This window comes from Candidatus Pelagibacter ubique HIMB140 (assembly GCF_025558165.1).
Lineage (GTDB): Bacteria > Pseudomonadota > Alphaproteobacteria > Pelagibacterales > Pelagibacteraceae > Pelagibacter > Pelagibacter ubique_T.
This window is the reverse complement of record NZ_LAMZ01000001.1, coordinates 343283-804655: the sequence shown is the minus strand read 5'-3', so window position 1 is coordinate 804655 and position 461373 is coordinate 343283. Positions and strand designations below refer to the sequence as shown.

Annotated in this window: 469 protein-coding genes, 4 tRNA genes, 1 other RNA gene and 1 riboswitch (2 of these 475 only partly in view); of the genes, 263 read left to right on the top strand and 211 right to left on the bottom strand. The window is 29.2% G+C overall.

Translation table 11 applies throughout. The annotated features are described in order from the left end of the window. From priA to atpC, 6 genes are all read left to right on the top strand, one after another. Positions 1 to 110, top strand: partial view of a replication restart helicase PriA gene (priA, locus tag VP90_RS04370; RefSeq protein WP_262589888.1) — the 3' portion only. It extends 1846 nt beyond the left edge of the window; only the last 110 of its 1956 coding nucleotides appear in the window; its start codon lies beyond the left edge, outside the window; it ends in the stop codon at positions 108 to 110. 108 nt (positions 111 to 218) lie between these two features. Further along, positions 219 to 776 carry an ATP synthase F1 subunit delta gene (gene atpH, locus VP90_RS04365; RefSeq protein ID WP_262589887.1) on the top strand — a complete coding sequence of 186 codons (558 nt, stop codon included), beginning with the start codon at positions 219 to 221 and terminating at the stop codon, positions 774 to 776. Beyond that, a complete protein-coding gene (atpA, locus tag VP90_RS04360) occupies positions 777 to 2312 on the top strand; it encodes a F0F1 ATP synthase subunit alpha (protein ID WP_262589886.1) in 1536 nt (511 codons plus the stop codon). Positions 2313 to 2318: 6 nt separating this feature from the next. Next, positions 2319 to 3191, top strand: a complete 873-nt coding sequence (locus VP90_RS04355) for a F0F1 ATP synthase subunit gamma (protein WP_075506072.1) — start codon at positions 2319 to 2321, stop codon at positions 3189 to 3191. Between the two features lie 2 nt (positions 3192 to 3193). Then, positions 3194 to 4612, top strand: a complete 1419-nt coding sequence (gene atpD / locus VP90_RS04350) for a F0F1 ATP synthase subunit beta (protein WP_262589885.1) — start codon at positions 3194 to 3196, stop codon at positions 4610 to 4612. Next, the gene (gene atpC, locus VP90_RS04345; protein ID WP_262589884.1) at positions 4612 to 5004 is read left to right on the top strand and encodes an ATP synthase F1 subunit epsilon; all 393 of its coding nucleotides are present in this window, start codon (positions 4612 to 4614) and stop codon (positions 5002 to 5004) included. Before atpD ends, atpC begins: the two co-directional genes overlap by 1 nt. Here the strand turns inward: atpC and VP90_RS04340 are convergent. From VP90_RS04340 to metX, 12 genes are all read right to left on the bottom strand, one after another. After that, on the bottom strand, positions 4997 to 5473 hold the full coding sequence (locus tag VP90_RS04340; protein ID WP_262589883.1) for an RNA pyrophosphohydrolase: 477 nt from the start codon (positions 5471 to 5473) through the stop codon (positions 4997 to 4999). The genes atpC and VP90_RS04340 overlap by 8 nt on opposite strands. Position 5474: 1 nt before the next feature. Continuing rightward, the gene (locus VP90_RS04335; RefSeq protein ID WP_262589881.1) at positions 5475 to 6611 is read right to left on the bottom strand and encodes a S41 family peptidase; all 1137 of its coding nucleotides are present in this window, start codon (positions 6609 to 6611) and stop codon (positions 5475 to 5477) included. Further along, entirely contained in the window at positions 6608 to 6958 is a 351-nt protein-coding gene (rsfS, locus tag VP90_RS04330) for a ribosome silencing factor (RefSeq protein ID WP_075506496.1), read from the bottom strand. The genes VP90_RS04335 and rsfS overlap by 4 nt, the downstream gene beginning before the upstream one ends. Before the next feature lie 17 nt (positions 6959 to 6975). Then, positions 6976 to 7503, bottom strand: a complete 528-nt coding sequence (nadD, locus tag VP90_RS04325; protein WP_425321979.1) for a nicotinate (nicotinamide) nucleotide adenylyltransferase — start codon at positions 7501 to 7503, stop codon at positions 6976 to 6978. Further along, complete coding sequence (locus VP90_RS04320) at positions 7499 to 8749, bottom strand: glutamate-5-semialdehyde dehydrogenase (protein WP_262589879.1); 1251 nt, start codon at positions 8747 to 8749, stop codon at positions 7499 to 7501. Before VP90_RS04320 ends, nadD begins: the two co-directional genes overlap by 5 nt. Continuing rightward, positions 8750 to 9856: a glutamate 5-kinase gene (gene proB, locus VP90_RS04315; protein WP_262589878.1), complete on the bottom strand. Its 1107-nt coding sequence runs from the start codon at positions 9854 to 9856 to the stop codon at positions 8750 to 8752. Next, positions 9846 to 10829, bottom strand: coding sequence for an Obg family GTPase CgtA (gene cgtA, locus VP90_RS04310; RefSeq protein WP_262589877.1), 984 nt, complete (start codon positions 10827 to 10829; stop codon positions 9846 to 9848). Before cgtA ends, proB begins: the two co-directional genes overlap by 11 nt. 26 nt (positions 10830 to 10855) lie before the next feature. Beyond that, the gene (gene rpmA / locus VP90_RS04305; RefSeq protein WP_075506491.1) at positions 10856 to 11110 is read right to left on the bottom strand and encodes a 50S ribosomal protein L27; all 255 of its coding nucleotides are present in this window, start codon (positions 11108 to 11110) and stop codon (positions 10856 to 10858) included. Between the two features lie 14 nt (positions 11111 to 11124). Beyond that, on the bottom strand, positions 11125 to 11523 hold the full coding sequence (rplU, locus tag VP90_RS04300; RefSeq protein WP_262589876.1) for a 50S ribosomal protein L21: 399 nt from the start codon (positions 11521 to 11523) through the stop codon (positions 11125 to 11127). Between the two features lie 66 nt (positions 11524 to 11589). Continuing rightward, positions 11590 to 12309, bottom strand: a complete 720-nt coding sequence (gloB, locus tag VP90_RS04295) for a hydroxyacylglutathione hydrolase (RefSeq protein ID WP_262589875.1) — start codon at positions 12307 to 12309, stop codon at positions 11590 to 11592. After that, positions 12310 to 12906: a methionine biosynthesis protein MetW gene (metW, locus tag VP90_RS04290; protein ID WP_262589873.1), complete on the bottom strand. Its 597-nt coding sequence runs from the start codon at positions 12904 to 12906 to the stop codon at positions 12310 to 12312. It lies immediately after the preceding gene. Beyond that, positions 12896 to 14026: a homoserine O-acetyltransferase MetX gene (metX, locus tag VP90_RS04285; RefSeq protein ID WP_262589872.1), complete on the bottom strand. Its 1131-nt coding sequence runs from the start codon at positions 14024 to 14026 to the stop codon at positions 12896 to 12898. Before metX ends, metW begins: the two co-directional genes overlap by 11 nt. A gap of 192 nt (positions 14027 to 14218) precedes the next feature. On the opposite strand from metX, the gene hisC reads away from it, so the two are divergent. Both hisC and VP90_RS04275 read left to right on the top strand, forming a co-directional pair. After that, on the top strand, positions 14219 to 15301 hold the full coding sequence (hisC, locus tag VP90_RS04280) for a histidinol-phosphate transaminase (protein WP_262589871.1): 1083 nt from the start codon (positions 14219 to 14221) through the stop codon (positions 15299 to 15301). Next, the gene (locus VP90_RS04275) at positions 15302 to 16198 is read left to right on the top strand and encodes a prephenate dehydrogenase (protein WP_262589869.1); all 897 of its coding nucleotides are present in this window, start codon (positions 15302 to 15304) and stop codon (positions 16196 to 16198) included. Here VP90_RS04275 and VP90_RS04270 read toward each other — a convergent pair. The 3 genes from VP90_RS04270 to VP90_RS04260 are packed head-to-tail and all read right to left on the bottom strand — an operon-like array spanning position 16195 to position 19746. After that, positions 16195 to 16938, bottom strand: coding sequence for a C40 family peptidase (locus tag VP90_RS04270; RefSeq protein ID WP_262589868.1), 744 nt, complete (start codon positions 16936 to 16938; stop codon positions 16195 to 16197). The two genes, VP90_RS04275 and VP90_RS04270, sit on opposite strands and share 4 nt — an antisense overlap. Continuing rightward, positions 16928 to 18304, bottom strand: coding sequence for an AmpG family muropeptide MFS transporter (locus VP90_RS04265; RefSeq protein WP_262589867.1), 1377 nt, complete (start codon positions 18302 to 18304; stop codon positions 16928 to 16930). Before VP90_RS04265 ends, VP90_RS04270 begins: the two co-directional genes overlap by 11 nt. 2 nt (positions 18305 to 18306) lie before the next feature. After that, positions 18307 to 19746, bottom strand: a complete 1440-nt coding sequence (locus VP90_RS04260; RefSeq protein WP_262589866.1) for a TrkH family potassium uptake protein — start codon at positions 19744 to 19746, stop codon at positions 18307 to 18309. 87 nt (positions 19747 to 19833) lie between these two features. Between VP90_RS04260 and VP90_RS04255 the strand changes: the two genes are divergently transcribed. From VP90_RS04255 to VP90_RS04240, 4 genes are read left to right on the top strand one after another with little or no spacing between them, the layout of a single operon-like run. Further along, complete coding sequence (locus VP90_RS04255; RefSeq protein ID WP_262589865.1) at positions 19834 to 21396, top strand: lysine--tRNA ligase; 1563 nt, start codon at positions 19834 to 19836, stop codon at positions 21394 to 21396. Further along, positions 21396 to 22448 carry a quinone-dependent dihydroorotate dehydrogenase gene (locus VP90_RS04250; RefSeq protein ID WP_262589864.1) on the top strand — a complete coding sequence of 351 codons (1053 nt, stop codon included), beginning with the start codon at positions 21396 to 21398 and terminating at the stop codon, positions 22446 to 22448. The genes VP90_RS04255 and VP90_RS04250 overlap by 1 nt, the downstream gene beginning before the upstream one ends. Before the next feature lie 52 nt (positions 22449 to 22500). Then, positions 22501 to 22812 carry a 50S ribosomal protein L28 gene (gene rpmB / locus VP90_RS04245; RefSeq protein ID WP_075506505.1) on the top strand — a complete coding sequence of 104 codons (312 nt, stop codon included), beginning with the start codon at positions 22501 to 22503 and terminating at the stop codon, positions 22810 to 22812. Continuing rightward, on the top strand, positions 22812 to 23366 hold the full coding sequence (locus tag VP90_RS04240; RefSeq protein ID WP_262589863.1) for a queuosine precursor transporter: 555 nt from the start codon (positions 22812 to 22814) through the stop codon (positions 23364 to 23366). The genes rpmB and VP90_RS04240 overlap by 1 nt, the downstream gene beginning before the upstream one ends. Here the strand turns inward: VP90_RS04240 and speB are convergent. From speB to VP90_RS04225, 3 genes are read right to left on the bottom strand one after another with little or no spacing between them, the layout of a single operon-like run. Next, entirely contained in the window at positions 23363 to 24238 is an 876-nt protein-coding gene (gene speB / locus VP90_RS04235) for an agmatinase (protein ID WP_262589862.1), read from the bottom strand. The two genes, VP90_RS04240 and speB, sit on opposite strands and share 4 nt — an antisense overlap. A 2-nt stretch (positions 24239 to 24240) precedes the next feature. Then, a complete protein-coding gene (locus VP90_RS04230) occupies positions 24241 to 25284 on the bottom strand; it encodes a 1,9-bis(guanidino)-5-aza-nonane synthase (protein WP_262589861.1) in 1044 nt (347 codons plus the stop codon). Next, positions 25284 to 26468 (bottom strand): type III PLP-dependent enzyme, encoded by a 1185-nt coding sequence (locus VP90_RS04225; protein WP_262589860.1) that lies wholly within the window; start codon positions 26466 to 26468, stop codon positions 25284 to 25286. Before VP90_RS04225 ends, VP90_RS04230 begins: the two co-directional genes overlap by 1 nt. Before the next feature lie 165 nt (positions 26469 to 26633). Here VP90_RS04225 and VP90_RS04220 point away from each other — a divergent pair, with 165 nt between their 5' ends. Then, positions 26634 to 27197 carry an ActR/PrrA/RegA family redox response regulator transcription factor gene (locus VP90_RS04220; RefSeq protein WP_262589859.1) on the top strand — a complete coding sequence of 188 codons (564 nt, stop codon included), beginning with the start codon at positions 26634 to 26636 and terminating at the stop codon, positions 27195 to 27197. Here VP90_RS04220 and VP90_RS04215 read toward each other — a convergent pair. After that, positions 27190 to 27741 carry a biotin transporter BioY gene (locus VP90_RS04215; RefSeq protein ID WP_262589858.1) on the bottom strand — a complete coding sequence of 184 codons (552 nt, stop codon included), beginning with the start codon at positions 27739 to 27741 and terminating at the stop codon, positions 27190 to 27192. The two genes, VP90_RS04220 and VP90_RS04215, sit on opposite strands and share 8 nt — an antisense overlap. A 111-nt stretch (positions 27742 to 27852) precedes the next feature. On the opposite strand from VP90_RS04215, the gene polA reads away from it, so the two are divergent. From polA to VP90_RS04180, 7 genes are read left to right on the top strand one after another with little or no spacing between them, the layout of a single operon-like run. Next, positions 27853 to 30627 (top strand): DNA polymerase I, encoded by a 2775-nt coding sequence (gene polA, locus VP90_RS04210; protein ID WP_262589857.1) that lies wholly within the window; start codon positions 27853 to 27855, stop codon positions 30625 to 30627. A gap of 55 nt (positions 30628 to 30682) precedes the next feature. Continuing rightward, the gene (locus VP90_RS04205; protein ID WP_262589856.1) at positions 30683 to 31390 is read left to right on the top strand and encodes a response regulator transcription factor; all 708 of its coding nucleotides are present in this window, start codon (positions 30683 to 30685) and stop codon (positions 31388 to 31390) included. Next, on the top strand, positions 31390 to 32931 hold the full coding sequence (locus tag VP90_RS04200) for a sensor histidine kinase (RefSeq protein ID WP_262589855.1): 1542 nt from the start codon (positions 31390 to 31392) through the stop codon (positions 32929 to 32931). The genes VP90_RS04205 and VP90_RS04200 overlap by 1 nt, the downstream gene beginning before the upstream one ends. 42 nt (positions 32932 to 32973) lie before the next feature. Beyond that, entirely contained in the window at positions 32974 to 34260 is a 1287-nt protein-coding gene (ahcY, locus tag VP90_RS04195; protein ID WP_262589854.1) for an adenosylhomocysteinase, read from the top strand. Beyond that, positions 34244 to 34696, top strand: coding sequence for a tRNA (adenosine(37)-N6)-threonylcarbamoyltransferase complex ATPase subunit type 1 TsaE (gene tsaE, locus VP90_RS04190; RefSeq protein WP_262589853.1), 453 nt, complete (start codon positions 34244 to 34246; stop codon positions 34694 to 34696). Before ahcY ends, tsaE begins: the two co-directional genes overlap by 17 nt. A 12-nt stretch (positions 34697 to 34708) precedes the next feature. Then, positions 34709 to 35650, top strand: coding sequence for a phosphotransferase (locus VP90_RS04185; RefSeq protein WP_262589852.1), 942 nt, complete (start codon positions 34709 to 34711; stop codon positions 35648 to 35650). 3 nt (positions 35651 to 35653) lie between these two features. Then, positions 35654 to 36343 carry a sugar phosphate nucleotidyltransferase gene (locus tag VP90_RS04180; RefSeq protein WP_262589851.1) on the top strand — a complete coding sequence of 230 codons (690 nt, stop codon included), beginning with the start codon at positions 35654 to 35656 and terminating at the stop codon, positions 36341 to 36343. On the opposite strand, the gene VP90_RS04175 is transcribed toward VP90_RS04180, so the two are convergent. Further along, entirely contained in the window at positions 36321 to 37031 is a 711-nt protein-coding gene (locus VP90_RS04175) for a 2,3-bisphosphoglycerate-dependent phosphoglycerate mutase (protein WP_262589850.1), read from the bottom strand. The genes VP90_RS04180 and VP90_RS04175 overlap by 23 nt on opposite strands. A 45-nt stretch (positions 37032 to 37076) precedes the next feature. On the opposite strand from VP90_RS04175, the gene VP90_RS04170 reads away from it, so the two are divergent. Beyond that, positions 37077 to 37472, top strand: a complete 396-nt coding sequence (locus VP90_RS04170) for a hypothetical protein (protein ID WP_262589849.1) — start codon at positions 37077 to 37079, stop codon at positions 37470 to 37472. After that, a complete protein-coding gene (locus tag VP90_RS04165; RefSeq protein ID WP_262589848.1) occupies positions 37453 to 38046 on the top strand; it encodes a lytic transglycosylase in 594 nt (197 codons plus the stop codon). Before VP90_RS04170 ends, VP90_RS04165 begins: the two co-directional genes overlap by 20 nt. Here the strand turns inward: VP90_RS04165 and VP90_RS04160 are convergent. From VP90_RS04160 to msrA, 4 genes are read right to left on the bottom strand one after another with little or no spacing between them, the layout of a single operon-like run. After that, positions 38043 to 41165, bottom strand: a complete 3123-nt coding sequence (locus VP90_RS04160; protein WP_262589847.1) for an efflux RND transporter permease subunit — start codon at positions 41163 to 41165, stop codon at positions 38043 to 38045. The two genes, VP90_RS04165 and VP90_RS04160, sit on opposite strands and share 4 nt — an antisense overlap. 4 nt (positions 41166 to 41169) lie before the next feature. Then, positions 41170 to 42165, bottom strand: a complete 996-nt coding sequence (locus VP90_RS04155) for an efflux RND transporter periplasmic adaptor subunit (protein ID WP_262589846.1) — start codon at positions 42163 to 42165, stop codon at positions 41170 to 41172. Between the two features lie 3 nt (positions 42166 to 42168). Next, the gene (locus tag VP90_RS04150; RefSeq protein ID WP_262589845.1) at positions 42169 to 42981 is read right to left on the bottom strand and encodes a rhodanese-like domain-containing protein; all 813 of its coding nucleotides are present in this window, start codon (positions 42979 to 42981) and stop codon (positions 42169 to 42171) included. Position 42982: 1 nt separating this feature from the next. Beyond that, positions 42983 to 43426, bottom strand: a complete 444-nt coding sequence (gene msrA / locus VP90_RS04145) for a peptide-methionine (S)-S-oxide reductase MsrA (protein ID WP_262589844.1) — start codon at positions 43424 to 43426, stop codon at positions 42983 to 42985. Between the two features lie 33 nt (positions 43427 to 43459). On the opposite strand from msrA, the gene VP90_RS04140 reads away from it, so the two are divergent. Together VP90_RS04140 and VP90_RS04135 are read left to right on the top strand one after the other, a co-directional pair. Next, complete coding sequence (locus tag VP90_RS04140) at positions 43460 to 44341, top strand: DMT family transporter (RefSeq protein WP_262589843.1); 882 nt, start codon at positions 43460 to 43462, stop codon at positions 44339 to 44341. Continuing rightward, complete coding sequence (locus VP90_RS04135) at positions 44334 to 44969, top strand: DNA-3-methyladenine glycosylase family protein (RefSeq protein ID WP_262589842.1); 636 nt, start codon at positions 44334 to 44336, stop codon at positions 44967 to 44969. The genes VP90_RS04140 and VP90_RS04135 overlap by 8 nt, the downstream gene beginning before the upstream one ends. Here the strand turns inward: VP90_RS04135 and VP90_RS04130 are convergent. Next, a complete protein-coding gene (locus tag VP90_RS04130) occupies positions 44956 to 45252 on the bottom strand; it encodes a DUF1330 domain-containing protein (protein WP_425321978.1) in 297 nt (98 codons plus the stop codon). The genes VP90_RS04135 and VP90_RS04130 overlap by 14 nt on opposite strands. Positions 45253 to 45280: 28 nt before the next feature. On the opposite strand from VP90_RS04130, the gene VP90_RS04125 reads away from it, so the two are divergent. Then, on the top strand, positions 45281 to 45814 hold the full coding sequence (locus VP90_RS04125) for a phosphoribosyltransferase (RefSeq protein WP_262589840.1): 534 nt from the start codon (positions 45281 to 45283) through the stop codon (positions 45812 to 45814). A 38-nt stretch (positions 45815 to 45852) separates the two neighbouring features. Here the strand turns inward: VP90_RS04125 and VP90_RS04120 are convergent, their stop codons facing one another. Continuing rightward, the gene (locus VP90_RS04120; protein ID WP_262589839.1) at positions 45853 to 47163 is read right to left on the bottom strand and encodes an NCS2 family permease; all 1311 of its coding nucleotides are present in this window, start codon (positions 47161 to 47163) and stop codon (positions 45853 to 45855) included. Positions 47164 to 47289: 126 nt separating this feature from the next. Between VP90_RS04120 and VP90_RS04115 the strand changes: the two genes are divergently transcribed. Then, the gene (locus VP90_RS04115; protein ID WP_262589838.1) at positions 47290 to 47595 is read left to right on the top strand and encodes a hypothetical protein; all 306 of its coding nucleotides are present in this window, start codon (positions 47290 to 47292) and stop codon (positions 47593 to 47595) included. A 41-nt stretch (positions 47596 to 47636) separates the two neighbouring features. Here VP90_RS04115 and VP90_RS04110 read toward each other — a convergent pair whose 3' ends face one another. Both VP90_RS04110 and VP90_RS04105 read right to left on the bottom strand, forming a co-directional pair. Beyond that, positions 47637 to 48083, bottom strand: coding sequence for an Hsp20 family protein (locus VP90_RS04110; RefSeq protein WP_262589837.1), 447 nt, complete (start codon positions 48081 to 48083; stop codon positions 47637 to 47639). Positions 48084 to 48184: 101 nt separating this feature from the next. Further along, positions 48185 to 50260, bottom strand: coding sequence for a S9 family peptidase (locus VP90_RS04105; RefSeq protein ID WP_262589836.1), 2076 nt, complete (start codon positions 50258 to 50260; stop codon positions 48185 to 48187). Between the two features lie 16 nt (positions 50261 to 50276). On the opposite strand from VP90_RS04105, the gene VP90_RS04100 reads away from it, so the two are divergent. Next, positions 50277 to 50777, top strand: a complete 501-nt coding sequence (locus VP90_RS04100) for a J domain-containing protein (RefSeq protein WP_262589835.1) — start codon at positions 50277 to 50279, stop codon at positions 50775 to 50777. Here the strand turns inward: VP90_RS04100 and VP90_RS04095 are convergent. Next, on the bottom strand, positions 50774 to 51739 hold the full coding sequence (locus VP90_RS04095; protein ID WP_262589834.1) for a glycosyltransferase family 9 protein: 966 nt from the start codon (positions 51737 to 51739) through the stop codon (positions 50774 to 50776). The two genes, VP90_RS04100 and VP90_RS04095, sit on opposite strands and share 4 nt — an antisense overlap. A gap of 50 nt (positions 51740 to 51789) precedes the next feature. On the opposite strand from VP90_RS04095, the gene VP90_RS04090 reads away from it, so the two are divergent. Genes VP90_RS04090 through VP90_RS04075 form a run of 4 tightly spaced genes read left to right on the top strand, consistent with a single transcriptional unit; the run spans position 51790 to position 55415 of the window. Continuing rightward, positions 51790 to 52674, top strand: coding sequence for a dihydrodipicolinate synthase family protein (locus VP90_RS04090; protein ID WP_262589833.1), 885 nt, complete (start codon positions 51790 to 51792; stop codon positions 52672 to 52674). 1 nt (position 52675) lies between these two features. Beyond that, positions 52676 to 53866, top strand: coding sequence for an SAM-dependent methyltransferase (locus tag VP90_RS04085; RefSeq protein WP_262589832.1), 1191 nt, complete (start codon positions 52676 to 52678; stop codon positions 53864 to 53866). Between the two features lie 28 nt (positions 53867 to 53894). Next, on the top strand, positions 53895 to 55091 hold the full coding sequence (locus VP90_RS04080; RefSeq protein ID WP_262589831.1) for a DUF4670 domain-containing protein: 1197 nt from the start codon (positions 53895 to 53897) through the stop codon (positions 55089 to 55091). 30 nt (positions 55092 to 55121) lie between these two features. After that, the gene (locus VP90_RS04075) at positions 55122 to 55415 is read left to right on the top strand and encodes a hypothetical protein (RefSeq protein ID WP_262589830.1); all 294 of its coding nucleotides are present in this window, start codon (positions 55122 to 55124) and stop codon (positions 55413 to 55415) included. Here VP90_RS04075 and VP90_RS04070 read toward each other — a convergent pair. Further along, a complete protein-coding gene (locus VP90_RS04070; protein WP_262589829.1) occupies positions 55412 to 55759 on the bottom strand; it encodes a DUF393 domain-containing protein in 348 nt (115 codons plus the stop codon). The two genes, VP90_RS04075 and VP90_RS04070, sit on opposite strands and share 4 nt — an antisense overlap. 86 nt (positions 55760 to 55845) lie before the next feature. Here VP90_RS04070 and tldD point away from each other — a divergent pair, with 86 nt between their 5' ends. From tldD to VP90_RS04055, 3 genes are read left to right on the top strand one after another with little or no spacing between them, the layout of a single operon-like run. Continuing rightward, complete coding sequence (tldD, locus tag VP90_RS04065) at positions 55846 to 57258, top strand: metalloprotease TldD (RefSeq protein WP_262589828.1); 1413 nt, start codon at positions 55846 to 55848, stop codon at positions 57256 to 57258. A gap of 3 nt (positions 57259 to 57261) precedes the next feature. Continuing rightward, complete coding sequence (locus VP90_RS04060) at positions 57262 to 58578, top strand: TldD/PmbA family protein (RefSeq protein WP_262589827.1); 1317 nt, start codon at positions 57262 to 57264, stop codon at positions 58576 to 58578. After that, positions 58575 to 59546, top strand: coding sequence for an NAD(P)/FAD-dependent oxidoreductase (locus tag VP90_RS04055; RefSeq protein ID WP_262589826.1), 972 nt, complete (start codon positions 58575 to 58577; stop codon positions 59544 to 59546). Before VP90_RS04060 ends, VP90_RS04055 begins: the two co-directional genes overlap by 4 nt. A gap of 2 nt (positions 59547 to 59548) precedes the next feature. Here VP90_RS04055 and VP90_RS04050 read toward each other — a convergent pair whose 3' ends face one another. Continuing rightward, entirely contained in the window at positions 59549 to 60229 is a 681-nt protein-coding gene (locus tag VP90_RS04050) for a DUF6134 family protein (protein WP_262589825.1), read from the bottom strand. Between the two features lie 44 nt (positions 60230 to 60273). Here VP90_RS04050 and VP90_RS04045 point away from each other — a divergent pair, with 44 nt between their 5' ends. Then, entirely contained in the window at positions 60274 to 60921 is a 648-nt protein-coding gene (locus VP90_RS04045; RefSeq protein WP_262589824.1) for a YczE/YyaS/YitT family protein, read from the top strand. On the opposite strand, the gene typA is transcribed toward VP90_RS04045, so the two are convergent. The 3 genes from typA to groES form a co-directional block, all read right to left on the bottom strand. Next, positions 60918 to 62744 carry a translational GTPase TypA gene (gene typA / locus VP90_RS04040; RefSeq protein ID WP_262589823.1) on the bottom strand — a complete coding sequence of 609 codons (1827 nt, stop codon included), beginning with the start codon at positions 62742 to 62744 and terminating at the stop codon, positions 60918 to 60920. The genes VP90_RS04045 and typA overlap by 4 nt on opposite strands. A 272-nt stretch (positions 62745 to 63016) precedes the next feature. Then, positions 63017 to 64681 (bottom strand): chaperonin GroEL, encoded by a 1665-nt coding sequence (gene groL, locus VP90_RS04035; RefSeq protein ID WP_262589822.1) that lies wholly within the window; start codon positions 64679 to 64681, stop codon positions 63017 to 63019. A gap of 23 nt (positions 64682 to 64704) precedes the next feature. Next, positions 64705 to 64995 (bottom strand): co-chaperone GroES, encoded by a 291-nt coding sequence (gene groES, locus VP90_RS04030; protein ID WP_075506443.1) that lies wholly within the window; start codon positions 64993 to 64995, stop codon positions 64705 to 64707. 130 nt (positions 64996 to 65125) lie between these two features. On the opposite strand from groES, the gene VP90_RS04025 reads away from it, so the two are divergent. The 6 genes from VP90_RS04025 to VP90_RS04000 are packed head-to-tail and all read left to right on the top strand — an operon-like array spanning position 65126 to position 71545. Continuing rightward, complete coding sequence (locus VP90_RS04025; protein WP_262589821.1) at positions 65126 to 65944, top strand: TIGR01459 family HAD-type hydrolase; 819 nt, start codon at positions 65126 to 65128, stop codon at positions 65942 to 65944. Then, positions 65938 to 66861: a bifunctional riboflavin kinase/FAD synthetase gene (locus VP90_RS04020; RefSeq protein WP_262589820.1), complete on the top strand. Its 924-nt coding sequence runs from the start codon at positions 65938 to 65940 to the stop codon at positions 66859 to 66861. Before VP90_RS04025 ends, VP90_RS04020 begins: the two co-directional genes overlap by 7 nt. Next, a complete protein-coding gene (gene ileS, locus VP90_RS04015; RefSeq protein WP_262589819.1) occupies positions 66858 to 69587 on the top strand; it encodes an isoleucine--tRNA ligase in 2730 nt (909 codons plus the stop codon). The genes VP90_RS04020 and ileS overlap by 4 nt, the downstream gene beginning before the upstream one ends. Further along, positions 69587 to 70084, top strand: a complete 498-nt coding sequence (gene lspA, locus VP90_RS04010) for a signal peptidase II (protein ID WP_262589818.1) — start codon at positions 69587 to 69589, stop codon at positions 70082 to 70084. The genes ileS and lspA overlap by 1 nt, the downstream gene beginning before the upstream one ends. Beyond that, entirely contained in the window at positions 70077 to 70391 is a 315-nt protein-coding gene (locus tag VP90_RS04005; RefSeq protein WP_262589817.1) for a DUF3035 domain-containing protein, read from the top strand. The genes lspA and VP90_RS04005 overlap by 8 nt, the downstream gene beginning before the upstream one ends. After that, positions 70391 to 71545 (top strand): glucose-6-phosphate isomerase, encoded by a 1155-nt coding sequence (locus VP90_RS04000; RefSeq protein WP_262589816.1) that lies wholly within the window; start codon positions 70391 to 70393, stop codon positions 71543 to 71545. Before VP90_RS04005 ends, VP90_RS04000 begins: the two co-directional genes overlap by 1 nt. On the opposite strand, the gene rsmD is transcribed toward VP90_RS04000, so the two are convergent. Beyond that, entirely contained in the window at positions 71542 to 72105 is a 564-nt protein-coding gene (rsmD, locus tag VP90_RS03995; RefSeq protein ID WP_262589815.1) for a 16S rRNA (guanine(966)-N(2))-methyltransferase RsmD, read from the bottom strand. The genes VP90_RS04000 and rsmD overlap by 4 nt on opposite strands. Continuing rightward, entirely contained in the window at positions 72102 to 73367 is a 1266-nt protein-coding gene (gene purD, locus VP90_RS03990) for a phosphoribosylamine--glycine ligase (RefSeq protein WP_262589814.1), read from the bottom strand. The genes rsmD and purD overlap by 4 nt, the downstream gene beginning before the upstream one ends. 23 nt (positions 73368 to 73390) lie before the next feature. Between purD and VP90_RS03985 the strand changes: the two genes are divergently transcribed. Then, positions 73391 to 73579, top strand: a complete 189-nt coding sequence (locus VP90_RS03985; protein WP_262589813.1) for a DUF2093 domain-containing protein — start codon at positions 73391 to 73393, stop codon at positions 73577 to 73579. A gap of 11 nt (positions 73580 to 73590) precedes the next feature. Here VP90_RS03985 and VP90_RS03980 read toward each other — a convergent pair whose 3' ends face one another. Genes VP90_RS03980 through ubiA form a run of 5 tightly spaced genes read right to left on the bottom strand, consistent with a single transcriptional unit; the run spans position 73591 to position 79217 of the window. Next, on the bottom strand, positions 73591 to 74451 hold the full coding sequence (locus VP90_RS03980; RefSeq protein ID WP_262589812.1) for a lysophospholipid acyltransferase family protein: 861 nt from the start codon (positions 74449 to 74451) through the stop codon (positions 73591 to 73593). After that, positions 74451 to 75380 (bottom strand): tetraacyldisaccharide 4'-kinase, encoded by a 930-nt coding sequence (gene lpxK / locus VP90_RS03975; RefSeq protein WP_262589811.1) that lies wholly within the window; start codon positions 75378 to 75380, stop codon positions 74451 to 74453. Before lpxK ends, VP90_RS03980 begins: the two co-directional genes overlap by 1 nt. Continuing rightward, the gene (locus tag VP90_RS03970) at positions 75361 to 76611 is read right to left on the bottom strand and encodes a 3-deoxy-D-manno-octulosonic acid transferase (protein ID WP_262589810.1); all 1251 of its coding nucleotides are present in this window, start codon (positions 76609 to 76611) and stop codon (positions 75361 to 75363) included. Before VP90_RS03970 ends, lpxK begins: the two co-directional genes overlap by 20 nt. Before the next feature lie 2 nt (positions 76612 to 76613). Further along, positions 76614 to 78350 carry an ABC transporter ATP-binding protein gene (locus VP90_RS03965; protein ID WP_262589809.1) on the bottom strand — a complete coding sequence of 579 codons (1737 nt, stop codon included), beginning with the start codon at positions 78348 to 78350 and terminating at the stop codon, positions 76614 to 76616. Then, positions 78351 to 79217, bottom strand: a complete 867-nt coding sequence (ubiA, locus tag VP90_RS03960; RefSeq protein ID WP_262589808.1) for a 4-hydroxybenzoate octaprenyltransferase — start codon at positions 79215 to 79217, stop codon at positions 78351 to 78353. A 52-nt stretch (positions 79218 to 79269) separates the two neighbouring features. Between ubiA and VP90_RS03955 the strand changes: the two genes are divergently transcribed. Continuing rightward, on the top strand, positions 79270 to 79674 hold the full coding sequence (locus tag VP90_RS03955) for a DUF2721 domain-containing protein (RefSeq protein ID WP_075506429.1): 405 nt from the start codon (positions 79270 to 79272) through the stop codon (positions 79672 to 79674). Here VP90_RS03955 and VP90_RS03950 read toward each other — a convergent pair. Genes VP90_RS03950 through VP90_RS03935 form a run of 4 tightly spaced genes read right to left on the bottom strand, consistent with a single transcriptional unit; the run spans position 79671 to position 82100 of the window. Further along, positions 79671 to 80642 carry a quinone oxidoreductase family protein gene (locus VP90_RS03950; RefSeq protein ID WP_262589807.1) on the bottom strand — a complete coding sequence of 324 codons (972 nt, stop codon included), beginning with the start codon at positions 80640 to 80642 and terminating at the stop codon, positions 79671 to 79673. The two genes, VP90_RS03955 and VP90_RS03950, sit on opposite strands and share 4 nt — an antisense overlap. 3 nt (positions 80643 to 80645) lie before the next feature. Continuing rightward, positions 80646 to 81482: a pirin family protein gene (locus VP90_RS03945; RefSeq protein WP_262589806.1), complete on the bottom strand. Its 837-nt coding sequence runs from the start codon at positions 81480 to 81482 to the stop codon at positions 80646 to 80648. Further along, positions 81483 to 81860: a DoxX family protein gene (locus VP90_RS03940; RefSeq protein WP_262589804.1), complete on the bottom strand. Its 378-nt coding sequence runs from the start codon at positions 81858 to 81860 to the stop codon at positions 81483 to 81485. It lies immediately after the preceding gene. 3 nt (positions 81861 to 81863) lie between these two features. After that, a complete protein-coding gene (locus tag VP90_RS03935; RefSeq protein ID WP_262589802.1) occupies positions 81864 to 82100 on the bottom strand; it encodes a CDGSH iron-sulfur domain-containing protein in 237 nt (78 codons plus the stop codon). Positions 82101 to 82226: 126 nt separating this feature from the next. On the opposite strand from VP90_RS03935, the gene VP90_RS03930 reads away from it, so the two are divergent. Beyond that, entirely contained in the window at positions 82227 to 82586 is a 360-nt protein-coding gene (locus VP90_RS03930; protein ID WP_262589801.1) for a winged helix-turn-helix transcriptional regulator, read from the top strand. On the opposite strand, the gene VP90_RS03925 is transcribed toward VP90_RS03930, so the two are convergent. Further along, positions 82579 to 83241 carry a haloacid dehalogenase type II gene (locus VP90_RS03925; protein ID WP_262589800.1) on the bottom strand — a complete coding sequence of 221 codons (663 nt, stop codon included), beginning with the start codon at positions 83239 to 83241 and terminating at the stop codon, positions 82579 to 82581. The two genes, VP90_RS03930 and VP90_RS03925, sit on opposite strands and share 8 nt — an antisense overlap. A gap of 16 nt (positions 83242 to 83257) precedes the next feature. Between VP90_RS03925 and VP90_RS03920 the strand changes: the two genes are divergently transcribed. From VP90_RS03920 to VP90_RS03880, 9 genes are all read left to right on the top strand, one after another. Further along, positions 83258 to 83959 (top strand): RsmE family RNA methyltransferase, encoded by a 702-nt coding sequence (locus VP90_RS03920; protein WP_262589799.1) that lies wholly within the window; start codon positions 83258 to 83260, stop codon positions 83957 to 83959. A 61-nt stretch (positions 83960 to 84020) separates the two neighbouring features. Continuing rightward, the gene (coxB, locus tag VP90_RS03915; RefSeq protein WP_262589798.1) at positions 84021 to 84836 is read left to right on the top strand and encodes a cytochrome c oxidase subunit II; all 816 of its coding nucleotides are present in this window, start codon (positions 84021 to 84023) and stop codon (positions 84834 to 84836) included. 1 nt (position 84837) lies between these two features. After that, a complete protein-coding gene (gene ctaD / locus VP90_RS03910) occupies positions 84838 to 86472 on the top strand; it encodes a cytochrome c oxidase subunit I (RefSeq protein WP_075506423.1) in 1635 nt (544 codons plus the stop codon). Between the two features lie 30 nt (positions 86473 to 86502). Further along, positions 86503 to 87414 (top strand): heme o synthase, encoded by a 912-nt coding sequence (gene cyoE, locus VP90_RS03905; RefSeq protein WP_262589797.1) that lies wholly within the window; start codon positions 86503 to 86505, stop codon positions 87412 to 87414. 118 nt (positions 87415 to 87532) lie between these two features. Further along, complete coding sequence (locus VP90_RS03900; RefSeq protein WP_256998103.1) at positions 87533 to 88066, top strand: cytochrome c oxidase assembly protein; 534 nt, start codon at positions 87533 to 87535, stop codon at positions 88064 to 88066. Between the two features lie 10 nt (positions 88067 to 88076). Beyond that, positions 88077 to 88865: a cytochrome c oxidase subunit 3 gene (locus VP90_RS03895; RefSeq protein ID WP_075506420.1), complete on the top strand. Its 789-nt coding sequence runs from the start codon at positions 88077 to 88079 to the stop codon at positions 88863 to 88865. 10 nt (positions 88866 to 88875) lie between these two features. After that, entirely contained in the window at positions 88876 to 89529 is a 654-nt protein-coding gene (locus tag VP90_RS03890; protein ID WP_262589796.1) for an SURF1 family protein, read from the top strand. Further along, positions 89530 to 90912: a threonine synthase gene (thrC, locus tag VP90_RS03885; RefSeq protein WP_262589795.1), complete on the top strand. Its 1383-nt coding sequence runs from the start codon at positions 89530 to 89532 to the stop codon at positions 90910 to 90912. Next, positions 90909 to 91394, top strand: a complete 486-nt coding sequence (locus VP90_RS03880; RefSeq protein ID WP_262589794.1) for a peroxiredoxin — start codon at positions 90909 to 90911, stop codon at positions 91392 to 91394. The genes thrC and VP90_RS03880 overlap by 4 nt, the downstream gene beginning before the upstream one ends. On the opposite strand, the gene rnhA is transcribed toward VP90_RS03880, so the two are convergent. The 15 genes from rnhA to VP90_RS03805 are packed head-to-tail and all read right to left on the bottom strand — an operon-like array spanning position 91386 to position 104215. Further along, positions 91386 to 91811, bottom strand: coding sequence for a ribonuclease HI (rnhA, locus tag VP90_RS03875; RefSeq protein WP_262589793.1), 426 nt, complete (start codon positions 91809 to 91811; stop codon positions 91386 to 91388). The two genes, VP90_RS03880 and rnhA, sit on opposite strands and share 9 nt — an antisense overlap. After that, entirely contained in the window at positions 91811 to 92776 is a 966-nt protein-coding gene (locus tag VP90_RS03870; RefSeq protein ID WP_262589791.1) for a homoserine kinase, read from the bottom strand. Before VP90_RS03870 ends, rnhA begins: the two co-directional genes overlap by 1 nt. Beyond that, complete coding sequence (gene ispH / locus VP90_RS03865) at positions 92777 to 93721, bottom strand: 4-hydroxy-3-methylbut-2-enyl diphosphate reductase (RefSeq protein ID WP_262589790.1); 945 nt, start codon at positions 93719 to 93721, stop codon at positions 92777 to 92779. Further along, positions 93702 to 94649, bottom strand: coding sequence for a Brp/Blh family beta-carotene 15,15'-dioxygenase (locus VP90_RS03860; protein ID WP_262589789.1), 948 nt, complete (start codon positions 94647 to 94649; stop codon positions 93702 to 93704). Before VP90_RS03860 ends, ispH begins: the two co-directional genes overlap by 20 nt. Beyond that, entirely contained in the window at positions 94650 to 95714 is a 1065-nt protein-coding gene (locus VP90_RS03855) for a lycopene cyclase family protein (RefSeq protein WP_262589788.1), read from the bottom strand. It lies immediately after the preceding gene. Beyond that, positions 95701 to 96717 carry a phytoene/squalene synthase family protein gene (locus VP90_RS03850; RefSeq protein ID WP_262589787.1) on the bottom strand — a complete coding sequence of 339 codons (1017 nt, stop codon included), beginning with the start codon at positions 96715 to 96717 and terminating at the stop codon, positions 95701 to 95703. Before VP90_RS03850 ends, VP90_RS03855 begins: the two co-directional genes overlap by 14 nt. Next, on the bottom strand, positions 96714 to 98174 hold the full coding sequence (gene crtI / locus VP90_RS03845) for a phytoene desaturase family protein (RefSeq protein ID WP_262589786.1): 1461 nt from the start codon (positions 98172 to 98174) through the stop codon (positions 96714 to 96716). The genes VP90_RS03850 and crtI overlap by 4 nt, the downstream gene beginning before the upstream one ends. Before the next feature lie 39 nt (positions 98175 to 98213). Further along, positions 98214 to 98711: an ATPase gene (locus VP90_RS03840; protein ID WP_262589785.1), complete on the bottom strand. Its 498-nt coding sequence runs from the start codon at positions 98709 to 98711 to the stop codon at positions 98214 to 98216. After that, positions 98701 to 99291 carry a F0F1 ATP synthase subunit B gene (locus tag VP90_RS03835; RefSeq protein ID WP_075506409.1) on the bottom strand — a complete coding sequence of 197 codons (591 nt, stop codon included), beginning with the start codon at positions 99289 to 99291 and terminating at the stop codon, positions 98701 to 98703. The genes VP90_RS03840 and VP90_RS03835 overlap by 11 nt, the downstream gene beginning before the upstream one ends. 4 nt (positions 99292 to 99295) lie before the next feature. After that, positions 99296 to 99523: a F0F1 ATP synthase subunit C gene (locus tag VP90_RS03830; RefSeq protein WP_006997791.1), complete on the bottom strand. Its 228-nt coding sequence runs from the start codon at positions 99521 to 99523 to the stop codon at positions 99296 to 99298. A 17-nt stretch (positions 99524 to 99540) separates the two neighbouring features. Beyond that, positions 99541 to 100275, bottom strand: coding sequence for a F0F1 ATP synthase subunit A (locus VP90_RS03825; protein ID WP_075506408.1), 735 nt, complete (start codon positions 100273 to 100275; stop codon positions 99541 to 99543). Positions 100276 to 100284: 9 nt separating this feature from the next. Next, a complete protein-coding gene (locus VP90_RS03820; RefSeq protein WP_262589780.1) occupies positions 100285 to 100560 on the bottom strand; it encodes an AtpZ/AtpI family protein in 276 nt (91 codons plus the stop codon). A 9-nt stretch (positions 100561 to 100569) separates the two neighbouring features. Then, positions 100570 to 103143 (bottom strand): chromosome segregation SMC family protein, encoded by a 2574-nt coding sequence (locus VP90_RS03815; protein ID WP_262589779.1) that lies wholly within the window; start codon positions 103141 to 103143, stop codon positions 100570 to 100572. Between the two features lie 8 nt (positions 103144 to 103151). Further along, the gene (locus VP90_RS03810) at positions 103152 to 103730 is read right to left on the bottom strand and encodes a DsbA family protein (RefSeq protein WP_262589778.1); all 579 of its coding nucleotides are present in this window, start codon (positions 103728 to 103730) and stop codon (positions 103152 to 103154) included. Continuing rightward, a complete protein-coding gene (locus tag VP90_RS03805; RefSeq protein ID WP_262589776.1) occupies positions 103727 to 104215 on the bottom strand; it encodes a DUF721 domain-containing protein in 489 nt (162 codons plus the stop codon). Before VP90_RS03805 ends, VP90_RS03810 begins: the two co-directional genes overlap by 4 nt. Here VP90_RS03805 and VP90_RS03800 point away from each other — a divergent pair, their 5' ends adjacent. After that, entirely contained in the window at positions 104216 to 105202 is a 987-nt protein-coding gene (locus VP90_RS03800; protein ID WP_262589775.1) for an A/G-specific adenine glycosylase, read from the top strand. Continuing rightward, positions 105199 to 106344, top strand: a complete 1146-nt coding sequence (locus tag VP90_RS03795) for a salicylate 1-monooxygenase (protein ID WP_262589773.1) — start codon at positions 105199 to 105201, stop codon at positions 106342 to 106344. Before VP90_RS03800 ends, VP90_RS03795 begins: the two co-directional genes overlap by 4 nt. Here the strand turns inward: VP90_RS03795 and VP90_RS03790 are convergent. The 3 genes from VP90_RS03790 to VP90_RS03780 form a co-directional block, all read right to left on the bottom strand. After that, positions 106341 to 107411 carry a site-specific DNA-methyltransferase gene (locus VP90_RS03790; RefSeq protein WP_262589772.1) on the bottom strand — a complete coding sequence of 357 codons (1071 nt, stop codon included), beginning with the start codon at positions 107409 to 107411 and terminating at the stop codon, positions 106341 to 106343. The genes VP90_RS03795 and VP90_RS03790 overlap by 4 nt on opposite strands. 104 nt (positions 107412 to 107515) lie before the next feature. Further along, complete coding sequence (locus tag VP90_RS03785; protein ID WP_262589771.1) at positions 107516 to 108076, bottom strand: ribonuclease HII; 561 nt, start codon at positions 108074 to 108076, stop codon at positions 107516 to 107518. Continuing rightward, on the bottom strand, positions 108076 to 108792 hold the full coding sequence (locus VP90_RS03780) for a uracil-DNA glycosylase (protein ID WP_262589770.1): 717 nt from the start codon (positions 108790 to 108792) through the stop codon (positions 108076 to 108078). Before VP90_RS03780 ends, VP90_RS03785 begins: the two co-directional genes overlap by 1 nt. Positions 108793 to 108806: 14 nt before the next feature. On the opposite strand from VP90_RS03780, the gene VP90_RS03775 reads away from it, so the two are divergent. The 4 genes from VP90_RS03775 to VP90_RS03760 all read left to right on the top strand — a co-directional run bounded on the left by VP90_RS03775 (position 108807) and on the right by VP90_RS03760 (position 112722). Continuing rightward, entirely contained in the window at positions 108807 to 110495 is a 1689-nt protein-coding gene (locus VP90_RS03775) for a tetratricopeptide repeat protein (RefSeq protein WP_262589769.1), read from the top strand. Next, the gene (locus VP90_RS03770) at positions 110492 to 111334 is read left to right on the top strand and encodes a 4-(cytidine 5'-diphospho)-2-C-methyl-D-erythritol kinase (protein ID WP_262589768.1); all 843 of its coding nucleotides are present in this window, start codon (positions 110492 to 110494) and stop codon (positions 111332 to 111334) included. The genes VP90_RS03775 and VP90_RS03770 overlap by 4 nt, the downstream gene beginning before the upstream one ends. 34 nt (positions 111335 to 111368) lie before the next feature. Beyond that, positions 111369 to 111442 (top strand) — tRNA-Gln (locus VP90_RS03765). Positions 111443 to 111447: 5 nt separating this feature from the next. Continuing rightward, positions 111448 to 112722 carry a CCA tRNA nucleotidyltransferase gene (locus VP90_RS03760; RefSeq protein ID WP_262589767.1) on the top strand — a complete coding sequence of 425 codons (1275 nt, stop codon included), beginning with the start codon at positions 111448 to 111450 and terminating at the stop codon, positions 112720 to 112722. Here VP90_RS03760 and greA read toward each other — a convergent pair. The 3 genes from greA to VP90_RS03745 are packed head-to-tail and all read right to left on the bottom strand — an operon-like array spanning position 112719 to position 114487. Beyond that, positions 112719 to 113195 carry a transcription elongation factor GreA gene (greA, locus tag VP90_RS03755; RefSeq protein WP_075506396.1) on the bottom strand — a complete coding sequence of 159 codons (477 nt, stop codon included), beginning with the start codon at positions 113193 to 113195 and terminating at the stop codon, positions 112719 to 112721. The two genes, VP90_RS03760 and greA, sit on opposite strands and share 4 nt — an antisense overlap. Positions 113196 to 113199: 4 nt before the next feature. Next, a complete protein-coding gene (gene hemF / locus VP90_RS03750; protein ID WP_262589766.1) occupies positions 113200 to 114027 on the bottom strand; it encodes an oxygen-dependent coproporphyrinogen oxidase in 828 nt (275 codons plus the stop codon). Between the two features lies 1 nt (position 114028). Further along, the gene (locus VP90_RS03745) at positions 114029 to 114487 is read right to left on the bottom strand and encodes a tRNA (cytidine(34)-2'-O)-methyltransferase (protein WP_262589765.1); all 459 of its coding nucleotides are present in this window, start codon (positions 114485 to 114487) and stop codon (positions 114029 to 114031) included. 91 nt (positions 114488 to 114578) lie between these two features. Here VP90_RS03745 and petA point away from each other — a divergent pair, with 91 nt between their 5' ends. From petA to VP90_RS03730, 3 genes are read left to right on the top strand one after another with little or no spacing between them, the layout of a single operon-like run. Further along, entirely contained in the window at positions 114579 to 115091 is a 513-nt protein-coding gene (petA, locus tag VP90_RS03740; protein WP_075506393.1) for a ubiquinol-cytochrome c reductase iron-sulfur subunit, read from the top strand. A gap of 10 nt (positions 115092 to 115101) precedes the next feature. Next, on the top strand, positions 115102 to 116364 hold the full coding sequence (locus VP90_RS03735) for a cytochrome b (protein WP_262589764.1): 1263 nt from the start codon (positions 115102 to 115104) through the stop codon (positions 116362 to 116364). A gap of 22 nt (positions 116365 to 116386) precedes the next feature. Then, a complete protein-coding gene (locus VP90_RS03730; protein WP_316963662.1) occupies positions 116387 to 117145 on the top strand; it encodes a cytochrome c1 in 759 nt (252 codons plus the stop codon). On the opposite strand, the gene ychF is transcribed toward VP90_RS03730, so the two are convergent. From ychF to lgt, 7 genes are read right to left on the bottom strand one after another with little or no spacing between them, the layout of a single operon-like run. Further along, positions 117122 to 118195, bottom strand: a complete 1074-nt coding sequence (gene ychF / locus VP90_RS03725) for a redox-regulated ATPase YchF (RefSeq protein WP_262589762.1) — start codon at positions 118193 to 118195, stop codon at positions 117122 to 117124. The two genes, VP90_RS03730 and ychF, sit on opposite strands and share 24 nt — an antisense overlap. Beyond that, positions 118192 to 118755: an aminoacyl-tRNA hydrolase gene (pth, locus tag VP90_RS03720; RefSeq protein WP_262589761.1), complete on the bottom strand. Its 564-nt coding sequence runs from the start codon at positions 118753 to 118755 to the stop codon at positions 118192 to 118194. Before pth ends, ychF begins: the two co-directional genes overlap by 4 nt. A 40-nt stretch (positions 118756 to 118795) precedes the next feature. Then, the gene (locus tag VP90_RS03715) at positions 118796 to 119485 is read right to left on the bottom strand and encodes a 50S ribosomal protein L25/general stress protein Ctc (protein ID WP_262589760.1); all 690 of its coding nucleotides are present in this window, start codon (positions 119483 to 119485) and stop codon (positions 118796 to 118798) included. A 44-nt stretch (positions 119486 to 119529) separates the two neighbouring features. After that, positions 119530 to 120462, bottom strand: coding sequence for a ribose-phosphate pyrophosphokinase (locus VP90_RS03710; RefSeq protein WP_262589759.1), 933 nt, complete (start codon positions 120460 to 120462; stop codon positions 119530 to 119532). A gap of 7 nt (positions 120463 to 120469) precedes the next feature. Then, positions 120470 to 121228: a peptidoglycan editing factor PgeF gene (gene pgeF, locus VP90_RS03705; protein ID WP_262589758.1), complete on the bottom strand. Its 759-nt coding sequence runs from the start codon at positions 121226 to 121228 to the stop codon at positions 120470 to 120472. Then, positions 121221 to 122270 (bottom strand): SAM-dependent methyltransferase, encoded by a 1050-nt coding sequence (locus tag VP90_RS03700; protein WP_262589757.1) that lies wholly within the window; start codon positions 122268 to 122270, stop codon positions 121221 to 121223. Before VP90_RS03700 ends, pgeF begins: the two co-directional genes overlap by 8 nt. Then, positions 122254 to 123033 (bottom strand): prolipoprotein diacylglyceryl transferase, encoded by a 780-nt coding sequence (lgt, locus tag VP90_RS03695; RefSeq protein ID WP_262589756.1) that lies wholly within the window; start codon positions 123031 to 123033, stop codon positions 122254 to 122256. Before lgt ends, VP90_RS03700 begins: the two co-directional genes overlap by 17 nt. Positions 123034 to 123065: 32 nt before the next feature. On the opposite strand from lgt, the gene VP90_RS03690 reads away from it, so the two are divergent. Next, positions 123066 to 123317 carry a hypothetical protein gene (locus VP90_RS03690; protein ID WP_262589755.1) on the top strand — a complete coding sequence of 84 codons (252 nt, stop codon included), beginning with the start codon at positions 123066 to 123068 and terminating at the stop codon, positions 123315 to 123317. On the opposite strand, the gene VP90_RS03685 is transcribed toward VP90_RS03690, so the two are convergent. From VP90_RS03685 to VP90_RS03675, 3 genes are read right to left on the bottom strand one after another with little or no spacing between them, the layout of a single operon-like run. Beyond that, a complete protein-coding gene (locus tag VP90_RS03685; protein ID WP_262589754.1) occupies positions 123295 to 124614 on the bottom strand; it encodes an ATP-binding protein in 1320 nt (439 codons plus the stop codon). The two genes, VP90_RS03690 and VP90_RS03685, sit on opposite strands and share 23 nt — an antisense overlap. Further along, on the bottom strand, positions 124595 to 125272 hold the full coding sequence (locus tag VP90_RS03680) for a response regulator (protein ID WP_262589753.1): 678 nt from the start codon (positions 125270 to 125272) through the stop codon (positions 124595 to 124597). The genes VP90_RS03685 and VP90_RS03680 overlap by 20 nt, the downstream gene beginning before the upstream one ends. Further along, on the bottom strand, positions 125265 to 125702 hold the full coding sequence (locus VP90_RS03675) for a MarR family winged helix-turn-helix transcriptional regulator (RefSeq protein WP_262589752.1): 438 nt from the start codon (positions 125700 to 125702) through the stop codon (positions 125265 to 125267). The genes VP90_RS03680 and VP90_RS03675 overlap by 8 nt, the downstream gene beginning before the upstream one ends. A gap of 72 nt (positions 125703 to 125774) precedes the next feature. Between VP90_RS03675 and VP90_RS03670 the strand changes: the two genes are divergently transcribed. Continuing rightward, the gene (locus VP90_RS03670; protein WP_262589750.1) at positions 125775 to 126656 is read left to right on the top strand and encodes a branched-chain amino acid aminotransferase; all 882 of its coding nucleotides are present in this window, start codon (positions 125775 to 125777) and stop codon (positions 126654 to 126656) included. On the opposite strand, the gene pgsA is transcribed toward VP90_RS03670, so the two are convergent. The 5 genes from pgsA to uvrB are packed head-to-tail and all read right to left on the bottom strand — an operon-like array spanning position 126653 to position 132392. Next, the gene (pgsA, locus tag VP90_RS03665) at positions 126653 to 127237 is read right to left on the bottom strand and encodes a CDP-diacylglycerol--glycerol-3-phosphate 3-phosphatidyltransferase (protein ID WP_262589749.1); all 585 of its coding nucleotides are present in this window, start codon (positions 127235 to 127237) and stop codon (positions 126653 to 126655) included. The genes VP90_RS03670 and pgsA overlap by 4 nt on opposite strands. 2 nt (positions 127238 to 127239) lie before the next feature. Continuing rightward, positions 127240 to 129075: an excinuclease ABC subunit UvrC gene (gene uvrC, locus VP90_RS03660; RefSeq protein ID WP_262589748.1), complete on the bottom strand. Its 1836-nt coding sequence runs from the start codon at positions 129073 to 129075 to the stop codon at positions 127240 to 127242. Then, a complete protein-coding gene (locus VP90_RS03655) occupies positions 129062 to 129487 on the bottom strand; it encodes a dihydroneopterin aldolase (RefSeq protein ID WP_262589747.1) in 426 nt (141 codons plus the stop codon). Before VP90_RS03655 ends, uvrC begins: the two co-directional genes overlap by 14 nt. After that, positions 129484 to 130236 (bottom strand): SDR family oxidoreductase, encoded by a 753-nt coding sequence (locus VP90_RS03650; RefSeq protein WP_262589746.1) that lies wholly within the window; start codon positions 130234 to 130236, stop codon positions 129484 to 129486. Before VP90_RS03650 ends, VP90_RS03655 begins: the two co-directional genes overlap by 4 nt. Continuing rightward, positions 130218 to 132392, bottom strand: a complete 2175-nt coding sequence (gene uvrB / locus VP90_RS03645; protein WP_262589745.1) for an excinuclease ABC subunit UvrB — start codon at positions 132390 to 132392, stop codon at positions 130218 to 130220. Before uvrB ends, VP90_RS03650 begins: the two co-directional genes overlap by 19 nt. 36 nt (positions 132393 to 132428) lie before the next feature. Between uvrB and VP90_RS03640 the strand changes: the two genes are divergently transcribed. Together VP90_RS03640 and VP90_RS03635 are read left to right on the top strand one after the other, a co-directional pair. Beyond that, positions 132429 to 133616, top strand: coding sequence for a pyridoxal phosphate-dependent aminotransferase (locus VP90_RS03640; RefSeq protein WP_262589744.1), 1188 nt, complete (start codon positions 132429 to 132431; stop codon positions 133614 to 133616). 3 nt (positions 133617 to 133619) lie between these two features. After that, positions 133620 to 134273, top strand: a complete 654-nt coding sequence (locus VP90_RS03635) for an NAD(P)H-binding protein (protein WP_262589743.1) — start codon at positions 133620 to 133622, stop codon at positions 134271 to 134273. A 2-nt stretch (positions 134274 to 134275) separates the two neighbouring features. On the opposite strand, the gene VP90_RS03630 is transcribed toward VP90_RS03635, so the two are convergent. Genes VP90_RS03630 through trxB form a run of 3 tightly spaced genes read right to left on the bottom strand, consistent with a single transcriptional unit; the run spans position 134276 to position 136965 of the window. Next, the gene (locus VP90_RS03630) at positions 134276 to 134908 is read right to left on the bottom strand and encodes a hypothetical protein (protein WP_262589742.1); all 633 of its coding nucleotides are present in this window, start codon (positions 134906 to 134908) and stop codon (positions 134276 to 134278) included. Positions 134909 to 134957: 49 nt separating this feature from the next. Continuing rightward, on the bottom strand, positions 134958 to 135980 hold the full coding sequence (locus tag VP90_RS03625; protein WP_262589741.1) for an NAD-dependent epimerase/dehydratase family protein: 1023 nt from the start codon (positions 135978 to 135980) through the stop codon (positions 134958 to 134960). Positions 135981 to 136020: 40 nt separating this feature from the next. Next, a complete protein-coding gene (gene trxB / locus VP90_RS03620) occupies positions 136021 to 136965 on the bottom strand; it encodes a thioredoxin-disulfide reductase (RefSeq protein WP_075506369.1) in 945 nt (314 codons plus the stop codon). 21 nt (positions 136966 to 136986) lie between these two features. Here trxB and VP90_RS03615 point away from each other — a divergent pair, with 21 nt between their 5' ends. Further along, a complete protein-coding gene (locus VP90_RS03615; RefSeq protein WP_262589740.1) occupies positions 136987 to 137931 on the top strand; it encodes a mitochondrial fission ELM1 family protein in 945 nt (314 codons plus the stop codon). Next, positions 137931 to 138596 (top strand): hypothetical protein, encoded by a 666-nt coding sequence (locus VP90_RS03610; RefSeq protein WP_262589739.1) that lies wholly within the window; start codon positions 137931 to 137933, stop codon positions 138594 to 138596. Before VP90_RS03615 ends, VP90_RS03610 begins: the two co-directional genes overlap by 1 nt. Here the strand turns inward: VP90_RS03610 and VP90_RS03605 are convergent. Next, entirely contained in the window at positions 138593 to 138931 is a 339-nt protein-coding gene (locus VP90_RS03605) for a heavy-metal-associated domain-containing protein (protein WP_262589738.1), read from the bottom strand. The genes VP90_RS03610 and VP90_RS03605 overlap by 4 nt on opposite strands. 69 nt (positions 138932 to 139000) lie before the next feature. Here VP90_RS03605 and VP90_RS03600 point away from each other — a divergent pair, with 69 nt between their 5' ends. Next, positions 139001 to 139390, top strand: a complete 390-nt coding sequence (locus tag VP90_RS03600; RefSeq protein WP_262589737.1) for an ATP-binding protein — start codon at positions 139001 to 139003, stop codon at positions 139388 to 139390. Here the strand turns inward: VP90_RS03600 and VP90_RS03595 are convergent, their stop codons facing one another. After that, the gene (locus VP90_RS03595) at positions 139391 to 139756 is read right to left on the bottom strand and encodes a hypothetical protein (protein ID WP_262589736.1); all 366 of its coding nucleotides are present in this window, start codon (positions 139754 to 139756) and stop codon (positions 139391 to 139393) included. Between VP90_RS03595 and VP90_RS03590 the strand changes: the two genes are divergently transcribed. Next, entirely contained in the window at positions 139725 to 140033 is a 309-nt protein-coding gene (locus VP90_RS03590) for a hypothetical protein (protein WP_262589735.1), read from the top strand. The genes VP90_RS03595 and VP90_RS03590 overlap by 32 nt on opposite strands. 1 nt (position 140034) lies before the next feature. On the opposite strand, the gene VP90_RS03585 is transcribed toward VP90_RS03590, so the two are convergent. Next, positions 140035 to 141027, bottom strand: coding sequence for a type IV pilus twitching motility protein PilT (locus tag VP90_RS03585; RefSeq protein ID WP_262589734.1), 993 nt, complete (start codon positions 141025 to 141027; stop codon positions 140035 to 140037). Positions 141028 to 141162: 135 nt separating this feature from the next. On the opposite strand from VP90_RS03585, the gene VP90_RS03580 reads away from it, so the two are divergent. The 9 genes from VP90_RS03580 to VP90_RS03540 are packed head-to-tail and all read left to right on the top strand — an operon-like array spanning position 141163 to position 159652. Beyond that, a complete protein-coding gene (locus tag VP90_RS03580; protein ID WP_262589733.1) occupies positions 141163 to 142929 on the top strand; it encodes a PilN domain-containing protein in 1767 nt (588 codons plus the stop codon). Further along, complete coding sequence (locus tag VP90_RS03575; RefSeq protein ID WP_262589732.1) at positions 142929 to 144146, top strand: LysM peptidoglycan-binding domain-containing protein; 1218 nt, start codon at positions 142929 to 142931, stop codon at positions 144144 to 144146. The genes VP90_RS03580 and VP90_RS03575 overlap by 1 nt, the downstream gene beginning before the upstream one ends. Continuing rightward, complete coding sequence (locus VP90_RS03570) at positions 144146 to 145762, top strand: secretin N-terminal domain-containing protein (protein ID WP_262589731.1); 1617 nt, start codon at positions 144146 to 144148, stop codon at positions 145760 to 145762. Before VP90_RS03575 ends, VP90_RS03570 begins: the two co-directional genes overlap by 1 nt. A gap of 27 nt (positions 145763 to 145789) precedes the next feature. Beyond that, entirely contained in the window at positions 145790 to 147541 is a 1752-nt protein-coding gene (locus tag VP90_RS03565) for a GspE/PulE family protein (RefSeq protein ID WP_262589729.1), read from the top strand. A 3-nt stretch (positions 147542 to 147544) separates the two neighbouring features. After that, positions 147545 to 148834, top strand: a complete 1290-nt coding sequence (locus tag VP90_RS03560) for a type II secretion system F family protein (protein WP_262589728.1) — start codon at positions 147545 to 147547, stop codon at positions 148832 to 148834. Between the two features lie 6 nt (positions 148835 to 148840). Continuing rightward, entirely contained in the window at positions 148841 to 149416 is a 576-nt protein-coding gene (locus VP90_RS03555; RefSeq protein WP_262589727.1) for a prepilin-type N-terminal cleavage/methylation domain-containing protein, read from the top strand. Continuing rightward, a complete protein-coding gene (locus VP90_RS03550) occupies positions 149416 to 150231 on the top strand; it encodes a hypothetical protein (protein WP_262589726.1) in 816 nt (271 codons plus the stop codon). Before VP90_RS03555 ends, VP90_RS03550 begins: the two co-directional genes overlap by 1 nt. Before the next feature lies 1 nt (position 150232). After that, on the top strand, positions 150233 to 153928 hold the full coding sequence (locus tag VP90_RS03545) for a PilW family protein (protein WP_262589724.1): 3696 nt from the start codon (positions 150233 to 150235) through the stop codon (positions 153926 to 153928). A gap of 6 nt (positions 153929 to 153934) precedes the next feature. After that, complete coding sequence (locus VP90_RS03540) at positions 153935 to 159652, top strand: LamG-like jellyroll fold domain-containing protein (protein ID WP_262589723.1); 5718 nt, start codon at positions 153935 to 153937, stop codon at positions 159650 to 159652. A gap of 2 nt (positions 159653 to 159654) precedes the next feature. On the opposite strand, the gene VP90_RS03535 is transcribed toward VP90_RS03540, so the two are convergent. Genes VP90_RS03535 through VP90_RS03515 form a run of 5 tightly spaced genes read right to left on the bottom strand, consistent with a single transcriptional unit; the run spans position 159655 to position 166275 of the window. Continuing rightward, a complete protein-coding gene (locus VP90_RS03535; RefSeq protein WP_262589722.1) occupies positions 159655 to 161136 on the bottom strand; it encodes a FecR family protein in 1482 nt (493 codons plus the stop codon). Next, positions 161133 to 162749 carry a porin family protein gene (locus VP90_RS03530; RefSeq protein WP_262589721.1) on the bottom strand — a complete coding sequence of 539 codons (1617 nt, stop codon included), beginning with the start codon at positions 162747 to 162749 and terminating at the stop codon, positions 161133 to 161135. Before VP90_RS03530 ends, VP90_RS03535 begins: the two co-directional genes overlap by 4 nt. An 8-nt stretch (positions 162750 to 162757) precedes the next feature. Continuing rightward, complete coding sequence (locus tag VP90_RS03525; protein WP_262589720.1) at positions 162758 to 164704, bottom strand: CHASE2 domain-containing protein; 1947 nt, start codon at positions 164702 to 164704, stop codon at positions 162758 to 162760. 54 nt (positions 164705 to 164758) lie between these two features. Continuing rightward, a complete protein-coding gene (locus VP90_RS03520) occupies positions 164759 to 165310 on the bottom strand; it encodes an invasion associated locus B family protein (protein WP_262589719.1) in 552 nt (183 codons plus the stop codon). 17 nt (positions 165311 to 165327) lie between these two features. Further along, the gene (locus tag VP90_RS03515; RefSeq protein ID WP_262589718.1) at positions 165328 to 166275 is read right to left on the bottom strand and encodes a LysR family transcriptional regulator; all 948 of its coding nucleotides are present in this window, start codon (positions 166273 to 166275) and stop codon (positions 165328 to 165330) included. Between the two features lie 113 nt (positions 166276 to 166388). On the opposite strand from VP90_RS03515, the gene VP90_RS03510 reads away from it, so the two are divergent. Further along, on the top strand, positions 166389 to 173432 hold the full coding sequence (locus VP90_RS03510; protein WP_262589717.1) for an autotransporter-associated beta strand repeat-containing protein: 7044 nt from the start codon (positions 166389 to 166391) through the stop codon (positions 173430 to 173432). A 2-nt stretch (positions 173433 to 173434) separates the two neighbouring features. Here VP90_RS03510 and VP90_RS03505 read toward each other — a convergent pair whose 3' ends face one another. Further along, the gene (locus VP90_RS03505) at positions 173435 to 174271 is read right to left on the bottom strand and encodes an AAA family ATPase (protein WP_262589716.1); all 837 of its coding nucleotides are present in this window, start codon (positions 174269 to 174271) and stop codon (positions 173435 to 173437) included. Positions 174272 to 174322: 51 nt separating this feature from the next. On the opposite strand from VP90_RS03505, the gene VP90_RS03500 reads away from it, so the two are divergent. Together VP90_RS03500 and VP90_RS03495 are read left to right on the top strand one after the other, a co-directional pair. Next, a complete protein-coding gene (locus tag VP90_RS03500; protein ID WP_262589714.1) occupies positions 174323 to 174955 on the top strand; it encodes a hypothetical protein in 633 nt (210 codons plus the stop codon). Further along, positions 174955 to 176016, top strand: coding sequence for a putative zinc-binding metallopeptidase (locus tag VP90_RS03495; RefSeq protein ID WP_262589713.1), 1062 nt, complete (start codon positions 174955 to 174957; stop codon positions 176014 to 176016). Before VP90_RS03500 ends, VP90_RS03495 begins: the two co-directional genes overlap by 1 nt. Here the strand turns inward: VP90_RS03495 and VP90_RS03490 are convergent. The 3 genes from VP90_RS03490 to VP90_RS03480 are packed head-to-tail and all read right to left on the bottom strand — an operon-like array spanning position 176013 to position 179013. Beyond that, positions 176013 to 177710 (bottom strand): tetratricopeptide repeat protein, encoded by a 1698-nt coding sequence (locus tag VP90_RS03490; protein ID WP_262589712.1) that lies wholly within the window; start codon positions 177708 to 177710, stop codon positions 176013 to 176015. The genes VP90_RS03495 and VP90_RS03490 overlap by 4 nt on opposite strands. Before the next feature lie 34 nt (positions 177711 to 177744). Next, positions 177745 to 178500 (bottom strand): prepilin peptidase, encoded by a 756-nt coding sequence (locus VP90_RS03485; protein ID WP_262589711.1) that lies wholly within the window; start codon positions 178498 to 178500, stop codon positions 177745 to 177747. Further along, complete coding sequence (locus VP90_RS03480) at positions 178501 to 179013, bottom strand: STAS domain-containing protein (protein WP_262589710.1); 513 nt, start codon at positions 179011 to 179013, stop codon at positions 178501 to 178503. Positions 179014 to 179051: 38 nt separating this feature from the next. Here VP90_RS03480 and VP90_RS03475 point away from each other — a divergent pair, with 38 nt between their 5' ends. Beyond that, positions 179052 to 179795, top strand: a complete 744-nt coding sequence (locus VP90_RS03475; protein WP_262589709.1) for a hypothetical protein — start codon at positions 179052 to 179054, stop codon at positions 179793 to 179795. Between the two features lie 11 nt (positions 179796 to 179806). Here VP90_RS03475 and VP90_RS03470 read toward each other — a convergent pair whose 3' ends face one another. Then, positions 179807 to 180478, bottom strand: a complete 672-nt coding sequence (locus VP90_RS03470; RefSeq protein ID WP_262589708.1) for a hypothetical protein — start codon at positions 180476 to 180478, stop codon at positions 179807 to 179809. A gap of 67 nt (positions 180479 to 180545) precedes the next feature. Between VP90_RS03470 and VP90_RS03465 the strand changes: the two genes are divergently transcribed. Further along, positions 180546 to 182174 (top strand): hypothetical protein, encoded by a 1629-nt coding sequence (locus VP90_RS03465; protein WP_262589707.1) that lies wholly within the window; start codon positions 180546 to 180548, stop codon positions 182172 to 182174. Here VP90_RS03465 and VP90_RS03460 read toward each other — a convergent pair. Together VP90_RS03460 and VP90_RS03455 are read right to left on the bottom strand one after the other, a co-directional pair. Further along, positions 182160 to 182870 (bottom strand): glycosyltransferase, encoded by a 711-nt coding sequence (locus VP90_RS03460; protein WP_262589706.1) that lies wholly within the window; start codon positions 182868 to 182870, stop codon positions 182160 to 182162. The genes VP90_RS03465 and VP90_RS03460 overlap by 15 nt on opposite strands. Then, positions 182867 to 184768 carry a tetratricopeptide repeat protein gene (locus tag VP90_RS03455; RefSeq protein WP_262589705.1) on the bottom strand — a complete coding sequence of 634 codons (1902 nt, stop codon included), beginning with the start codon at positions 184766 to 184768 and terminating at the stop codon, positions 182867 to 182869. The genes VP90_RS03460 and VP90_RS03455 overlap by 4 nt, the downstream gene beginning before the upstream one ends. A 297-nt stretch (positions 184769 to 185065) precedes the next feature. Here VP90_RS03455 and VP90_RS03450 point away from each other — a divergent pair, with 297 nt between their 5' ends. Further along, the gene (locus VP90_RS03450) at positions 185066 to 185641 is read left to right on the top strand and encodes a pilin (RefSeq protein ID WP_262589704.1); all 576 of its coding nucleotides are present in this window, start codon (positions 185066 to 185068) and stop codon (positions 185639 to 185641) included. Positions 185642 to 185694: 53 nt separating this feature from the next. Here the strand turns inward: VP90_RS03450 and VP90_RS03445 are convergent, their stop codons facing one another. The 9 genes from VP90_RS03445 to carA form a co-directional block, all read right to left on the bottom strand. Then, a complete protein-coding gene (locus tag VP90_RS03445) occupies positions 185695 to 187623 on the bottom strand; it encodes a transglutaminase-like domain-containing protein (RefSeq protein ID WP_262589703.1) in 1929 nt (642 codons plus the stop codon). Beyond that, entirely contained in the window at positions 187616 to 188521 is a 906-nt protein-coding gene (locus VP90_RS03440) for a hypothetical protein (protein WP_262589702.1), read from the bottom strand. Before VP90_RS03440 ends, VP90_RS03445 begins: the two co-directional genes overlap by 8 nt. Next, positions 188511 to 189395 carry an AAA family ATPase gene (locus VP90_RS03435; protein WP_262589701.1) on the bottom strand — a complete coding sequence of 295 codons (885 nt, stop codon included), beginning with the start codon at positions 189393 to 189395 and terminating at the stop codon, positions 188511 to 188513. The genes VP90_RS03440 and VP90_RS03435 overlap by 11 nt, the downstream gene beginning before the upstream one ends. Before the next feature lie 13 nt (positions 189396 to 189408). Further along, a complete protein-coding gene (locus VP90_RS03430) occupies positions 189409 to 190677 on the bottom strand; it encodes an O-antigen ligase family protein (RefSeq protein WP_262589700.1) in 1269 nt (422 codons plus the stop codon). Between the two features lie 80 nt (positions 190678 to 190757). After that, positions 190758 to 191060, bottom strand: a complete 303-nt coding sequence (locus VP90_RS03425; protein WP_262589699.1) for an STAS domain-containing protein — start codon at positions 191058 to 191060, stop codon at positions 190758 to 190760. 98 nt (positions 191061 to 191158) lie between these two features. After that, the gene (locus VP90_RS03420) at positions 191159 to 191371 is read right to left on the bottom strand and encodes a hypothetical protein (protein WP_262589698.1); all 213 of its coding nucleotides are present in this window, start codon (positions 191369 to 191371) and stop codon (positions 191159 to 191161) included. 3 nt (positions 191372 to 191374) lie between these two features. After that, a complete protein-coding gene (locus VP90_RS03415; RefSeq protein WP_262589697.1) occupies positions 191375 to 191761 on the bottom strand; it encodes a hypothetical protein in 387 nt (128 codons plus the stop codon). An 87-nt stretch (positions 191762 to 191848) separates the two neighbouring features. After that, the gene (gene carB, locus VP90_RS03410; RefSeq protein ID WP_262589696.1) at positions 191849 to 195067 is read right to left on the bottom strand and encodes a carbamoyl-phosphate synthase large subunit; all 3219 of its coding nucleotides are present in this window, start codon (positions 195065 to 195067) and stop codon (positions 191849 to 191851) included. Beyond that, entirely contained in the window at positions 195045 to 196241 is a 1197-nt protein-coding gene (gene carA / locus VP90_RS03405; RefSeq protein ID WP_262589695.1) for a glutamine-hydrolyzing carbamoyl-phosphate synthase small subunit, read from the bottom strand. The genes carB and carA overlap by 23 nt, the downstream gene beginning before the upstream one ends. Before the next feature lie 127 nt (positions 196242 to 196368). Between carA and VP90_RS03400 the strand changes: the two genes are divergently transcribed. From VP90_RS03400 to VP90_RS03380, 5 genes are all read left to right on the top strand, one after another. Beyond that, complete coding sequence (locus tag VP90_RS03400; RefSeq protein WP_262589694.1) at positions 196369 to 196830, top strand: GatB/YqeY domain-containing protein; 462 nt, start codon at positions 196369 to 196371, stop codon at positions 196828 to 196830. Next, positions 196830 to 198605 carry a DNA primase gene (gene dnaG / locus VP90_RS03395; protein WP_262589693.1) on the top strand — a complete coding sequence of 592 codons (1776 nt, stop codon included), beginning with the start codon at positions 196830 to 196832 and terminating at the stop codon, positions 198603 to 198605. The genes VP90_RS03400 and dnaG overlap by 1 nt, the downstream gene beginning before the upstream one ends. A 65-nt stretch (positions 198606 to 198670) precedes the next feature. Continuing rightward, positions 198671 to 200494, top strand: a complete 1824-nt coding sequence (gene rpoD, locus VP90_RS03390) for an RNA polymerase sigma factor RpoD (RefSeq protein WP_262589692.1) — start codon at positions 198671 to 198673, stop codon at positions 200492 to 200494. 3 nt (positions 200495 to 200497) lie between these two features. Then, positions 200498 to 200572, top strand: a tRNA-Val gene (locus VP90_RS03385). 58 nt (positions 200573 to 200630) lie between these two features. Then, positions 200631 to 200707, top strand: a tRNA-Ile gene (locus VP90_RS03380). Between the two features lie 3 nt (positions 200708 to 200710). On the opposite strand, the gene VP90_RS03375 is transcribed toward VP90_RS03380, so the two are convergent. Genes VP90_RS03375 through VP90_RS03365 form a run of 3 tightly spaced genes read right to left on the bottom strand, consistent with a single transcriptional unit; the run spans position 200711 to position 202596 of the window. Next, complete coding sequence (locus tag VP90_RS03375; protein WP_262589691.1) at positions 200711 to 201181, bottom strand: hypothetical protein; 471 nt, start codon at positions 201179 to 201181, stop codon at positions 200711 to 200713. Positions 201182 to 201187: 6 nt separating this feature from the next. Then, positions 201188 to 201772: an MlaC/ttg2D family ABC transporter substrate-binding protein gene (locus VP90_RS03370; protein WP_262589690.1), complete on the bottom strand. Its 585-nt coding sequence runs from the start codon at positions 201770 to 201772 to the stop codon at positions 201188 to 201190. A 17-nt stretch (positions 201773 to 201789) separates the two neighbouring features. Further along, positions 201790 to 202596, bottom strand: coding sequence for an MlaA family lipoprotein (locus VP90_RS03365; RefSeq protein WP_262589689.1), 807 nt, complete (start codon positions 202594 to 202596; stop codon positions 201790 to 201792). 104 nt (positions 202597 to 202700) lie between these two features. Here VP90_RS03365 and VP90_RS03360 point away from each other — a divergent pair, with 104 nt between their 5' ends. The 20 genes from VP90_RS03360 (at position 202701) to ligA (ending at position 224879) form a co-directional block, all read left to right on the top strand. Continuing rightward, positions 202701 to 203432 (top strand): N-acetylmuramoyl-L-alanine amidase, encoded by a 732-nt coding sequence (locus tag VP90_RS03360; protein ID WP_262589688.1) that lies wholly within the window; start codon positions 202701 to 202703, stop codon positions 203430 to 203432. A 41-nt stretch (positions 203433 to 203473) separates the two neighbouring features. Then, positions 203474 to 203830, top strand: an RNA gene (gene rnpB / locus VP90_RS03355) — RNase P RNA component class A. Positions 203831 to 204094: 264 nt separating this feature from the next. Next, complete coding sequence (gene mraZ, locus VP90_RS03350; RefSeq protein ID WP_262589687.1) at positions 204095 to 204562, top strand: division/cell wall cluster transcriptional repressor MraZ; 468 nt, start codon at positions 204095 to 204097, stop codon at positions 204560 to 204562. 1 nt (position 204563) lies between these two features. After that, positions 204564 to 206039 (top strand): cell division protein FtsZ, encoded by a 1476-nt coding sequence (gene ftsZ, locus VP90_RS03345; protein WP_262589686.1) that lies wholly within the window; start codon positions 204564 to 204566, stop codon positions 206037 to 206039. 18 nt (positions 206040 to 206057) lie between these two features. Continuing rightward, positions 206058 to 207068: a 16S rRNA (cytosine(1402)-N(4))-methyltransferase RsmH gene (gene rsmH / locus VP90_RS03340; RefSeq protein ID WP_262589685.1), complete on the top strand. Its 1011-nt coding sequence runs from the start codon at positions 206058 to 206060 to the stop codon at positions 207066 to 207068. Continuing rightward, entirely contained in the window at positions 207065 to 207373 is a 309-nt protein-coding gene (locus VP90_RS03335) for a cell division protein FtsL (protein ID WP_262589684.1), read from the top strand. Before rsmH ends, VP90_RS03335 begins: the two co-directional genes overlap by 4 nt. Beyond that, positions 207370 to 209061, top strand: coding sequence for a peptidoglycan D,D-transpeptidase FtsI family protein (locus tag VP90_RS03330; RefSeq protein ID WP_262589683.1), 1692 nt, complete (start codon positions 207370 to 207372; stop codon positions 209059 to 209061). Before VP90_RS03335 ends, VP90_RS03330 begins: the two co-directional genes overlap by 4 nt. A gap of 2 nt (positions 209062 to 209063) precedes the next feature. Continuing rightward, complete coding sequence (locus VP90_RS03325) at positions 209064 to 211907, top strand: UDP-N-acetylmuramoyl-L-alanyl-D-glutamate--2,6-diaminopimelate ligase (RefSeq protein ID WP_262589682.1); 2844 nt, start codon at positions 209064 to 209066, stop codon at positions 211905 to 211907. Continuing rightward, positions 211908 to 212993: a phospho-N-acetylmuramoyl-pentapeptide-transferase gene (gene mraY, locus VP90_RS03320; RefSeq protein WP_262589681.1), complete on the top strand. Its 1086-nt coding sequence runs from the start codon at positions 211908 to 211910 to the stop codon at positions 212991 to 212993. Then, complete coding sequence (gene murD, locus VP90_RS03315) at positions 212993 to 214276, top strand: UDP-N-acetylmuramoyl-L-alanine--D-glutamate ligase (RefSeq protein WP_262589679.1); 1284 nt, start codon at positions 212993 to 212995, stop codon at positions 214274 to 214276. The genes mraY and murD overlap by 1 nt, the downstream gene beginning before the upstream one ends. After that, the gene (locus VP90_RS03310; protein ID WP_262589677.1) at positions 214266 to 215384 is read left to right on the top strand and encodes an FtsW/RodA/SpoVE family cell cycle protein; all 1119 of its coding nucleotides are present in this window, start codon (positions 214266 to 214268) and stop codon (positions 215382 to 215384) included. Before murD ends, VP90_RS03310 begins: the two co-directional genes overlap by 11 nt. Positions 215385 to 215387: 3 nt before the next feature. Further along, the gene (locus VP90_RS03305; RefSeq protein ID WP_262589676.1) at positions 215388 to 216455 is read left to right on the top strand and encodes a UDP-N-acetylglucosamine--N-acetylmuramyl-(pentapeptide) pyrophosphoryl-undecaprenol N-acetylglucosamine transferase; all 1068 of its coding nucleotides are present in this window, start codon (positions 215388 to 215390) and stop codon (positions 216453 to 216455) included. Further along, positions 216445 to 217842 (top strand): UDP-N-acetylmuramate--L-alanine ligase, encoded by a 1398-nt coding sequence (gene murC, locus VP90_RS03300; protein ID WP_262589675.1) that lies wholly within the window; start codon positions 216445 to 216447, stop codon positions 217840 to 217842. Before VP90_RS03305 ends, murC begins: the two co-directional genes overlap by 11 nt. After that, positions 217839 to 218744, top strand: a complete 906-nt coding sequence (gene murB / locus VP90_RS03295; protein ID WP_262589674.1) for a UDP-N-acetylmuramate dehydrogenase — start codon at positions 217839 to 217841, stop codon at positions 218742 to 218744. Before murC ends, murB begins: the two co-directional genes overlap by 4 nt. Position 218745: 1 nt before the next feature. After that, positions 218746 to 219660 carry a D-alanine--D-alanine ligase gene (locus VP90_RS03290; protein WP_262589672.1) on the top strand — a complete coding sequence of 305 codons (915 nt, stop codon included), beginning with the start codon at positions 218746 to 218748 and terminating at the stop codon, positions 219658 to 219660. Further along, positions 219641 to 220315, top strand: a complete 675-nt coding sequence (locus VP90_RS03285) for a cell division protein FtsQ/DivIB (protein WP_262589671.1) — start codon at positions 219641 to 219643, stop codon at positions 220313 to 220315. The genes VP90_RS03290 and VP90_RS03285 overlap by 20 nt, the downstream gene beginning before the upstream one ends. Continuing rightward, positions 220308 to 220976 (top strand): hypothetical protein, encoded by a 669-nt coding sequence (locus VP90_RS03280; protein WP_262589670.1) that lies wholly within the window; start codon positions 220308 to 220310, stop codon positions 220974 to 220976. The genes VP90_RS03285 and VP90_RS03280 overlap by 8 nt, the downstream gene beginning before the upstream one ends. Positions 220977 to 221040: 64 nt before the next feature. Beyond that, entirely contained in the window at positions 221041 to 221961 is a 921-nt protein-coding gene (gene lpxC, locus VP90_RS03275) for a UDP-3-O-acyl-N-acetylglucosamine deacetylase (RefSeq protein WP_262589669.1), read from the top strand. Between the two features lie 47 nt (positions 221962 to 222008). Further along, on the top strand, positions 222009 to 222854 hold the full coding sequence (locus VP90_RS03270; protein WP_262589668.1) for an outer membrane protein assembly factor BamD: 846 nt from the start codon (positions 222009 to 222011) through the stop codon (positions 222852 to 222854). Next, positions 222855 to 224879: an NAD-dependent DNA ligase LigA gene (gene ligA / locus VP90_RS03265; protein ID WP_262589667.1), complete on the top strand. Its 2025-nt coding sequence runs from the start codon at positions 222855 to 222857 to the stop codon at positions 224877 to 224879. On the opposite strand, the gene VP90_RS03260 is transcribed toward ligA, so the two are convergent. Together VP90_RS03260 and VP90_RS03255 are read right to left on the bottom strand one after the other, a co-directional pair. Continuing rightward, entirely contained in the window at positions 224862 to 226556 is a 1695-nt protein-coding gene (locus VP90_RS03260; RefSeq protein ID WP_262589666.1) for an aminopeptidase P family protein, read from the bottom strand. The genes ligA and VP90_RS03260 overlap by 18 nt on opposite strands. Further along, positions 226553 to 228589 carry an ATP-dependent helicase gene (locus VP90_RS03255; protein WP_262589665.1) on the bottom strand — a complete coding sequence of 679 codons (2037 nt, stop codon included), beginning with the start codon at positions 228587 to 228589 and terminating at the stop codon, positions 226553 to 226555. The genes VP90_RS03260 and VP90_RS03255 overlap by 4 nt, the downstream gene beginning before the upstream one ends. 33 nt (positions 228590 to 228622) lie before the next feature. Between VP90_RS03255 and VP90_RS03250 the strand changes: the two genes are divergently transcribed. Next, positions 228623 to 230113, top strand: a complete 1491-nt coding sequence (locus tag VP90_RS03250) for a hypothetical protein (RefSeq protein WP_262589664.1) — start codon at positions 228623 to 228625, stop codon at positions 230111 to 230113. Here the strand turns inward: VP90_RS03250 and fumC are convergent. Further along, on the bottom strand, positions 230101 to 231489 hold the full coding sequence (gene fumC / locus VP90_RS03245) for a class II fumarate hydratase (protein ID WP_262589662.1): 1389 nt from the start codon (positions 231487 to 231489) through the stop codon (positions 230101 to 230103). The genes VP90_RS03250 and fumC overlap by 13 nt on opposite strands. A 67-nt stretch (positions 231490 to 231556) precedes the next feature. Between fumC and VP90_RS03240 the strand changes: the two genes are divergently transcribed. Continuing rightward, on the top strand, positions 231557 to 231928 hold the full coding sequence (locus tag VP90_RS03240) for a nucleoside triphosphate pyrophosphohydrolase family protein (RefSeq protein ID WP_316963582.1): 372 nt from the start codon (positions 231557 to 231559) through the stop codon (positions 231926 to 231928). Here VP90_RS03240 and nadC read toward each other — a convergent pair. Continuing rightward, the gene (gene nadC, locus VP90_RS03235; protein WP_262589660.1) at positions 231925 to 232758 is read right to left on the bottom strand and encodes a carboxylating nicotinate-nucleotide diphosphorylase; all 834 of its coding nucleotides are present in this window, start codon (positions 232756 to 232758) and stop codon (positions 231925 to 231927) included. The two genes, VP90_RS03240 and nadC, sit on opposite strands and share 4 nt — an antisense overlap. Before the next feature lie 5 nt (positions 232759 to 232763). Next, positions 232764 to 233753: a quinolinate synthase NadA gene (gene nadA / locus VP90_RS03230; RefSeq protein ID WP_262589659.1), complete on the bottom strand. Its 990-nt coding sequence runs from the start codon at positions 233751 to 233753 to the stop codon at positions 232764 to 232766. Between the two features lie 55 nt (positions 233754 to 233808). Here nadA and VP90_RS03225 point away from each other — a divergent pair. Continuing rightward, positions 233809 to 233894, top strand: a tRNA-Leu gene (locus VP90_RS03225). A 10-nt stretch (positions 233895 to 233904) separates the two neighbouring features. Here VP90_RS03225 and VP90_RS03220 read toward each other — a convergent pair. Then, positions 233905 to 234792, bottom strand: a complete 888-nt coding sequence (locus VP90_RS03220) for a YgfZ/GcvT domain-containing protein (RefSeq protein ID WP_262589658.1) — start codon at positions 234790 to 234792, stop codon at positions 233905 to 233907. 43 nt (positions 234793 to 234835) lie between these two features. Between VP90_RS03220 and VP90_RS03215 the strand changes: the two genes are divergently transcribed. Continuing rightward, positions 234836 to 236143, top strand: coding sequence for a dihydroorotase (locus VP90_RS03215; RefSeq protein WP_262589657.1), 1308 nt, complete (start codon positions 234836 to 234838; stop codon positions 236141 to 236143). Here the strand turns inward: VP90_RS03215 and VP90_RS03210 are convergent. Both VP90_RS03210 and VP90_RS03205 read right to left on the bottom strand, forming a co-directional pair. Next, positions 236136 to 236471, bottom strand: coding sequence for a DMT family transporter (locus tag VP90_RS03210; RefSeq protein ID WP_262589656.1), 336 nt, complete (start codon positions 236469 to 236471; stop codon positions 236136 to 236138). The genes VP90_RS03215 and VP90_RS03210 overlap by 8 nt on opposite strands. Further along, a complete protein-coding gene (locus tag VP90_RS03205; protein ID WP_262589655.1) occupies positions 236471 to 238366 on the bottom strand; it encodes a propionyl-CoA synthetase in 1896 nt (631 codons plus the stop codon). The genes VP90_RS03210 and VP90_RS03205 overlap by 1 nt, the downstream gene beginning before the upstream one ends. A 213-nt stretch (positions 238367 to 238579) precedes the next feature. Here VP90_RS03205 and VP90_RS03200 point away from each other — a divergent pair, with 213 nt between their 5' ends. From VP90_RS03200 to VP90_RS03180, 5 genes are all read left to right on the top strand, one after another. Beyond that, positions 238580 to 239347, top strand: coding sequence for a bacteriorhodopsin-like (locus VP90_RS03200; RefSeq protein ID WP_262589654.1), 768 nt, complete (start codon positions 238580 to 238582; stop codon positions 239345 to 239347). Between the two features lie 103 nt (positions 239348 to 239450). Next, a complete protein-coding gene (locus tag VP90_RS03195) occupies positions 239451 to 240452 on the top strand; it encodes a fatty acid desaturase (protein ID WP_262589653.1) in 1002 nt (333 codons plus the stop codon). Positions 240453 to 240512: 60 nt separating this feature from the next. After that, positions 240513 to 240833 (top strand): 2Fe-2S iron-sulfur cluster-binding protein, encoded by a 321-nt coding sequence (locus VP90_RS03190; protein ID WP_262589652.1) that lies wholly within the window; start codon positions 240513 to 240515, stop codon positions 240831 to 240833. Next, the gene (locus VP90_RS03185; protein WP_262589650.1) at positions 240834 to 241850 is read left to right on the top strand and encodes an NAD(P)/FAD-dependent oxidoreductase; all 1017 of its coding nucleotides are present in this window, start codon (positions 240834 to 240836) and stop codon (positions 241848 to 241850) included. It begins immediately after the preceding gene. Next, positions 241847 to 242473: a glutathione S-transferase family protein gene (locus tag VP90_RS03180; RefSeq protein WP_262589649.1), complete on the top strand. Its 627-nt coding sequence runs from the start codon at positions 241847 to 241849 to the stop codon at positions 242471 to 242473. Before VP90_RS03185 ends, VP90_RS03180 begins: the two co-directional genes overlap by 4 nt. On the opposite strand, the gene VP90_RS03175 is transcribed toward VP90_RS03180, so the two are convergent. Continuing rightward, positions 242474 to 242989: a TraR/DksA family transcriptional regulator gene (locus VP90_RS03175; RefSeq protein WP_262589647.1), complete on the bottom strand. Its 516-nt coding sequence runs from the start codon at positions 242987 to 242989 to the stop codon at positions 242474 to 242476. Between the two features lie 79 nt (positions 242990 to 243068). Between VP90_RS03175 and VP90_RS03170 the strand changes: the two genes are divergently transcribed. From VP90_RS03170 to VP90_RS03145, 6 genes are all read left to right on the top strand, one after another. Next, complete coding sequence (locus tag VP90_RS03170) at positions 243069 to 244388, top strand: glycosyltransferase family 39 protein (RefSeq protein ID WP_262589645.1); 1320 nt, start codon at positions 243069 to 243071, stop codon at positions 244386 to 244388. Between the two features lie 3 nt (positions 244389 to 244391). Then, positions 244392 to 245261, top strand: a complete 870-nt coding sequence (locus VP90_RS03165; protein WP_262589644.1) for a glycosyltransferase — start codon at positions 244392 to 244394, stop codon at positions 245259 to 245261. A 1-nt stretch (position 245262) separates the two neighbouring features. Next, positions 245263 to 246702 carry a DUF1800 domain-containing protein gene (locus tag VP90_RS03160; protein ID WP_262589643.1) on the top strand — a complete coding sequence of 480 codons (1440 nt, stop codon included), beginning with the start codon at positions 245263 to 245265 and terminating at the stop codon, positions 246700 to 246702. After that, the gene (locus VP90_RS03155) at positions 246699 to 247850 is read left to right on the top strand and encodes a DUF1501 domain-containing protein (protein ID WP_262589642.1); all 1152 of its coding nucleotides are present in this window, start codon (positions 246699 to 246701) and stop codon (positions 247848 to 247850) included. The genes VP90_RS03160 and VP90_RS03155 overlap by 4 nt, the downstream gene beginning before the upstream one ends. Before the next feature lie 47 nt (positions 247851 to 247897). Next, a complete protein-coding gene (locus tag VP90_RS03150; RefSeq protein ID WP_262589641.1) occupies positions 247898 to 248788 on the top strand; it encodes a DMT family transporter in 891 nt (296 codons plus the stop codon). Positions 248789 to 248876: 88 nt separating this feature from the next. After that, on the top strand, positions 248877 to 249911 hold the full coding sequence (locus VP90_RS03145) for a GMP reductase (protein WP_262589640.1): 1035 nt from the start codon (positions 248877 to 248879) through the stop codon (positions 249909 to 249911). A 14-nt stretch (positions 249912 to 249925) separates the two neighbouring features. On the opposite strand, the gene VP90_RS03140 is transcribed toward VP90_RS03145, so the two are convergent. Next, the gene (locus tag VP90_RS03140; RefSeq protein ID WP_262589639.1) at positions 249926 to 251203 is read right to left on the bottom strand and encodes a Y-family DNA polymerase; all 1278 of its coding nucleotides are present in this window, start codon (positions 251201 to 251203) and stop codon (positions 249926 to 249928) included. Further along, on the bottom strand, positions 251181 to 251576 hold the full coding sequence (locus tag VP90_RS03135; RefSeq protein ID WP_075506508.1) for a LexA family protein: 396 nt from the start codon (positions 251574 to 251576) through the stop codon (positions 251181 to 251183). Before VP90_RS03135 ends, VP90_RS03140 begins: the two co-directional genes overlap by 23 nt. 188 nt (positions 251577 to 251764) lie before the next feature. Here VP90_RS03135 and VP90_RS03130 point away from each other — a divergent pair, with 188 nt between their 5' ends. The 6 genes from VP90_RS03130 to alaS all read left to right on the top strand — a co-directional run bounded on the left by VP90_RS03130 (position 251765) and on the right by alaS (position 258780). Then, the gene (locus VP90_RS03130; RefSeq protein WP_262589638.1) at positions 251765 to 252148 is read left to right on the top strand and encodes a VOC family protein; all 384 of its coding nucleotides are present in this window, start codon (positions 251765 to 251767) and stop codon (positions 252146 to 252148) included. Between the two features lie 13 nt (positions 252149 to 252161). Further along, positions 252162 to 252527: a GFA family protein gene (locus tag VP90_RS03125; RefSeq protein WP_262589637.1), complete on the top strand. Its 366-nt coding sequence runs from the start codon at positions 252162 to 252164 to the stop codon at positions 252525 to 252527. A 7-nt stretch (positions 252528 to 252534) separates the two neighbouring features. After that, positions 252535 to 253461, top strand: a complete 927-nt coding sequence (locus VP90_RS03120) for a uridine kinase (RefSeq protein ID WP_262589636.1) — start codon at positions 252535 to 252537, stop codon at positions 253459 to 253461. Continuing rightward, a complete protein-coding gene (locus tag VP90_RS03115; RefSeq protein WP_262589634.1) occupies positions 253458 to 254756 on the top strand; it encodes a TolC family protein in 1299 nt (432 codons plus the stop codon). Before VP90_RS03120 ends, VP90_RS03115 begins: the two co-directional genes overlap by 4 nt. Positions 254757 to 254863: 107 nt before the next feature. Then, a complete protein-coding gene (gene recA / locus VP90_RS03110; RefSeq protein ID WP_316963580.1) occupies positions 254864 to 256018 on the top strand; it encodes a recombinase RecA in 1155 nt (384 codons plus the stop codon). A gap of 95 nt (positions 256019 to 256113) precedes the next feature. Beyond that, entirely contained in the window at positions 256114 to 258780 is a 2667-nt protein-coding gene (gene alaS, locus VP90_RS03105; protein ID WP_262589633.1) for an alanine--tRNA ligase, read from the top strand. On the opposite strand, the gene VP90_RS03100 is transcribed toward alaS, so the two are convergent. After that, positions 258772 to 259986, bottom strand: a complete 1215-nt coding sequence (locus VP90_RS03100; RefSeq protein WP_262589632.1) for an NADP-dependent isocitrate dehydrogenase — start codon at positions 259984 to 259986, stop codon at positions 258772 to 258774. The genes alaS and VP90_RS03100 overlap by 9 nt on opposite strands. A 76-nt stretch (positions 259987 to 260062) precedes the next feature. Between VP90_RS03100 and VP90_RS03095 the strand changes: the two genes are divergently transcribed. Genes VP90_RS03095 through panB form a run of 9 tightly spaced genes read left to right on the top strand, consistent with a single transcriptional unit; the run spans position 260063 to position 267367 of the window. Beyond that, a complete protein-coding gene (locus tag VP90_RS03095) occupies positions 260063 to 260710 on the top strand; it encodes a phosphatidylserine decarboxylase (RefSeq protein WP_262589631.1) in 648 nt (215 codons plus the stop codon). Positions 260711 to 260712: 2 nt separating this feature from the next. Next, positions 260713 to 261519: a CDP-diacylglycerol--serine O-phosphatidyltransferase gene (gene pssA, locus VP90_RS03090; protein ID WP_262589630.1), complete on the top strand. Its 807-nt coding sequence runs from the start codon at positions 260713 to 260715 to the stop codon at positions 261517 to 261519. Beyond that, a complete protein-coding gene (locus VP90_RS03085) occupies positions 261519 to 262430 on the top strand; it encodes a glycosyltransferase (protein WP_262589629.1) in 912 nt (303 codons plus the stop codon). Before pssA ends, VP90_RS03085 begins: the two co-directional genes overlap by 1 nt. Further along, complete coding sequence (locus VP90_RS03080; protein WP_262589627.1) at positions 262431 to 263042, top strand: RlmE family RNA methyltransferase; 612 nt, start codon at positions 262431 to 262433, stop codon at positions 263040 to 263042. A gap of 37 nt (positions 263043 to 263079) precedes the next feature. Then, positions 263080 to 264156, top strand: coding sequence for an IMP dehydrogenase (guaB, locus tag VP90_RS03075; protein ID WP_262589626.1), 1077 nt, complete (start codon positions 263080 to 263082; stop codon positions 264154 to 264156). Continuing rightward, a complete protein-coding gene (locus VP90_RS03070) occupies positions 264156 to 264593 on the top strand; it encodes a tetratricopeptide repeat protein (protein ID WP_262589624.1) in 438 nt (145 codons plus the stop codon). The genes guaB and VP90_RS03070 overlap by 1 nt, the downstream gene beginning before the upstream one ends. Further along, positions 264583 to 266145, top strand: coding sequence for a glutamine-hydrolyzing GMP synthase (guaA, locus tag VP90_RS03065; RefSeq protein WP_262589623.1), 1563 nt, complete (start codon positions 264583 to 264585; stop codon positions 266143 to 266145). Before VP90_RS03070 ends, guaA begins: the two co-directional genes overlap by 11 nt. A gap of 21 nt (positions 266146 to 266166) precedes the next feature. Beyond that, on the top strand, positions 266167 to 266586 hold the full coding sequence (locus VP90_RS03060) for a VOC family protein (protein WP_262589622.1): 420 nt from the start codon (positions 266167 to 266169) through the stop codon (positions 266584 to 266586). Between the two features lie 4 nt (positions 266587 to 266590). Next, positions 266591 to 267367, top strand: coding sequence for a 3-methyl-2-oxobutanoate hydroxymethyltransferase (panB, locus tag VP90_RS03055; RefSeq protein WP_262589621.1), 777 nt, complete (start codon positions 266591 to 266593; stop codon positions 267365 to 267367). On the opposite strand, the gene VP90_RS03050 is transcribed toward panB, so the two are convergent. Next, entirely contained in the window at positions 267364 to 267975 is a 612-nt protein-coding gene (locus VP90_RS03050; RefSeq protein WP_262589620.1) for a YjbE family putative metal transport protein, read from the bottom strand. The two genes, panB and VP90_RS03050, sit on opposite strands and share 4 nt — an antisense overlap. Before the next feature lie 101 nt (positions 267976 to 268076). Next, positions 268077 to 269333: an ABC transporter substrate-binding protein gene (locus VP90_RS03045; RefSeq protein ID WP_262589619.1), complete on the bottom strand. Its 1257-nt coding sequence runs from the start codon at positions 269331 to 269333 to the stop codon at positions 268077 to 268079. 147 nt (positions 269334 to 269480) lie between these two features. Here VP90_RS03045 and VP90_RS03040 point away from each other — a divergent pair, with 147 nt between their 5' ends. From VP90_RS03040 to VP90_RS03025, 4 genes are read left to right on the top strand one after another with little or no spacing between them, the layout of a single operon-like run. Beyond that, positions 269481 to 270347 carry a branched-chain amino acid ABC transporter permease gene (locus VP90_RS03040; RefSeq protein ID WP_262589618.1) on the top strand — a complete coding sequence of 289 codons (867 nt, stop codon included), beginning with the start codon at positions 269481 to 269483 and terminating at the stop codon, positions 270345 to 270347. After that, the gene (locus tag VP90_RS03035) at positions 270347 to 271360 is read left to right on the top strand and encodes a branched-chain amino acid ABC transporter permease (protein WP_262589617.1); all 1014 of its coding nucleotides are present in this window, start codon (positions 270347 to 270349) and stop codon (positions 271358 to 271360) included. Before VP90_RS03040 ends, VP90_RS03035 begins: the two co-directional genes overlap by 1 nt. Then, the gene (locus VP90_RS03030) at positions 271357 to 272079 is read left to right on the top strand and encodes an ABC transporter ATP-binding protein (RefSeq protein WP_262589616.1); all 723 of its coding nucleotides are present in this window, start codon (positions 271357 to 271359) and stop codon (positions 272077 to 272079) included. Before VP90_RS03035 ends, VP90_RS03030 begins: the two co-directional genes overlap by 4 nt. Then, positions 272069 to 272776 carry an ABC transporter ATP-binding protein gene (locus VP90_RS03025; RefSeq protein WP_262589615.1) on the top strand — a complete coding sequence of 236 codons (708 nt, stop codon included), beginning with the start codon at positions 272069 to 272071 and terminating at the stop codon, positions 272774 to 272776. Before VP90_RS03030 ends, VP90_RS03025 begins: the two co-directional genes overlap by 11 nt. Here VP90_RS03025 and VP90_RS03020 read toward each other — a convergent pair whose 3' ends face one another. From VP90_RS03020 to VP90_RS03010, 3 genes are read right to left on the bottom strand one after another with little or no spacing between them, the layout of a single operon-like run. Continuing rightward, on the bottom strand, positions 272777 to 273562 hold the full coding sequence (locus VP90_RS03020) for a putative hydro-lyase (protein ID WP_262589614.1): 786 nt from the start codon (positions 273560 to 273562) through the stop codon (positions 272777 to 272779). Positions 273563 to 273566: 4 nt separating this feature from the next. Next, positions 273567 to 274052, bottom strand: coding sequence for a tetratricopeptide repeat protein (locus VP90_RS03015; protein WP_262589613.1), 486 nt, complete (start codon positions 274050 to 274052; stop codon positions 273567 to 273569). Continuing rightward, entirely contained in the window at positions 274052 to 274825 is a 774-nt protein-coding gene (locus VP90_RS03010; RefSeq protein ID WP_262589612.1) for a 5-oxoprolinase subunit PxpA, read from the bottom strand. Before VP90_RS03010 ends, VP90_RS03015 begins: the two co-directional genes overlap by 1 nt. Before the next feature lie 28 nt (positions 274826 to 274853). On the opposite strand from VP90_RS03010, the gene VP90_RS03005 reads away from it, so the two are divergent. The 10 genes from VP90_RS03005 to VP90_RS02960 all read left to right on the top strand — a co-directional run bounded on the left by VP90_RS03005 (position 274854) and on the right by VP90_RS02960 (position 285614). Next, on the top strand, positions 274854 to 275531 hold the full coding sequence (locus tag VP90_RS03005) for an allophanate hydrolase subunit 1 (protein WP_262589611.1): 678 nt from the start codon (positions 274854 to 274856) through the stop codon (positions 275529 to 275531). Continuing rightward, on the top strand, positions 275521 to 276462 hold the full coding sequence (locus VP90_RS03000; RefSeq protein WP_262589610.1) for a biotin-dependent carboxyltransferase family protein: 942 nt from the start codon (positions 275521 to 275523) through the stop codon (positions 276460 to 276462). Before VP90_RS03005 ends, VP90_RS03000 begins: the two co-directional genes overlap by 11 nt. Next, positions 276462 to 277334, top strand: coding sequence for a DMT family transporter (locus VP90_RS02995; RefSeq protein ID WP_262589609.1), 873 nt, complete (start codon positions 276462 to 276464; stop codon positions 277332 to 277334). Before VP90_RS03000 ends, VP90_RS02995 begins: the two co-directional genes overlap by 1 nt. A 31-nt stretch (positions 277335 to 277365) precedes the next feature. Further along, positions 277366 to 277455: riboswitch (glycine riboswitch) on the top strand. A gap of 78 nt (positions 277456 to 277533) precedes the next feature. Then, on the top strand, positions 277534 to 278634 hold the full coding sequence (gene gcvT, locus VP90_RS02990) for a glycine cleavage system aminomethyltransferase GcvT (RefSeq protein WP_262589608.1): 1101 nt from the start codon (positions 277534 to 277536) through the stop codon (positions 278632 to 278634). Beyond that, positions 278634 to 279014 (top strand): glycine cleavage system protein GcvH, encoded by a 381-nt coding sequence (gcvH, locus tag VP90_RS02985; RefSeq protein WP_262589607.1) that lies wholly within the window; start codon positions 278634 to 278636, stop codon positions 279012 to 279014. Before gcvT ends, gcvH begins: the two co-directional genes overlap by 1 nt. Then, entirely contained in the window at positions 279014 to 281884 is a 2871-nt protein-coding gene (gene gcvP, locus VP90_RS02980) for an aminomethyl-transferring glycine dehydrogenase (protein ID WP_262589606.1), read from the top strand. Before gcvH ends, gcvP begins: the two co-directional genes overlap by 1 nt. Before the next feature lie 6 nt (positions 281885 to 281890). Next, a complete protein-coding gene (locus tag VP90_RS02975; protein WP_262589605.1) occupies positions 281891 to 283129 on the top strand; it encodes an NAD(P)/FAD-dependent oxidoreductase in 1239 nt (412 codons plus the stop codon). After that, the gene (locus VP90_RS02970; RefSeq protein ID WP_262589604.1) at positions 283122 to 283886 is read left to right on the top strand and encodes a DUF1365 domain-containing protein; all 765 of its coding nucleotides are present in this window, start codon (positions 283122 to 283124) and stop codon (positions 283884 to 283886) included. The genes VP90_RS02975 and VP90_RS02970 overlap by 8 nt, the downstream gene beginning before the upstream one ends. Continuing rightward, positions 283886 to 285064, top strand: a complete 1179-nt coding sequence (locus VP90_RS02965; protein ID WP_262589603.1) for an SAM-dependent methyltransferase — start codon at positions 283886 to 283888, stop codon at positions 285062 to 285064. The genes VP90_RS02970 and VP90_RS02965 overlap by 1 nt, the downstream gene beginning before the upstream one ends. A gap of 10 nt (positions 285065 to 285074) precedes the next feature. Continuing rightward, positions 285075 to 285614, top strand: a complete 540-nt coding sequence (locus VP90_RS02960; RefSeq protein WP_262589602.1) for a DUF3833 domain-containing protein — start codon at positions 285075 to 285077, stop codon at positions 285612 to 285614. Here the strand turns inward: VP90_RS02960 and VP90_RS02955 are convergent, their stop codons facing one another. Then, a complete protein-coding gene (locus tag VP90_RS02955; RefSeq protein ID WP_262589600.1) occupies positions 285615 to 286373 on the bottom strand; it encodes an SDR family NAD(P)-dependent oxidoreductase in 759 nt (252 codons plus the stop codon). Positions 286374 to 286394: 21 nt separating this feature from the next. On the opposite strand from VP90_RS02955, the gene VP90_RS02950 reads away from it, so the two are divergent. After that, a complete protein-coding gene (locus VP90_RS02950) occupies positions 286395 to 286862 on the top strand; it encodes a TspO/MBR family protein (RefSeq protein WP_262589599.1) in 468 nt (155 codons plus the stop codon). A 2-nt stretch (positions 286863 to 286864) separates the two neighbouring features. After that, positions 286865 to 287968, top strand: coding sequence for an NAD(P)/FAD-dependent oxidoreductase (locus VP90_RS02945; protein WP_262589598.1), 1104 nt, complete (start codon positions 286865 to 286867; stop codon positions 287966 to 287968). Here the strand turns inward: VP90_RS02945 and VP90_RS02940 are convergent, their stop codons facing one another. From VP90_RS02940 to VP90_RS02915, 6 genes are read right to left on the bottom strand one after another with little or no spacing between them, the layout of a single operon-like run. After that, a complete protein-coding gene (locus tag VP90_RS02940) occupies positions 287969 to 289414 on the bottom strand; it encodes a protein adenylyltransferase SelO (protein ID WP_262589597.1) in 1446 nt (481 codons plus the stop codon). Between the two features lie 5 nt (positions 289415 to 289419). Then, a complete protein-coding gene (gene fdhF / locus VP90_RS02935) occupies positions 289420 to 292188 on the bottom strand; it encodes a formate dehydrogenase subunit alpha (RefSeq protein WP_262589595.1) in 2769 nt (922 codons plus the stop codon). Next, positions 292188 to 293843 carry an NADH-ubiquinone oxidoreductase-F iron-sulfur binding region domain-containing protein gene (locus VP90_RS02930; RefSeq protein ID WP_262589594.1) on the bottom strand — a complete coding sequence of 552 codons (1656 nt, stop codon included), beginning with the start codon at positions 293841 to 293843 and terminating at the stop codon, positions 292188 to 292190. The genes fdhF and VP90_RS02930 overlap by 1 nt, the downstream gene beginning before the upstream one ends. A 16-nt stretch (positions 293844 to 293859) precedes the next feature. After that, a complete protein-coding gene (gene fdhD, locus VP90_RS02925) occupies positions 293860 to 294699 on the bottom strand; it encodes a formate dehydrogenase accessory sulfurtransferase FdhD (protein ID WP_262589593.1) in 840 nt (279 codons plus the stop codon). Between the two features lie 2 nt (positions 294700 to 294701). Next, entirely contained in the window at positions 294702 to 295178 is a 477-nt protein-coding gene (locus tag VP90_RS02920) for an HPP family protein (RefSeq protein WP_262589592.1), read from the bottom strand. Further along, positions 295179 to 295577, bottom strand: a complete 399-nt coding sequence (locus VP90_RS02915; protein ID WP_262589591.1) for an iron-sulfur cluster assembly scaffold protein — start codon at positions 295575 to 295577, stop codon at positions 295179 to 295181. It lies immediately after the preceding gene. Positions 295578 to 295601: 24 nt separating this feature from the next. Between VP90_RS02915 and mobA the strand changes: the two genes are divergently transcribed. The 6 genes from mobA to VP90_RS02885 are packed head-to-tail and all read left to right on the top strand — an operon-like array spanning position 295602 to position 301827. Continuing rightward, complete coding sequence (gene mobA, locus VP90_RS02910) at positions 295602 to 296225, top strand: molybdenum cofactor guanylyltransferase (protein WP_262589590.1); 624 nt, start codon at positions 295602 to 295604, stop codon at positions 296223 to 296225. After that, positions 296222 to 297475 carry a molybdopterin molybdotransferase MoeA gene (locus tag VP90_RS02905; protein WP_262589589.1) on the top strand — a complete coding sequence of 418 codons (1254 nt, stop codon included), beginning with the start codon at positions 296222 to 296224 and terminating at the stop codon, positions 297473 to 297475. Before mobA ends, VP90_RS02905 begins: the two co-directional genes overlap by 4 nt. Before the next feature lie 49 nt (positions 297476 to 297524). Beyond that, entirely contained in the window at positions 297525 to 298430 is a 906-nt protein-coding gene (locus tag VP90_RS02900) for a DMT family transporter (protein ID WP_262589588.1), read from the top strand. Between the two features lie 6 nt (positions 298431 to 298436). Then, entirely contained in the window at positions 298437 to 299654 is a 1218-nt protein-coding gene (locus tag VP90_RS02895; protein ID WP_262589587.1) for an aminopeptidase P family protein, read from the top strand. Between the two features lie 5 nt (positions 299655 to 299659). Next, positions 299660 to 300775, top strand: a complete 1116-nt coding sequence (locus VP90_RS02890; RefSeq protein WP_262589586.1) for a serine/threonine protein kinase — start codon at positions 299660 to 299662, stop codon at positions 300773 to 300775. A 2-nt stretch (positions 300776 to 300777) separates the two neighbouring features. Then, the gene (locus VP90_RS02885; RefSeq protein ID WP_262589585.1) at positions 300778 to 301827 is read left to right on the top strand and encodes a threonine aldolase family protein; all 1050 of its coding nucleotides are present in this window, start codon (positions 300778 to 300780) and stop codon (positions 301825 to 301827) included. On the opposite strand, the gene VP90_RS02880 is transcribed toward VP90_RS02885, so the two are convergent. Next, entirely contained in the window at positions 301820 to 302047 is a 228-nt protein-coding gene (locus tag VP90_RS02880; protein WP_262589584.1) for a hypothetical protein, read from the bottom strand. The two genes, VP90_RS02885 and VP90_RS02880, sit on opposite strands and share 8 nt — an antisense overlap. A 29-nt stretch (positions 302048 to 302076) precedes the next feature. Between VP90_RS02880 and VP90_RS02875 the strand changes: the two genes are divergently transcribed. Next, the gene (locus tag VP90_RS02875; RefSeq protein ID WP_262589583.1) at positions 302077 to 302547 is read left to right on the top strand and encodes a GFA family protein; all 471 of its coding nucleotides are present in this window, start codon (positions 302077 to 302079) and stop codon (positions 302545 to 302547) included. On the opposite strand, the gene VP90_RS02870 is transcribed toward VP90_RS02875, so the two are convergent. Genes VP90_RS02870 through VP90_RS02845 form a run of 6 tightly spaced genes read right to left on the bottom strand, consistent with a single transcriptional unit; the run spans position 302540 to position 308329 of the window. Next, complete coding sequence (locus tag VP90_RS02870) at positions 302540 to 303367, bottom strand: phytanoyl-CoA dioxygenase family protein (protein WP_262589582.1); 828 nt, start codon at positions 303365 to 303367, stop codon at positions 302540 to 302542. The two genes, VP90_RS02875 and VP90_RS02870, sit on opposite strands and share 8 nt — an antisense overlap. After that, complete coding sequence (locus tag VP90_RS02865; RefSeq protein ID WP_262589581.1) at positions 303364 to 304443, bottom strand: Gfo/Idh/MocA family protein; 1080 nt, start codon at positions 304441 to 304443, stop codon at positions 303364 to 303366. Before VP90_RS02865 ends, VP90_RS02870 begins: the two co-directional genes overlap by 4 nt. Beyond that, the gene (locus VP90_RS02860; RefSeq protein WP_262589580.1) at positions 304440 to 305450 is read right to left on the bottom strand and encodes a Gfo/Idh/MocA family protein; all 1011 of its coding nucleotides are present in this window, start codon (positions 305448 to 305450) and stop codon (positions 304440 to 304442) included. Before VP90_RS02860 ends, VP90_RS02865 begins: the two co-directional genes overlap by 4 nt. A gap of 2 nt (positions 305451 to 305452) precedes the next feature. Further along, positions 305453 to 306793 (bottom strand): pectinacetylesterase family protein, encoded by a 1341-nt coding sequence (locus tag VP90_RS02855; protein ID WP_262589579.1) that lies wholly within the window; start codon positions 306791 to 306793, stop codon positions 305453 to 305455. A 26-nt stretch (positions 306794 to 306819) separates the two neighbouring features. Then, on the bottom strand, positions 306820 to 307500 hold the full coding sequence (locus tag VP90_RS02850) for a formylglycine-generating enzyme family protein (RefSeq protein ID WP_262589578.1): 681 nt from the start codon (positions 307498 to 307500) through the stop codon (positions 306820 to 306822). Positions 307501 to 307504: 4 nt separating this feature from the next. Then, the gene (locus tag VP90_RS02845) at positions 307505 to 308329 is read right to left on the bottom strand and encodes a phytanoyl-CoA dioxygenase family protein (RefSeq protein ID WP_262589577.1); all 825 of its coding nucleotides are present in this window, start codon (positions 308327 to 308329) and stop codon (positions 307505 to 307507) included. Positions 308330 to 308347: 18 nt separating this feature from the next. Between VP90_RS02845 and VP90_RS02840 the strand changes: the two genes are divergently transcribed. The 5 genes from VP90_RS02840 to ehuA all read left to right on the top strand — a co-directional run bounded on the left by VP90_RS02840 (position 308348) and on the right by ehuA (position 312295). Beyond that, positions 308348 to 309136, top strand: a complete 789-nt coding sequence (locus VP90_RS02840) for an MOSC domain-containing protein (RefSeq protein WP_262589576.1) — start codon at positions 308348 to 308350, stop codon at positions 309134 to 309136. A 97-nt stretch (positions 309137 to 309233) separates the two neighbouring features. Continuing rightward, positions 309234 to 310079: a transporter substrate-binding domain-containing protein gene (locus VP90_RS02835; RefSeq protein WP_262589575.1), complete on the top strand. Its 846-nt coding sequence runs from the start codon at positions 309234 to 309236 to the stop codon at positions 310077 to 310079. Positions 310080 to 310150: 71 nt separating this feature from the next. After that, on the top strand, positions 310151 to 310822 hold the full coding sequence (ehuC, locus tag VP90_RS02830; protein WP_262589574.1) for an ectoine/hydroxyectoine ABC transporter permease subunit EhuC: 672 nt from the start codon (positions 310151 to 310153) through the stop codon (positions 310820 to 310822). A gap of 3 nt (positions 310823 to 310825) precedes the next feature. Then, positions 310826 to 311503 carry an ectoine/hydroxyectoine ABC transporter permease subunit EhuD gene (ehuD, locus tag VP90_RS02825; protein ID WP_262589572.1) on the top strand — a complete coding sequence of 226 codons (678 nt, stop codon included), beginning with the start codon at positions 310826 to 310828 and terminating at the stop codon, positions 311501 to 311503. Positions 311504 to 311506: 3 nt separating this feature from the next. Beyond that, positions 311507 to 312295 (top strand): ectoine/hydroxyectoine ABC transporter ATP-binding protein EhuA, encoded by a 789-nt coding sequence (gene ehuA, locus VP90_RS02820; protein WP_262589570.1) that lies wholly within the window; start codon positions 311507 to 311509, stop codon positions 312293 to 312295. A gap of 4 nt (positions 312296 to 312299) precedes the next feature. On the opposite strand, the gene VP90_RS02815 is transcribed toward ehuA, so the two are convergent. The 12 genes from VP90_RS02815 to rpsF form a co-directional block, all read right to left on the bottom strand. Beyond that, complete coding sequence (locus VP90_RS02815) at positions 312300 to 313613, bottom strand: MFS transporter (protein ID WP_262589569.1); 1314 nt, start codon at positions 313611 to 313613, stop codon at positions 312300 to 312302. Between the two features lie 31 nt (positions 313614 to 313644). Then, positions 313645 to 314520: a DMT family transporter gene (locus VP90_RS02810; protein ID WP_262589568.1), complete on the bottom strand. Its 876-nt coding sequence runs from the start codon at positions 314518 to 314520 to the stop codon at positions 313645 to 313647. After that, the gene (gene gshB, locus VP90_RS02805; RefSeq protein WP_262589566.1) at positions 314517 to 315440 is read right to left on the bottom strand and encodes a glutathione synthase; all 924 of its coding nucleotides are present in this window, start codon (positions 315438 to 315440) and stop codon (positions 314517 to 314519) included. The genes VP90_RS02810 and gshB overlap by 4 nt, the downstream gene beginning before the upstream one ends. Next, a complete protein-coding gene (locus VP90_RS02800) occupies positions 315430 to 316725 on the bottom strand; it encodes a glutamate--cysteine ligase (RefSeq protein ID WP_262589565.1) in 1296 nt (431 codons plus the stop codon). Before VP90_RS02800 ends, gshB begins: the two co-directional genes overlap by 11 nt. 29 nt (positions 316726 to 316754) lie before the next feature. Beyond that, a complete protein-coding gene (locus VP90_RS02795; RefSeq protein WP_262589564.1) occupies positions 316755 to 317312 on the bottom strand; it encodes an HD domain-containing protein in 558 nt (185 codons plus the stop codon). Positions 317313 to 317315: 3 nt separating this feature from the next. Beyond that, positions 317316 to 318797 (bottom strand): amidophosphoribosyltransferase, encoded by a 1482-nt coding sequence (purF, locus tag VP90_RS02790; protein WP_262589563.1) that lies wholly within the window; start codon positions 318795 to 318797, stop codon positions 317316 to 317318. After that, positions 318751 to 319296, bottom strand: a complete 546-nt coding sequence (locus tag VP90_RS02785; protein ID WP_262589562.1) for a CvpA family protein — start codon at positions 319294 to 319296, stop codon at positions 318751 to 318753. The genes purF and VP90_RS02785 overlap by 47 nt, the downstream gene beginning before the upstream one ends. After that, complete coding sequence (locus tag VP90_RS02780) at positions 319296 to 321689, bottom strand: efflux RND transporter permease subunit (protein ID WP_262589561.1); 2394 nt, start codon at positions 321687 to 321689, stop codon at positions 319296 to 319298. The genes VP90_RS02785 and VP90_RS02780 overlap by 1 nt, the downstream gene beginning before the upstream one ends. Before the next feature lie 20 nt (positions 321690 to 321709). Next, positions 321710 to 323128: a replicative DNA helicase gene (locus VP90_RS02775; protein ID WP_262589560.1), complete on the bottom strand. Its 1419-nt coding sequence runs from the start codon at positions 323126 to 323128 to the stop codon at positions 321710 to 321712. A 68-nt stretch (positions 323129 to 323196) separates the two neighbouring features. Further along, positions 323197 to 323655, bottom strand: coding sequence for a 50S ribosomal protein L9 (gene rplI, locus VP90_RS02770; RefSeq protein ID WP_262589559.1), 459 nt, complete (start codon positions 323653 to 323655; stop codon positions 323197 to 323199). After that, entirely contained in the window at positions 323655 to 323927 is a 273-nt protein-coding gene (rpsR, locus tag VP90_RS02765) for a 30S ribosomal protein S18 (RefSeq protein WP_262589558.1), read from the bottom strand. Before rpsR ends, rplI begins: the two co-directional genes overlap by 1 nt. Next, positions 323927 to 324280, bottom strand: a complete 354-nt coding sequence (gene rpsF, locus VP90_RS02760) for a 30S ribosomal protein S6 (protein ID WP_262589557.1) — start codon at positions 324278 to 324280, stop codon at positions 323927 to 323929. Before rpsF ends, rpsR begins: the two co-directional genes overlap by 1 nt. An 86-nt stretch (positions 324281 to 324366) precedes the next feature. Between rpsF and fabD the strand changes: the two genes are divergently transcribed. From fabD to gmk, 4 genes are read left to right on the top strand one after another with little or no spacing between them, the layout of a single operon-like run. Further along, on the top strand, positions 324367 to 325293 hold the full coding sequence (fabD, locus tag VP90_RS02755; RefSeq protein ID WP_262589556.1) for an ACP S-malonyltransferase: 927 nt from the start codon (positions 324367 to 324369) through the stop codon (positions 325291 to 325293). After that, entirely contained in the window at positions 325290 to 326027 is a 738-nt protein-coding gene (gene fabG, locus VP90_RS02750) for a 3-oxoacyl-ACP reductase FabG (protein ID WP_262589555.1), read from the top strand. Before fabD ends, fabG begins: the two co-directional genes overlap by 4 nt. Positions 326028 to 326075: 48 nt before the next feature. Then, positions 326076 to 326315: an acyl carrier protein gene (locus VP90_RS02745; RefSeq protein ID WP_008544320.1), complete on the top strand. Its 240-nt coding sequence runs from the start codon at positions 326076 to 326078 to the stop codon at positions 326313 to 326315. A gap of 8 nt (positions 326316 to 326323) precedes the next feature. Next, positions 326324 to 326956 (top strand): guanylate kinase, encoded by a 633-nt coding sequence (gene gmk, locus VP90_RS02740; protein ID WP_262589554.1) that lies wholly within the window; start codon positions 326324 to 326326, stop codon positions 326954 to 326956. On the opposite strand, the gene rsmA is transcribed toward gmk, so the two are convergent. Genes rsmA through VP90_RS02710 form a run of 6 tightly spaced genes read right to left on the bottom strand, consistent with a single transcriptional unit; the run spans position 326945 to position 334440 of the window. Further along, entirely contained in the window at positions 326945 to 327730 is a 786-nt protein-coding gene (gene rsmA, locus VP90_RS02735) for a 16S rRNA (adenine(1518)-N(6)/adenine(1519)-N(6))-dimethyltransferase RsmA (RefSeq protein WP_262589553.1), read from the bottom strand. The genes gmk and rsmA overlap by 12 nt on opposite strands. Further along, positions 327727 to 328689, bottom strand: a complete 963-nt coding sequence (locus VP90_RS02730) for a 4-hydroxythreonine-4-phosphate dehydrogenase PdxA (protein WP_262589552.1) — start codon at positions 328687 to 328689, stop codon at positions 327727 to 327729. Before VP90_RS02730 ends, rsmA begins: the two co-directional genes overlap by 4 nt. Further along, positions 328679 to 329611 (bottom strand): peptidylprolyl isomerase, encoded by a 933-nt coding sequence (locus VP90_RS02725; protein ID WP_262589551.1) that lies wholly within the window; start codon positions 329609 to 329611, stop codon positions 328679 to 328681. The genes VP90_RS02730 and VP90_RS02725 overlap by 11 nt, the downstream gene beginning before the upstream one ends. Before the next feature lie 2 nt (positions 329612 to 329613). Then, positions 329614 to 332247, bottom strand: coding sequence for an organic solvent tolerance protein (locus VP90_RS02720; RefSeq protein WP_262589550.1), 2634 nt, complete (start codon positions 332245 to 332247; stop codon positions 329614 to 329616). Next, positions 332237 to 333310 (bottom strand): LptF/LptG family permease, encoded by a 1074-nt coding sequence (locus VP90_RS02715; RefSeq protein WP_262589549.1) that lies wholly within the window; start codon positions 333308 to 333310, stop codon positions 332237 to 332239. The genes VP90_RS02720 and VP90_RS02715 overlap by 11 nt, the downstream gene beginning before the upstream one ends. After that, complete coding sequence (locus tag VP90_RS02710; RefSeq protein ID WP_262589548.1) at positions 333307 to 334440, bottom strand: LptF/LptG family permease; 1134 nt, start codon at positions 334438 to 334440, stop codon at positions 333307 to 333309. The genes VP90_RS02715 and VP90_RS02710 overlap by 4 nt, the downstream gene beginning before the upstream one ends. A gap of 59 nt (positions 334441 to 334499) precedes the next feature. Between VP90_RS02710 and VP90_RS02705 the strand changes: the two genes are divergently transcribed. Both VP90_RS02705 and ndk read left to right on the top strand, forming a co-directional pair. Further along, complete coding sequence (locus VP90_RS02705; protein WP_262589547.1) at positions 334500 to 335951, top strand: leucyl aminopeptidase; 1452 nt, start codon at positions 334500 to 334502, stop codon at positions 335949 to 335951. Between the two features lies 1 nt (position 335952). After that, positions 335953 to 336354: a nucleoside-diphosphate kinase gene (gene ndk / locus VP90_RS02700; RefSeq protein WP_425321977.1), complete on the top strand. Its 402-nt coding sequence runs from the start codon at positions 335953 to 335955 to the stop codon at positions 336352 to 336354. Here ndk and purN read toward each other — a convergent pair. Both purN and purM read right to left on the bottom strand, forming a co-directional pair. After that, complete coding sequence (gene purN / locus VP90_RS02695) at positions 336344 to 336925, bottom strand: phosphoribosylglycinamide formyltransferase (RefSeq protein WP_262589545.1); 582 nt, start codon at positions 336923 to 336925, stop codon at positions 336344 to 336346. The genes ndk and purN overlap by 11 nt on opposite strands. Continuing rightward, the gene (gene purM / locus VP90_RS02690) at positions 336900 to 337931 is read right to left on the bottom strand and encodes a phosphoribosylformylglycinamidine cyclo-ligase (protein WP_262589544.1); all 1032 of its coding nucleotides are present in this window, start codon (positions 337929 to 337931) and stop codon (positions 336900 to 336902) included. Before purM ends, purN begins: the two co-directional genes overlap by 26 nt. Positions 337932 to 337942: 11 nt before the next feature. Here purM and VP90_RS02685 point away from each other — a divergent pair, with 11 nt between their 5' ends. From VP90_RS02685 to aspS, 3 genes are read left to right on the top strand one after another with little or no spacing between them, the layout of a single operon-like run. Further along, the gene (locus tag VP90_RS02685; protein WP_262589542.1) at positions 337943 to 339022 is read left to right on the top strand and encodes a hypothetical protein; all 1080 of its coding nucleotides are present in this window, start codon (positions 337943 to 337945) and stop codon (positions 339020 to 339022) included. Next, on the top strand, positions 339019 to 339681 hold the full coding sequence (locus tag VP90_RS02680) for a DnaA ATPase domain-containing protein (protein ID WP_262589541.1): 663 nt from the start codon (positions 339019 to 339021) through the stop codon (positions 339679 to 339681). Before VP90_RS02685 ends, VP90_RS02680 begins: the two co-directional genes overlap by 4 nt. Next, positions 339682 to 341466: an aspartate--tRNA ligase gene (gene aspS, locus VP90_RS02675; protein WP_262589540.1), complete on the top strand. Its 1785-nt coding sequence runs from the start codon at positions 339682 to 339684 to the stop codon at positions 341464 to 341466. 2 nt (positions 341467 to 341468) lie between these two features. On the opposite strand, the gene VP90_RS02670 is transcribed toward aspS, so the two are convergent. Next, on the bottom strand, positions 341469 to 342284 hold the full coding sequence (locus tag VP90_RS02670; RefSeq protein ID WP_262589538.1) for a ribonucleotide reductase: 816 nt from the start codon (positions 342282 to 342284) through the stop codon (positions 341469 to 341471). A gap of 114 nt (positions 342285 to 342398) precedes the next feature. Here VP90_RS02670 and VP90_RS02665 point away from each other — a divergent pair, with 114 nt between their 5' ends. Both VP90_RS02665 and VP90_RS02660 read left to right on the top strand, forming a co-directional pair. Then, positions 342399 to 342758 (top strand): NADH-ubiquinone oxidoreductase subunit NDUFA12 family protein, encoded by a 360-nt coding sequence (locus tag VP90_RS02665; RefSeq protein ID WP_262589537.1) that lies wholly within the window; start codon positions 342399 to 342401, stop codon positions 342756 to 342758. Next, positions 342721 to 343122, top strand: a complete 402-nt coding sequence (locus tag VP90_RS02660; protein WP_262589536.1) for a DUF2155 domain-containing protein — start codon at positions 342721 to 342723, stop codon at positions 343120 to 343122. Before VP90_RS02665 ends, VP90_RS02660 begins: the two co-directional genes overlap by 38 nt. On the opposite strand, the gene accC is transcribed toward VP90_RS02660, so the two are convergent. The 3 genes from accC to aroQ are packed head-to-tail and all read right to left on the bottom strand — an operon-like array spanning position 343119 to position 345330. Further along, the gene (gene accC, locus VP90_RS02655) at positions 343119 to 344456 is read right to left on the bottom strand and encodes an acetyl-CoA carboxylase biotin carboxylase subunit (protein ID WP_262589535.1); all 1338 of its coding nucleotides are present in this window, start codon (positions 344454 to 344456) and stop codon (positions 343119 to 343121) included. The two genes, VP90_RS02660 and accC, sit on opposite strands and share 4 nt — an antisense overlap. 3 nt (positions 344457 to 344459) lie before the next feature. Continuing rightward, the gene (locus tag VP90_RS02650) at positions 344460 to 344894 is read right to left on the bottom strand and encodes an acetyl-CoA carboxylase biotin carboxyl carrier protein (RefSeq protein ID WP_262589534.1); all 435 of its coding nucleotides are present in this window, start codon (positions 344892 to 344894) and stop codon (positions 344460 to 344462) included. Beyond that, positions 344881 to 345330, bottom strand: a complete 450-nt coding sequence (aroQ, locus tag VP90_RS02645) for a type II 3-dehydroquinate dehydratase (protein ID WP_262589533.1) — start codon at positions 345328 to 345330, stop codon at positions 344881 to 344883. The genes VP90_RS02650 and aroQ overlap by 14 nt, the downstream gene beginning before the upstream one ends. A gap of 16 nt (positions 345331 to 345346) precedes the next feature. Between aroQ and thiS the strand changes: the two genes are divergently transcribed. Further along, on the top strand, positions 345347 to 345556 hold the full coding sequence (gene thiS, locus VP90_RS02640; protein ID WP_262589532.1) for a sulfur carrier protein ThiS: 210 nt from the start codon (positions 345347 to 345349) through the stop codon (positions 345554 to 345556). Positions 345557 to 345635: 79 nt separating this feature from the next. Beyond that, positions 345636 to 346331 carry a thiazole synthase gene (locus VP90_RS02635; RefSeq protein WP_425321968.1) on the top strand — a complete coding sequence of 232 codons (696 nt, stop codon included), beginning with the start codon at positions 345636 to 345638 and terminating at the stop codon, positions 346329 to 346331. On the opposite strand, the gene VP90_RS02630 is transcribed toward VP90_RS02635, so the two are convergent. Continuing rightward, entirely contained in the window at positions 346328 to 348133 is a 1806-nt protein-coding gene (locus tag VP90_RS02630; RefSeq protein WP_262589531.1) for an Rne/Rng family ribonuclease, read from the bottom strand. The genes VP90_RS02635 and VP90_RS02630 overlap by 4 nt on opposite strands. A 97-nt stretch (positions 348134 to 348230) precedes the next feature. Here VP90_RS02630 and VP90_RS02625 point away from each other — a divergent pair, with 97 nt between their 5' ends. Genes VP90_RS02625 through VP90_RS02615 form a run of 3 tightly spaced genes read left to right on the top strand, consistent with a single transcriptional unit; the run spans position 348231 to position 354295 of the window. Next, a complete protein-coding gene (locus VP90_RS02625; RefSeq protein ID WP_262589530.1) occupies positions 348231 to 350567 on the top strand; it encodes a penicillin-binding protein 1A in 2337 nt (778 codons plus the stop codon). 45 nt (positions 350568 to 350612) lie between these two features. After that, positions 350613 to 351662, top strand: coding sequence for a peptide chain release factor 2 (prfB, locus tag VP90_RS02620; protein ID WP_262590526.1), 1050 nt, complete (start codon positions 350613 to 350615; stop codon positions 351660 to 351662). Next, positions 351659 to 354295, top strand: coding sequence for an AsmA-like C-terminal region-containing protein (locus tag VP90_RS02615; RefSeq protein WP_262589529.1), 2637 nt, complete (start codon positions 351659 to 351661; stop codon positions 354293 to 354295). Before prfB ends, VP90_RS02615 begins: the two co-directional genes overlap by 4 nt. Here the strand turns inward: VP90_RS02615 and tyrS are convergent. Beyond that, on the bottom strand, positions 354292 to 355521 hold the full coding sequence (tyrS, locus tag VP90_RS02610) for a tyrosine--tRNA ligase (RefSeq protein WP_262589528.1): 1230 nt from the start codon (positions 355519 to 355521) through the stop codon (positions 354292 to 354294). The two genes, VP90_RS02615 and tyrS, sit on opposite strands and share 4 nt — an antisense overlap. A gap of 45 nt (positions 355522 to 355566) precedes the next feature. On the opposite strand from tyrS, the gene VP90_RS02605 reads away from it, so the two are divergent. Then, positions 355567 to 356712: an anhydro-N-acetylmuramic acid kinase gene (locus tag VP90_RS02605; RefSeq protein WP_262589526.1), complete on the top strand. Its 1146-nt coding sequence runs from the start codon at positions 355567 to 355569 to the stop codon at positions 356710 to 356712. Here the strand turns inward: VP90_RS02605 and VP90_RS02600 are convergent. Further along, on the bottom strand, positions 356709 to 357353 hold the full coding sequence (locus VP90_RS02600; protein ID WP_425321976.1) for an alpha/beta hydrolase: 645 nt from the start codon (positions 357351 to 357353) through the stop codon (positions 356709 to 356711). The two genes, VP90_RS02605 and VP90_RS02600, sit on opposite strands and share 4 nt — an antisense overlap. Positions 357354 to 357501: 148 nt before the next feature. Here VP90_RS02600 and VP90_RS02595 point away from each other — a divergent pair, with 148 nt between their 5' ends. From VP90_RS02595 to VP90_RS02555, 9 genes are all read left to right on the top strand, one after another. Further along, positions 357502 to 357927 carry an Rrf2 family transcriptional regulator gene (locus VP90_RS02595; RefSeq protein ID WP_262589523.1) on the top strand — a complete coding sequence of 142 codons (426 nt, stop codon included), beginning with the start codon at positions 357502 to 357504 and terminating at the stop codon, positions 357925 to 357927. A gap of 1 nt (position 357928) precedes the next feature. After that, entirely contained in the window at positions 357929 to 359371 is a 1443-nt protein-coding gene (sufB, locus tag VP90_RS02590) for a Fe-S cluster assembly protein SufB (protein WP_262589522.1), read from the top strand. Beyond that, positions 359372 to 360106: a Fe-S cluster assembly ATPase SufC gene (sufC, locus tag VP90_RS02585; protein ID WP_262589520.1), complete on the top strand. Its 735-nt coding sequence runs from the start codon at positions 359372 to 359374 to the stop codon at positions 360104 to 360106. Next, the gene (gene sufD, locus VP90_RS02580) at positions 360106 to 361344 is read left to right on the top strand and encodes a Fe-S cluster assembly protein SufD (RefSeq protein WP_262589519.1); all 1239 of its coding nucleotides are present in this window, start codon (positions 360106 to 360108) and stop codon (positions 361342 to 361344) included. The genes sufC and sufD overlap by 1 nt, the downstream gene beginning before the upstream one ends. Next, a complete protein-coding gene (locus VP90_RS02575) occupies positions 361341 to 362561 on the top strand; it encodes an aminotransferase class V-fold PLP-dependent enzyme (RefSeq protein WP_262589518.1) in 1221 nt (406 codons plus the stop codon). The genes sufD and VP90_RS02575 overlap by 4 nt, the downstream gene beginning before the upstream one ends. After that, entirely contained in the window at positions 362558 to 363022 is a 465-nt protein-coding gene (sufU, locus tag VP90_RS02570; protein WP_262589517.1) for a Fe-S cluster assembly sulfur transfer protein SufU, read from the top strand. Before VP90_RS02575 ends, sufU begins: the two co-directional genes overlap by 4 nt. Before the next feature lie 2 nt (positions 363023 to 363024). Then, complete coding sequence (locus tag VP90_RS02565; RefSeq protein WP_262589516.1) at positions 363025 to 363324, top strand: SUF system Fe-S cluster assembly protein; 300 nt, start codon at positions 363025 to 363027, stop codon at positions 363322 to 363324. Further along, a complete protein-coding gene (locus tag VP90_RS02560) occupies positions 363324 to 363656 on the top strand; it encodes a HesB/IscA family protein (protein ID WP_075506524.1) in 333 nt (110 codons plus the stop codon). Before VP90_RS02565 ends, VP90_RS02560 begins: the two co-directional genes overlap by 1 nt. A 72-nt stretch (positions 363657 to 363728) precedes the next feature. Beyond that, positions 363729 to 363899: a hypothetical protein gene (locus tag VP90_RS02555; protein WP_262589515.1), complete on the top strand. Its 171-nt coding sequence runs from the start codon at positions 363729 to 363731 to the stop codon at positions 363897 to 363899. Between the two features lie 7 nt (positions 363900 to 363906). Here the strand turns inward: VP90_RS02555 and glnA are convergent, their stop codons facing one another. Next, entirely contained in the window at positions 363907 to 365313 is a 1407-nt protein-coding gene (gene glnA / locus VP90_RS02550; protein ID WP_262589514.1) for a type I glutamate--ammonia ligase, read from the bottom strand. Between the two features lie 140 nt (positions 365314 to 365453). On the opposite strand from glnA, the gene VP90_RS02545 reads away from it, so the two are divergent. Both VP90_RS02545 and VP90_RS02540 read left to right on the top strand, forming a co-directional pair. Further along, positions 365454 to 365936, top strand: coding sequence for a YbaK/EbsC family protein (locus VP90_RS02545; RefSeq protein ID WP_262589513.1), 483 nt, complete (start codon positions 365454 to 365456; stop codon positions 365934 to 365936). Next, positions 365933 to 366814, top strand: coding sequence for a DMT family transporter (locus VP90_RS02540; RefSeq protein ID WP_262589511.1), 882 nt, complete (start codon positions 365933 to 365935; stop codon positions 366812 to 366814). The genes VP90_RS02545 and VP90_RS02540 overlap by 4 nt, the downstream gene beginning before the upstream one ends. A gap of 73 nt (positions 366815 to 366887) precedes the next feature. Here the strand turns inward: VP90_RS02540 and VP90_RS02535 are convergent, their stop codons facing one another. Then, positions 366888 to 367634 carry a sulfite exporter TauE/SafE family protein gene (locus tag VP90_RS02535; RefSeq protein ID WP_262589510.1) on the bottom strand — a complete coding sequence of 249 codons (747 nt, stop codon included), beginning with the start codon at positions 367632 to 367634 and terminating at the stop codon, positions 366888 to 366890. Between the two features lie 15 nt (positions 367635 to 367649). Here VP90_RS02535 and VP90_RS02530 point away from each other — a divergent pair, with 15 nt between their 5' ends. Then, complete coding sequence (locus VP90_RS02530; protein ID WP_262589509.1) at positions 367650 to 368150, top strand: molybdenum cofactor synthesis domain-containing protein; 501 nt, start codon at positions 367650 to 367652, stop codon at positions 368148 to 368150. Here VP90_RS02530 and VP90_RS02525 read toward each other — a convergent pair. Genes VP90_RS02525 through moaA form a run of 8 tightly spaced genes read right to left on the bottom strand, consistent with a single transcriptional unit; the run spans position 368131 to position 372549 of the window. Continuing rightward, a complete protein-coding gene (locus VP90_RS02525) occupies positions 368131 to 368547 on the bottom strand; it encodes a YqaA family protein (RefSeq protein WP_262589508.1) in 417 nt (138 codons plus the stop codon). The genes VP90_RS02530 and VP90_RS02525 overlap by 20 nt on opposite strands. Before the next feature lie 21 nt (positions 368548 to 368568). Further along, entirely contained in the window at positions 368569 to 368814 is a 246-nt protein-coding gene (locus VP90_RS02520) for a DUF1244 domain-containing protein (RefSeq protein WP_075506533.1), read from the bottom strand. After that, positions 368807 to 369391, bottom strand: a complete 585-nt coding sequence (locus tag VP90_RS02515) for a sulfite oxidase heme-binding subunit YedZ (RefSeq protein ID WP_262589505.1) — start codon at positions 369389 to 369391, stop codon at positions 368807 to 368809. Before VP90_RS02515 ends, VP90_RS02520 begins: the two co-directional genes overlap by 8 nt. After that, positions 369391 to 370296 (bottom strand): protein-methionine-sulfoxide reductase catalytic subunit MsrP, encoded by a 906-nt coding sequence (gene msrP, locus VP90_RS02510; protein WP_262589504.1) that lies wholly within the window; start codon positions 370294 to 370296, stop codon positions 369391 to 369393. Before msrP ends, VP90_RS02515 begins: the two co-directional genes overlap by 1 nt. Then, positions 370283 to 370735 carry a molybdopterin synthase catalytic subunit gene (locus VP90_RS02505; protein WP_262589503.1) on the bottom strand — a complete coding sequence of 151 codons (453 nt, stop codon included), beginning with the start codon at positions 370733 to 370735 and terminating at the stop codon, positions 370283 to 370285. Before VP90_RS02505 ends, msrP begins: the two co-directional genes overlap by 14 nt. Further along, positions 370735 to 371004 carry a molybdopterin biosynthesis protein MoeD gene (locus VP90_RS02500; RefSeq protein WP_262589501.1) on the bottom strand — a complete coding sequence of 90 codons (270 nt, stop codon included), beginning with the start codon at positions 371002 to 371004 and terminating at the stop codon, positions 370735 to 370737. Before VP90_RS02500 ends, VP90_RS02505 begins: the two co-directional genes overlap by 1 nt. Before the next feature lie 5 nt (positions 371005 to 371009). Then, on the bottom strand, positions 371010 to 371555 hold the full coding sequence (moaC, locus tag VP90_RS02495) for a cyclic pyranopterin monophosphate synthase MoaC (RefSeq protein WP_075506541.1): 546 nt from the start codon (positions 371553 to 371555) through the stop codon (positions 371010 to 371012). 1 nt (position 371556) lies between these two features. Continuing rightward, positions 371557 to 372549 (bottom strand): GTP 3',8-cyclase MoaA, encoded by a 993-nt coding sequence (moaA, locus tag VP90_RS02490; RefSeq protein WP_262589500.1) that lies wholly within the window; start codon positions 372547 to 372549, stop codon positions 371557 to 371559. A gap of 33 nt (positions 372550 to 372582) precedes the next feature. Here moaA and VP90_RS02485 point away from each other — a divergent pair, with 33 nt between their 5' ends. Next, positions 372583 to 373422, top strand: coding sequence for a phytanoyl-CoA dioxygenase family protein (locus VP90_RS02485; RefSeq protein WP_262589499.1), 840 nt, complete (start codon positions 372583 to 372585; stop codon positions 373420 to 373422). Between the two features lie 35 nt (positions 373423 to 373457). On the opposite strand, the gene VP90_RS02480 is transcribed toward VP90_RS02485, so the two are convergent. The 4 genes from VP90_RS02480 to VP90_RS02465 all read right to left on the bottom strand — a co-directional run bounded on the left by VP90_RS02480 (position 373458) and on the right by VP90_RS02465 (position 377220). Then, entirely contained in the window at positions 373458 to 374420 is a 963-nt protein-coding gene (locus VP90_RS02480; protein ID WP_262589498.1) for an aldo/keto reductase, read from the bottom strand. Positions 374421 to 374423: 3 nt separating this feature from the next. After that, entirely contained in the window at positions 374424 to 375266 is an 843-nt protein-coding gene (locus VP90_RS02475; RefSeq protein WP_262589497.1) for an amidohydrolase family protein, read from the bottom strand. Positions 375267 to 375285: 19 nt separating this feature from the next. Continuing rightward, complete coding sequence (locus VP90_RS02470; protein ID WP_262589496.1) at positions 375286 to 376140, bottom strand: SDR family oxidoreductase; 855 nt, start codon at positions 376138 to 376140, stop codon at positions 375286 to 375288. 75 nt (positions 376141 to 376215) lie between these two features. Next, on the bottom strand, positions 376216 to 377220 hold the full coding sequence (locus VP90_RS02465) for a substrate-binding domain-containing protein (protein WP_262589495.1): 1005 nt from the start codon (positions 377218 to 377220) through the stop codon (positions 376216 to 376218). Between the two features lie 142 nt (positions 377221 to 377362). Between VP90_RS02465 and VP90_RS02460 the strand changes: the two genes are divergently transcribed. Then, positions 377363 to 378382, top strand: coding sequence for a LacI family DNA-binding transcriptional regulator (locus tag VP90_RS02460; RefSeq protein ID WP_262589494.1), 1020 nt, complete (start codon positions 377363 to 377365; stop codon positions 378380 to 378382). Here VP90_RS02460 and VP90_RS02455 read toward each other — a convergent pair whose 3' ends face one another. From VP90_RS02455 to iolG, 3 genes are read right to left on the bottom strand one after another with little or no spacing between them, the layout of a single operon-like run. Beyond that, the gene (locus VP90_RS02455) at positions 378383 to 379420 is read right to left on the bottom strand and encodes an ABC transporter permease (RefSeq protein WP_262589493.1); all 1038 of its coding nucleotides are present in this window, start codon (positions 379418 to 379420) and stop codon (positions 378383 to 378385) included. Further along, entirely contained in the window at positions 379417 to 380157 is a 741-nt protein-coding gene (locus VP90_RS02450; protein WP_262589492.1) for an ATP-binding cassette domain-containing protein, read from the bottom strand. The genes VP90_RS02455 and VP90_RS02450 overlap by 4 nt, the downstream gene beginning before the upstream one ends. Position 380158: 1 nt before the next feature. Beyond that, positions 380159 to 381160 (bottom strand): inositol 2-dehydrogenase, encoded by a 1002-nt coding sequence (iolG, locus tag VP90_RS02445; RefSeq protein WP_262589491.1) that lies wholly within the window; start codon positions 381158 to 381160, stop codon positions 380159 to 380161. Positions 381161 to 381298: 138 nt separating this feature from the next. On the opposite strand from iolG, the gene iolE reads away from it, so the two are divergent. Next, positions 381299 to 382201, top strand: coding sequence for a myo-inosose-2 dehydratase (iolE, locus tag VP90_RS02440; RefSeq protein ID WP_262589490.1), 903 nt, complete (start codon positions 381299 to 381301; stop codon positions 382199 to 382201). A gap of 42 nt (positions 382202 to 382243) precedes the next feature. Here the strand turns inward: iolE and VP90_RS02435 are convergent, their stop codons facing one another. Next, positions 382244 to 383209, bottom strand: a complete 966-nt coding sequence (locus VP90_RS02435; protein ID WP_262589488.1) for a hydroxyacid dehydrogenase — start codon at positions 383207 to 383209, stop codon at positions 382244 to 382246. A 111-nt stretch (positions 383210 to 383320) separates the two neighbouring features. On the opposite strand from VP90_RS02435, the gene VP90_RS02430 reads away from it, so the two are divergent. The 3 genes from VP90_RS02430 (at position 383321) to dctP (ending at position 386345) form a co-directional block, all read left to right on the top strand. Beyond that, on the top strand, positions 383321 to 383917 hold the full coding sequence (locus VP90_RS02430) for a TRAP transporter small permease (RefSeq protein ID WP_262589487.1): 597 nt from the start codon (positions 383321 to 383323) through the stop codon (positions 383915 to 383917). Further along, on the top strand, positions 383917 to 385206 hold the full coding sequence (locus VP90_RS02425) for a TRAP transporter large permease (protein WP_262589485.1): 1290 nt from the start codon (positions 383917 to 383919) through the stop codon (positions 385204 to 385206). Before VP90_RS02430 ends, VP90_RS02425 begins: the two co-directional genes overlap by 1 nt. An 86-nt stretch (positions 385207 to 385292) precedes the next feature. After that, entirely contained in the window at positions 385293 to 386345 is a 1053-nt protein-coding gene (gene dctP / locus VP90_RS02420; protein WP_262589484.1) for a TRAP transporter substrate-binding protein DctP, read from the top strand. A 40-nt stretch (positions 386346 to 386385) separates the two neighbouring features. Here the strand turns inward: dctP and VP90_RS02415 are convergent, their stop codons facing one another. Further along, positions 386386 to 386856 carry a tetratricopeptide repeat protein gene (locus VP90_RS02415; RefSeq protein ID WP_262589483.1) on the bottom strand — a complete coding sequence of 157 codons (471 nt, stop codon included), beginning with the start codon at positions 386854 to 386856 and terminating at the stop codon, positions 386386 to 386388. Between the two features lie 105 nt (positions 386857 to 386961). Here VP90_RS02415 and VP90_RS02410 point away from each other — a divergent pair, with 105 nt between their 5' ends. Beyond that, positions 386962 to 388194: a cytochrome-c peroxidase gene (locus VP90_RS02410; RefSeq protein ID WP_262589482.1), complete on the top strand. Its 1233-nt coding sequence runs from the start codon at positions 386962 to 386964 to the stop codon at positions 388192 to 388194. Between the two features lie 31 nt (positions 388195 to 388225). Continuing rightward, complete coding sequence (locus tag VP90_RS02405) at positions 388226 to 389308, top strand: Gfo/Idh/MocA family protein (RefSeq protein WP_262589481.1); 1083 nt, start codon at positions 388226 to 388228, stop codon at positions 389306 to 389308. Here the strand turns inward: VP90_RS02405 and VP90_RS02400 are convergent. Genes VP90_RS02400 through VP90_RS02380 form a run of 5 tightly spaced genes read right to left on the bottom strand, consistent with a single transcriptional unit; the run spans position 389301 to position 394022 of the window. Continuing rightward, positions 389301 to 390224, bottom strand: coding sequence for a hydroxyacid dehydrogenase (locus VP90_RS02400; protein ID WP_262589480.1), 924 nt, complete (start codon positions 390222 to 390224; stop codon positions 389301 to 389303). The genes VP90_RS02405 and VP90_RS02400 overlap by 8 nt on opposite strands. A gap of 37 nt (positions 390225 to 390261) precedes the next feature. Then, positions 390262 to 391182: a DMT family transporter gene (locus VP90_RS02395; protein WP_262589479.1), complete on the bottom strand. Its 921-nt coding sequence runs from the start codon at positions 391180 to 391182 to the stop codon at positions 390262 to 390264. A gap of 11 nt (positions 391183 to 391193) precedes the next feature. After that, positions 391194 to 392177, bottom strand: coding sequence for a phytanoyl-CoA dioxygenase family protein (locus VP90_RS02390; RefSeq protein ID WP_262589478.1), 984 nt, complete (start codon positions 392175 to 392177; stop codon positions 391194 to 391196). 31 nt (positions 392178 to 392208) lie between these two features. Beyond that, positions 392209 to 393078, bottom strand: a complete 870-nt coding sequence (locus VP90_RS02385) for a 2OG-Fe(II) oxygenase (RefSeq protein ID WP_262589477.1) — start codon at positions 393076 to 393078, stop codon at positions 392209 to 392211. Continuing rightward, complete coding sequence (locus VP90_RS02380) at positions 393078 to 394022, bottom strand: ketopantoate reductase family protein (protein ID WP_262589476.1); 945 nt, start codon at positions 394020 to 394022, stop codon at positions 393078 to 393080. The genes VP90_RS02385 and VP90_RS02380 overlap by 1 nt, the downstream gene beginning before the upstream one ends. Before the next feature lie 87 nt (positions 394023 to 394109). Here VP90_RS02380 and VP90_RS02375 point away from each other — a divergent pair, with 87 nt between their 5' ends. The 3 genes from VP90_RS02375 to VP90_RS02365 are packed head-to-tail and all read left to right on the top strand — an operon-like array spanning position 394110 to position 396344. After that, positions 394110 to 395087 carry a DUF1907 domain-containing protein gene (locus tag VP90_RS02375; protein ID WP_262589475.1) on the top strand — a complete coding sequence of 326 codons (978 nt, stop codon included), beginning with the start codon at positions 394110 to 394112 and terminating at the stop codon, positions 395085 to 395087. A 28-nt stretch (positions 395088 to 395115) separates the two neighbouring features. Continuing rightward, complete coding sequence (locus VP90_RS02370; RefSeq protein WP_262589473.1) at positions 395116 to 395529, top strand: MarR family transcriptional regulator; 414 nt, start codon at positions 395116 to 395118, stop codon at positions 395527 to 395529. Continuing rightward, on the top strand, positions 395529 to 396344 hold the full coding sequence (locus VP90_RS02365) for a 3-methyl-2-oxobutanoate hydroxymethyltransferase (protein WP_262589472.1): 816 nt from the start codon (positions 395529 to 395531) through the stop codon (positions 396342 to 396344). Before VP90_RS02370 ends, VP90_RS02365 begins: the two co-directional genes overlap by 1 nt. Here the strand turns inward: VP90_RS02365 and VP90_RS02360 are convergent. Further along, the gene (locus VP90_RS02360; RefSeq protein ID WP_262589470.1) at positions 396341 to 397135 is read right to left on the bottom strand and encodes an HpcH/HpaI aldolase family protein; all 795 of its coding nucleotides are present in this window, start codon (positions 397133 to 397135) and stop codon (positions 396341 to 396343) included. The genes VP90_RS02365 and VP90_RS02360 overlap by 4 nt on opposite strands. A gap of 2 nt (positions 397136 to 397137) precedes the next feature. Then, positions 397138 to 398580: an NAD-dependent succinate-semialdehyde dehydrogenase gene (locus tag VP90_RS02355; protein ID WP_262589469.1), complete on the bottom strand. Its 1443-nt coding sequence runs from the start codon at positions 398578 to 398580 to the stop codon at positions 397138 to 397140. 96 nt (positions 398581 to 398676) lie between these two features. Between VP90_RS02355 and iolD the strand changes: the two genes are divergently transcribed. The 9 genes from iolD to VP90_RS02310 all read left to right on the top strand — a co-directional run bounded on the left by iolD (position 398677) and on the right by VP90_RS02310 (position 407777). Further along, positions 398677 to 400521, top strand: coding sequence for a 3D-(3,5/4)-trihydroxycyclohexane-1,2-dione acylhydrolase (decyclizing) (gene iolD, locus VP90_RS02350; protein WP_262589468.1), 1845 nt, complete (start codon positions 398677 to 398679; stop codon positions 400519 to 400521). Positions 400522 to 400527: 6 nt separating this feature from the next. Next, entirely contained in the window at positions 400528 to 401685 is a 1158-nt protein-coding gene (locus VP90_RS02345) for a Gfo/Idh/MocA family protein (protein ID WP_262589467.1), read from the top strand. A gap of 11 nt (positions 401686 to 401696) precedes the next feature. Then, complete coding sequence (locus VP90_RS02340) at positions 401697 to 402719, top strand: NAD(P)-dependent oxidoreductase (RefSeq protein WP_262589466.1); 1023 nt, start codon at positions 401697 to 401699, stop codon at positions 402717 to 402719. A gap of 22 nt (positions 402720 to 402741) precedes the next feature. Next, on the top strand, positions 402742 to 403491 hold the full coding sequence (locus tag VP90_RS02335; protein WP_262589465.1) for an ATP-binding cassette domain-containing protein: 750 nt from the start codon (positions 402742 to 402744) through the stop codon (positions 403489 to 403491). A 2-nt stretch (positions 403492 to 403493) separates the two neighbouring features. Beyond that, positions 403494 to 404507 (top strand): ABC transporter permease, encoded by a 1014-nt coding sequence (locus VP90_RS02330; RefSeq protein WP_262589464.1) that lies wholly within the window; start codon positions 403494 to 403496, stop codon positions 404505 to 404507. 111 nt (positions 404508 to 404618) lie between these two features. Further along, the gene (locus VP90_RS02325) at positions 404619 to 405551 is read left to right on the top strand and encodes a sugar ABC transporter substrate-binding protein (protein ID WP_262589463.1); all 933 of its coding nucleotides are present in this window, start codon (positions 404619 to 404621) and stop codon (positions 405549 to 405551) included. Positions 405552 to 405622: 71 nt separating this feature from the next. Beyond that, on the top strand, positions 405623 to 406093 hold the full coding sequence (locus VP90_RS02320) for an RbsD/FucU family protein (protein ID WP_262589462.1): 471 nt from the start codon (positions 405623 to 405625) through the stop codon (positions 406091 to 406093). Further along, entirely contained in the window at positions 406093 to 407004 is a 912-nt protein-coding gene (gene rbsK / locus VP90_RS02315) for a ribokinase (RefSeq protein ID WP_262589461.1), read from the top strand. Before VP90_RS02320 ends, rbsK begins: the two co-directional genes overlap by 1 nt. 11 nt (positions 407005 to 407015) lie before the next feature. Further along, entirely contained in the window at positions 407016 to 407777 is a 762-nt protein-coding gene (locus VP90_RS02310; protein ID WP_262589459.1) for an SDR family NAD(P)-dependent oxidoreductase, read from the top strand. 3 nt (positions 407778 to 407780) lie between these two features. Here the strand turns inward: VP90_RS02310 and VP90_RS02305 are convergent, their stop codons facing one another. After that, the gene (locus VP90_RS02305) at positions 407781 to 408782 is read right to left on the bottom strand and encodes a 4-hydroxythreonine-4-phosphate dehydrogenase PdxA (RefSeq protein WP_262589458.1); all 1002 of its coding nucleotides are present in this window, start codon (positions 408780 to 408782) and stop codon (positions 407781 to 407783) included. 89 nt (positions 408783 to 408871) lie between these two features. On the opposite strand from VP90_RS02305, the gene VP90_RS02300 reads away from it, so the two are divergent. The 12 genes from VP90_RS02300 to VP90_RS02245 all read left to right on the top strand — a co-directional run bounded on the left by VP90_RS02300 (position 408872) and on the right by VP90_RS02245 (position 420856). Further along, a complete protein-coding gene (locus tag VP90_RS02300) occupies positions 408872 to 409846 on the top strand; it encodes a Bug family tripartite tricarboxylate transporter substrate binding protein (RefSeq protein ID WP_262589457.1) in 975 nt (324 codons plus the stop codon). Between the two features lie 23 nt (positions 409847 to 409869). Further along, positions 409870 to 410376 (top strand): tripartite tricarboxylate transporter TctB family protein, encoded by a 507-nt coding sequence (locus VP90_RS02295; protein ID WP_262589456.1) that lies wholly within the window; start codon positions 409870 to 409872, stop codon positions 410374 to 410376. Continuing rightward, positions 410377 to 411849, top strand: coding sequence for a tripartite tricarboxylate transporter permease (locus VP90_RS02290; RefSeq protein WP_262589455.1), 1473 nt, complete (start codon positions 410377 to 410379; stop codon positions 411847 to 411849). Between the two features lie 2 nt (positions 411850 to 411851). Continuing rightward, positions 411852 to 412601, top strand: coding sequence for an SDR family NAD(P)-dependent oxidoreductase (locus tag VP90_RS02285; protein ID WP_262589454.1), 750 nt, complete (start codon positions 411852 to 411854; stop codon positions 412599 to 412601). Between the two features lie 5 nt (positions 412602 to 412606). After that, on the top strand, positions 412607 to 413509 hold the full coding sequence (locus VP90_RS02280; protein WP_262589453.1) for an ROK family protein: 903 nt from the start codon (positions 412607 to 412609) through the stop codon (positions 413507 to 413509). A gap of 179 nt (positions 413510 to 413688) precedes the next feature. Next, positions 413689 to 414594 (top strand): sugar ABC transporter substrate-binding protein, encoded by a 906-nt coding sequence (locus tag VP90_RS02275; protein ID WP_262589451.1) that lies wholly within the window; start codon positions 413689 to 413691, stop codon positions 414592 to 414594. Between the two features lie 72 nt (positions 414595 to 414666). Next, positions 414667 to 416262, top strand: coding sequence for an ABC transporter permease (locus tag VP90_RS02270; RefSeq protein ID WP_262589449.1), 1596 nt, complete (start codon positions 414667 to 414669; stop codon positions 416260 to 416262). After that, the gene (locus tag VP90_RS02265; protein ID WP_262589448.1) at positions 416262 to 417041 is read left to right on the top strand and encodes an ATP-binding cassette domain-containing protein; all 780 of its coding nucleotides are present in this window, start codon (positions 416262 to 416264) and stop codon (positions 417039 to 417041) included. The genes VP90_RS02270 and VP90_RS02265 overlap by 1 nt, the downstream gene beginning before the upstream one ends. Positions 417042 to 417085: 44 nt before the next feature. After that, the gene (locus VP90_RS02260; RefSeq protein ID WP_262589447.1) at positions 417086 to 417934 is read left to right on the top strand and encodes a phytanoyl-CoA dioxygenase family protein; all 849 of its coding nucleotides are present in this window, start codon (positions 417086 to 417088) and stop codon (positions 417932 to 417934) included. Between the two features lie 129 nt (positions 417935 to 418063). After that, a complete protein-coding gene (locus VP90_RS02255; RefSeq protein ID WP_262589446.1) occupies positions 418064 to 418825 on the top strand; it encodes an SDR family NAD(P)-dependent oxidoreductase in 762 nt (253 codons plus the stop codon). Between the two features lie 8 nt (positions 418826 to 418833). Further along, complete coding sequence (locus tag VP90_RS02250; RefSeq protein WP_262589445.1) at positions 418834 to 419817, top strand: aldose epimerase family protein; 984 nt, start codon at positions 418834 to 418836, stop codon at positions 419815 to 419817. Between the two features lies 1 nt (position 419818). Next, on the top strand, positions 419819 to 420856 hold the full coding sequence (locus tag VP90_RS02245; protein WP_262589444.1) for a Gfo/Idh/MocA family protein: 1038 nt from the start codon (positions 419819 to 419821) through the stop codon (positions 420854 to 420856). Here the strand turns inward: VP90_RS02245 and VP90_RS02240 are convergent. Further along, the gene (locus VP90_RS02240) at positions 420853 to 421917 is read right to left on the bottom strand and encodes a tartrate dehydrogenase (protein ID WP_262589442.1); all 1065 of its coding nucleotides are present in this window, start codon (positions 421915 to 421917) and stop codon (positions 420853 to 420855) included. The two genes, VP90_RS02245 and VP90_RS02240, sit on opposite strands and share 4 nt — an antisense overlap. Positions 421918 to 422023: 106 nt before the next feature. Here VP90_RS02240 and VP90_RS02235 point away from each other — a divergent pair, with 106 nt between their 5' ends. Together VP90_RS02235 and VP90_RS02230 are read left to right on the top strand one after the other, a co-directional pair. Continuing rightward, positions 422024 to 422536, top strand: coding sequence for a pentapeptide repeat-containing protein (locus VP90_RS02235; RefSeq protein ID WP_262589441.1), 513 nt, complete (start codon positions 422024 to 422026; stop codon positions 422534 to 422536). A gap of 3 nt (positions 422537 to 422539) precedes the next feature. Beyond that, a complete protein-coding gene (locus tag VP90_RS02230) occupies positions 422540 to 422833 on the top strand; it encodes a hypothetical protein (RefSeq protein ID WP_262589440.1) in 294 nt (97 codons plus the stop codon). Between the two features lie 85 nt (positions 422834 to 422918). Here VP90_RS02230 and mgrA read toward each other — a convergent pair whose 3' ends face one another. Continuing rightward, complete coding sequence (gene mgrA, locus VP90_RS02225) at positions 422919 to 423947, bottom strand: L-glyceraldehyde 3-phosphate reductase (RefSeq protein ID WP_262589439.1); 1029 nt, start codon at positions 423945 to 423947, stop codon at positions 422919 to 422921. Between the two features lie 127 nt (positions 423948 to 424074). Here mgrA and VP90_RS02220 point away from each other — a divergent pair, with 127 nt between their 5' ends. After that, complete coding sequence (locus VP90_RS02220; RefSeq protein ID WP_262589438.1) at positions 424075 to 425514, top strand: sodium:solute symporter family transporter; 1440 nt, start codon at positions 424075 to 424077, stop codon at positions 425512 to 425514. Between the two features lies 1 nt (position 425515). Here the strand turns inward: VP90_RS02220 and VP90_RS02215 are convergent, their stop codons facing one another. Continuing rightward, positions 425516 to 425884 (bottom strand): thioredoxin family protein, encoded by a 369-nt coding sequence (locus VP90_RS02215; RefSeq protein ID WP_262589437.1) that lies wholly within the window; start codon positions 425882 to 425884, stop codon positions 425516 to 425518. A 69-nt stretch (positions 425885 to 425953) separates the two neighbouring features. Between VP90_RS02215 and VP90_RS02210 the strand changes: the two genes are divergently transcribed. Together VP90_RS02210 and VP90_RS02205 are read left to right on the top strand one after the other, a co-directional pair. Next, positions 425954 to 426886 (top strand): ABC transporter ATP-binding protein, encoded by a 933-nt coding sequence (locus VP90_RS02210; RefSeq protein WP_262589436.1) that lies wholly within the window; start codon positions 425954 to 425956, stop codon positions 426884 to 426886. Then, positions 426876 to 427643, top strand: coding sequence for an ABC transporter permease (locus VP90_RS02205; protein ID WP_262589435.1), 768 nt, complete (start codon positions 426876 to 426878; stop codon positions 427641 to 427643). The genes VP90_RS02210 and VP90_RS02205 overlap by 11 nt, the downstream gene beginning before the upstream one ends. Here VP90_RS02205 and VP90_RS02200 read toward each other — a convergent pair. The 3 genes from VP90_RS02200 to VP90_RS02190 all read right to left on the bottom strand — a co-directional run bounded on the left by VP90_RS02200 (position 427640) and on the right by VP90_RS02190 (position 430357). Continuing rightward, positions 427640 to 428779, bottom strand: coding sequence for a glycine cleavage T C-terminal barrel domain-containing protein (locus tag VP90_RS02200; protein WP_262589433.1), 1140 nt, complete (start codon positions 428777 to 428779; stop codon positions 427640 to 427642). The genes VP90_RS02205 and VP90_RS02200 overlap by 4 nt on opposite strands. A gap of 101 nt (positions 428780 to 428880) precedes the next feature. Beyond that, positions 428881 to 430155 carry an isocitrate lyase gene (aceA, locus tag VP90_RS02195; RefSeq protein WP_262589432.1) on the bottom strand — a complete coding sequence of 425 codons (1275 nt, stop codon included), beginning with the start codon at positions 430153 to 430155 and terminating at the stop codon, positions 428881 to 428883. Between the two features lie 40 nt (positions 430156 to 430195). Next, the gene (locus VP90_RS02190; RefSeq protein ID WP_262589431.1) at positions 430196 to 430357 is read right to left on the bottom strand and encodes a hypothetical protein; all 162 of its coding nucleotides are present in this window, start codon (positions 430355 to 430357) and stop codon (positions 430196 to 430198) included. A 111-nt stretch (positions 430358 to 430468) separates the two neighbouring features. On the opposite strand from VP90_RS02190, the gene VP90_RS02185 reads away from it, so the two are divergent. The 6 genes from VP90_RS02185 to VP90_RS02160 all read left to right on the top strand — a co-directional run bounded on the left by VP90_RS02185 (position 430469) and on the right by VP90_RS02160 (position 434906). Further along, a complete protein-coding gene (locus VP90_RS02185; protein ID WP_262589430.1) occupies positions 430469 to 431902 on the top strand; it encodes a helix-turn-helix domain-containing protein in 1434 nt (477 codons plus the stop codon). Positions 431903 to 432074: 172 nt separating this feature from the next. Continuing rightward, a complete protein-coding gene (locus tag VP90_RS02180) occupies positions 432075 to 432332 on the top strand; it encodes a GNAT family N-acetyltransferase (RefSeq protein ID WP_262589429.1) in 258 nt (85 codons plus the stop codon). A gap of 48 nt (positions 432333 to 432380) precedes the next feature. After that, a complete protein-coding gene (locus VP90_RS02175) occupies positions 432381 to 433145 on the top strand; it encodes an SDR family NAD(P)-dependent oxidoreductase (protein WP_262589427.1) in 765 nt (254 codons plus the stop codon). Between the two features lie 20 nt (positions 433146 to 433165). Then, positions 433166 to 433912, top strand: coding sequence for a sulfite exporter TauE/SafE family protein (locus VP90_RS02170; RefSeq protein WP_262589425.1), 747 nt, complete (start codon positions 433166 to 433168; stop codon positions 433910 to 433912). A 14-nt stretch (positions 433913 to 433926) separates the two neighbouring features. Beyond that, entirely contained in the window at positions 433927 to 434496 is a 570-nt protein-coding gene (locus VP90_RS02165; RefSeq protein ID WP_262589424.1) for an SOUL family heme-binding protein, read from the top strand. Then, positions 434493 to 434906, top strand: a complete 414-nt coding sequence (locus tag VP90_RS02160) for a carbonic anhydrase (protein ID WP_262589423.1) — start codon at positions 434493 to 434495, stop codon at positions 434904 to 434906. The genes VP90_RS02165 and VP90_RS02160 overlap by 4 nt, the downstream gene beginning before the upstream one ends. Here VP90_RS02160 and VP90_RS02155 read toward each other — a convergent pair whose 3' ends face one another. Together VP90_RS02155 and VP90_RS02150 are read right to left on the bottom strand one after the other, a co-directional pair. After that, positions 434907 to 437441, bottom strand: coding sequence for an ABC transporter permease (locus tag VP90_RS02155; RefSeq protein WP_262589422.1), 2535 nt, complete (start codon positions 437439 to 437441; stop codon positions 434907 to 434909). Continuing rightward, entirely contained in the window at positions 437425 to 438090 is a 666-nt protein-coding gene (locus VP90_RS02150) for an ABC transporter ATP-binding protein (protein WP_262589421.1), read from the bottom strand. The genes VP90_RS02155 and VP90_RS02150 overlap by 17 nt, the downstream gene beginning before the upstream one ends. On the opposite strand from VP90_RS02150, the gene VP90_RS02145 reads away from it, so the two are divergent. Then, positions 438089 to 438700: an arylesterase gene (locus VP90_RS02145; RefSeq protein ID WP_262589420.1), complete on the top strand. Its 612-nt coding sequence runs from the start codon at positions 438089 to 438091 to the stop codon at positions 438698 to 438700. The two genes, VP90_RS02150 and VP90_RS02145, sit on opposite strands and share 2 nt — an antisense overlap. On the opposite strand, the gene VP90_RS02140 is transcribed toward VP90_RS02145, so the two are convergent. Next, a complete protein-coding gene (locus tag VP90_RS02140; protein ID WP_262589419.1) occupies positions 438693 to 439286 on the bottom strand; it encodes a hypothetical protein in 594 nt (197 codons plus the stop codon). The genes VP90_RS02145 and VP90_RS02140 overlap by 8 nt on opposite strands. A gap of 71 nt (positions 439287 to 439357) precedes the next feature. Between VP90_RS02140 and VP90_RS02135 the strand changes: the two genes are divergently transcribed. From VP90_RS02135 to VP90_RS02125, 3 genes are read left to right on the top strand one after another with little or no spacing between them, the layout of a single operon-like run. Further along, complete coding sequence (locus tag VP90_RS02135) at positions 439358 to 440047, top strand: ion transporter (RefSeq protein WP_262589418.1); 690 nt, start codon at positions 439358 to 439360, stop codon at positions 440045 to 440047. Positions 440048 to 440057: 10 nt separating this feature from the next. Continuing rightward, entirely contained in the window at positions 440058 to 440705 is a 648-nt protein-coding gene (locus VP90_RS02130; RefSeq protein ID WP_262589417.1) for a prepilin-type N-terminal cleavage/methylation domain-containing protein, read from the top strand. A gap of 9 nt (positions 440706 to 440714) precedes the next feature. Continuing rightward, a complete protein-coding gene (locus VP90_RS02125) occupies positions 440715 to 441176 on the top strand; it encodes a hypothetical protein (RefSeq protein ID WP_262589415.1) in 462 nt (153 codons plus the stop codon). A 6-nt stretch (positions 441177 to 441182) separates the two neighbouring features. On the opposite strand, the gene VP90_RS02120 is transcribed toward VP90_RS02125, so the two are convergent. Further along, positions 441183 to 441578 (bottom strand): hypothetical protein, encoded by a 396-nt coding sequence (locus VP90_RS02120; protein WP_262589413.1) that lies wholly within the window; start codon positions 441576 to 441578, stop codon positions 441183 to 441185. Between the two features lie 130 nt (positions 441579 to 441708). On the opposite strand from VP90_RS02120, the gene VP90_RS02115 reads away from it, so the two are divergent. The 4 genes from VP90_RS02115 (at position 441709) to VP90_RS02100 (ending at position 443590) form a co-directional block, all read left to right on the top strand. Further along, positions 441709 to 441966 carry a hypothetical protein gene (locus VP90_RS02115; protein ID WP_262589412.1) on the top strand — a complete coding sequence of 86 codons (258 nt, stop codon included), beginning with the start codon at positions 441709 to 441711 and terminating at the stop codon, positions 441964 to 441966. 107 nt (positions 441967 to 442073) lie between these two features. Further along, entirely contained in the window at positions 442074 to 442622 is a 549-nt protein-coding gene (locus tag VP90_RS02110; RefSeq protein ID WP_262589411.1) for a tetratricopeptide repeat protein, read from the top strand. Between the two features lies 1 nt (position 442623). Next, positions 442624 to 443244 (top strand): SOS response-associated peptidase, encoded by a 621-nt coding sequence (locus VP90_RS02105; RefSeq protein WP_262589410.1) that lies wholly within the window; start codon positions 442624 to 442626, stop codon positions 443242 to 443244. 10 nt (positions 443245 to 443254) lie between these two features. Then, positions 443255 to 443590 (top strand): hypothetical protein, encoded by a 336-nt coding sequence (locus tag VP90_RS02100; RefSeq protein ID WP_262589409.1) that lies wholly within the window; start codon positions 443255 to 443257, stop codon positions 443588 to 443590. Between the two features lie 2 nt (positions 443591 to 443592). Here the strand turns inward: VP90_RS02100 and VP90_RS02095 are convergent, their stop codons facing one another. Further along, positions 443593 to 445056, bottom strand: coding sequence for a DEAD/DEAH box helicase (locus VP90_RS02095; RefSeq protein WP_425321975.1), 1464 nt, complete (start codon positions 445054 to 445056; stop codon positions 443593 to 443595). Positions 445057 to 445175: 119 nt separating this feature from the next. Here VP90_RS02095 and VP90_RS02090 point away from each other — a divergent pair, with 119 nt between their 5' ends. Further along, a complete protein-coding gene (locus VP90_RS02090) occupies positions 445176 to 445961 on the top strand; it encodes a TIM barrel protein (protein WP_262589406.1) in 786 nt (261 codons plus the stop codon). On the opposite strand, the gene VP90_RS02085 is transcribed toward VP90_RS02090, so the two are convergent. Continuing rightward, positions 445958 to 446443, bottom strand: coding sequence for a YajQ family cyclic di-GMP-binding protein (locus tag VP90_RS02085; protein WP_262589405.1), 486 nt, complete (start codon positions 446441 to 446443; stop codon positions 445958 to 445960). The genes VP90_RS02090 and VP90_RS02085 overlap by 4 nt on opposite strands. Before the next feature lie 98 nt (positions 446444 to 446541). On the opposite strand from VP90_RS02085, the gene VP90_RS02080 reads away from it, so the two are divergent. From VP90_RS02080 to VP90_RS02020, 13 genes are all read left to right on the top strand, one after another. Then, on the top strand, positions 446542 to 448137 hold the full coding sequence (locus tag VP90_RS02080) for a SulP family inorganic anion transporter (RefSeq protein ID WP_425321974.1): 1596 nt from the start codon (positions 446542 to 446544) through the stop codon (positions 448135 to 448137). Positions 448138 to 448144: 7 nt separating this feature from the next. Continuing rightward, on the top strand, positions 448145 to 449167 hold the full coding sequence (locus VP90_RS02075) for a D-2-hydroxyacid dehydrogenase (RefSeq protein WP_262589403.1): 1023 nt from the start codon (positions 448145 to 448147) through the stop codon (positions 449165 to 449167). Positions 449168 to 449189: 22 nt separating this feature from the next. Continuing rightward, positions 449190 to 449639 (top strand): YtoQ family protein, encoded by a 450-nt coding sequence (locus VP90_RS02070; protein WP_262589402.1) that lies wholly within the window; start codon positions 449190 to 449192, stop codon positions 449637 to 449639. 4 nt (positions 449640 to 449643) lie between these two features. Further along, entirely contained in the window at positions 449644 to 450240 is a 597-nt protein-coding gene (locus VP90_RS02065; RefSeq protein WP_262589401.1) for a hypothetical protein, read from the top strand. A 47-nt stretch (positions 450241 to 450287) separates the two neighbouring features. Then, a complete protein-coding gene (locus VP90_RS02060; RefSeq protein ID WP_262589400.1) occupies positions 450288 to 451739 on the top strand; it encodes a cryptochrome/deoxyribodipyrimidine photo-lyase family protein in 1452 nt (483 codons plus the stop codon). 91 nt (positions 451740 to 451830) lie between these two features. After that, positions 451831 to 454137, top strand: coding sequence for an efflux RND transporter permease subunit (locus VP90_RS02055; protein WP_262589399.1), 2307 nt, complete (start codon positions 451831 to 451833; stop codon positions 454135 to 454137). Next, positions 454134 to 454937 (top strand): outer membrane lipoprotein-sorting protein, encoded by an 804-nt coding sequence (locus tag VP90_RS02050; protein ID WP_262589398.1) that lies wholly within the window; start codon positions 454134 to 454136, stop codon positions 454935 to 454937. Before VP90_RS02055 ends, VP90_RS02050 begins: the two co-directional genes overlap by 4 nt. Beyond that, complete coding sequence (locus VP90_RS02045) at positions 454934 to 456115, top strand: hypothetical protein (RefSeq protein WP_262589397.1); 1182 nt, start codon at positions 454934 to 454936, stop codon at positions 456113 to 456115. The genes VP90_RS02050 and VP90_RS02045 overlap by 4 nt, the downstream gene beginning before the upstream one ends. A 271-nt stretch (positions 456116 to 456386) precedes the next feature. Continuing rightward, positions 456387 to 457229 carry a HalD/BesD family halogenase gene (locus VP90_RS02040; protein ID WP_262589396.1) on the top strand — a complete coding sequence of 281 codons (843 nt, stop codon included), beginning with the start codon at positions 456387 to 456389 and terminating at the stop codon, positions 457227 to 457229. A gap of 1 nt (position 457230) precedes the next feature. Beyond that, the gene (locus VP90_RS02035) at positions 457231 to 458124 is read left to right on the top strand and encodes an NAD(P)-dependent oxidoreductase (protein ID WP_262589395.1); all 894 of its coding nucleotides are present in this window, start codon (positions 457231 to 457233) and stop codon (positions 458122 to 458124) included. Next, entirely contained in the window at positions 458121 to 458855 is a 735-nt protein-coding gene (locus VP90_RS02030) for a class II aldolase/adducin family protein (RefSeq protein ID WP_262589393.1), read from the top strand. Before VP90_RS02035 ends, VP90_RS02030 begins: the two co-directional genes overlap by 4 nt. Continuing rightward, complete coding sequence (locus VP90_RS02025) at positions 458855 to 460069, top strand: Coenzyme F420 hydrogenase/dehydrogenase, beta subunit C-terminal domain (protein ID WP_262589392.1); 1215 nt, start codon at positions 458855 to 458857, stop codon at positions 460067 to 460069. The genes VP90_RS02030 and VP90_RS02025 overlap by 1 nt, the downstream gene beginning before the upstream one ends. A gap of 8 nt (positions 460070 to 460077) precedes the next feature. Further along, positions 460078 to 460593 (top strand): SRPBCC domain-containing protein, encoded by a 516-nt coding sequence (locus VP90_RS02020; RefSeq protein WP_262589391.1) that lies wholly within the window; start codon positions 460078 to 460080, stop codon positions 460591 to 460593. 5 nt (positions 460594 to 460598) lie between these two features. Here VP90_RS02020 and VP90_RS02015 read toward each other — a convergent pair whose 3' ends face one another. Further along, positions 460599 to 460823: a DUF6552 family protein gene (locus tag VP90_RS02015; protein WP_262589390.1), complete on the bottom strand. Its 225-nt coding sequence runs from the start codon at positions 460821 to 460823 to the stop codon at positions 460599 to 460601. Positions 460824 to 460871: 48 nt separating this feature from the next. Here VP90_RS02015 and VP90_RS02010 point away from each other — a divergent pair, with 48 nt between their 5' ends. Next, entirely contained in the window at positions 460872 to 461261 is a 390-nt protein-coding gene (locus VP90_RS02010; RefSeq protein ID WP_262589389.1) for a DUF2306 domain-containing protein, read from the top strand. Positions 461262 to 461307: 46 nt separating this feature from the next. Here the strand turns inward: VP90_RS02010 and VP90_RS02005 are convergent, their stop codons facing one another. Continuing rightward, positions 461308 to 461373, bottom strand: the final stretch of a protein-coding gene (locus tag VP90_RS02005) for a GNAT family N-acetyltransferase (protein ID WP_262589388.1). It continues 606 nt past the right edge of the window; only the last 66 of its 672 coding nucleotides appear in the window; its start codon lies off the right edge, out of view; its stop codon occupies positions 461308 to 461310.

The window sequence follows — 461373 nt, the reverse complement described above, 5'->3', positions numbered from 1 at the left end:
GTTCAAAATCTATGAAACTACAAAATGCTATTGCAAAATCAGTTCCAAAATACAAATTTTCTAAAGGAATAAAACTTTCAGTTGATGTTGATCCAATTAACTTCAATTAGGCCCAAAAAAGAGGACTTTTTCGTCAATCAGTCACTTGAAGACATAAAGGTCATATGCTAATTAGAGCGTGATTTTTAAATAATCTTCAATATTTTAGAGGTATCAAGTTGAGCAAAGACACAGGATTTTCAATTACTTCAGCAGAAAGGTATTCACTTGCGCTTTATGAATTATCTACTGAAAGCAACGTTACATCCCAAATAGAAGAACAGTCACTCTCAGTTTTAAAATTGCTAGAACAAAGCCAAGATTTCTCAAATTTAATAAAAGATCCAACTACAAGCCAAGATGATTTATTAAAAGTAGTTAATACAATCTCAGAAAATTATAAATTTGATCAATTGTTAAAAAATTTTTTAAGTTTCTTAATTCAAAAGAGAAGGTTCTTTTTTGTAAAAATAATTCTTAAAAGTTTCATCGAGATCTGTTCAGAAAAAAGAGGAGAGCTAAAAGCTGAATTAAGATCTGCTAAACAATTATCTAATGAAGAAATTAAACAAATTACGGAAGAATTAACTAAAAACTTTAGTTCAAAAATAAAATTAAACTACAAACATGATGAAAGTTTAATAGGAGGCTTAGTAGTACAGGTAGGGAGTACTATGGTTGACACCTCAATTAAAAGTAAATTACAACAAATCGAAAATAGAATGATAGAGGCATAAATGGAAATAAATCCTTCAGAAGTTACAAAAATATTAAAAGAACAAATAAAAAATTTTGGAGATAAAGCAGAGGTTACTGAGGTAGGTCAAGTTTTATCAGTTGGTGATGGTATCGCTAGAATTTACGGTCTTGACAATGTTCAGGCTGGAGAGATGGTTGAATTTTCTGATGGCTCTAAAGGTATGGCCCTAAACTTAGAGAGCGAAAACGTTGGTGTTGTAATTTTTGGTGATGACAGAAATGTTAAAGAAGGTGATGTTGTAAAAAGAACTGGAAAAATTGTTGATACGCCAGTTGGAAAAGAGTTATTAGGTAGAGTAGTCGATGGTTTGGGAAATCCAATTGATGGAAAGGGTGCATTAGATAAAAGTGTACAGAAGAGCAGAGTAGAGGTTAAGGCTCCTGGAATTATCCCTAGACAATCAGTTAATGAGCCAATGCAAACAGGTTTAAAATCAATTGATAGTTTGGTTCCAATCGGAAGAGGACAAAGGGAATTAATTATTGGTGATAGACAAACAGGAAAAACTGCGGTTGCAGTTGATGCAATCATAAACCAAAAAAAGATCAATGAATCAGGCGATGAAAAACAAAAATTATATTGTATTTATGTTGCTGTAGGTCAGAAAAGATCAACTGTTAGACAAATTCAAAAAACTTTAGAGGAAGCTGGTGCAATGGAATACACAACAATTGTTGCTGCAACAGCATCAGACTCAGCACCACTTCAGTTTTTAGCTCCATATACTGGTTGTGCTATGGGTGAATATTTCAGAGATAATGGAATGCACGCGTTGATTATTTACGATGATTTATCAAAACAAGCAGTTGCTTACAGACAAATGTCACTTTTACTTAGAAGACCTCCAGGACGTGAGGCTTATCCAGGAGATGTATTCTATTTACATAGTAGATTATTAGAAAGAGCTGCAAAATTGAGTGATGAACATGGCGGAGGATCTTTAACAGCACTTCCAATTATTGAAACTCAAGGTGGAGATGTATCTGCGTTTATTCCAACAAACGTAATTTCAATTACGGATGGTCAGATTTTCTTAGAAACTGAATTATTCAACCAAGGAATAAGACCTGCAATTAACGTTGGTTTATCAGTTTCAAGGGTAGGTTCATCCGCACAAACTAAAGCGATGAAAAAAGTTTCAGGATCTATGAAACTTGAGCTTGCTCAATATAGAGAAATGGCAGCATTTGCTCAATTTGGTTCAGATTTAGATGCTTCTACTCAACAGTTATTGAATAGAGGATCAAAATTAACTGAGCTTCTAAAACAAAAGCAATATTCTCCAATGACAGTTGCTGAACAAGTAATTTCGGTTTTCTGTGGTGTTAAAGGATATCTTGATGATATCGATTTAAAAGATGTTGCTGGTTTTGAAAGTAAAATCATTGAGAAATGTAAATCAGAAAAACCTGAGATTATTGAGTCGATACAAAGTTCAGGAAAACTTGAAGAAGATAAAGAAAAGTTGTTAGTTGAACTGATTACTCAATTAAAGGAAACCCTTAAATCTTAATTTGATATGGCAAGTTTAGACGACCTAAAAAAAAGAATAGCTAGTGTAAAATCTACACAAAAGATTACTAAGGCTATGAAAATGGTTGCAGCTGCAAAATTAAGAAAAGCACAAGAAAGTGCTGAAAAAGGACGACCTTATTCAGAAAAAATGAACAATGTAATTTTAAACCTTTCTAGTGGAATTTCAGATAAAGAAAATGCACCAAAGTTATTAGCTGGTACAGGACAAGACAAAGTTCATCTTTGTGTTGTTATGACATCAGATAGAGGTCTATGTGGTGGTTTTAATTCCAATATAATTAAGAAAGCAAAAAGTTACTTTTCTAAAATTTTAGATGAGAATAAAGAGCTTAAAATTATCACTGTAGGTTCAAAAGGCAATGACCAGCTTAAGAGAATTTATGGTGATAAAATAATTGAAAATATTTCATTTAAAGAGTCGAAAAATGCAAATTATTTTGATGCAGATAAGGTAGGAAAAATTATTATTGAAAAATTTGAAGCAGGTGAATTTGATGTTTGTACAATTTTTTACAATAAATTTAAAAATGTAATTACACAAATCCCACAGGCTCAACAAATAATTCCTTTAAATGATGAGGGAAGTGAAAATAGTTCAGATGAAAGTTACGAATTTGAACCAGATGAAGATGAAATTTTAAGCAATTTGTTGCCAAAAAATATTTCAACACAAATATTTAAGGCAATGTTAGAGAATTCAGCTAGCGAACAAGGATCCAGAATGAGTGCAATGGATAATGCAACCCGAAACGCAGGTGAAATGGTTGACAAACTTACTATCGAATATAATAGAAGTCGTCAGGCAGCAATTACTAAAGAACTAATAGAAATCATATCAGGAGCAGAAAGTTTATAATTATGAGTAAAGGAATAATCACACAAGTTATTGGAGCGGTAGTAGACGTAAAATTTGAAGGAGAATTACCGGAAATTTTAACAGCATTAGAATGTAAAAATGGTGACAATAGATTGGTTTTAGAGGTTGCTCAGCACTTAGGAGAAACTACTGTAAGAACTATTGCAATGGATGCTACTGAAGGACTAAAAAGAGGAGACGAAGTTGTAAATACGAATGCTCCTATCCAGGTACCTGTTGGACCAGAAACACTAGGTAGAATTATTAATGTAATTGGTGAGCCAATTGACGAAAGAGGTGAGGTTAAAACTAAAGAAAGCTGGCCTATTCACAGAGCTGCACCTGAATTTAATGATCAATCGACTGAAACTGAAATATTAGTTACTGGTATTAAAGTTATCGACTTATTAGCACCATATGCCAAAGGAGGAAAAATTGGACTATTTGGAGGTGCTGGTGTTGGTAAGACAGTTTTAATTATGGAATTAATTAACAACGTTGCAAAAGCTCATGGTGGATTTTCAGTTTTTGCTGGAGTTGGAGAAAGAACTAGAGAAGGAAATGATCTTTACCATGAGATGATGGAATCTGGTGTAATTAAGCAAGATGGCCCTGGTTCTAAAGCTGCATTGGTTTATGGACAAATGAATGAACCCCCAGGAGCAAGAGCAAGAGTTGCTTTAACTGGATTAACAGTTGCAGAATATTTTAGAGATCAAGAAGGACAAGACGTTTTATTCTTCGTTGATAATATTTTTAGATTTACTCAAGCTGGTTCAGAGGTATCTGCTTTATTAGGTAGAATTCCTTCAGCTGTAGGATATCAGCCTACATTAGCTACTGATATGGGTAATCTTCAAGAAAGAATTACAACTACAAACAAAGGATCAATTACTTCTGTACAAGCGATTTATGTTCCAGCTGATGACTTGACTGATCCAGCGCCTGCGACATCATTTGCTCACTTGGATGCTACTACTGTACTTTCAAGACAAATAGCTGAAATTGGTATTTATCCTGCAGTAGACCCATTAGATTCTACTTCAAGAATTTTAGATCCAAGAATAGTTGGTGATGAGCACTATAGAGTTGCGAGAGATGTACAAAGAATTTTACAATCTTATAAATCACTTCAGGATATTATTGCTATCCTTGGTATGGATGAATTATCTGAGGAAGATAAATTAGTTGTAGCAAGAGCAAGAAAGATTCAAAGATTTTTATCTCAACCATTCTTTGTTGCGGAAGTATTTACAGGTTCACCAGGAAAATTAGTTGATCTTGAATCTACAATCAAAGGATTTGATGCAATCTGTAAGGGTGAATATGATCACTTGCCAGAAGCAGCTTTTTACATGGTAGGTACAATTGAAGAAGCTATTGAAAAAGCTCAAAAAATGGAAAAAGAAGCTGCAGCTTAATGAGCGAAGAATTTAAAATTGAGATAGTAAATCCTGAAAAATCTTTTTTGGTCAAAGAAGATGTATCGGAAGTAGTAGTACCTGCTTTTGAGGGAGAAATGGGGATATTAAAAGATCACATTTCAATTATCTCATTTTTAAAACCAGGTATTATCAAAGTAAGTTCAAAATCTGGTGATGAAAATTATTATGTTGAGGATGGTATAGTAGAGTTTAAAAATAATAATTTATCTATTCTAACAAGCTCAATTTATAATTTGTCTGATATGGATAAATCTGTTCAACAGGATTTACTGAAAAAAGCTGAGGAAGAGGCGGGAAAGTTAGATATTAATGATCAAGCTAAATATTTAGTAGATCAAAAAATTGAAGTTTTAAAAACTCTTAATTAAGAATTTTTTTTACTTTATCTTTAACTTCTTTGTACACGTGTAGTTTAAAATCAACCACTAAGTCTGTAATTTTGTCTAGCTCTACCCATTTCCACTCTAAAAACTCAGGGTGTTTAGTTTTGATGTTTATTTCACTATCTGATCCAACAAATCTCATTAAAAACCATTTTTGTTTTTGACCTCTGTACTTTCCTTTCCAAATCAAACCAAGCAATCTATCTGGAAGTTCATAAGTTATGGTTCCATCTAATTCTTTTACTAATTCAACATTTTTAATACTGGTCTCTTCCTCAAGTTCTCTGTAAGCAGCTTTTAAAAAATCCTCACCTTCATCTACACCGCCTTGCGGCATTTGCCAAAAATTTTTGGGGTTATCTATTCTTTTGGCAACAAACACTTTGTTCTCTTTATTTAACACAACAATTCCTACTCCACTTCTTAGTGGAAGATTATGTAAATCTTTTTTCATTTTATCCGTTGAGTAATTTAATTGCGTAATTTAGTTGATTATCAGTGTCAGTTCTTATTTTAAAATTATCACCTTCTTCATTCACCTCAATGTCTGGACGTACACCAACCTCAGATATAGATTTCCCAGATGGAAGATAATATTTTGCAACAGTTAAACGTATTGCGCCTCTATTTTTAAGAGGAATAATAGATTGAACTGAACCTTTACCATAACTGTTTTCACCTATAACAATTGCTCTTTTGTGATCTTTTAAAGCTCCTGCAACAATTTCTGATGCTGAAGCTGATCCATAATTTATCAGTACTAATAATGTTTTTCCGTCAGTTATGTCTCCTTTTTTTGCAAACCATTTTCTATTATCAGATTTTTTTCTACTTTTAGTGGAGACAATTTCACCATTTTCTAAAAAGAAATCAGATATTCTTATTGCTTGGTTTAGTAATCCACCTGGATTATTTCTTAAATCCAAAATAAATGAATTTAGATTTTTATTTTTTTTTAATTTCTTTATTTGTTTTTCTATTTGATCACTACTGTTTTCATTAAATGAAGTTAATCTAATATAGCCAATATTTTCTTCTAATAACTCTGACTTAACTGATTGAATTTCAATTATCTCTCTAGTGATATTAAATGTTAGTGCTTTTTTTTCTCCTCTTCGTCTAACTGTTAATTCTATACTTGAACCTACTGGGCCTCGCATTAAATCAACAGCTTCACTTAGAGATTTCCCTTGAACTTGGGTATCATTAATTTTCACAATGTAATCACCAGCTTTTAATCCAGCTTTTGACGCTGGTGTGTCATCAATAGGTGAAATAACTTTAACAACTCCTGCTTCCATACTTACCTCAATTCCAAGGCCACCAAATTCACCGCTAGTTTCAGTTTGCATTTCCTCCAGAATCTCAGGAGACATATAAGAGGAATAAGGGTCTAAAGATTGAAGTAAGCCATTGATAGCAGAGTCCATGCTCTCAGATTGATTGATCTCATCAATATATTCTCTATTTATTTTTTCTAAAACCTCACCAAATAAATCTATTTTTTTGTAAATATCTACTTCAGAAGAGTTTGCTGAACTTAAATAAAAAAATGATAAGAAAATAATTGAGTAATATTTAATTATTTTCATATCATTACTTTTTCTTTAGGAATAAATTCTGACCAGATTTTTTCTAATTCATAAAATTTTCTTTTCTCTGGATGAAAAATATGAACGATTAGATCTATACCGTCTACCAATTTCCATTCACCACTTTCTTTACCCTCAATTTTAGAGTCTTTAATTCCATTATCTTTAAGTTTTTCTAACACTTGTTCAGATAAAGACTGTATATGTCTAGATGATGTACCGCTTGCTATTATCATATAATCTGCCATCGAACTTTTATCTTTTAGATCAATAGTTACTATGTCTTCAGCTTTGTTAAGATCTAATGTGGTGATTACAATTTCTTTGAGATCTGAAATTTTATCCATTAATTAAATTTAGACTATCAAATTTTTCTTAATTGAGAAGATGAAATGTTGACTTTATTAAACTCTATGAATTTGAGGGTGGTATTACCGAGAGCCCTAAATGTCTTTGATTTTAAAGAGTTTTTTTTGTAGCCATGTCTATCGAAAACTAAAATATTACACTTTTGTGAAATAGATTTTGATTTATACCATCTGTGAAAATTTATTAAGTTATCTGCTCCCATTAAAAAATAGATTTCAATATTTTTATTTTTTTTTAAATGATTAATTAAATCAATTGTTTTATTTGAATTAATTTTATTTTCGTAAAATCTCACTTTTATAAATGAATTGTTACCAATAATTTTTTTGCAGAATTTTATTCTTTCAGTAACTGAGGTTTTGCTCTGGTTTTTAAAAGGATTTTTTTTTGTTATTGCCCAAATAATATTTTTAAGCTCAAATCTTTTTTTTGCTTCTTTTGAAATAGCTAGATGACCTTTATGTGCAGGATCAAATGATCCTCCTAAAATTCCTATTTTTGTCTTATTTGATTTCAAATTAATTTCTTATTTTACCGTTACTTGTAATTTGGTATTTGTATGAAACAAGTTGATTAAGTCCTACAGGCCCTCTTGGTGGTAGTACATTGGTAGAAATTCCAACTTCTCCTCCGAACCCAAATTCACCTCCATCTGCAAATTGAGTTGAAGTGTTATGCATAGCAATAGAGCTTTTGACTTCTTTTAGAAATTGATTAGCTGTTTTTTTGTTTTTTGTAATTATTGAGTCTGTATGCATTGTTCCATACTTATTAATATGATTTATAGCTTCACTGAGGTTGTTTACTATTTTGACAGAAACTGCTGAGCTTAAATATTCTGTAGACCAATCTTTTTCAGTAGCTTTAAAAATTTTACCCTTATAAAATTTAGCCAAAGTCTTTTCTCCATAAATTTTACAACCATTTTTCTCTAAATTGCCCAGGATTGTATTGCTAAATTTTTTAACAATATTTTTATGTAGAATAATGGTTTCAGTCGCCCCACATATGCTGGTGTTTCTTAATTTTGCGTTAGTAACAACTCTATTTGCCATCTTTAATTCAGCGTCTTTGTCGACATATGTATGACAAATACCCTCAAGATGACCAATTATAGGAACCTTAGAAAGTTCTTGAACTTTTCTTACAAGATTTTTTCCACCACGTGGAATTATAACATCAATATATTCTTTCATTTTGGAAAGCATTACATCAACCATCTTTCTGTTTTTAGAGTCTATAAATTGTATAAAGTTTTCATCTACTTTATTTTTTTTGAGCGCTTTTCTAAAAAGTTTTGATAAAATTCTATTTGAATTGATTGCCTCAGAACCTCCTCTTAAGATTACTGCATTACCTGATTTGAAACATAAACCCGCAACATCTGATGTAACATTTGGCCTACTTTCATAAATTACACCAATAACTCCTATTGGAATTGATACTCTACTAATATTTAATCCATTGGGTCTTTTCCACTTTTCTAGAACATGATTAATGGGATCTTTAAATCTAATAATACTAATAATAGAATTTCTGATGTCGTTTATTTTTTTCTCATTTAAATGAAGTCTATTAATTAAATTTTCTTTTAATCCTATTTTTTTTGCATAATTAATATCTTTAGTATTTTCTTTAATTATTAAACCTTTGTTTTCGTCAAGCATTTTAGCATAGGAGGCTAAAACACTATTTTTAACTTTTGTGTCTATTTTATATTGACTTGCTTTTCTTGCTCTTTTACCGATTAAATTCATATAATTATTCATTTATACTTCTACCATATCATCTTTATGAATAACTTCAGATTTTGCAACATAACCAAGTAATTTTTGAATTTCATTCGAATGGTGTCCCATAATTTTTTTTACTTCATCAGAAGAAAAAGAACTTAAACCCCTAGCACATTCATTATTTTTTTTATCTAAAACTTTTATATGATCACCTTTGTTAAATCTTCCTGATACATTTTTAATACCTGCAGCCAGTAAACTTTTTCCAAGCTTTAACGCTTTTTTGGCTCCATCATCAATTACAAGATTTCCTTTAGGTGCAATTGAGCTAATTATCCATTTTTTTCTAGCATGAAGTTTAGAGACCTTTGGGCTGAACCATGTGCAATTATTTTTTTCAATAATTTTTGAAATAGGATTTGAATACAGTCCGTTTGCAATAATCATACTGCTGCCAGCTAATTGACAAATTTTAGCAGCTTCAATTTTTGTTTGCATTCCTCCACTTCCATATTCATTAATTCCTTTGATATTAATTTCTTTTAAGTCTTTGTTTATATCATTTACTATTTTTATTAGTTTAGCGTCTTTATTTACTTTTGGATTTTTTGTAAAAAGGCCATCTACATCTGAAAGTAAAATTAATGTATCGGCGTTTGTAATTTGAGCTACTCTAGATGCCAATCTATCATTATCTCCATATTTTATTTCAGTTGTTGCAATTGTATCATTCTCATTAACAACTGGGATAAATCCAAGTTCGAATAAATTTTCGAATGTTCTTTTGGCATTTAAGGATCTTCTTCGTTCCTCCGTATCTTCTAGAGTCAACAAAATTTGTGAAATATTTAATTTGAATTTTGAGAAGGTCTGAGAGAATAAATTCATTAGTTCAATTTGGCCAATAGAGGCAATTGCTTGACTTTTATCTAACTTAATATTTTTTTTGTTAAAATTCATTTTTTTACATCCAAGAGCGATAGCACCTGAACTAACAATGACTACTTTTTGATTTTTATCTTTTAGTTTTTTGATGTCCCTCGCAAAGCTTGAAAGCCATTTTTTTCTAATTTTTTTATTTTCATCAACTAATAAAGATGAACCAATTTTAATAACAATAATTTTCGAGTTTTTAAGATACATAGGATAATAATTTTGCCTTAATTTTTGAAACCGACTCTTTATTTAAAGTTGTCATAGTCATTATCTCACAATTTTTATCTTTAGAGAAATCATCAATTACATCTTTAGCTGTGTCTTCATCAATTAAATCTATTTTGTTAAACACAATTAACTCTCTCTTTTCAAGCATTTTAGAACTGTAATTTTTAAGTTCATTTTTAACCTGATCATAAGATTCCTTAAGATCAAGATTAGTAATATCAATTAAATGTAATAAAGATTTGCATCTTTCTATATGTTTTAAAAACTGTATCCCAAGCCCAACACCTTCATGGGCACCTTCTACTAATCCTGGTATATCGGCTATTGTGATTTCTTTATCATCATAGCTAGCAACGCCCAAGTTAGGATTGAGTGTTGTAAATTTATAATTAGCGATTTTAGGATTTGCGTTTGTAAGTGCTGCTAACAAACTTGATTTTCCTGCGTTAGGTAATCCGATAATTCCGATATCAGCTATTGTTTTAAGTTGTAACCAAATTGTAAACTCTTCACCCAAAGTTCCTTTCGTAAATTTTCTTGGAGCTCTGTTTGTAGAACTTTTAAATCTAGTATTTCCCAAACCACCTTTGCCACCATTAGCCGCAATGTACTCTTCTCCTTTTTTGTTAAAATCAAATAATAGAGTTTTGTTATCTTCTTCAAATACCTGAGTTCCAAGAGGAACTTTTAAAACCAAATCATCACCACTTTTACCTGTTCGATTTTGGCCAGAACCATTCTCTCCACGCTGAGCTTTATGATGTTGTTGATATCTGTAATCAATTAAAGTGTTTAAGTTTTCTTCTGATTTTAAAATGATAGAGCCACCCCTGCCTCCATCACCTCCATCAGGTCCTCCAAACTCAACATACTTTTCTCTTCTAAAACTTGGTGAGCCGTCACCACCGTTTCCAGCCTTAATATAAATTTTAACTTGATCGAGAAATTTCATAATACAACATTTTCTTGGTTGTACTATTAATTGGGTTTTACTGAAACGTAAGTTCTATCTAATTTAGATTTTTTGAATACAACTTTACCTTTGATAACAGAAAAAATTGAATGATCTTTTCCCATTCCAACATTTTCGCCAGGAAAAATTTTTGTTCCTCTTTGTCTAACAATTATGTTTCCAGGTATTACAGTTTCTCCACCGTATTTTTTAACACCAAGTCTTCGACCAGCACTATCTCGTCCGTTTCTCGATGATCCACCTGCTTTTTTTGTTGCCATAATTTACCTAATAACTATTTACTTCCAGCTTCCTTAACTTCTTCTTTTTTGGGAGCTGGTTTAATTTTTTCAGCTTCAGATAATACTTTACCATCTTTTGAAAAAATTTTGTTAATTCTTATCAAAGAAAATTGTTGTCTGTGTCCATTTTTTCTTCTTGAATTTTGTCTTCTTCTTTTTTTGAAAATTAGAATTGTTCTATTTTTACTATTTTTAATTAAATCTGCCTCTACCTTAGCACCTTCAACATTAGGAGTTCCAACTTCAATATTTTTATCATCCCCATATGCTAGGATTTCATTAAATTCTATCTTAGTCTCAGGCTTTGAATCTGGTAATTTTTCAATTTTTATTATCTCACCAGATTTAACTTTGTACTGTTTACCACCTGTTTTTATTACTGCGTATGACATAGTATGAATATTAAATTTAAGTAATCGCAATATAGTTACCGGAAGCCCATAGTCAAGCTGAATTAGTTAGAAATTATCCTTTAAATCCCTTAATTTTGAAAAGGATTTTAGGTCATTAGCTCTTAAAAAAATATTACAATCAATTTCATCTTGTAAGGTTGATGGAATAGTAGGTAAATTATTATTTCTTTGTTGTTTTATAAATTCTATTTTCTTTAACAAAGAAGAGTTTTCAGAATCATGTTTTAAGCAGAATTTTGAATTATTTAAAGTATATTCATGGCCACAATAGATTTTTGTTTCTTTAGGTAAAGATTTTAATTTACTTAAAGAGTTATACATTTGTTCATATGTACCCTCAAAAATTCTACCACATCCAAGTGAGAAGAGAGTATCTCCGGTGAATAGTAAGTTTTCTTCAAAAAAATAAAAACAAATATGTCCTGTTGTGTGTCCAGGGATATGAATAATTTTAGCTTTAAAATTTCCACTATTCCAAATTTCATTATCTTTTAACAAGATATCAATCTCTGGTATCCTTTTTGCATCTCCATTAAATCCTAAAACAACAGATCCAAATTTTTTTTTTAATTCAGTATTACCCCCAACATGATCATAATGATGATGAGTATTTAAGATATATTTTAATTTAATATTTTTATCGTTTAAGTAATTGATTATTGGTTTAGCTTCACTTGGATCAACAACACATGCTTCCTGTTTTTCATTATCAATAATTAAATAACTATAATTATCTTGTAGGCACGGTATAATTTCAACTTTCATTTATTTTTCTATTAAAAATATTCCAAGATCAGCAAATAAATTTTTAGTTCCTAAATTACTATTTGTTATATTTGAAGTGTTGTTACTATTTAAAGCTAAAGTTTTTATCATTTTAATTTCTTTAAATTTTATAAAATTTACAAAATCTTTAATTGTGCACATATGTAAATTAGGTGTACTGTGCCATTGTTCTGGCAAAGATTTTGTTATTGGCATTGTGCCCTTAAATAATAGATGCAATCTAACTTGCCAATTACCAAAATTTGGTATCGTTACAATTGCTTTTTTTCCAACTCTTAAAAGTTCATCTAAAACAATTTCAGGGCTTAAAAATGCTTGGAGTGTTTGACTCAATACTACATAGTCAAACGATTTATCAGGAAATTGTTTTAAGTCTTTCTCTGCGTTACCTTCTATTACAGTTAATCCTTTTGCAATACATTCTTGTACTTTTTCCTTAGAAATTTCTAGCCCTCTTACATTTATATTTTTATGTTCTTTTAAAAATTGCATCAAAGTTCCATCTGCACAACCTACATCTAAAACTTTTTTATTATCCTCAATTAAATCCGATATTACTTTAAATTCATTTTTCATTTTTTAATTCTATATAAGATTTGTCTAAGAAATTCTTCAGAGCATTTAAAAAATCGGGTACATCTAATAAAAAAGAGTCGTGACCTTTATCAGATACAATTTCTACAAAACCAACATCTGCTCCAATAGAATTTAAAGCTATAACAATATCTTTATTTTCTTGGGTTGGATAAAGCCAATCAGAAGTAAAAGAAATAACAAAAAATTTAGCTTTTGTATTTTTAAATGCATCAGACAAATTTCCATTATATTGTTTAACTAAATCAAAATAATCCATAGCCCTAGTTATGTAGAGGTAACTGTTTGCATCAAATCTATCTACAAACACAGATCCTTGGTATCTCAAATAACTCTCAATTTGAAAATCTGCATCAAAACCAAATTTCAAATCTTCTCTTTCTTGCAATTTTCTCCCAAACTTTTCCTGCAAACCTTTTTTTGAGAGATAAGTTATATGAGCTGCCATTCTTGCAACAGCAAGCCCTTTACCTGGGTTGGTGTTATTAGCTTCATAATTTCCATCTTTCCAATCGCTGTCAGCAGTGATTGCTTGTCTTCCTAGTTCATTAAAAGCAATATTTTGTGCTGAATGACTTGAAGTTGTAGCAATGGGTATAACAGTTTTAGCTTTATCAGGAAAGTTGGTGATAAATTGAAGAACTTGCATACCTCCCATTGAACCTCCGGTAATTGCAAATAGTTTATCAATTCCAAAGTGTTCAAGTAAATTATATTGTGCATTCACCATGTCATTAATTGTAATAACTGGAAAATCAGTTCCAAAAGTTTTCTGTGTTTCAGGATCTTTATGGCTTGGTCCATAAGATCCCATACATCCACCAATTACATTTGAACAAATAACAAAATATTTATTGGTATCTATTGCTTTGTCTGGACCTACAGCAAAACTCCACCAACCGTCTTTTTTAGTAACAGGATTTAAACCAGTTACAAATTGATCTCCAGTTAGTGCATGAAATACTAATATAGCATTGTCTTTATTCTCATTTAAAGACCCATAAGTTTCGAATGCAATTGGAAAATTGTTTATAGTTTTACCACAATCTAATTTAAGAGGTTTTTTTACAATTAATGTCTTAATATTTTTTTCTGTATTCATTTTAAAGCCTTTAGATGAATTGTGAGAAAAAAAACTATTTTAGCGGTTTTTTTTAAGCGCTCGCAATTCAGTTAAATCAGCGCATAAATTTTGTACAAGAACTTGTAATTTATGTCAATTTTTTAAAATAAGATCATATTCTCTATAAATATTTGTTTTTTTATCTATAAAGAGCTCATAAAAATAAAAAAAATGAGCACGCCTAAATTTAAAAAATTTAATATAGAAGCTTATAAGCCTGGCAAATCTAAAATTAACAAAATTAAAAAGATCATTAAATTGTCAGCTAATGAGTCTGCTTTAGGGATGAGCCCATTAGCAAAAAAAGCAATATCTCAAAAAAATTTAGTATTAGATAAATATCCAGATGGAAAGTCTACCAATCTTAAAATGGCAATATCTAAAGCGTATAAATGCAATTTTGATAAAATAATATGTGGAGCAGGTTCTGACGAGGTAATTCAAATGTTATGTCAATTATATCTATATCCAATGGATGAAGTGATTGTTCCTCAATATAGCTTTTTAATGTACAGGATTTATGCAAAAATTGTTGGTGCAAAAGTTGTATTTGCAAAAGAAAATAATCTTAAAGTTTCAATTGAAGAAATATTGAAGAAAGTATCTAAGAAAACCAAAATAGTTTTTATTGCAAATCCAAACAATCCAACAGGAACATATTTAACTAAAAAAGAGACATTAGAACTCAGAAGAAAATTGAATAGAAATATTTTATTAGTAATTGATGATGCGTATTCAGAATATATGAAAAATGATGATTACAGCTCTGGTTTAGAATTATTTAAAAACAAAGACAACGTATTTATATTACGAACATTTTCTAAAATGTTTGGTTTGGCCTCATTAAGAATTGGCTGGGGATATGGATCGAAACAAATAATTAGAGCGTTAAATGTTATTAAACCACCTTTTAATGTAAATGGTTTGGCCCAAGTTGCGGCCGCAGAGTCTTTGAAGGATAAGCAATTTATTCAGAAGTCTATTAGACATAATTTAAATTATGCAAATAGATTAAAAAAATTTCTCGAAAAATATAATATTTTTTCAAACGCTGTATCAGCAAATTTTTTACTATTAAATTTTGATGACTGTAAATATTCAGCAAATTTTCTTTACAAAAAATTAAAAAATAAAGGAATTATATTAAGATCTACTGAAGATGGTTATCATATTAAAAACAAATTGAGATTAACTATTGGCTCATCTAGAGAAAATTTAATATTCATGAATGCAGTGAAAAAGATTTTTAATTAAATGAAAAATATTTTAATCATAGGGTGTGGTTTACTTGGATCTTCAGTTTTAAGATCTATACACAAAAATAAACTAGCAGATAAGATATATATTTATGAAAAGTCAAAAAAGAATATATCAAGAGTTAAAAATCTTAAATTACCTGGAAAAGTAGTTAGTTCATTAAAAGAAGCTGTAGCAAAATCTAATTTTATTATTTTTTGTACACCTATGAGTGAATACAAAAATATAATTATGAAAATAAATAATTATATTTCACCTAACACATTAATTACTGATGTTGGTTCTTCAAAAATTGAATCATCAAAAATAATAAAAAAATTTTTAAAAAAAGGAATTGCATGGACTTCCAGTCATCCAATTGCTGGTTCTGAAGTAAGTGGACCTCAGCATGGAAAGAGTAATATGTTCGAGGGTAGATGGTGTATTTTAATTAAAGAAAAGAATACAATCAAAAAAAATTTGAATTTTCTAAAAAAATTTTGGGAGAAAATTGGATCAAAAGTAACAATCATGTCACCTGAAAAACATGATAAAATTTTTTCAATAACTAGTCATTTGCCTCACTTAATTGCATATAATTTAGTTAAGTCAGCTCAAGATTTTGAGAAAAAACAAAGCTATGATTTAATTAAATATAGTGCAGGAGGACTAAGGGATTTTTCAAGAATAGCAGCTTCTAATGAGATTATGTGGCGAGATATTTTTTTCAACAACAACAAAAATATTTCAAATGCTATTGATTTATTTATTAAAAATTTAAAATCATTTAAATCTGATATTAATTCAAAAAATAATAAATCTATTATTAACAAGCTTATTGAAACTAAAAAAGTCAGATCAAAAATAATCAAACTCAAACAAGATATTAATAAGCCAGATTTTGGAAGAAGCTAAATTTTAATTTTAGCTATTTTTTTAACTTTAAGTTTAGCTGTATTTTCAATTCTTCTAATTGTCTTAATTATAGGCATGATCAATACTTTTTTTTCAGGCCCATATGCATGTATTAATTGCTTGGAATTTAAACACATTGCAACATGCCCCTTCCAAAAAATGATGTCTCCCTTTTGATAATTTCTTTTTATGTTTGCTTTTAAATATTTGATTTGATCTTTCGTATCTCTAGGAAAAAACTTATTATTATAATAGTAAAATATTTGTAATAAGGCTGAGCAATCTATTCCTCTATAATTTTTTCCACCCCAGATATATTTTATATTCAAAAATTTTTTAAAGATTTTAATGAAGTTGTTTTCTTTATAATTTATTTTTTTTATATCTTTTTTTTTAATCCATTTATTTTTATCAATTCTGGCAAAATTTTTATTAGTTTCTTTAACTGACAACTTTGATCCAAAAGACAGAAAAATGTTAGTTTTTATATTTGGTTTTTTATAGATATTTGCTTTTAAACTACTTACCTTATAATTAGCTTTAAATTCTTTTGAATAATTTTTATTTTGAATGTACCCGGTATAATTATCAAAACTAGATTTTATTTTTATCCAATTTTTAGTTTTAGATAAAATTTTAAATTTCTCGCCATACAATATTTGTGAAGTTACTTCTGAAAATTTAGAGGATTTCTTATAAATATTAGAAAAACTTCCTGTAAAATAAAATTTATTTTGCACCAATTTTAATTTTATTTTTTATCATCCATAAACATATTAGTGAAGGAATTACCATAATTGTTGTTAAGACAAAAAATGTTCCCCAATCTCCGTTTAACCAATCCACCAAAGCTCCTGATGATGATGCTAAAGTTGTCCTCCCAGCAGTACCTATAGATGCAAGTAATGCATATTGTGTTGCTGTATATGTTCGATCAACAAGTAAAGAAATAAAAGCTACAAAAGCAACAGTTGCAAAAGCTGCAGTAATATCGTCAGCAATAACTGCTATTGCAAATAATAGTTCAGATTTACCAGTCCATGCTAAGACAGCAAATAACAGGTTTGTAATCGCCATTAATCCTCCAGCAAAGAACATAGTTTTTATAGTTCCAGCCCTCATGGCCATTACCCCACCAATTAAAGTAAATACGACAGTTGTGATCCAACCTAATCCTTTTGAATAAATTGCTATTTGTCCTTTTGAGAAGCCTATTTCTTTATAAAATACAATCGACATTCTACCCATGAATGCTTCTCCAATTTTAAATAAAAAGACAAATCCTAAAATTCCTGCAGCTATGGCAAAACCATTTTTTTTAAAGAAGCTAATAATAGGCCCACCAATTGTTCCAGTTATATAGGCAACAAAAGTTGTAATAATATTGTTAGATCCTAGTTTACCTTTAATTAGGTTATCAGTTTCCTTTTGTTTTGATTGTCTGTCAGTTTCTACTGGTTCGTGAACAAACATCAGAGCAATATTCATTAAAATAATTAGAACACCTAATATTAAAAAAGTCGCTTGCCAGTAATCTTGGATACCAATATTTTCAAAGAACTCTGCAGTAAATAAAGCAACTACACCACCTAATTTGTAGCCTGTCCACCAACCAACTACAGCCATAGCAGCACCTGCTGCCATTGATTTTCCCTCATTTTCTTTAATTTGTTCAATTCTTAATGCATCTACTGTTATGTCTTGAGTTGCTGATGCAATAGCGATGATCAATCCAACTGTAATTATTAACGCTAAGTTTTCTGTAGGATTTATAATACTCCAAACTAGTAAACTTAATAGAATTACTAATTGCATTAAAACAATCCATCCTCTTCGGTGACCTAATTTTTTAGTTAAGAAAGGAATTTGAATTCTATCTATAATTGGTGCCCAAAGATAATTAAAAGCATAAACTCCAAAAATTAGTCCTGCCCATCCAATAGTAGATCTACTTAATCCTTCTTCTTTTAACCAAAGACTTAAACTACTTGCAATCAAGACCCAAGGAAATCCACTGATTGCACCAAGTAATAAAATTCGTAGCATTCGGATATCTTTGTAAACTGAGATGGATTCTAACCAGGATGTTTTTTTTATTTCAGACATAATTAATTTTTCCAAAATGATGGTAAAAATAATACTAATATTGCAAATAGCTCAAGTCTACCCAAAATCATGCCAACTGTTAAAATCCATTTAGAAAGATCTGGTAATGAAGAAAAATCTCCATTTGGGCCAATTATTGGACCCAGACCAGGTCCAACATTTGAAATAGATGTAGCAGCACCTGAGATGGCGGTAATAAAATCTAAACCAGTTAAGGATAACAATGTAGTAAGAACAAAAAATATTACGATATAAAAATAAATAAATGAAATAATTGAAGCTATAAACTTTTCATCAACTGCACTTTGATCATACTTAATTACAAATACCCCTTTAGGATAAATTATTTTTTTTAATTGGTTTAGAATAAATAGATAAAGAATTTGAATTCTAAATATTTTTACACCACAAGCTGTAGAACCCGCGCATCCACCTATAAACATCAGTGCAAGAAACAGGGTTATAGGAAAACTGCCCCATTTATCAAATTCTGCGTTTACATAACCAGTACCACTCAGGATTGATATAGTATTAAAAAATATTGATCTTAAACTAAAGTTTTCTTGGTTAGAAAATAATAAGTAAATAGATAAAATTATAACAGTGAATATTATAATTTTTAAAAAGGTTTTGATTTGAATATCATTTAAAAAAATTTTTTTGTTTCCACTTATAAATTTAATGTAAGCAATAAAAGGAATACTTCCCAATATAATAAAAAACATTGATGAAATCTCAATTGGCAAGCTATTAAAGTAACCAATTGACTCATTGTAGTTAGAAAAGCCTCCAGTAGCAATTGTAGTCATTGAGTGGGTTAAGCTGTCAAATTTACCCATACCAAATATCCAATAAGTGACTGCACAAAGGCCTGTTAATCCTGAGTAAATATAAATTAGTCTAAGTGCTATTTCTTTTGACTTAGGGAGTATTTTTTCTGAAGAGTCATTACTTGAAATTTTAAATAATTGCATACCTCCAACATTCATTATAGGCATTAAAGTAATCGCCATTACAATTATTCCAATTCCACCTAGCCATTGTAAAATAGCTCTCCATAAAAGAAGGCCTTTTGGTGCGTTCTCTAAATCTGAAATAATTGTAGATCCAGTTGTAGTAATTCCTGACATACTTTCAAAAAAAGAGTCTGTAATTGAAAGCTCAATACTAGAGAATACAAAAGGTAAAGATCCAAATACTGCAATACTAATCCAAGATAGTGCAGTTAATAAGAAAGCTTGTTGTAGATTAAGTTTTTTATCGTGATCTAAATTTGATAAAAAAAATAAAGTTCCAAAGATTATGGTTACAATAGATGAGCCAAAGAAAGATGAGTCTATCTCTGAGTAAAAGAATTGTACTATAATTGGGATGAACATTGATACACCCAATATTATTTGCAGAATTCCAAGCGTAAAAAAAACAGTTTTGTAATTAGACATTTTGAAAGAACAATATTTTATGGTAAATAAATTTCAACTCTATAAGAATTAATATAATCACTAGTTTAAGGTTAAAAAGAGCAATTCATGATTAAAAAAGATGTCCTAGAAAAGACAAGTGCTTGGCCTTTTGTTGAAGCTAAAAAAATGCTTCGTGAAAGAAAAGCTTTTATTGAAAAAAAAGGTAAGATTACTCTCCAAACAGGATATGGTCCAAGTGGATTACCTCATATAGGAACTTTCGGAGAAGTTGCACGAACTTCAATGATGGTTAATGCACTTAATCAACTCACAGATTTACCAACAGAAATTATTACATTTTCAGATGACATGGATGGCTTAAGAAAAGTTCCAGATAATGTTCCTAACCAAGAATTGTTGCAACAAAACCTTCACAAACCTTTAACACAAGTACCTGATCCTTTTCAAAAATTTAATAGTTTTGGAGAACATAATAATGAAATGCTGAAGGATTTTTTAAACAGTTTTAATTTTAAATATAATTTTAAAAGTTCCACATCTTTGTACAAGGCAGGATTTTTTAATCCTACTTTGAAAATCATTTTAGAAAATTATGAAGGAATAATGAATATTATTTTACCAACACTAGGAAAAGAAAGACAAAAAACATACAGTCCTTTTTTACCAGTATGTCCTGACACAGGTCATGTTTTGGAGATACCTGTTATAGAAATTGATCAGTCTAATTCTAAAATAATATTCGATAATAAAGGTAAAAAATTAGAGAGCAGTATTTTAGACGGAAATTGTAAATTACAATGGAAAGTAGATTGGGCAATGAGATGGTTTGCTTTAGATGTTGATTTTGAAATGTATGGTAAGGATTTGATTGAAAGTGCAATTTTATCTACAAAAATCATTAATTTGTTAGGTAAAAAGAATCCATCAGGATTTGCATATGAACTTTTTTTAGATGAAAAAGGTGAGAAAATTTCAAAATCTAAAGGTAATGGAATAACTATTGATCAATGGTTGAAGTATGCTTCACCAGAAAGTTTATCTCTATATATGTATCAAAATCCAAAAAGAGCTAAAAAACTTTATAAAGAAATAGTTCCAAAAGCAGTAGATGAATATTTGGATAACATTGAAAAATCTAAAAAACAGACTGAGCAGCAATTAGTAATGAATCCAGTGTGGCATGTCCACAATGGGAGTATTCCAAAAGAAGACATGATTATGAGTTTTTCAATGTTATTGAACTTAGTTGAAACAAGTAATGCAGATAGTAAAGATTTATTATGGAAATTTGTAAAAAAATACAAACCCAATATTGAAGAAACTAATTTTCCTATTTTTGATGGATTAGTAGGTTACGCAATTAAATATTTTAATGATGTAATTAAGTCTCAAAAAAAATACAAAACACCTTCTGAAGATGAAAAAAAAGCTCTTGAAGCTTTAATTTCAACTTTAGCAAAATGCAATGATCAGATGTCACCAGAGGAAATTCAAACTTTGATTTATTCTACTGGAAAAGAAAATGGTTATGCTGAAAATTTAAGAGATTGGTTTAAACTTATTTATGAGGTAGTTTTTGGTGATGAAAATGGACCAAGAATGGGATTTTTTATAAGTTTTTTTGGTGTTAATGAAACAAAAGACCTTATAATGAGTAAACTCAAATAATGTATTCAAATTTAAGATCTTTAATTTTCAAATTAGATCCAGAAAAAGCGCATACTCTAGCAATTCAATCTTTAAAATTTAATTTAGTATCAAATGTATTTGATGAAAATAAAAATGATCCTATTTTTAGAACACAAATATTTGGCAAAGATTTAAGTAATCCAATAGGAATAGCTGCTGGTTTTGACAAAAATGCAGAAGTTTACAATCCTTTGTTTAAATTGGGATTTGGTTTTGTTGAAGTTGGAACTGTTACTCCTTTAAAACAATATGGCAATGAAAAGCCAAGAGTATTTAGATTAGTTGAAGATCAAGCGTTAATTAATAGACTGGGATTCAACAATCAAGGATCTGAAACTATTTTAAATAGAATAAAATCAAATAAAAAAATTGGAATACTTGGAGTAAATGTTGGACCAAATAAAGACTCTGATAATCGATTGAATGATTATTTAATTGGATTAGAAAAATTTTATGAAGTTGCTGATTATATTACAATAAATATTTCTTCTCCTAATACTGAAAATTTAAGAAATTTTCATGATGGAAATAAATTAAAAGAATTATTAAAATCAATTAAAGATAAGAAAAATGAATTGAAAACTGACATTCCAATCGTAGTTAAAATTTCTCCAGACATTGATTTAAAGCAAATCGAATTAATATCAGAGATTCTTTTAGAAAATGAAATATCTGCAATAATTATTTCAAATACATCAGAAAGTACTAGGGATGATTTAAAAAATATTCAACGTTATCAAAAAGGAGGCTTATCAGGAAAGCCGATTGAACAAAAATCAAATTTACTCATTAATCAATTCTTTAAATTGTTAAATGGTAGAATTAAAATAATTGGGGTAGGAGGTATAGACTCAGGAAAGTCTGCATATGATAAATTTTTGTCAGGGGCAGATTATATTCAATTGTATACCGGAATGGTATTTCAAGGACCTAACATTGCTGCAAACATTAAAAAAGAGCTAAAAGAATTATTTCTTAGAGATGGGGTGAAAAATATTTCAGAAATCGTTGGAAATAAAACTTTTTCTTAATTTTAATAAACTTGACGCCCTTAATATCTCCCCTTATATAGTCACTGAAATTATGTCGAAAAAATGCGAACTAACTGGTAAAATTCCTATGAAAGGTCATAATGTTAGTCATGCTAACAATAAGACTAAAAGAAGATTTTTACCCAATTTAAAAAAAGTAAAATTTACAAGTGAGCTTGCTGGAAGAAGTTTGAAACTAACTGTTAGTAATTCAGGAGTAAGATCAGTTGATAAAAAAGGTAGTTTTGACGAGTTCTTAAAAACTGTAAAAAATAAAAATATTTCACCAAGATTAAAAAAACTTAAAAAAGTTATTTTATTAAAATCGCCATATAAAAAAAAGCCAGTAGCTAAATCTGCTTAATGAATAAATTTTTTATCAGCCTATCTTTAATGATGGGTGTGGTTGTTTTATCCTCAAACTATCTTGTTCAATTTCCAATAAATTATTATGGATTAAATGAAATTCTTACTTATGGAGCTTTTAGTTATCCTGTAGCTTTTTTGATAACTGACTTAGCAAATAGATCTTATGGAAAAATAATTGCGAGAAAAATAGTTTATTTTGGTTTTTTTATAGGAATTATTTTTACTCTATTTTTCTCAACAAACTTCGAAGATTTAATTTCTATAAGAATTGCAGTTGGATCTGGAATTGCTTTCCTTACAGCCCAATTGCTAGATATTCAAATATTTGATCGTTTAAGAAAAAAACAGTGGTTTGTTGCACCTCTAACTTCATCATTAATTGGCTCAACTATTGATACTTTTTTATTTTTCTCAATATCATTTTATGGAACAGGAGTTCCTTGGGTAACTTTGTCCTTAGGTGATTTAGGTGTTAAGTTATTGGTAGCACTGATAATGTTAATACCATTTAGAATGTTATTAAAAATATTTAAGCCAATTAAAGTCTAATACAAAAATTTATAAGACAAAATTTTATAAGCTAATTTAGCAACAAGAAAATTATAGGAGTTAAATCCTTTAATTGGAGAAAGTTCATTAATGTCAGCTCCAACTATATTTGAATTTTTTGCTGCAACTCTAATTATCTCTAATGTCTCGTCCCACAACAATCCACCTGGTTCAGGTGTTCCGGTAGCAGGCATAATGCTTGAATCTAATCCATCTACATCAAACGTTAAGTAAACAGTCTTATTTTTTATCAATTTTTTAAATTTATTTAAATTCCATTTTTTTTTATCTTTTGCCCAGAAGATATCTATTCTATTTGAATTTTTTTTCAAAAATGGAATCTCACTTTCTGATATATTTCTAATTCCAAAAGAAATTAAAGACACATTTTTATAATCTAAACACCTTCTTATTGCCGATGCGTGTGAAAATTTTTCACCATTATAACTTTCACGTAAATCTGCGTGCGCATCAAAATGTAAAAGACAAATATTTTTATATTTCTTTGTAAAAGGAACAATGCATCCTGGTGTAATTGAATGTTCTCCACCAAAAGTCATTGGAAATAGTTTTTTATTTAAAATTTCCCCATTGATTTTAGAAATTTTATTTAATGCTACTTTGATATTTTTATCAATTTTGAATGGTTTTAATGTCTTGATACCTATTTTTTTGTAAGGTTCACAATTTAGTTCCTCATCATAAAGTTCAACTTGGTGAGAAGCTTTGATAATTTCTTTTGGTCCATTTTTTGTTCCACCACCATAACTAACTGTTTTTTCAAGTCCAAATGGAACAACTACTACTTTTTCTTTGAAGTTGAATGTATTATCAATTCCTAAGAAACCATGTTTGTTTGATAAATATTTCAATTTTATATAAATAATTTTGAGAAGTTTTTTCGTTCTCTATTTTTCCACTCACCTTTGTGGTAAGCATCGCTAGCTATTAATGGCAATACACTTGTTGCTTCAGCAAATACCATTTGTTCTTTAGTGATATCCACTTTGCCCCAAGAACTTGCTTCTTTTAAAGTAGAACTACTACATGCACCATCTCTACTATCAGCAACTGTAATTTGTACAGCATACTTATGCATATCTACATTTTTACCAAGAAGCTCAGCACAAATAACAGTGTCTTGAATAAAATTTTTAGGAACTCCTCCACCAATCATAAATAAACCAGAACCTTTTGATTTGATTTTAATTTCAGTTAGTTCTCTAAATTCTCTAACTGAGTCTATAGTCATATGTTTTTTTGGATTTTTTTCTTGATGCATTACAAGACCAAAACCTGCGCTTGAATCTGTGAAAGCTGGACAAAAAATTGGAACATTATTATCGAAAGCTGTTTCAATTAAAGAGTCTTTCTTTTTTGAATTTTTTTTTAAATATTTTCCCATTTCTAAAATAAACTCTCTCGAAGTATAACTTCTTGGTTCTAAAGTATCTGCTATTTCGCAAATAATTTTATCACACATTTGAAGCTCTTCTTCGTCGATATATGTGTCGTAAATTCTATCAATATAGTTGTCTCTTAATTCAGTATCATCTTGAAATTGAGATCCCTGATAATGTTTAAATCCAAGAGCTTCAAAAAAATCCATATCTACAATTGATGCCCCTGTTGCTACAATTGCATCAACCATATTGTATTTAACAAGATCTTTATAAATATTCATACATCCTGCTGCAGATGTTGATCCTGCTAAAGTAAGAAAAATTGTACATTCCTTATCTTTAAGCATTTCGTTGTAAATGTTCGCTGCATTTGCAGTTTCTCTAGATACAAATGACATTTTCTCCATTGAAGAAATAATTGTTCTAGAGTCAAATGAAGTAATATCTATATGTTCGACAGGATTTTTTAAAAAATCTCTTTTACTGTTATGTCCTGGATTTTTTTGGTCTGGCATTAAGCAACCATATGAGCGCTGTTAACGTCTTTTTCATACATTGACATTATTGGTTTATCTTCAACTTCATAAATTTCATCTGAATAGTAACCATTGAATTGTGTTCTAAAAGTTAATCCATATGCTCCAAGTTGACCAAGTTCTATGTAATCATTTTCCTTAATATTATTTGGTAATACAAAAGGTCCTTTCATATAATCCATGCTATCGCAAGTAGGACCAAAGAAATCAAAAGCAGTCATTTTTTTTGAGATTATTTTATTTGAATTTTCTTTAATCATTTTAGATGGATAAACTATGTTAGGTGTCCCTGCATCAAATAAGGTTCCATATGTTCCATCGTTTATATAAAGTTTTTGTTTTTTTCTTAAATTAACTTTAACAATTGTTGAACCACTTTCTGCAACCAATGCTCTTCCTGGTTCACAAATTATCTCTGGTAACTTTTCTAATTTTAAATTAGATAAACTTTTTTTAATTTCATTGAAGTATTCATCTAATGATTGAGGAATTAAATCTGGATAAATTGTTGGAAATCCACCACCAACATTTATTGTATTAGGTATTATTTTTGTTTTTTTAATTATATTCCCAATCTCATTTATACCTTTAGCGTATGAAATTGGGTGCATACACTGTGATCCAACATGGAAACTTAATCCAATTTTTTTTGCATATTGTTTTACTAATCTTAGCAATCCCACAGCTTCAGATGTTAGTGCTCCAAATTTTTTAGATAAATCAATTTCAGCATGCTCATTTGAAACAGCAACTCTTACAAATAATTCTAAATCTTTTGCATTATTTGTGCTTTCAATAATTTTAATTAACTCTTCTTTTGTATCTAATGAGAAGGTTTTTACACCATAATTAAAATAGGCCTCTTTTATACTTTCTCTACTTTTTACTGTATGCATGTAAGAACATTTTGCATTTTGAGTTATTTTTCTTATGGCCTTAATTTCCTCTATCGAGGCAACATCAAATTGGTTTACACCATTATTTAAAATAGTTTGAATAACTTCAGGATGTGGGTTTGTTTTAACTGCATATAATATTTTTCCAGGGAATTTATCTAAGAAAAATTTAACCGAAGACTCTATGGATTTCTTCCTAATACAATAAACAGGCTTTTCAGGTTTCAGCTGATTTATAAGTTCTTCAACTGACTTAAATTTTTGCATTTCATATGCCTCCAAAAAAAAATTTAATAAAAAAAAGTTTTTAATAAAACTTTAATAATTTGAGGCATATAAAGTAAACGTAGGCAATGTAAAGTAAATAATTCAAGCCTGATATGCGTATTTTTCATGTATTGTAATATTAGATTTAGACCCCATATGTGGGTGATGAAAAGCGAAGCCAAATTACAAAATTTAAGTGATTTTGAAAATAAATCGCTTCTAATTGCAGATGACGATAATCCTTTTAGAGAAAGACTTGCAAGAGCGATGGAAAAAAAGGGCTTTGAAGTTTTTCAAGCTGAGAGTGTAAAAAAAGGTATTGAGTCTGTAAAAAGTAAAAAACCAGGTTTTGCGGTTGTAGATTTAAGACTTGGAGACGGTAATGGTCTTGAGGTCGTCAAAGAAATTCAATCTTCAAACAATGAAAGCCGAATTATTATGTTAACTGGGTATGGAAATATTCCAACTGCAGTTGCTGCAATTAAAGAAGGCGCGATTGATTACTTAGCAAAACCAGCAGATGCAGAAGATGTGGAAAAAGCATTGTTGGCAGATCCAGCTAAAAAAGCAGCACCACCAGAAAATCCAATGTCAGCTGATAGAGTTAAATGGGAACATATCCATAGAGTATTTGAATTATGTAATAGGAATGTTTCCGAAACAGCTCGAAGATTGAAGATGCATAGAAGGACTCTTCAAAGAATTCTATCTAAAAGATCTCCTAGATAATATTTCTAATTTTAATTATTTGTTTAGTAACTAAAGCTAAAATAATAATTTTAAATAATTCTGCTAATAAAAAAGGTTTTGCACCTAGTGAGAATATTGGTTTATCCCAACCAATTAAAGTACCTAGCCATATTAAACCCAAGATATAAATCGTAGAGGTTGCAATAACTAATTTAGTTAAAATATTTATTAAACTATCTTTTGTATTAATTTTTGATGCTAAATAACAAGCAGTTAAAAAACCAATTAAATATCCCATCGTTGGACCAGTAAAATAGACTATACCAACTCCTTTTTCTGGGGAGTTTGAAAATACTGGTAATCCTACAATACCCTCTAACAAATACAAGCCTACAGAAGCTAAACCAATTTTATAACCTAAGCTTACACCTAAGAATAACACAACAAATGTCTGCATTGTCATTGGAACTGGATAAAATGGAATCTTAATTTTTGCAGAAATAGTTAAAGCAATTGAACCTAGAATTACTGCTAATAAAGATTTTATGATTTTTGTTTGTGTTAAGTTTTTTGTAAGTTCCATATTAAAATAATACTCAAAATATAAAAAATAATCTAGCTATATTAGCCTTAAGATTTAATTTTATTTTTTTATATACAGAAATTGTTAGCAATGTAATATTTGTTAATCCTCATGAATAAAATACAAAAAACAGATCATTTTTATTTAATTGATGGCTCTGGCTATATTTTTAGAGCTTATTATGCCCTACCACCATTAACTAGAAAAAGTGATGGGCTACCTACAGGTGCTGTTAGTGGATTTTGTAGCATGTTGTTTAAATTATTAGAGGATTCAAAATCTGATCAAAATTTACAAAAACCAACTCATTTTGCAGTAATTTTTGACTCAGCCAGAAAGACCTTTAGAAATGAAATTTATAGTGATTATAAAGCAAATCGATCTGAAGCCCCTGATGATTTGGCACCTCAATTTGAATATATTAGAAAATCAGTTTTAGCATTTAATTTACCTTCTGTGGATTTACCAAACTATGAAGCTGACGATTTAATAGCCACATATGTTGATCAAATTCTTAAAAAAGGAGCTAAAGTTACAATCGTTTCATCCGACAAAGATTTAATGCAGCTTTATAAAAAAGGCGTTCGAATTTTTGATCCCATGAAAAATAAATTTATCACAGAGGACGATGTGATTAAAAAGTTTGGTGTTGATGCTTCAAAAGTTATAGATGTTCAATCTTTAGCAGGCGATAGTAGTGACAATGTACCTGGTGTTCCAGGAATAGGAGTGAAAACAGCCGCAGAATTAATTAATAAGTATGGCAATCTAGAAAAATTATTAGACTCTGCCCATGAGATTAAACAGAACAAAAGAAGAGAAACTTTAATAGAGAATAAAGATAAAGCTTTAATTAGTAAAAAACTTGTGACTCTAGACAACAAGTCTCCAGTAAATAAAAACTTAACAGAATTTAAACTCAAAGAGGTTGATAAAGATAAACTGTATAAATTTTTAAGAGAAATGGAATTTAATAGATTATTAAGTTCTGCAATTTCAGCTTATGGTGAACCAAAGTTATCTGGATCTGAAAATAATTTAAAATCTACTGAAAAACAAAAACCAATAAATAATAAAGACTATCATCTAATTACGGATATTGATGAAATTGATGAGTGGATAGAAGAAGCAGAGGAAGTGGGGGAAGTTGCTGTCGATACAGAGACAAGTTCGTTAGATCCCCATCAGGCTGATTTAGTTGGAATTTCACTTTGTTCAAAAATTGGAAAAGCTTGTTATATCCCAGTTGGTCATAAATCTCAGGATTGTTTAAATAAAGATAGTGTTATCAATAAATTAAAAAATTTATTAGAGGATCCAAGTGTTAAAAAAATTGGTCAAAATATTAAATTTGATTTTATAGTTCTCTACAAACTTGGCATTTCACTTTCATCAATGGAAGATACCATGCTTATGTCCTATGTTTTGGATGCTGGAAAGAACAGACATAACATGGACACCCTTTCGGATATCCATCTTGGACATAAAACAATTTCATTTAAAGAAATTGTTGGTACTGGCAAAAAAGAAATAAATTTTAGTGAAGTAGAATTAGAAACAGCAAAAAATTACGCAGCAGAAGATGCAGACGTTACCTTCAGGTTATATAAAAAATTTGTCAAAAGTTTAAAATCTGAAAAATTATTTAATATCTATGAGATTTTTGAAAAACCACTAATTAAAATACTCGCATTTATGGAAATTGAAGGTGTTGAAGTAGATAGTAAATTTTTAAATTCTCTTTCCTCTAAATTTGATAAGAAAATTAAAAAAATTGAAAAAGAAGTTTTCAAGATTTCAAAGAAAGAATTTAACATTGCTTCACCAAAACAATTAGGAGAAATTATTTATAATGATCTTAAGATTACAGGGACAAAAAAAACAAAAAAGGGAAGTTTTGCAACAAGCGCAAGTGTTTTAGAAGATTTAGCCTTCAAAGGTCATGAATTTCCAAAATTAGTATTAGATTGGAGACAGGTTTCAAAATTAAAAAATACTTACTCCGATGCTTTGCCAGAGCATATTAATCCAAATACAAAAAGGGTTCATACATCTTTTTTATTGGCAGCAACAACAACAGGCAGATTGGCCTCAAGTGATCCAAATTTGCAAAATATTCCAATTAAATCTGAAGATGGAAAAGATATAAGAAAAGCGTTTAAGGCTAAAAAAGATCATTTATTGATATCAGCAGACTATAATCAAATTGAGATGAGAATTTTAGCAGACCTTGCAGATGTTAAAGAACTTAAAAAAGCTTTTAAAAATAACGAGGATATTCACTCATTAACGGCTAGCCAAATATTTAATATTGATATCAAAAAGGTAAATCAAGATCACAGAAGGAAGGCTAAAGCAATTAACTTTGGAATAATTTATGGAATTTCTCAGTATGGTTTAGCCAAACAAATAAATGTTTCTAATTATGAAGCAGAAGAATTTCTTAATGCTTATTTTGCTAAATTTCCCGAAATTAAATTTTATATGGATAGCACAATTAAGTTTTGTAGAAAAAGTGGCTATGTAAATAACATATTCGGAAGAAGATCTCATTTTAATGGAATAAATGATAAAAATTTTAATGTAAGAAATTTTCAAGAGAGAGCAGCAATTAATGCTCCAATACAAGGGTCAGCATCTGAAGTTATGAGGTTAGCAATGATCAGATTACATAAAAAATTAAATGAAGAAAAAAATTTGAAATCAAAAATACTTCTTCAAATACACGACGAGCTTATTTTTGAAGTCCCAAAAAAAGAGGAAAAGGCAATGGTCAAGTTAATACAGAATGAGATGACCAGTGTTACTCAAAGTGATTATCATTCCTTTTCTACCCCTTTAACAGTTGATGTAAATGTTGGTGATAATTGGGGAATGCTTCACTAATTATATTCGATTGCCTAATTTAGAACAATTTAATATTTTTATATAAAACATAAAAATGCAAACACAAACTATAGCTTTAATTGATGATGACAGAAACATACTAACTAGTCTTAGTATTGCCTTAGAAAAAGAGGGATTCAAAGTTCAAACATATATTGATGGAGAGAGTGCATTAATCGGTCTTACTAGAATGCCACCTGACTTAGCAGTCATTGATATTAAAATGCCAAAAATGGATGGAGAAGAATTATTAAAAAAATTACGAAAAAAAACCTCTCTGCCTGTAATATTTTTAACATCTAAGGATGATGAAATTGATGAGTTACTTGGATTAAAATTAGGTGCAGATGATTTTGTAAAAAAATCTGGAGGATTTTCAATTAAAGTTTTGATTGAAAGAATAAGAGTTCAATTAAGAAAAAAAGATTCAAACAATTCATTAGAAGAAAATAAAAGCTTAATTTCACATGGTAGATTAAAACTTGACCCATCTCAGCTTGAATGTGAGTGGAATGGCAAACAGTTACCAGATAAATTAACAACTACTGAGTTTTTAATTGTTAAAGAATTGGCAAAAAGGCCTGGGATCATCAAAGAAAGAGCCCAACTAATGGACATTGCTTACAGAGAAGATACGGATATTGAAGATAGAACTATTGATAGTCACGTGAAAAGAATAAGAAAAAAATTCAAAAAAGTAGATCCTGATTTTTCAGCTATTGAAACTAGATATGGTAGTGGATATAGATGGAATGTTAGCTGATGTTTAGTAAATACTTAAAGACACTTTCTATACTTAAAAAATTTCTTTTCATAAACTTTGTAATATTTACAATTATTGGTTTATTTACACTTACTTATCTTACGAATATTGAACCAAGTTTATTAAAAAAAAAATCTGAAGATCATATTAATATTATTAATAATACGACTGATAATATTAAAAGATTAAATATAAAATTTCAGGAAAATGATATTAGAAAATTTTTATTTTCTACAAGATTTATTTTTCAAAATTTAGACAGAGTTATTTTCTTTGATAAAGAATTAGAATTAATTGGTGATACCGATACTTTAGATCTTGATCCACGATCTTTTTCAACACGATTAGATAAAATTGAATTTGAAAGTTTAAGTGATGAAGTTAAGGAAGATGAAAACAAAGAAAATAATTCTTTTCAAAATAATGAAACAAAAGCTTCATTTAAAGATTTGTTAGAAAGGTATAACAATTCAGATAACTATGGAAATTATTATACTTTTACAGAAGATAATTTAAATCAATTTAAAGTTACAACAGTAAAAAATGTAAAAAGTGATGAAAATGATTTAGGTTTCATAGTTATCTCTGAGAACGCAAATGAAATTAAAACAGCTATAGATGAAAGAAGAGCATTTGTAATTAGAACGGCAATATCAGTTGGTTTTGTAATTTTAATTTTTTCTTTTGTACTTAGTAGATATTTTATTAAACCAATTCAAAATTTAGTTGGATACACAATCAGAGTAAAAGAAAAAAATCCTGGTAAAACAGGAATTGAAAATTTGAAGAATAGAAATGACGAATTAGGATTATTATCTAATTCTATGGAGGATATGACTAATGAATTACAAAAACGAATTTCTCATGCAGAAAATTTTTCAACAGACTTAGTGCATGAAATAAGAAATCCTCTAGCATCTTTAAAAAGTGCATCAGAAATTTTAAAAGATACAAAAGATATAAATCAACAGAATAAGCTTTTAGATATTCTTACCCACGATGTACAAAGAATTGAAAGATTAATCACAGATTATTCACAAATGTTGAAAGATGAAGTTGCTCTTAGTAAAGAGCAAATGAAAAAATTAGATATACAACCAATTATTCAATCTGTTGTTGATGATTATAATAACATTTATAAATTCAAAAAAAATATAAGTATAAACTATCAAAACGATGGAAAGTCAGAGTATCTAATTAATGGAATTGAAAATAGGATTGAACAAATCGTTGCAAATTTATTAGATAATTCTATTTCATTTAGTGACGATGGTAGCAAGGTAACTGTAAACGTTTCAAATGGATTAGAAAAAAAAGTTACAGTTAAAATTTTAGATGAAGGACAGGGATTTAAAGAGAAAGATACTACAAAAATTTTTAACCGTTTTTACAGCAATAGACCAGAAAATTTTGGTGAGCATTCAGGATTAGGTCTGAATATTGTAAAAAATTTAGTCCAACTTCATGATGGAAAAATCGAAGCATCTAATAGGCTAGATAAGCAAGGAGCATTGATAGAAATACAATTTCCTAGTTTGTAATCTTTAGTTGATAAAATAGAACTTAAATGTATAAAGCTCGCTATGGATGATTTTAAAGTAAAAGATATTTCCCAAGCTGAATTTGGAAGAAAAGAAATTTCTATCGCAGAAAGCGAAATGCCGGGTTTAATGGCATTAAGAGAAGAGTATTCAAAAGAAAAACCTTTAAAAGGTGCTAGAATTATTGGATGTCTTCATATGACTATTCAAACAGCAGTCCTAATTGAGACATTGGTAGATCTTGGAGCAGAAGTAAGATGGTCATCTTGTAATATATTTTCTACACAAGACCATGCAGCAGCAGCAATAGCAAAAGCTGGAATTCCTGTTTATGCCTGGAAAGGTGAAACAGAAGAAGAGTACTTATGGTGTATTAAACAAACAATAGTTGGAAAACCTGATTGGAAACCCAACATGTTATTAGATGATGGGGGAGATTTAACTGCCATCATACACAATGAATACAAAGATTTAATGAAAGATATAAAAGGTGTTTCAGAGGAGACTACAACTGGAATTAAAGCGTTAAATAAAATGGAGAAAGACAATTCTCTATTAGTTCCTGCAATAAACGTTAATGACTCTGTAACCAAATCTAAATTTGATAACTTATATGGATGTAGAGAAAGTTTAGTTGACGGTATCAGAAGAGCTACTGATGTTATGATGTCGGGTAAAATTGCAATAGTTGCTGGTTTTGGCGACGTTGGAAAAGGAAGTGCTGCATCTCTAAGACAAAGTGGTGCTAGAGTTCTTGTTACAGAAGCAGATCCTATATGTGCACTTCAGGCAGCTATGGAAGGTTATGAAGTAGTTTTAATGGAAGAAGCTATTAGTAGAGCAGACATAGTTGTTACAGCAACTGGAAATAAAGATATAGTTACAGCTGATCATATGAGAGATATGAAAGATAGAGCAATCTTATGCAATATTGGACATTTCGACAATGAAATTCAAGTTGAGGCATTGAAAAATTATAAATGGACAGAAGTTAAGCCACAGGTACATGAAATTGAATTGCCAAGTAGAAAAAGAATTATTCTTTTGGCTGAGGGAAGATTAGTTAATCTAGGATGTGCAACTGGACACCCAAGTTTTGTAATGAGTGCATCTTTTACCAACCAGGTAATTGCTCAAATAGAACTTTGGCATAATCATAAAAATTATGAAAACAAAGTTTACGTTTTACCAAAACATTTGGATGAAAAAGTAGCCACATTACATTTAAAAAAAGTTGGGGCTAAATTAACAAAATTATCAAAAGAACAAGCTGATTACATAAGTGTTGGAACAGAAGGCCCATTCAAACCAGATGCCTATCGCTATTAAAAATAGCAAGATCGATATAAGTTCAGAAGAAACAACAAAAGTTTTAGCAGAAAGTTTTAAAAATTTTTTGCAAGGTGGAGAAATTATATTTTTGTATGGTGAAATGGGTGTAGGCAAAACTACATTTATAAAATATTTGATTAATGAATTTCAAAAAAGTTCAGATTTTCCAATTACAGAAGTTTCAAGTCCAACATTTAATTTATTAAATGAATATCAAGTAGGTTCTAAGAAGATAAAACATTACGATTTATTTAGGATTAAAAATAAAAGAGATACTAATGATCTAAATATATTTGAAAAAGATAATAATTTAATTACTTTTGTTGAGTGGCCAGAGTTAGTTAAAGATATTCAGGAAAAAATTATTGTATTAAGATTTAACTATGAAAATGAGCTAAATAATAGAAGTGTTGAAATCACAGGTATTGATTAAGAATAGACTAGAATGAAAATTTCAAAAGATTTACAAAAAATTAAAGGAGATGCATCATTCAGAACTTTTTATAGAAGTAAAAAAAATAACTCTATAGTTGTTTATGCAAAAAAAGAAAAAAAGAAAAATTTATTAATTTATGATGCGGTCAACAAAATTTTAATAAAAAATAAAATTTCTGCACCAAATCTGATTTGCCATAATTATAAAAAAAACTTCATTGAAATTCAGGATTTCGGAAATGTCTCATTATTTAAAATTTTAAAAAATAAAAAGAAAAATAAGTATTCATTTTTTAAAAATATTATTCATATATTGAATAAATTACAAAGTATAAAAACTAAAAAGATAAAAAATTTTTTAAATCAAAATTATAAACTTGAATTATATAAAAATAAAATTTTATATAATGAAGCAAAACTTTTTAGTGATTGGTATGTCGAAAAAAAATTAAATAAAAATAAATCTTTATTCAAAAAAAAATTTAAAAACGAGATAAATAAATTATTATCTAAACTTAATAATAAAAACGTTACTTTTGTACATAGGGATTTTCATGTTTCAAATTTAATGTATTTTAAAAATCAAATTAGCTTAATTGACAATCAAGACGCTATTATTGGAAATAAAGCTTATGATTTAGCATCATTGATAGATGATGTTAGATTTAAATCCAATAACAGATTAAAAAAAAAGATTTTTGATTATTACATAAAAACCAATAAGAAAATTAACTTAATTAAATTTAAACAAGACTTTGAAATACTATCAGTTCTAAGAAATTTAAAAATCATTGGAATTTTTACAAGGCTTGCTTATAGAGATAATAAAAAAAAATATATTCAATTAATCCCTTATGCATGGGAAATGATAGATTACAGATTAAAACAGAATAAGATTTTTATGGATTTAAAATTATTATTAAAAAATAATTTTCCAAAATTTATCAATTAAATTATGAAAATAAATACAGCGTTAATATTATGTGCAGGATATGGAAAAAGATTAAACCCAATAACATTAGATACACCCAAACCATTATTAGAGTTACATAATGTAACAATGTTAGAAAAATGTATCCAATTGATTAAAAGTTTGGGTATTAATAAAATTTTAATAAATTCATTTTATTTAAAAGATCATTTTTCAAAATTTTTTAAAGATAACAATTTTGATATTGATATTGAAATTATAGAAGATGGAAAAGATATTCTAGATACTGGAGGTGGTATTTTAAATTTAATTAAACATTCTAATGAAGATGATTTTATAGTTTTTAATCCTGACACTGTTTGGACAAAAGAGTATTTTGATGAAATTAATAAAATGGAAGAATTCTATTTTAGTGAAAAATTAAAAAATATTCTTTTATTAGTAAATAAAAATTTAAGTTTTGATAAAAATTTAAATGGTGATTTCAATTTAGAAAATAACCTTATTACTAAGGAATTAGATAAAAATTACATTTACATCGGCTGTCAGATATTGAGTAAAAATTTGTTTAAAAATGAAACTAATGAAAAGTTTTCAATCTCTAAAATTTGGAACAAATTGATTGATACCAAAGATTTACATGGATATGAAAGCAAACAAAATTTTTATCATCTAACTAATTTAGAAATTTTCAAAAAACTAAAAGATCTTTAGCTCTATCTGAGTCTAAATATTTAGCACTTATAGCTTTTTTCTCATTATTTAGCTCAATTACCAAAGGATTACCTGTTGGTATTTCTAATTTTGAAATAAAATCATTATCTAAATTAAATAGGTACTTGCAAAGAGCTCTAATTGAATTTCCATGCGCAGATATTAGTACATTTTTATCATTTATGACTTCAATTTTTTTTTTATAAAATTCTATTGCTCTTTCATAAGTATCTTTAAGAGACTCTGTACTAGGTATTTTATCTTGAGGAATATTCTTATAAATTTCTATATTTGATGGATGATATGGGTTTTCTTTGTTTAGAGGATCAGGTCTTAAATCCCACGATCTTCTAAATTGATGAACTTTATCATCACCTAGTTTTAATTTCATTTCATCTTTATTAAGACCAGTAAGTGCACCATAATGTCTTTCGTTTAGTTCCCATGCTTGAGTAGGAGATTTATCATCCTTTAACTCATTTTGGATAATTTTTAGTGTATTTTTGGCTCTTAATTGAACAGATGAGAAATAAAGATCTATTTTTAAATTATTTTTATTAATTAATTCACCCGCTTTTTTTGCTTCTGATTTACCATTTTCTGTTAAATCAACATCTACCCAACCAGTGAATTTTTTTTCTAAATTCCAAACACTTTGACCGTGCCTTACTAAGATTAAATAACTCATTTGTTTATCTTTTAGATCAATTTGATAAATAAAACTATTACATTAATGACTAATATATTTTCAAGATATAAATTTATTTTTTATTTATTAAATTTCGTACTAATTTTTTTGTATTTATTTCCTGGAAGTTTTTTAGGATGTATTTTGTATGGTGATTGTAAAAAACAACCACAAATTACACCTGATTTTATAATTTCGACCAACCATTTATATGCTTTTTTCTTGCTTTCATTATTAGGTTTTTTAACTTATAGAAAAAAAATTCAATTAAAAAAATTAAGTATTTATTTAATTTTACTTTCGATAATTTTAGAACTCTTTCACTATATAATTCCAGATAGAAGTTTTGAATTTCCTGATTTATTTGGAAATTTCTTGGGTGTTATTATAGTAATGACTTTTGTTTTTTTTTTAAAAAAATATGAAAATTTTAAAAATTAGCTTTATATTTATTTTATTTTTATCTGGCTGCTCATCAATACCAAAAAATGTATCTGATGGTTGCTCAATATTTAATGAAAGATATCTGTGGTATAAGCATGCTAAGAAAACAGAAGCAAAGTGGGGCACACCTGTGTATTTACAATTAGCTATAATAAAGATGGAATCTAGCTTTGATTGGTTGGCAAAACCTCCTAGACAAAAAATATTTAAAGTTATCCCTTACAAAAGACCTTCTAGTTCTTTTGGATATTCTCAAGCAGTCAAAGGTACTTGGAAACAATACAAAGAAGAAACAGGAAATAAATTTGCAACAAGGACAAGATTTAAAGATAGTGTAGATTTTATTGGTTGGTACACAAACAAAACTGAGAAAATTTTAAAGGTTTCAAAGAAAGATGCTTTTAGACAATATATTGCTTACCATGAAGGGTGGGGGAATTATAAGAATTATAAAAGAAATAATATGGTTATTAATTTAGCTAAAAGAGTTGAGAAACAGTCTAATATTTACAAAAAACAATTATCAGATTGTAAAAATAAATTAACTACAAGTAAGTATATTATTTTTTAATTTAATTGTTTTTTTAGCTCTATATCTACGGCATCAATACGCTTAGTATTTTTTGCTAATGCTAAATACATTGTAGGAGTTACATATAGAGTAAAGAATGTTGATATAATCATTCCACCTAAAATAGTTGCTCCAACTGCTAATCTTGATCCTTCTCCAGCGCCAGGACCTATATTTCCGACAACCAAAGGTATCATTGCAATCATAGTACTTAATGATGTCATTATTATAGGTCTTATTCTCAGCTTACATGCTTTCAATACTGCATCTTGAATTTTAACACCTGTTGTTCTTATTTGGTTTGCGTAATCAACGATCAAAATACTATTCTTCGTTGAAATACCAATAAGAATAATCAGGGCAATTTGTGAAAATATATTTACTGAACTATTTAAGAATAAAATAAATACTAGACCTCCAAATACAGCTAAAGGAACTGTCAAAATAATTATGAAAGGGTGAACAAAAGAGTTAAATGTTGCTGCCATTACTAAATATGCAGTCAACAAAGCTAGAGCAAAAATTAAATAAATTTCGTTTGTAGTTTCTTTCAATTCTTCTGATTTTCCTTTCCAAGTAATTTGGTTTTGAGGGGCAACTTTTATCATTACATCTTCTAAATATTTAACTGCTTCAGTTAGTGTGTAATTTTCTGATAGTGCAGCTGAAATTGTAACAGCTCTTTGTCGATTATATCTTGGTAGTGCCTCTGCAGTTCCTTTTTCTTCAAATTCAACAAGACTAGCTATTGAAACTAATTTTCCTGTTGTTTCAGATCTTACAAATATTTTTGACAATCCGTCTTGATCACGTCTATCAGCTAAATATTGTTGTAAGATTATTGGGTATTCTCTTCCTTCTTTACTAAATGAAGTAACTCTTTTTCCTCCATAAAGTGTTTCGAGAGTTCTACCTATATTTTCTGTAGAGACACCTAGGTCATTAGCTCGATTTTTGTTTGTGATTAATTTAACTTCAGGTTTATTTTTTGTGTAATCACTTTCAATTCTGAACATATTTCTATTTTTTCTTAACTCTCTTAGAACACTATTTTGAATATCTTCTAATTCTTCATAGCTTGTCCCATAAATAACCATCTGAACTGGTTTATTGTAGTTTGAAACTCTTATTCCTTGCGGAGATATTGGAAATGCAAACGTTTCTGGAACTGAAACTACTTGTCCAATAGCTTCCCTTAATACAGTTTGACTATTTTTTTCTCTGTTTTTCCATTCATCAAGTAAAGCAATGATTATAAAAGTATTGTAAGATGTTGCAGATCTTCCAAATCCAGGAACTCTCATGATTAGTCTTTCATATGGGCTATCTTCAGCTTGCAACAATCTTAAAATTCTTCCTTCAATTATCTGAGCCTTCTCTTGAGTATATTCAAATGAACTACCTTCATCTGTTGAACCTATTATCAAATAAGAACCTCTATCTTCCATAGGTAGCAATTCTTTTTTTGAGAAATTAAAAAGATAAGCAGATGCTGCTATTATAAAAATTATAAATATTGAAATAGTTTTTTGTCTATTTATCCAGTACTTAAGTGAATTAATATAAAATTCAGTAAAAGATTTAAATTTATTATTAAATTTTTTAACTAAAAAATTTACTTTTTCTTTTTTATTTAAAAACTTACTTCCAAGCATTGGAGATAGAGTTAATGCAACAAAGGATGATACTACAATTGAAAATGATAGTGCTATGGCAGTCTCTTTAAATAAAGTTCCAGATATTCCTTTAATAAATATAAGGGGTAAAAACACTGCAATTAAAATTAAAGTAGTTGCAATAATAGCAAAAGTAATTTGCTTAGAACCTTTATAAGCAGCAACTAGTGGTGTTTCACCGTTTTCTATTCTGGTATAAATAGCATCTGTCATAATTACAGAGTCATCAGTAATTATTCCTATTGCTAAAATAAAACTTAATAATACAAAAATATTTATAGAGAGATCAAAAATGTATAATCCAAGAAATGATCCAATTAAACTAACAGGAAGAGCTACAGCTGGTACAATTACTGCTTTAAGATTTCCAAGAAAAAGATAAATGATTAAAACTACTAAAACAAAAGCAATAATTAAACTTTTATAAACTTCTTCGATTGCAGCACCAATATATGTTGCTCTATTAAATGCTATCTCTAAACTTAGACCATCTGGAAGTGATTTATTTAGTTCTTTTATTTTAGCTTTAATTTGGTTTGATAACTCTACTGTTGAAGCGCCACTTTTAGCGTATATGCCAATTCCTACAGTTTTCAAGTTGAGTGCATTTTTACTTTGTGCTTTGAATAAAGTTTTCTCTGAAACAGGTCCAAATTCTATATTAGCAACATCAGAAAGTATTACTACTTTGTCTTTATTTTTTCTAAGAGGAAGTTGCTTTATAGTATCTATGTTTGAATAAGACTTATCTATATTTAAAGTTAAATCTTTATTATTTGCTTCTAATGTACCAGCAGGAATATTAAGATTTTCATTTCTTAAAGCTCTTTCAACCTCTTGAATTGTAAGGTTATTGGCTGCTAATTTGATAGGGTCTATCCAAACTCTTACACTAAGCTCTCTTAGTCCACCAACTAAAATCCTTCCAACATTTGGAACACTTGAAAAAGCATCTATCAGATATCTTTCAGCATAATCTCCAAGATCAAGATCATCCCACGTAGGAGATGTTAGTGCTACCCACATTGTAGTTGTGAAACCTGCTGCTTGTTTTAGAATTTGGGGTGGATTAGACTCGCTAGGTAAATTGTCAACAACACGAGCAACTCTTTCTCTAATATCATTCGCTGCATCGTCTAAATCAATATCTGTATTAAATTGTATATTAATTCTGCTTCGTCCATTCAAAGAACTAGAGTCGATGTTTTTAATACCTTCTGCACCACCTATAACATCTTCAAGTTTTTGAGTTATTTCTTCATCAACAATTTCTGCTGACGCTGATTTATAATCAGTTTGAACTTGAACTACTGGAGGCTGTATTCCATCTGGAAGTTCTCGAACTGGTAGCTCCGCAAAAACAAATATTCCAAAAATAATTAGAATTAAAGACATTACCCAAGCAACAACAGGTCGTTTAATACTAACTTCGGTTATATACATTTAATTATTTTTTTTCTTTTTCAGATTTTTTAAAAATATTTTTTAGCCAATCAAATTTACCTTTTTTTTCCTCAGCTTTTTTGGATCCCTTTTTTTTACCCCACCCAGAATTTCCTTGTTTTTTCTTTGCACCTTTTTCTATAGGTCTGATCGTTAAATTTGGTCTAACTTTTTTTGTGCCTTCAGCAACAATCTTATCTCCTTTATTTAATCCATCTAAAATTTCTACAAATCCTAAATATCTATCACCTACAGTAACATTTGTTTTCATTACTTTGTTTTTCTCATCCACTTTATAAATAAATATATTTTCACCTTCGACTATTGTGCTTGTGTCAGGTGCACTTAAACCATCTCTAACATTGTATTTAATTGAAATTTCTAAAAATGAACCTGGTAAAATTTCTCCAGATTTATTATCCATTTTTATTCTTGTAGCTAATGATCTGGTGTCTTGACTTATTCTGCTTGCGAAGGAGTCAACTTCACCTTTATAAATTTTATTTTTATATCCAGAAAACTTTATATCAACAGGTAAACCAACTTTTATAAATGGAACAAAAATTTCTGGTATATCAACATCACAATACAGTGAGCTAGTATCTTCTAAATTAATTAATAAAGAAGATTTTGATACTTCTAAATCCTCAGAAAATTCTCTTTTTCCAATAACCCCATCAAATTGAGCAATAATTTTCCTATTCTTAAGATTAGCAACAACATCACCTTTTTTAGCTTTTTTATTAAAATCTATCGGCTTTAATATCTCATACTTTTCTACCTTAAATGACTGAGTTTTAACTGGTGCTGCTGTTCCGTATGTACTTATAACATTTTCAAAAGTTCTCTCTTGTGTTGTGGTCACTATTATTCCAGGAGGAGGTCTTTTACTAAATTTTTTCTTAAAATGATTTCCAATCATTGTTCTACCAACAATCACTATGGCAATAATTAAAAAGAAGATGACGATTATACTCGTGATTTTAGTTGATGTTTTCATAATTTAAATTTTTCCATATTCTGACCAAGATCCGTCATAGATGGTTGGCAGATATTTAGTATTAACTAAAGAATATGCAAGCGCTAAAACACAAGCAGTAACACCAGATCCACAAGAAAAAACTAAATTTTCCTCAAAATTTCTTGATATTTCTTGAAATAATTTATTTAAATCCTCTTTATTTTTAAAAGTCTTATTTTCATTTATTACCTCTACAAAAGGTAAACATACCGAATTTGGAATAGAACCACTTCTTACATTTTTTCTTGGATCTGGAGCTTTACCTTCAAATCTTTGTCTACTTCGCGCATCTACTACTTTGAATTCTTTTTTAGAAATATTTTGATCAATTAAGACTTTATTTTTTACAAGTTTAGATAATTCATTACCCTCATAGTTAGATTTATCTAAATTTGCTGAAATAGTTGAGGTCTTTTTATTTTCACTTTTCCATTTTTTAAAACCACCATCAAGAACATTAATCAATTTTGGATCATGACCAAAATAAATGAAATTATACCAACCTCTGCATGAACTTATAACATTTGAATTATCATAAATTACAATTTGATCATCATTTGAAATTCCTAAGCCTGAAATTATTTCATTCCAAGCCTCTAAGCTTGGAAGCATATGAGGAAGGTCTGTGTCTTGTTTTGAATTTTTATCCAAATCAAAAAAAATAGCATTTGGGATATGCTCTTTATCAAATTCATCTTGAGCATCTCTATTTTCAGCAGGCATATGCCAAGAACAATCAATTATCTTAACTTTGTCGAGATTTTTCTCTAGCCAATCTGTATCAACCAATGACATATTATCTCTTTTCCAGATACTTTTGGTGATACTCTTCTGCTGTACAATAGTTTTTATTTAATGAAATTTTTGTGACTACTTTGCCAGATAGTTTAATATTTTCTTTTTCTACCATCTTTTGTGCAATAGTTTTTTGATCATCGTTTGTATAAAAAATTTCACTTCTATACTGAGTACCAAAGTCAGGCCCTTGAGAATTTAATGTAGTGGGGTCATGAAATTTAAAAAAATGTTCAAGAATATTTTCGTAAGAAATTATATTTGGATCAAATTCCAACTTAACTACCTCAGCATGATTGGTTGTACCAGAACAAACTTCTTTATAATTTGTTTTGTCAGAGTTGCCTCCACAATATCCTACTTCTGTTTTTGCGATACCATCAAGTTTGCTGAACTTTATTTCTGGTCCCCAAAAACATCCTAACCCTAAAATTGCTATTTCCATTGATAAATACCTTAATTAATCTAAGTTAATCACATGTTGTCAAAAAATCAATTGGGCTTTTTTTATATGTTTATATCTGTATGCGCTTTCTCGCTAATGGATTTAATAGTTAAATGGTCTGATGATTATCCAATTGGGCAAGTTTTGTTTTTTAGAGGCTTTTGTGGAATAATCCCAATTTTATTTCTCATTCCTAAAGATCGGTATCTTGATTTCTATAAAACAACGCGACCTGTACTTCATTTTAAAAGATGCTTAGCGGGACTTATAGCTTTAGTTTCTATATTTGTTGCACTTAGAAATTTACCTTTGGCAACCGTTGTAAGTATTTCCTTTGCCGCACCAATTTTTATTACAATTTTTTCAATTTTTTTATTAAATGAAAAAGTTGGTTTATACAGATGGATGGCAGTATTAGTTGGATTTTTAGGAATAATATTTATTACTGAGCCAGGATTTAGTGCTTTAAATTTGTATTATATTTACCCAATTATTTTTTGTTTAGGTCTTTCCTATGTAGCAATTGCTATAAGAAAATTATCATCAACCGAACCTGCCTGGTTGATAAGTTTTTTCTTTTCATTCTCGATAATGCTTCTAAGTTTTTTATCGTTTTATCAGGGATGGATCTTGCCAAGTTTACTTGATTTATTTTTGCTATCAATGGTTGGTATATTAGGTGGTCTTGCAAATTTATGGCTATCACAATCTTATAAATATTCAGAAGTTAGTTTGGTTTCTCCTTTAAAATATCTTGGATTAGTTTTTGCAATAATATTTGGATATTTTATTTGGAATGAAATACCAACTTCTAAAACTTTGTTAGGAGCTTTATTAGTTATTGTTTCATCTATAATTATATTTAGAAGAGAAATGTATTTGAAAAAAAAACTATCTGTTTCACGTCATGAGTAAAACGCCATCATATTGGAATAAAGCAAAAAAATATTTATCAAAAAAAGATAAAACAATGTCTTTTTTGATTAAAAAATATAAGTCACCATCAGAAACTGTTCTTACATCAAGGCGAGATGTTTTCTTTTCTCTTTGCAAAAGTATAATTGGTCAACAAATTAGTGTAGCTGCTGCTAACTCGGTTTTTTTAAAGTTTAAAAAAAAATGTAAAAACAAAATTAATGCAAAAACAGTGAACAAATTATCTAGCTCTCAATTAAAGAGCTGTGGATTAAGCAGACAAAAAGTTAAGGGTATAAAAAGTTTAGCAAAACAAGTATTAAATAAAACATTTAATCCTAAAGTAATTCCAAGTATGTCTGATGAAGATGCAATTATTTATTTATCTAAACTAAGACAAATAGGAAGATGGTCTGCTGAAATGATTTTATTATTTACATACAATCGTCCCGATATATGGCCTGTACAAGATATAGGACTTCTAAGAGCTATTTCAAAAAATTATAATAAAAAATATCTTCCACCAGAAAGCTATGTAAACTTATTGCAAAAAAGATTTTCCCCATATTGTTCTGTAGCCACATGGTATCTTTGGAGAAGTATAGATCCTGAGCCTATTCAATATTAAAAGCTTCAACTATCTGTAAGTTTCTTTCTGTTGTATCTTTTGCAAGCGCCCAACCTTTTTGATATTCTTTAGAGTCATGACACTCAATAGCTTTTTCATAACTAGGAAATTCCCAAATTACTGTTCTTGGGTAAGCTTCTCCCTCTAAAGTATTAAACTTTCCTCCTCTTACCAATGGTACACCCCCATAACTTTTGATTATATCTGTAACTTTAGCTCCATATTTTTTAATATTTTCTTGGCTATCTATCTTTTTATACAAAGCAATCCAGTAAACTTTCATCATTTCTCCTTTTTAAATTTTTTTACTTATGATACTAAACTCCATGGCTGACAAACTCATAATCTCTTTTGATGAATATATAAAAATTGTTGAGAGACTGGCAATACAAATTCATAAGGAATACAAACCAACAGTTTTAATTGGTATAATGAGAGGTGCAGCACCAATTCTTGATATCTTATCTAGGATTTTAAAATTACCAATAGCCTACATTGTTATTCAAAGTTATTCAGGTGAAGGAATGGAAGACAAGCAAGGAGAACTCATGTTTGCTAGAGAAATAAGTTCATTAGCTAATAACGAAGATTTTAGAAAAGTTCTGTTGATAGATGATCTTTCAGATACTGGCTTAACTTTAAACAAAAGTATTGAGTGGTTAAAAAATTATCCTCAAACAAAAGATTTTATAAAAGAAGTTAAAACAGCTTGTCTTTGGAAAAAAAAATCATCAACCTTCGAACCAGATTTCTGTCCTGTAAGACTAGATTCTGACCCTTGGATTGTTCAGCCAACTGAACATTATGAAGAATTATCTATTGAAGAATTAATTAAAAGAAATTAGTTAACAGGGCTAGTTTGCTAGCCCTGTTAAAATCTTATTTAACTTACAGCAAAACTTACAACACTAAGTATTGCAATTACCCATATTGCTGGAGAAGTGCTTGAAAACTTTCCAGTAAATATTTTAATTAATGCGTAAGAAACAAATGCTAGAGCAATTCCATTACTAATACTATATGTTAATGGCATTGCAATCATTGCAAGTATTGCAGGAGCAGATTCTGATATATCATTCCACTCAATATCTGTAATATTTCTTACAAAAAGAACAGAAACAAAAACTAAAGCCGCACCATCAATTTGTTTAGGTAAACTAGTTGCTAAAGGAGCAAAAAAGATACACGCTAAAAACAATATTCCTATTACAAGCGATGTCATTCCAGTTTTACCACCTGCTTTTACACCGGCACCAGACTCAACATAACTTGTTACAGTGGTGGTTCCCATCATTGCGCCCGCAACTGTCCCAACACTGTCAGATAACATTGCTTTATTGATATCTTTAACTTTTCCATCTTTATCAACTTTACCCGCTACGTTTGCAACAGATGTTAATGTTCCAGCTGTATCAAAAAAGTCTACAAACAATAAAGTAAAAATAACTGTAGACATTCCAGCAGTCATTGCAGCTGACAAATCAAATTCAAATAGATATGTCATTGGTGGAGGCGAACTAGCTAAACCATTAAATTTAGCAAGGCCAGCAGCCCAAGCAATAATACTAAATACCAAAATTCCTATAATGATATTTCCTTTTACATTCATTTTTTCTAAAACAATGATCGCTATAAAAGTTGCACATCCTAAAAGAACCAAAGGATCGCTAAGATTTCCAAGTTTAACCAAAGTTACAGGATCATCCACAACAACTTCCATAATTTGAAGTCCTATAATTGCTAAAAACAATCCTATACCTGCACCAATTCCTAATTTTAAACTTTTTGGAATTGAGTTAATCAGCCATGCTCTTATTGGTGTTAAAGATATTATCAAGAATAATACACCAGCAACTAATACTGCACCAAGTGCTTCTTGAGGTGAATATCCCATGCCTGCACATACTCCGAATGCAACGAATGCGTTAATACCCATTCCGGGCGCAAGTCCTATTGGCCAAGTTTTTCCATAAAAAGCCATAATAAAACATGCTAAAGCTGTGGCTAAAATCGTAGCTGTGTATACTGCGCCGAAATCAAAGAAACCTTTTTCGGGTCCAGCGAATTCTCCCGATAAGATGAATGGATTTAAAAACATTATATAAGCCATCGTCAAGAACGTTGTAGTTCCCGCTATGACTTCTGTTTTAAAATCTGTTTTGTGTTTTTTATAATTAAAATAATTATCAAGCATTTATCCTCCTAATGTCAGATAAATATTTGATTCTGTTGAATAATACTTTGAATAAGTCACTTTTATTCACAAAATTCAACCCACAAGTTTATATTTATGCCATAATTGTAATGATAGTGTTGATATATGAAAAATTTGAAAATTTTATTCATTACATTTGTTATCTTTTTGTTTGTTTCAGGGTGTCAAACAGTAAAGCAAAAAACTGATGCTGCCATCGAAAAAGAAAATAAAAAGTTGAGTGAATTTATTGGTCAATCAGCTAGTAAATTACAAATGGAACTTGGAAAACCTGATGAAGATTTTGAAAATGAAAAAGGTAATTTTATTTTTGTCTACAATACCAAGAAGTATGGATTTCCATGTGAAAGAAGATTTGAAATAGATCCAGATAAAATTGTAATTGGATTTGCTTCTAACGGATGTTTTTAAATTTTACCTGCGAGGATAAATCCTCGCAAGTAAGGGTAAACTTATTTAATTTCTATAAGTTTTTTCTTTTTGTGTTCTGGGATAATTCTTTCACAAGATATTGTTAAAAGACCATCTTTAAGTTCAGCACCATTAACTTTTACATCATCAGCAATAGTGAATGATCTTGCAAATTGTCTTTGGGAAATACCTTTGTGAATTATTTCTCCATTAACCTCATTGTTATCAGATTTACTAACTTGTTTTGTTCTTACAGTTAATAAATTATCTTCAAACTCAACCTCAACATCATTTTTATTAAAACCAGCTAATGCAACTTCTATTGCATAATTATCCTTGCCAGTTTTTCTGATATTGTATGGGGGGTAGTTTGGTTGCATTGACAAACCTCCATTGCCCAACATACTTTCGAATTGCTCAAACATATCGTCAAAGCCAATTGAAAAAGGTCTTAGTGAGTTAAATATAGATAGATCCTTACTTGTCATAATATCCTCCTTTTTTAAGCAAGTTTATTTTAGGTAAGCCCCATTAGGCGACTTACAAACTTTATTTAGGTATGATTATAATAATTTCAATATCTGAATAATTAAATCTTTTCTGAAATTTTTAATGCAAAAGCATAATCTAATGCAATTTCTTCTATTGCTCCATCTCTACCAGATTTACCTCCATGACCCGCATTCATTTCTGTTTTAAGGAGCAACAAATTATTATCAGTTTTATAGTCTCTAAGTTTAGCGGTAAATTTTGTAGGTTCATCAAACAAAACCCTGTTATCACTTAAACTAGTTGTTATTAGCATATGAGGATAATCCATTTTTTTTATATTATTGTATGGAGCATATGAAAAAATATAATCAAAGTGCTCTTTGTTCTCTTTAGCATTACCAAATTCATCAAATTCACCAACCGTAAGTGGTAAAGAGTGATCGAGATTTGTTGTTAATGAGTCCACAAAAGGAACAGCCATAATTATACCTAAAAATAATTCTGGAGCTTGATTAACAACAGCTCCCATTAATAAACCACCAGCAGATCCACCCATTCCGATTATTTTTTCTTTTGAAGTATAGTTATTTTCAATCAAATATTTTGCAGCATAAATATAATCTTCAAATGTATTTTTTTTATTAGTTAACTTTCCTTCTTTCCACCATTTCATTCCTTTTTCCATTCCACCTCTAATGTGTGCAGTAGCCCAAATAATATCTCTATTTATTAAGCTCAGTCTTGTTGAGGAAAAACCTGGACTCATCGAACTACCATACGATCCGTATCCGTATAGTAACAAATTTGCTGTTCCGTCTATTTTTGTATTTTTGTGTCTAGTAATCGTAAGTGGAACCATTCTTCCATCATGGGATTTAAACTCTACTCTCTCAACTATATAATCATCTGTATTATGGCCTGAGGGTATTTCTTGTTCTTTTACAAGTGTTTTAGATTTAGTTTTTAAATTGTATTTGTAAACTCTTGAAGGTGTTTTGGGTGAAGAGTATGAAACGTAAACCTCATCTGTGTCTCTATTTCTTTGCGTTAATGAAACACCAGGAACACATACTTTTTCATCAGAAAAAATTAATTCCTCTTCGTTGTTTGTTAAAGCGTCAATAACAAACAGTTTGTCCAAGGCTTCTGATGTTTCGGATCTAATTATCCAGTCATTTAAAAATGTAAGTCCACCAATTAAAACTTCTTTTTTTGCAGGAATAAATGTCTCCCAATTTTGATTTTCCAAAGTTTCTGAAATATCTATTTTAAAATCCTCTGCATCTTTATTTGTATGATTATAAAATTTTCCATTCCATGAATTTACAGAGTAAAGAATTCCCTTTTCGCGTTTAATTATTAATTTTGGATTTGGTTTTACTTCATTCACATGAAAGTAATATTGCTCCGAAGTATTGTGATCTGAAGTATTTATGAAATAATATTTCTCATCAGAACTTAACCCAATACTAACAGTGAAAGCTTCACTTTTTTCATCGAAGATTAATTCATCTTCACTTTCAAAATCTCCAATTTTATGTCTATAAATTTTTCTAGCTCTATGATTTTCATCTAACTTTGAATAAAAAAGATACTTATCATCCAAGCTGAAAATTATACTTCCTGATGTTTCTTTTATTTCTTTTGAAATTATTTTGTTATTTTTAATATTTCTTAGATAAATTGTATAATACTCTGAACCTTTGGTATCTAGTGAGTATCCAAGATATTCATCATTGTTACTAACTTCTAAATCTCCAACACCAAAATATTCAACATTTAATTTTTCTTTTTCTTTATCTCCATTCCAAATTTCTTCAATTTCTGATGAACCAATTTTTTTTCTTAATTTTATAGAGTAATTTCCTTTAGCAGTAGTCTTTGTCCAATACTCATATGAATGATCTTTAAAAGATAAGCTTTCATCGTCTAATTTTATTCTACCTTTAATTTCATCAAATAATACTTTTTGAGCATTTTTAGTATTTTTTAGATGATACTCAGTATATCTATTTTCATCTTCTAAATATTCTTTTACCTCTGGAAGAAGCTTAGTCTTGTCTTGCAAGACTTCCAAAATATTTTCTTGATGTATCCAGCTGTAATTATCTTCCCACTCAATATTGTGACAAGATTTTAGCTCTGGTTTTTTTTTTAGATATGGTACTTTCATTTTTAACTGGAAATATATGAATTTTATAATTTATACATTATTAATTGTAGTTGGTTTATATTTTTTATTAAGACTTTTTACTCAAGTTGCGTCAAAAAAAATATCAAAGGGTTTAAGAGTATTCTTATTCATAGTTTTAATCATCTTTGCAGTTTTGTTTGCAATCGGAGGTAAATTTTTATTTACTTTACCATTTACTCTCGCGAGTCTTGCTCTTTTAAAATTGAAAGGTATGTCAATTTTTCAGTTAATTTCGTTGTACAGATTAATACAAACTTTAAGAAATTCAGGGAGATTTTCATTTAATAACACTGCATCAAATTTAAATACAATGTCTACTGAAGAAGCGTATCGTATACTTAATTTAAATCCTTCAAAAAGTTTAACTAAAGAGGATGTAAATAAAGCTTACATTAAAATACAAAAAAAAATTCATCCAGATATTTCACCTGAGACTTCTAGGTTATCTACTTTAGTAAATGAAGCTAAAGAAATAGTGCTAAATGATATCAGTTAAGATACTATTGAATTTAATTTATAAAGTATTTTTTGTGGATTAATTTTATCTTTTCCTAAAGTTCCATGAGTTACTTCGTTAACATCATCGGGTAATACAGGGTGCATTTTAGAACTATAATTTCCATAAATTAGGGGAGTATCTGCCATTAAAGTTATCGTTTCTACTCCAAGTGCTGAAGAAAGATGACTGAAGCTTGAGTCATTACATATTGATACATTACAATTTTTAATAATCGGCAAACATTCATTTATAGATAAATTATCTAAAGATTGGCAGTAATTTTTAAGATCTGAGTTTTTAATTTCATTTAAAATTTTTTGTTCTTCGTCATTTTTACCAGTTGCTAAAAAAAATTTACATTTTTTTTGCTTAGAAATTTCTTTCATTACTTTTAAAAAAGTTTTTCCTGGAATTCTTTTCGTAGGTCCTGATCCACCTATACCTAAAAGTATATTAAAATCATTTTTAGAAAAATTATATTTTTTTTCAGCTTCTAAAACACTTGACTCATTAATATGAATATTTGGATTGTTTTTTACTTCGATACCAATTGTATCATAAATTAATTTGTTCGATGCTTTTATCATATTTTGTTTTTTTTTCTGAAATAAAGGAAATTGATGAATTTTGTTAATACCAGATAATTTTGCAATTAAATTGTATCGAAGTGAAGAGTTAAAAATGAAAACTTTATTAAATTTATATTTCCTTAATTCATTAGCTAATCTCAAACTTCCAAAAAATCCGTTATGTTCTGAGTTTTTAATTTTATTATTTCTCTTAAGAATGATTATTTCATCAATGTAGTTTGTTTGATTTAAATACTCCTTGCATTTTGAGCTTTCTTGAACAAGTAAACTTACAGGAGTATTAAATTTGTTAGATATCGCCTCTATAAAAGGTAAAAATATAATACTATCACCAATTCCCATTCTGTTTTGAACTGCTAAAATTTTCATATTTTTATTTATAAACTTTACTAATTATAATTTTTATATAAATTTTTAATATGAGTAAAATAAATGGAGTTTATGCTGCTACTTTGTCATTATTAAATGAAGATCTTACTCTTAATGTTGACAAAACGATAGCACATGTAGAATTGACTATTGATAATGGCTGTCATGGAGCTGCAATATTTGGTAGTACTGGGCAAGCCCAATTAATTTCTGTTGCAGAAAAAATCAATTTTCTAAATAAATTATCAACAAATAAATATAAAGATAAATGCATTATTGGAACTGGATTGAACTCTTTAGGTGAAACAATAAATTTAATGAGAGTTGCAATATCATTAAATTTTGAGAAATTTCTCATTATGCCGCCAGCATTTTACAAATATAGTGATGAGGACGTATTTAATTTTTATTCTAAAATAGTAGAATCTGTGCCAAAAGCTCAAATTATTTTATATAATTTTGAAAAACTTTCTGGATATAAATTCAGTGTTGAGTCTGTAGAAAAGCTTGTTAAAAATTTCCCGGACCAAATAGTTGGGGTTAAAGATAGTTCATACAATCTATTTGAAAATTTAAAATTAGATAATTTTTCAGTTATGCCGGGTTCTGAATCTAAATTATTGAAGGGACTTGAGTTAGGTTGCTCAGGAATAATCACTGCTACATGTAACGCAACATCTCTGATGGCAAGAAAAGTTTATGATGATTTTAAAAATGGAAAAGATCAAGAAATAAATACTAAACTTTGTGATGTGAGAGGTACGTTTGAAAAATATAATTTAATTTCTTGTTTACATACTTTTTTTAAACATAAAGACAGTATTTATGAAAATTTACTTCCTCCTTTAAGAATTCTGAATAAAGAGGAAGAATTTGATCTTTTAAGTAATTTAGAGAAATTAGATTTTTCGTTTAAATCATCTAAGGCAGCTTAATATGCAATTAGCAAGGTTCTTAAATAGTGTTTTTAAGAAAGATGGTTTTATACTAGTCGATGCAAATTCTAAAAGTTATATAATTGGAAATCCTGAGAATGAAAATCCTATAAAAGTTAAAATATTAAATAAAAAACTTCATTATAAACTTTTATTTCATCCCGATCTATATTTTGGAGAAGCATATACCGATGGAGAAATAGTTATTGAGAACGGTAGTCTTACAGACTTTTTAGATTTGTCTTTGATGAATTTTGGTAGAGGAGATTTAAACTTTTTTAGTTACTTAATTAATAAATTAAGGGGCTCATATAGATATCTAACAAATTTTAATTTTATCAAAAAATCTAAAATGAATGTTTCACATCATTATGATATCAAAGATGATCTTTATGATTTATTTTTAGATCCTAAAAGACAATATTCATGTGCTTATTTCAAAAATGAAAATGATACTTTAGAGACTGCTCAAAATAATAAAATTCAGCATATAATTAAAAAATTAAATATAAAGCCAAATCAAAAAGTCCTTGATATTGGATGTGGGTGGGGATCTCTAGCAGTTGATATTGCAAAATCAGCTAATTGTGAAGTAACTGGTATCACATTATCAGAGAATCAATTTAAATATTGCAAACAAAAAGCTAAAGAACTGAATTTAGAAAATCAATTAACATTTAAGTTGATGGATTATAGGGAGCTGGATGAAAAATTTGATAGAATTGTAAGTGTTGGAATGTTTGAACATGTGGGAAGAAAATTTTACAAAAAGTTTTTCTCACAAGTTGAAAAACTTCTTAAAGATGATGGAGTTTCGTTAATTCATACCATTGGATCAGTAAATCCACCAAGAGATCCTCACCCATGGATAACAAAATATATATTTCCAGGTGGTTATACACCCAGTCTAAGTGAAGTAACTACCCCAATTGAAAAAGCTGGCTTAATCGTCGCCGATATTGAGGTACTAAGAATGCATTATTCTCATACATTAAGACATTGGAAACAAAATTGTCTAAAAAATAAAGATAAAATTATTAACATGTTTGATGAGCGTTTTTTTAGAATGTGGGAGTTTTATTTAGCAGGTTGTGAAATGGCATTTAAATGGGGAGACCAAGTTGTATATCAGTTTCAGCTTACTAAAAATTATACTTCTACACCAGTTACAAGAGACTATATTTATCAATAATTTATTGGTAAATAATAATTCCCTTTAAATGAAAAAAATAAAAAAAAAACAAAATAAATCTGTTAAAAAAAGTAAAAAAAAATCTCAGCTAAAATCTAAAAAATCTAAAAAAATTTCTAAAGTTAAAAAAACAAAACCTAAAATTTATAAAAAAAATAAAACTAAAACTAAAAAAAAAAATAATTTAAAGGTTAAAACAAAAAAAATAATTATCAAAAAACCCAAAGAAAAAAGTTTCCTTTTAAAAATAATTAATTTTCAAAATTCACTTAAACCTGAATTTAAATTCAAAATAAATATTAATATAGAAAAATATATCCAAGCATTTTTTGATAAAATATCTGAAACAATTAATGATTATAAAGTCCTTAAAAAAGACGAGCAGAGAAGAATTAAACTTGAAAAACAGGAACAAGAAAGACAGGAAAAATTAGCCTTACAGCAAGAGAAGCAAAAAGAACAAGAATTAAAGCTAAAACTAAATGAGCAAGTACTGAAAGAAGAAATTAGGTTAGAGAAACAAAGAACAAAAGAAATTAAGTTATTTTTAAGAAAAGAACAGGCACTAATCAGAATTGAACAGGCTGAAAAGCAGAAGAAATTTTTACAACAATTAAAATTAGAAAAACAAATTGAAAAATTTAGAGTAAGGGAAGTTAAAGAATTAGAAAAATTAGAAAAAATTTCATTAAAAGAAAAAAGAGAAGATTATACAGGACTTCAACAAAGAATTGAGAAGCTAAAAGAAAAATATCGAATAATAAGAGATCAAAAAATAAGAGAGAGAGTAGAGGCTTTAGGAGTTAAAATTCAAGGTGATGAAGATAGGGAAACATTACTTAAGAAAGAAAAAGAATACACTGTAGCAAGGCAAAAAATTGAGTTTGCTCTTGAAAGCTTTTATAGGAGTGCCAGTAGTTTAGTTTTCCAATTAAATAAAAGACATATTACAAGACACATGTCTATTTTTCGATGTATCGACAGAAGATTTGAAACAGGTGAGATATTTGTTAAGTGGGACGAAACTCCTGATGAGGAATGGTTATTATTAATTTATATTAAAAATAATTCTCCTGATGAAGGTATAGTCATTGAAGATAAAACTAATCCTGAGAAAAATATTTCTCATGAATTTAAAAATAATGAAATATTTAAAGCTTCAGACACGATGGTGGATTCTTTAACTCAATTAATTGCAAGAAAAAGAGCCAAAAATAATCATTAATTATTAAGTTTAATTTAAGTATTATAAGTTATGTTTTATGGAATAATTGCGATGGCGATTTTATATGCTCTGTTAAGTTATATTCTTGCTTGGATCAGATTTTTTAATAGTCAAGATGAAAGGCTAGGACAGTCAACTTGGAGATGGAGTTATGACTATGAAGTTGATGGAGAAAGAGACATATCAGATTTAGATGACAAAAATTTTGTAAGACTAAGAAGAAAAAGAAATAAAATTATTACTCTTATGTATTCTGTAGTTTTAATTATGTTTATTCTATCAATGTCTTTATTGAGTCAAATTTTTATATTTTTTCTTAATTAATTTTTTAATTGTTTTTTATTTTTCAAAAATAAAAAATACGCAACTATTTCATATCCATACTTAAAAATAGTAAAAATAATAGGAAGTTTAAAAAAATTATACAAGAATTTATATTTTGGTATTCTCTTCCAGACATAAAGAAAAGCTTCCGCACCTTCAATTACCTGGTCATTTTCTTTAATGTGCAATCTTCTTAAAAGCTCTTTGTCATTTTTGGAGGTTTCTTTTTCTGCATCTCTGTTATCGGTAATATCTATCCAATCAATATCTTCAATATTTTCTTTTTTATACATATTGATTTCTGATCTACAGATTTTGCAAGAGTTATTAAAATAAACTTTCATATAAAATTATATTATCTTTAAAATAAAGCATGTAAATGCGCTAAATGATTAGTTGAAAATTAACAATAAAGCACTATTTAAGCTAGGTGAGTAATTTTTTTGACAAATCTGATTTAACAAAAAAAGATGCTGATGCAATAGTATCTGATACATTACAAAATTGTGATGATGGTGAGCTATATTTGGAGGATACAAAATCCGAATCCATATTACTAGATGATAATAAAATTAAAAGCTCAAGCTATAGTTCAGATTTAGGTTTTGGATTTAGAGCAATTACAGGAGAGGTTGTTGCATATTCTCACTCTAATGAAATATCAAAAGATTCATTAAAAAAATCTTCTGAAAATTTAAAATCTACACTTAAGTCTATGAAAGGTACCTATAATCAAGATATTTCAAGATCTAATAGAAAATTTTATCAGGATATTAATCCCATAGAGCAAAAAACATTAAATTCGAAATTAGAAGTATTAAATAAAGTAAATGAGTATCTAAGGAAAAAAGATCAATCGGTAAAACAAGTTACTACAAGTTTTGTAGGTGAACAAAAATCTATTGAGATTATAAGATCAGGTGGTGAAGTATTAACAGATGTCCGACCTTTAATTAGATTTAATGTATCTGTGATGTTAGAAAAAAATGGAAGAAAAGAAACTGGCGTTTACGGAATAGGTGGAAGACAATCTTATGATGAATATCTAAAAAATGACAATTGGAAAACTGTATGTGAGGAAGCTTTTAGAATTGCCTCAGTAAATTTAGAGAGCAAACCTGCTCCAGCAGGAGAAATGAAAGTTGTTTTAGGACCAGGATGGCCAGCGATTTTAATCCATGAAGCTATTGGACATGGTTTGGAGGGAGATTTTAATAGAAAAAAAACTTCTGCATTTCATGATCTTATGGGCCAAAAAGTTGCCAGTGAGGGAGTTACGATTGTTGATGATGGAACAATTGATAATAGAAGAGGTAGCTTAACTATTGATGATGAGGGGACACCAACAGAAAAAACAGTATTGATTGAAAATGGGATATTAAAGAATTTTATGCAAGATAGATTAAATGCTAGATTGATGGATACCAAATCGACTGGCTCAGGAAGAAGAGAAAATTATAGACATATTGTTTTGCCAAGAATGAGAAATACAATGATGTTGAGTGGAAACCAAACTCAAGAAGAAATGATCAAATCAGTAGACAAAGGAATTTTTGCAGTAAGTTTTGGAGGAGGACAAGTTGATATTACATCTGGAAAATTTGTATTTAATTGTACTGAGGCATATGAAATTAATAACGGAAAGATTGGTTCACCGATAAAGGGAGCAACATTAATAGGAGATGGTCCTTCAATTTTAAAAGAAGTTTCTATGGTTGGAAACGATATGATGTTAGATCCTGGTATAGGAACTTGTGGTAAAGCTGGACAAGGTGTTCCAGTTGGAGTTGCTCAACCTTCAATCTTAATTGACAAAATGACAGTTGGTGGAACAAAACTTTAAATTATGGTTAAGGATCAAGAATATTTAAGATCAAAAGCATCATACTGTTTAGATCTAGCTAAAAAGTTAGGTGCAACTGAATCAAGTGTAACAGTAGGTCATTCAATTTCTGAAACTGTAAATTTTAGAAATAATACTTTAGACGAGTCTAATAGATCTGATGGATTGGCGATAAGTATTGAGACTTATTTGGGAAAAAAAAGATCATCAATTTCTTCATCAAATTTATTAGATGATAACATTAAAACCTTAATAGAAAAATGTTTTGAAACAACCAAAAATACTCCTGAAGATGAATTTAATTCTTTACCAGATAAAGATCTTTTAGCTAAAGAAATAAAAAATTTAAATTTATATGATGAAACACACTTTGATAATGAAAAAAAAATTGAGTATCTAAAAGAGCTTGAGAGTGTCGCATCTTCAGAAGAAAAAATCATAAATACAGAATCTAGTTTTACTGAAAATAAATCTAATTTTATTTTAGCAAATAGTGATGGATTTTGTGACGGATACAAATCATCTTCATTTAGTGCATCTTGCGTTACTGTTGCTAAAGATGAAAATAGTATGGAAAGAGATTATGAATTTACAAGCAAACGTCATTTATCAGACATTAAGGGTGCAAAAGAGCTAGGTCAAAAAGCTTCTGAGCAAACCATAAGAAAATTAAGCCCCAACAAAATTGGAAGTGAAAAAATCAGCATTATATTTGACAAAAGAATAGCAAAAGGAATGTTAGGTGCGTTTGCAGGTGCCATATCTTCTTCTGCAATTGCAAGAGGAACATCTTTTCTTAAGGATAAAATCAATGAACAAATATTTACAGAAACAATAAATGTAATTGATAAACCAGACATAAACAAAGGTGTTGGATCTCAAATTTTTGATTCAGAAGGAGTAAAATCAGATACTTTACATCTTGTACAAAATGGTATTTTAAAAAATTATTTAGTCGATACTTATAATGGAAAAAAACTTAATTTAAAATCTAATGGAAGATCTGGTGGTACGACAAATTTATATTTTGATAATGGAAAAATTAGTTTCCAGGATTTATTAAAAAGTAACTCAAAACACATTTATGTAACTGAAACAATAGGCCATGGAAGTAATTTGGTTACAGGGGATTATTCAGTAGGTGCAACAGGTTTCCTAATTGAAAATGGAGAATTTAAGTTTCCAGTAAATGAAATAACAATTGCAGGAAATTTTAAAGATATGTTCAAAAATATAACTTTAGCTAGTGATTTAGATTTTGAATATTCCATCAATTCACCAACTATGATGATAGAAGGAATGACAGTTGCAGGTAAATGAGTACTTACTGTGTAATTGGGTCTGGAATATCTGGTGCTACAATTTCAAATTTATTAAATAAAAAACACTCTGTAGACCTCTACGATAAAGCAAGGGGTCCTGGTGGGAGATCATCATTTAAAAGGTTAGATAAAAAAATAGGCTTTGATCATGGTGTTCAATATATTTCCCCTAAGAGTAAAGAGTTTAAAAAATTTATAACAAAACTTGTTACAAAAAAAATATTAAAAAATTGGAAAGGCCAGCATATTTTTCAAAATAAAAAGATAAAAGAAAATAAAAATCATCAAAAAATAATTGGCAGGCGTGGTAATAACGATATTAGTAAGTATTTATTAAAAAAAATTAATTGTAATTTTCAAAAAGAATTAAAAAAAATTGATTACAATAAAAACAAATGGAAACTTACCTTTTCTGATGGTGACAATAAATTTTATGATAATCTTATTTTAACGTGTCCACATCCTCAATTACTTAAATTAGCAAAAAAATTTATTAATCATTCATTTATTAAAAAAAAATTAAAAATGGATGCAAATATTACAGTCATGATAAAAATGAAAAAAACAAAAAAAAATATAAGTAGTCTCTTTTTTAATGATCAAATTTTAGGTTGGGCTGCTAGAGAAAATAGCAAGTTAAGATTTAAAAGTATTTATGAATTTTGGACACTTCAAAGTACGGCAATTTGGGCAAATAAAAAAATTTTGAAAAATAAAGAAAATAAAGATTTGAATTCAAAAATATTAATTAATAAATTTTTTGATCTTACTGGTATTAAAAAAAGTAACATCCTTTTTTCCTTAAATCATGGATGGATGTATTCATCAAATTCAAAACCTTTAAAAATTAAAAGTTATTGGAACTCAAAAATTAATTTAGGAGTTTGTGCCGATTGGTTTGTTGGACCAAGATTAGAGGCAGGATGGATAAGTGCTAATGACCTTTTTAGGAAAATAAACAGATAAAATTACTCAATATTTTTAATTCTATACTCCCAACTTCCCATTCTTTCATAGGTCACTTTAACTATCACTAAAGTTTTTTTATCAAGCCATATATCAAAATTTAATCTTTTATCTTCTGGAAGTGTCATATCTTTAGAAGTGAGTTTAAAATGATCAGTATCAAATTCCTCCCCATTGATTGTGATTTTTTCTTTACCGATAAATGTAACCAATTGTTCTTTTATACTTCCGGAAATAGGACTAATTTGGCTCTCTGCCTGTAACAATTTATGGCTCCACCAATTTCCAATTGTATTATTCAAAGAAGCTTCACCAGAAAAAGAAGATCCTTGAATATCAAATTTATTAGTTTGATTATTTAATATCAAATTTACAAATTTTTCTTTTTTATTCTGACGTGTTTTAGATTTAAAGGAAATTAAATTATCTCCTAAATATTTTTCTTCTCCAAAACCTTCTACTTCAAAAATAGTTGCTCCAAGTAGTTTTACTGTAAATTTATATTTATTATTTACGGTTGTTTCATTGTCTTTCCTAGAAAAAGAATAATTATTATATCCTATAACTTCATTATCTCTTAAGATTTCAAGTTCAATTTTTTTGAAGTTATTATAATGACCAACATGTGCGTTTGAGTTAAAAGTAAATAAAAAAAATATAATAATAGTATAAAATTTTTTCATGATAATAATATAAATAAAAATTAATCTATAAGTATCAATATTTGATGTTCCTATCTATAAAAAATATTCCAAAAGTAAATTGGAGCTCAAACGAAAGTTTGAACTTCAAGCCAAAATTTTCAACATCATTTTTTTTAATTTTTGGTTTAACAATTTTTGGTTTGGGAGAAGGTTTGTTAATTTTATCAACAACTGGAAACTCACCCTGGTCAGTATTAGCTGAAGGAATTTCACTTAACTCTAATTTATCAATTGGTGCAGCAACTTTTGTTGTAAGTGTAGGAGTACTTTTTTTATGGATTTTTTTAAAACAAAAACCAGGTCTTGGAACAATATTTAATATCATCGTGATTGCAGCCATGATTGATTTCACTCTAAATTATTTTCAACCACCTTCATCTCTTTTTATAAAATACTTATTAGCAGTCCTTTCAGTAATTTTAGTAGGATTTGGTAGTGGTATTTATTTGGTAGCTAATCTTGGTCCAGGTCCACGAGATGGTTTAATGACAGGACTAACAAAAACAACAAATTTACCTATAGCCTTGGTAAGAGCTTTCTTAGAAATTACTGTTGTAATTATTGGTTGGTATTTAGGTGGGACTGTTGGAGTGGGCACACTTATATTTGCTTTTGGAATTGGCCCTTGTGTAGCTTTAGGATTATTTTTAGTTGGAAAAATATTTAACTAAGCAGCTGCGCTAGTTTTCTCACTTCTTTTTCTTTCATGAGGATCAAGAATTGCTTTTCTCAATCTACAAGACTCAGGTGTAATCTCTAATGCTTCATCACTGTTAAGCATACTTAGTTGTTCAGCTATTGACATTTTTCTAACAGGAGTAAGAACGACGTTTTCGTCTGTTCCTTGTGTTCTCATATTTGTTAATTTTTTTCCTTTCATGACATTTATAATCATGTCACCTGGTTTTGGTGATAATCCAACAATCATTCCTGGATAAACAGGATCATTATGAGTAACAAACATTTCTCCTCTTGCTTGAAGGTTAAAGATTGCAAAAGCTACTGCTTTTCCTTGTTCCATTGCAATCAATGCACCATTTCTTCTGCCTTCCATTTCACCTTCAAAAGGACCGTAGTCATGGAAAATTCTATTAATTACACCTTCACCTTTGGTAAGAGTTAGAAATCTACTTGTATATCCCATTAAACCTCTCGTAGGTGCATGAAATATCAATCTTTTCTTATTTGTACCAGTATCTTTTAGTTCAATTAATTTACCTTTTCTTCTATTCATTGAGTCGATTACCTTTGAAGAGTGTTCTTCATCTAAATCCATAGTAATTTCTTCAATTGGCTCAAGTTTATTGCCTTGATTATCAGTTTTATACAAAACTTTTGGTGGACTTACCGTCATTTCAAAACCTTCTCTTCTCATTTGAGTAAGAAGTATTTCCAACATTAATTCACCTCGTCCACTTACAACGAATGAGTCTTTTCCATCATTTTCTGAAAAAGTAATTCCTACATTGTTTTGTGCTTCTTGAACCAATCTTTCCCTAATTTGAGTACTTGTAAGTTTTTTACCTTCTGTGCCTGCTAATGGAGAAGTATTAACAGTTATTGTAATCGACATTGTTGGAGGATCAATCGGAGTCGCTGGTATAGGATCATTAACTTCCAAATTACAAATTGTATCAGCAACATTTGCTTTTTCTAATCCTGCTACAACGACAATGTCTCCTGCTTCTCCAACATCAATTGGAACTTTTTTAGTTCCTTCATATCTAAAAATCTTTGTTAATTTTCCTTCATCAACTTTTTCACCATTTAAATTAATAGCTTTGATTGGTTGATTTGCTTTTGCTGTTCCTTGTGTGATTCTACCTACTAGACTTCTACCTAAAAAACTGTCTGAATAAAGTAATGTTGATAACATTGCAAAAGGTTTAGTTTTATCTAATTCGGCCGGTTTAACGTGCTCCACAATTAAGTCTAATAAAGGATTTAAATTTTCTCTTGGCCCATCTACCTCATGATCAGCCCATCCAGATCTTCCACTTGCATATAAAACAGGAAAATCTAATTGCTCTTCGTTAGCATCTAAACTTACAAACAGATCAAAAGTTTCATCTAAGACCTCATTAGCTCTTTGATCTGCTTTATCCAATTTATTAATAACTACAATTGGTTTTAAACCTTGTTTTAATGCTTTTGATAAAACAAATTTTGTTTGAGGCATAACTCCTTCTGCAGAGTCAATTAATAAAAGAGCTCCATCAGCCATACTCAAAACTCTTTCAACTTCTGCTGCAAAATCTCTGTGGCCAGGTGTATCAATAATATTTATTCTTGAATCATTCCAGTTAATAGATGCAGGTTTTGCAAGAATTGTAATTCCTCTTTCTTTTTCTAGTTCTCCAGAGTCCATTAATCTTTCATCAACAACTTCATTTTCTCTAAATGATCCACTTTGCTTCATTAAATTATCAATCAAAGTAGTTTTGCCATGGTCGACATGGGCTATGATTGTGATGTTTCTTATATTGTTGTTCATAAATTGTGGCTCTTATACATATTTAATTTGATATTAAAACTTAAAAAAACTCATGACTGGCTTGATTAATTTAAATAACTTGTGATTAATTAGGCTTTTTTTGTTTATCTTTCTTAAGTTTCCTTTTTTCTTTAAAACTTAATTTGGGTTTTTTTTTTACACTTGAATCCTTAAATGACTTTCCGCTGTATCTTTTTGACATAATTAATATTTAATTAAAAAAAAGGCCATCATGTGATGGCCTTTTAAATTTTAGTTTTAGAGTAGTGGGATTACATTCCCATTCCACCCATTCCACCCATGCCACCCATACCACCAGGCATACCACCAGGCATTCCACCACCAGCAGCATCTTTTTCCTCAGGTTTGTCAGCAATCATCGCTTCTGTAGTTACCAATAATCCAGATATTGAAGCAGCATCTTGTAGAGCAGTTCTTACAACTTTAACAGGGTCTATAATACCTTTAGCAAACATATCGCAATATTCCTCGCTTTGTGCATCATATCCATGTGTTTTTTTATTTTGCTCTAACAATTTACCAACAACTACCGAACCATCTACACCAGCATTTTTAGTAATTTGTCTGATTGGAGCTTCAAGTGCTTTTCTAACAAGCTCTACGCCAGCTTTTTGATCATCGCCTTTTGCTTTAACCTTATTAAGGTCTTGAGCAGCGTAAAGTAATGCACAACCACCACCAGTTACAATACCTTCTTCAACTGCGGCTCTTGTTGCGTTCAAAGCATCTTCAACTCTATCTTTTCTTTCTTTAACTTCAACTTCAGTTGCACCACCAACTTTGATTACAGCAACTCCGCCAGCTAGTTTTGCAAGTCTTTCTTGAAGTTTTTCTTTGTCATAGTCAGAAGTTGTTTCATCAATTTGTTGTTTAATTGAAGCACATCTTCCTTCGATATCAGATTTTTTACCACTTCCATTAACAATAGTACTGTTATCTTTATCAACTTTAACTTTCTTACATGAACCTAGGTCATCAAGTTTAACATTCTCAAGTTTAATTCCTAAATCTTCAGAAATAACCTGACCTCCAGTTAAAATAGCAATGTCCTCAAGCATTGCTTTTCTTCTGTCACCAAAACCAGGTGCTTTTACAGCAACTACTTTTAAACCACCTCTAAGTTTATTTACAACTAAAGTTGCTAAAGCTTCTCCTTCAACATCTTCAGAAATAATCATTAATGGTCTACCTGCTTGAACAACAGCTTCTAATAGAGGAACCATTGGTTGTAGGTTTGTTAATTTTTTTTCATGTAAAAGAATGAAAGGATTATCTAACTCAGTAGTCATTTTATCACTATTAGTAATAAAGTAAGGTGATAAATAACCTCTATCGAATTGCATACCTTCAACAACGTCTAATTCAGTTTCAATTCCTTTATTTTCTTCAACTGTGATAACACCTTCGTTTCCAACTTTTTGCATTGCTTTTGCAATCATTGTTCCAATTTCTTTATCACCATTTGCAGAAATAGTTCCAACTTGTGCAATTTCATCACTGTCTTTTACTTTTTTAGCTGATGCTACTAAGTTTTCTTTTACAACTTCAACCGCTGCATCAATTCCTCTCTTAACATCCATAGGATTCATGCCAGCAGTTACATATTTTACACCTTCTCTAACAATTGCTTGTGCAAGAATAGTTGCAGTAGTTGTACCATCACCAGCTTCATCATTTGTTTTGCTAGCAACTTCTTTAACCATCTGCGCACCCATGTTTTCAAATTTATCTTCAAGATCGATTTCTTTAGCAACAGAAACACCATCTTTAGTAATTCTAGGTGCACCATAAGATTTATCCATTACTACGTTTCTTCCTTTAGGACCCAAAGTTACCTTAACAGTATCAGCTAAAATATTTACTCCTCTAATCATAGCTGCTCTTGCTTCAGCATCAAATTTTACAACTTTTGCCATTTTGTTTTCTCCTTTAAATTAAATTACTTACTTGAAATACCCATAATGTCAGACTCTTTCATTATGCTATATTCTTTGCCATCTATTTTGACTTCAGTTCCTGACCATTTGCCAAATAAAACTTTATCTCCAACTTTAACATCCATTGGAATTGTTTTTCCATCTTCTGTTTTAGCTCCACCACCAACAGCCACAACTTTTCCTTCTTGAGGTTTTTCTTGAGCTGTATCTGGTATAATTATTCCACCAGCAGTTTTTTCACTACTGTCTAAAACTTCGATTAATACTCTGTCATGTAACGGTTTAAACTTCATAAATCTCCTTTATAATTCTATATAAATATGAGCCTCATATAGATATTTCGTAGCCTATTTCAAGATTAGAGAATCTTTTCAGAGTAATTATGCTAGGAAAATCTAAATATTATGGTTTATAGGTAAAATAATGACTAAAAATTTAGACCTAGACGGCCTTCAGTCAATTGCTGATAATTATGACCTATTTTACATAGATTTATGGGGGGTCATTCATAATGGTATAAAATTACATAACTCAGCAATAGTAACTCTAAATGAGCTAAAGAAAAAAAATAAAAGTTTTGTTCTTTTAACAAATGCTCCGAGACCTAATACTACGGTAAATAAATTTTTAGAAAAAATGGGTATGAGTGAAGATTTGAGAGAGCATGTTTTTACGTCAGGAGAGGCAGCATTAAATTTTTTAAAAACATCTTTTAAATCAAAGAATTTTTTTCATATAGGTCCCCCTAGAGATTTTGATTTGTTCAATGAATTTAAAAATAATAAATCAACTGAACTAAATGAGAGTGAATATTTACTTTGTACAGGTTTATTCGATGACCATGAAGATGATTTAACTTATTACAAAAATCTACTAGAAAAACACACAACAAAAAAAATGATTTGTACAAATCCTGATTTAATTGTTGATAGAGGAAATATAAGAGAGTTGTGTGCAGGCTCAGTTGCTATGGTTTTTGAAAAAATGGGTGGAGAAGTAATTTATTTTGGCAAACCTCATGCAGAGGTATACAATCAGTCTATAGACAATGTTGGTAAGAAAGTTTTAGCAATTGGTGATAATTTAAATACAGACATAAAAGGTGCTAACTTATTAAATTACCATTCCTTGTTGGTTTGCAATGGAATTCACAAAGAAGAGATACAAAATAAAGGAGTTACTGAAGTTTCAAAGGAGTATGAAGCTATCGTTAATTTTACTCAAACAGAATTAAAATGGTAAAGTTATATAAAAATTTCAATATTAATAATCACCATAAAAATTCAATTATATTAATTGGAAATTTTGATGGTCTTCATTTAGGACATCAAAAATTATTTAAGTTAGCTTTATCTTACAAAAAAAAATTTAATTCAAAAATAGGAGTTATTAATTTTGATCCAATGCCCAAGATGTATTTTAACAATTCATTGAAGAATTTTAAAGTTTCTTCTGTACATCAAAAAATAGAATTACTAAAAAAATTAAAAGTAGATTTTATAATTACAAAAAAATTTGATAGAAATTTTTCTAAAATAAAATCAATTAAATTTATAAAAGAAATTCTATATAAAAAACTTAATTGTAAATTTATATTTGTAAGTAATAATTTTAGATTTGGAAATAAAAGAGAAGGTGATGTTAAATTACTTATACAAAACGAAAAAAATTTTAATTATAAAGTAATTAAACCTAAACCACTTTTAAAAAGTAAAAAAATAGTATCTTCAACAATAATAAGAAACTTACTAGAAAAAGGTAATTTAAATCGAGCTAACAAATTTTTAGGAAGAGAATGGACAATTGATGGAATAGTTCAAAAGGGTAGACAAGTTGGAAAAAAAATTGGTTTTCCAACATGCAACATAGATATTAAGGATTATGTCTTAGCAAAGCCAGGAGTTTATGCTGTAAGAGTAATAAGAAAAAAAAATCTAAAAAAATTGAGCGGCATAGCAAATCTTGGCTATAGACCCACATTTAACCAAAAAAAAATCTTATTAGAAGTGCATTTGTTTAATTTTTCTGGAAATCTTTATAATAAGCTTTTATCAGTGAAGTTTTTAAAGTTTATTAGAAAAGAAAAAAAATTTAAGAATGTTGATCAACTCAGAAAACAAATTAAATCTGATTTAAATATTGCAAGAAAAACTAAATGAGCAAATCTGATATAAATCTACCTAAAACAGCTTTCTCAATGAAGGCGAACCTGCCAACTAGAGAACCAGAAATTCTAAATTATTGGCAACAAATAAAACTTTATGATGAATTAAGAAAGTCAAGTAAAGGTAAAGAAAAATTTGTCTTACATGATGGCCCTCCATATGCAAACGGCAATATTCATATGGGGACAGCATTAAATAAAATTTTAAAAGACATAATTGTAAAATTTCATCAAATGGATGGTAAAGACTCAATTTATGTACCTGGATGGGATTGTCATGGTTTGCCGATCGAATGGAAAATAGAAGAGGAATATAAAAAAAATAAGAAAAATAAAAATGATGTCCCTATAGTTGAGTTTAGAAAAGAATGTAGATCTTTTGCTGAAAAATGGATCGAAATTCACAAAGGCCAATTCAAAAGATTAGGTGTAGTTGGTGATTGGGAAAATTATTATTCTACAATGAGTTTTGATGCAGAGGCTCAAATAGTAAGAGAACTTGGAAAATTTCTTAAAGAAGGAAGTTTATACAGAGGATATAAACCAGTTTTATGGTCAACTGTTGAAAAAACTGCTTTAGCTGATGCAGAAGTAGAATACCAAGATCACAAGTCAGATACTATATATACATCGTTTTCAGTTAGGTCGTCTAAAATTAAAGAATTAGAAAAAAGTGAAATTATAATTTGGACAACTACACCATGGACAATTCCTGCTAATAAAGCATTAGCTTATAATGAAGCATTAGATTATGTTTTATTGCAAGTTAATGATAAGGGAGATTTTCAAAACAGAAAAATAGTTGTTGCACAAGCTTTACTTGAGTCAGTCATAAAAGAATGTGGAATTAAAAATTATAATGAGATTATAAAGTTTAAGGGAAAAGACTTTAAAGATACTATTTGCAATCATCCCTTTTTAAACTTAGGTTATGAGACTGAAATCCCAATGTTAGAAGCAAGATTTGTGACGACAGAGCAGGGAACAGGAATAGTTCATTGTGCGCCAAGTCATGGGCCAGATGATTTTAATTTATGTTTAAATAATGGAATAAAAGCAGTAGAGACAGTTGATGGTGATGGGAAATATACAAATAATGTAAAGTTATTTGAAGGTATTCATATTTTTAAAGCTAACCCAATAGTAATTGAAAAACTTAAAGATCAAAAAAATTTATTATCAAATGGTGAACTAGTTCATTCTTATCCTCATTCTTGGAGATCAAAAGCACCATTGGTCCATAGAGCAACACCTCAGTGGTTTATTTCTATGGAAAGTCATAAATTAAGAGATAAAGCTTTAAAAGCCATTGATGATACAATATTTTATCCAAGCAAGGGAAAAGAAAGATTAAAATCTATGATTGAAACCAGGCCCGACTGGTGTGTTTCTAGACAAAGAGTATGGGGCGTTCCTTTACCTATTTTTGTAAATAAAAAAAACAAAGAAATTTTAATTGATGATGAAGTTAATGAAAATATTGCATCAATTTATGAAAAAGAGGGATCTGATTGTTGGTTTTCAGACGATCCGCAAAGATTTTTAGGTGATAAGTACAAGGCCAAAGATTATGATAAATTAAGTGATATTGTAGAAGTTTGGTTTGATAGCGGCTCAACTCATTCATTTGTATTGGAGAAAAGAAATGATCTCAAGTGGCCAGCGTCAATGTATTTAGAAGGTTCAGATCAACATAGAGGGTGGTTTCATTCGTCATTATTAGAGTCATGTGGAACTAGAGGTAGAGCTCCTTTTGATTCAATTTTATCTCACGGTTTCGTTGTAGATGGAAAAGGTCTAAAAATGTCTAAATCATTAGGAAATGTGATTGCTCCAGAAGATATTTTAAAAAAATACGGAGCAGATATTTTAAGAATTTGGGTAGCATCATCAAATTATTCAGAAGATTTAAGAATCGATTATTCAATTTTAGATCAACACGCAGATTCCTACAGGAAGATTAGAAATACATTTAGATATTTATTAGGAAATCTTAATGATAATTTTGAAATAATTGATCTTGAAAAAGTAGATTTAAATAATTTACCTGATTTAGAGCAGTACATGCTACACAAATTGTATTCTTTAAATAATAATTTCAAAAAATATTTTGAGAATTATGATTTTCATAATTTGTATAAAGAATTATTAAATTTTTGCACTGTAGATTTGTCAGCTTTTTATTTTGACATAAGAAAAGACACTTTATACTGCGACTCTTTAGATAACCCTAAGCGAAAATCAACTATCTTATTGTTGAATATAATTTTAAACTCTTTACTTAGATGGTTTGCACCAATATTGTCTTTCACAACTGAAGAAATTTATCAATTATTATTTAAAAACCAAAAAAGTATTCATTTAGAAAACTTTTTAACTTTTCCAAAAAATTTTTATAATGAAAAATTAAATCAGAAATGGATTGAGCTAATTAAAATTAGAAATTTATGTAATGTAAGTATAGAGGAAAAAAGAGCAGCTAAAGTTATAGGATCAAGTTTAGAAGCTGAGATTAAAATTCATTTAGATCAAAATTTAGAAAGTATAACAAAAGATATTGATTTTTCAGAACTTTGTATAACTTCTAAAGCTGAAGTTAATTATGAAAATAACATTGACGCAAATGTTCTTACAGAAAAAGCAAAAGGAACAAAATGTTCGATGTGTTGGAAAATAAATGAAAAAGGATGTACCAGATCTAATTGTCCACAAAATTCTTAATGCTTTTAAATAAAATATTTAAAAATTATTATTTGGAAACAATTGTTATTTTAATTATTTTTTTTTTAGACAGAATATCAAAACTGTTTGTAATTCATCTGGATAAACTTAATTTTAATTCTGAAATATATGCATCAAAATTTTTAAATATTCATCTTATTTGGAATGGTGGAATAGCTTTTGGACTATTTTCATTTAAGGAAGATTATTTATATAATTTTTTAACTTTTCTAATATTTATAGTAATTATTTTCATTATTTTAATGATAAGGAAAAGTGATCTACTAGAGAAATATGCACTATTATTAGTATTGGGGGGTGCTTTAGGAAATTTTTTTGATAGATTGATTTATAAAGCTGTACCAGATTTTATAGACTTTCACGTAGGAAATTTTCATTGGTTTATTTTTAATGTATCAGATATATTTATAACAATTGGAGTTATAATGATCATATTAATTGAAATTTTTAAAAAATCTAATAAGTCAAATGACTAAAAAAATTAATTTATCTATTATCCTTATAATAACTTTTGCTATTTTAACTGGGTGCAACACAGTCAAAAAAGGATTTCAAAACCCAAAAAAGAACAGTAGTGATGAATTTTTAGTTGAAAAAAAGTCACCATTAGTGATGCCTCCAGAATTTAATGAACTACCAATACCCGATCAAAATAACAATACGCAAGAGAAACAAGAAAATAAGATTAAAAATTTAATTACAGAAAATAAAGATGATGTAGCTAAAGAAGAAACATCTGGTGATCTAGAAGGGTCTATTTTGAGCAAAATCAAAAATAAATAATGCTCACAAAAAATATTAAATTAAAGCCCTTTGGAAAAAAGAAATTAAATAAAAATTTAAAGAAAAAATTAATAAATCTTCTTAATGAGGAGAATTTCGTAATTAAATCATTAAAAAAAGAATATAAAAATAATTTTAATAAAAATACAATATCTAAATTCAAAACTTTCAGTAATTATAGAGTTATAGGCATGGGAGGATCCTCATTAGGAACCCAAGCAATTTATGATTTTCTAGAGCATAAAATAAAAAAAAAATTCGAATTTTTAGATAATTTAAAATCACTTACTAAAAAAAACAAAAAAAAAAGATATCTAAATTTGATAATATCTAAATCTGGCAATACCACTGAAACAATTGTTAATACGAATATTTTTGTTAAAAAAAAAAATAAAAACATTTTTATTACTGAAAATAAAAAAAATTATCTTCATACTTTAGCTGAAAAATTTAAATCAGAGATAATTCATCATAACAATTTCATAGGTGGAAGATATTCTGTTTTATCAGAAGTAGGAATGTTACCAGCAGAATTGATGGATTTAGACTCACGTAGATTTAAACAATTAAACAATTTAATCAAAAATAAAAATTATTTAAATTCTTTAGTTAATAATGTTGATCAAATTCTATACTTTACAAAAAGAAAAAAATTTAATTCGATAATCATTAATTATGATGAAAAATCTTCTAATTTATTTAATTGGTATCAACAATTAGTAGCTGAAAGTTTGGGTAAAAAAGGTCTTGGTATTCTTCCTATTGTTTCAAATATGCCTAAAGATAATCATAGTGTTATGCAATTATATTTAGATGGTTTTAAGAATAATTTTTTTACATTTTTTTATGTCAAAGAAAAAAATTCTCTAAAAATAAATAATAGTCAAATTTTACAAATGCAAAGTTATTTAAAAAATAAAGATATTGATCATATTATTTATGCTCAAAAACAAGCTACAGAGAATGTTTTTAAAAATAAGAAAATACCTTTCAGGAGTTTTGAGATTATTAAAAGAGATGAAAATACCCTAGGTGAATTATTTACTTTCTTTATTTTAGAGACAATCTTATTGGGAAGAGCTCTTAAAATTAATCCTTTTGATCAACCAGCTGTAGAGTTAATTAAAACAGAAACAAAAAAAATTTTAATCTAAATAAATTTTCCAAATATTATCTTAGAAATTCCATATTTTTTTTCTTCAATAATTTTAAATTTGTCTGGAAAATTATCCTCTTCTTTTTTATGTCTATGGATAATTATTATTCCATCTGGTTTGAGAGTTTTGAATTTATGAAGATTATTTAAAATAGTATGAATTTTTTTTTCTTTGTACGGAGGATCTAAAAAAATAATATCAAACTTTTTCTTTTTTTCTAAAAAATCAATATCAATTAAAATATTTTTCTCAATAATTGAATAATTTTTGACTGTTTTTAAATTGGATAAATTATTTTTTAATATTGGTAATATTCCTATATAATTTTCAACAAAACATACGTGTTTTGCTTCTCTTGATAAACATTCTAAACCAAAAGACCCTGTTCCAGAAAATAAATCTAAGACATAAGATTTTTCAAGCTCTATAGAAAATTTATTTGAATGATTAATAATATTAAAAATAGATTCTTTTGTTAAATCTTTTAAAGGTCTTGTTTCTTTATCTTTAGGTTCAAGGATTTTTCTACCTTTAAAATTACCACCAATAATTCTCATTTATTAATGACTTTGTATCCAATATCTTTTCTAAAAAAACCTTTTTCCCAGTTCAATTTTTCTAAGTTTTCGTGGATATTTTTTTTGGCTTCACTGTATGTGTTTGAAAGTGATATGAAATTTAATACTCTACCTCCAACAGCATAAATCTTATTGTGCTTTATTTCTGTTCCCGCATGAAATAAATAATTATTTTCATCTAGATTTAACTTCTCAAAATTATCTATAATTATATTTTTTTCATATTTGTCTGGATAACCATTTGAGCATAATACGACACACAGACTTTTTCTATTTATCCATTTTATTTCTATTTCATCAAGTTTTTCATTAATACATGATTGAAAAATTTTAATGATATCAGTGTCTAAAGTTGGCAGAATTGTTTGGCATTCAGGGTCACCCATCCTTACATTGTATTCAATTAAAAATGGTTCATCTTTAACAATCATCAATCCAGCATATAGAAAACCTTTATATTTTGTTCCTAAATCATTTATACCTTTTAATGTTGGTTTTATTATTTTTTCTAAAATTTTTTGCTCTAACTCTTTATTAAATAATCTTGAGGGTGAGTATGCACCCATGCCTCCAGTATTTTTACCTTTGTCTCCTTCCCCAACTCTTTTATGATCTTGAGCTGATCCAAAATATTTGAAAGTTTTTCCGTCACTAACTATGAAATAGCTCATTTCTTCACCTTCTAAAAATTCTTCAAACAGAATATTTTTTGCAGTTCCGAATTTACCTTCAAATATCTCTTTTACCGCTAAATATGATTCCTTTTTTTTTCTGCAAATATAAACACCTTTTCCAGCTGCTAAATTGTCTGCTTTGATTACTAATGGGTGCTTTGCATTATCAATATAATTATAAGATTCTTTCGCATTTTTAAAAACACCAAATTCTGCTGTTGGTATGTTGTATTTTTTGCACAGATTTTTTGTGAAAATTTTTGAACCTTCTAATTGCGAGGCAAGTTTATTTGGTCCAAAAACTTTTATATTTAACTTTTCCAAATAATCCACAATACCATTTACAAGTGGTTCCTCAGGACCGACAACAACAAAATCAATATTATTTTTTTTTAAAAAATCATATACCTTTTCAAAATTATTTATATCAATAGAAATATTTTCAGCTAGTGAAGATGTACCAGCGTTACCTGGTATACAGTAAATTTTTTCAATTATGTTTGATTTAGATATTGAAAATGTTAAAGCATGCTCTCTTCCTCCACTACCTAAAATTGCAATTTTCATATAACTATTTATATATCTTAGAAATGAAAAATAAATTAGCTAAATTAAAATATCTGCCTAATAACTTTAATGTCTTGGAGACTGGTGATCATGTTTTATGTGCTATTTCAGGAAAAAAAATTATGTTAGAAAATCTAACATATTGGAATGTAGACAAACAGGAAGCTTATTATTCATACATAGAAGCACACAAAAAAAGAGATGAAGAGTAGAAAAATAAATTTTATTTCCATCGATTGTGTGACCATATCCACTGCCCAGGATTCTTTATAATCATATCTTCAAGAATTTTATTTAACTCATCTGTAATTTTTTGTGTAGAGTAATCTAATGGAAACATCAAAGGTTTGTTAATAGTTATCTTAAAACTTATATCTTTAATTCTCTCTATGTACACTGGAACCACTAGTATATTAAATTTTTTAATCAATTGTGCAGGAATAGTTGTAGTTAAAGCTTTTTCATTAAAAAAATTTGATAGTATTCCCTCCGAAACTCTTTGGTCAATCATTAAAGCTGTAGAATAGTTTTTTCTTTTAAGTTGAATTAAGTTTTTAAGTCCACCAATTCCTTTTTTTATTTGTTTATTGCAAATGTATTTTTTTCTAATTCTTTCCATTATTTTGTTTAAATAAATATTATTCAATGGACGATAGATAGCCGCAAGATGTATACCACTTTTCTCCAAACACATTGCCATAAGTTCAAAATTACTTAGATGTCCTGAAATAAAAATTACTTGTTGATTGTTTTTTTTTATTTCTTCAAGTATTTCTTTTCCTTCTATTGAAATCTGAGAGTTTAAATTTCCAGATCTAAAGCTTTTTATAAACATATATTCTGCAAAAATTCTTCCAAAATTATTCCACATTTGTGATTTAATATTTTCTAATTTTTCTAAATTAATATCTGGAAAAGCTTTTTTAATATTTGAATTTATAACTTTTTTGGATCTAAAAAATGGCCCTATTTTTTCAAAAATTTTACCACTAAATTTTGAAGACAAATTTGCACCTAAAATTTTAAATATTATAAAGAGAAATATTATTAAAAAGAATTGGAAAAGATATTTTATATTTTTCATTAATAGCCAATAGACCTCATGAATTTATCTTCATCTATAATTTTTAATTCAGATTTTAAAAATCTAATCTTATTTAAATAAATTTTATCCAATTTTACATAATCTTTCTCTGTTGTAATTACTTTGCAATTTAAATTTTCAGCTTGAAATAGAATTTTATCAATATCTTTTTTTTCATACTGATAATGATCAGGATATTCAAAGTCTTTTATTATTTTTAGTCCATTTAAATTAAGCATTGATATAAATGTTGAATGGTTTCCTATTCCTGAAAAGACTATATATTTATCACTAAGGTTGAATTCATTTAAATTTAAGGGGTTATATTTTCCTAAATGAATATTTGTTTGAGGATTAATTTTTTTAATCTCTGCTTTAATTTCATCTATATTTTCTAGGTTTCCATTGATAAATATATTTTTGTATCTTTTTAAATTACTAATATTTTCTCGCAGAGGTCCTGCTGGAATTGTCAAACCATTTCCAATCCAATTGATACTATTGAAACAAACTATTTCTGAAAAATATTCTATACTTCTATCTTGAAGACCATCATCAAGAATTGCAACCTCATAACCTTCCTCCTCCGCTAGTTTAATAGCTGTAGTTCTTTCATTAGACAAAAAAAGTTTTCCATTATTTTTCAAAATTGTTTGTTCATCAATTTGATTTTTATAAAATTTTTTAACATAACAAGATTTAATATTTTTATTATTAAAAATTTTATTTAATTCTATGCTTAAAGATGTTTTTCCTGTTCCGCCAACATATATATTTCCAACACAAATAGTTTTAATTTTAAATTTTTTTGGTCGAGAATATTTTTTTAAAAAATTAAATAATTGAATAATTTTTGCTATTGGCAACAAAAGATAAGCTAAGATATTTGGTTCTTTTAAGTTCCAAAAATTAGGTTTTCTTATAGTCATTAAAGATATGATTGTTTAGTTCTTTTATAGTTTTTTTTAAAATTTTTTCTCCAATATTTGTTATTTGTTTTACACCTTTTTTATTCTTTACAAATGATACTGAAGAAGCAAGTTTCTTCGATGAATAAATTCTTTTTGATATACCAAGAGAATTTAGCAATTTATATACATCTCTAAAGTTGTCAGTATTAGGACCATGAAGAATTTTTGCTCCAAATCGTGCGGCTTCAAGTGGATTTTGACCACCTCTTTTTATGATTGATCCACCTAGGAAAACAGTTGAACTGATTTTATGAAATTTTTTTGTTTCACCAAAAGTATCTACTAAATAAATATCTAAATTTTGAGGTTTGCTTAATTTTGAACTGTGAACAAAAACTTTTAGTCCTAAATTTTCTAATTCTAATTTTATCTTATCAGCTCTATGTATATGTCTTGGAATAATTACAGTTAATATATTTCTATATTTTTTTTTTAATTCTAAATGAGCTTTAGCGCAGAATATTTCCTCAAATTTATGAGTGCTTGATGCTACCCAAATTTTTTTTTCTATTAGATAAGATTTTAATTTAATATTAATTTTTTCTAAATCACTATCGTAATTTTCAGAAAATTTTAAATTACCAATATGTTTTATTTTACAATTAGATAATTTTCTTAGATATGATTTTGTTTCAAGATTTTGAGGATATGCAACTTTTATATATTCAAAAATAGATTTACTTATACTTTGTATTTTCATCCACTTATTGAATGTTTTTTTTGTTATTCGTGCATTTAGCAAGAGTAATGGAATTTTTTTTGAATACATGTTTTTAAACATGCAGGGCCAAATCTCAGAGTCGATAAATATACCTAAATCAGGTTTCCAAAAATTTAAAAATTTATTCGTAATAGGAAAATAATCAATTGGATAAAATTGATGTATAGTTTTTTTAAATTTGAATTTTTTAATTACGTTTGATGAGCTTAATGTGCTTGAAGTAATTAAAATTTGACCAATATTTTTATTTTTTTCATAATACTTTATCAACGGTATTACACTTAGAATTTCCCCAACACTTGCGCCATGGAACCAAATAAGTTTTCCATTTAATCTTTTTTTGGAGGGGATACTAAATTTTTCTATAAATCTTACTTTGTCTTCTTTATTTTTTAAAATTCTATAAACAATTACAAAAGGTGAAATAAATAAAATAATTGTAAAAAATATTTGATATAAAAAAAACATTATTATTTTTGTATTTGTTTTTCATAAAAACTTTTATACAATTTGGATTTATTCAATAGTTCTTCATGTTTGCCATTATGAATGATGTTTCCAGAATCAATTAAATATATGTTATTTGAATTTAATACTGTTGAGAGTCTATGAGCTATTACTATTGTAGTTTTATCTTTAGTTAAAATTTTTAGTGCTTCTTGAATTTTAATTTCAGTTTCAGTATCCAAAGATGAGGTTGCCTCATCTAGTAAAATAATTGAACTTTTTTTCATCATTGCTCTTGCTATTGATAGTCTTTGCTTTTCACCTCCTGATAATCTTAATCCATTTTCACCTATTAACGTTTGATACTTTTGAGGTAAGTTTTTTATAAATTCATCACAAAATGCTAACTTTGAAACTTCATAAACCTCCTCATCTGTAGCATTATCATTACCATATTTGATGTTATTAAATATGGTATCATCAAAAAGAGTCGTCTCTTGGCTTACCAGGGATATCTCGTTTCTCAGCGATTTAAGACTAACGTCATATATAGATTGCTCATCTATTGTAATGTTTCCAGATTGAGCATCATAAAATCTTGGAATTAAATTCATTATTGTGGATTTCCCAGATCCACTATGACCTACTAAAGATGTCATTTTTCCTCCCTCAAACTCAAGATTAATTGAGTTTAAAGTTTGTGCCTCTTTAGTGTCATATGAAAAATTTATGTCTTTAAATTTGATATTAGATTTATTTATTTCAAGAGATTTTGCGTTTATTTTATCTTTAATTTGATTTTGTTGATCTATAATTGGCAATATACGTGATGCAGCTGATATACCTTGATTTGCAACTAAGCTTATGGTTGATAAAGCACGTACAGGCTGGTACGCCAGCATCATCGCGGCTAAAAATGAAAAAAAATTGTTTATCTCAAGTTCCTCTTTTGAAATCAATAAACTTGAATAAAAAATTAATATTGCAATCATTATACCTGTAAAAGTTTCCATTATTGGAGACATTCTAACAAAGACTGTCTGTATCTTTTGGTTTTTATCTCTCAAATCTGATAAAAATTTGTCTGCTCGTTTTTTTTCATAACTTTCCTTTTGAAAAATTTTAATTAATTTATGATTTTTAAAAAGTTCAACCAAGTATGTAGTTAAAAATCCAGATTTTTGTTGAGCTTCTGTAGTAACTTTACTGATTCTCTTCCCTAAAGTTTTAGCTGCAATACTTGCAAGAGGTATCATAATTATAGAAATTAGCGCTAACTTCCAATTTTGAAAAAACATTACTCCCAACAAACAAATAAGAGTTAAGGTATCTTTAAATAAAGTTAATACTGCATTACTTAATAAATTAGTAATATGAGTAACATCATACGTAAGGTTTGAAATAAATTTACCTGAATGTTTTTTATCAATAATTTGCGTATCTGTTCCAACCAAATTTTTAACCATATCAAATTGTAATTTTTTTTTAATAGACTCACCAACACCAATCATTGTAGCTTTTGCAAAATATAGAGAGAGACCTTTTGTTGCGAACGCAACTACAATCATTAAAGGAATAAAAAATATTAAGGATTGATCTTTATCTATAAAAAGTTTTTTTATTGCAGGATCTAAAAGCCAAGCGATAGATGAAGTGCTCCCAGCCACCAATATTGATAAAAATGCAGACAAAAATATTTTATTTAAGTAGCTTTTTGAATAATCGTTATAAAGTCTTTTGTATATTTCTGATTTATTCATCTAAAAGTTCTGAGAAATTAAAATATTAATTAAAATTATTAGACCAAAAAAATTATTACTTTTAAAAGCTTTAAAACAACTCGATGGATCTTTAAGATTAAATACTTTCATTTGATATAAAAATAAATGAACTAAGGGGAGAATCATCAAAATATAATAAACATTATGAAAATTCATAAAAAAACCTCCTAATAGAAAAAAAACTATTAAAATTAAATAACATAAAAATAGAAATTTTTTTGCATTTCCTTTAAATTTTATAGATGTTGATTTTAATCCTATAATTTCATCATCTTTAATATCTTGAAACCCATAAATCGTGTCATAGCCTAATGTCCAAAATATGGCTCCCAAATAAAATAGAACAGGAATTATATCAATTTGTCCTTTAATTGCTGTCCATCCAAGTATTAGACCATAATTAAAAGTGATGCCTAAAAATAATTGAGGCCAATAAGTAAATCTTTTCATTAAAGGATAGGTAAAAGCAAGTGGCATCGAACCTAAAGCAAGAATTATAGTGAATAAGTTAAAATTAATTAAAACTAAAAAAGCTAATAAGCAAAGTGTTGTTGAATAAAAGATCGCAAGTTTAACTGAAATTTTTCCTGAGGCTATAGGTCGATCCTTAGTTCTAAAAACTTTAGCATCAAATTTTCTGTCCAAGATATCATTCACAATGCAGCCAGCTGAACGCATTAGAACTGAACCAAGAAAAAATAAAATTAAATAAAAAAAATAATTATCCCAACTTGATGAAAAATCATAAGCTAAAGTTAGACCCCATGCACAAGGCCAAAATAAAAGCATGTAGCCGATAGGTTTTTTTAGTCTTGTTAATTCAATGAAAAGTTTAATTTGGTTCATAATATTTTACTTGTAAATAACAAAGGGTAGTTTCATAATCAAATTGATTCGTATGAACATAGATTACACAGTTACTGCTCTAATGTTTCCAGCTATTCCATTACTTATGAGTGTCTATAGCAACAGATTTCATTCTTTAAGTATCTTAATTCGTCAACTTCATGATGAGCATGTTTATGAAAAGCATATTCCACCTGAATGGAAGAAGCAGTTTATCAATTTAAGTGGAAGGATAACACTTCTTAGATGGACAATTTTATTTGCCTCATTTGGCTTCCTATTTAATATGCTTACAGTATTTGCACTTTACCTAGATGAGGTCTTTGCTGCGAGAGTAATTTTTGGCTCATGTTGTTTATCCATGATTATATCGATTATTTTTTTTATAAGGGAAATTCAAATTTCAACAAATGCACTAAAACTCCATATGTCTGATATGGATGTAGATGTAAACTAGGGAAGTATTATTGCTGGTCCAGTAAGAACTCTAGACTCTAAATCTTTGTGTGCTTGTGCAATATCTTTTAGAGAATATTTTTTTGAAATTTTTATTTTTACTTTTCCACTTGAAGCCATTTCAAAAACTTTTTTAGCAGCTTCGTCCAGCTCTTCTTTTGTTGTTGTGTACTGCATAATGCTCGGTCTTGTTAAATAAAGTCCTTTTGGCTGAATTGATTTTGCAACATTAACTGGATCTAGAGGCCCAGATGCATTACCAAAAGAAACCAACATTCCTCTTAATTTTAAACATTCAATTGAACCATCAAAAGTATTTTTTCCCACTCCATCATAAACAACAGACAATCCTTTTCCTTCAGTAATCTCTTTTACTTTTTCAGCAAAATTATCTTTGTTATAATTAATCACATGATCGTAGCCATTTTGTTTTGCATTTTCTATTTTTTCATCTGAACCGACAGTACCAATAACATTGCATCCTAAACTTTTAGCCCATTGTCCAAAAATTTGACCAACACCACCAGCTGCTGCATGGAATAAAATATCTTCTCCAGATTTTACAGGATAAGTTTTGTGTAAAAGATAAAAAGTAGTTATTCCTTTTGTCATTAAAGTTGCTGCAGTTTCCAAATCAACACTATCAGGAACTTTTACTAAGTTTTTCGTTGGATAGTTTCTGTGAGTTGAATAAGCACCAAGTGGAGCCGCACAGTATGCAACTTTATCTCCAACTTTAAAATCTTTTACATTTGAACCAACTTTAGTAATTTCTCCAGCTCCCTCTAAACCAATTGGAGAGGGAAGAGTTAATGGATAAAGTCCTGATCGGTGATAAGTATCAATATAATTTAAACCAATAGCATGGTTTTTAATTGTTACTTCATCAGCTTTTGGTTCCTCAAGCTTAAGATCTTTGTATTCTAATACTTCTGGTCCACCTGCTTTTGATATTATAACTGAATTCATAATTTATTTTACAAATGTACCATTATGATAATCTTGAACTGCTTGCAAGATTTCTGCTTTAGTGTTCATTACAAAAGGCCCGCCTCTTGCAATTTCCTCATTTATTGGTTTTCCAGATATCACGAGAAATTTAGCATTTGTTTTTGCTTTTACTTTAAGTTCTTCACCTTTTGTTAATAATATTAAAGTACTATCCTTAACATCATCATGTTTCTCGCTACCAATTTCTATTTCACCATTTATTAGATAAATAAATGTATTGTGAGTTGATGGAATATTAAATTTAAATTCTTTATCTTTGTTTAATTCTACATCAAAATAAACTGGTTCCACATTATGACCTTTTACAGGTCCTTCAGCGTTTTCAAATTTACCAGCAATAACTTTTACTTGTTTCTCGTCATCTTTATGAACACTCATTTTATCTGCATCTATGTAAATGTATTCAGGCTTACTCATTTTTAATCTAGCAGGCATGTTAATCCATAATTGAAAGCCATGAAGTTTTCCTTCTTTCATCGCAGGCATCTCTGAATGAATAATTCCACTTCCAGTTTTCATCCATTGAACATCGCCTGCAGTCATTCTACCTTCACCACCAGTGCTATCTTTGTGTTCAAAATCTCCAGCGAGCATATAAGTAACGGTTTCAATTCCTCGATGTGGGTGAGGAGGAAAACCAGCAATATAATCTTCGCTATTTTCAGATCCAAATTCGTCTAGCATTAAGAAAGGATCAAAGTAATTTGGTTCAACACCAATACTTCTTTTTAATTTTACTCCCGCACCATCCGATGCTGGAATAGGATCTATAATTTTACTTACTTCTATTTTTGACATTTATTTTGATAATTTCCTTTCTAAACTAAACTCTTTTGTGTCATTTATCACCAAAAATAAAAATCCACCAGCTAATGCTATATTTTTCATAAATGATACAAATTGCATTTGATTACTAAAATCTGTGTGAAAAATAATTGCAGTTACTATACAAAATAAACTTAAGAGAGCAGCAGAAATTTTTACTTTATATCCAATCATTATTAATATTGGAGCACCTATCTCAAGAATTATTGCTGGAATTAAAAAAATACCCGGCATTCCCAAAGATTCCATCCAACCAATGGTTCCTTCATGATTTCCAATTTTATTAATTCCACTTAACAAAAACACTAAAGAGATAAATATTCTCCCAACCAAATCTAAAATATTTGTCATGATCTATTTATTGTGTGAACCATCACAAAATGGCTGATTGTTAGTTTGTTTACAATGGCAGAAATAAATAGTTTTATTTTCTTCAGCTACAAATTTAACTGGTTTAAATTCTGTTCCCCTATGTGACATATCACAAAATGGTTGGCTTTTACTTTGTCCACAAGAACACCATAAATAATTTTTTCCTTTTTCAACATCAATAGAAATAGGTTGATCTCCTGCTTTTATTCCTTTGCTCATAAATCTCCTTTGTTAATTTTTTAATCTAAATAATGATCTGGTTAAATTCTGCAAGAACGCAATATTTTCATACTAGTATGTATAATCATACCTTGAAAAATATAATTAGGTGTTTAGATGATTATAATGAAAAACAATATTGAATGCCCAGCAGAAAGAGCAATTTATTTTCTTGGTGGAAAATGGAAAATCAGAATTTTATTTTACTTATTTAACAATAAAATAGTGAGATTTAATAAACTTAAAAAAGAGTTGAAAACAATCACACAACAAATGTTATCAAAACAACTAAAAGAATTAGAGATTGATGGAATTATAAATAGAGAAGTCCATCGAGTAGTACCTCCAAAAGTTGAGTATTCTCTGACAGAATTTGGGCTTTCAGTTATTCCAATTTTAAAATCTTTTTCTGATTGGAATAAAAAAAATACTAAAACTATTTCTCAGAAGTTAAATAAAAATTTTGAAGAGAATAGAATTAGATAATACTAATTAGTTCGTTAAGGTTAGTAATCTTATTTTTAGGAATATAATCTAGATTATCAAAGATATTATTATTTCTATTTACCCATATAGAATTGTATCCATAGTTTCCTCCTCCAGATACATCCCAAGTATTTGCACTTAAAAAAGCAACTTCATTTTTTTCAATTTTATATTTTTTTATTGGCATGTCATAAACTTTAGAGTCAGGCTTAAATACTCCAACTTCTTCAATTGAAAAAATATCATCAAATAAAAAATTTAAATTATTACTTTGTACTAATTCGTTTAACAAAGAAGGTGTCCCATTGGAAAGTATAGCTAGTTTAAAATTTTTTTCTTTTAAAGATTTTAATACTTCTGGAACTTCTTCAAAAGGTGAGAGAATTTTATATAGATTTAATAATTCTTCTCTCATTGAATTATCTATTTTAAATACACTCATTGATTTATCTAAACTGTCTTCAGTGATTTGCCAAAAATCTTTATGTCTTTTCATTAAACTTCTAAGCCATGTGTATTGTAATTGTGTGGTTCTCCAATAATTTGCAAAAGCTTCCCACTTATCACCAATTTTGTCTTTACATTTTTCTGCTGCTGAATTTACATCGAATAAAGTGCCGTAAGCATCAAAAATTATTGCTTTAATATTTTTCATAAACTAATTTAATAATATGAGTAACATTAGATTATATTTTTCTAAAAGTTTATCTAATAATTTAACTGATATACTTGATAAATCTCAATCGCATTACATAAACAAAGTAATGAGAGTTAAAGAAAATGAAATTTTTTCTTTATTTAATAGTAGTGGTGAATGGGAAGCAAAAATTTTAAATATCTCAAAAGGTGTTGTTGAATTTAATGTTACAAAACAATTAAGACAAAAAGAAAATTCTAAAGAATTGTGGCTTGCTTTTTCTCCAATTAAATCAAATTACTTTAACTTTATGATTCAAAAAGCAACTGAGTTAGGTGTCACAAAATTTATTCCAATAATATTTGATAGAACGATTGTTCGTAAAATTAATAAAGAGCGATTAGAGAAAGTAATAATTGAGGCATCAGAACAATCAAATAGAATTAATGTTCCAGATATTGAAGACCCAAAATCATTAGATGATTTTTTAAATAACAATAAAGTTGATTTAATTTTTACTGATTTAAATTCTGAAAATACCAAAATAGATTTAAATAAGGTTACAGATAAACCTACATGTGTAATTATAGGTCCAGAAGGAGATTTTTCTGAAGAGGAAAGGTCAAAGATTCTAAAATTTAGTGGAGTTCAACCGTTGAAAATTAATGAGAATATATTGAGATCTGAAACAGCCGTAATTTCAGCTATATCGATCATAAAATACGCAATAAATTGATATTTTGTCGCGAAAACTAAAGTGTAATTTTTTTGAAGACGTTCTATATAGGGTTAAAAATATGAAAAAAATTTTAATAACAATTCTTTCAATTTTAACTCCTGCATTTGCATTCGCTAACCAGCCAAAGGATTGGCAATTAGGTTTTCAAAAAGCAGCATCAGAATCTATGAGAGATATCGTTAATTTTCATGACAAATTATTATTACCAATCATAATTGCGATAAGTGTTTTCGTTTTATTTTTGATGGTCTATGCATGTATCAGATTTAGAGCATCAGCAAATCCAGTTCCTTCAAAAAGAACTCACAATGTTGCTGTAGAAGTTTTATGGACATTAATTCCATGTTTAATTTTAATCGTGATGGCAGTTCCATCGTTTAAAATTTTATATAAACAAGATTCAATACCAAAAGCAGATGTAACAGTTAAGGCAATCGGTTATCAGTGGTACTGGGGATATGAGTATCCAGATGAAAATATTATTTTCGACTCTTACATGATTGAAGATAAAGATTTAAAAGAAAATCAGCCAAGATTATTAGCTGTAGATAATGAACTAGTTGTTCCAGTAAATAAAGTAGTTAAAGTTTTAATTACTGCAAATGATGTTTTACACGCTTGGGCTTTACCATCTTTTGGAGTTAAAAGAGATGCAGTTCCTGGAAGAATAAATGAAACATGGTTTAAAGCAGAAGAAGTTGGAACTTATTATGGACAGTGTTCTGAGCTTTGTGGAATTAAACATGCTTTTATGCCGATTACAGTAAGAGTAGTTTCTGAAGAAGAATATCAAGAATGGCTTACTGGTGCTAAATTAAAATTTGCAAAAGAAATTAATGAAGAAGATCAATTTAAAAAACTAGCGAGTAAATAATATGTATACACAAACTGCATCACACGACGATCATCATACACCAACAGGTTGGAAACGTTGGGCGTATTCAACTAATCACAAAGATATCGGTACAATGTACCTTATATTTGCAATTGTTGCAGGTGTGATCGGAACTGCATTCTCAGTTTTAATGAGAATGGAATTGATGCATCCAGGTGATGGAATTTTGGGTGGAAACTATCATTTATACAATGTCTTAGTAACAGGTCATGGTTTAATCATGATCTTCTTTATGGTTATGCCAGCAATGATTGGTGGTTTTGGAAATTGGTTTGTACCAATTATGATTGGTGCACCTGATATGGCATTCCCAAGAATGAATAATATTTCATTTTGGTTACTACCAACTTCATTCATTTTATTAATCATGTCTATATTTATGGATGGCCCTCCAGGTCAAACTGGAGTAGGTGGTGGATGGACAATCTATCCTCCTTTATCATCTACAGCAGGACAGCCTGGTCCAGCAATGGACTTTGCTATTTTAAGTTTACACTTAGCAGGAGCGTCTTCAATTTTAGGAGCGGTAAACTTTATAACTACAATTTTAAACATGAGAACTCCAGGTATGACATTGCATAAAATGCCTTTATTTGCTTGGTCAATTCTAGTTACAGCGTTCTTATTACTTTTATCACTTCCAGTATTAGCAGGTGCAATCACAATGCTATTAACTGATAGAAATTTCGGAACTGCATTCTTTGATGCTCAAACAGGTGGAGACCCAGTGTTATTCCAACACTTATTCTGGTTCTTTGGTCACCCTGAAGTTTACATTTTAATTTTACCAGGTTTTGGAATGATCAGTCATATTGTTTCAACATTCTCAAGAAAACCAGTATTTGGATATTTAGGTATGGCATATGCAATGGTAGCAATTGGAATAGTTGGTTTCGTTGTATGGGCTCACCATATGTATACAGTTGGTTTGAGTACAGATACCAAAGCTTATTTCTTAGCAGCGACGATGATCATTGCTGTTCCGACGGGAATTAAAATATTTTCTTGGATAGCAACTATGTGGGGTGGTTCAATATCATTTAAGACACCTATGGTCTGGGCTTTAGGGTTTATATTTTTATTTACAGTCGGTGGAGTTACAGGTGTTGTTCTTGCAAATGCAGGTGTAGATACAGCAATGCATGATACTTACTATGTAGTAGCTCACTTCCACTACGTATTATCTTTAGGTGCGGTGTTCGCAATCTTTGCAGGCTTTTATTACTGGTTTGGAAAAATGAGTGGTTATGAATATTCAGAATGGTTAGGTCAATTACACTTCTGGTTAACATTTATTGGAGTAAACTTAATTTTCTTCCCTCAACACTTTTTAGGTTTAGCCGGTATGCCTAGAAGATATGCAGATTATCCAGATGCATTTGCTGGTTGGAATTATATATCTTCAATTGGATCATATATTTCTGTAATTGGTTTAGGAGTATTTTTCGCAAATCTAATTTATGCATTTTATAAGAAAAAAGCTGCTGCTCAAAACCCTTGGGGTGAAGGAGCAACAACTTTAGAGTGGACAGTACCGTCTCCTCCAAATTTTCATACTTTTGATGAATTACCGAAGTTTGAAGATGAAGAGAGTGCAGAAAAATCTACTACTTAAAAAGTATTTAGATTTTTTGTCTAAAATTAAATGATTAAGTCTAAGTTAAAAAATAGAAATTTAAGTCAAGAAGACGTTTTCAATTTCTCTGAGTTATTTAAACTTATGAAGCCAAGAGTAATGTCACTTGTAATTTTTACTTGTGCAGTTGGATTGTTAATGGCACCAAATATTATTCCAACAAAAGATGCAATAATTGGAATTATTTTAGTTTCTATTGGAGCTGGTGCCGCTGGAGCTTTAAACATGTGGTACGAGTCTGATTTAGATGCATTAATGACAAGGACTTGTTTGAGACCTATACCAACTGGGAAGGTTAATAAAAACCAAGCTTTGATTTTTGGTATCGCTTTATCAATATTTTCTGTTGTTGCTTTAGATTATTTTGCAAATACAGTTTCAGCAGCTTTATTGTTATTTACAATTTTGTTTTATGTGCTGGTTTATACCGTTTGGCTTAAAAGAAAAACGCCTCAAAATATAGTTATTGGAGGCGCTGCAGGAGCATTACCTCCTGTAATTGGTTGGACTATAGCTACTAACTCACTTTCACTTGAGCCATTAACTTTCTTTCTAATTATCTTTTTTTGGACACCATCACATTTTTGGGCACTAAGTTTATATAAATCTGATGATTATAAAAAAGCAAATATTCCAATGCTTCCATTGACTAATGGTGTTGAAAGCACAAAATTAAATATATTTGTTTATTCATTAATAATGTTGCCAGTTATTGTTTTCCCATATGCAATTAATTTTGTTGGTCTAGTATTTTTAATTCCATCATTAATTTTGACAATTTATTATAATTACTTATGTTTTGAACTTTATAAATTTAAGAAGAACAAGTTTGATGCAAAAAAAGCAAAAACAATTTTTGGATACTCAATATTATATTTGTTTTTAGTTTTTGTATTTTTCTTAATAGATAAAATTTTATGATAACACCCGATAAAAAAACAAAGAAAAAAAATATTATTACTGCTTTAGCAATTTTAGCTTTTATGGTTTTTTTGTTTGTTTTTACATTATATAACGTTGGCGTATTTGATAGGCAGATATGATTAAGAGCAAAACATTAACTCCATTACTTCTAGCAGGTATCTTTTGTTTAATGTTAGGTTTATCTTTTGCGGCAGTGCCCTTATATGATCTTTTTTGTCGTGTAACTGGCTTTGGAGGAACAACCCAAGTATCTAAAGAAGCTCCAAAAATAGTTTTAGATAAAGTTGTGAGTGTAAGATTTGATACGAATGTAAACAATCTTACTTGGGATTTTAAGGCTAAATCAAATGTAATTGATGTTAAGGTTGGTCAGGTAAATAGAATTGAGTTTGAGGTTGAGAACTATGGAGACGAAACAACTTATGGAGTTGCTAGTTTCAATGTTTCGCCTGCAAGTTTTGGTAAATATTATAGTAAATTAGGCTGTTTTTGCTTCGAAAAACAGGAACTTAAGGCAGGTGAGAAGGCAACTTATATTATGACTTTTTATTTGGACCCAGAACTGGTAAATGATCCAACAGTTAAAAACTTACAGGATGTAACTATGTCGTATACTTTTTTCTCGACAGATTATTATAAACAATCATAATTAAAAAAATATGTCAGCTGAAAAAAAACATGATTATCACTTAGTAGACCCAAGTCCTTGGCCTATATTTACATCTTTTGCATGCTTGGTACTAGCTATTGGAGCAATTTTTTATATGCACAACGATGTATCTTGGGGAATGTATTTAGGATTAGCTCTCGTAATTTATGCAGCTTATATGTGGTTCAGAGATGTTGTGATTGAAGCTGAACATCAAGGTCACCATACTCCAGTTGTTCAAATCCATCACAGATATGGAATGACGTTATTTATTGCTTCTGAAGTTATGTTTTTCGTTGCATGGTTTTGGGCATATTTTGATATAAGTTTGTTCCCAAATGAGTTTGTTGGAAATGTTTGGCCTCCACAAGACATAGAAACTTTTGATCCATGGGACATTCCATTAATCAATACACTAGTTTTATTATTATCTGGTACTACAGTAACTTGGGCTCACCACTCTTTATTAGAAGATGATAGAAAAGGATTTATTCAAGGATTAACAGCAACTGTTGCACTAGGCTTCTTTTTTACTTTATTACAGGCTTACGAATATCATCATGCTACATTTGATTATTCAGGACATATTTATGGTGCAGTATTTTATATGGCAACAGGTTTTCACGGTTTCCACGTAATTGTTGGAACAATCTTTCTAGCTGTTTGTTTATGGAGAGGAAGATTGGGTCACTTTACGAAAGAACACCACTTTGGTTTTGAGGCAGCTGCTTGGTACTGGCACTTTGTTGATGTTGTTTGGTTATTCTTGTTTGCAGCTATATACGTTTGGGGAAGTTAATATTTAATCCTTGAAGAATAAGCTTCTATTTTCAGTTTTCGTTTATTTTATAATTTTAGTTTTGTTGTCATTAGGCTTTTGGCAATTGTATAGATTGAGTTGGAAATTAGATCTAATCAATCAAATTGAAAATTCTTTAAAGCTTGATCCTGTTGAACTTCAAAATGTAGAAAAAAAAAATTTTTTAAGAATAAAAACATCAGGACAAATTGATTTTGAAAAACAAATTTATCTCTATAATCTTAACGAAACTGGTAAACCTGGATTTGAAGTTATTAACCCAATTAAAATAGGAAATGAAGATTATTTAATTAATAGAGGCTGGATATCTTTTGACCAAAAAAACAAACCAGAGATTAATGTTGTTGATCAAAAAAATATTATTGGTACTTTAATGCTTCAATCAAAATCAAGCTCATTCAAACCCAAGAATGAAGTAGATAAAAATTATTGGTTCACACTAGATCGGGAAGATATTTTAAAATTTACAGGAAAAAATTTTTCAAAATATATTATTTATTTAAACGGTAACTACGAAAACCCAAGACCAAGAGTGATCACTGCTAAAATTTCAAACAATCACAAAAAGTACGCAATTACTTGGTTTTCGATGGCGATTTCAATCCTTTTAATATATCTATATTTTAGAAAAAAAAATTATTAAATGAGATACGTCAGCACTAGAGATACTTCAAAAACATATGAATTTAAGGATGTTTTTATCAAAGGTCTTGCTGATGATGGGGGATTGTTTATTCCTAGCTCACTTCCAGACTATAGTGAAAAAGAAATTCAAGAATTAAAATCACTTAATTATTCAGATTTAGCAAAAAAAATTATTTTTCCTTTTATAGGAAATTTTATGGATAAAGATGAATTGTCTAAAATAATTGATAAATCTTATTCTGTTTTTAGGAGAGAAAATGTAATTGATTTCATAAAAATAGGAGATCGATCAGTCTTAGAGTTATTTCATGGCCCAACACTAGCCTTTAAGGATGTTGCTATGCAACTTCTTGGAAATTTTTATGAATTTTATTTAAGCAAGCAAAAAGAAAAAATTAATATTGTAGTTGCCACATCTGGAGATACAGGGGCAGCAGCTATAGATGCAATAAAAGGAAAAGAAAATTTAAATATTTTTGTATTACATCCTGATAATCGAGTTTCCTCTGTTCAGCGAAAAATCATGACTACTGGAAAACATGAAAATGTATTTAATATTGCTATTAAAGGAAATTTTGATGATTGCCAAAACTTGGTCAAATCAATGTTTTCTGATAAAAAATTTTCAAAAGATATTAATATGTCAGGTGTAAATTCAATCAACTGGGCAAGAATTATTGCTCAGTGTGTTTATTATTTTTACAGCTATCATTTAATTGAAGATCACACTAAACCCACTAATTTTTCAGTTCCCACGGGGAATTTTGGAGATGTATACGCAGGTTACTTAGCCAAAAAAATGGGTTTGCCCATTAATAAATTGATTGTTGCAACAAATCAAAATGACATTCTCCATAGAGCTATTTCAAACGGTAATTACGAGGCTGAAACTGTTTCAGAAACTATTTCTCCTAGTATGGATATACAGATTGCAAGTAACTTTGAGAGACTTATTTTTGATTTAAATGATAAGAATTCAGAACAAACATCAAAAGACATGATGAAAATTAAAGAAGAAGGAAAATATTCAATTGATAAAGAAAAGTTAAATTTAATTAATCAAGATTTCTTATCAGCAAGAATGAGTGAGACTGAAACTCTTGATATTATTAAGTCTGTTTATCAAGAATTTAATGTTGTTTTAGACCCTCATACTGCAATTGGTTATGGAGCTTTTGATAAACACAATCTCAATGGTAATAATATTGTACTAGCAACAGCACATCCATGTAAGTTTCCTGATGCAATTCAAAGTGCTATAAATATTAAAGCCGAGTTACCAAATGAACTTCAATTTATATTAAATGAGAAAGAAAATTATGATATTCTTCAAAATGATATTGAAAAAGTAAAAGAACATATTAAAGATAGATCCAAATGAAAATAAAAGAAAACGATAACCTACCAAATTCAGAAATTTTTGTTCTTCAAGATGGAGAGCCTGTAAAAAAAAATATAGAAGATTTTTTTAAAGGCAAAAAAGTTGTAATATTTGGACTACCTGGGGCATATACTTCTGTATGTTCTGCTAAACATTTGCCAGGATATATTAAGATGCATGATCAATATAAAGAAAAAGGTATTGATCATATAATTTGTATTTCAGTAAATGATCCCTTTGTGATGAATGCTTGGGGTAAACAAAATGATGTGGGTGAAAACATTGTTATGATGGGTGACCCATTTCTTAATTTCACAAAAGAAATTGGAGCAGATGTTGATAAAAGTGGCAGAGGTTTAGGAATTAGATCTAATAGATACACGATGTTTGTTGATAACATGAAGGTTATTAAAATTCAGGAAGAAGCAGATACAGGATCTTGTGAAATCTCAGCAGCAGAAAATTTCTTTAAATTAATCTAGACTTGCAGCTTTTTTAGCTAATAAATCAACTTCTTCATTTAGTGGGTTTCCAGCATGAGCTTTAACCCAGTTCCACTTAATCTTAAAATTATTATTCAAATCATGCAATTGAACCCATAAATCTTTATTTTTAACATCTTCTTTATTAGATGTTTTCCAATTATTTTTAATCCAATTGTGGATCCAATCAGTAATTCCATTTTTAACATATTTAGAATCCGTGTAGATTTCTATCAAATCTTCAGAATTTACTTCTTTTAATGCATTGATTGTCGCCATTAATTCCATTCTATTATTTGTTGTATCTTTTTCACTTCCACTTATTTTTTTCATTTCATTATCAGTGCATATTATTGCTGCCCATCCACCATTTCCTGGATTTTTTAAACATGAGCCATCAGTATAAATTTTAATCATTAAATCAAATAATCTTTAAAACTATTCAAATTATTATGGGTAATAAGTTTTTGATAATATTCGTTTGGATCTTTAATTTTGATTAATGCTGTTTTTGGAGTATTTGTATAATCAAATAGTCTAGTTAACAGATATCTTAGAGCAGCACCTCTGCACAAAATATTTAAATTGTTTTTTTCATTTAAATTAATTTTCTTAACACTGTTGTATCCCTTGATTAATTTATCAACTTTCTTCTTATTAATTACAAATTTTTTATTTTTTTCGTCAAAACATAGTGCATTAATACAGATTGCTATTTCATACATATAGTAATCGTTAGCAGCAAAGTAAAAGTCTATAATTCCCGACAGCTTATTTTTATCAAAAAAAATATTATCTACGAATAAATCACCATGTATAATTCCAGAAGGAAGTTTTTTTGGCCAATTTTTTTTAATATCATTAAAATTATTAAATAAAAATTTTTTCAAATTTGATCCTTTATTTGATTTAAATTTAATACTCTGGAGTAAAGGTTTTAAATATTTTACACCCATTGAATTTTTTCTAGTAAATTTTATCTTCTTAGTAACCATATGCATTTTAGCTACTGCTTTTCCAATAACATAGCAGTCACTTTCGTTAACTTTTTTTTTATCTTTTCCACTTAAGAAAGTCACAATACAGGCTGTTTTATTTTTTAGTTTAATTAAATAATTTTTGTCTTTAGTTTTAAGTGGTCTTGGGCAATTAATTTTTGAATCATTTAAATAATCCATTAATTTCATAAAAAAAGGTATCTCTTTTGGAAGAACTCTCTTCTCAAAAATTGTGAGAATAAACTTTTTATTTTTGGATTTTAAAATGTAATTTGTATTTTCAATTCCTTTAGTAATTCCTTGGAAACTTAAAATTTTTTCAATATTAAACTTCTTATTTATTATATCGATATCACTCTGATTTATTTTTGTATATACAGCCATTTAATTTAATTTGTTAGGAACTTTAAAGACCACATTTTCTTTTATAATTTCTACTTCCTCAAGATTTATAGAAAATTTTTTTTTTAATTCATTAATAAAATTTTCTACAAGTATTTCAGGTGCTGATGCTCCTGATGATATACCAATAGTATTTGAATTCTGTATTTGATCAAAAGGAATTTCACTTTCAGAATGAAAAAGTTGTGAATTTTGACAACCTGATTTTTTTGCTACTTCAACAAGTCTAACTGAATTTGAAGAGTTTCTACTACCTATTACAAAAAACATATCACACTTTTTTGCAATATTTTTTACTGCCATTTGTCTATTAGTTGTTGCATAACAAATATCCTCTTTTGCTGGCTCTTTAATGTTTGTATATCTATCTTTCAAAATTTTTATTATTTCTTTAGTGTCATCAACAGATAGTGTTGTTTGAGTTATATAAGCCAATTTTTCTTTATTATTGGTTTTATACTCCATTGCTTCAGCTTCATTTTGAACCAAATCAATAGATCCTTTGGGTAATTGGCCCATAGTGCCTATTACTTCTGGATGGTTCTCATGTCCAATCAAAATAATATGATAACCAGCTTTATTTAAGTTTTCCGCTTCTCTATGAACTTTAGAAACTAGTGGACAAGTAGCATCTACATAAGTCATTTTATAATTTTCAGCATCTTCTGGTATTTTTTTTGGAACACCGTGTGCAGAAAAAATAACAGGTCTAGATTTGTCATTAATTTCCTCCAATTCTTCAACAAAGATAGCACCTTTATTTTTTAAATTATCAACAACATGCTTGTTATGAACGATTTCGTGTCTAACGTAAACTGGCGATCCATATTTTTGAATAGATTTTTCTACAATCTCTATAGCTCTCTCAACACCAGCACAAAAACCTCTTGGAGCAGAAAGTAAAATTTTAATTTGTTTGTTTTTCATTTTTCTCTAAAAAATATTCCAGCAATATATGTGGAAAGGTTAAAGACGCCAAACCAATAAAAATTAGTTTTAAGATTGCATCATCTAAATAATTAACGTCATTTAACAAAAATAATACAATTATTGAAATAAAGATTGTTAAAAGAGTAAGTGGTAAAGCCTTTAAAATAAATAATTTTAGTCCATTTTGGAGATTGTTTTCATCAAGGTCGATCGCAAGCGAAATAGAGTGCCTCACAGAATGTAAAAAACAAAAATAAATTGTAAAAGCTGTTAAAGGAGTAAAGTAGTAATTTAAAATTATAATTGAGAAATAATCAAAAAAAATAGTGAATTTTTTTAATTCAAACTTATCAATAAATAAAAATACACTTGATAATGAACTCAAAATAATTGATATCTCGATTATCTTTTTTTCTTCTAAAAATTCTAAGAATAAATAAAAATTTTCATTAACAACAAGTAATGATTTGAATATTTTCACAGTATCATCAAAATGAAAAAAAAGCGGGGCAAGAATTATGATCGATCCTTTTAAAAGGTATAATAATTGAATTAAGTACGATTTTTTGTTTATTAAAAATTGTGTATCTTCTTTACCAAAATGAAATGCTGCCACTATAAGAAAAACTAACAGTGTGGTTGCAGGTAAGAGTGACCAAATAATAATGACGCAAAACGCTATAAAAATATAAAAGATATAGAAAATATATATTCTTTCAAAATTAAACAATTTAAGAAGTTTTTTACCTTTAATATTATCTAATGCACCGTGTGAAACTCCAATAGTTAAAATTAAAAATAAGCATATTGATGATGAAATATCTAAATAATTTAATCTAAACATCACGATAGAAAATAGATTAACTAGCAAAAAAAATATAAATGAATGATTAAGATTAATTTTTTTAATGAATTGAATAGTCATTTAAAACAATTCTTTTAAAAATTTCCATTTAGGCATTTTTAAAATTATTTCTAAATCTTCAAAAAAATTACTTTTATTAGATAAGAAATTAATAGCAGTCTTAGGTGAACTATTGAACATTTTAAAGAAAATTTCCCCCATATCTGAAGAGTTATTTCTTAAAACTTTCAAAAAAATATTGTCCAAAAAATCATATTTTTTTTTAATTTTAAACAATTTAGCCTTAGAAATATTTTCAATGTTTTCTGCTATATATTTGCTGTGTTCCTGAATATTTAAAAAAGTATAACCCGTGCTTAATCTTGTCATATCACCGGCTGATCCAATATATATTTCATTTAATTTTTTTAAATTTTTATTTCTAAATAAAGGTATAGAGCCTTCTTCTTTAAAATTAATTTTATAATTTCTGATATTTAAATGGTTTTTTAAGTATTGATCTATTTGATTATCATAATCTTTTATATTTTCATTACTTAAATTTGATATCCAGGTAGTTTCCACAAGAGCACTTTTTTTTGAAAAAGGTAAAGTGTAAAAAAAATGAACCTCATTTTTTTGATCACACGCAAAATCCATTAAGTTAAATATTTGGTCATCAAAAAAATCTTTTTCTGTTTCAATTTCTACACCACAAAAATGTTGCCACAAATTATTTGTCTTATTTTCAAAATTTGGAACGCTGTTAAAAATTATTGAATTTGATAATTCAATATCATTAATATTCTTAAAAAATTTTATATTTTCATTTAATTTAAGTTTTGAAAGAATTTTGTCATAAAATTTTCCAGTATCTATAGATTGGTAAGGTGTTAGCTTGCAATCAATAAACTTTGTATCATTAGGAATGTTTATAGAAAAATTATCCCAACTTTTTTTTACACAATCATCAAAATTATGTGGAAACACTTTCCAAAATGACCAAGTTTTGTCTCTTTTATATTCGTCCCTAGGCTCAATTATAGCCAAAGATTTATTTTTTAATTTATCATTAATTTCCAACTCGTATGCTAATGAAAGACCTGCGCAACCACCACCAATAATGATGTAATCAAAATTTTTCATTTAATTTAAATTTTTTCTCTAAATGATCATGACCATGTTTTATGATAGAATCATAGTATTCAATTTCATTTGTTTGGTATTTCTCAGGAATATTTTTCATCCCTATAGTTAGTATAAATTCAAAAAAAGTTTTAAAACTAATTAAAGTTTTTTCAAAAAAGTTTAAATGTGATCTATTTCTCCAAAAAGTTGGATTATCACTTTTTTTTAATTTTCTACCAATTTCTCTGTATAAGTTTTTCGCTAAAAGAATTCCAAATCTATATTTTAAAGGAAGTTTAATAATTCCTCGCATAGATGACTCATAGTAAAATTCAGCCAGTTGTATAATTCTTTTAATAGTTACAAAAATTTCTATATCTTTATCCTCTTCACTATTTTTTAAAATATTATCTAAATTTATTTCAGGATAATTCATAACTGTTTTAGATGTAAAAGAATTAAATTCTTCACTAATGGTTGATTTAGGAAAAATTTTTTTTGGAATATAAATCCTATTAATTTTTGAGTCTTCCAATACATCACGAGATATATTTGTAAGTTGCATGGCAATTCCAAGATCTATTGCTCTGAATAGTATTTTTTTATCTGTAACTCTCATTATTTTCGCCATCATCAAACCAACTGTACCTGCAACTTGATAGCTATAATCAGTAAGTTCTTGGAAATCTTCAGGTTGTTTTTGATTTATATCTGATTTCACTCCACTGATCAGGTCATTAAAAATTTTTGGCGAAATAGAAAAGTTATCTATAATATCCCATACATTTTTAATTACCTGGATATCAAAATTTTTATTATTAAAGTTCTCTTCAAATTTATTTAAAGATTGGGCTTTATTTATCTTATTTGACTCATCGTCATCAGCAATATTATCAACTATTCTACAAAAATCATAAAGATATGATGCATTTGAAAAAAGTTTTTTTGGTAAAAAAAAACCTGCCCAAAAAAAAGATTTTCCATATTTTTGTATATATGATTTTTCGGTTCCAAAGATCATATTAATTTTTCGAGCACTTTTGCTGATGAAAGTACTCCTGGTACGCCTGCACCTGGGTGAGTTCCAGCACCAACAAAATATAAACCATCATAAATCTCTGATTTATTATGAAATCTAAAATAAGCTGATTGAGTGAATTTAGGCTGAATTGAAAAACCTGATCCATATTTTGTATTTAGTTCTTTCTCAAAATAATCAGGTGTAAGATAAAAGTCTGATACGATATTATCTCTAAGATTTGGCATTAAATCATTTTCCATTTTATCAACCACGAGATTTTTCATTTTTTCACCTTCTATTTGCCAATCTATATTTGATTGATTATTTGGAACTGGCACCAATACATAAAAACAATCACTACCCTCAGGAGCCATGCTCTTATCTGTTGCAGAAGGTCTATGTAGATAATAGCTAATATCGTTATTTAATTTTTTATAATCAAAAATATCATCCAGATGTTCTTTATATTTGTTTCCAAATTTAATTGTGTGATGCTCAACGTTTTCATAGACTTTTTTGGTTCCAAAATAATAAACAAATAAACCCATTGAGTAATCCATCCTCTTTTGTTTCCAATCAAACAGCATTGAATTTTTTAAGTTTTTACTAGTCATCTTTTCATAAAAAGCAGGAGGGTCTGCATTACAAATAACATTATCAGTTTCGATAATCTCTTCATTGTCAACTACAACACCAGTAATTTTATTATTTTTAGTAATAATTTCTTTTACCTCAGTATTTTTTATTATTTCGATTTCTATTTCCTCCATTAACTTTTCAAATCCTTTAATTATATTTCCTGTGCCACCCATTGAATAATGAATGCCCCATTTTTTTTCTAAATAAAGAATTAGCCCATAAATAGAAGTAGTTGTGAACGGATTTCCACCAACCAAAAGTGGATGCATGCTAAACATCCTTCTTAATTTTTCATTTTTTACATAAGACGATACTAATGAATAAACTGATTTATAACTCTTAAGTTTTAATAATGCTGGCAGCTGTTTCATCATAAAAAAAGGTTTATCAAATGGAACATCTGCAAGCTCTAAGAATCCCTTCTCAAAAATTTTTTTGGTAAAATTTACTAAATCTTCATACCCCTTAACATCTTCTTGATTTAAATTTTCAATTTGTTTTTTCATTTCTATTTCATCACCTGAGTAATTAAATTTAGTTTGGTCCTCAAAAACAAATTGATACCAAATTTTAAGTGGGGTTAGTTTTATGTAGTCCTCAGGATTTTTATTAAACAAACTGAATAGTTCGTTAATTAAATATGGAGCTGTTATTACTGTTGGCCCAGCATCATAGGTAAAACCATCTTTTTTGAAAACTCTAGCTCTTCCACCTAGGTCTGAATGTTTTTCTATTAATTTTACTTTGTGTCCTTTGGCTCTTAGTCTTATTGCTGCAGCAATACCACCAAATCCAGATCCAATAACTATAGAATTCATTGCTGTAATTTATAGCTTTTTCAGGAAATTGTAACCGTATTATGAGTTTATTTTTTTTAGCTGTTCTTTAGTTTCATCTAAATTTTTTTGAAATACAGCATCCAATTTAGATTTATCAACTGATGTAGTTATGATTTTTTTTACTGAGTCCACCGCAATTTTGATTGAAGCATCTTTTATTTCCTTCAATGCAGCCTCTTTCATTTGGCCAATTTTATTTTCAGCCAAACTTTTTTTAATTTCTGATGATTTATGAAATTTATCATTTAAATCTATTATTAATTTATCTGACTCTTTTTTTGCATTTTCCAAAATTTCACTACTTACAGAAGTAGCTGTATCTAATTTTTTTTGAGCATTATCGAGTAAAGTTTTTGCTTCTGTTCTCAATTTTTCACTTTCATCTATCTCATTTTTGATATCAGAAATCATACCATCAAGCATTTGAGAAACTTTTTGTGGAATTTTAAAGTAAACCAAAACCCCGATGAAGATTACAAATGAAATAGCTACCCAGAAAGTTGCATCAATTGCCATAGTATTTATCTCCGTTTCTTCTAGATAGATCGTCAACAATTGCTGATATACTGCTATTATTTACTTCAGCACCAATCAGTTTCTGAAGTAACTCAGATGACGTTTCTATAGCAATTTTATTTATTTTGTCAGGTGCATTATCTCTTAAAGCTTGGATTTCTTTTTCCGCTTTAGCTATTTCGTCATCTATTTGTTTATCAAGAACGTCTCTTTTAGCGTTTATATCTTTAACTGCCTTTTCTCTTGCTTGATTAAACATAGCATTAGCTTCAGTTTTGCTTTTTAAAATTATTTGATCATATTCTTTAAGTTTGGTCTCACTATCTTCTCTTTGTTTTTCAGCTGCCTCAATATTTTCTAGAATTTGAGATTTTCTAGACTCTAAGTTGTTACTAATTTTTGGAAGAATTAATTTAGATAAAACCAAATACATTATCCCAAAAGTAAGTACCAACCAGAAAATCTGAGAAACCCAAAACTCTGGATTTAATTGAGGCATACCTCCACTTTCAGCGGCAAAAGCTTCTTTAATAAAAAAGAAGCTTAAAAATATTAGATGAAGATATATTTTTTTGACCATTAACTTAAAACGCAAATAAAATAATCAATGCAACAACTAATCCAAATAATCCTGTTGCTTCAGCAAGTGCAAAACCTAAAAGTAGGTTAGGAAATTGTTTCTGAGCTGCTGATGGGTTTCTCATAGCACCTGATAAATAATTTCCAAAAATTATTCCAATACCAACACCGGCACCAGCTAAAGCTATTGCTGCTAAACCTGCTCCGATCATTTTTGCTGCTTCTAATTCCATTATATCCTCCTCTGTTATTAATGGTGTAAATTTAATGCATCATTTAAATAGATGCAGGTTAAAATTGCAAAAACATATGCTTGAAGAAAAGCAACTAATATCTCCAAACCAGTTAATGCAACCGAAAAACTTAGTGGAAGCCATCCACCAACTATTCCAAGACTAATTACAAAGCCTCCGAAAACTTTCATCATTGTATGACCAGCCATCATATTTGCAAATAATCTAACTGATAGACTTATTGGTCTACTTAAATAAGAAATAATTTCAATAACTACTATTAAAGGAAGTAACACCGCTGGTACTCCACTTGGTACAAACAATTTTAAATATCCAAAACCATGTTTAATAAATCCAATTACTGTTACGCCAATAAAGATAAATGCAGCAAGAACAAATGTAACGATAATATGACTAGTTACAGTGAATGTGTACGGTATCATTCCAAACATGTTGCAAAATAAAACAAACATGAACAATGAAAAAATAAATGCAAAATATGGTTTTGCTTTAGAACCAGCTGTATCACTAATCATTTTAGCAACAAAGGTGTAGCTAAGTTCCGCTAATAATTGAATTTTATTTGGTAAGATTGAATTTTTCTTAGATCCTAAATTAAAAATTAATAAAATAGAAACAGTACTTATAATCATAAACAAACTTGCGTTTGTAAAAGATATATCAAATGCTCCAACTTTTATTTCAGGTCCAATTCTATAAACATCGAATTGGGACATCGGGTTTGCTGCCATAGTACTAACTTATTTTTGCATCTTTTTTGCTGATCTAATCACGTTTGTTATTCCAGCGACCACCCCAACAAAAAAAAATATTAATATAAACCAGGGTTTAGTACCAAAGGTCTTGTCAAAAATAAACCCAATAATTGTCCCGACGGCCACTGCAGAAACAAGTTCTGTGCTCAATTTGAATGCAGTTCCAATAGGCGAGGGATTATCCTTCTTGTTATAAAGATTTTTCTTGGAAATCTTGCTTTTTGCAATCTCTAAGCGAGTTTTAAATGGGTCTTTTGCCATTTATTCTGGTTAAGCAACCATACTTTCTGCTTTTTGAAGGTCTACGGCTACCAGTTGGCTTATCCCTTTTTGAGGCATAGTTACCCCATATAGCCTGTTCATTTTAGACATTGTTAAGGCGTGGTGAGTAACAATTATAAATTTAGTGTTAGTAATTTTAATTAATTCCTCTAGCAAGCTACAAAATCTTGTAACGTTAGCATCATCAAGAGGAGCATCCACCTCATCTAAAACACAAATTGGAGAAGGGTTAGTTAAAAATACTGCAAATATCAAAGATAGGGCAGTAAGTGCTTGTTCACCACCAGATAATAAAGTTATAGATTGAAGCCTTTTTCCTGGTGGACTGACTAACATTTCTAAACCAGCTTCTAATGGATCATCAGAGTCTACTAATTCAAGCTTGGCATTTCCTCCATTAAAAAGTTTTGTATAAACCTCATTAAATTTTCTGTTAACTTTTTCAAATGCCTCAACAAGTCTTTCCCTTCCTTTTTGATTTAGCTCATCAATACTATCTTTAAGTTTAACAATTGCGGTAACTAGGTCACTACGATCTTGTTCCATTTTTTTTATTTCTTCTTCATACTTACTAGTTTCCTCATCTGCTTTTAAATTTACAGAACCTAATTGATCTCTTTGTTGTTTTTTTTTATCTAATGCATCTTCTTGATCAACATGATTTGGAAGTTCTTCAACTCCAAATAAATTTGAATTTTCTAAAATATTTTCTTCTGTTAAATTTAATTCTGTATTAACCCTATCAAGCAAATCATTTTTTCTTTTTTGTAAACCTTCTATGGTTGCACCTGAGCTAGCTTTTCGCTCTCTAATTTGAATTGATTGCTCTTGTATCTCATTTAGTTGAGCTCTTAAAGTTTCAATTTTTTTATCAGTTTCTTCTATAATTTTTTCGTTCTCTATTTTTTCTTCATCAGAAATTCTTAAATTTTCTGAAATTTGACCTTTTCTTTCTGCTTGTACTCTTGGCTGATTTTCTAAATCATTTAATTGTTTAGATAATTTATTTTTTCTTTCAGTTAATTCATTTACCATTTTTTCTGAATTGGATAAAAGATTTTTCCAGCTTTCTATCTCTGTCTCTATTGTTTTTATTCTTTCATTTCTTTTTACTGATTCATTCTTTATCGACTGATTTTTACTGTATGCATCAGCATATTTTTCTTGAAGTATTTTTATATTTTGAGATTTCTCATTTACACTTAATAGTTCTGTTCTTGATTTTTCATTTTTTAAATCATTAATAAAATTGTCTAATTCCATATTACATCTATCGAGTAATGTAACTGCTTGATTTATCTCATTATTATCAATTAATTCTTTTGCTCTAGTAATTGAATTTTTTACATTCTTTATAGGACCAATGCTTATTTTAATTGTATCGTCAGCTAAATTATTAACTACTTCGTCAACTTCTTTTTGCTCTCTCTCAAGTTCATTTTTTGCATTTTCTAGATCTTCGTTTGATAACTTTTCTGTTTCAAAATATTTTGAATCTACTTCAATTAAATCTGACTTTTCTTCTTTTAATCTTTTTTCATTAGAGTTAGCATCAATAATAATTCCATTTTCTCTAGTTATGTCTTCGTCTAAAGTCTTTATTGATTTCTTTATTGTTTCAATTTCATCTTGAATTCTAGTATTTTCCTCATCTAGGTTCTGTAGTTCCAAATTAAGTCTCTGTATTCTTGATAAATTCTCAATATTTTTTTCTCTAAGTGGAGCAACTTTATCAGTTGAAGTTTTTATTAAGTTTTCAAGTTCAGATATCTGATTGTTGAAACTTTCAACTTCTCCTCCTGCCTCTGTATTAATTTCATTTTCTATTCTTATTTCCTTATCGATATCCAACAATCTTAGATAATATAGACCAGCCTCTATTTTTTTTATTTCCTCTGAAATTAATTTGTATTTTGTAGCTTCTTCCGCTTGTTTTTGAAGATTTGCCAATTGTTTTTCTTGTTGCCTTCGTAATTCATCGGCTCTTTTTAAATTATTTTCAGCCGCGCCAAGTCTAAGTTCAGCTTCATGTCTTCTTACATGTAAACCAGAAATTCCAGCTGCCTCCTCAAGTATTGCTCTTCTGTCAGTAGGTTTTGCTGTCACTAAAGCTCCAATTCTTCCTTGACTAATCATAGAAGGGGAATGTGCGCCCGTTGAAAGATCTGCAAAAAACATTTGAGCATCTCTTGCTCTTACCTCTTTGTCATTAATATAAAATTTAGAACCCTTATCTTTTTCAATTTTTCGTCTAACTTGAATGTTTTCTAATTCACGATATTGAATGGGACCTTCTTTTTCTTTGTTCTCTACTTCTATGGAAACTTCTGCAATATTTTTTGATGCTTTATTAGATGTACCTGAAAAAATTACATCTTCCATTCCTGAACCTCTCATACTTTTTGCAGAGGTCTCTCCCATTACCCATCTTAAAGATTCTACTATGTTTGATTTTCCACAGCCGTTAGGACCAACAATTCCAGTAAGACCTTCTTCTATCAAGAAATTTGTTTTTTCAGCAAATGATTTAAATCCATTTAATTGGATTTTTTTAAACTCCATGCACTAACTTATATCATTTTTTCTAGTGCTTTTTTTAAATTTTTATAATTAAGTTTTTTTTCGAATTTTTTGTTATTTATTATTATCGTAGGAGTTGAGTTTACCTTGAAGTTTTTAGAACCATCTATTCGGTCATTTAACACAAAATCCTCAATATTTTTGTTATTCACACAAGATTCAAAATCGATGGAGAAACCTTCATTTTTTAAAAATATTTGAAGATTTTTATTTGCTTCTTCAATAGAGCTTCCCTTTACCCATTTTTGTTGGTTGGCGTATAAACTTTCCAAAATATCAGCATTACCATCATTTTTACATTGAGCAACTTTTGAAGCGTTGAAGGCGGCAATATCTAAAGGAAAATGTCTAAATTCTATTTTAGCAAGACCTGTGTCCAGATATTCTTTTTTAAGTTCTGGATAAACGTTTTTATGAAAATTAGCACAATGGCTGCAAGTTAGTGACTCAAACGCAATTATAGTTATTTTTGCATCTTTATTTCCAACAATAATTCTTTTTATTTCTTCAGCGTTTAAATTTGAAAAGCTTCCTAAAACAATTATGGCAAGTAATATAATTTTTTTCATTTTTCTTTATAAACTTTTGTTAATTCTGTTAATGATTTTTTAATCTTTTCGTTTTTAACATCTTTGATTTTATCTCGATATTTACTAATTGCCACATTATTAGATTTAATTTCATTCAAACTGCTAGTTTTTTGTTCGTCATCAAAGCTAATAAATTTGAGCTTTTCAACAACATCGTAGCCAAAAAAATTATTCATTTTATCTACAATGTTTTTTTTTGAATATTCTACATCTACTTCATGGCCCCTTTTAACCATTACAACTAAAGTACTCACACCAAATCGATTTGAGTTTTTGAATGTTTTTGGGAAACAGACTTTAAACAATTCATTCCCGACTAAATATTTCCAATTACTGAGAGTTTCTGAATATATATGACCTTTTTTATTAATAATTTTTTTTAGATTTTTTGGCAAAGTGTCTTTGAAAGATCTTAATCCTTGAATGCTAGTATTTCTCTGCTTAGTATTATTTTTAAATTGCATATGAAAGATCTAATAATAACAAATAAAATTCTCAATTGGTACGATATAAATAAGAGATCTTTACCTTGGAGAAATAAGGTTTCACAAGAAAAGAAACAATACTTTACATTGGTTAGCGAGTTTATGTTGCAACAAACTCAGGTTGCTACTGTGATACCTTATTTTAATAGATTTATTAAAAATATTCCTAATATTGAAAAGTTATCAAAATATAATGATAGAAAATTAACCAAACTTTGGGAAGGTCTTGGATATTATTCAAGAGTAAGAAATTTAAAAAAAACTGCTCAAATAATTGTTAAAAAATTCAATAAAAAAATACCTAGAGATTTTTATGAATTAAAATCATTACCAGGTATTGGCGATTATACAGCGAGTGCAATTTCAGCAATCGCATTTAACAAACCAATAATTCCTTTGGATGGAAACATTGAAAGAGTATTAAAAAGATATCTGTATTTAAAGAAACAAAGTCAAATTAAAAAAGAATTCTTACAAGATCAAAAAAAAATTTTTGGGACATCGACAAAAAGATCAAGCGATTATGCGCAAGCTTTGATGGAACTGGGTGCATTAATTTGCAAACCTACAAACCCTAATTGTAATAAATGTCCACTATCTAATAATTGCAAAGCATTTAAAAATAAAAATTTTGATTTAGTGAAATTAAAGAAAATTAACAAGGAAACATATTATAAATTAAATGTTTATAAAAAAAATAATCAATATTTATTAATCAAAAATAATAAATTTAATTTTTTAAAAAATTTAAATATTTTTCCAATGGATCAATTAAATAATCCTAAAAATTTTGATAAAGATTTAAATTTTAAAATATCTAATATGAATATGAATATTAAAATTGAATATAAAAAGAAGCATAACTTTGACAAAAATATTAATTGGATAAATCCTGCAAAGCTTGAAAATTATGTACTTCCAACATTTACCAAAAAGATAATAAAATTTTTAGAAAGTCAAAAATGAAAAAAATAGCAATTATTGGCGCAGGTATTTCCGGTCTGTTTATAGCCAACTTATTTAAAGGAAATAAAGATTATCAGGTCACAATTTATGAAAAAAAAACCTCATTAGAAATAGGGGAAGGTTATGGCATTCAATTATCTGTTAATAGCGTAAAGTTATTAAACAAATTAGGCTTCTCTTCCTTGTCAGACAAAGAGAAATTTAATCCAAAAAAAATTGACTTTTATCAAATTAAAAATTCAAAGAAAATTTGTGATTTAAATATTTCAGAATTTAATTCTGATGATTGTAAGTATACAACATTGAAAAGATCAAAATTACTTCAGTTCCTAATAAATCGACTGGATAAAAATACAATCCAGTTTAACTGCAGTTTAGACAACATAGAATACAGTAATAATTTAATAAATTTAACTTTTGATAAAGAAAAAATAACTTGTGATCATTTAGTTATTTCAGATGGTGTATTTTCTAAAGGAAAGTCATTAATTTCAAATAATAATTCAGAACCAATTTACAATAACACTATCGCTGTTAGAGCCAGTGTATCTAAAGAAAGTCTTGATATTATAAACGAGGATAATATTTCTTTATTTTTAGGATCAGATTTTCATTATGTATTATATCCACTTAATAATGATGAAAATTTTAATTTTATTGGGATATTGAAGAATAAGTTAAATTCCGATCAGCAAAAAAACCACAATCTTTGTAATGAAAGTACATTTATTGAGAACATTAAACAAAAATTATCCAAGAAAATTTCATCAAAAGTATTTCAGAGTCTTGAAGATATTAAATTGTTTCCAGTTTTTGTAAGTAAAAATCCATTTATTCCTCCCAAAAATATTTATTTAGTTGGAGATGCTTTTTTTGCATTCTCTCCTTCTTTTGCTCAGGGAGCCTCACAATCAATAGAAGGAGCTAATCAATTACATGAAGTTATAATTAACCAAAAAAATGATTTTTATAATTCTAGATTAGAGAGAGTAAAAATGATTAATAGAAGATCTGATTTTAATCAATTTGCTTTTCATTTATCAAATCCGATTATGATCTTTTTTAGAAATATTTTTTTAAAGCTTTTGACAAAAAATAAAAAATTTCTGCAAAGTTATTTAGGTAAAATTTATAAAGATTAATTTTTAGAAATTAATCTTTGTCTCAAGTAATCGATTGGGTAGGTTCGTCCATTAATATCACAATGCCAAAATGTCCAACCATTACAGCTTTCAGCTCCCAAAATAGTAGCTGCAACTTTGTGAATAGAACCTTCCGCTTGGTTGTGTTTGATGCTACCATCAGCCATTATTCTTGCTGTTATTTTTTTCTTGTTATCAAAAATATTTGTTCCAGGCTTAATTATTCCAAGCTCTACCAACGATCCAAATGGAATTCTTGGTTTTGATCTGTTATTTTTAAGTGTATCTAATAAATCATCTTCAATTGGTTTGGTACCCTTTAAACGTTCCTCAGCAGCTTTAAAATAATTCTTTTCTTTTTCTATACCAAAATAATTTCTCCCTAGTTTTTTTGCAACTGCAGCAGAAGTTCCAGAACCTAAAAAAGGATCAAGAACTAGATCATTTTTATTTGATGTAGCTAGTAAAATTCTATGTAAAAGTGATTCTGGTTTTTGAGTAGAGTGAATTTTTTTTCCATTTTTTTTAAGTCGTTCAGAACCACTACAAATAGGAAGACTCCAATTAGATCTCATCTGGAGATCATCATTTAAACATTTCAAAGACTGATAATTGAATGTGTATTTTGATTTTTCACTCTTCGAAGCCCAAATTAAAGTCTCATGAGCATTTGTAAATCTTGTGCCTCTAAAGTTAGGCATTGGATTATTTTTATTCCAGATGACATCATTTAGTATCCAGAAACCTAAATTTTGTATTGCGGTTCCTACTCTAAAAATATTATGGTAACTACCTATAACCCAAATAGCTCCATCTTTTTTCAAAATCCTTTTGCATTCATTAAGCCATTCATACGTGAACTCATCGTATTTTTTAAAATTTTCAAATTGATCCCACTTGTCGTTTACAGCGCTGACTTTAGATCTATCTGGTCTAGTCAATTCACCTTTCAATTGTAAATTATATGGAGGGTCAGCAAAAATTAAATCAAAAGTTTCACGTGGAATTTTTTTTAATTCTTCGAGACTGTCTCCGTTAATTATTTTATTTTTAAAATCAGATTTCATTTGTAAAAATTAATTAGACTCCAAATGGATTCTTCGGTCAACCTGTGATTGAAAAAATTGGATTCGATTTGTGTATCGAATTTTAATGATAACTAGATGTAGTATTAAGTTAATCTAGACATAGGAGAGAAAGTTTTTCTATGATGTTTGGTTATGCCTAGTTTCTTTAATGCTTGTAAGTGTTGTTTGGTTCCATATCCAAAATTTTTATCCCAATGATAACCTTTGTTTTTTTTTGATAGAGTAGCAACTAATCTATCTCTTGATACCTTTGCTATTATAGATGCTGCTGAAATTGAGGGAATTTTTTTATCACCCTTTATGATCGATTTTAATTTATAATTTTTTAATTTTGGAATTTTGTTTCCATCTATTAGAATAAGAGTTGGTTTTTTTGTTAATTTTAATATAGCTCTTTTCATAGCTAGTAAACTTGCATTTAGTATATTGAGTTTTTCAATCTCACTAACAGAAGCTTTGCCTAATGACCAAATTGAATTTTTTTTAATATAATTAAAAAGGTATTCTCTCTTTTTTTTACTCAACACTTTTGAGTCTTTTAAAATTTTTGGATCTACAGATTTTTTTAGAATGACAGCAGCAGCATAAACAGGACCTATTAAACTACCTCTGCCTACCTCATCAACACCAGCTATTAATTTCATTAGATTATTAATTTTAACTCTTTAACTTTTTCTCTTATTTTTTTTAAATCTTCCCATGAATATTTTTTGTTATCCGGATATCTAATTAAATAAGAAGGGTTAAAAGTTATCATTAAAGGATAAGTATTTTTATTTAAAATTATTTCCTTCCATTTACCTCTTTCTGAAGATATTTTTTCATTAATCCCAGTAACAGCTTCCATAGCTGTACTACCCATTAAAATTATAATTTTGGGATCAATAATAGATATATGTTCTTTTAAAAAGTTTGAGTAACGTTTAATTTCTTGTGAAGTTGGTTTTCTATCCTCTGGTGGTCTAAAATTTATTGCATAACTTGTATAAATATTTTCTCTTTTAATATTTATTGCTATTAACATTTTGTCTAAAAGCTCTCCACTCTCTCCTTTAAAAGGGTTTCCAACTTTGTCTTCAATTTCACCTGGAGCTTCTCCTATTAACATTATAGGACTATCAATATTTCCTTCTCCAAGAACAATATTTTTGGAATTATTTCTTAGTTTGCAATTTTCAATTGAATTTAATTGTTTCTTTAGATTTTCTAATAAATCTTGTTTATTTCTTTGATTGATATCACTTTTTTTTTTGACCTCAGAAAACCTATTAATAGGTTTTTTATCAAATACAAAATTGGCTTCTATTGTATTTATTAATTCTTCGTTTATTTTATCGTTTTGATTTATCAATTTTTTCACCTTACAAGGATTAAATGATATCTAAAATATTTAAAATCATATTATTATTAGTGTTATCCTATCAGACACCCGTTTATTCTAAAAGTACAAGTTTTAATGATTTCAACTCAAGAGATTTATCTAATTATTTTTCTGGTATTGTAGCTTATGAAAATAGAGATAATTCAGAAGCTTTAAAATATTTCAATTTAAGTAAAGTTTTACTAAATAGCCATGACAATTATTTAAAAAGATACGTTAATTCTCTTGTATTGGAAAACAAAGTAGCTCAAGCAATTAATGTTATAAAAAATAACTCAAAAAAAAGAAACTCTGATTTTTTTGATGCATATGTTCTATTAATAATTGATAGTTTGAAAAAAAATGATTTTGATAAAGCTGATATTTACTTAGATCAAAGTTTGAGATTTCAGGAAGAAAATAGAATTAATCTAGTAATTTTTGAGACTTTAAAGCAGTACATTTACACTTTTAAAAATAAAAAACTTTTACCTAATAAGAAAAATTTTGGAAACTTATCATTAATAGCTGAGGCGTTTCAAAGATGTCATTATAATGATCAAAGAACCAGCTCTTTCTTTTTAAATTTAATTAATAATCAACAAGGTGATTATTCAAGATATATATTTTTTTATATAAATTATCTAATTCAGAATAAGGAGTTTGATCAGGCAAAGTCAGTAATTGATCAAATTGATTATATTGGCTCAACACTTTTGTTAACTCAAACCAAAAGCTGGATAGATAATAATAAGTTTAAAAGTTTTGAAAAAATTTTCTCATGTGGAAACCATAATGATATAATTAGTGAATTTTTATTCTTGATATCAAATCTTTATTCATCACAAGATAATTTTGAAAAATCAAATTTTTATTTAAATTTATCAATATACTTAAATCCTAAATTTGAATTTAATTTATCACTCGTTGCAGAAAATTTCTTTGCAGATGGTGAATACAACAAGGTAAAAAAAATAGTAAGAAAATTTAAAGAGACTGATGAGTTTTATTATTGGTTTAGAGTTAAAAAAGAAGCGCAAATAATAGTGAAAGAACAAAATTATGAAAAAGGCACAAGCCATATCGAGTCTAAATTTAAAAATATTGAAAAACCTAATCCAAAGATGATTTTTGATTTAGCAAATTTTTATAAAAACTCTAAAAATTATGAACTTGCAATCGATTATTATTCAAGATTAATCTCCTCACTAGAGGATACTTCTGTAATTAAATCGGATGTTTTATATAGAAGAGGTGGGAGTTACGAAAGATTAGGTAATTATGAGAAGTCAGATGAAGATTTACTTCATGCATTAAGAATAAGACCTAATGATGCATACGTCCTAAATTATCTTGCTTATTCTTGGTTAGAACGTGATTACAAAATAGATGAAGCGATGGAAATGTTAAAAATAGCATATGATTTAAAAAGTAATGATCCCTATATTATTGACTCAATTGGTTGGGCATATTTCTTGATAGATGAATATGAAGAGGCAGAAAAATATTTAAAAAGAGCTGTAGAATTAATGCCTGATGACCCAATAGTAAATGATCATTATGGAGATATATTGTGGAAGCTAGATCAAAAAATTCAGGCAAGATATTTTTGGAATAGTGTGTTGAACTTTGATGATACTGAAGATGATATGAGAGAAAATATAAACAAAAAATTGATTATTGGCTTAAAATCTATTCAATGAAATTAAATTTAAAGTCTCATGCTAAAATCAATTTAGCTCTCAATGTAACAGGAAAAAATAAATCATTACACAAAATTGAAAGCATCATTAGTTTCATTGATTTGTATGATGTTATTTCAATAAAAAAAATAAGAGATGAAAAACATAATATTTCTTTTCAAGGGAAATTTGCGAAAGGTATTGGAAAAAAAAATACTGTTCAAAAACTCTTTCAAATATTAGGTCGAGAAAAGTTATTACTAAATCAAAAATTTAGAGTTTCTATATCAAAGAATATTCCTCAAAAAGCAGGACTTGGTGGCGGTTCTATAAATGCTGCAAGTATTTTAAATTTTTTAAATAAAAAAAAGGTAATTAAAATTAGTGAAAAGAAAATTTTGGAGGTTTGCTCTGAAATAGGGTCTGATGTTATTTTAGGTATAAACCCGTCTAGCTCAGTTTTACTTTCAAACAATAAAATTAAAAAATTTTTTAATTGTCCGACTCTAAATATGCTTTTAATAAAGCCTAATTTTGGTTGTGCGACAAAAAAAATTTATTCTAACGTTAAAAATTTTACAAAACCAAAATTTAATAATCCAAAAAAAATTATGTTTGGTTATAAATTTTTAAAAAATCAAAGTAATACTTTAGAAGATGTTGCAATTTCAAAATACCCACAAATAAAAAAGATTAAGTTATTTTTAGAAAAGACTAATAATCCTGAGTTTGTAAGAATGACTGGGTCTGGATCTACAGTTATTGCATACTATAAATCAGTCAAAGACTGTAATTCAGCAAAAGTTCAATTTAAGAGGAAATTTAAAAATTGTTGGTTGTTTGTATCAAAAACTATATAAATTTATTTTTTTTGTGTTATAGGATCTATAATATTGGGGCGTAGCCAAGCGGTAAGGCACGGGTTTTTGGTACCTGCATCCTAGGTTCGAATCCTAGCGCCCCAGCCATATATATGGATAAATTTTTAGATAAAATTTTTTTTAGGTCCAAAAATCTTAATTATATAAGTAAAAATATAAAAAACATATCTCAGAACACTCCTGCAAAAAAAATTTTTGAAGCAATTAACAATTATTCTGAAAATAGTGAATTAAGATTTGTTGGAGGGTGTATTAGAAAAATTATAAATCGAGAAGAAGTAGATGACATTGATTTAGCAACTAACATTACACCAGATGAAGTTTGTGATGCACTAAATAAACATCAAATTAAATTTTTTGAGTCAGGTAAAGAACACGGCACGATAACTGCAGTAATAAATGAAAAAAACTATGAAATTACTTCACTTAGAAAAGACGTTGCTACAGACGGAAGACATGCAAAAGTTGAATTTACTTCTGATTGGAAAGAAGATTCAAAAAGAAGAGATTTTACAATTAATGCTATTTACTCTGATAGTTCAGGAAATTTATTTGATCCACAAAATGGTAAGCTAGATTTAAATAAAGGTGTTTTAAAATTTATTGGAGATCCAGAAAAAAGAATTCAAGAGGATTATTTAAGAATATTAAGATATTTCCGTTTTCATATTAATTACTCAACTGAAAATCATAAAACAGAGGTAATTAAAATATTTAAAAAAAATATCAAAGGTATTTCGAACTTATCTGCTGAAAGATTATTAGATGAATTTAAAAAGACAGTTAAATCAAAAAATTTTCTTAAATTATTTGAAGATCAACAAAGTTTAGAAATATTAGAAATAGTATTTCCACAATTTAAAAATATTAATCATTTTAAGAAACTGAATTCATTTAGTTCCAAAGTTATTAGCAACTTTGACTTTATTTTTGTAATTGCTTTGCTGATTATCGATGAAACAGACAATACTGACTATTTTATTTATAAATTTAAAATCTCAAAAAAAGATCAAAAGAGGCTTAAATTAATTCATTATTTTTTCAAAGAAAAGGTGAGTATTAAAAGTTTTACAGAAAAAAACTTTAATAAAATATTTTACTATAATGGTAGACAAACTGTAATTGATATAATTAATTTTAAATTGTTCTATTCAAGTAAGGTGGAGAATAAATTATTAAAACTACTTAAAATTTACGAAAATAAAACATTGCCTGAATTAAAAATTGGAGCAAATATTTTAATGTCTAAGTATAAAATTCCTGAGGGTAAAATTTTAGGTAATAAGTTAAAACTTATAGAAGAAACCTGGGTTCAAAATGGATTTCAAATTTCAGATAAACAGGTTGAAAAAATTGCAAAGAGTTAAATATATTTAACGTCTTTAATTTCAAAATTCTTTATCCCAGAAGGGGTACTTATTTCTACAAGATCACTTTTATTTTTACCTATTAATCCTTTTCCAATTGGGGACTGAAAGAAAATTAATTTTTGTTTTAAGTCAGCTTCATCTTTTCCAACAATTTTATAATTTATTTTTTCTCCACTATCTAAGTCTTCTAGATATACAGTTGATCCAAAAATTACTTTACCCTCATTATTTAATTTAGTTACATCAATTACGTTAGCTCTGGCTATTATGTCGTTTATTTCAGTAATCCTACCTTCATTATGAGATTGTTCTTCCTTTGCAGCATGATATTCGGCATTTTCTTTTAGATCTCCATGCGATCTTGCTTCAGCAATTGCGGCAACGATCTCAGGTCTTTTCTTTTCTTTTAAAAAAATAAGTTCTTCCTCTAATTTTTTTAAACCATTTAAGGTAATAGGTTCTTTTTCCATTTTTTTATTTCCACTTAGCTAAAGGAGGTAACGACATTAAAATTCCTTCTACATTACCACCAGTTTGTAATCCAAATTTAGTTCCTCTGTCATACAGTAAATTAAATTCTGTGTAACGACCTCTTTTAATATACTGCTTCTCTTTTTCTTTTAAAGACCATTTTTTCTTAATTTTTTTTCTAATAATTTCATTAAAGATCATTTGAAAAGTAATACCAACATCTCTTACAAATTTAAAATCTTTTTCGAAATTATCATCTTTATAATCAAAAAAAATTCCCCCAATTCCTCTAGCTTCTTTTCTGTGGGGTAAATAAAAATATTCATCACACCATTTTTTATATTTTTTATAATAATTTTTATTATGTTGATCACACATTAACTTTAAAGTTTTATGAAATTTATTTTTTTCATTATCATCTTTGATGGCCGGGGTTACATCCATTCCCCCTCCAAACCAATTTTTTTGAGTGCTGATATATCTTGTATTAAAATGCATAGCTGGAATGTGCGGATTTTGCATATGCATAACTATTGAAATTCCTGAAGCCCAAAATCTAGGATCTTTCTCAGCTCCTGGTATATTTTTTTGAAATTTTTTAGGAAATTTTCCATATACCTTTGAGAAATTTACTCCTACTTTTTCAAAAATTTTTCCATTTTTTAAAATTCTATATTCACCACCTCCTTCATCTTTTTTAGAGTTTCTTTTCCAAGAAGTTGATACAAATTTTATTTTGTTATTTTCTAATTCAAGTATGTCATTACAAATTGCATTTTGTAATAATTTGAACCAATTGCTAGCTAGGTCTTTTTTAATTGAATTGTCCATATTACATTAAATTATTTTGCCTTAAACTTTCAGCCAAAACTATTGCAACTGAGGATGCTATATTTAGAGATCTCGCATTTTCATTCATTGGAATTTTTAGACGATCACCAATCAGCTTATGAACCTTCTCTGGAACACCAGCGCTCTCTCTTCCAAATAATATTGTATCATCAGCTCTAAAATTAAATTTAGTATAATTTATAGAACCCTTTGTTGTCATTAAAACAATTCTTTGATTCTTTTTTTCTTCAAAAAAATGTTCTGCACTTTGGTAGAATTTAATTTTACTATAGTCCATGTAGTCCATGACAACTCTTTTAAACCTTTTGTCAGATAATAAAAATCCACAAGGCTCAATAATTTCTAATTCCGCCCCTAAACAGGCACACGTTCGTATAATTGCAGCTGTATTCTGTGGAATATCTGGCTCGTATAGTGAAATTTTAGGTCTAGGTTTCATCCGTAATGTGTCATTCTTTCAGTAGAAAAATTACTGTTATCTTATAAGAAATCGTATATTAAATTAATTTTTTAACAAAAAACTATTTAAAATGTCAGATAAAAAGCCAAAAAAAAGAAGAGATTTTTTATTTACAGCGACCACAGCTGTAGGTGCAGTTGGAGCTGCAGCAGTAGTGTGGCCCATGGTAGATCAAATGAACCCAGATGCTTCAGTTAAAGCATTAGCAAGTACCGAGGTAGATGTAAGTTCAGTCAAACCTGGAAACACAATTACAGTTCTATGGAGAGGAAAACCAGTTTTCATCAGAAGAAGAACACAAGAAGAGATCGACGAAGCAAGATCTGTTAAAATGGAAGAATTAATTCATCCAGAAAAAGATGAGGATAGAGCAAAAAATCCTGAATGGTTAGTCATGCTTGGAGTTTGTACTCATTTAGGATGTGTGCCTTTGAATGACAAAGGTGATTATAATGGATGGTTTTGTCCTTGTCACGGTTCTCACTATGATACGTCTGGAAGAATTAGAAAAGGACCAGCTCCTTGGAATATGGAAGTTCCAAAATATGAATTCGTAAACGCAAACACAATTAAAATAGGATAGTACAGTTGTTATGAGTGATCACGATTATCAACCTAAATCAAAAGTTGGTCAATGGTTTAATGATAGATTACCGTTACTAACTCTTGCAAATCATTTAACAGATTATCCTACTCCAAAAAATTTAAATTACTGGTGGACATTTGGAGGAATTTTGACTTTTTGCTTAATCACACAAATTATAACAGGATTAACTTTGGCAATGCATTACATTGCTCATGCTGACATGGCATTCGAAAGTGTTGAGCATATAATGAGAGATGTTAACTACGGATGGTTAATTAGATACATACATGCAAATGGTGCATCGATGTTTTTTCTTGCTGTGTATATTCATATCTTTAGATCATTATTTTATGGTTCTTACAAAGCACCAAGAGAAATAATTTGGATTATTGGTATAGTAATTTACTTGTTAATGATGGCAGCTGCATTCATGGGCTACGTCTTACCTTGGGGACAAATGAGTTTCTGGGGAGCAACTGTTATTACAAATTTATTTAGTGCAATCCCGTTAGTAGGTGAGGGAATTGTAACATGGTTATGGGGTGGATACTCAGTTGATAATCCAACTTTAACAAGATTTTTTACTCTACATTATTTAATCCCATTCTTAATAGCAGGACTTGTAATTTTACATATATGGGCTCTGCATGTACCTGGAAATAATAATCCAGTTGGTATTGATATCAAAAAACCATCTAAGGATACTGTCCCATTCCATCCATACATTGTTATTAAAGATGGTTTTGCATTATTAATGTTTATGATTGTTTTTGCATTTTTTGTTTTTTATACGCCTAATATTTTGGGTCACGCAGATAATTACATAGAGGCAAATCCTATGGTAACTCCAGCTCATATAGTTCCAGAATGGTATTTGTTACCTTTTTACGCAATACTAAGATCGGTACCGGATAAACTACTTGGAGTAATTGCAATGCTATCTGCTATTTTAATACTTGCAGCTTTACCTTGGTTAGATACTTCAAAAATTAGATCAGCAGTTTTTAGACCTTTATACAGACAATTCTATTGGATTTTAGTAGCAGACGTTTTAATTCTTGGTTACATGGGAGCAATGCCTGCAGAAGGTCTTTATTTATTAATTGCAAGAGTAGCCACTGCCTATTATTTCTTACATTTCTTGGTTATTCTCCCTGTGCTTGGATTTAAAGAGAGAACATTACCTGTTCCACTAAGTATAACAGAGCCTATTTTAGGTGGATCACCAAACTTAGAAGCTGCAAAACACAGAGAAAGTAAAATAAAATAAAGTGAAAAAGTTATTTAAACTAATTTTAATACTTTCTTTTTTTTCTCTAATTAGTGCCCAAACATTTGCTGCAGAAAAAGTAGATTATCTTAAAACAGATTGGAGTTTTAAAGGTCTTTTTGGAAAATTTGATAGAGCAGCTCTTCAAAGAGGATATCAAGTTTATACGGAAGTTTGTGCTTCTTGCCATTCAATGAAATATTTAAGCTATAGAAATTTATCAGAAGAGGGTGGACCAGAGTTTTCAGAGGCAGCTGCAAAAGCAATCGCTGCTTCTTTTGAAGTTACAGATGGACCAAACGCTGATGGCGAAATGTTTACTAGACCTGGAAAACTTTCGGATAAATTTGTAATGCCATACGACAATGTAAAAGCCGCACAAGCAGCTAACGGAGGAGCTTATCCGCCAGATATGTCTGTTTTAGTTAAAGCTAGAGGCGGCGGAGTTGATTATATTTATTCTTTACTTCAAGGTTATGAAGATCCACCAAGCGGAGTAACTTTGGATGATGGAGTTTATTACAACAAATATATGTATGGTAATAAGATCAGAATGGCAGCGCCATTATCAGATGGAATAGTAGAGTACGGGGATGGCACTAATGCATCAGTTGAACAGATGTCAAAAGATGTAACAACATTTTTAATGTGGGCTGCGGAGCCTCATTTAGAAGCAAGACACCAAATGGGATTTAAAGCTATAGTATATTTGATTATTTTAACTATTTTAGTTTACTTTAGTATGAAGAAAATCTGGTCACGTGTTGAATCTGAAGTTTAATACATCCCCATCTTTAACAATATAATCTTTTCCTTCTAATCTCATTTTCCCATTTGCTTTAGAATTTACCCAGCCATCATTTGCTATAAAGTCTTCATAAGAAATAGTTTCAGCTCGAATAAAGCCTTTTTCAAAATCAGTATGTATTTCGCCTGCTGCCTTAGGAGCTGTACAATTTTTTTTAATTGTCCATGCCCTTGTTTCCTCAGGGCCTGATGTAAAATAAGTATCTAGCTCTAGTATATTGTAACCTTTTTGAATTAACATATTTAATCCAGTTTCTTTTAAACCTATCATTTCCATATAATTTTTTTTCTCTTCAGCAGGTAGCTCATTAATTTGATTTTCAATATCAGCAGATACAATCAGTGTATTTTCATTGCCAAATTTTTCTATGAAATCATTTGTATATTTATTACCGTTCTGAACACTTTGTTCATCAACATTACAAACATATATTTTTGGTTTAATTGATAATAAACCGCTTTGATTTAATTGCTTGGTATCAAATTGTGTTTTTAGAACTGAAATATCTTTGTCATTATTTATGCAATCAAGTGCAATTTCTAAAATTTTTAGTTGTTCCTCATCTACATTTTTCTTGTTATTTTTTTCCAATCTTTTTTGAATACTTTCAAGATCTGCAAGCATCATTTCAGTTTCAATAATTTCCAAATCTCTCACTGGGTTTACGTCAGGATTAACATTTTGGATATCATCTGAATCAAAACATCTAATCATATGAATTACAGCATCAACTTCCCTGATATGAGAAAGAAATTTATTTCCTAATCCTTCTCCTTTTGAAGCTCCTTTTACAAGACCAGCAATATCAACGAATGAAATTGTGGTATTAATTACCTTTTTAGAGTTAGAGACTTTTGATAATTTGGACAATCTTTCATCTGGTACGGGAACTACACCAACATTTGGATCAATTGTACAAAATGGAAAATTAGCTGCTTGTGCTTTACTAGAATTTGTTAGCGCATTAAAAAGTGTGGACTTACCAACATTTGGTAAACCAACAATTCCACATTTAAAACTCATTTTTTATTATTTACTGTGCTTGAAAATAGGTCTAATTTTTTATCAATTAATATTGAAATTGACTCAGTAATATTATTTGTAATTTTTTCTAATCCAGCCATTTCATCTTCATCAAAGTTTTGAAGTACAAAATCACTTACTTCCATATTGTCCTTTGGTTTTCCAATACCAATTCTTACTCTAGAATAATCTTTACCAATAAATTTATCTATTGAAGCTATACCATTATGACCTGCACTAGATCCACCAAACTTAGCTTTAATTTTTCCAAATTCTACATCTAAATCATCATGAAAAACTGTGACATCCTCGGCATCAATTTTAAAATATTCTATTAATTCTCTTATACAAATTCCTGAATTATTCATGAAAGTTAAAGGTTTAATTGCATATATTTTTTTGTCTCCCACATTTCCTGTTGTAAGCAAACCTTTAAATTTTGGTTTTTGTTTTGATAGTCCAAATTTTTTATTAATCGAGTCGATAATTTTAAAACCTACATTATGTCTATTATTTTCACTATCGGGCGTTGGGTTACCTAGTCCTACAAATAAAAGCATAAAAATTTTTTAATGGAAAACAAACTTCAGTCTAAATAATTTATTTTTTTTCTTCAGCAGGCTTCTCTTCGCCTTCAGCAGCTGGTTTATCGCCTTCAGCTGGTGCAGCAGCTTCGGCACCCGCTTCACTCTCTGCAGCTTCAGCTTCAGCTGGTTTTTCTGGCTCTTTCATTACAGTTGGAGCCGCAAGTGTTGCAATAACGAAATCCCTACCTTGAATAGTTGGTACAACTTCAGGATCTAAATTAATTGATGAAATTTTAAAACTTACTCCAATATCAATACCATCTAAATCAATTAAAAGATTTTCAGGTATTTTCTCACTTGGACATTTTAATTCAACTTTTCTTCTTACAATATTTAATACTCCACCTTTTTTTAATCCAGGTGATTTTTCATGATTAATAAATTTAACTGGAACCTCAATTCTAATTTTTAGACCAGGCACAACTCTTAAAAAATCAACATGTATAGGTTCGTCTGACAAGATGTGATATTTTACTTCTCTTGGAAGTACATTTTGTGGCTTACCGTTTACATTTAATGTAAGAATTGTAGATAAAAAATTTGAGTCTTCTAACATCGACTTTAGCAATTTCTTAGATATAGAAATTTTTTCATTTTGAGCTTCACCGCCATAAATTATAGCTGGAACTTCTCCACTATCTCTTAGTGAGTTAAGCTCGCCTTTTGTTTTGGTGTCTCTGATGTTAGCTTCTAAAGTATTCATAAAACAAGGGTTTTTAGCTCAAGATCCTTAATAACACAAGGTAATTATTTAAATAAATCAGATACAGAAGTAGAATTTGATATTCTTTTAATCGCTTCACCCATTAGCCCTGAAATAGATAAAACTTCGATGTTTTTTGCACCTTTTATTTTGTCACTATTATCAATTGTGTCTGTAATTACTAAATTTTTGATAACAGAATTTTTAATTTTTTTGACCGCTTCACCACTAAGGACACCGTGAGTAATATAAACATAAACTTCTTTTGCACCTCTATCTTTTAGAGCTTTAGCTGCATTTACAATTGTTCCACCTGAGTCGATGATATCGTCTACAATTATACATGTCTTACCTTTTACATCCCCAATCACATTCATAACCTGAGATTGTCCTGGCTTAGGTCTTCTTTTATCTACTATAGCTAAACCAATATTTAAAAGTTTTCCAAGAGATCTTGCTCTTTCAGTACCACCCACATCTGGTGCAACACAAATCATATTTTTACTATTAATTTTTTTCTTAACGTGTCTTGCAAAAATAGGAGTAGCAAACAAGTTATCTACAGGAATATCAAAAAATCCTTGAATTTGTCCAGCGTGCAAATCTACTGTTACAACTCGATCTGCTCCTGCTTTTGTAATTAAGTTTGATACTAGTTTTGCTGAAATGGAAGTTCTTGGGACAACTTTTCTATCTTGTCTTGCATAACCAAAATATGGAATTACAGCTGTTATATTTTTGGCAGATGATCTTTTTAAAGCATCTATACATAATAAAAGTTCCATTAAATTATCATTAGCTGGAGAAGAAACAGATTGAATAATAAAAATACTATTTCCTCTTATGTTTTCATTAATCTCAACATAAATTTCACCATCAGAAAAATTTCTAATACTTGAATTGACTAATTTAGATTTTAAATATTTAGCAATATTCTTACTAAGAGGTTTATTACTATTTCCTGATAATAATTTCATGAAAAACCTAATTAAGCATAATTATTGAAATATTTCTACCATAATCAGCATGATTTAGACTTTTTGATCTTCTAGCACTAAAAAATTTATTTTTAGCATCGAATGTATCAACGTCAATTTTTTCTATTTTTTTCACACCAGACTTAAGAATTAATGATTTAACATAACTAGATAAGTTAAAATATAACTTTTCTTTACCCATTTTAAAAAATTTATGACTAGTTTTGTCTTTTCTTATAAATTTTTTATAAAAATCTTTTTGAACTTCATAATTTTTAACTGATATTGATGGACCTATAACTGCAGTAATATTTTTTGTTTTAGACCCTCTCTTAACCATAAATTTAATCACTTTTGATATAATTCCCTTAAAAGCACCCTTCCATCCTGAATGAATTGCAGCTATCATTTTTCTCTGATTATCAAAAACCAGTATTGGCACACAATCTGCGGTCAAAACTGCAATAGGTAAATTTATTTGGTCAGTAATAATTGCATCAGCCTTAGGTTTTATTTTTGATTTATACTCTTTGTCAATAAACACGAATTTATTACTATGAATTTGGTTAAGTAAAAAAATATTTTTTGAGTTCTTAGAAATTTTATTTTTAACAATATTTAAATTTTTTTGTACACTTGCACTATTGTCATTTGAACCTGGACCACAATTTAAACTTCTATAAATATTTTTTGATACACCACCGATGCTATTAAAAAAACCATGTTTAATAGCTTTATTTTTTGAAAGCTTTTTAGATTTAATCAATTTGAAAACCTGTTTTAAATTTATTGTTTTTAATTTTAATCAACATTACCTTAAATAACTCTCCCATTTGTTTCTCATCAATTAAACGTCTAATTCTATAAAATAGATCTGTTTTTTGTGAGAAGGCAATATTATTACTTACAATCTCTGCTCTCTGCAAAATTCCCATGCTTGTTAAGAATTTTTTTTGATTAGTAATTAGATGATCTAGTTTTTCAAATTGATTAATATAGTTAGCATATAAATTAAAATTTAAATTGTACGTAATATCAGAGTCGCCAATATCTTCTAATATATTTGAAAATTTATGATCTTTTATTGCTTGAATAGTATTTTTTATTTTCAGATCTAAATATCCATAATCAATTATTAAAAGTCCACCATTTCTGTTCTCAATAATTTTACAAATTTTCTTTAGATATTTAAACGCTTCGGGAGAGTATTCAATAATATCTTGGTCCTTAGATATTTCAAATTTAAGTTCTTGCTCTATTGTTTTAATATCAACTTCTTTATCATTGAACTCAGCCTTTTTGTAAGTTTTTAAATTAACATACCTTTCAAACCAATTATTCTCCTTTTTAAAAAATTGCTTTATTGGAAGTGCATCAAAAAATTCGTTTGCAAGATAAATGCAAGGAAATGTGTTATCGATTTCAACTCCATTTACCCAGATTATTTTTTCAGAATTTAAATTTTTTTTTTGTTCATCAATTAAATATGAGCTTTTTTCATGAATCATTAAATTACAGGAGTTAAAACAATCTGGAAAATTCTTTAATGTTTCAGACACAACTTTCATCATTTCTCCATTACCAGCGCCAAGTTCAATTAAGTTAAATTTTTTAGGGGAACCGATGCTTTTCCAAAAAGTTATTACCCAAATCGCAATTATTTCTGAAAATAGTCTTGTGATGTTGGGAGACGTAATAAAATCTCCTTCCTTTCCAAAGGGATTTTTTTTCATATAATAACCATTTTCTTTATCGTAAAGAGCGTGATTGATAAATTGATCTAGAGGTAAATTAGTCGACTTGTTCATTTTTTTTCAAAAAGAAAATAATTAATCCAATTATCAAAAAGATAAAACTTATTAACTGACCCATAGTTAAATTGAATATTAGGTATCCCAATTGATCATCTGGAACTCTAAAAAATTCAACAATAAATCTAAAGATTGAATAGAAAATTAAAAATAATCCAGAAATCAATCCAGCTTTTTCAAAATTTCCTCTACTTCTAAAACAAACTAAAATTAAAAATAAAATTAAACCTTCTAATAATGCTTCATAAATTTGTGAGGGATGTCGTGGTTGATTATCTATTTGTATGAAAGTAACTGCCCAAGGTAAATTAGTTATAGGCCCATAAAGTTCAGAATTTATAAAATTTGCAATTCTTCCAAAAAATATTCCAATAGGCGCAACTAGAGCAACGACATCTAAATATAGAAACGCATTTTTATTATTTTTTTTTGCAAACAATATAGTTGCTACAACAATACCAATTACTCCTCCGTGAAAAGACATGCCGCCTTCCCATACTTTTAAAATATCTAATAGATTATTGATATAGAATTCAAAATTATAAAATAATACATAACCAATTCTTCCACCTAAAATAATTCCGATGATTAAGTACGTTATATAATCATCAAAGTTTTTATTTATTTCGGAATTCTTTAAGAACAGTTTTTTTGCTATTAACCATCCAAACAAAATACCAGCTATATAAGCTAGAGAATACCATCTAATTTCTAAAGAAAATATTTCTATTGCAACTGGGTCAAAATTATTGATGAACATTTTAAATTATATCTATATTGTATATCTCAAATATGAAAAATTCTAAATTTATAATTGATAAATTTGCAAAACTACTAGAGCAGGGATTAATAACTTCAAAAGATTTATCATCTGAAATCTTAAATATATTTAAATCAAAGAGAGATGAATTTGTTTTTAAAATGAAACTTACTAGTAAGGATGAATTTGATATTCTTTCGAAGAGAGTAGAAAATTTAGAAAATAAAATTTCAAAATTAGAAACAAAAAAAAAGAAGAAAACTAGACTGGCAAAAAGATCTTAACTCTTAGCCCATTAAATTTTGATTTTTCCAGCATAATATTTCCACCATGGGATTTGATAATATCAGAAGCAATTGATAGTCCTAATCCAACACTAGATTTTGAATCATTTCTTCCTTTGTCCATCTTGTAAAAAGGTTTAAATACATTTTCATGCTCTTTTTTGGGTATCCCAGGGCCGTCATCATCAATAATTATAAATAGATTTGTATTTTTTTTGTTTAGGCTTATTTCAACTTTGTTTGCATATTTTAATCCGTTATCAATCAAGTTATTTAAAGATCTATTGATAAGGTTCTTTCTGCCATTAATGTAAATTCTAGGAATTAAATTATGAGAAATATTTTTATTATTATATTTTTTTATTATCTCCTCTATTAGTTCTGAAAGGTTAAACATTTCGTCCTTCTCAACATACGATGAACTTGTAAATTGCAGATATTCATTAAGCATTTTTTCCATTTCGTTGATATCATCTGTTAATTTATCAACTGCATCTTTATCTTTAAGAAAAGCTAATTGTAGCTTCATTCTTGTTAAAGGAGTTCTTAAATCATGACTAATACCTGATAACATTTCAGTTCTCTGATTAAGATGTCTTTCAATTCTCTTTCTCATTTTGTCAAATTCATGACCTGCTTGACGTATCTCGAGTGCTCCTGAAGGTTTAAATTCTTCTATGACTTCTCCTTTTCCAAATCTCTCAGCAGCGCGAGCTAAATTTGTAATTGGCCTCGTTTGATTTTTTAAAAATATTAGTGAAATAATAACCATTATAATTGCAGGAACTGTAATCCATAGCGCAAATATTCTTGCAGAGGTACTAGTGACTCGATCTTTTGGAACTAAAAATTTAAAATATCCATTTTCATATTTTATTCTTAAATCAACTAGTTCTTTATAGTTTGTAGTATTAAACCAAAAGATCTCAGGAGAAAATTTAGACTTTAATTCTCTTCTTAAAGTTCGATCAATTGGACTAAACCATCTTTCTTTATTTTGATCACTTAATTTTTCATTAACTACCAATTCAATATTTAAATCTAGAAACAATGAAAAAAGATTATTCACTTCTTGCTTATCATTTTCCTCATTTTGATAAGTTTCTATAAAAGCACTAATCTCATTAACCAGGGTTCTGGTCATACCTTTATTTGTTTTAATCCACAAACTATCAAAAAAAACAATGGTGATTATTAATTGGATGGTAATTACAGGGACCGCAACAATTAAAAGTGCTCTATAAAATAATCTTTTTGGTAAAACTTTTTTAAAAAAATTACTCAATCCAGAGAACATATCCTGCACCTCTAATTGTTTGCAAAAATTTAGGACTTTTTTGGTTTATTTCAATTTTTTTTCTCAATCTAGTGATAATAACATCAATAGATCTTTCTTTATCTAGACTAATTAATTTTCCTATATCTTCTCTTGAAAATGTTTTTCCTGGACTATTAATCATTTTTTCTAAAATTGTCTTTTCGGTATTATTAATTTTAAATTCTTTTTGATCTCTAATAATTAAAAGTTTATTTAAGTCAATTTTGACATTTTCAAATTCAATTATTCTTTTTTGCTCAGTTTTTTTTGTTTTATCTAAAATGTTTTTAATTCTTAGAATTAATTCTTTAGGTTCAAATGGTTTGGGCAAATAATCGTCTGCACCAACTTCAAGACCTTCTATTCTTTCCTTAGCCTCTCCTTTTGCTGTAAGAAGTATAATTGGAGTATCTAAATTTTTTTTATTTTCTTCTATAAATTCTAATCCATTCTTTCCAGGCATCATTATGTCGAGCACAATTAGATCAAACTTTACTATTTTTATTTTTTCTGATGCATCTTCAGCACTGTCAGCTGTATTTACTAAATAATTATTTTCGTTTAAAAATTTTTTGACTAATGATCTAATACCATCGTCGTCATCAACTACTAAAATATGTGCTAAAAAATTATCCATTAATTATTTTATTTAATACATTGTCAAAATTAACAACTTCTTCTGAAGTTGAATTTAAAAGAGCAGAATAAATTCTTTTTTTTTGTAAATTAAAAATTTCTTCAAATATTTTCTTTCCTTTTTCGTTTAAAAACACATGTTTAACCCTTGTATCCTGATCATTTTTCTTAAATATGATAATGTCTAACTTTATTAAATCTTTTAAAACTCTGTTAAGGCTTTGCTTAGTTACTTTTAATTTTTTTAGAAGATCTGAGATAGAGATACCGTCATAAGATGAAATTAGGTGAATAACTTTATGGTGGGCTACACCAATTGAGTATTTATCTAAAATTTTTTTAGAGTCAGAAAATGTCTCTCTGTAACTAACAAATAATTTTTCAATTAAACCCTTAAGTTGGTCGTCTTTAAGATATAAAAGTTCTTTCATAATGGGTAAGTTATATTGACATATCAAAGATACAAAGATATTTTTCACTGATATTTTAAAATATTTTCACTAATGATACCGTACGATAAAAGATCTGGAAAAATTTGGTACAACGATGAACTTGTTGATTGGGGAGATGTAAAGCTCCATGTGTTAAGTCATGGTTTGCATTATGCAAGTTGTGTTTTTGAAGGTGAAAGAGTTTATGATGGTTCTATTTTTAAATTAGAGGAACATACCTCTAGATTTTTTCATTCTGCTAGAAGAATGGGTTTTGAAATTCCTTATACTGAAGACCAAATTAATACTGCTTCAAATAAAATAATTGCAACTCAGAATGTAGAAAATGGATATGTAAGACCAGTAGCTTGGAGAGGCACTGAAATGATGGCTATTTCAGCACAACAAACAAAAGTTCATGTTGCGATTGCAACTTGGGAATGGGGATCTTACTTTGATCCAAAACTAAAAGTTGAAGGTATTAAATTAAATATTTCAAACTGGAGAAGACCAGCTCCTAATACTATTCCTTGGGATACTAAGGCGTCAGGTTTGTATATGATTTGCACATTATCAAAACATGAAGCTGAAAAACAAGGTTACACAGATTCTTTAATGTTAGATCACGAAGGTAATATTGCTGAAGCAACAGGAGCCAATATATTTTTTAAAGATAAAAATGGAGAAATTCATACACCAATCCCAGATTCATTCTTAGATGGAATTACAAGAAGAACTGTAATTGGAATTGCTAAATCAAAAAATATAAAAATACATGAGAGAAAAATTAGTCCAACAGAACTTCCTAATTTTGTGGGATGCTTTTTAACAGGAACTGCTGCTGAAGTTACTCCAGTATCTTGTATTGCGGAAAATCAATTCAAAGTTTGTGATACAATCATTGATCTTAATGAAAGTTATCAAGCATTGGTAAGAAAGAAAAAAGCAGCTTAATCTTTGTTATCTTCAGATATTGCGTGATCAATACCTTTTCTTAAATAATCATAACCTGTAAATAAAGTAAGTACAGCTGATAACCATAAAAGAATAATTCCAATAGTTTGAGCATTATAATCTTCAAAGTTGATTATTTTATTTCCAGTATCTCCTGAAAGTAGAAGACCAATAGCAATCATTTGCAAAACTGTTTTAAGTTTAGCAAGATTTGAAACTGGAAGTTTAATCTGACCTTTTGCTAAAAATTCTCTTAATCCTGAAATTAAAATTTCTCTAGTCAATATTATTATGGCTGCAATAACTTCATAATTTCTGATTGTTCCATCCATCACCAACAAAATTAGAGCTGTAGCGACTATAATTTTATCTGCAATTGGATCTAATAATTCTCCTAATTTAGATTCTTGGCCCAACATTCTAGCTAACATGCCATCTAAAAAATCTGTAAATGAAGCAATTATAAATAAAATTAAAGCAGTTAAATCACCATAAAAACCTGGAAGATAAAATGCTAAAACAAAGAAGGGTACAATTATTATTCTCCCTATTGTCAGAATATTTGGAATTTTTTTTAACATAATTATTCGTGAAAGAAGTTATATATCTTTTTTGCTACTTTTTCTTCAACACCTTCAACAGATTTAATTTCATCTAAACTAGCAGACTCAACAGATCTTGCCGAACCAAAATGGTTTAGTAGCGCTCTTTTTCTAATTGCTCCAATACCCTCAATTTGGTCTAGTAAAGATTTACTAATTCCTTTTTTTCTCTTTGCTCTGTGGGCACTGATTGCAAATCTATGCGATTCATCTCTTATCCTTTGAAGGAAGAATAAGGTAGGGTCATTTTTTGAGAATTTATATTCTTTACCATTGTGAAAAAATGTTTCATTTCCACTATTACGAAATTTACCCTTTGCTATTGCAATAATCGGAATGTCGTGAAGCCCCAATTCATTTAAACTTTCTCTAGCTACTGAATATTGTCCTTTTCCTCCATCAACTAATACCAAATCAGGAAAAGTGAGATAATTATCTTTTTCCTGAACAGCACGTTTAAATCTTCTGTTTAATACTTCTTTCATCATGCCGTAATCATCTTGCTCATTTTTTTTGTTCTTGATGTTGAACTTTCGATATCTCTTTTTAATAAATCCCTCATCACCATATGCAATTAATGCGCCAACACTATTGGTACCTTGTATATGGCTGTTATCATAAACCTCAATTAAATTTATATTTGTTTCAAGATTAAATTTTTTTGCAACTTCATCAAAAAGTTCTCGATTATTCTGACTTTCATAAAGTTTTCTATTCAAACTATCTTTTGCATTTTTCATTGCTTGATTAACTACTTTTAATTTTGAGCCTTTTTTAGCAACACTAATATTAATTTGTTTTCCTTCTTTTTGAGTTAAAGTTTTTTCAATTAAAACTTTTTCTTTTATTTCTTCAGATAGTATTATTGCAGAAGGTACACTTTTATTTTCATAAAATTGTGAAACGAATGAATTTAAAATATCTCCTAATTTTTCATCTGGGTCATGTTTTGGAAAAAAAGCTTGGTTACCCCAATTTTGTTTTGATCGATAAAAAAATACTTGAATACAAGTTTTTCCAGATTCTTTGTATCCAGCTATAACATCTGCCTCTACTAAGTTTGCTTCATTAATTCTTTGAGAAGATTGAATAATATTTAAAGCTTTAATTCTGTCCCTTAAAATTACTGCTTTTTCAAAATCCAATTCCTCACTTGCCCTTTCCATTTGACTTGAGAGATTTTTTTGAATTTTTCTTGATTTACCTGATACAAATTCAATAGCATCATCAACTGTTTGTTGATAATCACTTTTTTCAACATAACCGACACATGGTCCAGAACATCTTTTTATTTGATAAAGAATACAAGGTCGTTCTCTATTTTTAAAAACAGTATCATCACAAACTCTTAAATGAAAAATTTTTTGGATCATCTTTATAGTCCAGTTAGCTGAACCTGCTGATGCAAAAGGGCCAAAATAAAATCCTTCTTTTGTTTTTTTTCCTCTATGTCTTTTGATTTGTGGCCATTTATCTTTGTTACCAATAAAGATGAATGGAAATGACTTATCATCTCTTAATAAAATATTGAATTTTGGTTTAAATTTTTTAATTAGGTTTGCTTCTAGAAGAAGAGCTTCACTTTCATTTGAAGTAGTCGTTATCTCTAATTTTCTTGTTTGAGATAACATTCTCTCTGTTCTGATTATATGGTTTTTTTCAGATACATAACTTTTAAGTCTATTAGGAAGATTTTTTGCTTTTCCTACATAAAGAATTTCATTTTTTTCATTCAGCATCCTGTAGACACCAGGAAGTTTAGGTACTAGTGAGAGTTCTTTTTTAATTACTTCTTTTCCTATTTCAGAGCTTATCATGACTTCTTTTTTTGGTAATTTGAATACCAACAGACGAGCATTGCTTAAGAATTTCTAATTTTTCAATTTTCAACATTATTTTAGCAATCCTTTGATCTTTGAATAATTCATCAAATACAGCCTCAGCTAATGTTTCAAGAAAGTTGTAATGTTTTTTTTTAACGAGTTTAGTGATCAATTTTACAATTGTTCCATAATTTACAATCGACTTTATATCCTTATCACTTGATGGCTTTTTATCCTCGTAATCAATCTCTAGGCTAAATTTAACTTTTTGAGGCTTTTTCTTTTCAAAGTCATAATAGCCAAGTTTTAAATTTAAAATTAATTCATTAATTAGAATTTTTTTTTCGTAATTAAAAAGACTTTTGTTTTTATTTATTTTTACAATCTTAAAATCACTTCTTTTCATTCTTTGCCCATTATATCTGGTGTTTGCCAGTTTAAATTCTGCCCACTATCTATTGCTAAAACTTGTCCTGTAATAGATATATTTTTTATAAAAAAGTCAACAGCATTACATATTTGTTCTACATCAACTTGTCTTTTTAGTGGGGTTGCTAAATACTGTTTTCTAAAATGTTTTTCGGATTGTCTTTGATTTTTAATAGTGGGCCCAGGTGCTATACCGTTTACTCTAATCTTTGGAGCTAAACTCATGGCACTAGTTTTAGTTAAAGTATAAAGTCCAGTTTTACTAATGGTATAGGAAAAAAAATATGGAGTTAGTTTGAAAACTCTTTGATCAATAATATTAATTATATTGTTATTTTTTCCTTTGACATTTTTTGCAAATTCTTTTGATAGCAATGCAGGTGTTCTTAGATTTGTTCTTAAATGTTGGCCCCAACTATCTGTTGTAAAGTTTTCCAATTTATCATTTTCAAACAAAGAAGCGTTATTAATTAGACAATCAAAATATTTAAGTTTTGATTTTGCATATTTTACAATTTTATTTACATCATTTTCTTTACTCAAATCACCTTTAACCAAGTAAACTTTTGTACCATTATTTGATAGTTCTTTTTTTAAATTCTCAGCTTTTGATTTTGATTTATTAAAATGAATTAAAATTTCTTTATTAGAACCAGATAATTTTTTTGCAATTGCAGCACCAATTCTTGTTGCACCACCAGTTATAATTATTTTCCGTGCTTCCATTTTTTATCTCTTTTCTTTGTAACTTTTGTTCCAGGCATGCCCATTGTTGATCGACCTTTAGGATAAAGTTTATTTTTCACATCATACTGCCTTATTTTTGGATTTAATGTAATTTCTAATTCGCTACTTTCTAACTTTCTTATTTCGTCTCTAATTTTAGCAGCTTCTTCAAATTCAAGATTAGAAGCAGCATCTTTCATCTTTTTATCTAGTGCTTTAAGATGTTTTTTTAAGTTTCCACCAACATTAGAGCCTTCACTTATTTTCACATAGTCTTTTTCATAAACACTTTCTAAAACATCACTTATTTCTTTTTTAACTGATGTAGCACTAATTTTATGTTTTTTATTGTATGCTAATTGAATATTCCTTCTTCTGTCAGTTTCAGCAATTGCTTTTTTTATACTTTTAGTTTCTTTGTCAGCATACAAAATAACTTTTCCGTCCACATTTCTTGCAGCTCTTCCTATTGTTTGAATAAGTGATGTTTCTGATCTTAAAAATCCTTCTTTATCTGCATCTAAAATTCCAACTAATGCACATTCAGGTATATCAAGACCTTCTCTTAGTAAGTTAATACCAACTAAAACATCGAATACACCCATCCTCAAATCTCTCATTATTTCAATTCTCTCCAAAGTATCGATGTCTGAGTGAAGATATCTAACTTTAATTCCATTTTCGTGAAGGTATTCAGTTAAATCTTCTGCCATTTTCTTCGTGAGAGTTGTGACCAAAACTCGATAATTATTTTCAACTACTCTTTTGCACTCATGCATCAAATCATCTACCTGGTTTTTTGCAGGTCTAATTTCAACTACAGGATCAATTAGACCGGTTGGTCTAATAACCTGATCAATATATTTCCCTTTTGTTTGCTCTAGTTCCCATGGTCCTGGTGTTGCAGATACAAATACAGTTTGAGTTCTCATTAAATCCCACTCTTCAAACTTTAATGGTCTATTATCCATGCATGATGGCAGTCTAAAACCATATTCCGCAAGAGTACTTTTTCTTGATCTATCTCCTTTGTACATTCCATTAAGTTGTGGAACAGTCACATGACATTCGTCAACAAATATTAATGTATTATCTGGAAAATATTCAAATAGAGTAGGAGGAGGTTCTCCTGGTTTTCTTCCAGATAAAAATCTTGAATAGTTTTCAATTCCCGCACAAGAACCAGTTGCTTCAATCATTTCTAAATCAAACTTAGTTCTTTCTTCTAATCTTTGAGCCTCTAATAATTTATTTTCTGCTCTATGTTTTTTTAAAGTTATTTCTAATTCTTTTTTAATGTTAATAACTGCCTGTTCGATTGTAGGCTTAGGAGTTATGTAATGACTATTCGCATAGACTTTTACTAAACTTAGTTCTCTAACTTTATCTCCTGTTAAAGGATCAAATTCTTCAATTTGCTCTAATTTATCTCCAAATAGACAAAGCCTCCAAGCTCTGTCCTCTAAATGAGAAGGAAATATCTCTAAATATTCGCCTCTAGCTCTAAATGTTCCTCTATAAAAATTTTGATCATTTCTTTTATATTGTAGAGCTACTAAAGATTTAATAATTTCTTCTCTGTTGTAATCATAATTTTTTTGAAGAGTTAGCGTCATTTTACTGTACGCCTCAACAGAACCTAATCCATAAATACATGAAACACTTGCTACAATTAAAACATCGTCTCTTTCCAAAAGAGATCTAGTTGCTGAGTGTCTCATTCGATCAATCTGTTCATTAATCGATGCCTCTTTCTCTATGTAAGTGTCAGATCTTGGAACGTACGCTTCTGGAGTGTAATAGTCGTAATAAGAAACAAAGTATTCAACTGCATTATCTGGGAAAAATGTTTTCATTTCTCCATAGAGTTGTGCTGCTAGCGTTTTGTTTGGAGCAAGTATCAATGCCGGTCTATTAGTGGCCTCGATTACTTTTGCCATTGTAAAAGTTTTTCCAGATCCTGTAACTCCAAGTAATACTTGATTAAATTGATCTTTATTTGCACCATTTACTAATTTCTTAATAGCTTCTGGTTGATCACCTGCAGGTTTAAAATCAGATTTAATTTTGAATTTTTTTCCACCTTCGAGTTTTCCACTAATTTTAGGATTTTTACTCTGAATATCTGTAATTAAATCTTGATAAGTATTTTCCATATATTAAACAGCGTATTAGAATTTATTTATATTTCAATGAGCATAATATCAGACAGTTTAAAACGAATTAAACCATCTCCAACTATTGCAGTTACTCAAAAAGCAAGAGAACTTAGAGCTGCAGGAAAAGATGTAATTGGACTTGGGGCTGGAGAGCCAGATTTTGATACACCAGATAATATTAAAAATGCTGCAATTAAAGCTATCAAAAGTGGAGATACAAAATATACAGCAGTAGATGGAACGCCTGCTTTAAAAAAAGCAATTGTAGATAAGTTTAAAAGAGAAAACAAAATTAATTACACTACAGATCAAATCACTGTTGGAACTGGTGGAAAACAAGTTCTTTATAATGCTTTCATGGCAACTTTAAATAAAGGTGATGAAGTAATTATTCCTGCACCTTTTTGGGTTTCTTATCCTGATATGGTTTTATTAGCGGGCGGTAAACCAAGGATAGTTAAGTGTACAGAAGAAGAAGGATTTAAACTTACTGCAAGTAAATTAAAAAAAGCTATTACCAAAAAAACTAAATGGGTAATTTTAAATTCACCTTCCAATCCAACTGGAGCAGGCTACTCAAAAAAAGAAATTGAAGATTTAGCTAAAGTTTTAATTAAAAATAAAAAAGTTCATATTTTGAGTGACGATATTTATGAACATATAGCATATGATAATTTTAATTTTTATACGATTGCTCAAAATTCTAAATTGAAAGATAGAACTTTGACAATGAATGGGGTTAGTAAATCTTATGCAATGACAGGTTGGAGAATAGGGTACGCTGCAGGACCAAAAGATATAATTAAAGCAATTGGTAAAATTCAATCTCAATCTACATCAAACCCATCATCAATCAGTCAAGCTGCTGCAGTTGAAGCTTTAAATGGTAACCAAGGTTTTATAAAAAAAAGATCTAAAGCATTCAAAGAAAGAAGAGATTTTGTTGTTAAAAGTTTAAACAGCATCAATGGTATAAATTGTTTAACACCTAACGGAGCCTTTTATGTCTTTCCAAGTTGCAAAGGTTTGTTAAATAAAAAAACTAAATTGAAAACTGATACAGAGTTTGTTCAAAAACTACTTGAGCAATCTAATGTGGCGGTAGTACAAGGCTCTGCATTTGGTTTAGATGGATACTTTAGAATTTCTTATGCAACCTCAATGCAAAATTTGAAGAAAGCAATGGATAGAATAAAATCTTTTTGCGAAAGCCTTTCTTAAGAAGTGAAAACAGCATTACTATTTGGTGCAACTGGATTGGTTGGAGGACATGTTTTAAATCAACTTATTCTGAACAATAATTACTCTAAAATTAAAATATTTGTCCGTTCTTCAATTCAAACAAACAACTCAAAAATTGAGTTAATACAAACTGATTTTAATAATTTAGAAAAACACAAAGAAGAAATTGATGGAGATGAATGTTTTTTTTGTATCGGGACAACAAAAAAAAATTCTCCTTATAAAAATGAATATCAAAGAATTGAATTAGATATCCCAAAAAAAGTAGCCCAAATTGCAAAATCTAACAATGTTAAATCTTATTTTTTTGTATCTTCAGGATATGCTAATTCTAAAAGTTCAGGAGATTATTTAAAATATAAGGGTCTTGTAGAGGAAGAGATCTTAAGTTTAGGTTTTTCTAAAATAGGAATTATGAGACCCTCATTTATATTGGGTAACAGAAAAGAATTTAGATTGGGTGAGAAAATAGGAATAATAATTTTTAAGCTTCTCAATCCTTTATTTATTGGACCATTAAAAAAAATGAGATCAATTCATTCAACAACAATTGCAAAAGCAATGATTAAACTTGCGAATAGTAATATTGATCAAAAAATCTTTGAGTCAGATCAAATTTCAGATTTGGTAAAATAAATTTATTTTAAGGTACAATGACTATCTTCTACGATGCACCCAACTTTTTCCATTTCTTCGTCAAATATTTTTGGGTGTCTTAAAGCATAAATATTTTTTAAATAATTAATTCCATACCGTTTAAATTTTCCATCTTCTGTAAGTGCACCAGACTCGTGCCCATAAGAAACCACTGTTTCTAATAAATTTCCTTTTTTATCATAGAGAACTGTTTCTCCATAACAATTACAAAAATAACTTCTGTTCTGTTTAGGCTCAATATCAATAAAAATAGACGTTCCTCTTATTCCAATTGTGCCATGAGGAATTTCAACATTTAATTCTTCTTGTCTTTTTCCAAAAACAGCATGAACAGAACCTTTGATAACTTTTAATAGGTTTTTTGAAACAAATCGAAGTTTAGTTTCTGGTCTTATTAAATAAAAATCATCTTTAACTTTGATTATTGATTTTTCATCTTTAGTTTCAATTGTAGAATTGTTTAAATCCTGAAAATTAAACTCTGCTTCCTTACCATCTATGAAAAATTTTCCTGATAATATTTTATTAGTTTCGGAGGCAAATGCGAGCTTTGGACTTAATCCCCAAGCAATCATAATTTGACTTACAGTTTTTATAAATTTTCTTCTGTTCATTTGGATTAATTTTATACCTGAAATTTAAAGATGAGGTTATACAAAATTTTTATACTAAGCCTAATCTTACTACTGATTTTCCAGCTTCAATTAAAGCCCCACTTGCTGGTTTAAATTCAAAACCAATTAAATCTTCAGCATATTTTGTCTCTGGCTTCATCTCTAATTCAAGATCAGGGATCATTGTTTTTGCACTTGAATCTAGCATGCTAATAAATTTCACCATAAAATTTGGTAAAGTTTTCTTGGGAAGTTTTTTTGCATATTCTGGTAAAGCTTCAGCTAATATTTTTGATGTCTCAAGTAGTGTTTTAACCTCTTTTCCAATTATTAATCTTCTGCCACCAACTTTTGCATTTCCTAAGCAAGCAACATGAGATTTTGCGACATCTTTAACATCAGATATTAAGATCCCCCATTTAGGTGTTGCTGGAAATTTACCTTTTAAAAATTGTCTTACATATTCAATCGAAGTTCCACCTTTAGTATCCAAAGCATCTCCAAATACACCACCAGGATTTATACAAGTTAGTTTATTTTTAATTCCGTTACTTTCCATTAATTCCCAGGCCACTTTTTCAGCGACTGTTTTTGATAGAAAATAATCATTAACTCCATCAACCCAATTTTCATCAGTCCAATCATTTTCACTAAATGAATAAGGATTTGATCTATTTGGCTTTCTAAACATTGCTGCAATTGAAGATGTAACTACAAATTGCTCTGCATTTGCTTTGATGCCAGCATTTAAAACTCTTAAAGTTCCATCTTTTGCAACTGGTATTAAATTTTGTCTATTTTTTGAAACCTTCATTGGAAAAGGGGAAGCCATATGAATTATATATTTGCATCCTTTTGCAGCTTCTTCCCAACCTTCATCATTTAAAAGATCAAGTTTTATAAAAGATAACTTATCTATCGATGCATATTTACTAATAGTTTCTTTGGTCTGAGAAATTACATCATCACTTCTAACAGTACCTAAAACTTCGAAACCTGAATTTAATAATTCTATTGCAGTATGTTTAGCAATCCATCCACTTATTCCAGTTAATAATACCTTATCAGTCATAATTTCTCTCCTTTTACTCAGTTAGTAATTGTAATCTCAATTAATGAGATAAGAATTTTTCAGCTTCTAATGCAGCCATACAACCCATACCAGCTGCTGTTACTGCTTGTCGAAAAGTTTTATCTTTAACATCACCCGCGGCGTAAACTCCAGGAATATTTGTTTCCGTAGAATCTGGTTTTGTAATTAAGTAACCCTCTTTATCCATTTCTAATTGATCTTTGAAAAGTTGAGTTGCTGGATCATGACCAATAGCAATAAACAACCCATCTAATTTTACTTCCTCTGTTTTTTCAGTTTTCAAATTTTTAATTTTTATACCTTTAACATTTTTGGGTTCACTATCACCCAAGACATCCTCAACAACAGAGTCCCAAACAATTTCAATTTTTTTATTTTCCATCAATTTCTTTTGAAGCATCTTTTCAGCTCTCAAACTATCTCTTCTATGAATTAATTTTACTTTTGATGCAAATTTTGTAAGAAACATTGCCTCTTCTACTGCAGCATTACCACCTCCAACTACAGCAACTTCTTTATCTTTAAAAAAGAAACCATCACATGTAGCACATGCTGAAACTCCAAATCCTCTAAATTCTTGTTCAGATTTAATGTTTAACCATCTTGCCTGTGCACCAGTTGAAATAATTATGCTATCTGCTGTATATTTTTGCCCACTATCACCAACAGCCTCAAAAGGTGTAGATTTTAAATTCACTGATCCGATATGGTCTTCTATCATTTCTGTTCCAACAGCTTTTGCTTGATCCCTCATTTGATCCATTAGCCATGGTCCTTGAATTACTTCTGCAAAGCCTGGAAAATTTTCCACATCAGTTGTAGTTGTTAATTGTCCGCCTGGTTGAGCACCATGAACAAGGATAGGATTTAACATTGCTCTTGCAGCGTAAACAGCTGCTGTGTATCCGGCAGGACCAGATCCAATTATTAACACTTTTGTGTGTTTAGTTGGATTTTGACTCATATGAAAGCTATATAGTGATTAATGTCTAAATTAAAAGGTTTATTATTAACTCAAGGGATGCACGGAATGATTAGTCAAGTCGAAGGACTTGCTAAAGCACTTGATATTGATTTTACTCACCACAAGGTTGAACTAAAAAGTATTTGGAAACTTGTTCCACCTAAATTTACTCCAATTTCTCAAAGTGTTTATAAAAAGATTGAAGATAATGATTTTGATTTAATAATCTCATGTGGAAGAAAGAGTGTAATCCCATCTATTCACTTAAAAAGTATTTCTAAAAAAAAAATATTTAATATTCATATCCAGGATCCAAAAATAGATTTTAATCATTTTGATTTTATTGTTGCCCCAGAACATGATGGAATTAATGGCGATAATGTTATTAGCACAAAGGGAGCTATTCATTATCTTTCAGAGAAAGAAATTGAAGAAAATAAAGATTATTTAAAATCTTTTATCAAACAGGACGAAAGAAAAATTTGGTGCTTAATTATGGGTGGACCAACAAAATACTATGATTATTCAACTAAGAATACGAAACATATTTTCTCAATGTTTTATAAATTAATGAAAAAACATGATTTTCAATTAGTAGTAATCCCATCAATGAGAACGCCTATAAATACCATTCATTACGCCAAAGAGTTTTTTGGAGAAAATCACACAGTAATTATGAATGTAGATAAAAAGGCATATTTATCTGCATTAGCTTTATCAGAAAATATAGTTGTTACATGTGACTCTAGCTCAATGATCTCAGAAGCTGCTTTGACAGGTAAACCAATTTATGTTGCTAATATTTTACCAAAAAAGAATGACAAAAGATTCCAAAGATTTAGAAACTTATTTAGAGAACTAAATATCACCAGAAACTTAGGTGAGGAAATTGAAAATTGGAACTATGAAAAGCTAGATGAAACGAATAGAGTAGCAAAAATAATAAAAGAAAAAATTCAATCTTAATGTCATTTTTAAATTCTATAAATAATAATTCAAAAAAATATAAAACACCATTTGATCATTGGGAATATAGCAATGCTTTATCTGAAGGGGCAATTGAAGAGATTGTTAAAGCAGATATCCCAGATTTAAGTCAGCATAATTTAAATTATGATGGAACTAGAGCAATAGATGGTGGTGCTGCTGAGTTTAGAGAGGGTATTTCTTCTGGTGGTAAAGCAATTAAATTTAGATGTTTTGTCACTAAAGAAAATAGTTCACAATTTCCAAACCTTGTAAAATTTATAAACGAACTACAATCTAAAGAAACATTTGAGACAATATCTAAAATGATCAATAAAGATTTATCTAACTCATATGTAAGAGTAGAAGTAATTTGTGATAGAGAAGGATTTTGGCTCAAACCACACTGCGATATTAAAGAAAAATTAATGTCAGGATTAATTTTTGTAAATAAAACTAACGAGTCTGAGGATTTAGGGACTGATTTTTATAATGAAAAATTAGAAAAAGTTAAAACATTGCCTTATAGAAATAACTACGGTTATCTTTTTACCAGCGGACCAAATACTTGGCATGGCATGGAAAAAAAGAGCATTCTTAAAGAAAGACGATGTTTACAAGTAAACTATGTGACTTTCGAAACTGACTGGAAAGTAAATAATTAAAATTTATTTAATGAAATTAATCCAGATTTTGGATCAATAATTTTTTCATTTAAGGTTGCAACCTTACCAACTGCGAAACCAGCGTTCTCAATTACTTTTTTAAAGTCTTCTTCAGAAAAATTTGGGGTATTTTCAAAGTTTATAAACGCAACTCCCTCTGGCCATGAAACTTCAACATTACCTTCACCTGTTGCAGCTTTAAGTTCTTTTTCAACTTTTGCTTGGCATGCCATACATACCATTCCATCTACAACTCCAATCATAGCAACTTCTGCTTTGACTATGTTTTGAAAAAATATTAATGATGTAAATAAAACTAGTAAGATTTTTTTCATAATTCTCTTATAAACTATTTTTTTTAATTTTAATATGCCCATATTGGGTAATACTATTGAAATTTATTTATGAATATAAAAATGCATTCAAATCCTTCAGAGTTAAAAGATACAAGATTTAAAATAGAGGAATATTGCAAATTAAATCTACCAAATATTGAAATAGCAAGTGTAACTTTAGCAATTGATGAAGCTTTGCAAAATGTAATTAGGTATTCATATAAGATGAAAAAAGATCAAAAAATTGATTTAAATTTAGAAATTATAAATGACAATGAGCTTAAAGTAATAATTACTGACTACGGTGAACAAGTACCATTAGATACAATTAAACCAAGAGATTTAGATAAAGTCAGACCTGGAGGTTTGGGAGTATACTTTATAAAGAAAACTTCGAAATTTTGTGAGTACAAACACAATGAGGTTGGTCCCGGCACAACTTTAACTTTAATTTTTTAACTATTCCTCCTTAACTAGTTTTGGCTTTGCACATTTATAAAATTGATTAGACCCTCTTAATGATTTTTGTAACAACGCTAATTCATTTGAATTTTGGCTGTAAGTTAAATTTGTCTGAAGTCCGCCAATAGATCCAACAGAGGAGAAAGATGATGGGGTTTGTTTACCCATCTTGAAATTTACTTTTGTTTTTGAACTATTAATTTTAGTTAAAATAACTTGTTTTCTCTTCTTTGAATAAACCCAAACTGTTGTATTTTTTTTATTTTTACAACTTAATTGATAAATATTTGCATTAGAATTTTTAGGAATAAAAGCTATAACAATAATAAAGATGGTAAATTTTAAAAAAAATTTAAATAACATAAAAATATTCTTTTTAGCTTTTTTTGCATTTTTAGCAGCAAACTATCTTTATAATAATATCATAACAAAATCCACAGCTAACAATATTAAGTTTTTAGAAGTTGAGGTTGAACTAAAAGGTAATGTGGATTTCAATTTAAAATGTGAAGGAGCAAACAACCCAAATCCTTCAAGTGTAAACAGAGGCCTAGGTGAACAAACTGAAAGTAATTGCACTGGTACCGGAACCTTTTCCGCAATAGTTCCGCAACAAAGATTTACTGAAAGTTCAAATTAATCTACTCAACTAATTTTTTGAGCTTTAAACCCTCAAGACATTTTTCCATTGTAAACATTCCATCTTTAGCAGATGTTTGAAGAGTAGATTGAATTTGCTCTGTTTTACCTTCTCTAATTAAATTTCTTATTGCTGGTGTCCCTGTCATTACTTCATGACACCCAATTCTTCCTCCACCTCTCTTTTTAAGAAGTTGTTGAGACATTACTAATCTGATTGACCCTGCTAACATTGTTTGTGCTTGTTCTTTTTGCGCTGGTGGAAAGACGTCTAAAATTCTAGTAATCGTTGATGATGCACTACTAGCATGTAGAGTTCCAAAAACTAAGTGACCAGTTTCTGCAGCAGTTAATGCCAATGAAATAGTTTCTAGATCTCGCATCTCACCAACTAAAATTACATCAGGATCTTGTCTTAATGCGGACTTTAATGCTTTTGCAAAACTTCCAGTATCTTTTCCAACTTCTCTTTGAGAAATAATACTTTTTTTAGCAGGATGAACAAATTCAATGGGATCTTCGATTGTAATTATATTTTCTGCTCTGTGAGAATTAATTTGGTCTATCATTGCAGCAAGTGATGTAGATTTACCAGAACCAGTTTGACCTGTAACAAGAACCAATCCTGTTTTATGCGTGATTGCTTCATGAGCTGCTGGTGGCAAACCTAGTTTTTCAATGTTAGGAATTTCACTTATAATTTTTCTAAGAACCATACTTGGTCCATATGAAGAATAATATCCATTTGCTCTAAATCTTTGTCCATCAACAACAACAGCAAAATCTAAATCACCATTGCTTATTAAATAATCATATTGAGCTTTATCTAAAGATTGTTTCCAAAAAGTTTCTATGTCTTGTCTTGAAACAATATCTTCATTAAATACTTTGATCTCTCCATTTTCTCTTATTGCAAACGGTTGATTCGATCTAATGTGAATATCTGACAAATCATATTCTTTTGGATATGATTTTAATTTATCATGAAGACTCATTAATGTTTTGATGCTCTAAAAGTTATATCTTTTCAAGTTTTTTTTAACTTAAAGATATATATAAAGTAACACAACTAATGCTTGTGTACTGATTCGGTATTTATTATTGTGATTTTATTAGGTTTTTAAAAAATTATGATTGATAAAATTGGTCCTCCGATTGCAAAAATATTTTCTCCTATCACAAAGCTAATAGGAAAAAATCACTCAAAAAAAGAGAAAGTGATTGGTGTAGTTTTTAGAGACAAATATATTCAGGCTGCAGAAATTTCATTTAAAAAGGGAATTTGTAAAGTTGACAATTTCTCTAACCAGCAAATTGCTGGTATTGGAGAAGATCAAGATTTTTTAGCTGCAACCACATACTTAAGTGATCAAGTAAAAAATGCTTTAGATTCTATTAAAACTAAAACTAAAGACATTGCAGTTTCTTTAGATACCACAAAAGCACAAATTTATAACTTACAAATTCCATTTATGGATGATGAAAGCTTAATAGAAGCTACTTCTTTAGGAGGATTTTGGGATCAGTTTGATGAAACTCCAGAAACTTTAGATGAATTTGAAACAAGTTATTCTATTGTGAGTTCAAACGAAGAACTTGGGGTTATGGATGTAGTTTTAGTTACTTTAGAGAAAAAATATGTGGAGGCTTATTCTAATATTTTTAGATTAGCAGGTTATAATCCAGTTGTTATTGATCTTGCTCCTTTTTCCAACATGAATGCACAAGGATTATTACTTGGTAAAGAAGGATTTGAAACCCCAAATGTATTGCTGAATTATACTAAGGATGAAAAAAGTATCACTATTTGCTCTAACAAAGGTTTTCAATATTCGGAATTAAATATTATTGAGGCAGATCAAGTATTACTTGATACAGTTGAAGAAGTTGAGAGTGTTGAAACTGAGTTTTGGGATGAAATTTTTGAAAGACTTGGCTCTCAAATAAAGCAATACTTAGTTGAGTATGAGACTAAGTATGAATTTGATCCTATTAGTATTATTTCAATTATAACAGATAAGAAAAAAATCAAGAATGTTTCAAAAGGAATTGAACGACAATTAGGTGATGTTGTGGTTAAAACTTATGATCCAGAGGACTCAATTGAATTTTCTGACGATGCAAAAAAATATATGGACTCACTTAATAATAAATCTTTAGCTTCAGAAGCTATTGGTATTGCATCTAGAAAATTAAATTCATTTAATCTTCCAACGGATGAAATAATGTCAGTAAATTTATTGTCTAACTTTAATCAAGTTAAAATAAATAGAAGATCAAAAACTTTAGGAAATTTTTGTTTAATGATATCTATGATTTTTGTCCTTGGTTTTATTGGACATGTTATGCCATTTAAAATTTTAAAATTATTAGATAATTCTTCTAAATTGAGTGCAGCTAATGACTTAAAAGATGATCTTGAAGGCAAAAAAAATCTTTTAAAAGGTTATAATGCTAAAATTGCAAAAATAAAAAAAGACACTGAAACGGCTGCTTCATTTGGGTCTAACTTAAAAACAACAGCAAATCTTTATGCAAATTTAAATGAAATAGTACCAAAGGATATTAGATTAACCACTTTTGCTATTGAGGAGAAAAATAATATTTTATTTTCAGGTGTGGCGATGAATGACCAAGCCGTTGTAAATATGATGGATAATTTTGCAAATAATGAGAGTGTCAATGACACAAAAATTGAGGCATTAGTAGAGTTTTCAAAAGAAGATAGACTAGCTTTGTATACTGACGAGGGACAAGCTGAACCCATAGAGGAAGAATTACCAAAAGAAAAAATAACTAAAAAATTTAATTCAAGGATATCGTTAAAGCCTATTAAGAATGAGGTTTTCGATGATGAAACGGTAGTTTCAAAATTATTAAAGGCAGATAAAAAATAATGTTATTTAGATATATATTAACTATCATCATTGTATTGTTTCACAGCAATTCTCATAGTGATCCGTTTACTAATGAAATTGGCATCATAAGAGAACCAGAAGTTGTAGAAATTAAAATTGAAGAAACAGTTGAATCTGAGACAGACTTAGTGATCGAGGAAGAAACTGTTGAAATAGAATTAGCAGAAGAAATATTTAATAATACAGAAGATGTAACTGAAGTTGTTGAAGCCGAACCTAAAGAAACAGAAATTGTTACAGTTTTAAATATAGATCCGATTGTTGCATATTCATTAAGGGACTATTTATTGAAAGGAGTAGCTTTAAGTAAAGAGTCTGATCATCAATTTCAAAGAGCTAAAATCAAAAAAATTGATAGAGCAAAAACTCCTACTACTCACACAATATCCGAAAATGATACAATCGAGAAAATTGCTTTTAGATACGGGTTTTCATTAAGAGAAATAGAAATTGCAAATGCAATTTATCCTGGATCAAGAAAATTAGTAACTGGTGATAAAGTTGTTATACCTAATAGATTTCACATCGTAAAAGAGGGTCAAAACTTAAATTCAATCGCTGAAAGATATAATTTAAGCTCAACACAACTTGCTTCTTACAATAATTTAGATGATGAAAATATTATTTTAATTGGTGACAAATTATTATTACCTTTCTTTATTCACGTAACAAATGAAAATGAAACAATAGCTGATATTGCCGGTAGATATGAAAGAGAAATAAGTGAATTAATTGAATTTAATGCTTTTGAAAAAAACACAGTTATATTAAACGAAAATCAATTAGTAAAAATTCCAATTTATACAAATGAAAATATTTCTTATGAAAACTTAGATAAGAAAAGTATTAATGATTTTCAAATAGATAGAAAGAACCTTGCAATCATAGAAATAAGTAATAGTGAATTTATGGTTAGAGAAGGAGACAGAATAGGAAATAGAGACGGTGTAATAGTTTCAATTGAAAAAAATAGAATGATTGTTTTAGAGGATAATATTGAATATGAATTTTTAATTAATACCCCAATTGTGGGAATGGCAATTGCATCTTTACCTCAATCAAATACTGATGATTTAATCAATGATGATGTAAATAATAATGATGATACAAATTTAGAAAATCAAACAGAAAATAATGATAACAATAATGATAATGAAAGTGAAACCGTAACTAATGTTGAGGATTTATTTAATTAATGAATAATTTTATTAGATTATTTTTGGTGTTATCACTTTCTTTACTGTTGGCTAGTTGCAGTAGTTCGAAAAGACCTAAAATGGCTTATGACCAAAAGGATAAAGGGGCTGTTCAAGAAATTGAGTCTTTCAACGTAAAAGCTAGTGCAGAAAATTTCAGAAAAACTGCAGAGCAATTTAATCAAGACTCAAATGAAATTTTAAATAAAAATAAAAAAGAAGAAAAGCTAGTAAGAAGAATCTCTCTAACAGAGGGTAAAACACAAGAAAAAAAATCACTAAAACTAATTGATAGAAATTTAAAAATTAAAAATTTAGAAGATACTGAAGTAAGTTTAAAGCTTAACAACATGAATATAAGATCAGCTTTAAAATTATTTGCTGGATTGGTTCAAAGAAACATAATCATAGGTAATGAAGTTAATGGTGAAATAACTATAGATTTTGAAAATATTAAATGGGGCTCTGCTGTTTATGCCATACTAGATATTAATAGTTTAATAATGACAGTTGATGAAGATTCTGGATTATTGAGAGTTCATACAAAAGAATTTTTTGCGGAATTAGAAAAATCTAAAATAGATAGCACAATAGAAGAAAATAATAATTTAGCTTCTTTAGAAATTGGTGGTTCTGTATCGAATGAAGGAGATAGCAATGAGCCTATGATTACAGAAATATTTAAGGTTTTCTATCAAAGCTCAACAGATCTAGTAGAATCTCTTGGAGAGATAATGGGCGAAGCAGAAGGTTTTACAATGGTAGATGATGAAAAAAATAATCAAATTGTAATCACAGGAACTTATGCACAGCTAAATCAAGCAGAGAATATTTTGAATAAAATTGATTTAGAAAAGAAACAAGTAATGATTGAAGCTTATATTGTAAATGCAACTGATGGCTTTAACAAAAACTTTAGTGCAAACATTGATGCATTGAATGCCCAAGCAACTAAAAACGGAAGTGATAGAATAACTTTTGCAGGAATTGATACAAATCCTAGTAACACAACTTCAGTAACACCTGTTGCTGACTCGAGTCCTGAGGCTATATCAAATGCAGATTTATCAGACGCAGTCAATTTGGCAGGAGGAGCATTTTTGCTAGGAAATATAGGAATGACAAAGATCAAAGCTGTAATCACAGCATCAGTAAAAGATTCTAATACTGAAACAGTCTCAAATCCAAAACTATTTGCAATGGATGGTGAGTCTGCAACTCTTACTCAAGGTACAACTCTGTTAAAAGTAATTCCAGCTTCTGGTGATGTTGCAGGTTCCACAGTAGAAATTCCACAAAATTTAAGCATCACGGTAACCCCAGAAATTGTAGGAGAAAGTAGAGTAAAAATTGAATTAACACTTGCGAATGATGCACCAGGTGAAGACGCAGGTGACGACGTTGTAACGAACGAGGAATCACTTACTTCTGTAGTTCAAATTAATGCAGGAGATGTAGCTGTGCTTGGGGGTGTTTATAAAAATACTAGAGAAAATAGTGAAACTTATGTGCCGTTCTTTTCAAAAATTCCACTACTAGGAGCATTATTTAGACAAACTACTGATAAAGACGATAAAACTCAACTGTTGATATTCTTAAGTGCAAATGTTGTATAAGTTATAATTTTTATTATAACTTTATACATGCCTTCAATTAATCCTGAAATTAGTATTAAGATTTCCAACCTTCTAAAAACTAGTGGGAAATTATCTGAGGCCAACTTTAATGATGCTAAAAAAAAATATGAAAGTAACGGTAAGGTACCTCTTGGTGTTTTGGAATATTTAATCAATGATAACTTGGTTAGTGAAGATGATATTGTTTCAGCCGTATCAAGAAACTATGCTTTACGTAAAATAATTTTAACTGAGCAAAGTATTAAAAAAGATGCTATAAAAAAACTTCCAAAAGATTTTATAATGGAAAATGAAATGCTTCCATTTGAACTAATTGGGAGAATTTTAAAAATTGCTTTATTTGATCCAACTAAATCTACCCTAGCAGGTAAAATTAAAAGTATGACAGGATGCAATGTTGAATTGTATGTTGCAAAACCATCTAACTTAGATCAAGCACTAAAATTTAAATCTGTAATAGAAGCAACACAAGAATCTGCATCATCAACAAATGCTGAAGCTAAAAAATCACCAACTTCAAAACCAAATTTAAACGTAAAAGTTCCAAATGTTAAAATTACACAAGGTGAAAATGCTGTTGTAGAATTTGTTGATAAACTTTTAAATGAATCTTTTTTTAGTGGTACCAGTGATATTCATATTGAAATTTTTAGAAGAGGTGAAGCAAGAGTTAGATTTAGAAAAGATGGTGTTCTCCAAGAACAATTACAATTCAAACAATTTTTGATGGAGAATTACAATGCAGTAATTACTAGATTAAAAATTATGTCTGGTTGTGATATTTCAGAAAAAAGACTTCCTCAAGATGGAAAACTTCAATTTAAAAATCCACAACCAAAAAATGAAGATGATGTAGATATAGACGTTAGATTTTCAGTTATTCCAGCAAAAGAAGGTGAAAGAGTGGTTATGCGTTTACTTGCTGCTGGACCTGATCTTGGATTAGAACAAATAGGTCTTGATAAAGAGGATTATGATAATTTAGTTACCGCGATAACAGCTCCTCAAGGAATGGTTTTGGTAACAGGGCCAACAGGAAGTGGTAAAAGTACAACTCTTTATGGATGTATTAAAAAAATAAATAATCCTGGAACAAATATAATGACTGCTGAAGACCCAGTTGAGTTTTATTTGAAAGGTGTTGGTCAAATCCAAGCTAATAACGAAATTGGTTTAACATTTGAAGCGATATTAAAATCCTTTTTAAGGCAAGACCCCGAGGTAATTCTAGTTGGAGAGATAAGAGATAAATCTACCGTAGATATTGCAATTAAAGCAGCTTTAACTGGACACTTGTTATTAAGTACTCTTCACACAAATGATGCAGTTTCTACAGTTGTAAGATTAGTTAACATGGGTGTTCCAAGTTTCATGGTTGCATCAGCATTAAGTTTGATTGTTGCGCAAAGATTGGCGAGAAAAAATTGTTCGTCTTGTACTGTTGATGACGAAAAAGCAACTAAAGAAAGTTTATTACAACTTGGATTTAAAGAAGAAGACCTAAATACTTTTACCCCCAAAATGGGCGCAGGATGTGCTGAATGTAATAATACTGGATACAAAGGTAGACAAGGAATTTATGAAGTATTAAAAAAAACTCCCAACTTAGAAGCTGCAATCTTAAGAGATGCTAGAGGAGATGAGATGCTTGAAGTGGCTATCAAGGATGGTTTTAAAACTATGCAAGTTATAGGCAGAAATTTTATAAAAAAAGGTATATTGTCTGTTGAAGAATATTCTAGAATTTTAGTAGTTTAATTTATGGCAACATTTCAATACGCCGGTGTTCAAGCTGGAAAAAAAATTACTGGTGTAATTTCTGCATCCGATCCAAAAAAAGCTGCTCTAGAACTTAGGAAAAAGAAAATAATTGTAACCTCAATCAAAAAAGGGAACGGCAAGTCAGAAGCAAAAGGACCTCCATCACTAGATGATATTCCAATAAGTAACGCTCCAATTATTTTTGCAAAAGGAAATATTTATTTAAATTTTGGTCCATGGGCCACGGTTCCTCAAAAAGAATTATTACAGTTTACCAAAAAGGTTTCGACCATGATTAAAGCAGGTCTTCCTATACTTGAGTCTATAAGAATGATCAGAGATCAAACGGTACATATGAAAATGAAAATGACTGCTCATGCAATAATAAAAGATTTAAATGGAGGTATGAATTTAACGGATGCATTTGCTAAGCATCCAAAAGTTTTTGATAATATTTATTTGAATATGATATCTGCAGGTGAGGCTAGTGGTAAGTTGGATGAATTTTTAATTAAACTGGTAGAGTTGTTAGAAAAGAACGCTAAAATAAAATCAGGAATTAAGAGTGCATTATTTTACCCAATAATGCTTTTAACTGTTGCAACAGTCATTACAATTTTCATGTTATGGAAAGTTGTTCCAGTTTTTGAAAAAATGTATGGCTCAATGGGTGTTCAACTTCCAGCAGCAACATTAGTTATCGTTAATGCTAGTAGATTTATCGCTAACCCAACAAACATAATGAAAATAGTTGGAATAATAATAATTATTAGGGTCACATATAACTTTATGTATAAAAATATTGAGAGTTTTAGACATGTGATGCATAAAAGATTTTTAAAATTTCCATTATTTGGAGATTTAATTGTTAAGGCAACGGTTTCTAGGATGTGTATGATTATGGCAAATCTAACTAGAGCTGGTGTAAGTATTATCGACACAATAAAGATTTCAAAATCTGTTACGACCAATCTTGTCTTTATTTATGCACTGGAAAGAATTGGTAGGCAGATAGTAACAGGACAAACTTTGTCTGAGTTATTAAAAAAAGAAGAGCACATATTCCCACCAGCGCTTTCCCAGCTAACAGCTGTTGGAGAACGGACAGGAAATATGGAAGAAATGTTCCAGTCAATTGCAACATATTATGAAGAAGAATTTGATGGTGTTGTTGCGGCTCTTTCTTCAATTATTGAACCATTGATGATCGTTATAATTGGTGCAATTATAGGTGTTCTAATGATTGCTTTATACATGCCAATTTTCAGTATTGGTCAAGCTGTAGGATAAATCTCAATGAAGAAAAAAGAAAAAGGCTTCAGTCTTTTAGAGTTAATGACCACTATTGGTATCATATCAATTATAGGTGCTGTAGGATTTCCAGCTATTGACAACTTTGGTGATCAAGAAAATTATGAAACTGACCTTGCAACAATTAGAGGTCAGATAAATTATGTTAGACAACTTTCGTTGGAAGATGGAAATGCATACACAATAAGAATTGTAAATGATACCACTAACACTACTGCAGATTTAGAAGTATGGCAGGCACAAGGCTTGAATAGATACAATGTAGAGTATCACAAATCTACAGCTACTAAATGTTCTGATTTTGATGGTACAAACGATAAAGGAACGAAGCTTGCAGACTTAACAAAAAAACTCGAGCATATGACAATTAGTAGATGTACATCTACAACTGGAAACTGCACTAAAGTTTCTGCCTCAGATAATTTTTTTTGTTTTTTACCTGATGGATCATCACCTGAAAATGCTAGAGGAGAGATGCAATCTTCTTCGAATGCAGGAGGAAAAAAAGAGTACTTACACACTTATGAAACAGGCTTTTTTAATAATGGGACAAGAATGTAATGAACATTAAATACAAATTTCAAAAAGGAGTTTCATTGGTTGAGGGGATGACCGCCGCAGGTGTTTTAGGTGTAGCTATAACTGTATTTATGACATTACAATCTTATCAAGAAAGAGATTTTGCAAACTTACGAAAGTTTGACAAAGCTGCTTATGCGGTAGAATTAATGTTTGAGGAACTTGCGGCTGTTTACAATCCTGTAGCTGCACAATATGGAAACCCAAGAGTTTTTGCTGATACAACCGCAGGTGCTTCACTGAAGGTAAAAGGTCTAGCACAATTACCAGGAGATGGTGACCAAATTATTATTGAAGGAGTTGGTGGCAAGTATGAAATTACAGATTCAACTGAATTTGATGATGACAACAACACTACACTATCATTAGAAAGATCAGATGTTCCTGATGATACACCTAACAAAAACATGGCATCAGATGCAACAAAAAATGCACCAATTACTTTTATATCTAATGCTGAAGGTAGTTTAGATCCTTATGATGATCTGGATATGACAAAGTTTGAAGATTCAACATATAAAGCAACAATAACCAACCAAAAAGTTTTGGCCGATTTAGATAATTGGGGAGCTCTGCTAAAGAAACATCTTGGTCCTGCAAGAACTGGGGATAAGAGATTGCTTGAAATTGAAGAAATAGAAAAAGATGTACCTGTTGATAAAGATAACGATGGAGTTACAGATCAAGAGGGTGGTGTTGATGTTTATGAAACTGTCAAAAAAAAACAAGTAACAATAATTATTAAACAAGACAAAATTGAAGAAAAATTTAGAAGACTATTTTTAGCTGGAACTTAAAATGAATTTAAAAAAATTTGTTACTCAAAAAGGATTATCTCTTGCAGAAGCATTAGTTGCTGTAGTTGTCTCAACAATTGTTATGGGAGCTACTTATACAATTTATAGTAATTTTCAGGGAACATTTGTCAGACAAATTAATCATAACAATATGAAGCAAGAGGCTCGTTTTGCACTTCATATGTTGCAATACGATAGCAAAATGGCTGGGTATAAACATCCTGATAGTTCGCTTGGTGAAGTCCAAGAACCAGTAAAAGTGTTGAATGATGATGATGATGAAACAGAGGTTGCTGATGATACAGAGTATGGAGAAAAGGTTTTATTTTGTTTTGATACACAAGAAAACGACGGCACCATTAGAAGAAAATTAATTAAATATGAATTACAAATACCTTACTCACCAGAAACTGAAAAAACAGTTCTAAAGAAGAAAATTTGGAACACTAATAATTGTGACGAGAGCGACTCTAACACTGTAGTTGATGTTGATTGGATGCCTGTAGCGCAATTTTTTGATGAATTTAAAATTAGACTTAGAAGTAAACATATTGACTTTGAGGTACAATTAGAATCTGTAGATGAAAAAGTATCTGAAACTTATACTGCCTCCGCTTATATGAGAAATCTTAATTTTGGAGGGTCTACATTTTATGTTTATGATGAGGAAGATTTGCATGAAAATAGAGATCCTGTAATACCATTTACAGGTAGTTTAAAAGCTCAATGTTCAAACAATTTAACTAGAGACATTCAGTTATCTAATTTTGTAACTAATGATGATGTAATAGTTTTACATCAAGGTGAAAAAGTTGGCACAACAGCTTTAAATAGAACTCACGATGATATTGTTTTCAGAACTGAAAAACCACCAGAGGTAACAGGGATCCCGGACGTTACTCATAGTGAAATGAGGTTAAAGTTAGTAACAGTTAGTGCTGATACGACTATTCCACCAGGTTTAACGGCAACTTCTGGTTATGACGATCTTGATAATGATAATGTAGCAGACGATGGTGAATGGAATGGAACTATTACAATTTCTGGAGACTTAAACAAAACTGATACAGGTTACAGTTTTAATTCTGATGGATATCAAGATTTTAACATAAGATTGAAAGCTGATTTAGACACTAATTGTGACGGAGATGGCTGGGAAGATCAAAATGAAGCTTATAAAGACTATACTATCAGAGTTATGAAGTTTGAAGCTCCACAATTTTCAGATATCAATCTTCATACCTGGGAACCCAAAGGGTTTACTTATGGAAAAGATAACTATGAGAGCAGAGGTTCTTCAAGTTATAACGGAGGACCAAATTATGATTTAACTGATGATGGAAGATCCTTTTACATACAACAAAACTTAGCATCTCCTTCATTTTTAGTATCAACTGATCAATATGATTCTTTTGTTTTGAAAGGAATGATATGTTCAGGTGGTTATCCAGACTGCAATCCACAAATGAACGCTTGGATGGATGATGATATGTTAGGTTTTGCTGCTGGATATCAAAGACCAAGTGTAGTTCAAAAAAAATGGCCTGATGGAAAAATAAGAGCGTGTGCTGGAATTGATTACGAAAGATTAGGTGGAGGTAGTGATTTTGATACAAAATTAAAAAACTCTCTTAGAGGAATTGATAAGGCCGAATGGGATAGTTTGTCTGCTTCAGAGAAAAACAGTTGGTGGGGAGAACCTGCGGATATGACTTATGATATGTATTTGTGGTCATGGTGGGGAGCTAGAGGCAATCAATCAGCAATACATTTACATCATTTTAAAGGTTATGAATTTAGCCATACAAGGAATTGTGGAAAATCAGAGGGATCTTATCTTTCACATGCAAATATGAGTCATTTAACTGGTTGGTCAACTCCAAGCAGCTCTCAACAAATGAATTATAATACCTTGGGTTATGATAGATTATTTGCAAGATTTGATAATACTAGACCAACAAATACTGGTTTTAGAAATTGTAGTAGCCGCGGAAGATCATTTTCTAGAATAAGTTACAACCCCGGAGCTACGCATAGATGGAACTGTAGTTGGGGAAGAAACACCGGTGTAAAAAACACTATCACCATGACATTTCATCCAAATAAATTTAGAGCAAATATTGAAAATAAACCACATCTATCGAATACATTAAGTCAAAGATTTACTGCTTTTGATTATCGTTTTGATAGTACTGGAACTTTAAAAGACCATACTTCATCTACATTTCCATATTCAGAAGCGGACTCGGGAACAGAAGTTGCTTTACCCGGGAGAAGCCAAGATAGAGATGATTTAAAAAAAGCAAATTTTAAAAGATTTCAAAGAGGTTCAGTTGCAATCGTTTCTTTTTCACAACCTGACAATAGATATTCAAATATACAGATTGCAAGACTACCAAGGTACGTTCCTACAAAAACTGCAGCCAACAAACCAATGCCTAAAGCACAGAATTTATACTATTACATGGATGAAGATTACAAAACTATAAACAGAGTTTATGGATTATTAAGCAAATCTTATGATCCACAGGGAGAACACCTAGAAGTATTGGTTGATGCTAATTCAGACACAAACAGTTGTGCGCAGATTGGAACCGTAACTGGAGATTTGGCCGAGACTGCTACACACAAAACACAAAGTGTTGATGGCTCTGATAGGACAATGGATTGTCGGTTAAGTGGAACATGGAGAGCAGTTACTGCAGTTTGGGCAAACAATAGTGAACTACCAAATATTGGTGAGATGTATGATACTAGAAATAAAGCAAGTTATAGTGGTGCAAGAGCAATAGTTTCTACAACTGCCTCAGGTGGAAAAATGCATGTTTATGCAGACGGTTCTTTTAAGTACGACACATTACCAACTGGTTTTGATGATGGTGAAGCTCATGAAGACTCTTTTTATTACGCAGTTCAAACTGAAGACACATCGAACACTAGAATTTCTGATATTAAAAAAGTTTATATTGGTTTTAATATAGGTAATACAACGCCATCTGGTGTTTCTTTTAAAGAAGCAGACGGAACAACCGTTATCAGTGATAAGACAAATTTTGATATGCCAGAAGATTCAAACAAAGATTTAGTAATTGGTCAAATTTATGTAACAACTACAGGGGACGATGCACAAGAGCCAGATGAACATGATTTTGTGAGATTTAATCTTGGTGAAGTACCAAATGACGACTCAGATAAAGACGTCGATCACGAAACAAGATTTAGAATAGATCAAAAAGATGATAAATTTTATCTAGTTTTAAATGATGACACAGATATTAGATGGGCAAATTTACCAGCTAATAAAAAATATTTTGCAGTTAGAATTATCGCAACTGACTTAAGAGGAAATCAACTTGCCACAACAGAAAAAGTTTATGTTGATAGAGTAGACTGCTCTGAAACAGCAATGGAAAATATTTCAGTTTACAAAACTAAGGCTGCTATGACTATAGAGGGATATATTTATGGAAAGGAAGGTGAAAAAGTTTTTAGAAGACAAACCGTTCCTTTTACAAGTAACTTAGATGAAGCAGTTATTACTTTTGATTTTCCAGAAAGATCTGTTCAACCATCTGTTAAAATTGCAGAAAAAACAGTAACTGTAGATGGAGAAGATGTAACAATCGGAATGCTTTCAAATAGATGCAAAACTTCTCACAACTATATTGATAGACAACAGCTATGGAGTGATTCTTAATAAATTATGAACTTAAAAAATCAAAAAGAAAAAGGATTTGTTTTAGTTTTTGTTATCGCTGTCGTTTCTGCTTTATCAATAATGACAGGAGCAATGTTTTTCTATTATGACAATGATTTAAAAAGTGTTTCAAGAAATTCAGTTATGCAACAAGTAAATTTAGCAGCTGAGACTGGTTTACAAGAGGGTCAAAAATGGATTTCAGATCAACTTAATTCAAATAGTTTCTCTTTAGTCGATATAAAAAACTCTCTTCATGTAGATAATTCCGACAATAAATGTCTGAATAGACATGGATACACCAATTCAAGTAAAGATATTTTTTATGCAAAAAGAATTACGTCAGACTTAGGTAATGATGACAAAAAATTTGAGGATATGTCCTATGAAGTTTTTGTTATGAGACATTCAGATGTAATTAGATCAATCTATTTTTCTGAACAGGGCTCAAAAGCAAATACTGAAAGAGATACGACCTATACTGATAGATCGTTTGCATTAGTTGAAAAATTTAAGGATTTTCCAACTGATCAGTTCACAATTGAAATGTGGATCAAAAATAAACAGACAGGATCTGAATATAATATGCACGCCTTTGAGTGGGGTAGAGAGTGGGATTTGGTCTTTAAAGTTTTGGATGATGATTGGTCACCTAGATTAGGAGAAGTAGTTTTAGCAGGCGAAGGAAATACTGTAGGTACCCCTGTTAAAGATAAATGGGCACACATTGCCTGGGTTTGGGATGGAGGAACGCCTGGCTCGACTGATACTGGAAATGTAAGAATTTACCAAAATGGAACACTGGTTGGAACTTATAATGCAGATATTGGTGCTAGAGCAAAATCTGGATACACAAATCAACCTGAAACACTTCCTGAAGGAGACCATTGGCCACTCGCAATTGGTGAAGGTCTTCATGGTTTTTCTCCCAATAGTTATTTAACTGGAGATGTAAAAATCCAAAGTGTCCCTTGGAAGGGAAATATTTCTGAAATGAGAATATGGAATATTTCTAGAACAGGTACTGATATTGCAAATAATAATAGAAGAAGATTATCAGGTTCAGAACCTGGCCTTGTTTCATATTATAAATTTAATGAAGGTTCTGGTAACACCGCAAAAGACTCTAATACTTCTAGAGGAGCGGATAGAAAAAATGATGCAACAATTTATGGAATTGGAACTAAAGGAACTAAATGGGAGACGGCAAAAGAGGATTATGAAGATCCAGATGATAATAAAATCGAAGTAGATCATGATACAACTCCTGTTTATAATATTCCTCCAGGTGAAGATTTAGTTTATTACAAAATTTTGTCATGTGGAAAAGGTCCACAAAACCAAATAGTGCCTTTGGAATTAATTGTGAGTGCTCCAGTTCAAAAAGGTGACGTTGGAGATGGAAAAATAGCATTAACTTCAGAAGATTTAAATGACCTTACAGGTCAAGAGGGCACTCCATTGATCACACCTTTAAATACTTATGTTGGTCAATTAGGTACTGATGGAGACATTAATATTCAAACTAAAGATAACACTAATACCAATTTCTATGTCTACAAAAGAGCGATGGAGCAATGCAATAACACAACTACTTTTACAGATTTTAGTGCTTCTTCATCTTACAACGAGGGTGATTGTGTAGAGTATGACGATAAACTTTATTATTTAGAAAAAGATGACGGAAAAAGTGCAAATGCTGATTTTGAAGAAGATGATTGGTCAGAAGTTTTAGGTAGTGGATGTGATGGAGTTCAATTTAAATCTTCATCAGGGGATAATAGCTACGGTCACTATTACAAATATTTTTCAACAGCACCAAACATTTCAAGCGATCTTGGATACAACGGCGACTCTATTGATTGGTGGGAAGCAAAGAGAAGGGCAGAACAATCAACATGCGGTGGTATGAGAGGATATCTGGTTTCAATTGAAAGTGCAGCTGAAAATGAATTTATTAAAGATGCTGTTATGTGCGATAACAGTACAGATTCAGGATGCACGGATGTAACTCCTTTTCATGTAGCCGCCGGAGAAACTAGAGCTGTATATTATGGAGCAAGATTAGACGGTTCTGATGACGAGCATTATTTATGGCTTTCTAATTCAGATTGGCGAGACCCAACACTTGGTGCTACCAACATGCAATCCGAGTCTGGACCATTAATGGGAATGAGTGTTTCTTATACCAATTGGCAAACAAACGAACCCAATAATGCAGCTGAACCTTATGCCGATATGGAAATAAATAGGGACAGCAGAACTGATGGTGGATGGAATGATTTAAGAAGAATTCCAAATTGTAATTCTGGAGGATTAGACTGTATTACAGGTTACGTGGTTGAATATGGTGGATATGATCATTTTAGCTTAGAGCATGATATTAACCAAGATGGTGACACAGATGATACTGATGAAGTAAATTATAGTGATACAAACTTTTGTATGGCACGAGTTACTATAGAGGCGGATACTTATGTTGCAGCTATAGATGGAAATAATGATGGTGATTTAAATGATCTTGATCTTGATGATAATCCTGATGTTTATGAGGATATATTGCAAATTGATACAAGTGCAGAAGATTATCCTTCAGCAATTACTGCAGATAACACTTCTGCATCAGATAATAATACATCAGATGATTACTTAGGTTGGAATGCTTATACTGGAGTATTAACTTTAGTCCATTCTGGAAAACCAGATAATTGGAGTCCTGCAACTTCATATAATGCAAATGATTTTGTTTGGTATAATAACAGAGTTTGGAAAAATACATCTGGTTCAACAATTACAGGTGGATCTTCATTAGACATAAGCGAAACACCTACAAATTTTAATCCTCAAGTTTGGACATTGTATTCAGGAAACGAGTCTGATGCACCGTGTGATGACATTGATGTATGGGAACAAGCGTTTGAGTCTGTCAAATATTACAATACATTAGAACCTGATGCAGAGGATGGTGACAATCCTTATGCGGTTGAAGGAACAGATGGTACAGATGGAACTGATCCAGATGCAGATGATGTTACAACTCCTTCACTAGGCGAAAGAACAATTTTATTCTCACTTGGCCCTCTTCATGTAAATGAACATCGTGATGGTTATAACCATTTTTATGAATTTTATGAATTTCCAAGAAGAGCAAGTTCAAATGCAAATAATGATATCTTCAATGATAAAAATAGAAGAATGAACGAAGGCTTCTCACTTGCAAGACAACTAGATTACTTTGGAAAAAGTGGTTATCTAGCAACTATAACAAGTGAAGAAGAAAACGATATTGTAACAGATAAAGCAGTTGGAAATGGATGGATGGGAGGAATTTCATCCTCAGATGATCAAAATTCAAATGCTGATTTAAATAAGTGTGGTGGTTTTAGACAAAGAGATAATAGAGCTGAAGCTACTGCAGATTTTAGAGCTTTAAGAGATTTTGAGAACATCACAATGTATAGAGGAGGTCAATCTTACGGCTCTTCGGTTAACTATTTGAGAAATATTGTTGAAAAATACAGAGGCACAGTTTCTGCAATAACAATTTCATCAATATCTAAAGCAAATCCTGCTGTTATTACTACAAGTTCAAATCATGGATTGGTACATGACGATATTATAAAAATTGCAGATATCAGCTCCTCCAATCAAATGAATGTAGATGGGATGACTCAACTTGGTACAGGATTTTACAGGGTTAGAGTTGTCTCAAATACCACTTTTAATCTTGTAGATCTTGATACTAGAGAAAATATAAATTCTACCTCATTTTCAAATTACACAGCAAGCACAGCACAGTTATGGGAGTTAGAAGGTATTCAAAATGAATTTTACAGAAAAGAAACCGCAACAATTTCTAGTTCAAATAACAATCCTCAGTCTCAATCAGGTATAGAACTATTTTACAAAGATCCTAAAATTGCTTTAGAAACTAACGCTGCAATAACTGGAAATAGAACTAGAACTTTCTTTAATGCAAGTTTAAGCAATGTGGATGACTCAGTAGATAATGATGAGTGTCCTTTTTGGAGATGGGTAACAGGACCAGAAGGAATGTTGTGGAATGCTAGAGGTTTAGCATTTGCTCCAAACAGAACTGCAAGTGAAGATCCATCTGCAAACCAAGAAGAGATTACTTTACCAAAATCTGGGCAACCTAATCGTGGTGAACCAGATTGGACAAGAGCAAACCCATCGGGCCAGCAAATTGGTGAAGTATTTGTTGATGGAATGCCTTTTAGAAATTGGAGTGGCGAAGATGAGCCAAATAACGTTGCAGGAACAGAACATGGTGTACACATGTTAGGAACTCACTTTTCAGAGAGTCAGCAGCTAACTTGGAATGATTTGCATAATTGGAATAATGGTCCAGACGATTCTTATTCTGATTACTCAATAAGAGGAATTATTGTTGAATATGGTGGAATGGAAAATGATGAAGACCCAATTATAAGAATAGCTACTAAAAGAGTAATTAAACTTTATGATAGAAGGGTATCAAAAGCTATCGTTAAGATAAAAACTGGTTCTCAAAGTGGTGATAAATTAGTAGCTGGAACAAATGAGCTTAGTGCTTTAGGTTTATCAGCCACAAACAATGAGACAGCTACTGTCACATTAACAGGAGATGCTACTTGTAAAAATTATTTAGATTTAATTAAGTCAATGTATTTTGAACACAATGCATCAACAGCAGGAACTAGAGAAATAGAAGTATTAATTGGGGATGTTAAAAAACCAACCAATGCAGAACATTACTATCAATTGAATATTAAGGAACTAAATTACAATCAAGCTAATTTTCAGGCAACTTATGCAAACTTATGTGGAATTCAAGGTTATTTAGCAAATGTTACAACAACAGCAGATTTGGATGCCCTAAAAGAACTTGGTGTTTCTAATAATAAAGAGGCTTGGGTCAATGGTACTGATGAATGTCAGGGTGGTTTATACAGGTCTGGTTTTTGGAGATATACTTCTGGTCCATGGAAAGATAAAGAGTTTTGGCGCGTAAGGATAAACACATCTTTAACCGATGATGATCTTGAAAACGAAGCTAGTTGTAATCAGACAACATTGCGTTCCTCAGAGTCGAGTGTACGTGTTGGACCATTCGCTACAGCAAACTGGATGAGCTCTCATCCTGCAGCTGATGATAATGATTATTTAACATTCAAGCAGACCACTTCCTCATCAACAACAAAAATTATGACACGAGAAGGTGCTGCTAGTTCGGATGTTGAGGGATATATTGTTCGATTTGGAGGTAGTGTTGGAGATTACACAGGGGCAGTTATTGAAGAGGATGATAACAATATAGCTGTAGTATTAGGCCCAGTTAGAGCAGAAGTATCGTTTTATAATGATGGCAGTGAAAATAGTATTTTTATAAGTGATGAAGATACAGTTAAAATTAATACAACGGGAGATAATGCACTAACATCTGGCTGGTCAAGATCAGCTACATTTATTGGGTCTTCTAATTCTCCTTTAAAGATAACACCACCAGCAAATACTGTTCCTACTATTGAAGAATGGAGAGATGAGCTAGAAAAAGTATACTATCAAAATACAGACACTAGTGATTTCACTCCAGGTAATAGAAGAATAAAAGTTAAGCTCGTTTATGGAGATACAACTTTAAATCAAGAAGTTGGAATTGTTAAAGCAATTGGTAGCAGAAACGCTGTAACTGTTACACCTATATCTTGGAATAATAGATAGTTTTAATTTCTTGATGGCATAATTCCAGTTCTTTGGCCATCTATAGTATTTTCTGTATCAGTTGCTGCATCATTATAATCAGAAACATTTAAAGCAATTGTTGCAACTGAACCAGTTGATGGATTAGGAGATCCATTCATTTGAACATTAAAGAAATCAGTTGCGGCATCAGCATAATAACTTCCAGCAGCTGAAGTAAAGTCTGATGGATCAAAACCAGCATCACCTGATTTAGTAGTTGTAGCAGTTGTACCGTTTGAATTATTTATACTAAAAATTCCGTTATTAGTTCCCCACATGGATGTAGATGCAGATCCACTAGAATAATCAGTTGTAAAAGAATAGCTAAAATCTACATTAGCATTTCCATCTAAAGACAATGTTCCTGAATAAGTATTATTAATTGTTTGAGATGCAAAGTTAACCGTTGTTACACCACTAAACGTTCCAGAACCAGTTCCTTTAGTTGCTGCCATGTTAATGTTGTTACCTGTATAAGTGTAAGTTCCAGAAGTTATACCTTGAAAATCTCCATAATTAGTTTCTCCTAAATTGGTACCACCATAACGTAAAATATATGCTAGACCGTCTCCACCTTCAGCATTTGCCATTGCAATTTGATTTTCTGCTGACTCGTTTTCAAATTCAGCTTGACCTTCTTCACCAATAATATCTACAACATCAACACCGAGTACTTCTGCTATTTGATCGAAAGTTAATCCTCCATCACTTAAATTCAAAGCAGTGGTTACTATTTCGCCTATTATTTCATTTCCGCTTATTTGTTGATCATCAAACAAACCTTCTTTAATTGCACTCTCTACTTCTTGAACATCAAGATTTGCTTTAACGTCTAAAAAATTTTGGAATTGTTGTAATTGCTCTTGTGTAATTTCAACTGGAGGAGTTGGAATTTGGTTTAAAGACAATTGTGTGAATGAAAAAGGTGTATCTAATAATACACTCCCAAGTTCATTTGCAACTTCTACCGCACCTGGTCGTAATCCTAAGGTATTATCCTCTCCTGGACCAATCAGCAATACTTGGGCATTATCTTCTTCATCTATAATTGTTTGAAACTCTGTACCTCTTGAACCTATTGTTCCTGCTGCAGTTTTAACTTCTAATTTTTCAGGGTTCTTTTGGTTAATTAATCCACTTAAAACTTTTACACTTCCCTCATTAAGTGTTGCTAAAAAACTGCCGTCTAATGTACTTGGATCAAAAACAAATTCATCTATTGTTATTGATGTTTTTTCTCCGATTGTAAGAACGGTCTCGTCTAAAAAGATTATTTGAGATTTAGATTTTCCATCAGAAATAATTTCGTCTCCAAAGAAAATTTTATCTCCGGCTTTTAAAATTTCTCCTTTTTGATTGGTAATTTTTCCAATCGATAATGTAATTGCACCTACAATTTTCTCATCAGCAACTGAATGGCTGATAAAAATTAGGGTTAAAATTAGAGCCAATATTTTCTTCAAAACATCATCCTTTTTGTTAATCCAAATTTAATTATTTCCTTATCGTAGTCGTAGTTAAGGATATTTGAGCTCGACTCTATATCAGAATAAGAAAGATTGTAAAAAACATTCTTTATATACCTATTCTTTATTAGTTCTTCTAAATTTCCAGAAAGTGTAACACTATTTGTTACAATCTCATCATCTCTGACTGTATCGCTTTTTACGAAAGTGTCAGATTTATCATATTTATTTGAGTTATTTGAATGTGAAATTGTATAATTTAAAAATCCAATTTTTCCCGAATTTGAAATAGTATAAAAGTTATTTTCATATCCATAAGAGTCTAGCTTAGCGTTATACTGATTTGTACCTAATTTAAATTTTATATTATTGGTATTGCTCAAAAAATATTCATAACCCGCTGCAAGTCCATAATAAGTATTGTTTTTATTATCTGCTGAACTAAAAGTAGTATCTGTTCTATAATCTGTAATACCCATATTTGAAGATACTAATAGATTTTGATTTGGTTTAGTTAGATATCTGTTTTCAAGAGTAACATTATAAATTACATTTTCAGCATCATTAACAAAATTATTGTTATTCATTGAAAAGAAAGCGGACGTATAATTTTTATTGAATTGTTTATTGTAATTAACAAACAAAGAATCTAGATCATTTTCTTTATTCTTGTCTCTATTTTGTCTAGTTACGTTTTTACCTAAACTTAAACTTAAATTAGAAGTATCAGATAGTTTTTTAAAAGCACCTGTTCTTATAAAGATGTCACTATAAGAATCATCGTAAATAGTATCAGCAGCGTAATTACTTAAACTATCACTGATATATAATGTTTTTGAATTTGAAACAGTATTAACATTATTTTCTTCGGCAAGATTAACACCAAAATCTATATATCTAATCCAGTCGTTTTCATCTCTTGGTTTTTTCTGATTTTCTAAAGTTTGAGTTAGTGAGTTAAGTTGCTCTCTGATATCAGCTGTTAATTTTTCACTCTGTTTTATTTCATCAATAATTGCTTTTGTTCTTTCTTTAGAATCTATTTTTAACGATATTGACAACAAATATAATTTTAAATCTAAATTTTCTGAGTATAGATCTGATAGTCTTTCTAAAGTTGCAATAACAGTTTTATAATTTCCTAAACTTTCTTGTTCTTTTGCAAATCTTAAATTTAATTCAAGATCTGTTGGATTATTAAGAATTTCAGAATATTTTATTCCTTTGGAACTATCATTTGATATTTGTAAAGTTTCTTTCTCAGATTTATTTTCTGAAACAATTAATTCATTTATTTTATTTGCAATATAACTTGGAACGTTTTCAAATTCTCTTAACTCATTTAATATTTTTTTTAACCCTGTCTCATTTTGAGTTTTTTCATAAAGATAAAATAGTTTTATTTTAATCTCTAAATTTTCTGGGTAAACTTTCTTTAAAACTTCGAGCGCATAAATTGCTTCATTAACTTTGTTATCTTTTTCTTGCTCTACAAATAAAAATGCTTGTTCAAGATCTTCTGGTTTATTTAAAACTTCACTTAAAACTAAATTTGCATGAACCTTAGTGATTGAAATAGATATAATAAAAAGAAAGATCAGTATTCTCATAACAATTCTTAAAATCCAGAAATGATCAGACAGGTGATATCGTCTCTTAAAGGCTCTTTTCTTTTGGTTAAAATATTGCTTAAATGCTCAATAATTGCTACTGGCGACTTAAATTTGTTATCAATAATTTCCTTTTCTACACCTTTTGCCTCTAATTCTTGATTATTCTCTAAGTATCCCTCTGTAACACCATCTGTATAGATAACTAAATTTTTATTTACTAAGCTTATTTCGTTTGTCTGAAAGAAATCATCGTTATCCATAGCCATAATTCCAAGCGGAGGTAGTGTAGATTTATAATATTCAAAATTAAAATTTTCGTCATAAACCATAATTGGTTCATGCCCAAGATTGATGTATTCTATTTTTTTTTCTTTAATATTATATTTTCCTACAACTGCAGTTATAAACATTCCTTGATAAGATGAGTCTGCAACTTGATTATTAATGTATCTTGCAATTGTAGATACTTCTTTATTAAGTTTTGCCATCGATCTAAAAACAGCTGCAGCATTTGCCATCAGTATTCCAGCCTTAACTCCTTTGCCAGAAACATCTGCTAATGTGAAATAAAATTCATCCTCAGATATTTTTATGTAATCATAGTAATCACCAGAAACATCTCGCGCAGGAACATTCTTTGCATAAAGAATATTTTTTTGTTCAAATTCTTTCGGAAATAATTTTTTTTGTACCTCACCAGCAATTTCTCTTTCTTTCTTTAAAACTATTTGTTTTTTTTCATTTTCAATAGCTATTTCATTTTCTTGGAGATATCTAAAATACAGAGTAACTAAAAATAGAAATGCAGAGCCTAAAGTAGTGTAAAATACATCTATAAAATAATTAAATTGGTAAAAGACTAAGCTAGAAGTTATTAGAAATACACATAAGCCTACAAAAAAAACTATACTTAGTTTTGGATTCACTTTTTTTGGAATTATTAATACTAAGATTAAAGAAATTAATAATATAATTATTTCAATAATGTCTGTTTTTAAGTTTTTAATTATAAAGTCGTTATTTATAATATTTTCAATTGCATGAGCATGTGTTTCAACTCCAGGGATAACTTTTCCACTAGGTATTTTAACAAAATCAAATAAACCTTGTGCTGAGCTTCCAATTAAAATTATTTTATCTTTAATTATATTTTTACTAATTTTGTCATTTAAAATATCGATAGCTGAAATGTATTTATCTTTATCAAATTTTTTATAGTTGATATGCACTATTGCGTTTGGATCTGTATTGAAACTATAGTTCTTGGTTCTAATTGTTTTTATTCCACTTTCTGATGATTGAATTAAAATACTTTTATTTTTATGTAACAATCTTAATGTTTCTAAACTTAGTGATGGCCAGATATCTCCATCGATTTTAAGTAAAATTGGTAATGACCGCAAGACACCATCCTGATTATCAAGATATGAAATGTTACCTATACCTTTTGCTGCATTATTTATAACTTCAAGTGAAGTGATTTTATTTTTAAAATTATATAAGTAGTTTTCTGCATCACCTCCTCTTGATATAAAGTTTGTTTTTGGTTTAGAATTATTCATTTTATCAAAAACAGAAATGTCTCCTAAAACTGGCAGTATTACATTTGAATTTTGAATTGCAGTAATTAGGGATTGGTCAGAGTCTAATACTCCTTCATTAGAAATATTAAGTTCTCCTAATATTTTGCTAGGATTTTGTTTGTCTTCTTCACTAAAAAAAATATCGAATGAAATTACTGATGCTTCCAAATTCTCTAATTTGTCAACAAGGTTGGCAAAAACGTCTCTTCTCCAGGGAAATTGGCCTATTTCACCTATACTTTTCTCGTCAATATCAACGATTAAAACATCATTAAACTCGCTATTTTCCTCAAAAATAGACTGGTAAATATCATATGAGATATTCTCTATTCGTTTAACAAAATTACTATCCTGGATTTTAATTAGCACTAACAGCGCTAGAAAAATAAGCCCAAGGTATTTTTTTAAATTTTTCACAAATTTTTAATTTTTTTGTTTTTCAAATTCAGTAAGCGCATCTTCAAAACCTTGTAATGAAGATTTAATTAAAAATGGCTTTTCTCTAAATCCATCAACTAAAATTTCAAAGTAGATTGATTTTTTCATTGCTTCTTTAATTTGTTTAAAAAGACTCTCTATCGCAGGATCGGTAGTATCATTTGAAATTGATATTATACATCCAACAACTTCACATTTTATGAAAGGTAAATTAACAGCAGTTCCTTTATGAAAATTTATTGATGCAGGTCTTTGAACATTAACACCTAATGGAGTGATTATATTAATTAATTCTTTTAACTCATTTTTATTATTTAAAAATTCAGAATACACTACTGTAAATTGTAGATTTAAATTTTTAACTTGTAAAAATTGTACAATTTCACATTTTTGTTTCTTGTTTTCAGTAACACATCGCAAAGTCCAATCTCTAAACTGTTTTGTAGTAACAGTTGGTACTTTTTCTTCACTTTGCTCTGCATGAGTAAAATTTAAATTAAATACGAATATAAATATAAAAGTTAGTAATAATCTCATATTTTAATCTCCAGTCGTTATAACCATAAAGCATTTTTTAAAGCTTCATTGGTTGTATTAATATTTTTTTTATTATTTTTATTTTGAATAAATAAAATATCTCTATTCATTTGAGGTTTATTTATTCTAGTGAATAAAAGTTTATGATCAATTGCTACACTTTCAGGAATTATTGCGACCCCTAAACCACTTTTAATACAAGAGGCTGCTGTTGTATCACTATCAGTAAAAACAACATCTCTATCATTATTTTCTTGCTTTCTTTTTTTAATATTTTTTTGGATTTCTTTAAAGTCTGGGAAGGAACCTTTATTCTTTAAATAATCATAGTAAAAAAATTCACAAGTATTTCTAAAGATATAATTTTTTTCTTTTCGAACCATATCAATACTGACTTCTTTAATATCTTGAAATTGGTGTCCCTTATAAAAGGCAACACAAAACGGATCTTCATATAAATTGACTTTATCAATATTATCATTTGAAAATTTGATACAACTTATTGCAAAATCAATTTTATTTTTTTCAACTAGATTAATCATTTCAAAACTATCACTCTCAATAACTTTTATTCTTACTTTAGGATTATTTTTTTTAATTAACCAAAGTATATTTTGTTTATGGGAATAGGTAAGAGTACTTGGAATACCAAAAGTAATTTGATCATTATTTTTACTGTCATCATCAAATTCTATAGATTTTATATTTTCTATAACTTTATCATTGAACGCCAAAATTGATTTGGCATTCATGTAAAAAATTTCACCTTCTTTGGTTAAAGTGACTCCTTTTTTTGTTCTGATAAATAATTTTTTACCCAAACTGTTTTCAATAATTTGTACAGATCTTGTAATTGAAGGTTGAGCAACATTTAAACTCGAACTTGCAGATAATATACTTCCAGTATCTGCAACAGTTATAAAATACTTTAAAAACTTAGGGTTTAAGAACTCTTGATTACTCATAATCGCATTTATAGAATTTTTTTATATTTAATCAAATTGTATATATAACTAATATTATATATCATTGGTTGTATTCAAATAACTCAAAAGGATCAATACATTACAACAATTATATGTTGAGGGAATTTAATAAAAATATTCAATTTGCAAAAAAATTTTTTTTATTTTTTTTCTTAATTATATTTTTTCTTATTAAACAATCTCTTGCTGACACAGTTACTATTTCTAAAGATGATACAGTTAATAGTGATCTTGATACAGATACTTTTGGTGTAGGGGAAAGAACTTACAATGTCTTAAATGGATTTACATTTACAATTAATGGTTCTCTTAGTGGAGGAGTTGACCTTACAAAAGCTGGAGCAGGTGTAATAGAGCTTAATGGAGATAATAGCGGTCATAGTGCAGACTGGGTTTTATCTGCAGGTACAATGGAAGTAGGTAGTGATAATGCTTTTGGTGGAAACATTATTTATATAGATGGTGGGACATTAAGCTCTAATAATACATCTGCAAGAGAAGTAAGTGATAACATTGTAATTAGAGCAAATACTACTTTAGGTAACTCGACAAACAATGGAACATTAACTTTATCAGGCCCAGTTTCAATCATAAATGATAAATGGACCATAACCTCTGAAAGTAATAATACAATTTCAGGAAGTTTAAATTTAGGTTCACAAAATCAAACATTTAATACTGCTACTGGTGTAACTTCGACTATTTCAGGAAATATAAGTAGTGGAGCTCTAAGTAAATCTGGAGATGGAGTTTTAGTTTTAAGTGGTACAAATTCACACTCTTCTTCAACTGTAAAAGGTGGAACTTTAACTGTCTCAGGTTCGTTAAGTGATAGTAGTTACGTTCAAGTAGATAGTGGTGCAACTTACGATGTAAACTCAAGTGATACAATTAGTTATTTTAGTGGTGCAGGAACTGTTGATATAGCTAGTTCTACAACATTAACTACCAATTCTTCTTTGAACTCCTCTTTCAGCGGTATAATTCAAGGTTCCGGTGGTCTTACTAAATCAGGAAATGGCATAAGAACATTAAGTGGAAATAATACATATACTGGAGCAACAACTATTAATTCTGGGACTTTTACAGTAACAGGAGCTTTATCTGATAGCACTGCAGTTAGTATCGCTTCAGGTGCAACTTATGATGTGGATTCAACTGATACAATTGCATCAATCGAAGGAGCAGGTAACATTGATATAGCATCTTCACAAACATTAACAGCTGGAGATAGTAATAATAAAACTTTATCAGGTGTTATCTCAGGAGGAGGAAATTTTACTAAAGCAGGATCTGGAACTCTTACATTAAGTGGAACAAATACTTATACAGGAAATACTACAATTTCTGCTGGTATTCTTGATATACAAGGACAATTAGAAAGCGGGAATTATGATGGAGCAATTTCTAACTCTGGTCAATTAAAAATTAATTCATCATCAAATCAAACTTTAGCTGGAATAATTTCAGGTACTGGAACTTTAGCTAAAACTGGTTCAGGAACACTTACACTTACAGGAACAAATACTTATAGTGGCCAAACAACAATTGAAGGCGGAACTGTAGTTGCTTCAAACTCATCTAGTTTAGGAGCAACACCTGGATCTGTTACAAATAACAACATAGTTTTAAATAATGGAACACTTCAAACTACAAACTCTTTTTCAATAGGTTCAAATAAAGGAATTATGGTTGTTGGTAGTGGAGGAACAATTAATACTAATGCATCAACAACATTAACCTATGGTGGTGTAATTAGTCAAACTGGTCCTTTAACAAAGACTGGTGATGGAACCTTAACTTTAAGTGGAGCAAATACATATACAGGTGCAACAACAGTCAGCGCTGGAACATTAAATGTTACAGGAACCTTATCTGACGATACAGCAATTACAGTTTCATCTGGAGCTACTTATGATGTTGATGCTAGCGATACAATTAAATCTATAGATGGAGCTGGAACAATTGATATTGCAAGTGGTCAAACATTAACAGCAGGGGATGCTACAAACAAAACTTTCTCAGGTGTCATTCAAGGATCGGGAGGACTTACAAAAACTGGAACTGGCACATTAACTCTTAGTGGAACAAATACATATACTGGTGATACAACTATTTCCGAAGGAGGTATTACACTTCAAGGTCAGCTTGAAAGTGGAAATTATGATGGTGTAATTGCAAATTCAGGAACTTTAACAGTAGATTCATCATCTAACCAAACTTTAGCAGGTGTGATTTCAGGAACTGGTGCTTTAAATAAATCAGGTAGTGGAACTTTAACTCTTTCAGGTACAAATACCTATTCTGGTTCAACAACTATTACAAATGGAACTATTAGTGTTTCAAGTTCAGCTAATTTAGGAGCAACGCCAGGTAGTGTAGATGGAGATAATATAATTTTTAATGGTGGAACTTTAAGTGCTACAAATGATTTTACTTTAGGTGCGAATAAAGGAATTACGTTAACTGGTAATGGCACAATTGATGTAGCATCATCCAATACAATGACCTTTGATGGTATCATTACAGATTCTGGTAATTTAACTAAATCTGGAAGTGGTACTTTAGTCTTGGGTGGAGCTAATCAGAATGATGGAACAATTACAGTAAATGCAGGTATTCTAGAAATATCAGATCAGTATTCATTAGGGTCATCAAGTGGTGGAACAGTTGTTGCAGATGGTGCAAGTTTAAAAATAACTGATGCAATTACGATTACTAATGAGAGCTTAACATTAAATGGAAGTGGTGTGAGTAATGGTGGCGCTTTACAAGCAGCAAATACTTCTGGAACAATTACATTAACAGGTAGCACTACTACTCTTGGTTCAGATACTACGATAAATATAGATGATGGAAATTTAACATTTGGTGGTCGTATAACTGCTGGAGCCAACAATTATGATTTAACTATTATAGGTGGCGATGGAACAATAAGACCATCAGGTGGATTAGTATTGAATTCTGGAACTTTGACAATGTCAGCAACTGGTACTTTTTTTGCAGAGAACAGTAGTACTTATTCTGGAGGAACTACAGTTACTGCTGGTGCTATTCAGTATGGAAATAATGATGCTTTTGGTACAGGCGCTATCACAATGACTGGAGGTAAATTTTATACGTCAGATGCAAGTGATTTTACAATTGATGAAAATTTAAATTTACAGGGTTCAATAACTTTAGGAAATAGTGGAGATAGCAATACAATTACCTTTTCAGGAACTAATACTCTAACTGGAAATACTACAGCTAGTATTGATAGTGCTGTATCAATGGCAGCAATTGATGATGGATCAAACACTTATAATTTAATTAAATCTGGAAGTGGAACTTTAACTTTAACTGGATCAAATGGTTACGACGGTACTACTACCATCAGTGCTGGAACTTTAACTGTAACAGGAACTCTTGACAACAATACAGCAGTAACGGTTTCAAGTGGCGCTACTTATGATGTTGACGCAAGCGATACTATATCATCATTAGCTGGAGCAGGTACAATTGATATAGCAAGTTCACAAACATTAACTGCTGGAGATAGTAATGATAAAACTTTGTCGGGAGTAATATCAGGTTCTGGAAGTTTAACAAAAGCGGGATCAGGAACTCAAACTTTAAGTGGCACAAATACTTATACAGGCGCCACAACAGTTAGTGCTGGAACTCTAACTGTTACAGGATCATTGTCAGATAGTACTGCTGTTTCTGTTGCTTCTGGTGCGGTATATGACGTAGATGCAAGTGATACGGTAGCTTCGATTAATGGTGCGGGTAACATTGAAATTGCTAGCTCACAAACTTTAACTTTTGGTGATGGAAATAATAAAACTTTATCTGGTGTAATATCAGGCTCTGGTGGATTAACTAAAGCTGGCTCAGGAACTCAAACTTTAAGTGGCAATAACACATTTTCTGGCTCAACAACTATAAATACTGGAACTTTAACTGTTTCAGGAACTTTATCAGATAGTACTGCTGTAACCGTTGCTTCAGGTGCGGTTTATGACGTAGATGCGAGTGATACTATTGCATCTGTAAGTGGTGCTGGAAACATTGAAATCGCGAGCTCTCAAACACTTACGGCTGGAGATAGTAATGATAAAACTTTATCAGGTGTGATAAGCGGTTCAGGTGGTTTTACTAAAGCTGGATCAAGCACTTATACTTTAAGTGGAACAAATACTTATACAGGTAATACAAATATTAATTCAGGAACTTTAACTGTTTCAGGGACTTTATCAGATAGTACCGCTATTTCCGTTGCTTCTGGTGCAGTATATGATGTTGATGCAAGTGACACTGTAGCTTCAATTGAGGGAGCTGGAAATATTGAAATAGCAAGTTCACAAGTTCTAACTGCTGGTGACACAAATAATAAAACTGTTTCTGGTGTAATATCAGGATCTGGTGGATTAACAAAAGCTGGTTCTGGAACTCTTACTTTAAGTGGAACAAATACTTATTCAGGAAATACAACTATTTCAGCTGGTACAATTGATATAAGCGGACAATTAAACAGTGGATCGTACGCTGGTAACATATCAAATTCTGGTACACTAACTTTTAGTTCTTCAAATAATCAAACTTTATCCGGAACATTATCTGGTTCAGGAGATTTAAATAAATCTGGTTCAGGTGATTTAACTTTAACAGGAACAAATACTTTCACCGGAGATACAACATTAACCGCAGGCACTCTATATGTAGGAACAGCAAGTGATGGATCAAATACCATTATTCCAAGAGATATTAGTGTAGAAGGAGGTACATTAAGTGGAGGTGGTGTTATAGGGCGTAATGTTACATTTTCATCTACCGCAGGTACTTTGGCACCAGGAAATAGCATAGGCACTCTTACTATAACTGGTAACTTAACGCTATCTGCAGACGATACTACAAACATAGAATTTAATTCAACAACAGCAGACAAGATAGTAATTAATGGAAATACAGTGCTTGCAGGAACTATTTCTTTATATCCTGAAGATACCACTTACTCAGATGTGACACATACAATTGTAGATGCTTCTGGCGGTGGAACATTTAATGGAACTTTTTCAACAGAGACAATGAACAACGAGAGTAATCTTAATGATGCTACTTGGGATATTGTCTATGATACTTCGGCTAAAACTGTTTCTTTACAAATTACTGAAGCAGCTAGTACATGTAACATAAATTGCACGACAACAGTTTCATCATCAAAAGACATTGCAAAAGTTTTTGATAATGCAACTAGTGGAACATTAAAAGACGTAAAAGATGTTTTGGATAGCGCAACAGTTTCTTCAGTAAATACAGAATTAGATAAATTAAAAGGAACTGTTATTGCAACATCATCTATTCAATCAAATACTAATCATAATTATTTTAATAGAGCTGTTGCTAATACTACGTCTCTTTCAAATACAACCTTTGTAACAAATTTTACTTCAACAGCTAATGAGCTCACTTTAGCATCATTACAAGATCAAGGTTTATATGGAGATAAAAAAAGATACAGTGAATACTATGATTATAGTGATGTATCTGTTTTAGGTTTTATAAAAAATAATAAAAATAAATCATTTTTTGAAAGGTTTGAGTCAGATGATAGTGCTTCATTTTTGAGAACTTTTGGAACAAATACTAAAAGAGACAACATTGGTGAAGGCTACACGGGATATAATTCTGATACGACAGGAATATTATTTGGAGAACAATTTAAAAAAGACGATATAAATTTTGATGGTTACTCAATAGGAATTTCAAAAACAGACACAACTTACAATGATAATTATGGTGATGCAGAAATTTATTCAATGCATGCATCAATGTTTAAGCAAATTGATGATGAAGATTATGCATTTAATTTGTTAGGTAGCGCTTTTGTCTCTAAGACCAACAGCAATAGAAATGTATCAGTATTTGGAACCTCTGTAGATGACAAATATAAATCTGACTTTTATGATGTTGGTTTAAATTTAGAAGCTCAGCATATAGCAAAGTATGATTTTAATGGTTATAAAATATCTCCATCTGCCAAAATAAACTACAGTTATATTTTCAAGGGAGATACAAAAGAAACTGGTGGTGATTTAGCATTATCAGTTGATAATGAAGATCTTTTTATTATCAAACCTGAGGTTGGAATTTCAGTATCAAAAAACTTTTCAGAAAAAAATAATAAATTAAGCCAGTTGGAATTAGCAGCTTTTGTATCTAGAGACTACTTTATCGAAGGAACAGAAAACAAAGCGAGATTTGCATCTGGTTCTACTTTTAATCACGACTTACCAAGAGATAAGGAAGACTATTATTCTTTAGGGGTAGGGTACAATTTTCTTAATAAAGAGAATAACACAAGCCTTATGGCTAATGCATTTTTGTTAGAAAATACAAAAGAAGACATCAGCTCCAATATTTTTTCAATAACATTTAGAAAATTCTTTGGTGAATTTGCAAAAGGAAGAATACCAAGTGTGATCGCAAAAAAAGATATACCTATAAAATCTGATCAAGATCAAAATGATAATGAGAAACAAACTAAAGTTGTTTCAAAAAAAGATCCTCCTATAAAATCTGAGAAAGGTTTGGAGCAGAATAATAAAGTTGTATTGAGTGATAAAGAAATAGGAAAAGATGAAACTATTATCGCAACTTTTCCTGATCAAAATATAAATGAAGATATTAAAGAAGATGTTAAAGATAAAATCAAAAATTTTGAAAAAAATATTGAAATAGTTTTAAAAGAAAATCCAACAAAAGAAGAAGTAGAGGAAATATATATCAGTTTAAACAATGAAATCCTTAAGTCATCTAAAAGAGATCTTACTTTAAACGATGTTTATAATAACTTATTTGCAAATTGTTATGCAATTGAGAAAAATCTAAAAAGATTAGTTAATTACTATAACAAATTACAACTATACCAAATATTGGATAAATGTTCTCAATTAAAAGATCCTAAAATACATTTAATTGCAAACAGATTGCATGATATTCAAATGGATGAAAGATCTGCAATTGAAAGGTTATATTCAAGATATCTTAAAATTTTAAGTTACATTCCAATTGTAACTTTTATAGCATTAATAATTCTTTTCTATGAGATTATTAGAAGATTTGTTGCTTATAGATATAATTCAAGAGTTTAAATTTAAGAAAAATTATTGATTGTATTTTCAATATCTTCTTTTTTAATCATCATTAGATCTAACTTAGTTTTACTCTCTTTTTTATTTAATCTCACCGATTGGATTTGAATACAGCTTTCAAAAAATCTTCTTAAATCTCTAGCATTAGAATACTTATCGCCAGTTATTTCTATAATTTTTTTACAAGTATTTTTAATTGTACTGCTTGCATCATTGGCAATCATGTATTTGTTATCACGGCAAAGCTTATAGAAAATTTGGTATAATTCTAAATCATTATAATTTTCAAAAATTATATTTCTTTTGAACCTAGATGCTAGACCGGCATTTGAAGCTATAAATTCTTTCATATTAGTTTCATAACCAGCAACAATCACTATCAGTCTATCTCTATAATCCTCCATAAACTTTAGCAATTCATCAATTGCTTCTTGACCATTATCATTTGGATCTTTTTTATTTGATAAAGTATACGCCTCATCAATAAATAATACGTTGTCTATTGCTTCATTAAATTTATCAGCTGCTCTTTCTGCTGTTTTACCTTTCTCTGCTACCACCAAATCACTTCTGGTCACTTCTATAAGTTTTCCTCCAGCAATAATTCCTAAATCCCTATAAATATTAGCCAAAAGTCTAGCCACTGTAGTTTTTCCAGTTCCTGGATTACCAGAAAAAATTAAATGGTATGTTAGTGGCATTGCATCCCCTAAGCCTTGTTCTTTTCTATCTTTAGAATTTTCAAGAAAAGCTAATAAGTTTTTCACCTCTTCCTTTACTCTTTTTAACCCAGGTAATTTGTTTATTTCGTTTAGATTTTTTTCAAGATCTTCATTCATTGATTTCTACAGAATTATAGTTAAAAATTTATTTAAGATCTTTTTATTTAAATGAAACTAATAATTCAAACATTTTTAATTTTATTTTTTTCAACTTCTTTTTTATTAGCTGGTGAGTCAGGAGACTTGCCTGGTGAGGAAACAACTAAGCCAGAAGAAATGTTTGAAGAAAAACCCATTGAAAAAGAGGGTTTAGATGTTTCTAATATAACTGAATTATTAAAACCAAAAAATACTGAAGTAGCGCTCCCTAAAAATAGACTAGAGCAAATATTTGATCAGTTTTTTTTAGCAGAACTTAATAAAGATCAATTAAGTATAATTGGTGAATGTGAAAATAATCTTGCTGAAGGCAAATGTTTTAAAGTTAAACCAAAAAAGCTATCTAATCATTTTAATAATTATTATTTTTATACAAATTCTCAAAATCAAGTTTATTCAATAATTGCATTTAATAACAAAAAGCAAGGTGACTTAAATCGATGCAAAGAAAAAATCTCTTTATGGAAGGATTATTTTAATAGTTTTGATTTGATCGAGAAAGAACCGAAAGATAATTCATTAAACTTTGTGCTAACTGATGCTCCCCAAAAAAATAGTATTGAAATTTTTGCATCATGTTATGAAGAGCAATTCAGAGACATATCTTCAAGTTTTAGTATAAAATTTTTTAAAAATGTTTGATGAGAGTTTTTGTCGTTCTTGTCTTAATTATATTTTTTCAAAATAAAGTATATGCAGGTAATATTACTGCTGAAGTAAAAAAATCTTACAAAGAGAGAACAGAATTTGTAAAAAAATATATATCCACAATAAAAGAAAATAGAAAAACAAACAAAAAATTTAAAGGTAGTATTGTAGAGTCTGTTTCAGGTAGATTGTATACTAGATGGGGATCTTTATCCCAATATGAATTAGATCAAAAAGCTTTAAAAGATTGCAAAAATGATGGTGGGGTTGACTGTTTGGTTCGGTTTAGAACATTAAAGAAAAATCCTAAATACAATAGATTAGCAAGATATAACAATTCAAAAAAAAGTTTAAAAGTTTTGGGTAAATACATCAAATCAAAAAAGATAACTTCTACAAAAGAAATTTCAATTCTAGTTAGTGAAGAAAACTATAGAGAAGATACATTTTACTGTGCAAAAACCAAATCTAATCATAAAGATGAAACTAATTTTATTTCAAAAGCAATTGAAATTTATCCAATTAGTTTTCTAAGAAATTCTGGTTTAAGATATGTTATGATATGTGAAGATGTAGTAGAAGATTCACTTGGTTATGCTCTTGCTGGTCTAGCGCCAGGTCATGTTGATAAATCCCCAGGAGTATTTTACTTAAATTTATCTTCTTTCAAAAAGTTTAAAAATCCAAAAACTAAAAAAAAGTGGTTACAAAAAACATTTCATCATGAATTCTATCATATAATTGATTCATCTATGTCTTTGAACCAGCTTGATCAAGAATGGGAAAGGATCAATGAAACAGATTATACAGATGAACCTTTGTTAGATGGCAGCGGAATAGATACTTCAGTTGCGGGATTTATATCAAAATATGCTAGATATAATTCAGCAGAAGATAAAGCCGAACTATTCACTTTTATGATAACTCAACATAAAGATTTTAAAAAAGCCATTGCTAAAGACAAAATATTAGCAAAAAAAACAAAATTAATGATTTCAAGACTTAAAAAAGTTTCACCAGAAATAAATAAAAATTTTTGGAAAAATTTAAATTAAGTTTTTCTTAAATCACTGATATTTTTAATCAGTTCTTGGCAATCTTTTTCGACTTTTGCAAATACATCTGACCAATCACCTTGAACTTTTTGTCTGTAAATTCTGAAATTATCATACCAAATAGTTTCATCTTTAGAGTTAAACCACCTCCAATCAGAAACTTTAGGCAATAATAACCATGTTTGAGTACCAAGTGTACCAGCTAAGTGAGCAATTGAAGTATCAGTTGTTATCACAAGATCTAAATATTTTATTATCGCGGCTGTATCGATGAATATTTTTGAACCAGTGTCCATTAACAAATCATAATTAACAATATTTTCCTCTAGTTTAAATTTTTCAATTTCTGATACAGCTCCACCTTTTTGAAGGCTTACAAATGTAGCTAATGGATTTTGCGTAATATTTTTAAAATTATTTAAAGAAACTGAATTATTTGCAACTCTCGGGTTTAATCCGCTACCTTTCCAATTTAAACCTATTTTTACATTATCATTAACTGCGATTAATGTTTCCCATTCAAGAAGTTTATTATCATCAATTTTAAGTGATGATGGGAATGGACAATTGCTATTCAGATCTGGTGTAAGCAAATAGATTAAATTTTGTAATGGTATCCAATAATCATAATCATCATATTCTTTTTCATTGCTGATGATTTCTTCTATAAAAACCATATCTTCAAAGAAATGATGCAATTCCTCTTGGCACTGAAAAACAATTTTACAATTAAGCTGACTCAAGGTTTCAAGGTATCTTGAAAATTGCAAAGTGTTACCCAATCCATTTTCAGCAATAATTAGAATTTTTTTATTCTGAATATTTTGACCATTCCATATTAAATTTTTTTTGTGAAGTACTGATTTAAAATTTCTATCTTCATATATTCTGTGACTATATTCTTTAAAACCCTCCTCAAAATTTGACATTGATAAAAGAGTAGTTCCTAAATTAATTTTTGATTTATTAAAGTTAGGGTTTAACTCAATTGTCTTCCTGTACATTTCAATTGCTTCAGAATATTTACCAGCATTCAGTAGTGTATTTGCGAAATTAAAATGAACTACATGAGAGTCAGGTTTTGCCTTAACAGCCCTTTGGTGACAGATTATAGCATCTTCGTACTTATGCTGAAGATAGAATAAGTTTCCAAGGTTACTTAAAATAAAATGATTACTTGGATTATTTATAAGTCCTTGTTGGTAAACTTTTATTGCTTCATCATAATTTTGATCTTGCTTATGTAAAGTTGCAAGACTTAAGTAAGCTTTTATTTCTTTAGAATCTATTTTGATTGCAGCCTTGTAGCACTCTATCGCTTTTTCTAATTTTTTACTCTGTTCATAAACTAGACCTAAACTTAAATAACCATCGATATAAGTAGGGTCATGAGCTAAAAGATTTGTTAACACTTTTTCGGCTGCAGAGTTATTATTCAGCAAGAAAATATTTGTACCTAATCTGTTTAGAGCTTTAGGATCAAAATTCCTATCTAGCGATGAAAAATAATACCAAATTGATTTATCAAAATTATTTTGTTTATAATGAATATCGCCAATCAAATTATAAATTTCATGATTATTAGGATCATTTTTTAATAAGTTGAAAGCATTTTGTTCTGCAAGACCATATTGTCTATTATCTAATAATTGATAATTTTTTTTTATATTTTGAGCTACTAGAGATTTATTCATTTTTTAAACGAATCAGTTAACTAACAATATATCTTTAAATAAGATTATAAAAGACTGATCCAAAATATGGATAAAGTGCAGAAGCAATGACTATAAAACATCCATAAGGAATTTGAAAATCTTTGTCTTTTTTATAAAAATAAATGATCAAAGAACCAATAATTGCCCCAGCTATAGCTGAGCTTGCTAAAATTAAATAAATTGATTTTATTCCAAGCCAAATACCAACCATTAAAAATAATTTTGCATCTCCTAATCCCATGCCTTCTACTTTCCTGATTTTAAAAAATAAAAATCTAATAAAATAAATGATTAAATATCCAATTATTCCTCCAATGATAGAGCTAAATATATTAACGTCGAATGGATTGTATTGAAAAAAAGTAAAGATTAATCCAAGAATTGATAATGGGATAGTTATTTTATCTAGAATTAAATAATATTTTAAGTCAGTAAAAAAAATTATTAATAATCCTGAATAAAAAATAATAAAAGCTAAAGCTTTTAAACTAAGACCGTATAAACTGTAAGCATAGACAAATAAGATTGCTGTTGAAATCTCTACTATAAGATAACTGATATTTATTTTACTTTTACAATTTTTGCATTTACCAAGATTTGTTATGTAAGAGATAATTGGTAAATTTAAATAAAAAGGTATTTTGTATTTACACGTTGTACAAAAAGATCTCTTTGAAACAATATCTAAATCATTAGGAAGTCTGTATATACAAACATTGTAGAAGCTTCCAAAAATTGATCCAATTATAAACAGTGATAAGGTAAGCACTTACCTTTTAAATTTTATTTTGTCTCCGTCATCATCATCTCTTTTGATGCTAGGACTTGTTTCTTCTGTTTGATTGTTTTCTGGCTCAGATTCCTTTGGTTGAGCTTGTGTTTCTTCATTTGGTGAAAGATCAACATTTTCACTTGCCTGAGGTTCTGGCTCTTGTACAGGTTCAGGATCAGAGCTTGCTTCAGCTGCATTTGCACCTGTAACATTTTTGATTTTAAAGATTTTGTCTAAGTGAGCTAATTTAATAACTTTCATAACCTCATTGCTAACGTCTGTTAAAGAGAACTCTTTTGAGTTACTTTTTGATAGCTGCATTCCCTCTACAAGCGCTGCTATTCCTGAGGAGTCTATGTAATTTACTTTTGATAATTGAACTTCAATTACGTTAACTTTATCAATCAAATCTTTTATATTTTCTCTTACTTCGGGAGATCCGTCCAAGTCAATTTCACCAGAAAGAAATAATTTTCCTATATTACCTTCTATTTTTTGTTCGATAGACATATGTATTTTTTTATATTATTAGTTTTAAATTACAACATATGATTATCGACTGTATTTGCGGAAAAAAGAAGTTCAAATTGGCTGATGGAGTTATGCCAGCTGAAGGATCAAAAGTAAGATGTGGGTCTTGTTCTGAAGTTTGGTTTTATCATCCAGACCAAGGTAATGTATCCAAAGTTGATGAAAAAGTTACAGAAAATTTAGAGCCGCCCCAATCAGAGATTGTTAATGAACAAGTTTCTGAAACTATAGAAGACAAACAACCAGTTGTTGAAGAAAAAATTGAAAATATAAATGAAAGTTTACCTGAAGATGATCCTGAGGAGTTATTATCTAAAATAGATACAGACGAAGTAACTGAGGAAGAAAGCATTGAAGAAACTGCTAAAGAAAATGTTTCTAATTTTAAAATATTTACAGATGAAGAAGAAAATTTACCTTCAAAATCTGAGATGGATAAAAACTTAGATGATTTTGTCCAGGACAGAGATAAAAATTTAAATTTTTTTCAAAAATTATTTAAAAAAGATAGAATTAAAGAAGCATCAAAATCATTAGAAAAAGAACAGCAAAAAAAATTAGAGGATGAGAAAAAAAAATCTGACGATGCAAGAAGAACTAGGCTTCTTTTTTATTTATTAATACTATTGTTGATAGTCTTCGCTGTTGTATTAGTTCCTTTTAGAGATAAGGTTGGAATGGCTTTTCCATTTATGGAAACTTACCTGGAATATTTAATTCCTATGTATGATTATATCAAAGGACCTTTAGGATTAGGTTAAAAATAAATTATTTATTCTTTATTTTTATTTTCTTCAGCTAATTTTGCTTCCTCTAGCTTGAACTTTTCAATTAATTTTTCTTTATCTTTTAATAATTTTTCTTTACCAGGAAAAACATACGCTCCAATCTTTCCTTGAGCTATAACTTTATCAGATTTAGTATTTTCTCTTGATATACTCTCTGAAATTATATTTACCTTAAAATTAGTTTTAGAAATTTTGTTTTTAAGAAAGGTTAAATTTTCAAATGTGCTTAAAAATTGATATTCTATATAATTTATAGAATAGTCTTTGCCCAATGGATCTGCTTCTCCCTCATTTAAACTGTTAATTTTAACATTAAATTCGTTCGCCATACCAGAAATAGAGTTTTTAAAGTTTTGAAATTCAGTTGGTGACATAAACATCATAATTTCCTTAATATATTCATACTCATTTTTATTTACTTCTTTTCCAGCGGTTGCCATCTTAATTAAAAAATTATCAGACTCAGCTTGGATACTATTTGCTCCAGCTAAAACTTTTTTCTGTTTTGATAATTGAATTGATGTGTAGATCTCACTAATGATAAACACAAAAAAAGTTAAAATCATAACAGTGAAACCAACTACAACAAACTTCGATTTGTCTTTAATAGATTCGTCTTCAACTGTAACTGATTTATTTTTACCCAATCCAAACATTATAAATTTTTTACTATCATTATCAGGTTTGATAAACTGTTAATGATTCGTTCTTAAAAATTATTATATGAAAAAAAGCCCAAATTACATCAAAAAAACTCTCAATGAAATTAAACTTGAATTACTCAAAGATAAAAAACTTCAACTTTCAAAAGAGCTTTATGTTCAAAAACTTAAAGAAATTTTTAATGAACAGGTAATTGATCTCAAAGACGGTGTTGAGACAAGAATGTCTTCTACGGGAACTGACAAAACAGTAGCACTTACCTCAACTAATGAGACATCAATTCAATCACAACCAAAGCAAAAGACAAATAAAAGTGAGAAAATAATTTTTTTAAACAACGAAATTGTTGATCAAAATTTGAGTGAAATAGACGAAGCAAACCAGGAATTATATAACTTCGGAAATACTGATGGAAATATTATTGAACTTAAAGAGGAAGTGTTTGAAAATAATGATCAAAAAATAATAGATTTAATTGATGAAGTTGATGAAATAATTAATCTAACTGAAGAAGTGGCAGAGACTGTTGTTAGTAAGCAAAGTAGTGAGCAAGAGCAAATAAAAGATAATAGCTTAGAAAAAGAGGAAATAAAAAGATCTCAAATATTTTCTAATGAACAGTTAGAAATGCTTAACGCAAAAATAAATGATCTTGATCTAAATAGTACTGAACTTTCTGAGAAATTAGATGAATTATTAAATCAAAAAAATCTTTTCTCGGAAAAGTTTAATGATCAGTTGGACATAAAATTAACAGATGCACTGGTTAGATCTGAAGAGAGTATTGAAAACAAATTTAATAATATAAATGATAATTATCACAAAGAGTTTGAAAAGTATGAAGATGAAACAAATAAAAATTTTGCAAATCTTGAAGATCAAATTGGACAGTTAAATAATCAATTTGACAATATTCAAAATAACATGAATTCAATTTCATCCAAAATAGATGAAAGTATAAATCAATTAAATGATCCACAAAAACTAAGTGAAAACTTAAATTTAAATAAACAATTTGAGGATCAAATTAGTGATTTAAAAAATTATAATTTAAAAATTGAAAATTCGTTAAATGATTTGAACAATAAAATTGATGAAACGTTAGACAATATTTCAGCTTATAGAAACGAAGCAACTCAGAAAATTGAAGAACTAAATCAAAAAGTTCAAAACATAGAGCCTGAGCTAATAAATAAAATTGAGGAACAACAAAAAAATAAAAGTCAGTCAGAAAAACTGCAAGATAAATTTGATCAAATGTCAAAAATTATGGATATGCAAAATATGAGAATGTTACAGATGTACCACTCATCTGAGCTACAGCACAGTCACTCTATACTTCAGAAAAATATGGAGACAAATATCTCTTCCTCACAAAAAAAAATTATAGATCCAGAAATAATTTCAGAAGAAATAAAAAAAGAGTTTTTTCCAAAAATTCAAAAAGAAATGGATAAACAGTTTAACTTATTAAAACAACAATTGTCTGAGTATGAGATAAAAAGTATTTTAGATAAGATAGGTTCAACAGATTTAAATAAAGAATTTAAAAAACCTGTTAAAAAATTTTCAAATTTATTTGATGCAAAAAAATATGTAAAAAATTCAATTTCAAAAAAATCAAGAGAATGGTTAAAGAATAACGAACTAATGATTGATGAAATTGCAAAAAAACTAATAGATAAATAGTTTTTTCCATAAACTTATTAAATAAAAATTGATTAATACTAGTAAAATTTTATAATTCATCTTACTTTTATTTTGATAGCGTCTTTTAAAATCTATATATAAATCCTCTGTTTTCAATTTTGGTTTTGAATTAATAATTAAGTCAGCTAAAATTTTAAAACCTTTACCAAAATACCTTTTTTTGTTTTTAGTAAAAATTTTCTTTTTAAATAAAAAGAAACCACTCATAGGATCTTTTGTCTTAATATTTAAAAAAGAAAAAAAGTAGATCAATACTAGAGAAGCAAATCTTCTATACTCTGATAATCCTGGATTATTCGGTTTGTAAAGTTTTCTTGCACCTACCACTAAATCTAAACTATTTTTTATGTACTTATCAAACATGCTTGGGATAAATTTTGGATCATGCTGTAAATCTCCATCCATTATTAATATATTTTTAAATTTAGATTTTTTAATTCCTTCAAAACAAGATTTGCTTAAATCACGTTCCTTAGATCTGAAGATTGGTTTAAAAAATGAATATTTTAATTTCAACTTATTTAATATTTTTTTTGAGTTATCAGTTGAGGAGTCATCTACAAAAATGATCTCAAATTTGTATTTTTTTAAAGTTTTAATAATTTTATTTGTTAAAGGGATGATATTTAATTCTTCGTTTAATACCGGGATTATAATGCTCAAAGATTTTTTCATTTAGCTCTTTGGTCATTAATCATATTATTTACCGTTTCTCTTAAAAAAGGGTTAAGTGTTATTGCGTCTTCAAAATGTCTTTTTGCAAGCTCTGTCTGCCCTAATTCTTTTAAGATAATTGAAGAATTATATAAAGCTGTAGCATGCAAAGGATTATGTAGGTTCGACATCATAAAACTTTCTAGTGCATTTTCTAATTGGTTTAATGCTTTTTGATTTAAGCCTTTTAAAAAATAAACATCATCTATTTCAGGTTCAGTAATTTTAATTAATATTCCTTTTGATTTATTTGACGCAATTAATTCATCAAAATCATTGAATATTTCATCAATAGTTTTAAGTGCTTCGATATAATTATCATGTTTGTAATAAAATTCTGCCAATCTAAATTTTATGGGAGGTTCGTAATTTGTTTCTTTTATTGAATTTAAAAAATAATCATGACCTTTTTTATTGTTTTTCTTAATAAAATAATTCATCAATTGAAATTTATTGTCTAAATCATTTGGATAGAGGTAGTAAAGTTGATAAATATTAAACAAAAAAGCACTTTCGTCATTTGAATGCATTGCTTTTGCAACTGGAATCGTAAAAGAATATTTATAAACATTAGATGGACTATTTTTATCTGCTTTTGAAAAAAAAATTTCATTGTTCTCATAAACATAGCTTCTGTCTTTTGTTACTAAAGTAAAAAAAACTATCACCAATAATGAAAAACTTAATATGAAAACGTTTAAATACTTCTTATTTATAAATTTTAATGAAAACCAACCAAACAAAATTGATAATGTAGGTATTGACGAATATTGATATCTTTCAGTTAGTTTTGATATAAGTGGAAATCCTGTTTCAATCAAATTAAATAAAATAGGCAAACTAAGTGTTGCAGATAACCAAAGAATAATAACTACTAAGATAGAGTCATTAAACTTAAAATATACAAATATTGAAAAAATCACAGTTATTATAAACAAAATAAAAATTATTAAACTGTAATTTCCATTATAGTTATCAGCATAAACATAGATATGCTCAAATGGGAAAATCAAACCTCTTAAATAAAATTTTACTGCTATTAAAAATTCTGAAATTAGTTGACTAAAATTTGAGTAGTAATTTATTAAATATTCATTTACAAAATTACTTCTAACGTAATAGAATGTTAAGAATACAATTAGTAAAGATAAAAATATAGGAAGTATTTTTTTTAAATTTTTTCGTAATTCACTATATTTTGAATTAATTAATAAAACTACTAAAGGAATTATGGCTAAAAAGGTTATAGCTGATAATTTTGAGCATAATGCAAAGAAATATAAAGTTATTACATAAAAAAAATTTACGATTGTTTTTTTTTTAAACAATTCAAATGAATAAATAAGAGTTAACAATGAAAAGAAAAGTGCCAAACTTTCATTTCTTGTTGTCACATTAAATATTATCTGCGAACCAATCGGATGAATTAGAAATATTATAGAGGCAAAATATAATACTGTTTTTTCTAAAATATTTTTAGGATTAAATAATAATTTTAAAATTATAAATACTAGATATGCATTAAGTATGTGTAAAATATAATTTGTATTTTTTGCAACTTTAATATTAGCTATTTCTCCTACAAAATAATTATATAAGAATGTAATAAAATTATCTAACTCGTGTGTTATAAAATAAATAGGATAAAAATGAAATTCAGCGTAAAAAAATGTTGCTAAAAGTTTTCCATCTCCAGGAGCGTTATTGAATTCTTTGTCTAGAGCACCATCATCAAATGTTCTTCCATAGTCAAGAGCATGCCAAAAAATAATATAAAAAAATAGGAAATTTAATAGAAAGAAAATAAGATCTTTTTCATAAAAAAATTTCTTAATTGTTTGAAAATTAAATTTTAACATTGATTAAATAGAACTAGTTTTTTAGTTTTATGTATAGCTAGTTCTAAGTATCATCAATATAGTATCATGATCAAAAATCATAAATTGCAAATAATTTACTTTTGTTAGTTAAAGAAATGCTTCTTTTATCAAATAAAATATATAATGATTTTATATATGTATTGCATCTATAAAATAAGTATATATATATAGATAATGTTTTAGTCTCGTTATTTAAATACCCTTTACATAAGATTAAAACAATTTATTAATGCAAATATAAAATTACTAAAACAATAAAAGGACAAAAGTAAATAAATGAAAAAAACATTACAAAAAGGTTTTTCACTAGTTGAATTGCTTGTGGTAGTTGCGATTATTGGAGTTTTAGCAGGAGTTGGTATCGTCGGATACCAGAGTTACACTGACTCAGCTAAAAGTAGAGTTGCATTAGCAAACTATAACTCTGTTAAAAGATTTGTTGATACAGAGCTAACACTATTGAACAATAATATTCAAACGGTATCAGGAGCACTAAGTGAAGGTGCAGATTGTGATAACTTAACAAAATACACAATTCACTCAGCTGGTCTTTCAGATTTTTTAACTGGTCTAGCTTGTTACTTTGATACTGGCGGTTATGGAAATGCTTTCAAAAATCCATATGATGCTGCAGGTGGAAATCAAGTATACTTCGATGCAGAAGATAGTGAGAAAACTAAAGGTGCTATCAACTTTGAATTGCCAACTAGTGATCAAGTTGTAGGTGGAACTACAGCTACTGAAGACGTATTAGCTGCAAGTACTGATGGAATGTTCTATGTAGAATATTACACAGCAGAAACAGCAACAGGATCTGGTGATTACAAAGGTGCAATGTACGAGCTTAAGTAATAAAACTTTTTAACTATTATTAAAACCCCCTAAATTTGATTTAGGGGGTTTTTTTATACCCTAAATATTCTTAGATTAAGTTTAATAAAATCAATAAAATTTATTTTATAATTATTTGAAAATTTATATTTTTCATAATAATAAAAAATATCTTTCCAATTACTTTGTTGTTTATCATCTAAATTTCTTAAAATTTCTTGGTGAGTATAATTTTTGTTTTCAAGATTATTAATTTTTTTAATTTTTTTGAAAAAGATATTAAAATAAATTTCTCTTTTAATTAGTGTTTTGAATATAATTAAGAAAAATAAAAATAAAAAAATTACAATTAAATAAAAATATAGGTCATCAACAATATTAAGATTTTTGAATTTATTCTCAATAAAGTTAGTTCTTGCTTTATCATCATATTTAATAAATTTATTAGTCCACAAGTAGTTTGCATAATCAAAATAAATAGAAATATTACCAATTTGATTTTTGTAAATAGACACATCTTGATTAGATAGCTCATTATTATTTACTTCATTATTAAAAGTTTGATTATTTGAATTTATGATATTTTTATTTGGAATTGATAATGTTGGATCATAAAGAACCCATTGATTATCAAGATAGACCTCTACCCAAGAATGGGCATCCTGTTGTCTAAAAGTGTAAAATTTTCCAAGGGAATTATATTCACCACCGTAATAACCAGAAACTATTCTTGCTGGTATACCAGCCAGTCTAGATAGAATCGTAAAAACACCAGCATAGTACTCACAATAACCAGTTTTGGTCTCAAAAAAGAATTTTTCATAGTTGTTTCCAATTTTTTTTGGATTTAAATTGTAATAATAATCACTTGTAGCAAATCTATTTAATATTTTATCTAGATAATCTCTTTTAGTTAATGAATTTTGGTAAGTATTGTTTGCCCATAGTTTTAGTTTTGGAGAAATATTTTCTGTAATTTTAGTATAAAAACTAATTAATTCTTGGTCATATAAATAGTCAAGTTTGTATGAGACTAAATCAAAAGCTGTTTTTTTTATAATTTCTTGTTCTGAAAAAGATAAGTTATCAAATAAATTATTTAAAATTTTTTGGTTTTTATAAGAATAATTAGTTAATTTAGGTAACCATTTTTTTTCATGAGGGAAGATTATAATTTTACCAAAAGGTATTTTTGATTGTTGCTTTAGGTTAATTTTGATATTTTTTGAGTACTGTTTAATTAGTTGACTTCCATCAGCTGATATCCAATTTTTATTTTCATCTATAATATTAAATACTTTTACTCTAAAATAATACTTTTTTGTTTCTAAATTTTTTTGCGGAGAAAATATAAATACACTTTCATCACTATTTGAAATATCTTCAAATGAACCTAAACTTATTTTATCAGGAATACCTAAGTTATTTTCATTTGTTTCAAATAATTTTAAATTAATTTCTGTTCTCGGAAAAATTAAGTAAATAACTAAAATTATTGGAAAAATACTAAAGCTAAAAAGTAAATATCTAAATATATTTTTAAAATTAACGTTTAATATTTTTTTTTGATTCAGTGAATATAATTGAATAATTGAGATGATTATCAAAACAAATGATGAAATAGAACTTGGTAAATCTTGTCCATATAGCAAAGAACTAATTCCTAAAAAAATACATGTATAATTGTAATAAAAGTAATCTTCTTTTTTCTCTAATTCTGAAAATTTTAAAAATATTAAAATTAAAATTATGCTTAAAAAATATTCTTTAGAAAGAGTATAATCACTAAGTATAAATTGAATGTAAAAACTAATTAATGCAACTATTCCACTAATTATTTTTTTATAACTATAATATAAATTATTTTGTAATATTGATAAAAATGCAATTAAGATAAAGTATAAATTATTTAAATTACTTACCTCAAAAGCTATTGAAAAATAACTCAAAATTAAAAGAAAAATTGATGTAAATTTATAGTTTAATAAATCAAATCTATACATTTGCTAGATAAGTTAATTGTTTTTTCTTGTGTTCATAACTACAAGACATATTAGACAAATAATCTTTATATTTTATGGAAAACAATCTTTTTTGATCATACATTTGATCAATAAGGTATGATGCATAGGATAATGCCTTTTCCTTATCATTGCTTAAATTTTCTATATCTATAATTAAATTTTGATTGTTATTTTTATATACAAATTTTTTATAAAATAATTTTCCTTTAATTGAATAATGTTTCCATGAAATTTTTGATAAATTTTGGCCAAATTTATCTTCTTCAATTTTATCAAACTCATAGTCAAAACCCTCTTTATTTAATTTGAGTATATTATCTAATAAATTTTCAGGTGGTTTTATTGGATTTGGATATATTGTTAATTTTTCCTCAAAAATAATTTTACTAAATGTATTTATTATTCCAAATGGAAAGACTGATTTAACATCTATTACAGGAACATTAAACGTTCCTCTTTTATCAAATTTATTTTTAAAACTAATCTGCTCATTTTCTTTAATATCTAAATTGATTGAATAATTATTTTGTTTTAGGTTAATGTTTATTCTTTCAGTCTTTTTTTCGTTCTTTACTAAGTAACTTAATTCAATAGGTTTTTTTGCAGGAAATACGTTGTTGATTAATCTAAATTCTAGATTATTTAAATTTTGGTAAGAAATTAAAATTGATATAAAAAAAACAAAAAAAAGCACAATCGATAGTAATAGAGCAAAGTTATTTTGGTAAAATATTGATACACAAAAACAAAAAAAAATTAAAACTCCAATTTGAATACCTTTTAGATTTGGGAAAATATATAAATTATTCCGATTTAACTTATTTTTAGTTTTTGAAGATTTTTTAAGTAAATTTTTTTCTAAAAAATTAAACTTCATCTGGAAGTGGTACTTTATCTAAAATTTCAGATCTAATAAAATCAACTGTTTCATTTTTTTCTACTAAATTAATTCTATGTCGCAAAACGTAAGGAAGGGTATCTTTAATTTCTTGAAAAGTAACATATTCCTTCTGATTAATTAGTGCCATAGCTTTGCTAATACTAATAGTTTGTTTTAAACATCTTATAGAGATATGAGTATTAACAAATTTTTTTTTGATATACTGATTAATATTATCTAGATATATTAAAATCAGTTCATTTACATTTATAGTATCTAAAGTTTTAATTTTTTTATAATTAAATTTTTTATCTCTAATAATTTTTTTATTTGTCTCATTATTTAAAATTTTTATTCGATCATTTTGATTTAATTGATCTAAAGAAAATGATACTGAAAAACGATCCAGTTGGGACTCTGGTAATAAAGAAGTTCCAGATAAATCAGATGGGTTTTGAGTTGCAATAACAGAAAATGGACTAGGTAACTTAAAAGTTTTTTTATCAATTGTAACTGTATTTTCTTCCATTGCCTCTAAGAAAGCACTTTGAGTTTTAGGGCTAGCTCTATTTAGTTCATCTGCCAAAACAATGTTAGTGAATATTGGACCTTTATTTATCTCAAATTTATTATTCTTTAAATATGTATAGCCCAAAATGTCACTTGGTAACATATCGGATGTAAATTGAATTCTTTTAAAACTTAAATTAAGAGATTCGGTTAATGATTTTGCAAATGAAGTTTTACCTGTACCAGGTAAGTCTTCTATTAAAATATGACCTCCACTAATAATTGTTGCAAGAGAAATTTTAATTTTAAACTGATTAGCTATTATATTTTTTGAAATACCATCTATAATATTATTAAACATTTGATTATTTTATTTATGATTTATAATTATTTATTTTTGATAATTCTGAACATAATATACTTAAAGACAAAACAAAGTAAAAAGTGAATGTTGCATGATAAAGAGCTCCATCTACCAGGCCATGACTCGCCAATCCAATTATACTTACTCCAGATATCAATAAGTGATTTATTTTAAATTTAAAAAAATATTTTAAGCTAATTATACTTAGTCTTATTAATAAAATAAAAATTAATGATGTTCCAACAATTCCCCATTCTACTATAAACTGGATAATAAAATTATGTGGATGATTGTGTGTTAAATAATTAGTAATTAATAAATCTCCATAAGATTTTTGGGCATAAAAATCATTGTAAGCAGCAATCGCAAAACCTCCAGGTCCTTTTCCAAAATAAGGATTTTCTAAAAAGATAATATATCCATATTTCCACAAATTAATTCTATCAAAAGCATAGAAAAGACCATGTTTGCTTTTGGAAAAAAAAATAAATTCATCTGGAGGTAATATTATTTGAAAAATTATTTGAGCTATTAATATGGATAAAAAAAAACTAGAAATAAAAATTAATAATTCATTTTTAAATTTTTCCTTGTTTAAGAATAATATTATGCATACAAAAAAATATGTTGCTAAAATTGCAATTATTGTACCTCGACCCATTAACAATATAGCTAAAGTTATAAAAGTGGTTAAAATTAATAAATTCAGGATTTTTTTTTCTTTTAAGGTTGAATGTAAACAACCCAAATAAAAAGCAACTAAAAATGTAACTAGCATCCCGACCATTCTTACTCCATCAAAAAATATAATTTCTTTATTGCTATGTGAAAGACCTTTATTTGATATAAAAATGTAAATAACAAATATAGAAAATGTTAATCCAGGAAAAATAACTGATTTAACTAAACTATCATAATTAATTATCCTATCTTTAAAATATAGATATAGAAAAATAAAAAAAAAAATATCTGTAATTGTGTCAAGATATCTAATTCTTAGCCATTGAAATGCAAATTGATGAATTTTAGATGGAGAAGTAATAAATGAAAATGTTACTGAAATAATAAATAAGATTAAAATAATACTTATTGTTCTATTTTTTTTTAGTACTGATTTTGTTTCTTTTATAAAATCGATTTTAGACAAAATTAAAAATATTATAATTAATTTTAAAAAAATTAATTTTTTATAGTCTTCAATAAAATTACCAGCTGTAATAAATATTACGGAAGAAATTAAAAAATAAAGTAAATTGTCAAAATATTTTACTCTCGACATTATGCTTATGGTTGTATCATTTTATTAAAATATAAATCATCCATTTTGCTGAATGTTCTAATTCTTAAATAATTAAATTTTTAGTTTATGATTTCAAAAAAGCTTGTTAGTTTTGCTAATTTTAAAACTGATAAAACAGCCTCACTTGGTTTTATAATTTTAAATTCTTTGCTTCCTTCCCCAGCTCTTTGTTTGCTTTCAATAAGCACTGCAATTCCTGAACTGTCTATGTAATCTACAGCACTCATATCTACTGATACAGCTTTATTATTATCTAGAGCGGAGTGTACTTGTTGTCTTAAGTTGCTTGAATTTTCTAGATCTATTTCACCACTTACAGTAATTGTTAGTAAATCGTTTTCAGTTTTTTCTGGATAACTCATGTTTTGAATATAATCAGAGTAAACACGTAGTCAACAAAATCATTAAACCTAAATGTTATTGTTGATGGTAAAAATTGAAATTAATTTAAAAATTAAGCCTAGGAGTAGCTTGCAGCAATTAATGCGATTGCGGAAACAGTGGATACAAAATAGATTAGTTTTTTCTTTTTCTTCTCTTTCCCATTAATCTTATTCATCATTTCTTCGTAACTTAACTTAGCGTTATATTCATTTTTATCTAAATAAGCTTTAGGTACCACCACATCATTTATTTTTTTATTTTTTAAAATTATATGTTGAATATTATTCATAATTTAAATTTTTGTAGAAAGCTCAATTAATTCTTTGAGAATAATCTCATTGTTTTCTAAATTTTTTTTTCTCCATTCTTGAGAAACATAAATTTTTGAATTGTCTTTAATTAACCAATTTAATTTGATTAATTCTGAAACTTTTCTTCTAACGGTTTCCCTTGGAAGACCAAGACTTCTTGAAATTAAATTAATACTTGCTCCATTTGAAGTAGAGCAAAAAACCTCATTTTCACAAATTAAGTTTTCATTATTAAAATTTTTTAAATTAATTCTACTAACTAATTTTAATATTTGAGGGTAATAAGATCTTTCACCAAAGTCTGATATATCTTTTGTATATATTGAAGCGACTAAATCTTCGATAATTTTGTAATTTTGTAAATGCATTAGCTGATCTTTTACCCAAATTGGGTTTTATTTAAAATAAAATTTATATTATTATCTAAGCTTAATATATAATTTTTCTATAGATATTTATTGTATAGCTTGAACTTCTAGTTTTTTTGTTTTCAATGATTTAATTGCTTTTAAACATGCTAGAGCAGTGGACATGTTTGTACAATAAGGAACTTTATTTTTAAGAGTTGCTCTTCGAAGTGCAATAGCATCATTTAATCTGTGCTCACTGTTTCCACCACCAGTATTAATTACAAGTTCAATTTTATTTGAATCTAATACATCTACAATATGAGGACTACCACTACTTACTTTGTTTATAATTTTACATTTCATTCCATGTTTTTGAATATATTCAGCAGTACCTTTTGTTGCACATAATTTGAAGTTAAGCTTTATCAGCTGTCTTGCTAAATCAATACCCTCATCTTTATGAGAGTCTTTTAGAGATATAAATGCAAGACCTTCTTTTGGAAGTGAATTAGCTGCAGCAATCTGACTTTTAGCAAAAGCCATTCCAAAATCTTTATCAAATCCCATTACTTCACCTGTAGACTTCATTTCAGGGCCTAAAAGTAAATCACTATTAGGAAACTTATTAAAAGGAAATACAGCCTCTTTTACAGCATACATTCCTTTTGAATTATCTTTAAGATTAAATTTAGAAAGCTTTTCTCCAGCCATTATTCTTGATGCAATCTTCGCAAGTGGAATTCCTTTTGCTTTTGATACAAAAGGTACAGTTCTACTAGCACGAGGATTTACTTCAATAATATAAATTTCATCTTTCTTGATTGCATATTGAATATTCATAAAACCCTTAACTTTAAGTGCTAAAGCTAATTTTTTTGTTTGGTTTTCAATTTCTTTTATAAGATATGGTTTAATAGATACTGGTGGCAAACTACATGCTGAGTCTCCAGAATGAATACCTGCTTCTTCAATATGTTGCATGATACCTGCTACAAAAACATCCTTACCATCAGAAATAGCATCTACATCAACTTCCATTGCATGATCTAGAAATTTATCAATTAGAATTGGATTTTCTTCAGCAGCTTTAAATGCTTCCTCAACAAAGTTTTTCAATTGACTTTTTTCATGAACAATTTCCATTGCTCTACCACCTAAAACATATGAAGGTCTAACTACTAATGGTAAACCAATTTTTTCAGATATCTTAATTGCCTCTTTGAATGTTTTTGCAATTCCACTATCTGCTTGTTTTAAATTTAATTTAATTAATAAATTTCTAAATTGATCTCTATCTTCTGCTAAATCTATAGAGTTATATTGTGTTCCTAAAATTGGAAGCTTGTTATCATTTAAAAATTTAGCAAGCTTAATTGGAGTTTGTCCACCAAACTGAGCAATTACACCTATTAGATTTCCTTTTTCTTGTTCTTTTTTAATTATATTAAATACATATTCTTCCTTTAAAGGTTCAAAATATAACCTGTCACTCGTATCATAATCAGTAGATACAGTTTCAGGATTACAATTAACCATGATGGTTTCAAAACCTGCATCTTTTAATGAAAAACTTGCCTGGCAACAACAATAATCAAACTCAATCCCTTGGCCTATTCTGTTAGGGCCACCACCTAAAATTATTATTTTCTTTTTATTTGATGGATCTGCTTCACACTCAGAACTTATTGAAAAATTTCTTTGATAAGTTGAGTACATATAAGGCGTAAATGATTTAAATTCAGCAGCACAGGTATCGACTTTTTTGTATACAGGTAGTACTTTGAGAGCTGTTCTTTTTCTTCTTACAAGATCTTCTGAGCAATTAGTAAGCTCTGCTAATTTTTTGTCTGAAAAACCAATAGATTTAATTCTATTAAATTCATTATAATCACTTGGAAGACCTCTTTTTTTAACAACTAACTCGTTATCAACAATTTCTTTAATTTGAGCTAAGAACCAAGGATCAATTTTAGATAAACTGTAAATACTTTTTAAATTGATTTTTTTCCTAAAAGCCTCAGCAACAAGGAGCATTTTATTTGGAATATGCTCTTTAAGTTTTTTTTCTATTTGTTTTTTATTTAGATTAAATATTTGGTCTAAACCAGAAAAACCAGTCTCTAAGGATACCAATGCTTTTTGTAAAGACTCCTTGAAATTTCTTCCAATAGCCATTGCCTCTCCAACAGATTTCATTGAAGTACCTAAAGTTACAGGAGAAGTAGAAAATTTTTCAAAAGTAAACCTAGGTATTTTAGTGACTACGTAATCAATACTTGGTTCAAAAGAAGCAGGTGTTACTTTTGTAATTTCATTTTTAAGTTCATCTAAAGTATACCCAACTGCTAGCTTGGCTGCTACTTTTGCAATTGGAAACCCGGTAGCTTTAGATGCAAGTGCTGATGATCTAGATACTCTTGGATTCATTTCAATAACAACCATTCGTCCATTTTTTGGATTGATTGCAAATTGAACATTTGACCCACCTGTCTCAACTCCAATTTTTCTCAAGCATGCAATAGAAGCGTTTCTCATAACCTGATACTCTTTATCAGTAAGAGTTAAAGCTGGAGCAACAGTTACAGAATCTCCCGTGTGAATTCCCATCGGATCAATATTTTCTATTGAACATATAATTATACAATTATCTTTTTTATCTCTTACAACTTCCATCTCAAATTCTTTCCAACCTTCTAGACATTCTTCTACAAGAACTTGGCTTACAGGGGACTCGTACAATCCATTTTTTATAATTTTAAGATATTCTTTTTTATTTTTCGCTATCCCACCGCCTAGACCACCTAAAGTAAATGCAGGTCTTATGATTGCAGGTAAACCAATTTTATTAAGAACTTTAGAAGCTTGATTAATGTTATTAACAATTTCAGACTTTGGTAAATCTAAACCAATATCAATCATATTTTTTCTAAATTTCTTTCGATCTTCAGCATTAGAAATTGCTTTAGAATTTGCCCCAATAAGTTCTATTTTGTATTTTTGTAATATCCCTTTTTTCTCTGCCTCCATTGCAAGGTTAAGAGCAGTCTGACCTCCCATTGTTGGAAGAATTGCATCAGGTTTTTCTTTTATAAGAATTTTTTCAAGAACCTCTAATGTGATTGGTTCTATATAAGTTTTATCTGCAACATCTGGATCTGTCATTATTGTTGCAGGGTTAGAATTAATTAAAACAATTTTATAACCTTCATCTTTTAAAGCTTTGCAAGCTTGTGTTCCTGAATAATCAAACTCACATGCTTGACCAATAATAATTGGACCCGCTCCAACAACTAAAATTTTTTTAAGATCTTTTCTTTTTGGCATTTTTTTTCATATTGTTAATAAATTCTTGAAATAAATAGATACTGTCTTGAGGTCCTGGATTAGACTCAGGGTGGTACTGCACTGAAAATATAGGTTTGTTTTTTAATTTAATTCCTTCAACACTACTGTCAAAAAGAGATTGATGGGTTACTTGAATATTTTTGGGCAAAGTTTCTTCAACTACCTTAAATCCATGATTTTGACTTGTTATTTCTACATTACCGTGAACTAAATTTTTTACAGGATGGTTAGCTCCTCTATGACCTAGTTTCATTTTTTTTGTTTTACCTCCTAGGGCCAGAGCTAAAATTTGATGTCCCAAACAAATTCCAAATATTGGTAGATTTTTTTTTATAAGTTCTTTGATAATATTTATCGCGTATTTTCCAGTTGCAGCAGGATCACCAGGTCCATTTGATAGAAATATTCCATTAGGCTTAAGTTTAATTATATTTTCTGCAGAGGTTGCACATGACACAACTGTCACTTTGCAATTAAAATCAGAAAAATATCTTAAAATATTTTTTTTAATACCATAATCAATTGCAACAACATGAAATTGATTTTTTTTATTTTTGACAAATCCATCTTTCTTTTTCCAAGTTTTAAAACCTTTCCAAATATAATTTTTTGGAGTTGATACTTCTTTAGCAAGATCAAGGTTTTTTAATCCACTCCATTTTAAAGTAGTATTTGTTAGTTTGCTTAAATTGAATTTTTGTTTTTTTGAGAAAGCAATTGTTCCTTTTGGTGCTCCTTTATCTCTAATAAAATTTGTTAAACTTCTAGTATCTAAACCAGTGAGTCCAACAATTTTATTTTTCTTTAGCCATGAATCTAGATTTAAGTAAGCTCTGTAATTTGATGGATCAGTTATTTCTGAATTAAAAATTACTCCCTTAGTCCATATTTTGTCAGACTCTATATCTTCTCTGTTGGTACCTACATTTCCAATGTGTGGAAACGTAAAATTGATAATTTGACCAGCATAGGATGGATCTGAGATTATTTCCTGGTAACCAGTTAAAGAAGTATTAAAACATACTTCTCCAGTTGCTTCACCTTCGTAGCCAATACCAATTCCTTTAAATACTTTCTTATTTTCAAGAACTAAAACACCTGTATTAATTTGATGATTATTTTTTGAGTTTATTTTTTTTGAATTTTTGATCAATTACAACTCATGAGTTAAAGGTTAATACAATAATTGCTTTATTATCGCAACAGAGATGTATTATAAAATTGTAAAAAAACAATTTTTCTTTTGAAGAATTTTTTCTTTGAAGTAGATTAAAAAAATTATGTCATTAAAGAACACTATCGAAAACGAATACAAAAATGCTCTAAAATCGAAAGATAAAAATAAAATATCAACCTACAGGTTAATTTTATCTTCTATTAAAGATTTAGACATTGCAAATCGTTCTGGGCCCAACAAAAAAGATACAGATGATGAAGATATTAAAAAGCTTATAAAAAAAATGGTTAAACAAAGAGCCGAATCTATTGAGATTTATAAAAAAAATAACAGATCAGACTTATTAGAAGTTGAACAAAATGAATATGATATTTTATGCAGTTTTCTGCCTAAACAAATGAGCGAAGAAGACACCAAAAAACTATGTGCTGAATTAATTTCTAAGTTAGGTGCTAGTTCTATTAAAGATATGGGCAAAATAATGGGTGAGTTAAAGAAATCTCATTCTGATGAAATTGATTTTTCTAAAGCTGGATCGATAATTAAGGGATTATTAAATAGTTGATGAAATACCCCAAAGAGTATTTAGATGAAATCAAGACAAGGTTGAAAGTATCAACAGTTGTTTCAAAAACAGTCTCACTAAAAAAAAGAGGAAAAGAATTTGTAGGTTTGTCTCCATTCAAAAACGAAAAAACACCTTCATTTACAATTAATGATGAAAAAGAATTTTATCATTGTTTTGCTACGTCAGAACATGGAAATATTTTTGATTTTGTAATGAAAACTCAGAATTTAAAGTTTGGAGAAGCAGTTAAACATTTGGCGCAACTAGCGGGCATGCAACCATATTTGTTTTCAAAAAAAGATGAAGAACGAGAAAAAAAATGGAATGAATATAAATCAATCTATAATGAATATGTTAATTTTTACCATAATGAGTTGATCAAAAACGAACAATATTCAAATGCTAGAGAGTACTTAAAAAATCGATCTTTAAGTAAAGAGGATGTAAAAAAATTTAAAATAGGATATGTGGAAAAAAATCCAAATATTTTTGAAGAATTAAAAAATAAATATAGCGAACAAACCTTGGTTGAAACTGGATTGTTTTATTATGATGAAAAAAAGAAAATTTATATTGAAAGATTTAGAGGAAGATTAATTTTCCCAATTAACAATATAACAGGACAACCAATTGCCTTAGGTGGAAGAATAATAGAGAAATTAGATTATCTTGCAAAATATATTAATTCACCAGAAACTTTATTTTTTAAAAAAGGATCAAACTTATATAATCTAGATTTAGCTAGAAAATTATCAAACAAAGTAGATCATATTTATTTAGTTGAAGGCTACATGGATGTTGTTGGTTTAAGTAAAAACGGAATTGATAATGCTGTTGCAAATCTTGGTACTTCACTTACTGATAAACAGATTTTGATACTTAATCAATTTTTTGATGATATCATTATTTGCTTTGATGGAGATGAAAGTGGGTATAAAGCAGCATTAAGGGCTGCGGAAAATTCAATTAAAGAATTAAAACCAGAAAAACAAATTTCATTTTTATTTTTACCAAATAAAGAAGACCCTGATAGTTATGTGAATAAAAATGGAAAAGCTAATTTCATAGAATTTACCAAACAATCTAAGTTATCAATTCATCAATTTATTTTTAGTCACTATAAAAAACAAACTGAAAATAATCCTTCTTCTATGGCTATATTTGAAAAAAGGTTAAGAGAGGTTGCAAACAGTATTAAGGACGATTACATAAAAAAATATGTATTAGAATATTTTTTAGATAAAATTGCAGAATTAACTCCTCATTCAAATCAAAAAAATAAAAAATCGTATAAAAAACCAACCAAATCTTTAGACGCTACCAAGAAACATTATAACGATAGTCAATCTTTATCTGGAGTTGAGCTTAAAGAATTTTCTTTGATTTATTTGGTAATTAATAATTTAAATTTAATGCAATCAAATATTCATTTAATTGAAAGTGTAAAATTATTTACTGAAATTAATAAAAAAATCTTTTATCAAATAATTGAAGTTTTAAAATCTGAAGATCAAATATCTGTTCAGGACTTAAATTTAGATAGTCAGATAATTGAAAAAATAAATAAGTTTGCACCAATAAAATATATTTTAAAAAATAATTATGAAGATGAACAGAAAATCATTGAATTGCTTGAAGATATCTCAAGAGATCTCTTGAATTATGATCTTGAGTTTAGAATTCAAGAGTTAGAGTCGAAGTTCTCAGTCGATATGAGTGAGAGCACATTTAATGAGCTAAAAGAGCTTAAAAAAAAGCAGAATCTCAATTAATCAGGACAAATTTGTAATGGATTTTTACAGATTTGACATTATATAAGACTTTCAACTTTATCGCTGTGGAAAGAATAATTACAAAATCATTTGCTAGATTAATGGGTCGAGGAACCCATAGAGGTTTTATAACTTACGAAGAATTAAGCAAATCTTTAGGTAAAAGAAATTTATCAGACGAAAATCTTGCTCAAGCTTTCATCCATATCTTAGACGAAAATATTTCATTAGTTGAAAAAAAATCAGATTTTAAAATTCTAAGAAAAAAAGAAAATTCAAATAAAGAGGAAGGAAAAACAATTGAGAAAAGTGACGATCCTATCAGAATGTATTTGCGTGAAATGGGAGGTGTTGAGTTACTTTCAAGAGAGGGAGAAATTGCAATTGCAAAAAGAATAGAGGCTGGAAAAGATGTAATGTTAATTGCGTTGTCACAGAGCCCAATTACAGCTCAACAATTTTTTGAGTGGAATGACAAACTCCAAAAAGATGAAATACTAGTTAGAGAAATTATAGATATCGATACAAACTATATGGAAGATGAGTCAACTGGACCAAGTGCTAAACAAAAAAATGCTGGTGAGACAGAGAAAGAAGATGGTTCTTCAGATGAAGATGATGATTTTAATCCAACTCTTGCAGCAATGGAGACAGAAATTAAACCAAAAGTACTAAAAACAGTAAATACGTTAACTAAAGAATATTCAAAACTTATTAAATATCAGAAAGAAAAGTTAGATTGTGTTTTAAATACCCAAAACTTTACTCCTGCGAAAGAAAAAAGTTATGAGAAATTAGTAAATGATATTTTAGAAAATATAAAATCACTTCAACTTTCCCCTTCAGTTTTAGAAGAACTCGTTCAAAAACATTATGTTGAAAATAAAAAAATAATTTCTTTAGAAGGTAATCTTTTAAGACTTGCAATGGATCAAAAAATACCACGAAATGAATTTATAAAGTTCTATGTTGGAAATGAAATTAACCCTAATCTTAAGAAATTTTTAGATACAAATTTAGTATGGAAGCAGTTCTTTGCAAAAAATAAAGATGAATTCAAAAATATCAGAGAAAGACTTATAGAAATTAGTCACAAACTTGGAATTTCTGTTACTGATTTTAAAAAATTAGTAAGTAGAATTCAGAAAGGTGAAAAAGAATCTAGAATAGCTAAAAAGGAGATGGTCGAAGCTAATCTAAGATTGGTAATTTCAATAGCTAAAAAATACACAAATAGAGGATTGCAATTTTTAGATTTAATTCAAGAAGGTAATATTGGATTAATGAAAGCAGTTGACAAATTTGAATATAGAAGAGGATATAAGTTTTCTACATATGCAACTTGGTGGATTAGACAAGCAATTACAAGATCAATTGCAGATCAAGCAAGAACAATTCGTATACCTGTTCATATGATAGAGACGATTAATAAAATAGTGAGAACTCAAAGATTAATCTTAAGTGAATTTGGTAGAGAGGCAACACCTGAAGAATTAGCTCAAAAACTTAGAATGCCTTTAGACAAGGTTAGAAAAGTATTAAAAATCTCAAAAGAACCAGTTTCACTTGAGAAACCAGTAGGTGATGAAGAAGATAGCAGTCTAGGAGATTTTATAGAGGATACAAAAGCTTTAGCTCCATTAGAGCAAGCTATTAAATCTAATCTTGGTGAAGCAACTACAAAAATTTTATCTACCTTAACCCCAAGAGAGGAAAGAGTATTAAGAATGAGGTTTGGTGTAGGTATGAATACTGATCATACTTTAGAGGAAGTAGGTTTACAGTTTTCTGTAACAAGAGAAAGAATCAGGCAGATCGAGGCCAAGGCACTTAGAAAATTAAAGCACCCAAGTAGATCTAAACAACTAAAAAGTTTCTTAGAAAGTTAGATTGGGCCGTTAGCTCAATAGTAGAGTACTGCATTGACATTGCAGGGGTAGTTGGAGCGTAACCAACACGGCCCACCATTATTGATTTATCTTTAATTGATAACTTGATAGAAATGATATATCTAACAAATGTTTTGGGCCTGTAGCTCAGTTGGTTAGAGCAGTACACTCATAATGTATTGGTCCCAGGTTCGAGTCCTGGCGGGCCCACCAAACTTAATCTTTAGTTATACCTGCTAATTTTTGTAACAGATATATTTCTTTATCTGTTAATCCTTTTTTATTTAATTCAGCAATTATTATTTTTTTGAGATTTTTCATAGCTAAAAATGAAAGAACACCAACAGTTAAAGTAATCAACGAAATCCAAAAATTTGATAAATTTATAAGTATTAAAAATATTGAAATTGTAATCCAAAAAACTGTTAAACCCGTAACAATTATCTTTTGACTTTTTAAATCTTTTATTTTTAGAAAAAATAGAAACATGAGAGTTATGAGTATTAAAATTCCAGAAATAGTAAACCACAGGTAAATTGAAATATCAGATGTACTTCCACCCACAAAAGTGTCTTCTAACGCTTCGTTAACAAAGTATAAGATTGTCCCTTTGTATGATGAATAAATTAAAAAAAATGAAGAAGTTAAAGCTGAAATTAAAAGTATAGATTTAGTTGAAATATTCAAAATTTATTAGCTGTTTGAAAAATCCCTTAATTTTGAAATTAAGGCATTGATATCACCATCAGCACTCAGGATAATTGAATTAAATTCCTCTTTCTGAGTTCTTGCTAAACTTAATCCCTCAATAATAAGATCTCTAATAAGTGGTTGTTCCTTATTTTTTGTATAGATTCTCCAATCTATTTTTACAGCTGGTCTCTTATCAGTCGCCGCAAGAGTGCTTGAGACTATAGTATAGTTTTCATTAATTTTTTTTTTTGAATCGACGTTTATAATTGGATTAGAATACTCTGCCAATCTACTTGAGAAACTTTGTAAAAAATATTCAGTGAATACTTTTTCATATTCATTTTTTTGTTCGTCAGATGCGGTTTTCCTATGTGCTCCAAGCGAATAGAAACCTATACCTCTTATATCAACTGTGTCTAAGGCTATCGATTTCAATTCATCCATCCTTTCCTCTTTTGTTAGACCGCTACTTAAAGTTTCAGCAGCTCTATTAACAGTGGATTGAACAAAAACGTCAGCCTCAATCGAGAAACTATTTGTTAAATTAAGATTAAACAGGACTAATAATATAAGTAATTTTTTCATTATTATGTAATAATTGACTATTTGTTTTCGATTTCTTCCCAGTCATTATCATCTTCAAAAATTATTTCTAAGTTTCCTCTTTGAAGATTTTTAATTTTATTTTCTCTATCTTGTAAATATAAACTTCTAATAGAAGCATAAAAATCTATTGAATTTTTTTCTAAGTTTTCAAGTGACTCGATGTTATTTGCTCTAAACTCGATACCACTTATACCTTTTGACGCCAAATAAACTCCTTCACTTAAAAATTCATTATTACCATGAGTAGAAACGTTGTACCAAGGGTCTCCGCCTAATACGTTTACAAATGATCCAGTAGTATCTCTGACAGTAGATGGTCCTAGCACTGGAAGTACAAGATAGCAACCTGGTCCAAATCCCCATTTCCCTAACGTTTGGCCATAATCTTCTCTTTCATATTTTGGAAATCCCATTTTATTAGCAACATCAACAACTCCTAAAATTCCAATGGTGCTATTTACTAATAATCTTCCAGTATTTACTAGCGCAGTTTTTACATCACCTTGCAAAACATTGTTTGGTATTGTTATTAAGTTAGATAAATTTCTAACAGCATTACTTGTACCTGTTTGCACTCCCTCTGGTAACTTTCTATAACCTTCGGCAATAGGCTTTAACAATGCTTTATCAAGACCTTGGTTGAACGAAAAAGTTGCTCTATTAAGTTTTTCAAAGCAATCTCTAGTTTTTTTTACTTGTTCAGTCTTTTTTTCATTTAAAGTCGTTTCTCCATCTGATCCAGCATAAGCACTAAATCCTTGTAGGAAAATTAGAACAGATATTATTAATATTTTCTTAAGCATTGCTCATCTTATATTATATAATTTTTTATATTAAAGTGTTTTTTAATTTAGAAAAATGTCAACAAAGTGTTTAATAATTGGTGAAAATAGACCCCAAATTGAGTATGAAAATAATTCGAAACTATTCACCTAATTTTGATTCCAAAAAAAGAAGTTTAGATAGAATTAACTTTGTTATCTTTCATTACACAGGAATGAAAGATGAAAAAAAAGCAATTAACAAATTATTAGATAATAATTCTAAAGTAAGTTGTCATTATTTTATAAAGAATAATGGTGAAATTTTAAGAATGGTTCCCGACTCTTATATTGCTTGGCATGCAGGAGTTTCAAATTGGAAAAAATATAAATCTTTAAATAAAAACTCTATAGGAATAGAAATAAACAACCCTGGTCATGAATTTAAATATAAAAAGTTTTCAAAAAAACAAATGAATTCTGTACTTAAATTGACAAGATATTTAATTAAAAAATACAATATAGCTTCAGATTCTATATTAGGTCATTCTGATATAGCTCCAGATAGAAAAAAAGATCCTGGTGAAAAATTTCCATGGCAATTGTTATCAAAAAATAAAATTGGAATCTGGCATAATTTAAATTTATCTAAAATCAAAAAAGATAGGAGTTTAATTGTAAACAATTCATTGAAATTAAAATTTATAAACAATCTTTATAAAATTGGTTATTTTAAAAACACAAAAATTAATAAAAATAAATATAACAAATATATAACAATTGCATTTCAAAGAAGATTTAGACAAGAATTGATAAATGGAAAAATTGATAAAGAATGTTTGTTAATAAGTGAAAACCTAATAAAAAAGCTGAATTAAATTATCTTGTAATTTTTAAGTTTAATTATAAGTTCACTTTGCCAGATAAATGACTTATCGCTTTAATTTATTTTAAAGAGGAAAGTCCGGGCTCTACAAGGACACAGTGCCAGGTAATGCCTGGCGGGGGAAACCCTAGGGATAGTGCCACAGAAAATAAACCGCCATAACGTGGCAAGGGTGAAAAGGTGTGGTAAGAGCGCACCGGTTCTATTGGTAACAATGAACGCTGGAAAACCCCACTGGGAGCAAAACTAAGTAGAGATGACATTGTTGCAAAACTAAAAGCCGTCCTTGGCTAGTCATCAGGGTTAGTTGCTTGAGCTTAAGAGTGATCTTAAGCCTAGATAAATGATAGGTTTAAATGACAGAACCCGGCTTATAGTTTATCTGGCACTTCACAGTTTAAAAAAACAAGAAAATTAAAGATCTATAGAATTATTTTTAAAGCTAGAAGCATAAATTTAAATGGAGCGAGAATAAGTATCCTCATTATTTCAGCAACCAAATAAATGAAAGATCTCTTCAATTTCAAATCATTAATTAGAATTTTCCTCTTAAAATGCCTTTAATTAAGCAAAGAATCAACATTTGACTATCTTTTTAAATACCCATATATTCCCATATATTCCCATTTATGGAATTTATAAAATTAAAAAAACATGTTTTTATCTACTTACGAGAACAGATTGGACAAAAAAGGGAGAGTATCTGTGCCTGCTAGCTTCAGATCTCATTTGTCTAATTTAGGTTATAATGGTGTTATTTGTTATCCATCTTTTAATAATTATTCGATAGAAGCATGCTCTCAAGACAGAATTGAAAAAATTTCCTCTGCTATAGACTCTTTAAACCCTTTTGAGGAAAAAAGAGATTATTTTGCAACATCAATATTGGCAGAAAGTACTAATTTACAGTTTGATAGTGAAGGCAGAATTTCTCTTTCATCAAAATTACTAAAACATGCAAAAATAAAAAATAGTATGTTGTTTGTTGGTCAAGGTCAAACTTTTCAAATATGGGAACCAACAGCATTTGAAAAATTTAAGACATCAGCAAGAAAAAAAGCAAATTTAAATCGAGCAAGTCTTAAATGGGAAAAACATTTAAATAACAACGAGGGGAAATAAGATGACAATTAACTTTAAAGCACCAGAGATAAAAGAACTGCAGCCACGACTTTTAGTTTTAGGAGTAGGTGGAGCTGGAGGAAATGCAATAAATGAAATGATTGATAATAAACTTCAGGGTGTAGAATTTATTGCGGTTAATACTGATGCTCAAGATTTAAAGTTAAGTAAAGCAAAAACAAGAATTCAAATTGGTTTGAATTTAACAAAGGGTTTAGGTGCAGGTGCAAAATTAGATATAGGACAAGCGGCTGCTGATGAATCTTTAAATGAAATTGTAAATACACTTCAAGGTGCAAATATGGTTTTTATTGCAGCAGGTATGGGTGGTGGAACGGGCACTGGTGCTGCTCATGTCATCGCTAGAGCTGCTAAAGAATTAAATATATTAACAGTAGGCGTTGTGACTCTTCCATTTTTATATGAAGGCCCCTCTAGAATGAGAAGAGCACAACAAGGATTGGAAGAATTAAGAAAACATGTTGATACTATAATTGTTATTCCAAACCAAAACTTATTTAAAATTGCAAATGAGCAAACAACTTTTGAAGAGTCTTTTAATCTTTCAAATAATGTTTTGATGCATGGTGTTCAGAGTATTACAGATTTAATGGTAAGACCTGGATTAATTAATCTAGATTTTGCTGATGTTGAAACTGTAATGGCTTCAATGGGCAAAGCTATGATGGGAACAGGAGAAGCTGAAGGTGAAGGTAGAGCACTCAAAGCCGCGGAGATGGCAATTAGTAATCCATTAATTGATGATTACACTTTAAAGGGTGCTAAAGGGTTACTAGTAAATATCACTGGTGGTAAAGACTTAAAACTTTTTGAAGTTGATGAAGCAGTTAACAAAGTAAGAGCAGAAGTTGATCCAGAGGCTGAGTTAATTATAGGAGCAATAACTGATGCTGACTTAGACGGAAAAATGAGAGTTTCAATTGTTGCAACTTCATTAGATGGACAACAACCTGAGTCTAAATCAGTAGTAAATATGGTGCATAGAATACAAAATCGTAATCCTGGTTACTCTGATTTTTCAAATATGGGGTCTCCAGCATTTAATTTTTCAAACTCATCAAGCCCAATTATTCATGGTGCAAACGCTCTTAAGGTTGAGAATGAAATGGTTCAAGAACAAGAGCAAGTAAGTGTTGAAAATAATATGATGAATGAAAATTTTGTTACAGAAAATAGTGTAGTAACAGAAAACATTGTAGATGACAGGACTCTAAATGAAATGGAAAAATCGTTTACTCAAGAAGCAGTAGAAACATTTGAAGAAAAAAATCATGATGAAAATGTTCAAGAAGAAACATCAAATGATCTAAAGGAATTTGGTGTAGACTCAGACGCACCAGATTTATTTAGCTCAGAGAGTGAAAACTCTTCACCTTCAGATTTGTTGAATTCTGAGGATCAAGAAGATGAAGACGATCTTGAAATTCCTGCTTTCCTAAGAAGACAAAAAAATTAATGGTCTTCAAAGAAATAAATGGAAGCCACTATAGTACCGGATGTACAAAAACATTATCCTGTACTGCTAAAAGAAATTATTAGCGTTATCACCCCTCAACATGGTGGCACATTTATAGACTGTACATTTGGTCAAGGTGGATATTCAAAAAAAATACTCGAGTTTGAAAATACAAAAGTAATTGGACTTGATAGGGATATTGAAAGTCAAAAAATTGCAAATTCAATTTTAGATGATTTTAAAGATAGATTTATTTTTAAAAATTTAAAATTCAGTCAATTAACTAATTTAAAAATCAAAAACGAAAATATCAAAGGTGTTATTTTTGATCTTGGATATTCATTAACACAAATGAAAGATCCAAAAAAAGGATTATCTTTCAATTCAATGACAGATTTAAATATGCAATTGGGTTTAAACAACTATTCAGCTGCTGATGCTATTAATAAACTTGATGCAAAAGAGTTAGAGAAAATTTTTAAATACTTTGGAGATGAAAAAGATGCAAAATATATTTCTAAAAATATTGTAAAAGAAAGATTAAATAAGAAAATTGATACACAGGGTTTAATTAAAATTGTTGATAAATCAAAAATAAGAAAAAATTTTAAAGTACACAATTCAACTAAAGTTTTTCAAGCTCTTAGAATTTTTGTAAATAAAGAAATAAGCGAATTAATTTATGGACTGATAAATGCTACAAAAGTACTAAAAAAGGGAGGTGTTTTAGCTGTTGTTACATTTCACTCTTTAGAAGATAAAATTGTAAAATATTTTTTAAAAAGTCTTTCTCAAAATAAAAGTATTTCAAGATACACACCTCAAACAGAACAACAAGAAACTCTTTTTAATTTAAGTCAAAAAAAACCAATTGTTCCATCTGATCTTGAGACAAAAGAAAATCCTCCTTCGAGATCTGCAAAACTTAGATATGCAATTAAGAAAAGTGATTTTTTTAATTTTGACACAGATATAGAGGAAAAATTTAAAAATTTTTTAGAAATTGAAAAGTTTGGAGATAAACTTTGAAAAAATTATCACTAGCATTAACAATTATAATTTTAGTTTTAACTACAGCAATTATCAAAAATACTACAAAAAAAATTGAAGATAAAATATTTGCTTATAAAGAAAGTGTAAGACTTTTAAAATCAGATTTAGAAAATATTCAGTTGGAATACGATTATCTAAGTTCTGCTGAAAAATTATTAGAATATCAATCTTTATATTTTGAAGATCAATTAGTTCAAAAAAAAATAGAAGATATTAAAATTTATAATATTTCAGAAAATGTAAACAATTTAGAGGATTATAAAATAATTAAGGAAAAATGAGCAATTTTAAGGAAAGATTAACAATTGAAGATCATAAAAATGATTTCGATTATAAAAAAAACAATACTGGATTAAATATTCAATTTAATCGAGTTGCTTTTATTTTTTTTGTCTTTTTTGTTATTTACTCAATATACACAATACATTTAATTCATTTAGGGTCTCGAGAGGCAAAAATTAAAAATACAAGCAACGCTCTCCCTTTCAGTAGTGATCTTTATAGAGCAGATATTTTGGATATTAATGGAAATTATTTAGCAAAAACAGTTAAGTCTGTTGATATTGGTCTCAAAACTTCAGACATAATTAGTAAAGAAAAATTACTTTTAAGTCTAAAAATTATTTTCCCAGACAAAGATTTTAATGAAATTGAAAAAAAAATAGAAAACAAAAAGTTTTTTTATTTAGAGAAAAAAATTTCAGAGGAAAAATATGAGCAACTTATGAAGTTGGGAGATAAATCTCTTATTCCCGAAGAAAAAGTACTTAGAATGTATCCGCAGAAAAACCTTTTTAGTCATATTTTAGGTCAAATAGATAATGACAATAATGGTATTTCTGGATTGGAAAAATCATTAAATGAAAATCTTAGAACATTTAGAGACCCAATTAAATTGACTGTTGATAAAGACATTCAATTTTTAATTAGAAAAGAATTATTAAAATATCAGGAAATTTTTAAAAGCAAAGGAAGTGCAGCAATTTTAATGGATGTTAATAATGGGAATATACTTTCTTTAGTTTCATTACCTGATTTTAATCCAAATGAGAGAAAAAATATATCAGATGTAAATTATATTAATAGAGTAACAAAAGGAACATACGAACTTGGTTCAGTTTTTAAAGTTTTTACTTTTGCAAGCGCTTTAAATGAAAAATTAATTGAGCCAGATACTGAATTTTTAAATTTACCAAAATCAATTAAGTGTGACAGATACAGAATTGGAGAATATGATAATGAAATACCTTCAGATTTAACCGCTGAGCAAATTTTAGTTAGATCTGGAAACATTGGATCTGTACGAATTGCACAAAAAGTTGGTCCAGAAAAATTTAAATCTTTCTTAGAAGATATTGGAGTATTAAACCAGATTAATTTTGACATTGAAGAAGTGGCACCTCAAATAGATTATGATTTTGGAAAATGTAGATTAGCAACAGCCTCTTTTGGTCATGGAGTAGCAACAACTATTCTTCAACTAGCAAAAGGATACGCTATTTTAGCTAATGGTGGCTATGATGTAAAACCAACATTGGTTTTTAATGAAGATAATAAAAAAAATAAAAACAAAAGAATAATTAATAAAGGAATTTCAAAACAAGTTGTTAATGCTTTAAGAAAAATTGTTAATACAGAGGAGGGTACTGCTAGATTTGCAGATGTTAAAAATTATGAAATTGGAGGCAAAACAGGCACAGCAGACCAACCAGAGGGAGGAAAATATTCAGAGGCAAAAATAAATACTTTTAGTTCGGTATTTCCAACATCAAATCCTCAATTTGTATTTATTGTGATGTTAGATACACCTAAAAAATCAAAAGATTATTATTATAAGTATAGGCATAGAAAAGGTGGATGGAAAGGAACACTTTATAATACAGCTGGGTGGACATCTGTAGAGGTAGCAGGAAAAGTAATTGATAAAATTGGGCCTATTTTAGCCACAAAATATATACAGGTTGATTAATAATGTTAATTGGAAATTATTTTGATGGTATCCCCAAAAATTATAAAAAATTATTTTTTTCAGGCATATCTTTTAATACTAGATCGCTAAAAAAAAATAATATTTTCTTTGCAATTAAGGGAAACAGTATAGATGGAAATAAATTCATTTCTAAAGCTATAGAAAAAGGTTCTAAAATAATTGTAACAGAACAAAAAATAAAAGATTACCGTAATGGAATATTGTTCATAAGAACAAAAAATATAAGAAAATTATTAGCAGAAGTCTCATTTAAAATTTACAACAAAATACCAAAAAATTTAGTAGCTGTTACAGGAACTAATGGAAAATCTTCAGTTGCTGAATTTTATCTTCAAATAATGCAATTAAATAAAAAAAAGGTTGCTTCAATTGGAACACTAGGGGTTAAATCAAAAAATATAAATTTAAATTTATTTAATACAACAACTGATCCAATTAATTTAGGTCAGATCTTACAAAAATTAAAAAAAGAAAAAGTTGATAATGTTATCATGGAAGCTTCCAGTCATGGATTAAAACAATATAGATTAGATGGATTAAACTTTAAATCTGGAATTTTTACAAATTTATCACAAGATCATCTCGATTATCATAAAAATTTAAAAAATTATTTAAATGCAAAACTTTATTTATTTGAGAATTTAATAGAAAAAAAAGGAAATATAATTACAGATAAAAATATACCTCAATATAAAACAATCAAGAAAATCTCTTTAAAGAAAAAATTAAAATTATCAGCAATAAATGAAAAACAAAATAATTTTCAAATATTATCCCATAGATATGACAATGAAAATCAATTAATTAAAATAAAACATAAAAATTCAATTAAGGAAATTAACTTAAATTTAATAGGCAAAATTCAAATCAAGAATATTTTGATGGCTGCAATTGCAGCACAAAAAAGTAATTTAAATTTTGAAAATATTTTAAAAGTCTTACCAAAATTAAAACCAGTTGAAGGTAGATTAGAAAAAATTGGAACAATTAAAAATAATTCAATTGTTATTCTTGATTATGCACATACTCCCGATGCTTTAAAAGTTTGTCTTTTAAATATTAAGGAGCAATTTCCCGATAAAAAGTTGAACCTTTTATTTGGTTGTGGTGGGAATAGAGACCAAAACAAAAGGATGAAAATGGGTAAAATAGCAAGTATTTATGCAGATAATATCTATCTAACAGATGATAACCCTCGTTACGAAAACCCAATAAAAATAAGAAAAGATATTAAAAAAGGCATCAATGCTAAGAAAATTACAGAAATTTCTAATAGAGCAATAGCAATATCTGAGGCCATTAAAAATTTAAAAAGTGGAGATGTTTTATTAGTTGCAGGAAAAGGCCACGAAAACATACAAGAAATTGGTAAAAAGAAAATCAAATTTTCTGATAGAAAAAAAATCCTAATTGAAATCCAAAAAAAAAACAAGGATTTGTCCAATCAACTAAAGGTAAATATTATAAAAGAACTTACTAAAACTCAAAAATTATCAAAGTCTATTTCTATAAATAAGGCAAGAATTAATTCTAATGAAGTAAAAAAAAATGATGTATTTTTTGCTATCAAAGGAAAAGTAAATGATGGAAATAAATTTGTTTCACAATCATTTAAGAAAAAAGCATCATTCGCAATTGTAAACAAAATTCAAAATAATCTTGATATTAAACGGCAGATAAAAGTTAAAAATACCTTAAAATTTTTAACAAATGTTTCAAAAGTATACAGAAAAAATATAAGTACTAACATTGTAGCTATCACAGGTAGTTGTGGGAAGACAACACTTAAGGAACTATTGGGAAGTGTGATGGGAAAAATTTCATATACAAGTATATCACCAAAGTCTTATAACAATAAATTTGGAGTTCCTTTAAGTCTTCTTAATATTAAAGAAAACGATAAATATGGAGTTTTAGAAGTAGGAATGGATAAAAAGGGTGAGATTGATTATCTAACAAAAATAATAGAGCCAAATATTGGAGTTATTACAAATATAAATTATGCCCATGCAAAAAATTTTAAAAATATAAAACAGATTGCCTTAGCAAAATCAGAGATTATAAATAATATTAAATCAAATGGTTCTATTATCTTAAATGCAGATGATAAATTTTTTAAACTTCATAGGCAAATTTCTAAAAAGAAAAATCTTAAATTAATTTCATTTGGTATCAAAAGTAAAAGAGCAGATATTAAGTTAATAGATATTAAATCGTTTGGAAAAAATTTTAAAATTAAAATTAGATTTATGAATAAAATTAAATATTTTATAATCTCTGATGACTATCAAAACAATATTTATAATATTCTATCTGCATTAGCTGTAATAAGTGTGAATCTAAATATATTTAATTTGAATAAAAATATTTTTTTAAATTTTAAAATTCCCGATGGAAGAGGGGACCATTCAACAATAAAAATAAATAATAAAAAAATAAATTTAATTGATCAAAGTTATAACTCAAACCCGCTATCATTAAGTTCTGCTATTAAAAATTTTGATAAAATAAAATTAAACAAGTCTAAAAAATATTTGCTGCTTGGAGATATGTTGGAGCTTGGTAGTTATTCTAAAAAACTTCATGAATCTATTGCTCCATTAATAAATCAAACTAAAATTGATAAGGTTTTTGTAAAAGGAAAGATGGCTTCTTTAATATATAAAAAAATTTTGAATAGTAAAAAGGGTAAAATACTAAGTAACAATTCTCAGATCGATGATTTGATTAGAAATGATATTAAAAACAATGATTATTTAATGATTAAAGCCTCACTTGCGACAGGTTTCAATAAGATAGTTAATGAAATAAAAGGTTTAAATTAAATGCTATACCAGTTTCTATTAAATTTTGTTGATAATTTTGGCTTTTTAAACGTCTTCAAATATTTAACTTTCAGAACTGGTTTATCTTTTTTCACGTCATTAGTAATAGTTTTGTTTGTTGGAGGTCCTTTTATAAAATTTTTTTCAAATCAAAAAATTTTTAATCCAATTAGAGATGATGGGCCTGAAGATCACATAGTTAAAAAAATTGGAACTCCAACAATGGGTGGAATTATTATTTTACTTGGCCTAATAATTTCAGTTGTTTTATGGGCAGATTTATCAAATAATAATATTTTATTTTGTTTATACATTGCTATTTCATTTGGATTACTCGGTGCATTTGATGATTATAAAAAAATTAAGCAAAGTAATTCCTCTGGTATTTCATCAAAGTTTAAAATAATTGCACAGATTATATTAGCGTTATTAGGAGTAAGTTTGTTTGTATATTTGAATGATTATCAAGATTTAAATAATTTATATTTTCCTTTTTTTAAAAATTTAATAATTAATCTTGGATGGTTTTTTATACCTTTTGCTGTATTTGTAATAATAGGTTCTTCTAATGCTGTAAATCTTACAGACGGTTTAGACGGTTTAGCAACGGTACCAGTAATATTGGTGGCAGCTTGTTTTGCATTTATAAGCTATGTAACTGGAAATATTGTTTTTTCAAATTATTTACAAATTCCTTACATTGAAGGTACAGGTGAAGTTGCGATTTTTTGTGGAGCAATTATTGGAGCTTGCTTAGGATTTTTATGGTTTAATGCTCCTCCAGCTAAAATTTTTATGGGAGACACAGGCTCTTTATCTTTAGGTGGTTCTCTGGGAGCAGTAGGTATTATAACAAAACATGAAATCGTTTTAGCGATAACGGGAGGTCTTTTCGTTTTAGAAGCAGTTTCAGTAATGGTTCAGGTAATTTCATTTAAACTTACAGGAAAAAGAATTTTTAGAATGGCACCTATACACCATCATTTCGAGAAAAAAGGTTGGCCTGAATCTACCGTAGTTATTAGATTTTGGATTATCTCAATAATTTTAGCAATGATAGGACTTGCTACGTTAAAATTAAGATAATGAAAAATAAAAAAAATATTTTTTTAAGAAAAAAAATATTAATATATGGATTAGGCAAAAGTGGAATATCTTCATATAAATTTTTAAAAAAAAAAGCAGATGTTTATCTTTTCGATGACAATTCAAAAATAAATAAAAAATTAATTAGTTTAAGTGAAATTTCAAAAATAAGTTTTGATATAATCATTATTAGTCCAGGAATAGATATTTCAAAATGTAAATTATCGACTTTCTTGAAAAAAAATTTACAAAAAATTTATACAGATCTTGATGTTTTGTACTCTTTTTATGATAATTTGAGCATAACAATTACCGGTACTAACGGTAAATCAACCACAGCAAAAATACTACATGAAGCTTTGGTTGATCAAAAAAAAGATGCTCGATTGATTGGGAACATAGGAAATCCAGCACTTGCAGAGAAAAAAATAACAAAAAAAACGATTTTTGTGATTGAAGCCTCTTCATATCAGTTAGATTACTCAAAGATTTTTAGATCAAAATTTAGCTTAATTCTAAATATTTCAGCAGACCACATTGAAAGACATAAGAACCTAAAAAATTACGTTAATGCAAAATTTAAATTAATCGAGTCTCAAGTTAAGGGAAATTTTGCGTACGTTAAAAAAAATGATTCATTAATTTCAAAAAAAATTAAAAAAAATAAATTTAAGTCAAAAATTTATAAAGTTGATATCTCAAATTTGAAAAACATAATTGATAAGATTAGCAATAAATACTTTGCTTCCGACGGTAATAGAGAAAATCTCTCATTTATTTTTGAAATTGCACCTAAATTGAAAATATCTAAAAACAGATTAATCCAAACAATTAATAATTTTAAAGGTCTTAATTATAGACAACAAATTGTTTTTGATAAAAAAAATTTAACAATAATAAATGACTCTAAATCAACAAGCTTCGCTTCTTCAGAAAATATATTAAATAATTTGAATGATGTTTATTGGATTTTGGGAGGAATACCAAAAAAAAATGATAAGTTCAAATTATCTAAAACAAAATGCAAAAATATAAAAGCATTCATTTTTGGTTCATATCGAAATAAGTTTCATAAAGTTTTGAGACATAAATTAAAGGTTAAAAAATATAAAACTTTAAATGAAACCTTACGTGCAATTTTCTTAGAGATAGAAGATCAAGAAATTAAAAAAAATATAATTTTTTTTAGTCCTGCTGGTGCATCATTTGATAGTTTTAAAAATTTTGAAGATAGAGGCAATTACTTTAATAAAATAGTTAAAAAATTAATATATGCAAAGTAATAGCATAATTTATAAATTTTATTACCAGTGGTGGAAAAATATTGACAAACCTTTATTGTTTTTAGTTAGCACTCTATTCACTATTGGACTTTTTTTCTCTTTAGTATCGACATCACTGATAGCTTCAGATAAATTAGATACCAACAATTATTTCTTTTTTTTTAAACATTTAATTTATCTACTTATCGGAATAGTTTTTATTTTTATTTTTTCTACTTTAAATCAAGATAAACTGTACAAATTTTCAATAATTCTCTTTTTTATTTCATTACTCTCTTTATTTTTAGTACCTATAATTGGCATAGAAGTTAAAGGATCAAAAAGATGGATCGATTTATTTTTTTTACCAAGATTTCAACCTATAGAAATAGTGAAACCTTTTTTTATTGTAATTCTTGCAATTATTTTATGCAAAAATGAAACTAATATTTTATTTAAATATTTAGCGTCAACAATTTTGATGACTTTAGTTTCTTTGTTGTTAATAATTCAACCAGATATTGGTCAAACACTATTAGTAGTTTTTTCCTGGGCTGTTCTGATTTTTTGCTCAGGTATTAATTTATATTTTTTACTCATAATCTTTTCTTTTGGAATAATTTTGATGTCTTATATGATTATTTACATACCAAAATTTAATTACATTAAAGCTAGAATTTTTTCGTTTTTTGATAAAGAAACAGGTACTCATAATTTTCAATCAGATAAAGCAATAGATTCAATTACAAGTGGGGGTTTTTTTGGAAAAGGTATTGGAGAAGGAACACTCAAAAATAGAGTACCAGAAGCACATACTGATTATATTATTTCAGTAATTTCTGAAGAGTTTGGTGTGATTGCCATAATTTTAATCTTAATTTTGTTTTTAGTCCTAATTTATATGGTTTTTAAAAAAATAAGTCTTGAAACTGAGGAGCAAAATAAACTTATTCTAATAGGTTCAGTAAGTTTAATTCTCATGCAGGCCACAATTCATATTGGAGTTAATATAAGATTGTTTCCAACAACTGGAATGACATTACCTTTTTTGAGTTATGGTGGCTCTTCAATTGTAAGTACCTCAATTTTAGTTGGGATAATTTTAAATTTAACAAAAAGAAAAATATAATTTGTGAAAGAAAAAGTATTAATTTCCACTGGAGGTTCTGGAGGACATGTCATTCCTGCAATTACAATTTATGACCATTTGAAAGAATCATATGATGTAATAATCTCAACAGACTCTAGAGGATTAAAATATTTAGCAAAAGATGATTATAGATATATTTTAATAGATACACCGAAGTTAAATAGTTTAATACTACTTCCTTTTATATTATTTAAAGTCTTAATATTAGCAATTAGTTCTCTAAAAATATTAAAAAAAAAAAAAATTTCTTATTTAATTTCAACAGGTGGATATATGTCTTTACCATTATGTCTGGCAGCAAAAATTTTAAATATTAAAATTTTTTTAATTGAACCAAATATGGTTTTAGGAAGAGCCAATAAATTCTTTTTAAATTTTTCTAAAAAATTAATTTGTTATTCAATAAACTTAAAAAATTGTCCAAAAAAATATGAAAAACAGAAAAAAATTTCAAAACCTTTTATAAGAAAAGAATATTATGAAGCAAATTTATTTAAAAAAGAAGCAAATTTATTTACCATCATGGTTATTGGAGGCAGCCAAGGAGCTAAAATTTTTGATACACTTATTAATGAAACGATTTTGAGTATCTCAAAAACTTGCTCAATAAATGTAATCCATCAAACTAGTAGAGAAAACATAAATAATTTAAAAAATTTTTATAAAATTAATAACATAGAAAGCAATGTTTTTAGTTTTGATCAAAATTTAAACGAACTTATGAAACAGTCTGACTTATGTATATCAAGGTCAGGCGCTTCAAGCTTAGCTGAAATGTCATTAATGAATGTTCCTTTTATCGCCATACCACTTCCTAGTTCAAAGGATAATCATCAATATGAAAATGCTAAATATTATTATGATAAAAATTGTTGTTGGATAGTTGATCAAAAAAAATTTGATAAAGATAAATTTGAAGAATTATTGTTAAAAATTGCAAAAAAAAATGAGGATTACATGTCAAAAAAAGAGAATCTAAAAAAATTAAATTATCAAAATACTTGGAATAATGTTAATCAAAATTTATTGGAAATTTTAAATGAAAATTGAATTAGCTAAATCAGAAGTTATTCATTTTGTTGGTATAGGCGGGATAGGGATGAGTGGCCTTTCAATGATTATGAAGAGAAAAGGTTTTAAAGTTCAAGGAAGTGATATCTCAAATAATAAAAATATTAATAGGATTAGAAAAGAAAAAATCAAAGTTTACGTTGGACATAAAAAACAAAATATCAGCAAAGCTACAATTTTGGTTGTCTCTTCAGCAATTAAAAAAAATAACCCAGAATTAATTGAAGCAAAATCAAAAGGTCTACCAATATATAAAAGAGGCGAAATGCTAGCAAACATTGTGTCTCTTTCTAAAAATATTGTAGTTGTCGGATCTCACGGCAAAACAACAACCACATCTTTAATTGCATCAATTTTTCAAAATACAAAAATAGACCCGACGATTATTAATGGAGGAATTATAAATTCAATCAATAATACCGCAAAATTAGGTAAAAGTGATTGGTCTATTTTGGAGGCAGATGAGTCTGATGGTAGTTTTATATTTATTCCACCAACTTACTCAATCATAACCAACATTGATAGAGAGCACATGGATTTTTATAATTCGATGAAAAAATTAAATAAATATTTTATTAATTTTGTTGAGAAGGTTCCATCTTTCGGAAAATCATTTATATGTTTAGATGATAAGAATAACAAAAATCTAATAAAAAAAATTAAAAAGAAAAATTTCTATACGTACGGTGAAGATCTTAGATCAAACTTTTCTATAAAAAATATAAATCAATATAAAGAATTTTCAAAATTTGATTTATTTATAAAATTACCAAATAAAAAAAATCGATATTTAAAAAATATAATTATTCCTCTTCTAGGAAATCATAATATTAAAAATGCAGTTGCAGCTCTTGCAGTATCGTTGACTGTTGGAATATCAATATTTGATATAAAAAAAGGACTTAAAAATTTCAAAGGTGTTGAAAGAAGATTTAATAAGATTTTTTCTTTTAATAATGTTGATTTTTTTGATGATTACGCACATCACCCAACAGAGATAGGAGAAGTACTTAATGGTGTAAGCAAAGTGTACAAAGGTTATGAAAAGATATGTATTTTTCAACCTCATAGAATATCAAGAGTAAAAGATTTAAAAAAGGAGTTTAGTCACGCTTTTAAAAATGCTGATAAAGTAATTTTATTTCCAATCTATAATGCAGGTGAAAAAATGAAACTTGGATTCAGTTACCATAGTTTTGCAAAACAAATTATCAAAAATTCAAAGGTTGAATTATTAATGATCGAGAATCCAATGCAATTGGCAAAATACGTAAAAAGTAATATTTATGGAAAAAAGATTGTTATAGCAATGGGTGCTGGTTCTATTTCAAGCTGGATGAGAGAACTGCCTAAATATTTAAAATGAAAACTAATTTGAAAGAACTATCAGAAGAATTTAGTAAAAACTTAAAGTTAGACTATGATTTAAAAAAAAAAAATTGGTTTAATATTGGTGGTAAAGCTAAAATTTTTTTTAAGGCTGAAAATTTAAAAGATTTAATCAAATTTTTAAAGATTATAGAAAATAAAGAAAATATTTTCGTCTTAGGTGGGGGGTCAAATACATTAATAACAGATGATAAATATGATGGTGTAGTAATCAAGCTTGCAAATAATTTTAACAATTTATCAGTTCTGTCAGATGATATAATTATTGCAGGAAGCAGTGTTAGTGACAAAGCATTATCAGAATTTGCATTAGAAAATAGTTTGGGTGGTTTTGAATTTTTGTCTTGTATACCAGGCACAGTTGGTGGTGGAATTAAAATGAATGCTGGCTGTTTTAATAGAGAATTTAAAGATATTCTTATTTCAGTTCAAGCAGTTACTAAAATAGGCCAGGTTGTAACTATACCTGCGAAGGAAATAAATTTTAAATACAGGGATAGCGGTATATCTGAGGACCTTATTTTTTTAAGCGCCTCGTTAAAAGGCTTTAAGAAAGAAAAACAACTAATTCAAAAAGAAATGAGTTTTTTAAAAGAAAGAAAAGAAAAAGTGCAACCAACAAGAATTAAAACCAGTGGAAGTACTTTTAAAAATCCTTTAGATCAATCTAAAAAAAAGGTTTGGGAACTAATAAAAGAGTCAGTTCCATTAGATATTTCTTTTGGTGACGCATATATTTCAGAAAAACACTGTAATTTTTTTGTAAATAAGGGTAATGCTAAATTTAAAGATATGAAGAATTTGATCGATTATGTCTCAAAAAATGTATTTGAGAAAACAGGTGTAAAGTTAGAAACTGAGATAAAAATTTTAGAATAATTTGAAAAAAAAAATACTTATACTATCGGGTGGAATTTCAAAGGAGAGATTAATTAGCCTTGATACAGGTAACCAAGTTGCCAAAGAACTTAAAAAAAATGGTTATAAAATTAAGATTTTTGAACCAGATAAATTTTTATCGTCTAATATCAAAAAATTTAAGCCCGATGTAATTTTTAATGCTTTGCATGGTCAATTTGGAGAAGATGGGTATATCCAAAGCATTTTAGAGACGCACAAAATCCCTTACACTCACTCTGGAGTTTTAGCATCATCTATAGCTATGGATAAAGAAATTTCAAAAAAATTTTTTATAAAAAATAAAATTATAACACCAAAATTTTTTGTTTATAATTATGATTATAAATCATTTGAATTAATAAAAAAAATTAAGTCAAAACTTAAATTTCCTGTTGTAATAAAACCTTTAAATGAAGGTTCTAGTGTTAATGTTTTTATATGTAATAAATCTAATTTAGTTCAAAAGATTAATTTATTGAAAAATTATAAAAAAATTATGATCGAGCAATTTATCGGAGGTAGGGAAATTCAAGTAGCAATTATGGGTAATAAAAAACTTGGAGCAATTGAATTAAAACCCAAAAGAGCTTTCTATGATTATCAAGCAAAGTACAGCACAAATGCAAAAACTAAACATATAATTCCTGTTGATTTACCAAATAAAAAATTAAATCAAGTATTGAATATTGCACATAAAGCACACAATATTATTGGTTGTTCTGGTGTTACACGTTCAGATTTTAAATATTACAAGGGTAAATTTTATTTGTTAGAAATTAACACTCAACCAGGTATGACTAAATTATCTCTTGTTCCAGAAATAGCCTCTTATAAGGGAATAAGCTTTTTAAAATTAATTGAATGGATTTTAAAAGATGCCTCAAAGAAAAAATAAAAAAATATTAATTTATTTTTTTTTGTTAATTTTAGTAGGCTCAATAAATAATAACTCAATAAATAATCTAAAATTTGAAAAAATTAAAAATATAAATATTTTTGGTTTAGATGAAAGTAACCAAAAAATGTTACTTTATAATTTAAATAATTTAGATTTAAAAAATATTTTTTTTATCAAAAAAAAAAATTTTCAAAGCATAATCGAGTCTAATTCAATAGTTGAAGAGTATAACGTTATAAAAAAATATCCTCATTCAATTGACATTAATATTAGGAAGACAAATTTTATTGCCAGGATCAACATAAACGGAAAGTTTTTTTTATTAGGGAGCAATGGCAAAGTATCAAATAACGATATTTCAAATATACAACTGCCATACATATTTGGGAGTCCAGATACAAATGAGGTAGTTGAATTAAAGAAAATTATCGATCAATCAAATATTGTTTATTCACAAATAGATTCTCTATATTATTTTAAATCTAATAGATGGGATTTAAAATTTACTAACAATTTATTAATTAAATTGCCTGAAAAAATTGATAAAGAAACTTTAGATAAAATATCATTTTTTTTAGGAAATATTGAATTAGACAATAAAAAAATATTAGATGCTAGAATAAAAAATCAAATAATAATTTTAAATGAATGATGTAATAGAATTTGAAACTTATTTAATTATTTCTAATAAAAAATTTGAAATACACCTATTAGATATAAAAAATTTTAAAAATTTATATAAAAGTGAATTTGATTATGAAACTGACTTAGAAAAAATAGATTTAAATCTTTTAAGTGAGTTTTTAGAAAAAAATATTTTCAAAATTGAAAAAGTGGCAAGAAACTTTGTAAATAATATAAATGTTATAATTGAAAACAATTCAATCCTTAACTTCGATTTAAGTTTGAAAAAAAAAAATTATTCTGGAAATATTACAAATCAATATTTAGAAAAAACTCTTTCAGATATTAACGAATTATTTCAAGAAAGTTATAATCAATATAAACTTATGCATATGCTAATAAAAAAATATAAAATTAATAATGATGAAATATTTTTTGAAATTAAATTAATTTCAATTTCAAAATTAATTATTTATGAAATTGAAAACATTTTAAAAAAATATCAAATTCAAGTTAATAGCTATCAAGATAAAGCATATATAGAAGATTTTTATAAAGAAAAAATACCAGATATTTCACAGAGGGCACATAAGTTAATAAACGGTTATAATATAAATGAAGTTCGTATTGCTTCAAAAACTTCACTAAAGCAAGGTTTTTTTGAAAAATTTTTTCAATTATTTAGTTAATTTTGTTTTTTCTTGTAACAATAGTTGTTTTTAAATTATTAAATATACAATTTAGATATTCACTGTGTCTTATTTAACTCAAAAAACAATAAAAGATAATATTTCATTCAGCGGGATATCTCTCCACAGTGGTTTAGATGTTAATATAAGTATCAAACCTGCGCTCCCTAACCATGGTATAGTTTTCAAAAGAATAGATTTAAAAAGTAATAACCTAGTTTATCCAAATTTTATGAATGTTACCAATACATCTTTAAATACTACAGTTGAAAATGAATTTGGTGTTAAAGTTTCAACTATTGAACATTTGATGTGTGCATTATTTGGATTAGGTATAGACAATGCTCTTATTGAAATTGATAATGAAGAAGTACCTATATTAGATGGATCTGCAAAAATATTTATCGAAAAAATTATTTCAGCTGGAATCGAAATTTCAGATGCTCCAATAAAAATAATAAAAATAGAAAAAGAAGTAACTTATTCTGACGGTGATCGTTATATCAATATTAAACCATCAACCTTAAGTTTGGATATTGATTATGAAATAAAATACAAAAATCCAGTAATTGGAAATCAACGCAACACATTTAAGATATATGAAGATGACTTAACTGATGTTTATAATTCTAGGACTTTTTGTTTATTTGAGGATATAGAATTAATCAAGAAAAAAGGCCTTGCTAAAGGAGGCAGTTTAGATAATGCAATAGTAGTTAAAGATAATATAACTTTAAACTCTGAAGGTCTTAGAAATAAAAAAGAATTTGTAAATCATAAGATCTTAGATTGTATAGGCGACTTATATACATGTGGATATAGAATGATTGCGAGTATAAAATGCTCTCAAGGTGGTCATTATCTTACAAATCAGCTCTTAAGAAGTGTTTTTGAAAATAAAAAAAACTTTTCTATTTTAGAAATAAAAGAAAAAAACTTACCTCATACTTTGATAAATAGAAATATTTTAAGATCTATAGCTTAAACAAAAGATCACTTTTAAAATATCCCTTTAAAAAGTATAAATTTATTATGCAATTTAAAATTATTTTAAAAATATTTGTAATATCAATTTTAATTTATTCTTGTTCAAAAAATGAAACAAAGAAATCTACCATAACTCAAAAAAGTTTAGATTTACAAATATTGGAAGCTTACCAAGAAGGAATGAAAAATCTGAAGGAGGGAGATGTAATTTTTGCAGCAAAAAAATTTAACGAAGTAGAAACAATGTTCCCCCAATCGATTTGGGCACCAAAATCTTCTCTAATGGCTGCTTACTCATATTATGTTCAGGATTATTATTCAGAGGCTATTGCTGAATTAGTGAGGTTTAAGAGAGTATATCCAACACATAATAATTTAGATTATGCAAATTATTTATTATCTTTATGTTATTATGAACAAATTGTTGATGAAACTAAAGACCTTGAATCAATTTTAAACTCAAAGCAAAGTTTTGAATCTTTAATTAATAATTATCCTAATTCAGAATATTCTATAGATGCAAAATTTAAGTTAGATTTAATTGAAGATATTCTTGCTGCAAAAGAACTTTATATAGGTAGATATTACCTAGAGAAGAAAAAATGGATTTCAGCAATTAACAGATTTAAGGTTATCATAAATGATTATGATAATAGTATTTATGTTGAAGAGGCTTTACATAGATTAGTAGAAATATATTATATAATAGGGCTGAAAGAAGAGTCATTTAAATATGCAAAATTGCTTGGATATAATTACAGGACTTCCAAGTGGTATGAACAGTCATATAAAATATTTAACAAAAAATATGAGATAAAGAAAAAGGAAAGACAAAAAGAAAAAAAGAAAGAGATAAAAGTTTTAAACAAATTTAAATCAATTTTTGATTAAATGTCTAGTAATATTAAGAAAGAGTATAATTTAAAAATTAAATTAATTAAAAAATATAATGAAAGTTATTTCGATCATAATAAATCAATAGTATCTGATGCTTCATATGATATTTTAAAAAAAGAAATTTTAGAATTAGAAAATAAATATAATTTTTTAAATTCGAAATATTCTCCATCTAAATATGTAGGTTTTAAACCTTCAAAAAATTTTCACAAATCACCGCATAGAGTTCCTATGCTTTCTTTAGGTAATGCATTTTCAGAGGAAGATTTACTGAACTTCGAAAAAAAAATTAGTAATTTTTTATCATTAAACGGAAAGGAAATATATTATAGTGCGGAACCTAAAATTGATGGAATTTCAGCTTCATTAACATATAAAAAAGGTAAATTTTTTAAAGGTTTGTCTAGAGGAGATGGAAAAGAAGGAGAAGATATAACTTCAAATCTTTTAACCATAGAAGATATACCAAAAAAAATTTTATCAAAAGATTTTCCTGAAGAAATTGATATTAGAGGCGAAGTGTTTATTAAAAATGATGATTTTAAAAATTTAAATGTAAAATTTGCAAACCCTAGAAATGCAGCTTCAGGTTCATTAAGACAAAAAAATTCTGAGGAAACAAAAAAAATACCTTTAAACTTTATTGCTTATACATTTGGATATGAGAGAGGATTAATGGTTAATAATCAATTCGAATACCTTAAAAAATTAACTGAATGGGGTTTCAAAACTAACCCGTTAAACAAATTAATATCTGGAGTAAAAAATTTATTAAATAATTATAATCAAATAGAAAAAAAAAGAATTAATTTGGATTTTGATATAGACGGTGTCGTTTACAAAGTTAATGATTTTGCAATGCAAAAAAGATTAGGAAGTGTTGCAAACGCACCTAGGTGGGCAATAGCTCACAAGTTTTCCTCAAACAAAGCGATTTCTCAAATATTAGACATAGAAATTCAAATAGGAAGAACTGGTGCTTTAACACCAGTAGCAAAAATTAAACCAATAAATATTGGAGGTGTTTTAGTTTCCAATGCAACATTGCATAATGAGGATGAAATTAATCGAAAAGATATCAGAATAGGTGATACTGTAGTTGTAGAAAGGGCTGGTGATGTAATACCTCATATACTTTCAGTAGATAAACAAAAAAGATTAAAAAATTCAAAAAAATTTATTTTTCCAAAAAATTGTCCATCATGTGGATCAGAAACAATTAAAGAATTTAATAAAATAACAAAAAAAGTTGACGCTGTTAGGAGATGTTCCAGTGAAGGTTATTATTGTAATAAAATGTCAGTTGAAAAATTAAAACATTTTGTATCAAAAGAAGCATTTAATATAGATGGGTTTGGAAAGAAAATAGTTGAAAATTTTTGGAAATTGAAATTAATAAAATATCCTCAAGACATTTTCAATTTAGATTTTTCAAAAATTAAAAATTTAGATGGTTGGGGCAAACTTTCTGTTCAAAACTTAAAGTATTCAATTGATCAAAAAAAAATTATTTCTTTAGAAAGATTTATATATTCTTTGGGAATAAGACATATAGGTTTAGAAAATGCAAAATTGTTGTCTAAACATTTTGTATCATTTTCAAAATTTAAAAATTTAACTAAACAAATTGATTATGAAGATTTACTAAATATTGATGGAATTGGTGATACACAAGTAAGCTCAATCAAGATTTTTTTTTCAAATGAAGCTAACCAAATAGTTTTGAATGAATTAGAAAAAGTTTTATTAATTAAAGATGCTATAAAAAATTCAAATAATGGTTTATTAAAAAATAAAACTTTTTTGGTTACTGGAAAATTAAATGGAATAAGTAGAGCAGAAGTTAAATCTCTGATTGAAGAACATTCTGGAAAAACTGTTAGTAGTGTATCAAAAAAATTGAATTTCTTAATTATTGGTGAAAAACCAACTAAAAAAAAAATAGATGACGCTAAAAAATTAAAAATAAAAGTAATTGATCAAGTTAAATTTTTGAAGATGCTAAATAAAAGTAGCTAACCACTTTTTCTCATTTGGACTCAAGTATTTTGATATCTTTGAATAAACTTCAAAATGATACTTAAATAGATAGTTTTTCTCATAATTTGTTAATAAATTAAAATTTATTAAATCTTTTTCTATAGGAGCCATTGTTAAATTTTGAAATAACAAATTTTTCTTTATTTTTTTTACATAGACTAAATTTTCAATCCTAATTCCATATTCATTGGTTTTATAATACCCAGGTTCATTACTTAAAATCATACCCTCTCTTATTTTTACAGAATTTATTTTTGTAATAGATTGAGGGCCTTCATGAACATTAAGAAAAAATCCAACTCCATGTCCTGTACCATGTGCATAATCTAAGTTACTTTTATTTAAAAATTTTCTTGCTCTTTTATCTATCTTTTTGCCTGTATCTTGTTTATTTATATCACTTGTAGCTACAGCAATATGACCTTTTAAAACTTTGGTAAAAATATTTTTGATGTTTTGCTTTTGTTTTGAAAAACAAATTGTTCTTGTTACATCAGTTGTTCCATATTTATATTGACCTCCAGAATCACAAAGGAAAATATCTCTCTTATTTATAACTCTGCAATTTTTTTTCTTTGCACGATAATGAACAATCGCACCATTTTTGCCAGAGCCTGCTATTGTATCAAAACTTGGGTAGAGAAATTGTTTATTTAATTTTCTAAAATTTTCTAATTTCTTAGACGCTTCTACTTCCGTAATATTTTTTTTATTAATTTTTTTTATCCAGTATAGAAATTTTGTTAATGCTACACCATCATAGATATGAGCATTAATCATATTATTAATCTCAGTTTTATTTTTGATTGCTTTTAAATGATAAATTGGATCTTCTTTTTTTATTATCTTAAATTTAGACTTAATTAAATTTTCATAAAATATTGAACAAGATTTATCATCTACAATAAAGCTTTTTCCCTTAAGATTTTGTATTTTACTAGGTAAATAATTTACATCTAAAAATTGATCTTTCCTAATAATTTTATTCTTTAATAATTGCTTACACTTTCTAAGATTACTTATAAGTAATATTTTTTTTGATTTACTTATTATCAATCGTGAATTTGGAATTGGACTGTTGGGGCCATCTCCACCTCGAATATTTAAGGTCCACGCAACATTTTCTGGTGCACTAATAAAAATAAAATCTGTTTTACTTTTTTTTAAATATTTTGTTATTTTATTTAATTTAGAATTAATGCTTTCACCAACAATATTTTTGTCTAATGAAAAAAAAGGAATAGAGGCCTGTTCTCTCTGTTTTTTAATTTCATCAATTAGATTTTTTTTGACATGTTTAATTTTGTTATATTTTAAAAAATAATTTTTTATTTGAGTACTGGTAAATAACTTTGGATCTATACCTAGTGTAAGATTTTTAAATAAATTACAATTTATTAATTTTTCAAATCCATAAATTTTAAAATTTTTTCCACTCTCCATTTTACTTTGAATTGTGTATCTTCCGTCAGTAAATAAATAATTTTTATTTTTAAGAACAATTGCTAGACCAGCAGATCCACTAAAATTTGAAATAACTTCTAATCGATTTAATTTTGAATATTCTGTAAAAAAATCATCATTTTTTGGAATTACATAGCCATCGATCTCATATGTCTTAAATTTATTTCTTAAAATCTTTATGTAATCACTCATTTTATTCTCTTTTGATATCTTATCCACCCAGGACTTCTTGTTCCTTCGTCAATTTCAAAATCCTGATTAAACTCAAAATCATCATCATTGTTAATTTCTTCTTCAAAGAAAGAATTTTTTTCTAAATGTTTTTCTGGTAGTTCATCAATGAAACGTGAGGCCATACTATCTATCCAATCTCCTTGGTAAAATCTATTCATTGAAAAAGAAATTATAGCTTTCTTCTTTGCCCTTGTAATTCCTACATATGCTAATCGTCTTTCTTCCTCTAGGCCATTTTGACCTTTTTCTTCAATAGATTTTTGATGTGGAAACAATCCTTCTTCCCATCCAGGTAGAAATACAACATCAAATTCCAAACCTTTTGCTGCATGCATAGTCATCATATTAATTTTTTCACCATCCCATTCTTGATCTACCGAGGTTGCTAAAGATACGTGTTCTAAAAAACTTTCTAGATTATCAAATTCTTTCATAGCACTTAACAATTCTTTAATATTTTCCAGTCTATTTTCATTATCTAAATCTTTTTTATTTTTAAGCATTGCTGAATAGCCAGACTCATCTAAAACAATTTGTAATAACTTTATATGATTTGATTTCTTTATAATTAAATCATTTCTCCATTTGATTAGAGAATTAATAAATAAACTAAGTCCAATTTTAGTTTTTGGCTTAATTAGATTTTGTTCAAGCATTTTGATTGATGCTCTTTCTAAATTTAAATTATTTTTCTTAGCAAACTCATGAATATTTTTTAAAGTACTATCACCTATTGATCTCTTAGGGTTATTTACTATTCTTTCAAAAGCCAAGTCATCTTTTTCTTGATGAATCAATCTTAAATAAGCAACACAGTCTTTAATTTCAGCTCTTTCATAAAATTTTGTACCACCCAATATTCTGTAAGGCATACCAATTTTCAGAAATCGCTCTTCAAATTCACGTGTCTGAAAGATGGCTCTGACTAAAATTGCTATGTTATTATAAGAAAATTCTTTTTTAATTTTTTTTTCAATTTCATCAGAAACCCCAATTGCTTCATCTTTACCATTTTTAAAACAATTTAATTGAACTAAATCACCTTCTTCCATAGTAGTAATTAATGTTTTTCCAACTCTATTCTGATTATTAGAAATAAGGTTTGAAGCAACTGATAATATGTTTTGTGAAGATCTGTAATTATGTTCTAATCTTATTACTTTTGTATTTTCATAAACTTTGTCAAACTCTAAAAAATTTTTAATCTCTGCACCTCTCCAACTATATATTGATTGATCATCATCACCAACACAGCAAATATTTTTATTTTTTTCAGATAGAAGATTTAGCCATTTACTTTGAATAAAATTTGTATCTTGATACTCATCAACTAATATGTATTTAAAATTTTTAGAATATATTTCTCTTATATCAGGATTAAATTCTAAAATTTTTACTGTGTGTAAAATTAAATCGCCAAAATCACAAGAATTTAAATCAGTTAATTTTTGTTGATATATTTTGTATAACGGAAGTATAGTTTTCTCATAAATATCTTTTTGATTTATGACTACTTCTCCAGGATAAAAACCTTTATTCTTCCATCTATCAATTATTGCAAGTATAAATCTTGGGGATAATTGTTTGATATCTATATTTTCTGCTTTGCATATATTTTTTATCAATCTAATTTGATCATCAGTGTCAATAATAGTGAAATTTGAGTTTAATTGTGCAGCTGAAGCATGTTTTCTTAATAATTTAGCACAAATTGAATGAAAAGTTCCCAACCAAGAAAGACCAATAGCAGCAGATCCTAAAATTTTACTTACTCTATTTTGCATTTCTTTAGCTGCTTTATTTGTGAATGTGACTGCTAGAATTTGATTTGGAAAAGCTTTTTTTTCCTTAATTATATTAGCTATTCTTGATGTTAGGACTTTAGTTTTTCCTGAACCAGCACCAGCAACTATCAAAAGAGGACCATCTAGATGCATTACAGCCTCTTTCTGCGCTGCATTCAAATTATTTAAATATTCTCTATTTATCATTCAAAATAATGTTTTATAAGATTATTGCTTAAAATGAATAATCCTAAATTTATTGCTAGTTTTTTTAAAAAATTCAGTAAATTTATTAATAATCTATTAGAGAAAAATTTAAACAAGTTAAATGTTGATAATTTTAAAAATTTATTAATTAATAATAAAATATTTTTATCTATTGTCGCACTAATTATTTTATTTTTATCATATCTTTCATTCCCAAATATTCACAATAAAGAAGAAGTTTCTTTAGAAATTAAAAAAAATTTAAAAAATAAATTAAACCTAGAGTTTAATTTTCAAGAAAATCTAGAATATAAATTTTTGCCTAGACCTCATTTTACTACAAATAACTCTTCAATTAATCTTAAAGAAGATAAAATTACAGAAATAAAAAAACTTAAAGTTTATGTTTCTCTTGAAAATTTGTTTTCTTTAAAAAACATTAAATTAAATCATGTCATTTTAGAAGAAGCAAACTTTAATTTAAAAAAAAATAATTATAATTTTTTTTATGATTTATTGAATAGTAATTTCAAAGACTTCAAATTTGAAATATCAAATAGTAATGTTTTTTATAGAAACATAGAAAATGAAGTTTTGCTTATAAATAATATTTCTAATGCTAAATATTATTTTGATACTAAAGAGATTAAAAATACACTTGATGCAAATAATGAGATTTTTAATTTGCCTTATTCAATTAAAATCTATGATGATAAAATTAAAAAAATATTAAACTCCAAAATAAATATAGAAAGTTTAAAACTTATAATAAATAATCAAACAAAATATACTGATACAAATTATTCAGGTTTTTCAGAAATAAATTTTTTAAACTCAAAAAATTTATTTGAGTATCAATATAAAAATGATTTGTTTGAGTTTAAATTTTTTGATAAAAATCAAAATCCTGATTTTTCTTATAAAAGTAGATTTAATTTAAAACCATTTTATGCAAATATAACAGGTAATACAAAAAAAATAGATCTTTCGCCTTTGTTTTCGTCAAATGCGATTATTAAAGAGCTTTTAAAGATTGAAATTTTAAACAATAAAAATATTGATTTTTATTTAATTATTTCTGGAAACAGTATTAAAAAATTTGAAGATTTTAAAAATGTTTTAATAAAGTCTAAAATTCAAGAAGGTTTAGTCGATATTGATCAAACTAAAATGACATGGAAGAACAATATTAATTTTGAGTTTTTAAATAGCTTAATATATGTGAAAGAAGGAAAATTAATTTTAGATTCAAATGTTGAAATTAATATAAATAATACAAATGAACTTTATAAGTTCTTGCTTACTCCAAAAAATTTGAGAAAAAAGATTAGTAAGGTTAATGTTAACTTCACTTATTTTTTTGATGAAAAATATATTAAAGTCAAGAATATCATGGTAGACGAAAAAATACTTAAAAAATCAAATTATACTTTCGAAGACATTTTACTAAAAGAAAACAATCTACAAAATAAAATTTATTTTAAAAATTTACTGAATGAAGTGATAAAAAATTATGCAGGATAAATCATTTTTCTAGGATCAACTATTCTATTATATTCTTTTTCGCTAATTAATCCTGTTTGCAATGTTTCATGTTTAAGTGTTGTATTATTCTTCAAAGCTGTCTTTGCTATTTTTGCAGCATTATCATAACCAATGTGTGGAGCTAAAGCCGTCACCAACATTAATGAGTTATCTAAGTGCTCTTTAATTTTCTTTTTATTAGCTTTAATTCCTTTAACACAATAAAGAGCAAAATTCTTTGTACTGTCTGCTAATAAGTCAATAGATTGCAAAATGTTGTGAGCAATTAATGGCTTAAATACATTTAGTTCAAAATGTCCATGTGATCCAGCCATAGTAATTCCATTGTGATTTCCAATAACGTTTGCACATACCATTGTAACTGCTTCACACTGAGTTGGATTTACTTTTCCAGGCATTATAGATGAACCAGGTTCATTTTCAGGTAATATCAATTCTCCATATCCAGCTCGAGGTCCAGATCCTAGAAATCTGATATCATTTGAAATTTTCATTAGTGCAACGGCACAAGTATTCAATGTCCCAGAAAAATTTACTATTGCATCATGAGCTGCAAGTTCAGCAAATTTATTTGGTGCAGGTTTAAATTTTATTTTAGTAAATTTTGCAATTTCTTTAACAATTTTTTTGTCAAAATTTTTCTTTGAGTTTATTCCTGTACCAACAGCTGTACCACCTTGTGCAAGAAATAGTATTTCTTTTAAAGCATATTCAATTCTTTCAATACTTTTTTTTAATTGAGCATGATATCCAGAAAATTCCTGACCTAGAGACAATGGCGTTGCATCTTGAAGATGCGTTCTTCCAATTTTAACTATTTTTTTAAACTCTTTAGATTTTTTCTTGAGCTCTTTTTCTAAAATTTTTAAACTTGGCAACATTTTAGAAAGAGTTTGTGTCGCTATAGATATATGCATTGCAGTTGGAAAAACATCATTAGTCGATTGAGATTTATTTACATGGTCATTTGGGTGAACAGGTTTTTTAGTTCCCTTTTTTCCTCCCAACATTTCAATGGCTCTGTTGGCAATCACCTCGTTTACATTCATATTTGTTTGAGTACCAGAACCTGTTTGCCAAACTTTTAAAGGAAAATTCTCATTTAATTTTCCTTTAATTACCTCGTCTGAAGCTTTGATAATTGCATTTGAAATTTTACTGCTAATTAATTTATCTTTAGCATGAACTATAGCTGCTGATCTTTTAATAATAGCAATTGATTTTATTATAGAAATATTAACTAAAATTTTCCCGATGTTAAAAAATTTATTTGATCTTTGAGTTGATGCACCCCAGTATTTGTCATTGGGTACATTTATGCTTCCAATACTGTCAAATTCTTTTCTTAATTTCATTGATTAATTTCTTAGTAATAAATAATTATATTCATACAATAAATTTTAAAAAACATACAGGAGCAATATGTCGAATTTTAGTAAAGTCGGAACTTTTATGAAAACCTTTGGTCAAGATGTTAGAACTAAGCCATCTTTTAGCACCGATAAGATAAACAAATTAAGAATAGATCTAATTAAAGAGGAGTTAGATGAGCTTACTGAAGCTATGAATAATAAAGATTTATTAGAAGTTGCTGATGCACTTACAGATATTTTGTATGTAACGTATGGGGCAGGACATGCTTTTGGAATAGATTTAGATAAATGTTTTGAAGAAGTTCAAAACTCAAATATGAGCAAATTAGATGAAAATGGAAAACCTATTTATAATGAAGCTGGAAAAGTTATGAAAGGTCCTAATTATTTTAAACCAGATCTAACTAAGTTTGTGAGTTAAATTTCTAGCTTAAAGTCAACTGCAATAGCACTATGAGTAATGCTTCCTATAGAAATTCTATTTACTCCTGTTGAGGCAATTGCTTTGACAGTTTTCAAATTAATATTTCCAGAAGCTTCTGTTTCGTAATACTTTTTAGCAATTTTAACTGCAGTTTTTAAATTTTTTAAATTCATATTATCTAGTAGAACAGTATTAAATCTTAACCCCAAAATTGATCTAAGTTGATCAATTGTATCAACTTCTACTGTAATTTTTTTTCCTTTTTTATTTTTAATTGCTTTTATAACTAAATTTTTTAAATCTGAACTTGCGATGTGATTGTCTTTTATTAGATATTCATCACTTAAATTAAATCTATGGTTCGTACCCCCTCCTAACTTGACACCATACTTTTGAATTACTCTAAGATTTGGAATTGTTTTTCTTGTGCAGCAAATTTTAGTTTTTTTTCCAGCTAATCTTACAAATTCATTCGTCTTTGTTGCTATACCAGAAATATGTGACAAAAAATTTAGAGCAACTCTTTCAGCAATCAAAATATTTTTTGCCTTACCTTTTATCAAAGCAACTAAAGAACCTTTTTTAATTCTCGAACCATCTTTTTTTTTAACAATAAATTTTATTTTATTATCAATTAAGGAAAAAGTTTGTTTAACAAATAATAATCCAGCAACAACTGCATTTTGATTTGATAATAATTTTACAGTTACGATCTTATCGTTGTTAATTAATGCTGAAGTGATGTCACCTGAAGGATAAAGATCTTCGTTTAGAGCTAACTTAACAGTGCTTTTGATAAATTCTTTGCTTAATTTAATTTTTGACACTTATATTATCTGCCAATGGCTGCCATTCTTTCTACAGATATTCTGGCTTTATCAATTATTTCTTTGTCCATTATGATTTCGCCAGTCTCATTTTCTAAACAATCTAAAATTTTAGGTAAAGTAATCTTTTTCATATGTGGACACATATTGCATGGTTTAACAAAATTCACATTTGGATTTTCAATTTGAATATTGTCACTCATTGAACATTCGGTTACCATCATTACTTTTTTTGGCTGATTATCTTTTACATATTTAATCATTCCAGAAGTGGATCCTGCAAAATCGCTTGCTTCAATTACATCAGGTGGACATTCTGGATGAGCGATAATTTTAATTCCAGGATTATTTTTTCTAATATCTTCTATTTCTTTTCTATTAAATTGGTCATGAACAATACAAATTCCTTTCCAAGAAATAATTTCAACATCTGTTTGAGAAGCAACATATTTAGCCAAATAATCGTCGGGTAAAAATATTACCCTTTTTACTCCAAGTGATTTAACAATTTTAACTGCGTTTGCTGATGTACAACAAACATCTGTTTCAGCCTTTACTTCAGCCGAGGTATTTACATATGATACTACTGGAACACCTGGGTACTTCTCTTTTAGTAATCTCACATCTTTACCAGTAATTGAGGATGATAAAGAACAACCCGCATCCATATCAGGTAAGATTACTTTTTTATTAGGGCTCATTAACTTTGCAGTTTCAGCCATAAAGTGAACTCCTGCCATTAGAATTATATCTGCTGAAGTTTTTGAGGCTTCAATTGCTAATGCAAGTGAGTCTGCAGAAAAATCTGCAACACCATGATATATTTCTGGAGTTTGATAATTGTGAGCTAAAATTACAGCATTCTTTTCTTTTTTTAATTTATTAATTTTATGAATGTATGGAGCATGCACAGACCATTCAATTTCAGGTATAACCTTAGAAATTTTTTGATATATAGGATCTGTTGCTTTACGTACTTCTTGTGTAAATTCCATAAAGTTTTTTACCAATTTGAAACATACTTGTCATTCATTTATTATGAGACATATCGCGGTCGTGCTGAAATTGGTAGACAGGCACGGTTGAGGGCCGTGTGGACTTAGTCCATGAGAGTTCGAGTCTCTCCGACCGCACCAAATTTCAATTTTAACTGATCCATTCAGGTTTTTTTATAATTATTGAAGCTTCTTTAGTTTTAAATTCAAGCTTTTCATCAAAGTTTTCATCTAAAAATTTGATTAAAGCGAAAGGGTAATCATTATCTATTAACACTTTACCTATTTCATTTTCATTATTAAAAATACTTTCTCCTTCATTTAGTTTTCCATTAATTATATTTATAGGCATCAATCTTTTTGAAAGCTTATTTTTTAATTTAATTCTAGCTGTATTTTCTTGGCCAACATAACAGCCTTTTTTAAAATCTATTCCATTCAGTTCTTCAAAATTACATTCAATACCAAATAATTTGTCTTGTAATTTGTTTAAATCTTTTGGAACTATTCCTAGTTTATGACTTAAAGAATAGTATTCGTTTACATCTGTATCGTGGAGATCTAATTTTTTTAAGGACAAGTAAAGTTTTTCTAAATTAATAATTAATCTTGCTCCTAATTGTTTATTTCTTGGATCTAAAAATATTGGATCTTCTCTATATTTAATTGTGCATCCATGTTGATCTTTTGCTCCATCAAAAGTTAAGAATTTTTCATGAGAAAATGCTGCTACAACAAATTCATTACTTAAATTAAGAATTTCAACTTTAGATCTTAGCTTATAAAGAGATAACTGTTTAAATAGTCCATCTGCTTGATATTTTTCACAATCTAAAAGATAACCTGATTTATGTTTTACGATTATAAATTCATATAAAAATTTCCCTTGGGGTGTAAGTAAAGAACTAAAACAACTATTTACATCACTTACTTTGTTTATATCGTTACTAATAAGATTTTGAAGAAACTCTTTTGCATCTTCTCCGTTAATATAAAGAATTGCTCTATCTTCTAAAATGTAAACGTTTTTTATATTCATAATTGATTAATTATAGATTGTAATATAATAACAATTTCTCAAAATGTTAGATCTTATAATTAAAAACGGACAATGTTACATCGATGGTGAATTAAAAGACGTTGATGTTGCTATAAAAGATGGAAAAATTCAAAAGATTGGTCAAATTTCAGAAGAAGCAAAAGAGACAATCAATGTAGAAGGTCATACAGTATTGCCTGGTTGCATAGATACCCAAACACATTTTAGAGAACCAGGATCAACAGATACTGAGGATCTTCATTCAGGGAGTAGGGCAGCAATAGCAGGTGGGATAACCAGTGTATTTGAGATGCCAAACACTAACCCTCCAACTTCAAACATGAAAGAGTTTAAAAGAAAACTAGATCTTGCTAAAGATAGAATGTATTGCAATTATGCTTTTTACTTTGGTGCTACTGCTGACAATGCAGATGACTTAGCTAGTTTAAAAGATTTAAAAGGTTGTTGTGGAATTAAGCTTTTTGCTGGCTCTTCGACTGGTAATTTATTAGTGGCTGAAGAAGATGATATAGATAAAGTTTTTCAAAACGCTTCCAAAGTCGTTGCAGTGCATTCCGAAGATGAAGCAATATTAAAGATTAATAAAAAATTAATTAAAGAAGGAAATGTCCACACACATCCCGTATGGAGGAGCGCAGAGTGTGCCATAGCATCCACAAGAAGAATTGTTAGAATTGCAGAAAAACATAAAAAAAAAGCTCATGTTCTTCATATTACAACGAAAGAAGAAATTGATTTTCTTTCTCAGCATAAGGGCAACATTACATTTGAGATAACTCCCCAGCATTTAACTCTTTATGCTCCAGATTGTTATGACAAACTTGGAACGTATGCTCAAATGAATCCACCATTAAGGGATAAAACTCATTATGATAGATTATGGTATGGGGTCAGAAACAACTTCAATGATACTATCGGATCAGATCATGCGCCTCATTTAAAAGAAAACAAAGATAAGGTTTATCCAAATACTCCTTCAGGTATGCCGGGTGTTCAAACTTTAATGCCAGTAATGTTAAATCATATTAACGATGGAAAACTAAGTTTAAATCAGTTGATAAACTTTGTTTGTGAAAATCCAGTTAAAATTTTTGGAATTAAAAATAAAGGATTTATTAAAGAAGGTTATGATGCTGACTTTACAATTGTAGATATGAACAAAACAATCGAAATTAAGAATGAAAATATTGAAAGTAAATGTAAATGGTCTCCATTTAATGGATTTAAATTCAAAGGAACACCCACTCATACTATCATTGCAGGAAAAATTAAAATGCAAGATGGCAAAATTTTAGGAGATCCAGAAGGCACTCCTTTAGTTTTTAGTTAATTGTTTTAGAAGAATAAATATTTACAAGCGTTAATCCCAATACGATTAAGAACATACCCAAAACAACCTGCCAACTTAATGACTGTCCGTAAAAAATATATCCAAGTATAGCAATAGTAAATATTCCTAAACCACACCAAGTTGCATAAACCACAGCCAATGGAAGTTTAGTAACTACAATTGATAGACAAAAAAATGCACATACATAAAAAAATATTAAAGCACCTGTTGGAACTGGTTTTGTAAAACCTTTTGTAACAGGTAAAAGCATAGTTCCTGAAACTTCAAATATAGTTGCTGCAATTAAGATTAAATATGTTTTAAGCATTATTTTATAATTCCATTTTGAGATAAGTTTTCTTTAATTTCATCTAAAATTGCTGGATCATCTATTGTAGGTGGAATTTTATATTCAACACCATCCGCAATTTTCCTTATTGTTCCTCTTAAAATTTTTCCTGATCTGGTTTTTGGCAATCTTTTAATAACAATAACAACTTTAAATGCTGCTACAGGTCCAATTTTTTCTCTAACCATTTGAACACATTCTTTTGATACAGTTTCATTATCTTTTTCAACACCAGATTTTAAAACTACTAAACCAATCGGTAATTGACCTTTTAATTTATCTGCAATTCCAAGAACTGCACATTCAGCAACTGATTGATGTTCAGACAAAACCTCTTCAATTGCACCAGTTGATAACCTATGTCCTGCAACATTGATAATGTCATCAGTTCTAGACATAATCCAAATGTAACCTTCATCATCAATATGACCTGCATCATATGTTTGATAATAGCCTTCATAATTAGTCATATAGTTTTCTTTGTATCTTTGATCAGCATTCCATAGAGTAGGGAATGTCCCAGGAGGCAAAGGTAGTTTTACAACAATATCTCCCATTTCATTTGGTTTAGCTAAAGATTGGTCTGGTTTAATGATTTTGACATCATATCCTGGAACTGCTTTACAAGCTGAGCCGTATTTGGTCTCCATCATTTCAATTCCTGTACAATTTGAGCTGATTGCCCAACTAGTCTCAGTTTGCCACCAGTGATCAATCACTGGGACTCTTAATAAATTTTCTGCCCACTTGATAGTATCTGGGTCTGCTCTTTCTCCAGCAAGAAACAAGCTCTCAAAACTAGATAAATCATATTTTGAGAAAAATTTACCTTCTGGATCTTCTTTCTTGATGGCTCTAAATGCAGTTGGTGCAGTGAATAATGATTTTACTTTATAATCTGAGATGATTTTCCAGAAAGCACCAGCATCTGGTGTTCCAACAGGCTTTCCTTCAAATAAAACTGTTGTGCATCCTTTAAACAATGGGGCATAAACAATATAAGAGTGCCCAACAATCCAACCAATATCACTAGCCGACCACCAAATATCATCAGTATCAATATTGTAGATATTCTTCATAGTCCATTTAAGAGCAACGATATGACCACCAGTATCCCTAACAATTCCTTTTGGTGTCCCTGTCGTTCCAGATGTATATAAGATGTAAGCAAACTCATTTGAATTCATCTCAACACAATCAGTATCTTTTGCATTTGAGATTGCTTCTTCCCAACTAATCTCAGTTGGAGCATTTAATTTGACTTCGTTTCCTGGTCTTTGGAACAAAATCGTCTTTTCAATTTTATGATTAGCTATTTTTATAGCCTCATCTACCAGAGGTTTGTATTCAACTGTCCTTCCAGGTTCAAAACCACATGAAGCAGTTACTAATAGTTTTGCTTTACTGTCATCTATTCTGCTTGCAAGCTCATTTGAGGCAAATCCACCAAAAACAACTGAGTGTATTGCACCAATTCTCGCACAAGCAAGCATAGAAATTACAGCCTCAGGGATCATTGGCATGTAAATAATTACTCTATCTCCTTTATTTACACCTTGTTGTTTTAAAGCACCTGCAAATCTTGATACTTTTGCTCTAAGTTCCTCATAAGTAAACTTAGCTTTATTACCTGTGATAGGACTATCGTAGATTAAAGCAGTTTTTTGACCTCTTCCTTGGTCAATATGTATGTCTAAAGCGTTATAACAAGTGTTGGTGACGCCATCTTCAAACCATTTATAGAAAGGAGGATTAGATTTGTTTAAAATTTTTGTTGGTTTTTTAAACCAAAAGATATCTTCACTTGCTTCTTGCCAAAATTTTTCAGGGTTTTGAATGGAATTTTCGTAAATATTTAGAAATTTTTTTGACATGCTAATTTGATTCGATTTTTGTTATTTTTTTGGTTTTTAACTTATAAATTGTATTTAATTTTAAAAATTCAGTAAAATCAATGCAAATTAATGACAATTAAGTCTTCATAAAACTAATTTAATTTGCTATTTAAGCCCAACTTTGACTTAGGGTTACTTAAGTCTAGTTTATATAAACTAAATAAATAAAAACTAACGAAGAGGGAGTTTTTTATGAAAAAACTTAAATTGTTTGCTCTTACAGTTGTTGCTCTTATGGGCGTAACTGGTGTTGCAAACGCTGAAACAGCTATGCTGGCTCAAGACGATTTCGTAGGTATTTCGTTTTGGTTAGTATCTATGGCTTGTTTAGCTGCTACTGTATTCTTTTTCTTAGAAAGAAGTTCAGTTCCAGCTGGATGGAGAGTTTCAATGACAGTTGCTGGTCTAGTAACTGGTATTGCATTCGTACACTACATGTACATGAGAGATGTATGGATCGCTACTGGTGACTCACCAACTGTATACAGATACATTGACTGGTTAATTACAGTGCCATTATTGATGTTAGAATTCTATTTTGTTCTAGCAGCAGTAAACAAATCAGACTCTGGAATTTTCTGGAGACTAATGATTGGTACACTAGTAATGCTAGTAGGTGGATACTTAGGAGAAGCTGGATACATCAACGCTACACTTGGTTTCATAATCGGTATGGCTGGTTGGGTATACATCTTATATGAAGTATTCTCTGGTGAAGCAGGTAAGAGAGCAGCGAAAAGTGGTAACAAATCACTTGTAACTGCTTTTGGTGCAATGAGAATGATCGTTACTGTAGGTTGGGCGATCTACCCATTAGGTTACATTTTTGGTTACCTAACAGGTGGTGTAGATGCTAACTCACTAAACGTGATTTACAACGCAGCTGACTTCTTGAACAAGATCGCTTTCGGTCTGATCATTTGGGCAGCAGCTATGCAACAACCTGGTAGAGCTAAGTAGTAGTTTTACTTAAAATTTGAAAAAGGGCAGGTACAATTTTGTACTTGCCCTTTTTTTTTGCGTTATATAAAATTATGTATAGTTATTATACATATTATTTATTATGGATGTAAAACTAGAAAAATGGCACCGATGCCAAATTGATATGGAGGTTCTTAAAGAACTTTCAAAAAAATCTGACATTAAAGGTCTTCAACATGTTTCAGTTTTTTTTGGGTTATTATTAGTAACAGGAATTATGGCCTATATAACGTGGGGTACTTGGTGGTCTGCTTTTTGGTTTTTGGTTTACGGAAATATTTATGGTTTTTCAAATCCATTGTGGCATGAGACAGGTCATAAAACTGCGTTTAAATCAAAATCTTTAAATGAATTTTTTTACTATATCTCTTCTTATCTTTCTAATTTTGAACCACTGAGATGGAGATACACACACTTTGTTCATCATGGAAATACATATTCAACAGAAAATCCGTTTGATCATGAAATTGAATATGGAAATAATTTAAAAGAAACTCCAAAAAATTTATTAATGAATTTAATTCCTTTTATGGAACTTATTTATTTCAAAAAAAGTATTGCTTACGAAATTATTCAACATACATTTGGTGTAAAAACTAAAGTCATGCAAGATTGCATTCCTGAAAATGCACAATCAAAAGTTATTTTTAATTCTAGAATTTTTGTTGCAATTTGGATTGCAATTATATTGTGGTCTTTAATTGCATCATCTTGGTTACCTGTTTTGTTTTTTTTATTACCAAAATTTTATGGAAGAACTTTACATAAACTAGTTTCTTTTACTCAACATGCAGGTTTAGCAAGAAATATTAAAGATCATAGATATACAACAAGAGAAATGTATCTTAATCCTATTCTAAGCTTTTTATATTGGAAAATGGAATATCATGTAACTCATCACATGTTTCCAACAGTTCCATCTTATAATTTAGATAAACTTCATCATCATATTAAAGATCAGTTACCAAGAACAAATGATGGTTTAATTGATGCCTACAAAGAAATTTTACCAGCTATAATGAAACAAACAGAGGACACTAGCTACTTTTTTAAAAAAGAAGTGCCAGAACCTCAAAATGCATAAATCTTGCTAAGTATGTTTTTACTTACTTGCTCATTTTAGATAAAAACCTATATATAACACATGGCAAAAATTACTTACCACACACACGACAGTAAAACTCACACTATTGATATTCAAAATGGATTAACAGTGATGGAAGGTGCGGTTCAAAATGATATTCCAGGAATTGATGCTGATTGTGGTGGTGGAATGGCATGTGCTACGTGTCATGTTTATGTTAAAGAAAATTGGTTAGAAAAACTTCCAGCAAAAGAAGACGGTGAAGAGGATATGTTGGATATGGCATATGAGCCAAAACAAAATAGTAGATTAAGTTGCCAATTAATTGTTTCAGATGAATTAGACGGATTAGAAGTTACTATTCCAGAAAAGCAAGCTTAGATGAATAAAACAGATGTGTTAATTATTGGAGCAGGACCAACAGGATTGTTCTGTGCTCATCAACTTGGAATTATAGGACTTCAATGTGAAATCGTAGATAATCTAGATAAGGCTGGAGGGCAGTGTATCGAACTTTATCCTGATAAACCTATTTATGATATTCCAGCTGTACCAGAATGTACTGGTGAAGAATTAACAAATAATCTCTTACAACAAATAAAACCTTTTAATGTTAAATTTCATTTAAATGAAAGAGTAGAAGAACTCAAAAAGATTGAAAATCGTTGGCATATCAAAACAAGTGGAAACCAAGAGTTTGATGTAGCAGCAATTATTATTGCAGGTGGAGTAGGATCTTTTGAACCTAGAAAATTTCCAGTTAAAGAATGTGAAAAATTTGAAGGATCCTCATTATTTTATTCAATTAAAGATAAAACAATTTTTAAAGACAAAACTATCTCAATATTTGGAGGAGGAGACTCCGCACTAGATTGGGCTATAGAATTATCAAATACTTCTAAAGTTAATTTAATTCATAGACGTGATGGATTTAGTGGAGCTGAATCTAGTGTTCAAAAAGTGAAAGAATTAAATGATCAGGGAAAATTAAATTTGTACACCAAATATCAAATGGACTCTATTAGAGGAGACAACCACATTAGTTCAGTAAAAATAAAACATGACGATGGAGAAGTAAAAGAATTACAATCTGATTATGTTCTTGGATTTTTTGGTTTGATTATGCAGCTAGGCCCTATTTTAAATTGGGGATTAAATATCAATAAAAAAACAGTTGAAGTAAATACTGAAAACTTTGAGACAAATGTCGATGGTATATTTGCAATTGGTGATATTTGTTCTTATCTAGGTAAATTAAAATTAATACTTTCAGGATTTCATGAAGGAGCTCTTGCTGCAAGAGGCTGCTTTAAGTACGCAAGACCAGACGAAAAACTAAGATTTGAATTCACTACTACATCAAAGGCTGCTCAAGAGAGACTTGGTGTAAAAAAATGATAGAGTTATATTCTGCTAATACTCCAAATGGCTGGAAGATAGGTATTATGCTAGAAGAAATCGGTTATCAGTACAAAGTAACTAAGATTGATATAGGAAACGAGGAACAATTTAATACAGATTTTTTAAAGATAAGTCCATTTGGTAAAATTCCCGTAATTACTGATCATGAAAATAATAAAAGTATTTTCGAATCTGGTGCAATATTGATGTATCTGGGTGAAAAAAGTGGAAAGTTTTACAATGAAAAAGATCGATTAGTGATTAATCAATGGTTGATGGCTCAAATGGGAACTGTAGGTCCTATGATTGGTCAGCATCACCAGTTTCATCATTATAATCCAGGAAAAAGTGAATTTGGTGAACAAAGATATTTTAAAATTGCTAAAAGAATTTATGGAGAATTAGATACAAGATTAAAAGTTTCTAAATTTTTAGCTGGAGATAATTATACCATTGCTGATATTGCAACGTGGCCATGGCTAGCAAGGCATGAATGGCATGATATTGGATTAAAAAATTATCAAAACTTATCTAGATGGTATCAAGAAATTTCTGAGCGTGAGGCTGTTATAAAAGGATATGCCTTTATGGATAAAGAGGCAAAAATTCCAAAGATTTAATTAATCATCCACATGAACTTTTTCTTCTTTTTCATGCTTTTCTTGTGCAGCAATAGTGTATTTAGCAACAGGTCTTGCCATTAATCTTTTTAAACCAATTGGTTCAGCCGTATCTAAGCAATACCCATAAGTATCATCCATAATTCTTCTTAAAGCTTTATCGATTTCAGAAATTAATTTAATTTGTCTGTTAATTGCTTTCATCTCTACATTCTTGTCGATGTATGAACTTGCCTGATCTACTAGATCAGCTGAAATATTGTTGTCATCCATGCTTCCATTGTAAAGTGCTTCATTGTTTGATTTAATTAATTCTTTCTTCCATTCATTTAATCTCATTCTAAAAAATACTTTATGTTTTTCGCACATATATTTTTCAGTTTCTTTTGGAACATAAGTTTTTGAAATTTTTATAGGAACTTTTTTAGCTGGCGAAGCCACAGTTTTCTTTGGCTTACTTGCAACTTTTGCTTTTGGTTTAGAAACTTTTTTCTTTGCTTTAGCAGTCTTTGGCATAGCGTAATTTTGAATGGTCGGAGTATATTCAGCAAAATAGGGGTGTCAAGCAAGCTGAATTGTTATAAATATTTAAATAATGACCATTAATACCAAAAATATAGATAATCTTTTTTATATTTTTGTGACATCTCATCTAATTTTTTGGACCTTGATTCCAACTCTCACAAATCACAATTTACCCCTAGATACTATTGAGGCTTTAGCTTGGGGAAGTAATTTAGATTGGGGTTTTAATAAGCATCCTCCTATGAGCGCTTTTTTTCCAGAAGTTTTTTTTAAAATTTTTGGTTCACAGGATTGGGCTTATTATTTACTAAGCCAAATTTTTGTAATTATTTCATTTTATTATGTTTTCAAACTTTCTAACGAAATACTGAAAAACAAATTTTTTGCTTTAATTTCAGTTTTATTAATTGAAACAATTTATTTTTATAATTTTACTACAGCTGAGTTTAACGTAAATGTGTGTCAGTTACCTTTTTGGTCATTAACAGCATATTATTCTTGGAAAATTTATAGTGTTAAAAATATTAAATTTTGGGATTGTTTTTTAATAGGTTTATTTGGTGCATTAGGATTTTTATCAAAATATTTGTTCATTTACTTACTAGTATCTATCGCATTTTTATTCATTTACTTAATTTTTAAGAAAGAGAGAAAGTTTGATTTTAAATATTTGATTACAATAGAAGTTTTTATAGTTGCTTTAGTTCCTCACTTAATTTGGCTTAATAGTAATGAATTCATTACAATTACTTATGGACTAGCAAGAACTGGTTTAGAGCAATCAAGCTTTATAGATCATATAAAATATCCATTAATATTTTTAGGAAAACAAATTGGTATATTAATACCATTTATAATTTTAACTTTGTTATTGGTTAAAAAAATTAAATTCAAAATAAATTTTAAAGATAAAAATTTATTATTTTTGTTAGCAATTAATATCTTACCGATTGCCTTGATGTTTCTAACGTCTTTGATAACAGGATCAAAAATTAGAACAATGTGGATGACACCGTTTTATTTGTTCTTTGGAACGTTAATTGTTTATTTATTTCTATCTCAAATAAATTTGAAAAAATTAAAACCATTTATGGTTGGATTTTTGTTCTTTTTCTTTTTATCTCCTATTTTGTACGCTTATGTTTCAGTATCTAAAGATGACAAAAGAACAGATTATCCAGGAAAAGAAATTGCCATGAAAACTCAATATGCTTGGGACCAACAATTTAGCTCTAAGATAAATGTTGTGCTTGGAGATGAGTGGAATGCTGGCAATTTATCTTATCACTTAAAATCTAGACCAGTTTGGGAAGGTATAGTTGAAAGAGAGAAACTTGATCAATTGAAAGATTATATGTGTCTTGATAGTATCTGTGTTGGATCAAGATAATCTATGAAATATGTAATTTTAGTACCTATTTATAATGACCGCGAGTCTTTGAAGTTATTGATAGAAAATATTAATTACGAGATAAAAGATTTAAATTCTGAAATATCACTATTGGTAATCAATGATGCCTCTTCACAACAAATCATTGATGAATATCCAAATATTGAAAATATTCAATCTATTGAAATCATCAACATGAAAGAAAACAGAGGTCATGCAAGATGCATTGCTTCAGGTTTGAAATATATCTATGAAAAAAAGGAGTTTGATTATGTCATCCCTATGGATGGAGATGGCGAGGATAGGCCTGAAGAAATTAAAAACTTTGTCGAATTATCAAAGGAAGCTGGAGACAGATCTATAGTTGGTGAAAGGGTTAAAAGATCAGAAAATATGATATTCAAGTTATGTTACCAATTTCATAAGTTTTTAACTTTAGCATTTACAGGGCAATCTATTAAATTTGGTAATTTTACATGTCTTTCAAAAGCAACTGTTAAGAAAATGATAGATGAAAAATCTACTTGGAATAGTTTTTCTGGATCATTAAAAAAAATTGAAAAAGATTTAATTTCTTCTCCATCAATAAGAGGAAAAAGATATTTTGGTCCATCTCAAATGAGTTTTTTTAATTTGTTGAAACATTCTCTTTCAATAATAAGTGTATTTAGAAAAAGAGTTTTAATTCGTTCAGCTTTATTTATTGTTTTTTATATTTTGTTAATTAAAAGTAATGCGTCAATTGTTACTTCATTACCTTTAGTTTTGTTATTAATAATGATTTATTCAATTTCTAGTTTAGCTTTAAGAGAAAATATTGAAGAATTTAATAATTCCTTAACAAACATTCACGATATTGATAAAATAAAATAATATGAAAAACTTTTTTAGAAAAGTTGCTTTTGGAATAGGACCCAATGAAGAAGTTCCTTCAGATCCATTAAATTGGGCATTAAATCAGGTAGATGAAATTCCAGAATTTTCATGGAAGGGAAAAATTCTTACTGAAAAAGAATTAAGAGGTCATTATAGAGATTGGGTTTACGGCGATAGAGAAGTTTTAAGAAAAAAATATAAAGATAATAAAAATCTCTACAAAACTCACAAAGATCAATTGAGACATGATACAGGGCAAAAATTTTGGGAGTCTTTAGATATAGCTATCAGACACAATGAGGGAATTAACGGTAAAAATCCTGTACTTGCAAAACTATGGATGTTCTGGGGAAATTTTTTTGCAATAAGTGAAAAAGATTTTTTAGCGAACTATTCAACAGGGCCATATCAGAGAGAAATTATTTGGCCAAATTTAAATCAATCATTTGAAAAAATGGTTTATGATGTAACTACTTCATGGGCAATGATCCATCATTTGGATAACAGTGAAAGTGTTGGTCCAAAAAGTATTTCAGCAAGAGAGGAGTGGCGAAGAAAAAAAAAGAAACCCGCTACAATTAATGAAAATCATGCAAGAGAACTTATGGAGCTTCACACAGTTTCTCCTAAAGCGGGATACACTCAAGAAGATGTAATTCAGCTAGCTTATATAATGACAGGATGGGAACATCGTTGGAGCAAGAAAAAATTAGAAACTGGCAATGTTTGGTTTAATTCTGAGCACCATCAACCTGGTAAAAAAAATGTTTTAGGGAAAGAATATAAAAGAGGAAAAAAAACATTAGCAGTTGTAATTAAAGATTTAGTTAACCACCCAAATTGTAGAGATTTTGTTGCTGAAAGATTGTGTAGGTTTTTAATTACTGATGAACCAACTCAAGAGATGAAGCAACCAATAATTGACGCATTTAAGAAATCAGATGGTCATATTCCTGATATTCATAAAGCAGCTATAAAAGTTGCTTTTGATTACAATGATAAATATAAAAAATTTCAAACACCTGAGAACTGGTTAATTCAAGTTGCAAAAATTGGAGATTTACAATGGCCTCCGTCACCAGAAATTATGGACTCATATGAACTGGGCACTAAACCAACAAGAAAACAAAGAATGCCAGAAAGATTATTAAACAATATTGGCCATCACCCTTATAGGGCAAAACAGCCAAATGGATGGTCTGATCATTCAGAAGATTGGATGTCACCAGAATTATTAATTAGAAGATTGGTATTCGCTGACAGAAGCTATTCATTCACTAAACCAGAAAATAATAATAATGATTTTTACTACAACGCAGTTAACAAAAATTTTGATAACCCTGATAAGATACTAGACTATATGTATAAAAATATGGTTCAAAGGAAAAGTGAGAGAAACGTTTTATTATTTAACCACCCGGAGTTTTTAAAAGCATGAAGATAAATAGACGAGATTTTCTAAAAGCAACTGCATTGACTTCTTTATACTTTGCAGGATTTGGAACACCAACCTTAGCAAGCAATAGTCCTAAAAAAAATTTAGTAGTCATCATGTTGCGTGGTGGTATGGATGGATTATGTGCGATACCAATCAAAGGTGACAAGAATTTTGAAAAGCTTAGAAGCAAAATAAATCTTGATAAGACTTTAGATTTAACAAGTGATTTTGATTTACATCCTGCTCTAACATCATTTAAACGATTATGGGATCAAAATTTAGCTGCAGCAGTACATGCAACAAATATTCCTTATACTGGAAGATCACATTTCGATGGTCAAAACTTAATGGAATCTGGAGGAAAAATTCCATATCAAGAAAAAACTGGATGGCTTGGAAGAGGAATGAATATTGCAGGTCTTACAGGAAATGGCTTAGCTCTTGCTTTACCTATGCCATTATTAATTCGAGGTGTACCTATGAACAATAATTATTATCCTGTTGGAGATAAGCTACCAAGTAATTCTACACTAGGTTTGATTGAGCAAGCGTTTAAAGAATATGATGAAAAACTATTAAGTGAAAATTTAAAAATCGTTATGACAAGAGAATTAAAAAATACTGGAAGCAGAAAAAATTGGTCTCTTGCTGCAAATGCAGGGGAGGAACTCTCAAAACCTAATGGTCCGAGAGTAGCTGTTTTCGAAGTTGATGGATTTGATACTCATGCTGCACAAGGAGGAACAAATGGAGCTCATGCAGATTGCCTAAGTGATTACAATGAAATTGTAAGAGGATTAAAACAATCAATGTCAAAAGAAGCATTTGATCATACTTTGATTGTTACACTTACTGAATTTGGAAGAACTATTAAACAAAATGGTAGTAACGGTACAGAACACGGATATGGATCTGCAATCTTTTTAGCTGGTGGATTAGTTAAAAAAGCTCAAGTTCATACAGATTGGCCGGGTTTAAAAAGAAAAGAATTATTTGAAGGAAGAGATTTAAATTCAACAATTGATTCAAGATCAGTATATGCATCCGCTATGTCTACAGTGTTTGATGTAGAGTTTGAAAGAATTCAAAAAGATGTTTTCTGGGGTGATAAGTTAGACAACTTATCAGATAAGCTATTTAAAGCTTAATAAATTACTCTTAAATTTTTCAAATTAAAATGTATATAGGCACGCTTATGCCTGAAAAAAGATTAAATAATGAATTACTTGGTATCCTCTACATGGTTATTGCACAATTTTCTTTTGCAACCAATGATGCATTAGTCAAACATATTTACCAAAGCTTTGATGAATTAGCGGTATTAAATCAGATAATTTTCTTAAGAGGAATTTGTTGTCTAATATTTATAGGAATGTTTTTAAGTATTAAAAACCAATTTAATCTAAAAATAATATTTTCCTCTAACAAACTAACTTTAAGAGGAATTTTAGAAGCTTTAGCTGCTGTTGGTTTTTTTATAGGAGTTGCAAAATTACCTTTTGCAATGGTTTATATTTTATTGAGTTTAGCTCCAATCATAATGACAACTTTTGGTGCGTTATTTTTAAATGAAAAAGTTAGATGGAAAAGATGGAGCGCAGTTATAATAGGTTTTACAGGTGTTGTAATAGTCATTAATCCAGCTGAATTAAAATTTGGTTATTACTTTATATTTCCACTTCTTTCTGCAATCTTTTTATCAATAAGAGATTTGGTAACTAAAAATATAAAAACAGGACACAATAGTCTTCAAATAGCGTTTATTACTTGTTTGGTAGTTACAATATTTTTTGGAGTTCTTTCTGTTTATAAATTTTATTCATTTAACTTAGAACAAAGTATTATCTTAATTATTTCAGCTTTCTTTTTATCTTTTGGTTATATTTTCTCAGTACTGACAATTAAAGCTGCATTAGTTTCTGTTACATCAACTTTCAGGTACACAGCAATACTTTGGGGAATTTTATATGGATACTTCTTTTTCAATGAGACACCAGAATATAATACTTATCTAGGTGCTGTGATGATTGTTATAAGTGGACTTATAATTATAATGAGACAGAAGCAGTTGGGTAAAATTAAATAAAAAAATTGTCTAAATTCGATACTTTAAACTTATCCACAGGCTACAATTTAATTGAAATAGTATTTTAGAAATAATAGCATTTTGAATTATGAGAATAGAAGAAGAGCTTAAGCTAGATTACTCTGATGTCTTATTCAGACCCAAGAGAAGTACATTAAAAAGTAGAAAAGATGTAAATCTTCTTAGAACTTATAGATTTAAATATAGTAAAAATGAGTGGTCAGGAATTCCTATTATGGCAGCCAACATGGATGGTGTTGGTGAATTAAGTATAGCTGAAAAATTAAATGATCATCAAATGATAACCTGTTTAACAAAGCAACATGATGTAAAAAAAATAAAACAAAACAAAAATATTAAAAAAATCTATCCAAATATTGCACTTAGTGTTGGTATTAAAAAAGAAGACTTTCATAACTTAGATAAGGTTTTAAAAGAATTTAGTTTTTTCAAATTTATTTGTATCGATGTTGCTAATGGTTACTCAGAGCATTTTACAAATTTTATCAAATCAGTAAGAGAAAAATATCCAACTAAAACTATTATTGCAGGAAATGTTGTAACTGCAGATATGACACAGGAATTAGTTCTTAGTGGTGCAGATATTGTAAAAGTTGGAATAGGACCCGGAAGTGTTTGCACAACTAGAATTCAAACAGGAGTAGGGTACCCACAATTAAGTGCTGTTATTGAATGTGCTGATGCAGCTCATGGTCTTGGTGCACATGTCATTGCTGATGGAGGATGCACATGTCCAGGTGATGTTGCAAAAGGTTTTGGAGGTGGTGCTGACTTTGTAATGCTTGGAGGAATGTTAGCAGGTCATGATGAAGGAAAAGGAAAAATAGTAAAAGTAAATGGATCTAAATATATTGAATTTTATGGATCAAGTTCTGAAGTTGCTAACAAAAAGCATTATGGTGGCTTAGCAGATTATAGAAGTAGCGAAGGAAGAAAAGTTAGAGTTAAATATAGAGGAAAAATAAACGATACCGTTTTAAATATTCTTGGTGGCGTTAGAAGTAGCTGCACTTATGTAGGAGCACCATCACTTAAACAATTAAGTAAATGTACAACTTTTGTAAGAGTATCTAATCAATTTAACGATACTTTTGTAAAATAAATTAATAATTTTTTTTAAGCTCTAATCGTTGGTAAACAATAAAAATCAGCTGTATCAATTTTAGAAGAATACTGCCTTCGCATGTTCCATTTTTTATGAACCCCAGCACTTGCAACACTTAAAGTAGATCTTCCATATCGATGATTGGTGTTGTCAATTGATCTCATTAAGCTATTAATTTTTTCATCTTTTTCAGATGTAAATAAATTTGTTTTGTCACTTGCATTAGATAATCCTGTTAGCATTACACCTGCTTTTTGATAACGGTAACCATTTTTAAATATGCTCTCAAGAATTGAAACTGCAGTTTTAACTGTTTCAATACTGTTGTTTGTTGCAATTGGAAAGTCAACTGTCTTTGCATTTGAATAATAACCAAAGTTTCTATGAAAAGGACTGGTTCTGACAAATACTGTAATTGCTTTTGCAACTAAAGATTCTGATCTAATTTTTTCAGATGCATTTAAACAATAGTTTGCAACTGCTTCTTTTAATTCTTGAAAAGTTTCAATTCTTTTTCCAAATGATCTTGAAACAACGCAACTCTTTCTTTTAGTAGTAGTTGTTTCTAAATCAATACAAGGAATTCCTCTAAGCTCCATTGCAGTTCTTGAGCTTAAAACATTGGAACTTTTCTTGATCCATGTATTAGATTTATTTTTAAGCTGCTTAGCATTATAAATTCCGTGCTTTTGATAAAATTTAGTTAATTGTCTACCAACTCCCCAGACATCATTAATTTCAACTTTTTCTAAAATAGGATCTAAATTATCTATTCCAATTAAACTTGTAACACCTGATTGTTTTTTCTTTGCAATATGATTTGCAACTTTACTCAATGTTTTTGTTTTTGCGATCCCAATACTGGTTGGAATACCAGTCCACTGTAAAACTGTTTCTCTAATTTCTTTTCCAACTTTTTCTACATCCTGGTCTTTAAAGTTCGATAAATCTAAAAAAGCTTCATCAATTGAATAAACTTCTATTTCAGAATTAAATCTTTTAAGAGTTCTCATTACTCTTCTAGATAAATCTCCATACAGAGAATAGTTTGATGAAAAAACATTTACATTATTTTTAACAATAATATCTTTTGCTTTAAAATAAGGTTCACCCATTTTAATTCCTAAAGCTTTTGCTTCATTTGATCTTGAAATGATACAGCCATCATTATTAGATAAAACGACAACAGGTTTTTTTCTTATTTTAGGATTGAATAATCTTTCACAAGAAACATAAAAAGAATTGCAATCAACGAGTGCTATTTTCTTAGTATACTGAGTGAATGACATAAGTAACTACTCCCCAAATAAAAACATCTTGTTCTTCATTAATTAAAATTCTGTCAGAAAACTCTTTAGAACCAGAAGTTAAAAATTTTTTATCTCGTTCTTGAACTAAAGTTTTAACTACAAGTTCATCATGAACGTTTGCAATCACTGTTGAAAAGTTTTTTGGTTTTAAACTTTTATCAACGACCAATAAATCTCCATCATTAATACCAACATCAACCATGGATTTACCTTGAACCCTGATGATGAAAGTAGCTGGAACATTTCTTATTAAATGCATGTTTAGATCGATATCTTCTTCGATATAATCTGTTGCAGGAGAAGGAAAACCAGCGCCTGCTTTATGTAGATAATAAGGGATTGTTAGTTTCATGTTCTTGTTTTGTTCTAATTTATAGACTATTTATGAGATACACTCAATAGGTTGTATTTTGAGTCTGTAACTGAATCAAAAGTGAATCAAAACGTGAACATCTAATCCACATATTGTGGACTTGTGGATAACTTCAACCATAGATAGTTTAAGTTGGTTATTTAAATATATAAATTCTGAGTTTGGTTATGAATATTTTAGATTTTGTCATGGTTGGTTCTAATGATCATCAAAAATCAGGAGACTTTTATGATGCTGTTTTTGAACCTTTAAACTTAAAAAGAATTTTAAAAACAGAAAAGTATTTGGGTTACGCTCATTCAAGTGATCCTGATAAAGTTCAATTTTATGTAACACATCCTGTAAATGGTGAGCCTGCAACTTTTGGAAATGGTTCACAAACTACTTTGTTAGCTGATACTAAAGAAGCAGTGGATAAATTTTATGAAGTTGCAATATCAAAAGGAGCAACAGATGAAGGTGGACCAGGGGTTAGAAAAGATGGAAATTACTATGCATACGTTCGTGATTTAGATGGAAATAAGATTGCAGCAAAAAGTATTTTAACTTAAATTAAGGAGATATATGAAACTAAGTTGTCATTGTGGATCTGTAGAAGCTGAAATTAATTCAACAGTTAATGAATTAGCAAAAATTGTCAGATGTAATTGTTCAATTTGCAAAAGAAAAAATGCAACAATGGGCATGGTTAAAAATGAAGATTTTAAACTTACCAAAGGTGAAGATAAAATAAAACTTTATCAATATCATACAAAAGTTGCCAAACATTATTTCTGTACTGAATGTGGAATTTATACTCACCACAATCCAAGAAGTGCACCAGCTATGACTGGATTTAATTTAGGTTGTGTCGATGAAGTTAAAGTTGAAGATATAAAAGAGATAGCTCAATTTGATGGTCTCAACCATCCAATGGACCAAGAAAAATAAAAGTTCAATGCAATCTACTGCTGAGTGTTTTAAAAAAGTTAAAAGTGATTGTCTAAAATTTATTAAATCTCAAGAAACCGCAAAGGAAAAATTTAGCAACAAAGATAAGATGTTAAAATCTTTTCTAATTCCAGTGTGTTTTTGGATTGCAAAAAAAGCTAATAGTAAAAAACCTTACTTTGTAGGTTTAGCAGGAGGACAAGGAACTGGTAAGACAACTATAAGTTCAATTGTAAAAATAATATTAGAAAAATATTTTAAATTAAAAGTATTTAAAATTTCTATTGATGATTTTTATAAAACTAGAAAAGAAAGAACTATTTTATCCAATAAAGTCCACCCTATGTTGATGACAAGGGGAGTGCCAGGAACACATGATGTAAAAATTATGTTAGATTTCTTTAAAAAATCAAAAAGTAAAAAATTTAAATCAATAAAGTTACCAAGTTTTAATAAGGCAGTAGATGACCGATCTCCTAAAAAAAATTGGTATAATATTAAAAAGCAACCAGATGTAATTATTTTTGAAGGTTGGTGTGTTGGTGCAAGAGCTGAAGTTAATAAAACACTTAAAAAGCCAATTAATTCACTTGAAAGAACTAAAGACCAAAAACTTATTTGGAGAAAATATGTAAATGAGCAACTTAGGACTAAATACAAAAAATTATATTCCCAATTAAATTGTCTGATTTATTTAAAAGCAAAAAATTTTAGTTTGCTACAGAAATGGAGACTTAAACAGGAGCATAAGTTGTGGTTAAATACTAAAAATAAATCTAGTCATAAAATAATGAGCAAAGGAGACGTTATTAACTTTATGCAAACTTACCAAAGAATTACGCAGAACATGTTTAAATTTGCTCCAAAATATTCTACAATTATCTTAAATTTAAATAGCAACCATCAAATTAAGACAATAAAATATAGTAAATGAAAAAGTTTTTAATAATTATCTTTTGTGCATTAGTTTTTCCGTTGAGTGCATTTTCAGCAACTTTAAAGGAAGCGCTAAAACAAACATTTGATAATAATCTTGAGCTTCAAGCAGAGAGAAAAAATTTAGAAATTCAACAAGAAGTAATCAACATGTCTAGAAGTGATTTGTTACCTAGCTTAACTCTTTCTAGTACAAAAAATTTTGAGGACACCAACAAACTTACAAATCAAAGTGGGGGTGATGCATCAATCACTGATACTGATACGATGACTTCTTCAATTAAACTTGAACAAACATTGCTTGATGGTAGCGGAAGAAAAACAGAATATGAAAAAAGTAAGTTAGGATTAAATTTAACAGAAGCAAAATTAATTAAAAAAGAACAAGAGATTTTCTTAAGAGCTATTGAAGCATATACAGGATTAATTTTAGCTTATGAAAAATTAAATATTAATGAAGAAAACGTAAACTTACTTCAAAGACAATTTGAGTTAGATAATGCAAGATTAAGTAGAGGACAAATAACAGCATCTGATTTAGCACAATCCCAATCTTCTCTTGCAGGAGCACAAGCAGGATACATTGAGGCTCAAAACAATATAGTAACTAGCAGATTAAATTACGAAAATGTAATTGGTGCTATTGCTGAGGAAGCAAAATTGAAAAAAATATATAATGCACAAGTAACAATCCCTAAAAATTTAAGTGAAGCTAAAAAGATATCTTTAGAGAAAAGTCCTGAATTAATTATTGCTGAAATAGAATACGGACAATCAGAACTAGATGTAAAAATTGCAAGATCTGATCTTTCGCCAACAGCAAAAATTTCATTAGAGAGAACTTATACTGATGACTTAAGTGCAACTTATGATGAAAGAGAAAAAGATGTCTTACAAGCAACAGTGTCTTGGCCTTTTCAATTTGGTGGAAAGAATAAATCTAATATAAGCAAAAATCTTCAAGCTAAGGGAATGAAAAGATTGTTATTAGAGAATGCACAAAAAAATAATACACAATCAGTGACTTCATCTTGGTCAACTTTACAATCTTCTAGAAGTTTTTTACAAGCTGTACAATCACAAGTTAAAGCTTCAGAAGTTGCAACTGAAGGAATTAGCTTTGAATATGAGAGTGGATCTGGAAGATCTACTTTTGATGTTCTTCAATCTAGATCAAACTTAATAAACGCAAAAATTAATCTTGCTGAAGCTGAAAGAAGCTACTTGTTAGCTCAATACAGAGTTTTAAAATCAGTAGGTCTTTTAAATAGCGACTATTTAAATCTTAAGTAATTCAGTCTTTTTTGCTCACTAAAAACAAAGATCTTGCCAATGAGAACAAAATGTGTACATTTAATTCATGATTCGACTGTTAAAAAACGTAAAAAAAGAGGCAAAAAATGACGAAAAGTAACCTAAAAGTAGTTAAATCTACTAAAGATCAAGAAATGGATAGTAAAGAAAAGAACAAAGCATTAGATGCTGCAATAGCTCAAATTACAGATAATTTTGGAAAAGGCTCTGTAATGAAGCTTGGACAAAAGAGAGCTATGGATATTGAGTCTGTTTCAACAGGATCTTTAAGTCTTGATTTAGCTTTAGGTATAGGCGGATTGCCAAAAGGAAGAATTATTGAAGTTTATGGACCAGAATCATCTGGAAAAACAACATTAGCATTACAAGTTGTTGCTGAAGCTCAAAAAGCTGGCGGAATTTGTGCATTTGTTGATGCAGAGCATGCTTTAGATCCAGTTTATGCAAAAAAATTAGGTGTAAATACTGAAGAACTTTTAATTTCACAGCCGGATGCTGGTGAGCAAGCATTAGAAATTGCTGATACGCTAGTAAAATCAGGCTCTATTTCAGTTATCGTAATCGACTCTGTTGCAGCTTTAACACCAAAAGCTGAGATCGAAGGTGAGATGGGAGATCATCATGTAGGTCTTCAATCAAGATTAATGAGTCAGGCTTTAAGAAAATTAACAAGCTCAATTTCAAATACAAACACAATGATGATTTTCATTAACCAAATCAGAATGAAAATTGGAGTTATGTTTGGAAGTCCTGAAACTACATCAGGTGGAAATGCGCTTAAGTTTTATTCATCAGTTAGAATGGATATTAGAAGAATAGGTGCCATCAAAGATAAAGATGAAATTATTGGCAACTCTACAAGAGTGAAGGTAGTAAAAAATAAAGTAGCTCCACCATTTAAAGTAGTTGAATTTGATTTGATGTATGGAAGAGGAATTAGCAAGATGGGTGAATTAGTAGACCTTGGTTCCAAAGCAGATATTATTGAAAAATCAGGAGCATGGTATGCTTATAAAGGAGAGAAGATTGGTCAAGGTAGAGAGAACGCTAAGACTTATCTAGCTCAAAATCCTAAAGTTGCTGCAGAAATAGAAATGGCAATTAGGGAAAAAGCTGGTGTTATTTCTAAAAAAATAGAAGGAAACCCGATAGATCCTGAAAAATTGGAGAAAGAAAAGAAAGTAGCTGAAAAAGAAGAAGAAGCAAAAGCTGAAGCTACTCCTCCATCTAAAAAGAATTAATAGGTCATCTTTATTAATAAAAGGCGCTTAATTTTAAGCGCCTTTTTTCCCGTACTGCATCTAGACATAAAATAAAAAAGCTGTATTTTAAAAATATGGCAGACAAAACTCTCAATGAAATAAGAAATACTTTTCTAAAGTATTTTGAAAAGAATGATCACCAGATTGTGGAGTCTAGTAATTTGGTTCCAAATAATGATCCAACGTTGATGTTTGCTAACTCTGGAATGGTCCAGTTTAAGAACGTTTTTACTGGTTTAGAGAAAAGAGATTATGTAAGAGCTACCACTTCACAAAAATGTGTAAGAGCAGGTGGAAAACATAATGATTTAGAAAATGTTGGTTATACACCTCGCCACCACACTTTCTTTGAGATGTTAGGAAATTTCTCATTTGGAGATTATTTTAAAGAGCAAGCAATCGATTATGCATGGAATTTAATCACTAAAGATTTTGGAATAGATAAAAATAGACTTTATGTAACTGTGTTCCATGAGGATGATGAGGCCTTCAATTTTTGGAAGAAAATAGCAGGTTTTAGCGATGATAGAATTATTAGAATAGCAACTTCAGATAACTTTTGGTCCATGGGTGAAACAGGACCATGTGGACCTTGTTCAGAAATCTTTTTTGATCATGGTGATCATTTACATGGAGGATTACCTGGTACTAAAGATGAAGACGGAGATAGATTTATTGAAATATGGAACTTGGTCTTTATGCAATTTGAACAAGTTGCAAAAGACAAAAGAATAAATCTTCCAAAACCCTCTGTTGATACTGGAATGGGTTTAGAAAGAATTGCTGCTTTGCTTCAAGGTACTCATGATAATTATGAAACAGATCATTTTAAAAAAATAATTAATTCTGCTTCAGATATAATTAAAATCAAATCAGATAAATCTAATCTATCTAGCTTTAGAGTTATTGCTGATCACTTAAGAGCAAGTTCATTTTTGATTGCTGAAGGAGTATTGCCATCTAATGAAGGAAGAGGATATGTGCTTCGAAGAATTATGAGAAGAGGGATGAGACACTCCCATTTATTAGGTGCTAAGGATCCAGTTTTCTCTAAATTGTTTGATACATTGTTAAATGAAATGTCAGGAAATTATCCTGAACTAAAAAGAGCAGAGTCTTTAATTAAAGAAACTTTGAAGATGGAAGAAGAAAAATTTTTAGTTCTCTTAGATAGAGGGATTAAAATTTTAAATGATGAAATTTCTAAAATTGATAAAGTTCTACCAGGTGACATTGCATTTAAACTTTATGAAACTTATGGTTTCCCAATTGATCTTACAGAAGATATTTTAAAATCAAAATCTTTAGAATTTGATAAAGAAAGATTTGGTGAGTTGATGAGAGAGAGTATCGAGCTAGCTAGAAAAAATTGGAAAGGATCTGGAGATAGTGCAGTTGAGCAAGTTTGGTATGGAGTTAAAGAAAAACATGGAGCTACAGAATTTTTAGGATATGAAAATGATCAAGCACAAGGAGTTATTAAATCACTTCTTAAAAATCATAAAGAAGTTGATACTTTAAATGAAGGTGACGAAGGAATTATCGTTGTCAATCAAACACCATTTTATGCTGAGTCTGGAGGTCAAGTAGGAGATACAGGATTGATCTCTAAGGATGAATTTGAATTTGAGGTAACTGATGTTCAAAAAAAATTGGGAGATTTGTTTGTTCACTATGGAAAAGTGAAAAAAGGCTCAATAAAATTAGAACAAGATGTTGAAATGAAAATAAATATTGAGAAAAGAAATGACACAAGGGCGTATCATTCAGCAACACATTTATTACACGAGTCTTTGAGAAGAGTTTTAGGTCCACACGTTACTCAAAAAGGTTCTCTAGTTGAGCCAGAAAGATTAAGATTTGATTTTAGCCATATGAAGCCAATTTCAGATGATGAGATGGTAAAAATAGAAAGTCACGTAAATGATATGATCTTAAAACAATCTGATGTAACCACAAGAATTATGACACCGAAAGAGGCAGTTGATAATGGGGCTTTAGCATTATTTGGAGAAAAATATGGAGATGAAGTAAGAGTATTATCAATGGGAGATGAAGGAGAAAAATACTTTTCAACAGAGTTATGTGGTGGAACCCATGTAAAAAACACTGGTGATATTGGTAAATTTAAGATTATTAGCCAATCCTCAATTGCTGCAGGGGTTAGAAGAGTAGAAGCTTTAAGAGATAAGCAACTAGAGGATTACCTTAAAAATAAAGAGAAAATGTTAAATTTATCATCTGAAAAAGATGATGAACAAATAAATGAATTAAGTAAGCAAATTTCTGAACTAGGTGGAAAACCTAACTTAGATGAAACTGATAAAAAAGTTTTAATCAAAAATTTAAATAAACAATTGGAAACTTTATCAATTAATTCAATACTACAAGATCAATCCAAAAATAAAGTTAATGATCTAGATGTTAATGGGGTGAAAGTAAGATTTCAAAATGTTGAAGATCTTCCTCCTAAAGAATTAAGAAAACTTGTAGACAAAGGTAAAAAAGAATTGGGCGAAGGTATTGTAATAGTTTTTGCAAGCAAAGATGACAAAGTCGGTATTGCAGTAGGTGTGACAGAAAAATTATCTGACAAATTTGATGCAGTACAATTTGTAAAAGCAGGTTCAGAAGTAATTGGTGGCAAAGGTGGAGGTGGAAGAAAAGACTTTGCTCAAGCTGGTGGTCAAGACCAATCCAAAATCAATGATGCTTTTGAAAAAATAAAATCTTTAATTTAATTTCTTTTTAAGATTACTATCAATTTCATCTAAAAACTGATTAGTAGTTAAAAACTTACTATTTGGTCCAACAAGAATTGCTAAATCTTTTGTCATCGAACCATTTTCAACACACTCTATACATACAGCTTCTAATGTTTGAGCAAATTTAATTAATTCTTGGTTGTTATCTAATTTTCCTCTGTGAGCCAATCCTCTTGTCCATGCAAATATGGATGCAATAGGATTTGTGGAGGTTTCTTTTCCTTGTTGATGCATTCTATAGTGTCTAGTAACAGTTCCATGGGCAGCTTCAGCTTCCATCACTTTTCCATCAGGAGTTAACAGAGTACTTGTCATTAATCCTAGTGATCCATAACCTTGCGCCATAGTATCAGACTGGACATCACCATCATAATTTTTACAAGCCCAGATATATTTTCCACTCCATTTCATTGCACATGCGACCATGTCATCAATTAATCTGTGTTCGTAAGTTAATTTGTGTTTTTCAAATTCTTCTTTGTATTCGTTGTCAAAAACTTCTTGGAAAATATCTTTAAATCTTCCGTCGTATTGTTTTAAAATTGTATTTTTTGTAGACATATAGACTGGCCACTTTTTAATTAATCCATAGCTAAAACATGATCTTGCAAAGTCTTGAATAGATTTGTCTAAATTATACATTGATAGTGCTACACCAGGACCAGTGAAATTAAAAACCTCATATTTTATTTCTTCTTTTCCATCTTCAGAAGTCCATTTAACTTCCATTTTACCTTTACCAGGTACTTTAAAATCAGTTGCTCTATATTGATCGCCAAAAGCATGTCTTCCAATGATTACAGGATCTGTCCATGAAGGAACCAACTTTGGAATATTTTTACAAATAATTGGTTCTCTGAATACCGTTCCTCCAATAATGTTTCTTATTGTTCCATTTGGAGATCTCCACATTTTTTTTAAATCAAATTCTTCTACTCTTGCTTCGTCTGGTGTGATTGTTGCGCATTTAATTCCAACACCTATTTTTTTGATAGCATTTGCTGAATCTATTGTGATCTGGTCATCTGTGTTATCTCTGCTTTTCATTCCTAGATCGTAATACTCGATGCCAAGATCTATATATGGAAGGATTAATTTATTTTTAATAAACTCCCAAATAATTCGAGTCATTTCATCGCCATCTAACTCGACAACTGGGTTATTTACCTTGATTTTGCTCATTAAATTAAATTTATCTTATTAATTGAATTTGATTGGTTTATATACATATTAATCGAAAATTAGCAAATAGAAGAATATGTTTACCAAGATATTTCCAAAGATACACACAGAGGGTTATAAGTTTATTGTAATCGCAGGCTTCATCACAATCATCTTATTATTAGTAAATGGATTTTTAGGATTAATTGGATTGCTTTTAACTATATGGGTTTATTATTTCTTTAGAGACCCTGAAAGAGTAATCATAGGAGATGACAATTATCTAGTAAGCCCAGCAGACGGTGAGGTAATTAAAGTTGAAGAGGTAGATGGACCAAAAGAATTAAATTTAGAAAACAAGAAATTTAAAAAGATTAGTATCTTCATGAACGTATTTGATTGTCATGTAAATAGAACTCCTTGTTCGGGTAAAGTTGAAGATATTTTATACAAGCCAGGAAAATTTTTAAATGCTTCACTCGATAAGGCGAGCGAAGATAACGAGAGGAATTACTATAAGTTAAAAGATAATCATGGAAATGATATTGTCATAGTTCAAATAGCAGGTTTGGTTGCAAGAAGAATTGTTTGCGAGACAAATAAGGATCAAACATTAAACCAAGGTGATCGAATTGGAATGATAAGATTTGGAAGTAGAGCAGATGTTTATTATGAAAATTATGAGCCATTGGTTAAAATTGGTCAAACTGCTATTTCAGGGGAAACTCTATTAGCCAAAAGATAGATATGCAACAACCTAAAAAAAATTTTAAAATAGTTCCTGAAAAAAGGAGTGCTAGAGTAATTTTACCTAATATGCTTACACTTATAGGTGTTTGTATTGGTCTTACTTCTATAAGATTTGCTTTAGATGGAAGATATGAGTTTGCAATCATTGCAATAATTATTGCAGCTGTAATTGATGGACTAGATGGAAGAATAGCAAGATTAATCAAAGGTACATCAAAAGTTGGAAAGGAATTAGATTCTTTGACTGACATGATTAGCTTTGGGGTTGCTCCTGCTTTTATAATGTACTTTTGGAAATTAAATGAACTTGGAAGGTTTGGATGGCTAGTTTGTTTAATATATGTAATTTGTGTTGCATTAAGATTGGCACGTTTCAATGTAAATACAGGAGGCGAACCATCTTGGAGAGATAATTTTTTTGAAGGTGTTCCTTCTCCAGCTGGTGGAATTTTAGTATTAACACCACTGATATTTAGTATGTCTAGTATTGAATTATTTAAAATAGATTATGCGATTATTGTGCCGATATTTTTTATTGTCACTTCTTTTTTATTGATTAGTAAATTTCCAAGCTATTCATTTAAAAAAATTGTAATTCAAAGAAAGGCAACAATTTTCTTATTATTTGGAATTGTTCTATTCTTTGGATTATTGTTAATTTATCCTTTTAATGTAATTTCATTAAGTGCTTTAATTTATCTAACTATGCTCCCAATAAGCTTTTTTCATTATCAAAAACTTAAAAAACAAAACGAAGGTCAGAATTATGATGATGAAGATGACGATCTTGAAGATGTATTGTAATGAAAAAAAATACCATTGTTTCTTTAGCAGACTCTAATTATTTCCCTTTATTGGATGAATTAATAGACTCCATCAAACAGTTCGAAGCTAGCAAAGATACTGCAATATGTGTTTTGGATGCTGGATTATCAGAAGAACAAAAAAATAAATTATTATCTAAAGTAGATGAGATTAAATCTGCAGAGTGGGATATAAAAGTTCCTGAAAGTAAAATTAAAGGAAGAGAATGGTTAAAAAGCCAAGTTTCAAGAGCATTTCTACCAAAATATTTTCCTAATTATGAAAAATATCTTTGGATTGATTGTGATGCTTGGGTCAATGATTGGCAAACAATAGAATTATATTTCAAAGCCTGTGATGATAACAAATTGGGAATAACCCAAACTATTGGACCAGGTTATAAAATTACCTCAAAGGTAAATTGGGTTTTTGGAAAACTCGCAATAATTAAATCTCAAAATTTTAAACATGCAGTAAAATCTAAAATTAATATGGACAAAGCTAGGAAATTAGCTTTTGCACCTCATATAAATATAGGTGTCTTTTCTCTAGAAAAATATTCTAAATCTTGGGAAATTTGGCAAAATAATCTCAGAGAAACTTTAAAAGGCGGAGATATTTTTGGCTCCGAACAACTTGCAATGAACATTTCGGTTTATCATGATAATATTGAAACTGAATTTTTACCTTTAAATTGTAACTGGATAACAAGCAATCTTTTACCAAAATTTGATCAGGTAAATAATACATTTGTTGAACCTTATTTACCAAATTACAAAATTGGAATAATGCATCTTGCTGCTGGCATATGGAAAAACAATCAAGATATGAGAGTAAATAAAGATATCAAAATAGAAATCCAAACTCTTGATGGTAAGATATTAAATAAAAGCTTAAGATTTGAAAATTAATTGAAAAAAAATAAAATTTCAAAAAATTGGGTTAACAAACAGCGAAGAGATACATACGTTAGACAATCAAAAGTTGATGGTTATAGAGCAAGATCTGCCTACAAACTTATAGAAATTGACGAAAAATTTAAAATTTTTAAAGGTGGATTAACTGTTATTGATATTGGAGCTGCTCCTGGAAGCTGGTCCCAATATGCAAATAAAGTATCTAAGAATGGGAAATTAATTTCAATTGATTTGAAAAAGATGGAGCCAATTGGATCAAGTCTTCAAATACAAGGTGATTTCACAGAAGAAGGAGTTCAGCAAGAGATAAAAAAAAACACAACCTCTAAAGTAGATGTTGTGATGTCAGACATGGCTGTAAATACAACAGGAATCAAAAATATTGATTCAATTCAAACAGGAGAACTTTGTAAAGAAGCAATGGTATTTGCAAAAGATTTATTAAATGAAAATGGTTACTTTGTTTCTAAAATCTTTATGGGGGGAACTTTTAACGAAATAGTCGCAGAAGGTAAAAAATATTTTAAAGAAGTTAAGGTTTTTAAACCTAAATCGAGTAGAAAAGATTCAAAAGAAAGTTTTATAATTTGTAAAAAACTTAGATAGAGACTTTAAAATTAAAAGGAATCGTATATAAAAGATCATGGTTCCTATAAAAGAAGCACTCACCTTTGACGATGTTACGTTAGCCCCGAAGTATTCGGAGATATTGCCATCTGAAGTAAATACATCAGTCAATTTAACGAAAAATTTAAAACTTAAAATCCCACTTTTGTCTTCTGCAATGGACACTGTTACAGAAAGCAATATGGCAATAGCAATTGGTAAAGCTGGAGGAATTGGAGTTATTCACAGAAATTTAGATATCCAAAAACAAATCTTGGAAATTAAAAAAGTTAAAAAACAAAAATTATTAGTTGGTGCAGCTGTTGGAGCATCAATTGCTGAATTTGATAGAGCAAAAGCCATTCTTAAAGAAGGCGTTGATTTAATCGTAGTGGATACTGCCCACGGCCATACCAAAAAAGTAGGAGAAATAGTTAAATATATAAAAAAAATTAAAGGTAAAAATATCGCTTTATGTGCTGGAAATATTGCAACACCAGAAGCAGCAAAATTTTTAATTAAATTAGGAGTAGATATTATTAAAGTTGGGATTGGACCAGGATCAATTTGCACAACAAGATTAGTAGCAGGGATAGGTGTTCCTCAGTTAAGTGCAATTTTATCTGTAAGAAATGGACTTAAAAATAAAAATGTAAAAATAATTTCTGATGGTGGAATAAAATATTCTGGAGATTTGGCAAAAGCTTTTGCAGCAGGCGCTGATGCAGTAATGATAGGTTCTTTATTTGCAGGTACAGATGAAACGCCTGGTAAACTAATTAAAAAAAATGGAAAATTATTTAAAAGTTTTAGAGGGATGGGATCAGTAGGTGCAATGAACAAAGGTTCAGCTGATAGATATTTTCAAACTAAACAAAAAGATTCATCTAAGTATGTTCCAGAAGGAGTAGAGGGTTTTGTAAAATACAAGGGAGATGTTGGCAGCATTATATTTAAATTAATAGGTGGCCTTAAATCATCTATGGGTTATCTTGGTTCAAAAGAAATTGTGAAATTGAGAAATAAACCACAATTTGTTAAAATTACTAAAGCTGGATTTTATGAAAGTATGGTTCATAATGTAGACGTAATCAAAAATGATAGTAAATATTAATGAATAAAATTTTGAAATTTATTTCGCTGGTTGTTTTAATTATTTCGTTTCAATCTAGTTCTTTTTCAAAGGAAAATTTTTTCAATAAAGCGATTCAATTATATGAAAAAGAAAAATATGAGGATGCGAGATTTTTATTTGAGAGAAATATTGTATTTAATCCAAAGGATGCAAATTCATATTTGTATTTAGCAAAAATTTATAATCACGAAGAAGATCAAAGAAAAGAAGAATACAACTTAGAAACTACTCTATTAATTGATCCTCAAAATGAAGAAGCTATTTTAATGCTAATGAAAATTGCACTTGAAAAATCCAATTACGATAAAGTTAAAGAATTATCTGAAACATTTGTTCAAGTATGTAGGTCATTATGTGATGAAAATAATGAAATTTTAGAGTCTTTAAAAAATCTAGAACCAAGCAATGAGTCTTGATAATAGCCTTAACAAAATCTTAATTGTAGATTTTGGTTCACAATTTACTCAATTAATAGCAAGGAGAATTAGAGAGCTTGGAGTTTTCTCTGATATTGTAAGTCATAAAAAAATTAAACTTAATCAAATTAATCAAAGCGTAAAAGGTGTAATTTTATCAGGAGGTCCTCTGAATGTTTATCAAATTAATAAGTACTCATTTGATAAAAAAATTTTAGAACTAAATATTCCTGTTCTTGGTATTTGTTTTGGACACCAAATATTATCAAAACTTAATGGCGGAAGAGTAAAACAATCAAAGCACCGTGAATTTGGTTTAGCAAATGTAATTAAAAAAAATAATAGTCTCTTAACTAATAATTTTTTTGGTACAAAAAAATCTAAAGTGGTCTGGATGAGCCATGCTGATCAAGTATCTAAATTACCTAAAAATTTTAAAGTAATTGCATCAAGCTCAAATTCTAAATTTGCAATTGTAGAAAATAAAATTAAAAATTTTTATGGTGTTCAGTTTCACCCAGAGGTAACTCATACAGAGAACGGAAAAAAACTAATTAGTAATTTTATTTTTCTTATTTGTAAAATTAAGAGAAATTGGTCTTCAAAAGATCAAAAGGTACAATTAATTAAAGATGTAAGGTCTCAAGTTGGAGATAATAAAGTTATTTGTGCGTTATCAGGTGGAGTAGATAGTAGTGTGGTTGCTCAATTATTGAATAAAGCAATAGGAAAAAAACTATATTGTATTTTTGTTAACACTGGATTGCTTAGAAAAAATGAAGAAGTTCAGGTTGTTCAAACTTTTAAAAAACGACTAAAAATGAATTTAATCTACGTGAATGCTGAAAAGGAATTTTTAAGTAAATTAAAAAATGTATCGGATCCAGAGAAAAAAAGAAAAATAATAGGAAATTTATTCATTAAAATATTTGAGAGATACGCAAAGAAAATAAAAAATGTAAAATTTTTAGCACAAGGAACGTTGTACCCAGATTTAATTGAAAGCAAGTCTGTTACAGGGAGTCAAACTTCTAAAATAAAGTCTCACCATAATGTGGGTGGTTTACCTAAAAAAATGAACTTAAAGTTAGTAGAGCCATTAAAATTTCTATTTAAAGATGAAGTTAGAAAATTAGGTTTAGAGTTAAATTTAAGTCATGAAATAATTTCACGACATCCATTTCCTGGCCCTGGTCTAGCAATTAGAATGCCTGGTATTATAACAAATGAAAAAATTAAAATTTTAAAAGAAGCTGATCATTATTTTATTCAGGCTTTAAGAGATCACGGGCTTTACCACAAAATTTGGCAAGCTTATGCAGCATTACTTCCAGTTAAAACAGTTGGAGTTATGGGTGACAATAGAACATATGAATATTTATGTTTACTTAGAGCAATTACCTCTGAAGATGGAATGACTGCAGACTTTTATGAATTTAAAAAATCATTTATGCAAACTATTTCTAACAAAATTGTTAATAGCATAAGAGGAATTAATAGAGTTGTGTATGATATTACTTCTAAGCCTCCAAGTACTATTGAATTAGAGTAATTTTAATTATAAAAACACCCTATGAAATATTTACATACAATGATCAGAATTAAGGATGTAGATGAGTCTTTAAGATTCTTCTGCGAAGGTCTTGGTTTAAAAGAAACAAGAAGAATGGAAAATGAAAAAGGAAGATTTACTTTAATTTTTCTTGCTGCTCCTAATGATGACAAAGCAGAAATTGAGTTAACATATAATTGGGACGGAGACGAGCTAGGCGAAGGTTCTAGAAATTTTGGTCATCTTGCATATAGAGTAGATAACATTTACGAGACATGTCAAAGATTAATGGACATGGGTTATACTATAAATAGACCACCAAGAGATGGTCATATGGCATTTGTTAGATCACCTGACAAAATTTCAATAGAAATCCTACAAGAAGGAAATTTAGAGCCTAAAGAGCCATGGGCTTCAATGGAAAATACCGGCTCTTGGTAGGTCGATGAACAAAAAGATTTCAGACTTTATAAAGAAAAAAAATAAAACTAAATTAGTAACTTTAACTGCATATTCTAAAAATATTGCATCAGTCTTAGACAATTATTGTGATCTAATTTTAGTAGGGGATTCACTGGGATCAGTTTTATATAATTATAAGTCTACAAGAGAAGTAACTTTAAATACTATGATTGAACACTCCAAAAGTGTTCGTATGGGTATTAAAAAAAGTTTAATGATTGTCGACATGCCTCATAACACTTATCGAAATCCTAAAGAGGCATTGAAAAATGCAAAATTAATTATGAAAAAAACTAAATGTGATGGGGTCAAATTAGAGGGAGGAAAGAAAATTATAAATACTATTAAAACCTTAGTTAACAATAATATTCCTGTAATGGGCCATATAGGAGTTTTACCTCAGTCAGATAAAACATTTAAATTTAAAGGTAAGAAACAAAGTGAAAAAGAAAATATTATGAGAGACGCAAAGTTACTTGAAGAAGCTGGTTCATTTTGTATGGTTTTAGAGTGTGTTCAAACATCATTAGCAAAACAAGTAACTAAAAGTGTTAGCGTTCCAACAATTGGGATAGGCGCATCTAATAATTGCGATGGTCAGATTTTGGTATTTGATGATTTAATCGGTTTAAATCCAATCAAATTTAGATTTGTTAAGAAATATACAAATATAAAAACAGAAATATCAAAAGCAGTCTCTAAATATGCAAATGAAGTTAAAAAGAGAAAATTTCCCTCAAAAAAATATTCTTTTAATTAAAAGTATTTTTTAAATTCTTCGTTAATATTAAGTATTTCTAGATCTACCAAACCACCAATAATTAATTGTAGACCAACAACTAAAATAAAAATTAAACCAATGTAAGCTATCCAAATATGTTTTTGAATATAATTAGCCATATAAGTAGCTAATGCACCAGTAAGAACGACCGATAGGACAAGACCAAAAATCATATAGCCAAAATATCCTTGAGCTGCAGCAACAACACCTATAACATTGTCAAAACTAATCATCAGATCAGCAAATAGCACTTTACCTATACTATTTATGTACGAAGGTTGTTTTGTTTTTTTAACTGAAGGTTTTATATTTTTAATATCAACGAGGTCTTTTCTTAAATCATTAACTATCCACACTAACAACAACCCACCCAAAATTTTTATAAAATAAAATTCAAATAAAAAAGTAGCAAAGATTGCAAAAAAGATTTTAAATACAAATGCTCCAATTACCCCCCATAAGATAATTTGCTTTCTATTTTTGGGTACAAAATTTGATGCAATAGATCCAACGATCACGGCATTATCTGCTGTTAAGATAATAGTGATAAAAATAATCTGGGTTAGAATTATGAGCTCTTCAATCAAGATGTCTAATTATTATTTCAATTTAACAAGATTGCAATCAAAAGAATAAAAAAAAGGCGGTCAAAAAATTTGACCGCCTTAATAATTGTATTTTTAATAAATTATCTTTCAGACCAAGTAGGCATAGGATATTTTAACTCACAAGCTGCTAATTCAAATGGATATACTGTACAGTATTTTCCATTTTGAACTTGCATTAAAATACCTCTAGTTTTTTCGTTTTGACCATCTGCTCCAAATTTAATTCCTCTGTAAGGAACAATTAAAGACTCAGATGACATATCTAGATTTACTAGAGCTTGTCTGATTTTCTCAGGATCTGTTGATCCAGCATTATTAATTGCATTAGCTAAAGCCATAAAACCTGTAAACGCTCTTGCAGGTACATCTGATAAATCTCTTCCACCAGAGTGTGTTTTAAACAAGTCGTTTACAGTTCCAATCATAGGAATAGTTTTTGCTAAGTCAGTGTTAAAAGGTGATCTTGTGATCACACCTTCTGCTTTGCTTCCCATTGTGTCTATGAACTTAGGATCTGTATAACCAGCGTTTTGAGCAACTAAAAGTTTAGGATTATAATCAAGTTCTTTTGCAGTATTTAAAAATAAATATGCATCAGCTGTATAAGATGAAGGCAATAAAACATCTGGGTTTTTCGCTTTCAATCTTTGTACTTCAGAACTTAAAGTTGTTGTTTTAGCTTTGTAGCTAATTTTCTCTATAACATCATAACCTTGTTCTTTAGCCATTTTGTCTTGAGTTCCACCACTGTCAGCACCCCACAATGTATCTTCATGAATAATACCTAGTGTCTTTAACTTATTACTATTCTTTTTGTTAAAGTCGTTCATGAATTCAAACATAAGCTGAGTAAACTCACCATCGTGTGGAGTAACTCTGAAGAAGTATTTAAATCCTCTTGTTGTTAATTTTGGAGAAGTAGATTCACCGTTTACCCAAGGTATTCCTGCTCTCTCAGACACTTGACTAGCAGCACCAGTTACTGATGAGTAGTAAGCTCCAAACATTGCATGAACTTTATCAGAATTTAACATTTTCTCAGTCTCACCAACACCGATATCTGGTTTTCCACCATGGTCTCCAACAACGATAGATATTTTACCGCCATCTAATCCTTTTAATCCTGCATCTTTCGCAAGTGGCATACCTGGAATGTTATGACTGTTATTGATGATATCTAAAGCTGTCTTAACTGCTGCAACAGCGTCTTTACCAACCTGAGCAACAGGTCCTGTAAGTGGATAAAGTACTCCAATTTTTACATCTTCTGCGTAACTAATTGCTGGCGCAGATACTAATGAAAAAAAAGTAAATACTGTAAGAATTAATTTTCTCATTTTTTTCCCTCTTGTTTAATTTTTAAATGTCTAACTTAATACTATTCAATTGATCAATTCAATGATTTAGTTTTTTTATTTTACTAATGCTTAAGAAGTATTTGTTTAATATATACATTCTTTATATATACTTTAATAATAAACCAAATGACCTCTGAAATTATAATTCAAGCTATAGTCACAGGATTAATGATGGGATTAATCTATGCATTAATTGCAGCAGGCTTAAGTTTAATTTTTGGATTAATGGAAATTGTAAACTTTGCTCATGGAGAGCATTTGATGTTGTCTATGTTTTCATCATTTTGGCTTTGGTCTTTATTTGGGTTAGATCCGTTATTCTCAATACCAATAACAATACTCTTGTTGGCATTTTGTGGGATCATCACACATTACTTTTTAATTCGCTATATCTTAAAAGCAAAAATGCTTATCCAAATTTGTGCAACATTTGGATTGTCTATTTTTATTAGATCGATTGCACAATTATTATGGACACCAGACTTTAGAAACGTTGATAAACCTCTATTAGAGGGACGTATTGAAATTGGATCTGTGTTTATTGGTCAACCTCAATTATATGCAAGTCTTGTTTGTCTAGTTGCTTTTTTTGGTTTGTATTGGTTTGTAACAAAAACAGAAACTGGATTAGCTCTTCAAGCAACAGCTCAAGATAGACACGCTGCAGAAATTTTAGGAATTCCATCAAATAAAATGTTTGCAATTGGTTGGGCAATTGGACTTGGTTGTGTAGGAGTAGCGGGTGGAATGATGGCAAACTATTTTTTTATTTTTACTGATGTTGGTATCAATTTTGCATTATTTGCTTTCGTTGCAGTAGCATTAGGAGGTTTTGGAAGCATTATTGGGTGTTTATATGCTGGTATAATTATAGGATTAGTAGAATCTCTTGGTGGATTATTGATAGATCCATCATTTAAACTTTTATATGTATTTGCAATTTATCTTTTAGTTGTGATTTATAAACCTCAAGGTTTGTTCGGTAGATATTAATGGATAGTAAGTTAGAAATTGCAAAATCAGAACCGATTTGGAATACAAATAATAGAGTAATATCAATTATTGCTGGTTTGGTTATACTTTTGTTTGCACTCCCACTATTTGGGATGAATTCATTTTATCTTCATTTATTTATTATGATTTTTATGCATGCAGTTATGGCTCAGTCTTGGAATGTAATTGCAGGTTTTTCTGGTCAAATTAGTTTAGGTCATGGAGCGTTTTTTGGAATAGGTGCTTATGCAACTTCATTTTTTTATATGGAGTACGGAATAACACCATGGATCAGTATATTTTTTGGTATGTTTGTTTCAGGAATTTTTGCTGTCTTAATTGGTATACCAATGCTCAGACTAAGTGGTCACTACTTTGCAATTGCCACTTTGTTAATTGGGATAAGTTTCCAAGTAGTTTTTCAAAGATGGGATTTAGTAGGAGCCGCATCAGGATTGTGGGTGACAATGACACCAGAAGATTCATGGTCAGCTTTGCAGTTTCATAGCAGTAAAGCTCCTTATTATTATGTTTTTTTAATATTCTTTTTAATTACATTTTTTTTGGTTTGGTTACTAAGTAGATCAAAACTAGGTTACAGACTGAGAGCAGTTAGAGATGATCCACAAGCAGCATTAAGTTTGTGCATCAATGTTTCAAATTATAAAATAATAGCTTACGTGATTTCAGCAATGATCATGGCTCCTATGGGTAGTTTGTTTGCTCAATATATTTTAATTATTGATCCAGATAGAGTTTTTAATATTGAGATATCAATTATAGTTTTATTAATCACAGTGCTAGGTGGAATTGGAAATGTTTGGGGTCCAATTATAGGAGCAGCAATACTTGTACCAATTTCAGAATATTCAAGAATTTATTTAGGAGGCACAGGTGGTGCTGTTGATTTAATTTTTTATGGTTTGATTTTAATGATTATTTGTATTTTTAGACCAAACGGTCTGATCTCATTTATTCCTAAAGATATTCTGGAAAGAAAAAAACAAAGATGAAAATATTAACTGTTGAAAATTTAAGTAAATCTTTTGGTGGAATCCATGCCAATAGAGATATTTCTTTTGACGTCGAAGAGGGATCAATTTTAGGAGTGATAGGACCTAATGGTGCTGGTAAATCTACTTTATTTGATTTGATTACTGGTTTTACAAAACCAGACACTGGAAAAGTTAAATTTTATGACAAAAATATTTTTGGAATTAGTCCTGATAAAATTAGTAATCTTGGAGTAGGTAGAACTTTTCAAAAACTAAAACCATTTGCAGATCAAACATTACTTGAAAATGTTATGATAGGAGCGTTTGTTAAAGAGAAAGATATTAAAAGAGCAAGAGATAGAGCCTTAGAAATTATTGACTTTGTAGATCTGATTGAAAAAAGACATCACTTCGCAAAAGAGTTATCAACTGGACAAAGGAAAAGATTAGAAATGGCTAGAGCTATGGCTATTGATCCCAAATTACTTTTGATGGATGAAGTAACAGGAGGAGTGGATCAAAAAACTATTCCTGGACTTGTTGAACTTGTTAAAAAATTAAAAAATACAGGTGTAACAATTATTACAATTGAACATAACATTAATATTATAATGGAAATTTCTGACAATGTTCTCGCTTTAGACCAAGGAAAAAGAATTGCATTTGGTGAACCAAAAGAAATTCAAAATAACAAACAAGTAATAGATGCTTACCTAGGAACATTTGATGCTGCTTGATGTAAAAAATATTGATGTTTTGTATGATGATTTTCAAGTTATCTGGGATGTTTCTATTAATGTAAATAAAGCTGAAATGGTTGCACTTTTAGGACCAAATGGGTCTGGTAAAAGTACTGTTTTGAATACTATAAGTAATTTAGTTGAGCATAAAAAAGGGTCTATCACTTTTGATAATACTTTAATTTCAAATATTCCAACTTATAGAAGAACTGAATTAGGAATTTCACATGTCCTTGAAAGAAGAAGGGTATTTCCTCATCTTACTGTTAAACAAAATCTTTTATTGGGTGCTTGGCATCCTAAGGCTAAAGAAGAGTTAACAAATTCATTAAACAAAGTTTATAAGATATTTCCAAAACTAGAAACCAGATCAGACCAATTAGCAAAAACAATGTCTGGTGGAGAACAACAAATGCTAGCTATAGCTAGAGGAATGATGGGTTTGCCTAAGCTTTTAATGGTCGATGAACCTTTTTTAGGTTTGTCGCCAATGGTTATGAAAGACTTAATTAAGATATTTAAAAATATTGTTGCAGAAGGTATTTCAATTTTATTTGTAGAGCAAAATGTAAGATTAGCTCTAAGTATGGCAGACAGAGGCTATGTTTTAGAAAGTGGAAGATTAGTTATCGACGGTAAATCAGAAGATCTAATTGATAATGAGAAAGTAACTAAAGTTTTTTTAGGAAATTAATTAAAAAGCAGCAAGATCGTTATTTAGTTTATCAGTTATAAGCATTTTACCTGGACTGTGAGTGATACAAAAATCAGGTTTTGAATTTTCTAAAACAGATTGAGGAGTAACACCACATGCCCAAAATACAGGAATTTCATTGTTCTTTATTGTCCTAGGTGGATCACCATATTCAGGTTTCATTATATCTTTAATCCCAATTTCATCTGGATTACCAACATGTACTGGTGCACCATGCACAGCTGGAAATCTGGAACTAATTTGAATTGATCTAATTGTATCCTTTGAACTTAAGGGTCTCATAGACACAACTAGTTTTCCTGAAAATTGTCCAGCAGGTTCACAGTCTATTGAAGTTTTATACATTGGAACAATAGTATTGTTTTCTATGTGTTGAATTGGAATACCGGCTTCAATTAAAGGCAGCTCAAAAGACATTGAACATCCTAGAACAAAAGTTGTTAAATCTTCATTCCAATATTTTTTAATATCATATGGCTCATCAACTAATTTTCCTTTTTCCCAAACTCTATATTGAGGAACATCAGTTCTAATATCAATATCACCAAGATCTTTTAATGAAGGATCTCCTTTAGTACCAAATCCAATTAATGGACAAGGTTTTGGATTTTTTTGGCAGAAAGAAGCAAAGTCCATTGCATATTTGCTTGGTAAGATACAAAGATTTCCTTGAACATACTTATTAGCAGCGCCTGCAGTTTGTTCCTTATAATTATTTTCTCTGATAACTTTTCTTGCCTCTAATGGATCTTGAATATCTAGCATTAAATTAGTATTTAGATTTCTTTGTACCTTCTATTATTTCTTTTAACTCGTTGTATTCTTCACATTTACAAGTTTCCAATACTTTAAGTCTTTCTTTAGCTAAATCCATTCTATTTGTAGCAACATATAATTCACCTAGATACTCATTTATTCCAATATGGTCTGGTTTGATTGCTAGACCTTGAAGATAATATTTTTCTCCATTTTCAAAATCACCAAGTTTTCTTGTTGTAAAACCAAGATAATTAAGTGTATCCGCTTGATTTGGTTTTTTATCGTTTGATTTTATAAGAAGTTTTTGAGCTTTTTCATATCTCTTTTTAGCTTTTTCTAGTTTGCCTTTTTTTTCAAATTTTTTTGCAGCTTTAACATGAGTAACTGCTTTATCGTAATCTGACTTTACCTTCTTCGGTGTTGAGTCTGAACCTGCTGATATTGCATTGGACGCAAACAAAACAAATATCAAAGTAATAAATATTTTTTTAATCATTATAAAAATTTCTCCATTTGGCTTAAAGGTTTTAAATTAAGTCCATTTTCAATTAAATTTTCTCTAATTGATCTTGCTGTAGCAAGTGAACTTTCGTTATCACCATGTATGCAGACAGAGTCGATTTCACAAGGTATGTGCTTTCCACTGTGACAATTCAGTGCCTGATTTTTTACCATGCTTAATACATGTTTTTTAGCTTCTTCAGGATCGGTGATTAATGCATGTGGTTTTTTTCTAGAAACTAAATTTCCATCATCTTCATAGGTTCTATCTGCAAAAATTTCACAGGCAATCTTCATATCTAATTTTTTAGCTGCTTGTTCCATTTTAGAGCCAGTAGGAACTAAATAGATCAAATCTTTACTTATTTCATTGATTGCTTTCGCTAAAGTAGTTGCTAAATCAATATCTTCACACGCCATATTATTTAACGCTCCATGTGGTTTTATATGAGTAACATTTTCTCCATGATCTTGAGCAATTTTTTGTAAAATTTCATATTGGTCAATAATTAATTTTCTAATTTCTTCAGGTGCTAGGTTCATTCTTTGTCTTCCAAAGTTTTCTGGGTCGTTAAATGATGGGTGGGCTCCAATACTAACGCCATTTTTTTTTGATATTTGAACCACTTGGTTCATGGATTCTTCATCACCAGCATGAAATCCACATGCTACGTTAGCAGAATTTACTATATCAAGTAAGTCTGGATCATATTTATTTGAATGGTGTTTTGATTTTTCACCTAAATCACAATTTATATTAATTTCCATAGTTCTAATTGTTGAAGTATAACATGCCATGATAAAAAATATATCAAATCTTGGTGACGCAGCTGTTTATTGCGATTTTGGTGTAGAGGTAAATAAATCAGTTAACTCTGAAGTAATAAAATATTTTAAAGCTTTAAAAAAAGAGAACGTTGAAAGTATAAATAATCTTACTCCTTCTTATAATAAATTAATAGTTTCTTACGACCTTAGAAAAACAAACTTTAAAGAAGTTAAAAAATTGATTGAAAATTTAAATGTTAATGAAACTCAAGACAACAATAGCACCAAAATAGAAATTCCAGTTTGTTGTGATGATCAATTTTCTCTTGATATAAAAAGATTAGAAGAAAAATTAAATATTAATCGAGATAAAATTTTAGAAAATTTTTTTAGTAAGGAATATTTTTGTTATATGACCGGATTTATTGCCGGTATGCCTTTTTTAGGTGATTTGGATGAAAATATGAGAGTACCAAGATTAGAAACACCAAGAGTAAAAGTCCCCAAAGGATCAGTTGCTTTAACTGAACAATTTGCAAATATTTATACATTTGAAAGCCCTGGCGGATGGAACATACTTGGTAATACACCTGTAGATGTTTTTGATAATTCAAAAGAGGAAGAGCCAAATTTAATAAATCCTGGTGATATAGTAGTTTTTAAACAAATAAATCTTGAAAAATATAATAGCTACAATGACAAATAATTTCCAAATTATAAGAGCTGGAGTAAATACAACCTTTCAGGACCAAGGAAGAAATAATTTATATCATATAGGAATTCCATTTAGTGGAGCAATGGATAATAGAAATTATAGTTTAGCTAACAAGCTGGCAGGTAATAAATTAAATTCTCCAGTTATAGAATTTGCATACCAAGGACCACATTTAAAATATTCTGGAGATAAAATTAACATAGCAGTTACAGGTGATATTGTTTTTAAAATTATTAAAAATGGCACAGAAATTGATGGTAATTGTTATGAGAGTTATCAAATCGAAAGTGGAGATGAAATCAATCTTATCTCAACAAATAAATCAGTTTATGGCTATTTAGCAGTTGGTGGAGAATTAGATTTAAAATTTCAATGGAATAGTTGCTCTATAAATACCAAGGCAAATATCGGATCAAATGATGGAAAAAAATTAGAGAACGGTCAAAAAATAAATATCTTAAATATTAATACAGAACAAAGTAAAAAAAAAACTAACTATATAAATTCTAAAGTTGAAAATATCAGAGTAATAAAAGGACCAAACTTTGATTATTTTTCAGAGGAAGGAAAAAAGATATTTTTTGAAAAAGAATTTTCTGTATCAAAACTCTCAGACAGAATGGGGATGCGTTTAGAAGGTCCAAAAATTGAAAACATTGTAAATACCAATATTAAATCAGAAGGTTTGTTAAAAGGAGTTATCCAAGTACCCGCAGATGGAAACCCGATTATTATGCTGTCAGACCATGGTACTATTGGAGGATATCCAAAAATTGGTGTGGTGGCCAGCGTTGATTATGATCGTTTAGTACAAATATCACCTGGCTCAAAAATTAAATTTAAAGAGATAAATTTATCTGATGCTGAAACTTTGTTTAAATTATATGAGATGGACACTCAGAACTTACTTAATCAAATATAATGAATATTATTAGAAAACTTCCTGGACCCTTCTTAGTTTTTCTAGGTGCATGTAGTCTTAGTTTTGGAGGTTTGATTGTAAAATCATTTGAGGGAGCAACTCTTTGGCAAATATTATTTTGGAGAACGGTATTCTTCCTAATTGTTATTAGCTTGTATTTAACTTTAACTTATAAGAAACAAGTATTTAGATCCTTTTATAATTTAGGATTTCCTGGTTTCTTTGGTGGATTTATTTTGTCACTTGGGTTTAGTGGGTATGTATTTGCGATGTATAACACAACAGTTGCTAATGCTAATTTTATTATTCAAACACAAACAATCTTCTTAGCAATATTTGGTTACTTTTTTTTAAAAGAAAAAATTTCAGTAATTACTCTTACTTCAATAATTCTTGCAATTTCAGGAATACTTTTAATGGTTGGAAGTTCTTTATCTCCAGGTCAAATGTCTGGAAATATTGCAGCTTTCATAATGCCAATATCCTTTGCCACATTAATTTTGGTAGTAAGAAAATATCCAACTGTTGATATGGTTCCTGCTCAATTTGTTGCAGGTGTTTTTGCGTTGTTAATAGGTTACCTAATGTCAGAAAAAATAATGATATCTCCTAATGATATTTTTTTAGGATTTTTAGCTGGGTTTTTACAATTAGGATTAGGTTTTATATTTATTACTATCGGTGCTCAACGAACACCATCAGCAATGGTTGGAATCATAATGTTAACAGAAGCAGTACTTGGTCCCTTATGGGCATGGTTGTTTATAAATGAACAGCCACCTTTCATTGTCATAATTGGAGGATCAATAGTTATTTTTGCAGTTTTACTTCAATTTTACAATTTATATACCTCAGAGAAAAAAGCGATCTAATAACATTTGACATTAAACCGTATTTATTAGAATATTTGTTAACGGGAGAGATCACAAACTTTGTGACACCGAAGGAGCAACCGCCCAGGAAACTCTCAGGTAAAAGGACCGTATTATATTAACTCTGGAAAGAGATTGGGTTCTCGCCGAAGGAGTAAAACTCTCAGGCAAAAATACAGATGGGTACGACAGAGTTAGTATGGGAAAAAAAACATCTTTAAACAAACTTCATCAAGATAACCAAGCTAAATTTGTAGAATTCGCTGGATATGAAATGCCCATACAATACAGCAAAGGGATTGTTGAGGAGCATAAATTTACAAGATCAAATGCAGGTATTTTTGATGTGTCTCATATGGGTCAATTATTTATTCATGGTGGAGATGACTTAACTACTGATCTTGAAAAAATTTTTCCACTTGATTTAAAAAATTTGAAACAAAACTGTTCTAAATATAGTTTTTTAATGAACGATAGTGCTGGAATTTATGATGATTTAATAATTACTAAAATTGAAAAAGGATATTTAATTATTTTAAATGCAGCATGCAAAGATAATGATTTTAAAATTTTATCAGATTTACTGAAAAGTAAATATGAAATGGTTCTTGATGATCAAAGAGCATTAATTGCAATTCAAGGTCCAAAGTCAGTTGAGATTTTAAATAACATAATAGAAGGTGTTGAAAAACTTAATTTTATGACAGGGAACTGGTTTGATTATAAAGATCAAAAAGCTTTTGTTGCAAGGTCTGGTTATACTGGAGAGGATGGTTTTGAAGTATCTATTAACAACGATTTAGCTGAAGGATTTACTCAGAATTTGATGGAAAAAGGAGCACAACTTATAGGACTTGGGGCAAGAGATACCTTGAGATTAGAGGCTGGATTATGCTTATATGGACATGAACTTGATACAGAAAAAACACCAATTGAAGCAAACTTAAAGTGGGCAATTTCTAAAGAGAGAATTTCAAATGGTGGATTTATTGGTTCTGATAAAATTATGAAAGAAATACAAGAGGGTACCTCTAAAATTAGAATTGGGATTAAGCCAGAAGGAAGATTGATTGCTAGAGAAAAAACTAAAATATTTGATGAGTCAGAAAAACTTATTGGCGAGGTTACTAGTGGAACTTTTGGACCAAGTGTAAATGGTCCAATAGCAATGGGCTATATTGATAAAGAGTTTTCTAAAGTTGATACAAAAGTTTTACTAGAAGTAAGAGGAAAAAAACATCCTGCAAGTGTTTGTGGGTTACCATTTTATAAAAAAAGTTATGTGAAAGGAGTAAACTAATGAGTGAAGTTAAATTTTCAAAAGAGCATGAGTGGATTACAGTGGAAGGAGATGTTGCTACCATTGGAATTACAAAACATGCAACAGAAATGTTAGGAGACATTGTTTTTGCTGAGTTACCTGAAAAAGGTTCAAGCGTTGAAAAAGACGGAACTGCAGGAGTAGTTGAGTCCACTAAAGCTGCAAGTGATGTTTATACCCCAGTAAGTGGTGAAGTAGTAGATACTAATCAAGCTATAGTAGATGATCCTGCAAAAATTAATGAAGATCCTGAAGGATCAGCTTGGTTTTTTAAACTTAAATTAAAAGATAGTTCAGAAATGGACAGCTTAATGAACAAAGAAGAATACGATAAATTTGCAAAGGAGAGTGCTAGCTAATGTTACATAACTCACAAAAAGACTTTTTAAAAAGACACATTGGCCCTTCAGAAGAAGATCAAAATAAAATGCTGAAGGAGCTAAATTATAATTCATTAGACGATTTAATAAAAAGTACAGTTCCAGAAAAGATACAATTGAAAGATGGATTAAATATAGGAGAGTCTAATTCTGAATATGAAGCATTAAGAAAATTAAAAGCGATTTCAAAAAAAAATCAAATTTATTCAAATTTTATTGGTATGGGTTACTATGGAACTTACACTCCATATGTAATTTTAAGAAATATTTTAGAAAATCCAGGTTGGTACACATCTTATACCCCTTATCAGCCTGAAGTAGCACAAGGAAGATTGGAAATGCTTCTAAACTTCCAACAAATGATTGTTGATTTCACAGGCATGGACATTGCAAATGCATCGTTGCTTGATGAAGGAACAGCAGCTGCAGAAGCTATGGGATTAAGTCACAGGTTAAATAAAAAGGATAGTAATTTAGTTTTTGTATCAGAAAATTGTCATCCACAAACAATTGATGTAATTCAAACTAGAGCAGAGCCAATGGGATTAAAAGTACTTGTTGGCAATGAAGATAAAGTATTGGATCAACTTAAAGAGGATTTAGTTTGTGGAATTCTTCAATATCCTGGAACTTTAGGAGACATCAAAGATCCAAGTGAAGCTATCAGCAAAATTCATAAAAAAAGTGGAAAAGCTGTATTAGTTTCTGATTTATTAGCTTTAGCGCTACTTAAAACACCAAGAGAATTAGGTGCTGATATTGCAGTAGGAAGCTCTCAAAGATTTGGAATTCCAATGGGTTATGGTGGACCTCATGCAGCTTTCTTTGCAACTAAAGATGAATTTAAAAGATCTATGCCAGGAAGAATTATTGGTGTGTCAGTAGATAGACATGGAAATAAAGCTTACAGATTATCACTTCAAACAAGAGAGCAACATATTAGAAGAGATAAAGCGACAAGTAACATTTGTACTGCTCAAGCATTGTTAGCAATTGTTTCAGCTGCATATGCTATTTACCACGGTCCAGATGGAATAAAAACTATTGCAGAAAGAGTTTCTCAATTAGCTAAAAATTTTGCAGATAAATTAAAACAATCTGGATATGAAATTTATTCAGATCATTTCTTTGATACAGTTACAATTGTAACAAAAGATAAAACTGATCAAATCTATAAAAATGCTTTAGATCAAAAAGTAAATATAAGAAGAGTAAATTCTGAAATGTTGGCTGTTTCTTTTGATGAAAAGAAAAATGTTTATAGAGTAAATCAATTGTTGAAAATTTTTAATGCAGCCGAGTCTATTAAAAAAGAAGATCCAACAGTAAGTTTACCTAATTTACCAAAAAATTTACTGAGAACTTCTAAATACTTAGAACATCCTGTTTTTAATTCATATCATTCAGAAACAGAGATGCTTAGATATTTAAAAAAATTAGAAGATAAAGATATAGCTCTTAACAGAACTATGATTGCACTTGGTTCATGTACTATGAAATTAAATGCTACTGCAGAAATGATTCCTATTTCATGGAGAGAGTTGGCTGAACCTCATCCGTTTGTACCAGTAGAGCAGATGGAAGGTTATAGAGCATTATTCACTGATCTTAAAAATTGGTTAAGATCAATTACTGGTTTTTCTGGTGTTTCACTTCAACCGAATGCAGGTGCTCAAGGAGAATATGCAGGCTTAATGGTAATTAGAAAATATCATTTGGACAGAGGAGAAGAAAATAGAAATATATGTTTAATTCCAAGTTCAGCACATGGAACAAATCCTGCTAGCGCACAAATGGTTGGAATGAAAGTTGTAGTTGTTGATTGTGATAAAGAAGGAAATGTTGATTTTGAAGATTTGAAGATAAAAGCAGAAGCACATTCTGAAAATCTTGGAGCATTAATGGTTACATATCCTTCTACCCACGGTGTATTTGAAGAAAAAATTACAGACATTTGTGAACTGATACATAAACATGGTGGTCAAGTTTATATGGATGGTGCAAATTTAAATGCACTTGTTGGAATAGCAAGACCTGGAAATTTTGGTCCAGATGTTTGTCATATAAACTTACACAAAACATTCTGCATTCCACATGGTGGTGGAGGACCAGGAATGGGACCAATTGCATGTAAAAGACATTTGCAAGTTTACCTGCCTAATCATCCAGTTGTAAAAGATTGTGGACCTGCTACAGGAATAGGAGCAGTTTCAGCTGCACCTTGGGGAAGCTCAAGTATTTTATCAATTTCTTGGATGTATATTAAAATGATGGGTTCTGAAGGTTTAAAACTAGCTACACAAGTCGCCATCTTAAACGCAAATTATATAGCTCATAGACTTAAAGATCATTTCCCAATTTTGTACAAAGGTTCAAATGGAAATGTTGCTCATGAATGTATTATAGATATTAGATCAATTAAGAGTGAGACAGGTATCACAGAGGAAGATATTGCTAAAAGATTGATCGATTATGGTTTCCACGCACCTACAATGTCTTGGCCAGTTGCAGGAACTATGATGATAGAGCCGACAGAGAGTGAGAGCTTATCCGAGCTTGATAGATTTTGTGATACTTTAATAAATATCAAATCTGAAATAGATAAGATCAATTCTGGAGAGTTTGATAAAGTAGACAATCCTATTAAGAACGCTCCTCATACAGATATAGAACTTGCATCAGATGATTGGGATCATAAATATTCAAGAGAGCAAGCTGCTTATCCTGCTAAGTTCTTAAAAACAAATAAATTTTGGCCACCAGTTGCAAGAGTGGACAATGTTTATGGAGATAAGAATATTTTTTGTACTTGTCCAAGTATGGATGAGTTTAAAGAAGACGCGGCATAATCATTAATGAAAATTGCTGTAGTTGGTTCTGGGATATCAGGCTTAAGTGCTGCATATTATTTATCAAAAAAACATCATGTAGATCTTTTTGAAAAAGAAGATCATTTTGGTGGTCATTCTCACACAATAGATTTAATTTTTGATGAAAAGAAAGTATCTGTAGATATTGGTTTTATTGTATTTAATTTTCAAACCTATCCAAATTTAATTAATTTTTTTAAAGAAAATGATGTTCAGATTGAAAAAAGTGACATGTCATTTTCTGTATCAGTAGAAAATACAAACTTTGAATATTGTGGGAAAGGTTTAAATGGAATTTTTTCCAATAGATCTAATTTATTTAATCCTAATTTTTTAAAAATGTTTTTTGATATCATTAAATTTTATAAAAATAGTGATCAAATAAATGTTAGAGATCAAAAACTAACTTTAGGTGAATATTTAGAAAATAACAAACTATCAAAAACGTTTATTGATTACCATATCATCCCAATGGTATCAGCAATCTGGTCTATGCCACCTTATGAAGCTAGCAAGATGCCAATAACATTCTTTTTAAAATTTTTTCAAAATCACGGGCTCTTTAAATTAAAAAATAGACCTCAGTGGTATACTGTAACCAATAGAAGTAGAACTTATGTGAATAAAGTAATTTCAAAGATAAGTGGTGAATACTTTAAAAATTATAAAATTAAAAAAATTATAAGAAAATCAAAAGGGTTAGATTTATATTATGGTGGTGAAAGTGAATTTTTTGATTACGATAAAGTTGTAATAGCAGCTCACGCTGATGAAGCTTTGAAGTTGATCGATAATCCTACTGAAGAAGAGACAAAAATTTTATCTAATTTTAGTTATAAGGAAAATATTGCATATATTCATACAGACAAAAGAGCGATGCCAAAAAATAAAAAGGCATGGTCCTCATGGAATTCATCAATCAATGACAAAGATTTAGAAAAAAATTCTATTACTTATTGGTTAAACCTTTTACAAAACCTTAAATGCGATCAGGACATTTTTTTAACTCTTAATCCTTATTTTGAAATTGATGAGAGTAAAATACTTAAAATAGTTAAATTTACTCATCCTTACTACGATCAAAAAGCATTAGATGCTCAATCAGAGCTATCTAGTTTGCAAAATAAAAAAGATTTACTTTTTTGTGGGAGTTATTTTGGTTACGGTTTTCATGAAGATGGAATAAAATCATCGATTGAAATGCTAAAATACCTAAATGACTAATTCATGCATATATAACGGAAAAGTAATCCATAAACGTTTCAAACCAAAAGAGCACTATTTTAAGTATAGTGTTTTCTCACTTTTAATTGATTTATCTGAGTTAAGAAAAATAGATCAAGAGATAAGCTTCTTCTCATTGAATAAGTTCAATTTAATTAGTTTTCATGAAAAGGATCATGGTGAACGTGACGGATCTTCTCTTGAAGAGTGGGTAAAGAAAAATCTAGAACAAAATAAAATAGAGACTGTAGATATTAAAATTAAGCTTCTCTGTTATCCAAGGATTTTTGGATATGTGTTTAATCCTCTAAGTATTTTTTTTGTTTACAACCAAAATGACAAATTAATATCTATATTATATGAGGTGAAAAATACATTTGGTGAGCAACATACTTATGTTTTTAGAGTAGATAGTGAAAATAAATTAATTCAGAATAATTGTTCTAAAAAATTTCATGTTTCACCTTTTATAGAAATGAATTGTAAGTATTTCTTTAGAATTCTTAATCCTGATGAAAAACTTTCTGTAATCATTGATCAATACGATCAAGAGGGAAAAATTTTATTTGCATCTCAAGATGGAAAAAGAACAAACTTAAATAGCAGCCAATTATTAAAGTCTTATTTAAAACATCCTCTAATGACCATTAAAATAATATCAGCAATCCATTTTGAGGCCTTTAAATTATGGATGAAAGGAATTAAGATTATTAAAAAAAAAATAAAAATAAGAAACAATTTAACGGTTGAAAATTAATGTTATTAAATAGAGCTGCAGATAAATTGGTTTTTAAATTTTTAAGTAAAATTAAAAATGGATACCTTGAAATAACTACCTATGAAGGTGAGATATTAAAGTTTGGTAACCCCGATCAATCTTTAAGGGCAAATATTAAGATAAAAAATCCAAATTTTAATTATAATTTAATTAGAGGTGGAAGCATTGGTTTTGCTGAAAGTTATATGAGAGGTGAATTTGAAACTGATAATCTTTCAGATCTAATTGAGTTAACAGCTAGAAATATTCAAGTGATATATAAATTCTCAGGTTTGCTTGATCTACCTGTAATCAATTTCATAAAAAATAAAATAATCAAAAACACAAAAAGTCGAAGTAAGGAAAATATTGCAAAACATTATGATCTTGGAAATGATTTCTTTTCATTATGGTTAGATGATACTTTAACTTATTCAAGCGCAATCTTTGATGATAGTTCAAAAAATCTAAGCGTTGCACAAAATAATAAATACCAAAAATTAATTGATTTAATCAAACCTAGTTCTGGTGATAAAGTTTTAGAAATTGGTTGTGGTTGGGGTGGCTTTGCAGAATATTTAGGAAAGAAATACGATGTGAAACTAGACTGTATTACTATTTCTAAAAAACAATTCGAATACGCAAAAGAAAGAATTCATAAGTGTGGTCTAAATGAAAAAGTAAATATTGAGATTAAAGATTATCGTGATCTTCAAGGAAAATATAATTCGATCGCTTCAATTGAAATGATTGAAGCAGTTGGGCAAAATTATTTAGAGAGTTACTTTAAAACAATTAAGGATAATTTATCAAATGGCGGAAAGGCTGCAATTCAAGCAATAACCATTGATGATAGTTTGTTTGATAGATACAAAAATAAACAGGATTTTATTCAAAAATACATTTTCCCAGGAGGATTTCTTCCTAACAAAAATAGCATTAATAGATATGTTTCAGACAATGGCTTAACAATAAACTCATATATTTCATATGCAGATCATTATGCAGAAACGTTAGCTATTTGGAGGGAAGAGTTTTTGAGAAAATGGGATCAAATTAAAAATCAAGGTTTTGATCTGACCTTTAAAAGAATGTGGGAATTTTACCTATCTTATTGTGAAGCTGGATTTAAATCTAAAAATATTGATTTGATTCAATTTTCAATGCAGAATAAATAACACCAATAATATGAAAATAATTAAATCAATTTCGTTGATAATTCTGGCTTTCTTAATTACAAGTTGCTCAAATAATAATGCCATGAAACCAGAAGATTTTAAAAATAAAGAACCCAGATTAATTATTGAAGAATACCTTACAGGAAACGTCAAAGCTTGGGGTGTTTTGCAAAATCGATCAGGAAAAGTTACAAGACAATTCTCAGCCGATTTAGACGGAACATGGGATGGCAAACAACTAATTTTAAAAGAAAAATTTAATTGGGACGATGGTGAGGTTCAAGACCGAGAGTGGACAATTACTAAAATAGATGAACATAATTATGAAGGTACAGCAGGGGACGTTGTTGGAAAAGCAATAGGATATTCTTACGGACCTGCATTTAAATTTGAGTATGTTTTATTAGTTCCAGTTAAAGGAAAAGAATTAAAAATTACTTTTGATGATTGGATTTTTAAACAAGATGAAAGAGTTGCAATCAATAGAGCTACAATGACTAAGTTTGGATTTAAAGTAGCAGAGCTAACGGTTGTATTCGTTAAAGATTAGTTATTTCTTTTGATGCTTAGTCATCTTCCCCACTAATTTAAAATAAATTTTACTTGGAAGAAAACTAAAGAACTTTAAAGTTAAAGTAAGCGCTTTTGGAAAATGTATCTCGAAAACATTTTTATTAATTAAGCCATCATAAATTTGATCAGCTGCAAATTCAGGTGTTTTCAAAAATGGCATTTTAAAATCATTTTTATCAGTCATGGGTGTTTTAATAAAACCAGGAGAAACTAAACAAACTCGAACATTGTACCTTTTAAAATCAAAATATAAACTTTCTGCTAAATTATTTAGTGCAGATTTCGATGGTCCATAACCAGTTGAATTAGGTAATCCTCTATAACCAGCAATAGATGAAACTATAGTGATTATACCATTTTTTCTTTCTCTATAATATTGCTCAACTGCTTTAATCGAGTTCACTGTTCCAAAGAAATTTACTTTAAAAACATCTTCCATTTGCTCAACATCGATTTCTTTTTCTTTTTTTGGATTCCATGTACCAGTTGAAAAAAAACATATATCAATATTTTCAAACTTCGTTTTAATCTGATTGAAAACTTCTATACATTTTGCTTTGTCAGTAACATCTAGAGGGAATGATGAAATATTTTCATAATTTTTTGAAAGTTCATCTAAGAGCTCCACTCTTCTCGCAGATACCACAACATTCCAACCTTTGTTTGCAAATTTAATTGCTAAGGCTTTACCAATTCCTGTACTACCACCAGTTATCCAAATAGTTTTTTTGCTCATTTTTTGTTATGTATAAACATTATGTTAAAAAATAAAATTGTAACATTTATATTATTTCTTATCATTACATTTTCAGCTTCATTAATTGGAGGATTAGCTACAGTTACTTTCAAAGAGCCTTGGTATTCTCTATTAAATAAACCTGTTTTTAATCCACCAGACTGGGTGTTTGGTCCAGTATGGACAATATTATATTTATTGATGACAATTTCTATTTGGATGTATTGGCATTCTAAAAATAAAGAGATGAATACAGTTTATATTTATTTTATTCATTTAGTCTTCAATGCAACTTGGAGTATAGTTTTTTTTGTATTTCACAACATGGTTTTTGCTTTATTTGTATTAGTTGTATTAATTGCATTTATTACCAATCTAATCATAAGATATAGACGCGTCACAATGATGAGCTCGTATTTAATGATTCCATATTTACTTTGGTGTTGCTTTGCTCTAATTTTGAATACAAGTTTGATAATATTGAATTAATTATGGATGATGTTGTTGTAGTTGGTGGTGGCATAATTGGAGCAGCAACAGCTTATTTTCTCTCAAAAGAAGGGAGAAAAGTTAAGGTCATTGAAAGAGATCCAACTTACAAAACAGCTTCATTTCCATTGTCTTTAGGAGGTTTTAGAAGACAATTTTTTCAAAAAGAAAATATCTTACTTGGTAAATTTGCAAGAGAATTTATTTTTCAAATACCAGAATTATTGAAAACTGAAAAAAATCCTAATCCAACAGCAAGTATGGTAACCAATGGCTACCTTTTGATGTTTGGTCCTGAACATGCTGAAGAACAATATAAAGCTTTAGAAAATCATAAGGAATGTGATGCAGGTACAAAAAATATTAAAGGCTCAGAGCTATCGAAAGTATTTCCATATATAAATGATGAAGGTGTTGAGACTGCTACTTACACAGACAATCAAAGTGAAGGTTGGATTGATCCTTTCATGTTTCATAGTGCACTTAAAAGCAAGGCAATAGAACTTGGAGCAGAATTTATAAAAGGAGAGATTAAAAGTCTTTCAGAGATAAATGCTAAAACAATTGTTTCTGCAGCTGGTTGTTGGACTAAAGAATTATTAGAAGACATTCCTGTCGAACCTCAAAAACACACGGTGTTCAGAGTAAAATGTCCAACATATATAAAAGAAATGCCTCTAACTGGTGATTTAACTACGGGTGTTTATTGGAGACCTGAGGGTGGAGAGTATTTAGCAGGATCACCATTGTCAGTATTTGGTGCAAACGATTTAGAGCCAGCATGGAATGATTTTGAAGAATTAGTTTGGCCAGCACTAGCAAAAAGAATACCAGCTTTTGAAGAATTAAAATTAACTGGAGGCTGGGCAGGTTACTACGATTGTAACAGATTAGATAATAATGCTGTTGTTGGGAAACATCCTAAGTACGATAATGTTTATATGGCTACTGGTTTTACTGGAAGAGGATTAATGCAAGCTCCAGGTATTGGAAGAGCATTAACTGAATTGATCACAACTGGTTCATACCAAACAATTGATATAAGTGATTTTGCTGTTGAAAGAGTGTTGGGCAAAACTGCAAGAAGAGAACCTTACGTTTTATAATTAAGTTCCACAAAAAGTTTGATATTTTTCATTACCTATCGGTGTAGGCTTTTGAAATTCAATAATATTTTCTTGATCAGAATAAGGATTATTTAAAACTTTTAAAAGTTTATTCATTGTTTCCAGATTTCCTTTGTCTGCATCAGCTAGAGCTTCTTCTACTTTTTGATTTCTTGGTATAACTATAGGATTAGTTTTTTTCATCAGTTCTAAATGTTTGTCTGATGAATTATTTAGTTTTAATCTTTTTTCCCATTCATTAGTCCAACTTTCAAAATCATCATTTTTGTAAACTTCATCATCAAACTCAACACCCATTAAATGACAGAAGGTATTTGTATAATCTGCATCATTATTTTTCATCCAATCTAAAAGTTTATTAATTAATGTTAGATCATTTTTATCTTCACCAAATAAACCAAGTTTATCTCTCATCATATTTAACCATTTTTCTTCATAAATATTTTGAAAATTATCGATTAACTCTGTTGCAATTTTAATTGCTGTATCTTCATCTTTATTAATAAGTGGTATCAAGCATTCTGCAAACCTCGCTAAATTCCATTTTGTAATTGGTGGTTGATTTGAAAAAGCATACCTTCCAAATTTATCTATAGAGCTAAAAACAGTTTTTGGATCATACTGATCCATGAATGCACATGGACCATAATCAATTGTTTCGCCAGAAATAGCCATATTATCAGTGTTCATCACTCCATGAATAAATCCAACTCTCATCCAATTAATCACTAACTGACATTGTCTTTCCATTACAAGACTTAATAAATCTAAAGCTTTGTTTTTAGAGGATTTAATTTCTGGATAGTGTCTATCAATTGTGTAATCAACTAATGTATTAAGATCTTCTAGATTTTGAGTTGCTGCAATATATTGAAAAGTGCCAACTCGAATATGACTGGATGCAACTCTTGTTAAAATTGCTCCATTTAACAAATTTTCTCTAACAACTTTTTCTCCAGTTTTAACAACAGCAAGACTTCTAGTTGTTGGAATATTTAAAGCGTTAATTGCTTCACTAATTATGTATTCTCTCAGCATTGGACCTAAAGCAGCCCTTCCATCACCACCTCTAGAAAAAGAAGTTCTCCCTGAACCTTTAAATTGTATATCGAAACGTTGATTTTTATTATCTATATGTTCTCCTAGTAGAACCGCTCTTCCATCACCAAGCATCGTGAAATGACCAAACTGATGACCAGCATATGCTTGTGCAATTGTATTAGTTCCATCAGGCAAACTATTTCCTGAAAATATTTCAGCTAATTTTTTTTTATCTATTCCTGAAAAGTTTAAATTTAAATTTTTAGCAAGTTCTTCATTTAAAATAACAAGCTCAGGCTCATGAACTGGAGTAGGCTTGATGTCTTCTTTAAATGTTTTTGATAGTTTTGAATATGAATTATCAAAATGCCAACCAATGGTCATTTTAATTAACTAACTTCAGCTTGATGTTCTTTTGGCTTAACTTCTGTTTTAAATTGATTAGAAATTTTTTGAACCTCAACTGATGAAACTTTGTATTCTGCACACATTGTTTCTTCATCTTTTCCATGACCAGTAACCATATTGACCATATGTTCTGGGAAGTGGAATGTTGTAAATACAATTCCTTCCTTCACTTTATCTGTTACTTCAACTTTTAAAGCAACTTCTCCTCGTCCAGAATATAATCTTCCAATATCACCTGTATTTAAATCTCTATGAGCTGCATCTTTTGGATGAATTAGTAATACATCCTCATCAACAATGTTTATGTTTTTTGTTCTTCTTGTCATTGTTGCTGCATTGTAGTGTTGTAAAACTCTACTTGTAGTTAAAATTAATGGATAATCTTTTTGATTAGCTTCTATCTCACTAGATTCTTTCCAATCAAAGTTTTTCAATCTTCCTTTTCCAAGTTTAAATGTTTCTGTGTGTAGAATTTGTGTATCTGTTCCATCTTCTTTTACAGGCCATTGTAATCCTAATTTACCAAGTCTCTCTCTAGTAACACCTTTAAAGAATGGTACTACATCAGCAATCTCTGCTAATACTTGATCTGCATCATAAGATGGTTGATCAAAACCTAATTTTTGCATCATCTCAGTTACAATTAGTCCATCTGGTTTTGTACCTGGTAATGGAGGAACTGCTCTGTTAACTCTTTGAATTCTTCTTTCAGTATTTGTAAAAGTTCCATCTTTTTCTAGGAAAGTAGTTCCAGGTAAAACTACAGTTGCAAGTTTTGCAGTTTCACTCATAAATATTTCTTGAACCACCAATAGCTCTAATGAGTTCATTGCCTCAATAACATGAGCACTATTTGGATCTGTTTGAACTATATCTTCACCAATAATCCATAAACCTTTTAGTTCTTTACTGATTGCGGCCTCAAACATTTGAGGAATTTTTAAACCTGGTTTAGTAGGGTGAGTTACACCATATTTTTCAGTATAAAATTTTTGATTGTTTTCATCTGCTACCTCAAAATAACCTGCACCTTGGTGAGGCTGACAACCCATATCCGCAGCACCTTGTACATTATTTTGGCCTCTAAGTGGATTTACACCAACACCTTTTCTTCCAATATTTCCTGTAATCATTGCTAAATCAGCAATCAACATCACAGTTTTAGAACCTTGTTCGTGTTCAGTAACTCCTAATCCATGAAACTCCATTGAATTTCTTGCTGTAGCATAAGCAATTGCAGCTTCTTTAACTAATTGTTTATCTACACCTGCAACTTTTGCTAACTGATCAACATCTTGTCTTTCAATTTCTTTCAAGAAGTTGTCAAAACCTTCTGTTCGATCTCTTACAAAGTCAGCATTATAAAGTTTAGATTTAATAATAAAGTGTAACATCATATTTAGAACCGCAACGTTAGTTCCTGGTCTAAGTTTGATATGATAATCTGCAAGTTTAGCCAATTCAGTTGTTACTGGATCAAGGACAATTAATTTTTTACCTTTCATCACTTGCTGTTTAATTTTTGCTCCTGTTACTGGGTGAGCATTAGTTGGGTTTGCACCAATAACTAAAAATAAATCTGCATGATAAATATCTTCTGTTGAGTTAGTTGCAGCACCTGTTCCAAATGTTTGCTGCATACCCCAAGCTGTAGGTGAATGACAAATTCTTGCACAACAATCTACACTGTTAGTTCCAACAGCCGCTCTAATCATTTTTTGGAAAACATAGTTTTCTTCGTTTGTACATCTTGCAGAAGAAATTCCAGCAAAAGCATCTGGTCCGTTTTCTTTTGTAATTCTATTCATTTCTTTTTTGATAAAGTCATACGCTTCATCCCAACTTGCTTCTTCAAACTTTCCATTTCTTTTTATCAATGGAGTTTTTAACCTGTCAGGGTGTTCATAAAAACTAAATGCGTATCTTCCTTTAATACAAGTATGACCAGCGTTTACTTCCGTTTGTTTAGGAGTATCTATTGCAACCACCTTGTCATCTTTAATAGATGCTTCTAAGTTACAACCAACACCACAGTACGAGCAAGTTGTTCTAACTTTTTTGTCTACAGCTGCAGATTTAGATTGGAATACATCTGAAATTGCATCCGTTGGACACGTATGAGCACAAGCTCCACATGACACACAAGAACTATCTCCGAACATCATATCGTTGTCTGTTGTAATTCTAGACTCAAACCCTCTACCACTCATTGTTAAAACAAATGATCCTTGAATTTCATCACATGCTCTGACACATCTTCCACAGTTAATACAGTTATCTAAATTCATTCTCATATAATCATGAGAAGTATCTCTTGGAATTCCTTTATGTTGCTTAGGACTATTGTATCTATGATCAGCAACACCTAAATCATTTGCAACCGTTTGAAGTTCACAGTTATTGTTTACTTCACAAGTATCACATTCCATAGGGTGGTCAGTTAAAACTAACTCAACAATATTTTTTCTAAGACTTGTTAATGCTTCGTTTGAAGTAAATATGTGCTGGTTTTCAGCAACTGGTGTATGACAAGACGCAACTACTCTAGTTGGTCCGTCTTTTTCTAACGCAACTTCAACTGAACAAACTCTACAAGCTCCATATGGCGCTAAGTTAGGGTCATCACATAAAGTTGGCACCTTTTTTTCACCAACATAGCTTTTAACGAATTTTAAAATAGATGTATGATTAGGACCTATTTCGTAAGGTTTTCCATCAATATAAGCAATTTTTCTTTTCTCTGAGCTCATTAATTATCTTTCACCATATCATTTTTCATTTCATCGCCAAAGTATTTTAGGATGTTTTGAATAGGAGTTGGGATCGCTCCACATAGAGCACATAAGCAGCCTTTTTGCATAGTAACCAACAATTCTTCTAGTAATTTTAAAGGAATTTTAGCTGTTTTCTTCTTAGCTTGATCAAACATTTCTTTTCCTCTGTAAGATCCAAGTCTTCCAGGAAAACATTTTCCACAAGATTCTTCTGCAGAAAATTCAAATAAATGATGAATGTATTCAGCCATTGGAAAATCTTTTGGGATACTAACTACACTTGCGTGACCTAACATAAAACCTTTTGCAGTAAACTCTTGAAAATCTAAATTTAAATTTTCTATTTCACTCAAAGGAACAACTCCACCTAAAGGACCTCCTATTTGAAAAGCTTTGACAGGTTCTTTATATCCACCACCAATTTCATTAAATATTTTTTTCATTGGTGTTCCCATATCAATTTCATAAACACCAGGATTATTAAAGAAACTATCTAAGCAAACTAATTTTGTTCCAGCTGACTTTTTATTTCCAACTGAAGAAAATTTGTCTGATCCATTTAATAAAATTCCAGTTGCAGCTGCTAAAGTTTCAACATTGTTAACTACAGTTGGTTTTTTATATAACCCTTCTGTTACAGGGAAGGGAGGTCTTACATCTACTTCAGCTCTTCTTCCTTCAATAGAAGCTATCAAAGCTGTTTCTTCTCCACAAATATATGCTCCTTGACCAATACAAATTCCAAGATCAAAAGAAAAATCTGTTCCTAAAATATTTTCGCCTAATAAATTTAATTTTTTAAGTTCATTAATACACCCATTGATTGCTTCGATCGATTTTGGATACTCACCTCTGATGTATAAAACTCCTTCATCACTTCCAATTACAAATCCACAAAGCACCATTCCAAAAATAACTTTTAATGGTTGATCTTCTAACAGGTATCTGTCTGAAAAAGCACCTGAGTCACCTTCATCTGCATTACAGATAACATATTTCTTATCACCTTTTGCTTTACTACAGAAATCCCATTTCATTCCTGTTGGAAAACCTGCACCACCTCTTCCTGTAAGGTTTGAATCTAATAATGATTTTACTATTTCTTTTTTATCTGTTTTTAAAAATTTACTTAGTTGTTCTTTAAATTGATCTGTTGATGATAACTTGTCATCCATTAAAAAACTTGTTGTTGCATAACTCTTAGAGAAAAACTTTTCTTGTTTAATTTCTTCACCTTTTAAAATTTGATCTATTTTTTCAATATCTTTACCAGCATAATTTTCACCATCATAGTGAAATGCATGATTTTCATAACAATGACCTAGACAAAACATCTCTCCAACTTTGTCATCACCTAATTTTTCTTTTAATTTATCTTTTAGTTTGTCTTGAGTACCTGCACACTTGCATGCACTACCATTACAAACGAAAGCTTTTTTTTCTCTATGTGAAGGTCTTAAAAATTCATAAAAAGATTCAGCACCGTGAAGTGTTGAAACTCCAAGGTTATGTTTTTTTGCAATTTCTTTAATATCTTGAGGGTTTTCACTTAATGTGTTCTCTGAAATTTGCTTAAATAGGTTGTCTTTTAAGCCTATTCTTCCAGATAAATTACTTATATTTTTTGACACAATTTCCCTTTTTTTATTATTCCACCTTAACTTTTTTGTTATTTGTGTAAATATTAAAACTGTCCCTCTTTACGAAACCTATGAGGGTAATGTCAAACTTATTAGCTAAATCGATAGCAAGACTTGTTGGCGCACCAACCCCGATCATAATCCCAATATCTGTCATTAAAACCTTCTGAACTAGCTCAAAATTAAGTCTCCCAGAACACGTAATAAATTGGTCTTTTGGATCAAATTGGTTTTTCTCCAAAGCACAGCCGATAAGTTTGTCTAAAGCGTTGTGTCTTCCAACATCTTCTCTTAGAGCTATCAATTTTCCATCACTGTTAAATAGACCACTTGCATGGATACCACCAGTTTTGCTGAATTCAGACTGACCTTCTCTTAAAATATCAGGTGATTGAATAATTACATCTTTTGAAATTTTAGGTTCGGAGGCATTTGTCTTTGTAGTTTTAATTATCTCTAGTGCATCCAATGAAGATTTCCCACAAACACCACAAGAGGAGTTTGTTAAAAAATCTCTTTTAATTTTTGATATATTAACATTTTCTGAATTATTAAGTGTTGCTAGTATTTTATTTTGAATTTTATATTGACCAACTTTGTCTCCATAACTTTCAATGCTATCGATATCATTTAAACTTTTTACAATTTGTTCATTAAATAAAAATCCTCTTACAAGATCTTCATCATTACCAGGAGTTCTCATCGTAATAGATAAAGGTTGCTCAACCCAATTATCTTTTTCTTTGTACTTTAAAGAAATCTCTAATGGTTCTTCAATTGAAACTAAATCATCAACATCTTTAAAATTATTAGATGAATACTTTAAAACTTTATATTTTGAATTCATAATTATTTTAAAGGATAATTTTTTTGCAATAAATATTTATTGATTATGATTGCGAGTAACAAAATTATGATACATCCAAATATAATTGGATTAATTAAATAATCATAAGAAGCACTTCCAATAATAACAATTATTGGATTTCCTCCTGCAGGAGGATGAACAACATTTAATAAAATCATTAAGAACACTCCAATACCTACTGCAAATGCAATACTCATATAAATTGGAAGTGGAATAAAATTAACAAATAATACCCCCACTAAAGCAGTTAACAAATGTCCAAAGAAAACATTTTTTGGTTGAGCAAAAGGACTTTCAGGAAATCCAAACAATAAAACCATGGATGAGCCAAATGATGCTGCAATAAAATATCCAAGGGTACTTTTATAAGTTAATACTGTAAGCACTCCTATAGTGATTGTTGAAAAAAAACCTGCAATCAATGCTTTTTGTAATAATGGTTTTGTGATTTTGATCATTTAAATTTTTAATGCTTTAACAATTGTTCTTAAAGGTAAAAGCAAACATTCTTTCCTTGAAAGATTTTTTTTATCTAAAATTTCTTTAAAATCTTTCCAGTGTTTTTCTAGACTTACTCTAACATCTTCAAACAACTTTTCACCAGCTGTAACAAAATCTTTTATTTCCCTTAAGTTTTTATCCTTAATTTTTCTAGATAATAAGCTGACTGATGCTTGGCAATAAATACAAGATTTACACTGATAACCCATATCTTTTACAACGTCATCTTTGACAATTAAGCTTATTTCCATCTCATCTCCACAAATTGGATTTTTATTTTTTGATTTGTGAGTAAAGTTTTCTAAAACTTTATTATTTTCTGTGTGAGACGCGATTTCTAAAATTCTTAAATCCATTTAATTTCTTTAATTCAACTTTGAATGTTTTATATTTTATTCATGGAACATAACAATATTTTAGGAACAGTGCTAGCAGGCGGTAAGTCACAAAGGTTTGGTGAAGACAAATCTCAGATATTGCTAGCTGATAAAATATTAATTGATTACATCTTGGCAGAAATAATTAATGAATTTAAGGAAGTATTAATAGTATCAAATAATTCAATTAAATTTACTAATTCAGATAAAATTTCACTAACTGGAGATATTAAAAAGGATCTTGGTCCTCTAGGCGGAGTTCTGTCAGCAATGAAATGGGTCAAAGATCATAATAAAAACTATCAATGGATAGCAACTTTTCCAGCAGATACTCCTTTTTTTAAAAAAGAAATTTTAGAGCAATTCATTAATCAAATTGATGAAAAAGAAAGTAGTTTATTTTTTATAAAATCAAAAAATACTAGACATAACATTTTTGGCTTATGGTCGATGAATTTATTAGATCAATTAGAAAATGATCTAGAAAAAGGAGCTCGAAAAGTTGAATTGTGGGCTAATAGTATTGGAGTTAAAACAATTAATATGGAGTTTCCAAATCAAGATCCTTTCTTTAATATCAATACAAAAGAAGATTTAGAACAAGCTAAAGAATTATTAAAAAAATGATTAGTTACGATCAATCTAGAAAAATTTTAAAAAAAGCAAAAATTAAAATTAAAGATGAAACTATATTGAGTGAAAACTCTCTTAACAGAGTGATTTCAGATAACATTTATTCAAAGATTAATTATCCAGCAGGAGATAACGCTGCATTTGACGGATTTGCAGTTAAATCAAAAGATACTGATGGAATTAAGAAAAATTCACCAAAACAATTTAAAATAATTGGATCTATTGCAGCAGGAACAAAATCATTAAATAAAAAAATTAAAAAATATGATGCTGTTGAAATAATGACAGGTGGTATAATTCCAAAAGGTTTTGATACAATTATCCCAATAGAACAAATTATTTTTTATCCAAATAAAAATAATAAAAAATACATTTTAGTTAATCAAAAAATTAAAAAATTTAATCATGTGAGATTTGCAGGTTCAGACTTTAAAAAAGGTGAGATGATTGTCAAAAAAAATACAATTATTCAACCAAATCATATTTTAGCTTTTAAAACTTTGGGGATAAAAAAGATTAAAGTTAAAAAGAAAATTAATATTTTGTTTTTTTCAACAGGAAATGAAATTACTGACCAAGACGAAATCCCAAACTGGAAAGTTAGAAACTCTAATAGTCATTATATAAAAAATCTAAAAGAAAATTTTTTATTCAATTTTAAAAATGGTGGCATACTTAGAGACAACCATCAAAATATTTATAAATCTCAAATTAAAAAACTTGTAAATAGTGATACCGATATATTGATAACTTCAGGCGCTGTTTCTGCTGGAAAATATGACTATATTCCAAGTGTTGTTAAGACATTTAAATTATCCAATTATTTTAAAAGTGTAGCAATCCGACCAGGAAAACCAATTTTATTTGCCAAAATTAAAGGAAAACAAAAAGCAATCTTTGGTCTTCCAGGAAATCCAATGTCATCATCTGCTTGTTTTAGATTTTTCGTTATCCCTTTTATGGAAAACATTTTAGGGCTAAGTGAAGAACAGCCTATTAGGGCAACTTTAAAAAATAGTTTTTCTAAAAAACAGAATTTTACAAGGTTTGCAAAAAGTAAGTTAAGCACAACTAAAAATGGAAAAATAGAAGTTGAGATTTTACAAGGGCAAGAGTCTTTTAGAGTAAAATCTTTTGTTAAATCAAACATTTGGTCTTTGTTGCCAGCAGGGAAATCAAAATTTAAAAAAGGAGACATCTTAGATTGTTTTTTCCCCAACCACTCTAATCAATCTTTGATTTAGAAACGTATTTTTGTTGTAGAAAAATCTTTTTAGAATTAGATTTCTACAAATGTTAGAGTTAAGAAATCCAAAACTTGCTGTTCCAATTGTACTGTTTGCGGGTATTTTATGGTCATTTGGACCATTGGTTGTAAGATATATGGATAGTCCCAATCTTGTTCCTTGGCAGTATATATTTGGAAGAGGTTTAACTATTTTTATTCTACTTAATCTCTACTTATATTTTGAAGAGGGAAAAAATTTCTACAAAAATTACTATAAAATAGGATTATCAGGGATAGTTGGTGGCTCAGGTCTTGGGGTTGCAATGATCACGTTTATTTATTCAATAACCAATACTAGTGCTGCTGTTACTTTACTTTGTTTGGCTGCAATGCCTTTCTTTACTGCACTTTTAGCATTTTTATTTCTTAGAGAGCGAATTTCACTTAATGTTTGGATATCAATCATAATTGCTTCAGCTGGTATATTGATAATGGCTATTGGTAATACTGGTGAAAAATCTTTAATTGGTTTTGTCTTTGGACTTACTTCATCGATAGGTTTTTCAGTATTTTCAGTTTCACTAAGATGGAGAAAAGAAACTCCTAAATTTACAACAGTTGCTTTTGCTGGTTTCTTTTGTTTTGTGTTTGCATCAATTATGATTTTGTCTACTGGACAAGCATTCTTTGCTACGAGTTATAACAGCTCTTTATTTTCACTACATGGATTTTTAGTTTGTTCAGGATTAATTTTATACTCAATTGGCTCAAAAGCTATTCCAGCTGCTGAGTTAACATTATTGTCTTTAACAGAAGTCGTGGGAGGAATATTTTGGGTTTGGTTACCAATTTTAGGAATTAATGAAGTCCCATCAACAAATACAATTATTGGAGGTTTTTTTCTGTTTGTATCTTTATTCTACTACAGTTTAATTATGAGATGGAATAAACGCTACATAGCATTAAATTAAATTATTATGGAACGACCAGATTTTTTTGAACTTAAAAATGGTAAAAAAGTAAAATTACCATTTACAGATAAAGAGTATAACGATCGAGTAAGTAAACTTAGATCGGTAATGGATAAAAATAATTTAGATATGATTATTTTAACATCCATGCATAACGTTGCGTATTATACAGGTTTTATTTATTGTTCTTTTGGAAGACCATATGGATGTGTGATTACTCAAGATAAAATTTCAACAATTTCAGCCAATATTGATGCAAGCCAACCATGGCGTAGATCGCATTGTGATAACGTAATTTATACTGATTGGAAAAGAGATAATTTTTTAAGAGCAATTGTATCAATTATCGGAAGAGATGAGCCTCCTAAAAATATTGGAATTGAAAATGATCATGTCACTTTAGATATGAGAGAAAAAATAGGATCTATTTTTACTTTCTCTGTTTTTAGTGATGTTTCAAAAGATTTAATGAAACTTAGAATGATTAAATCTGATGAGGAAATTGAGATCATTCGAAATGGTGCAAGGATTGCAGATATTGGTGGTGAAGAAATAGCAAAAAATATTAGAGAAGATAATACGGAGATCGAAGTAGCAATAGCAGCAAGAGATAGAATGGAAAGGGAGATTGTTAAAAGTTATCCAGGTGCAGAGTACATGGATACTTGGGTATGGTTTCAATCTGGTATCAATACTGATGGAGCTCACAATCCAAAGACTAATAGAAAATTAGTTAAAGGAGACATTTTATCTTTAAATACTTTCCCAATGATTTCAGGTTATTACACTGCACTAGAGCGAACTTTGTTTTTGGATGATGCAGATGATGCCTCACTTAAAGCTTGGGAAGCAAATGTCAAAGTACACGAGCGTGGATTAGAATTAATTAAACCAGGTGCAAAATGTTCAGACATTTGTCATGAGCTAAATGAATTGTTTGCAGAACTTGGTTATCTTCAATACCGAACATTTGGCTATGGTCATTCATTTGGTATGCTTTCACACTTTTATGGAAGAGAAGCTGGTTTAGAATTAAGAGAAGATATTGATACTGTTCTTGAGGAAAATATGGTGGTGTCTATGGAGCCAATGATAATGATCCCAGAAGGTAATCCTGGTGCTGGTGGATATAGAGAACACGATATTTTAGTAATAGGTAAAGATGGAGCAGAAAATATTACAAAATTTCCTTTCGGGCCTGAGCATAATATTATAAAAAACTAACCTTTATGAGTGAGAATAAAACTATTGTTAATAGTTGGAATGAGTGGGATCCGTTAAAACATGTTATTGTTGGAAGAGCGGATGGCACTTGTATTCCAGCACCAGAGCCAGCATTAGATGCAAAAGTTCCTGAAGATAGTGATATGCGAGGACAGTTTGGTCCAAGAACTAAAGACACTGTCGATAAAGCAAATGAATTATTAGATAACTTTTCAAACATTCTTCAAAAAAGAGGCATTAAAGTTGATCGACCAACACCAATTGATTTTAATCAAAAAACATCAACACCTGATTGGGAAGCAGAAACTATGTTTGGTTGCATGCCTCCAAGAGATGTTTTGTTAACTGTAGGTAATGAAATTTTAGAAGCAACAATGAGTTATAGATGTCGTTGGTTTGAATATTTATGTTACCGACCACTTCTTAAAGATTATTACAATCAAGACCCTAACATGAGACACGAGTCTGCTCCAAAACCTAGACTAACAGATGCAGATTATAGAAAAGATTATCTATCGGATAAAATTGGTGTTCAAAAAAGATTAGAGTGGACTGAGAAAAAATATTTTGTAACTACTGAAGAAGAGCCATTGTTTGATGCAGCGGATGTATTGAGATTTGGAAAAGACTTGGTTGTTCAACATGGATTTACAACTAATTTAAAAGGAATTGATTGGCTAAAGAGACATTATAAAGATCATAGAGTACACGCAGTAAATTTCCCAGGAGATCCATATCCTATTCACATTGATGCAACCTTTACTCCAATAAAAGAAGGTTTAATTATCAACAATCCTCAAAGAAGATTGCCAAAAGAACAAAGAAAACTTTTTGAAGATAATGGATGGGAAATTGTTGATAGTGCTCAACCAGCACATAACGAACCACCGCCACTTTGTTATTCGTCAACATGGTTATCAATGAACGTTTTAGTTTTAGATCCTAAAACAGTTTGTGTTGAGAAAAGTGAAATCTATCAAGCTGAACAATTAGATAAATTAGGAATGGAAGTAGTACCTGTAGAATTAAGAGATGCCTATGCATTTGGTGGAGGACTTCATTGTTGTACAGCAGATGTATATAGAGAAGGTACTTTAAAAGATTATTTTCCAAAACAATAACAATGGCTAAAATAAAAACAAAAAGAGAGCGAGTTAAATTCGCCTCCGATAATGTTGCGGGTGCTTGCCCTGAGGTATTAGAGGCAATCATTAAAGCAAATGAAGGAGATAGCACTCCTTATGGAAATGATCCTTTGTCAACAGAGTTACAAGATAAGTTTTCAGAAATATTTGAAAAAGAAGTTATTGTTTTTCCAACTGCATCAGGAACAGCCGCAAATGCTTTAGCTTTATCAACCATGACACCTTCTTATGGGAATATTTATTGTCATAAGATGTCTCACATCAATACTGATGAATGTGGTGCGCCTGAATTTTATACAGGGGGTGGAAAATTAATCCCTTTAACTGGAGTAATGGGAAAAATCACTGCAGAAGAATTGCACCAATCGATAGGTGGAAAAGGAATTGTACATCACACCCAACCTTCTTCAGTTAGCATTACTCAAGTGTGTGAAACAGGCGAAGTTTATCAATTAGACGAAATAAAAAAAATTGCAGAGATAACTCACAAACATAAACTAAATTTACATATGGATGGTGCTAGATTTGCTAATGCATTGGTATCTTTAGGTGTAACTCCTGCTGAAATGACTTGGAAATCAGGCGTAGATGTATTGTCATTTGGAGCAACTAAAAATGGATGTTTAGCGGCTGAAGCAATTATATTTTTTAATAAAGAATTAGTAGGGGATATTGCTTTTTTAATGAAAAGAGCAGGGCACTTATTATCTAAAATGCGTTTTGTATCTGCTCAATTAGATGCCTACATTTCAAATGATGTTTGGTTGAGAAACGCAAAACATGCTAATGCAATGGGCAAAAAATTAAGTGATGGTCTAAGCAAGCATAATGATATTGAAATTGCTTATCCAACGGAAGCAAATGAAGTTTTCGCTAAATTTCCAAGAGAAAAAATAGAACATCTTAATTCGGAAGGTTACAAGATGAATGAAGAAGAATTGGATGGCAAAGCTGTGAGGCTAGTTGCTGCTTGGAATACTAAAGATAGCGATGTTGATGAATTGTTAAATACAATTAAAGCTAACTAGGATTCTCTTTTAAAAATTCAATATACTTTATAACTTCATCAAATTGTTCATCAGGAATATCTTTGTAACTTGCATTGAATTTGCTTTTTACGCATATAGCTACATGAGCATAGGGGTTTCTTCCTTTAGGGTGATTTGGATGGTCCGGTAATTGTCCCACCAAATAATCGCCAGCTTCCTGAATAATTTTCCAGAGTTTACTTGCGTTTTCTTTGTTCATATTATTTTAAAATATTATAGTCTTTAATTATGTCAGATAAAGAAATTCATCAAGGTGGCTGTGCTTGTGGAGAAAACAGATATGAAACAACTGGTAATCCAGAACGAGCTAGAGTTTGTCACTGTAGATATTGCCAACTAAGATCAGGAAGTCCTTTTGGTGTTGGTGCTTGGTTTAAAGAAGAAAATGTAAAACACCATTCACAACATTATAATCAATATAAATTTGTAACAGAGAGTGGAAATACTTTTGAAACAAATTTTTGTAAAAAATGTGGAACCAGTGTTTATTGGACAATATCAGCACCTGCTTTAAAAGGTTTAACAGCTATTGCTGCTGCAACATTTGACCCACCAAGTTTTTGGTTTGGTGTATCAGGTGAAATTTTTACAAGATCAAAAGCACCTTATATTGATATTAAATGTGAAGAACAATTTGAAACATCACCTACTTACAATCCAACTAAACAGGATGAAGATAGGTTTGATGGATCTAAATAGATTTACTTTCCCATAAAAGAGGAAAATATTCTTCATCTAACAAATCACTATTTTCTTTTTTATATTTTTTATAAGTCTTAGCTGTTCCACCTTCATTTGTTGGATGAAATTTAGCATTACTCGGAACACAATGAGAAACGATTGCTCGTCGATTGTTACTTGAAGTATTTATTCCCGATCCATGCCAGGTGAAGCCATGATGAAATGAAACACCACCAGCTGGTACTTCTACATAAGCAACTTCTATTTGTTTATTATTTTTTTCAGCAAAAATATTTAATTCTTTTTTATAATCTTCAGGGGAGTGAAATTCTCCTTTAGGAGGTTGAAGACCCCATTTATGAGAGCCTTTAATATACTCTAATGTTCCAGTTTCTTTTGAAGTATCATCTAATGACATCCAACAAGTCATCATGATTTGTGGAATAAGCCAATCATCATAAGCAGCATCTTGATGAAAACCTAAGGTTTTTCCTCCTGGCGGTTTCCATAAAACATTATCCTGAACCAATCTTGCACCTTGCCAATTCATTAAACGAGAGCAAACTTCACCAATTATTTTATGACAAACTACTTTTTTTATTAAATTATCTGCTTTCCAAGCATTACAGATTTGACGAGTAACATCTTCAGGATCTTTACCAAATTTCCAGTTCCACTCATCTGGCTCAATTCCTGTTTCAAAATTACCTTTAAATAAAGGCTCAAATTTATTTCTAAGATCTTCAATATAATTTAAATCTAAAAAGTTATCTAAAATCAAAAAACCATTATTATTAAACTCTTCAATTAAACTCTCATTGAGCTCAAAGTTTATCATGAATTATTCGGTAACCATGAATGATAAAGTGGATTATCTTTATCTATTGGAAGTTTAATGTTTTTATTTTGTCTCGAAGAATCGTAGACAGCAGTAACAAATTCTAAAGATTTTCTAGCATCTGATAAAGTTACCTCATCACTAGTAGATCCATCTAATTTATTTGCAATTTCTTCAAACATACCTGCATACCAAGATTGTGGTTCTTTTACTTTTAACAACACTTCATCTATTTGAGATTGAGTAACTGGGGATCTTGGTAAAAAATGCCACTCATCATCAGCTGGACTGTAGGGTTTATCTGGAGATGCTCCAGACTCAGCTGTTAATCCTTCAAAACAAAATCGAAGTCTGCTGGTATCATTTGCAGCACCAAGTGTAATTGAGCTTGTAACAAGTGTTCCATTTTCCATTTCAATTGATAAAGCTGCACAATCTTCAACTTCAATATCATTTACTCTAGTTGATAATTTTGCAAATACATTTGAAACTTGACCTAAGATCATGCTCACTAAGTCATGAATATGTATCGAATGACTTAATATAGCTCCACCTTGTTCACCTTCCCAAGTTCCTCTCCAAGGTTTTGAATAGTAATCTTTTCCTCTATTCCAATGCGTTTCTAAAGAAGCAACTAATGGTTTTCCTGCTAAACCAGATTTTATTAATGCTTTTAATTTTGAAAATCCTAGACCATATCGATATTGGAAAACTGGAAAAATAATTTTACCAGTTTCTTTACTGATCTTTTCTAATTGATCTACTTCTTTAAGACTTGATACTAATGGTTTTTCACAAATTACATGTTTTCCAGCTTCCATTACTTTTTTACAAGCTGAAAAATGTAAGTGGGGTGGAAGACATATATCAATGATATCTATTTCTTTTACTTTTAATACATCATCAAAATTAAGTGATACCTTAGTATCAGTGTCATTTGGCAAAAAGTTATCAATAGCTTCTCTTGTAAGCCCACATAAAGTGTGAACATTAAATCTCTCTTTAACTTTTTGAAAATCTTCATAGTGTTTAGCGCCAATGTTAGTTCCTATAATTGCTACTTGATACTTTTTCATTTTGTTTCAGCTTTTAATTGTGCTTTTATTGCAAGTTCCATTGAAAGATAAGTTAATTCCTGAGAGCAAGCAGTTTCAGTTCTGTTGATTACATCATTAATTAAATTTCTAAAGTAGGGGAGCTTAACATCAGAGCAATCGATGTATTTAACTTCTTCATTATTAGCTAAATATAAATGATTTCCTTTTTTTGATTTTGCTAAATCTGTATATTTTCTTATTTCTATATAGCCTTTATCTCCAAGGATTAATAATCTCCCATCTCCCCACGTTGGAAGTGCATCTGGAGTAAACCAATCTAATCTAATATAGCCATGTCCATTATTTCCAGTTAGATTAACTTCTCCAAAATCTTGAAAACCAGGTTTTTCCTTTTTGGTAGTATTTTCTACAAGAGAATGATTAATTTTCGCTTCGTTTGAATTTGTAAATACTAAAAACTGATGAATTTGATGTGAGCCAATATCAGTAATTATCCCTCCATAACTTTCTCGATCATAAAACCAATCAGGTCTTTCATAGTTACCTTGTCGATGTGGACCGGTACCAATTGTTTGCTTTATTTTACCAATTTTTCCTTCGTTAATTAATTCTTCAGCTTTAGCAACAGCCGCAACATGAAACCTTTCTGAAAAATTAACTGACCAAATTTTTCCAGTTTCTTTTACTGTTTGTTTAAGTTCATTTAATTGATCTAAAGTAGTACAACCTGGTTTATCGACAATCACATCTTTTCCAGCTTTTAAAGCTTCTATTGAATTGTTAGCTCTATCTTTAGGCACTGAAGATATTAAAATCATATCAATTGATGGATCATTTAATATTTCTTCCTTGTTTTCTTTTCTTTTAATATTTGGATATTTTGAATTAAACTCTTTTAAAGTTAATGGATTATCTCCAGTCCAAAAATGATCACACGTACATCCTTCTTTTAACATTTCATCTAACATGTCAAAGATGTGACCATGATCTATACCAATAACACCAAGATTTAATACTTTTTTCATAATTATTTTTTTATTTGTAGATAAACTTTGAAAAAACTTTCATCTGGAGATGTGCCCCAGATTTTATCATTAAGCATTCCGTTAAAATAATAAATTTCTGATCTATCTTTACCACTTAATATATCAAGTTTAATAGATCCGTTTAACTCACCATTCGGGTTTATATTAATTTCTGCTGTTTCGTAATGATCCTTTGAACCAGTTTTTAATTTACTTGGTTTGATAAAGAAGATTAGTTTTCCATTTTTAATTTCAAGTTTTCCATTACCAATTTTTTTATTTTTACCATCTTCCGATACTCGATGTAATTTGAATTTATATTCTCCATCAAATAATTTTGATTTTTTATTAATTTCAGCTTTTTTTTCATCACTAAGCAAATAATCAACAACAACTGCATTTCCTTTTCTATCTATCCAATTATTGACTGCTTCTTGAAGACTCATATCAAAGTAGTTCTTAGTATAAGTTTTATTATCCCAAGCTAAGACGTGTCCCCAATCTTCAAATCCTGAAATTTTTCTTTTGTCAGCTTCAATACTAAATCCAGCGTTATAAAACTCTAAATCTTTCTTGATTGCTTTTTTTAAAGCTAATTTATCTTTAATTGGGTCCGCATATCTGTCTCCAATATTCCAAATAAAAAATACATCCTTTATATTATTTTTTTCAAAGTTCTTTCTTGATGGAAAACAACTAACCCAACTATTGTTACAAGCTTCCATGGATCCTTTATAAATAAAGCTTCGATCATTATTTTTTTCAAAAATTTCATAAAATCTAGTTGTTTCCTCATCGAACCAGAAACTATCCACTAAAACCCTTACATTGTTATACCGTCCAATTCTTTCGGCATGAAATCCAATACCTATTGCTCCTGCAGAATAACCTAAAAATATAATCTCATCTGCTTGTTTAAGCTGATCATTAAGTTGGTCTAAAACATCATTGACTATTACTCTTCCTTTGAAAGGAATTTCTTTACCATCTACAATGTTGAAATGGTTACCTTGATAAAGATCACTAGAACAATAAGGAATAAACACCATATTATAATTTTTATCCTCAACATCTTTCTCTATGGCTTGTCCAAAATAATGAGGTTTTAATTCAGGAGATTTCATACCCTCAGATCGCGATTTGTATTCATCAGCATTTCGTGCAACACCACCACCCGGTAAAATTATTGCCCATTTTTTTGATTTTGCTTTTTTAATTGTAAATGTAGCTTGCTCACCATTGTTACAAATAGCATCGGGATTTTTAGTAAGTTTTAACTCGTTTGAAAAACTAGAGCTGATAGTAAAAATTAAAAAAAATAATGTAATAAAAAATTTTATCATTCAATAATTTTTGGATTTTTAAAATATTAGTCGAAGGCACATCTAAAACCAACATAAATTGCATAGAAATTAGATGGTTTGTATTGCGCTCCACTTTTAGAAGTCTTAGAACCTCCATACCACCAAGAAGCACCGGCTGTTAATGAATTATCATTTTTTTGATCGTCGATCCATTCCCAAACATTTCCTCCCATCGCAACTAAACCATTAATTCCGTCTGGTAGTTTAGTTACATCAATATGTTTGTCATAATTTAATAATCCTTGAGAATTCATATTTTTTGCTTCATCCCCACTTGGGTATTTATAGACTTTGCCTTTTTCAAACTCTGAAGAATTAAATACCTGCTTGTATGCAGCGTAAGACCATTCATCAAAAGTGGGCAGTCTACCATCTATTGATTTACAGTAATCCTCAGCTTCGTATCTACTAACATGTACCGCTGGTTCTAATTCACTATCAGGATTTTCACCGTACGGGGTTTTATATGTCCAACCAGCTCTTTTTTCCCAACCAGCACCCCATTCATATCCACCACCAGTTTTCTCTGCTTCAGTGATTAAATTATTTTTTTTGGCATAATTTTTAAATTCTTGGATAGTAATTTCATATTTATTTAAAGAAAAATTTCCAAAATCAATTTTGGTGTTTTCAAAGGCAAATGTTTTAGAAAATAAAAAAAAACTTAGGATAATAAGTTTTTTCATTTAATTAGTAGGACCCCTTTTTTTCTGAACCGTTATAAAAGATTTCTTGTAGATATTTATTTTCTCTAATTCTTAAAGACTTGCCTTCCTCACTCATTAATGAATTAGCACGATTAATAACTTCGTGATATTGATATTCATCTTTTCCTCTAGCAATTTGAACACTATTTTTTCCTAAAATTTGTTTAACATTAGTTCCTATGTAACTTTGAACTACAAAACCAATTCTTCTATCATTACTTTTATTTATTCCAGAGCCATGAACTATTCTTGGGTGATGTAAAGACATTTGACCTGCTTTAAGCTCTACGGGTTTAACTTCATTTTCTGGCACTCCTTCTACTGTTTGACCACGTGTTAATAGGTTTCCTTCATTAAACTTTTGGTTATGATCTTTTAGTTCGATATGAGACTTAGGCCACATTCTCATGCAACCATTTTCATTATTTGAATTCGTAATTGCTATCCATGCAGTAACCCAATTATGAGGTTCTAACCCAATATATTTTGCATCTTGATGATAACTTACAAATCCCTCTTGTTTAGGGTTTTTAATAAATAAAGTAGTACTACAAACTAAAATATTTTTTCCAATAATACTTTCAACTGCATCAAGAATTTTAGAATTATGAACAATCGCATCTAGTTTAGGAGAGATTAAGTGAATATTGTATCTGCCAGATTTATCAATTTCATTTGGCATTTCTTTTTCAATTAGCTCAATTTCATTTCTTGCTTCTAAAGCTTCTTCTTCAGTCAAAATATCTAGGGGTGCTACATATCCTTCTTCATTGTACTGTTTCAGTTGATTTGAATTAAGATAAGTCATATTATTTTTAAAGATTATATGAGTGCTATTATTACTTCAATACATAACTGTCCTGTAAAATCGATTTCATTTCAAAATATTGAAAATTGTAAAATTAATAAAAGTGTTGGTATAGAAGGTGATAGAGTTTTTGCTTTTTCACAAAATCTTAATTTAGATCAATCTGTAGAATTCGAAAAAAATCCTGAAACAAGAAAAGGTAAATGGAATAAAATCGTAACACTTAAAAACACACCAGTGTTTAATAAGTATAATTTTTTACATGAGGATAATAAGTTAACTTTAACGCTAAATAATACAGAAATTATTACTGTTAACGTTAATGAAACAAATGAAAGAGATGATCTTGTAAGAAAATTAATTGAACTAGAGGGGTCTTTAAAAAACGATATGAGACTTATGAGAAATGACGAGTATCCTTTTTATGATACCTCTATATCTAATAAGTCTATGTTTAGAAACTCAATTTCTCTTTTAAATATTAATAGTATTAAAGATTTTGGAAATAAAATTGATCAAAAAATTGAAAAATCTATTTTTAGAGGCAATCTATATTTTGATGGAATAGATGCTTGGGAAGAAAGAAACTGGATTGGTAAAATTATAAAAATAAATGATGTTTTCTTTAAAGTTGAAAAAAATATTCCAAGATGTGTTGCAATAAACTTAAAACCTGAAACAGATGATAATTCTTTCAATTTACTTAAAACTTTAAAACAAACTTACGATCATTATGACATGGGTGTTTATCTGACACCTGAAAATGATGGTGAAATAAATTTATTAGAAAAAATCTTTATAAAATAAATTACAGACAACTCAGGATTGAATATTTATTTCAATTACCCTGTACACATACCCCCCAATCTGGTTAACTTTATCAAAACATAACGAAGGGGATATAATGAGAAAAATATATAAGACTTTAACTGTTTTATTTGTTCTTCTGTTTAGTATTTCGACTGTTAATGCAAAAACATTAACTGAAAGGCTTGCAGATGGTCACAAATTAAGACTAGGTTTTGGTACTGCTGTGCCATGGGCATATGCTGGAGATAATGGTGAAGCATTAGGTTTTGTAAACATGATTGCTTTAACTGTTTTAGAAGAAATGGGAATTACTGAGCATGAAACTAAAGTTTTTGAATGGTCAGGTCTTATTCCAGGAATAAATGCTGACAGATCAGACATGATTACTGGTGGTATGTACATTCTAAAAAGCAGATGTGCCAACATTGATTTTTCAGATCCAATCGGAGTATTTGGTGATGCGATGTTAGTTCCAAAAGGTAACCCTAAAGGAATTAATAATTACGAGGATGTTATAAGAACTGGAGCTAAACTTGTAACAGGAACTGGTTTTAACACTGTAGAAGCTGCAAAAAAAGCTGGTGTTCCAGATAGCCAAATGCTTTTAGTAGAAGGTGAAGTTGGTATTTTAGCAGCAATGAAAGCTGGAAGAGCTGATGCTGCTGTACAAACTTTCTTTGGTGCAAAAGAGCATGAGGAAAAAACTGGTGGAGCTTTTGAAGTAACTGATCCTAAATTAATGCCTAAAGAAACTGTAAACGTAGTAGGTATTGGTTTTAGAAAAAGTGATAGTAAATTCAGAGATGCTTTCAACGTAGCTTTAGCTAAAGTTTTAGCTAATCCTGATAAAATGTTAGAGAGAGCTGGTAAGTATGGTTATGATAGAGCTCAACTACCTCCCGCTGACATGACTACAGAGTGGGCTTGCTCAACTAAATAATTTACATTATTAAAAAATTAAACCAGGCAACTCGATTGTTGCCTGGTTTTTAAAATCTAAAGGAAAATACTTTGACATATTTTGAATTTTTAAACGAACATGGCGTTACACTTTTGTTAGGAACAGTAACCACAGTAAAAGTACTTGTTTGTTCTATGATTCTATATGTGATTATTTCCATGATTTTTGGTCTGATGAGGCTCTCTAAAAATCGAGCGATACAAGGGATTGCTACAGTATATATAGAATTTTTCAGAGGAACTTCTTTATTGGTTCAATTATTTTGGGCCTATTATGTATTACCTTTTTTTGGAATATCACTTGAAGCATTTACAGCAGGAGTAGTGGCACTTGGTTTAAATTTTGGTGCTTATGGTGCAGAAATAGTTAGAGCAGGAATACTTGCAGTCCCTAAGGGACAATGGGAGGCGGCACATGCTTTAAATTTTACTCCAGCAAAAAGAATTAAAAGAATTATTATTCCACAAATATTTCCAATAATTCTTCCGCCTGCAGCAAATTTAACTGTCGAATTGTTAAAAGCGACAGCATTAGTTGCATTGGTAACAGTTGTGGATTTAACTTTTGAAGCAAAACAAATTAATTCAATTACTTGGTTATCTGCTCAGTGTTTTGGAACAGCACTACTGATTTATTATATTATTGCTAGATTTGCATTAGTCCCATTTTTAAGATGGTTAGAAGTGTTGGCAGCTAGAAAAGTTGGAAAGGAAAGAATTTAAGTTATGCAAATGGGATGGAGATGGGATTTTACATTTGAAATATTGCCACAAATGGCAATTGCAACTTTAAATACTATTCTTGCAGCTGGTGTAGGTTATGCAATTGCTTTAATAGTTGGTTTATTTTTTTTACTAGGTCAAAAAACTCCTTTTAAAATTGTTAACTGGATTAATAGAGAAATAGTAGAGTTTATAAGATCGACACCACTTTTGATTCAGTTATTTTTTGTTTATTTTGTATTACCACAATTTGGAATTACCCTATCAGCTTGGGTTTGTGGAATGATTACTATTGGTCTTCATTTTGGAACTTATTTATCTGAAGTTTATAGAGGTGCTTTGGAAGGAGTTCCAAAATCTCAATGGGAAGCATGTAGAGCTCTTAATTTTTCAACAATTTATACTTACAGAAGAATAGTTCTGCCACAGGCATTTCCTATTGCTATACCGGGCATGGGTAATTATTTAGTAGGTATCTTTAAAGATACACCGTTACTTTCAACAATAGGAGTTGCAGAATTATTCCATGCAGCAACAGCAGTGGGTGGATATAATTATAGATATTTAGAACCTTATACTTTGGTTGGACTTATATTTTTAACTCTTTCAATTCCTGCTGCAATGTGGGTTAGAAAATTAGAAAATGATGTTAATAAAGCACAAGGAAAAATAAAAAAATAAATTATGAAAAATGCATCTGACGAAATAATTGTAAAATTTGATCAAGTAACCAAACAATATGGTGACCTAGTAGTTTTGGATAAATTAAATCTAGATATTAAAAAAAATGAGATGGTTTCAATAATTGGACCTTCGGGATCAGGTAAAACCACAGTTCTTAGAGTTTTGATGACTTTAGAAAAAATAAACGGAGGTGTAATTAATCTCGACGGAGAACCTCTAACACATATGAATGAAAATGGTAACCTTGTTGAGGCAAGCGAAAAGTATTTAAGAGAAAGACGTTCAAAAATTGGGATGGTGTTTCAGCAATTTAATTTGTTTCCCCATATGACAGCTTTACAAAATTGCATAGAAGCACCAATTGAAGTTTTAGGTCTTAAAAAAGAAGAAGCAGAGGAAAGAGCTTTGGAATTATTGGAGTTAGTAGGTTTGACAGATAAAAAAGACCAACACCCAAGTAGGCTTTCAGGAGGTCAACAACAAAGGGTTGCTATAGCAAGAGCTCTTGCAATGAGACCTAAAGTTATGCTTTTAGATGAAATAACTTCTGCGCTTGATCCTGAGGTAGTAGGAGAAGTATTAAACGTTATTCGTTCCCTTAATAAAGAGCACAGTTTGACTATGATAATGGTCACTCACCAAATGGGTTTTGCGCGTGAGATTTCTGATAGAGTTTGTTTTTTTAATGAAGGTAAAATATTTGAGGAAGGGCCACCAGAAAAATTATTTGGAGATCCTCAAAACGAAAGAACTAAACAATTTTTACATGCAGTATTAGACTCGCATTAAAAATTTAATAATTTTTAATTTCAGGATTATCAGTTTTAGAAGTTTCTTCCAATGTTGCTGGAGTATCTGGGTCTAATTCTAATCCAGCAGGTGTAATGGTTGCAGGCACAGGTGTAAATGTAGAATCTGGATTATCGACTGTTTCTCTTACTCTCATTCTATATAAGCCAAATGCTCCAATTAAAGCATGGACTATAATTAAAAATCCAAAAAATCCATTTAATCCAAACCATTCCATAAACAATGAACATAAAATTGGACCACTTATTGCACCAACACCAAAAATTAATTGAAGTCCTCCTCCAGCAGCAACGAATTTAGACTTTGGAACAAAGTCATTAGTGTGCGCAAGATTTAATGAAAATAATGGAAGGCATAAACTTGAATAAAGACCAACCGCAATAAAGAAAACTATTTTTTTAAATGCAAGTTCATCCATATAATAAATATTTTGTATAGGATCATTAGATGTTAAAATTGATAATAATGCTAAAGCAGAACTTCCAAATGTTGTTACAATAATTACTCTTCTTCTATCGTATTGATCTGAAAAATATCCAATTGGTCCTTGACCAAAAACACCTGCAATCGTTGCAATAAATAAAAGAATTGAAGTTTCAAATAAACTTAGTTTAGCAAGAGTTGCATAAACTGAGATCAATGAAAAAAATGCAGCATGAATTACTCCAGTGAAAAAAGAACTAAAAGTTCCAAGAGGAGAAATTTCATAAAGTTCTTTAATACTAATTGTTTCAATTTTTTTAAATTTAGGAGCTGGTCTTTTAGTTAGTAGAATTGGAACAAGCGCTAAAGATAAAAGCACAGATACCAAAATAAAAGGTTCATATGCTTTTGGTTCACTTAAGTTAAGTAATAACATTCCAACTGCAAGACCAAAATAAATTACCATCATGTATGCAGATAATAATTGTCCTCTATTTTTATTTGTTGCTCTGTCGTTTAACCAACTTTCAGTGACAACATAACAACTAACCAAACTGATACCTGTTATAAATCTACTTACTGTCCACATAAATGGATTTACATAAACTACTGCAAGCAATGCACTAAGTGATGCAAGGGATGCAAAAGCTGCAAACACTCTGATGTGGCCAACCTTAGATACAAAATTTGGAGTTGTTCTTGAGCCAATAAAATAACCAACATAATAACCTGACATGAATATTCCTGTGGTAAATACACTAAAGTCTTCAAGTACAGATCTAATACCCATTATCTGCATTTGTAATCCATGAGCTATCATCATGGTTCCAATACCTATAAATAGAGCCCAGGATTTTTTTACTTCTTTTTGCATTTCTAAATTTTAAGTATTAATAAATTGCGCGCTAAGTAGTTTTGGTTTGTGTTTTTTTTATGGCTAGGAATGAGTGAATAGCGATTGTTAAAATGATCACCACTCCTCCTTGAATTGTCTCCATTGAAGGTTGTTCTTTAACAACCATCCACACCCAAATAGGTCCCAAAACCGTTTCCATTAGAAAGAATAGATTTACCTCAGCTCCTGTTATGTATCTTGGAGCTAGTGTTACCAACACAAATGGAATTGCCACACAAAGGATACACATCGCTGGAATGATGTAAATATCATTATCTTTTAGCTCAAATGTATCGATAAAGAATAAAGCAACTAATGCTACGACCAGTTTACCAACCACAGCTGAAGGAACTAGGTTAAGGCTTTTTCCAGCTCTGATGATTGTTGCTCCTGCAGCAAGACCGCACGCAGTAATAAAACCTAAAATATCACCAAAAATATTTCCTAATTTCACAGAGTCGTAAAATATATAAAGAACACTTAAAAACGTAATTGCTATAGCAACTAAAGTATTTCGATCTGGTTTTTCTTTTAAAAATATTGCACCAAAAATAGCTGACAACATTGGCGCAAGTGCAATCATAACAAGCGTGTTTGCAACATTTGTGTTTTGAATTGATAATACAAAAGTAATATTAGTTACGGAAAACGTAACTATATAAGCAACACCATAAATTGAATTTCCATAAAGTAATTTAAAAAAACTTGATTTGTAAATAAACAACATTCCAGCAAATACAGTTACAAAAGGAATGATACCTCTATAAAAAACTAATCCCCAAGTATCTACATTTGAAAGCCTAATAAATAAACTATCAGGAGTGATAAACATCACTGCAACAAAAGCCATTAACGAACCTTTTTGTTGATCAGTTAAATTATTCATGCTTTTAACTCTTTCCAAAAAGTTTTTGCTAAGTTTATTCCAGATAAATCAAAAAAAGTTTTAAGTCCTGTAGGAGAAGTAACATTGATGTCTCCATTTAATTTTTGATCTATAAAATCAATCCCTGCAAAATATATATTTTCTTTTTTTAAATCTTTAGCAATTAACTTTGAAATTTTATTTTCTTGCTTTGTTAAATTGATATTAATCGGTTTAGCACCTTTGCTCATATTACTTAAATAAGATCCCTTCTTAGGAACTCTAGAAATTGCACCACAAACTTTTCCATTAATTATAAAAACTCTTTTGTCTCCTTTATTTATTTTAGGTAAAAATTTTTGACACATAATATGATCATGTTTTTTAATAAATTTATTGATAAGTTTTGAATTAAATTTGTTTAATAAGTGAATATCATTACCACTATAACTATGAATAGGTTTGATAATTACTTTTTTATATTTTTTAATAAAATTTTTGATTTCATTTGTATCCTGAGAAAAAAGTGTATCAGGCATATATTTTAAATATTTGGTTGAATATAACTTTTCAGAAATATTTCTAATAGATGTTGGATTATTGATAATTTTAACTTTATTTTTAATAAAATCTAAAATGTAAGTCGTTGAAATATATTCTAGATTAAATGGGGGATCTTGACGGATTAAAATAAACTTACACTTTGTAAGGTCTAAAGTTTGTTTTTTAATGATTTTGTAAAATTTTTTGTCTTGATAATTGAACTTAATGAAGAAACCTTTAGCTAAAACTTTTTTGTTAATTATTGATAGATCTTTTGGATCGTAATAAAAAATCTTATATTTATTTTGAATTTCGTTAGCTAAAAAAACACTAGTATCAGTTACAGGGTTTAATGTAGAGGGATGATTGCCTTGAACAGCTACTATTTTATTTGTCATATAATTCTTCTAAATTTTCATCTTTCGAAAATTTACTAATCATATGATCTGCATTTGTAGTCTTATTATCAACTACATTTTGTAAATGATTTAAGAAGATAGTTTCGTTGTTCCCTTTTTTACTAATAATGTCTCTTTTCTCTAATCCTTTTCTAGAAATGTCTAGAAGAGCAGAAGTCCAGTACAATAAGTCTTTACCCATTAATTGAGTATTAAATCCTTTTTGAGGAGCTTCTAAATAAGCATTGATTATTTTATCTGTTTCCCATGAAGAGACTAGTTCGTATGCTTCATCTAAATTTCCATACAACATACCAATATTGAAAGCTGGTCCAGCACATAAGCAATCCCAACCACAGGTATCCATTGATCTAAGCTCAATATATTTCTTCAGTCTATTTTCAGTGAAGATTGTGCTTAAGTGGGTTGTAAGATCAGCTTCAGTTGGAAGTCTATTTCCTATTTCTTCAATTTTTCCATCCATGAAATCTTTAAATGTATATTTTCTTCCAGAAATATACTGATCATTATGTTGAATGAATAAAATTGGAAAGTTTATTACAAATTCTGCATATTTTTCAAAATCTAAACTTTCAAAAAATAATTTAGGCAAACCTCCTCTTGAAGTGCTTTGCCATACTTTAGATCTGTAAGATAAATAATTACTGTTCTTTTTTTCAACTATTGATGAGTTTGCAAATAGTGCAATTGAAATAGGAACAATAGAATTAGCTAGTTTAAATTTTTTAATAAAATCTTCTTCTGAATTGTAATCAATATTTAATTGTGTTCCACACGTTCGATACATCATATCTAAACTAAGCTCTCCACCTAGTGGCATGTCTTTTGTCATTAACTCATAACGTTGCTTAGGATTGTTTGGAATATCTTCTAATTTTGAAATAGGATCAAAACCTGCACTAACTATTTTGATATCTAATTTTTTTGTAACTTGTTTTAATTCAAATAAATAATCTTGAGACTCTGCACATGCTTCATGCATATGGTTTAACTTGTCACCTGATAATTCAATTTGGTTACCAGGTTCTAGTGTAATATTTTTACCACCTTTATTTAGACCAATAATGTTTTCTTTTTCAAAAACAGGGTTCCAGCCAAACTCAGTTAAGGCTGTAAACATTTCTTTTACTTTAGGGTAATCAATTCTTTTATTGTCTTTAGTATTGAACAAGAACTTTTCATGTTCGATACCAATTCTAAAATCTTTATCTTCTTTGATTCCAGATTTAAAATATTCAATAATTTTTTCTTTACTGTTAATCATGCGCTTTAGATAGTGGATTTTAATTTAATTTAAAGTAAAGAATAGGGCTTTCTTGAGAATATTTTCCTAACCATTGGCGCAAATTCCTCTAATTTCATACTTTTATAGTCTGGATCAAAAGAAGCCTGGTCCCATTTCTCACAAAACTCTACAGCATCATTAAAATATTTATGATCTTTATATTTATCTCTTTGATTTTGATTCTTTCCAAGATGATGCGCGTAATAATACATTTGAAACTCACCATGCTTTTGAATGATCCAATGTGTTTTTTCTGAAACGTAGGGTTTTAAAACTGAAGCTGCATATTCTGAATGATTAATAGGAGCTAACTCATCTCCAATATCATGTAACAAAGCTGCAACTACCATTTCTTCATCTGCATTATCTTTAAAAGCTCTTGTTGCAGTCTGAAGAGAGTGTTCAAGTCTAGTTATTTTATATCCTTCTAAAGTAGAATTTAATCCACTCATAAATTTTAATATTCGATCAGCAGTACCATCAATATATTTTTGTTCATACTCATCAAGCAACAAGTACTCATCCTTGGTTCCATTTTTCATTTCAGTAAAATTTACTGTTTTCATATTTTAATTATTAGATGCTGTACTTAATAAAGAAAGCTGAGTTATTTTATTATCACCCAATTCATCAACAGGTTTAACAGGGTAATCTCCTGTAAAATAATGATCTGTTAATTGAGGATAAGCCTCATTTCTTTTGTCAAAACCAATTGCTCTATACAAACCATCAATAGATAAAAACTTAAGTGATTTTGCACCTATATATTCACAAATTTCATCATTTGTTTTATTTGCTGCTAGTAACTCTTTTTTAGTCGGAGTATCTACACCATAAAAATCTGGATATTTGATTTCAGGACAAGCAATTCGAACATGAACTTCTTTTGCACCTGCATCATATAACATTTTAACAATCTTATAAGAGGTAGTTCCTCTAACTAGCGAGTCATCAATTAGAATAATTTTTTTATCTTTAATTGTGCTTTGGTTTGCATTTAATTTTAATTTTACACCCAAACTTCTAATTTGCTGACTTGGCTCAATAAAAGTTCTTCCAACATAGTGATTTCTAATTAGACCATGCTCAAAATTCATTTTTAAATGCTGAGCAAAACCGAGAGCTGCAGCATTACCAGAGTCTGGTACTGGTACTACTATATCTGCTTCAACATCATTTTCTTTTGCAAGTTCTTTCCCTAAATTTTTTCTGTGCTCATAAGCTGTTTTATTATCAAGTAAGCTATCTGGTCTTGAAAAATAAATATACTCAAACACACATGGTCTTACTTTTTTAGGAGGAAAGGGCTTTATGCTAGTAAGTTCATCATTCTCAATTAACACTATTTCACCATTTTCTACTTCTCTTATAAATTTCGCACCAATGATATCTAATGCACAAGTTTCAGAAGCTAGCACGTAGCTAGTTCCTAGTTTTCCAATCATCAATGGTCTTATTCCATATGGATCTCTTACACCTATCAAAGATTTTTGTGTCATCATTACCAATGCGTATCCTCCTTGGATTTGGAATATAGCATCAATCACTTTATCAATTGTTTTTGATCTTTTCGATTTTGCAATTAACTGAACTATGGTTTCAGTATCAGAGGTAGTGTAAAAAATTGCACCTTCTTCTACGAGCTTGTTTCTTAAAGATATTGAATTTGTTAAGTTTCCGTTATGCGATACCCCAATTCCACCCGCGTTAGTATCTGCAAAAAAAGGTTGGATATTTCTTAAAATATTGTTGCCAGTAGTACTATATCGATTATGTCCAATAGCATAATTACCTTTAAGGTTTTTTAAAACTTTTTCTTTATTAAAATTATCACCAACTAAGCCAAATCTTTTTTCTGAATAATATTTTTCCCCATCAAAAGTAACAATTCCACAGCCTTCTTGACCTCTATGCTGCAGTGCGTGCAAACCTAAAGCTGTTAATGCAGATGCATCTTTTGCATTGCTTATGCCAAATACTCCACATTCTTCTTTTAGTTTTGGATCAAATATCTTCAATTTTTTCTTTAGATTCTTGATATGTTTTTTCATTAGGAAATTCTTCAACAAGATAACTACTACCTTTTTTCAAATATGGAAAGACGTATGATTTATCTAAATTAATTGGCCATTTATCATAATTATAAACAATATGTACTCCGGAAAAAATAGATACACATACAATATATGCTTTTACAAACCCAAAAAAGAATCCAAAGGTAGTATCTAAGCCACCAATACCAGTATATTTTATTGCTTTACTGATACCTTTGTTAACTAATAAGACTAAAAAGATAACAACTATAAATATTGCAATTCCAAGTCCAACATCGAGAACATATTCGTTGTCAATTATATCTTTTACATAGGGTTTTATACGTGGAAATAAAATTAGTGTAATAACATAGGCCAGGAGCCATTTTGCCATTGAAAGGATGCTTAAGACAAATCCTTTTCTATAACAACTAATTAAAGACCATATTGTTATTGCGATATAGATTAAATCAATAATAGAGGATGCTTCAAAAAAATCTTTAAGAGCATCTACCATTAAGCATCTTTTCCAAATGGTTTAACCACTAATATCAATGCTGGTAGCAAAGTTAACACCGATATCATTGCAAGTAACATTGCAAGACCTGTAAACATTCCAAAATAGATAGTTGGTATAAATTTAGACAATACTAAAATTGAAAAACCAAAAACAATTGTGATCGAGGTATTTAAAATTGCAACCCCAACTGTTGAGTGACAAGTTTTTAAAGTTTTGTTGTAATCTTTAAGTTTATTAAACTCTTCTTTGAACCTGTAAATATAGTGAATACTGTTATCAACGGCTATTCCGATTGTAATTGCAGCTATTGTAATAGTCATCATATCCAATGGAATTCCTAACAAGCCAATAATTCCTAAAATGAAGAATGCAGCTATGAAATTTGGGACAACCCCAATTAATGAAAGTTTAATATTTCTAAATAATATAATGAACATTGAAAAAATACCAATCATAACCAAACCAAGTGTCAAAATTTGTGACTTAAATAAACTTTGTAGCAAATTATTAAATAATATTAATACCCCTGCTAATTTGTAATCATCTTTTTCTAATCCTAGTTCATTTTCTAGATCAAAATTAATTTTATTAATTAAGTCATTTCTTCTCAAATTTTCTTGCGAGTCTATTATTCTAAGACTAATTCGAGCTTCATTATTTTCTATTGATAGATATGGATCAATTATTTCTGTTTTAATGCTTTCAGGTATTTTTGAATATAACACCCCCATCTCTAAAGTACCTAGTGGGTTATTGTTATTCAGTTGTGTTGCAACATCAATAATTGATGAAAAAGATAAAACTTTACCAACCTGCGGAAGACTATCTAAATAATTATGAACAGATGCAATTCTATCTATTTTATCTTTAGTAAACCAATATTTTTCATCATTTGTATCTTCTTCGTCTCCCCAATCTTCAAATTCATCATCTTCCTCTGATTTCTTTTCTTCTTTTTTAGGAAATTTTAAAATAACTTCTAAAGGAGTAGTTCCGCCAAGTTCTTCATCAATTAGCTTCATTCCTTTGTATATTTCGGTGTTTTTATCGAAATAATTTATAAAACTATTCTCGACTTCGAGTTTGCTTATTCCAACCACACTTAAGACAATAATAATTGCAGTTGCAGAAAAAATTGTAAATTTGTTATTTAAAGAAATTGAACCAAGTATTGAAGTAATTTTAGAATCTTGTTCTTTTTTTAAAGATACATTTCCAGTTGAAGTAAAACTTAAAAGAGTAGGGAGTAAAGTAAAAGTAATTATAAAAGAAGTAATTAAACCAAAAGTCATCATCCACCCAAAATCAATAATAGGTTTAATTTCACTAAAGATTAAAGACAAGAAAGCCAAAATTGTTGTTAAAACTGTATACAATATAGGCCAAAACATTTTGCTAGTTGTTAAGGAAATAATTTCAAAGTTATTTTTTGTTGGAAAATTTTTTTTAAGCTGAAGAAACCTGGTGCTCATATGAATATTCATCGCCATTGTAAGAATAAGCATTAAGGCAATAAAGTTTGATGAAATAACAGTTACTTTCCATCCAAGTAATCCAAGCAGACCCATCATAATAATTACAGAGAAAAAACAACTACTGATAGGAACAATAATCCAAATTAGATTTCTAAATACAAACCATAGAGTTGCTATAATAAATAATAAAACTCCAATACCAAATACAATGATATCACTTTTAATAAAAGTCATCATGTCATCTGCAATCATAGGAATACCACCTAAGTAAATTTTTCCTACATCTCCATAACTTTGAATTACTTGTCTTATCTCTAAAATGTTTTGATGATTTTGTTTTTTTATTTGATCTTTATAATTTTCAATTTCTTCTCTGGCTTTATTTTCAATATCTTCTAATTTTTTATTTTGTTTTATATTAACAATAATCCCACTTGTCTTACCATCTTCACTAATTACAAAATTCCTAAAGACAGGACTATTTAAAATTTCACTAAATCCTCTTTCTCTGTCTACCTCTTCATCTTTTAAAGTTTTAAAGCTTTCTAATCTTTCCTGAAGTGGTGCATCTGAATTATTTAAAAGAGGTATATCTAAAAGTGTAATAACACTATGAACCCAATCTAAACTTTGAATTTTGTATTTTATACTCAGTAGATTATTTATTGAAGAGTCTGTAACCATTCCTTCATTTGGAGTGTAGGTAAGAACTAAAAATTCTTTAGACCCGTATCTTTCAGTAATTTCTTGCAGGTAAGCTAGGTCTGGATCTCCATCAATTAACAATGTTTCTGATGAAGCATCTAACCTGAAATCTTTAGAATAATATCCAAAACTTAAAATAGAAATAATAAGCATTACAAATATTGCCTTTGGGTTCTTTAAAACTAAGTTTTGATACATTTGAGCCAACATTAGCTCTTTTATATTGGAAATTAATTAGTTTGAGTATCTTTAAATTTGGTAAATCTTTCCTCAAACTCAAGTGTAACATTACCAATTGGACCGTGTCGTTGTTTCCCAATTATAATTTGCGCTAAGTGTGCCACTTCATTCATTTTAGCCTGCCATTCAGCATGCTCTACAGTTGCTTCTCTTGGTTCTTTTCTAGATAGATAATATCCTTCTCTGTAAACAAACATTACAACATCAGCATCTTGCTCGATTGAACCCGATTCTCTTAAATCTGCTAATTGAGGCTTGTGATCATCTCTCTGTTCGACCTGTCTTGATAGCTGCGAAAGTGCAACAACTGGAACAGCTAGCTCTTTTGCAATTGCTTTTAGTCCTTGTGTAATTTGAGAGATTTCCTGAACTCTACCGTCTTTATTGTAAGTCGTTCCTCTCATTAACTGAATATAATCAACCACAATCATATCTAAACCAAATAGTCTTTTTATTCTTCTTGCTCTATTACTTAAAGCAGCAATGCTAATAGCTGGTGTTTCATCAATATAAAGTGGAAGTTCGGCTATGTTTTTAGAAGTCTCAAGAAATTTATCAAATTGATCATCAGAAATTCTTCCTCTTCTTATATCATTAGAGCTAATTCTTGCCTGTTCTGAGATAATACGAGTTGAAAGTTGTTCAGATGACATTTCTAAAGAGAAAAAAGCTATAGAAGATTTTTTACCGCTATCTTGTAATTTTTGAGCAGCATTGAATGCAATATTTGTTGCAAGTGAAGTTTTACCCATTGAGGGACGACCTGCAATAATTATCAAATCAGATTGGTGTAAACCACCAAGTTTATCATCTAAATCTCTAAGCCCTGTTGGAACTCCAACAATTCCTTCTTCGTTTTTGTAAGCGGCAGAAGCCATCTCTATAGTTTGCTTCATGGCATCGTCAAACTTTATAAGAGAAGAACTAAAAGATCCTTTTTCAGCTAAATCAAATAATTGTCTTTCAGAATTCTCTATTATAGTTTGACCACTAGTATCAAGGTCATTAAGTTTTGCACTATCGATAGTTTCTTCAGAAATTTTTATTAATTCACGTCTGACAAACATATCGTATATTATTTTTGAATATTCTACTGCTTGTCTTACAGGTGTAGAAAATTTAGTTACTTTAACTAAATACTCTGGAACATTAATGTCATCTTTTTCATCTTCAAAATAATTTTTTAAAGTAATGGGATTAGCAAGCATACCTTTATAGATAAGGCTTTCAATAGCATCAAATATCTTTTGATGCATAGGATCATAAAAATTAATAGATGAAATAATTGTATTAACCTCATCAAAAATATCATTGCTCACTAGTATCGAACCAATTACAGCTTGTTCTGCTTCTATGTTGTTTGGTAATTCTTTGAATTTATCTTTAACGAGACTTAAATTGCTTTCCATAATTATGAATTTATAGAAAAAATTTAGTATTTAAATTTTAATTTTTAGCTGTTGAAAAGAATGTATAATTATTGGATTGTGTCTGCTGATGTAACATTAACAACTATTTCAGTATCAACTTCTGAGTGTAAAGAAATTTTAACTTTGAATTTTCCTAAAGACTTAATTTCTTCAACTGGTTGTATCATTGAAGGTTTGATTTCAACTTTATTTTCATCTTGAATAAGTTTTGAAATTTCAGTTGGTTTCACTGAACCATATAGCTCATTGTTTTCAGTACTTAATTTTTGAACTGTGTATTCTTTATTATTTATTTGTTCTGCAATATTAGTTGCTTCTTGTTTTCTCTCATTATCTTTTTTAGATAAATCAGCTTTTATTTTTTCAACTTCTTTGATGTTTTCTTTAGAAGCATAAAGTGCTTTTTTGTTAGCTATTAAAAAATTTCTAGCAAAGCCTCTCTTTACTTCTATTACTTCACCAATAGATCCAATTCTTTTAACGTTTTCTAATAAAATTACTTTCATTATATTAAAGCTAAGTTTCTTGCTCTTTTAATTGATAAAGACAATTCTCTTTGTTTCTTTTGAGAAACATTTGTAATTCTTGAGGGTAAAATCTTGCCATTTTCAGAAACGTATCTTTTCAAAAGTTTGATATTTTTATAATCAACTTTAGGGGCGCCTTTTACTGAAAGTGGGCAAGTTTTTTTAAATTTATATTTATTAGGTTGAAAAATACTTAACTTAGCAAAATTACTTTGCTTTCCTTTTTTATTTCCACTCTGTCTTTTTGGCATTAGTTTTTAGCACTTTCTTTGTTTTCACTATCTTCTTTTTTTCCAAAGTAATTAGTATCTAAATCAAATTCTTTAACCCTAACTGTTAGATATCTTAATAATTTTTTATCAATAGCTTCATTTTTCTCTAACTCTTCAACCACTTTACCTTTACCTTTAATCTTAAAGTGAATGTAACTTCCTTTTTTATTTTTCTTGATTAGGTAGGAAAGGTTCAGAAGGCCCCAGTTTTCAGTTTTTACAACTTCACCTTCATTTTTTTCAACAATTTTTGAATATTTTTCAGTTAATTGTTTTAACTCGCTTGGAGAAGTATCTTGTCTAGCTATAATAGTATGTTCGTATAAGTTCATTTAAGTTCTTTAATAAAAAGTGAGGATATACTATTATAAAAGTTCAATTACAATAGATAAAAACACAAAATTAATAATATTTTTATATGTTTTCAGTAATATTCCCTGGTCAAGGATCTCAAATAGTTGGAATGGGAAAAGAGTTTTATGACAAATTTCAGCTTGTTAGAGGGCTATTTAAAGAGGCTGACGAGACATTAAATTATTCAATTTCAAAGCTAATATTAGAAGGACCTAAAGAAGAGCTTGATTTAACTGCAAACACTCAACCAGCAATTTTTTTAATAAGCTATTCTATATTTAACGTTATTAAAAAAGAATTTAATATTAATTTAAATGAAGCAAAGTATTTTGCTGGCCATTCTTTAGGAGAGTATTCTGCTTTGTCTTGTGCTGGATATTTAAATTTTGCAGAAACATTAAAAATTTTAAGAATCAGAGGTGATGCTATGCAAAATTCTGTACCAAAGGGTGAGGGTGGTATGGTTGCAGTGCTTGGTTCAACTGTTGAAGTTATAGAAAAAATACTAAAGGAGAATGAGTCAAAATTTACAGCACAAATTGCAAATGATAATTCAGAAGGGCAGATAGTATTGAGTGGGAAAACTCAAGATTTAGAAAAATTAATTGAAGTATTAAAAGGAAACTCAATTAAAAATATAAAACTTCCAGTTAGTGCTCCTTTTCACTGTAGCCTGATGAGTAAAGCAACAGAGATTATGACAGAAGAATTAAACAAAATTTCATTTTCTGATGGAAGTAATAAGTTGATATCAAATGTAACAGCTGAAGTCATTTCAAATTCCGAAGATTTAAAATCACTTTTAATAAAACAAATTCAAAATAGAGTAAGATGGAGAGAAAGTGTTTTAAATATGATTAACAACGATGTCGATCATTTTATAGAAATTGGACCTGGGAAAGTTTTGTCAGGTTTGGTAAAAAGAATTAATAGAGAAGTTAAAATTAACACGATAAACAGTCAAGAGGATATTGAAAATTTAAAAATATGAATGATTTAAAAGATAAAAATATAATTGTTACGGGTGCCTCAGGTGGAATAGGAAATTCAATTGTTAAAATATTAAATGAAAGTGGTGCTAATATTTTAGCTTCAGGAACAAGAATTGAAAAACTTGAAGAATTAAAAAAAGAATTTGAAAAAATAAAAATATTAAAATTTGATATATCTCAAAGTGAAAAAATTGAAGAATTTATTGAAAATGCAACAAATGAATTGGGTGGTAGTTTAGATTGCATTGTTAATAATGCAGGCATCACACAAGATAACTTGACAATTAGAATGAGTTTGGATGAGTGGAGAAAGGTGATTGATATTAATTTAACTTCAACATTTTTGATGAGTAAATTTGCTATAAAAAAAATGTTAAAAAATAAATCTGGAAAAATAGTCAATATTACTTCTGTTGTTGGACATACTGGAAATTTAGGACAAGCTAACTATACAGCATCAAAAGCTGGAATAGTTGCTATGTCAAAAAGTTTGGCAATTGAGTATGCTAAGAAAAATATAAATATTAATTGTATCTCTCCAGGATTTATTAAAACTGCAATGACAGACAAGATAGATGAAAAGTTCAAAGAGGTTATTATATCAAAAATACCCTCCGCACGTCTTGGAGAGCCTGATGATATTGCCAATGCTGTAGGTTTTTTATGCTCAAATCAATCTAGCTATATTAATGGTGAAACCTTGCATGTTAATGGTGGCATGTATATGGCTTGACAAAATAGCTTTTTAAACTATTAACGAAATATAACAAAAAGGATCAATATGTCAGAAGACGTTTCAAGCAAAGTAAAAAAAATTGTAGCAGATCACCTAGGTATTGATGAAGCTAAAGTAACTGAAGAGTCTAGTTTTATAGATGATTTAGGTGCTGATAGCTTAGATACTGTTGAATTGGTGATGGCTTTTGAAGAAGAGTTTGGATCTGAGATTTCAGATAGCGAAGCTGAGAAAATTTTAACTGTGGGAGATGCAGTTAAATTTATCGAAGGAAAAGCTAACTAGAAATTTTAATGTCCTCAAAAAATGATGGGGTCATGATTATACTTTCCTCTCCATCTGGAGCAGGAAAGACCACTCTCGTTAACTTATTGTCTAAAAAAGACAATTTTGTTACTTCCATATCACACACCACAAGAAACCCAAGACCTGGCGAAGAACACAATAAAGATTACTTTTTTGTTAAAGATGAGGAATTTAAAAGGTTGATAAAAAACGAAGAATTCCTTGAGTACGCAAAAGTATTTAATAATTTATATGGTACCACAAGAACACCAGTTATAAATAATTTAAATGCAGGTAAAAATATTTTATTTGATATTGACTGGCAAGGTGCTGATCAAATAAAAAATAAAAAATTAGATTATAAATTAATCACTTTCTTCATACTTCCACCAAGCAAAGAGGTTTTGTTTAAAAGACTCTCAAACAGAGATATGAAAGATAAACTAATTGCAGATGAAAGAATGAAACAATTCGAAAGAGATGTATTGCATTGGATAAATTATGATTATGTAGTGATTAACGATGATATTAAGAAGTGTTTTGAAAAAATTGAAAATTTAATTGAAGCAGAAATCAATAATGGCTCAAAAGATTATGATTTAAATTTTATTAGAGAACATGTCGAAAAATTAACTGGTTAATTTTTCATATTCTTCAGTTAATTTGTAATAAATATCAAAACCTAAATTTTGAGGTCTAAGATTTAAATCTAATTTTAGTTTTTCTAAAACTTTTTGATCTCCGTTAAAAATTTGATTATATGGTTTTTTAATCATTTTTCTTCTATTATTAAAAAATATTCTCGTAATTTTTTCTAAATTTTTTGGATTTTTTATTTTATAAAAGTTTTCTCTAGGACTAAATATTAGTAAGCTGCTATCTATTTTTGGTATTGGATTGAAGGAAGTAGGTTTTATATCACATACTTTTTTTACCTTTAATTTCCAATTAACTAAAATTGACAATCTTCCATAATTTGAATTATTATAATTAGATATAATTCTGTTAGCTACTTCTTTTTGAAACATTAAAACAAGATTTTCAAACCAGAAATTATCTTTAAGATTTATTATCCATTTACTTAATATTTCTGTTGATATGTTATAAGGTAAATTTCCAAATACTAACGTTTTATCTTTAAACAACGAGGTTTCATCCACATTTAAGATATCATTATTTATAATGTTTAATTTTTGTTTAAATCGTAAATTTAAATCTTTCGCTAAATTATTATCTTTTTCAATAACAGTAACTTTTTTTGGTTTTTTATCTAAAATATATTTTGTAAGATTACCTGTACCTGGACCTATTTCTAAAATATTTTTTTTTTCAATTTCAACACAATTAACTATTTGCTTTAAAATAATATCATCAATTAGGAAGTTTTGACCTAAACTTTTTTTTGCTCTTATCAATTTTTATCTAAAAATGAGATAGCTCTTATTAAACTAAGAGGGTTTGACTTATTTTTTCCAAGCATATGTTCATTTGGTCCATGATCAGGAGATATTCTTATAAATGGTAATCCTAAGGTAATATTTATCGCATCGTACTCAAATAGCGTTTTTAACGGTGATAAAACTTGATCATGATACATACCAATTATTACATCAAATTTTGTTCTATTTTGTTTTAAAAAAATTGTATCAGACGAATACGGTCCATGAACACTATATTTCTTACCTTTAAAAAAAGCTACTGCAGGAGAAATTATTTTTTTATCCTCATCAAAATTACTTATGGTTTCACAATGAGGATTGAGCCCTAATACAGCTATTTTAGGTTTAAAATTTAATTTCTGTTTATAGAAATTATTAATAAGTTTTATTTTTTCGATAATAAGGTTTTTGCTTATTCTTTTTGGAACATATTTTAGAGGAACATGGGTTGTTAGAGGACATACAGCAAGTTTTTTATTGTAAATTAACATTGCTTTATTTTTAACATGAAATTTATCTGAAATATACTCAGTAATACCTAACTTTTTTTTATTCAAAAAAGTTTTTTTAGATATTGGACCATTTATTAGTTTATCGGTAACTCCTTGTTTAATAAGTTTGGTAGCAATAAAAAAAGATTTATCGATATAATTATTTGATTTTTTTGAAATTTTCTCAAAGGGTCTTTTTTGATTAAAGTTTACGTTTATTAAATTTATTACTTTATTGTCAATGGGATATTTTTCAATTTTTTTTAAATCAATTAATTTAATTTTTTTATTAATTTTAAGTTTTTTCATTTGCAAAATCAGTAAATTGTATGATGCAATCAAAATTATTGGACTTTTGATATTTTTCTTTATAGCTTTAAAAAAAATTTCAAAAAAAACACTATTAGGTTCTCCAGCAACAATTAAAATTGGCTTAAAGTTCATTGATTTGGATATCTTTTGTTAATTTTTTTAAGTGAATATTTGAAAATTGATTTAGTTGTTGTTCTGTTTTTTTTTTAATAATAAAATCAACTTCTTTTTCTATATCATATTCTTTAATTGACTCTCTAAGGTCTTCAATTTTTAAAATTAAAAAACCACCTGGTAGAACTATTGGATCAGTTATATTACCTACATTTGTAGTAGATAAATTTTTCTCAATTTCTTTGCTTAACACCGAGCTTTTAACCCATCCTAATTTTCCTTCAGTTTTAGATGTATCTGATAAACTATAAATTAATGCTGCTTGTCCAAAACCTTTCTCACTGATTTCAAATTTAATTTGATTAAATTTATTTTCTAATTTTTCATTTTCTTTAAGATTAAATAAGATTTCAGATAATAAATATTCTTTTTGAACATTGTTTTTTTTAATTTCTTTTTCTATTAATTTTTTATCAATTTTAACCTTATCATTAAACTTAGAAAAAATTAGTTGATTCCAAAGTATTTCTATTGAAATTTTTTTTCTTATAATTTCTGGGTCAATTTTTCTTTCTAAAAAATAGTTATTAAAGTTTTCTAACGAATTAATTCCAAATCTTTTAAAATAATTTAAAGTGATTGAATCTAGCTGATCACTTTCAATTTCTATAGTTTTTAAAATTTTTTTTAATTCTATTTCCTTAATTTTTTCTCTAATCAAAGAATTTTTTGCAATTTCAATGTAGTTTTCAGGCTGTAAGTTTTTAAGGTTTTTATTAATAGTACTTAGATAACTTATTTCTATGAAGAGATCATAAGATGAAATTATTTCGTTATTTACTTTTATTAAAATCTTATTTTCACTTGCTATAGATTTTAAATTATTAGTGAATATAAATAAAAAAAAAAATATTATTATATATAATTTTTTTATTAGCATAATTAATTTCCTAAAAATTCTTTAGCATCATACTCATAATTTGTTAATGGAAATAAAGTAATTGTGAAAAGTAGGTTTTCGGAAGGTTTTAAATCTCCATCAGAATAATATTTCTTATTATACTTTATCCCCGCCGCTAAACAATCATATTTATATTGGTAAACCAAATCGTAATATTCAGTTAAATTTAGCTTCCTATTTCTTCTTGTATTAAAAGTAAAAGAATTTTTTGCATTAAATTTATAAGTTAAAGAGTTACTAAAAACATTAGCATCACCAATTTCACCACTTTCTTCAATAAATCCAAATGTAGTAATTAAATTGTTATTAGAATATGTTGCACTTATGTCATTATATTCAAAAGTAGAATAATCATTATCTATTGAAAAATTATAATTAAAACTAATTTTATCTGAAATTTTATTCTCAATTGAGCCAAAAAGATTTGAGCTTTTTCTATTCAATGTAGATTTCTTTGGTATCATATTTTCTTCCTTGTCTCTAAAAACAGTTCCAAGTTTTAATTCAAAATAGTTGTTTATTTTTTCTAAAGTTTCTTTTTTTTCATTTTTATAATTTAAACCTACTGTTAAAGATCTTCCTGCTTCCAAGGTGTCCACTAAACCTAATCTGTTTTCTAAAAATAAACTATTAATATTTACTTTGTTATCTGTGTCTGTATAATTTTTCATATCGGAAGGATTAATCCTAAGGGATATTTTAGGTTCTAAGAAATTTGAATATTTCTCAGTTTCTTTTTGTAATGGTAAAGCTATCTCTGCATTAATTAAACTATTAAGTTCTGATTGAAGACTTGATTTATATTTAGAGCTATTTTTAGAAGTAATATTAGTATTTTTTAAATTAAAATTTAATTTACTTTTAAAACCATTATCCGAGTAGTATTCTTTACTTTCATAAACAATATCGTTTATTAAGTTAGTTTTTAATTTATTTGTTTCGTTTAGTTCGTTACTTCCACTTGATGAAAAACTTATATTTCCCGAAAAAAAATTTTCTGATATTGATTTATCAAAATTATAATATGGCAAAATATATTGATATCTGTCACTACCTTTCATATTAAGTGTTTCATAAGTTTCTACACCACTTTCGAAGTTGAAACTCTCATTAGTTAAAAATAATTTTAGATTATTATTTAATTTGTCAAAATTTTCGGGCCTTACTTTTGAAGTAGTAATAAAATTATCAAAAATCTTTAAGTATGTATCGCTAGAGACTCTCTCTATATTTGCTGATAATTCGCTAGTTGAAAAATTAATAAATTTTAAGTCTAAATCAAATTTACCAAAAAAATGAGATAAATTTTTAGTTTTTTTTGTAGAGTTTGACTTAAAATTGTTTACAAATCCAACATCAGTAACTAATGAAGAATTAGAGTTTTTTTGTCTATATTCAGTTTGTAAGATTTTAGTATTATTATCAAATAAAGATGGTTTAATTGTTAAGTCTTTATTATTTGATAGCACTTTATAGTATGGTATTGTCAATGAACTGCCAAGAATATTTGAGTTATTTAATTTAGGTTTCAAAAAACCAGATTGTCTATTCACCGACGGATCTGGATGAAAAAATTTAGGAAAATATAGGATGGGTACATCAAAGATATTTAATACTGCATTTTCGTAAGTTAATTGTTTTTTTTCTCTGTCATGCTCTATTTTGCTAGCTTGAATTGACCAAGGAGGACATTCTTCATTTTGATTACAGCTAGTAAATATACCTTTATTTAATTTTATTTTATTATGGTTTCCTTGGACAGAAACACCTCTTAATCTAGGATCATTCTCAGAATTGTTAAATGCATTCTTCTGGATATTTATTTTTACATCAGTGCCTGCAAATTTTTGGTTTTTTAAATCAATTATTGCATTTGAAAAATAAAATTTATCACTATCAGGTAAACTATAATCTGTTACAATTAGAATTTTCTCTCCTTTAAGTATTTGATGTTCTATAGAATAATTAAACTTACTTAAATTAAATACCTGATTTTTGGTATCTGTTATTTTTGTTTCATACTCTGAATTTAAATTATTTTCTTTAATTAAGTATATAAGGTCCTTACTTTCAATTTTATAATCATTTTTTATGTTCATCAAAGTACTACCCTTGGTAGTCATTTTTTCATCTTTCTTAAAATATGTTAATTTGTTTGCAGATAAGTTGTGTTGATTAAGTTTATCCTCTACAAAAACATTGCCTTTTGCTGTTAAAATATTTTTAGAAATATCAAATTGAAAATATGAAGCTGTGATTAATTGATTTATATTATAAATTGCTCTTGAATTACCTTCGGTATTGATAAAAGCATCATTCTTTTCATAGATAATTTTATTTGCATAAATCTCAATATCTTTATTACGATCAAAAACTTTTACCTTTCCTTCCGCATGCAAGATATTTTTTTCCTTGAAGTATATGAATGAATTAGCCTCAATTTTCAAACCATTGTCTGCAATTGCTGAACCTTTATTTAAACCTTTAATTGTCTTTCCTTCATTAATTATTTCTATTTCAGTAACATTTAAAGTAATTTGTGTTTCACTACTTGAAAAAGTAGAAAAACTAAAAAAAAATAATATTAACAAGCTAGTTATGAATTTATTTTTCATTAATTTTATTAAGTAAAGTAGAGTTGATTAATGTTAAAATAAGCAAAGGTGTAAAAATTGCTGTTGTTACAGTTATTTTTTCAGCGTTACCCATAACAAAGAAAAAATTGTTAAAATAATAAATTATTACTGAAAAAAATAATCCTATTGAAATTTGAAAGGTTGTGTTTGTAAGTCTTTTTGTTCTTAACATTATTAAAAAGGAGAAAATAGTCATCAATAATAAATTAATTGGATAAGACGCTAATTTAAATAGTTGTAGATTAATTTCTGTTAATGAATAATTTAATTTTTTATAATTTTCTCTTAATTCAAGTAATTGAGTTATATTTAAGGATGATAAATTTGAGTATAATTTCTGAATTCTCTCATAATTAAAATTAGTATCTAGTTCAAAATTTTTTTTAACTTCATAATTATTATTATCATATATTTTTGCATTATAGATAATCCATTTTTTATTTTTTATATTAATTTTTTCACTTCTTATATTTCTTACAACATTATAGTTATTATCAAACTCAGTAATAAAGTTATTTATCAAAAAATCTTTTTCAACTTCTGATGAATTTATCATTAAATTGCTATTATTTATTTTATCTTTTATCCATAATCCATTATTAGTTATTACTGCCAGATACTTTCCATCGTTTGTATATTTAGATTTTATTTCCAGATAGAAATTTTTCAAATTTGAAGAAAACTGATAAAAAAAAATTGAAATTAATAGTGATAAGACTAACGAGGTTACGCTAATTATTGTAAGAATATTAATATTTTTCAAACCTGAATATTTAAAAATTTCAATTTCATTATTTTGAAATAGCTTTATGAAGAAAAGCTGTGTACTTATTAAAAATATAAATGGAAACATATCAAATATCATTGACGGAGAATTCAAAAAAGATAGGATTAAAGGTAAAACTATTTCTATATTTTTATCTTTAAAAAATTCAAGTTCAGTCAAAAGATTTAAAATAAAGACTAGACATAACATAATTGCTGTGACGAATAATAAAGATTTAACAAAATTATTTACTAAAAATTTTATATAAATTTTCATTTTGATTTTATCTTATAATTAAATGTCACCAAATTTTTTAAATATATAAAAACGAAAAATATTATAGGTAACAATGAAATATATAAATTAATAAGTATATTGTTTGAAATTAATCTAATCGTAGTTTCTGAAAAAATAATAATCGCTAGCCCAGAAAAAAAAGTAATTAACTTAAATAGATTATATTTCAAATTCTCTTTTGAATAATATATTAAAAAATAATTTACTAATACTAACAGAGGTATGTATAAAGGTATGATTAGTCTTTTATAAATTTCTTTAAATATACTTTCTAAGTTATCAATCCTACAATTTTCAATTTTATTATAATCGTTTTGAAAATTTGTATTAATAAGATTTTTTATACATGTAAAAATTTTTAAAGAGGATAATTCTTGTGTTTTTTTGTAAGTAACAGTATTAGTTTCTATTTTATTTAATGGAAAATCATATTTTGAAAAACTAAAGTTTGTGAGTTCATTGTTTTTATTTGTTATTGTTTCACCATCATACAATACTAAAACTGGAACATTTTTAAATTCTTTAAAAATACCTTTTTTAGCATAAGTTAATTGGAAATTATCATTATCAGTTTCTCTTTTTAAATATAAATTATATAAGTTTCCATCTTTATCTTTTTTTTCTGTAAAAATAGTTACGCCTTTGATTGTATCATTAAATTTTTGTTGCTTGATAAAGTTTTCGAAAAAATTTATTTTTGAAGATCGTATAAAAGATTTGGCTAAATCCTGAGATTTAGGTACCACGATAGTTAAAAAAAATATTTGAATCAACATAAGTGCTAATGAAATTCTTATCATAAAATTGATAAGTTCAATTTTATGAACACCAAAGTTCCAGAACATAATTAATTCATTGTTAGTTTCGAATCTGATTGTTACGTAAAATAAAGTAAAAAAAAGAACAAATGGTAAAAGTTTGCTTAATATTTTTGGAAAATTTAATAATGAGTATTTTACGTAAACCATATAATCTCTTCCATCTTCAATCATTATATCTAAGTAATTTACTGATTGAAAAACCCAAATAATTACACTCGAACTAGTGAGAGCTATCAAAAAGAAATATAAGTATTCTAAAAGTAATTTCCTAAATAACAATTTTTTCATTGAATAATGGTAATTTTATTCATATATAGCACTCATCTCATTGAGAGTGAATAAAATTTATGTCAATCCAAATTAATTATAAAAAAAAATTATCTAAAAAAGGTTCTTATAACCTTGTTTTATTTGTTGATGATAAGTTTAATATAACAAATTTAAAAAAATACCTTTCCGTTTCTGAATATTCTTTTGTTTTCGATTTATTAAAAGTAAGAGACTTGAATAAGAAAATCATTTCTTACAATTTAAATTCAAAAAAAAACATTATTCTTGTTTCATTTGAAAAAAACCTTAGTGCATTTGATACCGAAAATTTAGGTGCAAATTTTTATGATCTTTTTAAGAAAAGTAAAATTAACCAATTTTATATTTTTACAGATACCTTAAATGACAAAAATAATTTAGTTGGAAATTTTTTGCACGGTCTAAAACTAAAATCCTATTCGTTTGAAAAATATAAAAGTAAAAAGAATAATTCAAAAATGATTTTAATGGTTAATGGAAAAAACATTCCTTCTAAAAAAGACCAGATTAAATTTCAAGCTGTTGAAGAGGGTACATTCTACACTAGAGACTTAGTTTCAGAACCTGGTAATGTTTTAAATCCTGATGAATACGCAAAAAGATTAAAATCTTTAAATAAAAATGGTTTAAAGGTTACCATTTATGATGAAAAGAAGTTAAAAAAATTAGGAATGAATACACTACTTGGTGTTGGTCAAGGAAGTATTAGAGGCTCGTATTTAGTGACCATGGAATGGAAGGGCTTAAAAGATAACTCTAAACCGTTAGCGTTTGTAGGAAAAGGAGTTTGTTTTGATACTGGAGGAATTTCACTTAAGCCAGCAAAATTTATGGAAGATATGACTTATGATATGGCTGGTTCTGCTGTTGTTGTTGGTTTAATGAAAAGTTTAGCTATTAGAAAAGCTAAAGTTAATGCTGTTGGTGTGGTAGGGTTAGTAGAAAATATGCCAGGTGGAAATGCTCAAAGACCAGGAGACATAGTTACATCTTACAGTGGAAAAACAGTAGAGATTTTGAATACAGATGCCGAAGGCAGATTAGTTCTTGCAGACGCACTTACTTATACAGAAAAAAAATTTAAACCAAAATTTATAGTTGATTTAGCAACCTTGACAGGCGCAATTATTGTTTCTTTAGGATCAGAGTATGCAGGTTTATTTTCTAATGATGACAAACTATCAAAACAATTAATTGAAGCTGGGGAAAAAGTGGAAGAAAAGGTTTGGAGAATGCCTTTAAATAAAAATTTTGATAAATTAATAAACTCAAAAAATGCAGATATGCAAAATATAAATTATGTTGGTGGAGCAGGCTCTACAACTGCTGCTCAATTTTTGCAAAGATTTATTTTAAATAAAACACCATGGGCTCACCTAGATATAGCTGGAATGGCTTTCTCTAAATATGGAGGAGCATTGAATTCGGGTGGAGCAACCGGTTATGGAGTAAGATTATTAAATAAACTAATAGAGGATAAATATGAGTAATATCGAACAAACTTTATCAATTATAAAACCTGATGCAGTAGAGAGAAATCTCGAAAATGAAATAAAAGAAATGTTTAAAAGTAAAGGTTTTTCAATTTTAAAAGAAAAGAAAATTCAAATTGAAAAATCTGAAGCTGAGAATTTTTATAAAGTTCATGAAACAAAGCCATTTTACAATGATTTATGTGAATACCTATCTTCAGGCCCGATAGTGGTAATGGTGCTTGAAAAAGAAAACGCTGTATTAGGAAATAGAGAATTGATGGGTGCAACAAATCCTAATGATGCTGAAGATGGCACAATTAGAAAGAAATACGGAATTTCAATTGATAAAAACTCAGTTCATGGATCTGACAGTGTTGAAAATGCTAAAATTGAAATTGATTTCTTTTTTAAAGACTAAAAATTTTTAAAATAGCTTTGGGATACAATTTATGCTCTTGAACTAAAATTCTTTTAGCAAGACTATTTGGAGTGTCTTTTTTTAAAATATTAATCTTTTTTTGAAGAATTATTTTTCCAGAGTCTAATTTTGAATTTACCAAATGTACAGTACATCCTGAGTATTTATCCTTATTTTCTATGGCTCTTTCATGAGTATCTAAACCTTTGTATTTTGGTAAGAGGGAAGGGTGAATATTTAAAATTTTACCTTTAAAATTTTTAATAAAATTTTTTGAAAGAATTTTCATAAATCCTGCTAAACAAACTAATTCAATTTTATTTTTTTTAAGTTCATTAAGTATTTTTTTTTCAGCAATTTCTTTATTTTTGAAATCAATTATTTTTTTTTTAATTTTAAAAATGCTTCCATATTTCAAACCTTTAGCTAACTTATTATTGGTAAAAATTAGGTTAATAGAAATAGGTGATTTCTTTAATTTAGAAAACTTAATAAGTGATTTTAAATTACTACCTGTTCCAGAGATAAATACTGCAGTTTTTATTTTATTTGTTCCAGTTGATAGAACCATTTAATTTTACTTTATTTTTACCACTTATAATTTTTCCAATTACATAAGGTTTGTAATTTTTAGGAAAATAACTTTTAATTTTGCTCAAGTTTTTTTTATTAATAATTAAGCAAAAACCAATACCACAATTAAATGTTTTTAACATCTCGTTTTCTGATATTCCATTTTTTTTAAGCCAATTAAAAATTTTTAAAGTTTTAATTTTATTTAAATCTATATCAGCAATCAAATTATCAGGTACAACTCTTTTGATGTTATCAGAAAGTCCTCCCCCTGTAATATTTGCACAACCATTAATAAGATTTTTTGAAATTAGCTTGATTATTTCTCTCACATATATTTTTGTTGGTTTCAAAAGTTCTGATTTTAAAAATTTGTTTTTATTTATATTAATTTTTTTTTTATTTATTAAATACCTTACAAGCGAGAACCCATTTGAATGTAATCCACTAGATGGTATTGCTAAAATTAAATTATTTTTTTTGATTTTATTTTTATTTAAGATTTTATTTTTACCAACAATACCAACAGCAAAACCAGCTATGTCAAATTTACCTTTTGAATAAGTACCAGGCATCTCTGCTGTTTCTCCACCCACAAGTTCACAATCTGATAGTTTGCATCCTCTAACAATTCCTTTTATGATCGATTTAAGTTTAATTAAATCAATCTTGTTTATTGAAATGTAATCTAAAAAAAGCAACGGTTTTGCACCTTGAACAATTAAATCGTTTACACTCATTGCCACAAGATCAATACCGATTGTATCAAATTTATTTAAAGAATTAGCTATTTCAATTTTAGTCCCAACACCATCAGTACATGCAACTATTTGAGGATGCTTTATATTACTTGGAATATTTGAAATAGAACCAAATCCCCCAATATTAGAAAACTTTTTTTTGCCCTTTTTTTTTGATGATACTGATGAAATGAAATTTACAAACTTATCGGCGGCTTTAATGTTAACACCACTTTTTTTATAGGTAAAATTTTTATTATTCATTACAATATTTTATGAGGTGTTTTTCAAAATTAATTAAATTAAAGAATTTATATAATCTTTTTCTATTTCTTGCTTTATTAAATATTTTTTTTTCCACAGAAAATAGTGTTGCAAAAACATTTTCTATAAAAGAAATCGAAATATCATCTCCATTTAACGCTTCATTTGATAAAAATAAGATCATAAATCGAGGCTTTGTTGAAGCATATGAGGAACTTATTTTAACTATTGTTCAAAGCAAAGATCAAAAAAAACTTCAAAATTCTTCCACCAAAGAAGTTAAAAGCTTAGTTGAAACATTTTCGATTGTTCAAGAAAGTTTTATTGATGAAATATATAATCTTACCTTAAATGTAGAATTTAATAAAAAAAGTTTTTTTGATTTATTAGAAAAAAAAAATGTATTTCCTTCATCTATTATTCAAAAAGATTTAATTTTTTTTCCAATAGAGGTAGATGAGGAAAAAAATGAAATATTTCTTTTTTCAGAAAGTCAAATATTTAACAATTGGAATTTAAAAAAAGAAAAATACCATCAACTAAATTACATTTTACCAAACGAGGATATCGATGATTATAATTTAATTAAAAAAAATAGTAACAATTTAGAAGATTTTGATTTTAGAGAAATTTCAAAAAAATATAATTTTGAAGATTTTATCATAATGATTGTTTTTAAAAATAATCAAGAAATTCGAGTACTTAATCAAATAGTATTTAACAAGAACCAAAATTTAAAAAATTTTAAATTCAAAAATATCAATTTAGAAAATTTAGAAGATTTAAAAAAATTTATGGATAAACAAAAAACAGTTTTTGAGGATTATTGGAAATTAAAAAACATAATAAATACATCAATTAAATTGGATTTGAATATATCAGTTGATAATAGCAATATAATTAAAATCGATCAGTTTGAAGAAACACTCTCAAGTATAGAATTGGTTAATAAATTCAATATATTTAAATTTGATAATAAAAAAAACATTTATAAAGTAATATTTAATGGTACTCGAGATCAGTTCTTAAATGTAATGAAAGATTATGATTATTTTTTTGAAATCAAAAATAAAATTTGGGTATTAGAATGAAATCTTTAAATCAAGAAATCTTAAAATTTGATTATGAACAAAACTTTCAAGATCAGGATTTTTATGTATCAAAATCTAATGAATTTTCATTTTTATTATTGAATAGTTGGCCGAAATGGGAAAAAAATTTTATAAATTTAATTGGCGAAAAATTTTCTGGAAAATCTCATTTAATTAATATTTTTTTGCATAAATTTAAGGGTATTAAAATAAACGCAACTGAAATTAGTAATGAATATTTAAAAAAAATTAAGATCTATGAAAATATAATTATTGAAGATTTAAATAAAAATATTGATGAAAAGTTATTATTTACTTTTTTGAACAATATTGAGCAAGACAACAAATACTTAATTGTTACTTCAACTAAACCCATAGTTGATTACTCCTTTAAATTAAATGATTTAAATTCTAGAGCTAAAAATTTTATTTTATCAAAGATTGATAAACCAGAGGATGATTTATTATATGCTCTAATATTAAAAAATCTTTCTGATCGTCAGATTTCAATTGATAAGAAATTAATAGATTTCATTATAAAAAGAATAGATAGATCCTATGGCAAAATATCTGAATTCATATATAAGATCGACGAAATCAGTTTAAAAAGGAAAAAACCAATCGATTTTAAAATTATTAAAGAGGCTTTAGGAGATTAATTGAGTAAATATAGAACACATACTTGTAACGAATTAAGAAAAGAAGACGTAGATAAAAAAGTATTTCTTTCTGGCTGGATCAATAAAAAAAGAGATCATGGCAACTTATTATTCATAGATTTAAGAGATAATTATGGTGTCACACAATGTATTATAGATAAAGATAACAAAAATTTTTCAAACTTAGAAAAAACTCAATTAGAAACTGTAGTTAAAATCGAAGGTAAGGTTGTAGCTAGATCTGAAGACACAATTAATAAAGAAATAGGCACAGGAGAAGTTGAGGTAACAATTGAAACTTATGAAGAACTAGGTTCTTGTAAAGAATTGCCAATGCCAGTTTTCAGTGATCAAGAATATGCTGAGGAAATAAGATTAAAATATAGATTTTTAGATTTAAGAAGAAAAAAAATACATGAAAATATAATCTTAAGATCTAAGGTTATTTCATACATTAGAAATGAAATGACAAAATTAGGTTTTTTGGAATTCCAAACACCAATACTAACATCCTCCAGTCCTGAAGGTGCAAGAGATTTTTTAGTTCCAAGTAGATTAAATCCAGGAAAGTTTTATGCATTACCACAAGCACCACAACAATTTAAACAACTAATTATGGTATCTGGTTTTGATAGGTATTTTCAAATAGCTCCTTGCTTTAGGGATGAGGATGCAAGAGCAGACAGAAGTCCAGGTGAATTTTATCAACTAGATTTAGAAATGTCTTTTGTAGAACAAGAAGATGTTTTTAATGTGGTTGAAAAATTAATGGTTAATACTTTTAAAACATTTTCAAATAAAAAATTATTAAACGATAAGTTTCCAAGAATTTCTTACAAAGAAGCAATGTTAAAATATGGAAGTGATAAACCTGATTTAAGAAATCCACTTATAATAAATGATATTACTGAAATATTTACAAGAGAAGATGTATCTTTTGAAATATTTAAAAAGTTAGTAAAATCTGGTTCAAGAGTAAGAAGCATAATAACAAAAAATACTAAGGATAAACCAAGAAGCTTTTTTGATAATATTGATAAATGGGCCAAAGAACAAGGAGCATCAGGTTTGGCTTATTTTACATTTGAAAAAGATACTGAGTTATCTGGTAAAGGACCTATAGGAAAATTTTTCACTAAAGAAGCATTGCAAGAAATAATGAATTTAACTAATGCGGAGGTAGGGGACAGTATTTTTCTTGCTTGTGGAAAACAAAATGAATTAGAAAAAATAACTTCTCAGGCAAGAAACAAAATTGCAGAAGATTTAGGTTTAATAGATGAGAATGTTTTTGCGTTTTGTTGGATAGTTGATTATCCAATGTTTGAAAGAGATGAGGTTACCAACAAAATTGAATTTAGTCATAATCCATTCTCTATGCCACAAGGTGATTTGACAGAAAAAAATCTTGAAAATCCTTTAGAACTTTTAGCTTATCAATACGATATTGTTTGTAATGGTATTGAATTATCCTCTGGCGCTATAAGAAATCATAAACCTGAGCTTATGTACAAGTTATTCTCAATTGCTGGTTATGATAAGCAGCAAGTAGATGAAAAATTTAGTGGCATGATAAATGCATTAAGTTATGGTGCTCCACCTCACGGGGGTATTGCTCCAGGAATCGATAGAATTGTTATGCTGTTAGCTAATGAAAAAAATATTAGAGAAGTAACAATGTTTCCAATGAACCAAAATGCACAGGATTTAATGATGAACGCTCCATCTGAAGTTAATCCTGAACAGTTAAAAGAATTAAACTTGTCTTTAAAAAATAAAAAATAAAATTATTTTTTACCTTTAAGACTTATTTTTACATCAGATAAATCGACTAGATTTTTTTTGTAATTATTTCTTACAAATCCTTTGCTAGTAATATCCTTAACAATTTTTAATAATTGATTTTGATCTTCATTTTCTTGATCATTCATATCGTTTCCACCAATTGCAGGAGTATGTGCAAGATCTTCTCTATTTTGATAAGATATAGCTAGTTCTCTAAAAATATAATCTAAAATAGAAGTAGCGCTCAATATTCTATCATTTCCATGAACTTTACCTGATGGTTCAAATTTTGTTCCTACAAATGCACTTATAAATTCATCTAATGGCACTCCGTATTGAAGACCTAAAGACACTGCTATAGCAAAGTTATTCATTAATGCCTTAACTAGCTCTCCTTCTTTACTTGTGTCGATAAATATTTCTCCAATTTTTCCATCTTCATATTCGCCTGTATGAAGATAGACTTTATGATCTCCGATTGTAGCTTTTTGGATATAGCCTTTTCGTCTGTCAGGCATACTAAATCTTTTTCCACTTTTTTCTGAGTTTTTGTTTAAGTTTTGAACAACTGTTTCTTTACTTATAGAATTTTCACTTGCACTTTTTGAAACTATTTCAATTTTTTTATTTTCAACTACTTTTTTATTATTTGGATCTAAACTTTTAGTTTTTCTATTGTCTAATTTGACATCTAAAACTTCGAATTTACCATCGTCTCTTTTTTCTAGATTTTTAAGCTCTGTTTCATTTATATCCTCTAAGTAATGATTCACCTTAAAGGTACAAGTGTAATAAGTTTCTACAAGATATTTTGCCATTTCACCTCAGTTTAAAATTAGTTTGAAAATAGATTCTTTTAATTTATATACTTATTCAAATTTTAGTCTAATTTAATTTTTACAATTTTTAATTGAAATAAAAAATAAAATAACATGTTGACACTTTTTAAAAAAATTTTCACTTGGTGGAATCAAGATACTTTTGGAACAAGATTAAAAACAATTTTTTTTGGAAAACTTGCTGGTACAGATCAGTTTGGAAACAAATATTATGAAGATAAAAAAGGAAAAAGATGGGTAATATATTCTGATGTTATTGATGCATCAAAAATTCCAGTTGAGTGGTACTCATGGATGCATTTTACACCTAACAAAATAGAAAAAAAACATGAGCTAGAAAAATATGAGTGGCAAAAACCTCATCAATCCAATTTAACTGGTACCAAAGAAGCATATTATCCAAATAAAAATAAAGATGGTGTTAAAAAAAAATATACTAGTTGGAAAGAATAGTTTTTTTCTTTACATACTTATCTTCTTTTTTCTATTTACATCTATTTCACATTCTAAAAGTCAACTTGAAGGTTCTTTTACTGAAATAAAAATTTTAGATAAAATTAGTTCTAAAAATACTTCATTGAAACTTGAAAATGGCCAATTACTAAAATTTAAAGACTTATCAATTCAAAGTTTAAAATGTAAAAATTCTGAATTTGACGATAATCCAGAAATTACTGCCTACATACAAGTAAGAGATTTATCAAATCAAAATAATGATGAAGTTTTTGTTTTTAATGGATGGATGTTTTCCTCAAGCCCTTCAATAACTCCGTTTGATCATCCTATTTATGATGTGTGGCTAATAAAATGTTATTAAACTATAGTATCTTTATCTAGCCAGCTTACATTAAAATCTGAATTGATAAATTTTTTATGATTTAACAATTTTTTGTGAAGTGGAATAGTAGTTGTAATACCTTCAATAACAAATTCATCTAAAGATCTATTCATTCTTTGAATAGCTTCAGTTCTATTTCGTCCATGACAAATTAACTTGCAAACCATACTGTCATAATAAGGGGTAACTTTGTAACCTTGAAATATAGCGCCGTCTACTCTTGTTCTGAATCCTGATGGTTGGTGGCACATGCTTATAACTCCTGGAGAAGGTTGAAAATTTTTACTGGCATCTTCAGCATTTATTCTGCATTCAATAGCGTGACCTCTTGGGTTTATATCGCTTTGCTTTAGTGCTGTTTCCTCAGAAAACGCTATCCAAATTTGTTCTTTGATAATATCTACTCCGGTCACCATTTCTGTAACAGGGTGTTCTACTTGAACTCTTGTATTCATTTCAAGAAAGTAAAATTTCCCATCTTCATAAATAAACTCGACTGTACCAGCCCCCATGTACCCAATTTTAGAGACCATTTTTACAGTTTTTTCAAAAAGATCTTTTCTAATTTCATCATTCAAAACAGGACTAGGAGTTTCTTCAATAAGTTTTTGATGTCGTCTTTGAACAGAGCAATCTCTTTCATGCAAATGCACAACTCTATTTTTTCCTGCAAGAATTTGTACTTCTATATGTCTTGGATTTTGAAAGAATTTCTCGATATACACCTCATCATTACCAAAGTATTTTTGTGCCTCTGATTTTGCTATAGAAAATAACGTTTCAAATTCTTCCTCTTTATGTACAATTTTCATACCTTTTCCACCACCTCCACCTGAGGCTTTAATCAGAACAGGAAAACCAATTTTTTTACAAAGATCTTTTGCTTCATTAATATCTCTAACACCTCCTTCAGATCCTTCAATAACAGGTAAACCATTTTCCTTAGCTATTCTTTTAGCTTGAATTTTATCTCCCATCATTTCGATGTGTTTTGAAGATGCACCAATAAATTTAATTTTATTTTCTTCCAAAATTTTAGCAAAGTTAGCATTTTCTGATAAGAAGCCGTATCCCGGATGAACAGCGTCTGCATTAGTCAGTTCTATTGCAGACATTAATGCAGGAATATTTAAATAACTGTTTGCTGGTTGATGAGAACCTATACAGATACTCTCATCTGCCATTCTCACATGCATACTTTCTCTATCAACATCTGAATGGACTGCTACAGTTGCTATACCCCATTCTTTACATGCTCTTATAATTCTAACTGCAATTTCCCCACGGTTTGCAATTAAAATTTTTTTAAACATTATTTATTCTAAAATAAGAATTGTTTGACCAAACTCAACTGGCTGACCATCATCAACACAAATTTCTTTTACAACACCATCATGGGTAGAAGGTACATGGTTCATTGTTTTCATTGCTTCAACAATCATTATTGTGTCACCCTTTTTAATTTTTTTACCGACTTCAACAAATTTTTTTGCTCCAGGTTCTGGTGCATGATAAGCAGTTCCAATTATTGGAGAAGTAATTTCTGTACCAGATTTAACGCCTTCAGAAGATTGAGAAGCAGCAGTTAAATTTGTGTTGTTTACAGATGCTGGAATTGTTTGATTGCTTATTGATACGTTGTTTTTTGAAACTTTAATTTTGGTATCTTTTTCAGTAATTTCTATTTCAGTTAAATTAAATTCATCTAAATAATTACTAAGTTCTTTAATTATGTTTTTATCTATTTTCATTTTTTAACTGCTTTTGTAATGAAATTATGGCCAAAATATATCCTTCAGTGCCTAATCCAAAAATCCCACCTGTTGCAACTCCACTTATAAGTGATTTATGTCTAAATTCTTCTCTTTTGTATATATTTGATATATGCATTTCAATTATTGGTTTCTTGAACAATTCAAGGGCATCTCTTATTGCAACTGAAGTATGTGTAAATGCAGCGGCATTTATAATCATTCCATCATAAGTTTTACGTGCATCTTGAATTGTATTTACTAAATCTCCCTCCAAATTTGATTGGATAAATTCACAGTCTAGCCCAACTTCTTTTGATTTTTTTAAACAATTTTCTTTAAGTTGTTCATAATTGTCAGATCCATATTGTGATTGTTCTCTTTCACCTAATAGATTAAGATTTGGACCGTTAATAATAATTATTTTATTATTCATTCAGCTTTTATATACGATGAAAAAAATAAAAATCAAAGTAAATGGTAAAAACAGATCAATTTCTAAAATATATAAACTTTCAGATTTAATAAAACACCTTAAAATTCCTATAAAAAAAGTAGCAATTGAACTTAATGAAGAAATAATAGATAAAAAAAATGTTAACAAAATTAAATTAAAACAAAATGACAAAATTGAGATTGTTCATTTTATAGGAGGAGGGTAACACGAAAAAAGATAATCTTATCATTGCTAAAAAAAAATTTAAATCCAGATTAATTGTTGGTACTGGAAAGTATAAAACGATGTCTGAATGTGCGAAAGCTATCAAATTGTCAGGAGCAGAGATAGTAACTGTTGCAGTTAGAAGAGTAAATATTTCTGATAAGAACAAACCTTTGTTAATGGATTATATAGATCCAAAAAAGATTACCTATTTGCCTAACACAGCAGGTTGTTTTAATTCTAAAGAAGCTCTTAGAACTTTGAGGTTAGCAAGAGAAATTGGAGGTTGGAAATTAGTTAAATTAGAAGTTTTAGGAGATAAGGAAAATTTATTTCCAGATATGATCGAAACTTTAAAATCTACTGAAGTTCTTACCAAAGAGGGATTTAAAGTTATGGTTTATTGCAACGATGATCCATTAATGGCAAAAAGATTAGAAAATGTTGGAGCTGCTGCGATAATGCCATTAGCTGCACCAATTGGATCAGGTTTAGGAATCCAAAATAAAATTAATATTCAAATAATCAGGAAACAAACAAAACTTCCATTAATAATCGATGCTGGTCTTGGACAGGCTTCAGATGCAACAATTGCAATGGAGCTGGGTTGTGATGGAGTATTGGTAAACACTGCAATTGCGAAAGCAAAAAAACCATTTGATATGGCTCTTGCATTTAAAAATGCTGTTATTGCTGGAAGACAATCATACAACTCAGGAAGAATAGATAAAACTTTAATGGGAAACCCTTCTTCTCCATTAAAAGGTATTATTTAGTTTTTTTTATAATATTTCTTTTTTTTATAATTCTTTTTTATTTTTTTTACTTCTTTTTTTTGAGAAATTTTATCTTCTTTATTTTGGGTTTCTAAGTTTTTTAATTTTTCATAATGTTCAACAAGTTCAATAGTTTTTTTGGATTTGTTCTGAACGTTGATAATATATTCTGGAATTATCAGAGAGTTGTCACTGATGATATCAATTGTCATTTTATTTTTTTTTTCAAAGTAAGTTAAATCATTAACAAAGTTTTCTTTTAGAAAATCTGAAATTTTTTCACAGACTCTTACTTCAACAAATTTTGCTTTATTGGTTACAGCCTTTAATTCAACAATTTTTAATAATTTTTGAGCAAAAGACTCGTCTGTTAAAGTTACCTTCCATTTAACAGCACTTTCTCTCAATCTTTGTCGAGACATTTCTAAAAGGCCAAAATTACTTATTCTTCCTATTTGAATTCTTGCTCTATCAGATCTACATTTTTCCTTAAGCTTTCTTTCTACTAAGCGTCGGTTTCCAAAACTAAGCATATCAATGAAATCTATAATTATTAATCCTGATAAATCTCTTATTTTTATTTGTCTCGCAATTTCTTCTGCCGCTTCAATATTTGTGTCTAAAGCTGTGCTCTCAACATTTTTACCTTTAATTGAGCTACCAGAGTTAATATCTATCGATACAAGTGCTTCTGTAGGATTAATAACTAAATATCCTCCTGATTTGAGTTTAATTTCTGAGTCAAAAATTTGATTTAATTTTTGTTCAATATTTTCCTCAATAAATAGCGGTGTTCTTCCTCTATATTTTTTAACTTTTTTTACACTTGATGGCATCATTGTTTTCATAAAAGATTGGGCTTTTTTATAACCTTCATTTCCTTCAACAATAATTTGGTTAGTGCTATCATCGTACATATCTCTTAAAGTTCTTTTAATTATTTCGCTTTCTTGATGAATTAAAGATGGAGCTATAGAATTAATTGCATTATCTTTTATCTGCCCCCAAGTATTAATAAGAGTTGTTAAGTCACTATTGATTTCATTTTTTGTTTTATTGCTTCCTGCTGTTCTTACAATTAAACCCATCTCTTTAGGAATTTCAATTTCATTCAGAATGGATCTAATTTTTTTTCTATCTGCAGGATTAAATATTTTTCTAGAAATTCCACCACCTTTAGGTGTATTTGGCATCAGAACTATGTATTTCCCTGCAATCGAAATAAATGTGCTTAGTGCAGCACCTTTTTGACCTCTTTCATCTTTGATGACTTGGACAAGAATTACTTGATTAGGTTTGATTACTTCTTGAATTTTGTATCTTTTAAATTTGAATCTTTTTTCAGATTTTTTTTCAGTTTTTTCCTCTGTATCTGAATTTTCTTTTGTCTCTATTTCCTCTTTATCAGATTCTACATCTTCAACTTTTTCCTCTAATGGATCATCTATTTCAAGTTTGCCCTCAGCAATATTTTCTTCTTCTTTTGCTTCAACTTTTTTTGAAAGTTCTTCCCTTGCTTTTTCTTCTTCTTCTTTTATTTTTTCTAGGTCAGCCTTTGGTATTTGATAATAATCTGACTGAATATCATTAAATGATAAAAATCCATGTCTTTCTCTTCCAAAGTCAACAAAGGCTGCTTGGAGAGAAGGTTCAATTCTGCTTACTTTGCCTAAATATATATTATTTTTTATTAAATTGTTTTTTAAACCTTCGTACTCGTAGTCTTCAATATTTTCGCCTGATTTAAGTACAACTCTAGTTTCATTTGGATGCGATGCATCGATATATAAATTTTTTTCCATAATATGTTGATTGTTAAGTTCATTAATTTTTTTTAGTAAATTTTGTTTATCTCTGATGCCTTATCTTTAACAAATTCCAAGATATAATGGAAATAAAATGAGTAAATTATTCAAAAATATTTTGTTATTTTCCTCTACTATTTTAATATTATTGGGTATTTTAATATTTAGTATTTTATGGAAATACTCTAACGATATTCCAGATTATAAATTTCTAAAGAGTTATAAGCCACCAGTTTCAAGCAAAGTTTACTCAAGAAATGGAGAATTGGTTGCAGATTTTTCAAAAGAAAAAAGAGTTTTTGTTCCTTACAACGCTATACCAAAAAATGTAATTAATTCATTTTTATCTGCAGAAGATAAAAATTTTTTCTCTCATCCCGGTGTAGATGCGAAAGGTGTTCTAAGAGCAGTTATCAATAATATTTCAAATATAATGGCTTCTAAAAGACTGGAGGGTGCCTCAACTATTACTCAACAAGTAGCAAAGAATTTTTTACTAACAAATGAAGTAAGTCTAAATAGAAAGATAAAAGAGGCAATATTAGCATTTAGGATTGAGAGAGCGTTGTCTAAAGAAAGGATATTAGAACTTTATTTAAATCAAATCTATCTTGGTAGTGGAGCCTATGGTGTAGCTGCTGCAAGTTTGGAGTATTTTGATAAATCTATAAGAGAACTTAATTATTCAGAAGCTGCATTGTTAGCTGCTTTGCCTAAAGCACCCAGTAAATACAATCCTTATAAAGATAAAGATTTAGCAAAATTTAGAAGAAATTTAGTTTTAAAAAATTTATATGAAAATAATTATATAACATCTGAATGGTTAGAAAAATTAAGCAATCAGGAAATTAAATTAAAGAAAAAACAAAAAATATACTTAGAAGATGCGCAATATTATATTGAAGACGTTAGAAAAAATGTCATAGAAAGTTTGACTTATGATAAAGTTTATAAACAAGGTCTAAATATCAATACTCCAATAGATTTAGATTTACAAAAAATTGCAACTAATTCACTAAGATCTGGATTAATTTCCTATGATCAGAGAAAAGGTTGGAGGGGAGCATTAATTAACAAACCTTACAATTCGAATTGGTACAAAGATTTAGATAAATACAAACTTGAAAAATCAATTAATTGGAAATTAGCAATTGTAAAAAAATTAAATAAATTTTCAGCAATTGTAGAAACGATTGATAAAGATGATGGTGTTATTGAATATAAAGATATTTCTTGGACAAAAAAAGAGTTTAACCAATTATTGAAAATTGGCGATATAATTTATGTGAAACAAATAAAAGATAAAAAATATAGCTTACAACAATTGCCAAAAATAAATGGAGGAATTGTTGTAATGGATCCTTATACAGGAAGAGTTTTGGCTCTTAATGGTGGTTTTAGTTTTAAAAAAAGTGAATTTAATAGAGCCACTCAAGCGAAAAGACAACCAGGGTCTGCATTTAAACCATTCGTTTATGCTCTTGCTTTAGAAAATAATTACACACCTACATCATTAGTTTTGGATGCACCTTTAGTGTTAGATCAAGGAGATGATTTAAAGTTGTGGAAACCAGAAAATTATGGAAAAAAATTTTACGGTCCATCTACAATTAGAACTGGGTTAGAGAAATCAAGAAATCTAATGACAGTTAGAATAGCTCAAGATCTAGGGTTAGACAAAATTATCAACTATTCTAAAAAACTGTCAATTTACGAAAATCCTGAGGAACTTTTGTCAATTTCCTTAGGTTCCGCTGAAACTACCTTGTTGCAACTTACATCTGCTTATTCTGTTTTTGTTAATGGAGGAAAACTTGTTGAACCTGTATTGATTGATAGGATACAAGATAGTGAAGGCAACACTATTTATAATAATGATAAGAGATCTTGTTTAAATTGTGATGTAATATCATATCTTAGTGATGATTATCCTGAGTTAAAAAATAAATACAAACAAATTTTTTCTGAAGAAACTGCGTATCAAATGACATCTATACTTGAAGGGGTAGTTCAAAGAGGAACTGCAAAAAAATTAAGAGATTTAAAATTAAATATTGCAGGAAAAACTGGAACTACGAATAATAATACTGATACTTGGTTCATTGGTTTTACATCAAACTTATTAGTAGGTGTTTACGTAGGAATGGATAGTCCAACACCACTCGGTAAATTTGAAACAGGATCAAAAACGGCTTTACCTATATTTAAAAATTTTATTAAAAATTCTGTTAATAAGTCTGAGGCTAGACCATTTAAAGCTGCAAAAGATACTATTATGATGGTTGTGGATCCTTCAACAGGTCAAAAAGCTAAATTTACATCCAAAAATACAATAATTGAGGTTTTTAAAAAGAAAAATGTTGTAGATGGTAAAGTTCTTTATTCAAATTCTGATAGAATGGATATAAACAATATATTAAAGTTTTACTAATGGATAACAATTACCAAAATTACAAAGAAGAAATAAACAAGATTAATCAAAGAATTAAGGAGTATCTTTGAAAACAATAAAATTTACTCAAAACTTGAAAAATTAAATTCTCAAATGTTAGATGCCAATTTTTGGCAAGATAAAAATAATTCAAAAAAAGTTATAAAAGAGAAAAAACTCTACGAAGATTTGGTAAATTCTTTAAATCAATCTCTTCAAAAATTAAATGATTTTGATGATTTGAATGAACTTGCTTTAGAGGAAAATAATCTAGCAGTTCAGGAGGAAACATTACAAAATATAAAAGATTTAAAAAAAGAGGTAAAAAAAAATGAAATCAAATGTTTTTTATCAGACGAAGCAGATTCATTAGATTGTTATATAGAGATACATGCAGGTGCCGGAGGCACTGAAAGTCAAGATTGGGCAGATATGTTGAGAAGGATGTATTTGAAGTGGTCTGATAAAAAAAGTTTTACTTCAAATTTAATTAGTGAGCACAAAGGAGATGAAGCTGGTATTAAATCAGCAACAATAAAAATTGAAGGTGATTATGTATTTGGTTGGTTAAAAAAAGAATCAGGTATTCATCGTTTGGTTAGAATTTCACCATTTGACTCAGGAGCAAGAAGGCACACGAGTTTCGCAAGTGTCTGGATTTACCCAGTAGTGGATGAAAATATAAATGTTGAAATTCTTGAAAAAGATCTGAGGATAGATACTTATAGATCAAGCGGTGCTGGAGGACAGCATGTAAATACAACTGATAGTGCTGTTAGAATTACTCACATTCCATCGAAAATAGTTGTTCAATGTCAAAATGAAAGATCACAACATAAAAATAAAGAAACATGTATGAATATGTTAAAAGCAAGATTATACGATTTTGAAATTAAAAAAAGAGAAGAGGAGAACCAAAGTACAGAAAACAGTAAATCAGAAATTGGCTGGGGTCATCAAATAAGATCATATGTTTTGCAACCTTATAGATTGGTAAAAGATAACAGAACAAATTTTGAAAGCACAAGTCCAGATAAAATTCTTGATGGAGAATTAGACGATTTTTTGGAACAATCTCTTTATAAAATTAAATGAAAATAAATATTTTTAAATACTTTTTATTATTACTAGGATTTTTAATATCACTAATATTTTATTTAAGCATTGTTGGAATAGAAACCGACAAGTTTAATCAGCAGATAAAAGACACAGTTGTTCAAAGTAATAATAATTTGGATGTATCTTTAAAAAAAGTAAAATTAATTCTTGATCCACTTAAACTTAAAATAAATGCAAAAACTATTGGTGCAAAGATCTATTATGCAAATAGACCACTTGAGCTCGAATATATAAAAACTCAAGTATCACTTGATTCTATTCTTAAAACTAAATTAGTTTCCTCTAATTTTGAGGTGGCAACAAAGTCAATATTATTAAAGGATTTTGTAAAATTTATAAGAGCCACAAGTAACAAACCAGAATTATTAATTTTGGAAACTTTCATTAAAAAAGGACATATAATTTTAGATCTAAATCTTAACTTAGATCAAAATGGAAAAATCAAAAATGATTATAAAATTAGAGGATTGTTAAAAGATGGAAAATTTAAATTTTTTAATGGACCAGATTTTAATAATATTGATTTTTTATTTAATATAGAAAAAGACAAATATTTATTCGAAGATATTAAATTTGCATCAGATCAAATTAATTTTTCATCTAAATTATTAAAAGTTAAAAAAAAGAATAATAATCATTATGTTGAAGGTAAAATTCAAAATTCCGAGGCAGTTTTATCTGATAATTTAATTAATATATTAAATTTAAATTTAAATAACTTTAGTTTAAAAAATACCAAGTTTAGTTCTGAGAATATTTTTAATTTTGAAATAACTAATAAATATAAACTAACTAATTTAAAATTAGACTCTGACATAAATTTTAAAAAAGTTATTTATAATAATAATTTAATTCCAAATTATTTTTCAAATCAAAATAGTGAAATCTTATTAGATAATCATAAATTAAAATTAATTTATGAAAACAAAGCTCTTATAGCTAATGGTGCAGGTGAATTTAAGTTAGATAATAAAACAAATAAAATTGAATATACTTTTAAAAGAGATCAAAATAAAATCGAATTTGAAACTAATTTAAATATTAAAAAAGGAACATTAAAAAATCAAAAAACTATCCAAGAATATTTTCCACTTACTAAGGATCAAATAAATATTGAAAATCATAAAATAAATTTAAAGTATAAAAACAAAGATTTTACCCTCAAAGGTGAAGGTAAAGTAAAACTTAATAAAGATTTTGATTATATTAAATATTTTTACAACAAAAATGATAAAGATTTTGAATTTATATCAGATATTAATTTAAAAAATGTTGATTTAAAAAATCAAGAATTCTTAAAACAATTTTTCCCTTCTAGTAAAAAATTTCTTAACCTTCAAAATCATAAACTCAATATCAAATATAAAAATGATTCATTAACTCTTTCAGGTAATGGAAATATAAAAATTGGTAAAAACTATGATGAAATAAATTACTTTGTTCTTAATGATAAAGAAAAAACCAATTTTGATTTAAAATTAATTTTAAATCAAACAGATTTTGAAATTAAAAATTTAAATTATAAAAAAAATATAAATGAAAAAACAAATTTAGTAGTTTCTGGAATATTAAAAAAATCAAAAAATTTAAATTTTGAAAGTATAAGTATTTTAGATAAGAGAAATAAAATTAAGATTAATAATTTAATATTAGATAAAGATTATTTAATAGATAGATTTGATAAAATTGATTTTGACTATATTGATACTGAGAATAAAGATAATCAATTTATTATTCAAAGACAAAAACAAAACGATTATAAGTTAAATGGGTTGTTCTTGAATGCTAATTCAATAGTAACAAATTTACTTGAGAGTAAAAAGGAAAATGAAAATAAAATTTTTAAGAATAATTTTAAATTGAACTTAAATTTGAATGAAGTTTATATAGATGAAATTAATTTTGTTAAAAATTTACAAGGGTTAATTTTTATTAAAGATAATGAAGTAGTAGATGCAAATTTATCTGCAAATTTTGAAAATAATAAAAATATAGTTTTTTCTATTGAAACAAAGAATAACGGTGAAAAAATAACTAAACTTTATTCATCTAAAGCAAAACCATTGGTGAAAAGATATAAATTTATAAAAGGATTTGATGAAGGAGACTTAGATTTCATATCAATAAAAAAAAATGAAAAATCCGTATCAAATCTTAAAATTTATGACTTTAAGTTAAAAGAGGTCCCAGCATTGACAAAACTTTTGACTCTAGCTTCCCTTCAAGGAATTGCAGATATACTGACTGGAGAAGGGATAAGATTTGAAGAATTTGAAATGAATTTTAGTAATGAGAAAAGCTCAATTGTAATAGACGAACTTTATGCAATTGGTCCAGCCATCTCAATTTTAATGAGTGGTTATATTGATGGAGATAATTTGGTGAGTCTAAGAGGTACTTTGGTGCCAGCAACTACTATAAATAAAACAATAAGTAAAATTCCATTATTGGGTAAAATTTTAGTAGGTGAAAAAACAGGAGAAGGTGTTTTTGGTGTAAGTTTTAAAATTAAAGGACCTCCAAAAGATCTCGAAACCTCAGTAAACCCAATAAAAACATTAACTCCAAGATTTATAACTAGAACTCTTGATAAAATTAAAAGAAACTAACTTAATTCAATCTTGATGTGTCTTTTTTTACCTATAGAAAGCTTTAAATAATTTTCTGAAAATAGCTCCTGATTAATAATAACTTTTTCATCTGAAACCACAGCATCATTAATCTTAATAGCTTTACCCTTAATTAATCTTCTTATCTCACTTTTTGAATTTTCTAATTTAGATAAAATTATTAAGTCAATTATATTGATTTTATTTTCTAATTGTTTTGCTTCAATTGTAACGCTAGGTAAGTTAGAGCCTAAAGAATTTCCAGAAAATGCCTCTTTTGCTGCTTGCTCAGAATTTTGAGCAGTATCTTCTCCATGTAACATAGACGTCGCCTTGTTAGCTAATAATATTTTTAAATCATTGATATTTTTTTCCTCTAAAGCATTGATTTCACTTATATCAATATCAGTAAACATTTTTAAAAATTTCATTACATCTCTGTCATCAACATTTCTCCAAAATTGCCAATAGTCATAAGCTGATAAATATTTTTCGTCTAACCAAATAGCACCGTTTTCAGTTTTTCCCATTTTTGCACCTGAGGCTAAAGTAATTAATGGCGTTGTTAATCCGTATGTTTGGTTATTAGAATATCTCTTAATAAGCTCTACACCGTTTACAATGTTTCCCCATTGATCAGAACCACCTATTTGCAGAACACAATTTTCTTTTTTATTCAATTCTAAAAAGTCGTAGGCTTGGAGTATCATGTAATTAAATTCCATATAACTAAGCGACTGTTCTCTTTCTAATCTTAGTTTTACACTATCAAATGTAAGCATTCTATTTATTGTAAAATGTTTTCCTATATCTCTTAGAAAAGAAATATAATTTAAATCTTTAAGCCAGTTATAATTATTGACATATATAGGTTTTGTTTTTGGATCATCATTATCTAGAAATTTTTTTAGAATATTTTGAATATTTTTAATATTTTTTTCAATTTCACTTTCTTCTAAAATTTTTCTTGTCTTATCTTTTCCTGAGGGATCACCTATTCTTGTTGTACCCCCTCCCAACAATACAATTGGCTGATGTCCATTTTTTTGTAACAACCTCAAACACATAATTTGCAATAAACTACCAACATGTAAACTTTCAGCAGTACAATCAAATCCTATGTAAGCTTTAATTTTTTCTTTATCTAATAAATTAGATAAGTCAGCTTCACTTGTGCATTGATAGAAATATCCTCTATCTTTAAATTCTTTTAAAAATTTATTCATAAGACTATAGTTACTATATACAAATTTTTTTTAAAAATAATATCAATGAAAAAAAAATTATTTTCAGCTATGGGCTTAATGAGTGGCACATCCATGGATGGGGTAGATGTTTCAATAATTAAATCTGATGGATATAACGAGGTAGAACTAATTTTGGATCAATACTTTGAGTACGATACTAATCTCTATAGGCAATTATCAACTTTGAGAGACAAAATTAAAAGTGGTGAAGATTTGACAAAATATTCTAAAGAATTGAGTGATTTAGAGAGAGCTTTAACCATTTTTCATGCTGAAAAAATTAGCAAAATTTTATTAAAAAATGGAAGAGAAATTGATCTTATAGGTTTTCATGGACAAACAATTTTCCATAACCCTAAGATTAAAATTACTGAACAACTAGGTGATGGAAATTTATTATCTCAACTATTAAAAAAACCAGTTATTTATGATTTTAGACAAGCAGATATTGATAACAATGGTCAAGGAGCACCTCTAACACCAATTTACCACAGATTATTAATTAATAATTTTCTAAAAAAAGAAAAAGATAATTCAACCCAATCTTTTTGCATTGTTAATATTGGAGGAATATCCAATGCTACAATAATAAATGATATATCTAATAATATAGAAGATGATTTGATTGCTTATGATATTGGTCCAGGAAATTGTTTAATAGATGAATGGATCAGGAATAATTCAAATTTAACCTTTGATGAAGATGGTAAGATTGCAAAATCTGGAAAAATAAATCAATTAATTTTAAATCAAGCAATAGATAATTTCAAAATTGAGACTTATGCAAAATCACTTGATGTAAAAGAATTTGATATATCTTTTGCAAGAGGTTTATCTTTAGAAGATGGATGTTCAACAATTACAGAATTCACATCACATTTGATTGCAGAAGGAATAAAATTTTTAAATAAAAATAATTCTAACAAATATTTATTTTGTGGTGGAGGTCGAAAGAATAAATTTTTGATTGAATCAATTATTAGAAATTCAAATTTAAATAAGAATAATTTTGATATGATAGATAATTTTCAGCTGAATGGAGATTACATCGAGTCTCAAGCGTTTGCTTATTTAGCAATCAGATCTAAATTAAATTTGCCAATTTCCTTCCCAAATACGACAAGATGTAATGCCCCAGTCATTGGAGGCAAGTTGGCAAATAATTATTAATATAAAGCTGTTTCTTTTTTTATATATTTATCCAAAGTTTTAGTTAAAGCATCATTTGTTTTAGAAAAGAAATGATTTGCCTCAGTTATTGTTTGAAATTCAACTTTGATACCTTTTTGAGCGCTTAATCTTTTATCCAATTCAGTAATATATTCTACTGGCACTAATTCATCTTTTTTTCCATAAACAACCATTCCAGATGTTGGACATGGAGATAAAAAAGAAAAATCATAGACATTAGGTTGTGGAGATATAGCTATAAATCTATTTATTTCTGGTCTTCTCATAAGTAGCTGCATTGCAATCAAAGAACCAAAAGAAAATCCTGAAACCCAACATTGCGAATTATCAAAGTTTTCTCTTTCCAACCAATCTAGTGCTGCAGCAGCATCAGCTAGTTCACCTTGACCATTATCAAATTCTCCATCACTTTTTCCAACTCCTCTAAAGTTTACTCTGCAAACTGAAAAATCATTTTCCATGAATGTATGAAATGTATCTACAACTACTTTATTGTTCATAGTTCCCCCATACTGTGGATGAGGCTGTAGGACTAATGCAATAGGAGAAGTGTTTTTTTTACTTTTATAATATTTAGCTTCCAGTCTACCAGCTGGTCCAGGTATGAAAATTTCTAAAATTTTATTATCCATATATGCAATTGATTATTGTTCTCAAAAAAAAGGTACGTTTATCACAACTGAGCGACAAAATGGTAGTCTTTTTTTAATTTATAAACTTGACCATTTTAGTCGGATATATATAAAAAGCCACATTTTAAGGGTAAAAATGAAACTAACATCAAAAGGAAGATATGCCGTAATGGCATTAGTTGATCTAGCAAGGTTTGATAATATCAATCCTGTGTCATTAAGAGATATTTCTTTAAGACAAGGAATTTCATTAGATTTTTTAGAGCAAATATTTTCAAAACTTAAAAAAAATCAAATTGTAAAAAGTATTAGGGGTAATCAAGGAGGTTACATTTTATCAAAAGACCCATGTGAAATAAAACTTACAAATATTTTCAATGCAGTAGATGAAAAAGTTAAAACTGTTCAGTGTAAAAAGGAATCTAAAAAAGGTTGTAACGGTAAAGCTACAAAATGCATCACACATAATCTATGGGATGAACTTGAGGTTCATATTAATAGTTTCTTTGAAAATAAAAGCTTAAACGACTTATTAAAAAATAATAAAGAGAACAGAGTATAGTATGGATAGTAGGCAGAAAGAAATAGATAGTTTGAAAGATTATAAATATGGTTTTTCAACAGATATAGAAAATACAAAAGCTCCTAAGGGTTTAAATGAAGATGTAATAAAATTCATCTCCAACATTAAAAAAGAGCCTCAATGGATGTTAGATTTTAGATTAAAAGCTTTTGAAAGATTTAAACAATTAAAAGAGCCTGATTGGCAGAAACCGAAATATCCTAAAATAGATTATCAGGATCTTTACTACTACTCAGCTCCAAAAAGCATGAAAGATAAACCAAAAAGTTTAGATGATCTTGACCCTAAATTATTAGAGACATATAAAAAATTAGGAATTCCTCTTCAAGAGCAAGCAAGATTAAATGGGATTGCTGTGGATGCAGTTTTCGACTCTGTTTCTGTTGCAACAACTTTTAAAGAAGAACTTACTAAGCAAGGAATTATATTTTGCTCGATGTCTGAAGCTATTCAAAAACATCCTGAGTTAGTTAAAAAATATCTTGGATCAGTTATACCTACAACTGATCATTTTTTTGCAACTCTTAATTCTGCAGTTTTTACAGATGGCTCATTTGTATACATTCCAGAAAATGTCAAATGTCCTATGGAATTGTCTACTTACTTTAGGATCAATGCATCAGAAACAGGACAATTTGAAAGAACATTAATCATAGCTGATAAAGGAAGTTATGTAAGCTACCTAGAAGGATGTACAGCTCCAATGAGAGATGAAAATCAATTGCATGCAGCTAATGTTGAATTAATTGCTCTTGACGATGCAGAAATAAAATATTCAACAGTTCAAAATTGGTATCCAGGAGATAAGGATGGAAAAGGTGGAATATATAATTTTGTTACCAAAAGAGGATTATGCAAAGGTAAAAATTCTAAAATTTCTTGGACTCAAGTAGAAACTGGTTCAGCAATTACTTGGAAATATCCAAGTTGTATTTTGAAAGGTGATAATTCAGTAGGTGAGTTTTATTCTATAGCGATTACAAACAATCATCAAAAAGCTGACACTGGTACTAAAATGATACACTTAGGAAAAAACACAAAAAGTAAAATAATTTCAAAAGGAATTTCAGCAGGTAAATCAGATATGATGTACAGAGGATTAGTAGATATATCATCAAAAGCTGATAATTCTAGAAACTTTACTCAATGTGACTCTTTATTGATGGGTAATAAATGTGGAGCTCATACCATTCCTTATATCAAGAATAAAAATCTTAAATCAAATATAGAACATGAAGCAACAACATCAAAAATAAGTGATGAACAGCTATATTACTGCAATCAAAGAGGATTAAACCAAGAAGAGGCAGTTAGTTTAATTGTAAACGGTTTTTGTAAAGAAGTTCTGCAGCAGCTACCAATGGAATTTGCAGTAGAAGCACAAAAACTTGTAGGTATTAGTTTAGAGGGGAGTGTTGGATAGATGTTATCGATAGAAAATCTTAAAGCAAAGATTGATGAAAAAGAAATATTAAAAGGTTTAAATTTAGATATTAAACCAGGAGAAGTTCATGCAATTATGGGTCCAAATGGATCTGGAAAAAGCACATTATCAAATATTTTGTCAGGCAAAAAAGGTTACGAAATAAATGGTAAAGTTACATTTGATGGAGAAAGCTTATTAGAATTAGAAACAGAGGAAAGAGCTCATAAAGGAATTTTTTTAGCGTTCCAATATCCAATGGAAATACCAGGTGTTAACACAAATACTTTTTTAAAAACGTCAATAAATGCAATTAAAAAGGCTAGAGGTGAAAAAGAGCTAGATGCAATTGAATTTTTAAAATTAATAAAAGAAAAATCTGCAGAACTAAAATTTGATGAAAAAATTTTAAACCGACAACTTAATGTCGGATTTTCAGGTGGAGAAAAGAAAAAAAATGAAATTTTACAAATGTCCATCTTAAATCCAAAGTTATCAATTCTAGATGAAACAGATTCAGGATTAGATATTGATGCTTTAAGGATAGTTTCAGAAGGAGTTAATTCACTAAGAAATAAAAACAATTCTTTTTTAATAATAACTCATTATCAAAGATTGTTGGATTATATCAAACCTGATTTTGTTCATGTTCTTAAAAATGGACAAATAATAAAATCAGGTGATTTTGAATTAGCAAAAGAATTAGAAAAAGTAGGTTATGAGGATTTCAATTAATGCAAAATGAACTTAAATTAAGTTTTGATAAAATTATTAGTTTAAATAATTTTTCTGATAGTCAGAAAAAAATTAAGCAGGAAAATTTTAATAATTATTTTGAAAAAGGTTTACCAAATAAAAGAACTGAAGATTGGAAATTCTCAGATATAAATCAAGTAATTTCAAAAAATTTTGATAATTTAAACTTTATTGTTGATCAAAAAATAGTTTTTGAAGAAAAAGATTTCCCATTAGATTTTGAACATAATAAAATAACTTTTGTTGATGGAAAATTATATAATTTTGATTTTAAACATGAAGACATAGATCAAATCTTAGTTGATGAGAATTTAGACTTAGATGATACTATTTATCAAAATACTCTTTTGAATTTGAATTCAGCATTTCTTACTAGTGTTTCGAATATTACTATTAAAAAAGGTTACAATGTTAAAAAACCTTTGATTTTATTTAATTATTTAAGTGATGGTTTAAAATCTTCTGCAATTAATTCTAGAGTAGATATTAATTTAGAAGATGACAGTTCATTGTGTGTAGTTAATTTTTTAAATGAAAATTCAGAAAAAAATTTCATTAATTTTAGACAAAAAATTAAGATTGGAGAGAATTCAATTTTAAAAAATTACAGTCTAGATTCAAATACTTCGGAAAATATAAAGTATTTCAACAAAGATATTAATTTATCTAAAAATAGTCATTTAGAATATTTTATTTTATCAGAAGGTTCAAAATTTATAAAACAAGATATCAATTGCAATCTAGATGACGAATATGGTTCTATTGCATTAAATGGAATTATCAATTTAGAAAATGAAAAACATCATGAAATAAAAACTGTAATTAATCATAAAAAAGAAAATTGTAAAAGTTATCAATTAATTAAAAGTGTATTGAATGATAAATCAAAAGGTATTTATCAAGGTAAAATTTTTGTAAATCCTGAAGCACAAAAAACAGATGGATACCAATTAAGTAGAGCTTTATTGTTAAATGAAAGTGTTGAATTTAATGCTAAACCAGAATTAGAAATATATGCAGACGATGTTAAATGTTCACATGGATCTACATCAGGAAATATTGATGAAAATTCAATTTTTTATTTAATGTCTAGAGGTCTCAGTTATTCAGAATCAAAAAAATTATTAACAAATGGTTTTCTTAACGAGGTAATTGAAAAAATTTCTAATGAAGATGTAAAAAAATTAGTTAAAAAATTATCAGGTATAAATGTATGAACATAGATCAAGTTAAAAAAGAATTTCCAATATTTGATGAGAAAATCCAAAATAATGATTTGGTTTATTTGGATAGTGCAAATTCATCACAAAAACCAAAAGTAGTGGTAGATAGAATTAATGAATTTTATACCAAACAATTTTCTAATGTTGGTAGGAGTGTTCACTATCTTGCGGTTGCTGCAACAAATTTATATGAAAATACTAGAACATCAGTTCAAAAATATATTAATGCTAAAGATAAAAATGAAATAGTATTTACCAAAGGTGCTACCGAAGCATTAAACCTTGTTGCTAATACATTGGGTCAAAATCATTTAAACGAAGGTGATGAAATATTAATTACCGAATTAGAACATCATTCAAATTATGTACCTTGGCATTTTTTAAGAAAATCTAAAAATATAAAAATTAATTTTGCAGAAATAAATGAAGAAGGAGAAATTACACTAGAAGAAATTGAAAAGAAAATTACTCCTAATACAAAAGTTATTTCAATTACTCATTTATCAAATGTGACTGGAGCAATATTACCAGTAAAAGAAATTACTGATTTAGCACATTCAAAAGGAATAATAGTTGTCGTAGATGGTTGCCAAGGAGCTCCTCATTTAAAGCTAGATATGCAAGACTTAGATTGTGATTTTTATGCAATTTCTTGTCATAAAATGTATGGCCCTACAGGATTAGGGGTTCTTTATGGTAAGAAAAAGTGGTTGGATGAACTTCCTCCTTACCAAGGTGGTGGCGGAATGATTAGAGAGGTTAAAAAAGATAGAATTACCTATGGTGATTTACCTAATAAATATGAAGCTGGAACTATGGCTACAGCTCAAGTTATTGCTTTTGATCAATCAATTAAATTTCTGGAGAGTGTAGGTATTGAAAATGTTATGAAACATGAAGCAGAATTAGTTGAGTATGGCCAAGAATTATTAAAAAAAAATAATTCAGTAAAATTAATTGGAAATCCAAAAAATAAAGGTGGAGTTTTGTCTTTCACTTTAGAGGGTGTACATCCTCATGACATCGCAACAATTTTAGATGAAGACGGAGTTGCAATAAGAGCTGGTCATCATTGCTGTCAAATTTTACATGACAAACTTAATATACCAGCGAGCGCACGAGCTTCAGTTGGAATATATAATACTAAAGAAGATTTAGATAAACTTAATGATGCAATAAATAACTGTAAGAAAATATTTAACTTAAAATGAATTTAAAAGAATTATATCAAGAAATAATTTTAGAGCATGGAAAAAATCCAAGAAATCTTCGTAAGACAGAAGATTTTAATAAAGATGCCAAAGGCAACAATCCACTGTGTGGTGATAACGTTCATGTCTATTTAAAATTAAATGGTCAAAGAATTGTAGAAGATATTTCATTTGAAGGTAGTGGTTGTGCCATTTCTATGGCTTCTGCATCAATAATGACTGATTTAATTAAAGGCAAAAATGAAAATGAAGCAAAAGAAATTGTTGAAGATTTTTTGGGGATGATTAAAGAAAATCCTGAGCTTAAATCAGAAAATCTTAAAGAAGACGAAAAAACAAAACTAATGTGCTTATCTGGTGTAAAACAATATCCAATGAGAGTAAAGTGTGCCACATTATCTTGGCATACACTAGTCTCAGCTTTTGATAATAAAACTGATGAGGTTAAAACAGAAAATTAATTATGTCGAAAAAAGATCAAATTGTTGAAGAAATTAGAAAAATTTATGATCCTGAGTTACCAGTGAATATTTATGAACTAGGTTTGATTTATGATATTAAAGTTGTGGATGATAAATTTGCCAAAATTAAAATGACCTTGACCACTCCTAATTGTCCAGTTGCTGAAAGTTTACCTAAAGAAGTTAAAGATGGCGCTATGCAAGTTGAGGGTATTGAGGACGTTGATCTTGAATTAGTTTGGGACCCACCTTGGAATAAAGATATGATGTCAGAAGCTGCAAAACTGGAGTTAAATTTATAATGAATCCAATTATTAAATTAAGTGATAATGCTGCAGAAAGAATTAAAGAAATTATGTCTAATGCAGAAAAAGATTCTTTAGGTGTAAGAGTTTCAGTTAAATCAGGAGGTTGTGCTGGTATGTCTTACGTCATGGAGTATACCAAAGAAGTAAATCCAAATGATGAAGTCATTGAGGAAAAAGGTGTAAAAGTATTTGTTGATTCTGCAGCTATTATGTATTTGCTTGGAACAGAAATGGATTATAAAAAAGAAGAGCTATCTTCTTCGTTTGTTTTCAATAATCCCAACGAAACAGAGAGATGTGGTTGCGGAGAATCCTTTAAAATCTAGCAAAAGTAGAATATTCCCATATAACGCATATCAGTATTGCGTCACATGCATACCTAGTATATACACTTAGGTATGAACAAATTTGAATTTAAAAATCTTGTTAAAAACCTAAAAGATACAATTAAAGAAAGAACATTCTTTAAAGATTTACGTAAAGAAGTTGAGACCGGTGCAAACGGTACTCAAGATTACGTTGTTAAAAAAGGTATTAACAAAGATACAATTGCAACAACCAAACAGTAATTAAATATTAACTACTGTAATACATCTCAAACTCTACAGGATGAGGTGCGTGTTCAAATTTATGAATTTCCTCAAACTTAAGAGCTATATAAGCATCGATTTGGTCGTCAGTAAATACACCACCTTGAGTTAAAAACTCTCTATCTTTATCCAAACTTTCCATTGCTTCTCTTAAAGATCCACAAACAGTTGGTATAGCTTTTACTTCTTCCGGTGGCAATTCATATAAATCTTTATCAAAAGACTCACCTGGATGTATTTTGTTTTTAATTCCATCAATACCAGCCATTAGCATTGCTGCAAATGTTAGGTAAGGATTACCTGCTGCATCTGGAAATCTAATTTCACATCTTGCACCTTTTTTACTTAAAGTAATTGGAATTCTACATGATGCCGATCTGTTTCTTGCAGAGTAAGCTAGCAATACTGGAGCTTCAAAACCAGGTATTAATCTTTTGTAACTATTTGTTGTAGAGTTAGCAAAGGCATTAATCGCTTTAGCGTGTTTTAAAATTCCACCAATATAGTGTAATGCAGTTTCTGAAAGTCCTGCATATGCTTCACCTGAAAATACAGGAGTATCACCTTTCCAAATAGATTGGTGAATATGCATACCTGAACCATTATCACCTGCAACTGGTTTTGGCATGAAGGTTGCAGTTTTTCCGAATGAATGTGTTACCATTTGAACTACATACTTATAAAGCTGAACATTATCTGCTTGGTCAACTAAAGTTCCAAAGTACATACCAAGTTCGTGTTGACTTGGAGCAACTTCATGGTGATGTTTTTCTACTTTGATACCAACTTCTTTTAAATTTTTTAAATATTCACCACGCATATCTTGTTCACTATCTACTGGCGGCACAGGGAAATAACCTCCCTTGATTTGAGGTCTATGACCCATATTCCCATTTTCATATTCTTTACCTGAATTATATGGACCTTCTTTACTATCTATTTTAAATCCACTTTCATTCATATCATTTTTAATTCTTACATCATCGAAAACAAAAAATTCTGGCTCAGGTCCAAAAAACGCTTTATCGCCAATACCTGAAGCTTTTAAATATTCCTCTGCTTTTTTCGCAACTCCTCTTGGATCTCTTTCGTAAGGATCTTTTTTGATTGCATCTAAAATATCACAGAACAAAACTACAGTATTATGAGACGTGAAAGGATCCATGAACATTCTTGCAGTATCAGGTTTTAAAATCATGTCAGATTCGTTAATTGCTTTCCATCCAGCAATAGATGAGCCATCAAAAAACACTCCTTCATTAAGCATGTCAGCATCCACTATTGATGCATCCATAGTTAAATGTTGAAGTTTTCCTCTTGGATCAGTAAATCTTAAATCTACGAATTCTGCTTCTTTTTCATTAATAAATTTTAATACGTTTTCTGCACTCATTTTGTCTCCTATGTAATTTTGATGGTGCCTAATTAGCAAAAAAAAGTTAAAAAATAATGCTTATTTAATAAATAACACCTATGCATTTTTTACATAAGTAGTGTATCTACTCAATCAAATTAAAGAATTTAAAAAATTCAATGGAATCAATACTAAATAAAGAACCTGTAAAAAGAGCAGAAAAAGCTCTTAAATCATTCGATCAAAATTTAAATGTTATCGTCTTAGAAAAAACAGCAAGAACAGCTAATGATGCTGCTACAGCTTTGGGTTGCAACGTTGGTGCTATTGTTAAAAGTTTACTTTTTAGGGCAGGTGATAACTATATATTAAGCTTGGTATCTGGAGACAAGCGTTGCTCATTAAATAAATTAAAAAAAATTCTCAAAGAAAAAGACGTGTCTATGGCATCTCCTGAAGCTGTTAAAGAAAATACCGGATATACAATTGGTGGAGTGTCTCCAATAGGGCACTTGAAGCGATGCAAAATCTTTATTGATAAAAGTCTTGAAAGGTTCCCAGATATATTTGGAGCAGCTGGACATCCAAATGCTGTTTTCAAAATAAATTATAATAAGTTAATTGAAATAACAAGCGGAACACCAGAAGATATTATTGAATGAGAGAACCAAAACTAATTGATTATAGCTTATTAACGTTGCTAGCATTAATTTGGGCATCTGCTTTTTTCAATATTAAAATTGCAACCTATTCATTTGGACCTGTTACGATTGCATTTCTAAGAGTTTTTTTTGGTTCAATTCCAGTTTTACTACTTTGCATTTACAAAGAAATTAAAATCGAGGCATTTTCAAAAGACTGGTATTGGTTTGCGATGATTGGATTTATAAATTTAGTAGCTCCATTTTTTTTAATAGCATATGGGGTTAAATCTGTTCAAAGTAACTTAGCAGCAATTTTAATGTCATCAACTTCACTTAGCTCAGTAGTACTAGGACATTTTTACACCAAAAATGAAAAATTTAATTTAACTAGAACAACAGGAGTTCTAATTGGATTTTCAGGAATAGTTTATTTATTTTCAGATAATTTATTAATTAATGAAAACAACTTTACTTCAGCATTATTAATTTTGTTAGGTGCTACTTGTTATGTAATTGGAGGTCTTTTAACATTAAAAATAAGTAAGAAAAAAAATGAAAATGTAACCAGTTCAATTTTGATTTGGGCTACTATTATATTGCTACCTTTAGTATGTTTGATTGAACAACCTTGGAAAACTGTTCCAAGATTAGATTCTACTATTTCAGTTATTTATCTTGGTTTGGTATCTACTGGAATTGCTTGGTTATTGAGATTTAGAATTTTAATTAACAATGGTTTAATTTTTCAATCTCAAGTATCTTATTTAATTCCAATTTTTGGTACTATTTTAAGTTATATCTTTTTAAAAGAATTAATAACAACAAAAGTTATAATTTCATTGATAGCTGTTGCTACAGGTATCTATTTTGTAAGAAAAGGTACAAAATTTAAATAATGTTTTTTATTGCTTCTATATGTGAAGGGTGAGTTTCACAAAATCCTCCAAGAATAGCGACACCATTTTCTTTTTATGCTATAACCGTTATGCCCATCCTTATAGCTACAAAAATTACTAAGCATGCGGTTAACAGAGCTAATATTTTGTTAGATAGGAATTTTATATTTAAAAAACTTCCAATTTGACCACCAATTAAGACAGCAACAAATAGTGGCCAGTAATTTAAAAATTCATTGAAGACTATATCCTTTGTTAATTGTCCACCTATACCAAAAATTGAATTTACTAAAATAAATAAGGATGCAGTACTTGTTATATGTTTTGGAAGCCCTGCTCTCATCAAAAATAAAATAGGACTTAAAAATATCCCACCACCAATTCCAACCAAACCAGATATAAAACCAATTATTGATCCTATTAATATTGATAAAACTAGGGGTATTTTTTTAATTACAATTTTTTGTTTGTTAAAGGATTTGCTTTCAATAAGTAAAAAAACTCCAGCTGATATTAAAATAAAGAAAAGTAAAATTTCAAATAAATTTTTGTCAATAGAGATCGATGCTCCTATAAAAGCAAGAGGTATAGAACCAATTAAATAAGGATAAAGTAAATTAAAATTAGTATTCTTTGATTTTAAAAAATTTATAGAATTTCCAGAAACTACAATAATATTACAAATCAAAGCTAAAATTGGAAAAATATAGTAAGGGACATCCCAAATTAAAAGTAATGCAAGATAAGTAGAGCCACCACCAAATCCTATACTCGAATATAATATTGCAGTTATAAAAAAAAATATTGTAAGTATAATCATTAAAAAAATTTATTTATGATTGTAAATATAGCTTTATTAACTGTAACAGATACAAGAACAATTGATAACGATAAATCTGGTTCGATCTTGGTTGAAAAAATTAAAGAGGCCAATCATCAATTAATTGATAGAAAAATTTGCAAAGACAATAAAGCAGATATAGTTAAAATTCTAAAAGACTGGACTAATCATAAAGATATTGATGTTATCATTACAACTGGTGGCACAGGTTTAACTGGAAGAGATATTACACCCGAAGCTGTTGATGAAATAGCAGATAAACATATTCCAGGATTTGGCGAAGTTTTTAGGACTATTAGTTTAAAAACAGTTGGTACGTCTTCAATTCAATCTAGAGCTTGTGCAGTTCTATCAAATGGTAAATACATATTTGCCTTACCAGGATCTTCAGGAGGAGTAACAGATGCTTGGGACGGTATCCTTAAACATCAATTAGATATTAATCATAAACCTTGTAATTTTGTAGAATTGTTTCCTAGACTAAAAGAGAAATAAAAAAATATCTCATTATTTTTCCAAAACTCACAAGCAATAAAAAAATTAAAAATTTAATTCTCATCGTTCCAGCAATAAAAGTAATTGGATCACCAATAATTGGTACCCACGCAAATAACAAAGACCATTTACCATACTTTCCAAACCACCTGGATGATCTATCAATTTGTGTGTTAGTAAAAGGAAACCATTTTTTATCTTGAAATTTCAAGAAATAAATTCCTAGAAACCAATTGAAGGTAGATCCTAAAATATTTCCAAAACTTGCAAAAAATATTAACAAAAATTTATTATAAGTTTCTGACAATAGATAAGTTGCTAATATAGCCTCAGATGAAAAGGGAAGTATTGTTGCAGCTAAAAATGAAACAATAAATAGACTTAAATAAGCAAACATTAACTTGAATTGAATAGAAAGTTATTTTTGATATTTTTCTTTCCATTCAGAGTAGGGCATTCCGTAAATATGTTGCCTTGCATCAGGATCTGATATTTCTACTCCTTTTTTTTCAGCTTCTTCTCTATACCATCTAGACAAACAATTTCTGCAAAATCCAGCTAAATTCATTAAATCAATGTTTTGAACATCTTTTCTTTCATCTAAATGTCTCATTAATCTTTCAAGTGTAGCTGATTGAATTTCTTTTTTTAGATTATCATCCATAATTTACGTTCCTATTTTTAATTTTAATTCTTAAAGCAAGTAAAACAAGTATTATTACCAAATATACTAGTGGTCTAAAAAAAATTGTTTTAGATAACCATATATAATGAAGAGCTCCAAACATCGCTATTACGTAAATTAATCTGTGTAATTTTTTCCAATTATTTTTGAGTAACTTTATCATCATTTGAGAAGATGTAATTGCCAATGGAAGTAGTAATACCCATGCTGCAAATCCAATAAAGATGTATTTTTTTTTCAGAACATCATCAATTATCGGCTGTAAATTAAATCTATAATCTATACCTACGTAAGTAAAGAGATGAAGAGATGCATAAAAAAAAACAAACAATCCCAACATTCTTCTAAAACTTATCCAAATATTTAAATTAGTTAGCCTTTTAAGTGGCGTCATACTTAATGTTAGACAGATAAATATTAAAGTCCACTCTCCAGTAAAATGAGTAATTTCTTTTACAGGTTCTGGCCCAAGTTTATTGAAGTATATTTTGTAAAAAATTAATAAAAAAGGAATTGTACTTAAAATAAATACACCTGGTTTAAAATATTTTCTCATTAAAAATATTTTTTTAGATCCATCCCTGTATATAAATTTGCAACTTCATCTCCGTAACCATTAAACATAAGCGTTTTTACTCTTGGCACCCAAATATCTTTACCAATTATTCTTTCTGTTGCTTGAGACCATCTAGGATGATCTACATTAGGATTAACATTAGAGTAAAATCCATATTCTCGTGGAGATGCCCACATCCATGATGAAGTCGGCATTTTTTCTACAAATTTTATCTTAACAATTGCTTTTGCACTTTTGAAACCATACTTCCAAGGGATAAATATTCTCAGAGGCGCTCCATTTTGATTTGGAAGCTTTTTACCATACAAGCCTGTTACAACCGTAGTTAAAGGATGCATTGCTTCATCTATTCTTAATCCTTCTTTATAAGGCCAGTTCAAAACTGGATATCTTTGACCTTTCATTTGTTCAGGATCATAAACACTTTCAAATTCAACATACTTCGCTTTGCTAGTTGGGTTTACTTTTGACAATAATTTACTTAGCGAAAAACCCATCCATGGAATAACCATTGACCATCCTTCCACACATCTTAATCTGTATATTCTTTCTTCTGAGACAAATGTCTCAGTTATTTCTTCCATAGAAAGTTTAATAGGTTTTTCAACTTCCCCTTCAATACTTATTGCCCATGGTGATGTTTTAAAATTTTGTGAATTAACATAAGGATCACTCTTTGAAGTACCGAACTCATAATAATTATTATAAGTTGTTATATCTTTAAAACTTGTAAGTTCATTCCTATCATCAGCTTGAGATTGACTTGCAAAAGGAATTGTGGCTAAAGCTAAAGAACTTGCTCCATACCCAAGAGATTTAACAAAAGATCTTCTATTTTTATAAATTTTCTCTGGTGTTATTTCTGAGTATTTAATTTTTTTCATGAATAATAGGATTTCCTTTTAACCAATCACTTTGATTATTTGTGTAATGTTCTTTTTTCCATATAGGAGACCTTTTTTTAATTTCTTCAATTATATATCTTGATAGTACATAAGCCTCATCTCTATGCTTGCACGCAACTGCTATAATAATACTAATTTCGCCTAAGTTTAAGTAACCTTTGGCATGTTCAATAAAAACACTCTTACTCTTTATGTTTAGTTTTTCTTCAGCCTCACTATAAATTTCTTCAAAACTTTTTATTACCAAAGCATCATGACTGTCATATGTAATACCTAAAACACTTTTATTATTATTTTGATTACGAACTGTGCCACTAAAAATTAGCGATGCTCCAAAATCATTGGATGTTATAAATTTTTCAGCATCAATTAATGATAATTTTTTAACTTTACTATCTACAATGTCAGTATGAAGCATTAACCTCCTCCAATTGGAGGTATGATACCAATTTTTTCATTATTTGTGATTTTATAATTGTCGCTAACAATATTATTTTTTTCCGAACAAAAAGCTGAAGAGTTAATGATTTTTATATAATTTTCATTTCCATTAAATTTCTGATCTACATATTGAATTATTTTATTCCTTATATCCTTGATTGTTGTTTTTTGACCTAGATCTAGTTCTAATAAATTTTGGTCATTAAAATCTCTTGCGGCTCCAAACAACTCAATTTTAACTTTCATAAATTTTAGAAAAAATCTTTTAAAAAATTCGGAAGTCCATCTGGATTTTTCCATAATCCAGTTTTTCCACCTTCTTTAATTAATAATTTTACATTATCTATTTTTAGATGAGGATTTACAATTTTGCTTAAATCGTAAATTGTAATCAGAGCTGCATTTACACCCATTATTGCTTCCATCTCCACACCTGTTTTGGCATAAGCGGAAACCACACAGTATACTTCTAGTGAACTATCTTCTTCATTCATTATGATTTTAGTAGCCGTATGATCTATTGGAAGAGGATGACACAAAGGTATTAATTCACTTGTTTTTTTAACACCTAATACTGCAGAAACTTCTGCTAAAGTAATTGGATCACCCTTAGGCATCTTTTTATTTTTAATAAGTTCGAATACCTCTTTGCCAACATAAATTTTTCCTGATGCCAAAGCTCTACGGAATGTTTCCTTTTTTTCAGAAACATCAATCATTTTAAATGAATTTTTTTCAAAAATTTCCTTTGCCCAGTTTTTTAAATCGTTATTAGTTACAATCTTTAAATTTTTCATTTTATCCACCTGTTGTTGATAGATTTTTTGTTAATCCTGTTTCTCCTATTTCAAGATAGTGAGATTCTTTTTTATAATTTAATTGTTTCAAAATTAAATCTTTCAGTTCTTCAGTTTGGTCATCTCTTTGCATCAAGTGTCTAATATTTATTCCAGTATTTCCAAATAAACACAATCTTAAATCACCTTTGGCAGTTATTCTTAGTCTGTTACAACTCTTGCAAAAATCTTTTGAATAGGGTGCAATAACACCAAATTTTCCTTTGTATTCAGGATTTATATAATTCTTGGAAGGACCAGCATCTTTACCAAATGTTTGAATCACCCAATTATTATTATTTAAATAATCTGTAAATTTATTTGCAGACACATGATACTGATTAAAATAATCTAAATTATCTCCAGTTTGCATTAATTCTATATATCTAAATTCAATTTGATTATTTTTTATAAAATTAGCCCAACTTTTAAAATCTTCTTCTTTATCATTAACGCCTTTAAGAAGGACTGCATTAACTTTAATATTTTTAAAATTTAGTTTTTGTAATTTTTTAATTCCTTCTAAAATTTCATTTAATCTATCATGTCCAGTAATTTTTCTAAAAGTCTTTGGATCAAGACTATCAATACTTATATTTATACCATCAAGACCACTCTTATTTAAATCATCTGCAATTCTATTTAAGTGATATCCATTAGTAGTAATTACAGTTTTTTTAATACCTGAATTTTTTTTAATTATTTTAATTATATCCAAAAAATCTTTTCTAACTGTAGGTTCTCCTCCAGTTAATCTTATTTTAGATACACCTAATTCTGATAAAGCTTTTGCAAGTCTTCCAATTTCTTCTTTAGTGATAAAGGTTCTGTTATCACTTTTATCAATTTTATAACCATTAGGTAAACAGTAGCCACATTTAAAATTACACACATCAGATATTGACAATCTTATGTATGGAAACCTCCGCCCAAAACTATCTTTGAGAATATTCATATGATATATTTTGTATTATTTCTTAAATAATCTATGAGTCAAATTTTAAATGATAATGAGATCAAACTATTTAAAAGAGATGGAGCGGTATTTTTAAGAAATAAATTTGATATCAAATGGATTGAGCTTTTAAGATCTGGAATAAATAAAGCAAAAAACAATCCAAGCCCCAGGTTTACTAATCATACCACAGATCCAAATTTACCTTGTTATTTAGAGGATTTTTGGACATGGAACTTACATAAAGAATTTGAGAATTTTATTTTTAATTCACCTACAGCTAAAATTGCCTCTGAATTACTAGATGCTAAGCAGATTAATTTAGTAATGGATAATTGGTTTTTTAGGGAAGCTGGCTCTAAATCTAAACCACCATTTCATCATGATATTTCTTACTTTGATTTTGAAGGTTCAATGTGTGTTTTGTGGATACCTCTTGAGCCAGTAAGAAAAGAAGACTCTATAGCCTGGATAAAAGGATCTCATTTGTGGAATAAATTATTTCTAAGAACTCGTTTTAAAGACGGTCATAAAGTTGATGGAACTGAAGGAGTTGTTAATGGCGTTAAGTATGAATTAACTCCAGATATAATTTCTAATAAAGAAAGTTATGAGTTTTTAGAATGGGATTTAGAGGTAGGAGATTGTGTATATTTTGATATTAGGACTTTGCATGGAGCTTTACATGAAACTACTCCAAAATCAGATATAAATAGATTTACACTTAGAATGGCAAAAGAAAATTCAAAAATAATTTATAGAGGTGATTGGGCTAGAGAAGAAAGAGCTATAATGGAAGCCAATGGATATAAAAATGGAGATAATTTAAACGGTAAAATGTTTCCAACTCTTTATGAACTTAATTCTAATTAAGTATAAAGTTTACTGATATTTTAACTTTTTAAAGTTTAACCTGGTGTGAATATTCTCTCAGACTCTGGATCTTTAGTAGAATAAGGCAGTTTCAAAACTTCACTCCAAAATTCTTCCGGTATATCTGTTTCAGCCCAAGCAAGAGTTTTTTCAATACTGTTAACACTAGTAACTCCACAAATAGTAGATGTAATTCTTTTATCTTTCATTGAAAACTGTAAAGCTGCAGCACCCATTTCAACATTATATTTTTTACAAACTTTTTCTATTTCTCTTGCTGGTGCAAGTTTTTCTTCAGAAGCGTCTTGATAAGTTATTTTTTTAAAGTTACTTGGTCCTTTTGCTAAAACACCACCTGCGTAAGGAGCAGCGTTGAAAATAGATATATTTTTGCTATGAGCATAACTGTACATCTCGTCTGCTTCCCTGTTTAACAAAGTGTATCTGTTATGATTTATCATAACATCAAAGTCCCATTTTTTTAACATAGGAAACATTATATCTATTTTTCCCATAGCAAGACCCACTGCTTTCGCTAAACCTTCTTCTTTAATTTTAAACAACTCATCCAATGCTCCATCTTTTTTAGTTACGTCATTTATATCTTTTACGTACTCTGGATCATGGAGAAATAAAATATCAACAGAGTCTACATTTAAAGTTTTTAAACTTTCTTCAATAGATTCTCTTGTTCTTTTTTTATCAAGAACTAATGTATCCATATTTCTATCGATTTTAGTTGATAAGACAAATTTTTCTGGCCAACCACCATTTTCTTTTATTGCTTTACCAATTCTTTTTTCACTTTCTCCCATTGCATAGTTTCTTGAGGTATCAAGCACATTTACTGGACCTTGAAAAAATCTTTTTAACATTTCTTGAGCTCTTTGTTCTGGCACTTCATAGCCGTAAGTATCTGGCATACTACCTAAAGAGGAGGTTCCAAAACTCAATTCAGTGACTTCAACACCAGTATTTTTGATTTTATTTTTTTTCATAAATTATATTTTAAGTTTATAAAACTTTTTTGCATTATTATAAAAGATATTTTGTTTTTCATCTATACTTAAATCTTTAAGTAAATTTGTTGCTGCATTATACCATCCTGAATAATTTGTTCTTAAGTTACAGACAGGCCAATCAGATCCCCACAAAATTTTTTTATCAGTAAATAGATTTAATATCTCATCTACATATGGTTTTAGATCTTGCTCAGTCCAATTTTCGCAGGCTTCTGTGACCATTCCAGAAAATTTACAATATACATTTTCTAGCTTAGATAATTTGTTCATACCTTTTTGCCAATGAATAAATTCTTCTTGTTTATTATTACAGATTTTTGGTTTCATTAAATGATCTATGATAAATCTTAGAGAAGGATATTTTGTAGCAATTTTGTAAAAATTTTCTAAGTGCACTGGAAATCCTAGTGCATCAAAGCTTAAATCTAAATTAATTATATTTTTAAAAAAAGTATCAAAATTTTTATTTAAAACCCAATTTTCATCTGGAATATCTTGTATCATAGGTCTTACTCCAAGAAATTTAGGATGTTTTGAGAAAATTTTTAATTGATCTAATTGATTTTGGTCTTCAAAATTCACCCAACCAATAACTCCACAAACTAAATCAGAACCTTCAGCAATATTTAACATATATTCAGTTTCTGCATTAGTTGCTGCAGCTTGAACTAAAACAGTTTTGTGTAAATCTATTGAGTCAGAAACTTGAATTAAATCTTTAACTTCATATTTTTGATTTAATATTGGATTGTCTTTTGGCATCCAATGATAATCACCCCTTGAAGGATCCCAAAAATGTTGATGTGAATCAATAACTTTCATAAGTTATTATAAATTAGGTTCACTCTCCCAAAATGCTTTCATCTAAAATCTTAGTGTCATATGCTGAATAAGAATGCCATCCTGCAACTGTTTGATCAAAATCAACAATACTTCCAGTCATAATACCCGACTCATCTGAGCACAAGAAAGCTAAGATCTTAGCAACATCCAAAGGTTTGTTTAATCTTTTAAATGGAACTTTGGCTTCAGCTTTTTTTAACCAGTCATCATCTGCATTATGAAATTTTTTTTGAATTACGGTTTCTGCTGGCGTATCTGTCCAACCTAAATTTACACCATTCACTCTTATTTGGTGCCCAGATACTGAATTTGCAACATTTTTAATCATTATAGCTAATGCTGCTTTAGAAGAGCTGTAAGCAGTTAAGAAAGGCATACCACTATATCCAGCCATTGATAAAATATGAGCAATAGTTCCTTTTTTTTTATCTCTAATCATTATTTTTATAACATCTTGCATCATAAAAAGAGGAGCTTTTACATTTACATTAAAATTTTTGTCATAATTTTCCTCTGTAGTGCTTAAGATCGTTCCTCTTTCTGTAAAAGCAGCAACATTAATAAAACTATCTACAGTGTTGAATTTTTTATCAGTCTCAGAAACTATTTTTTTACAATCTTCAAGTTTTTCTAAATCAGCTTGAACGTATAAGCATTCCACGTCCATACTTTCTAATTCAGCTTTTACCTTGTTTCCTTTCTCTTTATTCCTTCCACAGATAGTTATTCCTTTAGCACCTCTGCTTGCAAGCAATTTTGCTGTCTCAGCTCCACTACCTTGAGTACTTCCTGTTACAATTATTATTTTATTTTTAAACTGGTTAGCTTGATCAGATATATATTTATTAGTCATAAAATTTAAAGTTATACAGATAACTAAGCCCAATATAAAAATTGGGCTTAGAAACTTTTAAGAAGAATAATGATTTTATCCCGCAATACAAGATCCAATGTTTGGCTTCATACAAACATCAAGACCTGTATAGATTGCTTTTAGTGATGGGTTGTCAAATTTTAATGCTTTACCATCTACTATATCTTTAAGAACATACATAGCTTTGTAGCCCATCATATAAGGTTGTTGACCTACTTGACCATGTGTTCTTCCAGCATCTAAATCTTCCATTTGCATTGGAAGAGTATCTGCAATTACAACAGCAGTTTTCATAGAACCAATTCTATCTGCGTGCTTTTCAGCAACTCTTCTGAAAGCTTTAGATACGAATTGAGGAAAACCTCCAGTTGGTACAAATGCTGTTAGGTTTGGATGTTTTGCAAAGATATCTTCCATTTGTTGTACAGAAAGAGGGAAATCATCGTTCGTGTACAGAGGACATCCGCTAGCTTCAGTCCATCCATTTTCACCTTTAAGAGCTGCACTAGGATAAGTTCCTGAATCTGCTCTTCCAGCAATAGTGTCTCTTATTCCTGACATTCTTTCATTGTGGTTTGCAGCTGCAGCACCACCAGATTGTATACAAATTTCACCACCGTTAGGTTTTAACATCATAACGATTTGCGCAAGGTATACACCAATGTCATAGTTTTTTGTTCCAACATAAGCTGCTCTTAAACCAGAATCTTTAGTTAAAAGATCTGAGTCCCAAGTAATAATTGGAATATCTGTTCCTTTAACAGCTTTTGCCATTGCAGCCGCATTAGAAGATGCAACAGCAATTCCATCAACACCTTTAGCGATTAAATCTTGAACAATTTGAACTTGTTCTTGTTCAGTATGCTCTCCAGGTCCAATGTATAAACATTCTATCCCACCAATTTCTTTCTCAGCAACTTTACAACCATCTCTCGCTAAATCAAAAAACGGGTTGTTCATAGCTTTTGGAACTAATGCAAAAACTTTATCAGCTGCATATGAAATTCCAGAAATTGATACAAAAATAAATGCTAACATTGCAATTATTGTTTTTCTCATATTTCTCTCTCTATTAGTTAGTTAGTTTATTAAACAAATACTATTTAGAATGAGTCTTAGTTTCAAGTAAAATGATGTAATACAACTAAAAAGTGATACATCAAATGATTGATTTTACATCATTAAATGATACCATGTTTGTATGAAAAATCATTGGAAAAATGTCTCTATAAAGAAAATTTCTGATGAGTCAGGGTATGGTACAGCGACTGTAGATAGAGTTTTAAATAACAGAAAAGGGGTGAGTAAAAAAACTAAAGATAAAATCTTAAAAATTTTAAATAACCTTCAAAACGGAAATAATACAAATCAAACTAAAAATATTTTAATTTGTTGTCAATCAGGACCTTCATATAACAAGACTCTTGAGGAGAGTTTAGATAAAATTAATAATGAAATTTATAAGTTTAATCTGATAAAATATTTTATTCCTGCAAAGGAATTTAAACCTAGTCAATTTGTAAAAATTTTAAAAGAAACTTCAAAGTTTGATGCAGTGATTATAGTTTCACAGGAGGATCAAAATATAAATAACGAGCTAAGTAAAATTGCAAGTGAAGGAAAACCTGTAATTACATTAACCACTGATTTTCCAAATTCGAGCAGATCAGCTTATATAGGTAATAATCAATCTAATGCTGGATCTACTGCTGCAAATATAATTGGAAAAAATGTTGGGAAAAGATCAGGTTCAATTTTGATGGTCATGAGTATGCCATACAGGTGTCAACAGGAAAGAGAGCTAGGTTTTAGAAAAGTATTAAGATCAGAATTTCCAAATCTTAAAATTAAAGAAAGTGTTTTTAATTTAGATACATCGGAACAAAGTTACAAATATGTTAAAAAATATATTAAAGAAAATGGACCACCGTTAGGAATTTATAATATTGCTGGAGGAAATTTAGGTGTCGCAAAAGCAATTAGTGAAATGGATGTAAAAGATCATATTGTATTTGTAGGTCATGAACTAAATAAAAATTCTAGAGATCTTTTAGAAAATAATAAAATGGATTTTGTTATAGGCCATGATGTTGAATTAGAAATTAAAGTTGCATTTGATAAAATTTTAGATTTTGAGAAAAATTCAGATAATCAAAATTCTTTTTTTTCAGATATATTAATTTTCAACAAATATAATTGTATGGATAAAAAAGTTTATTAATTAATTCTTCTTATTTTTAACTTTTTCCAACCAAACCGCACCTACGATAAATATTCCTAAAAATGTTCCTTGCCAGTAAGGGTCAATTCCAGCCATTAGAAGACTGTTTCTAATTGTTTCCATTAATGCAGCACCAATAAATGCCCCAAAAGTACCACCAACACCACCCATTAAGTTAGCACCACCAATAACTGTTGCTGCAATAACTCTTAATTCATAAGTATAGCCTAAAGCATTAGTTACAGAGCCCATCCATCCAACTATCATAACAGCAGAAATTGCCGCAAATAGTCCACTGATCATGTAGACTGACATTTCAATCCATCTCGTGTTAATTCCAGATAATTCAGCAGCTTTTTTATTACTACCAACTGCAAAAACATGTTTTCCATATGAGGTATATTTCAATACTAAACCCATAACTATCGTAAGAAATATTAATAACCAAGTTGCGTTAGCAAGACCTAGCATTGAACCTCCTCCAATTTCATAAAACATTTCATCTTTAGGTCCAAATTCATAAAACATTTTATTGTTTGAGACTACTAAAGCTAAACTTCTTGCAGCAGCCATCATTCCTAAAGTGACTACAAAAGGAGAAAGTTTAACATAAGCAATTAGATATCCATTTACTGCACCAATTAATGTACCAGCAAGTAAAGCTAAAATTATTGATACCCAAACATAAACTCCTTCAAAATATGAGGCTTTGGAATACCATTCAGGTAAAAATTGAGCATCCAAAAATAAACCACATATAACTCCTGTAACACCCATTATTGACCCTACAGACAAATCTATCCCAGCAGTAATAATCACAAATGTCATTCCAATTGCCATTATTCCGATGAAAGAAAAGTTTCGTGTAATATTAAAAAGATTATCTTTGCTAGAAAAAGCATCTTCTACAAAAAACATAATAAAACAAATCCCAAATAAAGCTATTGTTACCCAAAAAGATTGTTCAGAAACAAGTTTTTGTAATAAATTTTTTTCAGTCTTGGAGATTATTTCCTGATTAAATTTTACTGAACTCATACTCTATCTATTGCTCCTGTAATTAAGCCTGTAGCTTCTTCTGTAGAAGAATCTTTTATATTTTTTTCACAAACTTTTTCACCTCGTCTTAATACTACTAGCTTGTCGCATACTTCAAATATATCTGGCATTCTGTGACTAATTAACATCACGGCTATTCCTTGATCTTTTAATCTTTTTATAAGATCTAATACTTCAGCAACTTGTCTAACACTAATTGCTGCTGTTGGCTCATCCATTAAAACTAATTTAGGATTTGTAAGTCTAGTTCTTGCAATAGCCACAGCCTGTCTTTGTCCCCCAGACATTTGCATAACTAAATCTTTTGGTCGAGTTTCAGATTTAAGTTCCTCAAATAATTCAGAGGATTTTTTAAACATTGCAGGATAATCCAAATACTTAAATGGCCAAATACCTTTTTGTATCTCTCTACCTAGAAAAACATTAGATGCTGCAGTCAAATGATTACAAAGAGCTAAGTCTTGATAAACTACCTCAATACCAGATTTTCTTGCATCTATTGGTTTTTCAAATGATACAGTATTATTTTCAAACTTTATTTCACCATTTGAAGGTTTAAAATTACCAGCTATTATTTTTAGTAGTGTAGATTTACCCGCTCCATTATCACCCATTAATCCTACAGTTTCAGCTTCTTTAATATCAAAACTAACCCCTGATAAAGCCTGTATGGCTCCAAAATTTTTTTCTATATTATTTAAAGAAAGAATGCTCATTTTAGAATTTTACATCTACAACTTTGCCACTTTCAAATGATTCATATGCTGCATTGGCTATTATTAAAGCGTTTCTCCCATCTTCAAATCCTACTAATGGTTTTGTTTTATCTTCAACACATTTTACAAACTCATTAAATTGATCTCTGTAAGCTTGCTCATATCTTTCAATAAAAAAGAAATGTATAGGTTCTTTTTCATTTGTAGATGTACTTGTGTATCTTTCTAAAGAAGTTGGGGTTTGATTGTTTGAAATTACCATGCCTTTACTTCCAAATACCTCTACTCTTTGGTCATATCCATAAACTGCTCTTCGAGAGTTATTAATATGGATTAAAACGCCTTTTTTTGATTTTAGAATAAACATTGCTGTATCTAGATCTTTTTCTTGCTGTGAATTTTTATCAAACAAAGCACCTCCGAATGCAGATATCTGAACTACAGGATCATCCCCTAAAATAAATCTTGTTAAATCGAAATCATGTATAGTGGTATCTCTAAAAAATCCTCCTGCAGCTTTTAGATAGTCAATCCCTGGAGGCTCAGGATCTCTACTTGTAATAACAACCATTTCTAATTCACCAATTTCTTTTTTTACTCTTGCTTGTTGTGCTTTTGCATGACTTGCATCAAATCTTCTATTAAAGCCGATTTGAATAGGAACGTTTGTTCCCTTTATATTTTCCATGCATTCATTTACTTTATTGATATCTAAATCAATTGGCTTTTCACAGAAAATTGCCTTTCCTGCTTTTGCAGCCATTGTGATAAATTGAGTGTGTGTTGGTGTAGCTGAAGCGATAAGAACTGCATCTACATCATCTGAATTTATTGCTTCCTCAGGTGAAGATGCAATTGAACATCCTGTTGATTTTGATACTTCTTTAGCAAATTCTGAATTAACATCATATATATATTTTAATTTTGCATTCGGATGTGCTGCAATAAATTTAGCATGCATTTTTCCAATTCGTCCTGCTCCCATTAAAGAAAAGTTAAGCATAAGAATATAGAACAGAATTAAAAAATAAAATCAAGAAACATTTTTAAATGATGAATTAAACATCAAATTAAATTATAATTTTCTTGATGCGCAAAACATCATAATTTAAAAATAAATTTAACTTTTTAAATAATTAATATGTCAGTAAAATTAGGAATAGCACCAATTGCTTGGAGTAACGATGATATGCCAGAATTGGGTGGTGATACTTCTTTAGAACAATGTTTATCTGAAGCTAGTCAAGCAGGGTTTATTGGAATTGAGTCTGGTGGTAAATTTCCAAAAAAATCAGAAGAATTAATACCTAAGCTTAACGAATTTAAATTAAATCTTTGCTCAGGTTGGTATGGAGCTAATTTAAGAACAAATAGTGTTGATGAAGAAAAAAATCTCATTCAAGATCAACTAAAACTTTTTAAAGATTGTGATTCACCATGTATGGTTTTTGCTGAAGTGTCTGGCTCAATTCAAGGAGATCCAAATCGAAAATTATCTACAAGACCTCAAATGGATCTTGAAGAGTGTAAAAAATATTATGAAAAAATTTCTGAAATGGGAAAATATCTTGAGGATGAAGGTATGCCACTTGCTTATCATCATCATATGGGAACCGTAATAGAGACAGAAGAAGATACAGTAAGATTACTTGAAAACACTCATGATAGTGTAAAACTAACATTAGATACTGGTCATATGTTGTTTGCTCAGGGAGACTCGTTAAAAATATTAAACGACTTTAGCGAAAGATTAATTCACATGCATTGTAAGGACATTAGAAAAAATGTTTTAGAAAAATCTTTAAAAGAAGACTTAAGTTTTAGAGGAGCATTTTTAGAAGGTGCATTTACAGTTCCAGGTGATGGATGTATTGATTACAAGCCCTTATTTGATGTGTTGAAAGAAAAAAATTATTCTGGATGGTTAGTAGTAGAAGCAGAACAAGATCCTGCAAAAGCAAATCCATTCGAATATGCAAAAATAGGTTACAAGTATTTAACTGAAACTTTAAATCTTAGTGGTATTGAGATTTATAAAAGTTAACTTTCAATAAAAATAAACTTAAACTTTAAGATTAATTTTTTACTACAGTCTTACAATTTTTGATTTTTCCAATGTATCATCGAAATAATCAATTATATTTTGAATTGTTTCTACTCCCATTCTTGTCATACATTCATCAGTAAATGCTGCTGTATGAGGACTTAAATAAACTTTTTCATTCTTTAAGAGAGGATTATCATTTTCTGGTGGTTCTTGTTTAAATACATCAATACCTGCTCCAAATATTAAATCTTCATTTAAAGCCTTATCAAGATCTTCCTCATGAATAATTCCACCTCTTGCAGCATTAATGATGATGCAGTTTTTCTTCATCGTTTTAAGTAAATCATAATTAATAAGATTTTCTGTTTTTTCTGTTAAAGGCATATGTAAAGATATTACATCCATTGTTTTTACTGCCTCTTCAAGATTATCAACTTTTTTTCCACCAAGCTTCTCTATTGTGTCTTTATCTACAAATGGATCGTAGACAAAAACATTCATTTCAAATCCCAAACATCTTTTAATAAGTGCTTTACCTATTCTACCAAATCCCATTATTAGGAAATTTTTTTTCCATACTTCAATAGTTTTAGGTAATTTATTTCTATCTTTAAAATTACCTTCTTTAACCGTTGTATGATAAAGCTCTCTTCTTTTTGCAATATTTAGCAAGACAAACATAACATGCTCTGCAACTGTAACTGCATTTGCATTAGCTGTAATAGCAATTTTGATATCTCTTTCTTTAGCTGTTTTTAAATCAATATTATCGTAGCCAACTCCATGTCTAGATATTATTTTAAGATTTTTAGCTTCGTTAATTACCTCACCTGGTAGTTTTGCTATTCTAATTGAAGCACCATCACAATCTTTTATTTTAGCCTTTAAGTTTTCTACTGAAACATCGTCAGTTACCTCTACATCAAAATCTGGATGGTTATTAATTAATTCCATGCCTTTATCATGAACTTTTTGGATAACTAGAATTTTCTTTTTATTACTCATAATTTTATTTAAGCTTTTTTGTTGAAGGCTTTTCTAATACGAAAAATATCTAACAATGTAAAATAGTTTTTTAAAAGTTGTAATTATTTTCTTATTAAAATAAATTTAGTTGTGAATTTAACTATAAAAACTCTACTTTATATTTTTAACTTTCTTGAAAAGATAAATACTTTTTTTCTAAGAATTGGAAGACAATTTGCGTGGATCGCAATTTTTTTAATGGTTGTCGTAATTATGATTCAGGTTTTTTTTAGATATGTTCTCAACAACGCATTACCTTGGCCTGATGAAGTTGCGAGATTTTTAATGCTATGGATGACAGGGTTAATTGCTCCTTCAGCTTATAGATGGGGTGGTTTTGTCTCAATTGATATGCTGGAAAGATTTTTACCTAAAATCATATCAACTTTTTTAACTTTATTTTTATTGATCATATCTTTATTTGTTTTGATCATTGGACTTGAATTAGGTTTGAAACACATTAATGCTGGATGGATATTTAATTCAGCTTCAATCAAAATTCCATTTAATTTAATCGGTGGCAAAGCAGAGCCAATAAAATTAGCCTGGATGTATATGTCTTTACCTGTTGGAATTGTTTTTTTGATTTCAGTAAACATAGAGTTAATTTTAAGAAATTTTTTAAGTAATTTTACAAAATTAGAATTTCCTGAAGATTTAGATAAACAAAAATTGGAGACACAATAATGTTAATTTGGTTTCTCCCTTTATTTTTATTATTTTTGTTAATTGGATTACCAGTATTTTTTGGATTGTTGGCTGCTCCTGGAATTTTACTTTGGCTGAATGATCAATCTAGAGATGGAGCAATGCTCTATAGAAATATTTACAATGGTATTGATAGTTTTCCTTTAATGGCAATTCCTTTTTTTATGTTAGCTGGTGAGCTAATGAATAGGGGAGGAATTACTCAAAGATTAGTAGAATTTAGCCAGGCGATGATGGGGCATTTAAAAGGTGGTTTGGCACATGTTAACGTCCTAACTTCAATGCTTTTCGCTGGCCTATCTGGATCTGCAGTTGCAGATACTTCTGCAATTGGTTCGATGTTAATTCCTGCAATGGAGAAGCAAGGGTATACTAAAAAATTTTCAGCAGCAATTACAGCAGCGAGTTCAGTAATTGGTCCAATTATTCCACCTTCGGGAATAATGATTATTTATGCATACGTTATGGGAGAGAGCGTAGCTGCCTTATTCCTAGCAGGTATTATTCCTGGAATTTTAGTTGGTGTTAGTTTGATGGTTACAATCAAGTTTATGGCTAAAAAATATAATTTTCCTGCCGTAACAAAAAAAACAACATGGAGACAAAGAGGAAAAGCTTCTTTGAAAGCTTTTTTTCCATTAATGACTCCTGTTATAATTCTAGGAGGTATACTTGGAGGAATTTTTACTCCAACTGAAGCATCTGCAGTTGCAGCTGCTTATGCAATGTTTATTGGTTTATTTGTTTTAAAATCTTTAGAGTGGAAAGACGTACCAAAGGTTATGACAAAAGCTGCAATGGTTTCATCTGTAGTATTACTTTTGGTTGGTGCTGCAATGGCTTTTAAAACAGTTGTTAGCTTATCTCATGCACCAGAATATCTTGCTGAATTTGTTTTGGGATTAACTGATAATCCTTACATTTTATTATTTCTAATTAATATTTTACTATTTGTTGTTGGAATGTTTTTAGATGCAGGTCCTGCAATAATAATTTTAGGACCAATACTAGGACCAGTGTTTGTAGAATTAGGTGTACATCCAGTTCATTTTGCAATTATTATGTCAGTTAATTTAACTGTTGGTTTAGCAACACCACCAATGGGTTTAGTTTTATTTGTTGCATCCTCAGTTTCTGGTGAAAGAGTTGAAACTATATCAAAAGCAATATTGCCATTTTTAGCAGTAGAAGCAATTGTAATATTTTTAATTACTTACTTCCCGTCAATCTCAATGACCATTCCTTTACTTACGGGTTTTGCAAAATAATTTTAATTTTTAGATAATAGACACAGAGGTTCAATTTAGGTATAGTTTTTATACTTAAATATATATTTAAAGAGAGGGAAAAAATAATGAGTAAAATAATTAAATCATTCTTTTCATTATTATTCTTAATTAGTTTTACAGCTTCTGTTTCAGCTGCTGATTACAATTTAAGAATGACAATGAACTCTAATGATCAAGATGAAGACTATGATGGTGCAGTAGTATTTAAAAACTATGTAGAAGCAGCATCAAATGGAAAAATATCTGTAGAACTTTTCGTAGGTACACAGTTATGTTCTAAAGGAGCAGAATGTTTACAAGGTGTTTCTGATGGAAGCATCGACGTTTACATTTCTACTTCTGGAGGAGCAGCTGGTGTATTCCCATATGTTCAAGTTTTAGATTTACCATATCTAATGGCAGACGACAGAATTGCTGAAGATGTTATGCAAGGTGATTTTGTAAGAACTATGAGACAAATGGCTCTTAAAGATTCAGGCGATACAATAAGATTAATGACTATCGGAAACACTGGTGGTTGGAGAAATTTTGCTAACACTAAAAGAAGAGTTGCAGAACCATCTGACATGAAAGGTCTAAAAATCAGAACTGTTGTAGCTGACTTACCTCAAGAGCTTGTAAGAGCTTTAGGTGCATCACCAACTCCTATTCCATGGCCAGAATTATTTACATCTTTTCAAACAGGTGTAGTTGAAGGTTCTAAAAATGGAATAACTGACATTATGAACATGAAGTTTCCAGATGCAGGTCTAAAATATGTTACCTTAGACGGTCATGCATACATGGGAGCACTTTGGTGGATGAACAATGCAAAATATCAATCTATGCCAAAAGAACTTAAGAAAGTTATTACGGATGGATTTTATGCATTGCAACAAGCAACATTTGCATCACCAAAAAGAAAATCAATCAAAGCATATGAAGACTTTGTAGCAGGCGGTGGAGATTTATATGTTCCAACTCCAGCACAAAAAGCTAGCTTCAAAAAAGCTGCTAGTCCAGTTTATGATTGGTTTAAGTCAAATGTTAAAGGTGGAGGACAAATCTTTGACGCTTTAACAAGTGCAGTTGCTGATGCTGAGAAAAAAGCATCAAGTGCATACGACAAAGACTTATAATCTTAATTTAATGATGGGGCGGATTTAATTATTCGCCTCATTACCTAAACGGATAAATCCAAGCTTTGTAATCTTTAATAAGTATATGCGCTTTTTCAATTTGTTCAGGAGTCATTTTTTTAACAACTTCTTCTTGAGAAATCGCAGCATCAGGATCGCCTCCAATAGCAGACAAACCATACCACATGTAAGCTCTAACAAGATCAGGGGCAGGAAGTCCTCTACCGATTTCATAATACCACCCAACACCCGATTGAGCACCGGGATGACCTTTCATCGAAGATCTAAGATACCATTCAAAAGCTCTAACATCGTCTTGCTCAACTCCAAGACCCATTGCATACATTATTCCAATAAGTTCTTCAGCATCAGCGTTTCCAGATCGAGCAGCTGGCATCAGTTCTTCCATAGCTTCTTGAAATTTTCCAGCTTCCATCAAGTCTCTAGCATTTTCAATTTCTGCAAAAACTATAGATGGAATAAAAAAAATTATAAAAAAGTATCTCAACATTTAAAAATATTAATATTTATAATTCCATTTTTAATTTCAGCAAACAAAACATATTCAATTGAATTACCAAAACCTTTAACAAGTAATGATTTTCATAAAGTTGATATGGAAAAGGTTAAAATAGGAAGACTTTTATTTCATGATAAAATTTTATCTGCCAATCGTAATATTGCTTGTGCAACTTGTCATAGCCATGATCTAGGAGGGTCTGATGGACTTTCATTAGGAATTGGTGAAGGTGGACACGGTATTGGATTAGAAAGAACAGCTGGATCAGGGGATGATAAAATCAAAAAACGTATTCCAAGAAACGCTTTGGCATTATGGAATTTAGGATTTAAAGATATTACAACACTACTTCACGATGGTAGAGTGACCAAATCTGATATATTTGGAAATGGTTTTAATACTCCAGCACAAGAACTGCTTCCAAAAGGTCTTGATAATATAGTGGCGGTACAAGCTTTATTTCCAATGACAAGACAATTCGAAATGGCTGGCAATCCAGGTGAAAATGAAATTATAGGATTGGTTTCAAAAGTTGGTAAAGACAGCATGAGAATTGATAGAGTCTGGCCAGTAATTGCTCATAGAATAAGAGGAGTTCCTGAATATGTTGAGATGTTTAAACATGCATTTGATGATGTGGATAATGCTTTAGACATAAATATTACACATATAGTAAACTCAATTGCAGCTTTTGAAATTCATGAATGGACATCTTTTGACTCTCCATTTGATGAATATTTAAACGGAAATAAATCAGCTTTAAATTCAAATCAGATTGCAGGTATGAATTTATTCTATGGCAAAGCTAATTGTAGTTCATGTCATTCAGGGTCTTTATTGTCTGATCAAAAATTTCATTCAATAGGTATTCCACAATTTGGACCGGGCAGAACCAGACCTTTCGATCCTTATGCACGTGATGTTGGAAGAATGGTTGAAACAGATGATGTGGATGACATGTATAAATTTAAAACACCTGCGCTAAGAAATGTTTCTTTAACTGCACCTTATGGTCATAATGGTGCTTATCCAACACTTAAGGGCATAATTAAACATCATTTAAATCCAGTTACTATGAATAAAAATTGGAAACCTCAATATGCAAATTTACCAAAGGCTCCGTGGTTAGAAAAAATAGATTTTGTGACTTTTTCTGACAAAAGAGAACAGGATAGAATTATTTCAAGTGTAGATATCAAGCCAATAAATTTAAGTGAAAAAGAAATTGATCAATTAGTCTCTTTTTTACAATCTCTAACTGGAAAAAGTGGAAATCAAAGACCACTCGGTAAACCAGAAAAAGTACCAAGTGGATTAACAATTGATTAAATTTATTTAATTAAACTGATAGATAATAAATATGGAAAAAATTAAATATGGAATAATTGGAGCTGGCACGATGGCTCGAGAACATATTTTAAATTTATCTTTGATAGACGAAGCTGAAGTAGTTGCTCTTTCAGATCCTCACGAAGAGTCTTTGAAACAGTGCCAAGAACTCCTCAAAAAGGAAGTTGTTTGCTTTAAAAATCATCAAGATTTGATTAAAGAAAATTTAGTCGATGTATATATAATCTCATCTCCTAATTTTACTCATATTCAAATTTTAAAAGATGTAATTCAAACTGAGAAACACATATTGGTTGAAAAACCTTTGTGTACTAAGACAAAAGATTGTTTAGAAATAGAAAAACTTACTAAAGATTACCCATCAGTATTTTGGACTGCAATGGAATACAGGTACATGCCTCCTGTTTCAAAATTTATTAAAGAAATTCACAACAAAACAATTGGTGACCTAAAAACATTAACAATAAGAGAACACAGGTTTCCTTTTTTAAAAAAAGTAAATGATTGGAACAGATTTGAAAAAAATACTGGAGGAACTTTAGTTGAAAAGTGCTGTCATTTTTTTGATTTGATGCGTTTTATTGTTAAGAGTGAGCCAGTAAGTGTTTATGCGAGTGGGGGACAAGATGTAAATCATTTAGATGAGGAATATGATGGGAAAAAACCAGATATTATTGATAATGCTTACGTAATTATTAATTTTGAGAACGGCTCAAGAAGTATGCTTGAGCTTTGTATGTTTGCTGAAAATTCTGAAATGCAAGAAGAGTTAACCGCAACAGGAAATATCGGTAAAATTGAAACTTCAGTTCCTTCAAACGAGTCTGGAAAAACTACTTCTGATGTAAGAATTGGTATGAGAGATGGAAAAATTAAACAAGAAAGTATTAGTGTAGATCCAAAAATACTTGAAGCAGGACATCATCATGGTTCAACTTATTATGAACATTTAGCCTTTATAAATGCAGTAAAAAATAAATTAAAGCCAGAGGTATCTTTGAAAGATGGATTAATTGCAGTTGCTGTTGGAGAAGCTGCTGAGACATCAATTAAACTTGGAAGAGTAGTAAAGCTAAACGAGATAATTACTTAAAAAAATCGATTGCCTTTTTCACTATAAAATTACTAACTCTAATATTTGACTCTGTAGTAACACCTGAAATATGAGGAGTTAAAATACAATTCATTTCAGATGTGATTCTTTCGTATAAATCATTTTTAATAGGTTCATTTTCAAACACATCTAATGCAAATCCTGAAATTAGATTTTGATCATAAGCATCTATAAGATCATTCTCATTTACAACACTACCTCTTGAGGTATTGATTATAATTGGATGTTTTTGCATTTTAGAGAATGAAGACTTATTGATTAAATTTTTAGTCTCTTCTGTTAATGGTAAATGTAAAGAAATAATATCTGCATTTTTAAATACATCTTCTAATGTAGATAATTTATAATTTTTTTCATTATCTTCTAATTTTTTAATATAAGGATCATAAGCCAAAACATTCAGTCTATTTTTCAAACTATAGTCAGCAACTTTTCTGCCGATGGTACCAAAACCCACTATTCCAATAGACTTTCCATTTATTTCAGAGGATTTAATAGTTGTTCTAGGCCAATCACCTTTGATCGTTCCATTATGAAACATAGGAATTTTTTTTATCAAAGACATCGAGGATGAAATCACATACTCAGCTACAGAGTCCGCATTCATGCCAGTCGCAGGTTGTACATGAATATTTTTGGTTCTACAAAATTCAGTATCAATATTATCTAAACCAACACCCAGTCTTCCTATAAATTTTAATTTATTAGCATTAGACAAAATATCTTTGGTTACTTGAGTTTTATTTCTGACAATTAAACCATCATAATCTTTAATAATTTCTTTAAGTTCTTCTTTTTTTTCCCAAAGCTTATCATCAAATTTGATTTCAAAAGTATTATTTAGATCATCTAAACTGTCTTGATTAATAAACTCTGTTATTAATATTTTAGCCATACTTACTTATATATATTTTTAACTTAAATTGAATAACTTACTTTTTTATTGAAATCGTTGTTGGCCTTATTGAATTTGAAACAATATTTCTAGAAAGTTTTATCTCTCTTAAAACAATATAAATTCCAGCACCAATTATAAAAACATTTCCTAAATAAATATTCCAAGTAGGGATTTCATTAAAAATATAAAAACCGATCAATGCACCAATTAATAATTGAACATATTGTGTATTTGCAAATATTGAAGCAGGAAGATGACGAGCCGAGTTTATAATAAAAATCATTCCCATTCCTCTTAATAAACCTGCATTAAAATTTAAAAAAAAATCTGTTTTAGTCATTGGAATATAAAGCTCAAATGTAATCACACCTGAAATAACAATTAAAATTAACTTTCCAATTATTAAAAATGAATACACACTCTCTGATTGACCGTATTTTTTAACCAACAAATGACCTACTGAAGAAAAAACAGGTATTAATAAAGCTAATAACACATAGTTATTTATTTCTTTCCCAAAAGGATCAATTGCAATTATTGTTCCAATAAAACCTACTAATATTGCTGTATATCTTCTCCAACTTACTTTTTCTTTTAGAAAGATTACTGAACCAATTGTTAATACAAATGGTGTAAAGAAGATAATACTATACATAGTTGTAAGTGGAAGTTTATTTATACAAAGAAAAAATAATCCCATTGAAATTATTAAAGTTATTGCTCTAACTAAATGTACAAAAAAGTTTTTTGTTTTAATTTTTTTCCAGGAATTTCTAACTTGCGTGTAAAGTAAAATTGGCAGTAAAGCCGATAAAGAATTAATAAATATTATTTGTGTTACATGGTAATAATTTGTCAATTCTTTTGCTATAGAGTCCATTATAACAAATAAGGAATAGCCAAGAATTGCTAAAAAAAAGTCTACCGAGTAGACACGTGTAGTTACTGAATTCATTTATTAATTTTTTATAATAATTTTGAAAGATCTCTTTTACTATTCTTAAAGGTTGGTAAAGGATATTTAAAGGCATATTTACGTGGAATACATTTTTCTTTTGCTTTTTCCCAAAGAGCTAACCATTGTTTAAAATTCTGAATTTTGAGATTTTTTTTGTTTTTACTTCTTACATAGAAATTTGGAAGTGGATCTCTTCCAGAAGGTTGACCGGCTACATTGTATCTAAGGTCTGCACTTATTCTAAAATCATTTGATCTGTTAGGCAGAGAACAATGAATTGAATGTTTGTGTAAAAGAATTACATCTCCAACGTCTGCCTCTAAGTGAATATGTTCCATTTTATCTAGTAATTTGCTGTCTTTAATTTCTACTTGGCCCCTATAACCAGCAATATGATTTAATAATCCCATTTTATTAATTTTCTTAACAGTAATCATGCACCCATTTTTTTTTGTAGTTTTTGTAAAAGGTATCCATACAGTAACCATGTCAGTCAATTTTTGCCCTTTAGGACTGAGAACTGCAGCATCCTGATGCCAAGGTGTTCTTCCACTTAAACCGTCTAAAATTGAACCTTTTGGTAATTTTTTTTCAGGTTGTTTAATTCTAGTATTTTGTACAGGATTAGACATGATTTCTTTTCCCAAAATTTTTTCAACAACATCTAAAATATTTTTATTAGTAATTAAATTCCATAAAGATTGAGTAGCAAAGTAATCACTATCTTTCTTAACGTGATCTCTTGGCAATCTAGTATTAAAATATTGATCTAAATCATCAATTTTTAATTTCGATATATAAGAATATTTTTTTTTAAAATCTAAATTAAGAACTTTTTTTACATCCTTTTTTTTTGCAAATTTTTGGATCAAACAATCCATTACAAATTCCATGTCATTAAGGATTGGCTTTAAATCTCTTTGATAGTTAAGAACATTTTTTACTTTTAAATATCCTTGTTCAAATAATTTCTTTTGTAGATTATTTGGCATTAATAGAACCTAGTAGAAATTTTTAACAATATCAATTCTTAGGAGCAGTTGTTAAATAATTTGCATCATGAAAAGAAGTTAACATTTTTTTCTTCGTACTGATGATATGTGGATAGTAAGCTGTTCCTTTATAATTCCAAATAACTGGCTTATTGAGTGCGTAACTTCCATAAATAAAAAATCTTTTTGGACAGTTTTTTTCTATAAAACGTTTAACTCCATGATAAGAATTTGGTGTAGATTGAAAAAATACCACAGTTCCTTTCTTTGGAGTAAATGCTTTTACTATTTCTAATTCACTCATTTTTGGAAATCGCCTGAAACTTTTTCTTAAATTTTTCTTTGATTTTTTTCTATAAATTGTAAGTGATCCTCCATTTTTCTTTGGAATATCTGTTAGATAAATTAAGAAATTATACAATCTCGTAATATCATCTCTATGAGGACGCAGTCTGTATCCTCCTTTAGAAACTGAAAAATCAATATCTAAATTAACTTTTGGGTTAGTGTAATTGTTTCCTAATAATTTTTTTAATTCACTTGAATTTAATTTCTTTTTAATAGTAAATTTTTTTTGATTAAATATTTTTGGTTTGTGAGTGTTTGTCCAAGATCCATCTTTAAAATTTTTAGAAAAAAGAGTTTCAATTTTTTTATAAAATGCCTTGCTATTAAAAAGTTTGAAGAGTTTTGCAGAATTATTTGAAGATTTAATATAGTTATTAAAATTTTTTGAGCCTTTATTAATTCTGCTTCGACCACCCATTATCATGTCATCAAAAGCTTTAGATTTACTAATTTCATCAATTAATAAATTGCAAGTATTTTTCTCAACGACTTTATCTCCAACTAGTACAGGAAAATTACTTTTAATTTTTTTTAATCGATTAATTTTAAGCATTAACTATACATACCTTCTTTAACCTTGATCATTTTATACATCAGGTCATTTAAAGGTGTTTTTACTCCATGTTTTTTTCCAATTTTAGAAACAGCACCACTTATAAAATCAATTTCTGTTTTTCTTTTGTATTGAACATCAAAAGCCATTGAGGATTTGTTAGTTTGCATAGAATCTACAATTTTATTGAACATAAATAGACACTCATCCTCAGAAACATTAACTCCATCAGCAAGCGCTACTTCTCTTGTCTCTAAAATGATTTCTTTACCAAGTCCTCTTGAAACATCATTAGCCTTATTATTTACGTAAAGATCGGTGTGATGTAGATCAAAGATAGCTGAAAGAGGACCAATTGCTGTTAGAGCAAAAAGCTTCATCCATTTTCTTTTTTTAACATCTTCAGCTGCAATCATTTCTAAATTATGTGCAGTAAAAGTATCAGCTATTTCTGTAATTCTTTCTGTTATTCCTCCTTCATATTCACCAATCCATGAAGGCAATGCGCCATGGTTCATTATATGACCTGGTCCTAAAATATTAGAAGCTTGTGTTGTTGTTCCACCAATTACTTTTTCATTACCAACAATACTTTGAATTATTGCTTCATGACCAATTCCATTTTGAAAAGACATGAATACTGTTTTTTCACCAATAATATTTTTAATGCTATTTAAAGCTGGTTCTAATGCAGTAGCTTTACACATAACAATCACTGCATCCATTTTATCTAACGATGACGGATCTGAAGTAGCATTAACTTTAATTATACGATCACCACCGTGACCATCCATTTTCAAACCATCTTTATTAATTGCATCGACATGTTCTTTCCAAACGTCAATTAAAGTTACATTTAAACCTTTTTCAGCTAGCAATCCTCCAAACAGGCAGCCCATAGCACCTGCGCCTAGTACGGCTACTTTTAAATCTTTATTTATCATCGTTACCTTTTTAAAATTATTTATGTATAGAAATTATATATATTATCTATAGACAATATGCAAAATAAATTATAGCTTATTAACATCATGCAATTAAAAATAGAAAAAGGAACTTTCACAAATCATTCACTTGAAGATATAGCGAACGCATTAAAAAAAGGACTTTCGGAAAATTTTAAAAATGTTGAAGTAGAAGTTGTAGACTGTCCCAATCTTCGTGAATGGGATTGTCCATCTGAAGGGATAAGCGGCAATCAAAAAATCATTGATGTTGGTGGTGAGCCGTACATGCATGATCCTAATTTTATCGGTGCTGAATTTGATTACCAAGAAATTTCTAAAATGATTGGATCAGAAAAATCCTATGCTTTAGGTGCAGGATCTGGTGCAATGTCGTGTTTAGATGGTCACTGCGGAGAATTAGTAATTAATGAAAATTTAATTACTGATGAGTCTAGATCTATAATTGCAAGAGTAAGTCCTGATAAAAAATGTATTGTTGAAAAATATAGTGCACGAAAACACGGTGGACTTGGAAATATTTATTATACAGATGGTAAACAAGGAAAAGTAATTAAAATAAAAATCAAAGGAAGATCAGGTAATCAAGGTTCACTTCCGCAAGCAATGAGGTCTTCATTATCAAATAATTTAAATCTTAAAGAAAATGAACATGTTGCTATCGCAGGTGTGTTTAGAATTTTAGAAGGAAAAGTAAGATCGCATGTTCAACCAGATTATAAAGATATTAAACATGAATACTATGATCCAAAACAAATGAAGTGTGTAAAAGATTTTCTTCAATTTTATGAACCTGTTGGTCCAAAATTGCAGTGTTATACAGTACTTTGGACTGGAGATCCTACAGGAGGAGAATTGAATTTAAGAGAGTCTGGTGAACATACGCATTTTCATTCTTATGAACATGATAAAGATGCTGGTCATTATCATTTTGATGTAACACCAGATGAAATCGAATATGAGGGATATTTTAATACAGCTTCAGAAGTGCATAGAGTAAATAACATTTATAAAGAGCTACTAAGCAAAAATAGTATTGAATAGAAAACTTAATAAGTTTAAGTTTATTTAAATGAAAAGACAGTTTAAGTATCCAAAAAATTTTGAAGAACAGAAAAAAATTTCAAAATCAACTCAAAAAAGAATTACATTAGCTGAAATTTCACTTGGAGATTTTGAGGGAAGGTTAGCAAATGATTTATTAAATTGGTTTTCTCTGACACCTCAACATTGGATTATGCTGCACATGGTGATGCTTGCTTATTATAAAAATAAATCTATTACGAAAAATGAACTATTAAGAGTTATAGAGAAATCTTATTTAACTTCTAATGTCTATATCGATACAGCAATCAAAAAAGGTTATTTTAGAATTATTAGAAACGAAAAAGACAAAAGATCAATTTTTATTTTACCATCAGTTGTTACCATTAAGACTTTTGAAGAATTTATTGATCGTAGAGACGTTCTTTATAAAGGTATTTAATGAAGAATGTATATACATGGGCCGCAAAACCAGCCAAAAGATCAACTACAGTAGGTGATTTAATAGCAGCCAAAGGTAAAAGAAAATTTACTCAAGTCACTGCAAATACTGTTGATGAGGCTGCTGCAGCAGAAAAAGCTGGCTTTGACATGATTATTGCTAACGCTAAGAATGTTATTCCAGTTAGAGAAGGGTCAAAAAATCTTTTTTTAACTGCAGCTTTAGTTTTGAACGAATTTGTTACAGCAGATGATATTATGCGTGGAGCATTTAAAGCTTTAGAAAATGGTGCTGATGCAGTGATGACACCAAGAAGTATGGACATAGTAGAAATGCTGGCAAAAGAAGATGTGCCTGTTATGGGGCACTTAGGATTAGTTCCAAGAAAATCAACTTGGATAGGCGGACTTCGAGCAGTTGGTAAAACTGCAAACGAAGCTTATGAGTTATTTCAAAAATTTAAAAGATTAGAAGATGCAGGAGCTTTTTCTGCTGAGTGTGAAGTAATACCTGAAAATGTAATGGGAGAAATTTCTAAACGAACAGATATTGTAACTGTCTCTTTAGGATCTGGAAGAAATGCAGATGTGATGTATTTATTTATGGAAGATATTTGTGGTGATACCGAAAATCCTCCAAGACATTCTAAAGCTTATGGAAATTTATTAAAACTTAGAAATGAAATTAAGGTTGAAAGAGTTAAAGCTCTTAAAGCATTTAAAAAAGATTCTATGGCTGGAAAGTTTCCAAGTAAGAAACAATCCTCTAATTTAGATAAAAATCAGTTTGAAGAATTTTTAAATCAACTTGATTAATAAGTAGCGTCGTCGTCTTTTTTAGACAAAGAACCTTTCATCTTATCAACAGTTGCTTTAGCGCCAGCACTTAAAGCTCTTAAATCAGAAGCTATCGTAACAAAATCAAAACCTTTTTCAATCATCTTCGTTGCGTATTCTGTTGTACCATTATGAATTCCTGCAAAAATATTATTTTTCTTTGCATGTTCTAGAATTCTCAAAATTTCAGAATAAGCTTTTGTAGTTTCAGCTCGATCAAAGCCAGGTTTTTCTCCAATTGCTAAACTTAAGTCTGCAGGCCCAATATAAATACCATCAACACCTGGTGTAGACATTATCTCATCTAAATTTTCCAAAGATTCTTTAGTTTCTATCATTGCTAATTTAAGAATTTCTTCATTAGCATGATCTGCATAATCTGCACCACCATAAATTAATCCTCTAACAGGACCAAAACTTCTATAACCATCAGGTGGGTACATACAAGCTTGAACAAAATTTTCAGCTTCTTTTCTATTACTTACCATTGGACAAACAATTCCATAACAACCTGCATCTAAAATTTTCATTATTTGGCCTGGTTCATTCCAATTAACTCTAGCAAGTGGAGTGACATCTGTTGTCGAAATGGTTTGAAGCATTGGAAGAGCATTACTGTAATCAACTAATCCATGCTGCATATCTATAGTTAATGAATCCCAACCTTGATGTGCCATTGCTTCTGCAGATGCAGTACTTGGAATTGCGCACCAACCATTAATGACGGGTTTACCGTCTTTCATCATTTGTTTAATTTTATTTTTTCTCATTATTATACCTTTAATGCCATGTGCGTGTATTTAACGTTTAGATAATCTTTGATCGCCATTGATCCACCTTCACGTCCATAACCAGTTTGTTTGATACCACCAAAAGGCGCTTCTGCTACAGCAACTGCCCCAGTATTAACAGCAACACAACCAGACTCTAACATTTCAGAGCCTCTATTCGCTTGATCCATGTTATTTGTGTACAAATAACTACATAAACCAAGATCATTATTATTTGCTCTTTCAATAACCTCATCAAATGTTTTAAAAGTAAGAACAGGCACTAAAGGACCAAATGGTTCTTCTCTCATAATTGTAAAATCATCTTTTACGTTATCAAAAACAGTTGGTTCATAAAAATAACCTTTGTTAAAATCAGAAGGTCTTTGTCCTCCCATTAAAACATCAGCTCCTTCATTTTTTGTTGTCTCAACTAGTTTTTCAATTTCTTCTAATCTTTTTGCAGTTGTAAGAGGACCAAGCTCTACACCTTCATCCATACCATTTCCGATTTTTAATTTCTTAGCTCTATCCATAAAAGCTCCAAGGAATTCATCTTTTTTATTTTCTTGGATATAAAATCTGTTTGGAGAAATACAAACTTGTCCATTGTTTCTGAATTTTGCAGTAATCGCAATGTCTGCAACTTTATTCATATCAACATCATCACAAACAATAAAAGGTGAGTGACCACTAAGTTCCATCGTTACTCTTTGAACTTTATCTGCAGCTTTCTTTAATATTAATTTACCAACTCTTGTTGAACCAGTGATTGATACTTTTTTAATAATATCAGACTCTAATAATTCATTTGAAATTTCTGCAGGATCACCAGATAACAAATTTACCACTCCATCAGGTACGCCTGCCTCTTTGCAAATATTAACTAATTCCATAACTGCACCTGGTGTAATTACATCTGGTTTACAAATTACAGAGCAACCTGCAGCTAGTGCTGTTGAAATCTTTCTTGCAGCTAAAATGATTGGAAAGTTCCATGGTATTAAAGCAGCCACAACACCTACTGGCTGATAATAAACATGAACTCTTGTATCAGGAAATCTACTTTGAACTGTTTGACCGTAAATTCTTTTTGTTTCTTCGGCATTCCACTCAAATATATCAGCTCCTCCACCAACTTCTCCAACTCCTTCAGCAAGAGGTTTACCAACTTCAAGTGTTAACCATTTTGCAAGAACATCTTTTCTCTCTCTCATTAGATCTGCAATTTTTCTAATGACATATGATCTTTGCCATGGCGTAGTGTTACTCCAAACTTTAAGACCTTTCTCAGCTGACTTTAATGCTTTTTGTACATCCACTGAAGATGCTTTTGATGCTTTTCCAATCACTTCTTCTGTTGCAGGATTGATTACATCATAGGTTTCTTTTTTTTCTGCTTCTTGCCATTTTCCATCAATGAATTGTCCAAATTTGCTATACATAATTTTTTTATTTTTTTTAAGGTTTACTAAGTTAGGTTTTTTATTTTATAAATATAAATATATAAACACTATACATAAAAAAAAATAAACTAATTTATGAAAAAAATCACTCTTACTTGTGCAAATGCAATCGTTAAATATTTAATAGCTCAAAAAATATTAATTAATGGCAAAAAAGAACCACTCTTTCCTGGTGTCTTTGGAATTTTTGGACATGGAAATGTAGCGTGTTTGGGTCAAGCACTTGAAGAAAGTCAAAAAGAATTACCAACCTATAGAGGTCATCATGAACAAAATATGGCTTTAACTGGCATAGGTTATGCTCGAGCTAAAAGAAGACAGCAAATTTTTGTTGCTACTTCATCTGTTGGCCCAGGAGCAACCAACATGGTTACTGCAGCAGCTGTTGCAATGAGTAACAGATTACCAATTTTATTTTTACCTGGTGATACTTATGCAAATAGAATGCCAGATCCAGTATTGCAACAAGTTGAACATTTTAATAATCCAAGCATAACTGCAAACGATGCTTTCAAACCAGTTACAAGATATTTTGATCGTATCACTAGACCTGAACAAATAATTCAATCATTTCCAATGGCAGTTCAAACAATGTTAGACCCTGCCGATTGTGGTCCTGCTTGTATTGCGTTAAGTCAAGATATCCAAGGTCAAACTTTTGATTATCCAGAAGAATTTTTCCAAGAAAAAATTCACACAATTAGAAGACCAAGACCAGATGAATTTCAAATTAAAGAAGCAGCTGAGAAAATTAAATCTTCAAAAAATCCAATCATAATATCTGGAGGGGGAGTTTTTTATTCAGATGCAATGGAAGAATTAAGTCAGTTTGCAATCAAACATAATATTCCAGTTACACAAACTGTAATGGGTTATTCAACAATGAAGAGAGATCATTCTCATTTTGCAGGTCAAATTGGAGGACTTGGTGGAAAAAATACAAACTCATTAGCAAAACAAACCGATCTTGCGATTGCAATAGGTACAAAGCTTGCTGATTTTACAACAGGATCATGGGCAAACTTTGAAAACGAAAATTTCAAATTAGTTTCAATCAATGTATCAAGGCATGATGCTAATAAACATTTAGCTCAAGCTGTTGTTGGAGATGCAAAAGTTTCATTAACTGAACTTTCTCAAGCTTTAGGTGATTGGAAAGCAGGAGAAGATTGGAATAAGAAATCTCAAACAGAACTTAAGTCATGGAATGAACATATAGATAAAGAGAGTGCTCCAACTAATCAGGAGGTTCCAAGTTATGTTCAGGTAATTGGTGCTATTTATAGAAATTCTGATCCAACTGATATTGCAGTTACAGCTGCAGGAGGTTTGGTAGGTGAAGTAATCCAAGTATGGAGACCAAGAGAACTTAATACCCATGAAACAGAGTGGGGTTTTAGTTGTATGAGTTATGAAATATCTGGAGCATTAGGAATTAAGATGGCTAATCCAGATAAAGAAGTGATCTCATTTGTTGGTGATGGTTCTTATCTATTAAATAACACTGATATTTATTCGTCAGTAATTACAAAAAATAAATTGATCATCGTTGTTTGTGATAATGGAGGCTTTGCAGTTATAAACCGACTTCAATTATTCAAAGGTGGAAAAGAGTATAATAACTTATTAAAGAGTTCTAATACTCCTGGTTTAGTAGATGTAGATTTTGCAAAACATGCAGAGAGTATGGGTGCGAAATCTGAACACGTTACTTCAATTTCAGATCTTGAAGCTGCATTTAAAAGAGCTAAAGCGTCTGATGTAACTTATGTTATTTCAATTAAAACTCATGCTTATAAATGGGTAGAAGGATCATCTTTTTGGGATAGTCCAACTTTAGAAATTCCAACTACTAAAGAAAATGAAGAAGCTTTAAAACTTTATAAAGAAGGAAGAAGCAAACAAAGACAAGGTATTTAATCCTTTATGAATAAAGTATTTAAAGTAGGCCTTATAGGATGTGGTCATATTTCAGAAACTTATTTTAGAGCTCAGGAGTATTTCAATAATATCAGAATTGTTAAATGCGCTGATATTAATATGGAAACAGCGAAGAAGTGTGCAATTCATTACAATATTGAAGCTGTAACTGTTGAAGAACTTCTTAAAGATAAAGAGATTGAAATAATTTTAAACCTTACAATTCCTGGCGCACATTTTGAAGTTTCAAAAATGGCTTTAGAAAATGGTAAGCATTCTTATGCTGAAAAACCTATGGCTGTTAACTTTGAAGATGGAAAAAAATTAGTTGAACTTGCTAAAGAGAAAAATCTTTATATTGGAAATGCACCAGATACTTTTTTGGGTGGGGGCATTCAGAAAACTCGTGAACTCATTGATAACGGTGTAATTGGTGACATTAAATTAGGTAATGCTATTTTTGCCTTCCCTGGAGTTCAATCATATCATCCAAACCCAGAACCTTGGTTTGCAGAAAATGAAGGGGGTCCTGTAATAGATATGGGTCCATATTATCTTACCGCATTAGTAAATTTAATTGGTCCAGCAAAACAAGTACAAGGAAGATGTACAAAAGTTTTTGAAGAAAGAGAAATTGGAATAGGCCCAAAAAAAGGTCAAAAATTTAAAGTAGAAACTCCAACAACTTATCTTGCAACTATACAATTTGAAAATGATTGCATTATACAGATTACTTTATCATTTGATGTAGTTGCTCATCAAAGAAACCACATAGAGCTATATGGTAACAAAGGATCAATTATTGTTCCTGATCCAAATATGTTTGGTGGATCTGCTTTTGTTTCAGTGACTGCTGGCGGTAATTGGGGTGAGCACAAAACAGATATGATGCCTTTAGGAAAAATTAACATTAAAAGTCAAAGCTCAAGAGCAAATGAATCTCCAACAAATGCAAATTATAGAGGAGCTGGTCTATCTGAGATGGCTTATGCAATTGATAACAATTTAGAACATAGATGTAACGGTGAACTTTCTTTGCATGTTTTAGATATCATAGACTCAACTATGAGAGCTTCTCAAACAGGTATTCCACAAGAAATAAAGACTACTTGCAAAAAACCTAAACCATTTACGTTAGAGGAAATAAAAAAAATTATGAATTAATTTTTTAACTTATGAAAAAATTAATTGTAATTTCAGATCCTTTCCCAAGAACTTTAGATCTAATTTTTACAAAAAAAAAACTAAAAGAACTCAAAACTAAATACACACTTATTGTAGCCCCAAGTAAAAACAAAAAAAAATTTTATGAAAGCAATATCCACAAAGCTTCATTTATAATGGGTCAACCCGATCTAGATAAAAAGCTTTTGTCAAAAGCAGTTAAATTAAAAGCAATTATAAATGTTGAAAGTAATTTTATGAACAATGTTGATTATCAATATTGTCATAAAAGAGGGATTCATGTCATCGCTACTTCTCCTGTTTTTTCAAAACCTGTAGCTGAAATAGCATTAGGAATGACATTATCCCTATTGAGAAATATTCATGAAGCACATTTAGACTTTCTAAAAGGTAAAGAAAAATATGGCCTAGAAAGTAATCTTAAAGCATCAATGTTGTCAGGGAAAAAAATTGGTTTATTAGGGTTTGGTGATTTAGCAAAATCTCTTTATCCACTGCTTTTACCATTTACAAAAGATATCTCTGTTTATGACCCATGGCTTCCAAATAATGTCGTTAAAAGATATGGATTTCAGCCAATTAATTTAAAAGATATGTTTTCAAAATGTGAGGTAATTTATGTTTTAGCAGCCGTGACAACTGAAAATAAAAATTTAATAGATAAAAAATTGTTAAATAGGATGAAGCCTAATACTTTATTTATTTTGATGAGTAGAGCGGCAGTTGTTAATTTTAAAGATCTGGTCAATAGGGTTAAAAAAGGAGGTATTTACGTAGCTACCGATGTATTTCCAGAAGAGCCTGTAAGAAAAAATGATCCAATAAGAAAAGTTAAAAATATTTTATTTTCAGCTCATAGAGCTGGTGCGCTTACTGAGGCGTTTTATAATATGGGTGATATTGTTTTAAAAGATATGAATTTAATTTCAAAAAACTTGAAACCAAAACATTGCAAAAGAGCTGCATTAAAAACTGTTGGCTTGCTAGCATCAAAACCTGTTGCAATTAATTAAAATTTAATTAACTTTATAATTTATGTCTTCGACCAATAATTTACTTTTAGAAGCTAAAGGGATTACAAAATATTTTGGAACAATCACTGCTTTAGAAAATGTAAATTTAAAAGTTCATGCTGGAGAATGTTTGGGTGTTGTAGGCGACAATGGTGCAGGTAAATCTACTTTAATGAAAGTACTTTCTGGTCTTTACAAACCAAGCTCAGGATCATTATATTTTGATGGCAAAGAACAAATTTTAGAAAGTCCCAGAGACTCCCAAAATTTAGGATTAGAAATGGTTTACCAAGATCTTGCTTTAGCTGGAAACTTACCTATTGGTGAAAATATTTTTTTAGGTAGAGAACCGACTAAAAATATTGGTTTTATGAAATTGTTAGATTTTGACAAAATAAAAAATCTTACTAATGCTCATTTAGAGAAATTAAAAATTAATGTTAAAAGTGCTGATCAAAAAGTAGAGGAATTATCTGGAGGACAAAGACAAGCAGTCGCTATTGCAAGATCAACAGCATTTAATGCTAAAGTAGTAATTATGGATGAGCCAACGGCAGCACTTGCTATTAAAGAAGTTGGCAAAGTTTTAGATTTAATAAATAGTTTAAAAAAAACAGGTGTTGGAGTAATTGTTATCAGTCACAGAATGGATGATATATTCACTGTTTGTGATCGTGTGATGGCATTATTTCAAGGTACAAATTTTGCTGAGTCTAGCTTAACAAATACTTCAAGGGATGAGGTTATTGGTTGGATTATGGGTAAAAAATAATTATGGAAGAAAAAGATAATAAGTTACAAAGTTTACATCTAAAGCTAATTCCATATTTTGAAAAATATGGAATATTACTTTTATTAGTGATCATGATTTTGGTTATGCATATTTTGCAGCCTGACATCTTCTTATCTTGGAGAAATGTAACCAACGTGTTTAAACAAATTTCTTGGCAATCAATGTTAGCACTCGGTGTATTCATGGTGATTGTAACAGCTGGCATAGATCTCTCTGTAGGATCAATAATGATGTTGTCCCTAATGATTTTAGCAGTTATTTCAAAAGCTGGAGCACCCTGGTTTATTGTAATTCTCACTCCTTTAATCGCAGGGTTTTTGTGTGGACTAATTAATGGTTTAGGCATCACTATTTTAAGAATGCCTCATCCATTCATTATGACTTTAGGAACGCTTTATATATTTAGGGGAACAGGAAATTTGATTTCAGGCGGAACGCCTATCAGTGGTTTTACTGATGAAGTTCGTTATCTGGGACATGGAAGAATTGATTTACAATGGCTAGGACTTGAGAAATCCCAATACTTACCAGTCAGTTTAGTTTTAATTGTGGTTGTGTACTTAGTATTCTGGGTTTTTTTAAATAAAAGTAAAACTGGTAAATGGATTTATGCAATAGGAGGGAATCCAAATGCTGCTAGAGCAGCAGGAATTAATGTTAATAAAATTTTAGTCATTGTTTATTCCTTATGTGGATTTTTAGCTGGAATTGGTGCTTTGATTTTGGCTGGGAGAACAGATTCCGGTTACCCTAATGCAGGACTTCAATCTGAACTTGATGCTATTGCAGCATGCATAATTGGTGGCGCCAGCTTCTTTGGAGGAAGGGGAACTGTACTTGGAGTGTTTGCTGGAGTTATGATAATGGGGATTTTAAGAAATGGATTGAACTTAATGGATGTTAGTTCATTCTGGCAACAAGTTTTAATAGGTTCGATTATTGTTTTGGCAGTCTACATAGATGTTTTGAGAAGAGATTTAGGCACAAGAAAATAGTATTAATTATCCTATACAAGTCTTAGTTGATTGGTGATTATAAACAGTTGAATTTTGTTTAAAATTTTTATTTAATTCAACTAATCTTTAAACACAAAAAAAGGAATAACTATGAGAGATATATTTAAAAAACTTACTGTTTTTTTTACAGTGGTATTTTTATCAATAAGCTTAGGTTCAGTTTCTTTTGCTGATGGACATGGTAAAAAAATTCTATTCAGTATTAAAGGACCAGGATCAGGAAATCCTTTCTGGGCATCTGTTACAAAAGGAGCTGAGGAAGAAGCTAAAAAATTAGGTGTAAAATTAATCATGATCGCACCTCCACAAGAGGGTGATGTTCAAGCTCAAATAAATCAAGTTGAAGACCAACTTGCAAAAGGTGTTGATGCTTTGGCGCTTGCACCAGGAGATCCAAATGCTTTTGCACCAATTGTTGATGAGGCAATTAAAAGTGGGGTTCCAGTAGTATTTGTTGACACTAATGGAATTAACGAAGGTGTTACTTTTATTGGTACAAATAATATGAATGGAGCTGAATTAGCAGCTAACTTTATTTGTGATAAAACAGCAAAAGGTTCAGATGTTGCAATTTTAACAGGTATTGAATCTCAATCTACTGCTTTATTAAGAAGAGATGGTGCAATTAAAGGTTTCAATAATTGTGGTCTAAACATTGTAGCCACTCAAACTGCAGAGTGGGATACAGCTAAAGCAAGATCTGTTACTGAATCTATAATCATAAAAAATCCAAACATTAAGGCAATATTTGCTTCTAATGACAATATGGGTTTAGGTGCTATTCAAGCTCTTAAAGATGCTGATATGAACGATGTTGTTGTTGTAGGATTTGATGCAACACCAGATGCAGCAACAAGTATTCTAAAAGGAGAAATGACTGCTACTATTGCTCAGTTCTCATATAATATGGGTGCTTATGGAGTTAAATATGCTCTAGAATTAGCTAATGGTGGAAGTATTGATCCTAACATTGATACTGGAACTCAATTAGTAACAAAAGAAAACGCTAACGAATTTAAATAATAGTTAGTTAAATAATTTTAAAAAGGGTGGAATTTAATTCCACCCTTTTTTTTTATGTACTATAATAATTTATGCTCATTAATATTAATCCTATATTAAGTCCTGATTTGTTATTTCAACTAAGATCGATGGGACATGGAGATAAATTGGTATTGGCAGATGCCAATTTTCCTGCTCATTCTATGAATAAAAATGTAGTTAGATTAGATGGTGTTAACATCAAAGATGCAGCGAGGGCTATACTGTCTGTTTTTCCATTAGACAGCTTTGTCGTTTCTCAAGGAGGCAGGGCAGCAAATAGGATGGAAGTTGACAATAATCCAGATGAACTAACTGATACACATAAAGAATTCATTAAATCCGTCAAAGATATATCTGGAAATAATTGGGAGGTAGGCTCTATTGAAAGACAATTATTTTATGAGGAAGCAAAAAAATCTTATTTAATTGTTACTACAACTGATGCTAGACCATTTGGGTGCTTTATAATGACCAAAGGAGTCGTAAAACCAGATGGAAGTGTTTGGGTTCTTGAAAAATAATGGATGCAATCTGTGTATTTGGAGTTTTTGTAGCTGACCTTTGTTTCTTCGCTGAAACAATTCCAGTTAAAGGTCAAACAGTTTTAGGAAAAAATCATATAGTCGGGCCTGGTGGCAAAGGTTCAAATCAAGCTATTGCAGCTGCAAGATTAAAAGGCGATGTTCATTTCATAACAAAAATTGGTCAAGACACTCATGCTAATATGGCATTAAATCTATATAAAGAAGCTCAATTAAATACAAATTCAATTATCCAAGTTAAAAATCTTTCAACAGGAGTTGCAGGCATTATGATTGATGAAAATGGTAATAACGCAATTAACGTTGTTGCTGGAGCAGCAGCTCATTTAAATAATAAGGATATTGATCAAAATTTAAACACTATAAAAAAATCAAAAATTTTTCTTACACAGTTAGAAACTCCAGAGCAAGTAACATTTTACGCTTTAAGTAAAGCTAAAGAAAATAATTGTACAACAATTTTAAATCCAGCACCTGCAAGAAAAATAGAAGAACAGTATTTTAAATTAATTGATTATTTTACTCCAAATGAAACGGAAGCTGAATTTTATTTAAATAAAAAAATAAAATCAGAAAATGATATCAAAGAAGCTGCAAATCAGTTTTTAAAAAAAGGAGTTAAAAATATTATAATCACATTGGGTGAGAAGGGTGTTTATTATTCCAATGGAAAAGAAGACTATTTTGTTGAGGCGTGTAAATTAAAAAACAATGTTGTAGACACTACTGGAGCAGGTGACGCTTTTAATGGTGCATTTGCTGTAGGATTAGCTAACAGTTTGGAAAATAAAGATGCATTAGTGTTTGCAAACAAAGTGGCAGGAATATCAACAACAAAACTTGGTGCAGCAGCATCAATGCCATTACTTCAAGACGTAGAAAATTACTAATTATAATAAAAATGAAAGTTGAATATTTTGATTTAAAGGGAAAACGAGCTTTAGTTTCAGGTGGAGCATCTGGTATTGGTGCATCAATAGTTGAACATCTTTGTGAACAAGGTGTTGAGGTTTATTTTTTTGATATAGATAAAAAAGAAGCTCAAAAATTAATTTCTAAAATTAAAAAGAAAAAACAAAAAATACCTACTTTTCAATTCTGCAATATTAAAAATATAAAAAAATATAAAACTCTAATTCAAGGTATTATTAAAAAAAAAGGTCCAATTGATATTTTGGTAAATAATGCATCCAATGATCAAAGGCACACACTTGAAGAAGTTACTGAAAAATACTGGGATGACAGAATGGCAATAAATTTGAAACACTATTTGTTTGCCATTCAGGCAGTAAAAAAAAGTATGATTAAAAATAAAGGTGGATCAATAATAAACTTAGGTTCTGTTAGTTGGATTAGGGGAGCCGTAATGTTTCCAGCATACAGTACTGCAAAAGCTGCAATCTATGGTTTAACTAAATCTCTAGCTAGAGATTTAGGACAACACAATATTAGAATAAACTCAATTGCACCTGGTTCAGTTGCAACTAAAAGACAGTCAAAATTATGGTTAAATCCAAAATTTAAAAAAGAAATTCTGGATAAACAGTGTCTTAAAAAACAAGTATTACCTGAGGATGTTTCAAGAATGGTTTTATATTTGGCATCAGATGTTTCATCTGGATGCACTAAACAAAATTTTACGGTAGATGCTGGTTTAATATAAGGCTTAGCTTAACTTCTTTTTATTTTCAGCCATTGATAATGCAATTTTAAATGAATTTAAAATTGGAGCTAAATTAGCTTCATTTTTTCCAGCAATTGCAAAAGCTGATCCATGTGCAGTAGTTGTTACAGGAACTGTTAACCCACCTTGAACTGTAACCCCTCTGTCAAAACCAAATGCTTTAAGTCCAGACTGAAGTGCATCATGATACATTCCAACCATACAATCATGATTTTTATTTTTATAAGCAACCACAAAAGATGTATCGCACGGTAACGGACCATCTGTATTAAATCCAAGTTTTTTTGCCTCTTCTATTGCTGGTATAATTTCATCTTTTTCTTCAGTGCCGAATTCTGCATGTGGGTTAAGTGCTTGAACTGCTATTCTAGGATTTTTTACACCATTCAATTCCATAACTTCATTAATTAATTTAATAGGCTTTAAGATATTTTCTTTTGTTATGTGTTGAGCCACTTCTTTGATTGGAATGTGAGAGGTTACTCTTGCAGTCCAAAAATTATCTATAACATTAAACTCACAACAAAAACTTTTTACATCTAATTTTTCAGCCATTAATTGTAATTCATCTGAATGGGTATTTCCTCCAAGTTTCAAACTTGTTTTATTCATTGGAGCAAAATTGATTGCATCAATTTTTTTTTCTTTAGCAAGATTTAGTGCTAAATCTAAAGCCTCTAAAACACTTTCACCCGATTCTTTTGAAGGTTCAGCTATTTTATATTTATGGTTTTTTCCTTTTGAAATGTCTAATAAAAATCTGTTTGATTTATTAAAATCAATTTGATCAAAGCTTTCTACGACTTCAAGTTGGTGAGAATTGCCAGTTACATTATTTCCACTCTCGAGAATTTGTTTTTCGCCAATAACAACAATATTTGCTTTATTAGTTATTTCTTCACTCAATAATTTTGAAATAAGTTCAGGTCCTATTCCTGCAGGATCACCAAGTAGTAGAGCTATGTTAGCTTTTGTTTGAGTCATTTTTTACTTTACGTTTTGTATCAGAATATGATTATATATTTATATATAAGTTATATATATAAAAACTAAATAAACTAAAGAGGGAAATAATGAAAAAAAGCTTTAAACTATTTTTAGCAGCTGCTTTTTTAGCAACTGAATTTTTTGTTGTAGCTCTTCCATTAATGATCACTTCAGCAAAAGCTGATGGACACCCAATCCAAGCAATTACTCACGCTGGTTTTGGTGGTGGAACTGACGTTACTACTAGAATGATGTTATTAAGAGCAAGAAGAGTTCTTAAACAAGATATGCAGTTAGTTAACAAAAAAGGTGGTGGTGGAGCAGCATCTATGGATTACATGATGTCTTTACCTGCAGATGGTAATCACACTCTAACTTGGACTACTGGTCACGCAGTATCAATGGCTTTAGGAAAAACTAAAGTAAAATTAAGTGATATGCAGCCTTTAGCAAGAGGTACAGATGATCCTCAATTATTTGTTGTTAACTGTAACAATGAAATTAAAGATGCTAAAAAATTCATTAGCGCGCAAAAATCAAAATCACTAAAATATGGAACAACACACACTGGTGGTATTGATGATGTTAGTGCAATTGCATTTACTAAAAAGGGTGGATTAACAGATCCAACTATTGTTGCTTACAAAGGTGTAGCGCCAATTAAAACTAACCTTATCAAAGGTGATATCGATGTAGGTGTTTTAAACTTAGGTGAAGCATTAACTGAAATCAACGAAGGTAAACTTTGTGTATCAGTTGTTTTAGCAAATAATAGAATGGCTAAAATTGGTGACTCTCCAACAGCTAAAGAATTAGGAATTCCTGTTTCTTTATCTACTGTTAGAGGTTTCGTAACTAAAAAAGGTGCTCCAGCAGAAAGAGTTAAACAATTAGAAGCTGGAATGATGAAAGCTATGAGCCACAACTATTACAAAAATTTCTTAACTGAAATTGGTCTTGATGACACTAGTGTAGTTGGTGCTGACGAGTGGGGTAAGCAAATGGAAGAAATGCTTGCTGAAATGACTGCTCAGCTAAAAGCTTTAGGTTACATTAACTAATCTAATTAAAAGTACATTTGCAAATGAAGAATGTACAAAAACAAAAAAGGGCAAACAAAAGTTTGCCCTTTTTTTTTAGAGATGAATTTAAAGTCTCTTTTGTAATTATTTTTATTTCTGTAGCATTATTAATCACTACTTTTACTTTTGATATTGTTCCTCCTATATTGAATAGAGGAATACAGCCTGCAACTTTTCCAAAAGCACTTTTGGTTTTAATAATAGTAATGACTTTATTGATTTATTATTTAGCAACAAAAAATCCTTGGAAGGTTCAAACAAAATTACCAAAGTCATTCTTTTTAACACTTTCAAGTTTTGTGATTTTTTTAATCATTTCTAAGACTTTAGATTTCTTCTTGGCAATTTCAGTTTTATCTATTTTTGTATCGTATTGTTGGGGAGAGAAAAGAATATTTTATTTATTACTTGTTGGAATAATTTTTCCTGTGATTGTCTTTATTTTTTTTGAAACAATTTTAGGTTTAAGATTTCCACCTGGAATTATAACTAACATTTATTACAGCTAGATGGATAATTTATTATTAATGATGGCTCCTTTATTTAGCTCAAAGCTATTATTGGTTTTATTTTTTGGAACATTGTTTGGATTAATTTTAGGAGTGTTACCTGGTTTAGGTCCAACAACTGGTGGTGCATTAATTTTACCATTTACAATGACACTTGATCCATTGTCAGCAATTGTATTGTTAACTTCTATTTATTGTGCAGGTACTTATGGTGGCGCGATAACTGCAGTTCTAATTAATACACCAGGAACACCAGCTGCTGCAGCAACTTGTTTAGATGGTTATCCTTTGGCACAAAAAGGAGAGGCAGGAAGAGCTCTAGGGATGGCTACTGTTTCAAGTACAGTTGGAGGTATTTTTAGTGTTGTAATACTTGTCTTTTTTGCACCTATATTGGCTCAGCTTGCATATGAATTTGGTCAACCAGAATATTTTGCATTAGCTATTTTCGGTTTAACGATGCTTGCATCAATTGGAGAAGGAAGTCCTATAAAGAATTTGATTGCAGGTGCATTTGGAATTTTGATTTCAACAGTTGGTAAAGATTTTATGACGTCAATTGATCGATTTACTTTTGGAATTAATGAATTAACAGAAGGGATTGGCTTTATCCCAGTAGTGGTTGGTTTATTTGCAATGAGTGAGATGTTAACCCAATCAACTTTAATTAATCAGGTATTCAACAGAATAGCTTTAAAAGCAATTAAACTTCCAAGCAAAGATGATTATAAAAAAACTTGGAAAACAATTTTAAGATCAAGTGGTATTGGTTCTTTCATTGGAGTATTGCCTGCAGAAGGTGGAACAGTTGCTTCATTAATTGGATATTCAGAAGCAAAAAGATTTTCAAAAAAACCTGAGGAATTTGGTAAAGGTTCTATTGAAGGTATTGCTGGTGCTGAAGCTGCAAACAATGCAGCAACTGGTGGGGCGATGGTTCCAACTCTTGCACTAGGAATTCCTGGTAGTGCAACAACAGCTGTTATTTTAACTGGTTTAATTATACATGGGGTTAGACCTGGACCTGATTTATTTAGAGAACAACCTGATTTTTTATATGGAATTTTTGGTGCAATGCTTATTGCTAATGTTTTATTCTTTATATTTGGTTTTTTTGGTGCAAAAATTTTTGCAAGAATAACGTTGGTGCCTAATAAAATATTATGGCCAATGATCTTTGCGGTTTCAGTTTGCGGAACCTATTCATTAAATCAATCTATAATTGATGTTTGGATAATGTTATTTTTTGGTGTGCTTGGTTTCTTTATGAGAAGATACGGTTTCTCAGTTGTCCCTGTCATCATTGGGTTAATTTTAGGTGAGTTAGTTGAAGGCACCCTAAGACAATCTCTAGTTATATTTGATGGAAATTGGTTTATGTTTTTCACAAGACCAATAGCTTTAACATTCTTTATTTTATCTTTAATTGCTCTAGCTTTTCCTTTAATAAGAGCAAAAAAAATTAAAAAATAAAGATGATTAAATTTGATTTAAATAACAGAGTAGCAATTGTAACAGGTGGAGCTCAAGGTTTTGGTTTAGCTATCACTGAAAGATTTATCGAGTCTGGTGCTAAAGTAGTAATTTGGGATATAGATGAAGGAGAAGCTAAAAAAGCATTAGAAAAAGTAAATTCTGAAAATTTAACTTATCAAATAGTTGATGTGAGCAACTATGAAACAATTAATTCAAAATTATCTGAAGTTGAAAAATCACATGGTAAGATTGACATCTTTATAAACAATGCAGGTGTAGCAGGAATGAATACTACCGTTGCAGAATATCCAATAGAAGAGTGGAATAAAGTAATTAATCTTAACTTAAATGCAGTCTTTTATTGTTGCAAAGCAGTTGTTCCATTTATGGCTAAGAATGATTATGGAAGAATTGTAAATATTGCCTCTATTGCAGGTAAAGAAGGAAATCCAAATGCAAGTGCTTACAGTACTTCAAAAGCAGGAGTGATAGGATTAACCAAATCTTTAGGTAAAGAACTTGCACAAAAAAATATTGCAGTAAACTGTGTTACTCCAGCTGCAGCAAAAACTAGAATTTTTGATCAAATGACCGAGGAGCATATAAATTATATGCTTTCTAAAATACCAAGAAATAAATTTGCTAAAGTAGAGGAATTGGCTTCCTTAGTTGCTTGGTTATCAAGTGAAGAAAATTCTTTTTCAACAGCTGCGGTATTTGATCTAAGCGGTGGTAGAGCAACTTACTAATCAATATGCAAGTAGGTATAGACGTTGGTGCAACAAAGATAGAGAGTGTTGTACTTGAAGAAGATGGTCAAGAAAAACATAGATCTAGAATATCATGTCCAAAGAATTATACCCAAATTATTACTGCAATAAGAGATATTCACAAAAAATTAGAAGAAGAGTTTAATCAAGAGCTTCCAATTGGAGTTTGTCATCCAGGAGTTCACTCTCCTCAAACAGGGTTAGTTAAAAACGTTCCCAATATCAGTTGGTTGGAAAAAAAACCTTTTCAAAATGATTTGCGTAAAACATTGGGTAAAGAGGTATTTTGTGAAAATGATGCAAATTGTTTTGCATTGTCAGAGGCTATAGATGGAGCAGGGAAACATTATAAAATTGTTTATGGAATTATTTTAGGATCTGGAGTTGGAGGTGGTTTGGTAATTGATAAAAAAATTGTGAGTGGTCCTAATGGTGTTGCAGGAGAGTGGGGTCATAATCAAATTCCCTATTTTGCTGCAAAAAAAGAAAATTTTGATTCAAGCAATCCTAGAGAAGCAGAGATTGAGAGTTTCTTATCTGGACTAGGTTTAGCCAAACGATTTAAAAAACTTTATGGAAAAAATTTAAAAACAAATGAAATTTTTGAATTAAACAGACAACATGATTTAGACGCTGAAAAGTTTATAGACGATTTTAAATTAAATTTAGCAATGTCACTTTCAAGTATAATAAATATTTTAGATCCTGATGCTTTTATATTTGGAGGAGGAGTTTCAAATGAAATTGATTTTTTACATGAAATAGATTCTTTAGTCAGAAAATTTGTTACTGGTAGAGAATACGAAGGTGTTTTTTTAAAACCAAGATATGGTGATGCTAGTGGCGTAAGAGGTGCTGCAAGATTAGGAAGAAGCGCGACATATTAGTTTTAAATTTAAATTTAGAAAAATTCTAAAATTTAAAGACAAGCAAAGAAGCGAAAAAAATTTAAAAAAAAAATTTCAATTAAAAGTTGTATTTATATTTTTTTGTTATGATCTTTACTCAAACTGGGTATATTTCATTTTTTAAATTAATTTAAAAACATAAAAAAAAGGGAGAAATAATGAAAAAACTTATACTTTCGATTGCAGCTCTTGCATTATTTGCAACTTCTGCGTTCGCTGAAAGATATGTCATGATTACTCATGGTGAAGGAAAAGATCCTTTTTGGCCTGTAGTTCAAAAAGGTGGTGAAGATGCAGCTAGAGCAATCGGTGCTGACTTCGAATATATCTACAACCCTTCTGCTGATATGGCTGATATGGCAAGCTCAATTCAAGCTGCTGCAGCTACTCAACCAGATGGTATGGTAATTTCTTTACCAGATCCAGATGCATTAGGACCAGCTATTAAAGCTGCTGTTGCTGCTGGTGTTCCAGTAATTACAATGAACTCTGGTTTAGAGTCATCTGCTAGCCTAGGTGCTTTAATGCACGTTGGTCAGCCTGAATTACTTGCTGGACAAAAAGCTGGTGAAAGAGCAAAAGCTGAAGGTGCTTCTAAAGCACTTTGTATGATTCAAGAAGCATACAACACAGCTCTTGTAGACAGATGTGAAGGTTACGGTTCTGCTGTTCCTATGCAAATGACTGATACTACATCTGACCCTGCAACTATTCAAACTAGAGCAACTGCTGCTTTACAAGCTAACAGCGATATCGATGCGATCCTTTCAGTAGGACCACACGTGTGTGAAGCTGTTGATAAAGCTTTAGCTGATCTAGGTATGACAGTACACCACTCTTGCTTCGACTTAAGTCCTGCAGTTATGGATTTAATCGGATCTGGAAGAGTTGCTTTCACTATCGATCAACAACAAAGATTACAAGGTTATATGCCAATTATCGTATTACACTTGTACAACAACAGTGCTGGACTTTTACCAGGAGCTAACATCCCATCAGGACCTGGCTTCGTTGACAAGTCTAACGCTTCTTCAGTTGCTGCTTTAGCAGGTATTGATAGATAGTCTGTAATAATTTAAAGGGTCGATTATTCAATCGGCCCTTTTTTTTTAACAAAATTAATAAGTCTTTATTAAATGAATACATCAGCAACAAAAAAACCAAGACAAGAGTCTGACCGACAGGGTCAAAAAAAATGGTACTCTGCATTTATGTCTCGTCCAGAGGTTGGACCTTTTGGAGTTATGGTTTTACTTTTTTGTATGTTGGGATACTTCTCTATTCCAGAGGGACAATTTTCTCTTAACCCTTTTTCTGGTGAAGGATTTAACGCTTTAGGAATTAGAAATAATTTTAGAGTAATTGCACAATTAGGGATCGTTGCACTTGCTGCTGGAATGTTAATCATTGCAGGTGAATTTGATCTTTCTGTTGGTTCAATGATCGGTTTTGCAGGTGGTTGTATGGCAATGATACTTAAATGGGGTTTTGCTGTTGTTATTCCTTACATATCTTTTGAAGGTGGTTTTCATTTTGAAGGATTTACATTATTTAAAATTCAAGATGTATCTCCATTATTAGCAATATTAATTACATTATGTATGACATTATCTTTTGGTTGGATACAAGGATGGATAATTGTAAAAAGTGGAATATCTTCTTTCATCGTTACACTCGGAGGACTTTTCTTCTTAAGAGGTTTAACTGAGGTATCATACAGAGCGTTTAACAAAGCTCCCGATCAAACTGCCGGATCAACAACTGTTACAGATTTACCAGATATCAAAAATATCATAAATGTACCAGGTCATGGAGAAATGGAAAGAGATGCTGCTAAATCTTTACCAAATGACCAATTACTAGAAATTCTTAGCACTGTGCCAGCTAGCACGGTTGCAAAATTAACTGAACGATTAACATATATTAACGAAAAAGTTGCAGCTTACAAAACTGCTATGAATGCTGAAAAGATGATTGCAACTTTAGAAAAATCATTAGCTGGAGCAAAAAAATCTGGTAATGACTCAATGGTTGAAATTTTGACAAAGAAAATTGAAGCTGGTGTTAATGTTCCTGAAGTTGCAGCAAAAGCTGTTACAGATATTGATATAGCAAAAGCTTATATCGACACAATAGTTACTGCAAGACCTGTAGCTAATTTCTTTGGTGGCGATATTATGGAACCAGTGTTTAACTGGCTATATTATACGGTAGATTGGAACGTAAATAACTTCGGAAATATTTTTGCCAAAGGAATGTATTCTTGTTTAATGATTTGGGGGCTGATTGCATTTATTTGTTATTTAATTTTAAGTAAAACTCAAGCAGGTAACTGGATTTATTCAACTGGTGGAAATCTTAATGCTGCAAAAGCTAATGGTGTTCCAACGAATAAAGTTAAGATTTCATTATTTATGTTTACTGCATTCTGCGCAACTATGTTTGCGGCTTGTCAGGTATTTGAAGTTAACACAGCAGATACAGCTAAAGGTAATTTAAAAGAATTAGAAGCAATTGCTGCAGCGGTTATTGGTGGTGTTGTTTTAACTGGAGGTTTTGGAACCATTGGTGGAATAATTCTAGGTACAATTATCTTTGGAATTGCAAAAGAAGCTTTCTTTTATATTCCTGGAATTGATGGATCATTCTACAGAGTGTTCCTTGGAGCAGTACTTGTTACTGCGGCCTTTACTAATGAGAATATACGAAAACGAATTATGGGAAATATCTAATGGATAAAAAACCATTAATTGAAATAAAAAATTTAGTAAAAAAATTTGGAGCATTTACTGCTTTAAATGGTGTTTCTTTAGATGTTTATCCAGGTGAAGTTCACGCATTATTAGGTGATAATGGTGCTGGTAAATCAACTTTGATCAAAGTGTTATCTGGTGTTCACCCTATGACAAGTGGAGAAATAAGAGTAGATGGAGAAAATGTTAACTTTAGTACACCACGACAAGCATCTGATGCAGGAATTGGAACAGTTTATCAAGATTTAGCACTCAACGCTTTAACATCAGTAACGAGAAATTTTTTTCTTGGACGTGAATTGATAAAAGGTCCCGCTGGATTTGGTTTAATGCAAATGGATGAGATGGATAGAATAACAATAGAGGAAATGTCTAAAATTGGAATTAATATTGCAAACCCTAATCAGCCAGTTGGAACAATGTCAGGTGGACAAAGACAAACATTGGCAATTGCAAGAGCAATTTACTTTGGTGCAAAGATATTAATTTTAGATGAACCTACATCAGCATTAGGTCAAAAGCAGCAAATGGAAGTTTTAAAGACAATTAAAAAAGTCCAAAATTTAGGAAACATTGCAATTATACTTATTACACACAACGAAATTCATGCGCGTCTTATAGCTGATCGATTTACTTTTTTAAGTTTAGGAGAAGTAATTGGTTCAGGATTGTCTTCAGAACTGGGTAATGAAGATGTGAAAAGATTGATGGCAGGTGGTGCTAAAATTGGCGATCTAGCTAAAGAATTAGAGTTATAATTTTTTTTATTTTTTTTTAATTTTTTTTCACTTAAAATTTATTGATGCGTAAATTCTCAAGAGATACTTTTAATATTACCGAAGCAATAAACGAATTAATGCATGAATCTGGAGTTATTGTTGTTGAAAACGTATATAATTTAAACGATATCAAAGAAGCAAGAGAGATTGTTAATCATTTTGCAGATACACAAGAGCAAAAAGAAACCCACTTTAATGCTGAAGCTGAAGCATCTGATAAAATTAAACTACAGCAAAGAATATGGAATTTATTTGGTAAAGGAGAGGTTTTTAGTAAATTAATAACAAATGACATTATTTTTAGCTTAATGTCTAAACTTTTAGGTTCAGAGTTTTTTTGTGGATCATACTGCGCAAGTAGATTGCTACCAGGATCAATAGGTCAAGAACTACATATCGATTATCCGTATTGGGATTTTTACAATAGTGAGACTTTTCCTATGGGTCTAAATAGTTCATTTGCACAAAACTGTCAGGCTACTATACCTTTAGATATCTGCTCAGAACAATCAGGAGCAACAGCTTTCATACCAGGATCACAAAAGAAATTACACTATCCAAATGAAAATGATGATTTTTCAAACAGACAACAAATGATTGCTAATCCTGGTGATTTAGTTTTTTTCAATGGTAACTGCTGGCATGGAGCATCACCAAATAAATCAGATCATCAAAGAGCAGCATTACTGATAGAGTTTCTTCCAAAGTATATAAAACCAGTTGAAGATTTAGTTACTTATCTATCTGAAGACTTCAAAAACAATTCAAATCCAAAAGTGCGACAGCTTTTAGGATTAAATTATGAATATCCAAAAATAATGGATGCAAGTAAAAAAATAAATAATATTGGTTTGGGTTATAAAGCTAAATAAAATATATATTTTTAATTTAAATACTCTATAAATAGTTAAAATAATAAAAACAGCATTAAGAAAATTAATCAAATAAAAATTATAAATAATGCTGATAGAGATTTTTGTAACTAGTGGAGGATTAAGAAAATGAAAGTAAAATATTACGATTTAGAAAATAAAAGAGTATTTGTCACTGGCGGCGGATCAGGAATTGGAGCTTCAATTGTTGAACATTTTTGTGAACAAGGTTCAGAAGTTTACTTTATAGACATTAATGTATCAGAGTCTGAAAAATTAATTGAAAGTATAAAAAATAAAAAATACTCAATACCCACTTTTATTGAATGTGATTTGTTGAATATTAAACAACTTCAAAAAACAATTGCAGACATCATTGATCAAAAAGGTCCAATTGATATTTTAATTAATAATGCTGCTAATGACACGAGACACAAAATAGATGATGTTACAGAAGAATATTGGAATGAGAGAATAAATGTAAACTTAAGACATTATTTTTTCACAGTTCAATCAGTAAAAAAATCAATGATTGAAAATAAAGGTGGTGTAATTGTTAATATGGGTTCAGCATCTTGGATGGTTGGACAAGGTGGTATGGCAGCCTATACAGCTGCAAAATCTGGAGTAGTTGGCTTAACAAGGTCATTCGCTAGAGATTTAGGAGAATTTAATATTAGAGTTAACTCAGTAGTTCCAGGGTGGGTCTTAACACAAAGACAAATTGATATGTGGTTAAACGAAGAATCTGAAAAAGATTTGATGAAAAACCAATGTTTAAAAGAGAAACTAATGCCTCATGAGCTTGCTCAAACTGTATTGTTTTTTTCATCAGAACAATCTTCTGGCTGCACAAATCAATCTTACATTGTTGATAAAGGTTGGCTATAAGAGACTTTGTGCAAGTACAAAGTTCAACGATAGAAAATAAATATTTAAGAATTAAGTCAATTAATATAGGAGCTTGTTTGTATGAGGTTTATGACAAGCAAAGGAAAATTAACTTAATCTTAAATCTAGGTCCTACAAAAAATTATGGCAGTAAGAATTTTTATGTAGGTGCTACTTGCGGCAGGTATGCAGGCAGAATTTCAAATTCAAGATTTAAGATTAAAAATAAGATTTATAAACTTGAAGGCAACGAAGGAAGAAATACACTTCATGGAGGAAAAATAGGATTTGATAGATTAGAATGGAAAATAAAACATCATTCAAAAAATAAAATTATCTATCAATTGTTATCTAAAAATTTAGACCAAGGTTTTCCAGGAGATCTAAATTCAGAGTGTATTTTTGAAATCAAAAACAAAAGCTTATTTATAAAATATCAATATAAATCAAGCGAATTAACTCACGTCAGTTTAACAAATCACAGTTATTGGAACTTGAATAAGAGTAAAAAAGAGACAATTTTCAATCATGATTTAAAAATTAACTCTGAAAAATATCTTCAAGTAACTAATAAATTAATCCCAACTGGTAAAATTAAAAAAGTTAAAAATACCATTAATGATTTTAATAAGTTTCAAAATATTGGAAAAAAAATAGACATTATTAAAAACAAAAAAATAAAGAGAGTATCTAATACAATCAATCAATTGGGATTTGATTTAACATATTGTATTAAAAAAAATTCTAAAAATTATTTAGCCTCTCTAAAAAATAAAAAAACTAATATTCAATTAGACTTTTATTCAAATCTTCCTGGTGTACAGCTCTATACCAGTCAAGGTTTGAGGTATAAAAATAAACTTGCTCCATACCAGGGGGTTTGTTTAGAAACGCAACACTACCCAGATGCACCAAACAATAAAAATTTTCCAAGTTCTTTAATTAAACCTAAAAAACTTTATAAGTACTTTACAAAAATAAATATTTCATAAAATGAATAAAAAAATAAACATATCCATTGTTGGAACTGGCTTAATGGGATTGCAACATATAAAGGCAATTTCAAAATCTAAAAAAGCAAACCTTCATTCAGTAGTTGATATTACTAACAATGCTAAAAATTTATCAAAAAAATATAAAATTCCATTATTTTCAAATGTAGACGAACTTTTAAACTCACAAAATTTAGATGCCGTAATTGTTGCTACTCCAAATCAACTTCATGAAAAACATACAGTCAGTTTCTTAAAGAAAAAAATTCCGGTATTATTAGAAAAACCTATTTCAGATAATATTAATTCAGCTAAAAAAATTATTAGTAGTGCTAATAAAAATAAAACACCGTTATTAATTGGGTATCACAGAAGACACAACTCTATTGTATCAAAGGTAAAAGAGTTAATCGATAAAGGTAAATTAGGAAACATCGTTTCAGCAAATGTATTGTGTTGGCTTTATAAACACAAAGCTTATTACAAAGAAAAATGGAGAATTAGTAAAGGGGGAGGGCCTTTAGGAATTAATTTAGTCCATGATATCGATATGATTTGCTACCTACTTGGATCTATTAAATACGTTCAAGCATTTACAACCAATAAAACTAGAAAATTTGCAGTTGAAGATACAGCAACTATTAGCTTAATTTTTAATTCAGGTGCACTTTGTACATTGAATTTATCAGATACAATTGTTGCTCCATGGAGTTATGAATTAACTGCGGGAGAAAATCCAGCTTATCCTATAACTAATCAATCTGCATATATGATTGGTGGTACAAAGGGATCATTGCAATTTCCTAATTTAAAATATTGGTTCTATAAAAATGAACGTAGTTGGTGGAATAAGATTTTTGTTAACGAAGATAAAAACAAAAAAGATGACAGTACTTTAGTAAACCAAATTGATCATTTTGCAGATGTAGTATCAAAAAAAGTTAAGCCAAAAGTTAATGGTAATGATGGTTTGATCTCTCTTAAGATTTTTGCAGCAATAACAAAAAGTGCAAAAACTGGTAAGAAGGTTAAAATTTAAAGATTAGCCAATATTGAATTAGAACATTTTAAGGTATCAGCATCTCCACCTAAGTCTTTAGTTCTATTTTTTTTTTCACTTAAAGATTTTTCAATAGCTTCAACAATTGAATTGGAAGCTTCTTTTTCTCCTAAATAATCTAACATCATTGCACCAGACCAAATTTGTCCTACAGGATTAGCAATACCTTTTCCTGCAATATCAGGTGCTGAACCATGTACTGGTTCAAATAAAGATGGAAATTTATTTTCAGGATTAATATTTCCAGAAGGAGCAATTCCAATAGTTCCAGTACAAGCTGGTCCTAAGTCAGAAAGTATGTCTCCAAATAAATTAGATGCAACAACAACATCAAACCATTCTGGATTTAGTACAAATCTAGCAACTAAAATATCTATATGATATTGATCTGTTTCAATATCTGGATAATTTTTTTTCATTTCATTAAAACGCTCATCCCAAAACGGCATTGTAATTGAAATGCCATTGGATTTTGTTGCATTCGTTAATTTTTTTCTTTTTCTTTGTTTTGCTAATTCAAAAGCAAATTTTTGAACTCTATCTACTCCATGTGCAGACATGATAGTTTCCTGAATAGCTATTTCTCTATCAGTGTTTTTAAACATTCTTCCACCAACAGAGGAGTATTCACCTTCAGTATTTTCTCTAACAATTAGCATATCGATGTCACCTGGTTTTTTATTTGCTAAAGGAGGATTAATTCCAGGAAATAATTTTACTGGTCTAAGATTGATATATTGATCAAATTCTCTTCTAAACTGAAGTAAGGATCCCCATAAAGATATATGATCTGGAACTTGATTTGGCATTCCAACTGCGCCAAAGAATATTGCATCATGTTTCCCTAATTTTTCCTTCCAATCATCTGGAAGCATTTTTCCATGTTTTTCATAATAATCACATGAAGCAAAATCATATTCTGTAAAATTTATTTTGAATTGATGTTTTTCAGCAGCGTCTTTTAATACTTTTAAACCTTCAGGAACTACTTCTTTTCCTATTCCATCTCCTGCTATTGAAGCAATGTTATATTCTTTCATAGGTTGATTTTTATACTTCAAAAATACAATAATTTATAATGTTAAATTATTTTTTAAAGGCATAAACCTTCATTGTTTTGACATATTTTATTTGTTAGTTTTGATTATGAAAAAAATACTTCTTTTAATATTCTTTAGCTTTTTTTTTGTTTCAAATTCAAATGCTGCATGTGATGATCCATTAACAGATGGTGTAGATTATTCTAAATGCAGATTTTCAGATGCACAGGATCTACAAGGTAGTTATCTACCAAACTCAAATTTATCTTTTGCAAGTTTTGTGCAAGTAAATTTAGATAAAAGCATTATGATGAATTCAAATTTATCTTTTGGAACTTTTCCAGAATCAACATTTGTTAGAGCTAATCTTTATGAAACAATTAGTATTGGTGGAAATTTTGAAAAAACAAATTTTACTAATGCAAACTTAACTAGAGTTGATTTCATGGGAGCAACTCTAATTGAAGCTAATTTTCAAAATGCAAATTTGATGGAAGCAAATTTTACCTCTGCAAACATTACTAATGCAAATTTTGAAAATGCAAATCTGATTGGTGCTACTTGGACTAATGGTAAGACATGTGGTCCAGACTCAATCGGAACCTGTATTGAGCAATAAGTTATGAACACCTCAGTTAATACTGATGATGTTATTTTTAATTTTTTCAAACAAATATGTGATGAAAAAGATGATCAAAAATGTGTTGAGCTTGGAAAAGAATGGATAAAAGCAATGGAAACCAACCTTTCTTCCATGGAAGCAAATCTAAATGGGGCTGATTATCTAAAACATAAAGACGATATTCAAAGTAACCGCGATCATTTAAATAGCCTAAAAAATAAGAATTCTACAGAGTGGAGAGAGTATGCTACTCAGTGTATGATCGAAATAATGAATCACAAAGGTCAACAATAATGAGTAATCAAGAAAGAGTATTTCTAATTATTTGTGCTTCTTTAATTATTTTTACTCTTCATTATTTAATTGAAAAACACTTCTTTTAATAAGAACTAGATCTTGCCCACTTATTAATATTTCCATCTTTAGCTTTTTTATTTATTTCTTTAAGTTCAGATTTAGAAAAATTTAAATTATTTAAGCTTTCAATATTTTCTTTTATTTGTTTTACACTACTTGCCCCAATTAAAGCTGTAGTGACTGCTTTATTATTTAAAACCCAAGCCAAAGCCATTTGCGATAATGTTTGACCTCTTTTTTTAGCAATTTGATTTAAATCTGAAATTATCTTTATGTTTCTTTTAGTTATGAAACTTTTATCTAATGCAGATTTTGGATCACTTGCTCTTGATGCTTTTGGAATTCCTTTTAAATATTTATCCGACAACATTCCTTGTGCTAATGGAGAAAAAGCAATAGTTCCAATTCCTAATTTAATTAAATTTTTATCTAAATCTTTTTCAAACCATCTATTTATTAATGAATAAGAAGGTTGATGGATAAATATTTTAATGTTTCTTTTTTTTAAAATATTAAATATCTCAATTGTTTTCTTTGAAGAATAAGAAGAAATACCAATATAAAGAGCTTTACCAGATCTATAAATAAGCTCCAAGGCATCTGCAGTTTCCTCTAATGGTGTATTTGGATCAAATCTATGCGAATAAAATATATCTACATAATCCAATCCCATTCTCTTTAAACTTTGATCACAGCTTGCAATAATATATTTTTTAGAACCCCATTCACCGTAAGGTCCTTCCCACATATCATAACCTGCTTTAGATGAGATGATTAATTCATCTCTATATCTTTTAAATTCTTTACTTAAAATTTTTCCAAAATTAGCCTCAGCACTTCCTGCAGGGGGACCGTAATTATTTGCTAAATCAAAATGAGTAATCCCTGAATCAAAAGAATAAAACAACATTTTCTTTGCTTCAGATGTAAGTTGTTTACCACCAAAATTATGCCAAAGACCAAGGCTTATCAAAGGTAGATCAACACCACTCTTCCCACATCTTCTATATTTCATGTTGGAATATCTTTTTGGTGATGCTTTGTAGTTCATAACTCTTAATATAACTTAATATTTTAGTTTAAAAACATAAAATTAAATATATATTTAAGACAAAGGGGTGTCTTAACAGACTGAGATTAAACCCTACGAACCTGTCCGGTAATTCAGAAAGGGAAAAATGGATAACACATACTTTTTAAGTCAATCATCATCATTAACATTAGTAATTATTATTAGTTTGGTATTTGCTGCATTAGGAATTTATCATTCTAAAAAATTCCAAGGAATAAGTAACTATTTAACAGCAAATAGAAATATAGAATTATTTTCATTAACAACAAGTCTTGTTGCATCTGCTTTAGGAGCATGGATTTTATTTGGCCCTGTTGCTGCTGCTACATGGGGAGGAATAGGGGCAGTTATTGGTTATGCACTTGGTACAGCTTTCCCCATGATTTTCTTAATTTATTTTGGAAGAAAAATTAGATCAGAGTTCCCAAAAGGCTCTTCTCTAATTGAGTTTATGAGAAAAAAATTTGGAAAAAGTTTGTTTAAACTGATTTTGTTAATGACAATCTTTTACATGTTTATTTTTCTTTGCGCAGAGGTGACAGCTGTTGCAGTTTTGATAAATTATTTATCAGGTACAGATCTTTGGGTCACTGCATTAATTGTGCTTTTAGCCACTTTAACCTATACGCTTTATGGAGGCTTAAGAGCTTCTATTTTTACTGACAATATTCAAATGATAGTAATTGGCTTTCTTTTATTAATTCTAATTTTAATTATCAGTTCATCAACAGGAGATAATTTTTCTTTTGCACTAATTAAAGAAAAAAATCCGCAATTGTTAAGTTCATCTTATATTCCAAGTTATACTGCTGGGTTAACTTTTTTTATTGCAGTTGCTGCTACAAATTTATTCCACCAAGGAAACTGGCAACGTGTTTATGCTGCTAAAGATTACAACACTTTAAAATCAGCATTGATCATTTCTTTTTTTGTAATTGTTCCAATAGTTTTTTTAATGGGCTTTATTGGAATGGTGTCATTTTCTATTGATCCTTCAGCAAGAGCTGATTTAGGATTTTTTACTTTATTATTAAAAGAACAAACTGAAACACTATCCTTAATTATTATTATTCTTGGATTAGCTTTAACAATTTCAACAGTTGATACATTGGTTAATGCCATATCAAGTTTGTTTGTTGTTGATGGTAAAGCAACTTTTAATTTAGATAAAAAAACAGATTATTTAAAAATTTCTAAATACTTTATCGTATTTTTATCATTGATTGCATTTGGTGTTGCATCAAAAGGATTTGATATTTTGTATTTATTTTTACTTGCAGATTTATTTTGTTGTGCTTTTGTATTCACGGTATTTTACAGTTTTTACAACAAGGTAAATGAAAAAACTGCTTATGTTTCAATTATAATTGGTTTAATTGGTGGGTTTTTAATGTTTCCTTATCCAGATTTTTCTAAAAGTTTATTGGTCGGGGGATTGATGTCTAAAGATCTATTTTCACCTTTTGTTGCACAATCTTTATTATTTTTATCATTTGTTGTTGCAACTTTTTTACCAGCAGTAATTTTGAAATTGAAAAGTAATTAATTTAGATCACTGATTTTAAAGCGTCATAAATAAGTTCTTTGGTTGTCTCACCAATGCTTCTGTAAACTTCTTTATTATCTTTAAAAATTAAAAGTGTCGTTTGATATTGAACATTAAAAAATTTAGCTATTTCTTTATTTGTTACATCAAATTTAAAGTATTCAATATTATCAAAATCATTTTTTGCTTTATCAAGAACTTTCATTTGGCTGGCACAAGATGTACAATATTTAACCCAAGAACTAACCACTACAACTTTTCCATCCGCTAAAGCCTTATCAAACAACTCTTTAGTATAAGTTGTTTCTTTAGCCATCACATTAGTAGTGAATGTTAAGATAAAACAGATAAATACAAAAATTTTTCTCATTAATGGTGGGTTGTAAACAAATTTTAAAATATTGTAATACAATAAATTGTCTCTATATATGCCTTGTCCATGTCAGATCAAATAAGCATAAATAATCTATCAAAAGTCTACGATAATGGCTTTGAAGCATTAAAGAAAATAAACTTAAACATCAAAAAAGGTGAAATTTTTGCAATGCTTGGACCGAATGGTGCAGGTAAAACTACTCTTATAAGTATTATTTGTGGAATCGTTAGACCATCTTCAGGAAAAGTTACTGTAGATGATTTTGATATCATTGATGATTACAGAGAAACAAGATCTAGAATTGGATTAGTTCCACAAGAGTTAACCTTAGAACAATTTGAAACAGTTTTTAACAATGTCTCTTATTCAAGAGGTTTGTATGGAAAAAAACCAGATCCAAAACATATTGAAAAAATTTTAAAAGACTTAAGCTTATGGGATAAAAAAGATTTAAGATTAAGACAGTTATCTGGAGGAATGAAGAGGCGGGTATTAATTGCAAAAGCATTGTCTCACGAACCAACTATATTATTTTTAGATGAGCCAACGGCTGGTGTGGATGTTGAATTACGTCAAGACATGTGGAAGGTAGTTGAAACACTAAGAAAAACTGGTGTTACTATTATTCTTACTACTCATTATATTGAAGAAGCAGAAGCAATCGCTGATAGAGTAGGAGTAATCAATCAAGGAGAAATCATTGTTGTTGATGAAACAAAAGAATTATTGAAAAAAATGGGACATAAAAAACTTACAGTAGATCTTCAAGAAGAAATCACTGAAATCCCAAGCAGTTTAGATAAGTATAATTTAGAAATTGGAGAAGATAAAAAATCAATCAATTACACATATAATGTTAGAGCTAAAAGCACTGGAATAACTAACTTGTTACAAGATTTAAAAGATGCAAATTTAAAATTACAAGATTTAAAAACTGAGCAAACTACTTTAGAGAAAATATTTGTGACATTAGTAAAGGAGAACAATGAAGTTTAATTATTACGCATTTAGAGCAATGTACTTACATGAAATGGATCGATTTAAGAGAACATTGATGCAATCATTGTTTTCACCAGTTCTATCAACCTCTCTTTATTTTATAGTTTTTGGATCTGTAATTGGTGGTTATGTAGAAAAAATTGATGGAATTAGTTATGGATCTTTTATTGTTCCTGGTCTTTTAATGTTAACATTGTTAACCCAATCAATCAGTAACACTTCATTTGGGATATTTTTTCCAAAATTTAATGGAACTATTTATGAAATTTTAGCTGCACCAATTTCAACTTTTGAAATTGTTTTAGCTTTTGTGGGTGCTGGTGCTACTAAAACTCTTATTGTTGGATTAGTTATATTTTTAACATCAACGTTCTTTGTTGAAGTTCAAGTAATGTATCCATTGTTAATGATATTTTTATTAGTATTAGTAGCATTTACTTTTGCTTTGTTTGGTTTTTTAATTGGTTTAATGAGCTCTAATTTTGAGCAAATGTCTATCATCCCAACTTTAGTTATTACGCCAATGGTATTTTTAGGTGGTAGTTTATATTCTTTAGATATGTTGCCTGAGTTTTGGCAAACAGTTACTTATTTTAACCCAGTTGTTTATTTAATTAATGGTTTAAGATTTGCCTTTTATGGTGTTTCAGATTTCAATATTTGGGTGAGTGTTATTTCAATGGTAGTATTTTTGATGTCATGTGTAACTGTTGTTACAGTTTTATTGAAAAAAGGATACAATATTAAATCTTAGCTACTAGCTATTTTCTTTTTTGGGTCGTAAAAAGGTTTTTCTACTATTGTAGCAGAACATTTTCCTTCGTGAGTTTCTATGTCTAATTTATTGCCTAACTCTGAATAATTAACTTCAATCATTGCAAGTGCAATATTCTTTTTCAATCTAGGTGAATATACAGCTGAAGTTACCTTACCAATTGTCTTACCATCTTTTTCAATTGGCCAAAAAGTTGTGTTTGGTCCTGACAAAGGATTACAATCAATGATAAGACCAACTTGTTTTCTTTTAATTCCTTCTTGTTTTATTTTTTTTAGTGCTTCTTTACCTATAAAATTTATATCAGTATCTAAATTAACTAATCGATCAAATCCTAACTCAAATGGATTTGTATGAATATCTGCATCTGCGTGATAAGAAAGCATACCACCTTCAATTCTTCTAATAGAGGATGTATGACCAGGTTGAAGACCATGTTCTTTACCAGCTTCCATTATTTTTTCATAAAGTTCATTACCTCTTGAACCATCTCTTAAATATATTTCATAACCAAGTTCACTTGACCAACCAGTTCTTGAAACGATTAATGGAATTCCATCAAGCTCATATTCTCTAAGCCAATAATATTTAAGATCTCTGATATCTTCACCAAATAGTTTGACCATTATTTCTTGTGAGGTAGGGCCTTGTAACTGTAGAGGGGATACATCTGGTTCAGATATCTTAACATCTAAACCTGAGTTAATCGCAACACCTTGCGCCCATAACAAAACATCACTATCTGCTAAAGATAGCCAAAAATGGTTTTCAGCTAGTCTTAATAAAACTGGATCATTTAAAATTCCACCATCATTATTTACAATTAAAACATATTTACATTGTCCAACTGATAACTTTGAAAGATCTCTAGGTGTTAAAAGCTGAGTAAATTTATATGCATCAGGACCAGTGATCTCGACCTGTCTTTCGACTGCCACATCACATAAAATTGATTTTTCAATAAGGTTCCAAAAGTTTTGCTCAGGACTTCCAAAATCCCTTGGAATATACATATGATTATAGACAGAAAAACCTGTTGCCCCCCATTTTACAGTAGCATCGAAATAAGGAGATTTTCTAATCTGTGTTCCAAAACCAAAATTTTTATTAGACATTTGAGAGCCTTAACAGTTCGAGTATTAATTACAAATAAAAAAAATAGCCCTAGTTATATTAAGGGCTATCAAAAAAAAATGGAGAGGGAAGTTATTTTTTTTTAAAACTGTTCAGATTCAGTAGATCCAGCCATTGCTGTTGTTGAGCTTTGGCCACTACTAATAGTATTTGATACTGCATCAAAATAAGATGTACCAACTTCTCGTTGGTGTTTAACGCTAGTATAGCCATCTTTTTCTCTAGCGAATTCTTGTTGTTGAATTCTAGAATATGCAGCCATACCTTCTTTTCTGTATTTCTCAGCAAGCTCAAAGATTGCAATGTTTTGAGTATGAAATCCAGCAAGAGTAATGAACTGGAATTTGTAACCCATTTTAGCAATTTCTTGTTGGAATGAAGCAATCTCGTCATCACTTAAATGTTTTTTCCAATTGAATGATGGAGAACAATTGTAAGCTAATAGTTTTCCAGGAAATTTCTCATGAATTGCATCTGCAAATCTTTTGGCTTCAGCTAAATTAGGAGTAGCTGTTTCACACCAAATTAAATCAGCATACGGTGCATAAGCCAAACCTCTAGAGATAGCTTGTTCAATTCCATCTTTAACATAATGAAATCCTTCTGGAGATCTTTCACCAGTTAAAAATGGTTTATCATTTTCATCAAAATCATTTGTAATAAGTTTTGCTGCATTAGCATCAGTTCTTGCTAATATAATTAATGGAACTTCTGCAATATCAGCAGCTAATCTTGCAGCTTTTAAGTTTTTGACCATTGTACCAGTTGGAACTAAAACTTTTCCACCCATATGACCACATTTCTTTTCACTAGCTAATTGATCTTCAAAATGAACACCTGCAGCGCCTGCTCTTATAAATTTTTTAGTTAATTCAAATACATTTAATGGTCCACCAAAACCTGCTTCTCCATCAGCAATAATTGGAAGCATATAATCTACTTTTTCCTCTCTTTTCATGTCTCCATCTTGCATTTCCATATGTTGAATTTGATCTGCTCTAATTAAAGAGTTGTTCATAGACTCAACTAACTTAGGAGCACTATCATAAGGATATAAAGATTGATCTGGATACATTTCTCCAGCAGTATTAGCATCTGCTGCTACTTGCCAACCACTTAGATATATTGCTTTTAAACCTGCTTTTGCATGCTGAACAGCTTGGTTGCCTGACAAAGAACCAAGTGTATTAACATAAGCTTCAGTATTTAATAATTTCCAAAGTTTTTCAGATTGATTTTTGCAAAGTGAGTACTCAATTTTAATTGAACCTCTTAATCTCTCCACTTCTTCATCAGTGTAGTCTCGTTTGATACCAGCATATCTTTTTAACTCATAAGAGATTTTCTCTGCACTCATTATTTATAATCCTTTGTTGAAGAAAATTGAAAAAGTAGAATTAGTTACTATCGTTTAAAGCGTCGATTAGTTCACTCATCCCACTTGAACCCCAATCACAGTGATCATCTCTCATGTAAATTCCTTTATTATGATGGTGATCTAAATCCTCTTTTTTGATGATTTGAGCTTCATTTTCTGTGTTTTTTAAGTTTTTATCCATATGAGTCATATATTTTACAAAATTTACAAAATCTATAAAAAACGTTAAAAAGCTTTGTAAATAGGGAAAAAATATTGTAAAAATAAATTTACAAAATTTACAAATAGTAAAATGAGTCAAATAGATCTTAAAATAGGGCCAAAAATCAGAGCTTTTAGAAGACAACTTGGACTGCAAGCTAACAAATTAGCTGAAGATTTAAGTATTTCTCCTAGTTATTTAAACTTAATTGAAAGCGGTAAAAGAAAAATAGATGGCGATTTACTCTTAAATGTTTGTGAAAAACTAAATATCCAATTATCAGATCTTACATCAAAGACAGATATCAATCTTCAAAATACAATTTCAGAAATTTTAGATGACACTTTATTTGAAGACTTAGATATTTTAGGTCCGGAAGTAAAAGATCTAGTAAGCACCAATCCAAAGATTGGAAAAGCTATCGTTAGATTGGGAGATATTCTTAAAAAAAAAGATCATGAATTAATAAGTAAGATTGAAAAAATTTCAGGTAAAATTGTAGATAATAGAAAAAATTCTTTCCCCGGAGAGGTTGTTGTTGATTTTTTTCAAGAGAACAAAAATTATTTTCCGAAGTTAGAAGAATTTGCAAATAAAGTTTTTAACAAAATTCAAAAAAATAATCGAACGAGATATTTATCTTTGTGCGATTATTTACAGTCAGAATATTCAATAACCGTAAAAGATGTTATTCCTGATGAGAATAAACCATTTTCAAAAATTTATAACAAAAATAAAAAAGAGTTATTGCTTAGTGATTATAGTTCTATAGAAACCAAAAAATTACATGCAGCATCTCAAGTTGCACAAATGGGTGCAATTAAAGATGTCGAATATTATTTAACTAAATTTAGCTTTCCATCAGAAGAGTCAAAAAAACTCACTAAAGTTGCTTTGTTAAATTATTGTGGTGCTGCAATTTTGATGCCATACAAACTATTTCACTCTGAATGTAAAAAATTAAAATATGATTTAGAATTATTGCAAAATACATTCGCAACTTCATTTGAACAAGTAGCTCACAGAGTTACATGTTTGCAAGATCCAAAACTACCAGGTATTCCATTTCATTTTTTAAGAGTTGATATGGCTGGAAATATTTCAAAGAGATTTTCTTTATCTGGAATTGATATACCAAGATATGGTGGAGCTTGTCCAAGATGGAATGTTTATACTGCATTCACTACTCCAGGAGTTTTACATACAGCAGTTAGCAAAATGAATAATGGTGAAAAATATGTTTGTATCGCAAAAACTGTAGAAAAAGGAATTGGAAGATTTGGACAATCTAAAAACGTATTATCGATTGGTTTAGGTTGTGAAGCAAAATATGCAAAAGATTTTATTTATACTGAAAATATGAATATTAATGACAAATCAACTGAAATACCCATTGGTGTTTCGTGTAGAACCTGTGACAGATTAGATTGTTCACAAAGAGCATTTCCGCCACTACATAAAAAATTCGATGTTGACTTAAATAGTCGTGGTGTTTCTGTTTATGTCAGTGACGATAAATCTTAAACTATGATTAAATATATTTTACCTGCCATAATAATTTTTCTGATCGTATTATTTTGGGAAAAAATAACTGATTTTGTTGAAAAAAAGTTCAATATTAAGCTTAATTATATTGTTGTTAGTTCTATAGTTGCTGCAATAGCAATTATCCTTTTGCTTTTAAATTACTAAAATCATGAGTAATTTTGATATTTCAAATTATCAATTAGATGAGGCGGATGGTGTATTTACCTATAAAAATCAAAATACCACATTAGGGTTTGTTAGATTTAATGAAAAAGCAGAAGTTGAATATATTTTTGTAAATCCAATATTTAGAAAAAAAGGAATAGCTAAAAAACTACTAAATCTTGTTAAAGATAAAACTGGCAAAAAGCCTATTCCACAAGATCCAATAAGTCCATTGGGTAAAAAACTATTTAAAATCATATAAAATTATTAAAGATTGATGTAAATAAACTTTCATCATTATTAATTTATTATGAATTTAAAAACATCATATTCATCACTTAAAGACAAAGTAGTTTTTGTACTAGGTGGCTCAACAGGAATTGGGGCAACTTTAGTAGAAGAATTTGCAAAACAAGGGTCTAAAGTTGCTTTTGTTGGAAGAAATGAAGAAGCATCAAATGAATTAATTGAAAGTTTAAAGGAATGTAGTTTTGTTCCTAAATTTTATAAGTGTGATATTACAGATTTAAAATCTTTAGAAGCTGTAATTGAAGAAGTTATCAAATCTATTGGTGACATGAGCGTACTTTTGAATAATGCTGCAAATGATGAACGACATGAATTTTTAGATACTACTCATGAATATTTTGATTGGGAATATCAAACCAATTTAAGACCTCATGTGTTTACAGCTAAAGCAGTAATAAAAAGTATGATTAAGCTCGGTGGTGGATCAGTTATTAATGTTGGATCTATTGGATGGATGAGAAAAAATGAAAAGACAATTCTTTATGGAGTTTTCAAATCCTCTTTACACGGATTAACACATGGACTAGCTAAACGATTTGGTAAAGACAGAATAAGAGTAAACACACTTGTGCCAGGATGGACAATGACTAAAAAACAAATTGAAGTTCATCTTGATGAAGAAGGAGAGAAAAAAATTAAAGAGGGCCAGTGTTTGCCAGATAAAGTTTTACCTGAAGATATAGCAAATGCTGCATTATTTTTAGCTTCAGATGATAGCAAGATGATTACTTCACAGGATATCGTTGTAGACGGCGGTTGGACATAATCAATTAACTAAAATCATTAATGGAAATAAATTTATTATTTTTCTTTACGGTTTTTCCTGCAATTCTTTTATTTGGTATTGCAAAATCTGGTTTAGGAGGATCTATTGCTTTAATTTCAATTCCTTTAATGACAGTGGCAATGCCATTAACTCAAGCCTTAGGAATTATTTTACCAATTTTAATTTTCTCTGATTTTATCGCTACTTATAAATACAGAAAAGAATTTGATTTAAGTACTTTAAAGTTAATGGTTCCTTTTGCTGCTTTAGGAATAATAATAGGTTCATTAACATTTTCGTATTTTTCAGAAGCTTTGTTAAAATTTATTGTTGGTCTTATGGGTTTTCTTTTTGCAGGACACTACTTTTTTTTTAAAAAAAATAAGGAAGAAAAATCGCCAAAAAATTCATTAAAAGGAAGTATTTGCTCAACAATAGCTGGATTTACTAGTTTCTGCGTTCATGCAGGTGGAACACCCACAAGTATTTATATGCTTCCACTTAGAATGAAAAAAGAAATTTATGTTGGAACACGTATAATATTTTTTACATTTGTAAATTTAATCAAGCTTCCATTGTATATAAATCTATCAATGACCAATTTAGAGACGTTTAAGCAATCTCTTATTTTATTTCCAGTTGCCTTATTGGGTATTTTAGTTGGTTACCAATTGCTTAAAATAATAGAAGAAAAATTATTCTATAATATTTTGTATAGTTTAATTTTAATAACTAGCACTAAATTGCTTTATGATTTTTTATTATAAAATAAGCTTATTAAATGAAAAAATTTAAACTAATAACTCTTATTTGTTGTAGTTTAATCCTATTACCTTATTCTTTGCTAATGGCTAATGAGGAAGCAAAATATGAAGTGATTGATAAAAATGAAATTTATGAGATTAGAAAGTATTCGGATCGTTTAGCGGTTGAAACTTCTAGAGCTGGAATAGATAGTAATTTTAGAAAATTATTTAATTACATTTCAGGAAGAAATGATACTCAGGAAAAAATAGCAATGACTACTCCGGTTACTCAAGTAGAAAAAGATGGAAATATGACTATGCAGTTTTATTTACCTTCGAAGTTTAATTCAGATAATGTGCCCAATCCAAGTAGAGATGATGTAAGAATAGTAAATATTGAAGGAGGATATTATGCCGTGCTTAGATACTCTGGCAGAGCTTCTGACGGAAATTTCATTAAGCACAAAGAAATCCTAGAAAAAGAGCTAAACAAAAACAATATTTCAATTATAAGTCCACCTATTAGAGCTACATATGATAGTCCTTTTACTCTTCCAATGAATAGAAGAAATGAGGCAATGTATAAAGTGGAGTTTAATTCATGAAATCAAAATTTAAAGCAATGGTGTTATCTTGTATGGACCCAAGATTTCAACATTTAGTTCATAATCATTTAAAGAAAAAAAAATTAACTGGTAAGTACAGCGCTTTTACAATTGCAGGTGCTGCGGTAGGTATCACGCATAATAAATTTAAAAAATGGCATAATACTTTTTATGACAATCTTGCAACTTCAATTGAGCTCCATAAAATAGAAAAGCTTATTGTTATTAATCACAAAGATTGCGGTGCTGCTAAAATTGCTAATGGAAAAAAAGAATTTACGCTTGCAAATGAAAAAAAAATACACCAAGATTCTTTCAATAAACTTAAAAAAGAAATTAAAAAAAGATTTCCAAAACTAAAAGTGGAATTAAATGTAATTGCACTAGATAGTAAAATTACGAAATTTTAATTATTGATTTCTAATCAAAGGGTAAACTTTTGGATTTAAGTATTTCAAGTTTGTTAACATAATCAATATCAATGTTACAAATCCAATTGAAAAACCTAAATAAATTAAAACTTTAAAATCAAACATCCACACAAGTTCAAAGATATTTTCCATAATAAATTTTGAACCAATTACTGCAAAAAATATTGCAATCAGTATGACTGATTTAAAGATAATGATGAATTCTATTAATGATGAGAGGATTATTTCTTTTTTCGAAAAGCCTAGAATTTTAAACACTAAGTTTTGATATTCTTTAACTTTACCTTGAACCATAATTGCACTCGAAATAACAATTAAACCAATCACAATAGTTACAGCTGATATTAAAGTAACTGCAATGAATACTTTATTTAAAACAGCTGTTACTTTTGTCAGATAATCTGCAATTTTAATCATAGATAAGCTAGGCATAACTTCCAGCATTTCAGTTTCATCAAATTTATCAGAATTAAATTTTGCTGTTGCTAAATATTCATGAGGAATATTTTGAGCGAATTGAGGATTAAATAGCATTGCAAAGTTAATACTTAAATCTCGATAATCAACTTCTCTAAAATTAACTACTTCGCCATCAATTTCTCTTCCATATATATTTAAAGTAAAAATATCTCCTAATTGAATGTTAAAATCTCTTGCAACTTTAGCATCTAAAGATATTTGAAGTTGATTAGGTTTATTTAAATCCCACCATTTTCCAGCAACTAATGGATTATCTTCAGGAACATCTTCCACCCATGAAGATCTTCTTTCACTTCCAATTACCCAATAACTATCATTATCAGGTTTAATATAAGTATTTGGATTAATGCCATTAATTTTTGTAATTCCAGATGAAACCATTGGAACAACTTCAATGTCTGCATTTGGATCCATTTTTAATATTCCTTGTTCAAATTTTTCACGTTCTCCTTTTTGAATACCCACAAAGAAATAATCAGGTGCAATATCAGGAATTGATTTAGCAATTTCTCTTTGAAAATTTGTTCCAACTAACGCCAATGTTAAAAGTAAAGTAACTCCCAACCCTAAAGACATAATGGTAATTGGAGTTATACTTTTAGTTTGAGTGATATTCTTAATTGATACCTTTAATGAAATATTGGAGCTTGATTTAAATTTTTTAAGAAAAAATATAATTATTCTTGAAAGAAAGAAAAACACAATCAAACACACAAAAAATGCAGCAAAGTAGCCAAGACTGTAAGTTGGTTGTTCGGAGCCAACTGTAAATAATAAAACTAAAATAGAGAGTAAAATAAAACTTAAAACAACAGACTTTTTTGAATAATAAAATTGTAAGTTTTGAAAAACGTTTCTAAATAAATTAGATGCTTTTACTTGGTCAATTGAACTTATTGTTGGTATAGAAAATATTACAAGTACCAACAAACCTACTAAAAATATTTTAATAAAATTCACAATAGAGAATACTGGATAAACATTTAATCCAAGTCCATCTGATAAGTATTTATCAGCTATAGGTACTATTAAAAAACTAGAACCATAGGAAACAACTGTAATTACAAACAACAATATTAATAGTTGAAGATAATATAGTGTTTTTATATTTCCTGAATAAAATCCAACTGCTTTTCTAACAGCAATTGACATATTGTTTTGGTTAATAAAAGAAAGAAGGGTGTTTGCTATTCCAATACCAGCAATCAACATCGCACTTATTGAAACAAGCGATAAAAATTGTGAAAAATTATTAATTATTCTCTTTATTCCACTTGCTGAATTTTCAGGATAACGAAGCTTTACTTTTTGATCATCTTTAAAAATATTCTCAATTCGTTTTTCTAACTCTTCAGGGTTATCTCCTTCTTTAAATTTTACTTTGTATTCGTAGTTTAAGAAGCTTCCAATACCATTTAGTTTTAATATTTCTAACGTTTGTTTTCCTGCTAGTGCCCAATCACCAAAAGCAACAAATCCACTAACATCAGGAACTGATTTTATAATTCCAATAACTGTAAAGTTTTGGTCTTGAACTTTAACTTGTTCATTAAGTTTTATGTTTAGTGTCTTTGATAAGCTTTCATTAATTAAAATAGTATTTGGTTCCTTTTGCATTCGCTCGTAAGCGCCTTCGGGTTCAAATACTACTTCTCCATATAATGGATATTTTTCATCAACTGTTTTAATTCTAGTGAATAAAGATTTATTTTTTTCTCTTCCAGTTGTTGAAAGCATCGTACTGAACTCAATCATTTGAGATACAGTTGCAAATTCTTTTACCTGATTAACTAGTTCGAGATTTCCTTGGTTACGATTGTAATCAATTTCTAAATCACCACCTAATAAAGCTTTTGCATTATCGTTTAGTTCTTTTTTAAGACTATCTTCAATTGTAAAAATAGCACTTAATATAAAGAGACTGATAAATAGAGTAACAATAATACTTGAGATTTTGTGATAGTTTCTGCTTAAATCTTTTAAAGCATATTTAAAAATCAAACTAAATTCAGATCGATTATTTAATTTTTCCATCTTTTATTTTGATTTTTCTCTTTGCTTTATTGGCAAGTTTTGGATCGTGCGTTACCATGATTAAGGAAGATCCTTCTTCTTTTACATATTTAAATAAAATATCTGAAATCATTAATGAGTTTTCAGTATCCAAGTTTCCAGTAGGTTCATCAGCTAGGATTAATTCAGGCTTCATTGCTATAGCTCTTGCAATCGCTACTCTTTGCTGTTCACCACCTGATAACTGACTAGGCAAATTATTAAATCGGTGCTTTAATCCAAATCTATCTAATAAACTTTTTGCTTCACTCTCAGGATTTTTAAAATTATTTAATTCTAGTGTTAAAGCAACGTTTTCAACTGCTGTGTAATTTGGAATTAAATAAAAGGATTGAAATATAATTCCAATATTTTTCTTTCTAATTTCAGAAACTTCATCTTCATTTAAACCAGTTATTTCTTGATCTTGAAAAACAATTTTACCTGAAGTTGGTTTTTCTAGTCCTCCAACCAGCATGATTAAACTAGTTTTACCAGATCCACTTTCACCAACTACTGAAACTGTTTCCTTTTTCTTAATAGTAAGGTCAATATTCTTTAAAACACTGATGCTTTCTTTGCCAGTTTGGTATTTGAGATTTATTTTTTTTAATTTAAGAAGTGCACTCATGAACAAAAGTTTATTTATTAAAATTTTGATAATCTTTCTAGTGCACATTAATGCAAGTGCAATAGAAAAGGTTGTCTTATTTGGTGATAGTTTAATGGCTGGATACGGTTTACCTAAAGAACATCACTTATCAGTGGTATTAGAAGATAATTTTAAAAAAGATGGTTTAAATATAAAGATAATTAACGGGAGTGTTTCAGGAAGTACATCTTCAGGAGGACTGAACATTGCTGAATGGAGTTTATCTGAACCTAGTATCGATTTAATGATTTTAGGCTTGGGTGCTAATGATATGCTCAGAGGAATAAAACCAGAGGAAACTGAGAAAAATTTAGAAGAAATTATAAAGATAGCAAATAATAAAAAAATCAAAATTATTATTGCAGGCATGGTTGCTCCAACCACACATGGTGCTGAATATAAAAAAGCGTTTGATGCAATTTATCCAAAATTATCGAAAAAATATAACTTACCCTTGATCCCATTTTTACTTGAAGGAGTTGCACTTGATCCAAGTTTAAATCAACAAGATGGAATTCACCCAAACAAAGAAGGAACTATTGTAATTAGTAAAACTCTTAAAAAATTTATAGAAAAAACAATTAATTAGTTTTTTTAGAGGACATCATTCTTTCGTGCACCGCACGCATTCCTTTTTCAACCATGTCATTTATTTCTGCAGCATGTTTTTGTAGAAGCTCAACTACCTTTGGATCTTCTGAAGTTTGTAAAACACTAATTCCCGTATCTGTTAATTCAATTTCAGTTTCAATTTTATCATGATATCTAAATAAAACATCTAATGTAGGTGATTGAATAATAACTTCAGGATTTTTTCCTTCTTGGATTCTTGTGATCATCATTGAAACATGGTTAACAATTGATTGTCTTACATTTTCGTCTTCAGAATATGTTTCAGTTTTAATACCATTAGGAATATTGGTAACAGTTCTTTTTATTTCTTTATGGTTTTGGAAAATATTTTTAAGATCACTAACTTCAATATCTGTTGTATCTTTACCTTGAAGACCTGGCATATTAACTTCATCATGACCATTTTGTCCATGTCCATGACCATGTTTTTTCGTCATCTTTTCATGATTTTTTTTATAGTCATCATTACTAGCTGCTAACAAATTTGAATTTGAAAGAAGAAAGAAAGATATAAAAAAGAATTGAATAAATTTTTTGATCATGATTGGTATTTAAAATTTATTATTAATCATTAAATGTGACAAATTCAACAAATGGTTTATATCAATAATTAATGAATAATTTTTTATACAATTTAAAAGAAAGTAGAATTTTCCAATTTGTTGTTATTTCAATTATTATTTTAAATGCAATTACAATTGGGGTTAACACTTATGAATTAAGTGATCTTACCAGACAAGCAATTAATTATTTAGATTATTCAATTACTATATTTTTTGTCATTGAAATTATAATTAGATTTGTAGGAGAACCCAAAAAACTACAGTTTTTTAAAAGTGGATGGAATGTATTTGATACTTTAATTGTCTTAATTTCATTAATTCCAATACCAAATAATTCTAGTTTCTTACTATTAAGGTTATTAAGAGTATTTAGAGTATTGAGAATTATTTCAGTTGTTCCAGAATTAAAAAAAATCATTGAAGCACTGCTTACATCCGTCAAAAGAGTGTTTTACGTTGGATTATTATTGTTCATCATTCTTTATATATACGCAACTATAGGCTCAATTTTATTTAGCACAGATATTCCTGAAAGATGGAGCGATGTTGGTGTTGCTATGATTACGTTGTTTCAGGTTTTAACTCTATCTAGTTGGGAACAAGTAATGCTTCCATTGCAGGATGTTTACTGGTGGGCTTGGATTTATTTTTTCAGCTTTATAATTATATGTGGAATTACAATGCTAAATTTACTTATAGCGATATTAGTTGATGTTGTAATAAATCAAAAAAAACTATAATTAAAAATTTATGAAATATAAACAAAATGGTTTTTCTTTAGTTGAGCTCTTAGTTGTTGTTGCAATAATCGGAGTTTTAGCGGGCGTAGGAATTGTTGGATACGATAGCTATGTAGATTCTACTAGAACAAAAGTGTTAGAGCAAAATTATAGTACCATTAGCAAGTATATGGAAACTGAAACTATTATTGTTCAAAATGATTTAGGTAGTGCTACCCCAGAATATGATGACAGTAACATGTTGACGGGTGATATGATTGATGGCGACACAACTTGTAAACAATTTTTAATTTCTATGAAAAACTATTTCCTAGATGGTGGAACAGATAACTCTAAATTTAAAAATCCTTGGGCACCAGAGAAGACAAGTATTACAATAGATAATGAAGCTTGGGGAAACCATAAAAGAGGTCAAATTCAAATGTTTTGTTATAAATCTACTGGTGGTTATGGATCAGGCGGTGGTTGCCCAATGTCTAAGGCAAGATTTAGAGTAATTATTCATAGGGATACTGGAGATTATTCTCATAAATCAATTGGTGGATCATATTTTGCGGATAGCGTGGATGATGCTAAATCTGATTGTGGATGGAGTCAAAGTGCACATGGTGATTGGCATACTGGAAGTGACAGTATTGATACAGATGCTAATTATTAATATATTTTAATGAAATTATATTTAGCATTATTTATTTTTTTAATATCTTATAGTTTTGCCAAAGCACAGAACACAAACATCACAATAGATAAAAATTTAAATCTTACATGTGCATTTGAAAAAGTGATTTTAAAAAATCCAGATCATAACTTTGAAACGTTTACAAAAGATCAAATTAAGAGAGATGATATTAAAAAATTAATAATAGAGTCTAAATCACCAAATGTATTAAACATCAAAAATTTATCTAATTTTATTGATAAAATTGAATTAGACGTAAAAATTTCTAATAAAGATGTCGTTTTAATTCAAGCTCTTGATAGAAATAAAAATTATTCAGAATCAGCTGTTTTAACTTTTAAAACAGGAGAGCTTATTCATGAGATAACAACAAATATTAATCAAAAAGAAAAAGAGAAGGAAAAAGAAATCTTATTTTATAACTGTAAGAATAAAAATCAAAACACTTGATGGTTTTTAACCAAATAATTCTAACAATATTATCAATTTGTATAAATAATAGACTATAGAAAGAGCTATAGAAACTTTTACAACTCTTGGCCAAAACCAATTTTCATTATTACTTGCACTTCTCCACATCGCAATAGTAATTATCAATGTATAAATCAATAGTATTGCTAACTCTATTACGATTATTGTTGCATAAAAATTACTAATATTTGAAAAAATTTGTTTAATAATTAACTCAGGATTTTGACTATAATTTATAAGAGACTTGTCAATTGAATCTAAAGCAAAAAAAAATGTTATAAAAATTATTAAGCTAAATATTAACTGGTATAGAGTTCCATAAACCCAGAATGTTTTGCCAAGTCCGTAGTCACCTTTAATCAAATTTTTTAAAAAATTCATTGATCTTCTGTAGTCCTAATAATTACTAAAAAATAAACAAAATATTTAAATCTATTAAGCAATAAAGAGATTTTTTGATAAATAAATATTTTTTTTTCCATATAATAATTTAAAGTGAAATAATCGTTTCATGAAAAAAGTACTAATTACATTGTTTTGTTTAAATTTTATTTTTTCTTCAGCTATTGCCGACTCTCTTGGAAATCTTAGAACAGTAAATCATTATCTATCAAATGGATATAATTTAGAGAGTACAATTTTAATAAATGATCAAAAAATATTGTATAATCTTAAAAATAATGGTTCGTCAAAAATGCAATTTGAACCTAAGTTAATTACTTGTATTTATAATATAAAAAAAGAAACAACAAATTGTTACAAACCTTAAGAATTTTCATCTTAATAAATTTATAAATTCATTTTGAAGTTGTAAAAATATGATCAAATTGTTTTAAGAATAAAGACTCTATTATTCATATTTGTTAATATTTGATTATGAAAAAGTCATTTATAGTAATTTTAATTTTAATACTTTCACAATTGCAATCTTTTGCAAATGATCGAGACATAAGGCTAAATCAATTATTTAATGAGCTCAAAGTTAATAAAGCAAAAGTAGCATCTATTGTTGAACAGGAAATTTGGTCTTTATGGAGCACTCATCCAACTGATGAAAAGCTGACTGCTCGTTTAGAGGAAGGTTCAATGTTTGTTAGAAACCAACAGCCAAAAAAAGCAAGGGAAATATTTACAGAAGTAATAAACCTTGATGAGAATTGGGCTGAAGCTTGGAATAAGAGAGCAACTGTTCTTTATATGTTAGGAGAATATCAAAAATCACAAGATGATATTGATAAAGTTTTAGAATTAGAACCAAGACATTTTGGTGCCTTAGCAGGGCAGGGTTTAGTAAACATTCAGTTAAAAAATTTTGAAAAAGCAATTAGAAGCTACAAACAAGCTCAAGAGATTTATCCGTCCATGCGATCTCCAGAAATCATGATAAAACAAATTGAAGATTTGATGAAAGAACAAACAATTTAAAATGTGTGGAAGATACGTTGTTAAAAATCCAGTTACTAAAACTAGTAGTCTAGTTAAATCTGCAATTCAAGTTGAGGATAATGAAAACTATAATGCTCATCCTTATCAAAAACTTCCAGTTATAAAAAAATATAAAAATGGAAATACCTTAGAAGCTTTGAAATGGGGTTTGGTTCCAAGCTGGGCAAAAGACAAAGATTTTAAAGCTCTGATTAATGCAAGACTTGAGACCATAGATGAAAAGGTTTCATTTAAAAAATTGATTAAAAATAATCGATGTGTTGCGGTTGCGGATGGATTTTATGAATGGAAGAGGGAAGAGAAAGAAAAAACTCCTCATTACTTTACTCGTGAAGACACCAATACAATCTATTTTGCTGGAATATTTGAAGATGATCAGTTTTGTTTAATTACAGAAGAAGCAAAAGAAAATATTAAGGAAATTCATCACCGACAACCAGTTATTCTTTATCAAGCAGATGTTAATAGATATCTTAATTTAGAATTACAAGGATCAGCGTTTCTAAATGAACGTAAATCACCCAATCTTATTTTTCATGAAGTATCCAAAGATGTAAATAAACCTACGAATAATACTGCATCTTTAATTCAAAAAGTTTAATAATAAAAACATGTTTTTCTTTGTAAAAGTTTTAATTGCAGGAATAATAATTTCTTTTGCTAGTTGGTTATCCGGACAATACCCAAAATTATCTGGGTTTATCATTGCTCTGCCAATTGCATCCTTGATTGCAATTATATTTTCTTATTATGAGCATCAAGATGTTGAAAAAACAGTAACATTTACCAAAAGTATTTTAATTGCAGTTCCAGTTAGTTACTTGTTTTTTCTACCATTCTTTTTTGCAAAACCATTAGGAATGAATTTTTGGTTAATTTATTTAATAGGAATATCTTTGCTTATAATAGGATATTTTTTACACAAATATTTAATTAATTTATTTTAATTTTATTTACGTTTGTGCTTTTTGAATGAAAAATTTTTTGGTCTCTTACGATTTTTAAATTTATTTCTTTTCTTAAAAGATTTTTGTTTAAAGTTTTCATTTTCCATTGGATTATCTTGTTTTTTACTAAAATATTTAGGATTATTTGTATATCCAGCTGTTGTTTCTTTGTTCTTAAATTTAGATTTTTTATGATCTTTTTTAAAAGATTTCTTTTTATCTTTAAATTTTGATCTTTGGTTATTTTCTTTTTTGTTAAATCTTTTATTTTTCTTAAATTTAGAATTTGTTTTATCTCTGAATTTTTTCTTTTTATTAAATGATTTCTTATCTTTTTTATTTTTTTTAGATCTATTTTTTTCAATTTCTTGAAAAGTTTTAAAATTTGGATCTATTAACTTTTGTATAGATCTCCACATATTTCGATCACTATTAGTTAAAAAAGTTAAAGCTGAACCATCTTTTCCAGCTCTGCCTGTTCTACCTATTCGGTGAATATAATCTTCCGGAACTTGTGGAAGATCGTAATTGATAACGTGTTTTATAACTGGAATATCTAATCCTCTTGCTGCAACATCTGTTGCAATTAAAATCCTGCTATTACCATTTCTAAATCCTCTAATAACTCTATCTCTTTTACTTTGTCTAAGATTTCCATGAATGGCATCAGCTTTATGGCCGTCATATTTTAATCTTTTTACAATTTTATCAGCACCATGTTTAGTTTTAACAAAAACTAAAATAGATCCACTTCTTTCAACTAATTGATTAATCAATTCATGATATTTTTTGTCAGCTGTGATTTCAAAAGTTTCTTGTTTAATTTTTTCAATTGGAGTTGATAAAGATCCTACAGATACTCTTTCGGGATTATTAAGATACTTTTGAGAAATTTTTAAAATGTTTTCAGGTAAAGTTGCAGAAAACAATAATGTTTGATGATCTTTTGGAATAAATTTTAAAATTATTTCTATTTGAGGAGTAAATCCCATATCCAACATTCGATCTGTTTCATCAAGAACCAAGTAATTAACTCTAGATAAGTTCAAACTTTTTCGTTCTATGTGATCGTTAATTCTTCCAGGGGTTCCAACTATAATTCTTGCTCCCTTTTTTAGCTGTCTGAGTTGTTTTTGCATACTCTCACCACCAATTAAAAGAGCATTACCAATTCCGATCTCTCTAATATTTAGTTTTAGAACAGTTTCCATCACCTGTGTTGCAAGTTCTCTTGTTGGACAAATTATTAACGCCATTGCTTGCTTATCTTTTAAAAGCTTATTCAGCATTGGAATTGTAAATGCTAATGTTTTACCCGTACCTGTTTGAGCAGTTCCTAAAACATCTTTTCCTTCTAAACTAATTGGTATTGATTGACTTTGAATAGGCGTTGGAGTTTTAAATTCAGCTAATTCAATTGATCTTTTTAATTTATTTTCAATATTTAGATCAGAGAAGTTCATTATGTTGGGAAAGATAAATATATATTAGTACTTAAAAACAATGCATATATCTTTTAGACTTATATACAAGTAATTCTTTAATTGCTTAAATATCTTTCAGGTATTAATGATAAATTAAAAATATGATCTACAAATTTCCTCTTGCTGCATGTGCAGAAATGTTATGGACCGATAAGCCTTTTGATTGGAGAGTAAGTCGTTTAACTGAAATGGGGTTTGGCGTAGGTATTTGGAATTGGATTGATCATGATGTTGATCAATTAGAAAAAATAAAAGCCAACTATACCATTATGAATGGATATTTAGTTGGATCCTTAGCTGATGAAAAGGGTGCTGATGAATTAATTAAATCTATAAAAGAAACAATTGTTGTTGGAAAAAGATTAAATGTATCTAGATTAAATTTACATGGTACGGGACTAGGCGAAGGAGGAATTCCAATAAAGCAAAATAATAATCCATCTAAGGAAATGTGGATTAAAGCTAATGATACTTTAAATAGAGTTTGTGACATTGCAGAAAAAGAAGGTGTTGTTTTTACTCTAGAAAATTTAAACCTTTTAGATCACCCAGGTTGTCCATTTAATTCTACCGCTGATGTTTATGAATTAGTATCAAAAATAAATAGGCCTCAATTGAAAATAAATCTTGATTTATATCACACACAAATAGGTGAAGGAGATGTGATCAGGTGGTGTAAGAAATGTCTAGATTACATTGGTGAAGTTCAAGTTGCAGATAATCCAGGAAGGTGTGAGCCAGAAACTGGTGAGATGAATTATAAATTAATTGCAAAATCACTTTATGATATGAATTATAGAGGACCAGTTGGTTTGGAATCTTTTGCCTCTAACAATCCAGAATTAGCTTTAGAAAGATTTGAGAAAGCTTTTACTATTGATCTTTAATCTCTGAAATTTACGAAATCTATAGGAAGCCCAATATCAATAGCTTTAATTGCTGCTATAGCTTCTTGAAGATCATCTCTTTTTTTACCATCAACTCTTAATTCATCACCTTGAATTTTAACCTGAATTTTAAGTTTAAGTTTTTTAATATCGGCTATAACTTTTTTTGCATTTTCTTGGCTAATACCTTCTTTAAGTTCACTTACTTGTCTTATAGCACCACCTGAAGCACCCTCTGAACTTTTTACTTCTAAAACTCTTGGATCTACTTTTCTTCTTACCAAATGAGTTTGTAATAATTCATTAACTTGCTTTAATTTTAATTCATCAGGAGCGTTAGTGGTAACTGATTTATCTTTTCGCTCTATAGTAATGTGTAGTCCTTTAAAATCGTATCGATTGCTAATTTCTCTTAAGCAATTTGCTAAAGCATTATCAAATTCTTGATAATTAATTTTACTGATGACATCAAATGAAGGCATAATTTAATTTTTTTATAATAAAGTATTTTTTATTAAATGTAATTAAAGATAAAGTAAATCTCAAGTTTATGAAAAAAAATATCTCACCACAAAAAGCAATGTTGCATCTTGCAAATTCTCTTAATTTTAATTTGCCAAGTAATAATCTCAATAAAGGGTTGAGTTTTTCTTTATTTAAAGTTGAAATTTTATCCGGTTTAACAGTTGCTTTAGCTTTAGTTCCTGAGGCTATTGCCTTTGCTTTTGTTGCAGGTGTTGCACCATTATCTGGTTTGTATGCAGCATTTATTGTTGGATTAATCACAGCTGTATTTGGAGGTAGACCTGGTATGATCTCTGGTGCAACTGGTGCCCTTGCAGTTGTAATGGTTTCATTGGTGATGGATCATGGAGCTGAATACTTATTTGCAACAGTGGTTTTAATGGGTGTTCTACAATTAATAGCTGGAGCATTGAAACTTGGAAAATTTATTAGAATGGTTCCCGAGTCTGTCATGCTTGGCTTTGTTAATGGTCTTGCAATCGTCATAGGAATTTCACAGTTAAGTCAGTTTAAGATTGCTGATGAAACTGGAAATATGGTTTGGATTTCAGGAGATGTTTTAATTTACTCTATTGTATTTGTTTTATTAACGATGTTCATAATTTGGTTTTTACCAAAACTTACAAAAATTGTTCCATCCACATTGGCTGCAATTTTATTTACAACTATTTTAGTAACTGCTCTTAACATAGATATTCCAAGTGTTGGTGATTTAGCGAGTGTTAAAGGAGGTTTGCCAGAGTTTTCTATCCCAAGTATTCCCTACAATTTTGAAACTCTAAAAATAATTTTTCCTTATGCATTTATACTCGCAACCATTGGATTGATTGAGAGTTTATTAACTTTGAATTTAGTTGGAGAGATTACAAATAAGAGAGGTGGAGCAAGTCAAGAATGTTTAGCACAAGGGCTTGCAAATTCTGTTACAGGTTTTTTTGGTGGTATGGGTGGATGTGCAATGATTGGTCAGTCAATGATCAATGTTCGATCTGGTGGTAGGACCCGTATAGCTGGAATTGCTGCTGCTTTGTTTTTGCTGATGTTTATTTTGTATACTTCAAAATACATAGAAATGATCCCAATTGCTGCACTAGTTGGAGTGATGTTTATTGTTGTAATTGGAACTTTTGCTTGGAGTTCAATCAAATTTTTAATGGTGGTTCCAAGAACAGATGCTTTTGTTACAGTATTAGTTACCATAGTGACTGTATTAGAAGATTTAGCTGTAGCTGTAATTGTTGGGGTAATTGTTTCAGCCTTAGTTTATGCATGGAAAACTGCATCAAGAATTAGAGCAATAGAAAGACCTTCAAAATCTGATAAAGGGGCAAAAGTTTATGAAATAGAAGGGCCTTTGTTTTTTAGTTCAGCAAATAGTTTTTTAGAATTGTTTGACCCATCTAAAGATCCAAAAGTAGTGATAATTGATTTTGCAAAATCAAGAGTAATTGATCAATCTGCTTTAAAGGCAATTGAAGATGTTGCTCAAAAGTATGATAGTTTTGGAAAAAAAATTAAACTTAGACATCTTTCTCAAGATTGTCATAAATTATTAAGCAAAACTGGTCAGTTAATTGTTGATAACAAAAATGATCCTAAATACAGCTTGGCAGTAGACTATGGTGTTAATTTAAAAATCTTTAATAAATAAATTTAAGGTGAGTTCAAAAATTAAAATTCATATTAGAAACAATCATTGGAAAGAGGGATTTTTGCCTTGTGATGCTGAAGGTGAGAAAAATAATACAATAACCAAGGAAGAAATTGAAAAGGGTTTTGACCAATATCCTGAGTTAAGGGATAAAGTTGAATATGTAATTGATTGGGATGATGATAATTTTGTCTCGTCGATGCAATCAGCTGACATTTTACTTGGCTGGCAATTTCCAACACAAGATTTAAAACAAATTGCACCTAATCTTAAATGGATCCATGTGATTTCTGCTGGAGTTAATCATTTATCTCCATTTGATTGGATGAGCGAAGATTTAGTTTTAACAAATAGTAGTGGAGTTCATGCAAAAAAAGCAGGTGAGTTTGGGTTGATGAGTATTTTAATGCTCCAAAATCACATGACTAGAATTGTAACCAACCAAAAAAATAAAGAGTTCGTATCTTTACTTGGAAAACCAATAGAAGGTAGAAAAGTAGTTGTTGTTGGAACTGGTTCTTTAGGTGGTTCAATGATTAAACATATCAGCAAACTTGGAGCAGACGTTATTGGTATAAATAGAAAAGGAAAAGATGTTGAGGGGTGCTCTAAAGTTATTACATTTGATAAAATTGATGATGTCTTGCCTGATGCTGATTTTTTATATCTAGCAGTTCCAGAAACAGAGGAGACTAAAGGATTAATTAATAAATCAAGATTAGATAAATTAAAATCTACTTGTGGGATTGTAAACATTGGAAGGCAATCTGTTTTAGATTACGAAGCTTTAAGAATTAAACTTCAAAACAATGAAATTGCTGGAGCGATTTTAGATGTGTTTTCACAAGAACCTATTCCAAAAGCATCAAACCTTTGGGATACTCCAAATTTAATTATTACTCCTCATATTTCATCTGATAGTGAGGGCAATTATATTGAAATGGTTCTTAAAATTTTCTTTAAAAATTTAAAATTATTCACAGATAATAAAGAATTAACTAATCAAATAGATAGAAATTTAGGATACTAGTTACTATATATATAAAGAGCATATGTTGAAAGTATATTTAGCAGGAGAAATTCACACAAATTGGCGTGATGAAATTATTGATGAATGTAAAAAACAAAATTTAGACATTCAGTTTTCATCTCCAGTTACCGATCACGCATCCTCAGATGATTGTGGTGTTGAAATTTTAGGTCCTGAAGAGAAAAATTTTTGGAAAGATCGAAAAGGGGCTAATATCAATTCAATTAGAACAAAAAAATCCATCAAAGATTGTGATGTCATCATTGTTAAATTTGGTGAAAAATACAAACAATGGAATGCAGCATTTGATGCTGGATATGCATCTGCATTAAACAAATCAATTATAGTTATTCATAGTGACGACCATCAACATGCTCTTAAAGAGGTAGATGCTGCAGCTTCAGCAGTTGCTTCAGATCAAAAACAAGTTGTCAGAATTCTAAAATATGTTCTAGAGGGCTCTTTAAAATAAAATAATGAAATTATTAAAATCGTTATTTGTTATTATTTTTTTTATCTCAACAAATTCGTACGCTGAAATTTATAAATTAAATTGTAAGTATTCAGAGGAATTAGGTGGGGGCAACAAAAGTGTTAAAACTTCTGTTTGGTATATAAACAACGAAAAAAAGATGATCGCTCTTGCAAAAATAAATAATTCTAATGTTAAATACACTTCAAATAAATGGGATAGTAAAAGTTTTGGAGTCAAAAATGATGAGGTATTTATTAATCGATCCCAAATGAAAATTAAAAATAATATTTATGAAGTAGGCGCAAGCACAAACAAGGATACCAAAGAAATTATCTTAATGGCACTGAGTGAAGAAGGTTTAGATAAAGATCCAACTTGGATTAAACTACAAAAAGATACTAAAAAGTTATTAGCAAAAAAAAATACCCCTGAACTCGAGAAGCAAGTTGAAAAAATTTATAAATTGAATGATCAAGTAGTAGCAAAATGGACAATAGAGCAAAAATGCTCAAAACCAAGTAAAGTAAAAACTGCTAAGAAAGATCCTCTTAATAAAGTTAAAGACAAGTTAAAAGAAACTTTAGATAAAATTAATTAATATTCAAGATCACTAACAATTGGTTTAATTGAGTTTTTATATTTAATATGAAAAAAATACTTTGGTTTAGACACGATTTAAGAATTGAAGACAATGAAGCTTTCAACAAAGCTTGTAATGATGGAGAAGTCTTACCAATTTTTATTTATGATGAAGATTATTGGAAATTAGAAACATCTAGTTCGTTTCATTTAAATTTTACTAAAGAAAGTTTAGAAGAATTAAATAATGAACTGATAAGCAAATATAATTCTAAAATTTCTATATTTTATGGAAATACAATTGAAATTTTAAATAAATTAATTAACCAATTTAAAATTACAGATATTTTTACCAACCAAATATTTAGAAATAAATACACACTAGATTTAGATCAAAAATGCTCTGAGCTCTTTGTTGAAAAAGGAGTTAATTGGCATCAATTACAACAATTTGGAATTCAACTTGAAAATAGAAAAAGAAATTATTGGGCTAATCAGTGGAATAAATTTATAGATAACGGACCACAAACTATTAAAGCTAATTGTAAATTTTTAACCACAGAAACATCATCTATTGAGGTCAAAACAAACCAAATTGATGGTTCAAATATTCAAAAAGGTGGAAGAACTCAAGCGCTTTCACTCTTAAATAGTTTTTTAGAACAAAGATCTGAAAATTATCAAAAAGAAATGTCTTCACCAATTACAGGTGAAGTTGCTTGTTCAAGATTAAGTCCTCACATTACTTATGGCACTATTTCATTAAGAGAAATTAATCATGCAATTGATAATGCTAAACAAATCAATATGTCTTTTAATAAAGTTAAATCTTTAAGATCTTTTAGAAGTAGACTTGCTTGGCACTGTCATTTTATTCAAAAACTTTATGATGAGCCTGAAATTGAATATCAAAATATGAATAGAGCTTATGATGGTATTAGAGAAAATGATTTTAATGAACAGTATCATCAAGCCTGGAAGGATGGTTTGACTGGTTATCCTTTTGTAGATGCTTGTATGAGATATTTAAAATCAAATGGATGGATTAATTTTAGAATGAGAGCCATGCTTGTATCCTTTGCATCATACCAACTTTGGCTTGATTGGAGAAAAACTAGCAAACATTTAGCAAGATTGTTTACTGATTATGAACCCGGAATTCATTATTCCCAGTTTCAAATGCAATCAGGCACAACGGGTATCAATACTATTAGAATTTATAACCCCATTAAACAATCAACAGATCAGGATCCAGAAGGTGAATTTATTAAAAAATGGGTGCCAGAATTAAAAGAAATACCTAATAAATTAGTCCATGAGCCTTGGAAACTTACATACATAGATCAAAAGGGTCTAGGAATTGAAATAGGTAAACATTATCCAAATCCAATTGTTGATCACCATTCTTCATCAAAGATTGCAAGAGATAAGATTTGGATGGTTAAAAAAACAGAAGAGGCAAAGTTCAATGCCAAAAAAATCTTAGAAAAGCACGCAAGTGCAAAAGGTAGACGATAATCTTTTAAAAGTGCAATTTAATTAACAAGATTTAAGAAATAAAACTTGTGTTATTTAATATTAATGTAATATGCGTGATTTAATTAAACATATGAACTTTTTTTCAGCCCTTGCAGATTTTGTTCTTAAGAGAAGAATAACAGTTATTGTTTTTGGTTTCTTGGTTGCACTAGGACTTATGGCAGGAGCACCAAATCTTAATTTCGATACTGACGCTAGAGTTTTTTTTGACAAAAATAATCCAGATCGGATTGCTTTAGATAAATTTGAAGCAGCGTATTCAAAAGATGACAACCTTATTTTTATCATATCCCCAAAAGATAAAAATATTTTTACTGCAGAAACATTAAAAGCAATTGGTCAATTAACAGAAGAATCTTGGCTCCTTCCTTATGTAAGAACTGTAAACTCTTTAACTAATTATCAAAATAGTTATGCTGAAGAAGACAGTCTTGTTGTAGAAGATTTAATCACTGACATAAATAATATTTCTCCTGAAGATGTTGCAAAAGCCCAAGAAGTAGCAAACTCTCGAATTGAACTTAAAAATACTTTCATTAACAATGACAACTCTATTTCTCAGGTAAATGTATTGTTCAGACTTCCTGGAAAGAATGCCATTGTAGAAGTACCGTTTGTTATGGGTGAGGCTGAAAAGCTAAAAGAGAAATTTGAGGCAAGTAATCCCAATATCAAAGTTAGGTTGGCTGGTTTTGTACCATTAAACAATCAATACAGCGAGTCAGGACAAGACGATTCAGCTACTCTTACACCTCTGATGGTTGTGGTCATATTAATCTCAGTTGCAATAATTTTAAGAAGTGTTTTTGGGGTTGGTTTAATATTTATTATCATCATCCTTTGTGCTGGATCTTCCTTAGGTGCACTAGGTTGGTCTGGAACCAATATCAATAATGCAACTGTTGTTGCTCCACTTATGGTGATGATTTTAACTGTGGCTAGTACAGTTCACATCTTATCTTCAGTTCGTCAGACAATGACTATTACTTCAGATCGAAACGAGTGGGTTAGAACAGCAATTATTGATCATGGTCCTGCAATTACTGTTGCTTGTCTTACAACAGCTGTAGGATTTCTTTCTTTAAATTTTTCTATTTCTCCTCCCTTTAGACAGCTTGGAAATATTGTCTTTGTTGGTGTGATTGCAGCTCTTTTTTACACATTAACAATGCTGCCCGCACTGATCAGTTTGTTACCTATGAAAAAAATAAGTTCGCAAGCCTCAATGGATAAAGGAATGTCAGGACTGGCAGAGTTTGTAATAAAATGGAAAAATTTTCTTTTGATTTCAACTGCTGCACTTGTAGTTGTTTTAGTTTATGGAATTACTAAAATTTCATTGGAAGACGATTTTTTAAGATATTTCGATAAGAAATATGAATTAAGACAATCAATTGATTATTATGAGGAAAATTTTGGAGGTCTCAATGCACTTGAATATTCTATTAATTCAGGAGTTGAAAACGGTATAAATGATCCTGAATACCTGCAAAAGGTTGATGATCTTGTTAATTTTATGAGAAACCAACCAAAGGTAACGAGTGTAAGGTCTTACACAGATGTCGTAAAAAGATTGAACCAAAACTTTAACAACGACAATCAATCGTTTTATAAAATTCCAACTACTGAACTCGAAGCAGCTCAATATCTGTTTCTTTATGAATTATCACTTGGTTATGGGTTAGATTTAACTGATCAAATTAATGTTAATAAATCTGCTCTTCGTGTAACAGCAAATGTTGCTAATGCCACCACTAAAGAATTTTTAAATTTAGATAAACAAATTCAAGAATGGTTTAAAGACAACGCGCCTGAATTAATGACAAAATCAACTGGACCTTCTCAAGTCTTTTCACAAATTTCATCAAGAGATGTTCCAGCTATGCTGAAAGGAACAGGTTTTGCCCTCATTGGTATTTCATTTATTATCTTAATTGTAATTAGAAATATTAAATATGGACTAATGAGTTTAATTCCTAACTTGTTACCTGCTGCAATGGCGTTTGGGTTGTGGGGATACTACACAGGAAGTGTAACTTTAGCTGTCTCTATTGTAGTTGCAATGACATTAGGAATAGTTGTCGATGACTCGGTTCATTTTATGCTGAAATATGCTAAGGCTAGAAAAAAAGGTAAGTCACCAGAGGATAGTGTTCGAGAAGCATTTCAAAAAGTAGGGATGGCACTTACAACAACAACAATCGGTTTATTTTTAGGTTTCTGTGTTTTGGCTCAATCAGGATTTACAGTAAATAAAGATATGGCCCAGCTTACTGCAATCACTGTTGTTTTTGCTTTAGTTGTTGATTATTTACTTTTACCACCAATATTAATTTTGATTGATAATTTTAAACAAAAAAGGAAAGCATCAATATGAAATATTTAATATCAATTTTTATAACCCTAACCATTTGGTGTACATCGTTATCAGCTCAAACCAATGAAGAAAAAGGTTTAGAGATTATTGAAAAAAGTATTGCCTTAGACAATGGTTTTATCGACAGCACTGTAGAGGGACAGATGGTTTTAAAAGATAAGTCTGGAAATGAAAGTGTTAGAAAATTTAAAAACCTAATTTTTGAAGAATTAGATGATACACTTGGAGATAAAAGTATTATAGTTTTTACAGAGCCAAGAGATGTAAAAGGCACATCGCTTTTAACTCATGCCAAAATAGAGCCTCAAGATGATGATCAATGGTTATATCTTCCAGCTCTTAAAAGGGTAAAAAGAATTTCTTCTTCTAATCGTACTGGTAAATTTGTTTCCTCAGAGTTTTCTTATGAGGATTTATCAACTGATGAACCAGAAGATTATACTTTTACTTGGATCGAAGATGGACCGTGCTTAATTGAAACTTCTCTTACATGTCACTTGATTGAAGCAACTCCTAAAAACAAAAAATCAGGTTATTCTAAAAGAGTAATTTATGTTGATACTGATGAATTTTTATATCAATCAGTTAAGTTTTATAACCGAAGAGGTGATTTAGAAAAAGAACTACATTTCAAAGGTTATCAAAAATATTTAGATAAATTTTGGAGAGCAGACACATTAGAAATGACTAATCTTCAAACAGGAAAATCGACAGTAATTGCTTGGGAAAATTATCAATTTCAAACTAATTTATCTTTGAATGATTTTAAACCTGAGAAGTTAGCCAAAATGGCTAGATGATTATTAGATTTTTAATTATTTTATTTATACTTATTAATACTAGCTCCTTAGCAGAAACATATACGGAGCAGTACGGAGAGGTAGAAGTAAGTTCATCTGTATTTTTTGATGATGTAGAAGGTGATGATCGAAAAAATACTCTGAATTCATCATCACTCAAGTACAACTTCTTTTTTGAAAACAATAATTTATCTGGAAAATTAAAAATAAATTCTGCAATATCAGATCCTGAAGCAGCTCAAGATATTGATTTTAATGAAGCTTATTTAGAATACGCTAATAATGATTTAAGTTATTTAGTTGGTAATAACATAATTTTTTGGGGTAAGAATGAATTTTATAACCCCGTAGATATCATTAATTCAAAAAACTTTTCAAATGGTTTGGCTCAAGGTGAAAAAAAAGGTCAAACGATGGTAAATGTTAAAAGATACTTCGAGTCTAGTGAATTAAATTTTTTTATATTGCCAGCAGCAACTAATACATACCCCACTTCTAAAGTAAGACCTCAATTAGCGCTCGATGTTGATACCACCAATACCTATGCTGATGGAGGAAGTAAAGATAATATAGGAATGGCAGTACGTTGGTCAGGATATATTAATGAATATGATTACGGACTTTCATTTTATGAAGGAAATACAAAAGACCCTGCGTTAGTTTTAAATTCAGGTAAATTTGTTCCAAAATATTCTGAAATTACACAATTAGGTTTAGATCTTCAGGCTACAAAAGGAGATACTTTGTATAAGAGTGAAGTGGTTTATCGTGAAAACCAATATGATTATAACGGTAATATAGAGGATTATACTAATTTGATCCTTGGTATTGAGCACAACAATTATGGAATTTTAGAAAAGAGTTGGGATTTAGCAAATATAATTGAATATTCTTACGATACTCGTAGCACAAAATCTCACCATGGTTATCAAAACGATCTATTTTTAGGTGCTAGACTTGTACTTAATGATATTGAAGACACTCAGTATTTTGTCTCTATTCAAAATGATTTAGATAAAAATACACGTGCTTTAACTTTTAATTATGAAAGTAGATTTTTTTCATCTCTTAGAGCTGGGATTGATATTTACCACCCTTTAAATCTTGAAGATGACAATCATCAATCTTCTTTTAAGGATGAGAGTAATATTAAATTTTACACCAGTTATTCTTTTTAGATTTAATTATCTTTATTTTTTTAATCAAAAATAGTTAGATCAAATTATCTTTACCTAAGGACAAAAATATAATACGATTTTATTATGAATCTTAATCTTTTTACTCATTGTCATAGACTGGCTAGAGTTGGCTTGAGTTCAAAGTTATCATCTAATTTATTTAATTTATTACTTCAAAAAGTAGACTGTAAAAATCATATAAATTCTTCAACGCCCACGAAATTGTAATCACTTCTTTTTTTAAAAAATTAATTTTAATTAAAGGAGAATTATGGAAATAAAAAACATTGTTAACTTAAAAAATTACCCAATTGATCAAACAGGATCAAAAGAGTACCAAGATTTAATTTCTAAAAATAGAGAGCTACTAGATAAAGATGGATGCTGTGTACTGCCAAACTTTGTTCTTAGCGAGTCTTTGAAAAGAATGAAGGAAGAAGTTGAAAGAAATCTTCCTAAAACTCATTGGACCAAAGATCATCACAACCCTTACTTTTCAAAAGATGATGAAAATTTATCAAAAGATCATCCAAAGAGAGTATTTTCATTTAGAGAAAGTGGATACATTAATTCGGATGATTTAGAGGAACAATCTGATTTAAATAAAATTTACGAGTCTGAAGAAATGTTAAAATTTATTTCAGATAGTTTAGGAGTTTTTCCTCTTTATCGATGGTCAGATCCTTTAGGAAAAAATCCATACAGTATCATGCATAAAGATCATTACTTTCCTTGGCACTTTGATGGAAATGAATTTACTTTAAGTATTTTAGTTCAAAAAGCTGAAAAGGGTGGATTGTTTGAATATTCACCTGATTTAAGAAGCACTGAAAATGAAAACTTTGATGAAGTTACAAAAGTACTTAGAGGTTCAAGAGACAAAGTTAAATCATTAGATCTTCAACCAGGGGATCTTCAAATATTTAAAGGAAGATTTTCTATGCATAGAGTAACAAAAATAGAAGGAAATACTTCTCGTTACATTGCATTACCAACATATGTAAAAGATAGTTACAGGGTAAATAAACCTGAACACTCTAAACAAGTTTACGGTAAAGCACTTCCAATTCATTATGAACGAAATAATGTTGAAGTAGATGGTTTAATGGATTGATATGAAAATAGGTTTTATTGGTTTAGGAAATATGGGTATGCCAATGGCATTAAACTTGCATAAATCTAAAAAAATAGATTTATTGGGTTACGATGTAAGCGCTAAATCTTTAAAACAATTTAAATCAAAAAAAGCAAAAGCAACAAGCTCATTAGATGAATTAATTAATTTTTCTGATGTAATTATTAGCTGCGTACCGGGACCAAAACAAATTAAAGCATTATCAATTGGTAAAGGTAAAATCATCGATCAATTAGGTAAAAATAAAATTTGGATTGATTGTTCTACCAATTCCTTAACTTGCTTTAATCTTTTAAAAAAAAAGTTAAGTAAAAAAATAAATCAATTTGTTGATGCAACGATATCAGGTGGAAATTTAAAAGCTCAATCAGGAGATTTATCAATATTTATTGGAGGTAACAAAAAGACAGTTAGTAAACTTAAGTTTGTCTTTAATATATTAGGTAAAAACATCTATTATCTAAATAAACCTGGTGCTGGTTATGCTGCTAAAATTGCACAAGTTAGCCTTTGTTATTTAAACTATTTATCACTCTCAGAGTCTTTGATGCTTGGAGTAAAGTCAGGGATTAAACCAAAAACAATGTTAGAGATCATCGATAAAAGTGCAAGTGGTGGTTATACTTCAACAAGATACGGACCTAACATGATTAATGGAGATTATGATCCATCATTCTTTTTAGGTTTATCCATGAAAGATTTAAATCTTGCTAATGAGATTATTAAATTACAAAAATTAAAACTACCAATAATGAACTTAACTTCTAAAATTTATAACAAAGCAATTAAAAAATATGGACCAAATTCTAATCACTTAAAAGTGATTAAACTTTTAGAACAAAATAATAAATTAACTTTTTCAAAGGAGGGATGATGAAAAACAATATAAGCGAAGCAGATTGGAAAGTAAGAGTAGATCTTGCTGCCATGTTTAGATTAACAAATATGATGGGTTGGGATGATACAGTTTGGAACCATATCACAGCAAGAGCTCCAGGAACGGATCATACATTTTTTATGCATGAGATGGGTTTGTTGTATGAAGAGGTAAAAGCATCAAACTTAATTAAAGTAGATGAGCATGGTAAAGTTTTAGAAGGACCTGAAAAAGCTAATACTGCAGGTTTTATTATTCATAGTGCTATTCATTTAAATCATCCAAATGCAAAATTTGTCTTTCATGCACATCCTCCTTCAGCTTTGGCTGCAACAGCATTGAAAGATGGTATCCCTCATTTGGTTCAAGATAGTTCAATGCTTTATGGAAAAGTTGGTTACCATGAGTGGGAAGGGCTATCGATTAATAAAGATGAGAGAGTTAGAATTGCTGAGAACATGGGAGACAATAAGGTTTTGATTATGAAGAACCACGGTCTTCTTACTGTTGGTGCAACAGCTGGGGAAGCTTTTATGAACATGTATTATGCGATTAGAATGTGTGAGGTTGCAGTACAAGCAACAGGTTCAGGTTTACCTCTTGAAAGGGCAACAGAAGAAATGTGGAAATTATCTCAAAAGCAATATGATTTATTTTCACCAGGTTTAAATGAGTGGCCAGCATTACTTAGAAGATGTGATGCTAAAGACCCATCTTATAAAGAGTAATGACAAAAATTAATTCTTTAGATGATATTGTAAAAAATGGCCTTTGTATTGGCTGCGGACTTTGTAAAAGTATTGCAGGTAACTCAATTGAGATGGAGATGAGTGACAAAGGTAATTTAGAACCTAAAGAATTAACACCAATCACTAATGAAACTTTAGAAGAAATTAAAAAAGTTTGTCCTGGTGTGATTGCTGAAGGACCTGAAGATCATAAAGAAAATGAAGGATCTAATAAAGATTTGGTTTGGGGAAATTATTTTGATTTATATTATTCATGGTCTACTGATCCAAAAATAAGATTTCAAAGTTCAACAGGAGGTTTGTTAAATGGTTTGTCTTTATATTTACTAGAACAAAAGAAAGTTAATTTTATTATGCATACCGCAGGGGACAAAGATAACCCTATGCGAAACATTGTAAAATACAGTTATAATAAAGAGGATTTAATTAACTGTGAAAGTAGATCAAGATACGGTCCATCCTCACCTTTAAGTGAATTTCATAAAGCCTTAGATAAAAAACAAACCTTTGCATTTGTTGGAAAACCTTGTGATGCAGGAGCTATTAGATTACTTGCTAAATCAGATGAAAGGGTTGATCAGTATTGTAAATATATATTCACCCTTGTTTGTGGAGGCTTTCAAGAACTTACAAAATCACAAGAGTTTATTGATAGCTTTAATGTTAAAGAAGAAGAGTTAGAGGAGTTTAGATATAGAGGATTTGGTAATCCTGGAAGAATGTATATCAAAACAAAAGATCAAAAAGAGTTTGATAAAGATTATAATTCTTTTTGGGGTGATGAAAGTAATTGGAAAGTTCCCTTTAGATGTAAAATTTGTCCCGATGCAATAGGAGAGAGCTCTGATATTGCAGCACTTGATACTTGGAGGGGTGGATCTCCAAAAGGAGAAGATGAAGGTTTTAACGCTGCAGTGATGCGAACAAAAAAAGGAGTTAAAGTTTTTAATGAAGCAGTTGAAAGTGGTTATCTTGTTAGAGGAGATAAGGTAACCATTGAAGACATTAAAGATTTTCAACCTCATCAAACGAGTAAAAAACAAGCAGTTTATGCAAGACATCTTGGAATGAAAAATAATAATGTTCCAACAATTAAAACTAAAAACCTTAGAATAGAAGAATTGTATAATTTAAATGATGATGAGTTTAACAAACAACAAGAACAAGGTGTTTCAAAGAGATTAGAAAATTAATTCAGTTTATGTTACGTAAATTTTTTCTATCTTTATCTATCTTACTATCTTTGTTTATGTTAACAGGATGTACTTCAATGGATAATTTTTCAAAAAAATTAGGATACAGTAAAGTATACACTGAAATTATAATACAGGCCGAACCAGAAGAAGTATGGGCTGTTATCACAGACCCATCAAATTACAAAAATTGGAACCCTGTAATTGTTAATGCAGTTGGTGATTATGCTATAGGTACTAAGATTGTGAACACCGTGGTTGAAAAAGGAAAGAAGCCAACCAAAATCAAATCAAAGGTAGTTAAGTTTGAGCCACCTTTTCATCTTAATCAATTTGGTGGTTACAGAGGTATTATAACTTTTGACCATCACTATATTCTAGAAAAGGTAGAAGAAGGTACAAAGGTTATTCAAAAAGAGGAGTATACAGGATTTTATGTAAACTTTTGGGATAGCTCTTGGGTGGAACCTGCTTACAATCAAGTGAATGAGGCATTGAAGAAAGAAGTTTTGAGAAGAAAATAAAATACTTATGCGTTTAAATATCCAACGAGTAATGAGATAAAAGCACCTACGTGTACGACCATTATTGCTTTATCTTTCCACATAACTCCAACTGCAAACCAAAGAAAAATCCCTAAAAAAAATAAATAAACATTATAGGGAGTCATATTTAAACCAGTCATCCCGTAACCAATTAATTGAATGATAGTTGCTATCCATTTTACATAATCAACTAATTTTATTTTATTCATGATTAACTATGTATACTTGCTTATGATATATGGTAATAAAATTTAAACATGACTTTATTATTCAATGAAGCACACCCTATACCACTCCATGCTATTATGGCAATGATTGCTATAATTTTAGGTGGCATTCAACTTTCTATGAAAAAAGGTGGACTAATTCATAAATTGTTAGGTCGTATATGGGTAGGCTTAATGCTGATTGTAGCGATAACTTCTTTTTTCATACACGAAACAAAAATGTGGGGAGATTATAGTCCTATACATTTATTGAGTTTATGGACAATTTTTATACTAGGTGTTGGCATTTATTATGTACGTGTTGGAAATATTAAACGTCATAAACAAGTAATGATCGCTACTTATTTTTTTGCTCTAATCCTGACAGGCTTTTTTACGCTTTTTCCAGGACGTGTCATGCATCAAATTTTGATTGGCTGACAATTCCATTACCGCATATACGCGCCAATAACATTGGTAATAGAGGTTAATTTAACTTAAGACTTCTTTTTTGATTTAAATTCTTATCTAAATTTTTGCTTGATAAATATTT

Coding starts and splice junctions, on each gene's coding strand:
- atpA (WP_262589886.1), top strand. CDS start 777: ATGGAAATAAATCCTTCAGAAGTTACAAAAATATTAAAAGAACAAATA.
- VP90_RS04355 (WP_075506072.1), top strand. CDS start 2,319: ATGGCAAGTTTAGACGACCTAAAAAAAAGAATAGCTAGTGTAAAATCT.
- atpD (WP_262589885.1), top strand. CDS start 3,194: ATGAGTAAAGGAATAATCACACAAGTTATTGGAGCGGTAGTAGACGTA.
- atpC (WP_262589884.1), top strand. CDS start 4,612: ATGAGCGAAGAATTTAAAATTGAGATAGTAAATCCTGAAAAATCTTTT.
- VP90_RS04340 (WP_262589883.1), bottom strand. CDS start 5,473: ATGAAAAAAGATTTACATAATCTTCCACTAAGAAGTGGAGTAGGAATT.
- VP90_RS04335 (WP_262589881.1), bottom strand. CDS start 6,611: ATGAAAATAATTAAATATTACTCAATTATTTTCTTATCATTTTTTTAT.
- rsfS (WP_075506496.1), bottom strand. CDS start 6,958: ATGGATAAAATTTCAGATCTCAAAGAAATTGTAATCACCACATTAGAT.
- VP90_RS04320 (WP_262589879.1), bottom strand. CDS start 8,749: ATGAATAATTATATGAATTTAATCGGTAAAAGAGCAAGAAAAGCAAGT.
- proB (WP_262589878.1), bottom strand. CDS start 9,856: ATGTATCTTAAAAACTCGAAAATTATTGTTATTAAAATTGGTTCATCT.
- cgtA (WP_262589877.1), bottom strand. CDS start 10,829: ATGAAATTTCTCGATCAAGTTAAAATTTATATTAAGGCTGGAAACGGT.
- rpmA (WP_075506491.1), bottom strand. CDS start 11,110: ATGGCAACAAAAAAAGCAGGTGGATCATCGAGAAACGGACGAGATAGT.
- rplU (WP_262589876.1), bottom strand. CDS start 11,523: ATGTCATACGCAGTAATAAAAACAGGTGGTAAACAGTACAAAGTTAAA.
- gloB (WP_262589875.1), bottom strand. CDS start 12,309: ATGAAAGTTGAAATTATACCGTGCCTACAAGATAATTATAGTTATTTA.
- metW (WP_262589873.1), bottom strand. CDS start 12,906: ATGAAAAATGAATTTAAAGTAATATCGGATTTAATTGAGGATAATAAA.
- metX (WP_262589872.1), bottom strand. CDS start 14,026: ATGAATACAGAAAAAAATATTAAGACATTAATTGTAAAAAAACCTCTT.
- hisC (WP_262589871.1), top strand. CDS start 14,219: ATGAGCACGCCTAAATTTAAAAAATTTAATATAGAAGCTTATAAGCCT.
- VP90_RS04275 (WP_262589869.1), top strand. CDS start 15,302: ATGAAAAATATTTTAATCATAGGGTGTGGTTTACTTGGATCTTCAGTT.
- VP90_RS04265 (WP_262589867.1), bottom strand. CDS start 18,304: ATGTCTGAAATAAAAAAAACATCCTGGTTAGAATCCATCTCAGTTTAC.
- VP90_RS04260 (WP_262589866.1), bottom strand. CDS start 19,746: ATGTCTAATTACAAAACTGTTTTTTTTACGCTTGGAATTCTGCAAATA.
- VP90_RS04255 (WP_262589865.1), top strand. CDS start 19,834: ATGATTAAAAAAGATGTCCTAGAAAAGACAAGTGCTTGGCCTTTTGTT.
- VP90_RS04250 (WP_262589864.1), top strand. CDS start 21,396: ATGTATTCAAATTTAAGATCTTTAATTTTCAAATTAGATCCAGAAAAA.
- rpmB (WP_075506505.1), top strand. CDS start 22,501: ATGTCGAAAAAATGCGAACTAACTGGTAAAATTCCTATGAAAGGTCAT.
- VP90_RS04240 (WP_262589863.1), top strand. CDS start 22,812: ATGAATAAATTTTTTATCAGCCTATCTTTAATGATGGGTGTGGTTGTT.
- VP90_RS04230 (WP_262589861.1), bottom strand. CDS start 25,284: ATGCCAGACCAAAAAAATCCAGGACATAACAGTAAAAGAGATTTTTTA.
- VP90_RS04225 (WP_262589860.1), bottom strand. CDS start 26,468: ATGCAAAAATTTAAGTCAGTTGAAGAACTTATAAATCAGCTGAAACCT.
- VP90_RS04220 (WP_262589859.1), top strand. CDS start 26,634: ATGAAAAGCGAAGCCAAATTACAAAATTTAAGTGATTTTGAAAATAAA.
- VP90_RS04215 (WP_262589858.1), bottom strand. CDS start 27,741: ATGGAACTTACAAAAAACTTAACACAAACAAAAATCATAAAATCTTTA.
- polA (WP_262589857.1), top strand. CDS start 27,853: ATGAATAAAATACAAAAAACAGATCATTTTTATTTAATTGATGGCTCT.
- VP90_RS04205 (WP_262589856.1), top strand. CDS start 30,683: ATGCAAACACAAACTATAGCTTTAATTGATGATGACAGAAACATACTA.
- VP90_RS04200 (WP_262589855.1), top strand. CDS start 31,390: ATGTTTAGTAAATACTTAAAGACACTTTCTATACTTAAAAAATTTCTT.
- ahcY (WP_262589854.1), top strand. CDS start 32,974: ATGGATGATTTTAAAGTAAAAGATATTTCCCAAGCTGAATTTGGAAGA.
- tsaE (WP_262589853.1), top strand. CDS start 34,244: ATGCCTATCGCTATTAAAAATAGCAAGATCGATATAAGTTCAGAAGAA.
- VP90_RS04185 (WP_262589852.1), top strand. CDS start 34,709: ATGAAAATTTCAAAAGATTTACAAAAAATTAAAGGAGATGCATCATTC.
- VP90_RS04180 (WP_262589851.1), top strand. CDS start 35,654: ATGAAAATAAATACAGCGTTAATATTATGTGCAGGATATGGAAAAAGA.
- VP90_RS04175 (WP_262589850.1), bottom strand. CDS start 37,031: ATGAGTTATTTAATCTTAGTAAGGCACGGTCAAAGTGTTTGGAATTTA.
- VP90_RS04170 (WP_262589849.1), top strand. CDS start 37,077: ATGACTAATATATTTTCAAGATATAAATTTATTTTTTATTTATTAAAT.
- VP90_RS04165 (WP_262589848.1), top strand. CDS start 37,453: ATGAAAATTTTAAAAATTAGCTTTATATTTATTTTATTTTTATCTGGC.
- VP90_RS04160 (WP_262589847.1), bottom strand. CDS start 41,165: ATGTATATAACCGAAGTTAGTATTAAACGACCTGTTGTTGCTTGGGTA.
- VP90_RS04155 (WP_262589846.1), bottom strand. CDS start 42,165: ATGAAAACATCAACTAAAATCACGAGTATAATCGTCATCTTCTTTTTA.
- VP90_RS04150 (WP_262589845.1), bottom strand. CDS start 42,981: ATGTCATTGGTTGATACAGATTGGCTAGAGAAAAATCTCGACAAAGTT.
- msrA (WP_262589844.1), bottom strand. CDS start 43,426: ATGGAAATAGCAATTTTAGGGTTAGGATGTTTTTGGGGACCAGAAATA.
- VP90_RS04140 (WP_262589843.1), top strand. CDS start 43,460: ATGTTGTCAAAAAATCAATTGGGCTTTTTTTATATGTTTATATCTGTA.
- VP90_RS04135 (WP_262589842.1), top strand. CDS start 44,334: ATGAGTAAAACGCCATCATATTGGAATAAAGCAAAAAAATATTTATCA.
- VP90_RS04130 (WP_425321978.1), bottom strand. CDS start 45,252: ATGAAAGTTTACTGGATTGCTTTGTATAAAAAGATAGATAGCCAAGAA.
- VP90_RS04125 (WP_262589840.1), top strand. CDS start 45,281: ATGATACTAAACTCCATGGCTGACAAACTCATAATCTCTTTTGATGAA.
- VP90_RS04120 (WP_262589839.1), bottom strand. CDS start 47,163: ATGCTTGATAATTATTTTAATTATAAAAAACACAAAACAGATTTTAAA.
- VP90_RS04115 (WP_262589838.1), top strand. CDS start 47,290: ATGAAAAATTTGAAAATTTTATTCATTACATTTGTTATCTTTTTGTTT.
- VP90_RS04110 (WP_262589837.1), bottom strand. CDS start 48,083: ATGACAAGTAAGGATCTATCTATATTTAACTCACTAAGACCTTTTTCA.
- VP90_RS04105 (WP_262589836.1), bottom strand. CDS start 50,260: ATGAAAGTACCATATCTAAAAAAAAAACCAGAGCTAAAATCTTGTCAC.
- VP90_RS04100 (WP_262589835.1), top strand. CDS start 50,277: ATGAATTTTATAATTTATACATTATTAATTGTAGTTGGTTTATATTTT.
- VP90_RS04095 (WP_262589834.1), bottom strand. CDS start 51,739: ATGAAAATTTTAGCAGTTCAAAACAGAATGGGAATTGGTGATAGTATT.
- VP90_RS04090 (WP_262589833.1), top strand. CDS start 51,790: ATGAGTAAAATAAATGGAGTTTATGCTGCTACTTTGTCATTATTAAAT.
- VP90_RS04085 (WP_262589832.1), top strand. CDS start 52,676: ATGCAATTAGCAAGGTTCTTAAATAGTGTTTTTAAGAAAGATGGTTTT.
- VP90_RS04080 (WP_262589831.1), top strand. CDS start 53,895: ATGAAAAAAATAAAAAAAAAACAAAATAAATCTGTTAAAAAAAGTAAA.
- VP90_RS04075 (WP_262589830.1), top strand. CDS start 55,122: ATGTTTTATGGAATAATTGCGATGGCGATTTTATATGCTCTGTTAAGT.
- VP90_RS04070 (WP_262589829.1), bottom strand. CDS start 55,759: ATGAAAGTTTATTTTAATAACTCTTGCAAAATCTGTAGATCAGAAATC.
- VP90_RS04060 (WP_262589827.1), top strand. CDS start 57,262: ATGGTTAAGGATCAAGAATATTTAAGATCAAAAGCATCATACTGTTTA.
- VP90_RS04055 (WP_262589826.1), top strand. CDS start 58,575: ATGAGTACTTACTGTGTAATTGGGTCTGGAATATCTGGTGCTACAATT.
- VP90_RS04050 (WP_262589825.1), bottom strand. CDS start 60,229: ATGAAAAAATTTTATACTATTATTATATTTTTTTTATTTACTTTTAAC.
- VP90_RS04045 (WP_262589824.1), top strand. CDS start 60,274: ATGTTCCTATCTATAAAAAATATTCCAAAAGTAAATTGGAGCTCAAAC.
- typA (WP_262589823.1), bottom strand. CDS start 62,744: ATGAACAACAATATAAGAAACATCACAATCATAGCCCATGTCGACCAT.
- groL (WP_262589822.1), bottom strand. CDS start 64,681: ATGGCAAAAGTTGTAAAATTTGATGCTGAAGCAAGAGCAGCTATGATT.
- groES (WP_075506443.1), bottom strand. CDS start 64,995: ATGAAGTTTAAACCGTTACATGACAGAGTATTAATCGAAGTTTTAGAC.
- VP90_RS04025 (WP_262589821.1), top strand. CDS start 65,126: ATGACTAAAAATTTAGACCTAGACGGCCTTCAGTCAATTGCTGATAAT.
- VP90_RS04020 (WP_262589820.1), top strand. CDS start 65,938: ATGGTAAAGTTATATAAAAATTTCAATATTAATAATCACCATAAAAAT.
- ileS (WP_262589819.1), top strand. CDS start 66,858: ATGAGCAAATCTGATATAAATCTACCTAAAACAGCTTTCTCAATGAAG.
- lspA (WP_262589818.1), top strand. CDS start 69,587: ATGCTTTTAAATAAAATATTTAAAAATTATTATTTGGAAACAATTGTT.
- VP90_RS04005 (WP_262589817.1), top strand. CDS start 70,077: ATGACTAAAAAAATTAATTTATCTATTATCCTTATAATAACTTTTGCT.
- VP90_RS04000 (WP_262589816.1), top strand. CDS start 70,391: ATGCTCACAAAAAATATTAAATTAAAGCCCTTTGGAAAAAAGAAATTA.
- rsmD (WP_262589815.1), bottom strand. CDS start 72,105: ATGAGAATTATTGGTGGTAATTTTAAAGGTAGAAAAATCCTTGAACCT.
- purD (WP_262589814.1), bottom strand. CDS start 73,367: ATGAAAATTGCAATTTTAGGTAGTGGAGGAAGAGAGCATGCTTTAACA.
- VP90_RS03985 (WP_262589813.1), top strand. CDS start 73,391: ATGAAAAATAAATTAGCTAAATTAAAATATCTGCCTAATAACTTTAAT.
- VP90_RS03980 (WP_262589812.1), bottom strand. CDS start 74,451: ATGAAAAATATAAAATATCTTTTCCAATTCTTTTTAATAATATTTCTC.
- lpxK (WP_262589811.1), bottom strand. CDS start 75,380: ATGACTATAAGAAAACCTAATTTTTGGAACTTAAAAGAACCAAATATC.
- VP90_RS03970 (WP_262589810.1), bottom strand. CDS start 76,611: ATGTTTTTTTTATATCAAATATTTTTTACAATTATTTTATTTATTTCA.
- VP90_RS03965 (WP_262589809.1), bottom strand. CDS start 78,350: ATGAATAAATCAGAAATATACAAAAGACTTTATAACGATTATTCAAAA.
- ubiA (WP_262589808.1), bottom strand. CDS start 79,217: ATGAACCAAATTAAACTTTTCATTGAATTAACAAGACTAAAAAAACCT.
- VP90_RS03955 (WP_075506429.1), top strand. CDS start 79,270: ATGAACATAGATTACACAGTTACTGCTCTAATGTTTCCAGCTATTCCA.
- VP90_RS03950 (WP_262589807.1), bottom strand. CDS start 80,642: ATGAATTCAGTTATAATATCAAAAGCAGGTGGACCAGAAGTATTAGAA.
- VP90_RS03945 (WP_262589806.1), bottom strand. CDS start 81,482: ATGTCAAAAATAGAAGTAAGTAAAATTATAGATCCTATTCCAGCATCG.
- VP90_RS03940 (WP_262589804.1), bottom strand. CDS start 81,860: ATGACAAATATTTTAGATTTGGTTGGGAGAATATTTATCTCTTTAGTG.
- VP90_RS03935 (WP_262589802.1), bottom strand. CDS start 82,100: ATGAGCAAAGGAATAAAAGCAGGAGATCAACCTATTTCTATTGATGTT.
- VP90_RS03930 (WP_262589801.1), top strand. CDS start 82,227: ATGAAAAACAATATTGAATGCCCAGCAGAAAGAGCAATTTATTTTCTT.
- VP90_RS03925 (WP_262589800.1), bottom strand. CDS start 83,241: ATGAAAAATATTAAAGCAATAATTTTTGATGCTTACGGCACTTTATTC.
- VP90_RS03920 (WP_262589799.1), top strand. CDS start 83,258: ATGAGTAACATTAGATTATATTTTTCTAAAAGTTTATCTAATAATTTA.
- coxB (WP_262589798.1), top strand. CDS start 84,021: ATGAAAAAAATTTTAATAACAATTCTTTCAATTTTAACTCCTGCATTT.
- ctaD (WP_075506423.1), top strand. CDS start 84,838: ATGTATACACAAACTGCATCACACGACGATCATCATACACCAACAGGT.
- cyoE (WP_262589797.1), top strand. CDS start 86,503: ATGATTAAGTCTAAGTTAAAAAATAGAAATTTAAGTCAAGAAGACGTT.
- VP90_RS03900 (WP_256998103.1), top strand. CDS start 87,533: ATGATTAAGAGCAAAACATTAACTCCATTACTTCTAGCAGGTATCTTT.
- VP90_RS03895 (WP_075506420.1), top strand. CDS start 88,077: ATGTCAGCTGAAAAAAAACATGATTATCACTTAGTAGACCCAAGTCCT.
- thrC (WP_262589795.1), top strand. CDS start 89,530: ATGAGATACGTCAGCACTAGAGATACTTCAAAAACATATGAATTTAAG.
- VP90_RS03880 (WP_262589794.1), top strand. CDS start 90,909: ATGAAAATAAAAGAAAACGATAACCTACCAAATTCAGAAATTTTTGTT.
- rnhA (WP_262589793.1), bottom strand. CDS start 91,811: ATGATTAAAATTTATACTGATGGCTCATGTTTAAAAAATCCAGGAAAT.
- VP90_RS03870 (WP_262589791.1), bottom strand. CDS start 92,776: ATGGCTGTATATACAAAAATAAATCAGAGTGATATCGATATAATAAAT.
- ispH (WP_262589790.1), bottom strand. CDS start 93,721: ATGAAAAACAAACAAATTAAAATTTTACTTTCTGCTCCAAGAGGTTTT.
- VP90_RS03860 (WP_262589789.1), bottom strand. CDS start 94,649: ATGACTATTCAATTCATTAAAAAAATTAATCTTAATCATTCATTTATA.
- VP90_RS03855 (WP_262589788.1), bottom strand. CDS start 95,714: ATGAAAAATTTTGATTACATCATTATTGGTGGTGGTTGCGCAGGTCTT.
- VP90_RS03850 (WP_262589787.1), bottom strand. CDS start 96,717: ATGATCTTTGGAACCGAAAAATCATATATACAAAAATATGGAAAATCT.
- crtI (WP_262589786.1), bottom strand. CDS start 98,174: ATGAATTCTATAGTTATTGGATCTGGATTTGGTGGTATTGCTGCAGCA.
- VP90_RS03840 (WP_262589785.1), bottom strand. CDS start 98,711: ATGGCAATTGATGCAACTTTCTGGGTAGCTATTTCATTTGTAATCTTC.
- VP90_RS03835 (WP_075506409.1), bottom strand. CDS start 99,291: ATGGTCAAAAAAATATATCTTCATCTAATATTTTTAAGCTTCTTTTTT.
- VP90_RS03830 (WP_006997791.1), bottom strand. CDS start 99,523: ATGGAATTAGAAGCAGCAAAAATGATCGGAGCAGGTTTAGCAGCAATA.
- VP90_RS03825 (WP_075506408.1), bottom strand. CDS start 100,275: ATGGCAGCAAACCCGATGTCCCAATTCGATGTTTATAGAATTGGACCT.
- VP90_RS03820 (WP_262589780.1), bottom strand. CDS start 100,560: ATGGCAAAAGACCCATTTAAAACTCGCTTAGAGATTGCAAAAAGCAAG.
- VP90_RS03815 (WP_262589779.1), bottom strand. CDS start 103,143: ATGGAGTTTAAAAAAATCCAATTAAATGGATTTAAATCATTTGCTGAA.
- VP90_RS03810 (WP_262589778.1), bottom strand. CDS start 103,730: ATGAAAAAAATTATATTACTTGCCATAATTGTTTTAGGAAGCTTTTCA.
- VP90_RS03805 (WP_262589776.1), bottom strand. CDS start 104,215: ATGCAATTTAAAAATAATACTAAGCAGAGAAATACTAGCATTCAAGGA.
- VP90_RS03800 (WP_262589775.1), top strand. CDS start 104,216: ATGAAAGATCTAATAATAACAAATAAAATTCTCAATTGGTACGATATA.
- VP90_RS03795 (WP_262589773.1), top strand. CDS start 105,199: ATGAAAAAAATAGCAATTATTGGCGCAGGTATTTCCGGTCTGTTTATA.
- VP90_RS03790 (WP_262589772.1), bottom strand. CDS start 107,411: ATGAAATCTGATTTTAAAAATAAAATAATTAACGGAGACAGTCTCGAA.
- VP90_RS03785 (WP_262589771.1), bottom strand. CDS start 108,076: ATGAAATTAATAGCTGGTGTTGATGAGGTAGGCAGAGGTAGTTTAATA.
- VP90_RS03775 (WP_262589769.1), top strand. CDS start 108,807: ATGATATCTAAAATATTTAAAATCATATTATTATTAGTGTTATCCTAT.
- VP90_RS03770 (WP_262589768.1), top strand. CDS start 110,492: ATGAAATTAAATTTAAAGTCTCATGCTAAAATCAATTTAGCTCTCAAT.
- VP90_RS03760 (WP_262589767.1), top strand. CDS start 111,448: ATGGATAAATTTTTAGATAAAATTTTTTTTAGGTCCAAAAATCTTAAT.
- greA (WP_075506396.1), bottom strand. CDS start 113,195: ATGGAAAAAGAACCTATTACCTTAAATGGTTTAAAAAAATTAGAGGAA.
- hemF (WP_262589766.1), bottom strand. CDS start 114,027: ATGGACAATTCAATTAAAAAAGACCTAGCTAGCAATTGGTTCAAATTA.
- VP90_RS03745 (WP_262589765.1), bottom strand. CDS start 114,487: ATGAAACCTAGACCTAAAATTTCACTATACGAGCCAGATATTCCACAG.
- petA (WP_075506393.1), top strand. CDS start 114,579: ATGTCAGATAAAAAGCCAAAAAAAAGAAGAGATTTTTTATTTACAGCG.
- VP90_RS03735 (WP_262589764.1), top strand. CDS start 115,102: ATGAGTGATCACGATTATCAACCTAAATCAAAAGTTGGTCAATGGTTT.
- ychF (WP_262589762.1), bottom strand. CDS start 118,195: ATGAGTTTTAAATGTGGAATTGTTGGTTTACCAAATGTTGGTAAGTCC.
- pth (WP_262589761.1), bottom strand. CDS start 118,755: ATGCTTTTATTTGTAGGACTAGGTAACCCAACGCCCGATAGTGAAAAT.
- VP90_RS03715 (WP_262589760.1), bottom strand. CDS start 119,485: ATGAATACTTTAGAAGCTAACATCAGAGACACCAAAACAAAAGGCGAG.
- VP90_RS03710 (WP_262589759.1), bottom strand. CDS start 120,462: ATGAAATTATTATCAGGAAATAGTAATAAACCTCTTAGTAAGAATATT.
- VP90_RS03700 (WP_262589757.1), bottom strand. CDS start 122,270: ATGAACAAGTCGACTAATTTACCTCTAGATCAATTTATCAATCACGCT.
- lgt (WP_262589756.1), bottom strand. CDS start 123,033: ATGTTCATCAATAATTTTGACCCAGTTGCAATAGAAATATTTTCTTTA.
- VP90_RS03690 (WP_262589755.1), top strand. CDS start 123,066: ATGAAAAATTCTAAATTTATAATTGATAAATTTGCAAAACTACTAGAG.
- VP90_RS03685 (WP_262589754.1), bottom strand. CDS start 124,614: ATGTTCTCTGGATTGAGTAATTTTTTTAAAAAAGTTTTACCAAAAAGA.
- VP90_RS03680 (WP_262589753.1), bottom strand. CDS start 125,272: ATGGATAATTTTTTAGCACATATTTTAGTAGTTGATGACGACGATGGT.
- VP90_RS03675 (WP_262589752.1), bottom strand. CDS start 125,702: ATGAAAGAACTTTTATATCTTAAAGACGACCAACTTAAGGGTTTAATT.
- VP90_RS03670 (WP_262589750.1), top strand. CDS start 125,775: ATGATACCGTACGATAAAAGATCTGGAAAAATTTGGTACAACGATGAA.
- pgsA (WP_262589749.1), bottom strand. CDS start 127,237: ATGTTAAAAAAAATTCCAAATATTCTGACAATAGGGAGAATAATAATT.
- uvrC (WP_262589748.1), bottom strand. CDS start 129,075: ATGATAAGCTCTGAAATAGGAAAAGAAGTAATTAAAAAAGAACTCTCA.
- VP90_RS03655 (WP_262589747.1), bottom strand. CDS start 129,487: ATGAAAAGAAGTGATTTTAAGATTGTAAAAATAAATAAAAACAAAAGT.
- VP90_RS03650 (WP_262589746.1), bottom strand. CDS start 130,236: ATGGAAGCACGGAAAATAATTATAACTGGTGGTGCAACAAGAATTGGT.
- uvrB (WP_262589745.1), bottom strand. CDS start 132,392: ATGGAAAATACTTATCAAGATTTAATTACAGATATTCAGAGTAAAAAT.
- VP90_RS03640 (WP_262589744.1), top strand. CDS start 132,429: ATGAGCATAATATCAGACAGTTTAAAACGAATTAAACCATCTCCAACT.
- VP90_RS03630 (WP_262589742.1), bottom strand. CDS start 134,908: ATGAACAGAAGAAAATTTATAAAAACTGTAAGTCAAATTATGATTGCT.
- VP90_RS03625 (WP_262589741.1), bottom strand. CDS start 135,980: ATGACTGATAAGGTATTATTAACTGGAATAAGTGGATGGATTGCTAAA.
- trxB (WP_075506369.1), bottom strand. CDS start 136,965: ATGAGTCAAAATCCAACTAAACACACAAAAGTGTTAATAATTGGATCT.
- VP90_RS03615 (WP_262589740.1), top strand. CDS start 136,987: ATGTCTAAATTAAAAGGTTTATTATTAACTCAAGGGATGCACGGAATG.
- VP90_RS03610 (WP_262589739.1), top strand. CDS start 137,931: ATGTCATTTTTAAATTCTATAAATAATAATTCAAAAAAATATAAAACA.
- VP90_RS03605 (WP_262589738.1), bottom strand. CDS start 138,931: ATGAAAAAAATCTTACTAGTTTTATTTACATCATTAATATTTTTTCAA.
- VP90_RS03600 (WP_262589737.1), top strand. CDS start 139,001: ATGAATATAAAAATGCATTCAAATCCTTCAGAGTTAAAAGATACAAGA.
- VP90_RS03590 (WP_262589735.1), top strand. CDS start 139,725: ATGGTAAATTTTAAAAAAAATTTAAATAACATAAAAATATTCTTTTTA.
- VP90_RS03595 (WP_262589736.1), bottom strand. CDS start 139,756: ATGTTATTTAAATTTTTTTTAAAATTTACCATCTTTATTATTGTTATA.
- VP90_RS03585 (WP_262589734.1), bottom strand. CDS start 141,027: ATGAGTCTTCATGATAAATTAAAATCATATCCAAAAGAATATGATTTG.
- VP90_RS03580 (WP_262589733.1), top strand. CDS start 141,163: ATGATTGATAAAATTGGTCCTCCGATTGCAAAAATATTTTCTCCTATC.
- VP90_RS03575 (WP_262589732.1), top strand. CDS start 142,929: ATGTTATTTAGATATATATTAACTATCATCATTGTATTGTTTCACAGC.
- VP90_RS03570 (WP_262589731.1), top strand. CDS start 144,146: ATGAATAATTTTATTAGATTATTTTTGGTGTTATCACTTTCTTTACTG.
- VP90_RS03565 (WP_262589729.1), top strand. CDS start 145,790: ATGCCTTCAATTAATCCTGAAATTAGTATTAAGATTTCCAACCTTCTA.
- VP90_RS03560 (WP_262589728.1), top strand. CDS start 147,545: ATGGCAACATTTCAATACGCCGGTGTTCAAGCTGGAAAAAAAATTACT.
- VP90_RS03555 (WP_262589727.1), top strand. CDS start 148,841: ATGAAGAAAAAAGAAAAAGGCTTCAGTCTTTTAGAGTTAATGACCACT.
- VP90_RS03550 (WP_262589726.1), top strand. CDS start 149,416: ATGAACATTAAATACAAATTTCAAAAAGGAGTTTCATTGGTTGAGGGG.
- VP90_RS03545 (WP_262589724.1), top strand. CDS start 150,233: ATGAATTTAAAAAAATTTGTTACTCAAAAAGGATTATCTCTTGCAGAA.
- VP90_RS03540 (WP_262589723.1), top strand. CDS start 153,935: ATGAACTTAAAAAATCAAAAAGAAAAAGGATTTGTTTTAGTTTTTGTT.
- VP90_RS03530 (WP_262589721.1), bottom strand. CDS start 162,749: ATGAGAATACTGATCTTTCTTTTTATTATATCTATTTCAATCACTAAG.
- VP90_RS03520 (WP_262589719.1), bottom strand. CDS start 165,310: ATGAGATTATTACTAACTTTTATATTTATATTCGTATTTAATTTAAAT.
- VP90_RS03515 (WP_262589718.1), bottom strand. CDS start 166,275: ATGAGTAATCAAGAGTTCTTAAACCCTAAGTTTTTAAAGTATTTTATA.
- VP90_RS03510 (WP_262589717.1), top strand. CDS start 166,389: ATGTTGAGGGAATTTAATAAAAATATTCAATTTGCAAAAAAATTTTTT.
- VP90_RS03505 (WP_262589716.1), bottom strand. CDS start 174,271: ATGAATGAAGATCTTGAAAAAAATCTAAACGAAATAAACAAATTACCT.
- VP90_RS03500 (WP_262589714.1), top strand. CDS start 174,323: ATGAAACTAATAATTCAAACATTTTTAATTTTATTTTTTTCAACTTCT.
- VP90_RS03495 (WP_262589713.1), top strand. CDS start 174,955: ATGAGAGTTTTTGTCGTTCTTGTCTTAATTATATTTTTTCAAAATAAA.
- VP90_RS03490 (WP_262589712.1), bottom strand. CDS start 177,710: ATGAATAAATCTCTAGTAGCTCAAAATATAAAAAAAAATTATCAATTA.
- VP90_RS03480 (WP_262589710.1), bottom strand. CDS start 179,013: ATGTCTATCGAACAAAAAATAGAAGGTAATATAGGAAAATTATTTCTT.
- VP90_RS03475 (WP_262589709.1), top strand. CDS start 179,052: ATGATTATCGACTGTATTTGCGGAAAAAAGAAGTTCAAATTGGCTGAT.
- VP90_RS03470 (WP_262589708.1), bottom strand. CDS start 180,478: ATGTTTGGATTGGGTAAAAATAAATCAGTTACAGTTGAAGACGAATCT.
- VP90_RS03465 (WP_262589707.1), top strand. CDS start 180,546: ATGAAAAAAAGCCCAAATTACATCAAAAAAACTCTCAATGAAATTAAA.
- VP90_RS03460 (WP_262589706.1), bottom strand. CDS start 182,870: ATGAAAAAATCTTTGAGCATTATAATCCCGGTATTAAACGAAGAATTA.
- VP90_RS03455 (WP_262589705.1), bottom strand. CDS start 184,768: ATGTTAAAATTTAATTTTCAAACAATTAAGAAATTTTTTTATGAAAAA.
- VP90_RS03450 (WP_262589704.1), top strand. CDS start 185,066: ATGAAAAAAACATTACAAAAAGGTTTTTCACTAGTTGAATTGCTTGTG.
- VP90_RS03445 (WP_262589703.1), bottom strand. CDS start 187,623: ATGTATAGATTTGATTTATTAAACTATAAATTTACATCAATTTTTCTT.
- VP90_RS03440 (WP_262589702.1), bottom strand. CDS start 188,521: ATGAAGTTTAATTTTTTAGAAAAAAATTTACTTAAAAAATCTTCAAAA.
- VP90_RS03435 (WP_262589701.1), bottom strand. CDS start 189,395: ATGTTTAATAATATTATAGATGGTATTTCAAAAAATATAATAGCTAAT.
- VP90_RS03430 (WP_262589700.1), bottom strand. CDS start 190,677: ATGTCGAGAGTAAAATATTTTGACAATTTACTTTATTTTTTAATTTCT.
- VP90_RS03425 (WP_262589699.1), bottom strand. CDS start 191,060: ATGAGTTATCCAGAAAAAACTGAAAACGATTTACTAACAATTACTGTA.
- VP90_RS03420 (WP_262589698.1), bottom strand. CDS start 191,371: ATGAATAATATTCAACATATAATTTTAAAAAATAAAAAAATAAATGAT.
- VP90_RS03415 (WP_262589697.1), bottom strand. CDS start 191,761: ATGCATTTACAAAATTACAAAATTATCGAAGATTTAGTCGCTTCAATA.
- carB (WP_262589696.1), bottom strand. CDS start 195,067: ATGCCAAAAAGAAAAGATCTTAAAAAAATTTTAGTTGTTGGAGCGGGT.
- VP90_RS03400 (WP_262589694.1), top strand. CDS start 196,369: ATGTCATTAAAGAACACTATCGAAAACGAATACAAAAATGCTCTAAAA.
- dnaG (WP_262589693.1), top strand. CDS start 196,830: ATGAAATACCCCAAAGAGTATTTAGATGAAATCAAGACAAGGTTGAAA.
- VP90_RS03370 (WP_262589690.1), bottom strand. CDS start 201,772: ATGAAAAAATTACTTATATTATTAGTCCTGTTTAATCTTAATTTAACA.
- VP90_RS03365 (WP_262589689.1), bottom strand. CDS start 202,596: ATGCTTAAGAAAATATTAATAATATCTGTTCTAATTTTCCTACAAGGA.
- VP90_RS03360 (WP_262589688.1), top strand. CDS start 202,701: ATGAAAATAATTCGAAACTATTCACCTAATTTTGATTCCAAAAAAAGA.
- mraZ (WP_262589687.1), top strand. CDS start 204,095: ATGTTTTTATCTACTTACGAGAACAGATTGGACAAAAAAGGGAGAGTA.
- ftsZ (WP_262589686.1), top strand. CDS start 204,564: ATGACAATTAACTTTAAAGCACCAGAGATAAAAGAACTGCAGCCACGA.
- rsmH (WP_262589685.1), top strand. CDS start 206,058: ATGGAAGCCACTATAGTACCGGATGTACAAAAACATTATCCTGTACTG.
- VP90_RS03330 (WP_262589683.1), top strand. CDS start 207,370: ATGAGCAATTTTAAGGAAAGATTAACAATTGAAGATCATAAAAATGAT.
- VP90_RS03325 (WP_262589682.1), top strand. CDS start 209,064: ATGTTAATTGGAAATTATTTTGATGGTATCCCCAAAAATTATAAAAAA.
- mraY (WP_262589681.1), top strand. CDS start 211,908: ATGCTATACCAGTTTCTATTAAATTTTGTTGATAATTTTGGCTTTTTA.
- murD (WP_262589679.1), top strand. CDS start 212,993: ATGAAAAATAAAAAAAATATTTTTTTAAGAAAAAAAATATTAATATAT.
- VP90_RS03310 (WP_262589677.1), top strand. CDS start 214,266: ATGCAAAGTAATAGCATAATTTATAAATTTTATTACCAGTGGTGGAAA.
- murC (WP_262589675.1), top strand. CDS start 216,445: ATGAAAATTGAATTAGCTAAATCAGAAGTTATTCATTTTGTTGGTATA.
- murB (WP_262589674.1), top strand. CDS start 217,839: ATGAAAACTAATTTGAAAGAACTATCAGAAGAATTTAGTAAAAACTTA.
- VP90_RS03285 (WP_262589671.1), top strand. CDS start 219,641: ATGCCTCAAAGAAAAAATAAAAAAATATTAATTTATTTTTTTTTGTTA.
- VP90_RS03280 (WP_262589670.1), top strand. CDS start 220,308: ATGAATGATGTAATAGAATTTGAAACTTATTTAATTATTTCTAATAAA.
- VP90_RS03270 (WP_262589668.1), top strand. CDS start 222,009: ATGCAATTTAAAATTATTTTAAAAATATTTGTAATATCAATTTTAATT.
- ligA (WP_262589667.1), top strand. CDS start 222,855: ATGTCTAGTAATATTAAGAAAGAGTATAATTTAAAAATTAAATTAATT.
- VP90_RS03260 (WP_262589666.1), bottom strand. CDS start 226,556: ATGAGTGATTACATAAAGATTTTAAGAAATAAATTTAAGACATATGAG.
- VP90_RS03255 (WP_262589665.1), bottom strand. CDS start 228,589: ATGATAAATAGAGAATATTTAAATAATTTGAATGCAGCGCAGAAAGAG.
- VP90_RS03250 (WP_262589664.1), top strand. CDS start 228,623: ATGAATAATCCTAAATTTATTGCTAGTTTTTTTAAAAAATTCAGTAAA.
- fumC (WP_262589662.1), bottom strand. CDS start 231,489: ATGAAATTAAGAAAAGAATTTGACAGTATTGGAAGCATAAATGTACCC.
- VP90_RS03240 (WP_316963582.1), top strand. CDS start 231,557: ATGTCGAATTTTAGTAAAGTCGGAACTTTTATGAAAACCTTTGGTCAA.
- nadA (WP_262589659.1), bottom strand. CDS start 233,753: ATGGAATTTACACAAGAAGTACGTAAAGCAACAGATCCTATATATCAA.
- VP90_RS03220 (WP_262589658.1), bottom strand. CDS start 234,792: ATGAATATAAAAAACGTTTACATTTTAGAAGATAGAGCAATTCTTTAT.
- VP90_RS03215 (WP_262589657.1), top strand. CDS start 234,836: ATGTTAGATCTTATAATTAAAAACGGACAATGTTACATCGATGGTGAA.
- VP90_RS03210 (WP_262589656.1), bottom strand. CDS start 236,471: ATGCTTAAAACATATTTAATCTTAATTGCAGCAACTATATTTGAAGTT.
- VP90_RS03205 (WP_262589655.1), bottom strand. CDS start 238,366: ATGTCAAAAAAATTTCTAAATATTTACGAAAATTCCATTCAAAACCCT.
- VP90_RS03200 (WP_262589654.1), top strand. CDS start 238,580: ATGAAAAAACTTAAATTGTTTGCTCTTACAGTTGTTGCTCTTATGGGC.
- VP90_RS03195 (WP_262589653.1), top strand. CDS start 239,451: ATGGATGTAAAACTAGAAAAATGGCACCGATGCCAAATTGATATGGAG.
- VP90_RS03190 (WP_262589652.1), top strand. CDS start 240,513: ATGGCAAAAATTACTTACCACACACACGACAGTAAAACTCACACTATT.
- VP90_RS03185 (WP_262589650.1), top strand. CDS start 240,834: ATGAATAAAACAGATGTGTTAATTATTGGAGCAGGACCAACAGGATTG.
- VP90_RS03180 (WP_262589649.1), top strand. CDS start 241,847: ATGATAGAGTTATATTCTGCTAATACTCCAAATGGCTGGAAGATAGGT.
- VP90_RS03175 (WP_262589647.1), bottom strand. CDS start 242,989: ATGCCAAAGACTGCTAAAGCAAAGAAAAAAGTTTCTAAACCAAAAGCA.
- VP90_RS03170 (WP_262589645.1), top strand. CDS start 243,069: ATGACCATTAATACCAAAAATATAGATAATCTTTTTTATATTTTTGTG.
- VP90_RS03165 (WP_262589644.1), top strand. CDS start 244,392: ATGAAATATGTAATTTTAGTACCTATTTATAATGACCGCGAGTCTTTG.
- VP90_RS03160 (WP_262589643.1), top strand. CDS start 245,263: ATGAAAAACTTTTTTAGAAAAGTTGCTTTTGGAATAGGACCCAATGAA.
- VP90_RS03155 (WP_262589642.1), top strand. CDS start 246,699: ATGAAGATAAATAGACGAGATTTTCTAAAAGCAACTGCATTGACTTCT.
- VP90_RS03150 (WP_262589641.1), top strand. CDS start 247,898: ATGCCTGAAAAAAGATTAAATAATGAATTACTTGGTATCCTCTACATG.
- VP90_RS03145 (WP_262589640.1), top strand. CDS start 248,877: ATGAGAATAGAAGAAGAGCTTAAGCTAGATTACTCTGATGTCTTATTC.
- VP90_RS03140 (WP_262589639.1), bottom strand. CDS start 251,203: ATGTCATTCACTCAGTATACTAAGAAAATAGCACTCGTTGATTGCAAT.
- VP90_RS03135 (WP_075506508.1), bottom strand. CDS start 251,576: ATGAAACTAACAATCCCTTATTATCTACATAAAGCAGGCGCTGGTTTT.
- VP90_RS03130 (WP_262589638.1), top strand. CDS start 251,765: ATGAATATTTTAGATTTTGTCATGGTTGGTTCTAATGATCATCAAAAA.
- VP90_RS03125 (WP_262589637.1), top strand. CDS start 252,162: ATGAAACTAAGTTGTCATTGTGGATCTGTAGAAGCTGAAATTAATTCA.
- VP90_RS03120 (WP_262589636.1), top strand. CDS start 252,535: ATGCAATCTACTGCTGAGTGTTTTAAAAAAGTTAAAAGTGATTGTCTA.
- VP90_RS03115 (WP_262589634.1), top strand. CDS start 253,458: ATGAAAAAGTTTTTAATAATTATCTTTTGTGCATTAGTTTTTCCGTTG.
- recA (WP_316963580.1), top strand. CDS start 254,864: ATGACGAAAAGTAACCTAAAAGTAGTTAAATCTACTAAAGATCAAGAA.
- alaS (WP_262589633.1), top strand. CDS start 256,114: ATGGCAGACAAAACTCTCAATGAAATAAGAAATACTTTTCTAAAGTAT.
- VP90_RS03100 (WP_262589632.1), bottom strand. CDS start 259,986: ATGAGCAAAATCAAGGTAAATAACCCAGTTGTCGAGTTAGATGGCGAT.
- VP90_RS03095 (WP_262589631.1), top strand. CDS start 260,063: ATGTTTACCAAGATATTTCCAAAGATACACACAGAGGGTTATAAGTTT.
- pssA (WP_262589630.1), top strand. CDS start 260,713: ATGCAACAACCTAAAAAAAATTTTAAAATAGTTCCTGAAAAAAGGAGT.
- VP90_RS03085 (WP_262589629.1), top strand. CDS start 261,519: ATGAAAAAAAATACCATTGTTTCTTTAGCAGACTCTAATTATTTCCCT.
- guaB (WP_262589626.1), top strand. CDS start 263,080: ATGGTTCCTATAAAAGAAGCACTCACCTTTGACGATGTTACGTTAGCC.
- VP90_RS03070 (WP_262589624.1), top strand. CDS start 264,156: ATGAATAAAATTTTGAAATTTATTTCGCTGGTTGTTTTAATTATTTCG.
- guaA (WP_262589623.1), top strand. CDS start 264,583: ATGAGTCTTGATAATAGCCTTAACAAAATCTTAATTGTAGATTTTGGT.
- VP90_RS03060 (WP_262589622.1), top strand. CDS start 266,167: ATGAAATATTTACATACAATGATCAGAATTAAGGATGTAGATGAGTCT.
- panB (WP_262589621.1), top strand. CDS start 266,591: ATGAACAAAAAGATTTCAGACTTTATAAAGAAAAAAAATAAAACTAAA.
- VP90_RS03045 (WP_262589619.1), bottom strand. CDS start 269,333: ATGAGAAAATTAATTCTTACAGTATTTACTTTTTTTTCATTAGTATCT.
- VP90_RS03040 (WP_262589618.1), top strand. CDS start 269,481: ATGACCTCTGAAATTATAATTCAAGCTATAGTCACAGGATTAATGATG.
- VP90_RS03035 (WP_262589617.1), top strand. CDS start 270,347: ATGGATAGTAAGTTAGAAATTGCAAAATCAGAACCGATTTGGAATACA.
- VP90_RS03030 (WP_262589616.1), top strand. CDS start 271,357: ATGAAAATATTAACTGTTGAAAATTTAAGTAAATCTTTTGGTGGAATC.
- VP90_RS03025 (WP_262589615.1), top strand. CDS start 272,069: ATGCTGCTTGATGTAAAAAATATTGATGTTTTGTATGATGATTTTCAA.
- VP90_RS03020 (WP_262589614.1), bottom strand. CDS start 273,562: ATGCTAGATATTCAAGATCCATTAGAGGCAAGAAAAGTTATCAGAGAA.
- VP90_RS03015 (WP_262589613.1), bottom strand. CDS start 274,052: ATGATTAAAAAAATATTTATTACTTTGATATTTGTTTTGTTTGCGTCC.
- VP90_RS03010 (WP_262589612.1), bottom strand. CDS start 274,825: ATGGAAATTAATATAAATTGTGATTTAGGTGAAAAATCAAAACACCAT.
- VP90_RS03005 (WP_262589611.1), top strand. CDS start 274,854: ATGATAAAAAATATATCAAATCTTGGTGACGCAGCTGTTTATTGCGAT.
- VP90_RS03000 (WP_262589610.1), top strand. CDS start 275,521: ATGACAAATAATTTCCAAATTATAAGAGCTGGAGTAAATACAACCTTT.
- VP90_RS02995 (WP_262589609.1), top strand. CDS start 276,462: ATGAATATTATTAGAAAACTTCCTGGACCCTTCTTAGTTTTTCTAGGT.
- gcvT (WP_262589608.1), top strand. CDS start 277,534: ATGGGAAAAAAAACATCTTTAAACAAACTTCATCAAGATAACCAAGCT.
- gcvH (WP_262589607.1), top strand. CDS start 278,634: ATGAGTGAAGTTAAATTTTCAAAAGAGCATGAGTGGATTACAGTGGAA.
- gcvP (WP_262589606.1), top strand. CDS start 279,014: ATGTTACATAACTCACAAAAAGACTTTTTAAAAAGACACATTGGCCCT.
- VP90_RS02975 (WP_262589605.1), top strand. CDS start 281,891: ATGAAAATTGCTGTAGTTGGTTCTGGGATATCAGGCTTAAGTGCTGCA.
- VP90_RS02970 (WP_262589604.1), top strand. CDS start 283,122: ATGACTAATTCATGCATATATAACGGAAAAGTAATCCATAAACGTTTC.
- VP90_RS02965 (WP_262589603.1), top strand. CDS start 283,886: ATGTTATTAAATAGAGCTGCAGATAAATTGGTTTTTAAATTTTTAAGT.
- VP90_RS02960 (WP_262589602.1), top strand. CDS start 285,075: ATGAAAATAATTAAATCAATTTCGTTGATAATTCTGGCTTTCTTAATT.
- VP90_RS02955 (WP_262589600.1), bottom strand. CDS start 286,373: ATGAGCAAAAAAACTATTTGGATAACTGGTGGTAGTACAGGAATTGGT.
- VP90_RS02950 (WP_262589599.1), top strand. CDS start 286,395: ATGTTAAAAAATAAAATTGTAACATTTATATTATTTCTTATCATTACA.
- VP90_RS02945 (WP_262589598.1), top strand. CDS start 286,865: ATGGATGATGTTGTTGTAGTTGGTGGTGGCATAATTGGAGCAGCAACA.
- VP90_RS02940 (WP_262589597.1), bottom strand. CDS start 289,414: ATGACCATTGGTTGGCATTTTGATAATTCATATTCAAAACTATCAAAA.
- fdhF (WP_262589595.1), bottom strand. CDS start 292,188: ATGAGCTCAGAGAAAAGAAAAATTGCTTATATTGATGGAAAACCTTAC.
- fdhD (WP_262589593.1), bottom strand. CDS start 294,699: ATGAATTCAAAATATAAAGTTTTAAAGTATTCATCTAATAATTTTAAA.
- VP90_RS02920 (WP_262589592.1), bottom strand. CDS start 295,178: ATGATCAAAATCACAAAACCATTATTACAAAAAGCATTGATTGCAGGT.
- VP90_RS02915 (WP_262589591.1), bottom strand. CDS start 295,577: ATGGATTTAAGAATTTTAGAAATCGCGTCTCACACAGAAAATAATAAA.
- mobA (WP_262589590.1), top strand. CDS start 295,602: ATGTTTTATATTTTATTCATGGAACATAACAATATTTTAGGAACAGTG.
- VP90_RS02905 (WP_262589589.1), top strand. CDS start 296,222: ATGATTAGTTACGATCAATCTAGAAAAATTTTAAAAAAAGCAAAAATT.
- VP90_RS02900 (WP_262589588.1), top strand. CDS start 297,525: ATGTTAGAGTTAAGAAATCCAAAACTTGCTGTTCCAATTGTACTGTTT.
- VP90_RS02895 (WP_262589587.1), top strand. CDS start 298,437: ATGGAACGACCAGATTTTTTTGAACTTAAAAATGGTAAAAAAGTAAAA.
- VP90_RS02890 (WP_262589586.1), top strand. CDS start 299,660: ATGAGTGAGAATAAAACTATTGTTAATAGTTGGAATGAGTGGGATCCG.
- VP90_RS02885 (WP_262589585.1), top strand. CDS start 300,778: ATGGCTAAAATAAAAACAAAAAGAGAGCGAGTTAAATTCGCCTCCGAT.
- VP90_RS02880 (WP_262589584.1), bottom strand. CDS start 302,047: ATGAACAAAGAAAACGCAAGTAAACTCTGGAAAATTATTCAGGAAGCT.
- VP90_RS02875 (WP_262589583.1), top strand. CDS start 302,077: ATGTCAGATAAAGAAATTCATCAAGGTGGCTGTGCTTGTGGAGAAAAC.
- VP90_RS02870 (WP_262589582.1), bottom strand. CDS start 303,367: ATGATAAACTTTGAGCTCAATGAGAGTTTAATTGAAGAGTTTAATAAT.
- VP90_RS02865 (WP_262589581.1), bottom strand. CDS start 304,443: ATGAAAAAGTATCAAGTAGCAATTATAGGAACTAACATTGGCGCTAAA.
- VP90_RS02860 (WP_262589580.1), bottom strand. CDS start 305,450: ATGAAAAAAGTATTAAATCTTGGTGTTATTGGTATAGATCATGGTCAC.
- VP90_RS02855 (WP_262589579.1), bottom strand. CDS start 306,793: ATGATAAAATTTTTTATTACATTATTTTTTTTAATTTTTACTATCAGC.
- VP90_RS02850 (WP_262589578.1), bottom strand. CDS start 307,500: ATGAAAAAACTTATTATCCTAAGTTTTTTTTTATTTTCTAAAACATTT.
- VP90_RS02845 (WP_262589577.1), bottom strand. CDS start 308,329: ATGACTTATCTTAATTCAAATCAACTGAAACAGTACAATGAAGAAGGA.
- VP90_RS02840 (WP_262589576.1), top strand. CDS start 308,348: ATGAGTGCTATTATTACTTCAATACATAACTGTCCTGTAAAATCGATT.
- VP90_RS02835 (WP_262589575.1), top strand. CDS start 309,234: ATGAGAAAAATATATAAGACTTTAACTGTTTTATTTGTTCTTCTGTTT.
- ehuD (WP_262589572.1), top strand. CDS start 310,826: ATGCAAATGGGATGGAGATGGGATTTTACATTTGAAATATTGCCACAA.
- ehuA (WP_262589570.1), top strand. CDS start 311,507: ATGAAAAATGCATCTGACGAAATAATTGTAAAATTTGATCAAGTAACC.
- VP90_RS02815 (WP_262589569.1), bottom strand. CDS start 313,613: ATGCAAAAAGAAGTAAAAAAATCCTGGGCTCTATTTATAGGTATTGGA.
- VP90_RS02810 (WP_262589568.1), bottom strand. CDS start 314,520: ATGAATAATTTAACTGATCAACAAAAAGGTTCGTTAATGGCTTTTGTT.
- gshB (WP_262589566.1), bottom strand. CDS start 315,440: ATGACAAATAAAATAGTAGCTGTTCAAGGCAATCATCCCTCTACATTA.
- VP90_RS02800 (WP_262589565.1), bottom strand. CDS start 316,725: ATGATTAACAGTAAAGAAAAAATTATTGAATATTTTAAATCTGGAATC.
- VP90_RS02795 (WP_262589564.1), bottom strand. CDS start 317,312: ATGAAAACAGTAAATTTTACTGAAATGAAAAATGGAACCAAGGATGAG.
- purF (WP_262589563.1), bottom strand. CDS start 318,797: ATGAAAAAACATATCAAGAATCTAAAGAAAAAATTGAAGATATTTGAT.
- VP90_RS02785 (WP_262589562.1), bottom strand. CDS start 319,296: ATGGTAGATGCTCTTAAAGATTTTTTTGAAGCATCCTCTATTATTGAT.
- VP90_RS02780 (WP_262589561.1), bottom strand. CDS start 321,689: ATGTTGGCTCAAATGTATCAAAACTTAGTTTTAAAGAACCCAAAGGCA.
- VP90_RS02775 (WP_262589560.1), bottom strand. CDS start 323,128: ATGGAAAGCAATTTAAGTCTCGTTAAAGATAAATTCAAAGAATTACCA.
- rplI (WP_262589559.1), bottom strand. CDS start 323,655: ATGAAAGTAATTTTATTAGAAAACGTTAAAAGAATTGGATCTATTGGT.
- rpsR (WP_262589558.1), bottom strand. CDS start 323,927: ATGCCAAAAAGACAGAGTGGAAATAAAAAAGGAAAGCAAAGTAATTTT.
- rpsF (WP_262589557.1), bottom strand. CDS start 324,280: ATGAACTTATACGAACATACTATTATAGCTAGACAAGATACTTCTCCA.
- fabD (WP_262589556.1), top strand. CDS start 324,367: ATGTTTTCAGTAATATTCCCTGGTCAAGGATCTCAAATAGTTGGAATG.
- fabG (WP_262589555.1), top strand. CDS start 325,290: ATGAATGATTTAAAAGATAAAAATATAATTGTTACGGGTGCCTCAGGT.
- VP90_RS02745 (WP_008544320.1), top strand. CDS start 326,076: ATGTCAGAAGACGTTTCAAGCAAAGTAAAAAAAATTGTAGCAGATCAC.
- gmk (WP_262589554.1), top strand. CDS start 326,324: ATGTCCTCAAAAAATGATGGGGTCATGATTATACTTTCCTCTCCATCT.
- VP90_RS02730 (WP_262589552.1), bottom strand. CDS start 328,689: ATGAACTTTAAGCCAATTTTAATTGTTGCTGGAGAACCTAATAGTGTT.
- VP90_RS02725 (WP_262589551.1), bottom strand. CDS start 329,611: ATGCTAATAAAAAAATTATATATAATAATATTTTTTTTTTTATTTATA.
- VP90_RS02720 (WP_262589550.1), bottom strand. CDS start 332,247: ATGAAAAATAAATTCATAACTAGCTTGTTAATATTATTTTTTTTTAGT.
- VP90_RS02715 (WP_262589549.1), bottom strand. CDS start 333,310: ATGAAAATTTATATAAAATTTTTAGTAAATAATTTTGTTAAATCTTTA.
- VP90_RS02710 (WP_262589548.1), bottom strand. CDS start 334,440: ATGAAAAAATTGTTATTTAGGAAATTACTTTTAGAATACTTATATTTC.
- VP90_RS02705 (WP_262589547.1), top strand. CDS start 334,500: ATGTCAATCCAAATTAATTATAAAAAAAAATTATCTAAAAAAGGTTCT.
- purN (WP_262589545.1), bottom strand. CDS start 336,925: ATGGTTCTATCAACTGGAACAAATAAAATAAAAACTGCAGTATTTATC.
- purM (WP_262589544.1), bottom strand. CDS start 337,931: ATGAATAATAAAAATTTTACCTATAAAAAAAGTGGTGTTAACATTAAA.
- VP90_RS02685 (WP_262589542.1), top strand. CDS start 337,943: ATGAGGTGTTTTTCAAAATTAATTAAATTAAAGAATTTATATAATCTT.
- VP90_RS02680 (WP_262589541.1), top strand. CDS start 339,019: ATGAAATCTTTAAATCAAGAAATCTTAAAATTTGATTATGAACAAAAC.
- VP90_RS02670 (WP_262589538.1), bottom strand. CDS start 342,284: ATGGCAAAATATCTTGTAGAAACTTATTACACTTGTACCTTTAAGGTG.
- VP90_RS02665 (WP_262589537.1), top strand. CDS start 342,399: ATGTTGACACTTTTTAAAAAAATTTTCACTTGGTGGAATCAAGATACT.
- VP90_RS02660 (WP_262589536.1), top strand. CDS start 342,721: ATGGTGTTAAAAAAAAATATACTAGTTGGAAAGAATAGTTTTTTTCTT.
- accC (WP_262589535.1), bottom strand. CDS start 344,456: ATGTTTAAAAAAATTTTAATTGCAAACCGTGGGGAAATTGCAGTTAGA.
- VP90_RS02650 (WP_262589534.1), bottom strand. CDS start 344,894: ATGAAAATAGATAAAAACATAATTAAAGAACTTAGTAATTATTTAGAT.
- aroQ (WP_262589533.1), bottom strand. CDS start 345,330: ATGAATAATAAAATAATTATTATTAACGGTCCAAATCTTAATCTATTA.
- thiS (WP_262589532.1), top strand. CDS start 345,347: ATGAAAAAAATAAAAATCAAAGTAAATGGTAAAAACAGATCAATTTCT.
- VP90_RS02635 (WP_425321968.1), top strand. CDS start 345,636: ATGTCTGAATGTGCGAAAGCTATCAAATTGTCAGGAGCAGAGATAGTA.
- VP90_RS02630 (WP_262589531.1), bottom strand. CDS start 348,133: ATGGAAAAAAATTTATATATCGATGCATCGCATCCAAATGAAACTAGA.
- VP90_RS02625 (WP_262589530.1), top strand. CDS start 348,231: ATGAGTAAATTATTCAAAAATATTTTGTTATTTTCCTCTACTATTTTA.
- VP90_RS02615 (WP_262589529.1), top strand. CDS start 351,659: ATGAAAATAAATATTTTTAAATACTTTTTATTATTACTAGGATTTTTA.
- tyrS (WP_262589528.1), bottom strand. CDS start 355,521: ATGAATAAATTTTTAAAAGAATTTAAAGATAGAGGATATTTCTATCAA.
- VP90_RS02605 (WP_262589526.1), top strand. CDS start 355,567: ATGAAAAAAAAATTATTTTCAGCTATGGGCTTAATGAGTGGCACATCC.
- VP90_RS02595 (WP_262589523.1), top strand. CDS start 357,502: ATGAAACTAACATCAAAAGGAAGATATGCCGTAATGGCATTAGTTGAT.
- sufB (WP_262589522.1), top strand. CDS start 357,929: ATGGATAGTAGGCAGAAAGAAATAGATAGTTTGAAAGATTATAAATAT.
- sufC (WP_262589520.1), top strand. CDS start 359,372: ATGTTATCGATAGAAAATCTTAAAGCAAAGATTGATGAAAAAGAAATA.
- sufD (WP_262589519.1), top strand. CDS start 360,106: ATGCAAAATGAACTTAAATTAAGTTTTGATAAAATTATTAGTTTAAAT.
- VP90_RS02575 (WP_262589518.1), top strand. CDS start 361,341: ATGAACATAGATCAAGTTAAAAAAGAATTTCCAATATTTGATGAGAAA.
- sufU (WP_262589517.1), top strand. CDS start 362,558: ATGAATTTAAAAGAATTATATCAAGAAATAATTTTAGAGCATGGAAAA.
- VP90_RS02565 (WP_262589516.1), top strand. CDS start 363,025: ATGTCGAAAAAAGATCAAATTGTTGAAGAAATTAGAAAAATTTATGAT.
- VP90_RS02560 (WP_075506524.1), top strand. CDS start 363,324: ATGAATCCAATTATTAAATTAAGTGATAATGCTGCAGAAAGAATTAAA.
- VP90_RS02555 (WP_262589515.1), top strand. CDS start 363,729: ATGAACAAATTTGAATTTAAAAATCTTGTTAAAAACCTAAAAGATACA.
- glnA (WP_262589514.1), bottom strand. CDS start 365,313: ATGAGTGCAGAAAACGTATTAAAATTTATTAATGAAAAAGAAGCAGAA.
- VP90_RS02545 (WP_262589513.1), top strand. CDS start 365,454: ATGGAATCAATACTAAATAAAGAACCTGTAAAAAGAGCAGAAAAAGCT.
- VP90_RS02540 (WP_262589511.1), top strand. CDS start 365,933: ATGAGAGAACCAAAACTAATTGATTATAGCTTATTAACGTTGCTAGCA.
- VP90_RS02535 (WP_262589510.1), bottom strand. CDS start 367,634: ATGATTATACTTACAATATTTTTTTTTATAACTGCAATATTATATTCG.
- VP90_RS02530 (WP_262589509.1), top strand. CDS start 367,650: ATGATTGTAAATATAGCTTTATTAACTGTAACAGATACAAGAACAATT.
- VP90_RS02525 (WP_262589508.1), bottom strand. CDS start 368,547: ATGTTTGCTTATTTAAGTCTATTTATTGTTTCATTTTTAGCTGCAACA.
- VP90_RS02520 (WP_075506533.1), bottom strand. CDS start 368,814: ATGGATGATAATCTAAAAAAAGAAATTCAATCAGCTACACTTGAAAGA.
- VP90_RS02515 (WP_262589505.1), bottom strand. CDS start 369,391: ATGAGAAAATATTTTAAACCAGGTGTATTTATTTTAAGTACAATTCCT.
- msrP (WP_262589504.1), bottom strand. CDS start 370,296: ATGAAAAAAATTAAATACTCAGAAATAACACCAGAGAAAATTTATAAA.
- VP90_RS02505 (WP_262589503.1), bottom strand. CDS start 370,735: ATGCTTCATACTGACATTGTAGATAGTAAAGTTAAAAAATTATCATTA.
- VP90_RS02500 (WP_262589501.1), bottom strand. CDS start 371,004: ATGAAAGTTAAAATTGAGTTGTTTGGAGCCGCAAGAGATTTTAATGAC.
- moaC (WP_075506541.1), bottom strand. CDS start 371,555: ATGAAAAATTTAAAGATTGTAACTAATAACGATTTAAAAAACTGGGCA.
- moaA (WP_262589500.1), bottom strand. CDS start 372,549: ATGAATATTCTCAAAGATAGTTTTGGGCGGAGGTTTCCATACATAAGA.
- VP90_RS02485 (WP_262589499.1), top strand. CDS start 372,583: ATGAGTCAAATTTTAAATGATAATGAGATCAAACTATTTAAAAGAGAT.
- VP90_RS02480 (WP_262589498.1), bottom strand. CDS start 374,420: ATGAAAAAAAATAAAATCAAAAATACTGGTGTTGAAGTCACTGAATTG.
- VP90_RS02475 (WP_262589497.1), bottom strand. CDS start 375,266: ATGAAAGTTATTGATTCACATCAACATTTTTGGGATCCTTCAAGGGGT.
- VP90_RS02470 (WP_262589496.1), bottom strand. CDS start 376,140: ATGACTAATAAATATATATCTGATCAAGCTAACCAGTTTAAAAATAAA.
- VP90_RS02465 (WP_262589495.1), bottom strand. CDS start 377,220: ATGAGAAAAACAATAATTGCAATGTTAGCATTTATTTTTGTATCAATT.
- VP90_RS02460 (WP_262589494.1), top strand. CDS start 377,363: ATGAAAAATCATTGGAAAAATGTCTCTATAAAGAAAATTTCTGATGAG.
- VP90_RS02455 (WP_262589493.1), bottom strand. CDS start 379,420: ATGAGTTCAGTAAAATTTAATCAGGAAATAATCTCCAAGACTGAAAAA.
- VP90_RS02450 (WP_262589492.1), bottom strand. CDS start 380,157: ATGAGCATTCTTTCTTTAAATAATATAGAAAAAAATTTTGGAGCCATA.
- iolG (WP_262589491.1), bottom strand. CDS start 381,160: ATGCTTAACTTTTCTTTAATGGGAGCAGGACGAATTGGAAAAATGCAT.
- iolE (WP_262589490.1), top strand. CDS start 381,299: ATGTCAGTAAAATTAGGAATAGCACCAATTGCTTGGAGTAACGATGAT.
- VP90_RS02435 (WP_262589488.1), bottom strand. CDS start 383,209: ATGAGTAATAAAAAGAAAATTCTAGTTATCCAAAAAGTTCATGATAAA.
- VP90_RS02425 (WP_262589485.1), top strand. CDS start 383,917: ATGTTAATTTGGTTTCTCCCTTTATTTTTATTATTTTTGTTAATTGGA.
- dctP (WP_262589484.1), top strand. CDS start 385,293: ATGAGTAAAATAATTAAATCATTCTTTTCATTATTATTCTTAATTAGT.
- VP90_RS02415 (WP_262589483.1), bottom strand. CDS start 386,856: ATGTTGAGATACTTTTTTATAATTTTTTTTATTCCATCTATAGTTTTT.
- VP90_RS02410 (WP_262589482.1), top strand. CDS start 386,962: ATGGAAAAGGTTAAAATAGGAAGACTTTTATTTCATGATAAAATTTTA.
- VP90_RS02405 (WP_262589481.1), top strand. CDS start 388,226: ATGGAAAAAATTAAATATGGAATAATTGGAGCTGGCACGATGGCTCGA.
- VP90_RS02400 (WP_262589480.1), bottom strand. CDS start 390,224: ATGGCTAAAATATTAATAACAGAGTTTATTAATCAAGACAGTTTAGAT.
- VP90_RS02395 (WP_262589479.1), bottom strand. CDS start 391,182: ATGAATTCAGTAACTACACGTGTCTACTCGGTAGACTTTTTTTTAGCA.
- VP90_RS02390 (WP_262589478.1), bottom strand. CDS start 392,177: ATGCCAAATAATCTACAAAAGAAATTATTTGAACAAGGATATTTAAAA.
- VP90_RS02385 (WP_262589477.1), bottom strand. CDS start 393,078: ATGCTTAAAATTAATCGATTAAAAAAAATTAAAAGTAATTTTCCTGTA.
- VP90_RS02380 (WP_262589476.1), bottom strand. CDS start 394,022: ATGATAAATAAAGATTTAAAAGTAGCCGTACTAGGCGCAGGTGCTATG.
- VP90_RS02375 (WP_262589475.1), top strand. CDS start 394,110: ATGCAATTAAAAATAGAAAAAGGAACTTTCACAAATCATTCACTTGAA.
- VP90_RS02370 (WP_262589473.1), top strand. CDS start 395,116: ATGAAAAGACAGTTTAAGTATCCAAAAAATTTTGAAGAACAGAAAAAA.
- VP90_RS02365 (WP_262589472.1), top strand. CDS start 395,529: ATGAAGAATGTATATACATGGGCCGCAAAACCAGCCAAAAGATCAACT.
- VP90_RS02360 (WP_262589470.1), bottom strand. CDS start 397,135: ATGAGAAAAAATAAAATTAAACAAATGATGAAAGACGGTAAACCCGTC.
- VP90_RS02355 (WP_262589469.1), bottom strand. CDS start 398,580: ATGTATAGCAAATTTGGACAATTCATTGATGGAAAATGGCAAGAAGCA.
- iolD (WP_262589468.1), top strand. CDS start 398,677: ATGAAAAAAATCACTCTTACTTGTGCAAATGCAATCGTTAAATATTTA.
- VP90_RS02345 (WP_262589467.1), top strand. CDS start 400,528: ATGAATAAAGTATTTAAAGTAGGCCTTATAGGATGTGGTCATATTTCA.
- VP90_RS02340 (WP_262589466.1), top strand. CDS start 401,697: ATGAAAAAATTAATTGTAATTTCAGATCCTTTCCCAAGAACTTTAGAT.
- VP90_RS02335 (WP_262589465.1), top strand. CDS start 402,742: ATGTCTTCGACCAATAATTTACTTTTAGAAGCTAAAGGGATTACAAAA.
- VP90_RS02330 (WP_262589464.1), top strand. CDS start 403,494: ATGGAAGAAAAAGATAATAAGTTACAAAGTTTACATCTAAAGCTAATT.
- VP90_RS02325 (WP_262589463.1), top strand. CDS start 404,619: ATGAGAGATATATTTAAAAAACTTACTGTTTTTTTTACAGTGGTATTT.
- VP90_RS02320 (WP_262589462.1), top strand. CDS start 405,623: ATGCTCATTAATATTAATCCTATATTAAGTCCTGATTTGTTATTTCAA.
- rbsK (WP_262589461.1), top strand. CDS start 406,093: ATGGATGCAATCTGTGTATTTGGAGTTTTTGTAGCTGACCTTTGTTTC.
- VP90_RS02310 (WP_262589459.1), top strand. CDS start 407,016: ATGAAAGTTGAATATTTTGATTTAAAGGGAAAACGAGCTTTAGTTTCA.
- VP90_RS02305 (WP_262589458.1), bottom strand. CDS start 408,782: ATGACTCAAACAAAAGCTAACATAGCTCTACTACTTGGTGATCCTGCA.
- VP90_RS02300 (WP_262589457.1), top strand. CDS start 408,872: ATGAAAAAAAGCTTTAAACTATTTTTAGCAGCTGCTTTTTTAGCAACT.
- VP90_RS02295 (WP_262589456.1), top strand. CDS start 409,870: ATGAAGAATGTACAAAAACAAAAAAGGGCAAACAAAAGTTTGCCCTTT.
- VP90_RS02290 (WP_262589455.1), top strand. CDS start 410,377: ATGGATAATTTATTATTAATGATGGCTCCTTTATTTAGCTCAAAGCTA.
- VP90_RS02285 (WP_262589454.1), top strand. CDS start 411,852: ATGATTAAATTTGATTTAAATAACAGAGTAGCAATTGTAACAGGTGGA.
- VP90_RS02280 (WP_262589453.1), top strand. CDS start 412,607: ATGCAAGTAGGTATAGACGTTGGTGCAACAAAGATAGAGAGTGTTGTA.
- VP90_RS02275 (WP_262589451.1), top strand. CDS start 413,689: ATGAAAAAACTTATACTTTCGATTGCAGCTCTTGCATTATTTGCAACT.
- VP90_RS02270 (WP_262589449.1), top strand. CDS start 414,667: ATGAATACATCAGCAACAAAAAAACCAAGACAAGAGTCTGACCGACAG.
- VP90_RS02265 (WP_262589448.1), top strand. CDS start 416,262: ATGGATAAAAAACCATTAATTGAAATAAAAAATTTAGTAAAAAAATTT.
- VP90_RS02260 (WP_262589447.1), top strand. CDS start 417,086: ATGCGTAAATTCTCAAGAGATACTTTTAATATTACCGAAGCAATAAAC.
- VP90_RS02255 (WP_262589446.1), top strand. CDS start 418,064: ATGAAAGTAAAATATTACGATTTAGAAAATAAAAGAGTATTTGTCACT.
- VP90_RS02245 (WP_262589444.1), top strand. CDS start 419,819: ATGAATAAAAAAATAAACATATCCATTGTTGGAACTGGCTTAATGGGA.
- VP90_RS02240 (WP_262589442.1), bottom strand. CDS start 421,917: ATGAAAGAATATAACATTGCTTCAATAGCAGGAGATGGAATAGGAAAA.
- VP90_RS02235 (WP_262589441.1), top strand. CDS start 422,024: ATGAAAAAAATACTTCTTTTAATATTCTTTAGCTTTTTTTTTGTTTCA.
- VP90_RS02230 (WP_262589440.1), top strand. CDS start 422,540: ATGAACACCTCAGTTAATACTGATGATGTTATTTTTAATTTTTTCAAA.
- mgrA (WP_262589439.1), bottom strand. CDS start 423,947: ATGAACTACAAAGCATCACCAAAAAGATATTCCAACATGAAATATAGA.
- VP90_RS02220 (WP_262589438.1), top strand. CDS start 424,075: ATGGATAACACATACTTTTTAAGTCAATCATCATCATTAACATTAGTA.
- VP90_RS02215 (WP_262589437.1), bottom strand. CDS start 425,884: ATGAGAAAAATTTTTGTATTTATCTGTTTTATCTTAACATTCACTACT.
- VP90_RS02210 (WP_262589436.1), top strand. CDS start 425,954: ATGTCAGATCAAATAAGCATAAATAATCTATCAAAAGTCTACGATAAT.
- VP90_RS02205 (WP_262589435.1), top strand. CDS start 426,876: ATGAAGTTTAATTATTACGCATTTAGAGCAATGTACTTACATGAAATG.
- VP90_RS02200 (WP_262589433.1), bottom strand. CDS start 428,779: ATGTCTAATAAAAATTTTGGTTTTGGAACACAGATTAGAAAATCTCCT.
- aceA (WP_262589432.1), bottom strand. CDS start 430,155: ATGAGTGCAGAGAAAATCTCTTATGAGTTAAAAAGATATGCTGGTATC.
- VP90_RS02190 (WP_262589431.1), bottom strand. CDS start 430,357: ATGGATAAAAACTTAAAAAACACAGAAAATGAAGCTCAAATCATCAAA.
- VP90_RS02185 (WP_262589430.1), top strand. CDS start 430,469: ATGAGTCAAATAGATCTTAAAATAGGGCCAAAAATCAGAGCTTTTAGA.
- VP90_RS02180 (WP_262589429.1), top strand. CDS start 432,075: ATGAGTAATTTTGATATTTCAAATTATCAATTAGATGAGGCGGATGGT.
- VP90_RS02175 (WP_262589427.1), top strand. CDS start 432,381: ATGAATTTAAAAACATCATATTCATCACTTAAAGACAAAGTAGTTTTT.
- VP90_RS02170 (WP_262589425.1), top strand. CDS start 433,166: ATGGAAATAAATTTATTATTTTTCTTTACGGTTTTTCCTGCAATTCTT.
- VP90_RS02165 (WP_262589424.1), top strand. CDS start 433,927: ATGAAAAAATTTAAACTAATAACTCTTATTTGTTGTAGTTTAATCCTA.
- VP90_RS02160 (WP_262589423.1), top strand. CDS start 434,493: ATGAAATCAAAATTTAAAGCAATGGTGTTATCTTGTATGGACCCAAGA.
- VP90_RS02155 (WP_262589422.1), bottom strand. CDS start 437,441: ATGGAAAAATTAAATAATCGATCTGAATTTAGTTTGATTTTTAAATAT.
- VP90_RS02145 (WP_262589420.1), top strand. CDS start 438,089: ATGAACAAAAGTTTATTTATTAAAATTTTGATAATCTTTCTAGTGCAC.
- VP90_RS02150 (WP_262589421.1), bottom strand. CDS start 438,090: ATGAGTGCACTTCTTAAATTAAAAAAAATAAATCTCAAATACCAAACT.
- VP90_RS02140 (WP_262589419.1), bottom strand. CDS start 439,286: ATGATCAAAAAATTTATTCAATTCTTTTTTATATCTTTCTTTCTTCTT.
- VP90_RS02135 (WP_262589418.1), top strand. CDS start 439,358: ATGAATAATTTTTTATACAATTTAAAAGAAAGTAGAATTTTCCAATTT.
- VP90_RS02130 (WP_262589417.1), top strand. CDS start 440,058: ATGAAATATAAACAAAATGGTTTTTCTTTAGTTGAGCTCTTAGTTGTT.
- VP90_RS02125 (WP_262589415.1), top strand. CDS start 440,715: ATGAAATTATATTTAGCATTATTTATTTTTTTAATATCTTATAGTTTT.
- VP90_RS02120 (WP_262589413.1), bottom strand. CDS start 441,578: ATGAATTTTTTAAAAAATTTGATTAAAGGTGACTACGGACTTGGCAAA.
- VP90_RS02115 (WP_262589412.1), top strand. CDS start 441,709: ATGAAAAAAGTACTAATTACATTGTTTTGTTTAAATTTTATTTTTTCT.
- VP90_RS02110 (WP_262589411.1), top strand. CDS start 442,074: ATGAAAAAGTCATTTATAGTAATTTTAATTTTAATACTTTCACAATTG.
- VP90_RS02105 (WP_262589410.1), top strand. CDS start 442,624: ATGTGTGGAAGATACGTTGTTAAAAATCCAGTTACTAAAACTAGTAGT.
- VP90_RS02100 (WP_262589409.1), top strand. CDS start 443,255: ATGTTTTTCTTTGTAAAAGTTTTAATTGCAGGAATAATAATTTCTTTT.
- VP90_RS02090 (WP_262589406.1), top strand. CDS start 445,176: ATGATCTACAAATTTCCTCTTGCTGCATGTGCAGAAATGTTATGGACC.
- VP90_RS02085 (WP_262589405.1), bottom strand. CDS start 446,443: ATGCCTTCATTTGATGTCATCAGTAAAATTAATTATCAAGAATTTGAT.
- VP90_RS02080 (WP_425321974.1), top strand. CDS start 446,542: ATGTTGCATCTTGCAAATTCTCTTAATTTTAATTTGCCAAGTAATAAT.
- VP90_RS02070 (WP_262589402.1), top strand. CDS start 449,190: ATGTTGAAAGTATATTTAGCAGGAGAAATTCACACAAATTGGCGTGAT.
- VP90_RS02065 (WP_262589401.1), top strand. CDS start 449,644: ATGAAATTATTAAAATCGTTATTTGTTATTATTTTTTTTATCTCAACA.
- VP90_RS02060 (WP_262589400.1), top strand. CDS start 450,288: ATGAAAAAAATACTTTGGTTTAGACACGATTTAAGAATTGAAGACAAT.
- VP90_RS02055 (WP_262589399.1), top strand. CDS start 451,831: ATGAACTTTTTTTCAGCCCTTGCAGATTTTGTTCTTAAGAGAAGAATA.
- VP90_RS02050 (WP_262589398.1), top strand. CDS start 454,134: ATGAAATATTTAATATCAATTTTTATAACCCTAACCATTTGGTGTACA.
- VP90_RS02045 (WP_262589397.1), top strand. CDS start 454,934: ATGATTATTAGATTTTTAATTATTTTATTTATACTTATTAATACTAGC.
- VP90_RS02040 (WP_262589396.1), top strand. CDS start 456,387: ATGGAAATAAAAAACATTGTTAACTTAAAAAATTACCCAATTGATCAA.
- VP90_RS02035 (WP_262589395.1), top strand. CDS start 457,231: ATGAAAATAGGTTTTATTGGTTTAGGAAATATGGGTATGCCAATGGCA.
- VP90_RS02030 (WP_262589393.1), top strand. CDS start 458,121: ATGATGAAAAACAATATAAGCGAAGCAGATTGGAAAGTAAGAGTAGAT.
- VP90_RS02025 (WP_262589392.1), top strand. CDS start 458,855: ATGACAAAAATTAATTCTTTAGATGATATTGTAAAAAATGGCCTTTGT.
- VP90_RS02020 (WP_262589391.1), top strand. CDS start 460,078: ATGTTACGTAAATTTTTTCTATCTTTATCTATCTTACTATCTTTGTTT.
- VP90_RS02015 (WP_262589390.1), bottom strand. CDS start 460,823: ATGAATAAAATAAAATTAGTTGATTATGTAAAATGGATAGCAACTATC.
- VP90_RS02010 (WP_262589389.1), top strand. CDS start 460,872: ATGACTTTATTATTCAATGAAGCACACCCTATACCACTCCATGCTATT.